Source organism: Pseudomonas sp. MM213 (genome assembly GCF_020423045.1).
GTDB classification, from domain to species: domain Bacteria; phylum Pseudomonadota; class Gammaproteobacteria; order Pseudomonadales; family Pseudomonadaceae; genus Aquipseudomonas; species Aquipseudomonas migulae.
This window is the reverse complement of sequence record NZ_CP081943.1, coordinates 2180896-2639501: the sequence shown is the minus strand read 5'-3', so window position 1 is coordinate 2639501 and position 458606 is coordinate 2180896. Positions and strand designations below refer to the sequence as shown.

Annotated in this window: 423 protein-coding genes, 5 tRNA genes and 6 pseudogenes; 196 read left to right on the top strand and 238 right to left on the bottom strand. The window is 60.1% G+C overall.

Features of this window, described 5'->3' with window-relative positions:
- Positions 1-58: 58 nt before the first annotated feature.
- Positions 59-250 (top strand): type II toxin-antitoxin system RelB family antitoxin, encoded by a 192-nt coding sequence (gene relB, locus K5R88_RS12020; RefSeq protein ID WP_223449819.1) that lies wholly within the window; start codon positions 59-61, stop codon positions 248-250.
- A gap of 98 nt (positions 251-348) precedes the next feature.
- On the opposite strand, the gene K5R88_RS12015 is transcribed toward relB, so the two are convergent.
- The 5 genes from K5R88_RS12015 to pvdM all read right to left on the bottom strand — a co-directional run bounded on the left by K5R88_RS12015 (position 349) and on the right by pvdM (position 8238).
- Positions 349-2766 carry a TonB-dependent siderophore receptor gene (locus tag K5R88_RS12015; protein ID WP_223449818.1) on the bottom strand — a complete coding sequence of 806 codons (2418 nt, stop codon included), beginning with the start codon at positions 2764-2766 and terminating at the stop codon, positions 349-351.
- A 125-nt stretch (positions 2767-2891) separates the two neighbouring features.
- On the bottom strand, positions 2892-4541 hold the full coding sequence (locus K5R88_RS12010) for a cyclic peptide export ABC transporter (RefSeq protein ID WP_226300014.1): 1650 nt from the start codon (positions 4539-4541) through the stop codon (positions 2892-2894).
- Between the two features lie 103 nt (positions 4542-4644).
- Positions 4645-5550: a dihydropyoverdine dehydrogenase gene (pvdO, locus tag K5R88_RS12005; protein ID WP_008032321.1), complete on the bottom strand. Its 906-nt coding sequence runs from the start codon at positions 5548-5550 to the stop codon at positions 4645-4647.
- A 29-nt stretch (positions 5551-5579) separates the two neighbouring features.
- Positions 5580-6860, bottom strand: coding sequence for a pyoverdine-tailoring periplasmic protein PvdN (gene pvdN / locus K5R88_RS12000; protein WP_226300013.1), 1281 nt, complete (start codon positions 6858-6860; stop codon positions 5580-5582).
- Between the two features lie 28 nt (positions 6861-6888).
- The gene (gene pvdM, locus K5R88_RS11995) at positions 6889-8238 is read right to left on the bottom strand and encodes a pyoverdine-tailoring dipeptidase-like protein PvdM (RefSeq protein ID WP_008039979.1); all 1350 of its coding nucleotides are present in this window, start codon (positions 8236-8238) and stop codon (positions 6889-6891) included.
- 260 nt (positions 8239-8498) lie between these two features.
- Here pvdM and pvdP point away from each other — a divergent pair, with 260 nt between their 5' ends.
- The gene (pvdP, locus tag K5R88_RS11990; protein WP_226300012.1) at positions 8499-10127 is read left to right on the top strand and encodes a pyoverdine maturation tyrosinase PvdP; all 1629 of its coding nucleotides are present in this window, start codon (positions 8499-8501) and stop codon (positions 10125-10127) included.
- A 160-nt stretch (positions 10128-10287) separates the two neighbouring features.
- On the opposite strand, the gene K5R88_RS11985 is transcribed toward pvdP, so the two are convergent.
- From K5R88_RS11985 to K5R88_RS11975, 3 genes are read right to left on the bottom strand one after another with little or no spacing between them, the layout of a single operon-like run.
- Entirely contained in the window at positions 10288-11682 is a 1395-nt protein-coding gene (locus K5R88_RS11985) for an efflux transporter outer membrane subunit (protein WP_226300011.1), read from the bottom strand.
- 7 nt (positions 11683-11689) lie between these two features.
- Positions 11690-13663: a MacB family efflux pump subunit gene (locus K5R88_RS11980; RefSeq protein WP_226300010.1), complete on the bottom strand. Its 1974-nt coding sequence runs from the start codon at positions 13661-13663 to the stop codon at positions 11690-11692.
- Positions 13664-14836 carry an efflux RND transporter periplasmic adaptor subunit gene (locus K5R88_RS11975; protein ID WP_223554101.1) on the bottom strand — a complete coding sequence of 391 codons (1173 nt, stop codon included), beginning with the start codon at positions 14834-14836 and terminating at the stop codon, positions 13664-13666.
- A gap of 514 nt (positions 14837-15350) precedes the next feature.
- Here K5R88_RS11975 and K5R88_RS11970 point away from each other — a divergent pair.
- The 7 genes from K5R88_RS11970 to K5R88_RS11940 all read left to right on the top strand — a co-directional run bounded on the left by K5R88_RS11970 (position 15351) and on the right by K5R88_RS11940 (position 25884).
- Positions 15351-15830, top strand: coding sequence for a sigma-70 family RNA polymerase sigma factor (locus K5R88_RS11970; protein WP_008032335.1), 480 nt, complete (start codon positions 15351-15353; stop codon positions 15828-15830).
- Positions 15831-15979: 149 nt separating this feature from the next.
- Complete coding sequence (locus tag K5R88_RS11965; protein ID WP_223414209.1) at positions 15980-17317, top strand: lysine N(6)-hydroxylase/L-ornithine N(5)-oxygenase family protein; 1338 nt, start codon at positions 15980-15982, stop codon at positions 17315-17317.
- A 492-nt stretch (positions 17318-17809) separates the two neighbouring features.
- Positions 17810-20512, top strand: coding sequence for a magnesium-translocating P-type ATPase (gene mgtA, locus K5R88_RS11960; RefSeq protein ID WP_207286034.1), 2703 nt, complete (start codon positions 17810-17812; stop codon positions 20510-20512).
- A gap of 153 nt (positions 20513-20665) precedes the next feature.
- A complete protein-coding gene (locus K5R88_RS11955; protein ID WP_008032341.1) occupies positions 20666-21382 on the top strand; it encodes an MgtC/SapB family protein in 717 nt (238 codons plus the stop codon).
- 123 nt (positions 21383-21505) lie between these two features.
- Positions 21506-21904: a chemotaxis protein CheY gene (locus tag K5R88_RS11950; protein WP_226300009.1), complete on the top strand. Its 399-nt coding sequence runs from the start codon at positions 21506-21508 to the stop codon at positions 21902-21904.
- 110 nt (positions 21905-22014) lie between these two features.
- Positions 22015-22641, top strand: coding sequence for a response regulator transcription factor (locus K5R88_RS11945; protein ID WP_008039990.1), 627 nt, complete (start codon positions 22015-22017; stop codon positions 22639-22641).
- Positions 22642-25884, top strand: a complete 3243-nt coding sequence (locus K5R88_RS11940) for a transporter substrate-binding domain-containing protein (protein ID WP_226300008.1) — start codon at positions 22642-22644, stop codon at positions 25882-25884. It abuts the gene before it with no gap.
- A 3-nt stretch (positions 25885-25887) separates the two neighbouring features.
- On the opposite strand, the gene dkgB is transcribed toward K5R88_RS11940, so the two are convergent.
- The 3 genes from dkgB to K5R88_RS11925 all read right to left on the bottom strand — a co-directional run bounded on the left by dkgB (position 25888) and on the right by K5R88_RS11925 (position 28468).
- The gene (dkgB, locus tag K5R88_RS11935) at positions 25888-26691 is read right to left on the bottom strand and encodes a 2,5-didehydrogluconate reductase DkgB (protein ID WP_207286037.1); all 804 of its coding nucleotides are present in this window, start codon (positions 26689-26691) and stop codon (positions 25888-25890) included.
- A gap of 231 nt (positions 26692-26922) precedes the next feature.
- Entirely contained in the window at positions 26923-27462 is a 540-nt protein-coding gene (locus tag K5R88_RS11930) for a PaaI family thioesterase (protein WP_008032351.1), read from the bottom strand.
- Between the two features lie 97 nt (positions 27463-27559).
- Positions 27560-28468, bottom strand: a complete 909-nt coding sequence (locus K5R88_RS11925) for a LysR substrate-binding domain-containing protein (protein ID WP_226300007.1) — start codon at positions 28466-28468, stop codon at positions 27560-27562.
- 105 nt (positions 28469-28573) lie between these two features.
- Here K5R88_RS11925 and K5R88_RS11920 point away from each other — a divergent pair, with 105 nt between their 5' ends.
- The 4 genes from K5R88_RS11920 to K5R88_RS11905 all read left to right on the top strand — a co-directional run bounded on the left by K5R88_RS11920 (position 28574) and on the right by K5R88_RS11905 (position 32523).
- On the top strand, positions 28574-29440 hold the full coding sequence (locus tag K5R88_RS11920) for a pirin family protein (RefSeq protein ID WP_192417982.1): 867 nt from the start codon (positions 28574-28576) through the stop codon (positions 29438-29440).
- Positions 29441-29532: 92 nt separating this feature from the next.
- Positions 29533-30216 (top strand): isochorismatase family protein, encoded by a 684-nt coding sequence (locus K5R88_RS11915; protein WP_008032355.1) that lies wholly within the window; start codon positions 29533-29535, stop codon positions 30214-30216.
- Between the two features lie 56 nt (positions 30217-30272).
- Positions 30273-30899, top strand: coding sequence for an isochorismate family cysteine hydrolase YcaC (gene ycaC / locus K5R88_RS11910; protein WP_008032356.1), 627 nt, complete (start codon positions 30273-30275; stop codon positions 30897-30899).
- Between the two features lie 181 nt (positions 30900-31080).
- Entirely contained in the window at positions 31081-32523 is a 1443-nt protein-coding gene (locus K5R88_RS11905) for a mechanosensitive ion channel domain-containing protein (RefSeq protein ID WP_192228888.1), read from the top strand.
- A gap of 135 nt (positions 32524-32658) precedes the next feature.
- Here the strand turns inward: K5R88_RS11905 and K5R88_RS11900 are convergent, their stop codons facing one another.
- The 3 genes from K5R88_RS11900 to K5R88_RS11890 form a co-directional block, all read right to left on the bottom strand.
- Complete coding sequence (locus tag K5R88_RS11900; RefSeq protein ID WP_226300006.1) at positions 32659-35088, bottom strand: TonB-dependent receptor; 2430 nt, start codon at positions 35086-35088, stop codon at positions 32659-32661.
- Positions 35089-35189: 101 nt separating this feature from the next.
- Positions 35190-36149, bottom strand: a complete 960-nt coding sequence (locus tag K5R88_RS11895) for a FecR domain-containing protein (protein ID WP_207286040.1) — start codon at positions 36147-36149, stop codon at positions 35190-35192.
- Positions 36149-36655, bottom strand: a complete 507-nt coding sequence (locus K5R88_RS11890) for a sigma-70 family RNA polymerase sigma factor (protein ID WP_223449785.1) — start codon at positions 36653-36655, stop codon at positions 36149-36151. The genes K5R88_RS11895 and K5R88_RS11890 overlap by 1 nt, the downstream gene beginning before the upstream one ends.
- 303 nt (positions 36656-36958) lie before the next feature.
- On the opposite strand from K5R88_RS11890, the gene K5R88_RS11885 reads away from it, so the two are divergent.
- Positions 36959-37399: a carboxymuconolactone decarboxylase family protein gene (locus K5R88_RS11885; protein WP_008040019.1), complete on the top strand. Its 441-nt coding sequence runs from the start codon at positions 36959-36961 to the stop codon at positions 37397-37399.
- Here K5R88_RS11885 and K5R88_RS11880 read toward each other — a convergent pair whose 3' ends face one another.
- From K5R88_RS11880 to paaA, 11 genes are all read right to left on the bottom strand, one after another.
- A complete protein-coding gene (locus K5R88_RS11880) occupies positions 37400-38992 on the bottom strand; it encodes a DHA2 family efflux MFS transporter permease subunit (RefSeq protein ID WP_226300005.1) in 1593 nt (530 codons plus the stop codon).
- The gene (locus K5R88_RS11875) at positions 38989-40110 is read right to left on the bottom strand and encodes an HlyD family secretion protein (protein WP_226300004.1); all 1122 of its coding nucleotides are present in this window, start codon (positions 40108-40110) and stop codon (positions 38989-38991) included. The genes K5R88_RS11880 and K5R88_RS11875 overlap by 4 nt, the downstream gene beginning before the upstream one ends.
- 434 nt (positions 40111-40544) lie before the next feature.
- Complete coding sequence (gene paaZ / locus K5R88_RS11870; protein WP_226300003.1) at positions 40545-42599, bottom strand: phenylacetic acid degradation bifunctional protein PaaZ; 2055 nt, start codon at positions 42597-42599, stop codon at positions 40545-40547.
- A gap of 58 nt (positions 42600-42657) precedes the next feature.
- Positions 42658-43911, bottom strand: coding sequence for an OprD family porin (locus tag K5R88_RS11865; RefSeq protein WP_192228897.1), 1254 nt, complete (start codon positions 43909-43911; stop codon positions 42658-42660).
- A gap of 32 nt (positions 43912-43943) precedes the next feature.
- Entirely contained in the window at positions 43944-45590 is a 1647-nt protein-coding gene (locus K5R88_RS11860) for a cation acetate symporter (RefSeq protein WP_008032374.1), read from the bottom strand.
- Positions 45587-45895: a DUF485 domain-containing protein gene (locus K5R88_RS11855; RefSeq protein WP_008032377.1), complete on the bottom strand. Its 309-nt coding sequence runs from the start codon at positions 45893-45895 to the stop codon at positions 45587-45589. The genes K5R88_RS11860 and K5R88_RS11855 overlap by 4 nt, the downstream gene beginning before the upstream one ends.
- A 177-nt stretch (positions 45896-46072) precedes the next feature.
- On the bottom strand, positions 46073-47149 hold the full coding sequence (paaE, locus tag K5R88_RS11850; protein WP_008032379.1) for a 1,2-phenylacetyl-CoA epoxidase subunit PaaE: 1077 nt from the start codon (positions 47147-47149) through the stop codon (positions 46073-46075).
- Positions 47150-47182: 33 nt separating this feature from the next.
- The gene (gene paaD / locus K5R88_RS11845) at positions 47183-47716 is read right to left on the bottom strand and encodes a 1,2-phenylacetyl-CoA epoxidase subunit PaaD (RefSeq protein WP_008032381.1); all 534 of its coding nucleotides are present in this window, start codon (positions 47714-47716) and stop codon (positions 47183-47185) included.
- Positions 47703-48464, bottom strand: a complete 762-nt coding sequence (gene paaC / locus K5R88_RS11840) for a 1,2-phenylacetyl-CoA epoxidase subunit PaaC (RefSeq protein WP_223449779.1) — start codon at positions 48462-48464, stop codon at positions 47703-47705. The genes paaD and paaC overlap by 14 nt, the downstream gene beginning before the upstream one ends.
- Positions 48465-48472: 8 nt before the next feature.
- Positions 48473-48754: a 1,2-phenylacetyl-CoA epoxidase subunit PaaB gene (paaB, locus tag K5R88_RS11835; RefSeq protein WP_007943393.1), complete on the bottom strand. Its 282-nt coding sequence runs from the start codon at positions 48752-48754 to the stop codon at positions 48473-48475.
- A gap of 28 nt (positions 48755-48782) precedes the next feature.
- Positions 48783-49772, bottom strand: coding sequence for a 1,2-phenylacetyl-CoA epoxidase subunit PaaA (gene paaA, locus K5R88_RS11830; RefSeq protein ID WP_008032385.1), 990 nt, complete (start codon positions 49770-49772; stop codon positions 48783-48785).
- Between the two features lie 220 nt (positions 49773-49992).
- Between paaA and K5R88_RS11825 the strand changes: the two genes are divergently transcribed.
- Positions 49993-50544: a hypothetical protein gene (locus tag K5R88_RS11825; protein WP_223449778.1), complete on the top strand. Its 552-nt coding sequence runs from the start codon at positions 49993-49995 to the stop codon at positions 50542-50544.
- Positions 50545-51190: 646 nt separating this feature from the next.
- Here K5R88_RS11825 and paaK read toward each other — a convergent pair.
- The 6 genes from paaK to paaF form a co-directional block, all read right to left on the bottom strand.
- Complete coding sequence (gene paaK, locus K5R88_RS11820) at positions 51191-52516, bottom strand: phenylacetate--CoA ligase PaaK (RefSeq protein WP_008025272.1); 1326 nt, start codon at positions 52514-52516, stop codon at positions 51191-51193.
- 99 nt (positions 52517-52615) lie between these two features.
- On the bottom strand, positions 52616-53827 hold the full coding sequence (gene pcaF, locus K5R88_RS11815) for a 3-oxoadipyl-CoA thiolase (RefSeq protein WP_192228902.1): 1212 nt from the start codon (positions 53825-53827) through the stop codon (positions 52616-52618).
- Positions 53820-54269 carry a hydroxyphenylacetyl-CoA thioesterase PaaI gene (gene paaI, locus K5R88_RS11810; RefSeq protein WP_008025274.1) on the bottom strand — a complete coding sequence of 150 codons (450 nt, stop codon included), beginning with the start codon at positions 54267-54269 and terminating at the stop codon, positions 53820-53822. The genes pcaF and paaI overlap by 8 nt, the downstream gene beginning before the upstream one ends.
- Entirely contained in the window at positions 54262-55779 is a 1518-nt protein-coding gene (gene paaH, locus K5R88_RS11805; RefSeq protein ID WP_226300002.1) for a 3-hydroxyacyl-CoA dehydrogenase PaaH, read from the bottom strand. Before paaH ends, paaI begins: the two co-directional genes overlap by 8 nt.
- 3 nt (positions 55780-55782) lie before the next feature.
- Positions 55783-56574: a 2-(1,2-epoxy-1,2-dihydrophenyl)acetyl-CoA isomerase PaaG gene (gene paaG, locus K5R88_RS11800; RefSeq protein WP_226300001.1), complete on the bottom strand. Its 792-nt coding sequence runs from the start codon at positions 56572-56574 to the stop codon at positions 55783-55785.
- Between the two features lie 50 nt (positions 56575-56624).
- Complete coding sequence (gene paaF / locus K5R88_RS11795) at positions 56625-57398, bottom strand: 2,3-dehydroadipyl-CoA hydratase PaaF (RefSeq protein WP_226300000.1); 774 nt, start codon at positions 57396-57398, stop codon at positions 56625-56627.
- Positions 57399-57758: 360 nt separating this feature from the next.
- On the opposite strand from paaF, the gene paaY reads away from it, so the two are divergent.
- The 3 genes from paaY (at position 57759) to feaR (ending at position 60441) form a co-directional block, all read left to right on the top strand.
- Positions 57759-58355, top strand: a complete 597-nt coding sequence (gene paaY, locus K5R88_RS11790; protein ID WP_008038299.1) for a phenylacetic acid degradation protein PaaY — start codon at positions 57759-57761, stop codon at positions 58353-58355.
- Positions 58356-58516: 161 nt separating this feature from the next.
- A complete protein-coding gene (gene paaX, locus K5R88_RS11785) occupies positions 58517-59440 on the top strand; it encodes a phenylacetic acid degradation operon negative regulatory protein PaaX (protein WP_008025283.1) in 924 nt (307 codons plus the stop codon).
- 86 nt (positions 59441-59526) lie between these two features.
- A complete protein-coding gene (gene feaR / locus K5R88_RS11780; RefSeq protein WP_008038301.1) occupies positions 59527-60441 on the top strand; it encodes a transcriptional regulator FeaR in 915 nt (304 codons plus the stop codon).
- 140 nt (positions 60442-60581) lie between these two features.
- On the opposite strand, the gene tynA is transcribed toward feaR, so the two are convergent.
- Positions 60582-62870, bottom strand: coding sequence for a primary-amine oxidase (gene tynA / locus K5R88_RS11775; RefSeq protein WP_226299999.1), 2289 nt, complete (start codon positions 62868-62870; stop codon positions 60582-60584).
- A 215-nt stretch (positions 62871-63085) separates the two neighbouring features.
- Here tynA and K5R88_RS11770 point away from each other — a divergent pair, with 215 nt between their 5' ends.
- The 3 genes from K5R88_RS11770 (at position 63086) to K5R88_RS11760 (ending at position 67140) form a co-directional block, all read left to right on the top strand.
- Positions 63086-63586 carry a sigma-70 family RNA polymerase sigma factor gene (locus K5R88_RS11770; protein WP_008025288.1) on the top strand — a complete coding sequence of 167 codons (501 nt, stop codon included), beginning with the start codon at positions 63086-63088 and terminating at the stop codon, positions 63584-63586.
- A 40-nt stretch (positions 63587-63626) separates the two neighbouring features.
- A complete protein-coding gene (locus K5R88_RS11765; protein ID WP_226299998.1) occupies positions 63627-64610 on the top strand; it encodes a FecR family protein in 984 nt (327 codons plus the stop codon).
- A 97-nt stretch (positions 64611-64707) separates the two neighbouring features.
- The gene (locus tag K5R88_RS11760) at positions 64708-67140 is read left to right on the top strand and encodes a TonB-dependent siderophore receptor (RefSeq protein WP_226299997.1); all 2433 of its coding nucleotides are present in this window, start codon (positions 64708-64710) and stop codon (positions 67138-67140) included.
- Positions 67141-67398: 258 nt separating this feature from the next.
- Here K5R88_RS11760 and K5R88_RS11755 read toward each other — a convergent pair whose 3' ends face one another.
- On the bottom strand, positions 67399-68550 hold the full coding sequence (locus tag K5R88_RS11755; RefSeq protein WP_226299996.1) for an MFS transporter: 1152 nt from the start codon (positions 68548-68550) through the stop codon (positions 67399-67401).
- Between the two features lie 165 nt (positions 68551-68715).
- Here K5R88_RS11755 and K5R88_RS11750 point away from each other — a divergent pair, with 165 nt between their 5' ends.
- Positions 68716-69708, top strand: a complete 993-nt coding sequence (locus K5R88_RS11750; RefSeq protein ID WP_226299995.1) for a diaminopimelate epimerase — start codon at positions 68716-68718, stop codon at positions 69706-69708.
- A 102-nt stretch (positions 69709-69810) separates the two neighbouring features.
- Here K5R88_RS11750 and codA read toward each other — a convergent pair whose 3' ends face one another.
- The 4 genes from codA to K5R88_RS11725 all read right to left on the bottom strand — a co-directional run bounded on the left by codA (position 69811) and on the right by K5R88_RS11725 (position 73871).
- Positions 69811-71058 (bottom strand): cytosine deaminase, encoded by a 1248-nt coding sequence (gene codA, locus K5R88_RS11745; RefSeq protein WP_226299994.1) that lies wholly within the window; start codon positions 71056-71058, stop codon positions 69811-69813.
- 268 nt (positions 71059-71326) lie between these two features.
- Positions 71327-72151 (bottom strand): alpha/beta fold hydrolase, encoded by an 825-nt coding sequence (locus K5R88_RS11740; protein ID WP_226299993.1) that lies wholly within the window; start codon positions 72149-72151, stop codon positions 71327-71329.
- A gap of 209 nt (positions 72152-72360) precedes the next feature.
- Positions 72361-72717 (bottom strand): 6-carboxytetrahydropterin synthase QueD, encoded by a 357-nt coding sequence (gene queD, locus K5R88_RS11730; RefSeq protein WP_008025299.1) that lies wholly within the window; start codon positions 72715-72717, stop codon positions 72361-72363.
- Between the two features lie 74 nt (positions 72718-72791).
- Positions 72792-73871, bottom strand: a complete 1080-nt coding sequence (locus tag K5R88_RS11725) for a patatin-like phospholipase family protein (protein ID WP_226299992.1) — start codon at positions 73869-73871, stop codon at positions 72792-72794.
- A gap of 279 nt (positions 73872-74150) precedes the next feature.
- Here K5R88_RS11725 and K5R88_RS11720 point away from each other — a divergent pair, with 279 nt between their 5' ends.
- From K5R88_RS11720 to K5R88_RS11705, 4 genes are read left to right on the top strand one after another with little or no spacing between them, the layout of a single operon-like run.
- Positions 74151-74459: a PepSY domain-containing protein gene (locus K5R88_RS11720; protein ID WP_008025303.1), complete on the top strand. Its 309-nt coding sequence runs from the start codon at positions 74151-74153 to the stop codon at positions 74457-74459.
- The gene (locus tag K5R88_RS11715; RefSeq protein ID WP_008025305.1) at positions 74459-74764 is read left to right on the top strand and encodes a PepSY domain-containing protein; all 306 of its coding nucleotides are present in this window, start codon (positions 74459-74461) and stop codon (positions 74762-74764) included. The genes K5R88_RS11720 and K5R88_RS11715 overlap by 1 nt, the downstream gene beginning before the upstream one ends.
- 3 nt (positions 74765-74767) lie before the next feature.
- The gene (locus K5R88_RS11710; RefSeq protein ID WP_008025306.1) at positions 74768-75436 is read left to right on the top strand and encodes a response regulator transcription factor; all 669 of its coding nucleotides are present in this window, start codon (positions 74768-74770) and stop codon (positions 75434-75436) included.
- Positions 75433-76746 carry a sensor histidine kinase gene (locus tag K5R88_RS11705; protein WP_226299991.1) on the top strand — a complete coding sequence of 438 codons (1314 nt, stop codon included), beginning with the start codon at positions 75433-75435 and terminating at the stop codon, positions 76744-76746. The genes K5R88_RS11710 and K5R88_RS11705 overlap by 4 nt, the downstream gene beginning before the upstream one ends.
- Before the next feature lie 126 nt (positions 76747-76872).
- On the opposite strand, the gene K5R88_RS30935 is transcribed toward K5R88_RS11705, so the two are convergent.
- Together K5R88_RS30935 and K5R88_RS30930 are read right to left on the bottom strand one after the other, a co-directional pair.
- On the bottom strand, positions 76873-77577 hold the full coding sequence (locus K5R88_RS30935) for a methyl-accepting chemotaxis protein (RefSeq protein ID WP_425288156.1): 705 nt from the start codon (positions 77575-77577) through the stop codon (positions 76873-76875).
- A 201-nt stretch (positions 77578-77778) separates the two neighbouring features.
- Positions 77779-77835, bottom strand: a pseudogene (locus K5R88_RS30930) (hypothetical protein); the annotation flags it as partial.
- A 1578-nt stretch (positions 77836-79413) separates the two neighbouring features.
- Between K5R88_RS30930 and K5R88_RS11695 the strand changes: the two are divergent.
- The 3 genes and pseudogenes from K5R88_RS11695 to K5R88_RS30920 all read left to right on the top strand — a co-directional run bounded on the left by K5R88_RS11695 (position 79414) and on the right by K5R88_RS30920 (position 82645).
- Positions 79414-80730, top strand: coding sequence for a Na+/H+ antiporter family protein (locus tag K5R88_RS11695; protein ID WP_226300260.1), 1317 nt, complete (start codon positions 79414-79416; stop codon positions 80728-80730).
- 232 nt (positions 80731-80962) lie between these two features.
- A pseudogene (locus K5R88_RS30925) lies at positions 80963-81739 on the top strand (cache domain-containing protein); the annotation flags it as partial.
- Positions 81740-81823: 84 nt separating this feature from the next.
- A complete protein-coding gene (locus K5R88_RS30920; protein WP_404943258.1) occupies positions 81824-82645 on the top strand; it encodes a methyl-accepting chemotaxis protein in 822 nt (273 codons plus the stop codon).
- 116 nt (positions 82646-82761) lie between these two features.
- On the opposite strand, the gene K5R88_RS11685 is transcribed toward K5R88_RS30920, so the two are convergent.
- Entirely contained in the window at positions 82762-83697 is a 936-nt protein-coding gene (locus K5R88_RS11685; protein ID WP_226299990.1) for a LysR family transcriptional regulator, read from the bottom strand.
- A gap of 237 nt (positions 83698-83934) precedes the next feature.
- On the opposite strand from K5R88_RS11685, the gene K5R88_RS11680 reads away from it, so the two are divergent.
- The 3 genes from K5R88_RS11680 (at position 83935) to K5R88_RS11670 (ending at position 85231) form a co-directional block, all read left to right on the top strand.
- Positions 83935-84420, top strand: coding sequence for a DMT family transporter (locus K5R88_RS11680; protein ID WP_008045188.1), 486 nt, complete (start codon positions 83935-83937; stop codon positions 84418-84420).
- A 2-nt stretch (positions 84421-84422) separates the two neighbouring features.
- Complete coding sequence (locus K5R88_RS11675; protein WP_192419822.1) at positions 84423-84875, top strand: DMT family transporter; 453 nt, start codon at positions 84423-84425, stop codon at positions 84873-84875.
- Positions 84876-85066: 191 nt separating this feature from the next.
- The gene (locus K5R88_RS11670) at positions 85067-85231 is read left to right on the top strand and encodes a metallothionein (RefSeq protein ID WP_207286212.1); all 165 of its coding nucleotides are present in this window, start codon (positions 85067-85069) and stop codon (positions 85229-85231) included.
- 116 nt (positions 85232-85347) lie between these two features.
- On the opposite strand, the gene K5R88_RS11665 is transcribed toward K5R88_RS11670, so the two are convergent.
- A complete protein-coding gene (locus tag K5R88_RS11665) occupies positions 85348-85575 on the bottom strand; it encodes a DUF6555 family protein (RefSeq protein WP_008035177.1) in 228 nt (75 codons plus the stop codon).
- A gap of 146 nt (positions 85576-85721) precedes the next feature.
- Here K5R88_RS11665 and K5R88_RS11660 point away from each other — a divergent pair, with 146 nt between their 5' ends.
- The 3 genes from K5R88_RS11660 to K5R88_RS11650 all read left to right on the top strand — a co-directional run bounded on the left by K5R88_RS11660 (position 85722) and on the right by K5R88_RS11650 (position 87837).
- A complete protein-coding gene (locus K5R88_RS11660; RefSeq protein ID WP_032832904.1) occupies positions 85722-86492 on the top strand; it encodes an AraC family transcriptional regulator in 771 nt (256 codons plus the stop codon).
- Positions 86493-86675: 183 nt separating this feature from the next.
- Positions 86676-86849, top strand: coding sequence for a DUF1427 family protein (locus K5R88_RS11655; protein ID WP_008035179.1), 174 nt, complete (start codon positions 86676-86678; stop codon positions 86847-86849).
- Between the two features lie 31 nt (positions 86850-86880).
- Positions 86881-87837, top strand: coding sequence for a quinone oxidoreductase family protein (locus K5R88_RS11650; RefSeq protein ID WP_226299989.1), 957 nt, complete (start codon positions 86881-86883; stop codon positions 87835-87837).
- A gap of 78 nt (positions 87838-87915) precedes the next feature.
- On the opposite strand, the gene K5R88_RS11645 is transcribed toward K5R88_RS11650, so the two are convergent.
- Positions 87916-88590 carry a hypothetical protein gene (locus K5R88_RS11645; protein ID WP_008045195.1) on the bottom strand — a complete coding sequence of 225 codons (675 nt, stop codon included), beginning with the start codon at positions 88588-88590 and terminating at the stop codon, positions 87916-87918.
- Positions 88591-88958: 368 nt separating this feature from the next.
- On the opposite strand from K5R88_RS11645, the gene K5R88_RS11640 reads away from it, so the two are divergent.
- From K5R88_RS11640 to hemB, 3 genes are all read left to right on the top strand, one after another.
- On the top strand, positions 88959-89657 hold the full coding sequence (locus tag K5R88_RS11640; RefSeq protein WP_207286210.1) for a glutathione binding-like protein: 699 nt from the start codon (positions 88959-88961) through the stop codon (positions 89655-89657).
- Between the two features lie 33 nt (positions 89658-89690).
- The gene (locus K5R88_RS11635) at positions 89691-90533 is read left to right on the top strand and encodes a PhzF family phenazine biosynthesis protein (RefSeq protein ID WP_192419830.1); all 843 of its coding nucleotides are present in this window, start codon (positions 89691-89693) and stop codon (positions 90531-90533) included.
- 228 nt (positions 90534-90761) lie between these two features.
- Positions 90762-91736, top strand: a complete 975-nt coding sequence (hemB, locus tag K5R88_RS11630) for a porphobilinogen synthase (protein WP_008045200.1) — start codon at positions 90762-90764, stop codon at positions 91734-91736.
- A gap of 124 nt (positions 91737-91860) precedes the next feature.
- Here hemB and K5R88_RS11625 read toward each other — a convergent pair whose 3' ends face one another.
- Complete coding sequence (locus tag K5R88_RS11625) at positions 91861-93396, bottom strand: FAD-dependent oxidoreductase (RefSeq protein ID WP_226299988.1); 1536 nt, start codon at positions 93394-93396, stop codon at positions 91861-91863.
- Positions 93397-93674: 278 nt separating this feature from the next.
- Here K5R88_RS11625 and K5R88_RS11620 point away from each other — a divergent pair, with 278 nt between their 5' ends.
- Positions 93675-94769, top strand: a complete 1095-nt coding sequence (locus K5R88_RS11620) for a DUF1615 domain-containing protein (protein ID WP_226299987.1) — start codon at positions 93675-93677, stop codon at positions 94767-94769.
- A gap of 78 nt (positions 94770-94847) precedes the next feature.
- Here the strand turns inward: K5R88_RS11620 and K5R88_RS11615 are convergent, their stop codons facing one another.
- Both K5R88_RS11615 and K5R88_RS11610 read right to left on the bottom strand, forming a co-directional pair.
- On the bottom strand, positions 94848-95288 hold the full coding sequence (locus K5R88_RS11615) for a phage infection protein (protein ID WP_145316151.1): 441 nt from the start codon (positions 95286-95288) through the stop codon (positions 94848-94850).
- 177 nt (positions 95289-95465) lie between these two features.
- Positions 95466-96260 carry a DUF4349 domain-containing protein gene (locus K5R88_RS11610; protein ID WP_207286206.1) on the bottom strand — a complete coding sequence of 265 codons (795 nt, stop codon included), beginning with the start codon at positions 96258-96260 and terminating at the stop codon, positions 95466-95468.
- Positions 96261-96406: 146 nt separating this feature from the next.
- On the opposite strand from K5R88_RS11610, the gene K5R88_RS11605 reads away from it, so the two are divergent.
- Positions 96407-97030 (top strand): glutathione S-transferase, encoded by a 624-nt coding sequence (locus K5R88_RS11605; protein ID WP_223452434.1) that lies wholly within the window; start codon positions 96407-96409, stop codon positions 97028-97030.
- A 115-nt stretch (positions 97031-97145) separates the two neighbouring features.
- Here the strand turns inward: K5R88_RS11605 and K5R88_RS11600 are convergent, their stop codons facing one another.
- A complete protein-coding gene (locus tag K5R88_RS11600; RefSeq protein ID WP_226299986.1) occupies positions 97146-97586 on the bottom strand; it encodes a CBS domain-containing protein in 441 nt (146 codons plus the stop codon).
- Positions 97587-97910: 324 nt separating this feature from the next.
- Here K5R88_RS11600 and K5R88_RS11595 point away from each other — a divergent pair, with 324 nt between their 5' ends.
- Positions 97911-100271 carry a DNA polymerase II gene (locus K5R88_RS11595; protein WP_226300259.1) on the top strand — a complete coding sequence of 787 codons (2361 nt, stop codon included), beginning with the start codon at positions 97911-97913 and terminating at the stop codon, positions 100269-100271.
- Here the strand turns inward: K5R88_RS11595 and K5R88_RS11590 are convergent.
- From K5R88_RS11590 to K5R88_RS11580, 3 genes are all read right to left on the bottom strand, one after another.
- Positions 100236-100706: a DUF1810 domain-containing protein gene (locus K5R88_RS11590; protein WP_008034513.1), complete on the bottom strand. Its 471-nt coding sequence runs from the start codon at positions 100704-100706 to the stop codon at positions 100236-100238. The two genes, K5R88_RS11595 and K5R88_RS11590, sit on opposite strands and share 36 nt — an antisense overlap.
- A 29-nt stretch (positions 100707-100735) precedes the next feature.
- Positions 100736-101557 carry an aldo/keto reductase gene (locus K5R88_RS11585; protein WP_226299985.1) on the bottom strand — a complete coding sequence of 274 codons (822 nt, stop codon included), beginning with the start codon at positions 101555-101557 and terminating at the stop codon, positions 100736-100738.
- A 509-nt stretch (positions 101558-102066) separates the two neighbouring features.
- Positions 102067-103215, bottom strand: coding sequence for an aldose epimerase family protein (locus K5R88_RS11580; RefSeq protein WP_223437037.1), 1149 nt, complete (start codon positions 103213-103215; stop codon positions 102067-102069).
- Between the two features lie 246 nt (positions 103216-103461).
- Between K5R88_RS11580 and K5R88_RS11575 the strand changes: the two genes are divergently transcribed.
- Both K5R88_RS11575 and K5R88_RS11570 read left to right on the top strand, forming a co-directional pair.
- Positions 103462-104211: a hypothetical protein gene (locus K5R88_RS11575; RefSeq protein ID WP_008044104.1), complete on the top strand. Its 750-nt coding sequence runs from the start codon at positions 103462-103464 to the stop codon at positions 104209-104211.
- A gap of 219 nt (positions 104212-104430) precedes the next feature.
- Positions 104431-105216, top strand: coding sequence for a sulfite exporter TauE/SafE family protein (locus K5R88_RS11570; RefSeq protein WP_008033636.1), 786 nt, complete (start codon positions 104431-104433; stop codon positions 105214-105216).
- Positions 105217-105241: 25 nt separating this feature from the next.
- On the opposite strand, the gene K5R88_RS11565 is transcribed toward K5R88_RS11570, so the two are convergent.
- From K5R88_RS11565 to K5R88_RS11555, 3 genes are all read right to left on the bottom strand, one after another.
- Positions 105242-108079 (bottom strand): EAL domain-containing protein, encoded by a 2838-nt coding sequence (locus K5R88_RS11565; RefSeq protein ID WP_226299984.1) that lies wholly within the window; start codon positions 108077-108079, stop codon positions 105242-105244.
- Between the two features lie 625 nt (positions 108080-108704).
- Positions 108705-109055 carry a hypothetical protein gene (locus K5R88_RS11560; RefSeq protein WP_226299983.1) on the bottom strand — a complete coding sequence of 117 codons (351 nt, stop codon included), beginning with the start codon at positions 109053-109055 and terminating at the stop codon, positions 108705-108707.
- 180 nt (positions 109056-109235) lie between these two features.
- On the bottom strand, positions 109236-110123 hold the full coding sequence (locus tag K5R88_RS11555) for a helix-turn-helix transcriptional regulator (RefSeq protein WP_223437031.1): 888 nt from the start codon (positions 110121-110123) through the stop codon (positions 109236-109238).
- Positions 110124-110275: 152 nt separating this feature from the next.
- Here K5R88_RS11555 and K5R88_RS11550 point away from each other — a divergent pair, with 152 nt between their 5' ends.
- Positions 110276-110995 carry a cysteine hydrolase gene (locus K5R88_RS11550; protein ID WP_226299982.1) on the top strand — a complete coding sequence of 240 codons (720 nt, stop codon included), beginning with the start codon at positions 110276-110278 and terminating at the stop codon, positions 110993-110995.
- Positions 110996-111052: 57 nt separating this feature from the next.
- On the top strand, positions 111053-111286 hold the full coding sequence (locus tag K5R88_RS30915; protein ID WP_081500232.1) for a DUF2798 domain-containing protein: 234 nt from the start codon (positions 111053-111055) through the stop codon (positions 111284-111286).
- 21 nt (positions 111287-111307) lie between these two features.
- Here the strand turns inward: K5R88_RS30915 and K5R88_RS11540 are convergent, their stop codons facing one another.
- Positions 111308-111676 carry a VOC family protein gene (locus K5R88_RS11540; RefSeq protein WP_226299981.1) on the bottom strand — a complete coding sequence of 123 codons (369 nt, stop codon included), beginning with the start codon at positions 111674-111676 and terminating at the stop codon, positions 111308-111310.
- A gap of 176 nt (positions 111677-111852) precedes the next feature.
- Between K5R88_RS11540 and K5R88_RS11535 the strand changes: the two genes are divergently transcribed.
- Complete coding sequence (locus tag K5R88_RS11535) at positions 111853-112401, top strand: DUF4174 domain-containing protein (RefSeq protein WP_223481773.1); 549 nt, start codon at positions 111853-111855, stop codon at positions 112399-112401.
- Positions 112402-112582: 181 nt separating this feature from the next.
- On the opposite strand, the gene ampC is transcribed toward K5R88_RS11535, so the two are convergent.
- Complete coding sequence (gene ampC, locus K5R88_RS11530) at positions 112583-113749, bottom strand: class C beta-lactamase (RefSeq protein ID WP_226299980.1); 1167 nt, start codon at positions 113747-113749, stop codon at positions 112583-112585.
- 159 nt (positions 113750-113908) lie between these two features.
- On the opposite strand from ampC, the gene K5R88_RS11525 reads away from it, so the two are divergent.
- The gene (locus K5R88_RS11525; RefSeq protein ID WP_226299979.1) at positions 113909-114796 is read left to right on the top strand and encodes a LysR family transcriptional regulator; all 888 of its coding nucleotides are present in this window, start codon (positions 113909-113911) and stop codon (positions 114794-114796) included.
- Positions 114797-114901: 105 nt separating this feature from the next.
- Here the strand turns inward: K5R88_RS11525 and gudD are convergent, their stop codons facing one another.
- Both gudD and K5R88_RS11515 read right to left on the bottom strand, forming a co-directional pair.
- Positions 114902-116245, bottom strand: a complete 1344-nt coding sequence (gudD, locus tag K5R88_RS11520; protein ID WP_226299978.1) for a glucarate dehydratase — start codon at positions 116243-116245, stop codon at positions 114902-114904.
- Between the two features lie 24 nt (positions 116246-116269).
- Complete coding sequence (locus K5R88_RS11515; protein WP_192229167.1) at positions 116270-117616, bottom strand: MFS transporter; 1347 nt, start codon at positions 117614-117616, stop codon at positions 116270-116272.
- A gap of 281 nt (positions 117617-117897) precedes the next feature.
- Here K5R88_RS11515 and K5R88_RS11510 point away from each other — a divergent pair, with 281 nt between their 5' ends.
- Positions 117898-118614 (top strand): FadR/GntR family transcriptional regulator, encoded by a 717-nt coding sequence (locus K5R88_RS11510; protein WP_008033665.1) that lies wholly within the window; start codon positions 117898-117900, stop codon positions 118612-118614.
- 100 nt (positions 118615-118714) lie between these two features.
- Here K5R88_RS11510 and K5R88_RS11505 read toward each other — a convergent pair whose 3' ends face one another.
- On the bottom strand, positions 118715-119575 hold the full coding sequence (locus K5R88_RS11505) for a DMT family transporter (protein WP_226299977.1): 861 nt from the start codon (positions 119573-119575) through the stop codon (positions 118715-118717).
- 143 nt (positions 119576-119718) lie between these two features.
- Between K5R88_RS11505 and K5R88_RS11500 the strand changes: the two genes are divergently transcribed.
- On the top strand, positions 119719-120582 hold the full coding sequence (locus K5R88_RS11500; RefSeq protein ID WP_008033671.1) for a LysR substrate-binding domain-containing protein: 864 nt from the start codon (positions 119719-119721) through the stop codon (positions 120580-120582).
- Positions 120583-120724: 142 nt separating this feature from the next.
- Here the strand turns inward: K5R88_RS11500 and trhP are convergent, their stop codons facing one another.
- Positions 120725-122050, bottom strand: coding sequence for a prephenate-dependent tRNA uridine(34) hydroxylase TrhP (gene trhP, locus K5R88_RS11495; protein WP_226299976.1), 1326 nt, complete (start codon positions 122048-122050; stop codon positions 120725-120727).
- 174 nt (positions 122051-122224) lie between these two features.
- On the opposite strand from trhP, the gene K5R88_RS11490 reads away from it, so the two are divergent.
- Positions 122225-123286, top strand: a complete 1062-nt coding sequence (locus tag K5R88_RS11490; protein ID WP_223452414.1) for an AI-2E family transporter — start codon at positions 122225-122227, stop codon at positions 123284-123286.
- Here the strand turns inward: K5R88_RS11490 and K5R88_RS11485 are convergent.
- From K5R88_RS11485 to K5R88_RS11470, 4 genes are all read right to left on the bottom strand, one after another.
- Complete coding sequence (locus K5R88_RS11485; RefSeq protein WP_223452410.1) at positions 123283-123465, bottom strand: hypothetical protein; 183 nt, start codon at positions 123463-123465, stop codon at positions 123283-123285. The two genes, K5R88_RS11490 and K5R88_RS11485, sit on opposite strands and share 4 nt — an antisense overlap.
- Before the next feature lie 112 nt (positions 123466-123577).
- A complete protein-coding gene (locus tag K5R88_RS11480; RefSeq protein WP_226299975.1) occupies positions 123578-123772 on the bottom strand; it encodes a hypothetical protein in 195 nt (64 codons plus the stop codon).
- Positions 123773-124142: 370 nt separating this feature from the next.
- Positions 124143-125267, bottom strand: a complete 1125-nt coding sequence (locus tag K5R88_RS11475; protein ID WP_226299186.1) for an IS481 family transposase — start codon at positions 125265-125267, stop codon at positions 124143-124145.
- 957 nt (positions 125268-126224) lie between these two features.
- Positions 126225-126590 (bottom strand): hypothetical protein, encoded by a 366-nt coding sequence (locus K5R88_RS11470; protein WP_008030776.1) that lies wholly within the window; start codon positions 126588-126590, stop codon positions 126225-126227.
- A 245-nt stretch (positions 126591-126835) separates the two neighbouring features.
- Here K5R88_RS11470 and K5R88_RS11465 point away from each other — a divergent pair, with 245 nt between their 5' ends.
- Together K5R88_RS11465 and K5R88_RS11460 are read left to right on the top strand one after the other, a co-directional pair.
- Positions 126836-127654 carry a shikimate 5-dehydrogenase gene (locus K5R88_RS11465; protein WP_226299974.1) on the top strand — a complete coding sequence of 273 codons (819 nt, stop codon included), beginning with the start codon at positions 126836-126838 and terminating at the stop codon, positions 127652-127654.
- 215 nt (positions 127655-127869) lie between these two features.
- Positions 127870-128388: a cupin domain-containing protein gene (locus K5R88_RS11460; protein ID WP_226299973.1), complete on the top strand. Its 519-nt coding sequence runs from the start codon at positions 127870-127872 to the stop codon at positions 128386-128388.
- 129 nt (positions 128389-128517) lie between these two features.
- Here the strand turns inward: K5R88_RS11460 and K5R88_RS11455 are convergent, their stop codons facing one another.
- Positions 128518-129165 carry a YceH family protein gene (locus K5R88_RS11455; RefSeq protein WP_226299972.1) on the bottom strand — a complete coding sequence of 216 codons (648 nt, stop codon included), beginning with the start codon at positions 129163-129165 and terminating at the stop codon, positions 128518-128520.
- 309 nt (positions 129166-129474) lie between these two features.
- Here K5R88_RS11455 and K5R88_RS11450 point away from each other — a divergent pair, with 309 nt between their 5' ends.
- The 5 genes from K5R88_RS11450 to K5R88_RS11430 are packed head-to-tail and all read left to right on the top strand — an operon-like array spanning position 129475 to position 133588.
- Positions 129475-130452: an NAD-dependent epimerase gene (locus K5R88_RS11450; RefSeq protein ID WP_008042810.1), complete on the top strand. Its 978-nt coding sequence runs from the start codon at positions 129475-129477 to the stop codon at positions 130450-130452.
- Positions 130453-130498: 46 nt separating this feature from the next.
- On the top strand, positions 130499-131239 hold the full coding sequence (locus K5R88_RS11445; protein ID WP_226299971.1) for a glycosyltransferase family 2 protein: 741 nt from the start codon (positions 130499-130501) through the stop codon (positions 131237-131239).
- Positions 131236-131514, top strand: coding sequence for a lipid-A-disaccharide synthase N-terminal domain-containing protein (locus K5R88_RS11440; RefSeq protein WP_008030764.1), 279 nt, complete (start codon positions 131236-131238; stop codon positions 131512-131514). Before K5R88_RS11445 ends, K5R88_RS11440 begins: the two co-directional genes overlap by 4 nt.
- A 3-nt stretch (positions 131515-131517) precedes the next feature.
- Entirely contained in the window at positions 131518-133038 is a 1521-nt protein-coding gene (locus tag K5R88_RS11435) for an ArnT family glycosyltransferase (protein ID WP_226299970.1), read from the top strand.
- 40 nt (positions 133039-133078) lie between these two features.
- Positions 133079-133588, top strand: a complete 510-nt coding sequence (locus tag K5R88_RS11430) for a DUF1993 domain-containing protein (protein WP_008030762.1) — start codon at positions 133079-133081, stop codon at positions 133586-133588.
- A gap of 1010 nt (positions 133589-134598) precedes the next feature.
- On the opposite strand, the gene sstT is transcribed toward K5R88_RS11430, so the two are convergent.
- Entirely contained in the window at positions 134599-135831 is a 1233-nt protein-coding gene (gene sstT, locus K5R88_RS11425) for a serine/threonine transporter SstT (RefSeq protein ID WP_008033700.1), read from the bottom strand.
- 279 nt (positions 135832-136110) lie between these two features.
- Here sstT and K5R88_RS11420 point away from each other — a divergent pair, with 279 nt between their 5' ends.
- Positions 136111-137265, top strand: a complete 1155-nt coding sequence (locus tag K5R88_RS11420; RefSeq protein WP_008033699.1) for an MFS transporter — start codon at positions 136111-136113, stop codon at positions 137263-137265.
- A 3-nt stretch (positions 137266-137268) separates the two neighbouring features.
- Here K5R88_RS11420 and nhaR read toward each other — a convergent pair whose 3' ends face one another.
- Positions 137269-138168 (bottom strand): transcriptional activator NhaR, encoded by a 900-nt coding sequence (gene nhaR, locus K5R88_RS11415; protein ID WP_192229174.1) that lies wholly within the window; start codon positions 138166-138168, stop codon positions 137269-137271.
- Positions 138169-138303: 135 nt separating this feature from the next.
- Between nhaR and K5R88_RS11410 the strand changes: the two genes are divergently transcribed.
- On the top strand, positions 138304-138546 hold the full coding sequence (locus tag K5R88_RS11410; protein WP_008044162.1) for a hypothetical protein: 243 nt from the start codon (positions 138304-138306) through the stop codon (positions 138544-138546).
- Positions 138547-138575: 29 nt separating this feature from the next.
- The gene (locus K5R88_RS11405; protein ID WP_008044163.1) at positions 138576-139325 is read left to right on the top strand and encodes a TerC family protein; all 750 of its coding nucleotides are present in this window, start codon (positions 138576-138578) and stop codon (positions 139323-139325) included.
- Between the two features lie 82 nt (positions 139326-139407).
- On the opposite strand, the gene K5R88_RS11400 is transcribed toward K5R88_RS11405, so the two are convergent.
- Complete coding sequence (locus K5R88_RS11400) at positions 139408-139578, bottom strand: hypothetical protein (protein ID WP_177318192.1); 171 nt, start codon at positions 139576-139578, stop codon at positions 139408-139410.
- A gap of 167 nt (positions 139579-139745) precedes the next feature.
- Between K5R88_RS11400 and K5R88_RS11395 the strand changes: the two genes are divergently transcribed.
- The 3 genes from K5R88_RS11395 to K5R88_RS11385 all read left to right on the top strand — a co-directional run bounded on the left by K5R88_RS11395 (position 139746) and on the right by K5R88_RS11385 (position 140991).
- The gene (locus K5R88_RS11395; protein WP_226299969.1) at positions 139746-140474 is read left to right on the top strand and encodes a peptidase C39 family protein; all 729 of its coding nucleotides are present in this window, start codon (positions 139746-139748) and stop codon (positions 140472-140474) included.
- A 96-nt stretch (positions 140475-140570) separates the two neighbouring features.
- A complete protein-coding gene (locus K5R88_RS11390; protein ID WP_008033692.1) occupies positions 140571-140777 on the top strand; it encodes a DUF6021 family protein in 207 nt (68 codons plus the stop codon).
- Between the two features lie 19 nt (positions 140778-140796).
- Positions 140797-140991, top strand: coding sequence for a hypothetical protein (locus tag K5R88_RS11385; protein WP_207285961.1), 195 nt, complete (start codon positions 140797-140799; stop codon positions 140989-140991).
- 936 nt (positions 140992-141927) lie between these two features.
- Here K5R88_RS11385 and pbpG read toward each other — a convergent pair.
- Positions 141928-142866, bottom strand: a complete 939-nt coding sequence (gene pbpG, locus K5R88_RS11380; RefSeq protein WP_223451030.1) for a D-alanyl-D-alanine endopeptidase — start codon at positions 142864-142866, stop codon at positions 141928-141930.
- A 416-nt stretch (positions 142867-143282) separates the two neighbouring features.
- On the opposite strand from pbpG, the gene K5R88_RS11375 reads away from it, so the two are divergent.
- The gene (locus tag K5R88_RS11375) at positions 143283-143954 is read left to right on the top strand and encodes a hypothetical protein (RefSeq protein ID WP_226299968.1); all 672 of its coding nucleotides are present in this window, start codon (positions 143283-143285) and stop codon (positions 143952-143954) included.
- Positions 143846-144616 carry an O-antigen ligase family protein gene (locus tag K5R88_RS11370; RefSeq protein ID WP_226299967.1) on the top strand — a complete coding sequence of 257 codons (771 nt, stop codon included), beginning with the start codon at positions 143846-143848 and terminating at the stop codon, positions 144614-144616. Before K5R88_RS11375 ends, K5R88_RS11370 begins: the two co-directional genes overlap by 109 nt.
- A gap of 119 nt (positions 144617-144735) precedes the next feature.
- Here K5R88_RS11370 and folD read toward each other — a convergent pair whose 3' ends face one another.
- Positions 144736-145590: a bifunctional methylenetetrahydrofolate dehydrogenase/methenyltetrahydrofolate cyclohydrolase FolD gene (folD, locus tag K5R88_RS11365; protein WP_008034109.1), complete on the bottom strand. Its 855-nt coding sequence runs from the start codon at positions 145588-145590 to the stop codon at positions 144736-144738.
- Positions 145591-145865: 275 nt separating this feature from the next.
- Here folD and K5R88_RS11360 point away from each other — a divergent pair.
- From K5R88_RS11360 to K5R88_RS11300, 13 genes are all read left to right on the top strand, one after another.
- A tRNA-Arg gene (locus tag K5R88_RS11360) sits at positions 145866-145942 on the top strand.
- Between the two features lie 32 nt (positions 145943-145974).
- Positions 145975-146050, top strand: a tRNA-His gene (locus tag K5R88_RS11355).
- A gap of 54 nt (positions 146051-146104) precedes the next feature.
- Positions 146105-146189, top strand: a tRNA-Leu gene (locus tag K5R88_RS11350).
- Positions 146190-146266: 77 nt separating this feature from the next.
- Positions 146267-146342, top strand: a tRNA-His gene (locus K5R88_RS11345).
- 402 nt (positions 146343-146744) lie between these two features.
- On the top strand, positions 146745-148055 hold the full coding sequence (gene tig, locus K5R88_RS11340; RefSeq protein ID WP_032832734.1) for a trigger factor: 1311 nt from the start codon (positions 146745-146747) through the stop codon (positions 148053-148055).
- A 93-nt stretch (positions 148056-148148) separates the two neighbouring features.
- Positions 148149-148784 (top strand): ATP-dependent Clp endopeptidase proteolytic subunit ClpP, encoded by a 636-nt coding sequence (gene clpP / locus K5R88_RS11335; protein ID WP_008034105.1) that lies wholly within the window; start codon positions 148149-148151, stop codon positions 148782-148784.
- A 112-nt stretch (positions 148785-148896) separates the two neighbouring features.
- Entirely contained in the window at positions 148897-150180 is a 1284-nt protein-coding gene (gene clpX / locus K5R88_RS11330) for an ATP-dependent Clp protease ATP-binding subunit ClpX (RefSeq protein WP_007946893.1), read from the top strand.
- 162 nt (positions 150181-150342) lie between these two features.
- A complete protein-coding gene (lon, locus tag K5R88_RS11325; protein WP_008034103.1) occupies positions 150343-152739 on the top strand; it encodes an endopeptidase La in 2397 nt (798 codons plus the stop codon).
- A gap of 147 nt (positions 152740-152886) precedes the next feature.
- The gene (locus tag K5R88_RS11320) at positions 152887-153159 is read left to right on the top strand and encodes an HU family DNA-binding protein (protein WP_002552737.1); all 273 of its coding nucleotides are present in this window, start codon (positions 152887-152889) and stop codon (positions 153157-153159) included.
- A gap of 53 nt (positions 153160-153212) precedes the next feature.
- A tRNA-Leu gene (locus K5R88_RS11315) sits at positions 153213-153290 on the top strand.
- A 102-nt stretch (positions 153291-153392) separates the two neighbouring features.
- Positions 153393-155264, top strand: a complete 1872-nt coding sequence (locus K5R88_RS11310; RefSeq protein ID WP_226299966.1) for a SurA N-terminal domain-containing protein — start codon at positions 153393-153395, stop codon at positions 155262-155264.
- A gap of 230 nt (positions 155265-155494) precedes the next feature.
- Positions 155495-156328, top strand: coding sequence for a DUF2242 domain-containing protein (locus K5R88_RS11305; protein ID WP_226299965.1), 834 nt, complete (start codon positions 155495-155497; stop codon positions 156326-156328).
- A gap of 199 nt (positions 156329-156527) precedes the next feature.
- Entirely contained in the window at positions 156528-156674 is a 147-nt protein-coding gene (locus tag K5R88_RS11300; protein WP_192419911.1) for a hypothetical protein, read from the top strand.
- Positions 156675-156677: 3 nt separating this feature from the next.
- On the opposite strand, the gene K5R88_RS11295 is transcribed toward K5R88_RS11300, so the two are convergent.
- Both K5R88_RS11295 and K5R88_RS11290 read right to left on the bottom strand, forming a co-directional pair.
- Complete coding sequence (locus K5R88_RS11295) at positions 156678-157718, bottom strand: AraC family transcriptional regulator (protein WP_008042651.1); 1041 nt, start codon at positions 157716-157718, stop codon at positions 156678-156680.
- Between the two features lie 3 nt (positions 157719-157721).
- Positions 157722-158852 carry a carbon-nitrogen hydrolase family protein gene (locus K5R88_RS11290; protein WP_226299964.1) on the bottom strand — a complete coding sequence of 377 codons (1131 nt, stop codon included), beginning with the start codon at positions 158850-158852 and terminating at the stop codon, positions 157722-157724.
- A 264-nt stretch (positions 158853-159116) separates the two neighbouring features.
- Between K5R88_RS11290 and K5R88_RS11285 the strand changes: the two genes are divergently transcribed.
- Complete coding sequence (locus K5R88_RS11285; protein ID WP_008024639.1) at positions 159117-160124, top strand: Ldh family oxidoreductase; 1008 nt, start codon at positions 159117-159119, stop codon at positions 160122-160124.
- Positions 160125-160163: 39 nt separating this feature from the next.
- Here the strand turns inward: K5R88_RS11285 and K5R88_RS11280 are convergent, their stop codons facing one another.
- The 15 genes from K5R88_RS11280 to K5R88_RS11210 all read right to left on the bottom strand — a co-directional run bounded on the left by K5R88_RS11280 (position 160164) and on the right by K5R88_RS11210 (position 175559).
- The gene (locus tag K5R88_RS11280) at positions 160164-161744 is read right to left on the bottom strand and encodes an aldehyde dehydrogenase (NADP(+)) (RefSeq protein ID WP_226299963.1); all 1581 of its coding nucleotides are present in this window, start codon (positions 161742-161744) and stop codon (positions 160164-160166) included.
- Positions 161745-161881: 137 nt separating this feature from the next.
- Positions 161882-163279 carry a fosfomycin efflux MFS transporter AbaF gene (gene abaF, locus K5R88_RS11275; protein WP_008042632.1) on the bottom strand — a complete coding sequence of 466 codons (1398 nt, stop codon included), beginning with the start codon at positions 163277-163279 and terminating at the stop codon, positions 161882-161884.
- 71 nt (positions 163280-163350) lie between these two features.
- The gene (locus K5R88_RS11270; RefSeq protein ID WP_008024642.1) at positions 163351-164268 is read right to left on the bottom strand and encodes a dihydrodipicolinate synthase family protein; all 918 of its coding nucleotides are present in this window, start codon (positions 164266-164268) and stop codon (positions 163351-163353) included.
- Between the two features lie 128 nt (positions 164269-164396).
- On the bottom strand, positions 164397-165425 hold the full coding sequence (locus tag K5R88_RS11265) for a trans-3-hydroxy-L-proline dehydratase (protein ID WP_008024643.1): 1029 nt from the start codon (positions 165423-165425) through the stop codon (positions 164397-164399).
- Between the two features lie 126 nt (positions 165426-165551).
- Positions 165552-166274: an amino acid ABC transporter ATP-binding protein gene (locus K5R88_RS11260; RefSeq protein WP_008042626.1), complete on the bottom strand. Its 723-nt coding sequence runs from the start codon at positions 166272-166274 to the stop codon at positions 165552-165554.
- Positions 166267-166917: an amino acid ABC transporter permease gene (locus tag K5R88_RS11255; protein WP_226299962.1), complete on the bottom strand. Its 651-nt coding sequence runs from the start codon at positions 166915-166917 to the stop codon at positions 166267-166269. The genes K5R88_RS11260 and K5R88_RS11255 overlap by 8 nt, the downstream gene beginning before the upstream one ends.
- Before the next feature lie 10 nt (positions 166918-166927).
- Positions 166928-167593, bottom strand: a complete 666-nt coding sequence (locus K5R88_RS11250; protein ID WP_008024646.1) for an amino acid ABC transporter permease — start codon at positions 167591-167593, stop codon at positions 166928-166930.
- Complete coding sequence (gene lhpI, locus K5R88_RS11245) at positions 167586-169364, bottom strand: cis-3-hydroxy-L-proline dehydratase (protein ID WP_226299961.1); 1779 nt, start codon at positions 169362-169364, stop codon at positions 167586-167588. The genes K5R88_RS11250 and lhpI overlap by 8 nt, the downstream gene beginning before the upstream one ends.
- 10 nt (positions 169365-169374) lie before the next feature.
- Positions 169375-170193: an ABC transporter substrate-binding protein gene (locus K5R88_RS11240; RefSeq protein WP_008024648.1), complete on the bottom strand. Its 819-nt coding sequence runs from the start codon at positions 170191-170193 to the stop codon at positions 169375-169377.
- Between the two features lie 229 nt (positions 170194-170422).
- On the bottom strand, positions 170423-171172 hold the full coding sequence (locus K5R88_RS11235; protein WP_226299960.1) for an AraC family transcriptional regulator: 750 nt from the start codon (positions 171170-171172) through the stop codon (positions 170423-170425).
- Positions 171173-171246: 74 nt separating this feature from the next.
- Positions 171247-172503 (bottom strand): NAD(P)/FAD-dependent oxidoreductase, encoded by a 1257-nt coding sequence (locus tag K5R88_RS11230; protein ID WP_226299959.1) that lies wholly within the window; start codon positions 172501-172503, stop codon positions 171247-171249.
- Entirely contained in the window at positions 172500-172736 is a 237-nt protein-coding gene (locus tag K5R88_RS11225) for a 2Fe-2S iron-sulfur cluster-binding protein (protein ID WP_226299958.1), read from the bottom strand. Before K5R88_RS11225 ends, K5R88_RS11230 begins: the two co-directional genes overlap by 4 nt.
- The gene (locus K5R88_RS11220) at positions 172729-173844 is read right to left on the bottom strand and encodes an NAD(P)/FAD-dependent oxidoreductase (protein WP_226299957.1); all 1116 of its coding nucleotides are present in this window, start codon (positions 173842-173844) and stop codon (positions 172729-172731) included. Before K5R88_RS11220 ends, K5R88_RS11225 begins: the two co-directional genes overlap by 8 nt.
- Positions 173841-174773, bottom strand: a complete 933-nt coding sequence (locus tag K5R88_RS11215; protein ID WP_008042617.1) for a 4-hydroxyproline epimerase — start codon at positions 174771-174773, stop codon at positions 173841-173843. The genes K5R88_RS11220 and K5R88_RS11215 overlap by 4 nt, the downstream gene beginning before the upstream one ends.
- A gap of 114 nt (positions 174774-174887) precedes the next feature.
- Entirely contained in the window at positions 174888-175559 is a 672-nt protein-coding gene (locus tag K5R88_RS11210; protein ID WP_008029632.1) for a GntR family transcriptional regulator, read from the bottom strand.
- Positions 175560-175841: 282 nt separating this feature from the next.
- Here K5R88_RS11210 and K5R88_RS11205 point away from each other — a divergent pair, with 282 nt between their 5' ends.
- Positions 175842-177881, top strand: coding sequence for an FAD-dependent oxidoreductase (locus K5R88_RS11205; protein ID WP_226299956.1), 2040 nt, complete (start codon positions 175842-175844; stop codon positions 177879-177881).
- A gap of 167 nt (positions 177882-178048) precedes the next feature.
- Positions 178049-178984, top strand: a complete 936-nt coding sequence (locus K5R88_RS11200) for a 1-aminocyclopropane-1-carboxylate deaminase/D-cysteine desulfhydrase (protein ID WP_226299955.1) — start codon at positions 178049-178051, stop codon at positions 178982-178984.
- Between the two features lie 102 nt (positions 178985-179086).
- On the opposite strand, the gene K5R88_RS11195 is transcribed toward K5R88_RS11200, so the two are convergent.
- From K5R88_RS11195 to K5R88_RS11185, 3 genes are all read right to left on the bottom strand, one after another.
- Positions 179087-179647, bottom strand: a complete 561-nt coding sequence (locus K5R88_RS11195) for a cytochrome b (protein ID WP_008040489.1) — start codon at positions 179645-179647, stop codon at positions 179087-179089.
- Positions 179648-179916: 269 nt separating this feature from the next.
- Positions 179917-180744 carry a phosphonoacetaldehyde hydrolase gene (phnX, locus tag K5R88_RS11190; RefSeq protein ID WP_008040487.1) on the bottom strand — a complete coding sequence of 276 codons (828 nt, stop codon included), beginning with the start codon at positions 180742-180744 and terminating at the stop codon, positions 179917-179919.
- Between the two features lie 122 nt (positions 180745-180866).
- Positions 180867-181976: a 2-aminoethylphosphonate--pyruvate transaminase gene (locus K5R88_RS11185; protein WP_226299954.1), complete on the bottom strand. Its 1110-nt coding sequence runs from the start codon at positions 181974-181976 to the stop codon at positions 180867-180869.
- 109 nt (positions 181977-182085) lie between these two features.
- Here K5R88_RS11185 and K5R88_RS11180 point away from each other — a divergent pair, with 109 nt between their 5' ends.
- Positions 182086-182949 carry a LysR substrate-binding domain-containing protein gene (locus K5R88_RS11180; protein WP_226299953.1) on the top strand — a complete coding sequence of 288 codons (864 nt, stop codon included), beginning with the start codon at positions 182086-182088 and terminating at the stop codon, positions 182947-182949.
- A 107-nt stretch (positions 182950-183056) separates the two neighbouring features.
- On the opposite strand, the gene K5R88_RS11175 is transcribed toward K5R88_RS11180, so the two are convergent.
- A complete protein-coding gene (locus K5R88_RS11175; protein ID WP_008040483.1) occupies positions 183057-183929 on the bottom strand; it encodes a LysR family transcriptional regulator in 873 nt (290 codons plus the stop codon).
- A 268-nt stretch (positions 183930-184197) separates the two neighbouring features.
- Here K5R88_RS11175 and K5R88_RS11170 point away from each other — a divergent pair, with 268 nt between their 5' ends.
- Both K5R88_RS11170 and K5R88_RS11165 read left to right on the top strand, forming a co-directional pair.
- Positions 184198-185523, top strand: coding sequence for an MFS transporter (locus K5R88_RS11170; protein WP_008040481.1), 1326 nt, complete (start codon positions 184198-184200; stop codon positions 185521-185523).
- A gap of 4 nt (positions 185524-185527) precedes the next feature.
- Positions 185528-186925, top strand: a complete 1398-nt coding sequence (locus K5R88_RS11165) for an FAD-dependent oxidoreductase (protein ID WP_223451032.1) — start codon at positions 185528-185530, stop codon at positions 186923-186925.
- Here the strand turns inward: K5R88_RS11165 and K5R88_RS11160 are convergent, their stop codons facing one another.
- The gene (locus tag K5R88_RS11160; protein WP_226299952.1) at positions 186926-188254 is read right to left on the bottom strand and encodes a type VI secretion system Vgr family protein; all 1329 of its coding nucleotides are present in this window, start codon (positions 188252-188254) and stop codon (positions 186926-186928) included. It abuts the gene before it with no gap.
- Between the two features lie 219 nt (positions 188255-188473).
- On the opposite strand from K5R88_RS11160, the gene K5R88_RS11155 reads away from it, so the two are divergent.
- Positions 188474-189178, top strand: coding sequence for a YebC/PmpR family DNA-binding transcriptional regulator (locus K5R88_RS11155; RefSeq protein WP_008029612.1), 705 nt, complete (start codon positions 188474-188476; stop codon positions 189176-189178).
- A 108-nt stretch (positions 189179-189286) separates the two neighbouring features.
- Here the strand turns inward: K5R88_RS11155 and K5R88_RS11150 are convergent, their stop codons facing one another.
- Both K5R88_RS11150 and zapE read right to left on the bottom strand, forming a co-directional pair.
- Positions 189287-190588, bottom strand: coding sequence for a protein kinase (locus K5R88_RS11150; protein ID WP_223450990.1), 1302 nt, complete (start codon positions 190586-190588; stop codon positions 189287-189289).
- A gap of 219 nt (positions 190589-190807) precedes the next feature.
- The gene (gene zapE, locus K5R88_RS11145) at positions 190808-191938 is read right to left on the bottom strand and encodes a cell division protein ZapE (RefSeq protein WP_226299951.1); all 1131 of its coding nucleotides are present in this window, start codon (positions 191936-191938) and stop codon (positions 190808-190810) included.
- Positions 191939-192254: 316 nt separating this feature from the next.
- Here zapE and K5R88_RS11140 point away from each other — a divergent pair, with 316 nt between their 5' ends.
- The 7 genes from K5R88_RS11140 (at position 192255) to K5R88_RS11110 (ending at position 198651) form a co-directional block, all read left to right on the top strand.
- Positions 192255-192743: a Csu type fimbrial protein gene (locus tag K5R88_RS11140; RefSeq protein ID WP_263290703.1), complete on the top strand. Its 489-nt coding sequence runs from the start codon at positions 192255-192257 to the stop codon at positions 192741-192743.
- 106 nt (positions 192744-192849) lie between these two features.
- On the top strand, positions 192850-193374 hold the full coding sequence (locus K5R88_RS11135) for a Csu type fimbrial protein (RefSeq protein ID WP_008040469.1): 525 nt from the start codon (positions 192850-192852) through the stop codon (positions 193372-193374).
- 20 nt (positions 193375-193394) lie between these two features.
- Entirely contained in the window at positions 193395-193928 is a 534-nt protein-coding gene (locus K5R88_RS11130) for a Csu type fimbrial protein (RefSeq protein ID WP_008040468.1), read from the top strand.
- Positions 193929-193932: 4 nt separating this feature from the next.
- Positions 193933-194433, top strand: a complete 501-nt coding sequence (locus tag K5R88_RS11125; protein WP_032832536.1) for a Csu type fimbrial protein — start codon at positions 193933-193935, stop codon at positions 194431-194433.
- Between the two features lie 44 nt (positions 194434-194477).
- Complete coding sequence (locus K5R88_RS11120) at positions 194478-195266, top strand: fimbrial biogenesis chaperone (protein ID WP_223538597.1); 789 nt, start codon at positions 194478-194480, stop codon at positions 195264-195266.
- Positions 195267-195319: 53 nt separating this feature from the next.
- On the top strand, positions 195320-197680 hold the full coding sequence (locus K5R88_RS11115) for a fimbria/pilus outer membrane usher protein (protein ID WP_226299950.1): 2361 nt from the start codon (positions 195320-195322) through the stop codon (positions 197678-197680).
- Positions 197677-198651: a Csu type fimbrial protein gene (locus tag K5R88_RS11110; RefSeq protein WP_226299949.1), complete on the top strand. Its 975-nt coding sequence runs from the start codon at positions 197677-197679 to the stop codon at positions 198649-198651. Before K5R88_RS11115 ends, K5R88_RS11110 begins: the two co-directional genes overlap by 4 nt.
- Positions 198652-198795: 144 nt before the next feature.
- On the opposite strand, the gene K5R88_RS11105 is transcribed toward K5R88_RS11110, so the two are convergent.
- The 7 genes from K5R88_RS11105 to K5R88_RS11075 all read right to left on the bottom strand — a co-directional run bounded on the left by K5R88_RS11105 (position 198796) and on the right by K5R88_RS11075 (position 206661).
- Positions 198796-199842, bottom strand: coding sequence for an ABC transporter substrate-binding protein (locus K5R88_RS11105; protein ID WP_008029601.1), 1047 nt, complete (start codon positions 199840-199842; stop codon positions 198796-198798).
- Between the two features lie 18 nt (positions 199843-199860).
- Positions 199861-200976 carry an NAD(P)/FAD-dependent oxidoreductase gene (locus tag K5R88_RS11100; RefSeq protein ID WP_223436305.1) on the bottom strand — a complete coding sequence of 372 codons (1116 nt, stop codon included), beginning with the start codon at positions 200974-200976 and terminating at the stop codon, positions 199861-199863.
- Positions 200973-202328 carry an FAD/NAD(P)-dependent oxidoreductase gene (locus tag K5R88_RS11095; protein ID WP_226299948.1) on the bottom strand — a complete coding sequence of 452 codons (1356 nt, stop codon included), beginning with the start codon at positions 202326-202328 and terminating at the stop codon, positions 200973-200975. The genes K5R88_RS11100 and K5R88_RS11095 overlap by 4 nt, the downstream gene beginning before the upstream one ends.
- Positions 202329-203676: 1348 nt before the next feature.
- Positions 203677-203967 (bottom strand): (2Fe-2S)-binding protein, encoded by a 291-nt coding sequence (locus tag K5R88_RS11090; protein WP_223414970.1) that lies wholly within the window; start codon positions 203965-203967, stop codon positions 203677-203679.
- 7 nt (positions 203968-203974) lie between these two features.
- Positions 203975-204769, bottom strand: a complete 795-nt coding sequence (locus K5R88_RS11085) for an ABC transporter permease (protein WP_008031926.1) — start codon at positions 204767-204769, stop codon at positions 203975-203977.
- Positions 204770-204775: 6 nt separating this feature from the next.
- Entirely contained in the window at positions 204776-205645 is an 870-nt protein-coding gene (locus K5R88_RS11080) for an ABC transporter permease (protein WP_008041222.1), read from the bottom strand.
- Entirely contained in the window at positions 205642-206661 is a 1020-nt protein-coding gene (locus tag K5R88_RS11075; RefSeq protein ID WP_008031922.1) for an ABC transporter ATP-binding protein, read from the bottom strand. The genes K5R88_RS11080 and K5R88_RS11075 overlap by 4 nt, the downstream gene beginning before the upstream one ends.
- Positions 206662-206903: 242 nt before the next feature.
- Here K5R88_RS11075 and K5R88_RS11070 point away from each other — a divergent pair, with 242 nt between their 5' ends.
- Complete coding sequence (locus K5R88_RS11070; protein WP_226299947.1) at positions 206904-207740, top strand: IclR family transcriptional regulator; 837 nt, start codon at positions 206904-206906, stop codon at positions 207738-207740.
- Between the two features lie 114 nt (positions 207741-207854).
- Here K5R88_RS11070 and K5R88_RS11065 read toward each other — a convergent pair whose 3' ends face one another.
- Together K5R88_RS11065 and K5R88_RS11060 are read right to left on the bottom strand one after the other, a co-directional pair.
- Positions 207855-208607, bottom strand: coding sequence for an anti-sigma factor family protein (locus tag K5R88_RS11065; protein WP_226299946.1), 753 nt, complete (start codon positions 208605-208607; stop codon positions 207855-207857).
- Positions 208604-209110, bottom strand: a complete 507-nt coding sequence (locus K5R88_RS11060) for a sigma-70 family RNA polymerase sigma factor (protein WP_032832617.1) — start codon at positions 209108-209110, stop codon at positions 208604-208606. The genes K5R88_RS11065 and K5R88_RS11060 overlap by 4 nt, the downstream gene beginning before the upstream one ends.
- 158 nt (positions 209111-209268) lie before the next feature.
- On the opposite strand from K5R88_RS11060, the gene K5R88_RS11055 reads away from it, so the two are divergent.
- Together K5R88_RS11055 and K5R88_RS11050 are read left to right on the top strand one after the other, a co-directional pair.
- Positions 209269-210354: a catalase family peroxidase gene (locus tag K5R88_RS11055; RefSeq protein ID WP_192229207.1), complete on the top strand. Its 1086-nt coding sequence runs from the start codon at positions 209269-209271 to the stop codon at positions 210352-210354.
- Entirely contained in the window at positions 210351-210896 is a 546-nt protein-coding gene (locus K5R88_RS11050; protein ID WP_207285992.1) for a cytochrome b, read from the top strand. The genes K5R88_RS11055 and K5R88_RS11050 overlap by 4 nt, the downstream gene beginning before the upstream one ends.
- Before the next feature lie 117 nt (positions 210897-211013).
- Here the strand turns inward: K5R88_RS11050 and K5R88_RS11045 are convergent, their stop codons facing one another.
- Positions 211014-212165 (bottom strand): M14 family metallopeptidase, encoded by a 1152-nt coding sequence (locus tag K5R88_RS11045; protein WP_008031906.1) that lies wholly within the window; start codon positions 212163-212165, stop codon positions 211014-211016.
- Positions 212166-212650: 485 nt separating this feature from the next.
- Positions 212651-212992 (bottom strand): DUF6124 family protein, encoded by a 342-nt coding sequence (locus K5R88_RS11040; RefSeq protein WP_008041212.1) that lies wholly within the window; start codon positions 212990-212992, stop codon positions 212651-212653.
- Positions 212993-213122: 130 nt separating this feature from the next.
- Between K5R88_RS11040 and K5R88_RS11035 the strand changes: the two genes are divergently transcribed.
- A complete protein-coding gene (locus K5R88_RS11035; RefSeq protein ID WP_192229209.1) occupies positions 213123-213770 on the top strand; it encodes a LexA family protein in 648 nt (215 codons plus the stop codon).
- Between the two features lie 39 nt (positions 213771-213809).
- Here K5R88_RS11035 and K5R88_RS11030 read toward each other — a convergent pair whose 3' ends face one another.
- From K5R88_RS11030 to K5R88_RS11015, 4 genes are all read right to left on the bottom strand, one after another.
- Entirely contained in the window at positions 213810-215759 is a 1950-nt protein-coding gene (locus K5R88_RS11030) for an acetyl/propionyl/methylcrotonyl-CoA carboxylase subunit alpha (protein WP_226299945.1), read from the bottom strand.
- Complete coding sequence (locus tag K5R88_RS11025) at positions 215759-216574, bottom strand: gamma-carboxygeranoyl-CoA hydratase (protein ID WP_226299944.1); 816 nt, start codon at positions 216572-216574, stop codon at positions 215759-215761. Before K5R88_RS11025 ends, K5R88_RS11030 begins: the two co-directional genes overlap by 1 nt.
- Before the next feature lie 118 nt (positions 216575-216692).
- On the bottom strand, positions 216693-218300 hold the full coding sequence (locus K5R88_RS11020) for a carboxyl transferase domain-containing protein (RefSeq protein WP_192229211.1): 1608 nt from the start codon (positions 218298-218300) through the stop codon (positions 216693-216695).
- Positions 218301-218312: 12 nt separating this feature from the next.
- Positions 218313-219476: an isovaleryl-CoA dehydrogenase gene (locus K5R88_RS11015; RefSeq protein WP_226299943.1), complete on the bottom strand. Its 1164-nt coding sequence runs from the start codon at positions 219474-219476 to the stop codon at positions 218313-218315.
- 295 nt (positions 219477-219771) lie between these two features.
- On the opposite strand from K5R88_RS11015, the gene K5R88_RS11010 reads away from it, so the two are divergent.
- Positions 219772-221469, top strand: coding sequence for an AMP-binding protein (locus tag K5R88_RS11010; RefSeq protein ID WP_008041200.1), 1698 nt, complete (start codon positions 219772-219774; stop codon positions 221467-221469).
- Positions 221470-221527: 58 nt separating this feature from the next.
- On the opposite strand, the gene K5R88_RS11005 is transcribed toward K5R88_RS11010, so the two are convergent.
- From K5R88_RS11005 to K5R88_RS10990, 4 genes are all read right to left on the bottom strand, one after another.
- On the bottom strand, positions 221528-221728 hold the full coding sequence (locus tag K5R88_RS11005; protein WP_032832611.1) for a hypothetical protein: 201 nt from the start codon (positions 221726-221728) through the stop codon (positions 221528-221530).
- A 419-nt stretch (positions 221729-222147) separates the two neighbouring features.
- Entirely contained in the window at positions 222148-223047 is a 900-nt protein-coding gene (locus K5R88_RS11000) for a hydroxymethylglutaryl-CoA lyase (RefSeq protein WP_192229214.1), read from the bottom strand.
- A 147-nt stretch (positions 223048-223194) separates the two neighbouring features.
- Positions 223195-223596: a MerR family transcriptional regulator gene (locus K5R88_RS10995; RefSeq protein WP_192229215.1), complete on the bottom strand. Its 402-nt coding sequence runs from the start codon at positions 223594-223596 to the stop codon at positions 223195-223197.
- Positions 223597-223777: 181 nt separating this feature from the next.
- Positions 223778-224707, bottom strand: coding sequence for a LysR family transcriptional regulator (locus K5R88_RS10990; protein WP_008031887.1), 930 nt, complete (start codon positions 224705-224707; stop codon positions 223778-223780).
- Between the two features lie 152 nt (positions 224708-224859).
- On the opposite strand from K5R88_RS10990, the gene K5R88_RS10985 reads away from it, so the two are divergent.
- On the top strand, positions 224860-226089 hold the full coding sequence (locus K5R88_RS10985) for an acyl-CoA dehydrogenase (RefSeq protein ID WP_008031886.1): 1230 nt from the start codon (positions 224860-224862) through the stop codon (positions 226087-226089).
- 124 nt (positions 226090-226213) lie between these two features.
- On the opposite strand, the gene K5R88_RS10980 is transcribed toward K5R88_RS10985, so the two are convergent.
- A complete protein-coding gene (locus K5R88_RS10980; RefSeq protein ID WP_223481475.1) occupies positions 226214-227020 on the bottom strand; it encodes a TatD family hydrolase in 807 nt (268 codons plus the stop codon).
- A gap of 235 nt (positions 227021-227255) precedes the next feature.
- Here K5R88_RS10980 and K5R88_RS10975 point away from each other — a divergent pair, with 235 nt between their 5' ends.
- From K5R88_RS10975 to K5R88_RS10965, 3 genes are all read left to right on the top strand, one after another.
- Positions 227256-228677 carry a transglycosylase SLT domain-containing protein gene (locus K5R88_RS10975; protein WP_192229218.1) on the top strand — a complete coding sequence of 474 codons (1422 nt, stop codon included), beginning with the start codon at positions 227256-227258 and terminating at the stop codon, positions 228675-228677.
- Positions 228678-228782: 105 nt separating this feature from the next.
- Complete coding sequence (locus K5R88_RS10970) at positions 228783-229217, top strand: DoxX family protein (RefSeq protein ID WP_008031879.1); 435 nt, start codon at positions 228783-228785, stop codon at positions 229215-229217.
- A 247-nt stretch (positions 229218-229464) separates the two neighbouring features.
- Positions 229465-229773 (top strand): class I SAM-dependent methyltransferase, encoded by a 309-nt coding sequence (locus tag K5R88_RS10965; RefSeq protein ID WP_226299942.1) that lies wholly within the window; start codon positions 229465-229467, stop codon positions 229771-229773.
- A gap of 3 nt (positions 229774-229776) precedes the next feature.
- Here K5R88_RS10965 and greB read toward each other — a convergent pair whose 3' ends face one another.
- From greB to K5R88_RS10950, 3 genes are read right to left on the bottom strand one after another with little or no spacing between them, the layout of a single operon-like run.
- On the bottom strand, positions 229777-230274 hold the full coding sequence (gene greB, locus K5R88_RS10960; RefSeq protein WP_008031876.1) for a transcription elongation factor GreB: 498 nt from the start codon (positions 230272-230274) through the stop codon (positions 229777-229779).
- A gap of 34 nt (positions 230275-230308) precedes the next feature.
- Positions 230309-232813, bottom strand: a complete 2505-nt coding sequence (locus K5R88_RS10955; protein ID WP_226299941.1) for an ABC transporter permease — start codon at positions 232811-232813, stop codon at positions 230309-230311.
- The gene (locus tag K5R88_RS10950) at positions 232813-233496 is read right to left on the bottom strand and encodes an ABC transporter ATP-binding protein (protein WP_226299940.1); all 684 of its coding nucleotides are present in this window, start codon (positions 233494-233496) and stop codon (positions 232813-232815) included. The genes K5R88_RS10955 and K5R88_RS10950 overlap by 1 nt, the downstream gene beginning before the upstream one ends.
- Before the next feature lie 10 nt (positions 233497-233506).
- On the opposite strand from K5R88_RS10950, the gene K5R88_RS10945 reads away from it, so the two are divergent.
- The 3 genes from K5R88_RS10945 to K5R88_RS10935 all read left to right on the top strand — a co-directional run bounded on the left by K5R88_RS10945 (position 233507) and on the right by K5R88_RS10935 (position 236488).
- On the top strand, positions 233507-234112 hold the full coding sequence (locus tag K5R88_RS10945) for an arylesterase (RefSeq protein ID WP_008041183.1): 606 nt from the start codon (positions 233507-233509) through the stop codon (positions 234110-234112).
- Positions 234113-234168: 56 nt separating this feature from the next.
- A complete protein-coding gene (locus K5R88_RS10940; RefSeq protein WP_003226812.1) occupies positions 234169-234462 on the top strand; it encodes a hypothetical protein in 294 nt (97 codons plus the stop codon).
- A 1054-nt stretch (positions 234463-235516) separates the two neighbouring features.
- Positions 235517-236488, top strand: coding sequence for a L,D-transpeptidase family protein (locus K5R88_RS10935; protein ID WP_223449374.1), 972 nt, complete (start codon positions 235517-235519; stop codon positions 236486-236488).
- A 122-nt stretch (positions 236489-236610) separates the two neighbouring features.
- Here the strand turns inward: K5R88_RS10935 and oprI are convergent, their stop codons facing one another.
- A complete protein-coding gene (gene oprI / locus K5R88_RS10930) occupies positions 236611-236862 on the bottom strand; it encodes an outer membrane lipoprotei OprI (RefSeq protein WP_003172710.1) in 252 nt (83 codons plus the stop codon).
- Positions 236863-237506: 644 nt separating this feature from the next.
- Here oprI and K5R88_RS10925 point away from each other — a divergent pair.
- The gene (locus tag K5R88_RS10925) at positions 237507-237794 is read left to right on the top strand and encodes a GNAT family N-acetyltransferase (protein WP_008031384.1); all 288 of its coding nucleotides are present in this window, start codon (positions 237507-237509) and stop codon (positions 237792-237794) included.
- A 60-nt stretch (positions 237795-237854) separates the two neighbouring features.
- Here the strand turns inward: K5R88_RS10925 and K5R88_RS10920 are convergent, their stop codons facing one another.
- Positions 237855-238931 carry a 3-deoxy-7-phosphoheptulonate synthase gene (locus K5R88_RS10920; RefSeq protein WP_008031386.1) on the bottom strand — a complete coding sequence of 359 codons (1077 nt, stop codon included), beginning with the start codon at positions 238929-238931 and terminating at the stop codon, positions 237855-237857.
- A 162-nt stretch (positions 238932-239093) separates the two neighbouring features.
- Positions 239094-239537, bottom strand: a complete 444-nt coding sequence (locus K5R88_RS10915) for a PilZ domain-containing protein (protein ID WP_008031388.1) — start codon at positions 239535-239537, stop codon at positions 239094-239096.
- Between K5R88_RS10915 and K5R88_RS10910 the strand changes: the two genes are divergently transcribed.
- From K5R88_RS10910 to cysB, 5 genes are all read left to right on the top strand, one after another.
- Entirely contained in the window at positions 239536-239922 is a 387-nt protein-coding gene (locus K5R88_RS10910; protein ID WP_032832541.1) for a thioredoxin family protein, read from the top strand. The genes K5R88_RS10915 and K5R88_RS10910 overlap by 2 nt on opposite strands.
- Positions 239919-240875 carry a putative 2-dehydropantoate 2-reductase gene (locus tag K5R88_RS10905; protein ID WP_223449371.1) on the top strand — a complete coding sequence of 319 codons (957 nt, stop codon included), beginning with the start codon at positions 239919-239921 and terminating at the stop codon, positions 240873-240875. Before K5R88_RS10910 ends, K5R88_RS10905 begins: the two co-directional genes overlap by 4 nt.
- Positions 240876-240900: 25 nt before the next feature.
- Positions 240901-241806: a 5'-nucleotidase gene (locus K5R88_RS10900; RefSeq protein ID WP_008031392.1), complete on the top strand. Its 906-nt coding sequence runs from the start codon at positions 240901-240903 to the stop codon at positions 241804-241806.
- Between the two features lie 94 nt (positions 241807-241900).
- Positions 241901-242404, top strand: coding sequence for a universal stress protein (locus K5R88_RS10895; protein WP_008031396.1), 504 nt, complete (start codon positions 241901-241903; stop codon positions 242402-242404).
- Positions 242405-242517: 113 nt separating this feature from the next.
- Complete coding sequence (gene cysB, locus K5R88_RS10890) at positions 242518-243492, top strand: HTH-type transcriptional regulator CysB (RefSeq protein WP_008031398.1); 975 nt, start codon at positions 242518-242520, stop codon at positions 243490-243492.
- A 7-nt stretch (positions 243493-243499) separates the two neighbouring features.
- On the opposite strand, the gene K5R88_RS10885 is transcribed toward cysB, so the two are convergent.
- Together K5R88_RS10885 and K5R88_RS10880 are read right to left on the bottom strand one after the other, a co-directional pair.
- Positions 243500-243982: a GreA/GreB family elongation factor gene (locus tag K5R88_RS10885; protein WP_226299939.1), complete on the bottom strand. Its 483-nt coding sequence runs from the start codon at positions 243980-243982 to the stop codon at positions 243500-243502.
- Positions 243983-243984: 2 nt separating this feature from the next.
- The gene (locus K5R88_RS10880; protein ID WP_008040529.1) at positions 243985-244395 is read right to left on the bottom strand and encodes a hypothetical protein; all 411 of its coding nucleotides are present in this window, start codon (positions 244393-244395) and stop codon (positions 243985-243987) included.
- A gap of 124 nt (positions 244396-244519) precedes the next feature.
- Between K5R88_RS10880 and earP the strand changes: the two genes are divergently transcribed.
- On the top strand, positions 244520-245677 hold the full coding sequence (gene earP, locus K5R88_RS10875; protein WP_226299938.1) for an elongation factor P maturation arginine rhamnosyltransferase EarP: 1158 nt from the start codon (positions 244520-244522) through the stop codon (positions 245675-245677).
- A gap of 48 nt (positions 245678-245725) precedes the next feature.
- Positions 245726-246295 carry an elongation factor P gene (locus tag K5R88_RS10870; RefSeq protein ID WP_075949301.1) on the top strand — a complete coding sequence of 190 codons (570 nt, stop codon included), beginning with the start codon at positions 245726-245728 and terminating at the stop codon, positions 246293-246295.
- Positions 246296-246477: 182 nt separating this feature from the next.
- Here the strand turns inward: K5R88_RS10870 and K5R88_RS10865 are convergent, their stop codons facing one another.
- The 4 genes from K5R88_RS10865 to K5R88_RS10850 all read right to left on the bottom strand — a co-directional run bounded on the left by K5R88_RS10865 (position 246478) and on the right by K5R88_RS10850 (position 249764).
- A complete protein-coding gene (locus tag K5R88_RS10865) occupies positions 246478-247494 on the bottom strand; it encodes an alpha/beta hydrolase (RefSeq protein ID WP_226299937.1) in 1017 nt (338 codons plus the stop codon).
- Positions 247495-247526: 32 nt separating this feature from the next.
- Positions 247527-247946: an organic hydroperoxide resistance protein gene (locus tag K5R88_RS10860; protein WP_008031409.1), complete on the bottom strand. Its 420-nt coding sequence runs from the start codon at positions 247944-247946 to the stop codon at positions 247527-247529.
- A gap of 330 nt (positions 247947-248276) precedes the next feature.
- The gene (locus tag K5R88_RS10855; RefSeq protein WP_008031411.1) at positions 248277-248738 is read right to left on the bottom strand and encodes a MarR family winged helix-turn-helix transcriptional regulator; all 462 of its coding nucleotides are present in this window, start codon (positions 248736-248738) and stop codon (positions 248277-248279) included.
- A 69-nt stretch (positions 248739-248807) separates the two neighbouring features.
- Positions 248808-249764 carry a LysR family transcriptional regulator gene (locus tag K5R88_RS10850; protein ID WP_008031414.1) on the bottom strand — a complete coding sequence of 319 codons (957 nt, stop codon included), beginning with the start codon at positions 249762-249764 and terminating at the stop codon, positions 248808-248810.
- A gap of 110 nt (positions 249765-249874) precedes the next feature.
- Between K5R88_RS10850 and K5R88_RS10845 the strand changes: the two genes are divergently transcribed.
- On the top strand, positions 249875-250624 hold the full coding sequence (locus tag K5R88_RS10845; RefSeq protein WP_032832543.1) for a sulfite exporter TauE/SafE family protein: 750 nt from the start codon (positions 249875-249877) through the stop codon (positions 250622-250624).
- Here K5R88_RS10845 and K5R88_RS10840 read toward each other — a convergent pair.
- Positions 250614-251468: a LysR substrate-binding domain-containing protein gene (locus K5R88_RS10840; protein ID WP_008031417.1), complete on the bottom strand. Its 855-nt coding sequence runs from the start codon at positions 251466-251468 to the stop codon at positions 250614-250616. The two genes, K5R88_RS10845 and K5R88_RS10840, sit on opposite strands and share 11 nt — an antisense overlap.
- A gap of 96 nt (positions 251469-251564) precedes the next feature.
- On the opposite strand from K5R88_RS10840, the gene K5R88_RS10835 reads away from it, so the two are divergent.
- Together K5R88_RS10835 and K5R88_RS10830 are read left to right on the top strand one after the other, a co-directional pair.
- Positions 251565-251780 carry a DUF1127 domain-containing protein gene (locus K5R88_RS10835; protein WP_008031420.1) on the top strand — a complete coding sequence of 72 codons (216 nt, stop codon included), beginning with the start codon at positions 251565-251567 and terminating at the stop codon, positions 251778-251780.
- 64 nt (positions 251781-251844) lie between these two features.
- A complete protein-coding gene (locus K5R88_RS10830) occupies positions 251845-253074 on the top strand; it encodes a winged helix-turn-helix domain-containing protein (protein WP_226299936.1) in 1230 nt (409 codons plus the stop codon).
- A gap of 104 nt (positions 253075-253178) precedes the next feature.
- Here the strand turns inward: K5R88_RS10830 and K5R88_RS10825 are convergent, their stop codons facing one another.
- Positions 253179-254525, bottom strand: a complete 1347-nt coding sequence (locus tag K5R88_RS10825; RefSeq protein WP_008031425.1) for a class II 3-deoxy-7-phosphoheptulonate synthase — start codon at positions 254523-254525, stop codon at positions 253179-253181.
- 149 nt (positions 254526-254674) lie between these two features.
- On the opposite strand from K5R88_RS10825, the gene K5R88_RS10820 reads away from it, so the two are divergent.
- Positions 254675-255430 (top strand): spermidine synthase, encoded by a 756-nt coding sequence (locus K5R88_RS10820; protein WP_008040534.1) that lies wholly within the window; start codon positions 254675-254677, stop codon positions 255428-255430.
- Positions 255431-255557: 127 nt separating this feature from the next.
- Here K5R88_RS10820 and K5R88_RS10815 read toward each other — a convergent pair whose 3' ends face one another.
- Positions 255558-256349, bottom strand: a complete 792-nt coding sequence (locus K5R88_RS10815; protein WP_226299935.1) for a crotonase/enoyl-CoA hydratase family protein — start codon at positions 256347-256349, stop codon at positions 255558-255560.
- Positions 256350-256781: 432 nt separating this feature from the next.
- Here K5R88_RS10815 and K5R88_RS10810 point away from each other — a divergent pair, with 432 nt between their 5' ends.
- Positions 256782-258455, top strand: a complete 1674-nt coding sequence (locus K5R88_RS10810; RefSeq protein ID WP_008031432.1) for a DEAD/DEAH box helicase — start codon at positions 256782-256784, stop codon at positions 258453-258455.
- 222 nt (positions 258456-258677) lie between these two features.
- On the opposite strand, the gene K5R88_RS10805 is transcribed toward K5R88_RS10810, so the two are convergent.
- The 8 genes from K5R88_RS10805 to minC all read right to left on the bottom strand — a co-directional run bounded on the left by K5R88_RS10805 (position 258678) and on the right by minC (position 266430).
- Entirely contained in the window at positions 258678-260834 is a 2157-nt protein-coding gene (locus K5R88_RS10805; RefSeq protein ID WP_226299934.1) for a mechanosensitive ion channel family protein, read from the bottom strand.
- Between the two features lie 78 nt (positions 260835-260912).
- Positions 260913-261080: a hypothetical protein gene (locus tag K5R88_RS10800; protein ID WP_226300311.1), complete on the bottom strand. Its 168-nt coding sequence runs from the start codon at positions 261078-261080 to the stop codon at positions 260913-260915.
- Between the two features lie 137 nt (positions 261081-261217).
- On the bottom strand, positions 261218-262507 hold the full coding sequence (locus K5R88_RS10795; RefSeq protein WP_226299933.1) for a M18 family aminopeptidase: 1290 nt from the start codon (positions 262505-262507) through the stop codon (positions 261218-261220).
- 106 nt (positions 262508-262613) lie between these two features.
- A complete protein-coding gene (locus K5R88_RS10790; RefSeq protein WP_223449361.1) occupies positions 262614-263456 on the bottom strand; it encodes a lipopolysaccharide kinase InaA family protein in 843 nt (280 codons plus the stop codon).
- Between the two features lie 153 nt (positions 263457-263609).
- Positions 263610-264245: an RluA family pseudouridine synthase gene (locus K5R88_RS10785; protein WP_008031443.1), complete on the bottom strand. Its 636-nt coding sequence runs from the start codon at positions 264243-264245 to the stop codon at positions 263610-263612.
- Positions 264246-264425: 180 nt separating this feature from the next.
- Positions 264426-264680, bottom strand: a complete 255-nt coding sequence (minE, locus tag K5R88_RS10780; RefSeq protein WP_007944431.1) for a cell division topological specificity factor MinE — start codon at positions 264678-264680, stop codon at positions 264426-264428.
- Positions 264680-265492: a septum site-determining protein MinD gene (gene minD / locus K5R88_RS10775; protein WP_008040547.1), complete on the bottom strand. Its 813-nt coding sequence runs from the start codon at positions 265490-265492 to the stop codon at positions 264680-264682. The genes minE and minD overlap by 1 nt, the downstream gene beginning before the upstream one ends.
- 200 nt (positions 265493-265692) lie before the next feature.
- Positions 265693-266430: a septum site-determining protein MinC gene (gene minC / locus K5R88_RS10770; protein ID WP_032832547.1), complete on the bottom strand. Its 738-nt coding sequence runs from the start codon at positions 266428-266430 to the stop codon at positions 265693-265695.
- Between the two features lie 118 nt (positions 266431-266548).
- Here minC and K5R88_RS10765 point away from each other — a divergent pair, with 118 nt between their 5' ends.
- The 3 genes from K5R88_RS10765 (at position 266549) to K5R88_RS10750 (ending at position 271705) form a co-directional block, all read left to right on the top strand.
- Positions 266549-267481: a lipid A biosynthesis lauroyl acyltransferase gene (locus K5R88_RS10765; RefSeq protein ID WP_226299932.1), complete on the top strand. Its 933-nt coding sequence runs from the start codon at positions 266549-266551 to the stop codon at positions 267479-267481.
- Positions 267482-267639: 158 nt separating this feature from the next.
- Positions 267640-268809, top strand: a complete 1170-nt coding sequence (locus K5R88_RS10755) for a patatin-like phospholipase family protein (protein WP_223449357.1) — start codon at positions 267640-267642, stop codon at positions 268807-268809.
- 73 nt (positions 268810-268882) lie between these two features.
- On the top strand, positions 268883-271705 hold the full coding sequence (locus tag K5R88_RS10750) for an RHS repeat domain-containing protein (RefSeq protein WP_226299931.1): 2823 nt from the start codon (positions 268883-268885) through the stop codon (positions 271703-271705).
- 96 nt (positions 271706-271801) lie between these two features.
- On the opposite strand, the gene K5R88_RS10745 is transcribed toward K5R88_RS10750, so the two are convergent.
- The 8 genes and pseudogenes from K5R88_RS10745 to puuE all read right to left on the bottom strand — a co-directional run bounded on the left by K5R88_RS10745 (position 271802) and on the right by puuE (position 279909).
- A complete protein-coding gene (locus K5R88_RS10745; RefSeq protein WP_207286354.1) occupies positions 271802-272587 on the bottom strand; it encodes an outer membrane protein OmpK in 786 nt (261 codons plus the stop codon).
- 375 nt (positions 272588-272962) lie between these two features.
- Positions 272963-273745, bottom strand: a pseudogene (locus tag K5R88_RS10740) (outer membrane protein OmpK); the annotation flags it as partial.
- A 153-nt stretch (positions 273746-273898) separates the two neighbouring features.
- Complete coding sequence (locus tag K5R88_RS10735) at positions 273899-275257, bottom strand: nucleobase:cation symporter-2 family protein (RefSeq protein ID WP_192227309.1); 1359 nt, start codon at positions 275255-275257, stop codon at positions 273899-273901.
- A 165-nt stretch (positions 275258-275422) separates the two neighbouring features.
- A complete protein-coding gene (locus K5R88_RS10730) occupies positions 275423-276715 on the bottom strand; it encodes a urate hydroxylase PuuD (protein ID WP_223436116.1) in 1293 nt (430 codons plus the stop codon).
- 51 nt (positions 276716-276766) lie between these two features.
- The gene (locus K5R88_RS10725; protein WP_007988150.1) at positions 276767-277270 is read right to left on the bottom strand and encodes an ureidoglycolate lyase; all 504 of its coding nucleotides are present in this window, start codon (positions 277268-277270) and stop codon (positions 276767-276769) included.
- A gap of 116 nt (positions 277271-277386) precedes the next feature.
- The gene (gene alc / locus K5R88_RS10720; protein ID WP_008031459.1) at positions 277387-278382 is read right to left on the bottom strand and encodes an allantoicase; all 996 of its coding nucleotides are present in this window, start codon (positions 278380-278382) and stop codon (positions 277387-277389) included.
- Positions 278383-278470: 88 nt separating this feature from the next.
- The gene (uraD, locus tag K5R88_RS10715) at positions 278471-278986 is read right to left on the bottom strand and encodes a 2-oxo-4-hydroxy-4-carboxy-5-ureidoimidazoline decarboxylase (protein WP_008042802.1); all 516 of its coding nucleotides are present in this window, start codon (positions 278984-278986) and stop codon (positions 278471-278473) included.
- Positions 278983-279909 carry an allantoinase PuuE gene (puuE, locus tag K5R88_RS10710; protein ID WP_008031461.1) on the bottom strand — a complete coding sequence of 309 codons (927 nt, stop codon included), beginning with the start codon at positions 279907-279909 and terminating at the stop codon, positions 278983-278985. The genes uraD and puuE overlap by 4 nt, the downstream gene beginning before the upstream one ends.
- A gap of 419 nt (positions 279910-280328) precedes the next feature.
- Here puuE and uraH point away from each other — a divergent pair, with 419 nt between their 5' ends.
- The gene (gene uraH / locus K5R88_RS10705) at positions 280329-280682 is read left to right on the top strand and encodes a hydroxyisourate hydrolase (RefSeq protein ID WP_008031462.1); all 354 of its coding nucleotides are present in this window, start codon (positions 280329-280331) and stop codon (positions 280680-280682) included.
- A gap of 206 nt (positions 280683-280888) precedes the next feature.
- Here the strand turns inward: uraH and K5R88_RS10700 are convergent, their stop codons facing one another.
- From K5R88_RS10700 to K5R88_RS10690, 3 genes are all read right to left on the bottom strand, one after another.
- On the bottom strand, positions 280889-281515 hold the full coding sequence (locus K5R88_RS10700; protein WP_008031463.1) for a LysE family translocator: 627 nt from the start codon (positions 281513-281515) through the stop codon (positions 280889-280891).
- A gap of 68 nt (positions 281516-281583) precedes the next feature.
- Positions 281584-282933 (bottom strand): NCS2 family permease, encoded by a 1350-nt coding sequence (locus tag K5R88_RS10695; RefSeq protein ID WP_008031464.1) that lies wholly within the window; start codon positions 282931-282933, stop codon positions 281584-281586.
- A 293-nt stretch (positions 282934-283226) separates the two neighbouring features.
- Entirely contained in the window at positions 283227-283670 is a 444-nt protein-coding gene (locus K5R88_RS10690; RefSeq protein WP_008031465.1) for a MarR family winged helix-turn-helix transcriptional regulator, read from the bottom strand.
- Between the two features lie 84 nt (positions 283671-283754).
- Between K5R88_RS10690 and K5R88_RS10685 the strand changes: the two genes are divergently transcribed.
- Positions 283755-284921 (top strand): aminotransferase-like domain-containing protein, encoded by a 1167-nt coding sequence (locus tag K5R88_RS10685; protein ID WP_223436110.1) that lies wholly within the window; start codon positions 283755-283757, stop codon positions 284919-284921.
- Between the two features lie 162 nt (positions 284922-285083).
- Here K5R88_RS10685 and K5R88_RS10680 read toward each other — a convergent pair whose 3' ends face one another.
- The 8 genes and pseudogenes from K5R88_RS10680 to K5R88_RS10645 all read right to left on the bottom strand — a co-directional run bounded on the left by K5R88_RS10680 (position 285084) and on the right by K5R88_RS10645 (position 290002).
- Entirely contained in the window at positions 285084-285455 is a 372-nt protein-coding gene (locus K5R88_RS10680) for a glutathione S-transferase N-terminal domain-containing protein (protein WP_008042800.1), read from the bottom strand.
- Between the two features lie 101 nt (positions 285456-285556).
- Entirely contained in the window at positions 285557-286102 is a 546-nt protein-coding gene (gene folE, locus K5R88_RS10675) for a GTP cyclohydrolase I FolE (RefSeq protein ID WP_032832746.1), read from the bottom strand.
- 22 nt (positions 286103-286124) lie between these two features.
- Positions 286125-286356 (bottom strand): annotated as a pseudogene (locus K5R88_RS30910) (site-specific integrase); the annotation flags it as partial.
- Positions 286357-286496: 140 nt separating this feature from the next.
- Positions 286497-287171, bottom strand: coding sequence for a polysaccharide lyase family 7 protein (locus tag K5R88_RS10665; RefSeq protein WP_008042798.1), 675 nt, complete (start codon positions 287169-287171; stop codon positions 286497-286499).
- Positions 287172-287485: 314 nt separating this feature from the next.
- Positions 287486-288198 (bottom strand): annotated as a pseudogene (locus K5R88_RS10660) (XRE family transcriptional regulator).
- Between the two features lie 117 nt (positions 288199-288315).
- A complete protein-coding gene (locus K5R88_RS10655; RefSeq protein WP_008031481.1) occupies positions 288316-288873 on the bottom strand; it encodes a Smr/MutS family protein in 558 nt (185 codons plus the stop codon).
- Between the two features lie 86 nt (positions 288874-288959).
- The gene (locus tag K5R88_RS10650) at positions 288960-289280 is read right to left on the bottom strand and encodes a hypothetical protein (RefSeq protein ID WP_008031483.1); all 321 of its coding nucleotides are present in this window, start codon (positions 289278-289280) and stop codon (positions 288960-288962) included.
- 131 nt (positions 289281-289411) lie between these two features.
- Positions 289412-290002, bottom strand: coding sequence for a cysteine hydrolase family protein (locus K5R88_RS10645; RefSeq protein WP_008031485.1), 591 nt, complete (start codon positions 290000-290002; stop codon positions 289412-289414).
- A gap of 238 nt (positions 290003-290240) precedes the next feature.
- Here K5R88_RS10645 and prmB point away from each other — a divergent pair, with 238 nt between their 5' ends.
- Positions 290241-291149, top strand: a complete 909-nt coding sequence (gene prmB / locus K5R88_RS10640) for a 50S ribosomal protein L3 N(5)-glutamine methyltransferase (protein WP_192227315.1) — start codon at positions 290241-290243, stop codon at positions 291147-291149.
- Positions 291150-291251: 102 nt separating this feature from the next.
- Here the strand turns inward: prmB and K5R88_RS10635 are convergent, their stop codons facing one another.
- Both K5R88_RS10635 and K5R88_RS10630 read right to left on the bottom strand, forming a co-directional pair.
- The gene (locus K5R88_RS10635) at positions 291252-292043 is read right to left on the bottom strand and encodes a hypothetical protein (RefSeq protein WP_008042791.1); all 792 of its coding nucleotides are present in this window, start codon (positions 292041-292043) and stop codon (positions 291252-291254) included.
- 110 nt (positions 292044-292153) lie between these two features.
- Entirely contained in the window at positions 292154-293152 is a 999-nt protein-coding gene (locus tag K5R88_RS10630; RefSeq protein WP_223449346.1) for an alpha/beta hydrolase, read from the bottom strand.
- 83 nt (positions 293153-293235) lie between these two features.
- On the opposite strand from K5R88_RS10630, the gene aroC reads away from it, so the two are divergent.
- The 5 genes from aroC to mtnC are packed head-to-tail and all read left to right on the top strand — an operon-like array spanning position 293236 to position 297370.
- Positions 293236-294327: a chorismate synthase gene (aroC, locus tag K5R88_RS10625; RefSeq protein ID WP_008031492.1), complete on the top strand. Its 1092-nt coding sequence runs from the start codon at positions 293236-293238 to the stop codon at positions 294325-294327.
- Between the two features lie 28 nt (positions 294328-294355).
- Positions 294356-295507 carry an MFS transporter gene (locus K5R88_RS10620; protein WP_223449341.1) on the top strand — a complete coding sequence of 384 codons (1152 nt, stop codon included), beginning with the start codon at positions 294356-294358 and terminating at the stop codon, positions 295505-295507.
- Positions 295504-296124, top strand: coding sequence for a methylthioribulose 1-phosphate dehydratase (locus tag K5R88_RS10615; RefSeq protein WP_226299930.1), 621 nt, complete (start codon positions 295504-295506; stop codon positions 296122-296124). Before K5R88_RS10620 ends, K5R88_RS10615 begins: the two co-directional genes overlap by 4 nt.
- Positions 296125-296136: 12 nt before the next feature.
- Positions 296137-296682 (top strand): 1,2-dihydroxy-3-keto-5-methylthiopentene dioxygenase, encoded by a 546-nt coding sequence (locus K5R88_RS10610; RefSeq protein ID WP_008031498.1) that lies wholly within the window; start codon positions 296137-296139, stop codon positions 296680-296682.
- A gap of 4 nt (positions 296683-296686) precedes the next feature.
- Entirely contained in the window at positions 296687-297370 is a 684-nt protein-coding gene (gene mtnC / locus K5R88_RS10605; RefSeq protein ID WP_223436105.1) for an acireductone synthase, read from the top strand.
- A gap of 134 nt (positions 297371-297504) precedes the next feature.
- Here the strand turns inward: mtnC and K5R88_RS10600 are convergent, their stop codons facing one another.
- Positions 297505-297783, bottom strand: a complete 279-nt coding sequence (locus K5R88_RS10600; RefSeq protein WP_008031503.1) for a DUF3509 domain-containing protein — start codon at positions 297781-297783, stop codon at positions 297505-297507.
- Positions 297784-298114: 331 nt separating this feature from the next.
- On the opposite strand from K5R88_RS10600, the gene K5R88_RS10595 reads away from it, so the two are divergent.
- Both K5R88_RS10595 and K5R88_RS10590 read left to right on the top strand, forming a co-directional pair.
- On the top strand, positions 298115-299953 hold the full coding sequence (locus K5R88_RS10595; RefSeq protein WP_223556690.1) for a long-chain-acyl-CoA synthetase: 1839 nt from the start codon (positions 298115-298117) through the stop codon (positions 299951-299953).
- Between the two features lie 96 nt (positions 299954-300049).
- Positions 300050-300568 carry an ankyrin repeat domain-containing protein gene (locus K5R88_RS10590; RefSeq protein ID WP_226299929.1) on the top strand — a complete coding sequence of 173 codons (519 nt, stop codon included), beginning with the start codon at positions 300050-300052 and terminating at the stop codon, positions 300566-300568.
- 959 nt (positions 300569-301527) lie between these two features.
- Here K5R88_RS10590 and K5R88_RS10585 read toward each other — a convergent pair.
- Positions 301528-302868, bottom strand: coding sequence for a substrate-binding domain-containing protein (locus K5R88_RS10585; protein WP_226299928.1), 1341 nt, complete (start codon positions 302866-302868; stop codon positions 301528-301530).
- A 150-nt stretch (positions 302869-303018) separates the two neighbouring features.
- A complete protein-coding gene (gene xthA, locus K5R88_RS10580; protein WP_008045135.1) occupies positions 303019-303831 on the bottom strand; it encodes an exodeoxyribonuclease III in 813 nt (270 codons plus the stop codon).
- A 333-nt stretch (positions 303832-304164) separates the two neighbouring features.
- Here xthA and K5R88_RS10575 point away from each other — a divergent pair, with 333 nt between their 5' ends.
- The 7 genes from K5R88_RS10575 (at position 304165) to K5R88_RS10545 (ending at position 315384) form a co-directional block, all read left to right on the top strand.
- Positions 304165-304815, top strand: coding sequence for a GNAT family N-acetyltransferase (locus tag K5R88_RS10575; RefSeq protein WP_008032790.1), 651 nt, complete (start codon positions 304165-304167; stop codon positions 304813-304815).
- Positions 304816-304882: 67 nt separating this feature from the next.
- Complete coding sequence (locus tag K5R88_RS10570) at positions 304883-306610, top strand: autotransporter assembly complex protein TamA (RefSeq protein ID WP_032832898.1); 1728 nt, start codon at positions 304883-304885, stop codon at positions 306608-306610.
- Positions 306607-310275: a translocation/assembly module TamB domain-containing protein gene (locus K5R88_RS10565; protein ID WP_226299927.1), complete on the top strand. Its 3669-nt coding sequence runs from the start codon at positions 306607-306609 to the stop codon at positions 310273-310275. Before K5R88_RS10570 ends, K5R88_RS10565 begins: the two co-directional genes overlap by 4 nt.
- A 246-nt stretch (positions 310276-310521) precedes the next feature.
- The gene (locus K5R88_RS10560) at positions 310522-310995 is read left to right on the top strand and encodes a MarR family winged helix-turn-helix transcriptional regulator (protein ID WP_008032787.1); all 474 of its coding nucleotides are present in this window, start codon (positions 310522-310524) and stop codon (positions 310993-310995) included.
- Complete coding sequence (locus K5R88_RS10555; RefSeq protein ID WP_207286672.1) at positions 310992-312461, top strand: efflux transporter outer membrane subunit; 1470 nt, start codon at positions 310992-310994, stop codon at positions 312459-312461. The genes K5R88_RS10560 and K5R88_RS10555 overlap by 4 nt, the downstream gene beginning before the upstream one ends.
- A gap of 15 nt (positions 312462-312476) precedes the next feature.
- Positions 312477-313679 (top strand): HlyD family secretion protein, encoded by a 1203-nt coding sequence (locus K5R88_RS10550; RefSeq protein WP_226299926.1) that lies wholly within the window; start codon positions 312477-312479, stop codon positions 313677-313679.
- Between the two features lie 175 nt (positions 313680-313854).
- A complete protein-coding gene (locus tag K5R88_RS10545; RefSeq protein ID WP_008032779.1) occupies positions 313855-315384 on the top strand; it encodes a DHA2 family efflux MFS transporter permease subunit in 1530 nt (509 codons plus the stop codon).
- 104 nt (positions 315385-315488) lie between these two features.
- Here K5R88_RS10545 and lpxH read toward each other — a convergent pair whose 3' ends face one another.
- Both lpxH and K5R88_RS10535 read right to left on the bottom strand, forming a co-directional pair.
- Positions 315489-316241: a UDP-2,3-diacylglucosamine diphosphatase gene (gene lpxH, locus K5R88_RS10540; protein ID WP_207286675.1), complete on the bottom strand. Its 753-nt coding sequence runs from the start codon at positions 316239-316241 to the stop codon at positions 315489-315491.
- Positions 316238-316741 carry a peptidylprolyl isomerase gene (locus K5R88_RS10535; protein ID WP_008032775.1) on the bottom strand — a complete coding sequence of 168 codons (504 nt, stop codon included), beginning with the start codon at positions 316739-316741 and terminating at the stop codon, positions 316238-316240. Before K5R88_RS10535 ends, lpxH begins: the two co-directional genes overlap by 4 nt.
- A gap of 250 nt (positions 316742-316991) precedes the next feature.
- Here K5R88_RS10535 and K5R88_RS10530 point away from each other — a divergent pair, with 250 nt between their 5' ends.
- Both K5R88_RS10530 and cysS read left to right on the top strand, forming a co-directional pair.
- The gene (locus K5R88_RS10530) at positions 316992-318692 is read left to right on the top strand and encodes a glutamine--tRNA ligase/YqeY domain fusion protein (protein ID WP_192227324.1); all 1701 of its coding nucleotides are present in this window, start codon (positions 316992-316994) and stop codon (positions 318690-318692) included.
- Between the two features lie 17 nt (positions 318693-318709).
- Positions 318710-320092, top strand: coding sequence for a cysteine--tRNA ligase (gene cysS / locus K5R88_RS10525; RefSeq protein WP_008032770.1), 1383 nt, complete (start codon positions 318710-318712; stop codon positions 320090-320092).
- Between the two features lie 215 nt (positions 320093-320307).
- On the opposite strand, the gene K5R88_RS10520 is transcribed toward cysS, so the two are convergent.
- Positions 320308-322146 carry a sigma-54-dependent Fis family transcriptional regulator gene (locus tag K5R88_RS10520; protein WP_226299925.1) on the bottom strand — a complete coding sequence of 613 codons (1839 nt, stop codon included), beginning with the start codon at positions 322144-322146 and terminating at the stop codon, positions 320308-320310.
- Positions 322147-322599: 453 nt separating this feature from the next.
- Between K5R88_RS10520 and K5R88_RS10515 the strand changes: the two genes are divergently transcribed.
- Genes K5R88_RS10515 through K5R88_RS10490 form a run of 6 tightly spaced genes read left to right on the top strand, consistent with a single transcriptional unit; the run spans position 322600 to position 328536 of the window.
- A complete protein-coding gene (locus tag K5R88_RS10515; protein ID WP_008032765.1) occupies positions 322600-323694 on the top strand; it encodes an ABC transporter ATP-binding protein in 1095 nt (364 codons plus the stop codon).
- Positions 323694-324791, top strand: coding sequence for an ABC transporter ATP-binding protein (locus K5R88_RS10510; RefSeq protein WP_226299924.1), 1098 nt, complete (start codon positions 323694-323696; stop codon positions 324789-324791). The genes K5R88_RS10515 and K5R88_RS10510 overlap by 1 nt, the downstream gene beginning before the upstream one ends.
- A complete protein-coding gene (locus K5R88_RS10505; RefSeq protein WP_008032762.1) occupies positions 324788-325654 on the top strand; it encodes a carbohydrate ABC transporter permease in 867 nt (288 codons plus the stop codon). The genes K5R88_RS10510 and K5R88_RS10505 overlap by 4 nt, the downstream gene beginning before the upstream one ends.
- Before the next feature lie 8 nt (positions 325655-325662).
- Complete coding sequence (locus K5R88_RS10500) at positions 325663-326463, top strand: carbohydrate ABC transporter permease (RefSeq protein ID WP_008032760.1); 801 nt, start codon at positions 325663-325665, stop codon at positions 326461-326463.
- 10 nt (positions 326464-326473) lie between these two features.
- Entirely contained in the window at positions 326474-326746 is a 273-nt protein-coding gene (locus K5R88_RS10495; protein WP_032829048.1) for a DUF2160 domain-containing protein, read from the top strand.
- Between the two features lie 47 nt (positions 326747-326793).
- Positions 326794-328536, top strand: a complete 1743-nt coding sequence (locus K5R88_RS10490) for an ABC transporter substrate-binding protein (RefSeq protein ID WP_008043892.1) — start codon at positions 326794-326796, stop codon at positions 328534-328536.
- 758 nt (positions 328537-329294) lie between these two features.
- Here the strand turns inward: K5R88_RS10490 and nuoN are convergent.
- The 23 genes from nuoN to K5R88_RS10375 form a co-directional block, all read right to left on the bottom strand.
- Entirely contained in the window at positions 329295-330758 is a 1464-nt protein-coding gene (gene nuoN / locus K5R88_RS10485; protein WP_008032749.1) for an NADH-quinone oxidoreductase subunit NuoN, read from the bottom strand.
- A gap of 7 nt (positions 330759-330765) precedes the next feature.
- Complete coding sequence (gene nuoM, locus K5R88_RS10480; protein ID WP_008032746.1) at positions 330766-332298, bottom strand: NADH-quinone oxidoreductase subunit M; 1533 nt, start codon at positions 332296-332298, stop codon at positions 330766-330768.
- A 40-nt stretch (positions 332299-332338) separates the two neighbouring features.
- A complete protein-coding gene (gene nuoL, locus K5R88_RS10475) occupies positions 332339-334192 on the bottom strand; it encodes an NADH-quinone oxidoreductase subunit L (RefSeq protein ID WP_008032743.1) in 1854 nt (617 codons plus the stop codon).
- Positions 334189-334497, bottom strand: a complete 309-nt coding sequence (gene nuoK / locus K5R88_RS10470; protein ID WP_007940879.1) for an NADH-quinone oxidoreductase subunit NuoK — start codon at positions 334495-334497, stop codon at positions 334189-334191. Before nuoK ends, nuoL begins: the two co-directional genes overlap by 4 nt.
- Before the next feature lie 2 nt (positions 334498-334499).
- A complete protein-coding gene (nuoJ, locus tag K5R88_RS10465) occupies positions 334500-335003 on the bottom strand; it encodes an NADH-quinone oxidoreductase subunit J (RefSeq protein ID WP_008032738.1) in 504 nt (167 codons plus the stop codon).
- 9 nt (positions 335004-335012) lie between these two features.
- Positions 335013-335558 (bottom strand): NADH-quinone oxidoreductase subunit NuoI, encoded by a 546-nt coding sequence (gene nuoI, locus K5R88_RS10460; RefSeq protein ID WP_008032736.1) that lies wholly within the window; start codon positions 335556-335558, stop codon positions 335013-335015.
- Positions 335559-335570: 12 nt separating this feature from the next.
- Positions 335571-336578 carry an NADH-quinone oxidoreductase subunit NuoH gene (gene nuoH, locus K5R88_RS10455; RefSeq protein ID WP_008032732.1) on the bottom strand — a complete coding sequence of 336 codons (1008 nt, stop codon included), beginning with the start codon at positions 336576-336578 and terminating at the stop codon, positions 335571-335573.
- A complete protein-coding gene (gene nuoG, locus K5R88_RS10450) occupies positions 336575-339289 on the bottom strand; it encodes an NADH-quinone oxidoreductase subunit NuoG (protein WP_008041246.1) in 2715 nt (904 codons plus the stop codon). Before nuoG ends, nuoH begins: the two co-directional genes overlap by 4 nt.
- A 137-nt stretch (positions 339290-339426) precedes the next feature.
- Entirely contained in the window at positions 339427-340782 is a 1356-nt protein-coding gene (nuoF, locus tag K5R88_RS10445; RefSeq protein ID WP_008032727.1) for an NADH-quinone oxidoreductase subunit NuoF, read from the bottom strand.
- Positions 340779-341276 (bottom strand): NADH-quinone oxidoreductase subunit NuoE, encoded by a 498-nt coding sequence (gene nuoE, locus K5R88_RS10440; RefSeq protein ID WP_008020715.1) that lies wholly within the window; start codon positions 341274-341276, stop codon positions 340779-340781. The genes nuoF and nuoE overlap by 4 nt, the downstream gene beginning before the upstream one ends.
- Positions 341277-341278: 2 nt before the next feature.
- The gene (gene nuoC, locus K5R88_RS10435; protein WP_008032726.1) at positions 341279-343063 is read right to left on the bottom strand and encodes an NADH-quinone oxidoreductase subunit C/D; all 1785 of its coding nucleotides are present in this window, start codon (positions 343061-343063) and stop codon (positions 341279-341281) included.
- 72 nt (positions 343064-343135) lie between these two features.
- Positions 343136-343810: a NuoB/complex I 20 kDa subunit family protein gene (locus K5R88_RS10430; protein ID WP_008032725.1), complete on the bottom strand. Its 675-nt coding sequence runs from the start codon at positions 343808-343810 to the stop codon at positions 343136-343138.
- Positions 343811-343820: 10 nt separating this feature from the next.
- The gene (locus K5R88_RS10425; RefSeq protein WP_003223812.1) at positions 343821-344234 is read right to left on the bottom strand and encodes an NADH-quinone oxidoreductase subunit A; all 414 of its coding nucleotides are present in this window, start codon (positions 344232-344234) and stop codon (positions 343821-343823) included.
- 661 nt (positions 344235-344895) lie between these two features.
- Complete coding sequence (gene aceA, locus K5R88_RS10420) at positions 344896-346221, bottom strand: isocitrate lyase (protein ID WP_008032724.1); 1326 nt, start codon at positions 346219-346221, stop codon at positions 344896-344898.
- Between the two features lie 475 nt (positions 346222-346696).
- Positions 346697-347458, bottom strand: a complete 762-nt coding sequence (locus tag K5R88_RS10415; RefSeq protein ID WP_223449316.1) for a secretin N-terminal domain-containing protein — start codon at positions 347456-347458, stop codon at positions 346697-346699.
- 324 nt (positions 347459-347782) lie between these two features.
- The gene (locus K5R88_RS10410; protein WP_017339601.1) at positions 347783-348208 is read right to left on the bottom strand and encodes a GNAT family N-acetyltransferase; all 426 of its coding nucleotides are present in this window, start codon (positions 348206-348208) and stop codon (positions 347783-347785) included.
- The gene (locus tag K5R88_RS10405) at positions 348201-349370 is read right to left on the bottom strand and encodes a ribosomal protein uL16 3-hydroxylase (protein ID WP_223436223.1); all 1170 of its coding nucleotides are present in this window, start codon (positions 349368-349370) and stop codon (positions 348201-348203) included. Before K5R88_RS10405 ends, K5R88_RS10410 begins: the two co-directional genes overlap by 8 nt.
- Positions 349371-349456: 86 nt before the next feature.
- Positions 349457-350827 (bottom strand): adenylosuccinate lyase, encoded by a 1371-nt coding sequence (purB, locus tag K5R88_RS10400; protein ID WP_008032719.1) that lies wholly within the window; start codon positions 350825-350827, stop codon positions 349457-349459.
- A gap of 127 nt (positions 350828-350954) precedes the next feature.
- A complete protein-coding gene (gene hflD, locus K5R88_RS10395) occupies positions 350955-351578 on the bottom strand; it encodes a high frequency lysogenization protein HflD (protein ID WP_008032717.1) in 624 nt (207 codons plus the stop codon).
- Entirely contained in the window at positions 351575-352720 is a 1146-nt protein-coding gene (mnmA, locus tag K5R88_RS10390) for a tRNA 2-thiouridine(34) synthase MnmA (protein WP_008041236.1), read from the bottom strand. Before mnmA ends, hflD begins: the two co-directional genes overlap by 4 nt.
- Positions 352721-352779: 59 nt before the next feature.
- Positions 352780-353226, bottom strand: a complete 447-nt coding sequence (locus K5R88_RS10385; RefSeq protein ID WP_226299923.1) for an NUDIX hydrolase — start codon at positions 353224-353226, stop codon at positions 352780-352782.
- A 210-nt stretch (positions 353227-353436) separates the two neighbouring features.
- Positions 353437-355662: an NADP-dependent isocitrate dehydrogenase gene (locus K5R88_RS10380; protein WP_192419121.1), complete on the bottom strand. Its 2226-nt coding sequence runs from the start codon at positions 355660-355662 to the stop codon at positions 353437-353439.
- Positions 355663-355930: 268 nt separating this feature from the next.
- Entirely contained in the window at positions 355931-356158 is a 228-nt protein-coding gene (locus K5R88_RS10375) for a hypothetical protein (protein ID WP_032829130.1), read from the bottom strand.
- On the opposite strand from K5R88_RS10375, the gene icd reads away from it, so the two are divergent.
- Complete coding sequence (gene icd / locus K5R88_RS10370; RefSeq protein ID WP_226299922.1) at positions 356157-357413, top strand: NADP-dependent isocitrate dehydrogenase; 1257 nt, start codon at positions 356157-356159, stop codon at positions 357411-357413. The genes K5R88_RS10375 and icd overlap by 2 nt on opposite strands.
- Positions 357414-357474: 61 nt before the next feature.
- On the opposite strand, the gene K5R88_RS10365 is transcribed toward icd, so the two are convergent.
- A complete protein-coding gene (locus tag K5R88_RS10365; RefSeq protein WP_223449314.1) occupies positions 357475-357756 on the bottom strand; it encodes a cold shock domain-containing protein in 282 nt (93 codons plus the stop codon).
- Between the two features lie 225 nt (positions 357757-357981).
- Here K5R88_RS10365 and clpS point away from each other — a divergent pair, with 225 nt between their 5' ends.
- Together clpS and clpA are read left to right on the top strand one after the other, a co-directional pair.
- Positions 357982-358344 (top strand): ATP-dependent Clp protease adapter ClpS, encoded by a 363-nt coding sequence (gene clpS / locus K5R88_RS10360; RefSeq protein ID WP_015094394.1) that lies wholly within the window; start codon positions 357982-357984, stop codon positions 358342-358344.
- A gap of 30 nt (positions 358345-358374) precedes the next feature.
- Entirely contained in the window at positions 358375-360645 is a 2271-nt protein-coding gene (clpA, locus tag K5R88_RS10355; protein ID WP_008033994.1) for an ATP-dependent Clp protease ATP-binding subunit ClpA, read from the top strand.
- A 1100-nt stretch (positions 360646-361745) separates the two neighbouring features.
- Here clpA and K5R88_RS10350 read toward each other — a convergent pair.
- The 5 genes from K5R88_RS10350 to trxB all read right to left on the bottom strand — a co-directional run bounded on the left by K5R88_RS10350 (position 361746) and on the right by trxB (position 365890).
- Positions 361746-362870 (bottom strand): IS481 family transposase, encoded by a 1125-nt coding sequence (locus K5R88_RS10350; RefSeq protein WP_226299186.1) that lies wholly within the window; start codon positions 362868-362870, stop codon positions 361746-361748.
- A 232-nt stretch (positions 362871-363102) separates the two neighbouring features.
- A complete protein-coding gene (infA, locus tag K5R88_RS10345; protein ID WP_002553999.1) occupies positions 363103-363321 on the bottom strand; it encodes a translation initiation factor IF-1 in 219 nt (72 codons plus the stop codon).
- A 100-nt stretch (positions 363322-363421) separates the two neighbouring features.
- Positions 363422-364129, bottom strand: coding sequence for an arginyltransferase (locus tag K5R88_RS10340; RefSeq protein ID WP_008029519.1), 708 nt, complete (start codon positions 364127-364129; stop codon positions 363422-363424).
- A 56-nt stretch (positions 364130-364185) separates the two neighbouring features.
- Entirely contained in the window at positions 364186-364866 is a 681-nt protein-coding gene (aat, locus tag K5R88_RS10335; RefSeq protein ID WP_084321288.1) for a leucyl/phenylalanyl-tRNA--protein transferase, read from the bottom strand.
- A 64-nt stretch (positions 364867-364930) separates the two neighbouring features.
- Positions 364931-365890, bottom strand: coding sequence for a thioredoxin-disulfide reductase (gene trxB, locus K5R88_RS10330; RefSeq protein ID WP_008029514.1), 960 nt, complete (start codon positions 365888-365890; stop codon positions 364931-364933).
- A gap of 295 nt (positions 365891-366185) precedes the next feature.
- Between trxB and K5R88_RS10325 the strand changes: the two genes are divergently transcribed.
- The 6 genes from K5R88_RS10325 to cysG all read left to right on the top strand — a co-directional run bounded on the left by K5R88_RS10325 (position 366186) and on the right by cysG (position 373810).
- Positions 366186-368594 carry a DNA translocase FtsK gene (locus K5R88_RS10325; protein WP_192227336.1) on the top strand — a complete coding sequence of 803 codons (2409 nt, stop codon included), beginning with the start codon at positions 366186-366188 and terminating at the stop codon, positions 368592-368594.
- A 65-nt stretch (positions 368595-368659) separates the two neighbouring features.
- Entirely contained in the window at positions 368660-369283 is a 624-nt protein-coding gene (lolA, locus tag K5R88_RS10320; protein ID WP_226299921.1) for an outer membrane lipoprotein chaperone LolA, read from the top strand.
- Positions 369284-369422: 139 nt separating this feature from the next.
- Positions 369423-370745: a replication-associated recombination protein A gene (locus K5R88_RS10315; protein WP_008029505.1), complete on the top strand. Its 1323-nt coding sequence runs from the start codon at positions 369423-369425 to the stop codon at positions 370743-370745.
- Complete coding sequence (gene crcB, locus K5R88_RS10310; protein ID WP_008029503.1) at positions 370745-371119, top strand: fluoride efflux transporter CrcB; 375 nt, start codon at positions 370745-370747, stop codon at positions 371117-371119. Before K5R88_RS10315 ends, crcB begins: the two co-directional genes overlap by 1 nt.
- Before the next feature lie 15 nt (positions 371120-371134).
- A complete protein-coding gene (gene serS, locus K5R88_RS10305; protein ID WP_008029502.1) occupies positions 371135-372415 on the top strand; it encodes a serine--tRNA ligase in 1281 nt (426 codons plus the stop codon).
- Complete coding sequence (gene cysG / locus K5R88_RS10300) at positions 372416-373810, top strand: siroheme synthase CysG (RefSeq protein WP_008029501.1); 1395 nt, start codon at positions 372416-372418, stop codon at positions 373808-373810.
- A 137-nt stretch (positions 373811-373947) separates the two neighbouring features.
- Here cysG and K5R88_RS10295 read toward each other — a convergent pair whose 3' ends face one another.
- From K5R88_RS10295 to K5R88_RS10255, 9 genes are all read right to left on the bottom strand, one after another.
- Positions 373948-374955 (bottom strand): glutathione S-transferase family protein, encoded by a 1008-nt coding sequence (locus tag K5R88_RS10295; RefSeq protein WP_008043794.1) that lies wholly within the window; start codon positions 374953-374955, stop codon positions 373948-373950.
- Positions 374956-375045: 90 nt separating this feature from the next.
- Positions 375046-376047 carry a glycosyl transferase family protein gene (locus K5R88_RS10290; RefSeq protein WP_207286703.1) on the bottom strand — a complete coding sequence of 334 codons (1002 nt, stop codon included), beginning with the start codon at positions 376045-376047 and terminating at the stop codon, positions 375046-375048.
- Positions 376044-376379: a TusE/DsrC/DsvC family sulfur relay protein gene (locus K5R88_RS10285; RefSeq protein ID WP_008043792.1), complete on the bottom strand. Its 336-nt coding sequence runs from the start codon at positions 376377-376379 to the stop codon at positions 376044-376046. The genes K5R88_RS10290 and K5R88_RS10285 overlap by 4 nt, the downstream gene beginning before the upstream one ends.
- Positions 376376-376669 carry a sulfurtransferase complex subunit TusB gene (tusB, locus tag K5R88_RS10280; protein WP_226299920.1) on the bottom strand — a complete coding sequence of 98 codons (294 nt, stop codon included), beginning with the start codon at positions 376667-376669 and terminating at the stop codon, positions 376376-376378. Before tusB ends, K5R88_RS10285 begins: the two co-directional genes overlap by 4 nt.
- Positions 376669-377031, bottom strand: coding sequence for a sulfurtransferase complex subunit TusC (gene tusC, locus K5R88_RS10275; protein ID WP_223416597.1), 363 nt, complete (start codon positions 377029-377031; stop codon positions 376669-376671). Before tusC ends, tusB begins: the two co-directional genes overlap by 1 nt.
- A gap of 1 nt (position 377032) precedes the next feature.
- A complete protein-coding gene (tusD, locus tag K5R88_RS10270; protein ID WP_223416604.1) occupies positions 377033-377425 on the bottom strand; it encodes a sulfurtransferase complex subunit TusD in 393 nt (130 codons plus the stop codon).
- 206 nt (positions 377426-377631) lie between these two features.
- A complete protein-coding gene (locus K5R88_RS10265; protein WP_008029486.1) occupies positions 377632-378336 on the bottom strand; it encodes a YoaK family protein in 705 nt (234 codons plus the stop codon).
- Positions 378337-378364: 28 nt separating this feature from the next.
- Positions 378365-378694 carry a DUF6388 family protein gene (locus tag K5R88_RS10260; RefSeq protein WP_008029485.1) on the bottom strand — a complete coding sequence of 110 codons (330 nt, stop codon included), beginning with the start codon at positions 378692-378694 and terminating at the stop codon, positions 378365-378367.
- Positions 378695-378714: 20 nt separating this feature from the next.
- The gene (locus K5R88_RS10255; protein ID WP_008045271.1) at positions 378715-378963 is read right to left on the bottom strand and encodes a hypothetical protein; all 249 of its coding nucleotides are present in this window, start codon (positions 378961-378963) and stop codon (positions 378715-378717) included.
- A gap of 162 nt (positions 378964-379125) precedes the next feature.
- On the opposite strand from K5R88_RS10255, the gene K5R88_RS10250 reads away from it, so the two are divergent.
- Entirely contained in the window at positions 379126-379476 is a 351-nt protein-coding gene (locus K5R88_RS10250) for a hypothetical protein (protein ID WP_008029480.1), read from the top strand.
- Between the two features lie 86 nt (positions 379477-379562).
- Here the strand turns inward: K5R88_RS10250 and K5R88_RS10245 are convergent, their stop codons facing one another.
- Entirely contained in the window at positions 379563-380006 is a 444-nt protein-coding gene (locus K5R88_RS10245; protein ID WP_223553311.1) for a GNAT family N-acetyltransferase, read from the bottom strand.
- A gap of 146 nt (positions 380007-380152) precedes the next feature.
- Between K5R88_RS10245 and K5R88_RS10240 the strand changes: the two genes are divergently transcribed.
- On the top strand, positions 380153-380590 hold the full coding sequence (locus tag K5R88_RS10240; RefSeq protein ID WP_226299919.1) for a hemerythrin domain-containing protein: 438 nt from the start codon (positions 380153-380155) through the stop codon (positions 380588-380590).
- 50 nt (positions 380591-380640) lie between these two features.
- Complete coding sequence (locus tag K5R88_RS10235) at positions 380641-381228, top strand: NUDIX domain-containing protein (protein WP_008045277.1); 588 nt, start codon at positions 380641-380643, stop codon at positions 381226-381228.
- Positions 381229-381336: 108 nt separating this feature from the next.
- Here K5R88_RS10235 and K5R88_RS10230 read toward each other — a convergent pair whose 3' ends face one another.
- Complete coding sequence (locus K5R88_RS10230) at positions 381337-381849, bottom strand: methylated-DNA--[protein]-cysteine S-methyltransferase (RefSeq protein WP_207286696.1); 513 nt, start codon at positions 381847-381849, stop codon at positions 381337-381339.
- A gap of 149 nt (positions 381850-381998) precedes the next feature.
- Here K5R88_RS10230 and ggt point away from each other — a divergent pair, with 149 nt between their 5' ends.
- Together ggt and K5R88_RS10220 are read left to right on the top strand one after the other, a co-directional pair.
- The gene (ggt, locus tag K5R88_RS10225) at positions 381999-383726 is read left to right on the top strand and encodes a gamma-glutamyltransferase (protein ID WP_192227345.1); all 1728 of its coding nucleotides are present in this window, start codon (positions 381999-382001) and stop codon (positions 383724-383726) included.
- A gap of 69 nt (positions 383727-383795) precedes the next feature.
- On the top strand, positions 383796-384329 hold the full coding sequence (locus tag K5R88_RS10220) for a cysteine hydrolase family protein (RefSeq protein WP_226299918.1): 534 nt from the start codon (positions 383796-383798) through the stop codon (positions 384327-384329).
- Positions 384330-384951: 622 nt separating this feature from the next.
- Here the strand turns inward: K5R88_RS10220 and K5R88_RS30735 are convergent.
- On the bottom strand, positions 384952-385077 hold the full coding sequence (locus K5R88_RS30735; RefSeq protein ID WP_268945199.1) for a hypothetical protein: 126 nt from the start codon (positions 385075-385077) through the stop codon (positions 384952-384954).
- Positions 385078-385253: 176 nt separating this feature from the next.
- Between K5R88_RS30735 and K5R88_RS10215 the strand changes: the two genes are divergently transcribed.
- The 3 genes from K5R88_RS10215 to K5R88_RS10205 are packed head-to-tail and all read left to right on the top strand — an operon-like array spanning position 385254 to position 387167.
- On the top strand, positions 385254-386324 hold the full coding sequence (locus K5R88_RS10215) for a sterol desaturase family protein (protein WP_226299917.1): 1071 nt from the start codon (positions 385254-385256) through the stop codon (positions 386322-386324).
- Entirely contained in the window at positions 386314-386688 is a 375-nt protein-coding gene (locus tag K5R88_RS10210; RefSeq protein ID WP_192227349.1) for a nuclear transport factor 2 family protein, read from the top strand. The genes K5R88_RS10215 and K5R88_RS10210 overlap by 11 nt, the downstream gene beginning before the upstream one ends.
- A gap of 20 nt (positions 386689-386708) precedes the next feature.
- Positions 386709-387167 carry a GNAT family N-acetyltransferase gene (locus tag K5R88_RS10205; protein WP_192227350.1) on the top strand — a complete coding sequence of 153 codons (459 nt, stop codon included), beginning with the start codon at positions 386709-386711 and terminating at the stop codon, positions 387165-387167.
- A gap of 4 nt (positions 387168-387171) precedes the next feature.
- Here K5R88_RS10205 and K5R88_RS10200 read toward each other — a convergent pair whose 3' ends face one another.
- The gene (locus tag K5R88_RS10200; protein ID WP_226299916.1) at positions 387172-388608 is read right to left on the bottom strand and encodes a M15 family metallopeptidase; all 1437 of its coding nucleotides are present in this window, start codon (positions 388606-388608) and stop codon (positions 387172-387174) included.
- A gap of 135 nt (positions 388609-388743) precedes the next feature.
- Between K5R88_RS10200 and K5R88_RS10195 the strand changes: the two genes are divergently transcribed.
- The 3 genes from K5R88_RS10195 to K5R88_RS10185 all read left to right on the top strand — a co-directional run bounded on the left by K5R88_RS10195 (position 388744) and on the right by K5R88_RS10185 (position 394274).
- Positions 388744-391566 (top strand): amino acid adenylation domain-containing protein, encoded by a 2823-nt coding sequence (locus K5R88_RS10195; protein WP_226299915.1) that lies wholly within the window; start codon positions 388744-388746, stop codon positions 391564-391566.
- Positions 391567-392239: 673 nt separating this feature from the next.
- On the top strand, positions 392240-393004 hold the full coding sequence (locus K5R88_RS10190) for a tetratricopeptide repeat protein (RefSeq protein WP_226299914.1): 765 nt from the start codon (positions 392240-392242) through the stop codon (positions 393002-393004).
- 265 nt (positions 393005-393269) lie between these two features.
- A complete protein-coding gene (locus tag K5R88_RS10185) occupies positions 393270-394274 on the top strand; it encodes an acetoacetate decarboxylase (ADC) (RefSeq protein ID WP_226299913.1) in 1005 nt (334 codons plus the stop codon).
- A gap of 53 nt (positions 394275-394327) precedes the next feature.
- Here the strand turns inward: K5R88_RS10185 and K5R88_RS10180 are convergent, their stop codons facing one another.
- Positions 394328-394777, bottom strand: a complete 450-nt coding sequence (locus K5R88_RS10180; RefSeq protein ID WP_008029448.1) for a MerR family transcriptional regulator — start codon at positions 394775-394777, stop codon at positions 394328-394330.
- 234 nt (positions 394778-395011) lie between these two features.
- Between K5R88_RS10180 and K5R88_RS10175 the strand changes: the two genes are divergently transcribed.
- Positions 395012-395842, top strand: coding sequence for an alpha/beta fold hydrolase (locus K5R88_RS10175; protein ID WP_008029447.1), 831 nt, complete (start codon positions 395012-395014; stop codon positions 395840-395842).
- A 313-nt stretch (positions 395843-396155) separates the two neighbouring features.
- On the opposite strand, the gene K5R88_RS10170 is transcribed toward K5R88_RS10175, so the two are convergent.
- From K5R88_RS10170 to K5R88_RS10150, 5 genes and pseudogenes are all read right to left on the bottom strand, one after another.
- Positions 396156-397352: an ABC transporter permease gene (locus tag K5R88_RS10170; protein WP_226299912.1), complete on the bottom strand. Its 1197-nt coding sequence runs from the start codon at positions 397350-397352 to the stop codon at positions 396156-396158.
- Positions 397352-398563 (bottom strand): ABC transporter permease, encoded by a 1212-nt coding sequence (locus K5R88_RS10165; protein ID WP_226299911.1) that lies wholly within the window; start codon positions 398561-398563, stop codon positions 397352-397354. The genes K5R88_RS10170 and K5R88_RS10165 overlap by 1 nt, the downstream gene beginning before the upstream one ends.
- Complete coding sequence (locus tag K5R88_RS10160) at positions 398563-399249, bottom strand: ABC transporter ATP-binding protein (protein ID WP_008033381.1); 687 nt, start codon at positions 399247-399249, stop codon at positions 398563-398565. The genes K5R88_RS10165 and K5R88_RS10160 overlap by 1 nt, the downstream gene beginning before the upstream one ends.
- Positions 399246-400397, bottom strand: a complete 1152-nt coding sequence (locus K5R88_RS10155) for an efflux RND transporter periplasmic adaptor subunit (RefSeq protein WP_177318176.1) — start codon at positions 400395-400397, stop codon at positions 399246-399248. Before K5R88_RS10155 ends, K5R88_RS10160 begins: the two co-directional genes overlap by 4 nt.
- A 637-nt stretch (positions 400398-401034) precedes the next feature.
- Positions 401035-401211, bottom strand: a pseudogene (locus K5R88_RS10150) (ubiquinol oxidase subunit II); the annotation flags it as partial.
- Between the two features lie 817 nt (positions 401212-402028).
- Here K5R88_RS10150 and K5R88_RS10145 point away from each other — a divergent pair.
- Both K5R88_RS10145 and K5R88_RS10140 read left to right on the top strand, forming a co-directional pair.
- A complete protein-coding gene (locus tag K5R88_RS10145; protein ID WP_226300258.1) occupies positions 402029-403003 on the top strand; it encodes a quinone oxidoreductase family protein in 975 nt (324 codons plus the stop codon).
- On the top strand, positions 403000-403926 hold the full coding sequence (locus K5R88_RS10140) for a LysR family transcriptional regulator (protein WP_226299910.1): 927 nt from the start codon (positions 403000-403002) through the stop codon (positions 403924-403926). The genes K5R88_RS10145 and K5R88_RS10140 overlap by 4 nt, the downstream gene beginning before the upstream one ends.
- Positions 403927-404042: 116 nt before the next feature.
- Here the strand turns inward: K5R88_RS10140 and K5R88_RS10135 are convergent, their stop codons facing one another.
- Positions 404043-404579 (bottom strand): DUF2867 domain-containing protein, encoded by a 537-nt coding sequence (locus tag K5R88_RS10135; protein WP_226299909.1) that lies wholly within the window; start codon positions 404577-404579, stop codon positions 404043-404045.
- 23 nt (positions 404580-404602) lie between these two features.
- Positions 404603-405253, bottom strand: a complete 651-nt coding sequence (locus K5R88_RS10130; protein ID WP_226299908.1) for a DJ-1/PfpI family protein — start codon at positions 405251-405253, stop codon at positions 404603-404605.
- Between the two features lie 126 nt (positions 405254-405379).
- On the opposite strand from K5R88_RS10130, the gene K5R88_RS10125 reads away from it, so the two are divergent.
- The gene (locus K5R88_RS10125; protein ID WP_226299907.1) at positions 405380-405940 is read left to right on the top strand and encodes a TetR/AcrR family transcriptional regulator; all 561 of its coding nucleotides are present in this window, start codon (positions 405380-405382) and stop codon (positions 405938-405940) included.
- Between the two features lie 108 nt (positions 405941-406048).
- On the opposite strand, the gene K5R88_RS10120 is transcribed toward K5R88_RS10125, so the two are convergent.
- Both K5R88_RS10120 and K5R88_RS10115 read right to left on the bottom strand, forming a co-directional pair.
- Entirely contained in the window at positions 406049-407182 is a 1134-nt protein-coding gene (locus tag K5R88_RS10120) for an aminotransferase class V-fold PLP-dependent enzyme (RefSeq protein WP_226299906.1), read from the bottom strand.
- A gap of 267 nt (positions 407183-407449) precedes the next feature.
- Positions 407450-407914: a hypothetical protein gene (locus tag K5R88_RS10115; protein WP_226299905.1), complete on the bottom strand. Its 465-nt coding sequence runs from the start codon at positions 407912-407914 to the stop codon at positions 407450-407452.
- A gap of 354 nt (positions 407915-408268) precedes the next feature.
- Here K5R88_RS10115 and K5R88_RS30905 point away from each other — a divergent pair, with 354 nt between their 5' ends.
- Positions 408269-408469 (top strand): MerR family DNA-binding transcriptional regulator, encoded by a 201-nt coding sequence (locus tag K5R88_RS30905; protein WP_228750503.1) that lies wholly within the window; start codon positions 408269-408271, stop codon positions 408467-408469.
- Here the strand turns inward: K5R88_RS30905 and K5R88_RS10105 are convergent.
- Positions 408450-408827, bottom strand: a complete 378-nt coding sequence (locus K5R88_RS10105) for a cytochrome c (protein ID WP_223449245.1) — start codon at positions 408825-408827, stop codon at positions 408450-408452. The two genes, K5R88_RS30905 and K5R88_RS10105, sit on opposite strands and share 20 nt — an antisense overlap.
- Before the next feature lie 258 nt (positions 408828-409085).
- Between K5R88_RS10105 and K5R88_RS10100 the strand changes: the two genes are divergently transcribed.
- Positions 409086-409655 (top strand): DJ-1/PfpI family protein, encoded by a 570-nt coding sequence (locus K5R88_RS10100; RefSeq protein WP_226299904.1) that lies wholly within the window; start codon positions 409086-409088, stop codon positions 409653-409655.
- A 286-nt stretch (positions 409656-409941) separates the two neighbouring features.
- On the opposite strand, the gene K5R88_RS10095 is transcribed toward K5R88_RS10100, so the two are convergent.
- The 3 genes from K5R88_RS10095 to K5R88_RS10085 all read right to left on the bottom strand — a co-directional run bounded on the left by K5R88_RS10095 (position 409942) and on the right by K5R88_RS10085 (position 415333).
- Positions 409942-413592 (bottom strand): restriction endonuclease, encoded by a 3651-nt coding sequence (locus tag K5R88_RS10095; RefSeq protein WP_226299903.1) that lies wholly within the window; start codon positions 413590-413592, stop codon positions 409942-409944.
- Between the two features lie 692 nt (positions 413593-414284).
- Positions 414285-414956, bottom strand: coding sequence for a class I SAM-dependent methyltransferase (locus tag K5R88_RS10090; protein ID WP_192418662.1), 672 nt, complete (start codon positions 414954-414956; stop codon positions 414285-414287).
- 77 nt (positions 414957-415033) lie between these two features.
- On the bottom strand, positions 415034-415333 hold the full coding sequence (locus K5R88_RS10085; protein ID WP_008039747.1) for a hypothetical protein: 300 nt from the start codon (positions 415331-415333) through the stop codon (positions 415034-415036).
- A gap of 339 nt (positions 415334-415672) precedes the next feature.
- Here K5R88_RS10085 and K5R88_RS10080 point away from each other — a divergent pair, with 339 nt between their 5' ends.
- Both K5R88_RS10080 and K5R88_RS10075 read left to right on the top strand, forming a co-directional pair.
- A complete protein-coding gene (locus K5R88_RS10080; RefSeq protein WP_226299902.1) occupies positions 415673-416827 on the top strand; it encodes a GNAT family N-acetyltransferase in 1155 nt (384 codons plus the stop codon).
- Between the two features lie 71 nt (positions 416828-416898).
- Complete coding sequence (locus K5R88_RS10075) at positions 416899-418017, top strand: glycosyltransferase 61 family protein (protein ID WP_226299901.1); 1119 nt, start codon at positions 416899-416901, stop codon at positions 418015-418017.
- Positions 418018-418057: 40 nt separating this feature from the next.
- On the opposite strand, the gene K5R88_RS10070 is transcribed toward K5R88_RS10075, so the two are convergent.
- Positions 418058-418372: an NIPSNAP family protein gene (locus K5R88_RS10070; RefSeq protein WP_008029420.1), complete on the bottom strand. Its 315-nt coding sequence runs from the start codon at positions 418370-418372 to the stop codon at positions 418058-418060.
- A gap of 191 nt (positions 418373-418563) precedes the next feature.
- Between K5R88_RS10070 and K5R88_RS10065 the strand changes: the two genes are divergently transcribed.
- From K5R88_RS10065 to K5R88_RS10055, 3 genes are all read left to right on the top strand, one after another.
- Positions 418564-418893 carry a DHCW motif cupin fold protein gene (locus tag K5R88_RS10065; RefSeq protein ID WP_008029418.1) on the top strand — a complete coding sequence of 110 codons (330 nt, stop codon included), beginning with the start codon at positions 418564-418566 and terminating at the stop codon, positions 418891-418893.
- A 137-nt stretch (positions 418894-419030) separates the two neighbouring features.
- Positions 419031-420254 carry a YbfB/YjiJ family MFS transporter gene (locus K5R88_RS10060; protein ID WP_317851265.1) on the top strand — a complete coding sequence of 408 codons (1224 nt, stop codon included), beginning with the start codon at positions 419031-419033 and terminating at the stop codon, positions 420252-420254.
- A 4-nt stretch (positions 420255-420258) separates the two neighbouring features.
- Positions 420259-421500 (top strand): MFS transporter, encoded by a 1242-nt coding sequence (locus tag K5R88_RS10055; protein ID WP_226299900.1) that lies wholly within the window; start codon positions 420259-420261, stop codon positions 421498-421500.
- On the opposite strand, the gene K5R88_RS10050 is transcribed toward K5R88_RS10055, so the two are convergent.
- Positions 421423-422328 (bottom strand): LysR family transcriptional regulator, encoded by a 906-nt coding sequence (locus K5R88_RS10050; protein WP_226299899.1) that lies wholly within the window; start codon positions 422326-422328, stop codon positions 421423-421425. The genes K5R88_RS10055 and K5R88_RS10050 overlap by 78 nt on opposite strands.
- 271 nt (positions 422329-422599) lie before the next feature.
- Between K5R88_RS10050 and K5R88_RS10045 the strand changes: the two genes are divergently transcribed.
- The 4 genes from K5R88_RS10045 to K5R88_RS10030 all read left to right on the top strand — a co-directional run bounded on the left by K5R88_RS10045 (position 422600) and on the right by K5R88_RS10030 (position 426154).
- Positions 422600-422914, top strand: coding sequence for a DUF485 domain-containing protein (locus tag K5R88_RS10045; RefSeq protein WP_008029410.1), 315 nt, complete (start codon positions 422600-422602; stop codon positions 422912-422914).
- A complete protein-coding gene (locus K5R88_RS10040; protein ID WP_226299898.1) occupies positions 422911-424584 on the top strand; it encodes a cation acetate symporter in 1674 nt (557 codons plus the stop codon). Before K5R88_RS10045 ends, K5R88_RS10040 begins: the two co-directional genes overlap by 4 nt.
- Before the next feature lie 82 nt (positions 424585-424666).
- A complete protein-coding gene (locus K5R88_RS10035; RefSeq protein WP_226299897.1) occupies positions 424667-425221 on the top strand; it encodes a cytochrome b in 555 nt (184 codons plus the stop codon).
- 3 nt (positions 425222-425224) lie between these two features.
- Entirely contained in the window at positions 425225-426154 is a 930-nt protein-coding gene (locus K5R88_RS10030; RefSeq protein WP_192229017.1) for an NAD(P)H-dependent flavin oxidoreductase, read from the top strand.
- A gap of 145 nt (positions 426155-426299) precedes the next feature.
- Here K5R88_RS10030 and K5R88_RS10025 read toward each other — a convergent pair whose 3' ends face one another.
- Complete coding sequence (locus K5R88_RS10025; RefSeq protein ID WP_008039770.1) at positions 426300-427184, bottom strand: LysR family transcriptional regulator; 885 nt, start codon at positions 427182-427184, stop codon at positions 426300-426302.
- A 114-nt stretch (positions 427185-427298) separates the two neighbouring features.
- Between K5R88_RS10025 and K5R88_RS10020 the strand changes: the two genes are divergently transcribed.
- Positions 427299-427970 (top strand): MOSC domain-containing protein, encoded by a 672-nt coding sequence (locus tag K5R88_RS10020; protein WP_226299896.1) that lies wholly within the window; start codon positions 427299-427301, stop codon positions 427968-427970.
- Between the two features lie 146 nt (positions 427971-428116).
- On the opposite strand, the gene K5R88_RS10015 is transcribed toward K5R88_RS10020, so the two are convergent.
- Entirely contained in the window at positions 428117-428476 is a 360-nt protein-coding gene (locus K5R88_RS10015; protein ID WP_226299895.1) for a DUF6124 family protein, read from the bottom strand.
- Positions 428477-428997: 521 nt separating this feature from the next.
- Between K5R88_RS10015 and K5R88_RS10010 the strand changes: the two genes are divergently transcribed.
- From K5R88_RS10010 to K5R88_RS09990, 5 genes are all read left to right on the top strand, one after another.
- On the top strand, positions 428998-430515 hold the full coding sequence (locus K5R88_RS10010; RefSeq protein WP_226299894.1) for a CoA-acylating methylmalonate-semialdehyde dehydrogenase: 1518 nt from the start codon (positions 428998-429000) through the stop codon (positions 430513-430515).
- A gap of 122 nt (positions 430516-430637) precedes the next feature.
- Positions 430638-431027, top strand: a complete 390-nt coding sequence (locus K5R88_RS10005; protein WP_226299893.1) for a tautomerase family protein — start codon at positions 430638-430640, stop codon at positions 431025-431027.
- Between the two features lie 63 nt (positions 431028-431090).
- On the top strand, positions 431091-432140 hold the full coding sequence (locus K5R88_RS10000; protein ID WP_226299892.1) for an NAD(P)H-dependent flavin oxidoreductase: 1050 nt from the start codon (positions 431091-431093) through the stop codon (positions 432138-432140).
- 259 nt (positions 432141-432399) lie between these two features.
- A complete protein-coding gene (locus K5R88_RS09995) occupies positions 432400-433749 on the top strand; it encodes a GntT/GntP/DsdX family permease (RefSeq protein WP_192227665.1) in 1350 nt (449 codons plus the stop codon).
- Positions 433750-433891: 142 nt separating this feature from the next.
- A complete protein-coding gene (locus K5R88_RS09990) occupies positions 433892-435217 on the top strand; it encodes an OprD family porin (protein WP_226299891.1) in 1326 nt (441 codons plus the stop codon).
- Positions 435218-435312: 95 nt separating this feature from the next.
- Here K5R88_RS09990 and K5R88_RS09985 read toward each other — a convergent pair whose 3' ends face one another.
- Entirely contained in the window at positions 435313-436155 is an 843-nt protein-coding gene (locus K5R88_RS09985; RefSeq protein ID WP_192418621.1) for an NAD-dependent protein deacetylase, read from the bottom strand.
- 156 nt (positions 436156-436311) lie between these two features.
- Positions 436312-437358 (bottom strand): class I SAM-dependent methyltransferase, encoded by a 1047-nt coding sequence (locus tag K5R88_RS09980; protein ID WP_192229025.1) that lies wholly within the window; start codon positions 437356-437358, stop codon positions 436312-436314.
- A gap of 425 nt (positions 437359-437783) precedes the next feature.
- Between K5R88_RS09980 and K5R88_RS09975 the strand changes: the two genes are divergently transcribed.
- The 3 genes from K5R88_RS09975 to K5R88_RS09965 all read left to right on the top strand — a co-directional run bounded on the left by K5R88_RS09975 (position 437784) and on the right by K5R88_RS09965 (position 440850).
- Positions 437784-439118, top strand: a complete 1335-nt coding sequence (locus K5R88_RS09975) for an acetamidase/formamidase family protein (RefSeq protein ID WP_226299890.1) — start codon at positions 437784-437786, stop codon at positions 439116-439118.
- 144 nt (positions 439119-439262) lie between these two features.
- The gene (locus K5R88_RS09970; RefSeq protein ID WP_226299889.1) at positions 439263-440102 is read left to right on the top strand and encodes an HvfB family MNIO-type RiPP peptide maturase; all 840 of its coding nucleotides are present in this window, start codon (positions 439263-439265) and stop codon (positions 440100-440102) included.
- Positions 440095-440850: an HvfC family RiPP maturation protein gene (locus K5R88_RS09965; protein ID WP_226299888.1), complete on the top strand. Its 756-nt coding sequence runs from the start codon at positions 440095-440097 to the stop codon at positions 440848-440850. Before K5R88_RS09970 ends, K5R88_RS09965 begins: the two co-directional genes overlap by 8 nt.
- Positions 440851-440999: 149 nt before the next feature.
- Here the strand turns inward: K5R88_RS09965 and K5R88_RS09960 are convergent, their stop codons facing one another.
- The 5 genes from K5R88_RS09960 to K5R88_RS09940 form a co-directional block, all read right to left on the bottom strand.
- Complete coding sequence (locus K5R88_RS09960) at positions 441000-441947, bottom strand: phosphatidate cytidylyltransferase (RefSeq protein ID WP_192418604.1); 948 nt, start codon at positions 441945-441947, stop codon at positions 441000-441002.
- On the bottom strand, positions 441944-442543 hold the full coding sequence (locus K5R88_RS09955; RefSeq protein WP_008028204.1) for a lysophospholipid acyltransferase family protein: 600 nt from the start codon (positions 442541-442543) through the stop codon (positions 441944-441946). The genes K5R88_RS09960 and K5R88_RS09955 overlap by 4 nt, the downstream gene beginning before the upstream one ends.
- Complete coding sequence (locus K5R88_RS09950; protein ID WP_226299887.1) at positions 442530-443162, bottom strand: CDP-alcohol phosphatidyltransferase family protein; 633 nt, start codon at positions 443160-443162, stop codon at positions 442530-442532. Before K5R88_RS09950 ends, K5R88_RS09955 begins: the two co-directional genes overlap by 14 nt.
- A gap of 191 nt (positions 443163-443353) precedes the next feature.
- Positions 443354-444661, bottom strand: coding sequence for an ATP-binding protein (locus K5R88_RS09945; RefSeq protein ID WP_223437828.1), 1308 nt, complete (start codon positions 444659-444661; stop codon positions 443354-443356).
- On the bottom strand, positions 444658-445398 hold the full coding sequence (locus K5R88_RS09940; RefSeq protein ID WP_008028195.1) for a response regulator: 741 nt from the start codon (positions 445396-445398) through the stop codon (positions 444658-444660). Before K5R88_RS09940 ends, K5R88_RS09945 begins: the two co-directional genes overlap by 4 nt.
- A 305-nt stretch (positions 445399-445703) precedes the next feature.
- Between K5R88_RS09940 and K5R88_RS09935 the strand changes: the two genes are divergently transcribed.
- The 3 genes from K5R88_RS09935 (at position 445704) to K5R88_RS09925 (ending at position 447638) form a co-directional block, all read left to right on the top strand.
- Positions 445704-445964, top strand: coding sequence for a DUF2790 domain-containing protein (locus K5R88_RS09935; RefSeq protein ID WP_008043296.1), 261 nt, complete (start codon positions 445704-445706; stop codon positions 445962-445964).
- A gap of 48 nt (positions 445965-446012) precedes the next feature.
- A complete protein-coding gene (locus K5R88_RS09930) occupies positions 446013-446267 on the top strand; it encodes a hypothetical protein (protein WP_008043295.1) in 255 nt (84 codons plus the stop codon).
- 159 nt (positions 446268-446426) lie between these two features.
- Positions 446427-447638: a cytochrome c biogenesis protein DipZ gene (locus K5R88_RS09925; protein WP_008028191.1), complete on the top strand. Its 1212-nt coding sequence runs from the start codon at positions 446427-446429 to the stop codon at positions 447636-447638.
- 9 nt (positions 447639-447647) lie between these two features.
- On the opposite strand, the gene K5R88_RS09920 is transcribed toward K5R88_RS09925, so the two are convergent.
- Entirely contained in the window at positions 447648-448640 is a 993-nt protein-coding gene (locus tag K5R88_RS09920; protein ID WP_008028188.1) for an AraC family transcriptional regulator, read from the bottom strand.
- Between the two features lie 180 nt (positions 448641-448820).
- On the opposite strand from K5R88_RS09920, the gene K5R88_RS09915 reads away from it, so the two are divergent.
- Both K5R88_RS09915 and K5R88_RS09910 read left to right on the top strand, forming a co-directional pair.
- The gene (locus K5R88_RS09915) at positions 448821-449090 is read left to right on the top strand and encodes a DUF4242 domain-containing protein (RefSeq protein WP_008028186.1); all 270 of its coding nucleotides are present in this window, start codon (positions 448821-448823) and stop codon (positions 449088-449090) included.
- Positions 449091-449125: 35 nt separating this feature from the next.
- Positions 449126-449938 carry a class I SAM-dependent methyltransferase gene (locus K5R88_RS09910; protein WP_223415724.1) on the top strand — a complete coding sequence of 271 codons (813 nt, stop codon included), beginning with the start codon at positions 449126-449128 and terminating at the stop codon, positions 449936-449938.
- A 143-nt stretch (positions 449939-450081) separates the two neighbouring features.
- Here the strand turns inward: K5R88_RS09910 and K5R88_RS09905 are convergent, their stop codons facing one another.
- The 3 genes from K5R88_RS09905 to pcsA form a co-directional block, all read right to left on the bottom strand.
- Positions 450082-451008 (bottom strand): universal stress protein, encoded by a 927-nt coding sequence (locus K5R88_RS09905; protein ID WP_008043281.1) that lies wholly within the window; start codon positions 451006-451008, stop codon positions 450082-450084.
- Between the two features lie 280 nt (positions 451009-451288).
- Positions 451289-451675 (bottom strand): DUF488 domain-containing protein, encoded by a 387-nt coding sequence (locus K5R88_RS09900; RefSeq protein WP_226299886.1) that lies wholly within the window; start codon positions 451673-451675, stop codon positions 451289-451291.
- 3 nt (positions 451676-451678) lie between these two features.
- Positions 451679-452401: a phosphatidylcholine synthase gene (gene pcsA / locus K5R88_RS09895; RefSeq protein WP_008028178.1), complete on the bottom strand. Its 723-nt coding sequence runs from the start codon at positions 452399-452401 to the stop codon at positions 451679-451681.
- A gap of 930 nt (positions 452402-453331) precedes the next feature.
- Here pcsA and K5R88_RS09890 point away from each other — a divergent pair.
- A complete protein-coding gene (locus K5R88_RS09890; RefSeq protein WP_226299885.1) occupies positions 453332-454045 on the top strand; it encodes a tellurite resistance TerB family protein in 714 nt (237 codons plus the stop codon).
- 72 nt (positions 454046-454117) lie between these two features.
- Here the strand turns inward: K5R88_RS09890 and K5R88_RS09885 are convergent, their stop codons facing one another.
- The 5 genes from K5R88_RS09885 to K5R88_RS09865 form a co-directional block, all read right to left on the bottom strand.
- Positions 454118-454570, bottom strand: coding sequence for a cupin domain-containing protein (locus tag K5R88_RS09885; RefSeq protein WP_008034751.1), 453 nt, complete (start codon positions 454568-454570; stop codon positions 454118-454120).
- A 258-nt stretch (positions 454571-454828) separates the two neighbouring features.
- Positions 454829-455107 (bottom strand): DUF3303 domain-containing protein, encoded by a 279-nt coding sequence (locus K5R88_RS09880; protein ID WP_008043696.1) that lies wholly within the window; start codon positions 455105-455107, stop codon positions 454829-454831.
- A 205-nt stretch (positions 455108-455312) separates the two neighbouring features.
- Positions 455313-455714, bottom strand: coding sequence for a hypothetical protein (locus K5R88_RS09875; RefSeq protein ID WP_032829188.1), 402 nt, complete (start codon positions 455712-455714; stop codon positions 455313-455315).
- 1022 nt (positions 455715-456736) lie between these two features.
- The gene (gene grxC, locus K5R88_RS09870) at positions 456737-456988 is read right to left on the bottom strand and encodes a glutaredoxin 3 (RefSeq protein WP_008033960.1); all 252 of its coding nucleotides are present in this window, start codon (positions 456986-456988) and stop codon (positions 456737-456739) included.
- Positions 456989-457015: 27 nt separating this feature from the next.
- The gene (locus K5R88_RS09865; RefSeq protein WP_008041063.1) at positions 457016-457534 is read right to left on the bottom strand and encodes a carboxymuconolactone decarboxylase family protein; all 519 of its coding nucleotides are present in this window, start codon (positions 457532-457534) and stop codon (positions 457016-457018) included.
- Between the two features lie 134 nt (positions 457535-457668).
- Here K5R88_RS09865 and K5R88_RS09860 point away from each other — a divergent pair, with 134 nt between their 5' ends.
- Positions 457669-458496, top strand: coding sequence for an AraC family transcriptional regulator (locus K5R88_RS09860; protein ID WP_226299884.1), 828 nt, complete (start codon positions 457669-457671; stop codon positions 458494-458496).
- The last annotated feature ends 110 nt before the right edge of the window (positions 458497-458606 follow it).

Here is a 458606-nt window from a genome sequence, read left to right as displayed (position 1 = left end):
ACAACCAGCCGCATACCCATTAGGCTGCTGAAAAATGAGCACCGGAGCTGACTAGACTATCAGTGCCGAACTTTCCCCCACTGTTTCAGGGTTCGAAACCGAAGAGCAGGCTGCCAGTTACGACCTTTGGTTTCGTGCCAAAGTGCAAGCTTCGCTCGATGATCCACGACCGAATATCCCGCATGATCAGGTGATGGCTGATATGCGAGCCCTCATTGAGTCAAAGCGCAACAAGCACGATGCTGGTTGAGTGGCGACCGCGAAGCGCGGGCTGAACTCCATTCCCCCCAAAAACAAAACCGGGCCGCAAGCGGCCCGGTATTGTTCAGCATGTAACGTACTTAGCAATCAATAATTAGCCCGCAACGTCAACGTCAGATTACGCGGGTCACCATAGAAGTTAGTCCCCCACGAAGCATCCACGCGATCGTAGTACTTTTTATCAAACAGGTTGTTGCCGGTCAGTGTCGCCGACAGGTTCTCGTTGAACTTGTAGCCCACCTGCGCGGTGGCGATGCCGTAGCCGCTTTGTTCGAAGCGCACTTCACGCTGGTACCAGGTCTTGCTGACCACACGTACACCGCCGCCGACGCTGAAGTCTTTGAGCGGGCCGTCGGCGAATTCGTATTTGGTCCACAGGTTGAAGTTGTGTTTAGGCGTGATGGTGCTGAAAGTGCTGCCTTCGGTCGCGTCGTCAGATTTCAACAATTTGGTGGTGGTGAAGGCATAACCGGTGACGATGCTCCAGTTGTCGGTCAGGTTACCGCTCAGCTCGGTTTCCCAGCCCTGGCTGCGCGCCTTGCCCTGTGCTTCGTTTCCACCGGTGTCGGCGTTGAATTGAGCACGGTTTTCATCGTAGATGCGGAACATCGCGATGCTGGCGTTCAGGCGGCCGTCGTAGAACTCGCGCTTGAGGCCGACTTCATATTGCTTGCCTTTACGCGGTCCGATGGGCGTATTGTCGCTGTCGAGCTCGCTTTGTGGCTTGAACACGCCGGTGTAGCTGGCGTAGGCCGACAGTTCCGGGGTCAGCTTGGCGATGATGGCGCCGTAAGGCACGACCTTGCGGTTGATGCTGGTGTGGGCTTCGCCGAAGCTGTTGAAGAAGGCGTTGGAGTTCTTCGCGTCACTTTCGTACCAGCTCACGCGGCTGCCGCCCACCACGTCGAGCCAGTCGGTGACGTTGAACTTGGCGCGGGTATAGAGGCCGTATTGGTCGGATTTGGACCAGTTACCGTTGTTGCGCTCGTAGTTGTTCTCGGGAATATCGATACTGCCCGGATTGTAGACGTTGATCGGGAAGTACTCGCCGCCACCGTATTCGAAGTCTTTGTCCAGGTGCTGGTACTCGGCACCTACGGTGAACTCGTGATTGCGATCGGCGAATTCGAACGGCGTGGTCACGAAGCTGTCGACACCGATGGTCTTGATGTGGGTGTAGTAGTCGTATGCCACGGCCCAGCTGTCACCGGTATCACGATCGACTGCGCCGTCGGCCCAGGTGAAGTTTCGCTGTGGCGTTTCAGCGTCGCGGTAGGTGACAGTGGTCTTGAACTGACCACCGTTGTCCAGCGCGTGATCGACCTCGGCAAAGGACTCCCAGACTTTCTCGTTCAGGGTGTTCCACTTGGCATCGACGAACGTCGAGCGCGGCACGTCCAGCAATTTGCCGTCGGCAAAGGCCGGCAAGCCGAACGCCGGGGTGGAGTGGTTCTGCTGGTAGGCGCCGCCCACCGACAGGGTGGTGGACGGGGCGAGGTCGAATTCCAGGCGACCGTACACCATCGGGCGTTCGTTCTGGGCAGAGTCGACGTAGGATTTGTTGTTTTCGTAAGCGGTGATGAAGCGACCGCGCACGGTGCCTTGATCGTTCAACGGACCGGTGACGTCCACCATCGAGCGGTAGTGGTCATAGGAGCCTGCGCCCAGCTCGCCGCCGAGGGCGAATTTGTTCAGGGCACGCTTGCGCACCACGTTGATGGTGCCGCCGGGCTCGCCAGCGCCTTGATACAGGCCGGATGGGCCGCGCAACACTTCGACGCGATCGTACATCGCGAGGTCGAAGCTGGTGCCCATGTCGCCCTGGCCGGTCGGTTGCGATACCCCGTCAACCTGCACCTGATCGACGAGGAAACCGCGCATGTAGACGTCGTTCAGGCTGGAGCCGGAGTTGTACGTCTTGATGGTGACGCCGGTGACCTGGCGCATCGCGTCTTGCAGGCTGTTCATGTTCTGGTCGTCCATGCGCTGGCGCGTGACGACGGACACTGACTGCGGGATGTCCTTGAGCTTGATGTTGCCCTTGCCGATGCTGACTTGATCGGTGGTGTAGGAATGTGTGCCTTCGGTGGTAGGCCCCGGCGCCACGCCGGAAATGGCGGTCGCGCCCAGTTGCAGCGCGCTGGAGTTACCCGCGACCGGAATCAGCGAAACGGTGTTGCCAGTCAGTTGAAACGTAATGCCGCTCCCCAGCAGCAACGTATTCAATGCCTGTTCCGGCTCCAGATTGCCGGAAACCGCCGTGGACTTGAGGCCGTTGACCATGTCCTGGCTGTACAGAATCTGCAGGTCGGTCTGTTGACCCAGTTGCTGCAGCGCGCTGGCCAGCGATTGCGCAGGCACGTTGACGTTCACCGGCGCGGCCTGGACCTGAGAGGTGCCCAGCAGCAACAGGGTCAGCAACGCACCCGGTACGACTGTTCGGAATTTCTTTTGCGGCGCGATGGCCAGAGCCAACGGCGCGCGGGACAGGGTAGGGCTTTGCATTGCTCAAATCGCTCCTAAGGTGTGCAGATTTTTTTAGTTAATGATAATTATTATTAGACGCATCACCCCGACGAAACCGGAAAACAAACTCCGAAAATCGTCGAGGTATATGGATTCAACGCTGCTCAGGCGGTCGCCCGCTCCGTCACCACACGGCCCGATTCCATGCGCACCAACTGATCGGCCATGTCGAAATAGCGGTCGTCGTGGGAGATGACGATGATGGTTTTGCCCAGGCGCTTCAGGTCCGGAAGCAGCTCGGTGTAGAAGATCCGGCGGAAGGTCGGGTCCTGGTCGGCCGCCCATTCGTCAAACACCAGCACCGGGCGTTCTTCTAGCCAGGCATTGACCAGTGCCAGGCGTTTACGCTGGCCGGTGGACAGGTCGGTGGTGGTGAAACTGCCGTCCTTGACGCTGACCTTGTGCGCGATTTCCAGGCGTTGCAGGTATTTGTTGGCGTCTTCGGGAATGTGCTGATCGCCCTGCACCACGTCATCGAACAGGTAGTAGTCGGCAAAAATCGTGGTGAACAGTTGGCGATAGTCGTCACGGTTCTGCGCATCGACACCTTCGCCGTTGAGCAGGATTGCGCCTTGTTGCGGCGCATAAAGCCCCAGCAACAACTTGATCAGCGTGGTCTTGCCGCAGCCGTTTTCGCCGACGATGAAAATGATGTCGCCTTGTTCGATGGTCAGGTTCACCGGCCCCAGGCGGAACGCTTCGCTGCCCGGTACAGCCGGGAAGGCATAGCTGACGTTGTCCAGTTGCAGACTGTTGACCACAGCCGGTTTTTTGCCGGTGTCGTTGAGCAGCAAGTGCGGCTCGGGCGAGGAAAACCGGCTCGACAGTTCGGCGATGCGGCGGAAGGCAATCCGCGCCCGGCTGACCACCGGCAAGGTGCCGACCAGATGCTCGATGGGGCCTTTCATGTACAGCAGCACCAGGACGAAACCGCTCATCACCGACTTGTCGGCGCTGGGCCAGAACGATTGCAGGGCGAGTGCGAGGCCGATGACCACGAAGAACAGCATCGACCCCAGCGTCTTGGCGATCACGAAGGTATTGATCGAGCGCACCTGAGTGTTGCAGATGAAATCCGCCGTGCCCTGAATGCCCGAGGTGAACATGCGCTGGCGACGCGGACGGTGAATGCGCAGTTCCTTGGCGCCGCCGGCAATGGCGTTGTAGTGCTTTTGCAATTCGTCTTCGGCGTCACGGGCGGCCATGAAGCCCTTGATGCCCTTGCCCTGTGCGTAGAACTGGATGCCGGTGCCGATGGCAATCGCCAGCACCATCATCAGGAACATCGGCCACGACAACAGGGCCAGGTAGCCCATGCAGCCGAGGGTCACGGTCAGGGAAATGGCCAGCGGCGCGAAGGCAAACGCGAAGTCGCTGATGGTGTCGACGTCATGGGTCAGCACCGGGATCAGTCGGTGGCTGCGATAGCGTTCGATCTGTTCGATGGGCGCCGACAGCACCTTTTCCCCCAGCTCTTTGCGCAGCTTGGCGATGATGTGCTGGCCGACATAGTTGGTGCCGATGTCCGAGCAAATCGAACTCGCCAGCGCCAACAGGCAAAGACCGCCGAACAGTGCGACCACGCCCTGGGTCAGGCCGCTTTCCGAATGCAGGGCATTGTTGATCGTGGCCAGCAACACCGTCACGCTCAGACCGCCCACCATGCCCAGAATGATCGATAGGCTGACCACCAGCCGGAACGGTTTCAGGAGGGTGAACAATTCATGAATTGCACCGCGCGTAGGCTGGGTCATGAGGAAAGGGTTCCTTGGGTCTTGAGGCAGATACCCAGAAGAACGTGTGGCCAGGCGTTTAATTTAGACGGCCGCCGACTGGCGGCGGCCGGGGGAAGGGGTGTCAGCCTTTGGACGGCAGATCGCGCACGACGCGGAAACCGATCCAGTCGCCACGGGTTTGCGGGTAGATGTTGTTGCGGTTGCCGGAACGCGAGAACACCGGCGCTTCGCCCCAGTCATTGCCGCGAATCTGCAAGGCTTCGCAGTTGGGTTCGACCCAGGCGCTGCCGTCGGTGGGGGCGCCTACGTAATCGCTGTGTTCGCAGTCGGCGATCCACTCGTAGACGTTGCCGTGCATGTCATACATGCCGAAGGCGTTCGGCGGGTAGCTGCCGGCCGGGGAGGTGTAGCTGTAGCCGTCGGTTGGGCCGTAAGTATTGGCATGGGTGGCGATGCTGTACTCGGTACCTTCATCGAACGGGAACGGGAACGGCCCCGTTGAACCGGCACGGGCGGCGTATTCGCGCTGGGCCTCGCTGACGATGTGGTAGTGCTGGCCGGTCTTGAGCGACAGCCACGCGACATACGCGCTGACCTCGGCAAAGTTCATGCACACCGCCGGCTGACGCGGGCTTTGTGGATAACGCGGCTTGCTGTTGATGCACTCGCGGCCGGGGCGAGTGTCGCCGTCGGGAATGGTGATCCCGGTTTCTTTCAGGTACTGGTCCCATTCGCCGGCGGTGATCTGGTAACGGCTCATGGCGAACGGCTTGTCGAACGTGACTTCGTGCATCGGGCCTTCATCGGGTTCGCGACCGACTTCACCCTCCGGCGTGCCCATGGTGAAGGTGCCGGCGGGCAGCACCACCATTTCCGGGCAGTTGCGGCAATCCTTGAACACCTTGCCCGGCAGCGGTGCGGTGGTGGCCTGGGCGGCGCCGGGCAACGCGGTGCCGAGCAATGCCAGGATTGTCAGCGCCCCGAGTTGTGGGAGTGACAACCCGAGTCTGTGCAGGATGTTTTTCATATGCATTCTCGCTAAAGGAAATCGGTGTTTCAGAGCTTGCTGGCCAACAGCGCCATGACGCGGTCGATGTGCGCCTCGGTGTTGAGCAGGCCCGGTGACAGGCGAATGATCGGGCCGACATCGCGGTCGACGGCATCGCAGACCACGCGCTGGTCCATCAGGAAATTGGCGACTTCTTCGCAGTCGCGGTTCTTGATCCGGAAGAACGTGAAGCCGGCGGAATACTCGGGCGACAACGGCGTGACGAGCTCCACCGACGGATGCTCCTGCAAGCGCTTTTTCAGGTAGCTGTTGATTTCATGGATGCGCGCCTGAACCTCGGCCTTGCCCAGGTCCAGATGCAACTTGAAGGCTTCGGTCAGCGCCCAGCGGTGTTCAAACGAGTGATAGCCGCCGTAGGTCATAACGGTCGAAAACGTGGTTGCTTCGGAGAACGTCGGGATGGTCGGCGTGAGGTCCTTCATGTCATCGGAGCGCGCGCAGATGATCCCGGTGCCCCGTGGGCCGAACATCCATTTGTGGGTGCCGGCAATGAAGTAGTCGCAATGCATGTCCGGGAAATCGAGGTTTTCCACGCCGAAACCGTGGACGCCATCGACCACATAAAGGATGCGATCCTTTTCCTGGCGGTCGCGGTTTTTCTCGGCGACCAGTTTGCCGATCTCGCCGATGGGCAGCTTCACACCGCTGCCGGAGTGCACCCAGGTCATGCCGAGCACGCGAGTCTCAGGGCGAATGTTGCGGGCAATCGAGGCCAGTATTTCTTTCGTCGAGACCTTGTACGGGTCTTCGAACAATTTGATTTTACGGACCTTGGTTCCGTCCTTTTGCGTACGGAATTCAAACACGCTGTTGGCGGCGTAGTGCTCATGTTCGCTGGTCAGGATTTCCTGATCCGGACGCACGTGAATGCCGGCATAAATCATCGCCAGGCCTTCGGTGGTGCTGCCGGTCAGGGCGATCTGCGAAGGCTTGGCTTTCAAGTAGCGGCCGGCCCACACGCGCACGTCTTCTTCACGGCGTTCGGTTTCGCCGCGATGCCAGTCCATCGCCAGGCCGGGGTTGCGGTCGAGGTTGGCGCGGTGCATCTCGATGGCTTCGCGCACGGGACGAGGGTGCGAGGTCACCAGGAAGTTGGCGAAATGCAGGTAATCGGGATCCTGATTGAACAGCTGGCGAAACTGCGCCCATTTGTCTTTGGGCAGCGGCGCCGGCGTGGCGGCCACTGCCGGCAGGCTGACCGCGGAACCCAGGGGAATGGCGGCCGCGACAATGCCGGCCTGCTTGAGGAATGTACGACGGTTGGTCATGAATTCGGTTCGCTTGGCAAAGTGAATGTCAGTGTTTGGCGACGGGCCTGGAGGACTTCTGCACCTGATCCCAGACGCGCAGGAAATTGCCGCCCCAGAGCTTGGCGATGTCGGCCTCGCTGTAACCGCGGCTGATCAGTTCGGCGGTCACGTTGCGTGCCTCGCTGACGTCTTTCCAGCCGTTCAGGCCGCCACCGTCGTTGAAGTCGGAGCTGATGCCGACGTGATCGATGCCGATTTTTTTCACGGCGTAGTCGATGGCGTCGCCGTAATCCTTGAGGGTGGCCTTGGGTTCTTCATCGACAATGCCGTAGAGCTGACTGGCGTATTCGCCGAAACGCTGTTCCGACCACACGGTGATCACCGGGTCGCCCGGCATCAGCGCCATCTCCAGGCCTTGCAGCGGTTGCAGGTCGAAACGCGCACGCAGGGCGTTGAGTTTGTCCTGGGTGCCCTGGCTCAGCGGCTTGATGTAGGTCGGGAAGCCGACGATCTGCACCACGCCGCCGCTGTTCTTGATCAGCTGCATTTCGCTGTCGCTGAGGTTGCGCGGGATGTCCACCAGCGCCCGTGGCGCCGAGTGCGAGGCGACCATCGGTGCGCGGCTCAATTGGCTGACTTGCTCAAGCGCTTTGGTCGACATTTGCGACACATCGATGATGACCCCGAGGTCGTTCAGGCGATGCACCGCTTGTTTGCCCAGCTCTGACAGGCCGCCCAGCGCATCACGGGAATCATTGAAAAACGGCAGCGGCCGGGACGAATCGGCCCAGGCGTTGTTGCCCACGTAACTGAAACCGAACATGCGCATTCCGCGCGCGGCCCACTTATCCAGGGCGTTGACGTCGTTGCCCAGCGGGTAGGCGTTGAGCATGCTGATGAACACGGCGAACTTGCCTTCGCCGTGCAGGCGTCGGAAATCGTCCGGGGTGTAGGCAATGGCCACCTGATTGGGGAAGTCGCGCACCAGGGTGGTGATGATTTTGTAGCGGGTCTCCTGCTCGTGACGGGCTTCGTCGATGAACCCGGCGGTCGGGCGGTGCGGGGCGTTGTCGCCGTTCCAGATTTCGGGCCAGCCGAAAATGGTCAGCGCCGCGCCGGACAGGCGACCACGCGCTGTCTTGACCAGGTCGAACTGGCCGCTGCCGTCCTTGTCGGCCTCGTTTTCGGCGGTGCCGAAATCCATGGGCACGGTGATGTGGCTGTCGAACGAGAGGATGCGTTCTTGCAGTTCATCGGCCTGTTTCATCACCGCGACCGGGTAGCCGGGGTTGTCGTTGAGCCAGTAATCCCAGGCCGCAAACCCTGCCGCGCCAGCGATGGCCAGCGCCAGGGGCAGGCCAATGAAAAGAGCCTTTTTCGAACGAGGTTTTGTCATTGCCATCTCAGTCAGGTTCGCCGTCGAGGGTGCAGGCGCGGGGGCCTTTGCTATCTGGGAAGAACGAGTGGCCGAGTGGGAAATTTAGTGCGGCTGAAGGCCTCTTCGCGGGCAAGTCGGATCGCCGCACCGCTCGCTCCTACAGGTCAACGCACAACCCCTGTAGGAGCGAGGCTTGCCCGCGAAGCTCTTAAATTTGTCGATGCAACAAACGTTCTAGCTTGGATAAAGCCTGCTCCATGGCTGACACAGGTAGGGCAATGACGATTTCTCGACGATGGTTCCTGGCGGGTCTGGCACTGACCGGCGCCGCCCTGCCTGCGGCGTATTACGGGCATCGCGAACTGACAAAACCGGACCCGACCATTACCCCCGGCGAAGCGTCATTCGACGTCGCGGATGTGGCCGGTCAGCGTTTGGCCAACACCTTGCAGGGCGTCTGGGACATTCGCTTCGAGGGGCGTGACGCGGGGCTCGACGGCTTGCCTCGCGAGGGCTTGCAACTGCTGCTCGACGTCGGTCACAAGGGTCGGGGGCTCAACGGTTTTCTCGATACTTTCGAGGCGCTGCGTGCCGCACCGCCACCGCGCTATCGCGTCCTCGGCGATCTGGCGGGCGTAGACAACAAAGAGCTGAGCTGGCGCCTGATCGATTCCCGATCCCCAACGGGGACGCCGGACTACGAATTCACCTTCAAGCTGGACGAGGTCTGGGCCGCGTTCGGCAATGCCGGCAGCGGCACTTTGAGTGGGCGTGTACTGCGCCTGGATCGTCCGTTGGCCTTGACCACCCAGGACAACCGTTTCGTCGCAGTCAAACAGGTGTTCCCTGAAGCACGCGAGCGCACGGGCCTGGGCCCGGCGTTGCTGGCGTGGCTGATTTCGCCCGAGCACCGCTTGTTCCATCAGCTCTGGCACGCCTCCCGCGACAAATGGCACACCTTGTCCGAAGACAAGCGCAACGCCTTGCGCGGCATCGGCTGGCAGCCGGGGCTTCGAGACAAGGAGCGCGATGCGCGCGGACCGCGCAAGGACCGCAATGGCTCGGGCATCGACTTTTTCTTCATGCACCGGCACATGCTCGGCACCGCGCGCTCCCTGCAAGACTTGCCGTCGTGGCAGCAATTTCCGTTGCCGCAACCGGAACTGGTGCGTGATCGCCAGGCCTTTGCCCGTTACTTCGACAACCACGACGGCACCGCTTTGCCGCCGGCCTGGCGCGCCGAAGACGATGACGAATACTCGCAGTGGGTGGCCGATCTCAAGACCGCCGAGACCTACCACAGCAATTTTCAGGTCTGGGAGTCGCGATACCGTGACCCGCGTTACTTGTCGAAATTGACCTTGGGGCAGTTCGGTTCCGAGGTTGAACTCGGGCTGCATGACTGGCTGCACATGCGCTGGGCGTCGGTGCCCCGTGATCCGTCCAATGGCCAGCCTGTGCCGTTCGCGCGGGACACCGCGGACTTTTCCGCCCGTTGGTTCGCGGCGGAAAACGACTTTCTTGGCGACCCGTTTTCCTCCCATGTGAACCCGGTGTTCTGGCATTTCCATGGCTGGATCGATGACCGTCTCGAAGACTGGTTCCGTGCGCACGAGCGCTTTCATCCGGGGGAAGTCCGTCGGCTGGAGGTCAATGGTGTGCCGTGGTTTGCGCCCGGTCGCTGGGTCGAGATCGACGATCCGTGGCTCGGCCCGAGCACCCATGGCTGCAACACCACACCGGGGTTGCAGGCGGGCAAGTCGGTGGAAATGGACCCGGAAACCATGAAACTGGCGCTGCGGATTACCTTTGGTGAAGACGAGAAAAAGTTGGAAGACCTGTTCCGCAAGGTGCCGCAACGGCCTTGGTATGCGCGGAATTTGAAGGCTAAACAGAGTCCGGTTTGATTACCGCGTTATCGTTCTTCGCGGGCAAGTCGAATCGTCGCACCGCTCGCTCCTACAGGATTCAGGTGTGCCGCATGATTGGGGCATGACACTTAACCTGTAGGGGCGAGCGGTGCGACGATTCGACTTGCCCGCGAAGGGGCCATCGCTATCAATACAATCACAACACCTGCCACCCACCCCCAAGCGCCTTGTACAACGCAACACTCGCCTGCAACCTCGCCAACCGCAGCTGCACATTCAAATCCTGCGCGGCATACAGCGTGCGTTGGGTCTCCAGCACCGTCAGCAAATCCTCGGCCCCGGCCTGATAGCGGCTTTGCGCAATGTCGAAAGCCGTTTGCGCCTGATTCAATTCTTCACTTTGCCATTGGCGCTGGGCGTCCAGTCCGCGAATGCCGGTCAGGGCTTTTTCCACGTCGGCAAAGCCGTTGATGATCGCGCCACGGTAGGTTTCCAGCAGCTCTTCCTGGCGCGCCGTGGCCTTGTCGCGTTCGGCGCCCAGGCGACCATTGTTGAAAATCGGCGCGACCAATCCGGCGGTGAGGTTGTAGAACGGGCTGCGCAGCACATCGTTGAAGGTGTCGGCGCCAGAACCGATCTGGGCACTCAATGTCACGGTGGGCAGCATTTTCGCCCGGGCCACGGTCACATCGGCGCGTGCGGCTGCCAGCTGCGCTTCGGCGCGAGCGATGTCCGGGCGACGGTTGAGCAAATCGCTGGGCACACCCGCACCGATGACCGGCCAACTGAGTTGGTCGAAGCGCTGATCGTCGAGCTTCAATGCCTGAACCGGACGGCCGAGGAGGGCGGCGAGGGTGATCCGCGCTTCTTCGGCTTGTTGCTGCACCAGCGGCAACTGCCGTTGTTGCGCGGCCACCAGGCTTTTTTGCTGGGCCAGTTCCAGTGCCGTGGCAGAGCCTGAATCGAAGCGGGTTTGTACCAGGTTCAAAACCTTCTGCGCGTTCGCCAGATTGAGCTGCGCGATACGGTGCTGTTCCTGCAATGACAACGCTTGCGCGTAGGTGCTGGCAACCGCACTGAGCAGCGTCAACTCAACCGTGTCGCGATCGAACTCACTGGCTTGCAGGCCGAATTGCGCACTGTCGCGAGAGGCGCGCTGGCCGCCCCAGAAATCGATTTCATAACTGGCGCTGAGGCTGGCGTCGAAGTAATCCACCGCCTTGTTGCTGTTGTCGGCGTCCAGTTGGCTGTAGCCGTTGCCGCGCATCAGCTTCTGGCGATTGGCGTTCCCCGCGGCCTTCACTTCCGGCAACAGCGAACCGCCGGCGATCACGGTGGTGGCCTGGACCTGGCGAACCCGGGCCAGTGCGGCCGCCAGGTCATAACTGCCGACGCGGGCCTGTTCAATCAGTTGATCGAGCTGCGGGCTGCCAAAGTGCGTCCACCACTGGGCGTTCTGCATCAAGGCGTTTTCATGGTGTGCCGACTGCCAGGAGGGCGGCGGCTGCAGGCCACTGTCCGGGCGCGAGTCCGGGTTGGCGCACGCGCTGAGCAACACGCAGAGGGTCAACAGGCTGAGTGGCGCTTTCATAGATCGATCATTCACTGGTAAGGGCCGTGACCGGGTCGAGCCGGGCAGCTTTGCGGGCCGGCATGAAGCCGAAGACAACACCGGTGACCAGGGCGCAGCCGAAGGCACCGAGTACCGCTATCAAAGAGAACGCGACGGCCACTTCGCTGAGAATCAGCACGCCGCCGACGATCAGCGCCAGGGCAATGCCGGCGAGGCCGCCGACCACCGAGAGCATCACCGCTTCGGTGAGGAACTGCCGCAGGATGTCGCGCTGACGGGCGCCGGTGGCCATGCGGATGCCGATCTCGCGGGTGCGTTCGCGCACGGTCATGAGCATGATGTTCATCACGCCAATCCCGCCCACCAACAGCGAAATCGCGGCGATCGAACCGAGCATCAGCGACAGGGTATTTTGCGTGCGCGCCTCGGCCTGAATCATCGCTGCGTTGTTGGTCAGTTCGAAATCCTTTTTGCCGTCGTGCAGGCGCAACATCAACTGCTCGATGGCGATTTCCGTCTCTTTGACCTTGCGCGCATCGGCCGCCGCGATGGCCACGTATTCGGGGTTGTGGGTGCCGAACAACCGCACACTCGCGGCGGAATAGGGGATGGCGATGCGGTCGTCGCTGTCGCTGTCGCCGGAGCTGGCACCTTTTTCCGCGAGCACGCCGACCACCTGGAAGGGCACGTTTTCGATCAGGATGTACTGGCCGATGGGGTTGGCCACGTCCTTGAGCAATTTGGTCCGCACCTTGTGCCCGATCACCGCGACGGCCGCCGCGTTGCGTTCATCGTCCTGGGTGAAATAGCTGCCTTCCACCACCGGCCAATTGAAGATCGCCGGGAAGTTGGTGTCGTTGCCGCCGACGTAGCTCAAGTGGTCGAGGTTGCCGAAGCGCACCCCGGCCTCCTGGCCGTTGACCGGCATGATGCGCGTCACCTGCGGCAGGCTGCCGACCGCCGCGACGTCATCGAGGGTGATGATGCCCAGCGGTGTTCGCGGGTTCGGTGCCGAGCCGCTGAGGTAAATGATGTTCGAGCCGAACGCGCCCATCTGCGCCATCACCTGACGCTTGCTGCCTTCGCCGACGGCGAGCATCACCACCACCGACGCGACGCCGATGATGATCCCGAGCAGGGTCAGCGCGGTGCGAAACTTGTTGATCCACATCACCCGCCAGGCCGCGTGCACGGCGTCCACCAGTTCGCCTTTCCAGGCCCCCGTGGCCTCGGCGCCTTCGCTCAGGCGCTTGCGCAAATCCACGGCTTGCAGGGCGCCGGGGTTGGCCGAGGTTTGTACGTCGGGGTTGTCGTGGGCGCTGTCGCTGATGATCAGCCCGTCGCGGATTTCGATGATGCGTTTGGCCCGGGCCGCGACTTCGCGGTCGTGGGTGATGAGGATCACCACGTGGCCCTGGCTCGCCAGTTCATCCAGTAGCGTCATCACCTCGGCACCGCTGTGGCTGTCGAGGGCGCCGGTGGGTTCGTCGGCGAGGATGATGTGGCCGCCGTTCATCAAGGCGCGAGCGATGGATACGCGTTGTTGCTGGCCGCCGGAGAGTTGGTGCGGGCGGTTGCCGGTGCGTGAGGCGAGGCCGAGGCGGTCGAGCAGGGCGGCAGCGCGGGCATGGCGTTCGGCGGCCGGGGTGCCTGCGTAGATCGCCGGCATCTCGACATTTTCCTGGGCTGAGCCGGACGGAATCAGGTGATAGCCCTGGAACACAAAACCAAAGGCTTCGCGGCGCAGCCAGGCCAGCTCATCGCTGTCGAGCCCGGCGACGTTCTCCCCGGCGAAGCGGTACTCGCCGGACGTCGGGCGGTCGAGGCAGCCGAGGATGTTCATCAGCGTCGACTTGCCGGAACCGGACGCGCCAACAATCGCCACGAACTCCCCGGCATGGATCGACAGGTCGATGCCGCGCAACACGTGAACTTCAGGTGAATCGCCGCCGCCGTAGGATTTGCGGATGTCCTGCAGGTCGATCAGGGGCGTCTGCATTCAGCCGCCACTCCCGTCGACCGGGCCGATCAACAGGTGATCGCCTTCCTGCAAGCCGTCGAGGATTTGCACCCGCAGGCGATCGCTGATGCCGGTGCGAACGTCGCGTTGCTCGATGCGGCCGTTTTTGGCGACGACCTGAGCGGTCTGGATGTTCGGTTGTGTGCCGCCTTGCAACGCAGCGATAGGCGCCGTGAGCACGTCTTTCGCCTGGTCGGACACGAAGAACACTTGTGTGGTCATTTCCGCCATCAGTGCGTTGTCGGCGTTATCGACGTCGAGCAGCACGGTGTACAGCACCACGCGAGCGCTGCCGCTTTTGCTCGAACTGGTCGGGCTGCCACCGCCTTGGCTGGTCTGGTCCAGAGGCTTGGGCGGCACCGGCAGGATTTGCCGCACGGTGCTGCTCCAGCGCCGCTTGCCACCGCTGAGGGTGGTGAACCAGGCCGTCATGCCGGGTTTGACGTGGCCGATGTCGGCTTCCGAGACTTCGGCCCAGACCGTCATCGGTGACAACTTGGCGATGCGCAGAATCAACGGTGTTTGCTGTTGCGCGTTGAGGGTCTGGCCGACCCGGGCGTCGAGTGCGACCACGGTGCCGGACATCGGCGCGTAAATGCGCGTGTAGCCGAGTTCGGCCTGATCGCTGCGCAGGCTGGCCTGGGCCTGGCGGATCTGCGCCTGGAACATGTCGATGCGTGCCTGGGTGGCGCGCAGTTCAGCCTGGGCAGTTTGCACGTCTTCTTCGCGGGTGGCGCCGCCGGCCTTGAGGTTCTGCTGGCGCTGGAACTTTTGCCGGGCCAGCTCGTGCTGTGCCCGTTGTTCCTCGAGTTGCGCCTTGAGGTTTTCCACGGAAAAACGCCCGGCGTCGAGTTTGGCCTGTTGCGTGGACGGATCGATCTCCACCAGCAACTGGCCTTCCTTGATCACGTCACCGACTTCCACATGGATCTTCTGGATCTGCCCGGACGCCTGCGCACCGACGTCCACGTAGCGTCGAGGTTGCAGGGTGCCCAGCGCCGTGACGCTGCTTTCGATGTCACCCCGACTGACTTGTACGGTGGCGAATTTGTCTCGGCCGGGCGGGATGACCTGCCAGGCAGCCACGGCGATAACGGGGATCAGACAAAGTGCTACAAGCAGGGCGCGTCGGGTGTGTCGGGGACGTTTCATGCAGGGTTCCGGCCAATGGATATCGGCCCGTCGTTCAGCCTGCGCACGAAATCCGGCAACAGTTGAACGCTGTCGGGAAGCCGACAGAGACGGGGAGCTGTCCTTTATACGAGGAAAGAGCCGAGGAATTTAGCTCTCGACACAACCCGACACAATCACATTGCGGGAGCGGCGGGGATCGTATTCACAACACAAAACTTTGTAGGAGCCGGCTTGCTGGCGATGGACGAAAGTGCGCCGCGTTGATTCAGGCAGAACGCGTTATCGTTAACGACCATCGCCAGCAAGCCGGCTCCTACAGGGGATCGGGTGCATAAAATAGCCGGTTGCAAGCAGGGAGTATTAAACAGATCGAAGACTATTTGTCGGGCAAGATGAAGCAATACTTTAAATCTATATGAGAATTACTATAAATTACGCACCTCGAACTGCCACTATCGTGCCACTGCCCATTTCGGCGGTCGTTGCGGTGGCTCAAGGAAAGAAACCGCACCCCTGCGGCCGGGAGTCATGGTTGGAAAACTACTATCGCGAGCTGGTGTGTTTCCTCAACGCCAAGCTGGGCAACCGTCAGGTGGCCGAAGATGTGGTGCATGACGCTTATGTGCGGGTTCTGGAACGCTCCAGCGACACGCCGATCGAGCAGCCCCGGGCATTCCTTTATCGCACCGCGCTCAACCTGGTGATCGACGACCATCGGCGCAATGCCTTGCGTCAGGTCGAATCGCTGGAAGTGCTCGACAACGAAGAACGCTATTTCACCCCGTCCCCGCACAACAGCCTCGACCACGGCCAACGCCTGGAAATGCTCCAGCGTGCCCTGGCGGAATTGCCACGGCTATGCCGCGAGAGTTTCCTGCTGCGCAAGATCGATGGCCTGTCGCACCCGGAAATCGCCGAACGCCTGGGGATTTCCCGGGCGCTGGTCGAGAAGCACATCGTCAATGCGATGAAGCATTGCCGCGTGCGGATGCGCCAGTGGGATGCCCACTGATCTTCTCCGCTGGGTAAAAAAACAATATTAAATTTTGTTTCATTGTCCTCGTTCCCTATCAACAGACGACCTGCTGTCCTGCTCAAGGCTGGTCAGGTCACTTAGGCTTACGCCCCACTGTTGAGGGGTTCATCCAGAGGACACTGGAAATGACACAGGCAATTGCATCGCCCATCGTTCACGACCTGATCGGCGTCGGTTTCGGCCCTTCGAACCTGGCGCTGGCCATCGCACTGCAAGAGCGCGGGCCGACCCAGGGCGAGCTGGATGTACTGTTTCTCGACAAGCAGGCGGACTATCGCTGGCACGGCAACACCCTGGTGACCCAGAGCGAATTGCAGATTTCCTTCCTCAAGGACCTGGTGACCCTGCGCAATCCGACCAGTCCGTATTCCTTCGTCAACTACCTCAAGCACCACGGTCGTCTGGTGGATTTCATCAACCTCGGCACCTTCTATCCGTGCCGCATGGAATACAACGACTACCTGTGCTGGGTCGCCGGGCAATTCGCCGAGCAGAGCCGTTACGGCGAAGAGGTGCTGACCATCGAGCCGGTGCTGCACAACCAGCAGGTCGAAGCGTTGCGCGTGATCTCCCGCGATACCCAAGGCCAGCAACACGTGCGCACCGCTCGTTCGGTGGTGGTCAGTGCTGGCGGAACACCGCGCATTCCCGAAGCGTTCAAGGCGCTGAAGGATGACGGTCGGGTGTTCCATCATTCGCAGTACCTGGCGCAGATGGCCAAGCAGCCGTGCGTGAACAATCAACCGATGAGCATCGCGATCATCGGCGGCGGGCAGAGCGCGGCGGAAGCCTTCATCGATTTGAACGACAGCTTCCCGTCGGTGCAGGTCGACATGATCCTGCGCGGCTCGGCGCTGAAACCGGCGGACGACAGCCCGTTCGTCAACGAAGTGTTCTCGCCGGAGTTCACCGACCTGGTGTTCCAGCAGGCGAGCAGCGAGCGCGAGCGTCTGGTCAACGAGTACCACAACACCAACTATTCGGTGGTGGACATTGACCTGATCGAACGCATCTACGGGATTTTCTATCGCCAGAAAGTCTCGGGTATCGCGCGTCATGCGTTCCGTACCCTGACCACTATTGAAAAAGCCACCGCCACCGAGCGCGGCATCGAACTGGCAGTGCGTAACAACGCCACCGGCGAAGTCACGGTTCGGCATTACGACGCGGTGGTACTGGCCACCGGTTACGAGCGCCAGATGCACCGCAAGCTGTTGGCACCGCTGGAACAGTATCTGGGCGATTTCGAGGTGGACCGCAACTACAAGCTGATCACCGACGAGCGCTGCAAGGCCGGCATTTATATGCAGGGCTTCTGCCAGGCGAGCCATGGTTTGAGCGACACCCTGTTGTCGATCCTGCCGATTCGCGCGGATGAGATTGCCGGGTCTTTGTATGAGCATGGCAAGCACCGTGGGCATGGCCGTTCGGTGGTGGACCTGCTGTTGGCGACTGCCAGCTAAATTCTGCGGCGTCTGTTCGGTCGCCATCGCCAGCAAGCCGGCTCCTACAGGGGAACGCGATCACCTGTAGGAGCCGGCTTGCTGGCGATGGCGGTCTGAACAACACCACAAAATTTTGAATCCTGAACCCTTCCTGAAGATCCCGGCAATTCCCCGACGACTTGCCAATGCATCGTTTACTCTCCAGAAATCGGGGCGTAAGCTTCGCGCGTTTTCATCAATAGCGGAGACCCACAGTGGGTACTTGTTCGAGTGACAGTAGTCGGCCGGTTTCGATAACCGGCAACAACCCGGCAAGATAACGCGCAACCTTTTGTGCCGTTGTCTCGCCTGATAGCGAGCAGCGGCATCCCGATCGCGGCCAGTCCTGGTCCGTGTCCCGACGTCCTCTCATCGACGCTGAACCGTGCGTGATGTTCGACTTTTTGTCGTCATCGCGGTGCACCGACACGCCTGCTGGAAGGTTTCCCGGCTGACCCTGGGGGAACTGCCATGAACCTGAACCTGCTCAAAGAATTCTTTGCCGGATTCCTGCGCACCCGTCACATCGCCCGACACTTCCGTCGCCTGGCGCTGCTGGAAACCTTCACCGACACCACGGTCAGCCGCGAGGTGCCGCCGACCTTGGCGCAAACCCTGGTGAGCGCCGCCAACAGCGACACCGGCCAACTGCTGCACAACCTCGGCAGCCACACCGACGGCCTGAGCGAAGCCGAAGCCGATGCACTGCGCGTGCAATTCGGCCTCAACGAAGTCGAGCACGAGCAACCGCTACCGTGGTGGACTCACTTGTGGCACTGCTACAAAAACCCGTTCAACCTGTTGCTGACATTGCTCGCGGTCATCTCGTGGCTGACCGAGGACATGAAAGCCGCCATCGTGATTTTCTCGATGGTGGTGCTCTCGACCTTGCTGCGCTTCTGGCAGGAAACCAAATCCAACCAGGCGGCCGACGCGCTCAAGGCGATGGTCAGCAACACCGCCACGGTGATGCGTCGCGATGCCCTGCGCACCGAAGTCCCCATCAAACAGCTGGTGCCGGGCGATCTGATCGTGCTCTCGGCCGGCGACATGATTCCCGCCGATTGCCGGGTGCTCAGCGCCAAGGACCTGTTCGTCAGCCAGGCGGCGATGACCGGCGAATCGATGCCGGTGGAAAAATTCCGCCACCAGCAGGACAGCGACACCAGCAATCCGCTGGACCTGGACAACATCCTGTTCATGGGCACCAACGTCGTGTCCGGCACGGCGATCGCGGTGATTCTGACCACGGGCAACAGCACCTATTTTGGCGCGCTGGCCCAGCGGGTCGGCGCCACCGATCGCGCGCCGACGTCGTTCCAGACCGGGGTCAACAAAGTCAGCTGGTTGCTGATCCGCTTCATGTTCGTGATGGCGCCGCTGGTGCTGTTCATCAATGGGTTCACCAAAGGCGACTGGACCGAAGCGCTGCTGTTCGCACTGTCGATTGCCGTGGGCCTGACCCCGGAAATGCTGCCGATGATCGTCACCTCGACGCTGGCAAAAGGTGCGGTGTTCCTGTCGCGCAAAAAAGTCATCGTCAAGCGCCTCGATGCGATCCAGAACTTCGGCGCCATGGACGTGCTGTGCACGGACAAGACCGGCACCCTGACCCAGGACAAAATCTTTCTGGCGCGCAACGTCGACGTCTGGGGCAACGACTCCGACGACGTGCTGGAAATGGCCTACCTCAACAGCTACTACCAGACCGGCCTGAAAAACCTGCTGGACGTGGCGGTGCTCGAACACGTCGAAATCCACCGCGAACTGAAAGTCGGCACGGCGTTTCACAAAGTCGACGAGATCCCGTTCGACTTCACCCGGCGGCGCATGTCGGTGGTGGTTGCCGAGCGTGGTCAACCGCATCTGTTGATCTGCAAAGGTGCGGTGGAAGAGGTGCTGGCGGTGTGCACGCGGGTGCGTCACGGCGAACGCGATGAAGCACTGAGCGATGAACTGCTGGCGCGGATTCGTCAGGTCACCGCCTCGTTCAATGCCGAGGGGCTGCGGGTGGTGGCGGTTGCCGCGCGGCCGATGATCGAGGGGCGCGAGACTTACAGCCTGGCGGATGAGCAGGCCCTGACGCTGATCGGCTACGTGGCGTTTCTCGATCCACCGAAGGAAAGCACCGCGCCGGCCTTGAAAGCGCTGGCCGCGCATGGCGTGGCGGTGAAAGTGCTGACCGGCGACAACGAACTGGTGACCGCGAAAATCTGCCGCGAAGTCGGCCTGGAGCAGCAAGGCCTGTTGATGGGCAACGACATCGAGCGCATGACCGACGCCGAACTGGCGGTGGCCGTGGAGACCACCAACGTCTTCGCCAAACTGACGCCGTCGCACAAGGAACGCATCGTCCGACTGCTCAAAGGCAACGGCCACGTGGTCGGGTTCATGGGCGATGGCATCAACGACGCCCCTGCGCTGCGCACCGCCGACATCGGCATTTCGGTGGACAGCGCCGTGGACATCGCCAAGGAAGCGGCGGACATCATCCTGCTGGAAAAAAGCCTGATGGTCCTGGAGGAGGGCGTGCTGGAAGGGCGGCGGACCTTCGCCAACATGCTCAAGTACATCAAGATGACCGCGAGCTCGAACTTCGGCAACGTGTTCTCGGTGCTGGTGGCCAGCGCGTTCATCCCGTTCCTGCCGATGCTGCCGATGCACCTGCTGGTGCAGAACCTGCTCTATGACATTTCGCAGATCGCCATTCCGTTCGATAACGTCGACGAAGAAATGCTCAAGCAACCGCAACGCTGGCAACCGGCGGATGTCGGGCGTTTCATGCTGTTCTTTGGCCCGATCAGTTCGATCTTCGACATCACGACGTTTGCCTTGATGTGGTACGTGTTCGACGCCAATACCCCGGACCACCAGACCCTGTTCCAGTCCGGCTGGTTCGTGGTCGGGCTGCTGACCCAGACGCTGATCGTGCACATGATTCGCACACCGAAGATTCCGTTCCTGCAAAGCCGCGCCGCCATGCCGCTGCTGGTGATGACCGGAATCATCATGGCCGTGGGGATTTTCCTGCCGATGGGGCCCTTGGCGCACTACTTCAAATTGCAGGCGCTGCCGTCGCTGTACTTTGTGTTTTTGCCGGTGATTCTGCTGGCGTACATGGCGCTCACCCAGGCGGTGAAGGGCTTCTACATCCGCCGGTTTGGCTGGCAGTAATGCTGCCAGATGTAGGAGCGAGCGGTGCGGCGATCCGACTTGCCCGCGAAGGGCGCGCCTCATTTCCAAAGCAAACCGCGTCATCGTTCTTCGCGGGCAAGCCTTGCTCCTACAAGGAATTGAATACAAGGCTGAAGATTCAGGAAAACATTCATGCAAGCACTCAACAACATCAACCTGACCTCCCTGGTCGACACCCTGGTCAGCCTCAGCGCGGCCTTCATCCTCGGTGGCCTGATCGGCTTCGAGCGCCAATACCGCCAACGCACCGCCGGCCTGCGCACCAACGTGCTGGTCGCGGTGGGGGCGGCGATTTTCGTCGACATGGCCAATCGCCTCGGCGGGGCCGAAGGCGCGGTGCGGGTGGTCGCCTACGTGGTTTCCGGCATCGGCTTCCTCGGTGCCGGGGTGATCATGCGCGAAGAGGGCAACGTGCGTGGCCTCAACACCGCGGCAACGCTGTGGGCTTCGGCGGCGGTCGGTGCCTGCGCAGGGGCCGATCTGGTCCTGGAGGCCTTGCTCGGCACGCTGTTCGTACTGGCGGCCAATACCTTGCTGCGGCCGATCGTCAACAACATCAACCGTCAGCCGCTGGATGTGATTTCGGCTGAAGTTACCAACATCGTTTACGTGATCGCCCGCCGTTCACAACAAAAAGCCGTGCTGGCGCTGCTGGAAGCGGAACTTGAGCGCAGCAATTACCCGGCGAGCGATGTTGATGTACACGCGTTCGGCGCAGATGAAATCGAGGTGGAGGCGACCCTCGCGACGACGTCCGTGGACGGCGACGAGCTGGATGCGCTGGTGGCGCGGATTTCGACATCGACGCTGGTGGTGCAGGCGTTCTGGAGTCCGAGTACGACGGAATAGCGTTGAATCCCCTCTGACAACGGAATAAATGTCTCGGGTTTTAGGAATAGTCCTACAGAAAGCTCGTTGGCTCTTCCGTAGCCTTGCGGCCTCACGAATCTGAAACCCTCCTGGGGGCCCCGGTTGCCGAACAAAGCGTTACGTATCCTGATTGCCGACGAGCAGCATTTTCAGCGGATGAGAATCGAGCGCCTGTTCAACCAGCTCGATTATTACCGCGTGGCCCCCGTGCAAAACCTTGCCGAACTGTTGACCCTGACCGAGTACGGCGGCGTGCCTTTCGACCTGGTGGTCATCAATGCCGCGCTGGCGGACGGGGCCCTGGACCTGCGCAACTTCTTCCTCGACCACCCACAGGTTCACCACGCCTTGATCTATGACGGGCCGCCGACCCCGGCTTGCGGGCAGCAAAAGGTTCAGGTGAGTGATGCTGCGTTACCCGATCTGGCGTGCATTCAACGGCTGATGGCGACCGTTGATCCACAGCTACCGTTCGTCGGTACTGTCATTTCTGTCAGGTAGTCGGGCGCGTGTTTCCGTGCAAGAGTCTTCGCGCAGCTGCTGCGTGTAGCCGGGGGCTGCCCCATGGGCATTCATTACCCAATCGTCTTGTATCTGCACAGGGAGTTGCCATGAAGTCAGCGGTAATAGCAGACGATCATCCGGTGGTGTGCACTGCAGTCGCGATGCTGCTTACACAGCTGGGATTCAAACTGATTCATAAGGTATCCAACGGCAACGAGGTCTTTTCAGCGATCCGTAAGCATCAACCCGATCTGGTGGTGCTGGATCTGATGATGCCCCGTCTCGGCGGGCTGGAAGTGTTGGCCCGCATTCAGGCCAGTGACGAGCGTTGTCGAGTACTGGTTTTCACCGGGCAAGATCCAAGGTTTTATCAGGACCGCTGCATGCGTGCCAGCGCCAGGGCTTATGTTTCCAAGGCCAACGACTTGAAGCATTTGCACGAGGCAGTGCTGGCGGTGATGGCCGGTTACACCTATTTCGCCAAGTTGCCGTCGAGTTCGGTGTCGTTGAGCACAATGCAACTCAGCGAGATGGAGAGGATCGACAAGCTCTCCGACCGTGAACTGACCATATTCCGGTACCTGGCCGAGGGATTAAGCAACAAGGAAATCGCCAAACTCTTGAACCTGAGCCACAAGACCATCAGCACCTACAAAACCCGTTTGACGGAAAAACTCAATGTGGAGTCCAAGGTTCACTTGAGAGAGACCGCCCAGCGTAACGGTCTGATTTGAGTGAGTACCTCTCGGCAATTGCGTTGGCTGATATCCCTCGTACTCCCGGTCTGTTTGTGGGTATCGACTGCCTATGCCCAACCGCAATCACTGACCCTGCTCGGACGCTCCAGCGTCGACGGCTACGACGTCAAACTGTCGGATGCCGATTCGCGTGTACTGCGCCAGAAAGGCCGGCTGGTGCTGGCCGTCTCGGCGCCGGATTATCCGCCCTTCGACATCACCACCACCGGCACCGACTACGAAGGGCTGACGGCTGACTATGCCGGGCTGCTCAAACAGCTATTGAACGTTGAGATCGATGTTCACCGCTATGCATCGCGGGACGAGGCGGTGCGTGCGATCAAGGAAGGGGCGGCTGACCTGTTGGGAACGGCCAACCGTTATGAGGTCGAGGATCCACAACTGCGGATGTCCAGTGCCTATGCCGATGATCAACCGGTGCTGGTCACGCGCACCGATTCATCCCTGCCACTGGACCCGGACCTTGCCGGTAAACGGCTGGCGATGCTGTACCACTATTTGCCCGAGCAACAAGTGCAGGCTTTTTATCCCAAGGCGAATGTGCAGCTGTTCCCTTCAACGCTGGGCGCGGTGGGCGCCGTTGCGTTTGGTCAGTCGGACGCCTATCTGGGGGACGCCATCAGCGTCAATCACCTGATCAGCAAAAATTACCTCAACAACGTTCAACTGGCGGATTTTTCCCGTATGGAATCCGGGCGTTTCGCGTTTGCGATGAACCTCGACAACCTCCAGTTGCAACGTATCGTCAACCGGGCGCTGGCGGCGATCCCGACCAATGAACGAATGAATATCCTGCGGCGATGGGGCGGCAGCGGGGCTTCCATTGCCGGTACGCAAGCCCTGCACTTCAGTGTCGCCGAGCAACGCTGGCTCAATAATCATCCACGCGTGCGAGTGGCGATCAACCAAAACCTCATGCCGATTTCCTTCGTCGATGACGGGGGCAATTACCGGGGCATCAGCATCGATGTGCTGGCGAAAATCAGTTTACGTACAGGTTTGAAATTCGACATTCAGCCAACCCGGTCAGTGGCCGAATTGTTCGAGTGGATCAGGAGCGGTCATGTTGACGTGGTCGCCGGGATCAGCCCCAGCATTGAGCGTGAAACAGAACTGCGATTTACCCGGCCGTTTCTGACCAGCCCGAATGTGCTGGTGACCCGCATTGCATCCGACAGCCCGCGGACACTGGATGAGATGGCGGGCAAAAAACTGGCCATCACCCAGGGTAACAGTGCCGGGGAATTCATTCGCCAGCATTTCCCGCAGGTCGAACTGGTCACTGCGCCGTTGACCGCGGACGGGATGGAAATGGTCGCCCAGGGCAGGACGGACGGCGCCATCAACTCGTTGATCGGTGCCCGGATCATGATTTCCCGGCAATACCGCGACCGCCTGCAAGTGACCAGCACCGTCGGCACCGATCCGGCCCGCAGCACCCTGGCGACCGGTCGCGAGGCCGTTGAGCTGCATTCGATCCTGGACAAGGCACTGCTGAGTATCTCCCCTGAAGAAATCGATGAAATGACCGGTTATTGGCGCAATGACCTGATGGTTGAACAGAGCTTCTGGCTGCGTCACCGGCAGGACATTCTCCAGGCCTTTGTCGGTGCCGGCGCCTTGCTGTTGCTGGCGCTGGCGTGGATCGCCTGGCAGCGCCGGCAGATCCGCCTGCGTCAGCAATTGCTCAGTCAACTGCAGGACGCCAAGGACGCGGCGGATGAGGCGAACCGTGCCAAGACCACGTTTCTGGCGACCATGAGCCATGAGATCCGCACGCCGATGAATGCGCTGCTTGGCATGCTCGAACTGGCGCTGAAGCGAGCGGATGAAGGCGTCACCGACCGGTCGGCCATCGAGGTGGCGGCCAATGCCGGGCAACAATTGCTGGCGTTGATTGGCGACATTCTGGACATCGCCCGCATCGAGTCCGGGCATTTGTCCCTGACGCCGGAACGGGCCAACCTGCGCACGCTGGTCGAATCGGTGTGCCGGGTATTTGAAGGCCTGGCCCGGCAGAAGAACCTGGAGTGGCGCGTCGACTTGGGCGAGCACAGCGAAGCCGACGTGTTGATCGACCCCACGCGTTTCAAGCAGGTGCTGTCCAATCTGCTGAGCAACGCGATCAAGTTCACCGAAGAAGGTGAAGTGCGCCTGACGCTGCGGGTCGAGCCCCGTGCAGTCGGGCAACTGGCGGTCTCGGTGCGCATTGAAGACACCGGCATCGGTATCAGCGAAATCGATCGGCAGCGACTGTTCAGCCCGTTTGTGCAGGCGCAAAACAGCCAGCAAACAGGTCGAAACGGCTCAGGTCTGGGGTTGGTGATCAGCAGCACGTTGTGCGAAATGATGGGCGGTCAATTGCAGCTTGCCAGCGTGTTGGGGAAGGGCACGCGGATTGATGTCTGCCTGGATCTGCCCGCGTTGCAACCGTTGCCGTCCAGCGAGTCACCCGACCGTGAGGAACAGGCGCAGACCCGGCCGCTGACCATTCTGGTGGTCGATGATTACCCGGCCAATCGATTGCTGCTCTCACGGCAGTTGAGCTACCTGGGCCACCGGGTGATGGACGCCGAGGATGGCCAGCAAGGTCTTGATCGATGGCGCGAATATGAATTTGATGTGCTGATTACCGACTGCAACATGCCGGTGCTCAGCGGTTATGAGTTGGCCGGGGCCATCCGCGATGAAGAGCGGACTCAGGGATTGCAACCGATCCTGATTCTGGGGTTGACCGCCAATGCGCAGCCCGAGGAGAAGGCCCGTTGCCTGGAAGCGGGGATGGACGACTGCCTGTTCAAGCCGATCCGCCTGGCGGATCTGGGCGCCTGGTTGGCGTCCAGGTTTGCCGATGGCGCGGTGCCGCCCCTCGAAATCGAAACACCCTCAACCGCCGACATCGACTTGAGCGGTCTGGAGCGTTACGTCGGCGAGGACTACGAGCTGATCAATCAACTGTTGAGTGACCTGGCCGCGACCAATCGCACGGATCGGGACGAGTTGCTCAAGGCCCACGCCAGTGGCGAACAGCATGCCCTGCGTAAGTTGGCGCACCGCATCAAGGGCGGGGCGCTGATGGTGCGGGCGGTCAGTCTGATCGAATGCTGCGAGGACCTCGAGCGTGCCTGCGGTGATGGCAGTCCAGAGCTGATCGACAAAGCCGTCGATCAGCTGGCTAAGACCATGAGGCGCCTCGACGAACAGCTGGCGCGAGGCTGACGCTTAATCCCAGTTCGGCGCGATGCCTTTGGGGCTGGTCAGGCGGTGGGCGCGTTCAAGGCCGGCGATCAGTGCCATGTCGGCGTCGCTCAGGGTCAGGGCGCAGGCCTTGAGGTTGCTTTCCAGGTTGGCGCGTTTGGTGGATGACGGGATCACCGCGTAACCCGATTGCATGGCCCAGGCCAGGGTGACTTGCGCAGGCGTTGCTTGCAGGCGCTCGGCAATCTGCTGGATGACCGGGTCTTTCAGCACTTCGCCGTAGGCCAGGGTCATGTAGGAGGTGATCTGGATGTCCTGGTTCTGCGCGAACTCGACGACCTTGCGGTTTTGCAGGTACGGGTGCAATTCGATCTGGTTGGTGGCGATGTGCTCGGCACCGATGGCGGCGATGGCTTGCTTCATCAGGTCGACGGTGAAGTTGGAGACGCCGATCTGCCGGGTCAATCCGAGTTTTTTGGCTTCGAGCAACGCGCCCATGAATTCTTCGACCGGCACCTGGTTTTCCGGCGATGGCCAGTGGATCAGTGTCAGGTCGAGGTAGTCGGTCTGCAGTTTTTGCAGGCTCTCTTTGAGGCTGTCGATCAAGCGGTCCTTGGCGAAGTTGGCGACCCAGATCTTGCTGGTGATGAACAGTTCTTCACGGGCAATGCCGCTGGCTGCGATGGCCTCGCCGACCTCGGCTTCGTTCTCGTAGATTTGCGCGGTATCGATGGCGCGGTAGCCCAGTTCCAGGCCAGTGCTCACCGAATCAATGACCACCTGGCCTTGCAAGCGAAACGTACCAAGACCGAATGCGGGAATAGACATCAATGACTCCAGGGGTTGCAGTGGGAATGGGCACGAGTATCCGTGCCTGCATCCTTGAGAAAAACCGCTGGATGGGCAAAGCAATGTTTACCGCAAGTCATGAATCGTAAGGCAAGAGGATTCGCGGTGTTGCAACGGACGCCTTCGCGGGCAAGCCTCGCTCCTACAGGGGGCACACTGTTTCTGTAGGAGCGAGGCTTGCCCGCGAAGGCAACGACTCGGTCTAAAACCTTACCCCCGAGCCTCAAGAATCATGCAGGTGGTCGACCCCGTCGCATACAACCGCCCATCCACATCATAAATCCGCCCCTCGGCCAGCGCCGTCGAACGCCCCAGGTGCACAATCTTGCCCTCGGCCCGCACCGGTCCGCTGGCGCCGGTCAGCGCGCGGACATAACTGATGCGCAGATCCAGCGTCGTATACCCTTGGCCCTTTTTCAGCTGCGTATGAATCGCGCAGCCCATGCACGAATCCAGCAAGGTCGCCGCATAACCGCCATGCACGCTGCCCAGCGGGTTGTAATGCCGGGCGTCCGGCGTGCCCTGGAAGATGAACAGCCCGGCCGACCATTCGATAGGGATGAAGTCCATCAGCGTGCCAATCGGCGGCGAAGGCAGTTCACCGTTGCCGATGCCCTCGAAGAACTCGGCCGGCGACAGCGCGCTGACTTCCGCCAGCGACAGGCTGCCGGGCCCGGCCAGACGTGCGCGCATGGCGTCTTCCTGAACGATCCATTGGGCGAGGGTGGCTTCTCGGTTGGGGCTTTGCATGTTCAGTGTCCTCGGACGGGCGCAGATATTATGGTTGTAATCTGCGCTGATATTATGTCCGAAATAAAAACTCCGCCAGCCCCGCGTGTCGCGTTCCTCAAGCAATATCGGAGTAGCTGAATTCCTCACCGAGAAAGTCAATCAACGTCCGCACCGACGGCAGTAACCCACGGCGAGAGGGGAAGATCGCATGGACGATCCCGCACTTGGGCGCCCAGCCTGGCACCAGTTCGACGAGGCGTCCGGCGGCAATGTCATCGCGCACCACCACGCTGGGCAGGTGCGCGACGCCAATCCCCGCGAGCACCGCGTGGCGCAGGGCCAGCAAGTCATCGGTGACCATGCGTGGCGCGTGTCGAATCAGCGCGCTGGCGCCGTTCGCGCCGAATAATTCCCACTGATATTCACGCTGCGCCGCGCCCCAGTGCACGCTGGGCAAACCGCTGAGGTCGGCCGGGGAGGCGGGCGTCGACAAGCGTTCGGCAAAGGCCGGGCTGCCCACCAGGCTTTGGGTGCTGTTGCCCAGCACCTTCATCACCATATCGGTGTTCTCCAGCGGCGGAAAGCGTACGCGCAGGGCGATGTCGAATCCCTCGTGGATCAGGTCGACCCGGCGGTTGGTGCTCTCGATGAACAACTCCACCAACGGGTATTTGAGCATGTAGCGGGTCAGCATCGGCCCGACCCAGGAATTGAGCAACGCGGTCGGGCAACTGATGCGCACCAGGCCCTGGGGTTCGGAGCGGTTGCGCTCGATCAGTTCGGCGGCGCTTTCCGCTTCCACGCGCATGGCCAGGCAACGCTGGTAATACGCCTGGCCGATTTCGGTCAGCGAACAATGCCGGCTGGTGCGGTGCAACAGACGTACACCGAGGCGCTCTTCGAGCTCGGCGATGCGTCGGCTGAGCTTCGATTTGGGCATGTCCAGCGCCCGCCCGGCCGCAGCGAAACCCTGATGTTCCACCACTTGGGTGAAGTAGTAGAGGGTGTTGAGGTCTTCCACCATCGTTCTCCATATAGAACGCTAAGGCTGATTTTTGCAGTCTAGCGCACCAAAGGGTTCGGTTTTAAGCTTTGTCCATCGCGTCAAACCACAGATTTCGGAGGCAGCATGAAAAACATCATCGGCATCTACACCAGCCCACGGACCCATTGGGTCGGCGACGGTTTTCCGGTTCGTACGCTGTTTTCCTACGACAACCTGGGCAAACACATCAGCCCGTTTTTGCTGCTGGATCACGCCGGCCCTGCTGAATTCACCCCGACCACCGAGCGTCGTGGCGTTGGTCAGCATCCGCACCGCGGTTTCGAAACCGTGACTATCGTTTATAAGGGCGAACTGGAGCACCGCGACTCCACCGGCAGCGGCGGCAAGATCGGCCCGGGCGATGTGCAATGGATGACCGCCGCCTCGGGGATTCTCCACGAAGAGTTCCACTCCGAAGGCTTCGCCAAAACCGGCGGCACCCTGGAAATGGTCCAGCTGTGGGTCAACCTGCCGGCCAAAGACAAAATGGCCGACGCCGGTTACCAGACGATTCTCGACGGCGACATTCCGAGCATCCCGCTCAAGGACGAGGCCGGCAGCCTGCGCTTGATCGCCGGCGAATTCGACGGCCACACCGGCCCGGCGCGGACATTCACCCCGGTCGATGTCTGGGACTTGCGCCTCAACGGCGGCAAGTTGCTGACCCTCGATCTGCATGAAGGTCGCAACACCGCACTGGTGGTGCTGCGTGGCACGGTTCAGGTCAACGGCCTGGAACTGGTGCGCGAAGGGCAGTTGGCGTTGTTCGAACGCAATGGCCATCAGATCAGTCTGGAAGCCAATAACGACGCAGTCGTGTTGCTGCTCAGCGGCGAGCCGATCGACGAACCCATCGTCGGCCACGGCCCGTTCGTGATGAACAGCGAGCAAGAGATTCACCAGGCCTTTGCTGACTTCCAGTCCGGTCGGTTCGGCCGGATGCACGGTTAACCCTACAGGTTCAACAACCCGCTCTACACAGGATGCGTAGGCCGGTTCCGGGGCCAGGGATGGCTGTTGCCTGAAATAAAGAGGAGACGCACATGAGTACCGTCAACGCGGCCAACTTCAATGGCCAAAAACCGACCATCGATCCCAACGACAGCGCGATGCTGTTGATCGACCACCAGAGCGGATTGTTCCAGATCGTCAAGGACATGGACGTACCGCAACTGCGCGCCAACGCCATTGCCCTGGCCAAAGCCGCGACACTGCTGAAGATGCCGGTGATCACCACCGCTTCCGTACCGCAAGGACCGAACGGACCGTTGATTCCGGAAATCCACGAAGCCGCGCCGCATGCTCAATACGTGGCGCGCAAAGGTGAAATCAACGCCTGGGACAATGCCGAGTTTCACGCGGCAGTCAAAGCCACCGGCAAGAAAACCCTGGTGATCGCCGGCACCCTGACCAGCGTATGCCTGGCGTTCCCGTCCATTGCGGCGGTGCATGAAGGCTACAAAGTGTTTGCCGTGGTCGATGCTTCCGGCAACCACTCGAAACTGGCCACTGATCTGACGATTGCCCGTTTGGCACAAGCCGGGGTGGTGCCGATCGACATCATGGCTACGCTCTCTGAGCTGCAAGGCTCGTGGAACCGTCCGGATGCCGAGCAGTGGGCGGCTGTCTACGCCCAGGCCATGCCGCATTATCAATTGCTGATCGAGAGTTACCTCAAGGCCCAGCAAGTGGCGAACGAACACGAAGTGCTGGATTCCCAGCGCTAACCGAGTACCCCACGCCGATTTCCACTCGGCATCGATAACACGCGAGGACTACTGAAATGACTACTTCTTACAAACGTCTCGACAAGGATAACGCCGCCGTTCTGTTGGTGGATCATCAGGCGGGCCTGCTGTCTCTGGTGCGGGACATCGAACCGGACCGTTTCAAGAACAACGTGCTGGCCCTGGCCGACCTGGCCAAGTACTTCAAATTGCCGACCATCCTCACCACCAGTTTCGAAACCGGCCCCAACGGCCCGCTGGTGCCCGAGCTCAAAGCGCTGTTTCCGGATGCGCCTTACATTGCCCGTCCTGGCCAGATCAATGCCTGGGACAACGAAGACTTCGTCAAGGCGATCAAGGCCACCGGCAAGAAGCAACTGATCATCGCCGGCGTGGTGACCGAGGTGTGCGTGGCATTCCCGGCGCTGTCGGCACTGGCGGAAGGTTTTGACGTGTTTGTGGTGACGGACGCTTCCGGCACGTTCAACGAGCTGACCCGCCAATCGGCCTGGGACCGCATGTCGTCTTCCGGCGCGCAATTGATGACCTGGTTCGGCCTGGCCTGCGAGCTGCATCGCGACTGGCGCAACGACGTGGAAGGCCTGGCGACCCTGTTCTCCAACCACATCCCGGACTACCGCAACCTGATGACCAGCTACAACACGCTGACCAATAGCAAATAATCACTGACACACATCACCCCTGTAGGAGCCGGCTTGCTGGCGATGGCGGTAGAGCAGTCAACAATTGAGTGACTGTGAGACCACCATCGCCGGCAAGCCGGCTCCTACAGTGTTTTGTGTTGTTCCAACGACTGCGTTTGCTCCTACACTGTGCCCATCCGTACATGGCTGGAGTTGCTTGATGCTGTCACTGCTTACCAATCACCCGCTGGTCTGTGCCCTGATCCTGATCATCATCGATCTGGGGCTGTGGCGCTTGATCAGTGCCAGTGGCAGCAACTGGAAACTGTTGGTGCGGCTGCTGATTTTCACGTTGTTCAGCATCCTGTTGTTCAACGAAGGCCTGAACCCTCTGGAGCCCGCGCCCTGGGCGGACAACGTGCCGTTGCACCTGGCGGCGACCGGCTTGCAGATTGGCTGGTGGCTGTTCGGCGCGCGCACCCTGACGGTGTTGATCGGCGCAGGGATGATGCAACGGGTCGGGCACACCGGTCGCCTGCTCCAGGATTTGCTCGGCGCGGTGATTTTCCTGATCGCGATCATCGCGGCCCTGGCGTACGTGCTCGACCTGCCGGTCAAAGGCGTGCTGGCGACGTCCGGCGCGTTGGCGATCATCGTCGGCCTGGCGTTGCAAAGCACCCTCAGCGACGTGTTCTCGGGGATCGTCCTCAACACCACCAAACCCTATCAACTGGATGACTGGATCTCCATCGACGGCACCGAAGGTAGGGTCACCGACATCGATTGGCGCGCCACGCGCCTGCAAACGTCCCAGGGCAGCATGGCGGTGATCCCCAACTCGCTGGCCGCCAAGGCCAAGATCATCAACTTCAGCCGGCCGAGCGACATTTTCGGCGTGTCGATCAGCTTGCAGTTGAGCCCGCACGCACGTCCGCAAACGGTGATCGATGCGCTGGAGCGGGCGATGGAGGGGTGCCGATACCTGCTGGCCAAGCCGGCGCCGTGTGTCGCGCTCAAAGGTTCGAGCGCCACCGGCGTGGAATACGAAATCAGCGGCTTCGTGGTCTCGATGGACCAGAAGCGCATGGTGCGCAATCTGCTGTTCGATCTGGCGTTCCGGCACTTGCAGGCATCCGGCGTGAGCCTGTTGTCCAGCGTCGAATCGAATGCACCGGTGAACCTGTCGCGGCCACGGGCGTTGCTGGAAAGCTCGGCGATTTTTTCGACTTTGCGTCAGGAAGAAAAAGAAACCTTCAGCCAGCACATGACCCTGCAAAACTTCCGCGCCGGGGAAATGATCCTGCCGGCGGGGGAGGTCAGCGATCATCTGTTCATCATCGAATCCGGCGTGGTCTCGGTGGCGCTGAGCCGCGCAGGGGGCAAGTTCGAGTCCGGGCGCATGGGGCCGGGCGAGGTGATCGGCGAGGGCGGGATCTTGTCGGACACGGCGCTGCCGGCGGACTTCAGCGCCAAGACCGCTTGCAGCCTGTACCGGATCGAAAAGGACTACCTCAAACCGTGCCTGGATGCGCGGCATGACATCGGCGAAGCGATGAAGGCGTTGCTGGATTTCCGTTTGCACAAGGCACAGACGTTGACCCAGGAAACGCCGAAGGTGGTGGAGAAGAAGGGGTTTTTGCAGTGGTTGCGCAGTCGGGCGTAAGGGTTGTGTTGAATGGCCGCTGCGCGGTTCGCGGGCAAGCCTCGCTCCTACAGGTACGACTCAATCCCCTGTAGGAGCGAGCGGTGCGGCGACCCGACTTGCCCGCGAAGGCAATATTGACCTCACCACAAAAAATCAGAAATCCAGCGTCGCCGAAACCTTCAGTGTCCGCGGCGTCCCCTGCGTCAGGTACCCGCCATTCGCCGAGGCCCAATAGGCCTTGTTCGCCACGTTCTCCAGATTGGCGCGCAAGGTGATTTGCTTCTCATCCATCTTGAAGGCATACCGCGACCCCACATCAAAGCGGTTCCACGCCGGAATGCTCTGGGTGTTGGCGGCGTTCAGGTATTGCCCGCCGGTGCGCAGCATCCGCGCACTGAGCGCCGCGCCTTCAATCCCCGGCACGTCCCAATCCGCCCCGACGTTGAGTTGAAAACGCGGTACGCCGACGGCGCGGTTGCCGTCGTTGACCCCGTTGGTGCTGCCTTCGATTTCAGTCTTCATCAGCGTCGCGCCGCTCAGCAGGCGCAGGCCATCAAGCGGCTCGCCATAGACGTTCAACTCCACGCCTTTGTTTTGCTGCTCGCCATCGACCCGGAAGATCCCGTCCTGGGTGTAGCTCGACGGCTGTTCGATGCGGTACACGCCGAGGCTCGCGCCATAGGTGTCCATGTCCAGGCGCACGCCGGCTTCGATTTGCTTGCTGCGCACCGGGGCGAAGGTCTCGTCGCGGTTGATCGCGCTGGTCGGCGGCGTCGGGCCCTTGGCCAGGCCTTCGATGCGGTTGGCGTAGAACGAAACGTGTTCCCATGGCTTGATCACCAGGCCATAGACCGGCGTGGTGATCGACTCTTCGTAGCTTGAGGTGCGTGCGCCGGTGGTGGTGTTCCAGCCATCGACGTTGAGCGTCTGGCGCCGTACGCCGAGGGTGAGCAGGACGCGATCATCGATGAAACCCAGGGTGTCGGACACCGCCGCGCTGCGCAGGGTGTTCTTGCCGACGATGCGTGGGTCGTGAATGTCGCTGGCAAACGATGTGGGGCTTGGGCGCGGTTTGTCCGTGACGTCGTAGAGGTTGGTGCTGTAGCGCGTGGCGGCGCCTATGGTTTCGAACGCCGAGCGTTGCTGGCCCCAGATACCCGCGAGGCCCAGGTTCAATTGGTGACTGATCGGCCCGGTGTTCAAGTGGCCGTTGAGGCCGGTCATCAGGCTTTTGTTGTCCTCGTCGTGAGGCGAGTAAAGCATGCCACCCCGGGCATTGCCGTTGAGGTCGGTGACGGTCAGCGACGAATACACGCCGTTTTCCCGGGTGTGTTTGGCGCCGCCGGACACGTAGGCGGTCCAGTTGTCACTGAGGTCGTACTCGGCGCGGGCCATGCCGAAGGTGTCTTCCAGTTGCGAGTAGCTCCAGCTCTGTGCGTAACCGGCGTTGGCATCCGGCACCTTGGGCGCTTTGCTCAAGGTCGAATCGACATAGATCACCGAGCGGCCCTGATTGATCACCTGTTTCTGATAGCCCAGGTCCGTCGACACCCGCAGGCGATCACCTCGGTAGTCCAGGCCGACGCTGATCAGCGACGAGCGACGGTCTTCGTCATCGACGGCGGTGGCGCCTTCGCGTTGCAGCAGATTGACCCGCGCGCCGAATCGGTTGTCTTCGCCAAAGCGCTGGCCCAGGTCCAGATGCCCGCCGACCCGGCCATCGTCGCTGTAATCGAGGGTGACGCTGCGGGTCGGCACATCGTTGGCGCGTTTGGGTTGCAGGTTGACGCCACCGCCAATCCCGCTGCCGCTGGGCGTAACACCATTCACAAAAGCGTTCGGTCCCTTGAACAACTCGACCCGTTCCAGCGCTTCGGTGGCGATGATCTGCCGGGGCAGGATGCCGTAAAGACCGTTATAGGAAATGTCATCGGACAGCAGCGGCAAACCGCGGATCACGAACACCTGGGAGAAGTTGCCAAAGCCGGCGGACTGCCGAACCGAAGCGTCGTTGAGCAACACATCGCCCACGGTCTGCGCTTGCTGGTCGGCGATGGTTTTGGCGGTGTAGCTGGTGACGCTGAAGGGCAGGTCTTTCAAGGCCTGGTTACCGAGCATGCCGATCTGCGCAACCTTGGCGACCTGACCGCCACCGTAGGTGTCCGCGTTGTCGTCGCGCAGGGCGCTGACGCTGGTGGCGCCCAGCTCCAGCGCACCGTTGGCAGCGACTCGCGGCGCCACGGTGTAACCGTTTCCGCCCGTGCTGATCAACTCGAAACCGCTGCCCTCAAGCAATTGCGCGAAGCCTGACTGCACGCTGTAGTTGCCTTGCAATCCCGGGCTCTGGCGATTGCCCAGTTGCGCCGGATCGAACGACAACGGCACGCCGACCGCCACGGCGAATTGCGCCAGGGTATGACTGAGCAAGCCCGGCCCGATATCGACGTTGCGGCTGGTACTTTCGCTGACGGTGTCAGCGGCATGGCTGTTGATCGGCAGCATCGCGGTAAAGGCCAGGGCAATGCTCAGGCTCAGGGCCTTGAGCGGGAAATCGGCGGGGCGGTGCAGCGGTGTTGAAGTCATTCGGCGTTCCTGTCGAGCGCGTGGAATTGAAGAGGTCTATCCACACACCGAACGAAACGCGGAAAGGTATCAGGGGACTGTGAAATAGTTTTTCAGCGCACTCAGGCCCGGGGCTCGACCGACAGCCAGTAGCGGGTCAGGCTGCTGATTTTCAGCGGCAACGTATCGCTGAGCAGACGCAGGCTGGCATCGGTGTCACGCAAGGAAAACGCCCCCGACACCCGCAACCCCGCGACATCCGCATGACAACGCAACACGCCGGGGCGATAGCGGCTCAATTCGCCGAGCAATTCGTCCAGGCGCATATTGCTCGCCAGCAACATGCCCTTGTCCCAGGCCAGGGCGCTGGTGTCGAAAGGTTCGAGCGGGTCGAGGCGATTGAGCTTGAAGCTCTGACGCTCACCGGCCTTGAGCGTCGTGCTCTGCTGGAGCAACTGCGGCGTGACTTCCACCAGCCCTTCGAGCACCGACACCTGGCTTCTCGAGCCAGTGATGCGCACGCAAAACCGCGTACCCAGCGCACGGGCGATGCCTTGCGGGGTTTCGACGATAAAGGGCCGGGCGCCGGGATCCTTGGCGGTGCTGATCAACACTTCGCCATCCAGCAGCACCACTCGGCGTTCACGCGGGGTAAAGGCAATGTCCACCGCACTTTCGGTGTTGAGCAGCACCTGACTGCCATCGGGCAGTTGCAGGTTTTTCTGTTCGCCCACTGCCGTGCGCTGATCGGCGGTCCATTGTTGCCAGGACGCGTGTTGCGAGGCGATGCCCAAGGGGCCGGCCATCAGCAGCAAGCCAATACGCGTGAGGGTCTGGCGGCGGCTCAGACCATCCTTGCGTGCCGCTCGCTGGAGGGTCTGGATGGCCAGGTTGGCCGGCACACTGCGAAATTCTCCGAGCAGCGCTTCGGCCCGTTGCCAGGCCAGCGCATGTTCGGCACTGCGATTGCGCCATTGGGCAATGGCGTGATGGTCGGACGGCGTCGCGCTGCCTGAATGCAACTGCACCAGCCAGTCGGCGGCTTCGCCGAGAATGTGCGGGTTGATCATCGACGAATTCATCAGGCGACACTCAGGCAGGTAATGAACGCAGTGCGCATGTGCCGTTTGACGGTGATCAGCGACACATTCAGGCGTGCGGCGATCTGGTGGTAGGTCAGCCCTTCGATCTGTGACAGCAGAAAGGTTTCGCGAGTGATGGCCGGCAATTCGCGCAGCAGCGCTTCGATGCGCATCAGGGTTTCGAGAATCAGCAGGCGGGTTTCCGGTGATGGCACCTCTGTGGCTGGCAGGTGGGCAATGGTCTCCAGATAAGCGCGTTCGATGTCCTGTCGACGCCAGCGATCAATCACCAGGCCCTTGGCGATGTGCGTCAGCAGTGCCCGGGGCTCGCTGCCCCAGGGCTTGACGACTTGCCGGGTCAGCAAACGCAGGAACGTATCGTGGGCCAGGTCCGCCGCGTCGCAGCGATTACCGAGTTTTCGCTGCAGCCATCCCTGAAGCCAACCGTGGTGTTCGCTGTAGAGGGTATGGATTTGCTGGTTCAAAGGCTGGTCGGCTGACGACATGGGGGGCTGATACTCTTTTCCGGCGTCCTGGCCTGATGCAATTAAGAATTGATCGCATTCTAGTGGCGAGGACCGAGTGCTGGCAATCCGCCCGACAGACTATTTTTCGCCCCCCTGTAGGAGCCGGCTTGCTGGCGATAGCATCACCTCACTCATCAATTTGCTCCGAGTTGCCCGCATCGCCAGCAAGCCGGCTCCTACAAGGGCGGCGGCGGTCTACTCGACTTCTGAGAAATTGGATATTCCAGCAGCCGGCCTGCAGGACTAACTTAGCTCCACCCCCACTTGCTCCCGGAGCCTGCCATGAAACCCCGTATCGATTTCTACACCGCGTCCCCTGATGCCCTCAAAGCCATGATCGCCCTGGAAACCGCCGTTTCGAAGCTGCCTCTGGAAAAGACCCTGATCGAACTGGTCAAGTTGCGTGCTTCGCAAATCAATGGCTGCGCCTTCTGCATCGACATGCACACCGCCGATGCGATCAAGGGCGGCGAAACCCCGCGTCGCCTGTTCGCCGTGACCGCCTGGCGCGAGGCCCCGTTCTTCACCGAGCGCGAACGTGCTGCGTTGCTCTGGACCGAGTCCCTGACCCAACTGAGCCTGACCCACGCTCCGGACGAAGACTACGAAGTGGTCGCTGCGCAGTTCAGCCCCAAGGAAATGGTCGACCTGACCGTGGCGATTTCCACCATCAATAGCTGGAACCGTCTGGCCGTAGGCTTCCGTAAAACGCCTCAGGCCTGATCAGTGAGCGTCCGCTGAAGGCGCGGCCGGTGGTTGCACCTTGCGCATCAAGGGCACCATCGCCGTGGCGATGATGAAGCAGACCATGATCATCAGAAACGCATCGCCGTAGGTTTGCGTCTGCGCTTCGCGGTAGGTCAGCAGCCATAACTGGTGCAGGCTGGCGGTGACACCCGCGTCACCGCTTTGGCCGAGCGTGGCGAATTTGTTGCCGACCTGGGAAAGCCATTGATTCAGGGCTTCGTTGGTGCTGTTGAGGTTTTCCGCCAATCGTGTGAAGTGCAGGTTGGTGCGGTCATTAAGGATCGTCGCGCAGGCGGCGATGCCAATGGCTCCGCCCAGGTTGCGCATCAGGTTGAACAGCCCGGAAGCGTGTTTGAGTCGGGCCGGTGCCAAGCCGCCGAGGGTCAAGGTGACCGCTGGCGGCACCGCCAGTTGCTGGGCAATTCCGCGCAGCGCTTGCGGCAGCATCAATTCCTTGCCTCCCCAGTCATGGGTGATCGGGCTGAAATCCCACATCGACAAAGCGAATAACCCAAGGCCGGTCATCATGACCCAGCGCAGATCGATGCGGTTGGCCAGAAAGGCGTACAGCGGAATCGCCATGATCTGGAACACCCCGGTGGAGAAAACCGCCAGACCAATGTCCAGCGCGCCATAACCCCGCACCCGACCGAGAAACAGCGGCGTCAGGTAAATCGTGGCAAACAGGCCGATCCCGGTGACAAACGAGAAGAAGCAGCCGAGGGCGAAGTTGCGGTCTTTGAGGGCGCGCAAATCGACGATCGGGTTGGCCACGTGCAAGGTCCGGCCGATGAACGCCAGGCCAGCCAGGCCGCTGATCCATGCGGTGGTCAGAATCGTGCGGTCACTGAACCAGTTCCAGCGCGGGCCTTCTTCGAGGGTGTATTCCAGGCAGCCGAGAAACAGTGCCAGAAACACCATGCTCAAATAGTCGGCGCCCTTGAGCAGCGACAGTTCCGGCTGATCGATCTTCACCAGCATCGGCACCGCCACCGCAACAAAAATCCCCGGCACCAGGTTGATGTAGAACAGCCAGTGCCAGGAGGAAACGTCGGTGATCCAGCCACCAATCACCGGTCCCAGTGTCGGTGCCAAGGACGCCACCGCGCCGATGGTCGCGGCGGCGATCACCCGTTGTTTGCCGGTGAAGAAAAAGAACGCCGTGGTGAACACCAGCGGGATCATCGAACCGCCAAGAAACCCTTGCAGGGCGCGGAAGGCGATCATGCTCTGAATGTTCCAGGCCGCGCCGCAGAGCAGGCTGGCCAGGGTGAAACCCACCGCGGATGCGCAGAACAGCCAGCGGGTCGAGAACACGCGGGAGAGCCAGCCGGACAGCGGAATCACGATGATTTCGGCGATCAGGTAGCTGGTTTGCACCCACGCCGTTTCGTCAGTGCCCGCCGACAACCCGCCGCCGATATCGCGCAATGAAGCCGAGACGATCTGGATATCCAGCAGGGCAATGAACATGCCGATGCACATGGTGGCGAAGGCGAACACCTTGGTCGCCGTTGCCATGCTGGCGGCGTTGAACGGCTGCGCGGGGGCGGCGAGGGCGCGGCTCATGGCGCGCTGGCCACGGCAGGCGTTTCAGGCTCCTTGCGTGTGTCGACTTCAGCGGTCACCGACAGGCCCGGACGCAGATGCCCAAGCACGCCGTCGGCAGGATCGAGCACGATCCGCACTGGCACTCGCTGCACGATTTTGGTGAAGTTGCCGGTGGCGTTTTCCGGTGGCAACACGCTGAACTGCGAACCGCTGGCTGGCGCGAGGCTGTCGAGGTGCCCGTGGAATACCTGCCCCGAGAGCACGTCGGCGTGAATGATCACTGGTTGGCCCGGTGTCATGTGCGCCAGTTGGTCTTCCTTGAAGTTGGCATCGACCCACAGCCCGCTGGCCGGCACCACCGACAACTGCTGCGAACCGGCCTGCGCATACGCACCGACACGCGCCCGGCGATTGCCGATCACGCCATCCATCGGTGCGCGCAACTCGGTGTAACCGACGTTCAATTGCGCCAGGTCTCGTTCGGCCTTGGCCTGCATCAGCGCGGCACGTGCTTGCTGTTTCTGAGTGTCGATCACGTTCAATTGGCGTTGCGCCGCCAGCAGTTCAGCCTGGGCCCGAGCACTCAGCGCCTGGGCGGTCTTGAAGGTGGCGTCGGCCCGTTGCGCACTTTCCACGGAGACAGCGTTGCTGCCGACCAGGCGTTTGTAGCGTGCATTGTCGTCCCGCGAGCGGGCGGTTTCAGCGCCGGTGGCGTCGATCCCCGCACGGGCCTGACCGATCACTGCGTGTTGCAGTTGTTCGGTGGCGTCGAGGTTGGCCAGCAAGGCTTCTTGCGCAGCCACCGCGCCTTCGGCCTTGGCCAGGTTGGCGCGGTAGTCACGGGAATCGAGGCGGATAAGCACATCGCCGGCCTTCACTTTCTGGTTGTCGCTGACCATCACCTCTTCGATGTAACCCGCGACCTTCGGCCCGATCACCGTCACGTCGCCGCCAATGTAGGCGTCGTCGGTTTCTTCGATGAAACGCCCGGCGGTCCACCAATGGGTGGCGTAAAGGCCTGCACATACCAGGGCGGCAATGGCCAGCGTCAGCAGGATCAGGCGCTTGAGCAGGGGAGGCTTGGGTGTGCTCACCGCAACGGCAACGTCGGGTTCAAGGCTGGGCATGCTGGTCATGGAGGATTACCTGTGGGAATCGGCGTTTAATTACGTACGTAATATGACGTATGTAATATTTGGTCGCAATTAATTTCTGCTGCCGATCGTCAGGTGCTTATTTTCGCCAGTGGCCAGGGGTGATGCCGGTCATGTCCTTGAAGAAGGCAATAAACGCACAGTCACTTGCAAAAACCAGTGCGAAGGCGTTGTAACAGGAACTCGCAGAAAGCCCCTTGTAGGAACCGGCTTGCCGGCGATGGGGCCTTGGGATGTGCATCGATCATGCGGCCGTCATCGCCAGCAAGCCGGCTCCTACAGTGGATCGGTGTGAACGTTGAAACTGGCGTTCACACAAACCCCTTGTAGGAGCCGGCTTGCTGGCGATGGGGCCTTTGGATTGGCATCGATCATGCGGACGCCATCGCCAGCAAGCCAGCGTCTACAGGCCTGCGTTAACCCTCGCGTTTGACGACCAGCGTGAGGATGTCGTAACTGGCGACCAGTTCACCCAGCTGGTTGGTGACTTCCACGTCCCATGCCACCACGCCCTGTGGAATGCCTTGCGGGCTCTTTTTGCCCTGATCGATTTTGCGTTTGCAGGTCAGGCGCGCCTGGATGGTGTCGCCGATGCCCACCGGGTTGATGAAGCGCAACGTATCCAGGCCGTAGTTGGCCAGCACCGGGCCTGGCGCCGGGGAGACGAACAGACCGGCCGCCGCCGACAGCACGAAGTAACCGTGGGCGATGCGTTTGCCGAATTGCGATTCCTTGGCGGCGATCTCGTCGAAGTGCATGTAGAAGTGATCGCCGGACAGGCAACCGAAGTTCACCAGATCGGCCTCGGTCACGGTGCGACGGTGGGTCAGCAGCGATTCGCCGATCTGCAGGTCCTGGAAGAACCGGCGGAACGGATGCACCTCGGTCTCGATGACCTTGGCGCCACGCACGTATTCACCGGTGACGGCGGCGAGCATGGTCGGCGAGCCTTGCACGGCGGCGCGTTGCAGGTAGTGTTTCACTGCGCGCAGACCACCGAGCTCTTCACCGCCACCGGCACGACCCGGCCCGCCATGCTTGAGTTGTGGCAGGGGCGAGCCGTGGCCGGTGGATTCTGCGGCGGATTCGCGGTCCAGCACCAGCAAGCGACCGTGCCAGGCCGCCGCGACAGGAATGGCTTTGGCGGCGATCTGCGGGTCCTTGGTGATCAGACTCGCCACCAGGCTGCCTTTGCCGCGCGCGGCCAGGGCCAGTGCTTCGTCGAGGTCGTCGTAGGCCATCAGCGTGCTGACCGGGCCGAACGCTTCGATGTCGTGCGCGCCGCCTTCAGCGTGCGGGTCGCGGGCCTGCAACAGGGTCGGCGCGAAGAACGCACCCTGGCTGACGTTTTCGCCACGCGGCTCAAAACCGTCGCGAGCGCCAAACAGCAGGTCGCTGCTTTGCAGCAGGCTTTCCAGGCGCTCGGCGACGTCTTTTTGCTGATCGTGAGAGGCCAGTGCACCCATGCGCACGCCTTCCACCGACGGGTCGCCGACCACGACTTTCTTCAGACGGTCGCGCAAACGGGTCGCGACGGCATCGATGTGTTTGGCCGGCACGATGGCGCGGCGGATGGCGGTGCATTTCTGCCCGGCCTTGGTGGTCATTTCCCGTGCGACTTCCTTGATGAACAGCTCGAACTCTTCGTCGTCCGGGGTCACGTCCGGGGCGAGGATCGCGCAGTTCAGCGAGTCGGCTTCGGCGTTGAACGGCACCGAGTTGCGGATCAGGTTCGGATTGACGCGCAGCTTGGCTGCGGTGTCGGCGGAACCGGTGAACGTCACCACGTCCTGGCCTTGCAGGCGGTCGAGCAAGTCACCGGTGCTGCCGATGATCAGTTGCAGGCTGCCCGCCGGTAGCAAGCCGGATTCGTCCATCAGCCGCACCACGGCTTCGGTCAGGTAGCTGGTGGCGCTGGCCGGTTTGACGATGCACGGCATGCCGGCGAGAAAGCTCGGCGCGAATTTTTCCAGCATGCCCCAGATCGGGAAGTTGAACGCATTGATGTGCACCGCAAGACCACCGCGCGGCACCAGAATGTGCGTGCCGGCGAAGGTGCCGAGCTTGCTCAGCTGCATCGCCGGGCCTTCGTGGACGATGTTGCCCGACGGCAGTTCCCGCGAGCCGAGGCTGGCGTAGGTGAACAGCGTGCTGTTGCCGCCCTCGATATCGATCCAGCTGTCGGCACGGGTGGCGCCGCTGTGGTGGGAGATCGCGTAAAGCTGTTCCTTGCGTTCGCTCAGGTACAAGGCCAGTGCCTTGAGGCGTTGCGCCCGTTGCTGGAAGTCCAGCGCCATCAAGCCGCTGATGCCTTGGCGACGACCGTGCTCGACGGCTTCGGCGAAGTCCGGGCGTTCCTCGTGGGTGCGTGCAATCTCGTGGCCGTCGATGGCGCTGCGCAGCACCTGGGCACCGTGTTGGCCGATCCAGCGACCGGCGATGAAACTTTGCAGGGTAGGGGCGTGAGACATCACGATTCCTCCAGGTTGTGAAAGGTGTTGGCGCGGCGGTAACCGCGCCCTTCAGGGATTACCAAAGCGCCACGGTGTAACCGACGATCAGCCGGTTTTCATCGAGGGCGGTGTTCAGGCCATTGCCGGAGCGGAAGGTCACGTTGCGCCAGCGCAGGCTGACGTCCTTGAACACGCCGCTCTGGATGACGTAACTGATGTCGGTGTCGCGCTCGCGCTCACGGCCGTTGTCGACGGTGCCGGCCTTGACGTGGCGCCCGTCGGTGTAGCGGGTCATGAAGGTCAGGCCGGGAATGCCTTGCGCCGCGAAGTCGTAGTCGTAACGCAACTGCCAGGAGTCCTCGTCGGCCCGGGTGTAGGTGTTGAAGGTCACCAGGTTGACCACGTACGGATCGCCGCCGTTGAGGAACGGAAAGGCACTGTCGCCGGACAATTGCTGGTACGTGGCGCTGACCTTGTGGGCACCGTGGGACACGGTGAACATGCTGTTGAAGTTGCGGTTGTCGATGCGCCCGGCGCGTTCGGCGCCGTCGCCCCGGCTGTCGAAATAGCGCAAGTCGCTGCGCAGATTGAAACCGTTGCCCAGCGGCTGGGTATGCACCAACCCGACAAATTGCTGGCGATAAATCTGATCGAGCTTGCCGTAGTAATAACTCAGGTTCAGTTGCGGACTGAACGCGTAGCTGCCACCGGCAAAGTCGAAGTGATCACTGCTGGCGGCGGCGTAACCGATGTCATCGTTGCTGGAGGAATCCCGCAGGTTGGCCTTGGTCAGGCGCCCGGTATTCAGCGTCAGGCCACTGATTTCCTGGCTGGTCAGCAAGCCGCCCTCAAAGGTAGAACCGAGCAGGCGGGTGTCGTTGTAAGTCGCCACCGGCAGCAGGGGTTGCAGGGTGCCGAGCTTCAACACGCTTTTCGACACCCGCAGCTTGCCGGTCAGCCCCAGCTCGCTGAACTCGTCCGCCGGCTCATGGCTTTTCGGACCGAAGGGCAGTAGCCCGGTGCCACGGCGATCCGGGCTGGAGTCGAGTTTCAATCCCAGCTCCCCCAACGCATCGAGACCGAAGCCTAAAGTACCGTCGGTGAACCCGGACTCGATGCGCGCGGTGAAACCCTGCGCCCATTCTTCAGCCTTGGATTGCGCCGCGTTGTCCTGACGGAAATCGCGATTGATGTAGTGGTTGCGCATTTCAATACGGGCCTTGCTGTCATCGATGAAGTCAGCCATGGCGCTGGGGGCGACCATGGGCAGACTCAATGCGGCGGCCAGCGAAAACAGTGATTCGTAAGGTGCAGAACGTGCGGGCTTCATTGTTTTTATTCCCTGCCATCAGTCGGTCGTGATTAGTGCTTGCTGGCGCCGGAGGCACCGATGCCGGTCATCGAACGGATGAACTGCGCCAGGTAGCGGCCGCGCTCAAGGGCCGCTCGCGGCGAGGTGTCGGTGACCGAAAACAGCCAGGCACTGAAAAACGCGAGGCTCATGGAAAACAGCGCCGGGTTGGAGTACGGGAACAGCGCCTTGTCGTGATGCAGCACGTTGACCCACACCGCCGGGCTCAGTACCAGCAGGACAATCGCCGAGACCAGCCCCGTCAGGCTGCCGGTGACCGCGCCGCGAGTGGTCAGGCCTTTCCAGTACATCGAAAGGAACAGCACCGGGAAATTCACCGACGCGGCGATGGCCAGCACCAGGCCGGAAAGGAACGCAATGTTCTGCGATTCGAACAGCAGGCCGAGGATGATCGCCAGCACGCCGATGCACAGCGTGGCAATGCGCGACACGCGGATTTCCTGCTGCTCGGTGGCCTGTCCCTTGCGCATCACGCAGGCATACAAATCGTGGGACACTGCCGAGGCACCGGACAACGCCAGGCCTGCAACCACCGCCAGAATGGTGGCGAAGGCCACCGCCGAGATGAAGCCGAGGAACAGGTTGCCGCCCACGGCTTGCGCCAGGTGCACGGCAATCATGTTGCCGCCGCCGATGATCGCGCCGCTGGCATCGCGGAACGCAGGATCGGTGCCGACCATGACGATGGCGCCGAAGCCGACGATGATCAGCAGCAAGTAGAAGTAACCGATGAAACCGGTGGCGTAGAACACGCTTTTACGTGCTTCCTTGGCATCGCTGACGGTGAAGAAACGCATCAGGATATGCGGCAGGCCGGCGGTGCCGAACATCATGCCCAAGCCCAGCGAGATCGCATCGATCGGGTTCGACAGCAAACCACCAGGCGCCATGATCGCGCTGCCCTTGGCGTGCACGGCAGTGGCGCCGGCGAACATCGCTTCGGTGCTGAAACCGAAATGCTTGAGCACCATGAACGCCATGAACGTGGTGCCGAACAGCAGCATCACCGCTTTGATGATCTGCACCCACGTGGTGGCGAGCATGCCGCCGAAGGTCACGTAGAACACCATCAACACACCGACCAGCATCACCGCGTAGAGGTAGTCGATGCCGAACAGCAACTCGATCAGCTTGCCGGCACCGACCATCTGCGCCACCAGGTACATCAACGCGACGGTCAGGGTGCCGAACGCCGAGGTCAGGCGCACCGGGGTTTGTTCCAGGCGATAAGAGACCACGTCGGCGAACGTATATTTGCCGAGGTTGCGCAGGCGCTCAGCGATCAGGAACAGGATGATCGGCCAGCCCGCCAACACGCCCAGCGCGTAGAGCAAGCCGTCGTAGCCATTGAGAAACATCATCGCCGAGATGCCGAGGAAGGACGCCGCCGAGATCATGTCGCCGGCAATCGCCAGGCCGTTCTGGAAGCCAGTCATGCCACCGCCTGCGGTGTAGAAGTCGCTGGCGGAACGGGTACGCAATGCGGCCCAACGCGTGACGCCGAGGGTGAACAGCACGAACACCAGGAACATGCCGATGGCGTTCCAGTTCAATGGGCGGGACGCGCCGTCGGCGGCGACCGCGAAGTCGGTGACCGCTGCCAGCGGCAACAGGAACAACGCCAGGAGACGGCTCATCGGGCGCACTCCTGTTTCAGTTTTTCGTTGAGCGGATCAATCACGTTGTTGGCGCGATAGACGTAGAAACCGGTCAGCGCGAAGGCCAATACCACGATCACCACACCGACCAGCATGCCCACCGAGGTCACACCGCCGCTCAAGGATTGGCCGAGGGTGGCGGGGGAGAACGCCACCAGCAACACGAAGCCGAAATAGATCACCAGCATGATCAGCGACAGCGACCAGTACAGGTTTTGTTTGCGACGAACCAGCTGGATGAAATCGGGGTGCTGGCGGATGAGTTCTACGTCTGTGGGTGTCATGGCACGCTCTCTGTTGTTGTTTTTGTTGTGGGGTGAAGCAGGTTCTCGGGGGCGCCCCGGTCTCTGTAGGAGCGAGGCTTGCCCGCGAAGAGGCCGGCAGATTCAACATTGATGTCGTCTGATGGTCAGTCTTCGCGGGCAAGCCTCGCTCCTACAGGTTCCGTGTTTGCCGGATAATCAGAGTTGGTCGAAATCCAGGATGACTTTGTCGCTGACCGGATACGCCTGGCACGACAGCACGTAACCGGCAGCCACTTCGTAGTCTTCCAGGGCGTGGTTGCTGTCCATTTCCACTTCGCCTTCGATGACCTTGCATTTGCATGTCGAGCACACGCCGGCCTTGCACGAGTAAGGCAGTTCGGCGCCCTGGGCGTTGCCGGCATCGAGGATGCTCTGGCTGTTGCGCGGCAGGTCGAAGGCCAGCGCGCGGCCGTCGCTGATAACGGTGATCTGGCTGACCGCCGCATCAACTTGCCGTGCAGCCTCGCGAGCCTCGCGTTTTTGCTGGCTGCCAGCGGCGGCGAACAGTTCGAAATGGATGCGCTCCGGTGCCATGCCCTTGGCCTTGAGGCTGTCGCGCACGGTTTCGGTCATCTCCTGCGGGCCACAGATGAATGCCGCATCGAGGGCTTTGACATCGAGCCAGCGGGAGAACAGTTGCTCGCATTTCTCGGCGTTGATCCGGCCGTTGTACAGGTCGACATCCTGCTGCTCGCGGCTGAACACGAAGATCAGGTTCAGACGCTGCAAGTAGCGGTTTTTCAAATCTTCGAGCTGTTCACGGAACAGCGCGCCGGAACTTGAGCGGTTGCCATACAGCAGCGTGACGCGGCTATGCGGTTCGGTTTGCAGGGTGGTCTTGATGATCGACAGGATCGGCGTGATGCCGCTGCCCGCCGCCACGGCCAGGTAATGACCGTGGCGTTGTGGGTCGAGCTCGACGCAGAAGTGCCCGGCCGGCGGCATCACTTCCAGGCTATGCCCGGCCTTGAGCTGCTCATTGGCGAATGCGGAGAAACGCCCGCCGGCCACACGCTTGATCGCGACGCGCAGTTCGCCGTCATTGACGCCGGTGCAGATCGAATACGAACGACGCACTTCTTCGCCATCCATTTGCGTGCGCATCACCAGGTGCTGGCCCTGGGTGAAGTGAAAACTGTCTTGCAGGTGCTGCGGAATATCGAAGGCGATGGACACCGCGTCACGGGTTTCGGCACGCACGTCCTTGATGGTCAGGCTGTGAAATTTGCTCATTATTGTTCTCCAGCTGGGACGGCCGATCGCCGCTCAGATGCACTTGAAATAGTCGAACGGCTCGCGGCAATCGACGCAGCGGTACAACGCCTTGCACGCGGTGGAACCGAACTCGCTGAGCACTTCGGTGTGCGCGCTGCCGCATTGCGGGCAGACGATCACCGGGCTTTCGCCGAGCAGGCTGCGTTTGCTGGTGCTGCCGTCGGGCGGTGCGATGCCATAAGCGCGCAGGCGTTCGCGGCCGATGTCGGTGATCCAGTCGGTGGTCCACGCCGGGGTCAATTTGCGTTCCAGTTGCGGTGCCCTGAAGCCGGCAAGCTCCAGCGCATCGCGGATGTCGCTTTCAATCACCTCGGTGGCGGGGCAGCCGGAGTAGGTCGGCGTGACCACCACGTGCAAGTGGCCGGCTTGCCAGTCGAGATCGCGCACGATGCCGAGGTCGACCACGCTGACCACCGGCACTTCCGGGTCCATGACCTGCGCCAGGGTCGCCCACGCGGCGGCCAGGTCCGTCGGTTGGGCCGGCCGGGCGCCGAGGTCGCTGGCGATCAGCTCACCAGGTTGCATCGGGGTACGCTCGTGGCAGGAATTGCATCTCCGCCAACAGGATGCCGAGGTGTTCGGTGTGCAGGCCCTTGCGCGCATTCAGGTAGAAATAGCTCGGCGCGGCAGGCACCGGCAGGGTGGCGCTGGCGAAAATCTCGTTGACCCTGGCTTGCCACGCGGCGGCGACGGTGGCGATGTCCGGGGTGATGCCGGCTTCGCACAGACGCTGTTCGCTGTCATCGGCAGCGATCAGTTCCACGGTAAAGCGCCAGACCTCAGGGATCGCTGCGAGCATGCGCTTGTGGCTTTCCTCGGTGCCGTCGCCCAGACGCTCGACCCACTCGCCGGAGCGGCGCAGGTGATAGGTGACTTCCTTTACGGCTTTGGCAGCGATCCCGGCGATGCGCTCATCGCTGGACTGGCTCAAACCTTTAAGCACTTCCAGGTGCCAGGCGTCATACAGGAACTGCTTGAGGATGGTCACCGCGTAATCGCCGTTGGGTTGTTCCACCAGCAGCAGGTTGCGATAGGCGCGCTCATCGCGACGGAACGCCAGGTGATCGGCATCGCGATCGTCGCCCAGCAGTTCAGCGGCGTATTCCAGCCAGTTGCGCGCCTGGCCGACGAGGTCGAGGCCGACATTCATCAGCGCCAGTTCTTCTTCCAGCGCCGGCGCCTTGCCGCACCATTGGCACAGGCGCTGGCCCTGGATCAGGGCGCTGTCGCCGAGGCGCAGCAGGTATTCGATCAGATCGGTGTTGTTATTCATGGTCGACCTCACATGTGCCCGACTTCGGCCGGCAGCTCGTAGAAGCTGGCATGGCGATAAACCTTGTCGTCCGACGGGTCGAACAGCGGATCTTTTTCATCCGGCGACGAGGCGGTGATCAGTGCCGACGGCACGACCCACAGGCTCACGCCTTCGCTGCGACGGGTGTACAACTCACGCGCGTTCTCGATGGCCATGGTGGTGTCGGCGGCATGCACGCTGCCGACGTGCTTGTGGTTGAGGCCGTGCTTGCTGCGCACGAAGACTTCGAAAAGGGTCCATTCGGACATGGCGGTGTCTCCAGATCAGGTGGCCGAATCAGGCGGCGTTCTTGTTTTGTTTTTTGCGGGCGTGGGCAACTGCGGCTTCGCGGACCCAGGCGCCGTCTTCAATGGCTTTGCGGCGAGTGGCGACGCGTTCCTGGTTGCACGGGCCGTTGCCCTTGAGCACTTCGTAGAACTCGCTCCACTGGATTTCACCGAAGTCGTAATGGCCGCGTTCGGCGTTCCACTTCAGGTCCGGATCGGGGCAGGTGCAACCGAGCAATTCGAGTTGCGGGATGGTCTGGTCGATGAAGCGCTGGCGCAGTTCGTCGTTGCTCTGGCGTTTGATTTTCCAGGCCATGGACTGGGCGCTGTTCGGCGAGTGTTCGTCGCTCGGGCCGAACATCATCAGCGACGGCCACCACAGGCGGTTGATCGCGTCCTGGACCATGTCTTTTTGCGCCTGATTGCCGTGGCGCATCATGGTCAGAAGGATTTCGTAGCCTTGGCGCTGGTGGAAACTTTCTTCCTTGCAGATGCGCACCATGGCCCGGGAGTAGGGGCCGTATGAGGTGCGTTGCAACACCACCTGATTGACGATCGCGGCGCCGTCCACCAGCCAGCCCACTGCGCCCATGTCGGCCCAGTTCAGGGTTGGGTAGTTGAAGATGCTCGAGTACTTGGCCTTGCCGCTGTGCAGCTTGGCGATTTCTTCGTCGCGGTCGGCGCCGAGGGTTTCCATGGCGCTGTACAGGTACAGGCCGTGGCCGGCTTCGTCCTGAATCTTGGCCATCAATTGCAGTTTGCGTTTGAGCGATGGCGCGCGGGTGACCCAGTTGCCTTCGGGCAGCATGCCGACGATTTCCGAGTGGGCGTGCTGCGAGATCTGCCGGATCAGGGTCTGGCGATAGGCATCAGGCATCCAGTTTTTCGCTTCGATCTTGATTTCTGAATCGATTTTTTCCTGGAAGGCGCGTTCCTGTTCGGACATTTCCGACAGGTCCTTGATGCGCTTAACGCCGGTTTCTACGAGCTGTGCGTACATTGGGGGTCTCCCGCCTTGAATCTGATCGAGGGCATGGAGAACTTTATAAGCGATACAGAATTTAATATCAAACACAAAATATCGTGTCGTATGTTTTTTTGTATCGCTTTCGACGTACGGGGCAAGTCCGGTTTCTGGACAGCCTGATGGCGCCTTAGTAGCATCCGCCGCTTACCGACTGGGCGACTCGTCATCGGTGACGGAATTTCAAGGAGTGGGCATGCAGGATTTCACCTTCGGTAAGGTCAGGATTCATTTCCACATCGAGCATGGGGTGGTGATCAGCAATACGCCGAGCCGTGGGGTGATCTGGATCAGAACGAAGGAGGGCGAAGAGCGCCGTCTGGAATATGGTTTTGAAGATTTCCAGTTGCGTAAAGGTCATGAGGTTTCCGTGATCTACGCAAGCAGTTCACACAAGGAATATGTGTGTCCGGTAGTGCTGCGCAATCACCATCTTTCGCTCAGTTATGCCTTGGGTTCGAGTGATGTTATCTATAAGGAGATGGCCAAGCCGCTGTCCTGGTCCTGGCTGGTTTTGGTGGCGCTGATCGTCCCGTCATCGTTTATCGCCAAGTGGTTTGGTCATTTTGGAGGAGGCTTTGTACTGCCATTCATCTATTGGCTGGGGGTGGCCAAGCTCGACGACATGCGCAAAGCGCGACTGATCCCGGCGCTGGGTGCTCACATCGATAGGCTGGACAGACGCGTCACTGCCAGGCGCTCCGTTGACCGGGCGCTCTCTCGCGATTCCATGAAGGCGAGGCTCTGAAATCATGGCTTTTCGGAGCCCGCATGAACCCTGTAGGAGCTGGCTTGCCGGCGATAGCGTCCGTCCAGCCAATACAAACGTCGACTGACCCACCGCCATCGCCAGCAAGCCGGCTCCTACAGGGAATCGCGTACGCTTTTGCTTCTCACCACTCATCAGGCCGAGCGTTAGCTCGCCTTCAGCTTTTGATCTGAGCGCCCCCTCGAGAGGCCGAGCGCAGGTTCTGCGCAGTGGGCAACCCGGCATGGATGCCGGGTTAGCCGCCCCAGGCCAGGGATGGCCGATGGCGGCGGGCCCACGGAGCAGGACCGGAGCGAGGGCATGGCGAGCATTAGCGAGCCACCGAACGAAAGGGGCAAGAGCGCTTGGTTACTTGGGGCTCTTCCAAGTGACTCGCCGTAAGGGCGAAACCATTAGCGGCCGTTACCGCAGGAATGGATATATACACCCGAAAGAAAATGGTCGGCTGTCAGGCCGCCATCGTCGGAACGCCGCCCGCAGCAAGCCGGCTCCTACAATAGATCGCGGTACATACGCGAGAATCGGGTTGCCTATAAAGCCTTCGCGAGCAGGCTCGCTCCCACAGAGTTCGTGCGCGTACACCCAAAAAAAGCCCCGCAAAAGCGGGGCTTAAAGGGTGCAGCAGTCATGCTTTCGGGCGTTTGTCCATCACGTGACAAGCCTTGCCCTCAGAGCGCTTGATCGAATGCAGAGGCTGCAAAACAATCCGCGAACTGATCCCGATATACGTCTTGATGTGCTTGCTCAACTCGCCACAAACAGCCCTCTGCTGCTCATCGCTCAAGTGCTGGTGTTCAGCCTTCAACTCGACATGCACATCCACGCTGTCCAGGTTCCCGTTGCGATACAGATGAATCTCATAACACTCTGAAAGCTGTTTGATTTTCAGCACCTGCTCCTCGATCTGCGTCGGAAACACGTTAACCCCGCGAATGATCAACATGTCATCGCTACGCCCGGTAATCTTGTCGATCCGCCGCATCGGCCGCGCAGTCCCCGGCAGCAGGCGCGTCAGGTCGCGGGTGCGGTAGCGGATCATCGGCAAGGCTTCCTTGCTCAGGGACGTGAACACCAGTTCGCCCATCTGCCCGTCCGGCAGCACTTCACCGGTAACCGGGTCGATGATTTCCGGGTAGAAATGGTCTTCCCAGATCGTCGGGCCGTCCTTGGTTTCAGCGCATTCCATAGCGACGCCCGGCCCCATGATTTCCGAGAGGCCGTAGATGTCCAGTGCGGTGATGCCCAAACGGTTCTCGATGGCGCTGCGCAGTTCGCCGGTCCACGGCTCGGCACCGAAGATTCCCAGGCGCAGGGCCAGTTTGTGCGGGTCGATGCCCTGGCGCTCGATTTCATCGGCGATGTTGAGCATGTACGACGGCGTGACCATGATGATGTCCGGCTGGAAATCCTTGATCAGTTGCACTTGCTTTTCAGTCTGGCCGCCGGACATCGGAATTACCGTGCAACCCAGGCGTTCGGCGCCGTAGTGCGCGCCGAGGCCGCCGGTGAACAGGCCGTAGCCATAGGAAATGTGCACTTTGTCGCCACGTCGGCCACCGGCTGCGCGGATCGAGCGCGCGACCACGTTGGCCCAGGTGTCGATGTCGTTCTGCGTGTAACCGACGACGGTCGGTTTGCCGGTGGTGCCGCTGGACGCGTGCAGGCGCACCACGTCCTGCATCGGCACGGCAAACATGCCGTAGGGGTAGTTGTCGCGCAGGTCGGATTTGGTGGTGAACGGAAACTTCGCCAGGTCTTCCAGGGATTTGATGTCATCCGGGTGCACGCCCAGTGCATCGAAGCGCTGACGGTACAGCGGCACATTTTTGTAGGCGTGGTTGAGGCTCCAGCGCAGGCGTTCCAGCTGGTGCTGACGGAGTTCGTCAATGCTGGCGGTTTCCAGCGGGTCCAGCACGGGATCAAGCACGGCTTTGGCAATTGGCATGTTCATAACTTCACTCGAATTATTTTTGTGTTTCAGCCCGGCCGCAGCCGGGCTTTGAGTGCATGCCCCAAGGATACCTCTAGGCTCCCCGGGAATCGCGATTCTTTAGTCGGACAAGCGCTCAATGATCAGCGCAATGCCCTGGCCGACGCCGATGCACATGGTGCACAAGGCGTAGCGGCCCTGACGTTCTTCCAGTTCGTGCAGGGCGGTGGTGACCAGCCGCGCACCGCTCATGCCCAATGGGTGGCCGAGGGCGATGGCGCCGCCATTCGGGTTGACCCGCGGGTCGGTGTCGCTCAAACCCAGTTCGCGCAACACCGCCAGGCCTTGCGCGGCGAAGGCTTCGTTGAGTTCGATCACGTCCATGTCGGCGAGGCTCAGGTTGGCCAGTTCCAGCACTTTGCGCGTCGCTGGTACCGGGCCGATGCCCATGATGCGCGGCTCGACACCGGCAGTGGCCATGGCCACAACCCGGCCGCGAGCCTTCAGGCCGTGGCGTTTGGCGACCGCCGGGCTGGCCAGCAACAGCGCGCAAGCGCCGTCATTGACCCCGGAGGCATTGCCGGCGGTGACGCTGCCGCCTTCGCGAAACGGCGTGCCGAGTTTCTGCAACTGCTCAAGCGTGGTGTCGCCGCGGGGGTGTTCGTCATGCTCGACGACTTTGGCCGGGCCTTTGCGCTGCGGGATTTCCACCGCGACGATTTCCTTGGCCAGACGCCCACTGGCCTGGGCCGCGCCGGCACGCTGCTGGCTGCGCAGGGCAAAGGCGTCCTGGTCGGCGCGGGAGATGTTGAACTGCTCGGCGACGTTCTCGGCGGTTTCCGGCATCGAGTCGATGCCGTAGGTTTTTTTCATCAGCGGATTGACGAAGCGCCAGCCGATGGTGGTGTCGTAGACCTGCGCATCCCGGGAGAAGGCCTGTTCGGCCTTGCCCATGACCAACGGCGCGCGGGACATCGATTCGACGCCGCCGACCAGCATCAGCCCGGCTTCGCCGCAACGAATCGCCCGCGCTGCGGTGCCGATGGCATCCAGCCCGGAACCGCACAAGCGGTTGAGCGTGGTGCCCGGCACGCTGACCGGCAACCCGGCCAACAGCGCCGACATACGCGCGACGTTGCGGTTGTCTTCGCCGGCCTGGTTGGCGCAGCCGTAGATCACATCATCCACGGCATTCCAGTTGACCTGCGGGTGGCGGCGCAGCAGTTCGCGCAACGGCACTGCACCGAGGTCGTCGGCGCGTACGCTGCTCAAGGCACCGGCGTAGCGGCCGATCGGGGTCCGCACGGCGTCGATGATCAAGGCGTCATTCATTCGGGGTCTCCTGCGCGAGCACAGCGCCGCGCACTTTGTAGGATTTGCCATGGAACAGCGCGATCAGCTGGCCCAGTTGGTTTTCAATCCGCACGTCGTAGTTGCCGGTGCGACCGGAGCGGCTCTGCTCGGTGCAATCGGCGGTCAAGGTGTCGCCCAGGCGTGCCGGGGCGATGTAGTCGATGCTGCAACCGATGGCCACGGTGGCTTCGTTGTAGCTGTTGCAGGCAAAGGCAAACGCCGAGTCGGCGAGGGCGAACAGGTAACCGCCGTGGCAAGTGCCGTGGCCCTGAATCATGTCGGCGCGCACGCTCATGCCGACGCGGGCGCAGCCCGGTGCCGCCGAGAGCAGGCGCATGCCCATGGCCTGGCTCGCGGCGTCGCGCTTGAACATCGTTTGCGCGCAGTTGCTGGCCAGGTTCATTGCTTCGTGATTAGTCATGGAACGTCCTCCCTTCAGCGACGCGGCGGCGCAACAGCAGCGACGGTCGATAGCGTTGTTCGCCGTAGCTCGTTTGCAGGTTTTCCAGCACGTTGAGGATGTGCGCGAGGCCAATGGCGTCGGCCCAGGCCAGCGGGCCTTGCGGGTAATTGACGCCGGCGCGCATCGCCAGATCGATGTCGGCGGCCGAGGCCACGCCTTGCAGCACGGCGTCGGCGGCTTCGTTGGCGAGCATCGCCACCGTGCGCAACACTGCGAGCGCGGGGCTGTCGCTGAGTTGGCTGACGGTGAATCCAGCGCGTTGCAGCAGTGCGACGCCGTGTTCGAGTGCCGAAGGGGAGATGTCTGCCGAGCAACTGATGGCGATGCGGCTGGCCTTGCCGTAGTCGAAGGCCAGGTCCAGCAGGATCAGATTGCGCAGCCCGTCTTCTTTCGCCCGCTGACAGGCCATGCGCCCGTCGCTAAGCGCCAGCACCGCATCGCCGACTTTCAACAGGCCTTGGCCATCGCGCTGAATGACGTTGATCTGATGTTCGTGCAGACGCGCAATCAACGCGTTGGCGATGCCGAGATCACCTTCCACGACGCAGGTTTCAACCGGGTGATCGCTGCTGATAGAGGTCGGCTGTGGTCGCTCGGAGCCTTCGGCATAACGGTAGAAGCCATGGGCGCTTTTGCGACCCAGGCGCCCGGCGTCGACCAATTCCTTCTGAATCAGCGAAGGCAGGAAACGTGTATCCCCGTAATAGGCATCAAACACAGAACAGGTCACGGCATAGTTGACGTCATGGCCGATCAGGTCGGTCAGTTCGAAGGCGCCCATCGCAAAACCACCGGCCTCGCGCATCAGCGCATCCAGCGTCGGGCAATCCGCCGCGCCTTCCTGCAGCAGGCGCAGGCTTTCGGCGTAGAACGGGCGGGCGACGCGGTTGACGATAAAGCCCGGTGTCGAGCGGGTGTGTACGGGTTTTTTGCCCCAGGCTTTGGCGGTGTCGTACAGACACTCGGCCAACGCCGGATCGCTGGCCAGCCCGGAAACGATTTCCACCAGCGCCATGAGCGGCGCCGGGTTGAAGAAGTGCAAGCCGAGCAAGCGTTGCGGATGGTTCAGCTGCGCGGCGATGCTGGTGATCGACAGCGACGAAGTGTTGCTCGCCAGAATGCAGTGCTCACCGCAGATGCCTTCCAGTTGGCGAAAGAGTGCGCGTTTGACCTCAAGGTTTTCGACGATGGCTTCGATGATCAGCTCGCACTCGGCCAGCGCTTCGATGACTTCCACAGCGTGCAGGCGCGCAATCGTTGCGCTGCGCGACTCGGCGGACAGTTTGCCGTTCTCGACCCGTTTGCCCAGTTGTCGATCAATGCCTTCAATGGCCTGGGCCGCAGCGCCGGGGCGATTGTCCAGCAGCAATACCGGATGACCGGCCTGCGCCGCGACCTGGGCAATGCCTGCGCCCATGGCCCCGGCGCCGATCACCGCGATGCGCGCGTTAGTGTTCAGTGCGGTCATGACTCAGCGCCCCTTGAAACTTGGGCTGCGTTTTTCCATGAACGCGCTGACGCCTTCACGGTAATCCTCGCTGCGCCCGGCCAGGCGTTGCAGGTCTTTTTCCAGCTCCAGTTGTTCGTCGAAGGTGTTGCTCAGGCTGGCGTTGAGGCTGCGCTTGATCAGCGCCAGGCCGTACGTCGGTTGCGTGGCCAGATGACGGGCGAGGGTCAGGGCTTCATTGCGCAATTCGGCGTCATCCACCACGCGGTAGATCAGCCCCCATTGCTCGGCTTGCTCGGCGCTCAGGCGATTGCCGAGCAAGGCCAGCGCCTTGGCGCGGGCCATGCCGACCAGGCGCGGCAAGGTCCAGGTGCCGCCGGAATCCGGGATCAAACCGATCTTGCAGAAGGCCTGGATGAAGCTCGCCGAACGCGCTGCCAATACCAGGTCGCAAGCCAGTGGAATGTTGGCGCCGGCGCCGGCCGCCACGCCATTGACCGCGCAGATCACCGGCAGCGGCAGGTCGCGCAACTGGCGGATCAGCGGGTTGTAGAACTTCTCGATGGACTCACCCAGATCCGGCACGGCGCTGCCCGGCGCGACATTGCGGTCGCTGAGGTCTTGCCCGGCGCAGAAACCGCGACCTTCAGCGGTCAGCAGCAGTACGCGCACGTCCGGGTTCTGTCGAACCTGCTTGAGCGCTTCCTTCACTTCGCCGTGCATCTGCGTGTTGAAGCTGTTGAGTTGGTCCGGGCGATTGAGGCTCAGCAGGGCAACGCCGGCCTCGATGGAAAACAGGATGTGTTCGAAGTTCATGGTCTTGGCGTTCTCTGGGAGGTCGTTCGAATTCGTTATCGATGGCCGGATTACTGGCCAGTGAAGGTCGGCGTGCGTTTTTGCTGAAAGGCCTCAATGCCTTCGTCGCGGTCGCGGGTGCCGGCCAGCACGGTGAAGGCGTGGCGCTCGAAACGCAGGCCGCTGGCGAGGTCGGTGTCCATCGCCTTGAGCAGCGCTTCCTTGGCCAGGCGCACCGCCAGCGGTGCTTTCGTGGCAATGCTGCGGGCGATCTGCAGCGCACGCTCGACGGTGAATTCCGGTTGGGTGACTTCGCTGACCAGCCCGGCGCGCTGGGCCTGGCGGGCGTCGATCGGCTCGCCGGTCAGGACCATCTGCATGGCCATGGATTTACCGACGGCGCGCAGCAAACGTTGAGTGCCGCCGGCGCCGGGCATGATCCCGAGATTGATTTCCGGCTGGCCGAAACGTGCGTCCTCGCCGGCGATGATGATGTCGGCGTGCATCGCCAGTTCGCAGCCACCGCCGAGGGCGAAGCCGTTGACGGCGGCGATCAGCGGTTTGTTGAAGCGGGTGATGGTTTGCCATGACTCCTGGCGCGGGTCGTCGAGGATGCCGACCAGATTGCGTTCGGCCATTTCCTTGATGTCAGCACCGGCCGCGAAGGCTTTGCGGCTGCCGGTCAGGACCACGACGCGGGTCTCGGCATCGGCTTGCGCGGCCGTCAGTTCGTCCGCCAGTTCACCCAGCAATTGGGTGGTCAGGGCATTCAACGCTTGCGGACGCTGCAAGGTAATCAGGCGGACGCCCGGTTCGTGGAATTCGACAGCAAGGGTTAGAGGCATGGCGGATGCCCTCACGGTGCACGCTCGGCTGTAATGCCGGCTCATTATTGGATCGGCGCGTAGGCCGGTTTTGCCGGAGTATACCTATAACGTGATACGTAAATGCAATACAAAAATAGATTTAATGTGTCCTATCGTCGGGTTTGTGGTTTTATGGTTGTGGTTTGAATGGCTTTGATCAAGCGCTGGATGCGCCTGTTTTATTGGTTTTAGCCGGGGTTTTGTCGTCTAAATAGACGCGGCGGGCCAGTGGCTTTGTAAGTGATACGGTTTTTGTGCTTTGTTAATGTAAAAGTGATGTGATACAAAATGAGTCTACATCGGCATCGCTTTGTGAATGCTCTAATAAGGAAACGCCCCATGACTTGCTACAGCCTCGATGGCCTGACTCCGGTGGTTGACCCCAGCGCTTACGTTCACCCGTCCGCCGTGCTGATCGGCGACGTGATCATCGGTCCCCATTGCTACGTCGGTCCGCTGGCGAGTCTGCGCGGTGACTTCGGCCGGATCGTGCTGGAGGAGGGCGCCAATCTGCAGGACACCTGCGTGATGCACGGTTTCCCGGACAGCGACACCGTGGTTGAGCGCAACGGTCACATCGGCCATGGCGCGGTGCTGCACGGCTGCCGGATTGGCGCCGACGCGTTGGTGGGGATGAATGCGGTGGTGATGGATAATGCGCGCATCGGTGCTCGCTCATTCGTCTCGGCGGCGGCCTTCGTCAAGGCCGGTTTCGAAGGCCCCGAGCAGTCGCTGATCATGGGCGCGCCGGCCAGCGTCAAGCGCAGCCTCAGCGATGAAGAGGTGTCGTGGAAGCAGGCGGGCACTCGCGAGTATCAGCAACTGGCCAAGCGTTGCCTGGAGCAGATGCAAGTCTGCGAGCCGCTGACCGAACCGGAGCCCGACCGCCCGCGTATCAGCGACAGCGGCCTGCGGCCCAAGGGCAGTTCTCTATGAAAGTTGTTCTCCTGTAGGAGCGAAGCTTGCTCGCGAAGGTGTGTCAGTCGACAACCCTTTAGCTGACACACCTTCGCGAGCAAGCTTCGCTCCTACAGGGATTTGCAATTAACCGGCGGACATTCGGTATATTCCTTTTCTTTTTTCAGCTCGGTACGCCCATGTCGTCCCTGACACCCTTGAACCATCTGATTACCCGCTTCCAGGAGCAGACGCCGATCCGCGCCAGTTCCTTGATCATCACGCTGTACGGGGATGCCATCGAACCCCACGGCGGCACGGTGTGGCTGGGCAGCCTGATTCAGTTGCTCGAGCCCATCGGCATCAATGAACGGCTGATCCGCACCTCGATTTTTCGCCTGACCAAGGAAGGCTGGCTGACCGCCGAAAAAGTCGGGCGCCGTAGCTACTACAGCCTGACCGGCGCCGGCCGTCGGCGTTTCGACAAAGCCTTCAAGCGGGTCTACAGCTCCACCGTTCCGGCCTGGGACGGTTCGTGGTGCCTGGTGATGCTTACGCAACTGACCCAGGACAAGCGCAAACAAGTGCGCGAAGAACTGGAGTGGCAAGGTTTTGGTGCGATCTCGCCCGCCGTGCTGGCCTGCCCGCGCAGTGATCGGGCCGACGTCAACGCGACCTTGCTCGACCTGGGTGCCCAGGAAGACACCATCGTCTTCGAAACCACCGCACAAGACGTGCTTGCCTCAAAGGCCCTGCGTTTGCAGGTGCGCGAGAGCTGGAACATCGAGGAGCTGGCGGCCCATTACAGCGAGTTCATCCAACTGTTCCGACCGCTCTGGCAAGCGCTTCGCGAGCAGGAAAACCTGCAACCGTCGGACTGCTTCCTGGCACGGGTCCTGCTTATTCACGAGTACCGCAAACTGCTGCTGCGTGACCCGCAATTGCCGGACGAGTTGTTGCCCGGCGATTGGGAAGGACGCGCCGCCCGCCAGTTGTGCCGCAACATTTACCGGCTGATCTACGCCAAGGCCGAAGAGTGGTTGAACACTGCACTGGAAACCGCCGATGGTCCGTTGCCGGACGTGGGCGAAAGCTTTTATCGGCGCTTTGGCGGGCTTAAATAACCCGTCTGTTTCCGTAGGAGCGGCACTGTTCAGGAGAACCCGTGGATTGGCGTAGATAATAAAAACAAGCCTGCGTGAGGCCCGACATGATTTCTTCAATTGCACAGCGCCGTGATGGCTTCGATCAGTGGATTCATCAGATCAACCAGATCTGTGGCGCCTTCAATGCGCAACCCCTGGGTGATGAGTTTGCCGGACAGATCCGCGAGCACCAGGACGGCGCGCTGAAGCTCAGTTTTGTCGATGCCCGCCAGGCACGGCTGTACCGCACGCCTCACGAAGTGGCGGCGGGCGAGGACGGTAAATACTTTGCGGTGTTTCAGCTCGATGGCAGCGCCGGCATGGCTCAGGGCGACAGCAAGGTGTTGCTGTCGGCCGGGGATATCACGCTGATCGACGCCTCGCGCCCCAGCGACTTTACCTACAGTGAAAACTCCCGGCAGCTGTCATTGATTCTGCCGTCGCAACTGGTCGAGCAAACCCTGCGCTTCAATCCGGTCCAGTGCGGTCACCGGATCGCCGCGACATCCCCCATCGCGATGCTTTCGCACCGTTTGATTCTGGACGCCACGCACCAGCAATGCCTGAGTCGGGCAGAAAGCGAAGCGACGCTGGAGGCGATTGTCAGCCTGTTGCGTCCGGCCATCAGTCACAGCGAAGCATGCGCGGACGTGCATGAGCGCCTCTTTCGCAAGACCCTGGGCTTCATCGATGAGCACATCCGCTCGGAAGACCTCTGCCCCGAATGGCTGGCGCGCGAGGTGGGAATGTCGACGCGTGGTTTGTACCGGATGTTTGCCAAGAAGGGATTGGTGGTGGCGCGGTACATCAAGAATCGGCGACTGGATTTGTGCGCGGAGTCCCTGCGCCAAACGCGTACCGAGCAGAAGTTGTCGGTGCTGGGGTATTCATGGGGCTTTTCCGATTCGAGCTACTTTTCCACCGCGTTCAAATCGCGCTTCGGCATTTCGCCCGGTGAGTACCGCAAAAAACACGCCTGACCGACCCCTTGAAAACACATTACCCCCTGTAGGAGCCGGCTTGCTGGCGATGGCGGTGTGTCAGAAACATTAATCTCGACTGACTCACCGCGATCGTCGGAACGCCGCCCGCAGCAAGCCGGCTCCTACAGGGGGGCGCATTACTGCGGCACGTTGAGGTTCAGCGTCGGCGTCTCATCGAAGAAATTCCACGGCTTCAACAGCACATGCACCCACTCGGTCGGCATGATCGGCCATTCCTCCGCACGGGCGATGTGCGTGGTGCCGGTGGTCAGCCAGACCACGTCATCGCTGTTTTCGATGGACTGGTTGTCGTGGGTGAACTGCCCAAGCCCCGCATCCTTGTCCGAGCGGTTCGGGTACTTGCCTTCCGGGTACTTTTCTTCCGGGTTGTAGCGCGTCACCCACAGCTGTTTGTCCATGAAACTCAGGCGGTGATAGAGCCATTCGTCCTTGCCGAAATTGGCACCCTTGGCCACCGGGTGCGTGCCGCCGGCGTACGGAATCAACTGATAGGAAACCGGGTTGCCGACTTTGTTTTCCTTGCTGGTATTGGTCAGCAGGCGAACAGTCGACGGGTCGAATTTCTGCGCGGCTTGCTGCTCGGTGCCGACGACTTTGGTTTCGGTCTGCATCGTGCTGGTGCGCGGCCCGCCACGGTCGTTCGGGGCTACCACCGGGTTCACTTCCACCAGCGAGTTGTTCTCACCGTCCACGTCCATGTCCAGGCGGAAGTTGTAGATGTGCTGGTGCGTGGTGCCGACGATGTTGTGGTCCAGCAGCGTGCCGTAGCGCGTGTCTTCCTTGGCGGTGGCTTCGTGCATGGTTTTCGATTTGACGCCCTTGACCGCTTCAATGCCGGTGGCGCCGGCGTCGATGCCAATGGTGCCGTTTTGCTGGAAGACCCAGTCGAAAATGTAGTCGTAGTTGCCGACGGTGCTGATCCAGCGCACCACCAGTTCGCGACGCTCGGTGCTGAGGTTGGGCTGGCCCATTTCCTGGTGTTTGTATTCCGGGCCGGCGTAGCGCTCGAACACCGCCATGGCGCGGGGAATCGAAGTCGGGGCGCCGGTGTAGTCGGCAATGGTGGCGTCCAGCAGCACGGCGTTTTCTGGAGCATCTTTACCGCGCGCAATCGGCGAGGTCAGCGTGCCCATGCCGTAATCGCCCGAGTCGAGATAAGCCTTGAAGTACCAGCCGCCATCCGGATCGCCATAAGGCACAATCATGCCGCCCAGCGAGCCTTCGTACATGATTTTGCGTTTCTTGCCCTTGTCGTCATAAGTGACGGTGGACAGGATCGGGCCGACCCGCGAGTCGAGGCGAACGTGGAAGTCCCAGTTCTGCCAGTGAATGCTGTTGCCGGAGATGGTGTAGTTTTTGCCTTCGGGCTCGATGATCTCCAGCGGCTTGACCGACGTGCCCTTACGCCCGCGTCCGTCGTACGGCGTCGATTTCATCGGCACCGGAATGACCGCGTCGTCTTCGATCTTGATCAGTTTCTTCTGCTCCAGATCGACAATCGCCACCAGCCCCTCGATCGGGTGTGCCCAATAGTTGCCATCACCGGTATTCAGATAGCTGACGATTTTCAACAGGCGCTTGTCCTGCGCCAGGCCGTCCTTGCCGTCGAAGTAACCGACCGTCAACGGCGTGGCCACCACCTTCTTCACATCGCTGATACCGCGTTTGGTCAGCGCCTGCGCATACTCGGGGCTCGCTTCAATCGCCGATTGCACCGTCGCGAAGTCATCCAGCAGGACCATGCCGTGGGCGCCTTCGATCGGCTTCCACGATTTGAGCGTCTTGCTGTCGAGATCGACCAGGCCTTCAACCACATGCTTGCCGTCGAGCACCACAATGTTGGCCTGGCGCGGTTGGGCGACGTTTTGCCCGCTGTAGACGAAATTCCACACCTGATCCTTCGGCGGCTCGTTGACCGATATTTCCGTGAAGCGGAAACCGGGTTTGTAGTGCTCCGATTGCTTGATGATCTCGACAGCGGTCTTGATCTCATCCGCGCTCAGCGGGTTGAGCGGGTTAGGGCGCGTCTCGACGACAAAGGTCTTGTCCAGGCCGGACTGGAACACCTGATTGATGAAGTCCTTGGACATGAAAGCGGTCTTGCCCTTGAACACCACCGGCACACTCAGCTCCATCCGTTTGCCGTTGAGCATGGCGACCTTGCTGCCCGGTTTGACCTTGAGATAAACGCCGTCCTTGGCAATCACGAACAGGTCGGCGTAGTCGTCCCATTTCACCGTGGCCCCAAACTCCTCAAGGCCCGCTTGCAGCGGCACCATCTCGGCGTGCCCGCCATGGGCCTGAGCGGTGCCCGCCCAGTAAGGCAGGCCAAGCGTGCCAAGGCTGATGGCCAGCGCGAGGCGGGCGAGGGGTTTTCTTTTCAGTGAGGCAAAGGAGGTGAACATGTCTGAATTCCTGGACGAACGCCGGTGACTGGCATGACTGCACTTTGCTACAGCTTGTGGCTGGCTTCTTTTGGATGCCTGCCAGAATCCTTTGGCTGTGTGCCTAAATCAACTTTTCTCGTTGACGAGTGGTGGCGAGTTGGCTGTCTGGAATCCATTGCTTCCGGTTAATAGGAAGCATTACTATTCACGCCCCGTCATCACAGCACACCGCAATGACCCCCAAGTTGCCCCGCAGACACGGCTTTTTCGAGCATTACGAAGAGTTGGTTGGCACCTGGACCCGTCGCCTGAGAAATCGTCAGCAGGCCGAGGATCTGGCCCACGACACTTTCGTGCGGGTGCTTGAGTCCGATTCGGCGGCGGTGCAGCAGCCCCGGGCGTATTTGCACCAGACTGCGCGCAACATCGCGGTGGATGGTTATCGGCGTGAGGATCGGCGGGGCGCCATGGAGTCGGAGGCGGTTGATCACAGTGTGTCGTCGTCCGGCGACCCGGAGCATTTCATGCATGCGATCCAGTTGGCTGATTCCATTGAACGGGCGCTCACCGAGTTGCCGGTCAACTGTCGCAAGGTTTTTGTGTGGCAGAAGATCGAAGGGCTGACCCAGGCTGAAATCGCCGAACGCCTGGGACTGTCCAAGAACATGGTGGAAAAGTATATGATCCGCACCCTGCGGCATCTGCGCGACCGCCTCGACGGTTTGCAACCATGATCGGCCGTGCACTCTCATCCCCAGCCAAACAGGAACTTCCATGATGGATACTCGTGATTGCGCGTGCGGGCAAACGACGGTTCGCGATGAGGCGGCGCAGTGGTTTGTGCGTTTGCAGGAGCCGGCCATTGACGTCGAAGAGCGCCAGCGTTTCGAGTACTGGCTGAACGAGCACCCTCAGCACCGCGACGAATTTCAGTTGCTTCAGGGCCTGTGGACAGCCGCCGACCTGGTGCCGCGTGCGCGACTGCAAGCCTTGTGCGAAACCCCGTCGGCGCGCAGCAAACGTCGGCCGCTGGTGCGTTATGCGGTGGCGGCCAGTGTGGTGGCCGTGGCGCTGGGCCTGGGCCTGTTCAGCGGTTTGAATCAACCGGCGTCATACACCGCCGAGTATTCGACGACCATGGGCGAGCGTCGCCAGGTGGCGCTGCCGGACGGTTCGGTGATCGACCTGAACAGCCGCAGTCGTCTTCAGGTGCGCTTTGAAAAAAGTCAGCGCGGCATCGAATTGACGCAAGGCGAGGCGATGTTCAGCGTCGCCCATGACAGCGATCGGCCATTCGTGGTCCAAGCGGGCAGCGGCAAGGTCACGGTCACCGGCACGCGCTTCGATGTGCGTCGCGGCGCTCGTGACACCCGGGTCGTGGTGGAGCAGGGCACGGTCAGGGTTCAGGGGCACGGCGCGGCGGACAATGAGTTCGTCAACCTTACCGCTGGCCTGGGAACGCGCATTGATGCCCAGGGCAAAGTGGCCGCGGCCTATGCGGTCAACCCTGCGGAATTGACGGCCTGGCGCAACGGCAAACTGGTGTTCAACAACGCCAGCCTGGCCGAAGTGGCCGAGGAAGTGTCGCGTTATCGGGACAAGCCACTCACCGTCGGCAACGACACAGTGGGCAATCTGCGCCTGACTAGCGTGTTCAAATCCGACAACACCGACGCGCTGCTCAAGGCCTTGCCGACCATCTTGCCGGTGGCCGTGCGCACCCTCGATGACGGCAGTCAGGAAATAATTTCAAAATAAATTCAGGTTTTTTTCGAGTTGATCGTCTTCCTGTCCAACTGCAACTGGTTTGCATTAACAGGCGCACACTCTTGCGATCCACAGGACTACGTTCGACGTGAAAAAAACCACCGCTAAAAACAACAACTCCCTTTGGTTGCCGCTGGCCCTTGCGCTGGCGGTCAACGCTGCGCTGCCCCAGGCCTTTGCCGCCGATGCCATTCACATCCCGGCGCAACCCTTGGGTCAGGCGCTGAGCGAGCTCGGCCAGCAAACCTCGTTGCAGGTTTTTTTCAGTCCTGAACTGGTCGCCGGCAAACAGGCCCCGGCGGTGGATGGCAACCTTTCGCCGGAGCAAGCCTTGCGCCAATTGCTGCAGGGCAGCGGTCTCGAGTATCAGATCGACGAAGGTTCGGTGACCCTGACGCCGGCTCCATCGCCGACTTCCGCCACCAACGGCCCGCTGGAACTGGGCGTGACTGACATCAAGGTCGTCGGTGACTGGCTCGGTGACGCCGATGCCGCCGTGGTGCAGAACCATCCCGGCGCCCGCACGGTGATTCGTCGCGAAGCCATGGTCGAGCAAGGCGCGATGAACGTCGGCGACGTGTTGAAGCGCGTGCCCGGCGTGCAAGTGCAAGAAGCCAACGGCACTGGCGGCAGCGATATCTCCCTGAACGTCGGCGTGCGCGGCCTGACTTCGCGTCTGTCGCCACGCTCCACCGTGCTGATCGACGGCGTACCGGCCGCATTCGCACCGTATGGCCAGCCGCAGCTGTCCATGGCGCCGATTTCCTCGGGTAACCTCGACAGCATCGACGTGGTGCGCGGTGCCGGTTCCGTGCGCTACGGGCCGCAAAACGTTGGCGGTGTGATCAACTTCGTGACCCGCGCAATCCCGGAAAAAGCCTCCGCCGAAATCGGCACCACCCTGGAAACCTCCAAGCACGGTGGCTGGAAGCACATCGACACGGCGTTTGCCGGCGGTACCGCGGACAACGGCATGGGCGTGGCGCTGTTGTACTCGGGCGTGAACGGCAACGGTTACCGTGAGCGCAACAACGGCAACGACATCGACGACGTGCTGCTCAAGACCCACTGGGCGCCGACCGATGTCGACGACTTCAGCCTCAACCTGCATTACTACGACGCCAGCGCCGACATGCCCGGCGGCCTGACTCAGGCGCAGTACGACGCCAATCCGTTTCAGTCCGACCGCAACAACGACAACTTCAGCGGGCGCCGCAAGGACGTCTCGTTCAAGTGGGCACGGCAGATCGATGACCGTACCCAGGCAGAAGTGCTGACGTACTACTCCGACAGCTTCCGTGGCAGCAACATCGCCGCCCGCGACCAGAAGACTATCGGCTCGTTCCCGCGTACCTATTACACCTTCGGCATCGAACCGCGGGTGTCCCATGTGTTCGACGTGGGCCCGACCACCCAGGAAGTCAGCGTCGGTTATCGCTACCTCAAGGAAGGCATGCACGAACAGGCGACCCGTCTGGAGCTGAACAAGAGCAACGAGCCTGTCGTGACCAAGGCCTCGGACGGCCATGTGTACCAGGACCGCACCGGCGGTACGGAAGCCAACTCCGTTTACCTCGACGACAAGATCGACGTCGGCAACTGGACGATTACCCCCGGCATCCGTTTCGAGCACATCAGCACCGACTGGCATGAGCGCCCCGGACGCGATGCCGATGGCAAGCGTGTGACGGAGAAGAATCGCAGCATCGAAAGCAACGAGCCGCTGCCGGCCTTGAGCGTGATGTATCACATTTCCGATGCCTGGAAACTGTTCGCCAACTACGAGACTTCGTTCGGCAGCCTGCAGTATTTCCAGCTCGGTCAGGGCGGTACGGGTGACAGCACCGCCAACGGTCTGGAGCCGGAAAAAGCCAAGACCTACGAGCTCGGCACGCGCTACAACGATGATGTGTGGGGCGGCGAAGTGACGCTGTTCTACATCGACTTCGATAAAGAGTTGCAGTACATCAGCAACGATGCGGGCTGGACCAACCTCGGCGCAACCACGCACCAGGGCGTTGAAGCATCGGTGCATTACGACATGGCGGCACTGGACCCACGGCTCGACGGCCTGAGCGCCAACGCCGGTTTCACCTACACACGTGCCGTGTATGAAGGGGAGATTCCGGGCTTCAAGGGCCGTGACCTGCCGTTCTATTCGCGCCAGGTCGCAACTGCCGGCTTGCGATATGACATCGACCGCTGGACCTACAACGTCGATGCGTTTGCCCAGTCCAAACAACGTTCGCCGGGCGTTGCCGTGAATTCCAATGGCAGCTTCACCAACAACTACATCACCGAAGGCACTGCCGACGGTCAGTACGGCGACATTCCTGGTTACGTCACCTGGAACGTGCGGGGCGGTTATGACTTCGGCGCGCAGCTATCGAACCTGAAAGTCGGCGCCGGGGTGAAAAACATCTTCGACAAACAGTACTTCACCCGCTCCAGCGACAACAACTCGGGCATGTACGTCGGCGCACCGCGCACGTTCTTCGTGCAGGCCAGTGTCGGGTTCTGATAGACCGAGTCGCCTGCATCGCCGGCAAGCCAGCTCCTACAAGATCGCCGGCGTGCACAGAATCTGTGTTCGCTGGAGATCCCTGTAGGAGCGAGGCTTGCCCGCGAAGATGGCTGTCCAGTCGATAGAAATGGCGCCTGACCCACCGCTTTCGCGGGCAAGTCGGATCGCCGCACCGCTCGCTCCTACAGTTGTTTCGCACATAGATAGTGTGTGCACTGACGATCCTTGTAGGAGCTGGCTTGCCGGCGATGCTTTTCAGGCCTTCAACACCTTCCCGCCAATGGCAACCGCCACCAGCAACACCGCCATCAGCCCAAAGGCAAAACTCAAACTGCTGCCGTGGGCGATGAACCCGATCACCGCCGGCCCCGCCAGAATCCCCGCGTAACCCAGCGTCGTAATCGCCGGCACGGCAATGCTTTCAGGCATGACCGTCTGCTTGCCCACGGCGGTGTACAGCACCGGCACGATATTCGAGCAGCCCGCGCCCAGCAGCGCATAACCCACCAGCGCCATCTCCCAGCTCGGTGCGAACGTCGCCAGAAACAGGCCGGTAGCGGCCGTCAGCCCACCGAACACGATCACCCGTGTCGCGCCTAGGCGCCGGACGATCTTGTCACCGGTCAACCGCCCGGCCGTCATGGTCAGCGCAAACGCCGCATAACCCAATCCCGCATAGGCCGTGTCGATCCCGCGTTCCTGCGCCAGGAACACCGCGCTCCAGTCCAGCGCCGCGCCCTCGGCGAGGAACACGATGAAACACATGCCGCCGATAAACAGCACGATGCCGTGGGGAATGGCAAAGGCCGGCCCGGAACTTTCGCTGCCATACGGCAGCAGGTGCGGCGCGGCTTTGCACAGTGCGATCAGCAGCAGCACGATCACCACCAGCATCGCCCCCAACGGAGAAACCCCAAAGCCGAGCAGGGCACTGACGCCCGCCGCCCCGACAATCCCGCCGAGGCTGAACAGCCCGTGGAAACCCGATATCATGGTTTTGCCGCTGGCGCGCTCGACGATCACCGCTTGCAGGTTCACCGTCGAATCCACCGTGCCGAGGCCCGCGCCGAACATGAACAAGGCCGCTATCAGCGCCGGGACCGAGGACACCGTCGCCAACAGTGGCAGCGCCAGACAGATCAACAACGTACCGCCCGTCAGCACGCGCCGGCAGCCGAAACGCGTGGCCAGCAACCCCGCCATCGGCATCGCCAGAATCGAGCCCACCCCCAGGCACAACAGCAGCAAACCGAGGGTGCCTTCATCCAGCCCGGCCCGGGCCTTGGCGTAAGGCACCAGCGGCGCCCACGCGGCAATCCCGAAACCGGCGATGAAAAAGGCAATGCGCGTGGACATCTGTTCCAGGCGTCCGGGCACGAAAGTGGTGGGCGTGTTGAGGTTGGTCATATCGATCCTTGGCAAAAAACGTCGCGTCCCCAAGGGACAGTGACTCACCCATGAGGTTCGATCAGTGTCCGGACGGTTTCGCGGTCAGGCAGGGTGACATCCTTGCACAGCCCGTCGCGGTTTCGCGATATGTTGCACGCCTGTGATGTTTACACGGGAGGCGTCATGACGCCGTTCTACGATGCTCGAGGCAATATCTACGCGGTAGTGGCGCCGGATGCAGTGCGCCGCGAAGGGATCGATTTACCTGAACAGGCCAGTCTGGCGGCGCAAACCCGCACGACCTGGGCAGTGTCGGCCATCGAGGCGTTCTGTGCCTGGGCGCCGGGCACGCAACCGCCCGGCAGCAAGGACCATCGTTGCGACGGTCTGCTAGTCGGCCCGTTTCAAACGTCGCCGCCGTTCGATCTGTTGATCGTCAACACCGACGGCACCCTGGCCGAGCGCAGTGGCAACGGGCTGACGATTTTCTCCCAGGCGCTCAGCGACCAAGGGCTGTTTCCGGAAAACGCGCCGTGTGTGCTCAGGGTTCATCACGACAAGGCCGACACGCCTTCGCCCGGTGAGATATCGGTGAACCGCGCGCAGGTCGAGGGTGTGCAGGGTTTCTGGCTGGATCTGGGCAAACCGGCGTTCGGGCCCGAGGCGGTCAGTGCTCAAGGGGTGACCGATGTGGCATTCAACGGTCGTGGGCTCAGCCACGTTCAATCGTTGTCGGCGCTGGATCCCGCCTGGTCCCGCAGCCAGTTCGTGCGGGTCGGCAATCCGCATTGCGTAACGCTTGTGGACGATGCCGAGGCATTGCCCGCCAATGAGCAGATGCGCGAAGCGCGATTGTCCGAAGGGTTGACGCGCATTGCCTACGCGATGCCGACCGGGGCAGGGCGACCGTGCCCGACGGGGGTTAATTTGCAATGGGCGATGCGCGAGTCAGCGGGGCGAATTGCTGCTCGGGTGTTTGAACGTGGGGAAGGGCCGACGGCGTCGTCCGGTACCAGTGCGAGCGCGGTGGCGTGTGCGGCGTGGCGCGTGGGTTGGGTGGTGGCGGGTGAGGTGAAGGTGGTGATGCCTGGTGGGACGGCGCCGATTTTGTTGGAGGAAACAGACGGGGAATTGAGTCGGGTCAGTTTGTTTGGTACGGCGCGGTTGATGGGGTGAATTTGAGATTGCCTTCGCGGGCAAGCCTCGCTCCTACAGGTTCGGCGATCCCTGTAGGAGCGAGGCTTGCCCGCGAAGGCGTCAGCTCAGCCAACACAAAACTCAGGGTTGCTCACCAAAAAACTCCACCACCGGCATCTGCCGCTTCATCAACACCTTCCCATCACGAACCGAATACAGCGGCAAGCCCTGACTGCGGATCACCTCGTAATCGCTGTCTGCCGAAAGAATCAGCAAATTCGCCGGCCGCCCGCGCTCCAGTCCATACCGCTCCCCCAGGTTCATCGCCCTGGCGCTGTTGTCGGTGACCAGGTCCAGCGCGCTTTGCAGGTTGCGATACCCGAGCATGTGACAGATGTGCAAACCCGCTTCGAGCACCCGCAAAATGTTGCCGTTACCCAGCGGATACCACGGGTCGACGATCGAGTCCTGGCCGAAGCACACGTTCATCCCCGCTTCGAGCAATTCATTCACCCGAGTGACGCCACGACGTTTCGGAAAGTTGTCGTAGCGCCCTTGCAGGTGAATGCTTTCGGTGGGGCAGGAGACAAAACTGATCCCCGAATGCCCGAGCAGGCGAAACAGTTTGGCGCAGTACGCGTTGTCGTACGAGCCCATGGCCGTGGTGTGGCTGGCCGTGACCCGCGAGCCCATGTCGCGGCTGCGGGCTTCTTCGGCGAGCACTTCGAGAAACCGCGAGTGCGGGTCATCGGTTTCATCGCAATGCACGTCCACCAGGCAGCCGGTGCGTTCGGCCAGGTCCATCAGGAACTTCACTGAGCTCACGCCCTGATCGCGGGTGTATTCGAAATGTGGAATCCCGCCGACCACGTCCGCGCCCATGCGGATCGCTTCTTCCATCAGCTCACGACCGTTGCGGTACGACTCGATGCCTTCCTGGGGGAAAGCGACGATTTGCATGTCGATCAGGTGCCGGCTTTCCTCGCGCACTTCGAGCATCGCCTTCAGCGCCGTCAGCTGCGGGTCGGTGACATCGACATGGGTACGCACATGCTGGATGCCGTGGGCGGCGAGGGCCTGGATGGTTTTCCTGGCGCGGGTCTTGGTGTCTTCCTCGGTGATCGTCACCTTGCGCTCGCCCCAGCATTCGATGCCTTCGAACAGCGTGCCGCTCATGTTCCAGCGCGGTTCGCCGGCGGTGAGCGTGGCGTCGAGGTGGATGTGCGGTTCGACGAAGGGCGGCACCACCAGGTTGCCGCCGGCGTCCAGATCATCGGGGCCCAGGGTCGGCGCTTCGGTCTGACGGGCAATATTGCTGATCAGGCCGTTTTCCAGGTGCAACTCATGCAGGCCTTCTTGGTTGCGCAGGCGGGCGTTGATGATGTGCATCAGGCGAATCCTTTTGGAGATCTTGTAGTAGTGCGCTGGCGCGTCAGTTATAGACATTAGCGCGGCAACGGAAATCGAGCATCGGACAGATGTGAACTTTGACCACGGCAGCGAAAGAAAAATGCCCGCCATTGATCGGGACCAACTGAAGAAACACCGCTTTTTGTAGGAGCCGGCTTGCTGGCGATCGCGGTATGACACGCAACATATGTGCCGACTGACACACCGCTATCGCCAGCAAGCCGGCTCCTACAAGGACTGGGTGTTTTCAGGGGGATTTGGGGAGAAAACGCAGCAGCGCGGCGACGATCGCCTCCGGTGCATCTTCCTGAACCAGATGCCCGGCATTGGGGATTGGGTGAAACTGCGCCCCCGCAATCATCTGCTGCAGCGCGCGGCCACGCTCGATGGGGATCCACTGATCATCCTCGCCCCACAGAATCTGCACCGGGCAACGAACCGTCGGGTACAACCCCTCGACCTCACGGGTATAGCGCTGATCCATCTGCGCGATCTGCCGGTAAAACGCCGCTTGCCCCGGATCGCCCAGCCACGGTTGCACGTAGGGCGCGAGTTCATCGTCGGGTATGTCGCGCTTGATCGCCCCGCGAACATAGGCCGACACAATCGCCCGCTGAATGTAATCGGGCACGCCGCTGAACGCCGCTTCATACTGACGCACCTGCTGCACGAACGGCGAACCCCACGGCGTCAACGCCACCGGGTCGATCAGCGTCAGGCTGCGGTAGTCCTTGCCGTTCAGCAGATGCGCGCGCAGCACCGTCGCGCCGCCGAAATCGTGGGCCACCACATCCGGGCAATCCAGACCCCAATGCTCCAGCAGTTGGGTCAACAACTCGTTCTGCACCCCCAGCGACACATCGCCTTCGACCTTCTCGGACAGCCCGTAACCCAGCAGGTCGAAATAATGCACCCGGTGCGACGTGATGAAGTGCGGCGCAATCCGGTGCCACACAAACGAAGAGAACGGCGTGCCATGCACGAACACCAACGGCGGGCCGTCGCCACGCACGGCGTAACGGACAGAGTGCCCGTTGAAGCGATAGGTTTGAGCCAGCGGCCAGTCAGTCATGGGTAAGTCCTCTTGGCGGGTGCAAGCCAAAAAGCATAGGCATAAAAAAACAGCCGATGAAGGCTGTTTTTTTAATCACTGACGAAACGCAGTTCCCCCTGTGGGAGCGGGCTTGCTCGCGAAAGCGGTGTATCAGTCGACATCTCTGTTGCCTGACACACCGCTTTCGCGAGCAAGCCCGCTCCCACAGGGGGAATGCGTTGTCTGGTTTATTCGCCGCGATAGATGCAACCGCTGGTGCAGGTCTCGTGAATACGGATCGCGCTCAGTTCTGGCAGCAATGGCTTGAGTTCAACCCAGATCCACTTCGCCAACACTTCACTGGTCGGATTCTCCAACCCCGGAATGTCATTCAAATAGTTGTGATCCAGGCGCTCATACAACGGCTTGAAGATCGCCTTGATCTCCGAGAAGTCGCGAATCCAGCCAGTATGCGGATCCAGATCGCCACTCAAATGAATCGCCACTTTGAACGAGTGACCGTGCAGGCGGCCGCACTTGTGGCCTTCCGGGACGTGGGGCAGGCGGTGGGCGGATTCGAAGGTAAATTCTTTGAAGATTTCCACAGTGTTTTCAGCTCTGTCAGGTGGCGATCGCCGCAGCGATGTGGGCAGGCGGCGAGTTTAACAGTTTGTCCTGACTAAAGGGTCAGCAAGCGTTCGCCAAGGCGACCGTTGGCGGCCAGTTCGAGAAACTCATCGCCCAGCCTGCGGCTTTCATCCATGGTTGCACGCCAGTATTTCTGCCGGCTCGGCGCATCGCCCATGAAACGCTTGAAGTCGTTACGGTCCGGCAGTTTGCCGTAGGGCAGGCGGGCCAGGTATTCCTTGGACGGCGCCAGCAACAGGACATCTTGCAAGCGCGTTGGGCAGGCACGGCGCCACGGCAGGGTTTTGTCGAACCAGCCGGGAATCACCCGGTCGGTGAAATGTGGATACAGCACGATGTCGTTGCCGCTGTAGGGCAGGTCGAGGTGATAGTCGAGCAGGCCGCCGTCGCGGAACGTTCCGGCGCCGGCGCCCGGCAGGTCGCGCACGCCTTCCATGACCATCGGGATCGAGCCCGAGGCGAGCAGGGCCTGACGCAGGTTGCCGGCATTCAGCGCGACGAAGCGCGAGGGGAAATCGTTCAGCGCGTTGACCGGCGGTGCCAGGCGCGGGTCGTGGATGATCAGACGTTCGAAATGCCGCGACAGCCGTGCGCGCCCCCGCAGGTTGTCGGCGATCACCGACGACAGGCCCAGCCCGAGACGACCGCGATGATCGTCCGCAAGCAGGCCATGGCTTTTGACCACCATGATGTTCAGCCGGTAATTCGCATTGCTCAGAATCGCCGCATCGCGACCGTCGAGCAGGTCATTGAGCATGCGTTGCGAGCTCTGGCTGATCTGCGCCATGGTCACGCCTTTGGCGAAGTTCTGCTCGGTGTACAGGTGACCGAGGCGGCGAATGCCTTCGGCGGCGTCCGGCAGGCAGGCACTGGCGAAGCGCCAGGAGCCGACCGAGGCGCCGATCAGCGACCGTTCACGCGGCGCGGCGGGCAGCCATTCGCCAAACAGCGCCAGGTCCAGACCTTGAATCCCCAACGCCTTCGGCCCGCCGGCAGCACCCGGCAACGTACCGACATCGGCGGCGTTCAGGCCGTGCTCACGGATGCGCGCCAAGGCACGCGGGCCGGCCTTGAGGGTCAGGGAAGGGAACTTGATGTGGATGGCGGTCATACCGGTCTCGATGTCTGGCAAGCGGGCGGATTATAAACAGTGTGGCTGCAGGGGGCGGCAATACCTCGCATTCGATGTTGCACCAGGAATCTGTAGGAGCACGGCTTGCCGGCGAAGGCGATGTCAAGGGCGCCTTCGCCGGCAAGCCGTGCTCCTACAGGTTTGGCGTATGCCGACGATAGCGTGATGCCATTCTTGATGATGGCAATTCAGTTTCAATTAAGTTCGAATCGCTAAGGTGCCTTCCGTACGCAACACATAAAAAATACGGAGACACCCATGAAAACCCTGACTGCCCTGTTCACCGCCTCCATCGTCGCCATGACCGTCAGCATCGCCCACGCTCGCGACTTGGGCCCCGACGAAGCCCTGCGGCTGCGCGACGCTGGTACCATTGTGTCTTTCGAGAAGCTCAACGCCACGGCATTGGCCAAACACCCTGGCTCGACGGTCACCGAAACCGAGCTGGAAGAAGAGTACGGCAAGTACATCTATCAGGTGGAGCTGCGCGACCCGCAAGGCCTTGAGTGGGACCTGGAATTAGACGCGGTCAGCGGGCAACTTCTCAAGGATCATCAGGATACGTAATGAAGGTGTGTTCATTGTCACGCATGGCGCTGGTGCTTCTGGCGTTTTGCTCGATCGTCATGGCCCGCGACCTTGATCAGGATGAAGCGCTGCGCCTGCGCCAGCAGGGCGTGATCCTGCCGCTCGAACAAGTGGTGAAGCAGGCGCTGGAGCGTTATCCAGGCTCAAAACTGCTGGAAGCCGAGCTCGAAGAGAAACACGACGTCTACATTTATGAAGTCGAGCTGCTGACCACCGAAGGCGTGGTTCGTGAACTGGACCTCGACGCCGCCACTGGCGAGTTACTGAAAGACAAGGAAGATTGACCGATGCGATTGCTGCTGGTGGAAGACCATGTGCCCCTGGCCGACGAACTGATGGCCGGCCTCAACCGTCAGGGCTACGCCGTGGACTGGCTGGCCGACGGCCGCGACGCGGTGTATCAGGGCAGCAGCGAACCGTATGACCTGATCATCCTCGACCTCGGTCTGCCGGGTTTGCCGGGGCTCGACGTGTTGGCGCAATGGCGCGCGGGCGGGCTGGCTACGCCGGTGTTGATCCTCACCGCGCGCGGCTCCTGGGCCGAACGGATCGAAGGCCTCAAGGCCGGCGCCGACGATTACCTGAGCAAACCTTTCCACCCTGAAGAGCTGCATTTGCGCATTCAGGCGTTGTTGCGCCGCTCCCATGGCCAGGTCAATCAACCGACGCTGCAGTCGGCCGGATTGCATCTGGACGAAGGCCGGCAATGCGTGACCCGCGACGGTGCCGACATCCAGCTCACCGCTGCGGAATTTCGCCTGCTGCGCTATTTCATGCTGCACCCCGAGCAGATCCTCTCCAAAAGCCACCTCGCCGAACACCTCTACGACGGTGAGACCGAGCGCGATTCCAACGTGCTGGAAGTTCACGTCAACCACCTGCGGCGCAAGCTCGGGCGCAGCGTGATCGAAACCCGTCGCGGCCAGGGTTACCTGTTCGGCGGGCAAGCGCAGTGAGGTCGATCCAGCGCCGCTTGAGTCTGGGGCTGATCAGCGTGATGGTGATCGTCGGCCTGGTGCTGGCGCAAACCAGCCTGTGGTTGTTCGAAGTGGGCTTGCAGCGCTACCTCGAAGCGGGGTTGCGCAACGACAGCGAAAGTTTGCTGGTGGCGCTGGTGCGCGGGCCGCAGGGCTTGCAGCTGGATGAACGCCATCTGTCACCGGCCTATCAACGGCCGTTTTCCGGGCATTACTTCCGTATAGATTTTGCTGACAGCCATTGGCGCTCCCGTTCGTTGTGGGATCAGGAATTGCCGCGCCTCGAACATCCCGGCCTGCACAGCAACCTGCAACTGGGGCCGGAAGGCCAGCAATTGCTGGTCTTGCGTTCGGACTATCGCCGTTTGGGACAATCGATCTCCATCAGCGTCGCTCAGGATTACACGCCGGTGCGCGAGAGTTTCAAGCGCATGCAGCAAGTGGGGCTGGGGCTGGGGCTGGCGGGGTTGCTGCTGATTTTGCTGTTGCAACGGATCACCGTGCACCGCGCCTTGCGTCCACTGGAAAAGGCCCGAGAGCAGATTGCTCAGTTGCAGCAGGGCCAGCGTTCGCAACTGGATGATCAGGTGCCGGTGGAACTTGAGCCGCTGGTGGCGCAGATCAACCATTTGCTTGCCCACACCGAAGACAGCCTCAAGCGTTCGCGCAATGCGCTGGGCAACCTTGGGCATGCCTTGAAAACCCCGCTGGCGGTGTTGTTGAGCCTGGCGTCCAGCGAGAAACTCGATGCCCATCCCGAGCTGCGCAAGATCCTCAATGACCAATTGGCACAGGTTCAGCAACGACTCAATCGCGAGCTTAACCGCGCACGGTTGTCCGGCGATGCGCTGCCGGGGGCGTTGTTTGATTGCGATGCGGAACTGCCGGGATTGCTCGCCACGTTGAACATGATCCACGGCGAACACCTTGAACTGAGCTATCGCGCGCCGGCCGGGTTGCAGTTGCCTTGGGATCGCGAAGACTTACTGGAACTGCTGGGCAACCTGCTGGACAACGCCTGCAAGTGGGCGGATGCCGAGGTGCGGTTGAGCGTGGTCGAGACGGCTGCAGGGTTTGAGCTAAGCGTGGAAGATGATGGGCCGGGCATTCCCGAGGACCAGCGTGCTCAGGTGTTCAGCCGGGGTACGCGGCTGGATGAACAGGCGCAAGGGCATGGGTTGGGGCTGGGGATTGTGCGCGACATCGTCGACACGTGGGGCGGGGTGTTGCGGCTGGAGGAGAGCGAGTGGGGCGGGTTGAAGGTCGTCATCGGACTGCCCAAACGCTGACATTGAAAACCCCGATAACCTGTAGGAGCCGGCTTGCTGGCGATGGCGTTCTGTCAGGCAACACATGTGTTGAATGTATCGCCGCCATCGCCAGCAAGCCGGCTCCTACAGGAGGTGTGTTGTCAGTCAGACGCGGAATTGATCCATCAGGCTCTGTTGCTGATTCGCCAGGCTATTGAGCGACTGGCTCACCCGCGCCGACTCATTGGCCTGCCCCGACAGCGACTCGGTCACGTCCCGGATCGTCGCCACGTTGTTGTTGATCTCTTCCGCCACCGCGCTTTGCTCTTCCGCCGCTGAGGCAATCTGCAGGTTCATGTCGCTGATCACCGTCACTGCGTCGCCGATCTGGCGCAACGCCGTGACGGCCTGGCTGACCTGCTCGACACTGCCCTGAGCCTGGCGATGGCTGTTGTTCATCGACCCCACCACATCCTGCGTGCCGTTCTGCAACTGCTCGATCACCAGACGGGTTTCTTCAACCGACTCCTGCGTACGCCGCGCCAGGTTGCGCACTTCGTCGGCGACCACCGCAAAACCGCGTCCGGCCTCACCGGCACGGGCCGCTTCGATGGCGGCGTTGAGGGCCAGCAGGTTGGTCTGCTCGGCGATGGCGCGGATCACTTCCAGTACCGAACCGATTTTCTCGCTGTTGGCCGCCAAGCCTTCGACCTGCACCATCGCTGCGCTCATGTCGGCGGCGAGGTTGTCGATGCTGGTGGTGGTCTGGTCGATCACGGTCAAGCCACGGCGGGTGGCGTGATCGGCATCGCGCGCCGCTTGTGCCGCTTGTGCCGCGCTGCGGGCAACGTCCTGGGCGGTGGCGCTCATTTCGTGGGAAGCGGTTGCCACCTGATCGACCTGACGGTATTGCTGTTCCATGCCGGCGCTGGTCTGCGTGGCGATGGCAGAAGACTGGTCCGCCGTGCTGCGCGCGTCCTGGACCGAGCGTTTCACCTCGGCGATGATCGGCTGCAACTTGTCGAGGAAACGGTTGAACCAGCCGGCCAACTGGCCCAGCTCATCCTTTTTGTCGTAGGCCAGGCGCCGGGTCAGGTCGCCTTCGCCGCTGGCGATGTCTTCGAGCATGTGCGCCACGCCCAGAATCGGTTTGGTCACGCTGCGCGCCATCAGCCACACCAGCAACAGGCCGATCAACGCGGCCAGCACGCCGAGGCCGAGTTCGACCAGTGTGCCGGCGGTATTGCTGTCATCGAGTTGTTTTTTCAGGGTTTCGGCGGGGCCGACCAGGACTTTTTCCGGCACGTCGAGCAACACGCCCCACGATTTGCCGTCGGGGATCGGCTGGAACGGCGACAGCACTTTCAACTGCTGGTTGCTGTGCAGGCTTGCGGTTTTGCTGCTGGCGGCGAGCAGGCGGATCAGTTCGGTGCCGTTGGTTTTATCCACAGCGTCCAGGCGCTGGGCGAGTTTGCTGGCGTCCGGGCTGTAGCCGGCGAGCAAACCGGCCGGGCTGATGATGCTGACGTTGGTCTGGCCGTCATAAAGCTTCTTGCTCGCGCCCTGGCTGACGGCTTGCAGGCTGTTGAGGTTGATGTCCACCGACAGCGAGGCGATGACTTTGCCATTGACCATCAGCGGGAACACGATGCTGGTCATCAGCACGTTCTGGCCGTCGATCACATAGAAGTAGGGTTCGATCACGCAGGGCTTGAGCGAGGTGCGCGGGCAGGTGAACCAGGCGTTGGCGGGTTCACCGCTGGGGCCGGTGCTGGTGTCGGCCATGTCAGTTTCGGGCAGCGCCATCGACGTCACCTTGCCGGGGGTCGGTTGCGACCAGTACAGCGCGAAACGGCCCTTGTCGTTGCTGCCCAGCTCAGCCTGGCCGGCAAACAGTTCATCCTTGCCGTCCAGCGCATTGGCTTCGAACACCAGCGACAGGCCGAGCAATTCCGGGTTGGCTTGCAACGCGGACTTGACCTGGCGGGTCAGGTCTTCACGCAGGTCGAAGGCATCGAGAAAGCGCTTTTCGGCCTGATCGCGCAGGAACAACACCTGACGGGAAAAGCCGTGGCCATATTGATAGGCATCCATGAACTGCTGGCGAATGTTCAGCGCCTGGTTTTCGCCCTGGGACTCGATCCGGGCCTGGGCGGCTTCAGTGAGCATCTCCATGCTCGAGGCTTTCACCAGCTCGGAACTGTGCTCCATGCGATACAGCGAAAGACCTACCAGCAAGGTCACGATACCGGCGAGGCAAAGCCCGGCCAGCAGGGTGATTTTCCATTGAATGGAAAGTTGTCTGAGCGACATGGAGACGTCCTTATTCGATAAATATCTGAGACTTTGCACTGTAACGGCTGAAAATCTGCTTTCTTTATGCCGTCCGACGGAAATCGAATCACCCGCACAACCCTTGTAGGAGCCGGCTTGCTGGCGATAGCGGTGGGTCAGCCAATCCGTTATTGACTGGACGGACGCCATCGCCAGCAAGCCGGCTCCTACAGGGGGCGATGTCGTTTCGGAAAGGTCGCGGTGTGGTTCCGACAGGGGCGGCGTCGCTCGTGCGTTCGGGTCGCTGGCTTTGACAAGGCGGTGATGGTCCGGCACAGTGCGCGCCCTCTAATAAAACCCATTCCTTATCCCGCTGGCGGCTCTTCGCAGACTGCCGGCCGGGCTCATTTCGCTTGCCTTGAGGTAACGATGATTAATGCTGTAATTGCCGCGGTCGGCATCATGCTGATTCTCAGCCTGTCCCGCGTGCACGTGGTGATCGCGCTGATTATCGGCGCGCTGGTGGGTGGTTTGACCGGTGGCCTGGGCATCGACGCCACCTTGAAAGCCTTCAACAGCGGCCTCGGTGGCGGGGCGACGGTGGCCTTGTCTTATGCCTTGCTCGGCGCCTTCGCGGTGGCGATTGCCAAGTCCGGCCTGGCCCATGCGCTGGCCGACAAAGCCCTGGCCATGGTTGACCGCCAGCACGCCAACGGTGGCGGCTCGGTGAAGTGGCTGCTGATCGGCCTGCTGTGGGTGGTGGCCATCGCTTCACAGAATATTCTGCCGATACATATCGCTTTTATTCCGTTGCTGGTGCCGCCGCTGCTGTATGTGCTGACCAAGCTGCAACTGGATCGGCGGTTGATCGCCTGCGTCATGACCTTTGGCCTGATCACCCCGTACATGTTCCTGCCCGTGGGCTTCGGCAACATCTTCCTTAATGAAATCCTGCTGGCCAACGTGGCCCGCAGCGGCGTCGATATCAGCGGCATCAACGTCACCCATGCCATGGGCATTCCGGCGCTGGGCATGGTGGTGGGGCTTGCGGCAGCCTTTATCAGCTACCGCAAGAAGCGCGTCTACGACCTGGAAAAGATCGAACAGGTCGAGCAGGTCGTGGTGCAGTACAACCCGCTGAGCCTGATGGTTGCGGGTGTGGCGATTGCGGCGGCGTTCATTATTCAGTTGTTGCTGGACTCGATGATTATCGGTGCACTGGCAGGCTTTTTGATCTTCTCGGTGTCGGGCATCGTGAAATGGCGCGACACCGATGACCTGTTCACCGAAGGCATGAAGATGATGGCGATGATCGGTTTCATCATGATCGCCGCCTCGGGGTTTGCCGAAGTGATGAAAGCCACCGGTCAGGTACAGACGCTGGTTGAAGCGTCGGCGTCGTGGATCGGCCACAGTAAAGGCATCGGTGCGCTGCTGATGTTGCTGGTCGGTCTGCTGGTGACCATGGGCATCGGTTCGTCGTTTTCCACCGTGCCGATTCTGGCAGCGATTTTCGTGCCGCTGTGCGTGCAACTGGGGTTCAGCCCGATCGCCATCGTCTGCATCGTCGGCACCGCCGGCGCGCTGGGCGACGCTGGTTCGCCTGCTTCCGACTCGACGCTCGGCCCGACCTCCGGCCTGAACATCGACGGTCAGCACCACCACATCTGGGACACCGTGGTCCCGACCTTCCTGCATTACAACCTGCCGCTGCTGGCGTTCGGCTGGGTGGCCGCGATGGTTCTCTGATTCCAACCTGCCCGGTGATGGTGCCTGTGAAAACGCCATCGCCAGCAAGCCGGCTCCTACAGGTCAGAGGTGTCGGTAGGGTCAGCGTTGATCGCGCAATCTGTAGGAGCCGGCTTGCTGGCGATGGCAATTTCAAATACGCCATCGCCGGCAAGCCGGACTCCTACAGTTTTGCGTTGGCGTGCCGTTAAAGCCTTTAACCACGCCAATAAAACCAAAAGAGTGAACCGTCATGCGCATGAGCCTGAAGGCTAAAGTCCTGTCCCTTGCCGTCCTCCCGGTGTTGCTCTTTGCGCTGGTCATCAGCCTGACCACGTTGTTCGTTCTGCAGGAACAGGCCCGCAAGGAAGTCGAGGAGACGCGCCAGCGCCTGCTCAGCGACGCCAAGGCCACCCTGCAAAGTTACGTCGCCGTGGCCATGACCGCGATCAAACCGCTCTACGAGGCCGCCGCCCCTGGCGATGATGCGGCGCGGGCCCAGGTGATCAAATTGCTGTCGAGCATCAGCTACGGCAAGGAAGGCTACTTCTTCGGCTACGACTCCAACACCGTGCGCCTGTTCAAGGCCAACAGCCCCGAAGGCGTGGGCCAGAGCTTCAAGGACAACCGCGACCCGAACGGCGTCTACGTCAACCGCGACCTGGTGAAAGTCGCCAAAGACGGCACTCACTACCTGCAATACAGCTCGCCATTGCCTGGCAACACTCAGGTGCTGGTACCAAAACTCGGCTACACCGAATACCTGCCGAAGTGGGATATGGCGGTTGGCACCTCGGTCAACCTCGACGGTATCGAGGCACAAGTGGCCGTGGTCGAAGCCAAGGTTCAAGACCGGATGGAAGGCGTGTTGCTGAGCATCATCGGCATCGCCGCCGTCGTGCTGCTGCTGATTGCCGCCGCCGGCATGCTGCTGGCCAACACCATTCTGCGTCCGCTGAACCTGATGAAAGCCAACCTCGACGACATCGCGGCGGGCGAGGGCGACCTGACCCGGCGCCTGACCATCACCAGCCAGGATGAACTCGGCCAACTCGCCGGCTCGTTCAACCGGTTCGTCGACAAGATCCACGGCCTGGTGCGTCAGATTACCGAAATGACCTCGCAATTGACCGGGCTGGTGAATCAGGTCTCCGATCAGGCCCAGCGTTCGGATCAGGCGATGGAGCGTCAGCGTCACGAGACCGATCAGGTGGCCACGGCGATCAACGAAATGTCGGCCGCCGCGCAAGAAGTGGCGAAAAGTGCACAAAACGCCGCAGTGGCGGCGCAGCAGACCGACGAAGAAGGCCAGACGGCCAAGCGTGTGGTGGCCGGCAGCATCGTCAAGATCCATGCGTTGGTCGACGATATTCGCAGCAGCGGCGTGTCCCTCGACAGCCTGCAAAAGGACGTGTCATCGATTGTCAGCGTGCTCGGGGTGATCCGTTCGATTGCCGAGCAGACCAACCTGTTGGCGCTCAACGCCGCCATTGAAGCGGCCCGTGCCGGTGAGGCCGGTCGCGGTTTTGCGGTAGTGGCCGACGAAGTCCGTGCGCTGGCCAGCCGCACGCAAATCAGCACCCAGGAAATCCAGGGCATGATCGACCGCTTGCAGGCCGGCACCCAGTCGGCGGTGGAAGCGATGCGCCGCTCCAGCGAGGCCGGCGACGGTACGTCCATGCAGGCCAACGAAGCCGGCGCCTCGCTGGACACCATGGCTCAACTGATCGGCACCATCAACTCGATGAACGCGCAGATCGCCAGCGCCGCCGAGGAGCAGACCGCCGTGGCCGAAGAGATCAACCGCAGCGTGCATCAGATCGCGGTGGCCGTGGACAACGTGGCCGGCGAAACCCAACTCGGCGCCCAGACGTCCCGCAGCCTGGCTGATCTTGGCCAGCGCCTCGGCACTCTGGTCGGCCAGTTCCGCATCTGACCCCCGAACCTACCGTAGGAGCCAGCGGTGCGGCGATCCGACTTGCCGGCGAAGGCGTACTTGAGGACGCCTTCGCCGGCAAGCCTGGCTCCTACAGTAAACATTTCGCATCGTCCTTAAGGCCTGTCCCAATACGGCACGGTCCCGAAGCATTCGACATAGAAATCAATCACCGTCCTTACCTTCACCGACAACCGCCGGCTCCCGGGCCAGAGCACGGCGATCTGTTGCGGCTCAAGGCTGTTGGACACCTGATATTCCCCCAGCACCGGCACCAGCGTGCCGTTGCGCACCGCTTCACCAATCAGCCACGACGGAAACATCACCAGGCCCAGGCCTTGTTCGGCGGCCTGTGTGAGGGTGTCGGCGTGGTTGCCGGTGATCGGTCCCTTCACCGAGTAGGGCCTCCAGTCCTGCTGACCCTGGCGGAAAAACCAGCGTTGCTGGCCGGCCACGCCTTTGTAGGCCAGGCATTGATGCGCCGCGAGGTCTTCGGGATGCAACGGTGTGCCATGGCGTTTCAAGTACGCCGGGCTCGCCGCCACCTGAAAGCGTTGAGGCGCCAGAATCCGCGCCTGCATGCTCGAATCGTGCAGCGGGCCGATGCGAAACAGCAGGTCGGCACCTTCCTGTAACGGTGCGACGTAGCTGTCGGTCTGCTGGATATCCAGCTGCAATTTCGGGTAACGCTCGCACAGTTGCCCCAGCCAGGGCGTCAGGTGCCGCTGGCCAAACACCACCGGCGCGTTGATCCGCACCAGTCCGCTCGGCTCGCTTTGTTGTTCCTGCAACGCCTGTTCGGCTTCCTCCAACTGCACCAGCACCAATCGCGCATGCTCGCCGAGCAAGCGTCCGGCCTCTGTCGGCGTGACCGCGCGGGTGTGGCGGTAAAGCAATTGCTGGCTCAGCGCCTGTTCCATCAACTGGATCTGCCGGGAAATCGACGACGGCGCCAGGCCTTCGCGGCGGGCGACTTCAGAGAAGCTGCCGTGGTCGAGTACCGCGACAAACAGCCGAAGTGCCTTGAAACCCAATTCGTTGAGGCCGTGCATGAAGAGTCCTGCTGTGCGAGTTACGCAAAAGTGTTGTCAGGATGCTCCCATTTATCGCACAGCAGCGCCAGCCGATAATGCGCTCACTTCCTGCACGCAGACCTTGTAGGAGCGAAGCTTGCTCGCGAAGGCGGCGTGTCAGTCGTCATCTTCGGCGACTGACACGCCGCCTTCGCGAGCAAGCTTCGCTCCTACAGGCGACCGTGTAGTTCATTTGAAAATGGGTAGGTCTCTGTTATGCAATCTTCTTCAATCGATATCGCTGTCACACCGGCAACCCAACCCGGGTTGCGGCTTTTGCTGCTGCCTTTGGTGATCCTGGCCGGTATGGGCCTGTCCGTGGAGGCCGGTCTGCTCGGGCCGCTGGGGGTTCAGGTCGGTCACTTGTGGGCGACGTTGAGCATCTTCGGCGTCGGCTCGGCGATCCTGTTTTTCCTGCTGTTGCTCAGCGGCCCGCAAAAGGGACCGGCCTTCAGCGACTTGCCGCGCTGGCAGTTGATCGGCGGTTTTCTCGGGCCGATCTACGTGGTGGTGCTGACCCTGGCCACGCCGTACATCGGCATTGCGATGACGATGATCGCGATCCTGTCCGGGCAGGTCGGTAAAAGCGTGCTGATCGACCACTTCGGCTGGTTCGGCGCCACTCGTAAAAAGGTCAACGGTGAACGTTGGCTGGCCTTGCTGCTGATTGTGGCGGCACTTGTTCTGATTGCGCGGGGTTAATGATTAATCTGATTATTTTGTTGGCGGTGGTCGTGGCTGCCGGTGCGGTGTTGAGTGTTCAGGCCGCCATCAATGGGCGTCTGGGCGAAACGGTCGGTGTGCTGCGCAGCAGTTTGTTGACGTTCGTGGTGGGTGCGGTGAGCACCGGGTTGCTGATCCTGTTTTTCGAGCCGGCCCATGCCGTGAGCCTGCTGGACGTGCCGAAATGGCAGCTCAGCGGCGCGCTGTTCGGCGTGGTGTACATGATGGTGATGGTGGGGGCGGTGCCACGGGTGGGTACGGCGGTGGCGACGGTCGCGGTGATCGTCGGGCAGTTGGGCATGGGGATGCTGATCGATAACTTCGGCTGGCTGGGCAACCCGCAGATCGAACTGTCCGGCAGCCGGATACTGGCGATGGTGCTGCTCGGGTTGGCGCTGGTGTTCATGTATCGCAGCAATACCCGCCAGGCCTGACCGCTTTCGCTTTCCTGTAGGAGCGAGGCTTGCCCGCGAAGCAGATGCCGCGATCTAAACAGTTACATCGCGTTATCGTTCTTCGCGGGCAAGCCTCGCTCCTACAGGTTTGGGCTGCGTCGTCTGTGGCAACTTCTACACTGGTGAGACGGGTTGTAGCCCCGACGACCACCACCTCAGGAGTCAGACTCATGATCGATAGCGAAAGCAAATGCGACTGCAAGAATTGCAACTGCAAACTGGGCCAGCATCCGATCGCACGTCACGGCAAGCACTACTGCTGCGAAGCCTGCGCCAAACACCATGAACACGGTGAAGAATGCGTGCACAAAGACTGCAAGTGCGCCCAACACTGACTGTGTAGGAGCAAGCTTGGTCCGGGCGGCGTTCCGACGATGCAGGCGCCGAGGTTCTTCAGGCTGACCGCGTTATCGTTCATCGCGAGCAAGCTTGCTCCTACAGAAAAGCGTGGTTAGCTTGCTGGCCGCCAAGTGACATTTTCCACGCCGAATTTTTCCGCCATCGGCTTGCTGGTCTTTTGCACTTTCTCCCTTCCAAAGCGCGGGATTCGGCCCACGCCGGCGTCGCAACTAGCCCAATGCCAAGCCTGCGCATTGTCCATTTTGTCCAGGCGAATGATGAAAGACTTTGGGACGCCATGAAGGGTGTATTCAATGACGAAAAGTTTTGCGTTATTCATAAAGCCCGTATTCCTCCCTGTGGTAATAGAAGGATCGTCGGCGGTACGGAAAATTCATTCGGATTGTCAGACGGCTGCGGCCAGTGGCGATGAGGCCTGCGGCTGGTTACCATGGGTTTTCTGAAAATCCCCGATGAATGCTGACCATGGCCCTTGCCGCGCCCCCCGACCTGAGTGACACCGATGTGCCCGTGCAACCGCTGGCGCGCACCTATCCGCGCGGGCTGTTCATCGAGCCCCACGAGCATGTCTGGGGCCAGTTGTTGTATGCGATGAGCGGGGTGATGTGGGTCGAAACGCCGCATGAGGCGCTGGTGGTGCCGCCGCAACGGGCGGTGTGGTTGCCGCCGGGCGTGCCTCACGGCATTCGCGTGGTCTCGGACCTGCAGATGCGCAACATCTACCTGCGTCCGGCATTGGCGGCGACGCTGGACGACACGGTCCAGGTGATCGAAGTGGGCGGGTTGCTGCGTGAACTCATCGTCGGGCTGGTGGAGCAGGGCGACGACGGCGCGCCGGAGTATTACGAGGCGCTGGTCGGGCTGGCACTGCTGGAACTGCGGCGAGCCAGGCGTTCGCTGTTGAAAATCCCGTTGCCGGATGATTCCGACCGGCGCCTGATGAACCTGTGTCAGGCTGTCATGGCCGCGCCATCGCTGGACGTTTCCTTCGAACAACACGCGCAAAACGCCGGGGCCAGCGTGCGGACCCTGGCGCGGCTGTTCAAGGACGGTCTGGGCATGGGCTTCGCCGAGTGGCGGCGACAAGTGCAACTGGCGACTGCGGTCGCGGAGCTGATCCAGGGGGCGCCGGTCAGTGCGATTGCCCGGGAGCTGGGCTACTCGCCGAGCAGCTTCAGTGACATGTTCCGTCGGGAACTGGGTGTCGCGCCCTCGCAGTTCTGCACGAACCTGTAGGAGCCAGCTTGCTGGCGATAGCATCCTCAAATTTTGCATCGTCCTCACGTCAGCTATCGCCAGCAAGCTGGCTCCTACAGGTTATTGCGGGTGGTTTGGCCGGAATTCAGAAGCACTTGGCCGATGCTCGCGGATGCCGGCCTTTAGACTTTGGGCATCCCTCAATTGCCCACGGAGTCTGCCATGAGCTACCTCATCTCGCTGGTCATCGGTCTGGGCGTCGGTTTGCTTTACGGCGCGCTGGATTTTCGTTCCCCCGCACCACCGGCCATCGCGCTGGTGGGCCTGCTGGGCATGCTCGCCGGTGAAAAGTTGTGGCCCATGGGGCGGCAACTGGTCACTGGCTGGATCTCCTGAATTCCCTTTCCCCTGTTGGATGGACACTCCCATGAAAGCATTGCAGTTCGACAAAACCGGCGACCTTTCGGCCCTGCGCTTTGTCGAGGTTCCGACCCCCGTGCCCGGCGCCGATGAAGTGCTGGTGCAAATCAAGGCCGCCGGCCTCAATCCCAGTGATGTGAAGAATGTGCTGGGGCGTTTTCCCTACACCACGTTGCCGCGCATTCCCGGGCGTGATTTTGCGGGTGTAGTCGTCGAAGGCCCGCAGGCGCTGATCGGTCAGGAAGTGTGGGGCACCGGCCGTGAACTGGGCTTTTTCGCCGACGGCTCCCATGCGCAATTCGTCAAGCTGCCGGCCAATGGCGTGGCGCGCAAACCGACGCACCTGAGTTTTGCCCAGGCCGCCAGCCTCGGCGTGCCTTACACCACGGCGTGGGATGCGCTGGAGCGCAGCCTGGTGAACGCACAAACGCGGTTATTGGTGATCGGTGGCGGGGCGGTCGGCAGTGCTGCGCTGGCGCTGGCCAAGGTGCGTGGCGCCCAGGTGCTGGCGGCGGCGCGTCGGCCGGAGCAGGTCAAGGACTTGCAGGCTCAGGGGTATCAGACGTTGCAGCTGGATAAACCCGAGGATTTGGGCGCGCAGGTGAATGCGGTCTACACCGGCGGCGCCGACGTGATTTTTGACACCACCGGGTTCTGGCTACCGGCCTCCGTCCCCGCGCTGGCCGCGTTCGGTCGCATCGCGATCATCGCCGCGCCGGTGGATGGCCAGGTGCAATTGCCGGCCCTGGCGCTGTATCGCAAGGGCGGTTCGGTGGTGGGGATCAACTCGTTGCTATACGGCGTGCAAGCGTGCGCGGCGATGCTCGATCAGTTCGGCCGGTTCTTCGACCAGGACCTGTTGCCGTTGCCACAAGGGTTGTTCGAATCGCCACTGGCCGAAGGGCTGGAACGTTACGCCGAAGTGAATCAGGGCAGTGGCGACAAAGTCATCCTGCTGCCATAACCCCAATCCCCTGTAGGAGCCGGCTTGCTGCGGGCGGCTCCTACAGGTCGTGCGCGGGTCGAACAGCGCGACCAGTCCTTATGTCGGGCAGGTTTCCCGGCCGTTATCCAGGCCTTGCTTGTAGCTGTGGCTCTGCAGACTGGCCTTGCCGTTGTGCCAGGTCAGGGTGAGTACATACAGCGAGTCGTAGTCGCTGGATTCCCAGTCATCGGTGATGTTCTGTTTCTTGCCGACCGCTTCGCCGGCGACCTTGTTGATCAGCTCGGGCAGGTAGCCGTGGGACCACGCGGTGTAGATCACCGAGTTGTGGTACTTGTCATGCAGCAGTTCGTCGGCCAGATCACTGGTGTCATTGGCCGAGAAGTTGATGTTCACCGGCAAGCCGAGCTTGATGGCGCTGGGGCTGATGGTCATCAGGGGGCGAATGTAGCTGTAGGAATTATCCAGCTCGCCTTCCTCGACATTGCGCGTCGGGTTGGCTGCAAACACGTAGTTGGCCTTGCCGAATTTTTCCGGGAGCAGGGTGGCCAGGTCGATGGCGCGGTTCAGGCCCTGGCAATTGAGCTGGCCGAGGCCGCCGGCGGGTTTTTCCGCGTGGCGCAGGAAGACCAGCGTCTGGGTGCCGTCAGCCGGCTGGGCGCGGCTTTCACGGACTTCCAGCGACAGGAACAGCGCACTGATTGCCAACAGGGAGGGCAGCACAATATAAGCGCGATGTTTGAAGCGTTGGACCAATTTCATAAGGTTCATCATGGAATAAGGGTTTCTTCAGCGCATTCGGTTAAGGCTGACAAACCTTTACACCACGCGCTCCCAGCGTCGGGTGTTTTCCATGTCGATGATCCGGTCCGTTTCCGAAAGGGCAGCACTCAGAGTCCACTGAGGCCCGTTTGGTTCGATTCCGGCGGCATGCGCAGCAATGTACCGATAACCATGAACGGGTTGGAGCAGAGGTTATCGACAGGATGTTGCGGATTTATGGACACAGTACACGGGGCGGTCGCAGGAGAAGACTGCAATCCATTGATCTTGGTAATCATCAATATCGATACGCCGTACGTCGCAGCCTGCGGCCACTCACACTATGATCGTGCCTCTCAATCTCTTCGTGGATCCATGCGATGACCGATCTGTCTGCTTTCCCTATCACTCAAAAATGGCCAGCCCAATACCCTGAGTGGATTCAGCTCTATTCGTTGCCGACCCCCAACGGCGTCAAGGTGTCGATCATGCTCGAAGAGATCGGCCTGCCCTACGAGCCGCATCGCGTGGGCTTCGACACCAGCGACCAGCTGTCGCCCGAGTTTCTGTCGCTGAACCCCAACAACAAGATCCCGGCGATCCTCGACCCCCACGGGCCGGACGACCTGCCGCTGCCGTTGTTCGAGTCCGGGGCGATTCTGATTTACCTCGCCGACAAGAGCGGGCAGTTGCTGGCCCAGGAATCGGCTGCGCGTTACGAGACGATCCAGTGGTTGATGTTTCAGATGGGTGGTATCGGGCCGATGTTCGGCCAGCTCGGTTTTTTCAACAAATTCGCCGGCAAGGACTACGAAGACAAACGCCCTCGGGATCGTTATGTCGAGGAAAGTAAACGTTTGTTAAAAGTGCTTGATGGACGTCTGCAGGGGCGTGACTGGATCATGGGCGAGCGCTACACCATCGCCGATATCGCGACATTCCCGTGGGTGCGCAACCTGATCGGCTTCTATGAGGCGGGCGATCTGGTGGGCATCAAGGATTTCCCGAACGTGACGCGGGTGTTGGAGCGCTTCCTGGCGCGGCCGGCGGTGATGCGCGGGCTGGAAATTCCCAAGTAAGACCTTTCGAATCCACCAAGACCAAGGCAGGCCATGCACGCATTCGATTTCAAGCAAGTAGATGTCTTCAGCCGCGTTGCGCTCAAGGGCAATCCGTTGGCCGTGGTGTTCGGCGCCGATGAGCTCAGCGATGAGCGCATGGCGGCGTTCGCCACCTGGACGAATCTCAGTGAAACCACGTTCATCCTCGCCCCGCAGGACCCTCGGGCCGATTACCGGGTGCGGATTTTCACCACCCTGAACGAATTGCCGTTCGCCGGTCACCCGACCCTGGGCACCTGCCATGCCTGGCTCGAAGCCGGTGGCGTGCCCAAGGGCGAGGAGATCATTCAGGAATGCGGCGTGGGCCTGGTGCGGGTGCGCCGGCAAGGCGCGGAACTGGCCTTTCTCGCACCGCCACTGCTCAAGACCGGGCCGGTGCAGGCGGAGCTGGTGGAGCGGGTACGACGCGGGCTCCGACTGGAACCGGGCGCCATCGTGCGGGCGCAGTGGGTCGATAACGGCGCGGGTTGGCTGGCGGTGATGGTCGAGGATCGCCAGCAGGTGCTGGACCTGCAGCCGGACCATTCGCAGATGCTCGGCCTCGCGGTCGGTGTGATTGCGCCGTGGCATCCAGAGCGTGACGGCGATGACGCACAGTTCGAAGTGCGGGCGTTCATTTCCGGCGACGGCATGCCGGAAGATCCCGCCACCGGCAGCCTGAATGCCGGCATCGCCCAATGGCTGCTCAGCGAAGGGCTGGCGCCGGCGTCTTATGTGGTGAGTCAGGGTCTGACCATGGGGCGGGCCGGGCGCATTGCGGTCGAGCGGATTGGCGATGAGATCTGGATTGGTGGTTCTGTAGTTACGTGCATTACCGGCACGCTGAACATCTAAACCTGTGGGAGCGAGCCTGCTCGCGATGGTGTATCAGCTACATTGATGGCGACTGACACTCCATCGCGAGCAGGCTCGCTCCCACAGGGTTTTATGGTGGATGCAGGAATTGTTGCCGAAGCGGTAACGGTTTTTACTCCGCTGAGGTTTGTGCCCGGCGGCGAACTGGGCATAAGCTTTCGCCCCCTTACGACTTTCGTCTCGTCCCCCGATTTTTCAGGAAACCCCATGTCCAGTCAGTTCCCCGAAGCACGTCCACGCCGTCTGCGCCGCAATGCGAGCCTGCGCAGCCTGTTCCAGGAAACCGAGTTCAGCTTGAACGATCTGGTGCTGCCGATTTTCGTCGAGGAAGAAATCGACGACTTCGTGCCGATCAAAAGCATGCCCGGTGTGATGCGGATTCCGGAATCGAAACTGGCCGGCGAGATCGAGCGCTATGCCCGTGCGGGGATCAAGTCGGTGATGACCTTCGGCGTGTCCCATCATCTGGACAGCAGCGGCAGCGACACCTGGAGCGACAATGGCCTGGTCTCGCGCATGGCGCGCATCGCCAAGGACGCGGTGCCGGAGATGATCGTGATGTCCGACACCTGCTTCTGCGAATACACCGACCACGGTCACTGCGGCGTGTTGCACAACCACGAAGTCGATAATGACCAGACCCTGATCAACCTCGGCAAACAAGCCGTCGCGGCAGCCCGTGCCGGTGCCGATGTGATCGCGCCGTCGGCGGCCATGGACGGGCAGGTCCAGGCGATTCGCCGGGCGCTGGACGCCGCCGGTTTCACCCAGACCGCGATCATGGCCTATTCGACCAAATTCGCCTCGGCGCTCTACGGCCCGTTCCGCGAAGCCGGCGGCAGCGCACTCAAGGGCGACCGCAAAAGCTATCAAATGAACCCGATGAACCGCCGCGAAGCGGTGCGTGAATCGCTGATGGACGAGCAGGAAGGCGCCGACGCGCTGATGGTCAAGCCGGCCGGCGCGTACCTGGACATCATCCGCGACATTCGCGAGGTTTCGCGCCTGCCGCTGTCGGCGTACCAGGTCAGCGGCGAGTACGCGATGATCAAGTTCGGCGCACAGGCCGGGGCCATCGATGAGGACCGCGTGGTGCGCGAGAGTCTCGGTGCGATCAAACGGGCGGGGGCGGATTTGATCTTCACCTACTTCGCGATGGACCTGGCCCTGGCCGGGATCTGAACATCTCACAACTCCCTGTGGGAGCGAGCCTGCTCGCGAAGCGGTGTCACATCCGCAATGGATGTTTCTGACACAGCGCAATCGCCGGCAAGCCGGTCTCGCTCCCACAATTGGATTGGGTGAATCAGTGAGGGCCAAAATACGGCCGTATCCCGCGATCCCGGAAGTACCGTTCGATCACCTTCGGATCCGAGCACGACTCGGCCACCGCCACGTAGGTATCCGGCCGCAACAAATAAAACCCGTTGCGCCCAAGGCCGGATGTTTCAAACGCCGGTCGCCAGTCAAACACATGCAACGGCAAGTGATGTTCATTGCACCAGGCAATCATTTCGTCGCTGGTGTCGCCGTACACATGCACCTGCCAGTTCGGGCACTTCAGCGGCCCGAAGTTATCCCCTTCACCATCATGTGCCCACGGCAAGCGGTCACCTCCGTGAACGTGCCCGGCGACGCCGGTGCTCAATGGCATTCCACGATAGTTGAGGGTGATCTGCGACACCGTACGAAACAGGAATTCCCGGGAGGCCTCGAACGAAGCCATTTTCGGCAGCAGGAACGGCGCCAGACGGGTACGCAGCAAATCTGCCATGCGTCCTTCGGCGGTGACAAAACTGAACACCCGGTCGGTGGTGGCGACCAGTTTGCGGGCAAAGGCGATGCGCTCGGTTTCATACGTGTCGAGCAGATGCGGGGCAGCACCGCCGCTCAACACGGCCGCGAGTTTCCAGGCGAGGTTGATGGCATCGCCGATGCCGGTGTTCATGCCCTGGCCGCCCGCCGGGCTGTGGACATGGGCCGCGTCGCCCAATAGAAACGCGCGACCGCTGCGAAAGTGATCGGCCACCCGATGATGCACACGGTAGGTCGAGAACCAGTTCACCTGCTCGATCTGCACTTTCAAGTGTTCGATGGCGCGGGTGCTGACGTCTTCGAATCGCAGGGTTTCCACGTGCTCGGCGCGTTCGTCGCGAACGGTGCCGATCAACCGCGCGCGACCTTCGCCGGCGAGGGGAAACACCGCGAGAAAGTCTGCTTCATCGAGGTCCAGGTGCAGCTCGCCATTGAGCGCCGGCCCGCTGGCCTGCACGTCGGCCACGTAGAAAATCTGCTGGTAGGTGCCGCCGGGAAATCCGGTATCGAGGGTTTTGCGCACCCGCGAGCGGGCACCGTCGCAGCCGGCGAGGTAACAGGCCTGACAGGTTTCCTCTTGACCATCGGGCAGGCGCAGCCGCGCGGTGATGCCATCGCCGGTTTCTTCGAAGCTCTCCAGTTCGGTGTTGCGCTCGACCCGGATGCCAAAGGCTTCCAGGCGTTCAATCAGCAATTGTTCGTGCTCGTCCTGGGGAAAAATTTCCAGGAATGCATACGGCGTCAGACCCTCGCCAATCCGGCCCAACGGCAAGCGCGCCACGGGTTCGCCCTTGACCCAGAAGTTGGCCGCCGCCACGCGATGCCCTTTGTGTATCACGGCCTCGTTGAGGTCGAGCTGGCGATACAGTTCCAGTGTGCGCGCCTGCACGGCCAACGCCCGTGAAGTGGTGCCGGGGGCCGAGGTCTTGTCGATAATCCGCACGCGGATCCCCAGTTTGCTCAGCCACAGCGCGAGCACCAGACCGGTGGGACCGGCGCCGATGATCAGTACGTCGCTACGGTTCATGCGCCTGTTCTCCCCTGGCGTCTTGGCTCAAGTATGGTTCAGCCGAAGAGGGCCGTCAGACAGCCCGCCCAACGGAAAAGACCCTGTAAGCGCCGGCTTGCTGGCGATGAACGATAACGCGCTCATCCTGATGCACCTCGGTGCTCCCATCGCCAGCAAGCCGGCTCCCACCGTTCAGTGTGTCTGTGCCGGGAACAGTGTGTCGCCGGCACAGTCATAGCCTGCGCCATGCGATTGATCGTATGGTTAACCCGGTTCAACGGATCTGATGGAGCGCCATGCAAGCCAATCGATTGATCACGAGCGTCGCGGCGCTGTTGGTGCTGGCCGGTTGCGGGACTCAGCGCACCCAGGAAGCCCCGGCCCGCACACCCAAAGAGGTCAAGGCCGAGATCGTGCGCCTGCTGCCGGCGAAAACCGTTGATCGCCAAGGCTGGGCCACGGACATCTACGCGGCGTTTGCTGCGCAGAACATTTATCCCTCTACGCAAAATCTGTGTTCCGTACTGGCGGTCACCGAGCAGGAGTCGACCTTTCAGGCAGACCCGCCGGTGCCGGGCCTGGGCAAGATCGCCCGAGAGGAAGTCGACCGCCGTGCCGCCAAAGCCCACATCCCCGGCCTGCTGGTGAGCGGTGCGCTGCAAATACGTTCCAGCACCGGCAAAAGCTACAGCGACCGATTGAATGCCGCGCGCAGTGAAAAGGAATTGAGCGCGATCTTCGATGATTTCATCGGCAGGGTGCCCATGGGCCGCACGCTGTTCGGTGGTTTCAATCCGGTGCACACCGGTGGGCCGATGCAGGTCAGCATCGACTTCGCCGAGCAGCAGGCGCGGGGTTATCCGTACCCGGTGGACGGCTCGATTCGGCATGAAGTGTTCAGCCGTCGCGGCGGTATGTATTTCGGCATCGCCCACTTGCTCGGTTATCCGGTGAGCTACAAGCAGCCGCTGTACCGCTTCGCCGATTTCAACGCCGGTTGGTACGCCAGTCGAAACGCCGCATTTCAGAATGCGGTGAGCCGTGCTTCGGGGATTCCTCTGGCGCTGGACGGTGATCTGGTGCGCTACGACTCGATCATGCCCGGCACCACGGAACTGGCCGTGCGCACCCTCGGCAAGCAACTGGGCATGCGCAATCCGACGATTCGGGATCAACTGGAGAAGGGCAAAAGCCTCGAGTTCGAGGACAGCACGTTGTATCAGCGGGTTTTCGAATTGGCCGAGAAGGCCGAAGGCCGTTCATTGCCGCGAGCGGTATTGCCGGGGATTGCGTTGCAGAGCCCGAAAATCACCCGAAAACTCACCACGGCGTGGTTTGCCAAGCGAGTCGACGAGCGTTATCAGCGCTGCATGGCGCTGGCGGGGAAGTGACCGGTCTCAAAAAATGCATAAAAAAACCCGGCGTGTAAGGCCGGGTTTTTTGTCGAGTGTTGCTGCAAAGCCATTCATTCATACAGCGCGGCTTTCGATCAGACGGTCAGAACCACCTTCGGCGACGCGGTTTTCGATCAGGCGGTCGGAACCACCTTCGGCAACGCGGTTCTCGATCAGACGGTCGGAACCACCTTCGGCAACGCGGTTTTCGATCAGGCGGTCGGAACCACCTTCGGCGACACGGTTTTCGATCAGACGGTCGGAACCACCTTCGGCGACGCGATTCTCGATCAGACGGTCGGAACCACCTTCGGCCACACGATTTTCGATCAAACGATCCGAACCACCTTCGGCCACACGATTTTCGATCAAACGATCCGAACCACCCTCAGCCACACGGCTTTCAATCAACCGATCCGAGCCGCCTTCAGCGACAACCGGGTGAGCGGACGAAGCGGCAAAAGCGTTAACTGCAAAAACCGAGAAAGCGATGCTGAGGAAGAGTTGGCGTTTCATGGTGGTGTGCTCCGGGGTGTAGTTGTTTGGTATGGAGCTGATGGTACGCCGCACAATTTTTATGAGAACTTCATTGACGTGATGGTGAACATCGACGGCAGTGATGGAGCAGGTAACTCCCCGTGCGTAGGCGTGATGGTTGAGTTGTCGGCAGGCGGAGCGCGGTTGACGCCCGGCTCAGGTCCGACGCCGAACGAACTTGCGCCACAACCAGACCCACAGCATGAACAGCGGGAACGCGAGGATCAGGAAGGGCAGGGCGTAACTGGTTTTTTCCAGTGCATCGGCGGCGCCTTCGGCCAGGTTGTCGAGCAAGTTGCTGAACGCCTGGCTCAAGTGCGACGAGCGACTGCTGGCGCCGGTCGGCAGGAACGACAACGTGACCCGATTGGTGTCCAGACGCCGCTGGTGCCCGGCGGCAATCTGCGCCAGGGCTTGCAGATCGTTTTCGATCCCGGCCTGCTCTTTGCTCAGGGTGATCAGGTCGGTGACGCTGATGTCTTTGCGGGTCGCCAGTTCATCCAGGCGTTGCTGCTGGGCCTTGAGTCGTTCCTGGCGTCGGCGGGTGTCGTCCACGGCATCGGCGAGGTCTTCGGCGCTGGTGATCCGCTGACCCAGTTCGCCACCCTCGGCGGCCATCGCCACCAACGGCTCGACGCCGGCAGGGGCAATGCGCAGGGTGATGTCGGCGCGGCCGGCGCCTTGCTCGATGCGCAAGACGTTGCAGGCGCCGAAGCGTGCGGTTTCGCACGCCTCACGGGTGGCCTGCAAACGCGGGGCGATTTCCGCCTGGGGCAGCAACAGCTGCAATTCGTGTTCATAGGCGAGCATGGCCCCGCCACGCCCTTGTTCACCGGCTAGACTGGCCGATGACGAGTGGTCGCTTGGCGAGCAGGCACTTAGCGCCAGGCAGGCCAGAATGAAACCGACGGTACGAAAAAGTGCGGCGCGTTGGCCATCCTGTTGGCGCATGTTCTTTCCTTGAAGTGAGCTGCGGGGGTATTGGAAGAGTGCCCCGGGGTCGCGCATCTTACCTGCATCGATCCGCCAAATGGCAGGGAACGTGACCTTTGCCCGCTCGTCTACCGACTACCTGTTCGTCTCGCCAGGAGCGCGATATGTATCAGCTATACGGACACCAGAACTCCGGCGCCGCCGCCATCGAAGCTGCGTTGGAGCTGTGCGAGATTCCTTACCGCTTCATCGACGTCGAGTTATCCACCGAGGCGGCCCACGCGTTGGAGAAGATCAACCCGCTGAAGCAGATTCCGACCCTGCAACTGCCTGACGGCAGCGTTCTCACCGAAAGTGCGGCGATCTTGATTCATCTCGGGTTGACGTTTCCCAAGTCGAAACTGCTGCCGAAAGATGCCGCCGAGCGCGATCAGGCGATCCGGGGGCTGGTGTACATCGTCACCAATTGTTATGCGGCGATCGGCATCATCGATTACCCCGAGCGCTGGTTGCTCGTGGCGGACAAACCCTCGCGTGACAACCTCATGGCCGGTGCTCGCGAACGGTTGCACTGGAGTTGGGAGGTGTTTGCCGATCAGTTCTCGGGCGAGTTGTACCTGGGCGATGAGACGCCCGGCGCGCTGGATGTATTGGCGGCGGTGATCTCGCGGTGGGCGGGCACCCGGGAGCATTTGCGCAGTGCGCGGCCCGGTTTTTTCGCCTGGCTTGAGCGAATCGACCGGCACCCGACGTTGGCGCCGGTCTTTGCGCGGCATTGGCCGTCCTGAACACCGCAATCCCCTGTAGGAGCGAGGCTTGCCCGCGAAGGCGTTGGGTCAGGCGACACGTTCATTGACTGAGTCGGCGCTTTCGCGGGCAAGCCTCGCTCCTACAGGGCTCGCATTACTCGCCGCGAATGTACTGCTCCAGCTGGCGGATCAGTTCTGCCTGCTCCGCAATCGCTTCCTTGACCAGGTCGCCGATCGACAGCAAGCCGATCAACTTGCCGTTCTCCACCACCGGCAGGTGACGCAGGCGCCTGTCAGACATGATGCTCAGGCACGTATCGACGGTTTGATGGGTGTCTACGGTGATGACTGGCGACACCATGATGTCGCGGACCGGCGTGCCCACGGAAGAACGGCCATGCAGCACCAGTTTGCGTGCGTAATCACGTTCACTGATGATGCCCAGCACTTCGTCATTCTCTACCACCAGCAAGGCACCGACGTTCTTCTCGGCCATCTTCATCAGTGCTTCGAGCACCATGTGATCGGGTTTGATCTGGTGCACTTCCTGATTTTTCTGATCTTTCAACTTGAGCAGTTGGGCGACGGTTTTCATGGTGGCTTCTCGGGTGTTGTCGTTGTTCTTGAAGAATCGTAGACCCGAGCGCCGAGGGCAAGGCAGAAAACGGCAGATAACGCGCAAAAAACGCCATTCAGCCGTTTTTCTTCGATAAACCTCTCATTTTCGAACACACCACCGACCTTGTAGGAGCCGGCTTGCCGGCGATAGCGGTGGGTCAGGCGACGTATTTATCGTTTGAACGGGCGCTATCGCCGGCAAGCCAGCTCCTACAAGGGTTCATTCCAATCCAGGCGTTCGCTGTTATCCCCCGCAATGCCGCGTAGAATTGCGCTCTGAATCAGAGGTGAGGTTGCAGTGGTGGATTTACAGCGGGGCTTCGTCCTCACCCGGCATTGGCGCGATACCCCGGCCGGTACGGAAGTCGAGTTCTGGCTGGCGACCGACACCGGTCCCCAGCGTATTCGCCTGCCGCATCAACCGTCGGTGGCGTTCATCCCCGCCGAGCAGCGTGAGCAGGCTGAGCAGGTGCTGCACGGCGAAAAAAATGTCGAGCTCAAACCCCTGGCCCTGCTGGATTTCGAACATCGCCCGGTGCTCGGCCTGTATTGCCAGCAACACGGTCAACTGATGCGCCTGGAAACCGCGCTGCGCAAGGCTGGCGTCGAGATGTTCGAGGCCGACGTACGCCCCCCGGAACGCTACATGATGGAGCGCTTCATCACCGCGCCGGTGATCTTCGGTGGCACACCCGATGCCGAAGGCCTGCTGCTCGACGCGCAGATGAAACCCGATCCCGACTATCGACCGACGCTCAGGCTGGTGTCCCTGGACATCGAAACCACCGCTCAGGGCGATCTGTATTCCATCGCGCTGGAAGGCTGCGGCGAGCGTCAGGTGTACATGCTCGGCCCGCCCAACGGCGACGACAGCAAGGTCGACTTCCAGCTCGAGTATTGCGAGTCGCGAACCCTGCTGCTGAAAAAGCTCAACGAATGGTTCGCCCGGCACGACCCTGACGCGATCATTGGCTGGAACGTCGTGCAGTTCGATTTGCGCGTGCTTCACGAACACGCCCGACGCCTGGCGGTGCCGCTGAAACTGGGGCGCGGCGGTGAGGAAATGCAGTGGCGCGAGCACGGCAGCCGCAACCATTACTTCGCCTCGGCCGCCGGGCGATTGATCATCGACGGCATCGAATCCCTGCGTTCGGCGACCTGGAGTTTTCCATCGTTCAGCCTGGAAAACGTCGCGCAAACCCTGCTCGGCGAGGGCAAGTCGATCAGCACGCCGTACCAGCGCATGGACGAAATCAACCGCATGTTCGCCGAGGACAAACCGGCCCTCGCCACTTACAACCTCAAGGACTGCGAACTGGTCACGCGGATTTTCGCCAAGACCCAATTGCTCACTTTCCTGCTGGAGCGGGCCAGCGTGACCGGTTTGCCGGCGGATCGCAGTGGCGGTTCGGTGGCGGCCTTCACGCACCTGTACATGCCGTTGATGCACCGCCAGGGTTTCGTTGCGCCCAACCTCGGCAGCAAGCCTGCACAGGCCAGCCCCGGCGGATTTGTCATGGACTCGCAGCCGGGCCTGTACGAATCGGTGCTGGTGCTCGACTACAAAAGCCTCTATCCATCGATCATCCGCACCTTCCTCATCGACCCGGTGGGCCTGATCGAAGGGCTCAAGCATCCCGAGGACAGCGAATCCGTGCCCGGTTTTCGCGGGGCGCTTTTTTCCAGAACCCGGCACTGCCTGCCGGCCATTGTCGCGCGGGTCGCCGAGGGCCGCGAAACCGCCAAGCGCGAACACAACGCACCGTTGTCCCAGGCGCTGAAGATCATCATGAACGCCTTCTACGGCGTGCTCGGCTCCAGCGGTTGCCGTTTCTTCGATACGCGTCTGGCCTCGTCGATCACGTTGCGCGGGCACGAAATCATGCTGCGTACCCGCCAGTTGATCGAAGCCCAGGGGCACACAGTGATCTATGGCGATACCGACTCGACGTTTGTCTGGCTGCGCCGCGCCCACGGTCAGCAGGAAGCGGCGCAGATCGGCCACGCGCTGGTGGATCACGTCAATCAATGGTGGCGCGTGCATGTGCAAGAGGAGTACGGGCTGCAGAGCGCGTTGGAGTTACAGTTCGAAACCCACTACAAGCGCTTTCTGATGCCGACCATTCGCGGCGCCGAGGAGGGCAGCAAGAAGCGTTATGCCGGGCTGGTCACGCGTGACGACGGCACTGACGAGATGGTCTACAAGGGGCTGGAAACCGTGCGCACCGACTGGTCGCTGCTGGCCCGGCAATTCCAGCAAGAGCTGTACACGCGGATCTTCCATCGCCAGCCCTATCAGGATTATGTCCGCGAGTACGTGCGCAAGACCCTGGCGGGCGAGTTCGATGATCGCCTGATCTACCGCAAGCGCTTGCGCCGGACCCTGGATGACTATGAACGCAACGTGCCGCCGCATGTTCGCGCGGCGCGGATCGCCGACGACTACAACGATCAACAGGGCCGTCCGCGGCAATACCAGAACGGCGGCTGGATCAGCTACGTGATCACCGTCGCCGGGCCCGAGCCGCTGGAGATCCGTAGCGCGCCGATCGACTACGACCATTACGTCACCCGGCAGCTGCAACCGGTGGCGGATGCGATTCTGCCGTTCGTGGATGACGATTTCTCAACCCTGATTGGGGGGCAGTTGGGCCTGTTTTGAGTCCAGCAGCGATAACGTCCAGTCATCCGGAATCCCATGGAAGTGCCGCATCAGCGCTTGCTGGAACAGGCTGTCATCCGGGGCGAACTGCGCGAACAGGGTCATCGACGAGCGGAACTTCAGATTGTCCGGATGGCCGAAAATTTCGATGATGGAGCGTTCCGGAATATCCAGCACCAACTGCGTGCAGGTGCGCAGCCGTGGGCCCAGCTGCGCATGCTTGAGGTACGCCGAAGCCTCCTCTCCCGAGTGAATGGCATATCGTTGCGACATTTCGCTGCCGCCCAGGCCGATGAATTGCGGAAAGATGAACCACATCCAGTGACTGCGCTTGCGGCCCGCAACGAGCTCGTTTTTCACCCGTTCGAATACCGGGTCCTGCGCCCGTAGAAAGCGTTGCAGATCAAAGACGTCGAGCTGATCGGTGCTTCTCATGAGAAGCCCTCTGACAGAACCGCGATGGCTCAGACCATGGCCAGTCGCTGTTTGCGGTGTGGCGCGTGAAACGCGTGGTCCAGCGCCTCCAGATCCCCGGCTACAAGCTTCAATTGCGCGGCATGCGCATTCAGTTGCACATGCTCAGGTCGGACCGCCTTGGGGATGGCAATGACTCCATCCTGCCGCAGAATCCATGCCAAGGCTACCTGGGCCGGTGTCGCCGCGTGACGGGCGGCCACCTGCTTGAGTGTCGGGTGAGCGAGCAAACTCCCGCCCTGGCCGATGGGACAGTACGCCATCAATGGCTGACGATGCTGTTGGCTCCACGGCAGTAAATCAAATTCTATTCCACGCTCCTCAAGGTTGTAGAGCACTTGATTGGTGGCGCAGGCCGGGGAGGCCAGTTCTTGCAGGTCATCCACGTCGAAATTGGACACGCCCCAACGGCCGATCTTGCCGGCCTCGCGCAGGCGTTCGAATGCCTCAACGGTTTCTTCAAGGGGGTACTGGCCGCGCCAGTGCAGCAGGTACAAATCAATGTAATCGGTGTTCAACCGCCGCAGGCTGCGTTCGCAGGCCTCGGGGATGCCCTTGCGGCTGGCGTTGTGCGGATACACCTTGCTGACCAGAAACACCTTGTCGCGCAGGCCGGCAATGGCTTCGCCGACGACTTCCTCGGCGCCCCCTTCGCCGTACATTTCCGCGGTGTCGATCAAGGTCATGCCCAACTCAATGCCCAGGCGCAACGCGGCGACTTCCTCGTGGTGTCGAGCAGAATCTTCCCCCATGCGCCAAGTGCCCTGGCCGATAACCGGTACGTTGAGGCCGGCCAGTTCTAGAGTCCGCATGCAAAGCTCCTTGATGTCATTCGGTCGATACTTCGGTTGGCAGCAGAATAGCCCATGGGTTCCCCGGGCTGTAGGTGTCAACGATAACGCGGGCTGTCTGAATGAACGCGCCGTCCGGACGCTTTTCGCGGGCAAGCCTCGCTCCTACAGGGAATCGCGTTTGCTTTCGCTTTTCACCACTCATCAGGCCGAGCGTTAGCTCGCCTTCAGCTTTTGATCTTGAGGTACACGCCCCCTCGAGAGGCCGAGTGGAGGTTCTGCGCAGTGGGCAACCCGGCATGGATGCCGGGTTAGCCGCCCCCGGCCATGGATGGCCGATGGCGGCGGGCCCACGGAGCAGGACCGGAGCGAGGGCATGGCGAGCATTAGCGAGCCACCGAACGAAAGGGGCAAGAGCGCTTGGTTACTTGGCGCTTCTCCAAGTGACTCGCCGTAAGGGCGAAACCACGATCAGCCATCACCGAAATAATGGATATTCACCCAAGCGCTGATGCCCCCCCCCCAACGTCTTACCGAGCAGAAAACTTCAACACAGTACTCTGGGTATACGTCTTGCCCGGATCCAGTCGCGTAGACGGGAAGTTCGGCTGATTGGGCGCGTCCGGGTAATGCTGGGTTTCCAGAGTGAACGCGCTCCAGTGTGCGTAAGTCTTGCCGGCCTTGCCCTTGACCGAGCCATCAAGGAAGTTGCTGGTATAGAACTGCACGCCAGGCTCAGTGGTATAGAGCTGCAAACGACGCCCGGACTGCGGGTCGCTGACATCGGCAGCCAGTTTGCCGAGGTCCCCCTTGGCATCCAGCACCCAGTTGAAATCGAAGCCACCCTGTTTCGGCTCGGCGAATTTCAGCTGCGGATGATCCGCCTTGATGTGTTTGCCAATGGCGGTGGGTTGGGTGAAGTCCATCGGCGTACCGGTCACCGGAGCCAGCTCGCCGGTAGGAATCAACTTACCGTTGACCGGCGTGTAGTGACTGGCGTGCAAGGTTGCGACCTGTTGCAACACGTCGCCGTTACCCGCGCCGGCCAGGTTGAAGTAGCTGTGATTGGTCAGGTTCAGCACCGTCGGTTTGTCGGTGGAGGCCTTGTACTCAATGCGCAGCTCGTTGTTTTCGTTGAGGCTGTAGGTGACCTCGGTTGTCAGGTTGCCAGGAAAACCCATTTCGCCGTCCGCCGACAGGTATGTCAGCGTCACGCCCACTGAATCCTTGCCCTTCGCCGGTTTGGCTTTCCAGACATGTTTGTCAAAACCCTGCGGGCCGCCGTGCAGTGAATTCGAGCCGTCATTTTGCGGCACCTGAAAGCGCTTGCCATCGATTTCGAACGCACCGTTGGCCAGGCGATTACCGAAGCGCCCGATGGTCGCGCCGAAGTAGGCCTTGCCGCTCTGATAGCCCTGTACGTTGTCGAAGCCGAGCACCACGTCTTCGAGCTTGCCGTTTTTGTCCGGCACGGCAAGCGACTGCAGCGTCGCTCCGTAGGTGATCACGGTGGCCTGCATGCCGTGGCTGTTACGCAACACGTATTGTTCGACGGTTGTGCCGTCATTGGTTTTGCCGAAGGCTTTATGTTCGCTGGACAGACCATTGGCCTGGGCGGTGAGGGTGGCGATCATCAGGGACAGCCCAAGGGCGTAGTGCGGGTATCTGGAGTGAAGCATGGGTTACCTTCCTTTTTATTGTTTTTAAAGTAGTCATACTAAATATCGATTGTTAATTCGACATGGAAGGATTTATAGCTGAATCGTGCGGCGTTTCAATTAAAAAGTATGACTAATTAGTGATCCCCTTCACTTTGTTGGGAAAGGGCGGACTGCAGGTTCTGCACTTTTTCGCAATCCACGGCTCTACCCTTGGTCAGCCTGCGGCGATCCCCTCTGCCGGCCCATGCCCAAGTTCAAGCACCCATGGCCCGAGTTTTACCCCTCACCGCTGTGCACATCCGCCGCCATTGCCTGCTGCTCGCCGTTCTGTCGATGCTCTTCACGACCGGTTGCAGTCAGCAGCAGGGCCGGGACATCGTCAGCCAGTTTCGTGAAGGCAGGCCCCAGGAATTCCTCCAGACCAGCGTCGACCGCATGGCCACCCTGGCGATGCGCGACAACCTCGACAGCCTTTACCTGCTGATGGGCAAGCTCTACCTGCGCAACCCGCAGGAGCTGAAGAAGTCCGGCTTCCTCGACGCCCGCACCGCCGGCAAACAGGTGCGCCTGGCCATCGAACAGCAACAACCGCTGCCGACGCTGGGGGGCAAGAAGGATCTGGCGGCGCTGAATTACGCCATGAGCCCGGAGTTCCTCGGCGACCGGGTCGGCGCTTTCATCTACGCCATCGGCAGCATGCTGGTCACCGCTCACGGCAATCGGCTGGAGTTTTACATGACCGATGCGATCAACCCGGTCTTCGTCAGCAACGCCGCGCGCAACATCGAGAAAGCCACCTGGATCCTCAGCCAGCGGCAAAACAAAAACGGCGAGCCCTTGCTGTTTTCCAACGAGATCTCGGAGGAGGGCAGCAACCTGAGTTTTGCCGTGGAGTTCGGCAAGATCGTCGCGCGCCTGGACCTGCTGACCCAGATGCTGGACGAGCGCTACCGGCGGATCGGCCTGAACTACGCACAGAGCCTGTTGTTCCTCAATTTCCTCCCCGTCCAGTAAACCCCGACCCTGTAGGAGCCGGCTTGCTGGCGATAGCGGTATATCTGCAACATTGATTTGACTGACACACCGTAATCGTCGGAACGCCGCCCGCAGCAAGCCGGCTCCTACAGGGAGTGCGCATGAAGGAATAACGATAGACCGCATCGATATAAGTAGTTATAAGAAAAATCGCTATGCTGCGGGCCAGTTTTTTCATGCGTTTTTGTGGGCGTGTTAATGGATTTCGTTAACTTCGGTTTGGTTGTGGCAGGTTTGGTGGTGGGGTTCATTGTCGGCATGACCGGCGTGGGCGGCGGCTCGCTGATGACGCCGATCCTGCTTTGGTTCGGCATCAATCCGGCGACAGCGGTGGGTACGGACCTGCTGTACGCCGCGATTACCAAATCCAGTGGTGTGCTGGTACATCGCAAGAACAAGAACATCGACTGGGCCATTACCGGTTGGCTGACGCTCGGCAGCGTGCCGGCCGTGGCGCTGACGTTGTGGTTCCTGAGCAGTTTGCAAACGTCCCCCGACGCGATGAACGCCATCATCAAACAGGCGCTGGGCTTCGTCCTGTTTGCCACGGCACTGGCGATTTTCTTCAAGAAACGCCTGCTCGACTTCGCCCACAAACGCGCCGGTGGCACCTACAACCCAAGCGGCAAACGCTTGAATGGGCTGACCGTGATCACCGGCCTGATCCTCGGCACCATGGTCGCCCTGACCTCCATCGGCGCGGGCGCCCTGGGCACCGTGGCGCTGTTCATTCTGTATCCGCTGTTGCCTACCCGCCGCCTCGTCGGCACGGAAATCGCCCACGCCGTACCGCTGACCCTGGTCGCCGGTCTCGGCCATGCGAGCATGGGCAACATGGATTGGCATGTGCTGGGCTACTTGCTGGTCGGTTCGCTGCCGGGGATTTACCTGGGCAGCCACCTGACCGGCCGCATCTCGGATGAGGTGTTGCGCCCGTGCCTGGCGACGATGCTGGTGCTGATCGGCTACAAACTGGCGTTCTAGGTTCTGTACGACTTCCCTTGAAATCTCACAGCAGGCTCCTGGGAGCCGAGATTCGGTAGCGTTCGCTATCATCGCTGGAAAGGAATCTCTCGCGGATCCATTGAGCCAAATCCTGAGGGGCCAAAGGGCGCGAGAAACAATAACCTTGCGCTATCTGGTATCCCTGGCCTCGAAGGATTTCAAGTTGCGCATCGGTTTCAACACCTTCGGCGACAATGTTCAATTGCAAGCTCTTGCAGATCCCGGCAATCGACTGTGCCAGTGTCCGGGCACTTTCGCTTTTTTCGATATCGTCGATAAAACTCTTGTCCAGCTTGATGGTGTCCACGGGCAGTCGCAGCAAGTAGCTCAGGCTGGAGTAACCGGTGCCAAAATCGTCAATGGATAAGCTGACGCCTAATTGACGGACCTCGGTAATGACCGATATGACATTGTCGGTGGCGTCCAGTATGAAGTCTTCCGTGACCTCCAGCGTCAAGCAGGAGGGTAAGAGCCCATGCTTTGTCAGCAGAGACTGGATGAGATCAATAATGGCTCTGTCGCGAAAGGCGACGGGGAAGATGTTTACCGACATACGAGGCACGGCAAGTCCCGAGTCGCGCCATTGAGCCATCTGCCGGCAGGCTTCGGTGAGTACCCATTGATTGAGCTTGGGCATCAATCCTGCCTCGCGCACCAAAGGGATGAATCGATTTGGAGGGATGTTTCCAAGCTCCGGATGACACCAGCGGGCAAGTGCCTCGACACCAAAAAGCTGGTTGTCGTCGAGCGCTATCTGGGGCTGGTAATGCAGCGTCAGCTGATTGGACTCCAGGGCATTCTCGAGGGCCAGGCTCAGTGTCAGTTCGTCATTGGTTGAATCGTTGATCACCTGGTCGAACACTTCAATTGCCTGGCGGCCTGCGGACTTGGCTTTGTACATCGCCTGATCGGCATGCAAAAGCAACGAGTGAATGTCGTTACCGTGGTCTGGATAAATACCAATACCAATGCTGGCCGAGGGCGCAATTTTTACATCGGCCAACATCATGGGTTCCGATAGTTTGCTGAGCATTCTTTCTGAAAAGGCAATCGCCTGTTCAGCGCTGGAGGGAGACAGAATAATGACGAATTCATCTCCTGAAAGCCGGCTGACAAAGTCATTGCCCCTCACAGAACCCTGAAGCCTCCTGGCTATTTCAGACAGAAGCAAATCCCCGGCGGCGTGCCCAAGTGAGTCATTGATTTGCTTGAACTTATTAATGTCGATGAACAACACGGCCATTGATGATTGCGAGCGCTGAGCATTGGCAATCATTGAGTTTGCTTTCATCATCAACAGTCGCCGATTGGGCAACATCGTCAGGCTGTCATAATAGGCCAGTCGTTCAATATCGTTGATAAAGCTGTCCCTCTCGAGGGCGAGTGCGCACAGCTTCAGGCTGGTTTCAAGCAGCCGGTGATGTTGGACCGCAGGGAGGTGATTTTCACGGTAGTAAAGGGTAAATGTGCCTAAACAACGTCCGTTGTTGGAGCGAATGGTGTTAACCCAGCCGGCCGTGAAACCGAACGATTGCGAGAGCTTGTGATCGATGCAATCGCCCTGGTCCGATGCAGGGTCAGTGAAGTTCAGCATCATGCTTTCTTTCACGTCCATTTTTTTCAGGATGGACCTTTCGGCAAGGCTTTCCAGTGACTGAATCAACCCGGCCGGCAGGTTGAATTCCGCCACCAGTGGAAGGCAGCCCTGCTCATCAAATTGTCTTATTGAAACGCCGATTTCAGGAGCGATACGACCTATCTCCAGACAAATCAACTTCATGATGTCGGGAAGTGGCTCTTCGCGGGCCATGGCACTGAGGACCTTGAACTGCAACTCGTCGTTCATCTTGGCTTCGGTGATGTCCGTCACAATAGCCACGACGTCCTGCTGAACACCCTGTGGGTCGAGCACCGGATTGGCGACTACGCGTACCCATAATGGATTCTTTGATTTGTTGTAGACCAGTAATTCAGTGGTATGGCTTTGTCCTTTCTGGATACTGTTTCTGAAAGAAAGGACGGCTTCCTGATCCGTATGGCGGCCATAAAATACCTCGTCCGGTTTTTTCCCCACCAGGTCTGATATTTCATAACCCAGCATGCGCACAAAACCCTCGTTTACATAGGTAATTATGCTGTCCGGATTGGTCACGATAATTGCACTGTCAGTTCGATTGACGGCAATTTTTAGAAGTCGACTCTTCTCTACTTTTTTTATGATGTACAGCAGGAAGAATGTTGTTGCTAATACCATGAGAAGTATTATTGCAGCGGCGGCGATGTATATTTTAAATCGGTCACCCATGGACTGAAGTGAAGTCTGGCTGATGCTGTTTCCGTATTTTATGAAGTTTTTTTGTTCCAGAAGGAGTTGCTCTTGAATGTCCTGTACCGGCTGAGCGAGTGCCCATTGGACGTCGCCAGCGCCCGTGTACTTGACCAGTTGATTGAGCACCTCCACATAACGTGAATACACGTCTTTTAAAGCCTGGACTCGGATGTGGTTTTCTTCATCAACCTTTGTGTGTGTGAGGAAGCGGTCAAACGATTTATTCGCCAGTGTCAATTCCGTGCGGGCGTGTTGCACCATTTCATGCGGAATTTTATTAAACAGTACGATGCGGGTGTTGGCTCGCGACAGGGAGAGGCGTGCCTCCATCAAGTGTTGAACAGTTTCTGCCACTGCGTCGACTTGATCGACAGCGACACTTGATAGGGTTCCAATGCTCGATTGGTTGCTGCTCACTAACCATAAGCTGAGGACTAAAGTTGCACACTGGAATACCAGCGCAGTCGTCAGGATCGTCCTCAAACCATAAGGCAGTGCAAGCTTGCGAAGCAAATAATCCTCCTCTGTCTCGGACAGATAGGGAAACGTTAGTAAAGGGAGCATCCAGGCAGAAAGTGCCTGGCTGGCAGTTCATGATTGTACGAAAGGAATTCAGTGTTCGGAGCTGTACCGGATGATGTCAGGAAAAGTCGCAACAAGGTGTCGCCGGGCTTTTCTTTTCAAGGGAGAGAGAGCCGCTTTTCCGAGGTTGCTGGCCAGGGGCCATTAAGGCGGGGAATTTTATAAGAAAGTAGTGTTGAATTGAAATGCTTAAACGTGACGACGAGGATAATTTTTGCTGTCTTTGTTGGCCGAATGGTCAGGAAAGTAAATAAAAGTGCTTGTGTGTTAGATGCTTATCCATGTTTGTCTGACAACCGGCTATGAAGTTGCTGTTTTTTGCATTGCCTTAGATGAAGCGGCTTTTGCGGCTGATACCTATCGTTAGATCGATGAGTATTCATTGCGATGATTATCATCAAGAAGCTGTTTACGGTGTTCCGCAGCCTTTAAGGATAAAGCGCGGTGTAAGAAAAAAGGGCAGACGAGATGCGGCTCGTCCACCCTCGAAAACGAGAAAAAAAGAGGAACCGACCCATGGCCGGATCCCAAGAAGGAGTTCGTGGTGATGGCAGGATCAACTGTCCTGACGCACCAGGCGCGGGCCTTTGCGCGTCACTTGCTGACCTGGTTCGAAGTGGGCATTGGGCGAGCGAACAGTGCTGATTTCGCCTTGGGCGTCCTTCACTTCATAAGCGGTTTCCGTGAGACCGGCCGCTTCCTGAACCGCGCTGCCGGCAAAGAATCCGACACCGGCACCGATCAGCGCTCCAATCGGGCCACCCACAGCGCCGACCATCAATCCGGTCACGGCACCGGCGCCCTTGCCAGCGGTGGTATCAGGCACCTCACGGACGACCTGATCGGCCATGCACACAGGTGAGAGCAACAGGCAAAGCGTAAAACTGAGGGGGATGGAACGAGACATGATGATTTCCTGCTTTGGAGGCATTTCCAAAACTATTTCATGAATCGTGCCAGTTTATTTGTTGTTATATATCAACAAGATATGATTGTGTGTTGTCATATATACAACGGCTGGAAAGAGTCGATATGACACGTCGAGTAGTCATAAAGACTGCGCTTGGGTTCGGCGATCCTTGCTCTGTTACGCCTGTGAAGCCAGAAAATCTTGTGCAGGCTGCACGTGTGCGGTCACCAAGGGGGCTTCTGCACTGGCATCGCGTTTCAGCCACTCGGCTGGAGGGCAGCCAATGACGTTCAGAAAGCTTTTCGAAAAAGACGCCTGCGAGCTGTAACCGACCGACTCGGCGATCACCTTGATCTGAACACCATCACGAAGCATGTCCTGAGCCACCTTCATCCTCCATGCGGTGACGTACCCCATAGGCGACTGCCCCATTATCTGAGTGAAGCAGGCAGAAAATTTCGACCTGGACATGTTCGCCAGGCTCGCCAGTTTCTCGACGGTCCAAAGCTCATCCGGCACTGAATGGATGCTGTTGAACACCGCGCCGAGGCGCCCATCCTGCAGGGCATAGAGCAATCCACTGGATATCAGTCCGTCTGCAACGGCGCGTCGCACGATCAGGACAAATATGTATTCCAACAGCAGATTCAGCGCTTTGGTCCTTCCAGCCTCCTGATCCCGAAACTCGGCGAGTAACGCGCCAATAACCGGGTCGAGATTCTCCAGCTCTCTGAATGGGAAGATCAGGGTTTCTTTGAGCCCGAGAGGGAAGGGGTGTTGTGTGTTTCGCCCAAATTGAAATGAGGCGCAAATCAGTTCTGCCCCCTCGATCGTATTGGAGCGCAGTTGATACCGGCAACTGCTCGGACAGAACAGCACGCTGGGCTCGGCAATGGAGATCTTTGGTAACCCAGGCTGAACCATGTCGATACCGCCCTGGCTGATGACATGGATGAACGCCATACCTGGCGGCTTATCGAGGACAAGAGTGCCATCGACCCGGCCAGAGAAGAAAAGCCTGCCCTGAAGGTTCGTGCGTTCGAAGAATTCGGACAGGATATCCATGATAGCGACGACCAGATAAAGACTCTGTACGTGCTGACAAAGTCGGATCAGAAGGTGGGGATAGCATGATGTTCTCGCCGATGGTAAGCAACGGCCCGCAGGGGCGCCATGGCATAGAGCAACTTTGTTACCCACGATCGGAGTCTATTGGCATGAGCAACGACACAACACGCCTCGCACATTACGCAGATCCAGCCAGCCCTGCGCTGCCAAATCCAGGGATGAAAATTGACCTTTCCCGCGCTGCGCTGGTCGTCATCGACCCCCAAATCGATTTCCTCAGCCCTGAGGGTGTGAGTTGGGATGTGTTTGGCAAGAGCATCGTCGAACACGATGTGGTCAATCACCTCGGTCAGTTGTTCGCAGCCGCCAAAGGTGCGGGCATCACGGTCGCTGTCTCTCCGCACTACTACTATCCGTGCGACCACGAGTGGAAATTCGGCGGGCCGCTGGAAAAGGTCATGCACTCCATCTGCATGTTCGATCGCAAGGGCCCGCTGACCCTCGACGGTTTCGAGAACTCCGGTGCGGACTTCATGCCCGAGTTCAAGCCGTACATTCTCGACGGCAAAACCATCATCGCTTCGCCACACAAGGTCTACGGCCCGGAAACCAATGACTTGGCGCTGCAACTGCGCAAGCACGGTGTATCGCAAATTATTCTGGCGGGTATGGCGGCCAACCTTTGCGTCGAGTCGCACCTGCGTGAATTACTCGAGCAAGGCTTCGAGGTGGCCGTGGTGCGTGACGCTACCGCCGGCCCGACCACCCCGGAAGGGGATGGTTACCTGGCCGCGCTGATCAACTTCCGTTACATCGCCAACGCTCTGTTGACGACTGCGCAGACTGTTGAATTGCTCCAAGCCAAGTAAGGTCCATGCAAGCCGGCTGCTCGCCACTTGCGACGCAGCCGTCTGGGAGTACCGGAAATGCCCAAGCTCCATCGGCGATTTCGCCAGCGAACTTCTGCGGTGATCCAGTCCGCAATCACCTGCGCTATTGCTACGGCCATAGCCAGTCCTTCAAGCCTTTCGGCCAGCCAGTTACTGTCGTATGGATTAAAAGCCTGGCTGGTTGCCTGGATGACCATTGTGCCATTCGTGTTACTTGCGACACCGCTGATAAGGCGGCTAACGTCCTTTGTGGTGCAAGAAGATCCTTAAGATGCCCGGCAGCATTGTTTGTCATTCCCGGGTGAAAATCTCCAGCAGATGCCCGTCCGGGTCATCGAAATACACGCGCCTGCCACCCCCATAATCGTTGATCTGTTGCGGCCGCTGTTTGCAGGGATCAGCCCACCACGCTTGCTGCCTGGCTTGCAGGCGAGCGAACGCCGCATCGAAATCGTCGTCGCTGACCAGAAACGCATAATGCTGAGAGGCAATCGGCGGGTCATTGTCGTAGTAGTCCAGCGACACGCCGTTTTCGAGTTTCACGATCAACATCGGCCCGAAGGGTTCGGGGGCGGGCAAGCCGAGAATCTCGACCAGAAACGACGCGGATATCTGTTTGTTTCGGCACCAGACAATGGTGTGATTCAGCTGAGCGCTCATGGCGGGATCCTCACGGCGGTTCAGGTGTATATCGAGTCTTGAGATTAGCTCAGCCTGTTGCGCAATGACCGCCCTGACCTAAGCTTGGGTCAAGGCGAAACACAATTGCGGTGCGACCCCGGAACGAACGCCGCGATGCGCAATCATTAGAGCGTGGATATCAAAAGGAGATGCGCATGCTCATCAGGTCATTGACCCTGACAACCCTGCTGGCTTTCGCCGGCCCCTTGCTCGCCGCCGATGGCGACTCACCGCTGGACATGGACAAGGGCAGGTCCCGGCCGCTGATTGTCATTGCGCCGAGCACGGTCGACCCGGCGTGGGTCAGCCTGAAAAAGTCGCTGGATGAGCCGGCCAATCGCAAGGAATTCACCGACCGGAACATGGTCCTGTACACCGTACTCAACCTGATGGGCCAGCGCGAAGGCAAAGACCTCGGGCCACAAGACACGGCAGCCTTGATCCGTTCGCTCAAGTTGGGAGCAGGGGCCAAGACCAAGGTGATTCTGGTCGGCAAGGACGGCGAAAAGAAACTCGAGCAATCGGACGCGGTTGATCTGAAGACGATTTTCAGTACGGTCGACCAGTTGCCGTCCACCGAGAAAGAAGCCACGGTGCCCACCCCGCCGCCCGTCACAGAGGCCGCACCGCCTAACGGCACCAAGGGGGCGAAACCGGGCAAACCGGCGAAGCCTGCCAAGCCACCGGAAATGCCTGACGATTGAATGCGTAGATGGCCATGCGCTAACAAAAATGGGCGACCTCAACAGGTCGCCCATTTTTTGCCTGCGCCGACCCTTGTAGGAGCAAGCTTGCTCGCGATGAGGCCGTAACATTCGAAATCCCTTTCGCCTGACACACCGCAATCGCGAGCAGGCTCGCTCCTACAAGAGGTTGGTTCGTAGGTTATTGAGTCAATGTGCTCAACACTGCATGGGCGATTTTGACTCGCTCCGGGTTCGGGTAGTTTTTGTTGGCCAGGATCACGATGCCGATGTCTTTCGAGGGCACGTACGCCACATACGCGCCGAAGCCACCGGTGGAGCCGGTCTTGTTGATCAGTACGTTGTCCGGTTGAGCTTGCGGAGGGTTCAGCCACTGGACTTTGTGCGCCTCCATCGCCATTTGCGACGAGTTGCCGGCGAGCAATTTATCGAGGGTGATCGGGTAGTGGTAAAACTCCCAGCCCAGCCCCTGGGTCATGTCGCCGACCGTGTAGTAACCGGCATGCGTCGTGGCGATGGCTTGCTGCATCGGCGCTTCAAGGCTGGAGGGTTTGATGTTTGCCTCGACGTAGCGAAGCAGGTCCGAGGCGCTGGTTTTTACGCCATACGCTTCTGAGTCCAGTGCGCCCGGCTCGACCCGCACCGGTTTGTCTTCCTTGTTGTAACCCTGGGCGTAAAGCGCCATCTGATCCTGCGGCACCTTGAGGAAGGTGTGCTGCAAGCCGAGCTTGGGCAGCACAGTCTTTTCCATCAACTCATCAAACGGCTGGCCCATGCTGTTGGCTGCCAGATACCCGAACAATCCCAGGCTCGGGTTCGAATACAGCCGATGGCTGCCGGCGGTGTAAGCCGGTTTCCACTGTTTGAAATAGCCGAGCATCTTGTCCGCTGCATCCGCATTGTCGGGGAATTGCAGCGGCAGACCGCCGGCGGTGTAGGTGCCCAGTTGCAGCACGCTGACGTGATCGAACGCGCTGTCGCGCAATGCCGGCAGGACATGGCTGGCCTTGTCCGACAGGGACAGTTTGCCGCTGGCCTGGGCGTAGGCGGCGAGGGTGGCGGTGAAGGTTTTGCTCACCGAACCGATCTCGAACAGGGTGCTTTCGGTGACAGGCGTGCCGGTTTTCTTCGAGGCCACGCCGTAGTTAAAGTAATGCTGCTTGCCATCTACGGTGATCGCGACGGCCATGCCGGGAATGTTCTGTTGCTGCATGATCGGGGCAACCGCGGCATTCACCGCGGCTTCGATCTGCGCGTCAGTCTGATTCCCGGCAACGCAGTAACCTGCACTGAGGAGCAGTCCGAAAGCGCTGCAGGATAAGACCTTGCCGAATGTTGAGTTGTGCATGATTGAGCTGCTGTCCATGAGATTTGATGATTAAACCCGCTACACTCCGAGCGGTTTATGAATCGGGCCGTCGCTGGGCGTGCCAAATCTATTCAGTATGCCGTGCTTCGACAAACGACAATATCTCGGCTTAGCCATTAGAAAAATTTGGGAGTTGGCATGATCCGCCCGCAATTACCGCTCAACGCACTGCGCGCCTTCGAGGCCTCTGCGCGTCATCTGAGTTTTACACGGGCGGCGGTGGAGTTGTGCGTTACGCAAGCCGCGGTGAGTCATCAGGTCAAAAGCCTGGAAGCCCAGCTCAATGTCACCCTGTTCAAACGCCTGCCACGCGGGCTGATGCTGACCAGTGAAGGGGAGACCTTGTTGCCGGTGCTGCGCGAGTCCTTCGATCGAATCGCCGAAACCCTGGAGCGTTTCGAAGGCGGGCATTTTCGTGAGGTGTTGACGGTGGGCGCAGTGGGGACGTTTGCGGTCGGTTGGCTATTGCCGCGACTGGCGGACTTTCAGGCGAAACATCCGTTCATAGATTTGCGCCTGTCGACCCACAACAATCGAGTGGACGTGGCGGCTGAAGGGCTGGATTACGCGATTCGCTTTGGCGCGGGAGCGTGGCACGGGATTGAAGCGGTCAGGTTGATCGAAGCGCCGTTGTCGGTGTTGTGCGTGCCCGAGATTGCCCGGCAACTGCACACGCCGGACGATCTGTTGCAGCAAACGCTGTTGCGTTCCTATCGCACGGATGAGTGGCCCGAATGGTTTCAGGCCACCGGCCTGCCTGCCCATGCCGCGCCGCCTCGCAGCATCGTCTTCGATTCCTCGCTGGCGATGATGGAGGCGGCGTTGCAAGGTGCGGGTGTGGCCTTGGCGCCGCCGTTGATGTTCGCCCGGCAACTGGCGGCGGGAGTCATCGAGCAACCGTTCGCCATCGGCATCACCACCGGCAGCTACTGGCTGACCCGCTTGCAGTCACGGCCCGAAACATCGGCGATGGCGGCGTTCAAGGGGTGGCTTTTGCAAGCCGCCCAAACACCGCTCACCCTGTAGGAGCCGGCTTGCTGGCGATGGCGTCCGTTCGGGCGATATATGTGTCGATTGACCCACCGCTATCGCCAGCAAGCCGGCTCCTACAGGTGTGCGGTGTGCCGACGACTAGCGCACCAGGCTTGGCCGCTTGTTATCGAATTTCCAACCCGGAATCAGAAACTGCATCGCCACGCTGTCATCCCGCGCACCCAGCCCCATGCCTTTGTACAGCTCATGGGCCTTGGCCAGTTGATCCATGTCCAGCTCAACCCCGAGCCCCGGTTTCTTCGGCACTTGCACGCAACCGTCGACGATTTGCAGTGGCGCTTTGGTCAGGTGCTGGCCGTCCTGCCAGATCCAGTGGGTGTCGATGGCGGTGATTTCACCCGGTGCGGCAGCTGCGACGTGGGTGAACATCGCCAGGGAAATATCGAAGTGGTTGTTGGAGTGCGAGCCCCAGGTCAGGCCCCATTCGTGGCACATCTGCGCCACGCGAACCGAACCCTGCATCGTCCAGAAGTGCGGGTCGGCCAGCGGGATGTCCACCGATTGCAACTGGATCGCGTGGCCCATTTCCCGCCAGTCGGTGGCGATCATGTTGGTCGCGGTTTTCAGGCCGGTGGCACGGCGGAATTCGGCCATGACTTCCCGGCCTGAGTAACCGTTTTCCGCGCCGCACGGGTCTTCGGCGTAAGCGAGGACGTGATGCTGATCGCGGCACAAGCGGATCGCTTCTTTCAGCGACCAGGCGCCATTCGGATCAAGGGTGATGCGCGCGTCGGGAAAGCGTTCGGCCAGCGCGGTGACCGCTTCGATTTCTTCGTCGCCACTGAGCACGCCGCCCTTGAGCTTGAAGTCCTTGAACCCGTAACGGGCGTGGGCGGCTTCTGCCAGGCGCACTACGGAATCGGCGGTCATGGCTTTCTCGTGACGTACGCGGAACCAGTCGTTGTTGGCGTCCGGTTCGCTGCGATAAGCCAGATCGGTGGCGTTGCGATCACCGACATAAAACAGATAACCGAGCATCTTCACTTCGTCGCGTTGCTGGCCTTCGCCGAGCAGCGCTGCGACGGGCACGTCCAGGTGCTGGCCGAGCAAATCGAGCAGCGCCGCTTCCAGGCCAGTCACCGCGTGAATGGTGATGCGCAGGTCGAACGTCTGCAAGCCGCGACCACCGGCATCGCGGTCGGCGAAGGTCTGGCGCACCTGGTTGAGAATCCTTTGATAGGTGCCGATCGGGCTGCCGACCACCAGGCTGCGCGCATCTTCCAGAGTCTGGCGAATGCGCTCGCCGCCCGGCACTTCACCGACGCCGGTGTGCCCGGCGTTGTCCTTGAGGATCACGATGTTGCGTGTGAAAAACGGGCCATGGGCGCCGCTCAGGTTGAGCAGCATGCCATCGTGACCGGCCACCGGAACCACTTGCATGCTGGTGATGATCGGGGCTTTTGCGGTGTCTTGTTGGTTCATGTTCTTGTCCTTAAATAGCAGCGATCAGGCGTGGTTGGGCGTTGGTTTGCCCAGCGCAACGGCCGGTGCGGTTTTCGGTGTGTTGCGTGCAGCGAAGACGATGATCGCGGCGATGATCGAGGTCGCGGCGAGGCCGTACAGCCCGCCTTGAATCGAGCCGGTGTGTTGTTCCAGCAGGCCGAAAGTGGTCGGCGCGACGAAGCCGCCGAGGTTGCCCACGGAGTTGATCAGCGCGATCACGCCAGCGGCGATCCGTGCATCCAGGTACGCCTGAGGGATTGGCCAGAACAGCGAAGAAGCCGATTTGAAACCCAGTGCTGCGAAGCAGATCGCCACGAAAGCGAAGACCGGCCCGCCGGTGGTGGACATGAACATCCCCGCCGCAGCGATCAGCAGGGCAGCGGCCACCCAGGCTTGCTGGTGTTTCCATTTCGTCGAGAGCGATGCGAAGGCGTACATGCCGACAATCGACAGCAACCACGGGATCGAGTTGAACAGCCCGACCTGAACGTCGCTGAGGTCGCCCATCTTCTTGATGATGCTCGGCAGCCAGAAGGTCGCGGCGTAAATGGTCAGCTGGATGAAGAAGTAGATCAGGCAGAACAGGATGATCTGGCGATCCTTGAGCAGCGTGCCCAGCGACGGTTTGATCGGCGTCGCGGCTTCGCGGGCCAGTTGCTCGTCATCGATGGCTTTGACCAGCGCGTCTTGCTCATCGCGGCTCAGCCATTTGGCGTCGTGGGGTTTGGAGTCGAGCCAGAACCAGACGAATACGCACAGCCCGACCGAGAACATGCCTTCAATGAAATACATCCATTGCCAGCCGTGCATGCCGAACCCGCTGATTTGCAGGAGCAACCCGGACAACGGGCCGGAGATCAGAGAGGCAATGGCCGAGCCGCTGAGGAAGATCGCGATGGCCTTGCCGCGTTCTACCCCGGGCAACCAGCGCGTGAAGTAATAAATCACCCCGGGGAAGAAGCCGGCTTCAGCCACGCCCAACAGGAATCGCAGGATGTAGAAGTGGGTTTCGTTCTGGATGAACGCCATGCAGGCGGCCACCAGACCCCAGGTCAGCATGATGCGGGTCAGCCAGATTCGTGCGCCGACTTTTTGCAGAAGGATGTTGGAGGGGACTTCGAACAGCGCGTAGCCGATGAAGAACAGGCCGGCACCGAGGCCGTAGGCGGCAGCACCAATGCCCAGGTCATGTTCCATGTGGGCGCGGACGAAGCCGATGTTCACGCGGTCGATGTAGTTGACGATGAACATGATGACGAACAGCGGCAGAACGTGGCGTTTCACTTTCGAGATGGCGGACTTCAGGACCGAATCGGCACCGTCGTGCATCCCGGATACGGATGTATTCACTTGGTTTTCTCCCACTGATTATTTTTATGCGGGGTGTTGCAGGTGTGGCGTTGTTGCTAGACATCATACAACTACATTTTTTTATCCTGCAAGAGGTAATGCTCAACAAAATAGTATGGTTAAGGTCATTTTTTATTCAGTTTAGGGGTGTTTGTATGCTTTGTTTTTGTCTTGGATGTCTGTTTTGTTGAGTGTTGTCATACAAGTTGGAGGCGGTTTTCTTGAGAAACCGTTCGACCGCAGTGCTACGATCCGCTTAGCCCTGCTTTCGGATGATTGCCATGCAAGATGACCTCGACGCGCCTGCCCGCAAGCGCACTCACAACCTGGCCCATGACCTGGTCGCGAAACTGACCCAGAGCATCCTGCTCGGCCAGATGCTGCCGGGGGACAAGTTGCCGTCGGAGAACAGCATCGTTCAGGAGCACGGGGTCAGTCGCACTGTGGTGCGCGAGGCGATCTCGAAGTTGCAGGCGTCGGGGCTGGTGGAAACCCGGCACGGCATCGGCACGTTCGTTATCGAGCGCGCACCGGAGCAGGGGCTACGACTGAATGTCGATACCGCGCTGGGCGTGCGCAGCATCCTGGAGTTGCGCCTGGGCCTCGAAACCCAGGCCGCTGCGTTGGCGGCGATTCGGCGCACGGACCCGCAATTGGCACAAATGCGCGAAGCGCTGGACGATTATCAAAGCCTGCTCGCCAACAACGACAGCTGCGTCGAAGCCGACAGGCGTTTCCATCTGCTGATCGCCGAGGCCACCGGCAATGTCTGCTTCACGGAAATCATGCAGCACCTGGGCAGCGCGATGATCCCCCGCACCCGCGTCAACGCGGCTGAACGTGGCGCGGCGGATTTGAGCAAGCTGGGGCAGTTGGCCAATCTGGAACACGAGGCGATTCTCAACGCGATCAAGCGTCAGGACGCGGACGCGGCGCGGGCGGCAATGTGGCTGCACCTGACCAACAGCCGGGACCGGTTTCTGGCGGATCGCGATTAACCGCCTTCGCGGGATCCGGCTGGCGCAGAGCCGAACCGCGATCCCCTGTAGGAGCCGGCTTGCCGGCGAAGGCGCCAGCCCCATCACCACAAAACACCCATCAAACGCCCGCCACCCGAATCGCCACAAACCGCCGCTCCAGATTCAACGCCAACACACTGACCAACACCACCGTCCCCCCGACAACGATCATCACCGTCGGCCGTTCCCCCAAGCCAAACGAGGCAATCGCCATGGCCGTCGGCGGCACCAGATACAGCGTCATCGTCGCCCGGCTCAAATCAACGTGAGTCAACACAAATGCCCAGGCCAGGTAGGCGAGCGCGCTCGGAAAAATGCCCAGCGCCAGCACTGCCAGTTGCACCTGCATCGGCGCGTTGACCGCTTGTGCCGCCAACCCCGGCAGATAAACCAGTAACAACGCGGTCCCCGACCACACCGTGTAGCAGACCAGTGTCAGCCCGTCGTAACGCCCGGAGTGATGTTTCTGCAACGCGAAGTAGAAACTCCAGGACACCGCCGCCAGCAGAATCAACAGGCCATGGGCGTCGATGCTGCCCAGTCCGCGATCGCCCGCCACCACAATCACCACGCCGATCAATCCCAGAAAAACACAGCCCCAGCGCCACGCGCTCACCTGGTCTTTGAACACGAAGCGCGCCAGCAGCGTGCTGAACAAGGGCGTCGATTGCGCGAGCACGCTGGACGCACCGGCGCTGACCCCTTGCTGACCAAAATTGATCGCCACGTGGTGCAGGCTCACCGCAAAAAAGCCGAGGCCGAACAGCAGCGGCAGATCGCGAAGGGTCGGCAGGCTGATGCCTTTGAACACCGCAACCAGCGCCATGAACACCGACGCCAGCAGAAACCGCAGCAATGCCAGATGCCCGGGATCATAGGCTTGCAAGCCGATGTGAATACCGGTCGGGGAATAGCCCCAGCACGCGACGACGAAGGCCATGGCCAGGATGATTTTGAGGGGGGGGTGGCGGTTGAGAGCGCTTTCATGGTCGGGCACCTGTGGGCAGATGCTTCGAGTATCAGAATGCGGACCGTTCGCCACAACTGACTTATACTGCGCTAACCGTTCACTTTGGGTGATGTATGGAGCTGGCACAGATTCGCATGTTCAAGACCGTGGCCGACGTCGGCAGCATCGCCCGGGCGGCCGAGCTGTTGCATTGCGTGCCGTCGAACATCACGGCACGGATCAAGTCGCTGGAAGCGGAGTTGGGCGTCGCGTTATTTATCCGCGAAGGCAGAGGGTTGCGCATCAGTCCGTCGGGGCAGACCTTTCTGGCCTACGCCTCGAAGATTCTCGCCATGACGGCTGAGGCCAAACGGGCGGTCGACCCCGCCGCCGAGCCGTCCGGCCCGTTGCGCATCGGCGCCATCGAATCGTCGGCCACCGGTCGCTTGCCGCGTTTGCTCGCCAAGTTCCACAAGCGTTATCCGGCGGTGGCGCTGGAGCTGACCACCGGCACCTGGGGCCAATTGCTCGATGACACCGCCAACCACCGGCTCGACGGCGCAATCGTCGCGGTGGATGTCGAGCGCTCACAACTCAAGCGCACGCCGATGTACCGCGAGGAGCTGCTGCTGATTGCCTCGACGTCGTTGGGGCCGGTGCGCGAGATCGCCGATTTGCAGGACAAGACCGTGTTCATGTGGCCTCAGGGGTGTCCTTACCGTGCGGCGCTGGAACATTGGTTGTTGCGCCAGGGGCAGGCGCTGCCGATTGTCAGCCTGGCGAGTTACGGCGCGATTGTCGGGTGCGTCAGCGCGGGGGCGGGGGTCGCTCTGGTGCCTAAAGGGGTGTTCGATCAGTACGCCAAGGGCGCTGGTTGTGCGGGTTATGAGTTCCCTGAACTGACCGCCATCGACAACCTGTTTTACTGGCATGAAAACGCCGGGGTTCACCCGGCGCGAGAAGCGTTTGTGGCGATGTTGCGCGAGGAGTTCACGTAAGAACACCGCGCCCCCTGTAGGAGCCGGCTTGCTGGCGATCCAGGCGACGCGGTTCATTTGACAGACCGCGTCGCATGGATCGCCAGCAAGCCGGCTCCTACAGAGGTTGCGGTGTTTTGGGGATAGCGGTGTTGATCGAAGATCACATCTCGCGCACATCCCGCATCAACAACCCGAAGCGCAAATCCACCGCATCCGGTATCGGCAGGTACACGGTGTGCCCATCCCCCGGCGCCACATCGATGGGCTGGCCTTTGATGTTCTGCAACTGATGCAAATCGAAGTGGAAGTTTCCCTTGGGCGTCATCAGTTCCATGTGATCGCCCAGGCCAAAGCGGTTCTTCACTTTGACTTCCGCCAGCCGGTCACGCCGCTCGCCGGTCAATTCGCCGACAAATTGCTGTCGCTCCGACACTGAGCTGCCGTTCTGATAATTCTGGTATTCGTCATGCACGTGACGACGCAGAAAACCTTCGGTGTAACCGCGCTGGGCGAGGGATTCCAGATCGGTCATCAGGCCCCGGTCGAAGTCGCGACCGGCCACCGCATCGTCGATCGCCCGACGGTAAACCTGAGTGGTGCGCGCGCAGTAAAAGTGAGATTTGGTCCGCCCTTCGATTTTCAGCGAATGCACCCCCATCTGCGTCAGGCGCTCGACGTGCTGCACGGCGCGCAGGTCCTTGGCGTTCATGATGTAGGTGCCGTGTTCGTCTTCGAAGGCCGGCATCAGTTCGTCGGGGCGGTTGGCTTCCTGCAACAGGAATACCTGATCGGTGGGCGCGCCGATCCCCAGCGTCGGTTCGGGCTGGAAGGTCTGCACGATGTCGCCGAGCAGATTTTCCGTGGCTTCTTGCGCCGAGTACTTCCAGCGACAGGCATTGGTGCAACTGCCCTGATTGGCATCGCGTTTGTTCATGTAGCCCGACAGCAGGCAGCGACCGGAATAGGCCATGCACAACGCGCCGTGGACGAATACTTCCAGCTCCATGGCGGGCACTTGCTGGCGGATTTCGGCGATTTCTTCCAGGGACAGTTCCCGCGACAGGATGATCCGGCTCAAGCCTTGTTGCTGCCAGAACTCGACACTCGCCCAGTTGACCGTGTTGGCTTGCACCGACAGGTGGATCGGCATCTGCGGGAAGTGCCGACGCACCAGCATGATCAGGCCCGGGTCGGACATGATCAGCGCGTCCGGTGCCATGGCAATCACCGGCTCCAGGTCCTTGAGGAAGGTTTTGAGTTTGGCGTTGTGCGGGGCGATGTTCACCACCACGTAAAAGCGCTTGCCCTGTGCCTGGGCCTCGCGAATGCCGAGCGCGAGGTTGGCGTGATCGAATTCGTTGTTGCGCACCCGCAGGCTGTAGCGAGGCTGACCGGCGTACACCGCGTCGGCGCCATAGGCGAAGGCATAACGCATGTTTTTCAGGGTGCCGGCGGGGGCGAGCAGCTCAGGTGTGAAAAGGGTCATGGGCGGGTCGATCGCAAAAGCCGGCGAGGATAATCGGCATGCCCGTGGCATTCATTGATCTGGATCTATGCTTGATGAACAAACGGATGGCACTCGCGCGAACCGTGGCGGACTAAGCATCAGGACGGCTCTTGGTACAAGGGCCTGTGCCCTGCGGACTGACATGGATCGGACATGAACGAAGAGAAGGTACAAGACAAATCACTGGTGATTTTGCTGGGGTTGGTGACCGCCGCGTTTATCTGGATTTTGCTGCCGTTCTACGGCGCGGTGTTCTGGGCGGTGATCCTCGGCATTCTCTTCGCGCCGCTGCAGCGGCGACTGCAACTGAAGTTCGGCTGGGAGCGCAACCTGACGTCAATGCTGACGTTGAGCATTTGCATGGTCATTGCGATCCTGCCGGTGATCATCCTCAGTATTCTGCTGGTCCAGGAGGGGGCGGCGCTTTACAAGAGCATCGAAAGCGGCGAGCTGGACATCGCGGGGTACATCACGCATTTCAAACACAGCCTGCCTCCGTACTTCCAGCACTTGCTCGATCGCGCCGGGATCGGCGAGCTGGAGGGGCTGCGGGAGAAAATCATCAAGAGTGCGGTGACGGGCAATGAGTTCATCGCCAACAAAGCCTTCAGTTTCGGTCAGGGTACGTTTGATTTCGTGGTGGGTTTTTTCATCATGCTGTACCTGTTGTTCTTCTTTTTGCGCGACGGTGCAGAACTGGCGCGCAAAGTGCGCGCCGCCGTGCCGCTGGAAGAACACCAGAAACGCCGTTTGCAGCTCAAGTTCAACCGCGTGGTGCGCGCCACGGTGAAGGGCAACCTTTTTGTGGCGGTCACTCAAGGCGCATTGGGCGGTTTTATTTTCTGGTTTCTGGACATCCCGAGCTCGTTGCTCTGGGCGGTGTTGATGGCGTTTCTGTCGCTGTTGCCAGCGGTCGGCGCAGGAATTGTCTGGGCGCCGGTGGCCGCGTTTTTCCTGTTCAGCGGGGCGATCTGGCAGGGCGTGGTGCTGGGGTTGTTCGGGGTGTTCGTGATTGGCCTGGTGGACAACGTGCTGCGCCCGATCCTGGTGGGCAAGGACACGAAGATGCCGGACTATCTGATCCTCATCTCGACCCTCGGCGGCCTGGCGATTTTCGGGCTCAATGGCTTTGTCATCGGACCGTTGATCGCCGCGCTGTTTATGTCGAGCTGGGCGATTTTCATGGAAACCAAACCGCGGGTGCAGTTGCCTTAAGCGTTGAGTCGGCCGGCGTCGAAGCTCTGCGACAGCGCCTTGGCGGCGGTCAGCGATGGGAGCGGACCGCTGATCTGTTCACCGTCCTGGACCAGATACCAACAGGCGAGCAATCCTAGCTCTCTAAGCGAGGCGGGAACGGCGCTGCCAATAACGGACATGATTTGAACCTGGGACATAAGTACCTCCATCAATCTATGGAGCTACCTTACGGGTCTGCTGCGCGAACGAACAATCATCGCTTTCGATAGTCGACATTGACGGCAGCGGGTGCAAACGACCGTCTGTCGGTCAGTCGACCACCAGGTCCAGCATATGGACCACTTCCTGTTCGTTGAGCAGGCCTTTTCGCACAAGGTTTTCGGCCAGCAGCGAAAGAAACTTGGCGCTGCGATGACCTTCCAGGTGCTTGAGTTCGGTCAGGGCGTTGTAGACCTTGCTGGAGGTGCACAAACCGAGGTTGCGGTGCGGGTGTTGTGTGGGCATGTGGTCGTCCTTGTTGTTATCAACCTGTTGTTGGCGGACAGGTCCGAGCTTGCGGACCTGACATGACATAAATATGACCGTGTTCCCCCAAGGTGGGGGTGAGGGTGGGTGAGTCAATCTTGCCAACTTAAACGGTCAGCACTGTCCCGATAGCGACCTTGATGCGATTTATCCAGACTTTTGCCGACGGGTGGGGCCTTAAAACTGCTGTTCGAGTGTGATGTTGAGGGGGTTTTTGGGGTTGGGTGGGGGTATATCCGTTTCTGCGGTAACGGCGGCTATTGGTTTCGCCCTTACGGCGAGTCACTTTGGAAAAGCCTGTACGGACCGGACACATGGTGGACACATGTGCGGGGACATGGTTGACACATTATGACCCATAGTCAGGTTTGCTCACGTCGAACGTTCTTAGGAAGTGATGGCAGAAGTAGACGTCAAAGAGTCCATTTCTTTCAGGGTTGGGCCGTATTGCGATGTGCTGCCCAACCAAGCCCTTGGCGATGCTGAAATAGCGTTTCTGAAAGCGAAATCGGCTGTGATAAACCTTGGCCAACACATCGTCCGGCCCGTATTCAAACTCCGATAGTTGCTGCGGATAAGCCCAGGGGCTAGAGCGATACCGGTCCATCGGCACTTGATAGTTCAACGCTTGATGAGGCCGTTGCAGGTTATAAACCTCCCGCCATCGATCAAACGCGGATTGAGCCTCCTTGACCGTGGAAAATTGACGCCCCTCAAGCACTTCGGCTTTGAGTGAACGGTGGAAGCGCTCGATCTTCCCATTGGTTTGGGGATGGTAAGGGCGGCTGAAGCTGATCCGGATTCCTAAACGAATCAGCCAGATACTCAGCTCTGTGATTTCACCTGGGTTGCGCGGTGAGCCCCATGGCGGGCCGTTATCAACATTGATGCGTGCTGGTAATCCGAAGCGCTGGAATACCTCAATCATCTTTTCCTTCACCGTGGCTCCGCGCTCGTTATCGCAGGCCTGAATAGCCAAATTGAATCGTGAGTGGTCGTCCAACAAAGTCAGGGGGTGGCATCGGCCTTCTTGCGTTGAGAAGTGCCCCTTGAAATCCATCTGCCACAGATCGTTAGGCGCATCGTGTTCAAATCTCAGCTTGGCCTCTTGCTCATTCTGAGCAGGCTGAATCAGCCCGTGCCTGCGCAGGACATTGGTGACGGTGCTGGGAGCGATCTGCTTTTTCAAGATGATGCTGATTGTGCGTCCGCCCCATGCGGGATGTTCTTGCCTGAGGGCTAAGACTTCGGCCTCCAAAGCAGCAGGGGTCAGCTTGGGGCTGGTTGCAGGTCTGCGGGACTTCTCTTGCAGTCCCGACTGACCGTGTGTCTCGTAGCGGTTGAGCCACTTGTAGGCCGTTTGCGGACTGATGCCGAACCGTCGACACAGTTCTCGTTTATTGCTGCCGGGTTGCCGTGCTAAGGCAACAAACTCTTCTTTCAGGCTCATGGTATCTCTCGTGTCCCAGGGCATGATGGATTCCCGGCGAAGTTGGCTCGCCGAAAAGTGTCCACCATGTCCCCGCACACCCGTCAACCATGTGTCCGGTCCGTACAAAAAGCCCCAAAGTAACCAAAGGGCTTTTGCCCCTTTCGTTCGGTGCCTCGCTAAGGCTCGGCATGCCCTCGCTCCGGTCCTGCTCCGTGGGCCGCCGCCATCGGCCATCCATGGCCGGGGGCGGCTAACCCGGCATCCATGCCGGGTTGCCCACTGCGCAGAACCTCCACTCGGCCTCTCGAGGGGGCGACTACCGCCACAGCCGCCGAGGCGGCCTGAAAGCCGACCTGGCTCTTTGGTGCGCGCGTTCCCTCATTCCGGAGATGTACACCTATCCCCTGTAGGAGCCGGCTTGCTGGCGATGGCGTCCCTCCAGCCAATACATACGTTGACTGACCCACCGCTATCGTCGGAACGCCGCCCGCAGCAAGCCGGCTCCTACAAGGGATTGGGTTCACACGATTCAAAATTGTAGGAGCCAGCTTGCTGGCGATGGACGTCAACGATAACGCGGGCTGTCTGAATGAACGCGGTGTCCGGGCGTTTTTCGCCGGCAAGCCGGCTCCTACAGGGATCGGCGTACGCTTTTGATTTTCACCACTCATCAGGCCGAGCGTTATCTCGCCTTCCGCTTTTGATCTTGAGGTACACGCCCCCTCGAGAGGCCGAGTGGAGGTTCTGCGCAGTGGGCAACCCGGCAAGGATGCCGGGTTAGCCGCCCCCGGCCATGGATGGCCGATGGCGGCGGGCCCACGGAGCAGGACCGGAGCGAGGGCATGCCGAGCCTAGGCGAGGCACCGAACGAAAGGGGCAAGAGCGCTTGGTTACTTGGCGCTTCTCCAAGTGACTCGCCGTAAGGGCGAAACCGCCAGCCGCCATCACCAAATAATGGATATAAACGCAGTCAAAACCCGCGGTTAGCGCCCGAGCCTGTTACCAGCGGCCATAACCATGGGGAGGCCCGTAATACCCGCGTGGCGGGCCGTAATAACCACGGGGAGGACCGTAGTAGACCGGCGGCGGGCCGTAATAACCCGGTTGTTGCACATAAACCGGTGCCGGCTGGTAATAAACCGGTGGCGGCTGCTGTACGTAAACCGGCTGTGGCTGCACGTAAACCGGTTGCTGTACGTAAACCGGCCGGCCGCTATTGATGATGGCCGAACCGACGATGGCCGAGCCAACGATCGCACCAAATACCGCTGGACCTTGCCACCCGCCACCGCCATGCGCTTCTGCCTGCCCTGCGATAGCAAGAGCACCGATCAGCAAGGCAACTGTGGGGATTTTACGGATCATGATAGTTCCTCGGTTCATCGACCCGGCGCATGCGTCTGCAATAGACCCAAGGATTGTCGCGGGGATACTTCTAAGACAGCGTATTTCTGAAAATCAGCACAGCCGTTGGGTAAATTTTGTGTAAGGTCTGTACCGGCTTCCTTACCAACTTCGCTGCCACGAGCAGGTACGCGGATATGATCGATCAGAACGCGATGGCATGGCTAATCCCGTCCATCTGAAAGTGCAATTGAAGGAGATTTTTCATGCAGATGAACCCCAACAAAGACACCCAGTTGTGCATGTCCCTGTCGGGCCGCCCCGGGAACTTTGGCCTGCGATTTCACAATCATCTGTACGAACAACTTGGCCTGAATTTCTACTACAAGGCGTTCCGCAGCCAGGACCTGACCGGTGCCGTCGCAGGCATCCGCGCCCTGGGGATTCGCGGCTGCGGCGTGTCGATGCCATTCAAGGAAGCCTGCATTGCGCTGGTCGATGAACTGGACGCATCGGCTGCCGTGATTCAATCGATCAACACCATCGTCAATACGGACGGCCACCTCAAGGCTTACAACACCGATTACATCGCCATCGCTCAGTTGCTGGAAACCCACCAGGTGCCCAAGGCGTCGACTTTTGCCCTGCGCGGCAGCGGCGGCATGGCCAAGGCTGTGGCCAGTGCATTGCGCGATGGTGGCTACCAGAACGGCCTGATTGTGGCGCGCAACGAGCACGCCGGACGTGCCCTGGCTGAATCGCTGGGCTATGAATGGCAAGCCGAACTGGGCAGCCAGCGCCCGCAAATGTTGATCAACGTGACACCGATCGGCATGACCGGCGGGCCTGAGGCCGATCACCTGGCGTTCGATGCGCAAACGATCGCAGCAGCGCAGACTATCTTCGATGTGGTGGCGATCCCCTCGGAAACACCGCTGATCGTGCAGGGACGTGCCGAAGGCAAGCGTGTGATCACCGGACTGGAAGTGATCGCGATCCAGGCGCTGGAGCAGTTCGTGTTGTACACCGGCGTGCGTCCGACGCAGGAGCAGTTTCAGAAGGCGGTGGAATTCGCCCGCAGTTGAGGCCTTCCGCTATTTGTTGGCAGTACTGGCCTCATCGCGAGCGGGCTCGCTCCCACATTCGGCCGAGTGCTTCCAGTAGAAATGCGATCAAATGTGGGAGCGAGCCCGCTCGCGATGGCTGCGACTCGGTATCCAGTCAGTCGCAGCAAATTTCCTATACTGCTCCCCAGCAAAACAAGACTTGCCACCCCATCAAACCGTGCCCGAGGTTTCCCATGCATCCCCCCATCCTCAACCTGCATCAGGTCGAACTCGAACCGCTGCCCGAAGCCCTCGCGCCCACCGGTGAAACCGCCGGCCGTTATCAACAGAGGATGGCTCGCGTCGGTCAGCAACTGGGTGCGCAAAAGCTCGGTTATCGCTTGTACGTGCTGGAACCGGGCATGCGCGGCAGCCCGTTTCACAGTCATCGGGTCAACGAGGAGATGTTCTACGTCGTCGCGGGGGAAGGGGAGATTCGTCTTGGCACCGAGCGTTTTCCGATCCGCGCCGGTGACGTGATCGCCTGCCCGCCGGGCGGTCCGGAAGCGGCGCACCAGATCATCAACACCAGCAAGGCTGAACTGCGCTATTTGGCGGTCAGCACCCAGCAATCGCCGGAAATCTGCGAATACCCGGACTCCGGCAAGTACGCGGTGATGGACGACTTCAAGGTCGATGCCGAAGGCAATGCCTCGGGCTTCGTTGCCATCGCCAGACAGGCCGACGGCGTGGATTACTGGGACGGCGAGTAGCACTTCCTTTGTGGGAGCGAGCGATGCGGCGATCCGACTTGCCCGCGAAAGCAATTCAACGTCCAACATTGTGTCGAATTGGAAATCGCCTTCGCGGGCAAGCCTCGCTCCTACAGGAGATCGTGGCGGTTACTCGAGTCGTGCCAGGCGCTCTTCCAGCGCTGCAATCCGCGCTTCGAGCTCTTCGATGCGTTCTACCGACACGCCGCTGCCGCCACCACGCTCCACCGGATTGTGTCGCGCCGCGAGGATCGCTTCGATGTCCGCCGGATCACCCAGCGCATGCATGTAGCGGTCTTCACGCTGCCCCGCCTGGCGCGGAATCAGCAGCGCCAGACCGCGCGCAATCAACCGTTCAAGCTGATGCACAACCTGCTCGGCATCTTCGAACTCATGCATGCGGCCGCTGCGGGTCAGCAGTTCGTTGACCGTCTGCGGACCACGCAGAAACAGCAGTCCCGTCAGAATCACCTGCGCCGGCACCAGTTCCAGTGCCTTGTCGACCTTGTGCTCCCAGCGGTCGGCACGACTGCCCATCACCAGTTTGGCAAAACCGCGACCTTCGAGGGCGCGCAGGCTCTGGCCGACCTGGCCCTGGGTGAGGTTCATCACCGGTTCACGGCTGGTTTTCTGGTTGCAGGCAATCACCAGGGCATTGAGGGTCAGCGGATAGGTTTCCGGGCTGGTGGCCTGTTTCTCGATCAGCGAACCCAGAATGCGGATTTCCGTGCTGTTGAGCCGTGGCTCGTCGAAGGTTGTTTCTTGCTCAATGCTCATGATGCTGCGTCCTTACCCGGTTCATATTCTTCTTCAGCTGGCATGCACTTTAGATGGGCGGGCGCCAATGGCAACTGAATTCGTCGCCTCCCCCGGCAATGGTCATAAAAGCTACATCAATCCATAACGCGATTTTTACAATTCGACGGGCACCGTATGCATGGCCGCGCGATGACGGTCGCGCCTGAGGGGCGCGGCGTCAGAGCGTATCGACGACGTCACTGGCCTTACTGACTGCAACCGGGAGCAAGGCATGACGCTGACGTTGGAATCGACTGGCAATAATGCGCTGATTGGCGCGCACCTGACATGACCGTACTGGTCACCGGCGCCGCGGGTTTCATCGGTTTTCACACGGTCAAGCGCCTGTGTGAGCAAGGCCTTGAAGTGGTCGGCATTGATAACCTCAACGACTACTACAGCGTGGCGCTCAAACACGCTCGGCTCAAGGAACTGCGAGCCTTGTCGGGCTTTCGTTTCCAGACGCTGGATATCGTCGACAAACCTGCCTTGATGGCGTTGTTCAAGGATCACCGCTTCACAGATGTCATCCATCTGGCGGCCCAGGCGGGTGTTCGCTACTCGCTGGACAACCCGGACGTGTACGCGCAATCGAACCTGACAGGTTTTTTGAATGTGCTGGAGGCCTGCCGGCACCATCGCCCGGACCATCTGATTTATGCCTCGAGCAGTTCGGTGTACGGCACCAACAGCAAGTTGCCATTCAGCGTCGAAGACGCCGTCGATCACCCGGTTTCGCTGTACGCGGCGAGCAAGCGCGCCAATGAGCTGATGGCCCACAGCTACTGCCATCTCTACGGGCTCCAGGCCAGCGGCCTGCGGTTTTTTACCGTGTACGGACCTTGGGGCCGCCCCGACATGGCGTTGTTCAAGTTCACCGACGCGATCCTCAACGATCGCCCCATCGACCTCTACAACGAGGGCTTGATGTCGCGGGATTTTACCTACATCGACGACATCGTCGAAAGCATCGTCCGCCTGCGTCCACGCCCGCCGTTGCCGGAGAACGCCGGGGAGGGCGTCAACCGGATTTTCAACATCGGGCGCGGCACGCCGGTGGCGCTGCTGGATTTCGTCGAATGCCTGGAGGCGGCGCTGGGCCGGCCTGCCCGGCGCAACTTGATGCCGATGCAGGCGGGCGATGTGCACAGGACCTGGGCGGATGTGTCGGCATTGGCGCAGTGGGTCGATTTTCGTCCGCACGTGACGGTCGAGGCCGGCGTCGGGCAATTCGTGAAGTGGTATCGCCACTTTTATCAGCGCTGAAGCGTTGATCTTCGAACATAAAAAATTCAGGAAAACAGGGGCCTCCATGAGCCAGGACTTATTTGTATCCGTGCTGATTCCGGCAAAGAACGAAGCGAGCAATCTCACCGCGCTGCTGGAAGAAATCCGCGTCGCGCTGGCGGATGAAGCGTATGAAGTCATCGTCGTCGACGATGGCAGCACTGACACCACGTTGCAGGCGTTGCGGCAGACCCGGCATAACGGGCTGAACACGCTGCGCATCCTGCAACATGAACGCTCGCTGGGGCAGAGCACGTCGCTCTATCACGCCGCGCTCGCCGCCCGTGGCCAATGGCTGGCAACCCTCGATGGTGACGGGCAAAACGACCCTGCGGACATCCCCGGCATGCTGGCGCTGGTGCGCCGTGAGCCGGCAGCCGCCGACCTGCAATTGGTCGCCGGGCACCGGGTCAACCGCCGCGACACCGCCAGCAAGCGCTGGGCTTCGCGGTTTGCCAACGGGTTGCGCCGACGCATGCTCAAGGATCAGACGCCGGACACCGGCTGCGGGTTGAAACTGATCCAGCGCGCGGCGTTCCTGCGTTTGCCGTACTTCGACCACATGCACCGCTTCATCCCCGCGCTGATCCAGCGCCACAACGGCCGCATGCTCACCCACCCGGTCAACCATCGACCGCGCACGGCCGGTGTCTCCAAATACGGCAATATCGACCGCGCGCTGGTGGGGGTTCTCGACCTGATCGGCGTCTGGTGGCTGATCCGGCGTACACGTCTGAACACCCGGCCGCAGGAGATCGAAGGATGAATCTGTCCCGCGAAACCCTGTGGCTGGTGGTCGGTTTCAGCGGCCAGATCGCCTTCACCGGGCGCTTTGTCCTGCAGTGGCTGTACAGCGAATACAAAAAACGCAGCGTGATACCGGTGAGCTTCTGGTACCTGAGCATCATCGGCAGCGCGCTGTTGTTCGCGTATGCCATCTATCGACAGGACCCGGTGTTCATCATCGGCCAGGCGTTCGGTTCCATCGTCTATTTGCGCAACCTGCAATTGATTGCCCGCAGCAAAACCTTGAAGGACTGACCCATGCGCCGAACCCTTTCACCCGGCGTCGAATGCCTGGGGCTGATGCTGCTTGCTCTGTTGCTGGTCGGCGCAGGGCTCGGGTTGCGCCAGCCGCAGAATGTGGACGAGGAGCGCTTCCTCGGCGTGGCGCTGGAGATGCTGCATAACGGGTCGTGGTTGATTCCCCATCGCGCTGCCGAGATTTACGGCGATAAACCACCGATATTCATGTGGACCGTGGCGTTTTTCACCTGGATCACCGGGATGCCCGCCATTGCCCTTTACCTTCCGGGGCTGCTGTCTGCCACCTCGGTCACGGCGATGCTCTACGACTTGGGTCGCAGGCTTTGGAACCAGCGAGCCGGTCGGACAGCCGCGCTGCTGTACCTGGCGACCTATCAGACCTACAGCATTTTGCGCACCGGCCAGATCGACAGTTTTCTGATTTTGTTCACCTCGCTGGGCCTGTACGGTCTGGCCCGACACCTGCTGCTGGGGCCGGCCTGGCGCTGGTTTTACGTGGGCTGCGCGGCGATGGGGATCGGCGTGATCACCAAAGGGGTCGGCTTTGTGCCGGCGTTGATGCTGATCCCGTATGCCTACGCGGTGCGCAAAGGTTGGTCCGGCGTGGTGGCGATGCCGGGCGAAGCGCGCAAATGGGGCCTGGGTGTTGTGGTGCTGCTCGGTGCCGTGGGCATCTGGCTGCTGCCCTTGGCGCTGTCGATCGTGCTCAATGGCGGTGCTGAGGAAATTGCCTACGTGCGGGAAATCCTGCTGCGCCAGACGGCGGGGCGTTATGCGGCCGCCTGGGATCACCGGGAGCCGTTCTGGTACTTCTTCGTCAGCGTCATTCCGCAATATTGGTTGCCGCTGGTGCTCGCGCTGCCGTGGCTGATCCCCGCCTGGCGCCGGCAATTACGCAAGCATGATGGTCGCGTGTTGGTGCTGCTGGGGTGGGTGGTGCTGGTGGTGCTGTTTTTCTGCCTGAGCAGCGGCAAGCGCAAGTTGTACATTTATCCGGCGCTGCCGGGATTGGTGTTGGTTGCCGCGCCGCTGATGCCGTGGTTGTTCAGGCGCTGGTTCCGTCAACGCCAACTGGGGTGGCGGATTTTTCAGGGGGTGGCGGTGGTCTGGTTCACGCTGTGGTTCGCCCGAGGGTTCATCGAGCCGGTCAAGGACGGCGCCAATCCCCACGAGGCGTTGATGGCGCAGGCGGCGACCATGACTCGGGGCGCAGACCTGGTGTTGGTCCACTGGCGCGAGGGCCATTGGTTGTTCGCAAGGCAGCCGATCGTGCATTTCGGCATGATCGGTTCAACGGTCGAGCAGGCGGCGCAGTGGTTGCGTGAACATCCTCAGGCGTACGCGTTGGTGCCGGATGAACAGCTCGGTCAGTGCTTCAATCCTCAGGCTGCCCGCGAGTTGGGCGAGACCTCCCGGGCGCAATGGTCGATCGTCGGTGCCGACGCCGACAACGGCAATTGCCATCCTGGTCCGCCGGCCCATATCTATCGCTTCACCTGGGACCGTGCATCGCTATAATCGACCCCACGTTTTACTCCTGTCACCACACGAGACTGCCATGACCATTTCCCTGTATGACGCTTCCGTTCCGGTTTTCAAACAAATGCTCAACGCCCTGAGCGACGTTCTGAACAAGGCCGAAGCCCACGCCACCGCCAAGAACATTGATCCGAACGCTTTCCTGCAAGCCCGTCTGTACCCGGACATGTTCCCGCTGGTGCGTCAGGTGCAGATCGCCGTGGATTTCGCCAAGGGTGTTTCTTCGCGTCTGGCCGAGATCGAAGTGCCGAAGTACGACGACACTGAAACCACCTTCGCCGAGCTGCAAGCATTGCTGACCAAGGTTCTGGCTTACATTGGCGAGATCAAGCCTGAGCAGATCAATGGCAAGGAAGGCATCGAGATCATCACCCGTCAGGGCACGCCGAAAGAGAAGCGCTTCAGCGGCCAGGCTTACTTGCTGAGCTACGGTCTGCCGCAGTTCTTCTTCCACGTCACTACCGCTTACGCGTTGCTGCGTCATAACGGTGTGGAAGTGGGCAAGCGCGATTACATGGGCGCGTTCTAAACCGCCCGGGTACAAAAAAGCCCGCCAAGGTTTGCGCCTTGGCGGGCTTTTTTGTTGTTCTTGTGGGAGTGGGTCTGCTCGGTTTGTTGACCGGGTGTATATCCGTTTTTTCGGTTGCGGCGGCTATTGGTTTCGCCCTTACGGCGAGTCACTTGGAAAAGCCCCAAGTAACCAAGGGCTCTTGCCCCTTTCGTTCGGTGCCTCGCTAAAGCTCGGCATGCCCTCGCTCCGGTCCTGCTCCGTGGGCCCGCCGCCATCGGCCATCCATGGCCGGGGGCGGCTAACCCGGCATCCATGCCGGGTTGCCCACTGCGCAGAACCTGCGCTCGGCCTCTCGAGGGGGCGACTACCGCCACAGCCGCCGAGGCGGCCTGAAAGCCGACCTGGCTCTTTGGTGCGCGTGTTCCCTCATTCCGGATATGTACACCGATCCCCTTTAGGAGCCGGCTTGCTGGCGATGGCGTCCGTTCATTCAATAAATGCGTTGACTGACCCACCGCTATCGCCAGCAAGCCGGCTCCTACACGGGATTGGGTTCACACGATTCAAAATTGTAGGAGCCAGCTTGCTGGCGATGGACGTCAACGATAACGCGGGCTGTCTGAATGAACGCGTTGTCCGGTCGTTTTTCGCGGGCAAGCCTCGCTCCTACAGGGAATCGCGTTTGCTTTTGATTTCCACCACTCATCAGGCCGAGCGTTAGCTCGCCTTCCGCTTTTGATCTGAGCGCCCCCTCGAGAGGCCGAGTGGAGGTTCTGCGTAGTGGGCAACCCGGCATGGATGCCGGGTTAGCCGCCCCCGGCCATGGATGGCCGATGGCGGCGGGCCCACGGAGCAGGACCGGAGCGAGGGCATGCCGAGCCTAGGCGAGGCACCGAACGAAAGGGGCAAGAGCCCTTGGTTACTTGGGGCTTTTCCAAGTGACTCGCCGTAAGGGCGAAACCAATAGAGGCCGTTACCGAAGAAACGGATATGCCCCAAACCAAACCACCAAACCACCAAACCACGCGTCACGCCAAACGCTGAGCCTTCTCGTCCTCACCCAAACAAGCCGCCGCCGTAAACAACACATCAGTCGAAGAATTCAGCGCAGTCTCCGCCGAATCCTGCAACACACCAATAATGAAACCAACCGCCACCACCTGCATCGCGATCTCGCTCGGAATGCCGAACAGACTGCACGCCAGTGGAATCAACAACAACGAACCGCCCGCCACACCCGAAGCGCCACAGGCACAAATCGCCGCGACGACACTCAGCAAGATGGCCGTCGGAATGTCCACGGCAATACCCAGCGTATGCACAGCCGCCAGAGTCAGCACGGTAATGGTGATCGCAGCCCCCGCCATGTTGATCGTCGCACCCAGCGGAATCGAAACCGAATAAGTGTCCTCATGCAGACCCAGGCGCTTGCTCAACTCCAGATTGACCGGAATATTCGCCGCCGAACTGCGGGTGAAAAACGCCGTGATGCCACTTTCACGCAAGCACATGATCACCAGCGGATACGGGTTGCGACGCAGCTTCCAGAACACGATCACCGGGTTCATCACCAGCGCCACAAACAGCATGCAACCCAGCAACACCGCCAGCAGATGCGCGTAGCCGATCAAGGCACCGAAACCGGAAGTGGCGAGGGTCGACGCCACCAGGCCGAAAATCCCCAGCGGCGCAAAACGGATCACCAGGCGCACGATCAGGGTCACGCCGTTGGACAAGTCGCCGAGCACTTCACGCGTGGTGTCACCGGCATGGCGAATGGCGACGCCCATGCCGATGGCCCACGCCAGAATGCCGATGAAATTGGCATTCATCAGCGCGCTGACCGGGTTATCCACCACGCTCAGCAGCAGACTTTGTAGCACTTCGCCGATACCGCCCGGCGCCGTCACCGCGACGTCGTGGGTGGACAGCACCAGGCTCGACGGGAACATCATGCTGGCCACGACCGCGACCACGGCCGCCGCAAACGTGCCCAGCAAGTACAGAAACAGAATTGGGCGAATGTGGGTTTCCTGGCCGTGCTTGTGGTTGGCGATCGACGCCATGACCAGCACGAACACCAGAATCGGCGCGACGGCTTTCAGCGCCGAGACGAACACTTTGCCAATGAACGCGGTGGACTTCGCCACGTCCGGCGCAACCAGCGCCAGGGCAATCCCGGCGAGCAGGCCGATGATGATTTGCGTAACCAGGCTCAAGCGTTTCAAGCGTTGCAATAGCGAAGGGGATGAAGCAGTCATAAAACGGCATCTCTGATTTTATTAGGTGCGGGGTGTCGCGACATCGCGGCCATTAAAGGGCGGATGAACAGGGTGTACGAATCGCAGGGCGCGGACTTTATCACAGCGTCGTCCGCATCCCTCAGACCTGTGACGATCTGCCACCCGCCTGCTAAACGCGATGTGCAGGTTCGTGCAACCGCCTTTGGAAACACTCTGTTAAGATTGCGCATCCTCATTTTCATGTCTGCCAGTGAGCCTTCGGGCTATCGCTGGTGTTGTCGTTTTCTGGAGTTCTGCATGCTGTTGCCCATCCTTCTGTTGTCCGCCGCCGGTTTCACGGTGCTGACCACGGAATTCATCATCGTCGGCCTGTTGCCGGCAATCGCCCGGGATCTTGAAGTGACCATCCCCCAGGCCGGTTTGCTGGTGACGTTGTTCGCCTTCACTGTCGCCGCGTTCGGGCCGTTCCTGACCGCGTACTTCGCCCGGTTCGAACGGCGCAAGCTGTTCATCTCGGTGTTGATCATGTTCGGTCTGGCCAACACCCTCGCGGCGTTTGCGCCGAACATCTGGGTAATGGCCGTTGCGCGGTTGATCCCCGCGCTCGGGCTGCCGGTGTTCTGGGCCCTGGCCAGTGAGACGGCGGTGGACATCGTCGGGCCGGATTACGCCGGACGCGCCATTGCCAAGATCGGTTTCGGCATCGTTTGCGCAACGGTGTTCGGTATTCCGGTGGGTACGTTGATTTCCGATGCGTTCGGCTGGCGCAGCGCCTTCGGCATTCTGGCGGTGATCGCGTTTGCCAAGGCGTTGCTGCTGTTTATCTACCTGCCGAAAACCAGTCTGCACCAGCATCAGGTGAGCTTCCGTTCGCAGTTCAAGATCCTGCGCAGCCCGTTGATGATCGGGCACGTGTTGCTGTCGATCCTGGTGTTCAGCGGCATGTTCACCGCTTACACCTATCTGGCGGACATTCTTGAGCGGTTGGCCGGTTTCAACGGCACCGTGGTGGGTTGGTGCCTGATGGGCTTCGGCGCGGTGGGCCTGATCGGCAACTCGCTGGGCGGTCGCGCGGTGGATCGTCATCCGCTGATCGCTTCCGTGACGTTCTGCGCGTTCATGATCGCCGGCATGGTGACGCTGGTGCCGAACATCCATTCGCCGCTGGGTCTGGCGGCGGCAATGGGCATTTGGGGCGTGACACAAGCGGCGTTGTTCCTGGTCAGCCATGTGCGTTTGATGAAAGCCGCGCCTGAAGCACCGGCGTTTGCCGCGTCGCTGAACATTGCCGGCGCCAACCTCGGTATCGGTCTGGGCGCGATGGTCGGTGGCCGGGTGATCGACAGCGTTGGCCTGGGTGGGCTGGGCTTTGCGGCGGCCGGTTTTATTCTGATCTCGATCCTGTTGGCCATGGCGCTGATGACCTTCAAGCCCCGCGAAGTCTGCGCCTGACCGTCACATCGCGGTGAACAACTCGCGTCGGGCACCTTCGGTAATCGCAACGATGCCGGGGTGCTTGACCTTGCGCTCCACCGAAATGGCGTAGAACGACTCGGTCACGGCGTCGGTCTGGCCAATCAATTCCACGCCGCACTGACGCTTCACTTCATCGGCAATCACGCTCGGGCCGATGAAAATTCCGCTGCCGGATTGGCCGAAGGCCTGCATCAACGCGCTGTCGTCGAACTCACCGACGATGCGCGGCTGAATCTGCTGCTCGGCAAACCAGCGTTGCAAACGACTGCGCACCACGGTTTCCGGCCCCGGAATCAGCAGCGGTGCGCCGTGCAGGCTGCGCGGGAAATCCTGGCCGTACTGCGCCGCCAGTTCGGCGGTGGCGAAGAAGCTGATCCCGCATTCCCCGAGTTTCTGGCTGTAGCCCTTGATGTCCAGGTGCGATGGCATCGGGCTGTCGGAAATCACCAGGTCCAGGCGTTGAATCGCCAGGTCGGCGAGCAGGCGTTCAAGTTTGTCTTCGCGGCAGGTAATGCGCAGCGGTTCGCTCAGCTCCATGGTCGGCGCGATCAGGCGGTAGACGATGGATTTGGGCACCACGTCAGCCACGCCAACCCGAAACAGAATCTGTTGCTCATTGGGTTGCGCCCGCAGCATCAGCTCCAATTCACCGCCGAGCTGAAACATCTGCTCGGCGTAGGGCAGGGTCTGGCGTCCGGCTTCGGTGAGTTCCAGCTGTCGGCCGACCCGACGAAACAACTCGATACCGTAGGTTTGTTCGAGCAGGGAAATCTGCCCGCTGATGGTCTGCGGCGTCAGGTTCAGCTGTTCGCAGGCGCGCACGATGCTGCCGGTCTTGGCCACGACCCAGAAGTAATGCAGTTGTCGATAGTTGAGCATGGCGACCTACAGTTCGTGAAAACCGAAGTATAACCGCTAAAAATACGAATTTTCCTGAAGTGTTTGCCTCCCTAGAATGCCTCGCTATCAACGGGCCATCGTTTCGGCCCGTTTTGTTCTATCGAGGAAAGCATCATGAAGCTTAAAACCACGGCACTGTTGATTGCGTCTTTACTGGTGCTGGCCGGTTGTGACCAGGCCGAAAAAAGCGCTCAGCAACTGATGGGCAAGGCTGCCGAATCCGCCAAGCAAGCGATTGACGACACCCACAAAGCCGCCGAGCAAGCGCTCAGCGATGCCACCAGCGGGTTGATCAGCAAGAAAGAATCATCGGGCGACGACAAAGAGAAAACCGAATCGTCGTCCCAGGAAATCTAAACCGTCTTAAAACGAGTCAGGACTGACCCATGGAATACCTTTTAGAACTTGCTGCAAGCCCCACCGCCTGGGTCGCCCTGGCCACGCTGGTGGTGATGGAAATCGTGCTTGGCATCGATAACCTGATCTTCATCTCGATCCTGACCAACAAACTGCCGGAGCAGCATCGGCAGAAGGCGCGGCGCATCGGTATCGGCATGGCGCTGATCCTGCGACTGGCGCTGCTGAGCACCATCGCGTTCATCGTCCAGTTGACTGAGCCGGTGATCGAGATCCTCGGCCACGCGTTCTCCTGGAAGGACATGATCCTGATCGCCGGCGGCCTGTTCCTGTTGTGGAAGGCGACCACCGAGATCCATCACAGCATGGACCCGGCGCCGGAAGATCCGAAGTCGGCGACCTCGACCGTGACCCTGGGCTTTGCCGCCGCGATCGGTCAGATCCTGATGCTGGACATGGTGTTCTCCATCGACAGCATCATTACCGCTGTCGGCATGACCGAGCATTTGCCGATCATGATCATCGCGGTGGTGGTGTCGGTGCTGGTGATGTTGTTGGCGGCTGACCCATTGGCCAAGTTCATCAACGACAACCCGACGGTGGTGATGCTGGCGCTGGGCTTCCTGATCATGATCGGCATGACGCTGATCGCCGAAGGCTTCGGTGCCCACGTACCGAAAGGCTACGTCTACGCAGCCATGGCGTTCTCGGCAACGATTGAAGGCTTGAACATGATGTCGCGACGGGCCAAGCAGAAGCGCATTGCCGCTGAAGCGTAACCTGGGCTGAAACGAAAACGGCCGCCTGCACTCGCAAGAGTCCAGGCGGCCGTTTGTATTCGAGGGTAGTAAAAAGTGCCCGTCAGTGCGCAGTGGCGTGACGTGCAACCGGTTTGTCGGTTTTCGTCACCCGAGCCGGCTGGGCGGGGTGGTGATGGTGCCTGCGGGCAATTCGCAGGACTCCCCACAACATGGCGGCGGCAACAGCCAGCCAACTGAAAATCAACATCACAATGGTCATTGTCAGGCTCATCAGTGCCTCCTCTTCGCCCTGCTTCGGGCACACACGCTTTGCAAGTGACAGTCTAGTCGCTGCCATGTTGCAGGCTATTGACCAAAGGTCGGTGCCGACCAATCAGTTCGCTCTATCGAACGCAATCAACTGCCGGTTAAGGCTATACCGCTGTCGCGCGGCGTCCTATGATCAACGGCCAAGCCGGGAGCACGGACACCTGGCGTCTGAACAAGAGAGTGATGATGGTGCGGGTATTTTCGCGAATTCGAACGGCAGCCCTGATTGTTGGCTGTGTTGCAGGTCTGGCTGGCTGCGCGGGCAGTGTGGCGCCGGAGGTCAAGCGTCTGCCGGAACGCGTGGAACTCAGCGGGACGTTCTACCGTGGGCAAAGCTTTCAAAGCGGGCCCCAGGTGCTGGCCAGTCTGTTGGCCCAGCAGGGCATCGTGATTACCCCGGGGTTGCTCGAAAAACCTTTGCACCTGCCGGGCGCCGAAGCGCAATTGCAGCAGAACATGCAGAACCTCGCCCGCGAGTACGGGATGGTCGTTTACCCACTCGACAGCCATTTGCCTGCGCTGCTGACCCAGGTTGCGGCGGGTTACCCGGTGATGGTGCGCTTCACTGAAGGCTCGGCGTTCTGGGCTGAACCGCGTTACGCCATTCTCGCCGGGTACAACCGTCAGAAGCGGACTGTGCTGCTGCGCTCGGGAATGAATCGTCGGGAGTTGATGAGCTTCAGCTCGTTTGAGTCGTCGTTCAAGGATGCGGGTGGTTGGGCGGTGCTGATCCAGAAACCGGAGCAGATTCCGGCCAACGTTGATCAGTCGCGTTGGTTGAAAGCGGCGAACGATCTGGCGCAGGCCGGCCAGGAGCAGGCCGCTGCCCGTGCGAAGAAGGCGCTGACTTCGCAGTAAGCTTCCCGTTCGTCATCTGCCCGGCACTGCCACTTGCGATTGGCCTCTAAAGGATAAGGGCCCGGTTGTTTCCGGGTCCGTTCCAAGGAGGCGCCCATGACACATCCCACTTCACCCTCCGGCCCGCACTCGTCCGAGCATTCTTCAGGCAATGAGTTGGGTTTCGATCCGGATTCACCGGACCTTGCCGACCCTCAGGTCGACCCCATCGGACCTGCCAGGGCGCCCAGGGACGTTAAACCGGGCGAGGCGGGCAAGGCTCCCGCCAAACCTTACGACCCGCTCGCGAATTTGAAACCCTGACGTTCAGTGTGAGGTGCGTATGTCTACTGATTCGAGTTTTGACGACAAGCGTCCGGACAGTGTTCCAACCACTGTGGAGGATGATATTGATCCTGTGATGGATCCGGACAGTCCGATGCGTGATCCGTTGGTCAGGCCGGTGGTGAGGCCAAGGGATCCGAGTGCGGGGGATGGTATTCCGGATGATGACCAGATGCCGTTGCCGAATGATTGAGGTTTTCGGTTTGGCGTTCGGTGGATTGGGGGTATATCCGTTATTGCGGTAACGGCGGCTATTGGTTTCGCCCTTACGGCGAGTCACTTGGAGAAGCGCCAAGTAACCAAGCGCTTTTGCCCCTTTCGTTCGGTGCCTCGCTAAGGCTCGGCATGCCCTCGCTCCGGTCCTGCTCCGTGGGCCCGCCGCCATCGGCCATCCATGGCCGGGGGCGGCTAACCCGGCATCCATGCCGGGTTGCCCACTGCGCAGAACCTCAACTCGGCCTCTCGAGGGGGCGACTACCGCCACAGCCGCCGAGGCGGCCTGAAAGCCGACCTGGCTCTTCAGTCGTGTGCACACTCCCGCATTGTGATGGCCGCACCAGTTTTGGATGTTTGCACATTCCCCTGTAGGAGCCGGCTTGCTGGCGATAGCGGTGGGTCAGTCGACGCATTTATTGACTGGACGGACGCTATCGCCAGCAAGCCGGCTCCTACAAGGGATTGGGTTCACACGATTCAAAATTGTAGGAGTCAGCTTGCTGGCGATGGACGCCAACGATAACGCGGGCTGTCTGAATGAACGCGTTGTTCAAACGCTTTTCGCCGGCAAGCCGGCTCCTACAGGAAATCGCATACGCTTTTGATTTCCACCACTCATCAGGCCGAGCGTTAGCTCGCCTTCCGCTTTTGATCTGAGCGCCCCCTCGAGAGGCCGAGCGCAGGTTCTGCGCAGTGGGCAACCCGGCATGGATGCCGGGTTAGCCGCCCCCGGCCATGGATGGCCGATGGCGGCGGGCCCACGGAGCAGGACCGGAGCGAGGGCATGCCGAGCCTAGGCGAGGCACCGAACGAAAGGGGCAAGAGCCCTTGGTTACTTGGGGCTTTTCCAAGTGACTCGCCGTAAGGGCGAAACCATCAGCCGCCGTTACCGATGAAACGGATATATCCCCAACTACTTCGAAGCCTCAACCACACCACTCTGACGGTGCTTGAGGTTCTTCTCCGATTTGTACTGCAAGGCCTCAGACGGAACATTGGCGCCCTTGCCGGTCTCGACCCAGTTGCGAATACGACTGGCATCGGCGAAGTGCGTGTACTTGCCGAACGCATCGAGAATCACCAGCGCCACCGGACGATTACCCATGCTGGTCACCAACACCAAGCAGTGACCCGCTTCGTTGGTGAAACCGGTTTTGGTCAACTTGATGTCCCAGTTCGGCTTGCCGACCAGATGGTCGGTGTTGCGAAAACCCAAGCTGTAATTGGGCTTGCGGAACGAGACGGTTTTTTCCTTGGTGGTGCTCAACTCGGTCAATAACGGGTACTTGTGCGCCGCGATCAGCAATTTGCTCAGGTCACGTGCGGTAGAGACGTTACGAGGGGAGAGGCCAGTCGGTTCGACGAAGTGGGTGCTGGTCATGCCCAACGCCTTGGCCTTGGCGTTCATCGCGGCAATGAATGCGACATAGCCGCCCGGATAGTGGTGGGCCAGGCTCGCGGCTGCGCGGTTTTCCGAGGACATTAGGGCGATCAGCAGCATTTCCCTGCGCGGCAATTCGCTTTTGAGTTTCACCCGGGAAAACACGCCTTTCATTTCTGGCGTATCGCTGATGTTGATATTGATGTACTCGTCCATGTTCTGCCTGGCTTCGACCACGACAAGACCCGTCATCAATTTGCTGACGGAGGCGATAGGGACAACCACATCGGGGTTGCTGGCATAGATGACTTTGTTGGTCTGCATATCCAGCAGCAAAGAGCTGCCGGAAGCCAGCTTGAGTTGTTTCGTATCTCGAGGTGCCGCGGTGGTTTCAGCAGCATTGACCGCTGGCGTGATGAACGTCCCTGTAAGTGCAAAAAATAGGCTCAGGATGGAAAGGGGGATTTTCACGCTGGCAGACTCATAAAGTGTGGATTAGCCGTTTTGTAACGGGTTGTTTCTTTAAAAACGACGCATTTTAGAAGTATGTGCCAGGAAAGCCATAGGTGCCCGCAAACAAAGGGCGGAAAGTGAAAGATATTTAATGCTGTACCCATTTTGTACCCCTCAGCCCCTCCCTGCGTGTGGAATCTGACCGGCCGTCGATAGATTAAGCCGCTGGGCGGATACAGCCGACCTGCCGCTCCATGCTGCCTACAATCCAGCCACGCTGCACGCTGATGTACCGGTCAACAATGAAACATTCGGTTTCAATGACCTGGCAAAAGTTGAGAGTGATCAGGCGGTTGGCGCAAAGGCTACTGCACTTGGGCGCTGGACCCATTTCCGTCTGGTTAACAGATCGTTGGTGTCCGGGATCCCCCTATATGCATAAAAAAAGTGTACTTCCGGTCGTAGCGGCGCTGGTCGCTTTTTTGTCGGTATCAACCATGCTTCGCCTTCCGGGTCTGCCAGTGGGGATTGCGGAGGTGATGGTTTTCATCGCAGCGTTTGCCCTGGTTCGGCGAAGTGGTTTTCTGCAGAAATTGAAGCATCCTCTCATGCTGTTTTGGGCGGCCTTCATTGTCACGGCGCTCATCGGCTACTTCACGGGCTCCGTGCGTGGTGAAGGATCGATACACACCGGAGTTGCTTATGTCTACGCGGCCTGTTTCACGCTGCTGGTGCTGACTTACGTCAGCGATTTGAGCGCGTTCGAGTTCCAGCGATTTATCAGGGCGATCGTTACCATCCCCATTCTGTTGCTATCCATTCCTTTATTGGTTTTTCTGATTGGCAGCGTTTCGATCTCCGATCTCTTGGAGATCAATACTCAGTATTACCCCTCTCGCGTGGCCGCATGGTCAATGAATCCTAACCAGCTCGCCCTGTTTTTACTCCCGGTGCCGATCTGGCTGGCGGCTATTTCTCAGCGTACTCATTGGCAAGGATGGCGATTTTTCAAGAAGTTTGCGTTTCTCTGGCTTTTTTCTTTTTGGGATTTTGCGTCAGAAGCGATGCGCTACTCCTTGCCTGGTGTATCGGAATCCCGTTGCTGACTTTGTTGTCCTGGTGCTGGCTGAAAAATATCAATTGGAGGTTTTTTGCGACAATGATCGCGGCGTTTGTGCTCGCGTTTGCTTTTTTCAAGTTTTTATTTGATGGGCCAGGCGTGCAAATTCTCGAGGCGCTCAGGATAGATGTATCGAAATTTGTGGGGGCGAGCGGTTCGGTCGGGGAGGGCTCTCGAGCGCCTTTCGCGTTTGGCAGGTCAGACTCCACGTTTGGTATCGGGCTGGATCCAAACAAGGGCGGCGTGCGTAAAACCTTGTGGATTCATGCGTTCGAAGTGTGGAAGTTGTCGCCGGTGTTTGGCCATGGACCTGGCGCATTTTCTTATCTGGATACACCGAGCAAACGATTCGAGGCGCATAACTTGTTGTTTGACTTGCTTACGCAAGTGGGTGTCGTAGGCGTTGTACTCTTTGGTGTCTTGTACCTTTGGTTGGTGATCGGCGCGATCAAGGCTCGTGATCCCTTTTCAATAACACTGCTCTTCGTTTTGATGGTTTTTTCTGGTGCGCATTTCATGCTTCGACAGCCGGTCTTCATGCTGTATATGGTGATTTGTGCCGTGGTCATAAAAAATCGGCTCTTCGATCAGATGAGTGACTCGACGGATAAAACCAAGGTGCTTGAATCGGAATCGCCGGGCCCTTGAGGATTTCGCCAGAGGCGTAAAACTCTGGGGGGATAGACGGATTGCCGTGCGCAGGATTGCAGGCAAAAAAACCCCGCCATTGGCGGGGTTCCTTTTTTCGATTAACACAAATCGAACACTCAGCTGTGCAGTGTTTCCGCTGCGTACAGCGTGTTTTCCAGCAGGCAGGCGCGGGTCATCGGGCCGACGCCGCCCGGTACTGGAGTGATCCAGCCAGCGCGGGGCAGGGCGGTTTCATAGATCACGTCGCCGACCAGTTTGCCGTCTTCCTGACGGTTGATGCCGACGTCGATCACGATCGCGCCTTCCTTGATCCATTCACCCTTGACCAGGCCCGGCTTGCCGGCGGCGACCACCACCAGATCGGCGCGACCGACGTGGCCAGCCAGATCCTTGGTGAAGCGGTGAGTGACGGTCACGGTGCAACCGGCCAGCAGCAATTCCATCGCCATCGGTCGCCCGACAATGTTGGAAGCACCGACGACCACTGCGTCCATCCCGTAAAGATCGGCCCCGGTGCTTTCCAGCAGGGTCATGATCCCTTTGGGCGTGCAAGGGCGCAGCAGTGGAATGCGCTGGGCCAGACGACCGACGTTATAAGGATGGAAGCCGTCGACGTCTTTGTCCGGACGAATGCGTTCCAGCAATTTGGACGCGTCCAGGTGTTCAGGCAGCGGAAGTTGAAGCAGAACGCCGTCGATTGCCGGGTCGTCGTTCAGGCGATCGATCAGGGCGGTCAGCGCTTCTTGAGTGGTTTCGGAAGGCAGGTCGTAGGCTTGGGAAATGAAGCCGACCTCTTCACAGTCTTTACGCTTGTGCGAGACATAAACCTGAGAGGCAGGATCGCTGCCGACCAGGATCACCGCGAGACCGGGAGTGCGCAGGCCTTGCTGGCGACGCTCGGTGACGCGTTTGGCGATCTGCTGGCGCAGGCTGGCGGCGATCGATTTGCCGTCGATTAGTTGTGCAGTCATTGCGCGTGATTAACCATCGAGAGGGGAAAAAAAGAGAACGCATTCTCGCATGTCATGAGGTGAGGGCAAAGGCGCTTGGTCTGCAAATTCCTCTAACCCCTTTAATTAAATGAATTTTTTTTAAAAAGGATTTGACGCCCTACGGGGGGCTCTATACTATTCGTCGCACTTGTCGGGCACAGCCTAGCACTGGTTAAGAAGGTCGAGCGGAATTACGATTCTGCAAGGCTGGAAAGCACTTAGTTTGTAGTCCTTCAAGGGTACAGATTAACAAGGCGCCCGTAGCTCAGCTGGATAGAGCATCCGCCTTCTAAGCGGATGGTCGCAGGTTCGAGTCCTGCCGGGTGCGCCATTAGGCAGCTTTGGCACAAGTAACGCGATATGGTGGGCGTAGCTCAGTTGGTAGAGCACGGGATTGTGACTCCCGTTGTCGTGGGTTCGATCCCCATCGTCCACCCCATATTTCGAAAGGCGCCAGATTAACAGTCTGGCGCCTTTGCTTTAACGGCTACATGCGGATGTGGTGGAATTGGTAGACACACTGGATTTAGGTTCCAGCGCCGCGAGGCGTAAGAGTTCGAGTCTCTTCATCCGCACCAAATAAAGCTTCATTCAGGCCGCTGGCCTGGCTGGAGCTCAACGAAGAAGTTGTTTGGCTTCTTTGTTACGCAATATGGTGGGCGTAGCTCAGTTGGTAGAGCACGGGATTGTGACTCCCGTTGTCGTGGGTTCGATCCCCATCGTCCACCCCATATTCCGAAAGGCGCCAGATTTAACAGTCTGGCGCCTTTTTTGTTTTAGTGGTTTGAGTGTTTCGCGACCGCAGGTTCTGGGTCGCAGGCGCAGGGCGTTTCGTCGTATTTTTGTTTCTCGATGATGCCGTGCTGCTCGCCGGTCTTGCTCGCGAGATCGGCTGTCAGGGGGATGCCTGGCAATCGCTTCTATATATAGAAGGGTTGGCGCAGAGCCCTGGCATGATTGGCTGTATTTGCCACCGGGGCGAGATGCATTCATGCATTCGCACCTATAAATTGCCTGCTGCGTTGTTACCCGTTTTCAGTAGGGTGACTTCTTGAGTTTGACCTACTAGAATGCATGCCCTTGATTCTGGGGTCGGAAACGGCCGGCCAACGTCTGTGCAACGAGGAATATCCATGCAAGTTTCTGTTGAAAATACTTCTGCTCTTGAGCGCCGCATGAGCATCACCGTGCCGGCTGAGCGCATCGAGACTCAGGTCAACAAGCGTCTGCAGCAGACCGCCCAAAAGGCCAAGATCGCTGGTTTCCGTCCAGGCAAAGTGCCGATGAGCGAAATCAAGCGCCGTTTTGGTGCTGATGCACGTCAGGAAGCTGTCGGCGACGTCATCCAGTCCTCTTTCTACGAAGCCGTAGTTGAGCAAAAGCTGAACCCGGCTGGCGCTCCTTCGATCGAGCCGAAATCCCTGGAAGCTGGCAAAGACCTGGAATACGTCGCGATTTTCGAAGTGTTCCCTGAGTTCACCGTTGCCGGTTTCGAAGGCATCACCGTTGAGCGCCTGAGCGCTGACGTGGCTGACGCCGATCTGGACAAAATGCTGGACGTGCTGCGCAAGCAGAACACCCGTTTCGAAGTGGCCGATCGCGCCGCTCAGAACGACGACCAACTGAACATCGATTTCGTCGGCAAGGTTGACGGTGAAGTGTTCGCTGGCGGTTCCGCCAAAGGCACTCAGCTGGTTCTGGGTTCCGGCCGCATGATCCCGGGTTTCGAAGACGGTCTGGTTGGCGCTAAAGCCGGCGAAGAGCGCGTTCTGAACCTGACCTTCCCAGCTGACTATCAGAACCTGGACCTGGCGGGCAAAACCGCTGAGTTCACCGTGACTGTGAACACTGTTTCCGAGCCAAAACTGCCTGAGCTGAACGAAGAGTTCTTCGCTCAATTCGGCATCAAGGAAACCGGTCTGGAAGGCTTCCGCGCCGAAGTTCGCAAGAACATGGAGCGTGAGCTGCGTCAGGCAATCAAATCCAAGGTCAAGAATCAGGTAATGGACGGTCTGCTGGCCACCAACCCGATCGAAGTGCCAAAGGCTCTGCTGTCCAACGAAGTTGACCGTCTGCGCGTGCAGGCTGTTCAGCAGTTCGGCGGCAACATCAAGCCTGATCAACTGCCGGCCGAGCTGTTCGAAGAGCAAGCCAAGCGTCGCGTTGTTCTGGGTCTGATCGTGGCTGAAGTGGTCAAGCAATTCGACCTCAAGCCTGACGAAGCCCGCGTTCGCGAAATGATCCAGGAAATGGCTTCGGCCTATCAAGAGCCTGAGCAGGTTGTGTCCTGGTACTACAAGAACGAGCAGCAACTGAACGAAGTCCGTTCGGTTGTGCTGGAAGAGCAAGTTGTGGATACTGTTCTGCAGAAAGCTAGCGTGACCGACAAATCGGTCTCTTACGAAGAAGCGGTCAAGCCGGTAGAAGCTCCACAAGCCGACTGATCTTTTCTGCGGTAAGAAGCACACACCATAAGCCAGCCTTCGTGCTGGCTTATGCGTATTCAAGACATAACTATTTGGGAGTGACTGCAGAGCATGTTCCGTAATTCGTATATTCAGCAGAACTCTGATATCCAGGCCGCAGGCGGCCTGGTCCCGATGGTTGTCGAGCAGTCTGCTCGTGGCGAGCGCGCCTACGACATTTACTCGCGTCTTCTCAAGGAGCGGGTGATCTTTCTGGTGGGTCCGGTAGAGGACTACATGGCCAACCTGATTTGTGCGCAGCTGCTGTTCCTTGAAGCGGAAAACCCGGACAAGGACATCCATCTCTATATCAACTCCCCGGGCGGTTCGGTGACGGCGGGCATGTCGATCTACGACACCATGCAGTTCATCAAGCCTAACGTGTCGACCACCTGTATCGGTCAGGCCTGCAGCATGGGCGCATTCCTGCTGACCGCCGGTGCTCCTGGCAAGCGTTACTGCCTGCCGAACTCACGCGTGATGATTCACCAGCCACTGGGCGGTTTCCAGGGGCAGGCTTCGGATATCGAAATCCATGCCAAGGAAATCCTCTTCATTCGTGAGCGTCTCAACACGCTGATGGCCAAGCACAGCGGGCGCACGCTTGAAGAGATCGAGCGCGATACCAACCGCGACAATTTCATGAGTGCAGAAGCCGCGCGTGAATACGGGTTGATCGATGAAGTGATCACCCAGCGCCCCGCTTAATATAAGCAGCTCAAAATAAGGCGGGTCGGCTGGTCCGATCACCAGCGGGCTTGAAAAAGCCCGCAATAGCCTTCATCTTGTGTTGCAAGCCTATCGGATTTGGATCGAACGAATGACTGACACCCGCAACGGCGAGGACAACGGCAAGCTGCTCTATTGCTCCTTCTGTGGCAAAAGCCAGCATGAAGTGCGCAAATTGATTGCCGGCCCCTCGGTCTTTATCTGCGACGAGTGCGTCGACCTGTGCAATGACATCATCCGAGAGGAGGTGCAGGAAGCCCAGGCGGAAAGCAGCGCGCATAAATTGCCTTCGCCTAAAGAAATCAGCGGCATCCTTGATCAGTACGTGATTGGTCAGGAGCGTGCAAAAAAGGTTCTGGCTGTAGCGGTGTACAACCACTACAAACGCCTGAACCAGCGTGACAAAAAGAATGACGACGTCGAACTCGGCAAGAGCAACATCTTGCTGATCGGCCCGACAGGCTCGGGTAAAACCCTGCTTGCCGAAACACTGGCCCGCTTGTTGAACGTTCCGTTCACCATCGCCGACGCAACCACCCTCACCGAGGCGGGTTATGTGGGTGAAGATGTCGAGAACATCATTCAGAAGCTGCTGCAGAAGTGCGATTACGACGTAGAAAAAGCCCAGATGGGCATTGTCTACATCGATGAGATCGACAAGATCTCGCGCAAGTCTGACAACCCGTCGATCACCCGGGACGTTTCCGGTGAAGGCGTGCAGCAGGCCCTGCTCAAGCTGATCGAAGGTACGGTCGCTTCCGTTCCGCCTCAAGGTGGTCGCAAGCATCCGCAGCAGGAATTCCTTCAGGTTGACACCCGTAACATCCTGTTCATCTGCGGCGGCGCATTCTCTGGTCTGGAAAAGGTTATTCAAAACCGTTCCACCAAGGGCGGCATCGGTTTCAACGCAGAAGTGCGCAGCAAGGAAGAAGGCAAGAAAGTCGGTGAATCCCTGCGTGAAGTCGAGCCTGACGATCTGGTCAAGTTCGGTCTGATCCCGGAATTCGTCGGTCGTCTGCCGGTTCTTGCCACGCTGGACGAGCTTGATGAGGCTGCATTGATGCAGATCCTTACCGAGCCGAAAAATGCTCTGACCAAACAGTATGCCAAGCTGTTCGAGATGGAAGGCGTGGACCTGGAATTCCGGGCCGACGCACTCAAATCGGTCGCCAAACGTGCCCTGGAACGCAAGACCGGTGCCCGTGGACTGCGCTCGATTCTCGAAGGTGTATTGCTCGACACTATGTATGAGATCCCCTCGCAGTCCGAGGTGAGTAAAGTAGTGATCGATGAAAGCGTTATAGAAGGCAAGTCCAAGCCACTGTATATCTACGAAAACAGTGAGCCGGCTGCCAAGGCTGCGCCAGACGCTTAAGCGTCACGCAGCTGGAATAAAGAAGGGGCCTTCGGGCCCCTTTTCTTTTAAAGCATTTTTAACGTCCTCTTTGCGCTTGTTTTTTTTCAAGGCAGCCCCCATCTTGGTTTCAAGCTTACTTCCATCTGTTTACGGCCTTATGGCCGCCGTAGAGGCGAAATCATGAAGACAACCATCGAATTGCCTCTCCTGCCATTGCGTGATGTTGTGGTTTATCCGCACATGGTTATCCCGCTGTTCGTGGGGCGCGAGAAATCCATCGAAGCCCTCGAGGCAGCGATGACGGGCGACAAGCAGATCCTTCTGCTGGCCCAGAGAAACCCTGCTGACGACGATCCCGGTGAAGAAGCACTTTATCGCGTAGGTACGATCGCTACCGTTCTGCAGTTGCTCAAGTTGCCTGACGGCACGGTCAAGGTTCTGGTCGAAGGTGAGCAGCGCGGCGCCGTGGAGCGCTTCAGCGAAGTGGACGGCCACTGCCGTGCCGAAGTCTCCTTGATCGATGAAGTCGATGCGCCTGAGCGCGAGTCGGAAGTGTTTGTCCGCAGCTTGCTGGCTCAGTTCGAACAATATGTGCAGCTGGGCAAGAAAGTCCCCGCTGAAGTCCTGTCGTCGCTCAACAGCATCGACGAGCCAGGCCGCCTGGTCGATACCATGGCCGCGCACATGGCCCTGAAGATCGAGCAGAAGCAGGAAATTCTCGAAATCATCGATTTGTCGGCCCGGGTCGAGCACGTCCTGGCGTTGCTGGATGCCGAGATCGATCTGCTGCAAGTCGAAAAACGCATTCGCGGTCGCGTCAAAAAACAAATGGAGCGCAGCCAGCGCGAGTACTACCTGAATGAGCAGATGAAGGCCATTCAGAAAGAACTCGGCGACAGCGATGAAGGCCACAACGAAATCGAAGAGCTGAAAAAGCGCATCGATGCCGCCGGCCTGCCGAAAGACGCCTTGGCCAAGGCCCAGGCCGAACTGAACAAGCTGAAGCAAATGTCGCCAATGTCCGCGGAAGCGACCGTGGTGCGTTCGTACATCGACTGGCTGGTTCAGGTGCCGTGGAAGGCTCAGAGCAAAGTGCGTCTGGACCTGGCGCGTGCAGAAGACATCCTCGACGCCGACCACTACGGTCTGGAAGAAGTCAAAGAACGCATCCTCGAATACCTCGCCGTGCAAAAACGCGTGAAGAAGATTCGTGGCCCGGTGTTGTGCCTTGTCGGTCCTCCTGGTGTGGGTAAAACCTCGCTGGCGGAGTCGATTGCTCACGCCACCAACCGTAAATTCGTGCGCATGGCCCTCGGCGGTGTACGCGATGAAGCGGAAATTCGTGGTCATCGCCGGACTTATATCGGTTCGATGCCAGGTAGATTGATTCAAAAGATGACAAAAGTGGGCGTCCGCAACCCGCTGTTCCTGCTCGATGAAATCGACAAAATGGGCAGCGACATGCGTGGCGATCCAGCATCGGCGTTGCTGGAAGTGCTCGATCCGGAGCAGAACCACAACTTCAACGATCACTATCTGGAAGTCGATTACGACCTGTCCGATGTGATGTTCCTGTGCACCTCGAACTCGATGAATATTCCGCCGGCGCTGCTCGACCGGATGGAAGTGATTCGTCTGCCGGGTTACACCGAAGACGAGAAAATCAACATCGCCGTCAAGTACCTTTCGCCGAAGCAGATTACTGCCAACGGTTTGAAGAAAGGCGAGCTGGAATTCGACGCCGAAGCGATCCGCGACATCATCCGCTACTACACCCGCGAAGCCGGTGTACGTGGGCTGGAGCGCCAGATTGCCAAGGTTTGCCGCAAGGCGGTCAAAGAGCATGCACTGGAAAAACGCTTCTCGGTGAAGGTCACTGCCGACATGCTGGAGCACTTCCTGGGCGTGCGTAAATTCCGCTACGGCCTGGCTGAATCGCAGGATCAGATCGGTCAGGTGACCGGCCTGGCATGGACTCAGGTGGGCGGCGAATTGCTGACCATCGAAGCCGCTGTCGTACCGGGCAAAGGCCAGTTGATCAAGACCGGTTCGCTGGGTGACGTGATGGTCGAATCGATCACCGCTGCCTTGACCGTTGTCCGCAGCCGCGCGAAGAGCCTGGGCATTCCCCTGGACTTCCACGAGAAGCGTGACACGCACATCCATATGCCGGAAGGGGCGACCCCGAAGGACGGCCCTAGCGCCGGTGTAGGCATGTGCACGGCCCTGGTGTCGGCGTTGACCGGGATCCCGGTGCGCGCTGACGTGGCCATGACGGGTGAAATCACCTTGCGCGGTCAAGTGCTGGCGATTGGCGGTCTGAAAGAAAAACTGCTTGCTGCCCACCGTGGCGGGATCAAGACGGTGATCATTCCTGAAGAGAACGTACGCGATCTGAAGGAAATTCCTGACAATATCAAGCAAGATCTGCAGATTAAACCGGTTAAATGGATTGACGAGGTCCTGCAAATTGCGCTGCAATACGCGCCGGAGCCCTTGCCCGATGTAGCTCCGGAGATAGTTGCAAAGGATGAAAAACGCGAGTCTGACTCTAAGGAAAGAATTAGCACGCATTAGTACGCATTTGCCTGGAGGGCTTGTTGACAGCTTTTTAGAGCCCTTGTTATAAAGCGGCTCTTAAGTGTCTGTAGGCCATTCAGCACTCGTTTTTGCTTTCACCAAAAAACTTAGAATCATACTCAAATAGATATAAGGGGACTTAGAGTGAACAAGTCGGAACTGATTGATGCTATCGCTGCATCCGCTGATATCCCGAAAGCTGCTGCTGGCCGTGCGCTGGACGCTGTAATCGAATCCGTCACTGGCGCTCTCAAGGCTGGCGACTCTGTTGTTCTGGTTGGTTTCGGTACTTTCTCCGTGACTGATCGTCCAGCTCGCATTGGTCGTAACCCACAGACCGGTAAGACACTGGAAATCGCAGCAGCCAAAAAACCAGGTTTCAAAGCCGGTAAAGCACTGAAAGAAGCTGTCAACTAAGTTCGATTCAGGTTTTTGCCTATCCGGGTCGGGGTCATGCCTGACCTGGCAGCGGAGCGGTAGTCCAGTCGGCAAGTTGCCGGTCCGAGACACCGAGGGTCGCAAGTTCGAACCCTTGGTCCGCTCCGCCAGTTACGAGAAGGCGCATCCTCGGATGCGCCTTTCTTCTATCCGGATTCTACCCACGCTCCACGGTTGCCTAATTTTGAAGTTCAACCGTTTCTGGGGGACGCATGCTGCAGAATATCAGGGACAATTCACAAGGCTGGATTGCCAAGACCATTATCGGGGTCATCGTTGCACTGATGGCTTTGACCGGTTTCGACGCCATTTTTCAGGCCACCACCCATCGTAACGATGCGGCCAAGGTCAACGGCGAAGAAATCAGCCAGAACGAGCTGAGCCAGGCGGTCGATATGCAACGCCGTCAACTCATGCAACAGCTGGGCAAGGATTTCGATGCTTCCTTGCTCGACGAAAAAATGCTGCGCGAATCGGCCCTCAAAGGCTTGATCGACCGCAAGCTGCTGCTGCAAGGCGCAGAAAACTCGAAATTCGCTTTTTCCGAAGCGGCTTTGGACCAAGTGATCCTGCAAACCCCTGAGTTCCAGGTGGACGGCAAGTTCAGCTCCGAGCGTTTCGATCAGGTTATTCGTCAGCTCGGCTACAGCCGCATGCAATTCCGCCAGATGCTGGCTCAGGAAATGCTGATCGGCCAACTGCGCGCTGGCCTGGCTGGTAGCGGTTTCGTCACCGACGCACAGGTGCTGGCCTTCGCCCGTCTGGAAAAACAGACCCGCGACTTCGCTACCCTGAACGTCAAGGCTGACCCGGCGGCTGTGAAGCTGACCGACGATGAGGTCAAGGCCTACTACGACGAACACGCCAAGGAATTCATGACGCCGGATCAGGTGATCATCGATTACCTCGAGTTGAAGAAGTCTTCCTTCTTTGATCAGGTCGCGGTGAAAGACGAAGACCTGCAAGCGGCGTATCAGAAAGAAATCGCCAACCTGTCCGAGCAACGTCGGGCGGCGCACATTCTGATCGAAGTGAACGGCAAGGTGACCGAGGCGCAAGCCAAGGCCAAGATCGAAGAAGTTCAGGCCCGTCTGGCCAAAGGCGAGAAGTTCGAGGCCCTGGCCAAGGAGTTCTCCCAGGATCCAGGTTCGGCGAACAACGGTGGTGACCTCGGTTACGCAGGCCCTGGCGTCTACGATCCAGCGTTCGAAACCGCGCTGTATGCGTTGGCCAAGGACCAGGTTTCGGCCCCGGTTCGTACTGATTTCGGCTTCCACCTGATCAAGCTGTTGGGTGTCGAGGCGCCGGAAGTTCCGACCCTCGCCAGCCTGAAAGACAAGCTGACCCGCGAGCTGAAAACCCAGCAGGTCGAGCAGCGTTTCGTCGAGGCGACCAAGCAACTGGAAGACTCGTCGTTCGAATCTTCCGATCTGGCCCAGCCGGCACAGGACCTGAAACTGACCGTTCACACCTCCAAGCCGTTCGGCCGGGAAGGTGGCGACGGCGTTGCAGCCAACCGTGCGGTGATCGCTGCCGCGTTCAGTCCTGAAGTGCTGGATGAGGGTGCCAACAGCACCGCCATCGAACTCGATCCGGAAACCGTGATCGTGTTGCGTGCCAAGGAACACCTGAAGCCTGCGCAACTGCCGCTGGAAAGCGTCTCTGCCGCCATCCGCGGGCAATTGGCCAAGGAGCACGCCAGTGCTGCCGCCAAGACCAAGGCTGATGAGCTGATTGCCGGCCTGCGCGAGGGCAAGACGCCGCTGGACAAGGCGATTGATGGTCAGAGCTGGAAAGTCACCGCTGCGGCGAATCGCGCTCAGGAAGGGATCGACCCGACTGTGCTGCAAGCGTTGTTCCGCATGCCGAAGCCGGTTGCCAAAGACAAACCGACCTTCAGCAGCGTGACCCTGGCCGATGGTAGCCTGGTGATCGTGCGTCTGAACGGCGTCAACGAAGCCGCTGCGCCGACCGACGAAGAGAAGGCTCAATACCGTCGCTTCCTCGCCTCGCGTATTGGCCAGCAAGACTTTGCGGCCTACCGCAAGCAGTTGGAAGCCGAAGCGGACATCAAGCGTTTCTGATGCCTGACTGAGTTTCCCGCGACACAAAGACCCCGGCCAAACCGCCGGGGTTTTTTGTGGGCACAGAAAAAGCGGGCAGGGGCTGTCCGTCGGCTGAGGTTTTTCCGGGCGACTTTTTCCTGTAAATGGCAGTCATTACACTTGTAACTGTTTCAAGACACTAATCGATGCGACGCTAAGCATCGATCTGTTGCACAATACGCCCCGGACCGTTTTTCTCAGGATGCTCAATGTTTAAATCATTTCCCGTGCGGGTTGTCGGGCTGGCGTTGGTGCTGGCCGTCGCGGCCGGTTGCTCTTCGAAAAAAGCCCCGATCTATGAGCATGAGAACTTCGACGACTCCGGAACCTTTTCGCGCAATTACCCGGTCACCGATGCGCAATCCTGCGAAGCCGCCCGTCGCGCGTTGCTCAGCCAGGGTTACATCATCACCAGCAACGACCCGAAGCTGATCAGTGGTCACAAGAGCTTCCAGCAGACCGGCGAGACCCACATGGAGATCAGCTTCAGTGTGGTCTGTGCCGATGATGGCAGCGAAGGCCATCACGCGACCATGTTCGCCAACGCCTTGCAGGATCGCTATGCGCTGAAGAAGACCAACAACTCCGCGAGCCTCGGTGTCGGTGTGTTGGGTTCGGTATCGATGCCGATCGGCTCGTCCGACGACTCGATGGTCAAGGTCGCCAGCGAAACCGTCTCGTCGGCTAAGTTCTACGAGCGTTTCTTCGCCCTGGTGGAGTTGTTCCTGCCGCCGGAAGCAAAAAAAGCCGCGCACATCGTCGAAAAGCCGAAAACCGATCTGGGCGTGCCTGAAGCCAAGGCCGCACCGGCGCCTGAGCCGGCCTCTGCCGCTCAATCAGCTCCAGCTCCAGCTCCGGCAGCCGAGCCTGCGCCGGCACCTGCTGCGGAACCGGTTGCACCGCCACCTGAGCCTGCACCGGTTGCACCGGTCGAGAACGCTGAATCGGTGGCACCGTCGACGGAAAATGTCACGCCACCGGCGCAGTCGAATTTGCCTCCTCCGAGCGAACCGATTCCTGCCATGCCTGTGACCAGCCAATAATCGGTGACTGACGTTCCGGGATCGGCTCGCAGCCTGTCGATCCCGGAATCGTGTTCAAGTTTGATCCGCGTCAACCCAGGCCACATTCCGATGGCCTGCATCGAAAAATCCTGTGATAAATTCCTGACCACCTGCTACGTTTTATTCAGTAGCGACGGAGTGTCGTGCCTGCGTCATTTTTCTTTCACGCGGGCACTTTATGCTCAAGGTGCAGGTCATTTATTCAAGCGTTTTTTCAACGAGCGATGGGGGATTCAAAATGGACGATTATCAAGAAGAGCTGCTCGAGTTCCAGGCCTTTGAACTGGACCCGCTGGAACCGGCTGAAGACGCTACCGAGCTGTAAGCGTCAGGCCGACTGGCGGTGACTGCGGCGAAACTCGCCGGGTGTCTGACCGCTCCAGCGTTTGAAAGCACGTTGAAACGCTTCGGCTGAGGCAAAGCCCAGCAGGTAGGCGATTTCACCGAACGCCAGTTCGGTGTCACGAATGTAGGTCATGGCCAGGTCGCGACGAGTGTCGTTGAGAATTGCACGAAACTGCGTGCCTTCCTCGGTGAGTTTGCGGCGCAAGGTCCAGGTAGGCAGCTTCAGGCGTGCCGCCACTTCTTCCAGGTCGGGTTCCCGGCCACCATTGAGCAACGGCCCCAGTAACTGAATGATGCGTTCACGCAGGCTGCGGGTGCGTGTCAGTTGTTCCAGTTCCCGTTCACACAATTGCAGCAGGTGTCGCCACGTACTCGGGCAGTGCAGCGGGTTGCGCTGAGCGAGGCTGGCCAGACTCAGGCGCAGTTGGTTCTGCTCGGCGCCAAACTGGATCGGGCAATCGCCCAGCACCGCATAAGCGTCCCGGTAATCCGGCTCGTCGAACTCGATCTCGATGCGCTCAGCGCTCAGGGGAACAGGGCTGACGCTGGACAATTGTTGCAACCAGCCGGCGATGATCGAATCCACCACGAAGCGGTTATAGGCGTTGTAAGGGCTGATGGAATAGAACCGCAGCCACGCGCCTTGGGCATCTTCGTGGAAACTCGATTGACCGCGATAGTTGGAGCCGTACAAGGCTTCGAAGCGAATCAGACAGCGCGCCGCTTCGCGTACTGTCGGTGCCTGCGCGGCGGTAACCCCGGCGAGGCCGGCCTGGCTCAGGCGACTGAGTTGGCCCATGCGTAAACCCAGTGCCGGGTCGGCGGTCAGTTGGATGGCGCCGTGGCCCAGGCGCATGTAGCGCGGGATCGACAGCCGGGCGCAGGCTTCGCCAAGCCGGGCGGGGTCCAGGCCATACTGGTCGAGCAGGGGCTGGGGATCAATGCCGTGACTGCGCACCGCGTCGGCCAGGCTATGAACAAAGCCCACCGACAGATCGCCCAGACGCATCGGCAACGGTTTCATGGTTTACAACCAAAGGTTCAGCAAACGCGCGCCACGGAAGTTTCCACCGGCGAAATGCTGCCCGTTGCTGCTGAGAAAACTTTGCCCGGCGCTGCCCTGATCCCAGAACTGCCCGCGCAGGAATACGCTCATGCCGGCGATGGCCTGGCTGGCGGGCGGTTGAGCGGTCAGCGTCAGGCGGTGCCAGGCTTGACCCTCGCTCAGTTCGCCAGCCTTGAGGCTGACGGAATCGGGCGCCGACAGACCCTTGTAGCCGCGCCATGGCTTGTCCCAGGCGCCGCGACCGATGACGAACGCCGGGACCGCGACCAGTTGCGCGCCCTGATCGTCGAGTTGGCGGTAGTTGTCCGGGTACCAGCTGTCGCTGCCGATCAACACACCCAGGCGTCCGGCCGGGGTGTCGACGACATTGAGCGTGTGTTCGCCATTGGCCTGGATCACATCGCTTTCATCGACGATCGGGTGCATCTGGCGTTGTGGCTGGCCAATCGGCAGCCCGTCGCGGCCGAACACCACGCTGCTGTTGTACAGCGCACCGCGACCGATTTTCAGCGTGCCGTCGATGATGCTCGGCTCGGGCAGCACGATGGAGCCCGCCACGAGCGTCACGTGAAATTCCTTTGCCAGCCCACCAAACAGGGCCTGGTAATCCTTGGCCATGCTCTTGGCTTTCATGCGCAGGTGCGCATCGTCGAGGCGGTTGTCACCCTTGGCGCCGATCAGCGCGCGGATGAACTTCAACGGGTTGCTCACCGCCAGCCAGTTCATGGCTTCCTTGAGCGTGGTGGCTTGATACAACTCGTCTTTCTCGCCGCTGACCATCAGCCAGGTGCCGACATGTTCGGGCAGCACCACGATGGTTTTTTCATTCAGCAGCCCCTGTTCCTGGGCTTTCTGCAAATAGGCCGCGAGTTTGCGGTGCAAGCGTTCGGTGCTTTGGTAGTCGGTGGGAAACAGTTCGGGCTGGATACCCAGCAGGTTGCCACGATCGGCAGGCGTTCCCTGATCGATGGCGAGATCGATGCGCAAGTCCGACAGGTAATGACCCGCCGGACGATCCGCGGCCCACATGGCGTAGGTCGTCAGGGCGGCAATCAATGCCATGGAGAAAGTCAGGTACAGAAGTTTGCGCATGGGAAAACAGTTAGTGGCCGTGTGCAGGGTTCAAGATTGGCGTTCAGGATGGGGGACGAGGCTACGGTAAAACAACGCGTTGAGGGGCGGTTTTTTTGATTTTTTTGCGGTTTTGCAGCGAATGATGGCCGACGATGCCGAACCAATGCAAAGACGCATCGCAATGATCCATATGTGCCGAATTCGTCATGGCGTCGGCCTAAAGCGATCAAGCCGTGACGGCTGGAACGGGTCAGGCTGGACGGTCTGTTCAAGGAGGTGATTATGATCCGTCTGTCCCTGGCCGAAGCTCGCGAGCTGGCCGAATCGATCTTGCTGCACAACGGTTTCAACCTTGCCCACGCTCAGGCGGTGACAGCCACAGTGATTGCCGGCGAGCGCGATGGCTGCGCCTCCCATGGTTTGTATCGGATCCTGGGCTGCGTCAACTCACTCAGGGCAGGCAAAGTGGCGGCCGATGCCGAGCCGCAGGTCATCGATCAAGCGCCTTCGATCGTGCGCGTGGACGCGGCGGGTGGTTTTTCACAATTGGCGTTCCAGGCGGGGCTGCCGTTGTTGGCGCAGAAAGCCCGGGCAAACGGTATCGCTGCGCTGGCAATCAATCGCTGCGTGCATTTCTCTGCGCTGTGGGTTGAGATCGAGCAACTGACGGCGGCCGGCCTCGTGGCATTGGCCTGCAATCCCAGCCATGCCTGGGTGGCGCCCGCGGGCGGCAGCCAGCCAGTGTTTGGCACCAATCCCATTGCGTTCGGCTGGCCACGCTCGGGCAAGGATCCGTTTGTGTTCGACTTCGCCACCAGCGCGATTGCCCGTGGCGATATCGAGTTGCACCGGCGCGCCGGCAAAGCGCTTCCCGAGGGTTGGGGTGTGGACGCGCAGGGCCAGCCCAGCACCGATGCCAACGTGGTGCTCGATGCGGGCGCGATGCTGACGTTCGGTGGGCATAAAGGCTCGGCGCTGGCGGCCATGGTGGAGCTGATCGCCGGACCGCTGATTGGTGATCTGACCAGCGCCGAGTCACTGGCTTACGACGCCGGCAGCAAGTCGTCGCCGTACCACGGCGAGTTGATCATTGCCCTTGATCCACGACGTTTTCTCGGTGAAGCCACCGAGCAGCATCTGGCCCGTGCCGAGGTCTTGTTTGAGAGTATTGAAGGGCAGGGCGCACGGTTGCCCTCGCAACGGCGCTATGAGGCGCGAGCGCGTAGCCTGGTGGAGGGCGTCGAGATTCCCGAGGCGTTGTACAACGATCTGAAAGCGCTGCTGGGATGAGTGAGAGCGTGCGCCACCGGTAAACCGGTGGCGCTTTTTTTACAGGGGCGTGCGTTGACTGCTGCCATCGACCAGGCGAGCGATGCCCAGCGGGTTGGCATTTTTCAGCGGGTCGGGCAGAAGCGCGTCGGGACAGTTCTGATAGCACACAGGGCGCAGGAAACGCTCGATGGCGAGGCTGCCGACCGAGGTGCCGCGCGCATCTGAGGTGGCCGGATAAGGCCCGCCATGCACCATCGCATCGCAGACTTCGACGCCGGTCGGGTAACCGTTGAACAACACCCGGCCAACTTTTTGCTCCAGCAGCGGTAACAGCCCGGGGTGATTTTGCAGGTCGCCGGCTTCAGCAATCAGCGTGGCCGTGAGTTGCCCGTGCAAGTGCTGAAGTGCCCGTTGCAGTTCGGCTTTGTCGGCCACTTCCACCAACACTGTCGCCGGACCGAACACTTCTTCTTGCAACAGCGGGTCGCCATCGAACAACAGACTCACGTCAGCCTTGAACAGTTGCGGCTGCGCCTGTGTGCCCTGTTGATCGCGACCGGCCAGGTGAGTGATGTTCGGGTGCGCGTGCAACGCCTGCACACCGTTGGCGTAGCTGTCGAGCGTGCCGAAGTTGAGCATGGTCTGCCCCGGTTGCCCCGCCATCACGGCGCTCAGCGATTGGGTGAAGGCGCTGAACGCTGGCGAGCGAATACCGATCACCAGTCCCGGGTTTGTGCAGAACTGGCCACAGCCGAGCACCACGGAGGCGGCGAGTTCGTTGGCAATTTTCTCGCCCCGCATTTGCAGTGCTTCGGGCAATACCAGCACGGGATTGATGCTGCTCATTTCGGCGAACACGGGAATCGGCTGCGCTCGTGCCGCGGCCATGTCGCACAGCGCGCGGCCACCCTTGAGTGACCCCGTGAAACCGACCGCCTGAATCGCCGGATGTTTGACCAGGGTTTCGCCCACGCCAGAACCGTAGATCATGTTGAACACACCCTTGGGCATGTCAGTCTGCTCGGCGGCACGGATGATTGCGTCGGCCACGAGTTCGGCCGTCGCCATATGCCCGCTGTGGGCCTTGAACACCACCGGACAACCGGCGGCCAGGGCGGCAGCGGTATCGCCACCGGCGGTTGAGAATGCCAGCGGGAAATTGCTCGCACCGAACACCGCGACCGGGCCGACGCCGATCCGGTATTGGCGCAAATCAGCTCGTGGCAGTGGCTGACGCTCGGGCAGGGCCCGGTCGATGCGTGCCGCATAAAAATCGCCACGGCGCAGGACTTGCGCAAACAGGCGCATCTGGCTGCTGGTGCGCGTGCGTTCACCTAGAATCCGTCCGTTCGGCAGCGCCGTCTCGCGGGTCACCAGAGCGATGAAATCATCGTCCAGTGCCTCCAGTTGCGTGGCGATGGCTTCGAGAAATTCCGCGCGGCGTATAGCCGACAACGTGCGAAAGGTCGGGTAGGCGGCTGCGGCGGCCTGGGCGGCGGCGTCGACTTCTTCGTTGGTGGCCTGCATGAACGCGTAGGGCAGCGCTTCACCGGTAGTGGCGTCGTGGCTGCGCACGGTGATTTTGCCAGCAGCACTGCGCGCACCGCCGATGTAGTTGTGGCCGATGATCTCGGGCATGGAAAGCTCCTGTCGGAATGTGGGGGACTGGATCTGTAGGAGCGAAGCTTGCTCGCGAAGGCGGTAATACATTCAACAGAGATGTCAGCTGACACATCGTCTTCGCGAGCAAGCTTCGCTCCTACAGGTCTGCGGCGTCAGGCCAAGGAATCGCTGCGGCGTGCGGTCACTGGTTCGGCATCGTGGAGGGCGGCGATGCGCGCGGCAGATTCGCTGTCCACCAGGTGCAACGACTTGCCACGTGTCTCACGGGTCAAGCCGACCGCGATGATAGAGATCAGCGACGCGCCGACCAGGTAAAACGCGATCGGTGTCGAGCTGTGGTACTTGTTGAGCAAGGTGATCGCAATCAACGGAGCGAGGGAGCCGGCGAAGATCGGCGCCACCTGGTAGCACAGGGACAACGCGGTGTAGCGCACGTGAGTCGGGAACATTTCCGCCATCAGCGCCGAGTAGGGCGCGTAGGTCATCGACTCGATGGCCAGGCCCAGGGTGATGGCCGCCATGATCAGCCAGTTGTTGCCGGTGTCCATCATCGGGAAACCGATGAAACCCCAGAACGCCGTGAGGATCGCGCCGGTCAGGTACACCGGTTTGCGCCCCACCAGGTCAGACAGATAACCCATCAACGGAATCATGAAGAAGTGCAGCAGGTGCGCGCCGAACATCAGCAGCAGAATTTCGGACGTGTCCTTGTGCACCACCAGTTTCAGATAGGTAATCGAGAACGTCACGACGGTGTAGTAGAGGATGTTTTCGGCAAACCGCGCGCCAATACCGACCAGTACCGAACGCCAGTGGTGACGCAGCACTTCGACCACGCCCAGTTGCTGTTGCTTGGTCTGCGCCTGACGGGCCTGGGCTTCCTTGAAAATCGGCGCGTCATCGACGCTGGTGCGAATCCAGTAGCCGATCAGTACCACGAAGGCCGAGAACCAGAACGCCACGCGCCAGCCCCAGGCGAGGAATTGCTCCTCCGACAGGTTCGACGACAACAGCAGCAGCGCAACCGTCGCCACCAGGTTACCGGCCGGCACACCGGCTTGCGGCCAACTGGCCCAGAAACCTCGGCGATTGTCCGGGCAATGCTCGGACACCAGTAGAATTGCACCGCCCCATTCGCCGCCAAACGCGAAACCCTGGATCAGCCGCAGCAGCACCAGCAACACCGGTGCGGCATAGCCGATCTGGTTGAAGCCGGGCAGGCAACCCATCAAGAAGGTGGTGATACCGACCACCACCAGGCTCAGTTGCAGCAGGCGCTTGCGGCCGTACTTGTCGCCGTAGTGACCGAACACCAGGCCACCCAACGGACGGGCGAGAAAGCCCACGGCGTACAGGGCGAAAGCGGCGATGATGCCGTCGATGGGACTGTCGGTCTGGCGGAAGAACAACTGGCCGAAGACCAGTGCCGACGCGGTGCCATAAAGGAAGAATTCATACCATTCGGCGACTGTGCCGGCCATGGCGGCGGCCACGACGCGCTTGAGTCCAGAGGGTGTGGTTGCGCGGTGAGCGTGTTGAGCGTTGGGCATGCTGGCGTTTCCTGTAGGGGCGCAAAAACAGGTAGCCGGGCCGGGGCCGCAAAACCCCGCCCGGCAATCACTCAGAGACCGACGTCCGGCAAGTGCGGACGGTTGGCCAGGGCCTTGGCCATGATCTGCTCGACGAAGACCCGATCTTCTTCCGGCAGGGCCAGGCGTGGCGGACGGGTCAGCGCACTGCCGCGACCGGCGATGGCTTCGCACAGCTTGATGCACTGCACCAGGTCGGCACGGGCGTCGAGGTGCAGGATCGGCATCAGCCATTCGTAGATCGGCATGGCTTCGGCATAACGTCCGGCCTTGGCCAGGCGGAAGATGGTTTCGCCTTCTTTCGGGAACACATTGGACATGCCCGACACCCAGCCTTCAGCGCCCACGGCGAGGCTTTCCAGCACCACATCGTCGAGGCCGGCGAACAACACAAAACGGTCACCCACTTCGTTGCGGATGTCGATGAAGCGGCGGGTGTCGCCAGAGGAATCCTTGAAGCACACCACGTTGTCGCAGTCGGCCAGGGCAATCAGGATGTCCGGGGTCACGTCGTTTTTGTAGATCGGCGGGTTGTTGTAGACCATCAACGGCACGTCGGCGTTTTTCGCCACGTAGCGGTAATGCTCGGCCGTTTCGAACGGCTTGGAACCGTAGACCAGCGCCGGCATCAGCATCACGCCATCGACACCGACCTTGCGCACGGCGTTAGCGACCTTGGCCGCTTGCACACTGGTGAATTCGGCCACACCGCAAATCACTGGCACACGGCCGCGCGAGGCATCGACCGCGACTTCGGTCACGGCGATTTTTTCTTCAGCGGTCAGCGAAGTGTTCTCGCCTACCGAGCCGCACACCACCAGGCCCGACACGCCGTCGCGGATCACGTTGGAAATCACCTGATGGGTTTTATCCAGGTTGATCGAGAAGTCATCGTTGAATTGAGTGGTCACCGCGGGGAAGACGCCACTCCAGTTAATTCGCTTGCTCATTGTTGCCTCCGGGTTGTTTATTGTATTTCGTATACGATATTTAAAATGAAAAAATTCGGCTAGTGCTTTTTTCAGGTTTGTGGGGTTTTTGTCAGCCGTCGGTCGGGGTGGTCAGTGCTTCAGAGTGTTCAGGCACCGGGCCAGGTGTCTGACAGTCGATAGCCTTGTGGCCACGGATCGTTCGGATCGAGCAGCAATTGATGGGTGCCGGTAATCCAGGCCCGGCCGGAAATGCAGGGGTAGATAGCGGGGCGTCCGGCCACTTCGGTCAGTGAGTCAATCCGACAGTGGAATTCGGAGCCGATGATCGAGCGACCGATAAAGCGCTCGCCGACGCGCATCAAACCCTTGGCGTGCAACACCGCCATGCGCGCCGAGCAACCCGTGCCGGTCGGCGAGCGGTCGATCTTGCCCGGTTGAATCACCACCGCGTTGGCGCCGGTGGCAATGCCGTTCTCGTGGACGACGGGCGCGGCGATCTGGCAAAAGGAAATGTGTGACCACTCAGGGTTCAACGGATGCACAAAGCCCAATTGCTCGTTGGCGGCACGGGTGATTTTCAGCCCGACCGCCACCAGGTCGGCGGCTTCATCGGGGCGGATTGAAAAACCCAGTTCCCTGGCATCGGCGATCACAAAGCTGTCACCGCCATAGGCGGTATCGACTTTGAGGGAGCCGACACCTTCCACTTCGATCCACGCGTCGAGGCGATCGGCGAAGGACGGCACGTTTTTGATTTCCACCCGTTCGACCTTGCCGTCACGGCAATCGGCCACGGCTTCGATCAGGCCGCCGGGGGCTTCGAGCACCAGCCGGGTTTGCGGTTCGGTCATTGGCACAATACCGGTGTCGAGCAACACGGTGGCCACGCACAGGGAATTGGAGCCGGACATCGGCGGGGTATCCGCCGGTTCCATGATGATCCAGGCCATGTGCGCCCGCGGGTCCTTGGCCGGCACCAGCAGGTTGACGTGGCGGAACACCCCGCCACGCGGCTCGTTGAGCACGAAGTTGCGCAGGGTTTCATCCCTGGCGATCCAGCGTGATTGTTCCCAGACCGTGGCGCCGGGCGGTGGTGCGACGCCGCCGACAATTACGTCGCCGACTTCACCTTCGGCGTGGCAGCTGACTACATGAATCACTTTCGATGAGCGCATTGTCTCCTCCTTGTTTCGTCTGTTCGGGCCTCATCGCCGGCAAGCCGGTCTCGCTCCCACAGGGATCTGTGGCGCTCACAAAACACTGTGGGAGCGAGACCGGCTTGCCGGCGATGGGGTCATCGTCTATTTCACCGATTTTAGAAACGCAGCGGTTTCCGCATGTACCGGATTACCAATCACCTGATCCGGCGAACCAATCTCATGCACCAGGCCGTTGCGAAAGAACGCCACGCGGTCGGACACGTCCCGGGCGAAGCGGATCTCGTGCGTCACCAGCACCATGGTCATGCCGTCTTCGGCGAGCATGCGCATGGTGTCCAGCACTTCGCCGACCAACTGTGGATCGAGGGCCGAGGTGGCTTCGTCGAACAGCATGTAGTCCGGTGACATCGCCAGGGCGCGGGCAATGGCCATGCGTTGTTGCTGGCCGCCCGAGAGCTTGCCGGGGAACACCTTGAGCTTGTCGCCCAGGCCAACGTGAGTCAGTTGCTGCACGGCCAGCGCCTCGGCTTCGGCCTTGCTTTTGCCCAGGACCTTGCGCGGTGCGAGCATCACGTTTTCCAGCACGGTCAGGTGCGGGAAGGCATTCCATTGCTGGAACACGATGCCGATTTTCTGCCGCAGGTGATTGAGGTCGGTTGCGCGGTGATGCACCTCGACGCCATCCACGCGGATGTTGCCTTTCTGGATCGGTTCCAGGCCATTGATGCACATCAGCAGGGTCGATTTTCCCGAGCCGGAGCCGCCGATGATGGACACCACTTCGCCCTTGTTCACGGTCAGGCTGACACCCTTGACCACATCAAGGTCGCCGAAGGATTTGTGTACGTTGTCGATCTCAATCATTTTCTTGCCACCTTCTTTCCAGACGAGCGCCGAGGCGTGCGACCACCAGGCTCATGACGTAGTAGATAAGGCCCGCGATGCACAGCACCAGCAGCGGTTCCTGAATGCGGGTCACGATGGTTTGCGAGGCGCGAAGCAGTTCGACGATGCCGATCCACATCACCAGCGCGGTGTCTTTCATCACCCCGAGCACCAGGTTCAGCCAGCCGGGGAAGGCTACGCGCGAGGCCATCGGCAGGACGATCCAGCGCAGGTCCTGGAAGAAACTCAGGCCCAGTGAACGGCTGGCCCGGCGCAGGGTCAGCGGTACCGACAACACGCCGCCGCGCACGATCTCGGTGAAGTACGCGGCGGCGAAAACCCCGAGCACGATGCAGCCCACGCTGAAAGCACTGATGTTCAGGCCGACGATGCTCTTGAGCGAGTTGAACAGCACGAACTGGATCAGCAGCGGCACGCTGCGAAACACGTCCAGTACCCATGCCAGTGGCAGGCTGGCCCGTGGCAACAGCGCACGCAGCAGGCCGAACACCAGCCCGGCGAATGTGCCGAGCAGGATCGCCCAGCAAGTCAGTTGCAGCGTGATCCAGGCGCCGTTAAGCAGGAACAGCAGGTCGTTCCAGGAAAAACCGGTGGAAAACATAGTCACGTCCTCAGTAACGGAACAGCCGCCAGGCCATCAGCCGGGCCGTCGCGACGATCGCCTTGGCAATCAGGTAATACAGCACCGCGGCGATGGTGAAATATTCGAAGGTGCGGAACGTCTTGACGTTGTAGTCCTGGGTCACGCCGGTGAGGTCGTTGTTGAGCCCGACAATCACCCCCAGCGACGTCATCAACACCGCCCAGACCATCTGGTTGCTCAACGGGTAGAACACGATCCGCAACAGTTGCGGGACGATGATCATCCGGTAGGCCTGGAAGGCACTCATGCCCAGCGAGCGCGCGGCACGCACCTGCGTGCCGGGCACTGCCTTGAGCCCGCCGCGAAAGTTTTCCGCGAGATAGCCGGCATTGTTGAAGGTGATCCCGGCCAACAGCGCGAGCCAGGAGCTGACGTGCAGGCCCATTGAGCCGAGGCCGAAGTACAGGATGTAGATCTGGAACAGCGACGGGGTATTACGGGCGATCGACACCCAGCCGTTGCCGATGCCGCGCAGCAGCGGGTGCCTGGTTTCACGCATGACTGTCAGGGCCAGGGCGATCAGTACGCCGAAAATCATCGACAGCGCGGCGGTCTCGAACGTGACCCAGGCACCGGCGAGCATGTCCGGCAAGGCGCGCAGGGTGGCGCGCCATTGGAAGGTGTAATCAAACATGCGCGAGGCTCTCCATCAGCAAGGCAGGTTGCAACCAGCTCGGCAGTCGCCCGCTGGCGCTGGCAGTGCAAGCGGCGTCAACGCACTCGGCGAGGCTGGCGAAGTGCACTTTTCGCCCCACCAGACCCGGTGCGTAATGGGCGTATTTGCCCGAGTTGGTCATTAAGGTTGTGGCGGCTGGCGGAATCACCGGCTCACCGAGCATGCACCAGCAGGTGTCCGTCACCAGGGTGGCGCCGAAGGCTTCAATGACGCCGATGTGTCCGGCGTCGCGCGCCTGTTCCAGCACCGCACGACCGCACGTGATGGCGAGCACCACCTCGGGGTGTTTGTGCCGGCCGTGACACAGCCGCGCGAGTCGGGCGAACTCGCTGAGCGAGAAGTGCGGGTTACCCAGCGAGACCACCTCCACGCGGTTGTCACGGGCACTGTTCAGCTCGCGCCAACTGCCCAGCAGGTCCGCCAGGCGGATTGTTTCCACAGGTATCGGGACGTCGGCTTCCAGCGCTTGTGCAGGGTTGAGTGCTTCGGGTGTGACCCCGGCGATATGAAACAACGGCGCGGCCGACGTGGTGGCGAACGCCGCACCGAAGGCTTTCAGGTCGTCGAGGTCTGGCTGGTGCTGTTCCAGCCCGAACACCAGCGGGATCCGGCTGCCCGCGAGGGCACCGATGTGGTAGCCGAGCAAGGGGTAAAACGCATCGTCGAGTTCGCCCAGGTCCGGTAATTCAACGCGCAGGCGGGCTTTGCGTGGCGCTTCCAGATGACAACCGATCAGCGGCGCGCGGCCGGTCAGGGCGATGCAGATATCCAGATAGTCCGGGTACTTCAACGTGCGCGCACCGAGCACGCTGTTGGCGTAGACCACCGCGTTGGATTCGGCCCAGACGATCTGCTCGCCGGCCTTCGGTGCGGTGTCGAGCAAGTAGGGGGCGCAGGTGAAACTGAGCTGCGCACCCATCGCCATGTAGGCATCGCCCAAGGCACTGGCCGGTTCGCCGAGCAACGGGTCGATGCCCAACGCTCGCCAGCGGCGCTGGTCCACGGAAATTGAATTGAGGGTGGTGGGCACGCGAACCTTTGCGCCCCAGTGCACCAGTTGTTCGGCGAAGCGCAGGCTCGCCGGTCCCGTGTAAATACAGCCGTCGATGTGGGCCTGAGCGATATCCACCAGTTGGTGGGCGCCTTGCAGTTCGGCCATGCGCAGGACAATCTGCATGGCCATCTGCGCGGCTTTGCCATGCTCGCCGTCGAGCAGCGAACGGTCGAACCCGGTGAGCTCAATCGACTCGTTGGTTTCGCCTGTGTGCATCGGTGTTTCGGTTGGCTGCCAGCCATCGATGGGCACGTGATCGAACATCGCCAGCGAGGCGCCTTCGACTCGGGCGAAGGCTTTGCCGCGCAAGGTCGCGAAGGCCTCCCGGCCGATGCACAGCACCGGCAGGGAACGCTCGAAAATGGTCTGTGCCACCAGCACGCCCAAGGTCAGAATCTCATCGGCTTCGGCCAGGACCAAAGCAGCCGGAGCATGACCGTTGCTGATCAACTCCATCAGCACGCTGCTGCCGGTACACGAACCGCGACCACTGGGAATGGCCAGCACACGACCGTGCAGATGTTCGCCGCTGAGCGGATGGTGACGGTCGATGACTTCACCCGTACAAGGGTCGACGCCGCCCCAGAAGCTCAGCCCGACATCGGCAAACAGCAGCGCGCCCTGGGCGGAGCCCGGGACCAGGTTACGACCGGTGAGAGCAGTGGACCCAGGCATGCCGGACACCTTAGTAGTAGACCTTTGGCACGGTCAGGTCAGTCGGCGGGATTTCAGTGCCGACCCATTTGGTGAACAACTCGTTGTAGCGACCGCTGCGCACCTGCTGGTTGACGAACAGGTTGAGGTAGTTGAGCAGGCCGTACTCATTGCGCTTGGCACCCAGGGACACGTAGTCGATGGTGTAAGGCGCGTTGCCGGCGATTTTCAGGTTTTTGTATTTGCCCGACTTGATCGTCGCGGCGGCGACGGTATTGGTCACCACCGTGGCGTCGATGTGACCCTGGGCCACCGCCAGCAGCGTGTCGTTTTGTGACTGGTAGGCGCGGAAGGTGCCGCTGCCCCATTTCTTCACATCGCCCTCCAGCGCGATGGCCTCAAAGGTGCCGCTGGTGTTGCCCAGCGCTTTGCCCTTGATGTCGTTGAAGCTGTTAATGCCAGTGTTGTCGCGGGTCAGCACGACCATCTGGAAGGCGAAGTACGGCACGGTCAGGCCAACGGTCTTGGCCCGTTCGAGGGTGTCGGAGGTCGAGGCGACGATCACGTCAGCCCGTCCGGAGATCAGCGCCGGAATGCGGTCCGGGAACGGCGTTTCCACCACTTCGGCCTCGACCCCGAGGATCTTCGCCAGGTCGTTGCAATAGTCCACGTCGAAACCGGCAGGAGCGTTGCTGGCATCGCGGAAACCCATGGGCGGGAAGTCCAGGGTCACGGCGCAGCGCAGCTTGCCGGAACCGATAATGTCGTCGAGCTTGTCAGCCTGCGCGGTGGCAATGAAGGAGGTACTGAGAACAGCGCTGAGGGCTACGGCAAATGCGGGGTTTTTCATAGAGGCCTCGTTCTGTGGAAGTGCTGTTGAATATCGTATTGGGGATTTCGTATACGATATTAACAATAGCAATGGCCGTGCCGTTTTTGCTTTTACCGTCGAATTTTTGCCAACCCTTGAAGCAGGGCGGCTCAGCGCAAGCGAGCGGGGCAACGCTACGACTGTGTCGGTCAAGGAGGTGTTACGGAAGGGAGCACGCAGGGTGCGCAGCGCCCCTTAAAGGAACATTTTAACGACCGCTATCGCGGTACTGGCTGGGCGAAAGACTGGTGAGGGCGCGGAATTGGCGGCTGAACGCACTGTGGTCGGTGTAGCCGCAGCGCAGAGCGATTTCGGTGATCGGCAGGTCGGTGTCGAGCAACAGGCGCGAGCCTTCTTCCAGGCGGGACTTGTGGATCATCTGCCGTGGCGTGAGCTGGAACACCCGTTTGCAATGGCGTTCCAGTTGCGCCACAGAGAAACCGGCGATGGCCGTCAATTCAGCAAGGCTGATCGGTCGGGCGAAATGACGGCGGATGTGTGCGTCCACCGCTGCCAGTTTCTGGAACGCCGGATGGTTGGACTGGGGCAGTTGCAGGTCGCGGGAAATGCCGGCGAGGCCGACGATCCGCCCTTGTTCGTCATGCAGGGCGAGTTTGTGGGTCAGGCACCAGACTGGCTGGTTGCCGAAATACAGGTGCAGTTCCAGTTGATCCGCCAGTTCACGGCCGGTGGACAGCACGCGCCGATCCTGCTCGGTGTACAGCGGGCCAAATCGTGCCGGGAAGACCTGGTCCGCCGTCAGTCCGAGCAGTTGCCCGCTGTGCTTGAAACCACACCGTCGAGCCAGGGTCTGGTTGACGAAGACATAGCGCGCCTCGCTGTCCTTGATGAAGAACACCACGTCCGCCAGGGTGTCGAGCAGCGTCGCGATGGGCTGCAGACTGCTCAGCAGCGTGGGCAAATCGCAGGGTTTGAACTGATTGAGTAAGGGGAACATAGCGCTGGGGGCCTGGTGGCAACTACCGGGATCATAAAGACTCGGCAGTGCCCCCGAAACCCCGGAGCGAGCGTTTACTCGGGCGGGGTGTCGTCCAGGCACATCAGGGTTTCGATTCGTGCCGGGCTGAACGGCGGTCGCGGGGCCGAGGGTTGCCAGTCGAACAGGTACTGCAAGGCGCCGCCACACACTCGCCCCTGACAGGCGCCCATGCCGCAGCGGCTGGCCAATTTTGCCGCACGCCAGTCAGCGTGCCCGGCCAGTGCCGCGTAGGGCACGTCTTCGCAGCGACAGACCAGCGTGTCGGCTTGCGCCAGTGACTTGAGGTGCGGGTTGAGGCTGAATGCGCTGTTCAACGCCTTGGCGAAACCCTGCCAACGCGTCCGACGCGGCCACAATTGGCGTGCCGCTGCGGTGTTACCGACGGCGGCATGCCCGGCAATGGCACCTTCGACCAACGCCAGTTCACTGCCGCCGAAACCGGTGCATTCGCCTGCGGCGTAGTGATCGGCAAGGCTCGTGGCTTGCCAGGCATCGACCGCGAGCGCCGTGTCGTCGAGTGCGCAACCCAGCGCCTGACCGAGTTGTGTATTGGGAATCAGGCCGAAACCACAGGCCAGGCGATCACAGGCCAGTTCGACGATTTTGCCCTGTTGCCGCAGTCGCACACCTTCCAGCCGTTCATTACCCAAGGCTGCCACGACGTGGGAGCCGGTGCGGTAATGACGATCAAACAGGCTGAAGGATTGCACAAGCTTGCCCGGCCAGCGTGGCAGTTGCAGGGCGAACCCGGCGACCGCAACCGAGGAGGCTTGCTCGGCAATGCTCAGCACGTGGGCGCCATTGTGTTTCGCGGTGGCTGCACTGGCCAGTAACAACGGCCCGCTGCCGGCGATCACCACGCGTTCGTCCTGCACCGGCAGGCCGCCCTTGATCAACGCCTGGAGTCCTCCGGCCCCCGTCACACCCGGCAATGTCCAGCCGGGGAAGGGCAGCAGCAACTCACGGGCGCCGGTGCACAGAATCAGTTTGTCGTAGCCGATCAGCCATCCGTGATCGGCGTCTTCCACCAGCAATTGTTTGGGGCCGGAACAGGCGATCACACGAGTGCCGCTGTGGTGGCGAATATTGCTGTTGGCATGCAGGCGCTCGCGCATCTGCCGTGCCTGATTCGGCAGGCTGGCCTGAGGCCCGTCGCGCCAGATCTGGCCTCCCGGCAACGGGTTGTCGTCGAGCACGATAATGCGGGCGCCACTGGTCGCGGCGGCGAGGGCGGCGCTCATGCCGGCGGGGCCGGCACCGATGATCAGCAAGTCGGCGAATTCATTCATGGTTGGGTCCGCACCTGCATGCCGTCATGACACAGCGTCTGGCAGGCCAGTCGGCGGCGTCCGTCGATGGTCACCCGGCATTCCTGGCAGATGCCCATGCCGCACAGCGGTGCGCGCCGCTGACCGCTGACCGACGTGCGACTGCAACCGTCGCTGGCCAAGGCTAATGCCGCGGCGACAGTCGTACCTTCGGCGACCCGCAGGGTGCGGCCGTCCAGGACCAAATCAGGCATACACGGCCTCCCCGAGAAAACGTTGCGGCAGATAGGCTTGCGCCGCCAATGGCGGCGTCTCATTGAACAGTTGCGCGACCAGAATATCGGCGGTGCCGGGGGCCGTGGTGACCCCCAGTCCCTCGTGACCGACCGCCAGCCACAAACCTTTGCGCGATGGGTGCTCACCAATCAGTGGCAGCCCGTCGGGGCTGGCGGCGCGAAAACCGGTCCAGGCGCGGATGCCATTGAGCTGGGCCAGGCCCGGCATGTACTCGGTGGCGCGCTTGAGCATTTTCGCGAGCATCCAGCCTTCGACCTGCGGGTCGGTGGTACCGAATTGTCGCGAGGCGCCGATGAACAGTTGCCCGGTCGGCCGGGGCTGAATGTTGCAGGCGGTCGAGGGCCCTGTGGCGTTGTGGGCGCTGGTGACATAGCCGAGTTCCACCAGCGTGTGGGTGACCTTGCCGGGGTAGCGGTCGGTGATCAGCAAGTGGCCTTTTTTCGGCTCGATCGGCAACTCGGGGCACAGGTCGTTGGCCTGGATGCCGTTGGCCAATATGACTGCCTCAGCGCTCAACCACTGGCCGTCATCGAGTCGCACGCGATTGCCATCGACCTCGCTGACCCGCGCCCGACGTTGTTCGATGTCGGCGGTGTCGAGCATCCAGTTGGCGGTCGCCGGAGCGTAGAGAATGCCGTCGCCATTGATCAACAAACCGCCTTCGAGGTCTTCGCGCAGTTCAGGTTCACGGGCGCGCAAGGCATTACGAGCGATCAACTCGCAGGCAACGCCCTGGGTCTGAAGGTTCAGGTATTTGCTGTGGGCCACGGCCATTTCTTCGGCATTGGCTGCCAGCCACAACGTCCCGTTGCTGCGGTAAGCGCAGCCTTCAGGCAAGTCCGGCGCCAGTTCGCGCCAGCGTTGCAGCGAGTATTGGCTCAGGGCCAGCTCGGCCGGGTTGTCGTCGAGCACCAGCAAGTGGCCCATACCGGCGGCCGTCGCGCTGTGCAAGCCAGCGTCCAGCACCAGCACGCGCAAGCCGCGCCGGGCCAGCGCCTGGGCGCACGCGGCACCGATGATGCCGGCGCCGATCACGATGACATCGGCCTCCAGGCCTTGGCTCATGGACGAATGCCCCAGGCGAACGGGTCGTCCTGTTCGATGATCAGGCTGGCCTCGGCGCTGATGAAGGCGCGGCCACGAATCGTCGGTACGATGCGCTCGCCGTGCTGTTCGTAGGAGCCTTCGAACTCGCTGCCGATCACGCTCGCCTGGCGCCAGATCTGGCCCGGCTGCAATTTGTCATCGGCCGCCAGGCACGCCAGTTTTGCACTGGTGCCGGTACCGCAGGGCGAGCGGTCGTAGGCCTTGCCGGGGCAGAGCACAAAGTTGCGGCTGTCGGCCTGTTCATCCTCGGCGAACAGCTCGACGTGGTCGATCAACCCGCCGTCTTCGCCACGTATCCCCTGAACGTCCAGTGCTTGTTGCACGGCGAAGGTGTAGGCGGTCAACGCATCAAGGTTGTCGCTGGCAACGCGCAGACCATGCTCGGCGATCAGGAAAAACCAGTTGCCACCCCAGGCAATATCACCGACCACTTCGCCAATTCCCGGCACCTGCAACGCCACGGCTTTGCGATAACGGTAGGCCGGCACGTTGCGCACGCTGACGGAGTGGTCGTCGTGCAAGGTTGCCTGCACCGTGCCGACCGGCGTTTCGATGCTGTGCACGCCCGGACCGATCTTGCCCAGGTGAGCAAGCGACGCCACCAAGCCGATGGTGCCGTGGCCGCACATGCCGAGGTAACCCGAGTTATTGAAGAAGATCACCCCGGCACAGGCCGCAGGGTCAACCGGTTCGCACAGCAGTGCGCCGACCAGCACATCACTGCCTCGCGGTTCGAGCACGCAGGCGGTGCGCCATTGGTCATGGTGTTCAGCCAGCCGTTGAAGACGTTCGGCCATGCTGCCGGTGCCCAGCTCGGGAAAACCGGAGGTCACCAGGCGGGTGGGTTCGCCGCCGGTGTGGGAGTCAATCACGGTGATGCGTTTCATGAGTGGGCCACGTCCGTTCAGATGAGTGAACGCAAGAGTGGCCCGTGCGGGGGCTTGCAGGCTTGATGGTTTTACCCGGTGCCGATGACGAAATCGGCACAGTACCGCGGTCTGTCAGTGGTGGTGGGGCAGGTGCTCGAACAGGGTTTTGCAGACCCCTGCGATGTGTTCGTCCAGCAGCTTCACCGCCCGGTCGACGTCACCGGCGCGACAGGCTTCGAGGATCTCACGGTGTTCGTGATCGGCGCGTTCCTTGCCTGCGGAAAGGCTCATCTGCATGCGCAGGTAACGTTCCAGTTTGTCGTTCACCGAACGGATCAGGCTCACCAGAAACGGACGTTGTGCCGGTTCATAGAGGCAGGCGTGCAGTTCCCAATTGAGCTCGGCCCAACGTCCCACATCATCTTCGCCGACGAACTCCTGACAGATGCGTTCGGCCCGGGCGAAGGTGTCTTCGGTCATGTTGGGAATGGCCAGGCGAAGCACCTTGTCTTCGAGCAACATGCGCACTTCGAACATCTGCGCCAGCTCGGCATCGGACACCCGTGTGACCATCGCCCCGCGATTGCGCTGGAACATCACCAGGCCTTCGGCTTCCAGGCGCTTGAGGGCCTCACGCACCGGGATCTTGCTGACGTTGAACTGCCGGGCGATGTCGTCCTGGCGAATCGGCTCGTCCTCGGCGAAATGCCCGGCGACGATGGCGTCACGCAGATGGCGGGTGATGATTTCAGATGTCGAAGGCGCATTGCCCAAGTCTGGAGCATTGAATTTGGGTAGGGTCACGGCGGCAGTCGTTCGGATTGAGTTGGAGATATGGTATACGAATTTTCATTGGGTTCAGTGCACTTGCGCTGCCTTTCGACAGCCGCACCCTGACTCCCCGGGGTTAATTGCAGAGGAGATGGCGCAAACGTCCGACACCCGAGCCGTTGCGCATTTGGATCATTAAGTTGTCAGTTTCGGTCATTGAGCGGCCGGGGGAGTGCTCATAGTCTGTTACACATGACAGAGGGGCGCCAAAGAGCGCCCACACTTTTTCCGTGAACGCTCGTTGTGGAGTTACCGATGACCGCCGCTCATTACCCGCACCTGTTGGCTCCGTTGGACCTGGGTTTTACCACGTTGCGCAACCGCACCCTGATGGGGTCGATGCACACCGGTCTTGAGGAAAAGCCCGGCGGCTTTGAACGCATGGCTGCTTTCTTCGCCGAGCGCGCCCGTGGCGGTGTCGGCCTGATGGTCACTGGCGGTATCGGTCCGAACGACGAAGGCGGTGTGTATTCCGGCGCGGCCAAACTGACCACCCTCGAAGAAGCGCTCAAGCATCAGATCGTGACCCGCGCGGTGCACGAGGCGGGCGGCAAGATCTGCATGCAGATTCTGCATGCCGGCCGTTATGCCTACAGCCCGAAGCAAGTTGCGCCGAGCGCCATTCAGGCGCCGATCAACCCGTTCAAGCCCAAAGAGCTGGACGAGGAAGGCATCGAGAAGCAGATCAGCGATTTCGTCACCTGCTCGACCCTGGCGCAAACAGCCGAGTACGACGGCGTCGAGATCATGGGCTCCGAAGGTTATTTCATTAACCAGTTCCTCGCGGCGCACACCAACCACCGTACCGACCGCTGGGGCGGCAGCTACGAAAACCGCATGCGCCTGCCGGTGGAAATCGTCCGCCGTGTACGCGAAGCCGTAGGCCCGAATTTCATCATTATCTTCCGCCTGTCGATGCTCGACCTGGTGGAAGGCGGCAGCAGCTGGGAAGAAATCGTGACCCTGGCCAAGGCCATCGAACAGGCCGGTGCAACCATTATCAACACCGGCATCGGCTGGCACGAAGCGCGGATTCCGACCATCGCCACCAAAGTGCCGCGCGCGGCGTTCAGCAAAGTCACCGCCAAGCTGCGCGGCTCGGTGAGCATTCCGCTGATCACCACCAACCGCATCAACACCCCGGAAATCGCCGAGCAGATTCTCGCTGAAGGCGATGCTGACATGGTCTCCATGGCGCGGCCGTTCCTTGCCGATGCCGACTTCGTCAACAAGGCCGCCGCGGGCCGTGCCGATGAAATCAACACCTGCATCGGTTGCAACCAGGCGTGCCTCGATCACACGTTTGGCGGCAAGTTGACCACTTGCCTGGTGAACCCGCGGGCTTGCCACGAGACCGAACTCAACTACCTGCCCGTGCAGCAGATCAAGAAAATCGCCGTGGTCGGTGCCGGCCTTGCGGGTCTGTCGGCCGCAACCGTGGCTGCCGAGCGTGGTCATCAGGTGACGCTGTTCGATTCGGCCAGTGAAATCGGCGGTCAGTTCAACATCGCCAAACGCGTGCCGGGCAAGGAAGAGTTCTTTGAAACCCTGCGCTACTTCAACCGCAAGTTGCAAACCACCAACGTCGAGGTCTGCCTGAACACTCGGGTCGATGTGGCGAAACTGGTTGAAGGCGGTTACGACGAGATCATCCTCGCCACCGGCATCGCGCCGCGTGTACCGGCGATTCCAGGCGTCGAGAACGCCAAGGTGTTGAGCTACCTGGACGTGATTCTTGAGCGTAAGCCGGTGGGCAAACGGGTCGCCGTGATCGGCGCGGGCGGGATTGGTTTCGACGTGTCCGAGTTCCTCGTGCATCAGGGCGTTGCCACCAGCCTGGACCGTGAAGCGTTCTGGAAAGAGTGGGGCATCGACACGCTTCTTCAGGCGCGTGGCGGTGTCGCCGGCATCAAGGCTGAGCCGCATGCACCGGCGCGTGAAGTGTTCCTGCTGCAACGCAAGAAATCCAAGGTCGGCGACGGCCTGGGCAAAACCACCGGCTGGATTCACCGCACCGGTCTGAAGAACAAGCAAGTGCAGATGCTCAACAGCGTCGAATACCTGAAGATCGACGACGAAGGTTTGCACATCCGCATCGGCGAAACCGGCGAGCCGCAAGTGCTGCCGGTGGACAACATCGTGATCTGCGCCGGGCAGGATCCGTTGCGCGAATTGCAGGACGGGTTGGTTGCGGCAGGGCAGAACGTGCATTTGATTGGCGGCGCGGACGTGGCGGCGGAGCTGGATGCGAAGCGGGCCATCAATCAGGGTTCGCGGTTGGCTGCTGAGCTTTAACAGCAGGTCCAGCGTGCCAATGGCCTTCGCGGGCAAGCCTCGCTCCTACAGGTATTGTGTCGTTTATCAATTTTGTGAACGGCACAATACCTGTAGGAGCGAGGCTTGCCCGCGAAGGCGTCTTCAAGGCTGCTAATATGCCGGCTCTTTACCCAGAGCCGGCATCGATGTTCCTCCCTTCCAATGACTGGCTTCCCCGAGCCCCGCTCGAACCCCTTCATCTCGACTGGCTCGAAAGCACCGGCATCGAAGTCGCCATCCTGCGCCTGGACCAGATCGACCCGCTGATCAGCGGCAACAAGTGGTTCAAGCTCATCGAACACCTCAAAGCGGCTGACCTTGCCGCTGCCAAAGGCATCATCAGCCTCGGCGGTGCTCACTCCAATCATCTTCACGCACTGGCTGCCGCCGGCAAGCGCTTCGGTTTCACGACCGTGGGTTTATTGCGCGGCCATCCGCAGGAAACGCCCACAGTGAAAGACTTGCAAGCCTTCGGCATGCAGTTGCACTGGCTCGGTTATGGCGGCTATCGCGCGCGGCACGATGCGGGTTTCTGGGAACCCTGGCAGGCGCAATACCCTGAGCTGTTTGCGGTGCCGGAAGGTGGCGGCGGTTTGTCGGGTGCGAAGGGCTGCATGCAACTGAAGTCGATGGTCGGCGCGCAACTGAACGGTCTGGGCTGGAGCGACTACGACGGCTGGTGGCTGGCCTGTGGAACGGGCACCACGCTGGCCGGCCTGGCGTTGGCTGAAGCGGGGGATCATCCGGTTTATGGCGCGCTGGCGGTGCCCGATGATCATGGCGTTGCGCAGCAAATCGCATCGATCGTGCAGGAAGCGGGCTTGCATCATCCGGTCTACGAACTGTTCGACGCCAGTCGTGGTGGCTTCGCCAAAGTCGATCCGCTGTTACTGGATTTCATCGCGCAAACCGAACAGGCCAGTGGCATTCCCCTTGAACCGCTGTACACCGGCAAAGCGCTGCTGGCGCTCAAGCAGCAAGTCGAAGCCGGACGATTCGCACAGGGTACGCGACTGATCTTCATCCACACCGGCGGCTTGCAAGGGCTTCGCGGATTTTCGTCGCGCCTCGTACCCCTGTAGGAGCGAGGCTTGCCCGCGAACACAGGCGACGCGGTCTGTCCGACAAACCTCGTCATCGTTCTTCGCGGGCAAGCCTCGCTCCTACAGGGGAGGGCGTTGTTTTCAGGAATTGCGGTTTACGCGTTTGGGCATCATCCGCAGCAGGGTGTTGTCGCCCACCACATAGTGGTGATAAATCCCCGCCACGGCGTGCAGCCCGATCAGCCAGTAACCGATGGTGCCGCCGAGTACATGCCAGCCTTCGATTTGCTTGGCCAACTCCTTGTCCTCTGACAGCAGCATCGGCAGATCAATGCCATAGAACATCACCTGATGCCCCTTGGCGCTGGTGACCAGCCAACCCAGAATCGGCATGGCGATCATGAACAGGTACAGCGCCCAGTGCATCAATCTGGCCAGCACGGTCTGCCAGTGCGGCGAAGCGGGGAAGATCTGCGGCGCCGGGCCGAGGCTGCGCGCGAACAGCCGCAACCACACCAGCACAAACACCGTCAGACCGAGCATGAAATGCGCTTCAACGATCAGCGTTCGGCCACCACTGCCTTTGGGAAAGATTCCGCGAAATTCGATGCTGGCGTAAACCACCGCGAGCAACACCAGCATCAACCAATGCAGCGTGATCGACACGGTGCTGTAGCGTGAGTCGGAGTTCTTCCAGGGCATACGGCGTTCCTCACAGGTCGGGTCAGGCCACCGTTCTTGGTTGACGGTGTGCGTTAACTGTAAGCCTGTTTCGCACGGTTTGCCTCAAGCCATTGGCGGTTCAATGCTCTAAGTCAGGTGATTGAGCAAAAAAACACAATTCCCCCTGTAGGAGCGAGCGGTGCGGCGATCCGACTTGCCCGCGAAGGCGTCTGAACATTCAACATGGATGTCGGCAGATAGTACGCCTTCGCGGGCAAGCCTCGCTCCTACAGGGGGAATGCGGTGAATCAGTTGGTTTGCGGCATCTCGCCGTTGGCCAGGCGCTGGTTGATGTCGGCGATCACGGCCGGCAAATCGGTGATGGTGTCGATCATGTAGTGCGGGCGCGAGCCTTCGAACAGTGCGTGGATACGCTTGCGTTCGCTGTCCAGCTCGTCACTGCCGAGGGCGCGATAACCTTCGTAGTCCAGGCCCAGCGCGTTACCCGAGCAGATCAGCGCCACGGTCCACATGCCGGCGCGACGACCTTCAAGAATGCCTGGCACGGTGTCGTCGATCTTCACGCACGCGGCGACATCGTCGATGCCCAGGGCGATCACGTTGGCCAGTGCCTGAGCCGGCCATGGACGGCCGTTGGGCACTTCGTCGGTGGCGACCACGTGATCGGCGACGTAGCCATTGGTGGCGGCGAGCTCGACCACTTTGTCCATGACCTGTTTCGGGTAGCCGGAGCAGGAGCCGATCTTGATCCCTTGCGCACGCAGGTTGGCGATGGTCTCCAGCGCGCCGGGGATCAGCGCCGAGTGCTCGGCGATTTTTTCGATTTGCAGCGGCATGAAGCGTTGGTAAATCGCAGTGACGTCATCGTCGGTCGGCGTGCGGCCGAAGGCCTTGCGATAACGTTCGGCGACGGCCGGCTGATCACACAGGGTGCGGATGTGATCCCACTTGCCCATGCCCATCGGGCCACGGGCTTCTTCGATGGACACCTGGACATCGAATTCGGCGAAGGCCTCGACAAAAATCTGGGTTGGGGCGAAGGAGCCGAAATCGACCACGGTGCCGGCCCAGTCGAGGATGGCGGCTTGCAGTTTGGTTGGGTTTGCGTAGTTCATTTTTTTGATCCTGTAGGAGCGAGGCTTGCCCGCGAAGAACGATGACGAGGTTTGTCGGACAGACCGCGTCGCCTGTGTTCGCGGGCTAGCCTCGCTCCTACAGGGACGGCGGTGTCTGTGGTTCAGATTTCGAGCACTTCCATCTCGCGCAGCACTTCGGCAATCGCCGCCACCGCCGCGTGCATCTCGGCCTGGTTGACGTGGCCGATGCAGCCGACGCGGAAGGTTTCGACCTGGGTCAATTTGCCGGGATAGAGGATGAAACCCTTGGCCTTGACGCGTTCGTAGAACTCCTTGAACTGGTAACGCGGGTCTTTCGGTGCGTGGAAAGTGACAATGATCGGCGCCTGGATCGCGGCGGGCAGGAAGCTGCGCAAGCCGAGCCTGGCCATGTCATCGAGCAACACTTTGCAGTTGTCGGCGTAGCGCTGATGCCGCGCCGGCAAACCGCCTTCTTCGTTGTATTGCAGCAGGGCTTCGTGCAGCGCCGCGACCACGTGGGTTGGCGGGGTGAAGCGCCATTGGCCGGTCTTGGCCATGTAGGTGTGCTGGTCGAACAGGTCCATCGCCAGCGAGTGCGAGTTGCCGGCGGCATTTGCCAGCGCGTCTTTGCGAGCGAAGACAAACCCCATCCCCGGCACGCCTTCCAGGCATTTGCCCGAGGCCGCGATCAACGCGTCGAACGGCACCTGTTGCGCATCCACCGGCAGCGCGCCAAAGGAGCTCATGGCGTCGATGATCAGGCGTTTGCCGTGTTGCGCAATGACCTGGGCGATTTCCGGCAGCGGGTTGAGGATGCCGGTGCTGGTTTCGCAGTGGATCAGCGCAACGTGGGTGATGCTGGCATCGGCCCGCAGCAGACGGTCTACGTCGGCGGCGGTGGTCGGTTCGTCTTCGGCGGTTTCAAAGGTGCTGAAGGAACGGCCGAGCACTTCGCAGATTTTCGCCAGGCGTTTGCCATAGGCGCCGTTGATCAGCACCAGGACTTTGCCGTCGCGAGGCACCAGCGTGCCGATTGCCGCTTCGACGGCGAAGGTGCCGCTGCCTTGCAGGGGCACGCAGTGGTGACTCTCGCTGCCGTTGATGATCGCCAGCAGTTGCTCGCAGAGGCTGGCGGTCAGTTGATTGAAGCGGTCATCCCATGAACCCCAGTCGACCATCATCGCCTGACGGGTGCGGGCCGACGTCGTCAACGGGCCGGGGGTGAGCAGGATGGGTTCGGCAGTACTCATTCTCGTGTCCTCGCAATCGATGGGATGAAGCTACGGGGCTTAAATTGCAATTTGCCGTGTTATCAATCAAATTGTTTGTTGTTATGCCAGCCATCAGTGAGGGTTATTCATGAACCTGTTCCAGCTCCGCGCCTTCGATGCGGTGGCCCGCGAGGGCAGCTTTACCCGGGCCGCTGCACGGCTGTTCATCAGCCAACCGGCGGTCACCGGGCACATCAAGGCGTTGGAGGAGCACTACCAGATCACCCTGCTGCGGCGCACCGCGCGTCGGGTCGAGCTGACGGAGGAGGGCACCAAACTCGCCGCGATCACCCGGGCGATGTTTGGTCTGGCCGAAGAAGCGCAAGTGATGCTGGAGGCCAATCGGCAATTGCTCACCGGGCGTCTGGAAGTGGCGGCGGATGGGCCGCACATGGTCATGCCGATGCTCGCGAGCCTGCGCGCGCGGTATCCGGGGATCACCGTGAACCTGCGCCTGGGCAATGCGCAGGAAACCCTGGCGGCGCTGTTGTCGGAGCATGCCGATGTGGCGGTGCTGACCGAGGTTGAGCCGCGCAAGGGTTTGCATTTGCAGGCGCTGAGCGAGTCGCGGATTTGTGCGCTGGTGCCTGAGGGGCATGCTTGGGCGCAGCGTTCGAAAGGGGTGCCGCTGAAGGATTTGGATCAGGTCATCATGGTGTTGCGCGAACCGAGTTCGATTACCCGACGCACGTTCGATGACGCTTGCGCCCAGGCGAAGGTGAGCCCCCGGGTGTTGCTGGAACTGGACAGTCGCGAGGCGGTGACCGAGGCCGTCGCGGCACAGTTGGGGGTTGGCGTGGTGTCGTCGGTGGAGGTCAGCCATGACCCGCGGGTGGCGGCGGTGCCGATTATTGGCGAGGGATTGGTGAACCGGCACATGATCGGGTGCATGGAGCGGCGGCGGGATTTGCGCTTGATTCAGGCGTTTTTCGAGTTGGCGCCGGTCAGTTAGACCGAGGTGCGGCCTTCGCGGGCAAGCCTCGCTCCTACAAGGTCGTATGCAACCTGTAGGAGCGAGCGGGCGGCGATCCGACTTGCCCGCGAAGGGGCCAGACCTGTCTACACCAGACTCTCGCGCACCATCTCCAGAAACGTCGCCACCACCCGCCGCGAACTCTGCTCGCGCAAACACACCAGCGTTTCCGTCAGCCGCCGCTTGCAGTCGGTGATCGGCAGCGCACACACCCGCGAATCCGCACCAAACTCCGCCGCCGAGACCACGCCCACCCCGATCCCCACGACCACCGCCTCACGCGCCGCCTCCCGGCCTTCGACCTGAATCGCCGGGCGAATCCGAAACCCGGCGCCGGCCATTTCCTCCTCCAGCGTCTGGCGCGTCACCGAGCCGATTTCCCGCAGCACCAGCGGCGTATCGTCGAGGTCCGCGAGGCAGATCGACTCGCGGTCGGCCCACGGATGATTGCGCGAAACAAACGCCACCATCGGGTCATTGCGCAGCGGCAGCGAGATCAATCGTTCATCGCTGACATCGCGCCCGAGCAACGCCAGGTCAGCCTGATAGTTGAACAGCCGAAACAGCGATTCATCAGTGTTGCCGGTTTCGATCTTCACGCTGATGCCGGGGTAGCGCTCGCAGAACCGCGCGATCTGCGGCAGCACGTGCACCGGGGCGTCCACCGCCAGAATCAGGCTGCCGGTCTGCAACGCCTGCGAGTCGTGAAGCAACTCCTGCGCCTCGGCTTCGATGACGAACAATCGCTGGGTAATGCTCAACAAGCGTTCACCCAGATCGGTCAGTCGCACCGACCGTTTGTTGCGGTGGAACAGCAATACCCCGAAGCGCTCTTCGAGCTTGCGCACCTGGTCGGAAATCGCCGGTTGCGTGAGAAAAAGCCGCTCGGCGGCTTTGGTGAAGCTTCCGTGAACCGCCACGGCATGGAAGGCTTTGAGCTGGGCGTGGGAAACCGACATCGAAACCTCCAGTAACAAGCTGGGCTTATATTGGAAATACGATAAATCGATTTCACTTATTAATCAGTAATTGTTTTTATCGGCTCCAGTCGCGGTGACTGGTCAGTCGAACAGCCTCCGTGACCATGAGCCTGCGCGTGCAACAGCAGGACTCATCTGACCGGTATCGCCAAAGGGACGCAGCGATATCGCAGTGCTCAACAATAAAAAACACAGGCGTTTTCTTCCAATTCTGCCGGCACACTCACACCCTGAGGTCAGAACCACAATGAACAAGCACATCGGCACCATCAAGCGTTGGCGCGTGCAGATCTTCGCGATCACCTGGCTCGCCTACGCCGCTTTCTACTTCACCCGCAAAGCCTTTTCCGTGGCCAAACTGGGGATCGCCGAAGACCCCACCTTCATGCTCGACAAAATGGCCATGGCCAACCTCGACGCCATCTATCTCGCGGCCTACGCCATCGGCCAATTCACCTGGGGCATCCTCGCCGACCGCTTTGGCCCAAGGGTCGTGGTGCTCGGCGGCTTGCTGATTTCCGCTGCGGCTGCGCTGGTGATGGGCAGCTTCGCAACGTTACCGATTTTCGCTACCTGCATGCTGATTCAAGGGCTGGCCCAGTCCACCGGATGGTCGGGGCTGTGCAAGAACATCGGCAGTTTCTTCCCCGCCGAACAGCGCGGGCGAGTGCTGGGTTTATGGAGTTCCTGCTATGCCTTTGGCGGGCTCGTGGCGTCGCCGTTTGCCGGTTGGTGGGCGTACACGCTCATCGGTAGCTGGCATGCGGCGTTCTTTTCCAGTGCGGCGGTGGTTGGGCTGGTCGCCGTGCTGTTTTTTATTTTGCAACGCAACAAACCGCAAGACGTTGGCTTGCCAGCGATCGAACCGGAACCAGAGATGACCGCCGAAGAGGCGCATGCGCAAAGCAAGATCAGCGTGCTGGAACCGCTGAAGGAAATCCTGCGCAACCGCACGGTGCTGGTTCTCGGGCTCGCGTACTTCCTGCTGAAACCGGCGCGCTACGCGATTCTGTTGTGGGGGCCGGTGATCGTTTTCGAGCAGATGCCAACCGTGGGCAAGGTCGGTGCGGCGATCATCCCGACGGCGTTCGAACTGGCCGGGTTGCTTGGGCCGATCCTGCTCGGGCTGGCCTCGGACAAACTGTTCGGCGCCCGACGCATGCCGGCCTGCGTGATCAGTTTGCTTGCATTGACCGTTTCGCTGGCGTTGTTCATGGGCGCCTTGCACACCGGCAGTGTGATGCTGGTGGTGGCGCTGCTGTTCGTGATGGGCCTGACGCTGTACGGACCGGACTCGATGATCAGCGGCGCGGCGGCCATCGATTTCGGCACCGCCAAGGCCGGCGCCACGTCGGCGGGCTTCGTCAACGGTTGCGGCTCGGTCGGGGCGATTCTCGGCGGTTTGCTGCCGGGCTACTTCGACTCGGTCACCGTGTTCATTATCTTCGCCGGCTGCGCCTTGTTTTCAGCGCTGGTGCTGATCCCCTACTGGAATAGCCGCCCGGCTGGCCTGCGTGGCGAAACTGCATTCGTGCCGAACCGGCCGATGAGCGTCAAACCCCTGCGTACCTGAGGAAATACCGATGAGACCTTTCTGGCTGGAACAGGCGCTGGCGGCTGAGTCGTGCGCGCCGTGCGAACCTTTGCCCGGCGACACCCGCGCCGATGTCTGCATCGTCGGCGGTGGCTACACCGGTTTGTGGACCGCGATCATGCTCAAGGAGCAGAACCCGGAACTGGATGTGTTGCTGATCGAAGCCGACATCTGTGGTGCCGGCGCCAGCGGCCGCAACGGCGGTTGTGCGCTGTCGTGGTCGGCCAAGTATTTCACCCTGGAAAGGTTGTTCGGCGTCGAAGAGGCGGTGCGGCTGGTCAAGGAATCCGAGCGCAGTATTCATGCGATCGGCACCTTCTGCGAACAGTACGGCGTGGACGCCGATTACCGCCTCGACGGCACGCTCTACACCGCGACCAACCGCGCCCAATGCGGCTCGACCGACGCGGTGATCGCCGCGCTCGAACGCCACGGCATCAACTCGTTCACGCAACGGCCGGTGGCGGATGTGCAGCGCATGGCCGGTTCCCGAAAACACCTGGAAGGCTGGTTTTCACCGGCCGCCGCCAGCGTGCAACCGGGCAAACTGGTGCGTGGTTTGCGCCGGGTGGCGTTGCAGTTGGGCGTGAGGATTCATGAGAACACCGCGATGACCGGACTGGAAGAGGGCAAACCGGCAGGGATCCAGACCCCGCACGGCACTGTCCGTGCGGACCGGGTGGTGCTGGCGATGAACGCGTGGATGGCCCGCGCGTTCCCGCAGTTCGAGCGCAGTGTGGCGATTGTCTCCAGCGACATGCTGATCACCGAAGCACGGCCGGACCTGCTCGACCAGATCGGTTTGACCAGCGGTGTCACGGTGCTCGATTCACGGATTTTCGTGCACTACTACCACAACACCCCGGACGGCCGGATCATGCTCGGCAAGGGCGGCAACACGTTTGCCTACGGTGGCCGGATGCTGCCGGTGTTCGATCAGCCGTCGCCCTATGCAGGCCTGTTGCAGCACAGCCTCAGCGAGTTTTTTCCGGCGTTTGCCGAGGTCAAAGTCGAAGCGACGTGGAACGGTCCGTCGGATCGCTCGGTCACCGGTTTACCGTTCTTCGGCCAGATGAGCGCCCACGGGAATGTGTTCTACGGCTTCGGTTATTCCGGCAGCGGGGTCGGGCCCTGTCACATGGGCGGGCAGATTCTCGCTTCGATGGTTCAGGGACTCGACAATGCCTGGACCCGTTCACCGCTGGTCAACGGTCCGTTGGGCTTCTTTCCGCCGGAGCCGATTCGCTACCTCGGTTCGCTGATGGTGCGCAACGCCATCCGCCGCAAGGAGCGTGCCGAAGATCACGGGCGTCGGCCACGGCATCTGGACGTGCGCCTGGCGAAATTCGCGGCGGCAGCGGGCAAGGCGGACAAGGGCTGATCAGGCCTGACGGTTGATCAGCCAATCGAGCAGCAGCCGGTCATCGCCGCGTGGTTGGCGGGTGGTTCGAGGCGCTGGCGGATGGCTCGCCGTCGCGCACAACACCGGGCGGTCCGGATCGCTGTCGAGAAAACTGATGAACACCTCGGTGCCGGCGACCGGCAGCTTCGACGGATCGATCCGACCGTCCGCTGTTGCGAGAGCCAGGGGCAGCCAAAGGCCGGGGGATTCATCGTCATCGGACTCCGGGGTGGGCCACAACCTGACCTGTACCCGGCCTTGTTCATCGAGCACCGCAGGCTGGCCGACCGGGCCGAGCACCCGCGCGGTCTGGAAGCCCGGAATGTCGGGCCTGGCGTGTGTCAGCGCGGGGCGGAACACCGTTGACCACGCAATGGCGGTGAACTGATTGCTGTAACGCCGGCTCATGTCGGTGGTGGCCGGGGCGAGAATCGACGGTTGCTGTCCCTGATGACAGAGCTCGGTCAGCAGCCATTGATCGTTGAAGTTCTGCAACGGATGTTCCGACACTTGCACGATGCGTCCGCTGCGCAATTCGCTGTGATTGCTTTGACCCTGTATCTGCCGATGCAGACAGCGCAAGCGCTCGAGTATTCGGCGGCTGAGCCGTTCGCGATCGAGCGGTGGCGGGGCGGGGTGCGCGCAGAGTGGCGGCGAGGTGTGCCGCTGGAACAGTTCGTTGATCACCGGCCCGTTCGCGTGCTCGGGAGTGTCGCCATGAAACGGCGTCAGCAGCGGTTCCTGGGGGAAACTCAGGCAGTCATCCGCGAGCACCAGCACATGGCCGTCGCATCGATGTTCGAAGTGATAGTGGATGCCTTCTTCTTCGCACAGACGTTGCAGGAACGTCAGGTCGCTCTCGTCAAACTGAATGCAAAACGGCCTGGCGGGATAACGTCCGTTCGGCAGCTCAAAACGATAGCTGTCTTCGGGCACTGAGTTTTCTGCGAGTAACTGGCGCAGGATCGCTGGCACATTGAGTTGATGAAACACCCGGCGGCAACGCTGCCGGTCGAGGTTTTGCAGCCAGGGCACCACCACCAGCCTGTACCCGATCCAGTGCGGGCCGCGATGTTCGTGGCTGGCGCTGTGGACGACGCCATGAATACCAAGGCCTTGCGTCAGACTGAGGAACACCGGTTGTTGCAACAGGCGATCCGGGCTCATCGCCGGTGACAGGCCGATCACTTCGATATCGAATCGATAGGGCTGGTTGAGCGCTTCATGGCCACTGAACTGAACCACCTGCCAACTCAAATCGGCTTCCAGCAGTGTCAGGGTGAAGGGACTTTCCTTGTCGTTGTGCATCGATCGCGCTTCTGCCAGGGAGTACGGGCACAGAGGGTACGAAACCGTGGGCCTTTATGGTCACCGCAAATCGACGTTTCAGAATCGCCCTACAACCAGCGGTGAAGAAGTCGATTCGACAGGATGGATTTTTTGGTCGATTGCCAACTTTAGGCCGTATAAACTTGCGCAAAGCGTCGGCCAATAGATGTCTCGGCGCCATAGATAAGAGAGTGAGTAATGGGCGCACAGTGGAAGGTTAAACACAAAGAAGCGGCAGCCAACGCCAAGGGCAAGATCTTCGGCAAACTGGTGAAAGAAATCACCATTGCTGCGCGTAACGGTGCCGATACCGCCACCAACGCACACCTGCGTCTGGTGGTCGAACAGGCAAAAAAGGCGTCGATGCCCCGCGAAACCCTGGAACGTGCGATCAAGAAGGGCTCCGGCCAGCTCGGCGAAACCGTGCAATACCATCGCGTGACTTACGAAGGGTTCGCGCCGCACCAGGTGCCGCTGATCGTTGAATGCGTGACCGACAACATCAACCGCACCGTCGCTGAAATCCGCGTCGCGTTCCGCAAGGGCCAGCTCGGCGCCTCCGGTTCCGTTGCGTGGGACTTTGACCATGTGGGCATGATCGAGGCGTCCCCGGACAGCCCGGATGCCGATCCGGAAATGGCCGCTATCGAAGCCGGCGCGCAGGATTTCGAACCTGCCGATGACGGCGCCACCCTGTTCATCACCGAAGCGACCGATCTGGATTCGGTGCAGAAAGCCTTGCCTGAGCAGGGTTTCACCGTGTTGTCGGCGAAGCTGGGCTACAAGCCGAAGAACCCGGTCAGCGGCCTGAGCGACGAGCAGATGGCTGAGGTTGAAGCGTTCCTGGAAGGCCTCGACAACCACGATGATGTGCAGGACATGTTTGTCGGTCTGGCTGGGTAATTTGCTTCTTCAGTGATACCGCTTTCGCTAGCAGGCTAGCTCCCACACTGGATTGTGAACACCGGTCAATTGTGGGAGCTAGCCTGCTAGCGATTGACCGCGCAGCGGTCACCAGCCGTTCAACTCCCGCACAATCTCGCTGAACCCCGGCCGCGCCAGCACTTTCGGCTGGCAGCAACGCTGCTGCAAATCCTCCAGCTTCACCCGCGCCTGATCACTCAGCCCCGAGTCGATCCGCTCCAGCAATTCCCCCAACAGAACACCAAACGCGCGCACCTCGATCCGCTGCAATGCACGGGTTTCAAGGCTGTCCTCGGTCGCGTGGAAAGACGCTGCGCCAAAGTCCCCCAACAGACAATCGCCGTGCTCGTTCCATAGAATATTGTGGCCATAGAGGTCGCCGTGGGTGATGCCCTGGCGGTGCAAATGCTCGGCCACCGACGCGATGCCACAAGCGATCCGCAAGGCCACATCGGCGCTGAACCGGGTATCGCTGGCGTAGACATCGCGGCTGCAGGACTCCAGGCTCGGCAACCCGGCGAGGTTGCGATAGCTCGGGTCGATCAACTCCATGACCAACCCGGCCTGGGCCTGCGGATGCTCGACAATCCGTCCTTCGACCCGGATCAGGTTGGGGTGAAGGCCGGCGGTGATGCAGGCGTTCATTTCATGCAGCGGCGAGCCATCGCTGGTCATTTCGCCCTTGTAGAGTTTGACCGCGACCGGCGTTGCCTGCTTCCACAACGCCTGATGAATGACACCGGAAGCGCCTTCGCCCAGCTTCTGTTCAAGGCTCAACTGAGACCAGGGAATCGTCGGCGTGGCATCGAGCGCGGCGGCATCGGCTTCGGTTTCCAGCGGATTGCCGGCATAGGCCAGCCAGGTCAGGCTCGGCAGGGTCAGCAACCAGGAGGGCAACTCGGTCAACTGGTTGGCGGCGATGCGGGTCAGCTCGAGGCGATGGCAATTGCTCAGGCTCTGGGGCAAGCACCGCAGGCGGTTACCGGCCAGCATCAGTTTTTGCAGATACGGGCGTTCGCCCAGCTCGGTCGGCAATTCGCTGATGCGGTTGTCGGTCAGGATCAACCAGCGCAACAACGGCGGCAGCGCGGCGCCCGGTACGGTTTCGATGCGGTTGGCCTTGAAACCGACCATGGTCAGTGCGGGGCACTGGCCGAGGCAGGCAGGCAGTTCGCTGAACTGGTTGCGGTCGCAGAACAACACGCGCAAACGGGTCAGGCGATGAAAGTCGTCCGGCAGGCTGCGCAACGCGTTGCCACTGAGGTTGAGCACCTCCAGCGAATCCGCCAGGTCGAGGATTTCCCGGGGGAACTCCGTCAGGTCGGCGGCCAGGTCCAGGCGAGTGGTGCCAGCCAGCAGGCCGGCGCGCAGTTGGGCAAGGGTATCCATGATCAGATTCGCTATTGATCGAAGGTAGGGCGCGAGGCCCGATAAAGGGCGACATGATAGCGGTAAAACCCGGGTGGCTGTCAGACCGCCATCGCGAGCAGGCTCGCTCCCACATTAGACCTGGTTATCTGGATGTACGCGGTCAACTGTGGGAGCGAGCCTGCTCGCGATGGCGGCGATCCGACGAAAGCGATAGATGCTGCACCGCCAATCCGGTTTTCAGGCCGGTTCTCTGACTTCCATCAACTGTCCCAATCGACTGCGGGTGCGCGCCAGGTCAATGGCATCGCCGCCCAGGCTTTCGCGCAACGAGCGGTGGCCGAGCAGGATCAGGTGCTTGTCCTGGTCGTACAAAACGTCCACCAGATTGATGAAACGCTGCTGCGCGGCAATCGAGCAGTCGGCGAGGTTGGGCAGTTTATCGATGATCCAGTGGTCGAAACGTCGGCACAGCTCCAGGTAATCCATGACCGCCGTGGGGTGGTCGCACAGATCGCCGAAGGTGAAACCGATGGTGCGTCCTGCGCAATATCGGGCTGGAAGATGCCGGTTGCCGACGGGCAAAGGAATGGACGGCGCATCGGGCTCGGGCAGGTTCAGTGCCTGACGTTGCGCCAGCGTAGCCGGCCAGACGTAGTGACCCTGGGTAAACAACTGCTGGGCGTGGGTTCTCGCCTGACTGCGATAGTCGTGCGGGCCGCCGACTTCCATGACTTGCATGCGCGCATTGATCAGGTCGATCACCGGTTTGAAGCGCGCGTGGTAGAGCGGGTTTGGCAGCAAGCCCTCAGGCGGGTAATTGGAGGTCACCAGCAGCAGAATGCCTCGGCGAAACAGAGCCTTGAACAGCCGCGCGATGAGCATCGCGTCGCCAATGTCGTGGACGTGGAACTCGTCGAAACACAGCACCCGACAATCGTTCAGCAAGTCGTCGAGCGTCGTCGCCAGCGCATCCGGGTGATCGCGATGACTGAACATGCCTTGGTGCAGTCGAGCGAAAAACTCGTGGAAGTGCAGGCGCTGTTTTTCCGCGATCGGCAGCGCCTGGAAAAAGCCGTCGAGCAACCAGCTCTTGCCACGCCCCACGGCGCCGTACAGATAAAGGCCCGGCAGCGTTTTTGCCGAAGTGCCGAGCAGTGCCGCGGCGTGCTGCGCCATGCAGTCGACCACGCGCTGCTGGCTGTGGCTGAGGGTGTAACCCTGTGCGTGGGCCTTGTGCCGGAAATAGTCGTGGACCACGCGCCCCATCGCTGAATGAGCGGCGGAGGCCGTCGATGCCTTGCCGAAGAGGCGGCGCAGCGCGGGCCAGCGTGGTGTGAATCGCGAACGGTTGGGCGGTCGAACGGCCACTGTGTCACCCCGTAATCGTCAGGCAGGCTCCCCGAGCTGCGGCGGCCTAGTGTAACCAAATGGGGAAATTTGCTTCCAGTTGTGTCGACGGGCGTGGGGTGTAGTTGGACGGAATTGTGCGGTGTGTACAGCTTATTGGGCGTAGGGGTTGCGGGGTTTACCAGCAATTCGACATAAAAGCTCATTCCTTCGGTGGATCCAATTTTTTTTCGGGCCACTGGAAAATCCTCGGGGCGTTGCTAACCTGCATTTTTAGAAGCCCCCCCACAAGGAATCGGCCGTGAATGGAATCATTGCATGTGCAGTCTTGGGCGTGATGCTCAGTGCGCAAGTGTCGGCCGCAGAACTTCAGGTGCACGTGCGTGTCGACGTGCTGCGCGGTTGTCAGGTGGTGGGCCAGCAACGCACAGCGGGCGTCGAGCAACTGGGGGTGCTGGACTTCGGCAATACCGCGCGCCTGGACGATCCCGCCGGGCCTTTGGCGGCGGCGCTGATGAACGAGCGCCTGCCCCGTCTCGAATGCAATCCCGACACCCCTTATCAACTCCGGGTCGACGGCGGCCTGCACGGTGGCGTCGGTGACACGCGCTACATGGCCGGTTCCGCCGGCAGCAAACCCATTCCCTATCGGCTCTATCAGGACCCCGCGCGGTTGATCCCGCTGGCGGTGGACGTCCCGGTGAGCGGCCGTGTGCCGGATACCGGTTCAGTGGATTTACCGTTGTATGCACGCATCGAACCGCTGGCGGAAATTCCCCGGGTCAGTCGCTATTCCGACCTGTTGAAAGTGACCGTCATCTGGTAGCGGCAACTGTGTAACTGCCGCCAATGGATTCGGCTGGCGCAGGGAAGGGGGCGCTCCTCGTTGTGCGCCTGGGTTCTGGAGTCCTGATGGAATTGGGATTGGCGTTATGACAAGCAAACTCTGGATATTGATGGCCGTGGGTGCAGGGGTATTGCTGACGGGGGGCGCGCAGGCGGCGATCAGCGGGCAGATCCATGCGCGACTGATCATCATCGCCGGTTGTGAAGTGACCAATGGCGGCAGCCCGGTCAGTGATTTCGGCACGCTGGATTTCGGCCAGCAAGGCCCGACCTGGACCAACCCGATCAAAGCCCGCCTCGGTGCTGACGGTCGCGGCAGATTGAACGTCGCCTGCACCCCTTCGGTCACCGGCTTCACCGTCACCATCGATGGCGGCACCCATGGTGACGGCACCACCCGGCGCCTGAGCAACGGCAGCCAGACCCTGCCTTATCAATTGTTCCTCGATGCATCCGGAAGCCAGAGCTACAGCATCGGGCAACAACACAACTTCGCCGTCACCAGCGGGGCCCAGATACCGATTCCGGTGTTTGGCTCGGTGGTGGCGAATACCCGCGCGATACCGGCCGGGGTCTATACCGACACCCTGACCGTGACGCTCGATTGGTAAACCCGTAGAGGACGGACACCATGCGCATGCTCGTATCAAGGATAGTTTTGTCACTGCTTGGCCTGACGCTGGTGTCCGGCGCGCAGGCGGCCACCACGGTCACCGGCCAGATCTCTGCCAGCCTGATTCTGATCAGCAGCTGTCAGGTAAATGGTGCGGGTGGCTCCAGCGGGCTGAACTTTGGTGCCTTGAACTTCGGCACCGACAACAGCCTGTTCACCACGAAAGATGCACAAGTCATGGGCGGTGGCGTGGCGCTGTCGATCCTTTGCTCCAGCGGCACCACGCCAACGGTCAAGGTGCGTGCCGGTGCCCATGACGGACTGTCGGCGGGCGGTTCTCGCGCGCTGTACGACGGTGTCGCCAACTACGTGCCGTACGACTTGTACACCGATTCCGGGCACTCGCAGCTTTTAGCCATTGACGGGGTGATCAACCTTGACCCCAGCACCGGCGTGGCGCAGACCGTGAACATCTACGGTCAGGCTAAGGGCAAGGCCGGGCTGCCGGCCGGTACTTACAGCGACACGATTTCCGTCGAACTGACGTTCTAGGGCGATGAACCGCCATGGATGGGCAGCGATGGCGCTATTGTGCGCGGCCGGTGTGCCGTTGCCGCTGGCAGCGGTGACCAGCCAGAGTTTCCTGGTCAGCGCCACGGTCACTGCGGGTTGTCTGGTGGTCGGCGGGGTCTCGAACTACGGCAGCCTGAATTACGGCAGCCAATCGGCGCTGGCCACCGGCACGGTGCAAGTGGCCCTGACGGGGGATGTACAGCTGCAATGCACACCGGGCGTGACCATGAACATGACCGTCGATGGCGGCCAGTACAACAGCAGCGGGCGACACCTGCAGCTGACCACCGGCAGCAACCGCGTTTCGTACCAGCTGTTTCGCGACGCGGCTTACAGCCAAAGCCTGGGGATCGGCCAGAGCGTCGCGGTGGCGTACACGGACGCAAACAACATCCGCCTGCCGATTTACGGTCAGGTGCTGTTACCGGGCAATCAGCCTGGGGGGACCTACAGCGATGTGCTGCAAGTGCAGCTGTCGTGGTAACGCGGCGTTTTTGATCGGGCCTGACAGGCACAAGGAGTAGGCAAATGGATTTACCCGCGCGGCGGCATTCTGTTGTGCGTCAGGCAGTGTTGGCGATGCTGCTGTTGGGGGCGGTCAAGGTGCAGGCGGCCAGTTCGGTGCTGATCTGGCCGATCGATCCCGTGCTGGAGGCCGATCAGCAGGCCAGTGCCTTGTGGCTGGAAAACCGTGGCAACGAGACTGCGAATTTGCAGATCCGGGTGTTCGCCTGGAGTCAAAGCGGTTTCAACGACCAATACCAGAACCAGCGCGACGTGATCGGCAGCCCGCCGGTGGCGAAAATCGAGCCGGGCCAGAAACAACTGGTGCGCCTGACCCGTACCCGGGAGATCCCACCGGGGCAGGAACTGGCTTATCGCATCATCATCGATGAAATCCCCTCGGCCACTGCGCCCGCCGGCGAAAGTGGCAAGACGGCGGCGGCCATTCGGTTCCAGATGCGTTATTCGGTGCCGCTGTTTGCTTACGGCGCAGGGTTGTGGAGCAAGGAAGACACCAGTCGCAAGCGTGATCCCAAAGGCGCGGGGCTGCCGGATTTGAGCTGGCGCACGGTGGCGGTGGACGGTCGCCCTTATGTGGAAGTGCGCAATCAGGGGGCGGTGCATGCGCGGTTGACGGACGTTGCGCTGAAGCAGGGAGGCCAGACAAAACCTCTGGTGGAAGGCCTGCTCGGTTATGTGCTGCCGGGCGCGATCATGCGCTGGCCGGCGCCCGGTCCGATGGCGCAAGACCCGGCGTTGCAGGTGCGGGTGAATGGTTCGCCGCAGGTACAAAGCATTACGCCCGCGCGCTGATCTGCAACTGACGGGAAAGGGAGGCAGGGTCCATCGACGGACGTAAAGCGGTAATGAGCCTGCATCGGGCTCGCAGTTTCCAGCGTCCGTTGATCTGCGCCATGAGCTGTGTGGGTTGCCTGGCGTTCGCTCACCCGTCCCAGGCCGGTGATTTGCCGCCGCCACCCGGCAGCATGGAGGCCGTGGCTGATGCGCAGTTGTTTCTGGAATTGGTGGTCAATCAGATGAATACCGGACACGTCGTGGCGGTGGAGCAACGCAACGGGCGATTTTTCCTGTCGGCCAACGCGTTGCGTGACACCGGTATGAAACTGCCGGACACCCTCGGCGCCGAAGTCGACCTCGACAGCCTGTCGGGTCTGCACAGCGAGTACGACAGTGCCGGTCAGCGCCTGCTGCTCGACGTACCGCCGAGCTGGCTGCCGGAGCAATTCGTCGGCAATCGCGACGCCTATCCGCGCACTCCGGCCCTGAGCAGTTTCGGTGCCTTGTTCAACTACGACCTGTACCTCAACGACACCGATGATGCCGGCACTTACCTCGCGGCCTGGAACGAAGTGCGACTGTTCGACAGCTGGGGCACGCTGTCCAACACCGGGCAATACCGGCGCACGTTGTCCGGCGATTCGGTCAGTACGCTGAACAATGGCTACCTGCGTTACGACACCACCTGGCGCTACTCCGATGACGAGCGATTGCTGACCTACGAGGCCGGTGACCTGGTCAGCGGCGCATTGCCCTGGAGCAGTTCGGTGCGCCTGGGCGGGGTTCAGCTGTCGCGGGATTTCGGCGTGCGCCCGGACCTGGTGACTTATCCGTTGCCGCAGTTTGCCGGGGAAGCGGCGGTGCCATCCTCGGTCGACCTGTTCATCAACGGCTACAAATCCAGCAGCGCCGACCTGCAACCCGGCCCCTACACGCTGACCAATATTCCGTTCATCAATGGCGCCGGTGAAGCCGTGGTGGTCACCACCGATGCCCTCGGTCGGCAGGTCTCGACCACCGTGCCGTTTTACGTCACCAGCAGTTTGCTGCAAAAGGGCCTGAGCGACTTTTCCGTGGCGGCCGGTACCTTGCGCCGCGATTACGGCATCAGCGATTTCGGTTACGGTCCCGGTGTCTCATCGGGCAGTCTGCGCTACGGCCTGAGCGACAACTTCACCCTGGAAAGCCACGCCGAAGCGTCGGACTCACTGACCCTCGGCGGTGTCGGCGGCAACCTGCGCCTGGGCAATTTCGGCGTGCTCAATACCGCACTCAGCCAGAGCCGGTTCGATGGCGACAGCGGTCAACAACTGAGCCTGGGTTATCAATACAGCAGCCAGCGCTACAGCTTCTCTTATCAACGCCTGCAACGTCGCGACCAATACGCCGATCTGACCGTGGTCGACAGTCCTTTCACTACCCTCAGCAAACGCAGCGAACAGGCGACCCTGAGCCTGAATCTCAATGCCTGGGGCAGCCTCGGCGTCGGGTATTTCGACGTGCGCGCGGCGGATGATTCACGCACCCGTTTGCTCAACCTGACCTGGAGCAAACCGCTATGGCACAACAGCAGTTTCTACCTGTCGGCCAACCGCGAAATCGGCGACAGCAACTGGGCGGTGCAGGCGCAACTGGTGATCCCGTTCGACTTGCGCGGCAGCCTCGCGCTCAGCAGTGAGCGCAGCAAGACCGGGCAGAGCCAGCAGCGGGTCAATTACAGTCGCGCCGTGCCGACTGAAGGCGGGGTGGGGTTCAACCTCGGTTATGCCCACGGCGACGGCCCGGCCTATCGTCAGGCCGACCTGACCTGGCGCTTGCAGTCGGTGCAATTGCAGGCCGGTGTGTACGGCAACAGCGACGCCGAAACCCGTTGGGCCGATGCCAGCGGATCGCTGGTGTGGATGGACCGTCAGGTGTTCGCCGCCAACCGCATCGACGATGCCTTTGTGGTGGTCAGCACCGATGGCTACGCCGACATTCCGGTGCGTTACGAAAACCAGCAGGTCGGCCAGACTGATCGCAATGGCCACCTGTTGGTGCCGTGGAGCAGCGCCTATTACCGCGGCAAGTACGAGATCGATCCACTGAACCTGCCGGCCAACGTGCGCAGCCCGAACGTCGAACAGCGGATTGCCGTGCGCCGTGGCAGCGGTTATTTGCTGACGTTTCCATTGAGCCGGGTGATCGCCGCGAGCATCGTCCTGGTGGATGCGCAGCAGCGAGAGCTGCCCCTGGGCAGCGGTGTCGTGCATGAGCAGAGCGGCACGCAAACAGTGGTCGGATGGGACGGTCTGGTGTACCTGGAAAATCTTCAGGCGCAGAACACATTGCAGGTGACGCTGGCCGACGGGAAAGTCTGCCGCGTCCAGTTCGCGGTGGACATGAATCAGGATCAGATTCCGCTGATCGGGCCGTTGGTGTGCCAATGAGTGCCGTGAAATGGCTGGTGCTGCTGGCGGTCTGGTTGCCAGGCTCGGCATGGGCGTTGTGTTCGGTGGTGGTCCCTGCCACGGCGGTGGCATTCGGTTCGGTGAGCTCGATTGCGCTGCGTACCGCCGTGCAGAACAGTTCAAGCCTCAACGCCGGTTTGAGTTGCACCGGCTCATTGGTCTCGTTGCTGACCAACAATGACCATTTCTACGCCACGATTACCTCGACTCAAACCGGACTGCTCGGGCCGACCGGAGACGTCATCGGTTACACGCTGTATGCCAACAACACCACCAGTTACCCGATCGAACGTGGCACGCCCTTCGACTTCGCGCGCAACGGGATCATTGATGCGCTGGGGCTGCTGGGCAGCGTGGTGCCGAAAACCGCACCGATTTATCTGGGGACAATCACGGGCAGTAACGTGGCGGCGGGTATCTATACCGAGACCTTGAGCATTGCCTGGAGCTGGAATTATTGCTCCGGCATTGGCGCCGGCAGTGTTTGCCTGCGGCGCGATATCAGCAGCGGCACCACCAGCATGACCGTCACCCTGACGGTCGCCAATGACTGCACCATCACCGCCCCGAACATCAGTTTCGGCAGCGCACCGGTCGTCAGTGCCTTTGCGCCGGTTACCGGCCAGACCATCAGCCTCGCCTGCACCAAGGGCAGCGCTTACACCGTGGGTCTGGGCGATGGTCTGCAGGCAGCCAGTGTTGGCGGGCGGCGACGGATGGCTTTCGGCGGCAATTACCTGGCGTATGACATCTTCAAAAGCGCCGGCACCACCCGCTGGGGCAGTGTCGGCAGTGCTCGCCGGGCCAGCACTGATGCCGAGGTCAATCCCGGTAACGGTTTGGGCTCCGGGAGCCAGATCTTCAATTACAACGCGAAAATCTACACCGACCAGACCACACCGCCGGCGGGCACGTATCAGGACAGTGTGATTCTGGATGTGGGGTTTTAACACTTGTAGGAGCGAGCTTGCTCCGGGCGGCGTTCCGACGATGGTGTATCAGGCACATTGATGTTGACTGACACACCATCGTCGGAACGCCGCCCGGAGCAAGCTCGCTCCTACAGGGTTTTGTTGTGTTGGCTCGACAGTGAACTACCGCTCGATACTACGATTCCACCGCGCATTCCACGCCGGGCGCTGTTCGTTGACCTGGTCCCAGTCGATGGCAATCGCCGTCGTCAGATACTGCTTCATCGCTTCGACCTGGCCCCGTGTCTTGTCCGTGGTCGGGGTGTTCGGGTTGGACGGGATCTGATCGCCATCTTCAAGTGCAGCGGCTTGCGCCTCGGGGGTCAGCAGAAACGCGGCGAGTTTCTGCGCCAGTTCCGGCTGGGTGTTGTTGGCGATGGCGCATTCGGCAACGTTGAGCACCACTGCGCCTTCCTTCGGTTGTGCATATTCGACCGGCATGCCTTTGAGTTTCAGCGCGGTGACCTGGGTCGGCGTCAGCGGGAACAACGCCGCTTCGTCGGTCTGGAGCATTTCGGAAATCTTCGCCGAGCTCGGAATGTATTCCAGCACGTTGCGCCCGACGGTGTTCGGCCACGCCTTGAAGCCCGGCTCGACGTCGGTTTCGCTGCCGCCCTGAATCCGGTTGAACATCAGGAAACCGTGCAGGCCGAAGGTCGAAGAAGCCATCGACTGGAACACAAGTTTGTCCTTGAAGCGCGGGTCGGCCATGTCCATCCACGAGGTCGGCGTCGCCCAGCCTTTTTCCTTGAACAACCGTGTGTTGTACGCAAGTCCCGTGACGCCAAGGCTGACCGCCACGGCCTGGTCCTTGATGCGGCCCTTGGCCGGAATCTGCGCCAGGGTCGGGCTGTCTTCGAGTTTGTCGCACAGGCCCATGGCGATGGCGCGGTACATGATGCCGTCGTCGAGGAACATCACGTGCATTTGCGGGTTGCCTTTGCTGGCCTGGACCTTGGCCAGAATGTCGGCGGACGTGCCGGGCACGATCACCACTTTGACGTTGTTGGCCTTCTCGAAAACCGGCAGCACCTTGTCGGCGTAGAGCCGTTCCATGGTCCCGCCGTTCATGCCGAGGTAAAGCGTCGGTTCGGCCTGGGCCTGGGTGACCGTGAGCAGGGCGCTCAGGCACGAAAGTCCGAGCAGTGCAGTGCGTTTGACGTTATTCATTGGCGCGACCTTCCTCTATCAAGCAACGGAGATGGAGTGAAACCGGGTGATGGAAAACGCATCCAGCGACGTGGTTGAGGCGCCGCTGCAGATGATCTCGGTGAGCGCCTGGCCCACCGCTGGACCGATCTGGAAACCTGCGCCGGCAAAGCCGAACGCGTGCAACAGACCGGGTTGAGTGCCACTGTGACCGATCACCGGTTGGCGATCGGGCAAGTAACCTTCGGTGCCGCTCCAGGTACGAATCGCCTGGGCGCCTTCAAGAAACGGATAAAGCTCTACGGCTTGGCGCAGGATTTCGATCACCGCGTGTTGACCGGGGCGGGCGCGCGCGCCGTCGAGGGCAAACCCCTGACCGCCGCCCAACACGCAATTGCCGCGTGCGACCTGACGCGCATAAATACCGCCGCCCTCGACGCCGGTGCTGGCATCCATCACCCATGGCAAGGGTTCGGTGACCAACATCGCCGGGTGCCCGGCGTGCATCGGCACCGCTTCGTCGAACTGCGCGGCAAGGCTGCCGGCCCATGCGCCAGCGCAGTTCAGCAGCCAGGGCGCTTGCAGTTGCAGGCCGTTTTGCGTGCTGACGCAAAAGCGCTGACCGTCATGCTCCACGGCGCTCACCGCGCATTGTTCGTGGACTTGCGCGCCGTGGCGCTGTGCTGCCCGGGCAAACGCGGGTGAAACCAGTCGTGGGTTGGCGTGACCGTCATCCGGGCAAAACGAGGCGCCGACCGCGACGTCGCCGACCCACGGAAAACGCGTGCGTAATTCACGGCGATCAAGCACCTGCAAATCGAGGCCGAAACCCTGACTGCTGGCGGCATAGTCCTGCAATGCGCGCAGGTCGTTGAGGCTGCGCGCCAGTTTCAAGTGACCGCTGCGCTGGTATTCACCGTCAATGCCGATCAACTGCGGCAACTGCCCCCAGATTTCGTGAGCCTGTTGCGACAGCGGCAGTTGCGACAACGGTCGGCCCTGACGCCGCACGCCGCCGTAGTTCACGCCGCTGGAGTGCGAACCGCAAAAGTCGCGCTCCAGCAGCGCCACACGACGACCGGCCTTGCTCAGGAAGAGCGCGGCGGAGGCGCCGACAATGCCGCCGCCAATGATCACTGCATCGACCTCGATCATGGCTCGACCTCCAGACCAAACGGCAACGGTTTGATCGGTGCCTGTGCCCGCAAGCGGCCGATGTCAGAGACGTTTCGCTGACTGGCGCAGGCAATGATTTCTGCGGCGGCAGCGCCACACATGCGCCCCTGACAGCGGCCCATGCCGACCCGGCAATGGGCCTTGACCCGGTTGATTTCCCAATGGCCCTCGCGCACGACGTCGCGGATGTCACCGGCGCGCACTTCTTCGCAGCGGCAGACCATCACGTCGTCCGGCGTGTCGGCCGCCCAGTTTTGTGGAAACACGAAGGCGCGTTCCAGGCCTTGGCGAAAGCTATCGATTCGTTCAAGTGCCTGCTCCAGTTGCACGCCACGCTTGGGCGCAACCACGTGACCCATGTCTTCGAGCAAGGCGAGGGCGGCCCGTTCGCCGGCCATTTCCGCCGCGTCGGCGCCCATGATGCCGGCGCCGTCGCCGGCCAGATAAACCTCGGCGACACTGCTGCGACCGGCGCTGTCACGCTGCGGCAGCCAGGCGCGGTTGAGCGGGTTCCAGGCGAATGCGCAGCCGAGCAAGTCGGCGAGTTGGGTTTCACTGCGCAGGCCATGGGCGAATGCCACGGCGTCGCAGTCCAGTTGATGTTCACCGTTTGAGTTGGCCCAACGCAGCGACTGTACGCGGTGTTCGCCATCGATGCGTTTCAAGGTTGCACCCTGATGCACCGGGATACCGTGAGCGGTCAGCCAGCTGCGGTAATAAATGCCTTTGGCCAATGTGGCCGGTTGCGCCAACAGATCGGGCAGGGCGCGGGCCTGGGCGCTGAACGGCGAGCTGTCGAGCACCGCGACCACGTTCGCGCCGGCCTTGGCGTATTGATACGCCACCAGATACAGCAACGGTCCACTGCCGGCGAACACCACGCGCTCACCGATGGCGCAGCCCTGGAATTTCAGGGCTATCTGCGCAGCGCCAAGGCTGTAGACGCCCGGCAGCGTCCAGCCTTGCACCGGTAACACCCGGTCGGTGGCGCCCGTGGCGACGATCACCCGAGAGAACTCCAAGCGTGCGGCGCGCTGCTCGTGCAAGGTGTCGAGCGCGCCGGCCTCGGCGTTCCACACCAGGGTTTCAGGACGGTAATCGAGCTGCTCGCGCAACTCGTCGATCGTCTGGTGCAAGGCCTTCGCCTTGCGCGCTTCGAAGCCATACAGCTTGACCGCCGAGCGCTTGAAATTCGCCGGCTGCCGCCGATAAATCTGCCCGCCACCGCGCGCGGCTTCGTCCAGCAAAACCGGGCGCACACCGTGTGCCACCAGCGTCTGCGCCGCACGAATCCCGGCCGGCCCGGCACCCACAACAACCACCGACTTCATACCCAACCCCCTGTAGGAGCCGGCTTGCCGGCGATGAGGCCCTCACATTCAACATCCATGTCGACTGACCCACCGCCATCGCCAGCAAGCTGGCTCCTACAGTTGATTGGGGTTGGTCGCGAATTTTGTGCTCGACACAGCTCCCCTGTAGGAGCTGGCTTGCCAGCGATGGGGCCCTCACATCCAACATCGATGTCGGCTGATACACCGCCATCGCCAGCAAGCCGGCTCCTACAGTTGATTGGGGTTGGTCGCGAATTTTGTGCTCGACACAGCTCCCCTGTAGGAGCTGGCTTGCCGGCGATGAGGCCCTCACATTCAACACCCATGTCGGCTGACCCACCGCGATCGCCAGCAAGCCGGCTCCTACAGTGGATTGGGGTTGGTCGCGAATTTTGTGCTCGACACCGCTCCCCTGTAGGAGCTGGCTTGCCGGCGATGGGGCCCTCACATCCAACATCGATGTCAGCTGATACACCGCGATCGCCAGCAAGCCGGCTCCTACAGTTGATTGGGGTTGGTCGTGAATTTTGTGCTCGACACCGCTCCCCTGTAGGAGCCGGCTTGCCGGCGATGGCGGCCTCACATCCAACACCCATGTCGGCTGACACACCGCCATCGCCAGCAAGCTGGCTCCTACAGTTGATTGGGGTTGCCCACCAGTTTTGTGCCCGACACAGATCCCCTGTAGGAGCTGGCTTGCTAGCGATGGGGGCCTCACATCCAACACCCATGTCGGCTGACACACCGCGATCGCCAGCAAGCCGGCTCCTACAGTTGATTGGGGTTGGTCGTGAATTTTGTGCTCGACGCAGATCCCCTGTAGGAGCTGGCTTGCCGGCGATGGGGCCCTCACATCCAACATCGATGTCGGCTGATACACCGCGATCGCCAGCAAGCCGGCTCCTACAGTTGATTGGGGTTGGTCGCGAATTTTGTGCTCGGCACAGATCCCCTGTCGGAGCTGGCTTGCCGGCGATGGGGGCCTTACATCCAACATTCATGTCGGCTGACACACCGCGATCGCCAGCAAGCCGGCTCCTACAGTTGATTGGGGTTGGTCGCGAATTTTGTGCTCGACGCAGATCCCCTGTAGGAGCTGGCTTGCCGGCGATGAGGCCCTCACATTCAACATCCATGTCGACAGATGCACCGCGATCGCCAGCAAGCCGGCTCCTACAGTGGATTGGGGTTGGTCGCGAATTTTGTGCTCGACACCGATCCCCTGTAGGAGCTGGCTTGCTAGCGATGGGGGCCTTACATCCAACATTCATGTCGGCTGATACGCCGCGATCGCGAGCAGGCTCGCTCCTACAGGGGATCCGGGTTGGGGAGATGTAATGTGTGTTCATAGCGATCGCCCCGGTTCGCGGCTTATGTGTTCGCCGGCTTCTAGCAGCGTCGAGCACGCGCGTACTCGCCGGCCATCGCCCAGGCGAACCCAGCAGTCCTGGCACGCGCCCATCAAGCAAAACCCGGCGCGGGGCTGCGCGCTGAAATCGCTGCCGCGCAAGTGTTCGCTGCAGGTCAGCACGGCGGTCAGCACGGTGTCGCCGAGCAGCCCGCTGGCTGGTGCGCCGTCGAGGGTAAAGTTCACGGCCGGGCGGTCGCCTTCGGCCAGTCGTTTCAGCAGAGCCATGGCGCCCTCATTGTTTACCCACCAGAACCCGATCCAGGCCGTAGACCCGATCAAGCAGAATCATCGTCAGCGCGGTCAGCGCGATCACCAGGGCCGACACCGCCGCCATCATCGGATCGATGGACTCAGTGGCGTACACGTACATACGCACCGGCAAGGTTTGCGTGGCCGGCGAGGTGACGAAGATCGACAGCGTCACCTCGTCAAAACTGTTGATGAACGCCAGCAGCCAACCCCCGGCGACCCCCGGCAGAATCATCGGCAAGGTGATTTGGCGAAACAGCGTGAAGCGCCCGGCACCCAGCGATTGCGCCGCGTGTTCGGCGCTGCGATCCAGGCCAATGGCCGAGGCCAGCACCAGTCGCAGCACATACGGCGTGATCACCAGTACGTGAGCAAAGATCAGCCAGGCGAAGCTGCCGTTGACGCCCATCAGCGCAAACAAACGCAGCAGTGCCACGCCCAACACCAGATGCGGAATGATGATCGGCGACAGAAACAGGCCATTGAAAAAGTCCCGTCCGGGAAACTCGAAACGGGTGATTGCCAGCGCCGCCGGCACCGCAATCAATGTCGCCAGGCTGGCCGCACAGAACGCCAGAATCAGACTGTTGTAAAACGCATCGACAAAGTCGGCACGCTCGAACACCGCACGGAACCAGCGCAGGGAAAACTCCGTGGTCGGCAGGCTCAGGGTGTTTTCCGGGGTGAACGCCACGAGGCAGACCACCACCAGCGGCGCCAGCATGAACACCACCACCAGGGTATGGAACAGCAGGGCGAAAGGACCGTTCTTGGACATGACGAGTTATCCCAATGACTTCTTGTAGCGGCCTTCGATCATCCGGTTCCACGACAGCATGATCAGCAGGTTGAGCAACAGCAGCGCGACGGCGATGGCGGCGCCCATCGGCCAGTTGAGTTCCGACAGGTACTGGTCGTAGATCAGCGTGGCGACCATCTTGATCCGCCGCCCGCCGAGCAGGCCGGGAATGGCAAAGGAGCTGGCCGCGAGACCGAACACGATCAACGTGCCGGACAGCACGCCGGGCATGATTTGCGGCAACACCACCTGGCGCATCACCGTGAAGTGACTGGCACCCAGCGACATCGCTGCTTGTTCGGCGGCCGGGTCGAGTTTTTGCAGCGAGGTCCAGACCGGAATGATCATGAACGGCAACATCACGTGAACCAGTGCAATCACCACCGCGAACGGCGTGTACAACAGCTTCATCGGTGAGCCGCCGAAGGCTTGCAGTGTCTGGTTGACCAGGCCGTCGGCGCCGAGCAAGAGGCTCCAGCCGAAGGCGCGCACCACCACCGAAATCAGCAACGGCGTGAGGATCAGAATCAAGAAAATCGAACGCCATGGCGCGCCCATGCGGCTGAGGATGTAAGCCTCAGGCACGCCAATCACCACGCAGAGCAAGGTGGTCAGGGCGCTGATCCAGAACGTGCGCAAAAAGATTTCGTAGAAGTACGGATCACCCAGCAGGCTGCTGTAATGGTCGACGGTGTAGGCGTCGCCGTTGATGCCCGAGCTGTAGTCGAAGACGTTGAACGACAACACCAGCGTCAGCAGCAGCGGGATCACCAGCAGGCAGACGTACAACGCCAGCGCCGGTGCCGACAACAAATAACCCTGACGTCCCTGGCGAACAGCCACGAGCGTACTCATGCCGACACCTCGTCGACACTCAGCACCCGCAGCAGCGCCGTGTCCCAGTCGAGGCCGACCGGTGTGCCTTCGTTCAGCGGTGCCGAGCCGTCGTTGCGGCGCACCACGCTGAGTTCGCCGAGGCTGGTCGAAACGCCGTACAACCATTGGCTGCCGAGAAAGAAGCGGCTGACGATCCTGCCTGGCAGGCGGCCGTGATCCTTGTCCCGCAGGTCGATTTTTTCCGGACGCAGGCTCAGGGTCAGTTCACCGCCGCTGCGCACCTGAACCACACCCGCACTGTCACGCTCGCCGGGCAGCAGGTTGGCCTTGCCGACGAAGCCGGAAATGAACTCGGTGCGCGGGTGTTCGTAAAGGGTGTAGGGCGCGTCGATCTGGGTGATGCGCCCGGCCTGCATCACCACCACGCGGTCGCTGATGGACAGCGCTTCGGACTGGTCGTGGGTGACCATCAACGTGGTGATCCCAACTTCGCGCTGGATGCGGCGGATCTCGAACTGCATCTCCTCGCGCAGGTTGGCGTCGAGGTTGGACAGCGGCTCGTCGAGCAACAGCACCGGCGGTTCGATCACCAGGGCGCGGGCCAGCGCCACACGCTGGCGCTGACCACCGGACAGTTCGCGTGGGTAACGTTCTGCGTGCTGGTCCAGACGCACCAGTTTCAACACCCGATCCACGCGCTGCTGCAACTCGCCGTTGGGCACTTTGCGCATGCGCAGGCCGAAGGCGACGTTGTCTTTGACGGTCATGTGCGGAAACAACGCATAACTCTGGAACACCACGCCCAAGCCACGGCTGGCGGGTTTGGCGTGGGTGATGTCGCGACCGTCCAGCAGAATGCGCCCGCTGGTGACTTCGACGAAGCCGGCGATCATTTGCAGGGTGGTGGTTTTGCCACAGCCGGAAGGGCCGAGCAGGGACACGAACTCGCCTTTCTCGACCGAGAGGTGGGTGGCGACGACGGCATCGATGTCGCCGTAACGTTTGCCGAGTCCTTCAAGTTGCACAAAAGCCATAACTGCGCTCCACCTGAGATTGTTATGCGCGGCCTGAGGTCGCGCTTTTTTGTATGGGCAGATACGAAAGGGTGTTGCGGGGTGCGTTGGCGCTCGACTTGGGTCGGCTGCCGCTGTTGTTCGAATCACCCCTGTGGACGCAGATTAGGACGAAGACTAGGATGGGCTCAATGGCCTATTTCACTGAAGCGATGACTATTTTCAGTTTCATTCGGTGAGTAAATTAATTGTCGAGAAATGGCATGACTGATTCCATTGAGCGGAATGAAAACAAAAATGAAGTCGGCGTCGGTGCGGTCTCCCGGCTGTTTGCGGTGCTGCGCAGTCTGGGTGACACCGTCGAGGGCGGGGAGCGCGTGACGCAACTGGCCCAGCGCATCGGTCTGTCGCAACCGACCACCCACCGCTTGCTGCGCAGCCTGATGGACGAAGGCATGGTCGAGCAGGATGCGCGCAGCAAGCGCTATCGGCTGAGCCTGGATTTTTTTGCGCTGGCGGCGCGTGCCGGCAATACCGGAAACCTGCGCGAACTGGTGCGGCCGTCGTTGCTGCGGTTGTCGGCCTCACTGGGGGATTCTTTGTTTCTACTGGCGCGCAGCGGGTTTGATGCGATCTGCCTGGACCGCAGTGAAGGGCCGTTTCCGATTCGCACCTTTACCGGTGACATCGGCGGGCGGGTGGCGTTGGGCGTGGGCCAGGGCAGTCTGGCGATCCTGGCGTTCCTGCCGGAAGAGGAGCGCGACACGGTGATCCATTACAACCTGCCGCGGCTGAAGGATTTTCACCTGTACGACGAGGTGTTCCTGCGTTCGGAAGTCGAGAACGTGCGCGCCCTCGGCTACGCCGGGCGCAACACCGGCGTGCTGCAAGGCATGGCCGGCGTGGCGGTGCCGATTCTCGATCGCGAGGGGCGTGCGGTGGCGGCGTTGAGTGTGGCCACTGTGAGTGACCGATTGGGGCCGGATCGCTTGCCGACGGTGGTGGAGATGCTCAAGCGCGAAGCAGCGCTGATCGGGCCGCGGATCAATCCGTTTGATCCGTTGTTGCGGCGGCCGTCCCAAGTTTTCGGCCAAAGCTGAACACACCGCAAATCCCTTGTAGGAGCCGGCTTGCTGGCGATGGCGGTGGGTCAGTCAAATCAATGGTGACTGATACACCGCCATCGCCAGCAAGCCGGCTCCTACAAGGGGTGTTCAGAACTGCACGGTCTGCTTGAGCATCTGCGCCGTCGGTGTATCGCTCGGGCTGACCATCGCGTAGTTGTAACCGCTGCCGGACCAGTACTCAGCCTGCAACCCGCCGTCACTGCGACTGCCCCTGGGCAGCAGGAAATTCTTCGGACCCGGCGGGCGCACGTAGAAGCTGACTTTGTGCCCGCTGCGATCCTCATAAACCACCATCGCCGCCGGCCCTTGCTCAGTGCTGAGCAAGCGCCCGCTGACCGGTTTGAACCCCGCGCCGGTAAGGTCCGGCAAGCGATGGGCCTGCGTGAAATAGCGGTCGAGCCAGCCCTGCATATCGCCGTTATCGCTGACCTTGTAATCGGCCGGCAGCATGCCTTGCTGGGCAAACAGCCGATAAGCCTGCATCGCGTCGGCCATCGGCGCCGCCGCGCTGAGGAGGGTCATCTCCCGCGCCTTCCAACCGCTGAAGCCGCCGATGCTCACGGCAATCAGCAACACCGCGGCGCTGGCCAGATGGCGGCGTGATTGGCGTTTGAGGCGTTGGCGAATCAGTGCTGGGTCGAGGGCCGGGTTGGCGGGTTGCTGCAACGCACCGCTCAGGGCCGCGCGCAGTTGCTGGGCGTCCTGCTGCCAGGCGCGAACCTGTGCGGATATTTCCACGTTGCCGGCCAGAAAAGTCTCTACCAGACGTCGGTCGTCATCATTGAGCTGGTGGTCCACATACGCGTGCAGGTCACGCTCGCTCGGGGGCATGCTGATCATTTGAGTCTCCGCAGGGAAGGGCGGGTGATTTCGCCGTCGCTGAGTTGGCGCAAGGCCTGGCGGGCGCGGGACAGGCGCGACATAACGGTGCCGACAGGGACGTCGAGAATCTCGGCGACTTCCTTGTAGCTCAGGCCTTCGACCGACACCCAGAGCAGCAGCGCGCGCTGTTCGGTGCCGAGCTGATCGAAGGCTTGCAGGGTCGATTGGGCGATCACGGTGCGTTCTACCGACGGTTGGGTATCGTCCCGTCCGGTAAAGAATTCGAGCATCCGCGCATAACGCCGGGAGCGCCGGTGAGCGTCGAGAAATTGCCGATACAGAATCGAAAACAGCCAGGCGCGCAAGTCGCCTTCGGGGCGTTTGTCGCCCCAACTCGACAGCGCCCGCTCCAGACACGACTGCACCAGATCGTCGGCGCTGCTGGGGTTGCGCGTCAACGACACGGCAAACCGGCGCAATCCGGGAATGATTTCTCTGAGTTGTTCGTCGATCTCGTTCATGAAGTTCTGGCTAGTCGCTACGCTGTGGACTAGAGAGACGCCCGGCACTGAAGGTTATTCCACGCCTGAAAAAATAAATACCGCACGATGGAATAAACGTTCGCGGGGTTCGTCTGCTTGATCCTTCTCACTTGTGGCCGATGGCCCTGGAGTCTTTCATGGTAGATCGCTCATCACCGCCCACCCGGCCCCCCTTGAGTGCCGCGAGCCTGACGTTGCGTCTGGCCGGTATTGCCGTGGTGGTCGCTGCAGTGGCCGGGGCATTTGCCTACGTCAACGGCACCTTTGACCCACAGCGACTGACCCCGAAAAAGCTGATCAACGTGCTGGAAACCAACAACGGCGTGCACCCCGGTTTCCGGCGCAATCACTCCAAAGGCGTGTGCGTGATCGGACATTTCGAAAGCAGTGGCGAGGCGCGCAGCTATTCCAGCGCTCAGGTGTTCAACGAGGCGCGGACCCCGGTGGTCGGGCGTTTTGCCTTGCCTGCCGGTAACCCTTACGCGCCGGACAGCGCCGTGCCGATCCGCAGCCTGGCGCTGCGCTTCACCCAGGCCAACGGCCAACAGTGGCGCACCGGGATGAACAGCATGCCGGTGTTCCCGGTGGGCACACCCGAAGCGTTCTATCAATTGCAGCAGGCCCAGTCGCCGGACCCGGCCACCGGCAAACCGAACCCGGCAGCGGTGCCGGCGTTCTTTGGTGCGCACCCGGAGGCCGGACCGTTCCTGGCCTGGATCAAAACCGCCAAGCCGTCCGCCAGTTACGTGACGGAAACCTATAACAGCGTCAATGCGTTTTACCTGGTCAACGCCGCCGGGCAAAAGCAAGCGGTGCGCTGGAGCATGGTGCCGTTGGTGCAGGACGCGGCAGGTGCCACGGCGCCGGAGGGTGGCGATTTCCTCGAGAAAGACCTGCTTCAACGGATTGCCTTGGGGCCGTTGCGTTGGCAGTTGAACATCACGCTGGCCAACCCCGGTGATCCGGTCAACGACGCCAGCAAGGCTTGGCCCGACGGTCGTAAAGTGGTGAACGCCGGCACGCTGGTGCTCGAAAGCACCCAGCCGCAGCTCAATGGCGAATGCCGGGACATCAACTACGACCCGCTGGTATTGCCCGCCGGTATCGAAGGTTCCGACGACCCGTTGCTCGCCGCGCGCTCCGCCGGTTACGCCAGTTCCTACTTGCGCCGCACCAGTGAAGTCAGCCAGTTGCCCGCCGCCAAGCAGGAGGCTCAACAATGAGCAACCAACCGAACCACTTCGCGCCGCTGGCGCGGCTGCTGCACTGGCTGATGGCGCTGATGATCATTGCCATGCTGTTTATCGGCGCGGGCATGGTCGCTTCCGTGTCTGAGCGGCACGAGTGGCTGATCCATCTGCACAAACCACTGGGCATCGCCATTCTGCTGCTGGTGATCGTGCGCCTTGCTGTGCGCTTTTCCACCCGGCAACCTCCTTTGCCGGCAGACCTGCCGGGCTGGCAAGCGCTGGCGGCCAAGGCTTCGCATGTCTTGCTGTATGCCTTGATGTTGATCCTGCCGCTGCTCGGCTGGGCGATGATTTCGGCGGCGGGTGACCCGGTGATGCTCAGCAGTTCGTTGCAGTTGCCATCGATTGTGCCGGCGAACGCGCAGGTGTTTGCGTTCCTGCGCAAGGCGCACGGGTATCTGGCGTACCTGCTGTTTCTGACCGTGCTGCTGCATCTGGCGGCGGCGTTGTTTCACGGTTGGGTACGGCGTGATGAGGTGCTCGACAGCATGCTGCGGGGCAAAGACCGCGGTTAACCGGCTTTGCGCTTTGGGGCGCACGCTGTAGATCCAGATTTGCGGCCGGAGGATTGTGTGCGAGTGGCGGCCGAATGAGGCGTGGCTGCATGCCTGGCATGCAGCCATTGCGCAGGATCAGCGCAAGGTATCGACCATGTCCGCCACGGTCGTCAGCACATCCTTGCCCAGTTGCTTCGAACGCTTGCCGGACCAGCCTGTCAACGGATCCGGTTTGTCGTTGTTGTCCTTGAACGGCATCTCCAGGGTCAACGACAGGCAGTCGAATTTCTGACCGACGCTGTTGCACGCCAGGGTCATGTTGGCTTTGCCCGGCTCGTCGCGGGTGTAGCCGTGCTTGGTCTGGAAGTCCTTGGTCAGGTGTTTCAGATGACTGCGGAAATGCTCTTCGAGTTTTTCGATCCGCGGCGTGTAGCCTGGGTTGCCCTCGCAACCGGCAGTGAACACGTAGGGGATTTCTTCATCGCCATGGATGTCGAGGAACAGGTCGACGCCGTACTTTTCCATCTGTTGCTGAGCGAACAGCACTTCCGGACTGATCTCCTGACTGGCGCTCTGCCAGGCGCGGTTGAGGTCCTGGCCCATGGCGTTGGTGCGCAGGTGACCGTGAAAGGCACCGTCCGGGTTCATGTTCGGCACCAGATACAGGTCGGCGCTGGCCAGCAGTTTGTTCAGCACTGGATCGTCGTGTCTTTCCAGGCGTTCGATCACACCTTCCATGAACCACTCGGCCATGTGTTCGCCGGGGTGTTGCTGGGCAATCATCCAGACCTTGCGCCGGCCTTCGGCGCCGGTGCCTTTGCGCAGCAACTGAATGTCACGACCTTCGACACTCTTGCCGGTGGCCAGCAGTTCAGTGCCGGCCTTGGTCAGCGCCTGTTCGATCAACCAGTCATGGCGGCCACGGCTGTAGGGTTCGAAGTAGGCAAACCAGGCGTGGGTGGCCGTGGCTTCGAGGCTGAAACGCAGGCAGTCGCCTTCGAAGATGGTCGGCACCCGGAACCAGTTGACGTGGTCGTAGGACGCCACTGCCTGATAGCCGTCCCAGGCTTTGTTGTACGAGGATTTGCTGGCATTGTTCAGACGAAACCAGTGTTCCTGTCCGACGTGCAAACCGCTGGCCTTGAAGTGAAACCACTGAAAATGCTGGCTGCGGGTGTCTGGCTTGATGGCCAGCAGGGCTTGCAACGGATTGCTGATGTCCAGCACTTCAATGTTGCCGCTGTCGAAGTTGGCGCTGATGTCGAAAGAAGATCTAGCCACGGTCATAGTCGATTCCTGAATATGATTTTTATGGCTGATACTTTACACGCTGGGAAGGGAAAAACCGGGGGAAATTGCGGGGGTAAAAGGGGGCGTCCTCCTTGACGCCGTCGCAGCTTAGAGACTGTGCGATTGATTCTCAAGTGCTATTTTCCATTAGTTTGGCCCAATGTTGCCGGGCTTCTCTTGCCAACAGATATTCTTTTGATATTATCCGCGCCATCGAATTTGCAGCACCCAAAGACTTCATTAGCCTGAAGGTAAAGCCAGAATAACTGGCAAAAAAAAGACCCGGCAAAAAGCCGGGTCAAAAACCGTGATTAGCCTGATGAGGAGATAGTCCAGGAGACCGACCTAAGGTCACTTGGACAATCGACTGATCTCGCGACCAGCTGCATGCAATAATAATCATTCTCGTTTGCAAGTCAAACGATTTTATCTGCGCGATTGGAAAATTCTTTCCCGCGCCCCGCGAAATATCCCTGCCTGCCTTATGCGTGATGATCCCCGTCGAGGGATCGGTCCAGCAACGCCTTGGCCATATCGATCATATGCACCGTCGAAAACGCCAGGTCCCGGTGCACGCCCTGCAGATTGTTCGCCGACTCGTACGCCGTGGCGGCGGCGCAGCGCAACAGGTCTGAAGCGCGCACCAGTGCTTCCTCGCAGCTGACATTGCGGTTCACATCAAAAAAACGCTCCTCTTCCACCGCTTCGGACACAGCTGGTTTCAAGTAATAGTCCAGGGCGCGCTGCGCGGCGGCCGAGCCTTTTGGCGAGGTGAGGGAGGTGTCGATCTGCATGTCTGGCAAGTCATTGCTGGGGATGGTCATGGCGATGGCAAAGCTCCGTGTTAGATTCAAATCCGTGATCCAATCGTAGTACGAACTGTATTTGTGACGAGAATTTAAATACTACAAGTTGTGTTTTGCTGGCCGGAGGCGCCCACGTATCGTGCCGCACATGGATAAATGGATTGAATTGGTCAAGGCCAAGATGAGTGAACTCAAAGTCACTCAGGAAATACTCGCCGACCGCCTGGGGATGTCCCAGGGCGGCGTCGGCCATTGGCTGAACAAACGTCGCCAACCGGGCATCGATGACATGAACCGTGTGCTGCACGCACTGGGCATGGAGTTTCTCGAGGTGGCGCTGGTGATCCGCGAGCCGGACATTGCGAAGGAGGAAAGCCAGGATCTGGTGCGCAAGTACAACCCGTACTTCCGTTACCCGGTCAGTGACTGGCGCGAATCCTGCGAGGTGCGTGACGGTGAGCCGACGGTCTATGACACGGCGCGTTTCGAACTGACCGACTACCACGCTCAGGGCGCGGCGTTCTGGTTGACCGTGGTGGGCGATGCGATGACTGCACCGAGCGGCGTCAGTATCGCCGAGGGCATGATGATCCTGGTGGACCCGGCCATTGTGCCGGAACCCGGGAAACTGGTGATCGCCCAATGGCCGGACAGCACTGAAGCGACGTTTCGCAAACTGATCGAAGAGGGCGGGCAGCGTTACCTGGTCCCGCTCAATCCGACGTATCCGAAAGCCCTTTACACCGAAGCCTGCCGAATCATCGGCGTAGTGGTTCAGGCAACGGCCAGGTTCTGATCAGATCGGTCCTCGCACTGCGTAGGACCGATCCGCATTTCAGGCTTCTTCCAGCTCGACCAATGCACTGCCTTCGCTGACCATCTCGCCTTCCTGGCAATACAGCGCTTTGATCACCCCGGCGTGTGGTGCACGAATGCTGTGCTCCATCTTCATCGCCTCCAGCACCACCAATTGCGCCCCGGCTTCGACCGTTTGCCCGGCTTCCACCAGCACTCGCACGATGCTGCCGTTCATGGGCGCAGTGAGCCCGCCATGATGGCTGTGACTGGCTTCGACGGCGCTGATCGGGTCGTAGGACTCGATGCGGCGCAATTCACCATCCCATTGCAGATACACAACGCCGCCGCGACGGATTGCCCGATGCTGGCGGCGCACGCCGTTGTGTTCGGTCAGCAGTTGCTCGCCCGCGAGTTGCGCCGATCGGGTAGCGCCCAACGTCAGCGCACGGTCCTGACCTTCGCAGCTCAAATGCAGGGTGATTTCCGTCGGCAATCCGGCACGGAACCCAGTGCCGATCCCCCAAGGCGAACTCAGGTCATCAGCGCGGGTCGTGTCCGCTTGGCTTTGGGAAAATGCCTGCGCCGCGGCTTGCCAGAACTCATCACTGAGCGGCGAGGGCTCTGGCAGCAGTTGCTCCTGGTAACGTGGAATGAACCCGGTATCCAGCTCAGCCGCCGCAAACGCCGGATGACCAACGATTCGACGCAAGAAGTTGATGTTGGTCTTGAGCCCGCCAATCGCGAACTCATCGAGCATGCTCAGCAAGCGCAGGCGCGCCTGTTCGCGATCCTCGCCCCAGGCAATCAGCTTGCCGAGCATTGGGTCATAGAACGGCGAAATCTCGTCGCCTTCTTCCACGCCGCTGTCTACCCGACGTCCCGGACCTTGAGCCGATTCACGGTACAACTCCAGGCGCCCGGTGGCCGGCAGGAAATCATTGCCCGGGTCTTCGGCGTACAGCCGCACTTCGATCGCATGGCCGATCAGGGGCACTTGATCCTGAGTCATCGGCAGCGCTTCGCCACGTGCCACGCGAATCTGCCAGGCCACCAGATCGAGGCCGGTAATGGCTTCGGTGACCGGGTGTTCGACCTGCAGGCGCGTGTTCATCTCCATGAAGAAGAACTCGCCGCGCGCATCCAGCAAGAATTCCACGGTGCCGGCGCCGACATAACCGATGGCCTGCGCCGAACGCACGGCCGCTTCGCCCATGGCGCGACGCAGTTCCGGGCTCAAGCCTGGTGCGGGCGCTTCTTCGACGACTTTCTGGTGCCGACGCTGAATCGAGCAGTCACGTTCATTGAGGTACAGGCAATTGCCGTGCTGGTCGGCGAAAACCTGGATTTCCACGTGGCGCGGCTTCAGCAGATATTTTTCGACCAGCATCCGCGAATCGCCGAACGAGGATTGCGCTTCACGCTGGGCCGAGGCGAGGGCTTCGGCCAGCTGGCTGACGTCCTCGACCACTTTCATGCCTTTGCCGCCACCGCCCGCCGTCGCCTTGAGCAGCACCGGATAACCGATGCGTTCGCAAGCGTCGCGGAAGGTGTCGAGGTCTTGAGCTTCGCCGTGATAACCGGGCACCAGTGGCACGCCAGCGGTTTCCATCAAGGCCTTGGCGGCGGATTTGCTGCCCATGGCATCGATGGCCGAGGCGGGCGGACCGAGGAAGATCAGGCCTGCTTGTTCGATGGCGCGGGCGAACCCGGCATTCTCGGACAGAAAACCATAACCCGGATGAATCGCCTGCGCGCCGCTGGCCTTGGCGGCGGCGATCAGCTTGTCGATTTGCAGGTAGCTGTCGGCGGCTTTGCTGCCACCGAGGTCAACGCGAATGTCCGCTTCGCGGCTGTGCCGCGCTTCGCGGTCGGTGGCGCTGTGCACGGCGACGGTGGTCAGGCCCAGGGCCTTGGCGGTGCGCATGACCCGGCACGCGATTTCGCCACGGTTGGCCACCAGCAGAGAGGTAATGACAGGTGCGCTCATCAACGCGGCTCCTTGGGGGTGGTTTCGGCCTGCCAGCTCGGCGGACGTTTTTGCAGAAAGGCGCGCAGGCCTTCCTGGCCTTCGGGGCTGACGCGGATGCGCGCGATGGCATTTTCGGTGTAGCGACGCAGCGCCGGGGTCAGCGCGCCGTTGCCGACTTCACGCAGCAAATCCTTGCTGACGCGCATGGCTGCGGGGCTGTTGAGCAGCAGGTTGTCGATCCATTGCTCGACTTTCTGCTCCAGTTCATTGCCCGGATAACTCTCCGACAACAAGCCGATTTCCCGAGCGCATTGCCCACCGAAGCGCTCGGCGGTCAGTGCGTAACGGCGTGCCGCGCGTTCGCCGATGGCTTGCACCACGAACGGGCTGATCACCGCCGGCGCGAGGCCGATGCGTACTTCCGACAGGCAGAACTGCGCGTCGTCGGCGCCAATCGCCATGTCGCAGCAACTGATCAGGCCCAGCGCGCCGCCGAAAGCCGCGCCTTGAACCACGGCCAGCGTCGGAACTTTCAGCTTGGCCAGGTTGTACATCAACTCCGCCAGTTCCCGGGCGTCGTCCAGATTGGTGTGGTAATCGAGCTCGGCCGATTGCTGCATCCACGCCAGGTCGGCGCCGGCACTGAAATGCTTGCCACGTCCGCGCACCAGCAAAAAGCGCAGGCTGGCGTCGGTCGAGACCTTGTCCAGCGCGAGGATCAGCTCACGGATCATCTCGGCGTTGAACGCGTTGTTCTTTTCTTCCCGGCTGAGCCACAGAGTCGCGAAACCACGCGGGTCGGTCTGCAGTTCGAGGGTGTTGAAGTCGCTCATGTTCATCCGTCTCCACGGTACTTGTAGGAGCGAGGCTTGCCCGCGAAGGCGTCGGTACATCCAGCATCGATGTGACTGACAAACCGCTTTCGCGGGCAAGCCTCGCTCCTACAAAAAATCACATCCGGAACACGCCGAAGCGGCTCGGTTCGATTGGCGCGTTCAGCGACGCGGACAAGGCCAGGGCAAGTACATCGCGGGTCTGCGCCGGGTCAATGACGCCGTCGTCCCACAGCCGTGCGCTGGAGTAGTAAGGGTGGCCCTGTTCTTCGTATTGATCGAGGATCGGTTGCTTGATTTCGGCTTCCTGCTCGGCGCTGAAACCATGGCCACCGCGCTCGGCCTGCTCGCGCTTGACCTGCACCAATACGCCCGCCGCTTGTTCGGCGCCCATCACACCGATGCGTGCATTCGGCCACATCCACAGGAAACGTGGATCGTAGGCGCGCCCGCACATGCCGTAGTTACCGGCGCCGAAGCTGCCGCCGATGATCACGGTGAATTTCGGCACCTTGGCGCACGCCACGGCGGTCACCAGTTTTGCGCCGTGCTTGGCAATGCCGCCGGCCTCGTACTTCTGGCCAACCATGAAGCCGGTGATGTTTTGCAGGAACAGCAACGGAATGCCGCGCTGGCAGGCCAGTTCGATGAAGTGCGCGCCTTTCTGCGCGGCCTCGGCGAAAAGGATGCCGTTGTTGGCGAGGATCGCGATCGGGTAACCGTGCAAGTGAGCAAAACCGCACACCAGCGTGGTCCCGAACAGCGCCTTGAATTCGTCGAACACCGAACCGTCCACCAGCCGCGCGATCACTTCGCGCACATCGAACGGCTGCTTGGCGTCGGCCGAGACCACGCCATACAACTCGTCGCTGCTGTAGAGCGGGGCGATGGGCGTGCGTTGTTGCAGTTCGCCGAGCTTGCGCCAGTTGAGGTTGGCGATGCTGCGTCGGGCAATGGCCAGGGCGTGTTCATCGCTCTCGGCATAATGGTCGGCGACCCCGGAAATCTTGCAGTGCACATCGGCACCGCCCAGATCTTCGGCGCTGACCACTTCACCGGTCGCGGCTTTCACCAGCGGTGGGCCGGCGAGGAAAATAGTCGCCTGCTCGCGAACCATGATCGCTTCGTCGGCCATCGCCGGCACGTAGGCGCCGCCGGCAGTGCACGAGCCCATGACCACCGCGATTTGCGGAATGCCCATGGCGCTCATGTTGGCCTGGTTGAAAAAGATCCGCCCGAAGTGCTCGCGGTCCGGAAACACTTCATCCTGGCGCGGCAAGTTGGCGCCGCCGGAGTCCACCAGATAAATGCACGGCAAGCGGTTCTGCTGAGCGATGGTCTGGGCGCGCAGGTGTTTTTTCACGGTCAGCGGGTAATACGAGCCACCTTTCACGGTGGCATCGTTGGCCACGATCATGCACTCGACGCCTTCCACTCGACCGATCCCGGCAATCACGCCCGCGGCCGGCACGTCTTCGCCATACACCTCGTAGGCCGCCAATTGGCTGATTTCGAGAAACGGCGAGCCCGGATCGAGCAGGCGATTGATCCGCTCGCGGGGCAGCAATTTGCCTCGCGAAGTGTGGCGTTCTTGCGCTTTCGGACCGCCACCTTGCTGCACTTGCGCGAGCAGAGTGTGCAAGGCGTCGACCTGGGTGAGCATCGCCGCGCTGTTCGCGGCAAACTCCGCCGAACGGGGGTTGAGCTGGGTATGCAGGATAGCCATGGACAGCTCCGTTTAGCGGGTTTCGTTGAACAGTTCGCGACCGATCAGCATGCGACGGATCTCACTGGTGCCGGCGCCGATTTCGTACAGCTTGGCGTCACGCAGCAGACGACCGGCCGGGAATTCGTTGATGTAACCGTTGCCGCCGAGAATCTGGATTGCGTCGAGGGCCATTTGCGTGGCGCGCTCGGCGCTGTAGAGGATCACGCCGGCAGCGTCCTTGCGCGTGGTTTCGCCGCGTTCACAGGCCTGGGCCACCGCATAAAGGTAGGCGCGGCTGGCGTTGAGTTGGGTGTACATGTCGGCGACTTTGCCCTGGATCAGCTGGAATTCGCCGATGCTTTGGCCGAACTGCTTGCGGTCGTGGATGTACGGAACGATCAGGTCCATGCAGGCCTGCATGATCCCGGTCGGGCCGCCGGACAGAACGACACGCTCGTAGTCGAGGCCGCTCATCAGCACTTTCACGCCGCCGTTGAGCACGCCGAGGATGTTTTCCTCCGGCACTTCGACGTCATCGAAGAACAGCTCGCAAGTGTTGGAGCCGCGCATGCCGAGCTTGTCGAACTTGTTGCTGCGGCTGAAGCCTTTCCAGTCGCGCTCGACGATGAACGCGGTGATGCCGTGCGGGCCTTTTTCCAGGTCGGTCTTGGCGTAGATCACGTAGGTGTTGGCGTCGGGACCGTTGGTGATCCAGGTTTTGCTGCCGTTGAGCACGTAGTGAGAACCACGTTTGTCGGCGCGCAATTTCATCGAGACCACGTCGGAACCAGCGTTCGGTTCACTCATGGCCAGGGCGCCAATGTGCTCGCCGCTGATCAGCTTCGGCAGGTATTTGCTTTTCTGTTCGTGATTGCCGTTGCGGTTGATCTGGTTCACGCAAAGGTTGGAGTGCGCGCCGTAGGACAGGGCGACCGACGCCGAACCGCGGCTGATTTCTTCCATGGCCACCACGTGCGCCAGGTAACCCAGGCCAGCACCGCCGTATTCTTCCGGGACGGTAATGCCGAGCAGGCCCATGTCGCCGAACTTGCGCCACAGGTCGGCGGGGAACAGGTTGTCGATGTCGATCTGAGCGGCGCGCGGGGCGATCTCTTTGGCGACGAAGGACTGGACCTGATCGCGCAGCATGTCGATGGTTTCACCGAGGGCAAAGTTCAGGGATGGATAGCTCATGGGTCACCTTTTGGCTTTTTTGTAGGGCGGGGAGGGTCGTGATTTGGCTCTCACCTTTACGTTAACGTAAGCCTGTGACGAAAGGCTGTCAATCACCCTTTACGTTAACGTCAACTTGAGCGAGAGTAGAGCCAGTTCAAGATAGAAAGCGGACCCAACTTGTAGGAGCGATGCTTGCTCGCGAAAGCGTCAGATCAGTCGACATAAATGTTGAATGTAGAGGCCTCTTCGCGAGCAAGCATCGCTCCTGCAGGTATCCGTTGGTAGCCCATTAATAAAGACAATAGGGGTCGTCATGGATCAACCCAGTGCAAGCCCGCAGCGCAGCTATACCCGTGGTTCTCAGGACAAAGCCTTGTTGGCGATGACCATCGGTCAGGCATTTGATAACACCGTCGCGCAGTATCCGACGGGCGAGGCGCTGGTCGTGCGCCATCAACAGTTGCGCTACACCTGGCAGCAACTGTCCGACGCCGTGGACCTTCATGCCCGGGCGCTGCTCGCGCTGGGGTTGCAGACCGGTGATCGCCTCGGCATCTGGGCGCCGAATTGTGCGCAGTGGTGCATCAGCCAGTTCGCCAGCGCGAAGATCGGCGTGATCCTGGTCAACATCAACCCGGCGTATCGCAGCTCGGAACTCGAATACGTGCTGAAGCAGTCAGGCTGCAAATGGCTGGTCTGCGCGGGCGCGTTCAAGACCTCCAACTACCACGGCATGTTGCAAGGCCTGGTGCCCGAGCTGGCAGAGCAATCCATCGGCCAGTTGCAGAGCGAGCGTCTGCCGGACTTGCGCGGCGTGATCAGCCTGGATGCGCAGCCGCCATCAGGTTTTCTGCCGTGGTCGCAACTGAGCGATCTCGCAGCGGGTGTATCCAGCGAGCAGTTACGCGAGCGGGGCGACAGCCTGCATTTCGACCAGGCCGTGAACATCCAGTACACCTCCGGCACCACCGGTTTTCCAAAGGGCGCGACTCTCAGCCACTACAACATTCTCAACAACGGTTACATGGTGGGCGAAAGCCTCGGCCTGACCGCCAATGATCGGCTGGTGATCCCGGTGCCGCTGTATCACTGCTTCGGCATGGTCATGGGCAACCTCGGCTGCATCACCCACGGCAGCACCATGATTTACCCCAACGATGCCTTCGATCCGCTGCTGACCCTGACCACCGTCGCCGAAGAAAAGGCCACCGCACTGTATGGCGTGCCGACCATGTTCATCGCCATGCTCGATCAGCCGCAACGTGCGCAATTCGATCTGTCGAGCCTGCGTACCGGGATCATGGCCGGCGCGACCTGTCCGATCGAAGTGATGCGTCGGGTGATCAGCGAAATGCACATGAATGAAGTGCAGATTGCCTACGGCATGACGGAAACAAGTCCGGTGTCGTTGCAGACCGGTCCTTCAGACGAACTGGAATTGCGCGTCACCACGGTCGGTCGCACCCAACCGCAACTTGAAAGCAAAATCATCGACGAGGCGGGCAACCTGGTACCTCGCGGCACCATCGGCGAACTCTGCACCCGTGGCTACAGCGTGATGCTCGGCTACTGGAACAACCCGCAAGGCACCGCCGAAGCCATCGATCAGGCCGGCTGGATGCACACCGGTGATCTGGCGAGCATGAATGATGAAGGCTACGTGTGCATTGCCGGACGCAACAAGGACATGATCATCCGTGGCGGTGAGAATATTTACCCGCGGGAGCTGGAAGAATTCTTCTTCACTCACCCGGCGGTGGCGGACGTGCAAGTGATCGGCATCCCGTGTTCGCGTTATGGCGAAGAGATCGTCGCCTGGATCAAATTCCACCCCGGTCACAGTGCTACCGAGCAAGAGTTGCAAACCTGGTGCAAGGAGCGCATCGCGCACTTCAAGACGCCGCGCTACTTCAAGTTTGTGGAAGAGTTTCCGATGACGGTGACCGGCAAGATCCAGAAATTCCGGATGCGCGAGATCAGCATCGAGGAATTGCGCATCAACAAGGCGTGACAAATTTCCCCTTGTGGGAGCCAGCCTGCTGGCGATAGCGGAGTGTCAGTCAACATGCCTATGTCTGAACCACCGCAATCGCCAGCAGGCTGGCTCCCACAGGGGCGATGGGGAAAACCTGAATCGCAGAAAGCACAAAGGGGAGCCGAAGCTCCCCTTTAATTTTTCGTTGCGCATGCTCTTTTTTTATTATTGAGGGGCGGTCTGTTTTTGTTTTTGGCAACCGTGACCCTTTACCGCTGTTTTTGTCGATCCCCATCCGGGATCAAGAGCAAACGTATTTTTTTGAGCGCTGATCTACTTTTTCGCTAAGCGATCCAACCAGTTCGGGAGCTACCTGAAGGTAGTTTTATTGTTCTCTGCCCGGTTGCGGGTTACTCCGAAAAGCACCCTGAAAAGCACACCTTCTCCAAAAAAATCTGTTAGCTGCGTCTCTGCCGTGTTGTTCTTGTTATGTCAGAGTCGTTACGTCTTATTTTTATTGGTTTGCTGCTTTTTATTCTTGTTATGCCATAGAGATAGCAGAAGCCGTGCCAACTTTTAAAAACCCTTTAAAATCAATGACTTGAATTTTTGTAGGATTTTTCGCTCAGGTAAACCCCTACAATTTGTTTCCGTGTTACTCGCTTATCCCCCACGTTCCAGACGCAGCGGTAACACCCGGACACATCAGCACACTTACTGCGCGCTGCGAGCCTTGGCCACGCGCGAACCGGTGGGGCGCCCCAGCACCGTGCAAATCTGCTGACCGGCGAGAATCAAGGCGTCCAGGTCGATACCTGTTTCGATGCCGAGGCCATTGAGCAGGTAAACCACGTCTTCGGTGGCGACGTTACCGCTGGCGCCTTTGGCGTAGGGGCAGCCGCCGAGGCCGGCGATGGAGCTGTCAAACACCGAGATCCCTTCGAGCAGGCTGGCATAGATGTTGGCCATGGCCTGGCCGTAGGTGTCGTGGAAGTGCCCGGCCAGTTTCTCCCGAGGCACGTCGGCCGAAACCACTTCGAACATCTTGCGCGTCGCACCCGCCGTGCCGGTGCCGATGGTGTCCCCCAGCGATACTTCGTAGCAGCCCATGGCATAGAGCTCGCGAGCGACCAGGGCAACTTGCTCGGGTTTGACGTGACCTTCATAAGGACAGCCCAGCACGCAGGACACGTAACCGCGCACGGTAACGCCGTGCTGCCTGGCGGCTTCCATGATCGGCGCAAAACGCTCGAGACTTTCGCTGATCGAGCAATTGATGTTGCGCTGGGAAAACGCTTCGGACGCTGCGGCGAACACTGCAACTTCCTTGACCCCGGCGGCGATTGCATCTTCGAAGCCGCGCAGGTTGGGGGCGAGGGCGCCGTAGGTCACGCCCGGTTTGCGCTGGATTTGCGCGAAGACTTCGGCAGATCCGGCCATCTGCGGCACCCATTTCGGCGAAACGAAACTGCCGACTTCTATATAGCCGAGGCCCGCGGCCGTGAGTGCATCGACCAGTTGCACCTTATCGGCAACGCTGATCGGTTGAGCTTCGTTTTGCAGACCGTCGCGGGGGCCGACTTCGACCAGGCGTACGTGGGAAGGAAGGGACATGGGAATCGACCTGTGCTGTCTGTCTGAATGTTCATGGAACCCTGTAGGAGTGAGCCTGCTCGCGATGGCGGACGATCAGTCAACATCCATATTGAATGTCACGCCCTCATCGCGAGCAGGCTCGCTCCTACAGGGGACGGTGTAAACCTATTGAACCACCGGCTGGCTTTTCATCGTCTGTTCCAGCGCCTGGGTGCAGCGCTCCTGTGCGGTGTCCAGTTCCAGCTTCATCTGCTCGATATCGAGCATTTGCTGCTCCAACTGTTCGCGGCGTTCGGCGATTTTGCTCAGCATGGTTTGCAGCTGTTTCTGATTACCGCCGGTGGGGTCGTAGAGTTCGATCAGCTCGCGGCATTCGGCGAGTGAGAAGCCAATGCGCTTGCCCCGCAGGATCAGTTTCAGGCTGACCTTGTCACGGGGCGAATAGATGCGCTCCTGGCCGCGTCGCTCGGGGCTGAGCAAGCCTTGCTCTTCATAGAAGCGAATGGCCCGCGTGGTGATGTCGAGCTCGCGGGCGAGGTCGGAAATGCTATAGGTCTGGCTGCTCATGGAAGCGCTCAAAAAAAGGTCATGGCGCTAAGCTAATGGCAGGTTGACGTTTACGTCAAGGGGCGGGTTTTTTCGTCGTCATTGCGGGCCTCTTCGCGGGCAAGCCTCGCTCCTACAAGATTTACACAGTACCTGTAGGAGCGAGGCTTGCCCGCGAAGAACGATAACTCGGTGTAATGCCCTACACCTTATCGAGCTTCTTCTCATGCGCCGTCACCTGCTGGCACAACTCGATCATCTGCTCGCGCATCCAGCGGTTGGCCGGGTCCTGGTCGGTGCTTTCGTGCCAGTAAAGGTGAGTTTCCACCGGCGGCACATCGTTGACCGGCAGGTTCACCGAGTACAAATCATGGCGGCGGGCGAAGCGCTCAGGCACGGTCATGACCATATCGGTTTGCTGCAACACCTGCGACGCCATCAAGTAATGCTGGGAGCGCAGGGCAATCTTGCGCTGGATGCCCATCTTGCCCAGCGCCAGGTCGACATGGCCCAGACCGCTGCGGCGGCTGGAAATATGGATGTGCGTCAGTGACAGATAGTCATCGAGGGTGAATTTCTCCTTGGTCGCCAGCGGATGGCCCTTGCGCATGGCGCACACGTAACGGTCTTCCATCAACTTGACGTGACGCACTTGCGGGTCGGTGTTGAGCGGCGCGTCCACCGCAAAGTCGAGTCGCCCGGCCGCCAGTTCCTTGGTGGTTTCGCGGCGCTTGGACAGAAAGCTTTCGATGATCACCGTTGGCGCCAGGCGGCGCAGGCGCTGGAACAGTGGCGGCAGGATCACCGCTTCGGTGAGGTCGGTCATGCTGATGCGGTACGTCTTGACCGCCTGCAACGGGTTGAAGATGCGGCTTTCCTGCACCGACACCCGCAGCAGCGAGAGGGCGTTGCGCACCGGGCCGATGATGTTTTGCGCCATCGGCGTTGGCACCATGCCTTGGGCCGTACGCACGAACAAAGGATCGTTGAACGTCTCGCGCAGGCGGGCCAGAGCGTTCGAAACAGCCGGTTGAGTAATGCCGACAATCTGTCCGGCGCGGGTCAGGTTGGCTTCGGTGTAGATCGCGTCGAAGACGATGAAAAGGTTGAGGTCGACCTTGCTCAGATTCATTGCGCTGCACTCTTATTGTTGGTTCTCAATCAGCCGATCATATATCGGTGATGAATGTTAATACACGCCGAGAATAGGCTAGGTAAATTTTCGTAGCTGTTCTAGCATCGATTGCATGACCTAAACAACCTCCCCCCAGAAGGTAGCTGCTCATGGATTTCGCTTATTCGCCCAAGGTGCAAGAACTGCGTGAGCGCGTGACCGCGTTCATGGACACCTACGTTTATCCCGCCGAAGCCGTGTTCGAGCGCCAGGTTGCCGAGGGCGACCGCTGGCAGCCGACTGCGATCATGGAAGAACTGAAACTCAAGGCCAAGGCTGAAGGCCTGTGGAATTTGTTTCTGCCTGAGTCCGAACTCGGCGCCGGCCTGACCAACCTCGAATACGCACCATTGGCAGAGATCATGGGCCGCTCGCTGCTGGGGCCTGAGCCATTCAACTGCTCGGCGCCCGACACCGGCAACATGGAAGTGCTGGTGCGCTATGCCAACGAAGAACAGAAACAACGCTGGCTCGAACCGCTGCTACGCGGCGAGATCCGCTCGGCGTTCGCCATGACCGAACCGGACGTGGCTTCGTCCGACGCCACCAACATGGCCGCCCGCGCCGTGCGTGACGGTGACGAGTGGGTGATCAACGGCAAAAAGTGGTGGACCTCGGGTGCCTGCGATCCACGCTGCAAGATTCTGATCTTCATGGGCCTGAGCAATCCTGATGCGCCACGCCACGCCCAGCACTCGATGATTCTGGTGCCGGTGGATGCACCGGGCGTGAAGATCGTTCGTCCGCTGCCGGTGTTCGGTTACGACGATGCGCCTCACGGTCACGCCGAAGTGCTGTTCGAAAACGTCCGGGTGCCGTACGAAAACGTCCTGTTGGGTGAAGGACGCGGCTTCGAAATCGCTCAGGGTCGCCTTGGCCCGGGCCGGATTCACCACTGCATGCGTTCGATCGGCATGGCTGAGCGTGCGCTGGAACTGATGTGCAAACGTTCGGTGAATCGCACTGCGTTCGGCAAACCCCTGGCGCGCCTGGGCGGTAACATCGACAAAATCGCCGACTCGCGGATGGAGATCGACATGGCGCGCCTGCTGACCTTGAAAGCGGCGTACATGATGGACACCGTCGGCAACAAAGTGGCGAAGAGCGAAATCGCGCAGATCAAGGTGGTGGCACCGAACGTGGCGTTACGCGTCATCGACCGGGCGATCCAGATCCATGGCGGGGCAGGGGTTTCCAACGATTTCCCGCTGGCCTACATGTATGCGATGCAGCGCACGCTGCGCCTGGCCGACGGCCCGGATGAAGTGCACCGTGCGGCGATCGGCAAGTTCGAGATCGGCAAGTATGTGCCGAAGGAAATGATGCGCAGCAGCCACTGAGTGTCACCCCTCTGTAGGAGCGAGCCTGCTCGCGATGGTCGCCAACGATAACGCGTGTTTATTGGATAAACACGGTGTTCATTAGTCCATCGCGAGCGGGCTCGCTCCTACAGTTGATTGCGTTTCAGTCGACCACTGGCAGTCCGTAAAAAGCCCGCGCACACGCGGTGCTGTGGGCCGCCAGCTCTTCCTCGCTTTCCCCGCGATGCAACGCCACTTCCCGCAACACTTCGGTCAGGTACGCCGGTTCGTTGCGACCATTTTTCGGCTTTGGCCGCAAACTGCGCGGCAGCAGATACGGCGCATCGCTCTCCAGCATCAACCGCCCGCGTTTGATTTCTTTCACCAACGGATGCAAATGCGTGCCCCGACGCTCGTCGCAGATCCAGCCGGTGATGCCAATGTGCAAATCCAGGTCGAGGTAGCTGAACAGCGCCTTCTTTTCGCCGGTGAAGCAATGCACCACGGCGGCCGGCAATTGGTCGCGGTAATCGCGCAGGATTTCCAGCAAGCGCTGACTGGCATCACGTTCGTGGAGAAACACCGGCAGTTGCAGATCGACCGCCATCGCCAAGTGTTCTTCGAGGACTTTTTCCTGTTGCGGACGCGGCGAGAAATCACGATTGAAATCCAGCCCGCATTCACCCACCGCCACTACGTTCGGCTCTTTGAGCAAACTGCGCAGACGCTGGGCGCTGTCGGCGTTCCAGTCGCTGGCTGCGTGAGGGTGAATGCCGGCGGTGGCGAACAGCCGTTGCGCCGTTTCATCCAATTGTCGGCACAGCTCCAGCGCCTGTTCGCTGCCTTCGACATTGGTGCCGGTGAGCACCAATTGGCAGACTCCGGCGGCATAGGCGCGGTCGAGTACAGCCTGGTGTTTGTCGGCAAAACTGGGGTTGGTCAGGTTGACGCCGATATCGATGAGTTGCATGGTGCTACCTCGGACCAAAGGCCGGAAAGCATATCAGAGCTGTAGATTTATAAGAAAAGCCAAGAACTACAACGAGTTAAAGCTGTCTTTTGATGCCGCGAGACAAGCTGGGGTGGTCAGCATGCCATCACTGTGCCAGTCTTTCGCACTTTGCCAGCGCTCAAGGCGCTCTGTTTCTGTCGTTCGATTTCAAACATTTTTTTGAAATTGGCCCAGTATTCTTTCCGGAGAGTGGATGACACGTCCCTCGATTTTGTTACTGCTGTGTGGTTCGTTGCTGCTGCCGATGCCGGCGGTTGCCCGGCTGGCCGGCCCACTGCAAGCCGTGCCGGCGGCCCAGGTGCGCGACCTGCAGGAAATCCGCAGCAGCCGTGTGCTGAAGGTGCTGGTCAACCAGAGCCGCAACAGCTCCGGCGAAGTCCAGGGCCAGGCCATCGGCGTCGAATACCATCGCTTGCGTGCCTTCGAGCAATACCTCAATGGCCATGCCCGTGACGGTCAGGAAGTGACGCTCAAGATCATTCCCAAAGCCAAGGATCAACTGCTCGGCGCGTTGCAGCGCGGGGAGGGGGATCTGGTTGCACCGGGCGAGTTGCTCGATCTGCAACCGGGCTACGCCGTCAGCACCAGCGAACCAATTGCCAGCGACATTCCTCTGGTCCTGGTCGGAATCAAGGGCGAGAAACGCTACACCCGCCTCGAACAACTGTCCGGTAAAACCCTGGCGCTACCCACCGGCAGCGCCGCCGGGGAGGCGATCAGTCAGATCAATCAAAAGCTTGCCTTGCACAAACTGGCACCGGTGAAGATCGAGTGGGTCGATCCGAGCCTGGCGGTCGAAGACGTGCTGGAAATGGTTCAGGGCGGGATTTTTCACCTGACCATCGTCGAGCAGCCGATTGCCGAACGCTGGGGCAAGATCCTGCCCAAGTTGCGTTTCGATCGGCAGGTGCTGATCAGCGAGCCGGGGGAAGAATTCTGGTTCGTACGCCGCGATGCCTCGATGCTGCGGGCGAGCATCGATCGCTTCCTGATCGGGTACAAAAAGCCTTCGGATCAGGACGCGGCGTTCCTGCGCATCTATCGACGCCTCTATCAAGTGCATTACCCACTGGCCAAGACTGATCGCCAGCGCCTGGAAAAACTCAGACCGGTATTGCAGAAACACGCCGATGCCCAAGGCATGGATTGGTTGAATCTGGCGGCATTGGCCTTCAAGGAGTCCGCGTTGCAACCCCGCGCACGAAGCGGCGGTGGCCCCACTGGCCTGATGCAGATCACTCCGTCCGCGGCCCAGCGGGTAGGGGTCAACAACATTCAGGACCTCGATGCCAATGTGCAGGCCGGGGCCAAATACCTGGCGATGATCCGCCGCAAGTTTTTCGCCAGCCCCAAACTCAACGAGCGTGAGCGCATGGCGTTCGTGCTGGCGGCTTACAACATCGGGCCGGAGCGGGTTCAGGGCATGCGCGCCGAGGCGCGTCGGCGAGGCTTGAATCCCAATCAATGGTTCTTCCAGGTCGAGCGCATCGCCATGGAGCAGGTGGGAATGGGACCTGTCAGCTATGTTAATAGCGTGAACAAGTATTACTTGGCGTTCGATCGGGAGCGGGAGTCGTTGGAGCCCCAGGGGCAGAAAGTAGCCTTAAGGAAGTGATCGAATAAACTGATTGTTATGGCGAAAAATTTGCGCTTTTAGCATTTAATTTATTGATTAATATAGCGGCCAACCAACACACAAACACACAATGGATGACACAGCATGAGCTCACTGATCAACAAGGTACTGTTTACCCGCGCTGGCTACGGCCTGACTGTCCTGCGGATCTTCGTCGGCATCATCTTCGCGGCCCACGGTTCGCAGAAACTCTTCGGCGCATTCGGCGGCTACGGTCTGGCGGGCACCGCTCAGTACATGGAAAGCATCGGCCTGGCACCGGGTTACCTGATGGCCACGTTGGCCGGTGGTACCGAGTTCTTTGCCGGTCTGGCCTTGATCATCGGCTTGCTGGTCCGCCCGGCGGCACTTGGCCTGACGTTCCTGTCGCTGGTCGCCATCTTCAGCGTGCATATCAGCAACGGTCTGTTCATGGCCAACAACGGTTATGAATTCGCCCTGGCCCTGCTGGGTGGCAGCATCGCGGTGCTGTTCGAAGGCGCCGGCAAGCTGTCGGTTGATCGCGCCATCGCTGGTTGATCGCTCTGGCTCAACGAAAAGGCCCGCATTGTGCGGGCCTTTTTTGTTGTGCGTCATTCTTGACACTGTCCGGTCAGCTTCTCTAGGATGCTGCCATGCGCCGATTTAAACAGCTACTTGCGGGGCGCCAGGTGACTCATTCAGTTGCCGATAGAAGCTTGAAACAGGCTTCGAAATACCGCTAAAGCGCTGGTTCGGTGTTGCCTCTCACCTGCCATGCAGACTTTTGAGGCAGAGACACGACACGATGAATGCACTAAACCCCGTTGTACGCCCCGCGCCGATCACGGCACATCTGACCCAGCGCAATCCAAAAATCCTGCTTGGCGGCAAACATCAGCCGACGCTCCTGCGTTACCTCGATGGTTGGCCACGTCGCACCGGTGGGCCCGCAGTTTTCCTGATCCAGTTTGTCGAAGACGGTGAGTCACTGGCGCGTTTTGCCAGCGACAGTTTCGACCTGGCGGTGATTCAGTCGCCCGCCCTTGAAGACGCGCCAGAGATGATCAGGCAACTGACCCGCGTCGCCCGGCAAGGGCTGATCACCCGCCGTTAAGGCTTATGGGTAATCAATCGCCACGATATACACGCACTGTTCGCCGGTAGGCGTCTGGACCCGAACTTCGGCGTCCAGTGCCTTGCCGATCAGGGCGCGTGCCAGCGGTGAGTCGATGCTGATCAGGCCCAGTTTCAAGTCCAGTTCATCCGGCCCGACGATGCGGTAGCGCGACTCTTTGCCGTCCTCGTCTTCGATGGTGACCCAGGCTCCGAAGTAGACCTTGTTCGGATCGCTGGGTTTTTCGCTGACCACCTTGAGCGCTTCCAGGCGCTTGGTGAGAAAGCGCACGCGACTGTCGATTTCGCGCAGCATCTTTTTGCCGTAGGTGTATTCGGCGTTCTCGGATCGATCACCCTGCGCCGCGGCCTCGCTGACCGATTGCGTGACCTGCGGTCGGCGCACATGCCAGAGTTCATGGAACTCGGCCCGCATCCGCGCTTCACCTTCAGGGGTGATCAGCGCGGTGCCAGCGGTGCGGGGAGGGCGATAACGGCTCATGGCAACTTCTTGTGGTTGAGAAGGGTTGAGTCTATCAACCCTCGCGCAAGACTGTCAGGGGGCTGGCGTTCAAGGCACGCCGGGTGCCAAACACGCCGGCACCGCCGATCAGCACGGCGCCGATCAGTGGCAACACCAGCAGCCACGGATGCGGGTGCCACGGCAAGTCGAAGGCGTAACGGTACAGCACCAGGCTCACCAGCTCCGAGCCCAGCGCTGCCAGCAACCCGCTGACCGCGCCAAGCAGGCCGAACTCGATCCGTCGGGCCTTGACCAGCAACTGGCGCTCGGCTCCCAGTGCCCGCAACAATGCGCCTTGGCGAATGCGTTCATCCAGCGTGGCTTGTAGGCCCGAGAACAACACCGCCATCCCCGCCGCCAACACAAACAACAACACGTATTCCACCGCCAGGGTGACCTGGGCGAGGATGCTGCGCAGCTGCGCCAGCAAGGCTTCGACTTGCAGAATGGTCACCGCCGGGAAGGCGCGGGACAGGTCGACGATCTGCTGGTCGTGGCCCGCCGCCAGATAGAAACTGGTCAGGTAGGTCGCTGGCAGATCCTTCAATGTGCCGGGCTGGAAAATCATGAAGAAGTTCGGCTGGAAGTTGTCCCAGTTGATCTCCCGCAGGCTGGTGACCTTCGCTTCGCGATTGACCCCGCCGACAGTAAAGACCAAGTGATCGCCGAGCTTGAGCTTCAGGCTCTCGGCGACTTTGCCTTCCACCGACACACCGGGAACGTCGTCCGGCGCCTGATCGCCCCACCAGTTGCCTGCGGTGAGTTTGTTTCCAGCCGGCAGGTCTGCCGCCCAGGTCAGGCTGAGGTCGCGCTGAATCGCCCGATCACCGGCCGAGTCCTTGCTGACGATGTCCTGCACCGGTTCGCCATTGATGCTGATCAATCGCCCCGGCACCACCGGGTACAACGGCGCCGATTGTGCCGACAGTTCGATCAGGCGATCGGTGAATGCCTGTTTTTCCGCCGGCAGGATGTTCAGCGCGAAGTAATTCGGCGCGTTTTTCGGCAACTGGTTTTGCCAGGTGTCCAGTAATTCGCCGCGCAGCAAAGCGATCAGCGCCATGGACAGCAGGATCAGACCGAAGGCCAGCGATTGGCCGGCTGCCGCCAGTGGATGACGCAGCAGTTGACCCAGGCCGAGACGCCACGGCAACGAAGCGCGCGCGAGCATTCGGCGCAGGCTCTTCAGTAGCAGCAACAGCAAGCCGCCCAACACCAGCGCCGCGATCACGCCGCCGCCGAGCAGGGCGAAGGTCAGTACCAAATCCAGGCTCAGGCGCCACATGATCAGCCCGAGAGCGCCCAGTGCAGCTCCGTAGACCATCCAGGTGCTGGAAGGAATCGGCAGCATGTCGCGACGCAATACGCGCAGAGGTGGGACCCGACCCAACGCAGCCAGTGGCGGCAAGGCAAAACCGGCCAGCGCCACCAGTCCGGTGCCGATCCCGGCGATGGCCGGAAGCAGGCCGCCCGGTGGAACATCGGTCGGCAACAAATCATGCAGCAGCGCGAACAGCCCGAGCTGCGCCAGCCAGCCGAGCAAGGCGCCGCTGATGCTGGCCAGCAGTCCGAGAATCGTCAGCTGCAAACTGAACAGCACCATGGTTTCCCGACGGGACAGCCCGAGGCAACGCAAAAGTGCACTGGCATCGAAGCGGCGGGTGGCGAAGCGCGTCGCCGACAATGCCACTGCGACACCGGATAACAGCACCGCCACCAGACTCGCCATGTTCAAGTAGCGCTCGGCTTTGCCCAGTGCGCCGCCGATCTGCCGGTTGCCATCGCGGGCGTCTTGAATGCGTTGATTGGCGGCGAGGCCGGGTTTGATCAATTGACGGTAGGTTTCCAGCGCTTCGGGCTTGCCGCGCCAGAGTTCGCGGTAGCTGACGCGGCTGCCGGGCTGCACCACGCCGGTCGCCGTGAGATCGCTGAGGTTGATCAGCACCCGTGGCGTCAGGCTGTAGAAATTGCCGGCACGATCCGGTTCATAGGTCAGTACACGCGCCAGTTTCAGGGTGCGCATGCCGACGTCGATGCTGTCGCCGATCTTCAAGTCCAGCGCGGTCAGCAGTCGTGCTTCAACCCAGGCTTCGCCGGGTTTCGGTCCGCCTCCGGATTCTTCCGCAGCGAAGGGCGCGGCGGCGCTTTTCAGCTCGCCGCGCAGTGGATAGACGTCGTCGGCGGCCTTGATGCTGGACAGCTGAATACCATTGTCGGTGGCGATTACGCTGGAGAACTCCACCACCTGCGCATGTTCGAGGCCCAGATCCGTGCCGCTTTTGATCTGTTCGGGTCGCGCCGGCGAACTGCCTTCGAGCAGCAGGTCGGCGCCGAGAAACTCGGTGGCGCGCAGCATCATGGCGCCATTCAGGCGGGCGCCGAAGTAACCGATGGCGGTACTCGCCGCCACCGCTACCAGCAAAGCGAAGAACAACACCCGCAACTCACCGGCGCGGGCGTCGCGCAGCAGTTGGCGGATGGCGAGACTGAACAGGCGCAACAGCGGCAGGCGTGCCATCAAGGCTCCAGAGGGGCGACCAGCAGGCCGGCTTCAAGGCGGATAAGGCGCCGGCAACGATGTGCCAGGCGTTCATCGTGGGTCACCAGCACCAGGGTCGTGCCGCGTTCCTTGTTCAGTTCGAACAACAGATCGCTGATGCGCTCGCCGGTGTGGCTGTCGAGGTTGCCGGTGGGTTCGTCGGCGAACAGCACATCGGGCTCGGCGGCAAACGCACGGGCAATCGCCACACGTTGCTGCTCGCCACCGGAGAGCTGGCGGGGTGAGTGGGTCAGGCGCTGGCCCAGACCGACCCGTTGCAGCAATTCGGTGGCGCGCTCACGGGCGTCTTTGCGGCCATCGAGCTCCAGCGGCAGCATGACGTTTTCCAAGGCGTTGAGGCTGTCGAGCAGCTGGAATGATTGAAAGACAAAACCGACGTGTTCGGCGCGAATGCGTGCGCGTTGGTCTTCATCAAGATTACTCAGGCCCTGGCCTGCGAGGGTGACTTCACCGCTGCTCGGCAAGTCGAGGCCGGCGAGCAGGCCGAGGAGGGTGGATTTCCCCGAGCCGGACGCGCCGACGATGGCCAGGCTGTCGCCCTTGTTCAGTTCCAGGCTGAGTTCGTGCAGGATAGTCAGATCACCTTCCGCGCTGGGAACCACTTTGCTGAGGTTCTTAGCGGTGAGAATGCTTGCGCCCATGGAGAATCCGATGCGAGTGTGGTTTTTGAGTGCTGGCCTGGCCTTGATGTGCATGGCCCAGAACGCAGCGGCGGGTACTGTCCTGATCGTTGGCGATAGTATCAGCGCCGGTTTCGGACTGGATACCCGCGAGGGGTGGGTGTCGCTGCTTGAGCAACGGCTCAAGCGCGAAGGTTTCGACGATAAGGTGGTCAATGCGTCCATCAGCGGCGACACCAGCGCCGGAGGCCGGGCGCGCCTGCCTGCGCTGCTTGCAGAGCATAAACCGGAGTTGGTGATCCTCGAGTTGGGTGGCAATGACGGGCTGCGTGGAATGCTGCCAACACAATTGCAACAAAACCTTGCAGCGATGATCAACAGCTCCAAGGCCAGTGGTGCCAAAGTGCTGCTACTCGGCATGCAATTGCCACCCAACTACGGTGCGCGCTACAACAAGGTCTTCGCTGAGGCTTTCAGCAACGTCGCCGCCGAGAAAAAAATCCCGCTGGTGCCGTTTTTCCTCGAGGGCGTGGGCGGGCATCCTGAGCTGATGCAGTCAGACGGCCTGCACCCGGCTGCGGGCGCTCAGGACAAGTTGCTGGAAAATGTCTGGCCGACACTGAAACCGCTGCTTTGACGCTTTTCTAGCGGCGGTGTTTCGGCTAAGGTGGCGCCCCCGATTTGGAGCCCCCGATGCCGCGTCCCGCCTGGTCACTTTTTGCCTATCAACTGATCGAGCCTGACGAACAGCTGGATCTGTTCGCCTGCCAGGAAGTGCGGGTACATCTGGTGACCCGTCAGCTGGAGCTGGGCGGCTCGGCCGATCGCACCTTGTGCGGAAGTCTGCTGCCCGCGCAGCCGCGCTGGTCGAGCGTTGATCGCCGGGTGTTCCAGGACCAGCGGCTGTGTTCGTTGTGCCGGGCTATTCTGGAGTCGCAAAAACGCGGTACTTCGCCGATCTGGCCGGAGCTGCGGTTCGAGCTTTGATGGCTTGATGTGGGGGTGGGGTGGGGTGGGTTGGGGGCATATCCGTTTTTGCGGTAACGGCCACTGACGGTTTCGCTTTTACAGCGAGTCACTTTCGAAAAGCGCGAAAGTAACCAAAGCGCTTTTGCCCCTTTCGTTCGGTGCCTCGCCTAGGCTCGGCATACCCTCGCTCCGGTCCTGCTCCGTGGGCCCGCCGCCATCGGCCATCCATGGCCGGGGGCGGCTAACCCGGCATCCATGCCGGGTTGCCCACTGCGCAGAACCTCCACTCGGCCTCTCGAGGGGGCGACTACCGCCACAGCCGCCGAGGCGGCCTGAAAGCCGACCTGGCTCTTCAGTTGTCCGTGTTGTCCTTCTTTGATGTTTTCACTCATTCCGGATTTGTACACCGCTCCCCTGTAGGAGCCGGCTTGCTGGCGATGGCGTCCATCCAGTCAATAAATACGTCAACAGACCCACCGCCATCGCCAGCAAGCCGGCTCCTACAATGGATTGGGTTCGCACGATTCAAAATTGTAGGAGCCAGCTTGCTGGCGATGGACGTCAACGATAACGCGGGCTGTCTGAATAAACGCGTTGTCCGGACGTTTTTCGCCGGCAAGCCGGCTCCTACAGGGAATCCCATACGCTTTTGATCTTCGCCACTCATCAGGCCGAGCGTTAGCTCGCCTTCCGCTTTTGATCTGAGCGCCCCCTCGAGAGGCCGAGTGGAGGTTCTGCGCAGTGGGCAACCCGGCATGGATGCCGGGTTAGCCGCCCCCGGCCATGGATGGCCGATGGCGGCGGGCCCACGGAGCAGGACTGGAGCGAGGGCATGCCGAGCCATGGCGAGGCACCGAACGAAAGGGGCAAGAGCGCTTGGTTACTTGGCGCTTCTCCAAGTGACCCGCTGTAAAAGCGGAACCATTAGCGGCCGTTACCGCAGAAACGGATATGCCCCCTGAAAAAATACCGCAGCCAATTCACGCTCTATCGGTGTCTCTCCCCGAATACCAGAGCGCCAGTGTACAATTGCGTTCTTAAACCCCAGTCGATTATGCGAAGGATTTTCCGGATGTTGCCGCGCTTTCCTGCCGTCACCCGCTGCCTGACTCTTGCCGCCCTTTGTGTGGCTGGCCCCGTAGCAGCATTGGAGCTACCCCTGCCACCGCCCGGTGAAGACATCATCGGCCAGGTGCAAGTGATCAAGGCCAAGTACGAAGACACCTTCGCCGACCTTGGCACCACCTACGATCTGGGCTACTCGGAAATGGTCGCGGCCAACCCGGGCGTCGATCCATGGTTGCCGGGTGCCGGCACCGAGATCGTGCTGCCGACGCGCTTCATCCTGCCGCCAGGCCCACGTGAAGGCATCGTCATCAACCTGGCTGAATACCGCCTCTACTACTTCCCGAAAGGCCGGAACGTGGTCTACACCTTCCCGCTGGGTATCGGTCGTGAAGGCTGGGGTTCGCCGATTGCCCACACCAGCATCGTTGCGAAGACGCCGAACCCGACCTGGACGCCGCCAGCGTCGATCAAGGCCGAGCACGCCGCTGACGGCGATCCGCTGCCGAACGTCGTGCCGGCCGGCCCGGACAACCCGCTGGGCCCGTTCAAGTTCACCCTGGGCACACCGGGCTACCTGATCCACGGTTCGAACAAGAAGTTCGGCATCGGCATGCGCACCAGCCACGGCTGCTTCCGCATGTTCAACAACAACGTGCTGCAAATGGCGGGCATGGTCCCGGTCGGCACGTCAGTGCGCATTCTCAACGACCCGTACAAGTTCGGTGTAAGTGGCGGCAAGGTGTATCTGGAAGCGCACACGCCGCTGGACGACAAGGGCAACCCGTCGGTCGTCGACAAGCACACGGCTGTGATCAACGCGATGCTCAAGCGCGAAGACATCACCAACAACCTGCGCATGAACTGGGATGTGGTGCGTGATGTGGTTGCCGCTGAAGATGGCCTGCCGGTGGAAATCGCCGTGCCGAATGCTTCTGCGCCGATGGTGACGAGTGCACCGATCGATCCGTTGCAGTAAGGCTTGAACAGAACCCGCCGGCGCTGAGAGCGTCGGCGGGTTTTTTATTGCCTGGACAAACGCCGGGCAATAAAAAGCCGACCCAAAAAATGGGTCGGCTTGATAACAACCCCGAAGGATTATTACTTGCGGCTAGCTTTTTCCAGCATGCGCAGAGCACGCTCGTTAGCTTCGTCAGCAGTCTGTTGTGCTTTTTGAGCAGCAGCCAGAGCTTCATCAGCTTTACGGTAAGCTTCGTCTGCACGAGCCTGGGAGCGAGCAGCTGCGTCTTCAGTAGCGGTCAGACGTGCTTCGGTTTCTTTCGATACGCTGCTGCAACCGGTAGCCAGAACTGCGGCCAGAGCCAGAGCAGAGAATTTCAGAACGTTGTTCATCGTGTTCCCCTTCAAGGACTTTCAATTAAAGTAGCTGTCTCCTCAGAGTGAGGAAATAGCCGGCGTACATACTACCCATTACTTGTCGTAAGTAAACTGACGTAAAGCAAGAAGCAAAAAAAATTGTAGGCGTTGATTCTTTTTCGAGCAACTTTTACTTGCGATTGATTAAAAAATATCCAGCTGCAAGGCCCGAGCTGAGCGAGTTGGCACGAAAAAGTTCCCGGCGGCAGGACTGTTTTTCCCATCTTGGCTAAAGTCTGTCTAGATGGATTCGTCTACACTTTTGTTCGGAATTTGCGCGGCACCTCTCAAACTCTTTCGCCTAGTTGAGGTGACTTAATAGAGGGACGCTCGTCTTAAGTCTCAACATCCGGCAATGTTCAGGCTATCGACCCGCAGAGCGCTTCGGTCGAGCCGTCCCTGCGTAACCCGGAGCAGCACCCGCCCAACCCCGCGTGATGACGAGCGCACCTTGAGCATTTCTGCCAATGGTGCCTACTATTTGATATGTGCTCGGTTGCGCGAGATCGGTGCAGCTCTTCTCGGTGTCCATTCAGGCACGGGGGTGGCGTAGATGTTCCTTCGCCGGAAAAACATCGGTAAGGTAGGGGTCAGAATTCAAGACCCGCAGAGGAGTTGTGATGAGCGAGGCGTTGTCCATCAACCATGACCAGGCAGGTCATCAGTTCGAGACCAATGTGGACGGTCATCGTGCCTACCTGACCTATATGGATCTGGGGAAGCAGACTCTGGATATCTATCGCACCTTCGTGCCCAATGCATTGCGTGGTCGCGGCATTGCGGCAGCCTTGACCGAGAAGGCGCTGGAGTACGCCGAGGAAATGGGCTACACCGTGATTCCATCGTGTTCCTACGTGGAGCGCTACATGGAGCGCCACCAGCGGCATGCGGCCAAGCTGAGCCAGTAAAACGAACGCATAAAAAAACGCCGGGTTAAGCCCGGCGTTTTTGTGTGCGCTGAACAGTGATCAGGTGCGATCACGTTTAGGCAGCACATCCTTGAGCTTGGCGTGCATGCTGCGCAAGGTGTTTTCGGTGGCGGACCAGTCGATGCAGGCATCGGTGATCGACACGCCGTATTGCAGGTCGGCGAGGTCTTTCGGGATCGCCTGGCAGCCCCAGTTCAGATGACTTTCGACCATCAGGCCGATGATCGAACGGTTGCCTTCGAGGATCTGGTTGGCGACGTTCTCCATCACCAGCGGTTGCAGGGCCGGGTCCTTGTTGGAGTTGGCGTGGCTGCAGTCGACCATGATGTTCGGCTTGATCTTCGCCTTGTTCAGCGCTTGTTCGCACAGTGCGACGCTGACCGAATCGTAGTTCGGCTTGCCGTTGCCGCCGCGCAGCACCACGTGACCGTAGGCATTGCCCTTGGTGGTAACGATCGACACGCCACCTTCCTGGTTGATCCCCAGGAAACGATGCGGGCTGGAAACCGATTGCAGGGCGTTGATCGCTACGGTCAGGCCGCCGTCGGTGCCGTTCTTGAAGCCGACCGCCGAGGACAGGCCGGAAGCCATCTCACGGTGAGTCTGGGATTCGGTGGTGCGCGCGCCGATGGCCGACCAGCTGATCAGGTCCTGCAAATATTGCGGAGAGATCGGGTCAAGGGCTTCGGTCGCGGTCGGCAGGCCCATTTCGGCCAGATCCAGCAGCAACTGACGACCAATGTGCAGACCGTCCTGAATCTTGAAGGAGTCGTCCAGGTACGGGTCGTTGATCAAGCCTTTCCAGCCGACGGTGGTGCGTGGCTTCTCGAAATACACGCGCATGACCAGATACAGCGTATCGGACACTTCCGCGGCCAGCACTTTCAGGCGCTCGGCGTATTCGTGGGCAGCCTTGATGTCGTGGATCGAGCACGGCCCGATGACGACAAACAGGCGGTGGTCGGTGCCATCAAGAATGTTGCGAATGACTTCGCGACCCTTGGTGACGGTGCGCAGGGCAGCGTCGCTCAGAGGGATATCACGCTTGAGCTGGTCAGGAGTGATCAGCGTCTCGTTGGAGGCGACGTTTAGGTCGTTGATCGGTAAATCAGCCATCGTTTACTCGTCAGGTCACGGGTGCCGGCCGCCAGCGAACCCGCGCGGCGGAGCACAGCAAATTAAGCGCGTCGGGGAGCGGAACCTTAGCGCGTTACACCGTGGCTCGACAATGGGCAGACAGCGGTTTAAGGGCCATTCGCAACGAATTGATGACGTCCCTTAATCCAGCACCGCCTGCGCAAATGCCTTGCGAACCGTGTCGTGGGAGAACTCGTCGGCGTGCTGCTGGACCCATTCGAGGGCCAGCGCCTGGGTTTCCTGCAGGTCGTCGTGGGCGTCATGCAGGCGACAGTAGCGCTCGATCTGGCACACCTGTTCGCCCATTCGGGCACTGAACATCATCTGCTCGTCAACAAAGGCAATGCCTACCAGGTAGCCGCGCTTGCGTCGCAAGCACCAGGCCACGTAGCCCAGAAAACGCATATCGGGGTTCAAGGTCGGCATGCGTACTTCCAGCGCGGTACCGTGACGCCAGGCGCGGTGGTAATTGCAAGCCATGCCCCCGAGGCTGATAGTGTGCAGCTGTTGCCGTGAAATACACTCAGGTTTTAGCAACGTTAATTCGACGGGTACATCGTCAGGATGAGGAATAAAACGTCCCATGAGCACGGACTCCATGTGTCGGCCATCTGACATTGTTTCCCCCAGTATAGTGGTCGAATTGGCACTGACCGATTTCGACGCCGACCAACGGTTGCTGGCGATGAGCGGCGTTTCGCTGGTTGTTTTTACCAGCGTCGGCTGCGCCAGTTGCCGTTTTGCCCGAGAGCAATTGCCCAGGCTCGATCTGGATGTCGATCGCTTGTGCTGGATCGATGCCGGGGACAACGGCGGGGTGGTCGAGCGCTATCAGGTCTTTCATTTGCCGGCGCTGTTTGTGGTGCGCGACGGTGAGTTCTTCGGGGCACTAAAATCACGCCTGACCGCTACCGAGCTGAATGAGGCCGTAGGTCAGGCGTTGACGAGAACAGCAGAGGAGTTGCCATGACGGCTGCAGTTGCCAAACCGACCATCGGTATTATCGGAACCGGTGCGATCGGCGGGTTTTACGGGGTCATGCTGGCGCGTGCCGGCTTCGATGTGCACTTTCTGCTGCGCAGCGAGTTTTCGGCGGTGGCCGAGCACGGACTTCACGTCGACAGTGCACCGCACGGCGCACTGACGTTGAATCCGGTTCAGGCCTATTCGTCGGCCGAAGACATGCCGCCCTGCGACTGGTTGCTGGTGGGCGCCAAGACCACCAGCAATGCCGGTCTGGCGCCGGCGATCATTCAAGCCGCAGCGCCGAATGCCAAGGTATTGCTGCTGCAAAATGGCCTGGACGTCGAAGACAGTCTGCGGGCATTGCTTCCCGATACGCTGCACCTGCTCGGCGGGCTTTGTCTGATCTGCGTGCATCGCACCGGCCCGGGCGCGATCACCCATCAGGCCCTCGGCGCTGTGAACGTCGGCTACCACAGTGGCCCCGCTGGCGATGAGCAGGCGCGCATGGCGATTGTCGAGGAGGGCGCCGGGTTGTTCCGCAGCGCCGGCATCGATTCCCAGGCCATGGCGAACCTGCAACAGGCGCGCTGGCAAAAACTGGTCTGGAATATTCCTTACAACGGCCTCTCGGTTCTGCTTGGGGCGGGCACCACAGCGTTGATGGCCGACGCCGACAGCCGCGAACTGATCAAGGCCTTGATGGCCGAAGTGGTCCGGGGCGCGAAGGCCTGCGGTCACGACATGCCGGCCGGTTATGCCGATTATCTGTTCATGATGACCGAGAAAATGCCGGACTACTGGCCGAGCATGCACCACGACTTTTTGCACAAGCGACCGCTGGAACTGGCGGCCATTTACGCCCGGCCACTGGCGGTGGCCAAGGCTGCCGGGTGCGAATTGCCGCGAATCGACGCGTTGTATCGCAGTTTGAGTTTTATCGATCGACGCAACACCTGAGTCGATCAACCCGAGGGGGAAGGGCATGGCAAAGACGATTGACGACAAACTGGTACTGGCGATTTCTTCGCGTGCGCTGTTCGACCTGAGCGAAAGCCACAAGGTTTATCTGTCGAGCGGCGTCGAGGCCTATCGGCAATATCAGATCGAACACGAAGACGAAATCCTCGAGCCCGGCGACGCATTCCCTCTCGTTGAAAAACTCCTGAACCTGAACGCCAGCCTCGGCCGGGCCAGGGTCGAGGTGATCCTGGTGTCGCGCAACAGCGCCGACACCGGGCTGCGGGTGTTCAACTCGATTCACCATTACGGGCTGGCGATTTCGCGCGCGGCATTTGTCGGCGGGCGCAGTCCCTATCCGTACCTCAAGGCGTTTGGCTGCGACCTGTTCCTCTCGACCCATGCCGAAGACGTGCGCAGCGCACTGGATGCCGGGTTCGCGGCGGCGACCATTCTGTCGGGCGGCGCCAGCCGTGCGGCCAGCGATGAGTTGCGGATTGCCTTCGACGGTGACGCCGTGCTGTTTTCCGACGAGTCGGAGCGGGTTTATCAGGCGGGCGGCCTTGAAGCGTTCCAGGCCAGCGAACGCGAAAGCGCCCGCGAACCCCTGCGCGGTGGGCCGTTCAAAGGCTTTCTCGCGGCGCTCAATCTGTTGCAGCGCGAGTTCCCGGAGGACGACTGTCCGATCCGTACCGCGCTGGTCACCGCGCGTTCCGCACCGGCTCATGAACGGGTGATTCGGACCCTGCGCGAGTGGGATATTCGCTTGGACGAATCGCTGTTTCTGGGTGGCTTGACCAAGTCCGCTTTCCTTGAAGCCTTTGCCGCTGACGTGTTTTTCGACGATCAGGCCGGCCATTGCGAGTTGGCTCGCGAGGTGGTCGCTACCGGCCATGTGCCGCATGGCATAAGCAATGAGCAAAAGGTTTAAGCCCGCCGTTCAACGCGTTACGCGGGACGTCGCACTCGCCAAGGCACTGCTAAGCTGAATCAATCTCCGCCATGTTGGCACTCGAGGAGGTCATATGATTCGTTCGATGCTCTATGCCACTGACCTCGGCCTGTACGCCCCTTTGGTGATGCAGCATGCCCTGGAGCTGGCTCGAACATTCAATGCCGACCTGTATGTGGTGCACGCGGTTGAACCCATGGGGCTGTTTGCCGAATCGGTGCTTCAGAGTTACCTCGATGAGCAGGCGCTGAACGAGTTTCACAGTCAGGGCCTGAACACCGTGATCGCCAATATCGAGCAGCGCGTGCTCGACAGTTTTCGTGAAGAACTGGGGGATGAAGGGGAGCAGGATCTGGAGCGGATACAAGCGGTGCGGGTGCTTCAGGGTGATCCGTCGCAGGTGATTCTCGAACAGGCGCAGAAACTCTCCGTGGATTTGTTGATCGTAGGTAGTCATAGCCATGGTGCTGGCGCGGAAACGCCTTTGGGGCGGACCGCAGCGCGGGTGTTGCAGTTGGCTCGGGTCCCGGTCTATCTGGTGCCGCTGGTGGAACGCCGTCGCCAAGGGGACCGCTAGTCCACGAATAGTGGCAGTTTGATAAAAAAGTTCTAGATTTATTCTTCAAACCATTAATATAGTTATATACCGTCGCTGATGCCCGTGGCGTCTACTTGCTTTGAGGGATTCATATGAAGCTTCAACAATTGCGCTACATCTGGGAAGTGGCGCACCACGACCTCAACGTTTCCGCTACAGCCCAAAGCCTTTACACCTCGCAACCGGGCATCAGCAAGCAGATCCGTCTGCTGGAAGACGAATTGGGCGTCGAGGTTTTTGCTCGCAGCGGCAAGCACCTGACCCGCGTCACCCCGGCCGGCGAGCGCATCATCACCACCGCCGGCGAGATCCTGCGCAAGGTTGAAAGCATCAAGCAGATCGCCCAGGAATTCTCCAACGAGAAGAAAGGCACCCTGTCGATCGCCACCACGCACACCCAGGCGCGTTATGCGTTGCCGCCGGTGATCAGCAATTTCATCAAGCAATACCCGGACGTTGCGCTGCACATGCACCAGGGTTCGCCGATGCAGATCGCCGAAATGGCCGCTGACGGCACCGTTGATTTCGCCATCGCGACTGAAGCGCTGGAGCTGTTCGGTGATCTGGTGATGATGCCGTGCTACCGCTGGAACCGCTGCGTGGTCGTGCCTCAGGGCCACCCGTTGACCAAGCTGTCGAAGCTGACCCTCGAAGCGCTGGCCGAATACCCGATCGTGACTTACGTGTTCGGTTTCACCGGCCGTTCGAAACTCGACGAAGCCTTCAGCCATCGTGGCCTGACGCCGAAAGTGGTGTTCACCGCCGCCGACGCCGACGTGATCAAGACTTACGTTCGCCTGGGGTTGGGCGTGGGCATCGTGGCGAAAATGGCGGTCGATACCAAACTCGATAATGACCTGGTGGTGCTCGATGCCAGCGAATTGTTCGAATCCAGCATCACCAAAATCGGTTTCCGTCGCGGCACCTTCCTGCGTGGCTTCATGTGCGACTTCATCGAGAAGTTCGCCCCGCACCTGACCCGCGAAGTCATGGCCAAAGCCATTCAGTGCCACAACAAGCAGGAACTGGAAGAGCTGTTCGACGGCGTCGAACTGCCGGTTCATTGATCTCCCGCTAAACCACCTCGGTAACAGAAAACTGTTGCCGAGCACCCGCCACCAGAATCTCCACCTCGTCCCCCTCGAACTTGCCCAGCAGGCTTTTGCCCAGCGGCGAGCGAGGGGTGATGACGGTAATCCATTGCCCCACCAGATCGACCTTCAAACCCGCCGCGTCGGGCGCCAGGAACAGCCATTGCTCACGTCCCTTTTCGTCTTCAAGACCGAGCAGGGCGCCGACTTCGATGCCGCGCTGATCGTCATAAGGCCGCAGCGTCAGGTTCTGGCACAGCGTCAGTGACTGCCTGATTTCCTCCACGCGCTTTGCCTGCCCGGCTGCCAGATATGACGCCTCCAGGCCCAGGGTGTCGTACTTGTTTTCGGCGACGTTTTCTTCGTGGGTCGCCGTTTCGTAAGCGGTTTGCGCGGCACGCTCGGCAATGTCGAGATCGATCCGCAGCTTGTCGATAATCAGTTGGTGGACGGTTTGCTTATTCATGATCAATCGCAGAATTGCAGGACATTGGCGCGGCTTTTTTCGCTCGGTGCGGTGCGGTCCTGTTGCAGCCAGAACTGGCAATTGGGGTTCGACAGATTGCGGTTGCTGCTGCGCGCCTGATCCAGCCGTTGTGCCTGTTCGTTCTTGCGCAGGTTCTCTTCGTACTGCTGGAACATCGGGCTCTGCGGCGGAATGTCCGGCACCGGTTGCACCACTACCGGCGGCTTGGCCAATTGCTCCACCGCTTGCGCGACGGGCGCCAGTTGCTCGCTGAACAACAGGCGCGAGGCGAGCCAGCAGGTCAGTGCGATCGCGAGGAAACCCAGCCACAATCCGAGGGCGATACTGCCCGTCAGTTGCAGGGCATTAAGCTGGATCGGCAAGCGGCGGCGCGGATTGGGACGGTAGGGCATGACTGCCTCCTGGCGGGTGGTCGCGGGCGAGTGGCGATTGTCGCATGAAGATTAATCGCCGTCGGCTCTTCTGCACGGGGTAATTTATGCGGACAATCGGCGCCTTTGCCAACGGGAGCCTGGAATGCCTGAAATGCCTCAAATGAAAAACCGCAGGCGCTGGGATATTTTTTGCACCGTGGTCGATAACTTTGGCGACATCGGTGTGACCTGGCGCCTGGCCCGCCAATTGGTGGCCGAACATGCGATGGACGTGCGTTTGTGGGTCGATGATTTGCGGGCCTTCGAGCGTTTGTGCCCAGCCATTGATCTCAACCTTTCACAGCAGTGGCAGGAGGGGGTCGAGGTGCGTCAGTGGACAGCCGACTGGCAGCCGACTGACGCGGCTGATGTGGTGATCGCCGCGTTCGCCTGCCAGTTGCCGAGTGCTTACATGGAGGCCATGGCGGCGCGGGAGAAACCGCCGCTGTGGTTGAACCTCGACTACCTGAGCGCAGAAGACTGGGTCGTTGGCTGCCACGGCTTGCCGTCGGTGAAGTACAAAAACGTGCAGAAATTCTTTTTCTTTCCGGGGTTCCAAAAAGGCACCGGTGGCTTGCTGCGTGAAAGCGGATTGCTGGAACGGCGTCGGCAGTTTCAGCAAGACCCCGAGGCTCAGCGCGCATTCCTGCAAGGTTTAGGGATTGATCGGGCGCAAGGCGCGCAGTTGATTTCGCTGTTCGCCTACGAAAATGCCGGCCTGGCCAGTTGGCTGGATGTCATGGCCGCCGATCCAGTGGCCACGCATCTGCTGGTGCCCGAAGGGCGGATTCTCGGTGATGTCGAGCGTTGGCTCGGTGTCGAGGGTTTGGCGGCTGGCGCGGTGCATGTGCGCGAGTCATTGACCGTGCAAGTGCTGCCGTTCGTCCGACAGGATCAATACGATCACCTGCTTTGGTGCTGCGATTTCAACGCCGTGCGCGGCGAAGATTCGTTTGTCCGCGCGCAATGGGCAGGGCGGCCGCTGCTCTGGCACATCTATCGGCAGGACGAAGACATTCACCTGGACAAGCTCGAAGCCTTCCTCACGCTCTACACAAAAGGCCTGTCTGCACCTGCCCGCGAGGCGATCAGCGGTCTTTGGCGAGAGTGGAATGCCGGGCATGATATGTCCGACCATTGGGCTACGACCCGTAAACACTGGCCAGAACTGCAAAAACACGCCGAAGCGTGGTGTCTGGAACAGGCTTTGCAGGCTGATCTTGCCGCAGCGCTGGTACAGTTTTACCTAAATTGGATATGATACGCGGCCTAGATTTTTGTAAATCCCATCCAAATTCGGATATTCGCAATGAAAACTGGTAAAGAACTGAAACCCGGTACCGTGATCCGTCTCGAAAACGATCCATGGTTGGTTCAGAAAGCTGAATTCACCAAATCCGGTCGTAACAGCGCGATCATGAAGACCAAGCTGAAAAACCTGCTGACCGGTTACAAGACCGAGATCGTTTACAGCGCTGACGACAAACTGGACGACGTAATCCTCGACCGCAAAGAAGCGACCCTGTCCTTCATCAGCGGCGACACCTACACGTTCATGGACACTTCCGACTACACCATGTACGAGCTGAACGCTGACGATATCGAAGCCGTTCTGCCGTTCATCGAAGAAGGCATGGAAGACGTTTGCGAAGCCGTTTTCTTCGAAGGCCGTCTGGTTTCCGTAGAACTGCCGACCACTATCGTGCGTCAGGTTGACTACACCGAAGGTTCCGCTCGCGGCGACACTTCCGGCAAGGTAATGAAGCCTGCCAAACTGAAGAACGGTACCGAACTGTCGGTTGCTGACTTCATCGAAATCGGCGACATGATCGAGATCGATACCCGCGAAGGCGGTTCCTACAAAGGCCGTGCTAAATAAGCACTGCTTCAGGAATAAAAAAGCCCGACCATTGAGTCGGGCTTTTTTGTGCCTGCCAGAAACACGCTGACTGGGAAAACGCCGCAAAACCTGTAGGAGCCGGCTTGCTGGCGATGGCGTCTTCAAAATCGCCATCGTCGGAACGCCGCCCGCAGCAAGCCGGCTCCTACAGGTGAGCGGTGTTATTTCTTCAGGTGTTGCTTAAGTTCTTCGGACGCTTGCAGCATCGCCGAACGCACCGCCGGCACCTGGCTCACTACGTTCAGCAAACCATAATCGTGAATCATGCCGTTGTAACGCACCGCCGTGACCGGCACGCCCGCCTTATCCAGTTTGCGCGCATAGGCTTCACCCTCATCGCGCAGCACATCAGCCCCGGCCGTCTGCACCAGCGCAGGTGGCAGGCCCTTGAGTTGTGCGGTGGTCGCCCGCAGCGGTGAAGCGTAGATCTCGTTACGTTGCTTGGCGTCGGTGGTGTAGTTGTCCCAGAACCACTTCATCATGTTTTTGGTGAGGAAGTGCCCCTCGGCAAACTGGTTGTAAGACGCCGTTTCAAAGCTGGCGTCGGTCACCGGCCACAACAGCACCTGGAACTTGATCGCCGGGGTGCCTTTGTCTTTGGCCATCAGCGCAACCACGGCCGCCATGTTGCCGCCGACACTGTTACCGGCCACGGCCAGTCGCTTGCCATCGACGTTGATCTCTTTGCCGTGCTCGGCCACCCATTTAGTGGCCGCGTAAGCCTGGTTGATCGCCACCGGGTAATGCGCTTCCGGTGATGGGGTGTAGTTGACGAACACCGCCGCCGCCCCCGAGCCCGTGACCAGATCCCGAACCAGCCGCTCGTGGGTCGGGAAGTCCCCCAGCACCCAGCCGCCGCCGTGGAAGAACATGAACACCGGCAGCTCGCCTTTGACCCCGGCCGGCCGGACGATGGTCAGGCTGAGCGGTTGGCCGTCGACTTGAATGGTCTTCTGGCTGACGTCCGCTTTTGGCAGCGTCAGTTTCACCCCGGCTTGCGCGCCGACCAAAATGGCCCGGGCATCTTTCGGTGAAAGCTGTTCCATCGGTTTGCCGGTGCCGGCATTCAGGACATCGAGGAACGCCTGGGTGTTGTGTTCAACCCCGTCGCCCGCGAATGCGCTGTGGATGGACAGGGCGAGAAGGGTGCCGGTCAAGACTTTGCTGAAAGTGTTCATGTTCGTTTCCTGTTCGGTCTTGGAGTCGACGGTTAGACGGTTACGTGCAGGCGCACTTCGACGTTGCCGCGGGTGGCGTTGGAGTACGGGCAGACCTGGTGGGCCGCGTCGACCAGGGTTTGCGCATCGGCTTGTTCAAGACCCGGCAGGCTGATGTGCAGGTCGATGTCCAGACCGAAGCCGCCAGGAATCTGGCCGATGCCGACGTGGGCAGTGATCGAGGCGTCGGCCGGGATGCTGCGTTTGGTCTGGCTGGCAACGAACTTCAGTGCGCCGATGAAGCAGGCCGAGTAACCGGCGGCGAACAGTTGTTCCGGGTTGGTGGCCGCGCCGCCAGCACCGCCGAGTTCTTTCGGAGTGGCGAGTTTGACGTCGAGGATGTTGTCGCTGGAAACCGCACGACCGTCACGGCCGCCAGTGGAGGTTGCGATTGCGGTGTAGAGAGTTTGCATGATGTAGGCCTCGTTTCAGGTTTGGATGGTTTGCGCTAAATGTTTGCGCGCTAAGTAAGTGCGAGATGAATGTATCGCGCTAATATTTAGCGCGCAAGATAAATTTTTAAAAAGTTTTCCTGAAAGCATGCGCAGGGTATGCATTCGGCGGGGAGAGGCTTGATGTAGAGGCTTTGGTGCGGGAATGACAGGCAGGAATTTTTTGTGGCGTCGAGGATGCTTTCGCGGGCAAGTCGGATCGCCGCACCGCTCGCTCCTACAGACCGCACATGACCTGTAGGAGCGAGGCTTGCCCGCGAAGAACGATAACGCGATCTATCAGGTGATCGCTTAAAGGCTGTCCTGCAGATTGCTACGCAGCACTTGCAGCTCCGCTTGCAGTTTTTGCAACCGCTCAAGCGTCATGCCGCTGGCGCCGAGGATGCACTGGGGCACGCCGCGCGCCTTGTCCCGCAACGCGCGACCCTGTTCAGTCAGCTCGACAATCACCACTCGCTCGTCCTCGCGGCTGCGAGTGCGGCTGAGCAAGCCTTCGACTTCCAGGCGCTTGAGCAACGGGGTCAACGAACCGGGATCGGTCAGCAAACGCGTGCTGATTTCGCCTACGGTCAAACCGTCCCGTTCCCACAACACCATCATCGCCAGGTACTGCGGATAGGTCAGGCCCAGCGCTTGCAGCAGCGGCTTGTAGACCTTGGTCATCAGCAGTGAAGTGGAATGCAGGGCGAAGCAGGCCTGATTGTCCAGCAACAGGTCGTCGCAGTTATCCGTGGTGTCGCGTTCGGTGTTCATCTCAAAGCCTTGATCAGTGATCTTCATGAATCTAGCGGGCGAATCTTTAATGCGCCAGATAATTCTGACCTAGTGCCGGTCCAGATTGGTTCGCAGCGCCAGATCCCATGGCGGGACAGGGCTGAAGCGGACTTTCAGGTACTCCAGCAATAAACGACTCCTCGGGTTGGGTTGCTGCTCCAGACGCAACGCATAGATGCCGGTGGTTTCCGGCGGTGGCAGGCCGTGTTCACAGAACAGCGGCAGCAGTTCACCGCGCAACAGGTATTCGCTGGTCAACCAGGTCGGCAAGTGCGCGATCCCGAGCCCGGCCAGCGCACCGCAGACCAGCGCCTCGGCATTGTTGGCGCTCATGCGGATGCGCCCGGGACGATGCAGATGCATTTCTGCGTTTTGCTCGAAACGCCAGGCAAATGGCGGCGCCAGGCCATCCCAGTCGAGGCCGTCGTGATCACTCAACTGCGCCGGGTCGGTCGGCACGCCACGGCGTTGAAGGTACGCAGGGCTGGCGCAGGCGATGCGCACCATGCTCGCCAGCGGCGTGGCCACCAGCCGGGTATCGGCCATTTGCCCGGCACGCAGCACCAGATCGACCTTGCCCAGATTCAAACCCTGCATGTCGACAAAACTGTCGATCAGGTGCAGTTGCACGTCGAGGCCGGGGTACAGCATCAGAAAATCAGCGATCACCGGCGCCAGATGCCGTCGGCCGAACGCGGCGGGCGCGTCGATCCGGATCAAGCCTTCCGGCGCACTGCTCAGGGACACCGCCTCGGCGCGGGCCAGTTGCAATTCCGCCACGATCCGCCGCGCACGCTCGGCAAACGCCACGCCGGCCGGGGTCGCGCGGACGGCATGGGTGCTGCGAATGAACAACTGGCTGCCGACTGCGCTTTCCAGGCTATCGATGCGCCGCGCCACGGCGGAAGGGGTCAGTGGATGACGGCGAGAGGCAGCGGAAAAGCTGCCGGTTTCCAGCACGTCGAGGAACAGCCCGAGTTGTTCGGTCAATTGATTAGGGTTCATGGTGTATCAATGCTTATGCGAAGTTGGCACAGCCATTGTGCGTTGCTGTGCGTTTCCCCGCCAGCGCCGACTGCGTAGGATGAATGGCCTGAGATAAAAGGAAATCGGCCGTGATCGAGTTTTTGATGTACCTGGTATTTGGCGCAGCCCTGGGAACCCTCGGCGGCTTGTTTGGCATCGGCGGCGGTCTGATCGCGATTCCGTTGCTCGGCGTGTTGTTCGGTCTCGATCAGCAAATTGCCCAGGGCACCGCGCTGGTGATGGTCGTCCCTAACGTGATGCTGGCGCTATGGCGTTATCACCAGCGCAACAAAATCGAAATGCGTCACGCGCTGCCGCTGGCCTCGATGGGGTTTTGCTTTGCCTGGGCCGGCTCCATCTGGGCGGTGGGCATTGATGCGCAAACCATGCGCATCGGATTTGTCGCCTTCCTGATCGCGCTGTCGGCCTACAACCTGTTGCGAATGTTCTACGCCAATGCGCCGGCTTCTTCGCAGATGAATTACGCCTGGCCATGGCTGGGTGTGCTCGGCGCGGCGTCCGGAACCATGGGCGGATTGTTTGGCGTGGGCGGGGCGGTGGTGGCAACACCGGTGCTGACCAGCCTGTTCGGCACCAGCCAGGTGGTGGCCCAAGGGTTGTCGCTGGCACTGGCATTGCCCAGCACGGGCGTCACGCTGGTCACCTATGCCGTGCATCATCAAGTGGACTGGATGATCGGCGTGCCGTTGGCCGTGGGTGGACTGCTGAGCATCAGCTGGGGCGTGAAGATCGCCCACGCCATGCCGGAGCGCCTCCTGCGCGGGCTATTCTGTGGCTTCCTGGTGCTGTGCGCGGTGATGCTCGCGTTTAAAGTTTGAAGCCGTCGACGATGTGCTCGGCCAGGCATTCGGTAATCGGTGACGGATTGTGCAGGTTGCGCACCAGCATGATGCTGGCTTCAGGCAGCAAGGGCAGGTCTTCGGCGTCACCGAGAATGCGCATGTCCGGGGTGATCAGGCTTTCCAGTTGTGCGGTGACGGCCAGGCCGGCGCTGACCACCGCCATGATCGCCGACAGGCTCGAGCTGTTGTAGGCAACGCGGTAGTCGCGACCCATTGCGTCCAGCGCATTGCAGGCCCACAGCCGGCAGAAACAATCACTGTTGAACATCGCCAGCGGCAACGGTGTCTGCTCGTGGGCGCTGTAGCATTGTGCTTCGGCCCAGACGAAACGTTCCTTGCGCAGCAACTGGCCGATCTCGTTGCCCGGCTCGCGGGTGACGATGGACAAATCAAGATCCTGGCGTAGCAGCAATTGTTTTGATGATTCGCAGTGCACCTCGATCTGGATCAGCGGATATGACTGGGCGAATCGCCGCAGAATCCCCGGCAGAAAACGCATCACGTAATCGTCCGGCGTGCCGATCCGCACCGTGCCGACCATGTGCGGTTCGCGCAGGGTGTTGAACACTTCGCTGTGCAACTTGAGGATGCGCCGGGCGTAACCCAGCAGCACCTGGCCTTCAGCGGTCAGCCGCACCTGGCGGCCGTCGCGCTGGAACAGTTGGCGCTGCAACACGTCCTCTTCCAGCCGCTTCATTTGCATGCTGACGGCGGATTGCGTGCGGTTGACCAGCTCCCCTGCGCGGGTGAAACCGCCCTGATCGGCGATGGCCACAAAGGTGCGCAGCACTTCGGTGTCGATACTTGGGAAGGCGGACATACATCAATCTCCGAGATGTATTGCATAAGAAACATTCGTTGGATTGATCTTAGCTCCGGCGTGACACTTGAGCCATCCCAAACGGAGGGCAACAAGATGAAAGGTCAAAAAGGTTATGTCGAGGTAGAGAAACATTCCATCCACGTCGTCTCGGATTTACTGCACAAGATCAGTCGCTGGTACGAATTGCACCGTGAACGCGAGTTGTTGGCGGGCATGAGCGACGAAGCGTTGAAGGACATCGGGCTCAGTCGTGCAGATGTCGAGCACGAAACCGTCCGCCCATTCTGGGATGACCCGATGCACAAATGAGTAAGCCACAACTACACAAACCGTCTCCCGGTGAGGTAGGTTGCGAGCAGACAAGGAGATGCTCATGCCCGCAACGCTGTCCTTTTCCATCAAACAGGCTCGACGCCTGGCGCTGGCCGCCCAAGGATTCAACGGGCGCCAGCCGCCAGCGGCGATCAAAGCGGTGCAGCTCAATCGCCTGATCGAGCGGCTGGGCATCTTGCAGATCGATTCGGTCAATGCGTTGGTGCGTTCGCACTACCTTCCCTTGTTTTCCCGCCTCGGCAATTACTCATCCGACTTGCTCGACCAGGCTGCCTGGAGTTCGGGCCGGCGACGCACGCTGTTCGAATACTGGGGGCATGAAGCCTCGTTGCTGCCGCTGTCGATGTACCCGTTGATGCGCTGGCGCATGCGGCGCGCGAGTCGTGGCGAAGATATCTATCAGCAACTGGCACGTTTCGGGCGTGAGCAACAGGACACTGTCCGGCGGGTGCTGGCCTCGGTTGAAGAGCTCGGCGCGCTGGGTGCCGGCAGCCTTTCGACCCGTCAGGAGCGGGCAGGGCCGTGGTGGGACTGGAGTGCGGAAAAGCATGCGCTGGAATGGTTGTTCGCCGCCGGGGAAGTGACCGTGGCCGGGCGGCGTGGATTCGAGCGGCTCTATGATTTGCCCGAGCGGGTGATTCCTTCGGCGGTTCTGCAGCAGCCGTTGCTCGCGGAGGACGAGGCCCAGCGCGGGCTGCTGTTGCACGCCGCGAATGCCTTGGGTGTGGCGACGGAAAAGGACCTGCGCGATTACTTCCGGCTCAGCCCGGGTGATGCGCGGCCGCGCCTTGCGGAACTGGTGGAAGCCGGGGAGCTACTGACCTGTGAGGTCCAGGGTTGGCGGCAACCGGGCTTTTGTTTGCCAGAGCCGAAAGTGCCGCGCAAGGTCGAGGCCAGTGCCTTGCTGTCACCCTTCGATTCGCTGATCTGGGAGCGCAGTCGTACCGAGCGTTTGTTCGATTTTCGCTATCGGCTGGAGATTTATACGCCGCCGGACAAGCGGGTCTACGGCTATTACGTGTTGCCGTTTTTATACAACGAGCGGATTGCTGCGCGAGTGGATTTGCGTGCGGAGCGGGCGTTGGGGCGGTTGGCGGTGCATGCCGTGCATGAGGAAGAGCCGGGGCTGGATGAGGAAGGGGTGCTGGCGTTGGCGGTGAATTTGCGGCGGATGGCGGATTGGCTGGGGTTGGAGCGGGTGCAGTTGAATTGCCCGCGGGCGAGTGCGGGGCGGTTGCGGGTGGCATTGGCTCAGATTGAGGGTGACTGAGCTGACGCCTTCGCGGGCAAGTCGGATCGCCGCACCGCTCGCTCCTACAGGGGTTCGCGATCCCTTGTAGGAGCGAGGCTTGCCCGCGAAGGCAGCGACACGGTTTACCGACGGACTTGTTTCAGGGTTTCGGCAATAAGGAACGCCAACTCCAGCGACTGATCCGCATTCATCCGCGGGTCACAATGGGTGTGATACCGATCCGACAACCCGTCCTCGGTGATCGGTCGCGCACCACCAATGCACTCGGTGACATTCTGCCCGGTCATCTCGATGTGAATGCCGCCGGCATAGGTGCCTTCGGCTTCGTGCACCTGGAAGAACTGCTTCACCTCGCCAAGAATCTGCGCAAAGTCGCGGGTCTTGTAGCCGCTGCTGGCCTTGATGGTGTTGCCGTGCATCGGATCGGAACTCCAAAGCACCTGCTTGCCTTCACGCTGCACCGCGCGGATCAGTTGCGGCAAATGATCGCCAACCTTGTTCGCGCCCATTCGTGCGATCAGGTTCAAGCGACCTGGATCGTTGTCCGGGTTGAGCACGTCGATCAGGCGAATCAAGTCTTCCGGGTTCATGCTCGGGCCGACCTTGACCCCGATCGGGTTGTTCACCCCGCGCAGGAATTCGACGTGAGCGCCGTCGAGCTGACGGGTGCGGTCGCCGATCCACAACATGTGCGCCGAGCAATCGTAGTAATCGTTGGTCAGGCTGTCGCGACGCACGAAGGCTTCTTCGTAGTTCAGCAGCAGCGCTTCGTGGGCGGTGAAGAAACTGGTTTCGCGCAGTTGTGGCGAGCTGTCCATGCCGCAGGCGCGCATGAACGCCAGGGTTTCATCGATGCGATCGGCGAGGTGGCTGTATTTTTCCGCCAGCGCCGAGTTGGCGATGAAGTCCAGGTTCCACTTGTGCACCTGATGCAGGTCGGCAAAGCCGCCCTGGGCGAAGGCGCGCAGCAGGTTCAGGGTCGCGGTGGACTGGTGATAGGACTGGAGCAGACGCTCCGGGTCCGGCACACGGCTTTTTTCGTCGAAGCCGATGCCGTTGACGATGTCGCCACGGTAGGCGGGCAGGGTCACGCCGTCGATGGTTTCGTCGTTGGCCGAACGCGGTTTGGCGAACTGACCGGCCATGCGCCCGACCTTGACCACCGGGCAACCGGCGGCGAAGGTCATGACGATGGCCATTTGCAGCAGCACTTTAAAGGTGTCGCGGATTTTCGCGGCAGAGAACTCGGCGAAGCTTTCGGCGCAATCGCCGCCCTGCAACAGAAATGCGCGGCCCTGGGTCACTTCGGCAAACTGACGTCGCAACTCCCGGGCTTCACCGGCAAACACCAGCGGCGGATAACTCGCCAGGGTTTGCTCGACGTGCAGCAAATGCGCCGCGTCGGGGTAGTGGGGTTGTTGCTGGATCGGCAGGGCGCGCCAGCTGTCAGGGCTCCAGGGTTGGCTCATCACGGTCTCGGTTGTTTTACGCTCGGACGTTCATGTTATCAGCAAATTAGTGCGTGACCTGTTCCCGTCGCTTCGCGGACAATCGCGCCTTTGCCGCCTGATGTTGCGGTGCATTGCGTTGCCGGGCCCGGTGACGATCTGGAGACGAAATGACTGAGGAGCGCGTCGAGCATCTGCTCGCCGAGGTACAGGACGAGTTCGGCGTGATTCGCGTACTGGAAGTGGCCGATTACCGTTTTCTCGAGTTCGGTGATGCCATCGAACAGAGCTGCGTGTTCACCGCCGACCCGAGCTGGCTCGAATACGATTACACCCGTGCCATGCTGATTGGCGCGTTGTGCCACGAGCAACCGGAAAGCGCGCTGTTCCTCGGCCTCGGTGCCGGCACGCTGACTCAGGCTTGCCTGAAGTTCTTGCCGCTGGAAGATGTCGAAGCCATCGAACTGCGGCCCGATGTGCCGCGCCTGGCCATCGAATACCTGGGGCTGGATGATGATCCGCGGCTGTACATCCGTGTCGGCGATGCGCTGGAGCTGCTCGATACCGCCGAGCCGGCCGACCTGATTTTTGTCGACCTTTATACCGATGTCGGGCCGGGTGTCGGGCATCTGGCCTGGAGTTTTCTGGAAAACTGTCAGAAACGCCTGAATCCGGGCGGCTGGCTGGTGATCAACCAGTGGGCCACCGATGATGGCAAACCGTTGGGCGCGGCGCTGTTGCGTGGGCTCTATCACCGGCATTACTGGGAGTTGCCGGTGAAGGAGGGCAATGTGATTCTGCTCGTGCCGTCGGAGCTGGATCAGGAACTGGACATGGATGGGTTGGTTGCGCGGGCCGAAGGGCTGGCGCCACGGTTGGGGTATTCGTTGCAGTCGTTGATCAAGGCGATTCGCCCGGCTACTTGATTTGTTGTTCTTTAGGGCCTCTTCGCGGGCAAGTCGAATCGTCGCACCGCTCGCTCCTACAAGGGTGCGCATTTCCCTGTAGGAGCGAGGCTTGCCCGCGAAGGCAATATCCGCCTCGCCACAAACCTCAAACCCCTTTGAAAATGCCGGGCCGCTTCTCAACCATCGACCGCACGCCTTCCTTCGCATCCTCACTCGCCAACAACTTCTTCACCAGCGGCGGCAACCCCAGCGCTGCGGCTGTTTCGCCCTCATAACGCGCCTGCCGCGCCGACATCAACGTTGCCTGAACCCCCAGCGGCGCCTGCCGGGCAATCCGCTCTGCCAGCTCGATCGCCCGGAGCAGCAAATCCTCGCTGGCCATGACTTCCTGCACCAACCCCAGATGCAACGCGTCATGCGCATCGAATTCATCCCCGGTCAGCAACCAGCGCATCGCATTGCCCCAACCGGCGACTTGATGAAGGCGCAATGTGGCCCCGCCAAACGGGAAAATCCCGCGCTGCACTTCTTTCTGGGCAAACCGGGTGTTACTGGCGCAGAGGTTGATGTCGGCGGCGAGCATCAGCTCAATGCCGATGGTCAGGCAATAACCTTGCGCGGCGACGATCACCGGTTTGCTGACTCGCGGACCCGCGAACACGCCCCACGGATCGCAGCCGCCGGGCGGTGCCTGCCAGCCCTCGGCCAGGGCCGAACTGGCGCTGACCAGGTCAAGCCCGGCGGTGAAATGCTCGCCATGGCCGAACACCACCGCCACCCGCGCTTCGCTGTCAGCCTCGAACTCACCGTAGGCCAGGCTGAGTGCGTTGAGCAGGTCGAGGTCGAAGGCATTGCGCTTGGCCACCCGATCCAGGCCGATCAACAGGACATGGCCGCGCCTTTCGCAGGTCACACGGCTGGTAACAGGTTGATTCATCGAACAATTCCTCGGGCGGGAAGGGGTTTGAAGGGGGAGGCGAGGCCGCAGGTCCGAGTCACAACGGTGAACCGTTTTAGCGCCATCCCCAGCAGGGCCGGGCCTTTGAAAAATAGACCGTCGCACGATTATCCGCAAAGCCTGTGACACAACGGTGTATCCGTCAGTTTTCCGACAAATAATGCTCCCTTTTTGGGCGAATTCCGGTATAGTGCGCGCCGGCCTTTAACCGGGCCGCGTTTAGGTAGCGCAATTCCCCGAAGTCAGCTTCGGCTGCACGTCCGCACAGCGGACTCTCCCTTGACGAATCTTTTTCATTCATTCGTTTTCGCAAATCCCCGCCGACAAAGCAGCCAGGGCGACTCTTGAGTCTTACACGGCATGCGCAGCTTTGGAGCATGGGTCTTTGCGGATGCACTTAGAGGCAGACCCATGACCCAGGAAACCGGCGGCTTCGCCGCTTTTAATCTTAATCCGAATATCCTTGCAGCCGTCATTGCGACTGGCTACGAAGAGCCTTCGGCTATTCAGCAGCAATCGATCCCGATCATCATGGCCGGCCAGGACATGATTGGTCAGGCGCAAACCGGTACGGGTAAAACCGCTGCGTTCGCCCTGCCTATCCTGCACTGCATCGATCCTGCCAAGCGCGAGCCGCAAGCCCTGATCCTGGCGCCAACCCGTGAGTTGGCGCTGCAAGTAGCAACCGCTTTCGAAACCTACGCCAAGCAAATGCCAGGCGTTACCGTTGTGGCCGTTTACGGCGGCGCCCCTATGGGTCCACAACTGAAAGCAATCCGTAATGGCGCACAGATCGTTGTCGCCACTCCGGGCCGTCTGTGCGACCACCTGCGTCGCGACGAAAAAGTCCTGTCGACCGTGAACCACCTGGTTCTCGACGAAGCCGACGAAATGCTCAAACTGGGTTTCATGGACGACCTCGAAGTCATCTTCAAGGCGCTGCCTCCAACCCGTCAGACCGTATTGTTCTCGGCTACCCTGCCGCAGTCGATCCGTGCGATTGCCGAACGTCACCTGCGTGATCCGCAGCATGTGAAGATCCAGACCAAGACTCAGACCGTTACCGCGATCGAACAGGCTCACCTGTTGGTTCACGCTGACCAGAAGACCTCGGCTGTATTGAGCCTGCTGGAAGTCGAAGACTTCGACGCCCTGATCATGTTCGTGCGCACCAAGCAAGCGACCCTGGACCTGGCCAGCGCCCTGGAAGCCAAAGGCTACAAAGCCGCTGCGCTGAACGGTGACATTGCCCAGAACCAGCGTGAGCGCGTGATCGACTCCCTCAAGGATGGCCGTCTGGACATCGTTGTGGCGACCGACGTTGCCGCTCGTGGCCTGGACGTTCCGCGCATCACTCACGTGTTCAACGTTGACATGCCGTACGATCCGGAATCCTACGTTCACCGTATCGGCCGTACTGGCCGTGCCGGTCGCGAAGGTCGTGCACTGCTGCTGGTGACTCCGCGTGAGCGCCGCATGCTGCAAGTGATCGAGCGTGTAACCGGTCAGAAAGTTGCCGAAGTTCGCCTGCCGGACGCTCAGGCTGTTCTCGATGCCCGCATCAAGAAACTGACCAACAGCCTCTCGCCGCTGGTTGGCGATGCCGAATCGACTCACGGTGATCTGCTGGATCGCCTGACTGCCGATATCGGTTGCACGCCGCGTGCACTGGCTGCTGCCCTGCTGCGCAAGGCGACCAACGCTCAGGCGCTGACCCTGGCTGCAATCGAGAAAGAACGTCCACTGGTGCCGAACAACGCACCGCGTGGCGATCGTCCAGAGCGCACCGGTGATCGTCCGGACCGTGGTGATCGCGAGCGTCGTGCTCCGGTTCCATTGGCCGAAGGTCGTGCCCGTTGCCGTACCGCGCTGGGCGCGCGTGACGGTATCGCGGCGAAAAACCTGCTGGGCGCCATCCTCAACGAAGGTGGTCTGGCGCGTGAAGCCATCGGTCGCATCCAGGTGCGTGACAGCTTCAGCCTCGTCGAGCTGCCGGAAGATGGTCTGGAGCGTCTGCTGACCAAGCTGAAGGACACTCGCGTTGCCGGTAAGCAGTTGAAGCTGCGTCGCTATCGCGAAGATTGATCCGCCCCCGGGCTGATTGATCGAACATAAAAAATCCCCGACTGGTTCGGGGATTTTTTTATGCCTGCGATTTGTTAGATAACGCCGGTCTTGCGATTGGCCGCAGATCCTGTGGGAGCGAGCCTGCTCGCGATGGTCGTGAACGATTACGTGTGCTGTCTGAATGAGCGCGGTGCCTGTGCGTCCATCGCGAGCAGGCTCGCTCCCACAGGTGGCCAAGGGTTAATCGGCTATTGGGCCGCCACCCGCCGTGACCACCTGCACACTCATGCGCGGAGTCGCCAGATCAAGCCCGGCTTCATCCAGGTGTCGTTTCAAGGACAGGTTGAACGCCCGGGAAACTTCCCACTGTTTGATCGGCGCGGTCTTGAAGCGGGCCCGCAGAATCGCGTTGCCTGACTCGAAACTCTCGACCCCTTGAATCTCCAGCGGCGACCAGATGTTGCGTCGTTGCAGTGGATCGGCGCGCATCTTCTGGCCGACGTCGCGCATCAGTTTGATCGCGTTATCGATGTCCATGTTCGAGGGGATCGCCACGCGAAAGATCGCGTAGCCGAACTCCCGCGAGTAGTTCTTGATGCTTTTGATTTCACTGAACGGGATGGTGTGGACGATGCCGTCGATGTCCCGCAGGCGCACGGTACGAATGGTCAGGCCCTCGACAGTGCCGAGGTGGCCGCCAACATCCACGTAGTCGTCGATGGCCAGGGAGTCTTCGATGATGATGAACAGCCCGGTGATCAGGTCCGCGACCAACGATTGTGCGCCGAAACCGATGGCCAGGCCGATCACGCCGGCACCGGCCAGGAGCGGCGTGACGTTCATGCCCATGTTCGCCAGGGCGACGATCAGCGCAACGATGAAAATCGCCACGAACAGCACGTTGCGGATCAGCGGCATCATCGTCTGCGCACGCGCGTTGGCCTGGCCTTTGCGTGAGCGGGTGAGGGCGTGGTGCACGGCGGTGTCGCTGAGGATCCAGATCAGCCAGGCAAAAATCAGTGTGCCGCCGAGGCTGAACAGTTTGACGCTGACTTCATGGCCTTCGCCTTCGGTGAACGCAATCAGCGACATGCCCCAGACCCGCAGGCCAAGTTCGATGAACGCCAGCCACACCAGCAAGTGGGCGAGGGTATAGAAGAAGCTTTTCAGGCGTTCGGAATACAGTGCGTGACGCTTCATGCCCCGTTGCGGTTTCAGTGCATGCCGGCGCACCAGCCCGTTGATGACCATGCACAACACCAGCAGCACGGTGCAGATCAGCGACTGGCGCAACGCGGTGCTGGTGTCGCCGGCGGAAACGAACGTGGCGAACAGCGAAATCGCCACCAGCACCAGCGCTGGCATGTACCAGAAAGTACCGAGAATCTCGATGGTGTCGCTGAGTGCGCGGCGGGTCAGGCGCCGTGACAGCGGTTGGTTGCGGATCAAGTGGGCGATGGGGCGTCGGAAGCGCAGGATGAACAGCCCGGTAGACAGCGCGGCCAGCACGTTGGCGATGGTGGCGGCGGTGTGCGCCAAATGGCTGCCGAGGCTGGCGACCAGTCGCGGGTCGTTCAAGGCTTCGCCGAACGCGGCAAAACTGCCGATCAGCCACAGCGGCCGAAAGGCCTGATGCCGCAGGATGTACAAGGCGCGGTGGCGGTGTGGCCCGTCGAGCAAGGAAAAGGCGATCACGCAGATCGCCGAAAAACACGTGCCGACCACCAGCGCATAGGCCAGCACCATCGCCAGGCTTTTGCCCAATGACGAGGGCAGGGCGTAGGTCATGTAGACGGTCATCACCAGGGCGATCAGCCAAGGCCCGAGTTTGCGCAGGGCAAAGCGCAACATGTCGAGGGCCTTGGGGTGCTGCGGTAATTCTTCGGTCAGGCCGAAGCGCATCCGTACCCGGTGACCGAGCCAGATCAGTGCGGCGGCCAGCAGGCTCCAGACCATCAGAATCATGGCGAAGCCAAAGATGATCGGCAGCCATTCATTGGCCGGCAACACCAACCCCGCCAGTTCTTCCTTAGCCAGATCAAACTCGTCGGACCAGCGTGTGAGCGGGCTGTCAGCGCCGGAGAATTGTTTTTCAAAATTGGCCAGCGTGCCGCCAATCAGGCCCAACACGCCTTCTTCAGCAGCCGGTTGGGCTTTTTTGGTGGCGTCGCGCAGCTTCTTCAGGTCGGCCAGCAATTTGCTGCGTTGCTGATCGTTCTCCAGTGACTTGATGACTTCGTCGAGGGATTGCCCGAGGGGTTCTTGCGCCTCGGGCTGGGTTTTCGCCGAGCTGTTGAGCAAGCTCGGTAAACCGACGGCCTGGGCCGGCATGATCGGCAGCAGCGCCATCAGGCAGACGAGGAAAAGGCTGGGTAGGGCAAAAAGACGAGCGAACACTAGGCGGTCAACCTTGAAAGGAGCAGGTCGACCGAGTGTACGAGCCCGCCAAAATCAATGCGAGCCGAGGGCGAGGATTTATTCGTTGAGTTTGGCGAGGATCTTGAAGACCACGGTGCCGAGGATGGTCAGCATGCCGATCCACATCGCGAACACGCCGGCATTCTTGTCGCGGAAGTTGAAGCCGATCGCCAGCAGGATCATCCCGGCAAGAATCGGGATCAGCATGGCGTGAAATGAAGACATCGAGATCATGAGCGACTGCCTTGTCGATGGGGGTATTTAAAGTCTAGGTGGGTTTAGCATTTGTAGGAGCCGGCTTGCTGGCGATGGCGTCATTGAAATCGCCATCGCCATCGCCAGCAAGCCGGCTCCTACAGGGATTACGGAAGCTCTTGGCTGGCGTAGAACGCGCTCAGCACTTTCACCAGGTGCGCCAGATCATGACTGCCGCACAGTTCGCGGATCGAGTGCATGGCGAATGTCGGCAGGCCGATGTCCACGGTGCGCACACCCAGGTGGCTGGCGGTGATCGGGCCGATGGTCGAGCCGCAGCCCATGTCGCTGCGCACCACGAAGCTTTGCACCGGCACTTCTTCGGCCATGCACAGATGGCGGAAGAACCCGGCGGTTTCGCTGTTGGTGGCGTAACGCTGGTTGCTGTTGACCTTGATCACCGGGCCGGCGTTGAGTTTCGGGCCGTGGTTGGCGTCGTGCTTGTCGGCGTAGTTGGGGTGTACGCCGTGGGCATTGTCGGCCGAGACCAGCAGGGATTTCTGAATGGTGCGTACGAATTCATCACCTTCGGGCAACAAGCGACGCAGCGTCTGCTCCAGCATCGGGCCGTCAGCGCCACAGGCCGAGCAGGAGCCGACTTCTTCGTGGTCATTGGCGACCAGCACGCAGGTTTCGTCGGTTTCAGCCGTCAGCAACGCTTGCAGGCCGGCGTAGCAGGACAGCAGGTTGTCGAGGCGCGCACCGGCGATGAAGTCGCCATGCAGGCCGATGATCGCAGCGCTCTGGGTATCGTAGAAGCTCAACTCGTAGTCGAGCACCACGTCGGCGTTCAGGCCATGCTCGAGAGCAAGTTGATTGGTGAGCACGGCGCGGAAGTCCACGCGCTCGTCACCGGCGAACTGCGCGAGGATCGGCGGCAATTCGGTCTGGGCGTTGATCGCCCAACCCATGTTGGCTTCACGATTGAGGTGAATGGCCAGGTTTGGAATGATCGCGATCGGTGTCTTGAAGTCGATCAACTGGCTCTCGACCTTGCCGTCGCGGCGGAAGGTCACGCGGCCCGCCAGGGACAGATCGCGGTCGAACCACGGAGCCAGCAGCGCGCCGCCATACACTTCGACACCCAGCTGCCAGAAACCCTGGCGTTGCAGTTCCGGCTGGGGTTTGACTCGCAGGCACGGGCTGTCGGTATGGGCGCCGACCAGGCGGATACCGCCATGCAGGGGGGAGTGACGGCCCATTTTGACGGCGACAATCGAAGAGTCGTTACGGGTGACGTAGTAGCGACCGTTGGCTTCAGTGGTCCAGGGCTCGCGTTCGTCGAGACGCTGATAACCCGCCGCTTCCAGGCGCTGAACAAGGCTGGCGGTGGCATGAAACGGGGTAGGGGAGGCCTTGAGGAAATCGATCAGGCCTTGGTTCAACTCTTCGCGCATAAGTAGCTCCAGACAGCAATGGCGCAAGTTTACCGTATTGGCTCACGGCATTGCAGACACAATGCCGTCCGTCGCGCGACGTTTGTCGGTGGGTCTGATTTGCGCGTCAGCCTGTGATCAGAAGACCGCTGAGGAACACTTCACGGCGTTGCTTGCGGCCCACGTATTCATGCTTGCTCGCGACATACACCGGGTTGAACTTTTTCTTCGAGATGTTTGGGAGTTGTCCTGTGTACGTTTCAACCAGCCGATCATAGTCGGCTTCAGTAATGTGTTTGTAGATTTCCCGGCGATAGAAAAATCCCAGCTGGAAGCCCAGGGTTTCGCTCGGGTGGAGTGTCTGGCTGGCGAAGCAGTTTTCAAAATCGATGGCTTTGAGCGGTGACTGCGACGATTCGGGGATCAAGATGTTGCCGGCCCAGAAATCCATGTGAGTGATGTTCTTCAGGGCGAGGGAGTGGAGCAGATCGAAAGCATCCTGGATAAATGCCTCCACGTTGCCGGGGTTGCGTTTAAGCCACTGTACGCCGTCAAGATGGTCGTCAAGCAGGCGCGTGATAATGAAATACTCCTGGGTCAATCCCAGCAGGTCCTTGGTGTAGCCAAATCCTTGAAGTGGTGGCATCCGGACGCCGCGGCGCTGCGCTTCATGGGTATTGATCAGTTCTTCCAGCGGCCAGTCGAAGCGACCGTTACGCTGTGGTTTGCCAAAGGTTACCCGCACTTTCGCCTTTAAAGTATCCAGCGGCTGAACCTTGGCAAATAGAGGGGTGTCACCACTGGCGAGCGGTGCGCTCGCACGGGTGAGCTTGCGAGCGCTGCGCTTTTCAATCAGTTGCTCCAGCGCTTGCCGTGCTTCGACGCAAGGCTGTTCGCTGAGGTGCAGGGTGGTGTTGGCAAAGCTGAAGGTAATTGGGTAGTCGTTCTGAAGTGTCTTGCAACTGCGCACTGGGCGTCCTGCCTGCTATCGTAATGCCATTATTTTACGTTTCTTTACAAATTTATGACAATAATTTAACGCCATTTTTACGACAGATAATTTGTTTCAATAAATAAAAACGCCCTTCAGTTGAAGGGCGTTTTTTCATCTCGGCGCGTCTGCTCAAAACGGTGCCGGGCACTCGAAACGCAGGCGTTCACCAGTCTGCGGATGAGTGAAGCTGAGCATGCTCGCGTGCAGGCACAGGCGTGGCCAGGCGGCCAGCGCCTGCTCGTGGGCATAGAGCCCGTCACCCAGCAGCGGGTGGCCGATGGAGAGCATGTGCACGCGCAACTGATGGGAGCGGCCGGTGATCGGCGTCAGTTCAACCCGACACCAGTCGCCGCATCGTTCCAGCACGCGCCAGAATGTCAGGGCGTTTTTGCCGAACTCGAAATCCACCACATGGCGCGGCTTGGTCGGCGGGTCGTAACGCAGGGGCAGGTCGATGCTGCCGCTGTCCAGTTCCGGCTGGCCCCAGCACAGTGCGGTGTAGGCCTTTTCGGTTTCACGGTCGTGAAATTGCCGAGACAATTCGCGATGGGTGTCCGGGTCACGGGCCAGCAGAATGATGCCGGAGGTTTCCCAGTCCAGGCGATGGACGATGCGGGCTTCGGGGTAGCCGTTTTCTTGCAGGCGGGTGATCAGGCAATCCTTGTTGTCGTCGGCCCGGCCAGGGACGGAAAGCAACAGGGTCGGTTTATTCACCACCAGTACGGCGGCGTCCTGATGGATGATGTGGACGTTGGACAGCGGCATTAAACAGCCTCGTAACAAACGCCAACGGCGACTCAGGCTTTCAGGGCTCTTGTAGGAGCGAAGCTTGCTCGCGAAGGTGTGTCAGCAACGTTAATGTCGACTGACACACCTTCGCGAGCAAGCTTCGCTCCTACAAGGAGCAGCAAAAGCCTGAGCCGCCGTGGCTCCCGACGGGTCGACTCAGCGATCCGGCAGGGTGATATTGAGTTCCAGAATCGAGCAGCTACCCTGGTTTTCCAGGGCGACATGCACGTCATCGGACCCGATATTGACGTACTTGCGGATGACTTCGACCAGCTCTTTCTGCAAGGCTGGCAAGTAATCCGGCGTACTGCGTTGGCCGCGTTCATGCGCCACGATGATCTGTAGACGCTCTTTCGCTACCGAGGCGGTACTTGGCTTCTTGTTAGCACGAAAGAAGTCAAAAATGTTCATTACCGGCCTCCAAACAGACGCTCAAAGAATCCTTTCTTCGTCACATCGAGAAACCGATGCTCCACGGTTTTGCCCAGCAGGCGTTCGACCGCATCGCTGTACGCCTGACCGGCGTCGCTTTGATCGTCGAGAATCACCGGCACGCCGGAGTTGGACGCCTTGAGTACCGCTTGGGACTCAGGGATCACACCCAGCAGGGTCACAGCGAGAATTTCCTTGACGTCTTCAACGCCGAGCATCTCGCCATCGCTGACGCGTTGCGGGTTGTAACGGGTCAACAGCAAGTGTTCCTTGATCGGGTCTTCGCCGTTTTCGGCGCGACGCGATTTGCTGGCCAGCAGGCCCAGCATGCGGTCCGAGTCACGAACCGAGGAGACTTCCGGGTTGGTCACGACAATCGCTTCATCGGCGAAGTACATGGCCAGGTGAGCACCTTTCTCGATGCCGGCCGGGGAGTCGCAGACCACGAATTCGAAGTCTTCCTTCAACGCCATCAGGACTTTTTCCACGCCTTCGACAGTCAGCGCGTCTTTGTCGCGGGTCTGACTGGCGGCCAGTACGTAGAGGTTTTCCAGGCGTTTGTCTTTGATCAGGGCCTGTTGCAGGTTGGCTTCGCCGTTAACCACGTTGACGAAGTCATACACGACGCGACGCTCGCAACCCATGATCAGGTCGAGGTTACGCAAGCCGACGTCGAAGTCGACGATAACTGTTTTGTGACCGCGCAGTGCGAGGCCGGTACCGATAGCAGCACTGGTGGTGGTCTTACCCACACCACCCTTGCCGGATGTAACCACGAGAATCTTGGCCAAGGTGTTTCACCCCTAAGGAAAAAGGACATTTAGCCCCTGAAAAACATCTCTGGAAAAACGACTGCAGTCGGACAGCTTGGCTGGAATCCGGTCATGAACCGCGCTTACCCCCGGTAAACACTGCTTTAGGCCTTTTTCCTACTTCGTTTGAGCCGTTTTCGCTACGTTTTAGAGATGCTTGGAAAATGCGGCAGTATCCGTTAAAGCCGAATGATGTTCAACACATCGCCCGACAGGCTGACCTGTACACCCGCGCCCCACAAAGGGTCGCGACGCAGATCTTCCGAAACCTTGTAATGGCCGGCGATGGAGACCAGTTCAGCGCTCATTTGCTGACAGAAAATCCTGGCTTTCGTGTCGCCTTTGACCCCGGCCAATACACGACCACGCATCGGTCCGTATACATGGATGTTGCCGTCGGCGAGAAGTTCCGCCCCCGGGCTGACCGAGGAGATCACGACGAGGTCGCAACCCTGGGCATAAATCTGCTGGCCGCCGCGTACCGGCGAGGTGATGATTTTCGTCGGTTTGATCGTCGGTTCAGCGGGTTTTTCCGGTTTCTTCGCCACGGTGCCTTCAAGCGGGTCCAGCGCACGCTCGCGGGCGCCGGAGGGCGGCAGCACCGGCAGGTCGACTGCGATGGCGGCGGCGATGTCTTCGATGCGACTGGCACGGATCGCCAGGGTGCGCAGGCCGTGCTGGCGGCAGACGCGCATCAAACCTGGCAGATCGACCGCACCTTCGCTGGCCGGAAGCTTGTCCAGCGCCAGTACCAGCGGCGCGTTGCTGAAGAAGCCGGGCGCCTGGGCGACCTTGGCGGCCAATTGCCGATCAAGGCTTTCGAGGTCGTTGCGGGCCAGCTCCAGCACGGTAATGGCGAGCATGCTGCCCTTCAACTGGAACACGGGATCCTGGTCTTGCGGTTCGATTTGGCTCATGGTCGGCATACAACGGCTTGTCACTAAAAGTGCCGAGACTTATAACGAGAACGCTCGCGAGCCGCAAGCCGGGTCGAACGATGTAGAATGCGCGGCCATTGTCTTTCCGGAACCTTTAATGGATCGCCCGCGTTTTCAAAAAACATTTCTGATGCCGCGTTTCTGGCCGCTGTGGTGCGGCTTGGGGCTGTTGTGGCTGATCGTTCAGTTGCCATACCCGGCGCTGCTGTTTATTGGTCGTGCCCTCGGTGCATTGACGTATCGCGTGGCGGGCGACCGACGGCGCATTGCCAAGCGCAACCTGGAGCTGTGCTTCCCGGAAAAATCCGCTGCCGAGCGCAAGCGCCTGCTCAAGGAAAACTTTGCCTCCACCGGCATCGCATTCTTTGAAATGGCCATGAGCTGGTGGTGGTCGCGGGAGCGTCTGGCCAGGTTGGCGCATGTCGAAGGGCTGGATCATCTGAAAAAGGCCCAGCGCGAAGGCAAAGGCGTGATTCTGATGGCCGTGCATTTCACCACGCTGGAAATCGGCGCGGCGCTGCTCGGCCAGCAACACACCATCGACGGCATGTACCGCGAGCACAAGAACCCGCTGTTCGATTACATCCAGCGCAATGGCCGCGAGCGACACAACCTCGACTCGCTGGCCGTGGAGCGTGAAGACGTGCGCGGCATGCTCAAACTGCTGCGGGCCGGCCGGGCGATCTGGTACGCACCGGATCAGGACTACGGCGCCAAGCAAAGCATCTTCGTGCCGCTGTTCGGGATTCAGGCCGCGACCGTCACTGCCACCAGCAAGTTTGCGCGGCTGGGCAAGGCGCTGGTGGTGCCGTTCACGCAAGAGCGTCTGGCGGACGGCAGCGGTTATCGCTTGGTGATCCATGCGCCGCTCGAAGGTTTCCCTGGCGAGACCGAAGAGGCCGATTGCCTGCGGATCAACCAATGGATCGAAGGCGTCTTGCGCGACTGCCCGGAGCAATACCTCTGGGCCCATCGCCGCTTCAAGAGTCGTCCGCCGGGCGAACCCAAGTTGTACGCAAAACGCGGCTGAACCCCCAATCCCTGTAGGAGCGAGCCTGCTCGCGAAAAACCCGAGAGCGTCGCGGAGTGTCAGGCAGCCAACGTCATCGTTGACGACCATCGCCGGCAAGCCGGTCTCGCTCCTGCAGGGAAATGGAAAATTCCAACTAGCACCATGGAGAGTTGTGCATGAGTCCAGGCGAACCGGTTACAGGGTTGATTCTTTCCGGCGGCGGGGCTCGGGCGGCCTATCAGGTCGGCGTGCTGGCAGCGATTGCCGAATTGCTGCCGGTGGGGGCAAACAATCCGTTCCCGGTGATCGTCGGCACCTCGGCCGGGGCGATCAATGCGGTCAGCCTCGCCAGTGGGGCGATGGACTTTCGCAATGCCATCGAACGCCTGACTGCTTTCTGGCAAGGGTTCCGTAGCCATCTGGTTTTGCGCAGCGACTGGCCGGGCGTGATCCGCCAGGCCAGCCGGTTTGTCAGCCACAGTCTGCTCGGCATCGGCGCTCAGGTGCCGGTGGCCCTTCTCAACAGCTCGCCGCTGCGCCGGTTGCTCAACGACAAATTGCACATGACCGGCATCGCCGAAGCCATCGCGCAGAAGCAGTTGAAGGCCGTGGCAGTCACCGCGTTCGGTTACGAATCGGGTCAGGCGGTCACCTTTTATCAGGGCGGCGGCACCATCGACGCCTGGTTACGCCATCGGCGCATCGGCGTTCCTGCGCAGTTGACCGTCGAGCACCTGCTCGCCAGCTCCGCCATCCCATTGCTGTTCGCCCCGGTAAAAATCGGCGAGGAATATTTCGGTGACGGCGCGGTGCGCCAATCGGCACCGATCAGCCCGGCCCTGCACCTGGGTGCCAGCCGCGTGCTGGTGGTGGGCGTCAGCGGCAACCCGCGCGGGGTCGACCCGGAGCGACCGCTGCAACGGGCCTACACCGGGCAGCAGCCGACGCTCGCGCAGATCGGTGGGCACATGCTCAACAGTACGTTCATTGACAGCCTGGAAAGTGACATCGAACTGCTGCAGCGCTTGAATCAGTTCAGCCATCTGATGCCCGCCGGCACGCCGACCCGCACGCTCGGCGTAGCGCCGGTGGAGGTGCTGGTGATTTCGCCGAGCCAGCCGATTGATGAGATCGCTGCGCGACATCGCCAGGAACTGCCGGCAGCGCTGCGTCTGTTTTTGCGCGGGCCGGGTGCGACCAAGACCAGTGGGGCGGGGGTGTTGAGTTATCTGCTGTTCGAGGCGGGGTATTGCAGCGAGTTGATTGATCTGGGGCGGCGCGATGCGTTGGCCAAACGCGAAGAGCTGTGTCGGTTTCTCGGGCTTTCGGTGCCGGAGCCCGCTTGAACTGTCATTTGTGACAGTAGACGTTCAAGTATTTATTCGATCAGATTAAAGCCCTCAGGCAGAGGGTTCGAACATGGCGGCCACGCAATGGATTGATGCTCACACACCGAGTCTGGCTGTGGTGGATTCTCGCGGCTTGGTTGTGCGAAATGTCGCCTACTGCCGCCATCCTCTGAACTCATCGATTGATACCCGCATCACCCGTAACCACTTCGATCCTGCCGGACGGCTTTTTGCGTCCCGGGACCCACGCCTGTGGGGAGCGGCGCCGAAACCCAATCTTGAAAACACCTTTGATTTGCAAGGCCGGCCTCTGCTGGTGAAGAGCGTGGATACCGGTTGGCAGCTGAGCTTGATCAATCAGGCGGATGCGACCTGCTCGTTCTGGGACGGTCGCGGTGGTCAGCGTCACAGCGAATTTGATGAGCTCCAGCGCCCGACAGCCGTTACGGAGCAAATGGCGTACGAGTTGCCGCGTGTTTCCGAGCGCTTTACGTATGGCGATGCCAGTGATGAGCGGACGGCCCATAACCAGTGTGGTCAACCGATCCGCCATGACCATCCGGCCGGCAGGCGCAACCTCTGTGAATATGGTGTGGGTGGATCGCTGCTGGCGGAGCAAACGCGTTTCCTGCGCGATCTGGAGCTGCCGGACTGGTCATCTGAATTCGCCGAGGCGGAACTGGAAGACGAGGTGTTCGAGACGACGTGGCAGTACGGTCCTGTAGGAGAAATGCATTGTCAGACTGACGCCATGGATAACGTCAGATCGTTCGCTTACGACCGGGCCGGTCAGCTACGTGAAACCCGATTGAAGCTGGCCGGTTCTTCAGGAGAGCCGCGTTTGCTGGTCAGTGAAATCCGCTACGACGCTTTCGGCAGGAGCATCAGCGAACGGGCTGGCAATGGCGTCACCACCATTGCCCGGTATGCAGGTGAAGACGGGCGCCTCCTGCAATTGCAGTCCTGCGATGTCGATGGCAAGCCGCTTCAGGATTTTAGCTACGGTTACGATCCCGTCGGCAATATCACCTTCATCGAAGACCTGGCTCAACTGACGCGTTATTTCAATAATCAGCGGATCGATCCGGTCTGCTGCTATGGCTATGACAGTCTTTATCAACTGATCCAAGCCATTGGCAGCGAAGTCAGTCAACCCAGTTACGGCCCGGCTTTGCCAGCCTGGCAAACCACGCCGCTGGACCCCAACCAGTTGCGCAATTACACCCAGACTTTCAATTACGACGCCGCCGGTAACCTGCAAACCCGCCATCACAGCGGTGCAGAAACTTTTGAGATGTTTACGGCTACGGACAGTAATCGCAGCGTTGCGGATAAAGGTAACTTGGTCGACGGCTTCGATGCCAACGGCAATCAGCTGGAGCTGTTACGCGGCCAGCGGATGAGTTGGGATGTACGGAACCAGCTCAGCAGCGTAACGATGGTGAAGCGCGACGACGGCCCTGACGATACTGAATGTTACTGCTACGACAGTCCTGGGCTTCGCTTGCGAAAAGTCCGACTGACTCAGGCAGCGCATCGCACACTGCGTTCTGAAACGCGCTACTTGCCGGGCTTGGAAATCCATCGTGACAAGGCCACTGGAGAAGAGCGGCATGTGTTCAGTGTCGAGGCCGGGCGCGGTCAGGTCCGCGCCTTGCACTGGGTAGCTGGATTGCCTCGTGATGTTCGTAACGATCAACTGCGTTTTTGCCTGAGCAATCATCTGAATTCCAGCACCCTGGAGTTGGATGAGCAGGGCAGAGTTCTGAGTCGGGAGGTTTATTACGCGTTTGGTGGGACGGCGTTGTGGGCGGGGGGCTGCGAGATTGAAGCCAAGTACAAGACGATTCGTTACTCGGGTAAGGAGCGGGATGCGACGGGGCTTTATTATTATGGGTATCGGTATTACGCGCCTTGGTTGCAGCGGTGGGTAAGTACCGATCCGGCGGGAAGTCTTGCAGGATTGAATTTATTTCTCATGGTCGAAAACAATCCTATTATTTATGTTGATTTTAGTGGGTTGAAACCAAATATATTTGACAGCATTAAGTCTGCTTTTGGCGGGGTAGGAAATGAGCAGGCAAGGAATGGAATAGAAATACATTTTGTTCAATATTTGCATCCTAAAATAATGGCAAGGAAAGAATCGGATAAAAATCGAGCGTTGGTAAATATTATGCAGCGGCTGCCGAAGGTCGATGCTAAAGCGGCAGAAGAAATGCTGGAGGGATTTGTAAGGGTATTGAGTAGTGGTGGGCCGACAGTAAACGCTAGTCCAGAGTCAATTGCAGCGTTTGGTGGGAGTGGTTTCGTTAATTATTGGAAGGGGGATAAAAAAGATCCAAGATATGGCGCACGTAGAGAACGGGTCGAAGAAAAAATGTTTTTATATCAAAGTTCTCCTGTTTCTGTTGTGGAAGCTGGCCACTCATCAAATAGTCAAGGATTTAATTCAAATTTTCGGCCTGTTTATGGGGCTTTGCAAGTTCTTGATGATAAAGAGACTGTTGGTGGCGCTCCAAATTATGGGGCGGCGTCATTTTATTTTTCAGATGATTCAAAAAAATACATGACAATGACAGGTTCTGACAGTTTAAATATGGAGGCCTCTTTTGATGATCTTGCTGTATTTGAAAATGTCTATCCGTTAATTCCACGCATGAGTGATGATACGTTTTTGGTTGCTTTGGCAGTCGTCGAAGGGCGTCAAGAGGAAGTTTCTGTTTCGGGTTTTTCTAATTATGTAGAAGTTCAGGCTCATTCTAGAACTAGATGGTCTGATTTTAGTGAGGTGATATTTCATAGTAAGGGGGAGCTAGATGTGCATCCGAAAAACAAAAAAATAATGAATTTTTTAAATAAAAATAAAATGGTTGTCGATTATAAGAACTAGCATCGTGCTGGTGGCATGTTGTTCGGAAATATTTTTAGCTCAATATCACCTGGTGCGTGCTTTTCGCATCAGGTGATATTTATTCCAAGACCGTAGTTAGAAGTGGAACTTCACCAAAAAGCTCGTCGTGCTCTGATCAGTCTTGAAGTACTGGCTATCCTTAATCCCGTACTTGTCCGACCAATAGTCATACTCCACACCCACATACAACTGCTTCTCGCCAAAATTCAGCGCTTTACCCAAGTCATATTTAACCTGCGGGTTGAAGTGCAGGTTGGCGTGGTAGTCGCCTTTGGAGTTGGAGTCGTTGTCGACTACCCAGTCCATGAAACCGTCGATCAGGATGCTCGAATCGCCGACCGGGATGGTGTAGGACCAGACCGGGGTGATCTGCCAGACGTTGTCGCCCGCACGGCTGCCTTCGGTGTGGCGCTGGTAGAAGTTCAGCTGGAAGTAATCGAAACCAGGGATTGCCAGGTCGAAACCCGGGCCGATCAGATAGGACTCGGTATCGCCTTCACCAAACTCGTACGTCATCGCCAGCAACACGTCTTTGACCGGACCGAATCCGATTTTCTGGTCAAGGACTTTGCCCAGGGAAATGCGTGGGCTGAACTCACCGTAATAGGTGTTGGGGCCGACGTTGAAATCCTTTTCGCCGTTGTAGAAGATCTTGTCGACGAAGAAGAAGTTATCCCCATATTTCCAGCCATCGGCGTGTTCGAAGGTCACGGTCTGCTGAATGCGTGGGTTGACCTGGAAGTCCTTGCCATACAGGTAGGTCAGGCTGTTGTTCTGCCATTGCAGCAAGTCGCCGGCCATGGCCTGGCCCCCGGCCAGCAAGGATCCCGCCAGCATCAGGCTAGTGCACGTACGTTTCATTCGGTTGCTCCCAAAAAGTAGGTGTTTCACGTTGTTTTTTTAAGGTCGGCGCTCTGGTGTGGCGCCTTTTTCCGTAGCGGTAAAAAATCATCCAATCGGTCAGCTTCAGTGCTGTTAGCAAGAGCTGCGCCAAGGCTTTCGAAAAGCAAAAAAACTCCCGTTCGGCGGCTCAAGAGCCGTCGATTGAGAGGGGGTTGGAATGCCTTGATACCGTCCAGGGCCGGGATAAGTTGGCTTTCTGGTCAGGAATTAAATCCGGGCTTTTTTTAAAGCGGATTCAGGCGGCCGCGGAGAATACTGACTCCAGGGCCGGGTCTCAAGTGCCCCGCAACAGCGCACCGACGACAGGTTTGGGGCATTGTTGCGGGTCATCTTAAAGTGCACCTTCACCAGCAGGCTGGTGGTGTTTTCATTGGTGTCGAGGCGGGCGTTGTTTTCCACGCCGTACTTGTCTTTCCAGTAGCTGTACTCGACGCCGACATACACCTGTTTCTCCCGCCAGCCCAAGGCCTTGCCCAGGTCGTATTTGATCTGCGGGTTGAAATGCAGGTTGGCGTGATAGGTGCCGCGCGCGTTCTGGTCGTTGTCCACGACCCAGTCGAGGTAGCCGTCGATCAACAGGTTCGAATTGCCCAGCGGGACGGTGTAGGACCAGGCCGGTGTGATCTGCCAGACATCATCGCCGGGGCGCGAGCCTTCGGTCTGGCGATAGTAGAAATTCAAGGTGAAAAAGTTGAAGCCCGGTACTGCAAGGTCGAAGCCGGGGCCGATCAGGTAGGCTTCGGTGTCGTCTTCGCCATTCTCGTAGGTCATGGCCAGCAACACGTCCTTGATCGGGCCGAATTCGAAGCGGCGGTCGAGGATTTTGCCGAAGGAGAGGCGTGGGCTGAATTCGCCGTAATAGGCGTGAACGCCTTTGTTCCGGTCTTTCTCGCCGTTGTAGTAGGTGCTGTCGACGAACAGGAAGTTGTCGCCGTACTTCCAGCGGTCGGCGTGTTCGAAGGTGATCGTCTGCTGAATCGACGGGTTGATCGCGAAATCCTTGCCGTACAGATAGCTCAGGCTGTTGGTCTGCCACAGCAGTAAATCGCCGGCCATGGCTTGGCTGGCAGCCAGAAGACCGCTGCCTAACAGCAGGTTTGTCTGTGTCCGAATCATCTGTTGCTCCCTCTTGTTTTTATTTTCAAGGCGCAGGTGTCCCACCCCTGTAGGAGCCGGCTTGCTGGCGATGTGGTCAGAACATCCAACATTGATGTCGTCTGACCCACCGCTTCGCCAGCAAGCCGGCTCCTACAGGGTTTGCGTTCTGTCTTAGTGCGAGTGGGCGTGGCAGTCGTTGATCGCGGCGCGTTCCTTGCCGCCGAGGATGTTGAACAGCAGGTTCAGCGCCAAGGCACTCAACGTTGCCATGGCGATGCCGCTGTGGGTGATCGGGCTCATCCACAACGGCAGGTGGGCGAAGAACTCCGGACGTACCACCGGAATCAGGCCCATGCCGATGCTCACCGCCACCAGCAATTGGTTGCGACGGTCACCGATGTCGGCTTCCTGGAGAATCTTGATCCCGGTGGCGGCGACCATGCCGAACATCGCAATCGCCGCACCGCCGAGCACGGCGGGTGGAATCGAGGCGACCAGGAACGCGGCTTTCGGCAGCAGGCTCAATACGATCAGCAACCCGCCGGCAACGATGGTCACCGAGCGGCAGCGCACGCCGGTCATCTGCACCAGGCCGATGTTCTGCGCGAAAGAGGAATGGGTGAAGGTGTTGAAGAAACCGGCGAAGAACGACGCACCGGCATCGCACAGCAAGCCGCGACGCAGCATCCGTGGGCAGACTTCCTGGCCGGTGATTTTGCCCAGCGCGAGGAACATCCCGGTGGACTCGACGAAGATGATCACCACGACCAGGCACATCGAAAGAATCGGTGCGAGTTCAAACTTCGGCATGCCGAAGTGCAGTGGGGTGACGAATTGCAGCCAAGGCGCCTGGGCCATGCCGCTGAGGTCGACCATGCCGATCAACCCGCAGATCACGTAACCGAGGCACATGCCGATCAGCACGGAAATGTTGACCCAGAAACCGCGCATGAAACGATGGACCAACAGAATGGTGGCCAGCACCAGTGCGGCGATGGCCAGGTAAATCGGTGAACCGAATTGAGCGGCGCCGGCACCACCGCCCGCCCAATTGACGGCGACGGGGAACAGCGACAAACCGATCGAGGTGATGACCGTGCCGGTCACCAGCGGCGGGAAGAACCGAACGACTTTGGACATGAACGGTGCGATGAGCATGCCGAAGAACCCGGCGGCGATGGTCGCGCCGAAGATCCCCTGCAGACCGATGCCGGGCATGCCGGCCATGGCGACCATGCTGCCGACGGCGGCGAAGCTGGCGCCCATCATCACTGGCATGCGAATGCCCATCGGGCCGATGCCCAGCGACTGGACGATGGTGGCGATGCCGGCCACCAGCAGGTCGGCGTTGATCAGGAAGGCGATTTCTTCACGACTCAGGCCAGCGGCCTGTCCGATGATCAGCGGCACCGCGATGGCTCCGCCGTACATCAGCAAAACATGTTGCAGACCGACCAGGATCAGTTGCAAAAGGGGCAAACGCTGAATGGCGGGTGCGTCGGGGATGCGCGCTTGGGATAGCTCGGACATGCAACACCTCGGATCTTTTTTATTCTTGTGATTTTGTGCATCAGGGTGACCGCGTTGCGGCCATTCGCGGGCAAGCCTCGCTCCTACAGGTTTTGTGCCGTTTGCATCATTTGTGAACGACACAAAACCTGTAGGAGCGAAGCTTGCTCGCGAAGCTTTTAGCGATTAATTGGTCGGAGCTCCCTGAACAATCCACGCGCCGATCAGGTCACGTTCCTGCTGGGTCATCTGGGTGATGTTGCCCAGTGGCATGATCTGGCTGGTGACGGCTTGAGCCTGGATGCGCGCCGCGTTCTGGCGGATCTGCTCGGGGGTATCGAACATCACGCCGGCCGGTGCTGCGCTGAACAACGGGCTGGTCGGCTTGGCCGAGTGGCATACCGCGCAACGTTCCTGGATCACGCTGTGTACCTTGTCGAAACCCGGGCCGGCGTTTGCCGCCTGGACCGGTGCTTCAGCCGGTTTCGGTGTGGCAGGTTTGGCGCCACCGCCGAGGGCGGTTTCCGGCAGCGGCTGGTACTCGATGGTGCCAGGTGCCTTGGCCACTTCAGGTGCGCTTGGCATCTGCGCCGGGCCAGTCACGTAAGCCAGGCAGATCATGCCCACGGCTGCGACGGGCAGGGTCCAGGCAAACTTGTGGCTGTCATGACGGGTGTTGAAATAGTGACGCACCAACACCGCCAGCACCGCAATCCCGGCCAGGATCAGCCAGTTGTACTGGCTGCCATAAGTGCTCGGGAAGTGGTTGCTGATCATGATGAACAGCACCGGCAAGGTGAAGTAGTTGTTGTGACGCGAACGCAGCAGGCCTTTGGCCGGCAGTGCCGGATCGGGCGTGCGGTTCTCGGCAATCGCCGCTACCAGTGCGCGCTGCGCCGGCATGATGATGCGGAACACGTTGCCGACCATGATGGTGCCGATGATCGCGCCGACGTGCAGGTACGCACCACGACCGCTGAACACTTTGCTGAAGCCGTAGGCCGCGCCGATGATCAGCACGAACAGGATGAAGCCGAGCAGGGCAGGGCGTTTGCCCAGGGCCGAGTCGCAGAGGAAGGAGTAGACGAACCAGCCAACGAACAAAGAAGCGATGCCCAGGGCAACACCTTCAGGGCCGGTCAGGCTGCTGCCCGGTGCCAGCAGGTACAGCGTCGGGTTGGAGTAGAACACCACGCACAGCAGCGCGATCCCCGACATCCAGGTGAAGTAGGCTTCCCATTTGAACCAGTGCAGGTTGTCCGGCATGGTCGGTGGGGCCAGTTTGTATTTTTCCAGGTGATAGATACCGCCGCCGTGGATCGCCCACAAATCACCGGCCAGACCACTTTTCGGGTTGACCCGATTGAGGTTGTTTTCCAGCCAGACGAAATAGAACGACGCACCGATCCAGGCCACGCCAGTAATCATGTGAACCCAGCGCACGCTCAGGTTCAGCCATTCCAACAGATGTGCTTCCACAGTCTTTACCTCTCGCCCGTCACGCTTGTTGTCGCGTGATCGGACCTTCTCTTATTGGTGGGGGGCGAGGATCAAACGCTCATCCTCTTTGAAAAAATGCTCATCGCAGTTATTGCCTGTGCCACTGCGATCAACCACCAGGAAGTCATCCCGCTTTTCGATCGTCAGCACCGGGTGGTGCCAGACGCCGCGATGGTAATTAATGCCCTGCCTGCCGTTGGTGACGAAGGCGCGGACCAAGCCTGATACAGGTTCATCGCCAAGTGGCGCGACCACGATCAGAAAGGGGTTGCCGAGCAGCGGAATGAAAGCCTGGCTGCCCAGCGGGTGACGCTCCAGCATGCTGACGGTCAGCGGCATGTCCTGCGCGTCGGCGCGGAAAATGCTGATGATCGCCTTGTCTTCTGGCGTGGCGGTTTCCACCGTCGCCAGTTTATGAAAGCGCATGGTCGAACCGTTGTTGATCATGAAGTGATCGCTGCCGTCGGTTTCGATCACGTCACCGAAAGGGGCGAAGGCTTCTTTGGTCAGCGGTTCAATCGTCAGTGTGCGCATGCTGGTCTTCTTTTCCGAATTCAATGTTGTTTGTTCTGTCGTCTTCGCGGGCAAGCCTCGCTCCTACGGTTTGAGAAACCTGTAGGAGCGAGGCTTGCCCGCGAAGGCCTCATCGCTTATTTAGCGACCTTGCCCAGGACGCGCAGGCGGCTCACACCGCCATCCGGGAACACGTTCAGGCGGATGTGGGTGATCGGGCCCAGCGCCTTGATCTGCTCGGCGAAGGTGTGTTCGGCGTGCATTTCCAGTTTCTGCGCCGGCAACAGTTCGCGCCAGAACAGCGATTGGGTTTCGATCTGGCTGTCGGTGCCGCCCTTCACAAAGGCGCCCTGGATCGAGCAGGTGTCCGGGTAGTTGCCCTTGAAGTGCAGGGTGTCGACGACGACTTTTTCGATCTCGCCGGCATGACCCAGCGCGACGATGACCCAGTCATTGCCCGGCGTGCGACGACGCGCGGTTTCCCAGCCGTCGCCCATGTTGATGCCACGGCCCGGGTTGAGGATGTTGCTCATGCGGCCGAAGTGTTCGTCGGAGCAGGCGAGGGCGCGGCCACCGTTCAGGGCGGCGGCCAGGTCCACTTGTTCGTTGTCGCCGACAGCGGACCAGTCGCGGAACGGAATGCCGTAGACACGCAGACGGGCCACGCCACCATCCGGGTAGATGTTGAAGCGCAGGTGGCTGAAGGCCTGGTCGTTGCTGATTTCGTGGTAGTGATGGCTGTTGCCTTGCAGCTCGACGGCCGACAGCACTTCAGTCCACTGGGTGTTGTCGTCCGGTTCGCCAGACGCGAGGAAGCAGGCTTCCAGCGAGGCCGACGGCGGGAAGTTACCGGTGAAGAATGAAGTGTCGATGTCTACGCCTTTGATCGAACCCGGCACGCCCAGGCGGATGACCGCGCTGTCGTAGCCTTCGAAGCGTTTGCGACGCGATTCCCAGCCGTCCATCCACTTGCCGTTGTCATCGAACACGCCCTCCTTCCACACGGCCGGGGTCGGTTGGAACAGACGGTTGGCGTCTGCGAACCAGTCATCGGTGACCGAGATGATCTTGGTGCCCAGGCGGGCGTCGGCCAGGTTGACGAACTTCTCGAAAGGTACGGCGTAAGCTTTCATTCTTCTTGTCTGCCTTTAATAAGTTGGCTTGGGATGCTTGCAGTGCCCTGGGCGATGTTTGCGTCCAATGTCGCTCGGGCAAGGCTCGCTATAGGGTCAGTAATCGGAACAGGGCGATCTTGTTGATCTCCGCCAGCGCGCACTTGAACTCGGTTTCTGCCGGGTTGTGAATGCGCGTTTCGAACGCCGCGAGGATCTGATGCCGGTTGCTGCCTTTTACCGCCATGATGAAGGGAAACTTGAACTTGGCTTTGTAGGCGTCGTTCAGCTCGGTGAAGCGAGAAAACTCTTCGGCCGTGCATTGGTGAATACCGGCGCCAGCCTGTTCATTGGTGCTGGCTTCGGTCAACTGGCCCTGGACGGCGGCTTTGCCGGCCAGGTCCGGGTGAGCGTTGATCAGGGCCAACTGGCTTTCGTGATCAGCGCTCAACAGGATGTCGCTCATGCGCTGGTGCAGGGTTTCGATCTCGTCGATCGAAGCGTCCTGGCCCAGGTCGAAGGCCTTCTCGGCCACCCATGGCGAATGTTCGTAGATGTCGGCGAAAGCGGTGACGAACGCGTCGCGGCTCAGGGTCGAGGGTTTCAGGGTTTGAAAGGTGCTCATTGGGCAGCCCCTTGGTACGGGTGGGTTTCGTGCCAGTGGCGAGCGATGTCGACGCGGCGGCTGAACCACACCTGTTCATGACTTTTAGCGTATTCGATAAAGCGCTTGAGCGAGGCGAGACGCGCCGGACGGCCGATCAGCCGGCAGTGCAGACCGATCGAGAGCATTTTCGGCGCTTCGGCACCTTCGGCGTACAGCACATCGAAAGCGTCTTTCAGGTATTCAAAAAAGTCGTCGCCCTTGTTGAAGCCCTGGACCTGGGTGAAGCGCATGTCGTTGGTGTCCAGGGTGTACGGGATCACCAGGTGCGGCTTGCCGGTCGGGTTGTTCGGTTCCCAGTAGGGCAGGTCGTCGTCGTAGGTGTCGCAGTCGTAGAGAAAGCCGCCTTCTTCCATCACCAGCCGACGGGTGTTCGGGCCGGTGCGGCCGGTGTACCAGCCCAACGGGCGTTCGCCGGTGATTTCGGTGAGGACGCGGATCGCTTCGAGCATGTGCTCGCGTTCCTGTGCTTCGTCCATGTACTGGTAGTCGATCCAGCGATAGCCGTGGCTGCAGATCTCGTGACCGGCATCGACCATCGCGCGGATCACGTCCGGGTGGCGCTGGGCGGCCATGGCCACGGCGAAGATGGTCAGCGGAATGTCGAATTCCTTGAACAGTTTCAGAATCCGCCAGACACCGGCGCGGCTGCCATACTCGTAAAGGGATTCCATGCTCATGTTGCGCGCGCCTTGCAGCGGCTGCGCCGAGACCATTTCCGAAAGGAAGGCTTCGGACTCTTTATCGCCGTGCAGGATGTTGCGCTCGCCGCCTTCTTCGTAATTGAGCACGAAAGACAGGGCGATGCGCGCATTGCCCGGCCAGTGTGGGTGAGGAGGGTTACTGCCGTAACCGATCAGGTCGCGTGGGTAGTCAGCGCTCACTGCAGTCTTCCTTCTTATTCGTTGACAGGTTGTGTGGCGGCCTGGCGATGGGATGACAGGCTGGCGTCACAGCGATGGGTTGATTGTATACAACTTTATATCCACTTTGTAAGCCTGAATTTTCGCATTTTTCATCTGCTGTCATCTTGGGGTGATACTGCAAGAAACCTGCCCAGTTGGTCAGCTAATGGATAGAAGGTCCGCTGCTCGCATGGTTTGGCGTCAGATTGACTGCGAATCCTTGAATGGCGGTACTGGCTGCAAAAATGTCGTTTTTATTGTGTACAATTTTTATGAAAAGTGTCTTAATCAGTCGCTCGCCGCAGCTTTTCGTGCTCCGAATCGGTGCGGTCTCCTTTTCAACTGACTTCGGGAGGCGCGAGGTCTGACTGCTCCAAGCAGGCAGGCGCGCAGAATCAATGGGACGTTTGACTACACACGTTTTGGACGCTGCACACGGTTGCCCGGGCAGCTCGATCAAGGTCGAGTTGTACCGCGTTGAAGGCTCGCAGCTGGAATTGGTCGCCAGCGCAATCACCAACAGCGACGGCCGTGTCGATGCCCCGCTGCTGCAGGGCGATGACTACCGCACCGGGGTCTATCAGGTGCAGTTTCATGCGGGCGATTACTACCGCGCCCGTGGCGTTCAGCTGCCGGAGCCTGCGTTCCTGGATGTGGTGGTGCTGCGGTTTGGCATCTCTGCGGAACAGGATCACTACCATGTGCCGCTGCTGATTTCGCCTTATAGCTATTCCACGTACCGCGGCAGCTGATCCCCCAAGCAGCTGTCGCCTCCGAGAAGCGACTGCGCATATAGCTTCTTTGGTCTTTCGCCCGCTCACACTGCGGGCTTTTTTTCGTCCCGAGGAATGTGGTGAATGTGCCGACGCCTTCGCGGGCAAGCCTCGCTCCTACAGGTTTTGTGTCGTTCATGGAATGGAGAACAACCTTGTAGGAGCGAGGCTTGCCCGCGAAGCTCTTAACGGCTCAACAGCGACGCTGCGCCGGCGCCGCTAAACAGTCCGGCACTCACCCGGTTAAACCAGCTCTGCCCTTTGCCACTGCGCAGATACCGCGCCGCACCATGGGCACCTAACCCGTAAGCCAATTTGCACAGCAGATCCAACACGGTCCACGTGGCAATCATCACCAGCAACTGCGGCAGGAACGGTTGCCCGGCGCTCAAGAACTGCGGCAGGAATGCGGCAAAGAACAGGATGTCTTTCGGATTGCTCGCACCCAGCACAAATGCGCGCCCGAACAGGGCACGGAAACGCGGCACCGGCGCAGCCTGGGGCACTTCGGCACCGACCGATGGCTGGCGCGATTGCTGCCAGCTCTGCCAGGCGAGGTAGAACAGGTACAGCGCACCGACGATTTTCAATGCGCTGAACAGCTGTTCCGAAGCCAGCAACAACGCCCCCAATCCCAACGCGGAAGCGCTGAGCAAGCAGATCGACGCAATCACGCCACCCAGAAATGCCGGGTAAGAACGACGCAAACCGTAATTCAGACTGTTGCTGATCATCAGCAACGACAGTGGCCCCGGGATCAGGATCACCACCAGCGCAGCGCCGCTGAACAGCAGCCAGGTTTCCAGACTCATCACTTTCCTCCATTTGCACAAAAGCCTCACCCGACGGGGTGAGGCTGTTTTCAAGCGAGTACCTGTGTTTACAAGAAGATGAACTTGGCGATGAAGATCGCGCAGAGCACCCACAGGCTCACGGAAATTTCCTTGTATTTACCGGTGCCGGCTTTCAACGCCACATAGGTGATGAAGCCCAGCGCAATACCGTCGGCGACCGAGAAGGTCAGCGGCATCATGATCGCGGTGACGATCGCCGGAATGCTGTCGGTCGCTTCGTCCCATTCGATGTGCGCCATGCCGCCCATCATCAGCATTGCCACGTAAATCAGCGCGCCGGCTGTTGCATAAGCGGGGATCATGCCAGCCAGCGGTGCGAAAAACATGGCTGCAATAAATAGCACACCTACGGTCACTGCGGTAAGACCAGTCCGACCACCAGCGGCTACACCCGCGGCACTTTCCACGTAGCTTGTTACCGGAGGAACACCCACCACGGCACCGAATACGCTGGAGGCGCTGTCAGCTTTCATGGCGCGGGAAAGGTTTTCGATGCGACCGTCCGCGTTCACCAGGTTGGCGCGCTGGGCGACGCCCATCAAAGTGCCGGCGGTGTCGAACATGTGCACGAAGAGGAAGGCCAGCACTACGCTGATCATGCTGACGTTGAATACGCCGGCAACGTTCATGGCCATCCAGGTCGGTGCCAGGCTCGGCGGTGCCGACATGATCCCTTCGTAATGCACCAGTCCCAGACCCCAACCGGCCAGCGTTACGGTGATGATGCTGATGAGAATCGCACCGAACACCTTGTGGTAGCTGAGCACGGCGATCATCAGGAAGCAGATGGCGGCGAGCAGCGGGCCGGGCTCACGCAGCGAGCCGAGCTTGATCAGCGTCGCCGGGCTATCGACGACGATGCCGGCGGTTTTCAAGCCGATCAGGCCGAGGAACAGACCTACGCCGGCGCCCATCGCAAAGCGCAGGCTCACCGGAATGCTGTTGAGCAGCCATTCGCGGATCTTGGAGAAGGTCAGGATCATGAACAACACACCGGACACGAACACTGCACCGAGTGCGGTTTCCCAGTTGTAGCCCATGGTGCCGACCACGGTGTAGGTGAAGAAGGCGTTGAGGCCCATGCCCGGCGCGAGGCCGACCGGCCAGTTGGCGTACAGGCCCATCAACAGACAACCCAGCGCAGCCGCGATGCACGTTGCAACGAATGCCGCGCCGTGATCGATCCCGGCGTCGGCCATGATGTTGGGGTTGACGAAGATGATGTAAGCCATGGTGATGAAGGTTGTCAGACCGGCAATCAACTCGGTCTTCACCGTGGTGCCATGCAAGCTGAGTTTGAAGATGCGTTCCAGCCAGCCATTGCGTAATGGCGGCGAGAGTTCCAGCGACGGGGCTTCGGATTTGCGGCTTTCCACAGCGAGTACTCCTCAAGAGTTTTATTGTTATTTCCAGGGCCGGACCCATGAGGGTGGCAGCGGCCCTTTGAGGCATTCGCGAATTTGTTGACCGCTTGGTCAGGAACTCGCACGCAGTGGATTATGCTTTTGTATACAAATAATGCAAATAATGTTTTTGATTTTGTAGACGAAAAGTTTGGCAATAGGGATATATCGCCAGAAAGGACGCCTTCGCGGGCAAGCCTCGCTCCTACAAAAGCGGCGCATATCCTGTAGGAGCGAGGCTTGCCCGCGAAGGCGGTTTCCAGGATTCAGATTTTTTGCTGGTTCTCCCCAAGCGCCAGATTCACCGCCAACCACCCATTCACCGCCGTCTCTCCAGCCTCGGCAAACACCCGCTCCAGCAGTTTCACCTGCTCACGCCGCAACGATTGCTCAAACCGCGCCCCTTCCACGGTCAGTTCCAGCAGCCGTTTACGCTTGTCGGTCTCGGACGCAACGCTGTCTACCAAGTGCATTTCCACCAACTGGCGCAGTGGAATGTTCAGTGCCTGCTTGCTCACGCCGAGCAATGCCAGCAACTCCTTGACGCTCAGGTTCGGATAGCGGGCGATGAAAAACACGATGCGTTGATGCACCCGGCTCAAGCCGCGACGCTCGAGCATTTCGTCGGCCTTGGCGGTGAACGCCTGGTAGCCGAAGAAAAACGCTTCCATGGCCTGTTGCTGGGAGGCGGGATTTTTAAGGTCAAGCATGTTGACGTATCCGTTCGGGTTGTCGTAATTTCGGTCAACCAGTTTGACTCATTTTCCTCAGGCCTCGCTACCGGTGACCCCCCCATGGCTTTTTCCGAACGTGTCTCGCGCCTTAAAAGTTCTTTGATCCGTGAAATCCTCGCCGCCGCCCAGCGCCCGCAAGTGATGTCGTTCGCCGGTGGCTTGCCGGCCGAAGTCATGCTGCCGACCGTCGAATGGGCCGACATGCCGCTGTCCATCGGCCAATACGGCATGAGCGAAGGCGAACCGGAATTGCGCGAGGCCTTGGCGGCCGAGGCGCGAGCGCTGGGCGTGCCGTGCGAGGCGAGTCAGGTATTGGTGGTCAGCGGCTCGCAGCAAACCCTCGATCTGGCGGCCAAGCTCTACATCGACAAAGGCACCGAGATCCTGCTCGAAGCGCCGACGTACCTGGCGGCGTTGCAGATCTTTCAACTGTTTGGCGCCGACTGCATCACCGTGCCGCTGGAGGCCGACGGCCCGAACCTGCTTGAGCTGCGCACGCGTCTGGAAAAACACCAGCCTGCGTTCATCTACCTGATCCCGACATTCCAGAACCCGTCGGCGGTGCGCTACAGCGAGGCCAAGCGCGATGCGGTCGCCGCGTTGCTGGATGAGTTTGGCGTCACCCTGATCGAAGACGAGCCGTATCGCGAACTGACGTTTGATGGCGGCAGTGCCAGGCCAATCGTCAGTCGCTTGAAAAAGACCAGCTGGATCTACACCGGCACCGTGTCGAAAACCCTGTTGCCGGGATTGCGGGTCGGCTATCTGATTGCCAGTCCGGACCTGTTTCCGCATTTGCTGAAACTCAAGCAGTCCGCCGATCTGCACACCAACCGCGTCGGCCAGTGGCAAGCGCTGCAGTGGATCGGCACCGAGAAATTCCAGCAGCACCTGAGTGAGCTGCGGGATTTTTACCGGGTGCGCCGGGATGCGTTTCAGTCGGCGCTGGAAACGCATTTTTCTGATTTGGCAGAGTGGAACGTGCCGCAGGGCGGGCTGTTTTTCTGGTTGACGCTGAAACAACCGCTGGACACACGCACGTTGCTCAAGCCGGCACTGGCGGCGGATGTGGCGTTCATGCCGGGTGAGCCGTTTTTTCCGGAGCCGGATAATCACCCGGGGCATTTGCGGCTGAACTTCAGCCACATCGATCCGGCGCGGCTGGATGAAGGGTTGAAGCGATTGGCGGCGGTGGTGCGACAGGCGCAGGCTGCGGAAGCGGCCTGATCGCAGAGATAAAAAAACCGGCTCATGGGCCGGTTTTTTTTTGTTTGAGATTTGTGGTGGTTGATCCGACGCCTTCGCGGGCAAGCCTCGCTCCTACAGAAGATGCATAACCTGTAGGAGCGAGGCTTGCCCGCGAAGAGGCCGTCAGCCACACCACAAACCTCACGCCGCCGCGAATCGCTTGTCCAGATAATCAATGATCACCTTGGACTCATACATCCAGGTGGTCTGGCCATTCTCTTCAATGCGCAGGCACGGGACCTTGATCTTGCCGCCTTGCTCCAGCAGAACCTGACGATCCTGCTCGTTGTTCTTCGCATCACGCAACGCCACCGGCACATTCAGGCGGCGCAGGGTGCGGCGGGTTTTCACGCAAAACGGGCAGGCGTGGAACTGATACAGCGTCAGGTCCTTGGCAGCCGCTTCAACCTGAGCCTGGGCGGCGGCAGGGCGCTGCTTTTTGCCGGGACGGGTGATGAAGTCGATGAAAATGATCAGTTGGCCGAGGCCGACACGAAGCGCTTTAACGAACACGGTACAAGCCTCACGGGGCGAAAGAAGGCGCGCAGCTTACCTGATTTTTCGCAGACGAAAAAAAACCGGCGATGAATGCCGGTTTTCCTCGTTGCTGCGAATTACTTGATCAGGCTGAGAAACTCGCTGCGGGTCGCCGCGTTTTCGCGGAACTCACCGAGCATCACCGAGGTGATCATCGTCGAATTCTGCTTCTCCACACCGCGCATCATCATGCACATGTGCTTGGCCTCGATCACCACCGCAACGCCCAGGGCGCCGGTGACTTGCTGGACCGCATCGGCGATCTGGCGGCTGAGGTTTTCCTGGATCTGCAGGCGGCGGGCGTACATATCGACGATCCGCGCGACTTTCGACAGGCCCAGCACTTTGCCGCTCGGGATGTAGGCGACATGCGCCTTGCCGATGAACGGCAGCAGGTGATGTTCGCACAACGAGTAGAGCTCGATGTCTTTCACCAGCACCATTTCGCTGTTGTCGGAGCTGAACAAGGCACCGTTGGTGACTTCTTCCAGTGTCTGTTCATAACCGCGGCAGAGGTACTGCATGGCTTTGGCGGCACGTTTTGGCGTGTCGAGCAGGCCCTCGCGGGAGACGTCCTCGCCCAATTGGCCGAGAATCGCGGTGTAATTCTGTTCCAGTGTCACAGGGGCTGATTCCATAAGGGTTTCAGAGGGGTACTGTTTCTGTCTGTACCAATGTTGTACCAATCGAGCTCGTTTCAAACGGCCCGTTCACTCTGGTCGATGCCGGAGTTGATTCGTCGGGCGTGGTCGATAGCAACATCTGAACGCTACGACCGAGCCGAGTGGCAATAAAACGCAGGGTTCATCCCCGACATGAGGCACATGGTAGCGTATGTGTGACGGCAGTTGTATTGCCAGCGGGCGCGAAGCCCAAAATCGGTCGTTGCGGCCTGCAAGTGTTTGTCGGTCGCGCAGGCCTGCCGGATTTTATCCGCATCCCGCTACAGCCTGTCGCCAGGCTGCAGCAGTGATGTTCCCCTGAAACCTGTTTTGCTCATCAGGCCGGGCAGGTCTATCAGGCGTGAGTGATCGACAGATCGCTGATGATGCAGACGGAACCGTCTAGCGGGTCGGTGGTGTCGGAGTAATCGATCTGGTTGTACACGCCGCCGTGAAAGGCAAGCGTTTTCGTGTCCCAAGTGTTGTCGAGGCGCATGATCGCGGAAGTGGATTTGACGCCGTTACAGCTGGCCGATACAGAAACGGCGCCGCTCGAGTTTGCGTGAATGTTGATTTTGAAAAGTGCACCGAGCGGTACATTCTCCAACACCGTCGAGTTGACCGGGTCGTCCTGGAGGTAGCTTGACCGGAACCCCATGGTGATTTTTCCTTTGTTCCAGAACACCTTCACTGGAGGTCGTTCTGAACCCTTCACATGAATTTGGCCAATCACGACTTTCTGCAGCGAGTTGACTTTGGTCAGTCGCATTTCCTGGCGGTTCCAGTGGTCCGCTGCGCTGGAGAACAGCCAGTAACCTGGCTCCTTCCACTCACAGCGAGTTCGTAGCGTGCTCTTGCTGGACGCTCCAAGCGTCGGCGCCGTCATCTGCAGCGAACCATCTTCAAGCATTGAGATGACGTCGGGGCATTCGAGCAGTGCGCGCCAGCCGATGAGCTCAAGCGCAATCGGGTTGGTGTCGGAGATTGGAAGCGGGGTAGCGATGGTGAAGTTGCTGATGTCTACAGTCATGGTTTTTACCTCAGTCCATTGATGTCGCTTTTTGCTCTGGTGAGCCTTGCGTTTGATGCAGGCCTACATCCCACTGCCCACTCAATGAATGGGCAGAAGTGATAGTTGGCAGCTTCCGATCGATTTCCCGTTGGCTTGAATACGAATATAGGCGTTCCCATATTTTGTGTAAACGGGTATTCCCATATTTTATTCTGCGCCTGTATTTCAGGTGCAAAAAAAAGCCCGCGCTTGGCGGGCTCCTCTTGGATGTGCGTCGATTTGCTGTATTGCACGTCATGGCACTGGACGTTCACGAATCACCGCAACTCGGTTCACCGCGAATACATTGCCCACCAAAAGACATGACCCAGGATCGCAATCTGCTGCTCCTGGATCTCGGCGAAGGTGTAGTCCTCGTCCGGATGCTCGTCACGGTTGAAGCTGCGTAGACGGATCCCGCTGGGCAGTCGGTAGACTTGTTTCACACGGAGCTGGCCGTTGTGGTTGATCGCGTACATGTCGCCGTCGACGATGTCGCCCAGCGAATTCTTGCCAATGTTCATGCCGACGGTGGCGCCGTCGCGCAGTACCGGGAACATGCTGTTCCCACTCACCGACACGCACCTGGCGTTGTTGAACTGCACGTTATTGTGACGCAGGTCTTTCTTGAAGAAACGCAGCCTGGCGCTGTCGTTTTCTGCGATCACGAATCGGCCTGAACCCGCCGCCAGCTCAACTTCACGCAGGAAGGGGACATAAACCTCATCGTCATCCAGGGGTGTGCTGTCGTCCCAAGGCTGGATGTCTGACATTGAAATGCCTGGAGGGGGGAGACCCCTTTAAGCATGTCACCGACACCTTCAGCCAGCCACATCGGTGAAACGCCACACACTGAAGCGATCTGGGCAACAAAGGCTGTCGCTTTCGATTTCCCGCGCTCGAGGTCGGAGATTGAGGTTTGAGTCAGCCCCGCGCGCTCGGCAAGCTCGGTCTGATTGAGCTTGGCGTGTTGGCGGGCTGTTTTGAGTCTTTCTTTAAATTCCATCTGCGAAGTATTACGGGAGCTCCCATATCATTGCAAGTCGGTATACCTGCACTGAGTGGTCAGCCAGTAGCCAGATCGATGTGGCGGATACGACGCTGCAAGCGTGGCGCAACGACTTTACTCGTCGCGACCTTCCATCATGGTGCGTTTGAGCATCACATAAACTGCTCCGGCACCACCATGTTTCGCCTGGCACGAGGTGAAGCCAAGTACCTGTGAATGCTGGCGCAGCCAGGTGTTGACGTGGCTTTTGATCATCGGCCGCTTGCCGTCCAGGCGCACGGCTTTGCCGTGGGTGACGCGCACGCAGCGGATTTCGAATTTGGTCGCTTCCGCCAGGAATGCCCAGAGGGTTTCCCGGGCCTTTTCCACACTCATGCCGTGCAGGTCGAGGCTGCCTTCGAAGGGGATTTGCCCGATCTTGAGCTTGCGCATCTGGCTTTCCTGTACGCCGTCACGCGCCCACATCAGCTCGTCTTCCGGGCCGACGTCGATCACGAACTGATCGGACAGGCCGTCAACGGTGGTGGCATCGGTGCGCACGGTGGCGGCTTGACGCAGCTTGGCGATCTGCGCGCGGTCAGCTTTGGGTTTGCCGGTTTCGGCGCGATCGTGCTTGATCGGCTTGACGCCTTGGATCGCGCTTTTGAACAGGGAAAAATCGTTGTCTTGCATATCAGCCTCCGCGAAGGGCGGCCAGTTTACCCAAGTCGAGACACGACCGATAACAATTGGGGCCCGGTAAACGTCAGGCCGTCAATTCAGTCGTGTTTTTTCATCAGATGCGGGGACATGTTCAGCTCTTGCGACTGGCGCGCGCGGCGACGGCAACGCCGCCACAGCCAAACGCCCAGGTAGAGCAGGAACAGACCGACCGCCAGAATGATTGCCGAGCCCAGCGGGCTGGCATTCAACTCGCCGAGTGCCGGCGGGTGGCCCAGCAGGCTGGCGGCGCCGGCCATCGCCAGCAACACACCGCACGTTGCCAGCAAGGCAGCAAAGGCTGCGCCGAATCGAAAACGCCAGTTGCTTTGGCCTTTGGGCCGCAAGCGGCGTGCGTCAAAACCATCGGATAACTTCATTCCGACCTTCCTCAATGGGTATCGGCCCTTCGACCGGGAGTTGACCGGGATGTTCCTGAGGCTATGACATTTACAGCGAACGAGAGGCTTTTGCGGATGAGCGGCGGCATGAACCGCTCATCAAGCGTCGATCAGATCAGATCGTGGGTCAGGGCGAGGGTGGCGAAGTTGTCCGCCATGATCGCCATTTCGGTCTGTTGAACGTGGTCAGCGCTCAACACGCCACCCTTGTAGGGCAAATCGCGCGTTGCACAGGCGTCTTCAACGAGGGTGCAGCGAAAGCCCAGGTTTTTCGCGGCGCGCACGGTGGTGCTGACGCTGGAATGACTCATGAAACCGCACACGATCAGGTCCAGGGAGCCGAGATTTTGCAGGCGGTCCAGCAGTTCGGTGCCGTGAAACGCACTCGGCAGCAACTTGCCGATGATGGTTTCGTCGCTCTGTGGTTCGAGGCCCGGGATGAATTCACCGCGCTCGCCTTGCGGATCGAACAGCCCGCCGACGGTGCCGAGGTGGCGCACATGCACGATAGGACGGCCGGCTGCGCGGGCAGCGCTCACCAGCTGCTTGATGTTCGCGACGGCAGCATCCATGCCGACCAGGGCCAGGGGGCCGCTGAGGTATTCTTTCTGGGCATCGATGATGACAAGGGTCGCATGGCTCAGATTGGCGGCGGCATAACCGCGACCGCTGAGTTGAAACATCGTTTTTGGAACGGACATTCTGGGGCTCCTTGGAGTGGGGCTTTTGCGACATTGTCCTCTGGCTGAGCGCTTCTGTGAATCGCTACCATCGTAGGCGCCGTCGTTACTGGCCTGCAGCCTTGTCAATATCCTCGTTTTGTTCAATAGCCAGCGATAAAAATGGATATGTCCTACATCTGAGCCGGTGTTTTTCCTGCGTCGTCGTAACGCGTTTTGGCTGTTAGAATCGCCAGTCGTTTTTTCTGGAGTTTACCCCGTGATCACTTCCCGACTTCGTACCCTGCGTGACCATATCCGTTGGGCCGTCAGCCGCTTCCATGGGGAGGATCTGTTTTTCGGCCATGGGACCGACAACGCCTGGGACGAAGCCCGTCAACTGGTGTTGGGTGCCTTGCACTTGCCGTGGGAAATTGCTGACAGCTACCTCGACTGCAATCTGGAAGACGATGAGCTGGTCAAGCTGCAGCGTTTGCTCAAGCGGCGCATCGAAGAACGCATTCCCACCGCTTACCTGTTGGGTGAGGCGTGGTTCTGCGGCATGTCGTTCATCGTCGATGAGCGTGTATTGATTCCGCGTTCGCCGATCGGTGAGCTGATTGAAAAGGGTTTCGCACCGTGGCTGGGCGCCGCGCCTGCGCGGATTCTTGACCTGTGCACTGGCTCCGGTTGCATCGGTATCGCCTGCGCCTATGAATTCCAGAACGCCGAAGTCGTGCTGGCGGATCTGTCGTTTGAAGCGCTGGAAGTGGCCAATCAGAACATCGAGCGCCATGGTGTCGATGAGCGGGTCTACACCGTGCAGGGCGATGGTTTCGATGGCTTGCCGGGTCAGCGTTTCGACCTGATCGTGTCGAACCCGCCTTACGTCGATGCGGAAGATTTCGCCGACATGCCGCAGGAGTATCAGCATGAACCCGAGCTGGGACTGGCCTGTGGCGACGATGGCTTGAACCTGGTACGACGGATGCTCGCCGAAGCGGCGGATCATCTGACCGAGAAGGGTTTGCTGATTGTCGAAGTGGGCAACAGCCAGGTTCACGTTGACGCGTTGTACCCGGAAGTCGACTTTGCCTGGCTCGATTTCGAGCGCGGCGGGCATGGCGTGTTCATGTTGACGGCGCAGCAGTGCCGGGAGCATCAGGCGTTGTTCGCGTCCCGCGTCTGACCTGAGGACGCCTTCGCGGGCAAGCCTCGCTCCTACAGGTTATTGGTGATCCCTTGTAGGAGCGAGGCTTGCCCGCGAAGGCCGCGCCGCGGTCTCAAGCCTTCAACGGTGTGTGGCAATCCAGATCAACAACCCCGCCTGAAACACCGCAAACGCCACCAGGCACGTAATGGTGAACCGCAGCCCCGCGTCTTCGCGTTTGTATTTGCTGACCTTTTCTTCGTGTTTCTTCAGCTTCACTTCCTGCTCGGCCAGGTTCTGCTCGGCCTGCTGCAGCATCTGCGCCGCTTCGAGAATTTCCACCTGCTGCAACTTCTCGGTGTTCCAGTCGGCCAACAGGTCGCCGACCTGCACCTCTTTGACGCTGCCCTTCAAATGCTGGGCGTCGGCATACACCACCTCAAAACCATGCGCTTTCAAAAAGCGATCACGGCGCAGGCGCGTGTCTTCGTTCAGCGCGTCCTTGTTGTTCAGGTCGGTGCCGTCGACGGTGTAGCCGGGCCAGCGCTTTTTCGCCCAGGTAATGCCCTGGGCTGCCATGTAGCGGCCGATGCCACGGTTCATCGGTTCGATCTGCAAACCGCTTTCCGGTCCGAAATGCACACGTTTTGTGGTGTGGTCGACCCACACGTCGAGGTGGTTCTGTTCCTTGCGCACGCGCTGGCCGGGCAGGGAAATGGTCATGCGCAACAGACTGTGTTTCTTGTCGTTGCGTTCGGCATAACCGAATTCGACAAAGCGCAGTGGCCGCCCGCCGGTGTTGCGGTCGGTCTGCAACGGTGCCAGGCGGAGCATCTTGTGGTGCTCGACGTGGACGTCCGCCCACGGCAGCTCGACCGCTGGCGGTGCGTCTTTTTCAGCGGTGGTGTCGGGTGAAGTCGGGGTATCAGTCATAACGGCGAGATCCTGTCCAAGCTCAGCTTGTCGCCAGTCATAACGCTGGCGACAAAGGCTTATCGGCCGTTTTTTTCAGGACTGGAGGGAAAAAGCGCTTAAAAAAGCGCTCAACTGGAGCGAAGTCCGTCAATAAACCCGAGGATCCGTGTGCCCAGTTCGGCTGCCAGCGGCAATTGCGGATCTTTGTAGGAGGCCAATTGCCGTTTGACGTCGTTGGGCACGATGCGCATGACGTGGTTCATGCCCTCGATCAACGCCAGTTCGGCGTCCGGTTTGGCGGCCTGCAACAACCTGGCGTCGCCGACACCGACCTGGATGTCGTTGCTGCCTTGAATGATCAGCGCCGGCATTTTCAATTTGGCGAATGCGGCGGCGGGGTCCTGGCGGAACAGTGAGATCAGGTACGGCTGTACGCTCGGGCGGAATATCACCTGAAGTTGCGGCGGTACGTTGTCATCGGTGCGACCGGCCTTGAGGCTGTCGAGCAGTTCATTGCTGCGCAGCATCAGCGGAGGAGGCAAGCGATTGCTCAGTTGCTGACGCAGCACCTGATCGATCGGCCGGGCGCTGCCGGACAGGGAAATCACCCCGGCGGCATCGACGCTCGGCGCCGCGAGGCTGGCGATCAATGCGCCTTCGCTGTGGCCCAGCAGAATCAACTGGCCAAAGCGCGGATCGCTTTTGAGCTTGTGGCCCCAGGCCTCGGCGTCGGCCACATAGGCTTCCACCGACAGATTGCGTTCGTCCGGGGTCGCCGCGAGGCTCGCCGCCACGCCGCGTTTGTCGTAACGCACGCTGGCGATGTTGTGTTTGGCCAGTACCCAGGCGAGGCGCTTGAGGCTGTCGTTGCGTCCGCCGTCGGGGTTATTGCCGTCACGGTCTGTAGGACCGGAGCCGGAAATGATCAGGACAACCGGTACGGGTTTGTCGGATTTTGGCAGCAACAACGAGCCGAAAAGCTCCCCGGTGCCGGTATCCAATGTGATCGGCCGTTGCAGGACGGTGGCCTGTACAAAGCCGGTAAACAAGGTAAGGCTCAAGGCTAAAACTCGCAGCATCATCACGCCATCATGAACAAGATGCCGGTTGGACTCGCAGGCACCCATAAGGTTCGAGGATGAACTAGTTGGGTAGCCTGCGTATACTGGCGCGCATTACGTATTCAGGTTCATTTCACGGAGCGTCCTGCATGTCCGGCAATACCTACGGCAAGCTGTTCACTGTCACCACCGCGGGCGAAAGCCATGGTCCGGCGTTGGTCGCCATTGTCGACGGCTGCCCGCCGGGGCTGGAAATTTCCCTGGAAGATTTGCAGCGCGACCTCGATCGCCGCAAACCCGGCACCAGCCGCCACACCACCCAACGCCAGGAAGCCGACGAAGTCGAAATCCTCTCCGGCATTTTCGAAGGTCGCACCACGGGCTGCTCTATCGGCCTGTTGATCCGCAACACCGACCAGAAGTCCAAGGACTACTCGGCGATCAAGGACCTGTTCCGCCCGGCCCACGCCGACTACACCTATCACCACAAGTACGGCGAACGCGATTACCGTGGTGGTGGCCGCAGCTCGGCGCGGGAAACCGCCATGCGTGTGGCGGCTGGCGCGATTGCCAAGAAATACCTGGCCACCCAGGGCATCGTCATTCGCGGTTACATGAGCCAGCTCGGCCCGATCGAAATCCCGTTCAAGACCTGGGATTCGGTGGAAGAAAACGCGTTCTTCAGCCCTGATCCGGACAAGGTGCCAGAACTGGAAGCCTATATGGACCAGTTGCGCCGCGACCAGGATTCGGTTGGCGCGAAGATCACCGTCGTTGCCGAAGGCGTGATGCCAGGCCTTGGCGAGCCGATCTTCGACCGTCTCGACGCCGAACTGGCCCACGCGCTGATGAGCATCAACGCGGTCAAAGGCGTGGAAATCGGCGCCGGTTTCGCCAGTGTTTCCCAGCGCGGCACCGAGCATCGCGATGAAATGACCCCGGAAGGATTCCTCAGCAACAACGCTGGCGGCATCCTCGGCGGCATCTCCTCCGGCCAGCCAATCGTTGCGCATTTGGCGTTGAAGCCAACATCGAGCATCACCACGCCGGGCCGTTCCATCGACATCAATGGCAACCCGGTGGAGGTCATCACCAAGGGCCGTCACGACCCGTGCGTCGGCATCCGCGCCACGCCGATTGCCGAAGCGATGATGGCCATCGTGCTGATGGATCACCTGTTGCGTCACCGCGGGCAGAACGCCGATGTGCGCGTGAGCACGCCGGTGCTGGGTCAGCTTTAATGGCTGACCTCTCAGTCGCTGCGGTCTGATGACCGTGGCGGCGCTCCCGTACTGGCGGCTCTCCAGTTTCTATCTGTTCTATTTCGCCTTGCTCGGTTCGACAGCGCCGTTCCTGGCGCTGTACTTCGATCACCTGGGTTTTTCTGCCGCGCGCATCGGTGAGCTGGTGGCGATCCCGATGCTGATGCGTTGCGTCGCGCCGAACATCTGGGGCTGGCTCGGGGATTACACCGGCCAGCGCCTGGCCATCGTGCGCTTCGGCGCGGTCTGCACGCTGCTGACGTTCTCGCTGATTTTCGTCAGCAAAACCTACGCCTGGCTGGCGATGGTCATGGCGTTGCATGCGTTCTTCTGGCACGCGGTGTTGCCGCAGTTCGAAGTCATCACCCTGGCGCATCTGAAAGGGCAGACGTCCCGTTACAGTCAGATCCGTTTGTGGGGTTCCATCGGTTTCATCATCACCGTGGTCGCGCTCGGTCGCTTGTTCGAATGGCTCAGCCTCGACATCTACCCGGTGGCGTTGGTGCTGATCATGGCCGGGATCGTCGTCAGCAGCCTGTGGGTGCCGAACGCGCAACCGGTCCAGAGTGAAAGACTGGCGGCTGACGGGTTTCTCAAGCAGTTGCGCAGCCCCGGTGTGCTGGCGTTTTACGCGTGCGTGGCGCTGATGCAGATGAGCCACGGCCCGTATTACACCTTTCTGACGTTGCACCTTGAGCGATTGGGTTACAGCCGTGGCTTGATCGGCCTGCTCTGGGCAGTGGGCGTGGTGGCCGAAGTGTTGATGTTTCTGGCCATGAGCAAGATCCTTGCGCGCTTCTCCGTGCGCCGGGTGCTGCTGGCGAGTTTTCTGCTGGCGGCGCTGCGTTGGTTGCTGCTGGGGTCGCTCGCTGAATTTTTATCGGTGCTGCTGTTTGCCCAGGTATTGCACGCGGCGACGTTCGGCAGCTTTCACGCCGCTGCCATCCAGTTCGTGCAACGTAGCTTCGGCGCGCGCCAGCAAGGGCAGGGCCAGGCGTTGTACGCAGCACTGGCCGGCACCGGCGGCGCACTGGGCGCGTTGTACTCCGGCTACAGCTGGAATGCCCTCGGGGCCTCGTTCACCTTTAGTATTGCCAGTCTGGCAGCCTTCGCGGCTGCCGTTATCATTGCCACACGTATGCAAGAGGACCGGCCATGAGCCTGACCCGTGAACACCTCGCCCAGGAAATCATCGACGCCGGGCGTTTTTTGTATGGCCGCGGCTGGTCGCCGGCCACCAGCAGCAACTATTCGACCCGACTGTCGCCGAGCGAAGCCTTGCTGACCGTGTCCGGCAAGCACAAAGGCCAGTTGGGCATCGACGATGTGCTGGCCACTGATCTGTCGGGCAACAGTCTGGAACCGGGCAAGAAACCGTCCGCCGAAACCTTGTTGCACACCCAACTCTATAGCTGGCGTGCGGAGATCGGCGCGGTGCTGCACACCCATTCGGTGAACGCCACGGTGCTGTCGCGCCTGACGCCGGAAGATTTCATCGAGTTCGAAGACTACGAGCTGCAAAAGGCTTTCAACGGCATCTCGACTCACGAATCCCGGGTGCGTGTGCCGATTTTCGACAACGATCAGGACATTGCGCGCTTGGCCGCCAAGGTGCAGCCTTGGCTGGAAGCCCATCCCGATTGCGTCGGCTATCTGATTCGCGGTCACGGCCTCTACACCTGGGGCGCCCGCATGAGTGATGCGTTGCGGCAGATCGAGGCCTTTGAATTTTTGTTCGAGTGCGAGTTGAAGACGCGTTCGATCCTAAACCGTTAAGGAGTTGCCCTGATGAGCAGCCTGTCCGTCTACCATGTCTCAAGCCCTGACATTCCGAACAAGGTGCTGACCCATTTCGAAGACATCGCCTCGACCCTGGCCGAGCAGGGTGTGCGCTTCGACCGCTGGCAAGCGGCGGCGAAAATCCAGCCCGGCGCCAGTCAGGAAGAAGTGATTGCCGCGTACCAGGAGCAAATCGACAAGCTGATGACTGAACGCGGTTACATCACCGTCGATGTGGTCAGCCTGAACAGCGATCATCCGCAAAAAGCCGAATTGCGCGCCAAGTTCCTCGACGAGCACCGCCATGGCGAAGACGAAGTACGATTTTTCGTCGCCGGCCGTGGCTTGTTTACCCTTCATATCGACGATTATGTCTACGCCGTGCTCTGCGAGAAAAACGACCTGATCTCGGTACCGGCCGGCACGCCGCACTGGTTCGACATGGGCGAGCATCCGCATTTCGTCGCGATCCGGCTGTTCAACAACCCGGAAGGCTGGGTGGCCAATTTCACCGGCGAAGACATCGCCAGCCGCTTCCCGCGTCTTGAGGACTGAGTCGATGCCGATCAAAGCGATTCTCACCGACATCGAAGGCACCACCAGCGCGGTGAGTTTTGTGTTCGACGTGCTGTTTCCCTACGCTGCCAAACACCTGCCGGACTTCGTTCGCCAGCACGCCGCGCGCGCCGATGTGGCGGAGCAACTGGACGCCGTGCGCCGGGATAGCCATGAGCCGGACGCCGATGTCGAGCGCGTCATCGAGACTCTCCTGGGCTGGATCGCCGAAGACCGCAAAGCCACGCCGCTGAAGGCGTTGCAAGGCATGGTCTGGGAGCAGGGCTATCAGGCCGGGCAGTTGAAAGGTCACGTGTACCCGGACGCCGTTGAAGCGCTCAAGCGCTGGCATCAGCAGGGTTTCAAACTGTTTGTTTATTCCTCGGGTTCGATTCAGGCGCAAAAACTGATCTTCGGCTGCTCCGAGGCGGGGGATTTGTCGCCGTTGTTCAGCGGCTATTTCGACACCACATCGGGACCCAAGCGTGAAGCGCAGTCGTACCAGCGCATCACCCAGGCCATCGGCCTTGAAGCGGCGCAGATTCTGTTCCTGTCGGACATCGTCGAAGAGCTGGACGCGGCGCGCACGGCGGGTATGGCAACCTGCGGACTGGCACGTGAAGGCGGGGAGTTGGCAGGGCATGTGACCGTGGACAGCTTCGCCCGGATCAACCCTTCCGCGTACTAATTCACGACGCTAACCTGTAGGAGCGAAGCTTGCTCGCGAAGGCGGCGTATCAGGCGATATTAATGTTGACTGATACGCCGCCTTCGCGAGCAAGCTTCGCTCCTACAAGGGCTGGTTTGCGGCGTTGAAACGGTTTATGCCGAGTGATACGTCGGCAGCGCAAAGCGCTGTTGGCTTTGCAGCATGGAGATCTGCGGCAATTCGCTGGCCTGTTCGGCCAGGTCACGGCGGATCGCACTGATTACCCACGACAGCTGATCACCGGCATGCAGCTGCTGGTAGGAAACCGAGCGCTTGAAGACTCTGCCTTCACTGCTGCGCAAGGTCAGCAGAATGCCACCGTCGGGACGTGGCTGGGTGGTGACTTCGAAGTTGGAGAACAGGGACGAAAATTTTTCCTGGATCAGGTTCATGTCTATCAGCTCCGTAAGCGCTTGAATGGCAAGCATGCAGAGGTAGTTGCAGTGATTGTGCCAGCACCTGTTTTTTTAAAAAACGTTATAAATCAATAAGTTAATTTAAAGCCAATTTTTTGCTTTCGTGCAATCTGCATGAATGGCCATCGTGCATCCTGCATTTTGCGGGGTCGATGTCGGTTCGATGGAACCATTCACATCCTCCGGGTTCGCGTTTTTCGCGGATACAAAACATTTCAAAAACCGCGTGTACAGCTCAAGAACCGTTGACGTATTTTCGGGCTCAATCACCGTCGCCCGACAATAAAAAGATCGAACGGGAGCACCCATGAGCCGCACGACGAACGACACGATTACCTGGGGCATGATGCTCCGCAAGCTGCCGTCCATTGCCAAAGCCATCCCCCGGGTGGTGAAAGGCATGAAGGCCGCCAACGTCAAGGACCCGACCCAACCGTGTGGCCTGGGCTGGAGCTTCGAACAAGCGACGTTGCGCAATCCCGCCGGCCCGGCCTTGCTCCAGGGCGCGGTGGTGCTCACGTACTCGCAAGTCAATCAATGGGCCAATCGCATCGCCCATCACTTGATTGCCCAAGGCATCGGCAAGGGCGATGTGGTCGCGGTGTTCATCGAAAACCGTCCGGAACTGTTGGTGAACATATTGGCGGTGGCCAAGGTCGGGGCGATCAGTGCCTTGCTCAACACGTCTCAAACCCGCGATACCCTGGCCCACAGCCTGAACCTGGTGGCGCCGGCAGCGATCATTGTTGGTGAGGAACTGGTGCCGGCGTTTGCGGCAGTGCGCGAACGGGTCTCGATCGACGCGGCGCGCACCTGGTTCGTCGCCGACCAGGACACCTACCGCCAACCGGGCATTGCCCCCGACGGTTTCATCAACCTGATGACCGCGATTGCCGACAGCCCCAGCGACAACCCCGTCAGCAGCCAGCAGGTTTTTTTCGACGACCCGTGTTTCTACATCTACACCTCGGGCACCACCGGGCTGCCCAAGGCCGGGGTGTTCAAACACGGCCGCTGGATGCGCAGCTCGGCCAGTTTCGGCTTGATCGCACTGGACATGCGCCCCGAGGACATCGTCTATTGCACCTTGCCGCTGTATCACGCCACCGGGCTGTGCGTGTGCTGGGGCTCTGCCATCAGCGGCGCCTCGGGGTTTGCCATCCGCCGCAAGTTCAGCGCCAGTCAGTTCTGGAGCGACGTGCGCAATTACCGCGCGACCACCCTCGGTTACGTCGGCGAATTGTGCCGCTACCTCGTGGATCAACCGCCCAGCGCCGAGGACAACCAGCACGGCGTGACGAAAATGATCGGCAACGGCCTGCGCCCCGGCGCATGGCACGAATTCAAGACACGCTTTGGCGTGAACCACATCTGCGAGTTGTACGCGGCCAGCGACGGCAATATCGGTTTCACCAACATCCTCAACTTCGACAACACCGTCGGGTTTTCCCTGATGTCTTGGGAGCTTGCGGCCTACGACCATGACAGCGGGGCGCCGACGCGTGACGCCAACGGCTTCATGCGCAAGGTGGCCAAGGGTGAGCAGGGGCTGTTGCTGGCGAAGATCGACGACAAGGCGCCGCTGGATGGCTACACCGATCCGCAGAAGACTGAAAAAGTCGTGCTGCACGACGTGTTCGAGAAGGGTGACCGTTACTTCAACACCGGTGACCTGCTGCGCAACATCGGTTTTGGTCACGCGCAGTTCGTCGACCGCCTGGGGGACACTTATCGCTGGAAGGGTGAAAACGTCTCGACCACCGAGGTCGAAAACATCCTGCTGCAACACCCGAACATTTCCGAAGCCGTGGCTTATGGCGTGGAGGTCCGCAACACCAACGGGCGCGCCGGGATGGCGGCGATCACACCCGCCGAGTCCCTGGCGACCCTGGATTTCAGCGAGCTGCTGGCCTTCGCCCGTGAGCAAATGCCGGCGTATGCGGTGCCGCTGTTCCTGCGGGTGAAAGTGAAGATGGAGACCACCGGCACCTTCAAATACCAGAAGACCCGTCTCAAGGACGAAGCCTTCGACCCTGGCAAAACCGGCGACGACCCGATCTATGCCTGGCTGCCGGGAACCGACACTTACGTGCAGGTCGACGAACAATTGCTGGCGGATATTCACGGTGGCAAGTACCGCTATTGATTGTGGCTATGGCGTGCCTTGAGAAAAAACAAGTGACAGTGTCGGGGGCGCTCGGGAAACTGTCGGCTTTGCGAATAACTGTAAGTGGAGTTTCCAATGTCCGATCAAAGCCGCCAGATGACCCCCGAAGAAGCCGCCGAATTTGCCGAACAGGTTTTCAACAAGGCGCGCGAGGGCGATGCGGCGATGATGGCTGCGCTGCTGACCAAAGGCCTGCCGCCGAACCTGCGCAACCACAAGGGTGACACGTTACTGATGCTGGCCGCTTACCACGGCCATGTGGACACGGTGAAAGTGCTGCTTGAGCACAAGGCTGATCCGGAAATCCGCAACGACAATGGCCAGAGCCCGATTGCCGGCGCGGCGTTCAAAGGGGACCTGGCGGTGGTCAAGTCGTTGGTCGAGGGCGGTGCGCTGGTGGAAGGTGCATCGTTTGACGGTCGCACGGCGTTGATGATGGCGGCGATGTTCAACCGCGTGGAAATCGTTGATTACCTGATCAGCAAAGGGGCGGATCCGAAGGCCAAGGATGCCAATGGGGTTTCGGCGTTGGATGCTGCGAAAACGCTGGGTGCGGTGGATACTGTTGCGCAATTGGAGAAGCTGCTGGGCTGATTGAGCATCTGGCCTCGGAACCTCTGTAGGAGCCGGCTTGCTGGCGATGGCGGCCTGATAGTCGATCATTTTTTTTGTCGGAGTACATATCCGTTGTTGTGGTAACGGTTTCTATTGGTTTCGCCCTTACGGCGAGTCACTTTCGAAAAGCGCGAAAGTAACCAAAGCGCTTTTGCCCCTTTCGTTCGGTGCCTCGCTAATGCTCGGCATACCCTCGCTCCGGTCCTGCTCCGTGGGCCCGCCGCGATCGGCCATCCTTGGCCGTGCGCGGCTAACCCGGCATCCATGCCGGGTTGCCCACTGCGCAGAACCTGCGCTCGGCCTCTCGAGGGGGCGACTACCGCCACAGCCGCCGAGGCGGCCTGAAAGCCGACCTGGCTCTTCAGTTGTACGCGTTGTCCTTCTTTGATGCGTTCACTCATTCCCGACATGTACACCGCTCCCCTGTAGGAGCCGGCAAGCCGGCTCCTACAGTTGATCGTATTTATCCAAATGCATATGCATTTCCCTTGTAGGAGCCAGCTTGCTGGCGATGGACTCCAACGATAACGCGGGCTGTCTGGATGAACGCGTTGCCCAGACGATTTTCGCCGGCAAGCCGGCTCCTACAGGGCGCGCGTACGCCTTTGATCTTCACCACTCATCAGGCCGAGCGTTAGCTCGCCTTCAGCTTTTGATCTGAGCGCCCCCTCGAGAGGCCGAGCGCAGGTTCTGCGCAGTGGGCAACCCGGCATGGATGCCGGGTTAGCCGCCCCCGGCCATGGATGGCCGATGGCGGCGGGCCCACGGAGCAGGACCGGAGCGAGGGTATGCCGAGCCTTAGCGAGCCACCGAACGAAAGGGGCAAGAGCCCTTGGTTACTTGGGGCTCTTCCAAGTGACTCGCCGTAAGGGCGAAACCAATAGAAGCCGTTACCGCAGCAACGGATATGTACTCAATTCGTTTGATCGAACAGGGTGTCAATACACCCAAACCTCAACCCGCCGATTCTTGATCCGCCCCTCATCCGCACTATTGGCCGCCACCGGCATCTCGGCGCCAAAACCGCGAATCTCGCGAAACACCACGCCGCTTTTCACCAACTCCCGCCGCACCGCCATGGCCCGCAATTTCGACAGCAGGTCAGCCCGCGCCGGATCGCTCTTGGCATCGCCAAACCCCACCAACGTCACCTGCCGGTTGGTTTTCTGGTTCTGCTGAAGGTAATCAAGCACCCGCGTCAGATCCTGTCGGGCCTTGTTGTCCAGCGTTGCGCTGCCTTCCTCGAAACGAAAATTCACGGTCAAGCGCTGGGCGTGGCGACTGAGCGCCTGATAACCCTCGGGCATCAATGCATTGGGCGTAACGGCCATCGCCTGGACGGTCTGGGCAATAAACCCGTTGGCCGCAACGATGGCCTGACCGTTGCTGCTTTGCGCAAACGCCACCAATGCTTCGGCCCAGGGGTTTTTGGCGTTGGGCGGCAGGTAAAAGAACAACCGCCGCGACAATGGATAGTCTTCCGTGGCGATCAGGCTGTTGAGCGGCGGCATGGCCTGGGATTGGCCATCGACGATCGCTACGGCTTTAGCCTGACGCACGTAGGGCAGGCCGATAAAACCGATGCCTTGCGGATCGAGGCTGACCGCGTCGGACAACTGCTCGCTGGATTCGAAACGTTTCGCTGCGCTGTTCAGCGTTTTCCCACGACGGCTGAGCACCACTTCCTTAAACGTGTCGTACGTGCCCGATTGGTCATCCCGCGCATACAGGTGAATGGTCCCACCGCTGCCGCCGAGTTCTTCCCAGGTTTTCACTTCGCCGCTGAAGATTTGCGCCAGTTGTTCGGTGTTGAGTTGATTCAGCGGGTTTTGCGGATGAAGGATGATTGCCAGGCCGTCGATGGCGATCACCTGCTCGGCGCCGGGGCTCTTCAGGTCGCCGAGGGATTGCAGGGCCAGCAGTTCGCTGTCCTTGATCGGGCGCGAAGAGGCGGCGAGGTCCGCCGTGGCGTTTTTCAGGGCGGTGAAACCGGTGCTGGAACCGTGGGCCGCGATGTCCACCATAACCCGGCGGCCCTGAGCGGTTTCACCGACCACGCGCAATTCGTTGGCTTTGTCCGGGGTTTCGCTGTGGACCTTGAACAAGCCTTGCTCGCGCATCAAGCCCTCGACCAGCGCCGGGCCCAATGCCGCGCCAATGGTGTTGGAACCCTGGATGCGCAACACCGGTCCCTGTTTGGGCGTCGGCAAGTCACCGGCCGACGCGGTGATTGGCAACCCGGCGCACAGCATTAACAGGAAGAAAACGCGCAGCGTCATGCCGGCACCTTTAAAGAACAAAGAAAGTGCCGGGAGATTAAGTCAGTAAGGTTTCTGAAAGATGACAAATAGAAAGATCGCAGCCTGCGGCAGCTCCTACAGGACTGGTACATCCGTGTAGGAGCTGCCGCAGGCTGCGATCTTTTGCTTTTAGCTCAACTCAAGCCAGATCGGCGCGTGGTCCGATGGTTTTTCCATCCCGCGCAGCTCGTAATCCACACCGGCATCCTTCACGCGCGGCAACAAGCCGTGGGACGCCATGATCACGTCAATCCGCAGCCCGCGCTTCGGTTCATCCTCAAAGCCACGGCTGCGGTAGTCGAACCAGCTGAATCGGTCGGCCACGTCCGGGTTCAGGTGGCGGAAGCTGTCCACCAGGCCCCAGTTCTTCAGGCGTGCCATCCACTCGCGTTCTTCCGGCAGGAAGCTGCATTTACCGGTTTTCAGCCAGCGCTTCATGTTGTCCGGGCCGATACCGATGTCGCAGTCTTCCGGGGAAATGTTCACATCGCCCATCACCACCAGCGGCTGTTCGTTGCTGAACTGGCTTTCCAGCAGGTGCTGCAGATCGTTGTAGAAACGTTCCTTGGCCGGGAATTTGGTCGGATGGTCGCGGCTTTCACCCTGTGGGAAATAGCCGTTCATGATGGTCACCGGCACGCCATTGGCATCAGCGAAGGTGCCCCAGATGAAGCGGCGCTGGGCGTCTTCTTCATCGGTGACGAAACCTTTGTGCAGTTCCAGCGGTTCCTTGCGCGAGAGCAGGGCGACGCCGTAGTGACCTTTCTGCCCGTGGAAATACACGTGATAGCCCAGCGCCTGGATCTCGGCCAGCGGGAATTGATCGTCGTGGACCTTGGTTTCCTGCAGGCCGATCACGTCCGGCTGATGCTTTTCGATCAGCGCCGCCAGCTGATGAGGACGAGCGCGCAGCCCGTTGATGTTGAAGGAGACGATCTTCATGGTCGGCAGTCCTGGCAAAAGGGCGATGCTAGCTGACCTGTGGGATTGGGGCCAGTGTGGGGTGAGGGGATTCGCGGTGTTCTGTCAGATCTTCATTGGCAGTCCCGGCCTCTTCGCGGGCAAGCCTCGCTCCTACAGGAGCGGTGCCCTACACAAAATATGTGAACCTGTAGGAGCGAGCGGTGCGACGATTCGACTTGCCCGCGAAGAGGCCAGTTCAGTCGATGAAGATCCTGACTTGGTCTATACCTGTCTGGGGAACTGTAAAGCCACCCAAACGCTCGTACCAATAAGAGCGCAGCCACCCGAGCCGCGCCGGGGAGAATGACCGTTATGCCCGAAACCTCGACCGTCATCGCCGATATCCACATGCTCGACAGCGGCTACTCCCGCGAAGCCCGCTCCCTGTTGTACCAGGCCTACCGCCATGAACCGACCTTCGGTTACCTCTTCGAAGCCGAACGCCCCGGTTATGAACAGCGTGTACGCGCCACCGTGCGGGAACTGGTCAAGCAACACTTTCTTCAGGATTTGCCGGCCATCGGCCTGCTGGTCAACGACCGCTTGATCGGTATCGCGCTGATCGCGCCGCCGCAACGACGCCTGGGCATCACTGAAAGCTGGGCGTGGCGCCTGCGGATGGTGCTCAGCACCGGGTTTCGCTGCACCCGCCGCTACCTCGAATACCACGACGCGGTGATGGCCTGCGTGCCGTCCGATTCGGTGCACCTGCTGCCCTTGCTGGGGGTTCACCCGCAATTTCAGGGCAAGCACTTCGGCGAACAACTGCTGCAGGCGGTCCATAACTGGTGCGCGGTCGATGAGCATTCCCAGGGTGTAGTCCTCGATACCGGGAATCCGCGTTATCTGGAGTTCTATAAACGTCAGGGCTACGAGGAAATCGGTGAAGTGGCGGTAGGACCGATCCGCGAGCACGTGTTTTTCCACGCCAACCCACAGGTGCTGCAAACCGCCACGGCATAAAACGGTAGAACTTTCGCGGGGCGCGAGGCTCTATCACGCTCCCACGCTCGTGATAGCATCCGCGCCTATGAAGTTTCCAGGAAGAATTACCAGCGGCGTGCTGATGCTGATCACCAGCTGCGCGGCGCTGGCGCAAAGTGAATTGGATGTGCGGATCAAACCGTCCAACGATGAACTGAAGGCCAATATAGAGGGCTATATCGGCAGCCTCGGCGATCGTGACGAGGAGGCCTTGTTGCGCTTCAGTCGTGGCGCCGAAGAACAGGCGCGCAAGGCCGCCCAGGCCTTGGGTTATTACCAGCCACAGATCGACACGGACGTGAAGGGCGGCAAGACACCGCGCCTGGTCATGAACATCGATCCCGGCGAGCCTGTGCATTTGCGCAATGTCACTATTCGCATCGACGGCCCTGCGGCCTCCCTCAAAACCTTTCGTGTGCCCAAAAGCAATGCGCTGAAAACCGGCGCGGTGCTCAATCATGGCCGCTACGAAGACGCCAAGCGGCTGATCCAGAACCAGGCTTCGCGTTACGGTTTCTTCAGCGGTTATTTCACCCGGCAGAAACTGGCGGTCGACCCGCGAGCCGGCGTTGCCGACATCGAACTGATCTACGAAAGCGGCCCGCGTTACACCTTGGGTAAAGTCAGTTTCGAAGGCGATACGCCGTTCGACGAAGAGTTGCTGCAACGCATGGTGCCGTTCAAGGCGGGTGAGCCCTATGACTCCGAACTGATCGCCGAACTGAATCAGAATCTGCAGGCAAGCGGGTACTTCGAAGGCGTGCGCGTCGACGCCGCGCCGACGGCGTCCAAGAACGATGTGATCCCGGTGGACGTCAAGCTCGACACCCGCAAGCCGCGGACCATGGGCCTCGGCCTGGGCTATTCCACAGACGTCGGCCCACGGGTCAAGGCCAACTGGACCCGGCACTGGGTCAACCCTCAAGGCCACAGCTATGGCTGGGAAACCGAAGTCTCGGCGCCACGGCAAAACGTCGGGCTGTTCTATGACATTCCGCTGGACCCGCCACTGACCGACAAACTGCGTTTCGCCGGTGGTTATCAGAGCGAAGAAATCGCCGACAAGGACAGCCTGAGTAAACTCCTGACCCTGGGCCCCGAATGGCACAGCAAGTTGCCCAGCGGCTGGCAGCGGGTGGTGTCGCTGAAATGGCAGCGCGAAGAATATCGACTCGGCGATGACTCGGGGCTGAGCAATCTGCTGATGCCCGGCGTCAGCTATTCCTACCTGAAAAGCGACAACCGCATCGACCCGCACAACGGCTATCGCCTGCAGTTCGAAACCAAAGTGGCCAAGGAAGGCTTGGGTTCCGACAACAACCTGCTTTACGGCACCGCGCTGGTCAAAGGCCTGACCACGGTGTTCGATAAACACCGTTTCCTCGGTCGGGTGCAGGTGGGTGGCAGTGCCACCAATGGCTACAAATCGGTGCCGCCGTCGCTGCGCTTCTTCGCCGGTGGCGATCAGAGCGTGCGCGGTTACGACTACCAGAGCCTGTCCCCGGAAAACTCCGACGGCGACCGCATCGGTGGTCGCTACATGATTGCCGGCAGCGTCGAGTATCAATACTCCATCGCCGAAAAATGGCGGGTCGCAACGTTCGTCGACCAGGGCAACTCCTTCAACAAACTCGAACTGCCCGACCTCAAGACCGGCGTCGGTATCGGCGTGCGCTGGGTGTCACCGGTGGGGCCGATTCGCCTCGACCTGGCCCACGCGATGGACGACGACGGCGGCATACGACTGCACTTTTCCATGGGGCCTGAGCTGTGAAGCGTGGTTTGAAAGTAACGCTGCTGACGATTCTGGCGCTGCTGATGCTGGTGCTGCTGACCGTGACCACGGTGCTGGGCACCGCGACGGGCAGCCGCTGGGCGCTCGGCTTTGTGCCGGGTTTGACGGTCGAGAATTTCCAGGGCCGTCTGGGCGGTCAGTGGAGCGCCGATCATCTGGTCTGGCAGCAGGACACCAGCCGGGTTGAGCTGAGCAAGGTGATTTTCGCCTGGTCGCCGTTGTGCCTGACGCGCATGGCCCTGTGCATCGGGCAACTGAAAACCGATCAGGTCAGCCTGCAATTTCCACCGGGTCCTGAAGAGCAGAGCAGCGGACCAATCACCTTGCCGGATCTGAAATTGCCACTGGCCATCGAGCTGGGCGACGTGCAGGTCGGCAGCTTGCTGTTCAACGGCAGCGAAGAACTCAAAGGCCTGCAACTGGCGGCGCACTGGACCGAGCAGGGGATGCAGATCGACTCGGTGCAACTGCAACGCGACGACCTCAGCCTGAATCTGTCCGGCCTCCTGCAACCCAACGGCAACTGGCCGCTCAAGGCTGAGGGCAAACTGACCCTGCCGGCGCCCGAGCCCTGGGCGCTGACGCTGAAAATAAACGGCGACCTGCTGAAAACCCTGAAGCTCACCGCCGACAGCAGCGGTTACCTGAACGGCCAACTGACCGGCGAGTTGCAGCCGCTGGTGGACAACCTGCCGGCCAAGGTGCGGATCGTCGCCGACGGCTTCAAACCCAGTGCGGACCTGCCGGACACCCTGCAATTCAATCAGCTTGAACTGACCGGTGACGGCGACCTGAAAAATGGCTACCAGTTGCGCGGCAACGCCACGCTGCCCGCTGAGCAAGGCCCGGTTGCACTGATGCTGCAAGGCAAAGTCGACGCCAACGGCGCGCAGATCGCCGCGCTGGACCTGACCGCCAACGACAAGCAAAGTCTCAAACTCACGGGTGTTCTGGACTGGAGTAAAGGCCTGAACGCCACGGCGAAAATCGACTGGCTGGATTTCCCCTGGCACCGGCTCTATCCGCTGATCGACGAACCTGAAGTGGCGTTGCGCAGCTTCAACGGCGAAGTCTCTTACACCGACGGCAAATACCTCGGCAACTTCAAGGCTGCACTGGATGGTCCGGCCGGGGCGTTCAGCCTGAGCAGTCCGTTCGCCGGCGACCTGACGAAAATCTACCTGCAACAAATCCAGCTCGAAGCCGGGCAGGGCAAGGCCGAAGGCCACCTGAACCTGCAGTTTGCCGATGGCATTGCCTGGGACACCGCACTGGACCTGTCGGCCATCAACCCGGCGTATTGGGTCGCGGAATTGCCGGGCACCCTGGCCGGACCGCTGCGCAGCAAAGGCGAGATGAAGAATGAACAACTCAGCCTGAACGCGGACCTTGATCTGAAGGGCAAACTGCGTGGCCAGCCGGCCATCCTGCAAGCCAAGGCCGATGGTAGCGGCGAGCAATGGAACCTCACTGCGCTGCAAATCCGCCTCGGTGACAACAGCATCACCGGCAAAGGCAGCCTGCAACAGAAACTCGCCGGTCAGATCGACATCAAGCTGTCGCGCCTGGCGCAGCTGTGGCCGCAACTGCGCGGCCAGCTCAATGGTCGCGTCGATGTCGCCGGCACGCTCAAGGCGCCGCAAGGCAAGCTCGGGCTGCAAGGCACGCAACTGGCGTTCGAAGACAATCGCCTGCAAAGCCTGAACCTCGACGCGACCCTCGACAGTGCGCAACGGGCGAAAATCGATTTCAAGGGCTCGGGCATTCAGGCCGGCGACACGTCGCTGGGCACGCTGACGGCCAGCGGTCAGGGCGATATCAAAAACCAGAAACTGACACTCGACCTGCAAGGCCCGCAACTGAAACTGGCCCTGGGCCTCGACGGCAATCTGGACAAAGGCAACTGGCGCGGACGTTTGGCCAGCGGTGACATTCAGGCCGGTGGCCAGGACTGGAAGCTGCAAAACCCGGCGAAACTCGAACGGCTGGCGGACGGCAAAATCAACTTCGGCGCCCATTGCTGGATGTCCGGCCCGGCCAGTCTTTGCGGTGAAGACCAGCGCCTGATGCCGGAACCGAAGTTGCGTTATCACCTCAAGCAATTCCCGATTGAAAGCCTTGCGCAATGGCTGCCGAAGGATTTCGCCTGGAAGGGCCGGCTCAACGCCGATCTGCAACTGGACCTGCCGGCCAGCGGCCCGAACGGCCAGATCAGCCTCGATGCCAGCGGCGGCACCCTGCGCATCAAGGAAAAGGATCAGTGGCTGGACTTCCCCTACCAGACCTTGAAACTCACCAGCAAACTCACGCCCAAGCGCATCGACACCGACCTCAACTTCGTCGGCGGCAAGCTCGGCGAATTGAGTGTGCAGGCGCAGATCAATCCATTGCCGAAGAACAAACCGCTGACCGGCGCGTTCCGCCTCAATGGCCTTGACCTGTCCGTGGCGCGACCGTTTGTGCCGATGGTCGAGAAGCTCACCGGACGCCTGAATGGCAGCGGCACGATTTCCGGTGGGCTGCTGGCGCCTTTGGTCAACGGCAATCTGTTGCTCAGCGACGGCGAGATTTCCGGCCCTGAATTGCCGATGGACCTTGAAGCGTTGCAGCTTCAAGCGCTGATCGCCGGCGAAACCGTGCAGTTGAACGGTGGCTGGAAAAGCGGCAAGAGCGGGCAGGGCAGCTTGACCGGCAGCATCGCCTGGGGTCAGGCGCTGGTGGTGGACCTGGCGCTCAAAGGCACGCAATTGCCGGTCACTGTCGAACCGTACGCCAAGCTCGAAGTGGCGCCGGACTTGAAGATTTCGATGAAGGGCGACGAGCTGGCCATCGCTGGCAAAGTGCTGGTGCCGAAAGGCGAAATCACCGTGCGCGAGTTGCCGCCGTCGACGGTCAAGGTCTCTGATGACACGGTGATCATTGGCGCGCAGACCGAAGAGGGCAAACCGCCGCTGGCGATGAAAATGGACATCGACGTGGCGGTCGGCGAAGACAAACTCAGCTTCGCCGGGTTTGGCCTGACCGCCAACCTGCAAGGGCACGTGCACATCGGCGACAACATGGACACCCGCGGCGAGCTGTGGCTCAACGACGGGCGTTATCGGGCCTACGGCCAGCGGCTGACGGTGCGCCGGGCGCGCTTGCTGTTTGCCGGCCCGATCGATCAGCCGTACCTGGACATCGAGGCGATTCGCCAGACCGACGACGTCATCGCCGGTATTCGCCTGAGCGGCAGCGCCGAGCAGCCGACCACGCAGATATTCTCCGAACCGGCGATGAGCCAGGAACAGGCCTTGTCCTATCTGGTGCTCGGGCGTCCGCTGAGCACCACCGGTGAAGACAACAACATGCTGGCGCAGGCCGCGCTGGGGTTGGGCCTGATGGGCAGTGCCGGGGTGACCGGCAAACTGGCCAGCGATCTGGGGATTCAGGATTTCCAGCTCGATACCGAGGGCAGCGGCAATACGACGAGTGTGGTCGCCAGCGGCAATATCTCCGAGAAGCTCAGCCTGCGTTATGGCGTTGGCGTGTTTGAGCCGGCCAACACCATTGCCCTGCGCTACAAGCTGAGCAAGAAGGTGTACCTCGAAGCGGCGGGTGGCGTGGCCAGTTCGCTGGATATCTTTTACAAGCGGGATTTCTAGGTCCCGTCCTTTCCGAAACCGAGTTGCTGCCATCGCGAGCAGGCTCGCTCCCACAGTGGATTTGTGTACACCGCAGAACCAATGTGGGAGCGAGCCTGCTCGCGATGGCGTCAGCGTGTTCACCACAAAAACCCGCACCATTTATCCATCTAATACAAAGCAACCTAACTATTACGTTGACATTGGCTGCCTAGGCAGTAACATCTCGACATACATTCTCTGCCTAGGCAGCTAATTGGTGGTCAGATGAAACATTTCACCCCGGACGAATTCAAGAACTGCCATCTCGGTCTCCTGCTCGGGCGCGCCGCGCTGCTCAAGGACCGGATCATCGACACGCACATGGAGCCCCACGGCATCACCGCCGCGCAGTTCAAAGTGCTGATCATCATCGCCCAATACGGCGTCGATACCCCGGCCGAGCTGTGCCGGCACCTGTCACTCGACAGCGGTTCGATGACCCGCATGCTCGATCGTCTGGAACAGAAAGGTTTCCTCGCCCGCCAACGCTCCGAAGCGGACCGCCGTCAGGTGCAGCTTGTGTTGACTGAGCAAGGCCAGCAGTTGGCTGACCGCTTGCCGGTGATCGGCGCCGACGCGATGAACGAACTGGCCGGTGCGATCACTCCGGATGAGCTGAAAACCCTGGAACAGATCCTGAAGAAAATTTTGGTGGCAGCCGGTGACTCGATCACGCTGCTGCGGGTAGGTGACAAATGAGCAGCAAAACCTTGCGCGCCGGCCTGAGCCTGGTGCTCGCGGCCATGACCCTGGCCGGTTGCGCCAGCTACAGCGGCCTGACCACCGAAGGCAAAAGCCTCGATGCGAAAACCCTCAAGGCCGGGCAATCCCTCAGCGGCGTGACCCTGTCGCCTGCGGCCTGGCCGAAAAGCGACTGGTGGAAAAGCCTCGGCGACCCGCAGCTCGACGGTCTGATTCGCGAAGCCCTGCACGACAGCCCCGACATGCAGATCGCCGACGCCCGCGCCCATCAGGCCAGTGCCGCTGCGTATGCCGCCGACGCTGCGCGGATGCCGACCCTCGATGCCAGCGCCGGCGTCAGCCGTTCGCGTCTGGCCCGGGATCAAGACCCGAGAGGCGAGGGCGATGCCTACTCGACCGTGCGCAACATCGGTGCCAGTTTCAACTACAACTTCGACCTCTGGGGCGGTCAGCGCGACGCCTGGGAAGCCGCGTTGGGCCAGGCCCGCGCTGCCGAAGTCGATCAGCAGGCCGCGCAGTTGACGCTGTCTGCCGACGTCGCCCGCGCCTACAGCGATCTGGGGCAGGCGCACATCGTTTATGACCTCGCCAACGAAGACCTCAAGCGCACCCGGCAAATGCTCGACCTGAGCCAGCGTCGCCTGAGTTCCGGGATCGACAGCCAGTACCAGTTCCAGCAAACCGAAAGCCTGGAAGCCACGTCTGAAGCCAGCCTGATCGACGCCGAGAAACGCCTGCAAAGCGCGAAAATCGCCTTGGCGGTCTTGCTTGGCAAAGGCCCGGATCGCGGCAACGAAATCGCCCGGCCGAAGATTTTACAGGCCAGCGCCGTCGCATTGCCGTCGGTCCTGCCCGCCGAGTTGCTCGGTCGTCGTCCCGATCTGGTGGCCGCGCGCTGGCGGGTCGAGGCGGCCAGCAAGAACATCGACGCCGGCAAGACCCGGTTCTATCCCAACCTGAACCTCAGCGCGGCGGCCGGTGCCGAATCGTTGCTGGGTGATGCGATGTTCGGGTCGGCCAGTCGATTCTTCAACATCGCACCGACCATTTCCCTGCCGATTTTCGACGGCGGCCGCCTGCGCGCCGACCTCGATGCCCGCGACGCCGATTACGACCTCGCCGTTGCGCAGTACAACAAAAGCCTGGTGAAAGCCCTCGGTGATGTCAGCGACACCATCAACCAGTTGCGTGACATCGGCCGGCAGATCGGCGCTCAGCAGCACGCCACCGACATTGCCCAGGATTCTTACAACACCGTGGTCCAGCGGTACGGTTCCGGCATCGGCAACTACCTGGACGTGCTCAGCATCGAGCAGCAATTGCTCCAGGCCCAGCGTCAGCTGGCCAACCTGAATGCCGAGCAGATCGACCTGTCGATCCAACTGATGCAGGCGCTGGGCGGCGGTTTTCAGGGCGAAACCCTGACCGCGGCCAACGCAACCCCAGCCACGCAGCACAACTAATTCAAGGTAATGGTCATGGCCACTGCACAAAACACACAAACCTCCGGCAACCCGCAGGACACCAGCAACCCGCGCAAACGCAAAGTCATGCTGGTGGTCCTGGCCATCGTGGTGGTCCTCGCCGGTGTCGGCGTCTGGGGTTATCACGAATTCTTCGGGCGCTGGAACGAAAGCACCGACGACGCCTATGTGAACGGCAACGTGGTGGAAATCACGCCGCTGGTCACCGGCACCGTCGTGAGCATCGGCGCTGATGACGGCGACCTGGTCCATGAAGGCCAGGTGCTGGTGAATTTCGACCCGAACGACGCCGAAGTCGGTCTGCAAAGTGCCCAGGCCAACCTCGCTCGCACCGTGCGTCAGGTGCGCGGCTTGTACAGCAACGTCGACGGCATGAAAGCCCAGGTCAACGCCCAGCAGGCGGAAGTGCAGAAGGCTCAGGACAACTTCAATCGCCGGAAAAATCTCGCGGCGGGCGGGGCGATTTCCCAGGAAGAACTGTCCCACGCTCGCGATGACCTGACCTCGGCGCAAAACGCCCTGGCCAACGCCAAACAGCAACTGAAAACCACCAGCGCCCTGGTGGATGACACCGTGGTGTCGTCGCACCCGGACGTGATGTCGGCCGCCGCGCAACTGCGCCAGGCGTACCTGAACCATTCCCGCAGCACTCTGATTGCACCGGTGACCGGTTACGTCGCCAAGCGCTCGGTACAACTCGGTCAACGGGTCCAGCCGGGCACCGCGCTGATGGCGGTGATTCCGCTGGATCAGTTGTGGATCGACGCCAACTTCAAGGAAACCCAACTGCGCGACATGCGCATTGGCCAGCCGGTGGATATCCAGGCTGACCTGTACGGCAGCGACGTGAAATTCAGCGGCACCATCGACAGCCTCGGCGCGGGCACCGGCAGCGCGTTTGCCCTGCTACCGGCGCAGAACGCCACCGGGAACTGGATCAAGATCGTCCAGCGTGTGCCGGTGCGGATTCACATCAACGCCGAAGAACTGGCCAGGCACCCGTTGCGCGTGGGCCTGTCGACTCAGGTCGATGTGAACCTGCGCGACCAGAGCGGCCCGGTGCTGGCGCAACAGCCGCCGCAAAAGGCGTCGTTCAGCACCAGCGTCTACGACCGTCAGTTGGCCGAGGCCGACGCGATGATCACGCAGTTGATCCACGACAACAGCGCAGCGGTCAGCAAAACCGCGCAACGCTGATTCGCCATGACACCGACCCTGTGGGAGCGAGCCTGCTCGCGATGGATGTCAACGATAACGCGCGGCTGTCTGGATACCCGCGTTGTCTGGACCACCATCGCGAGCAAGCTCGCTCCTACACGGTCAGCTGCGTCTGTAACAGGCGCAGCGCCCATCAGGTTTCAAAGGATTCGCGATGAGCAATAACGCGTCTTTCACCCCGCCCAGCCTGCTGCTCAGCACCATCGGCCTGTCGCTGGCGACCTTCATGCAAGTGCTCGACACCACCATCGCCAACGTGGCGTTGCCGACGATTTCCGGCAACCTGGGCGTGAGTTCGGAGCAGGGCACCTGGGTGATCACCTCGTTTGCGGTGAGCAATGCGATTGCGCTGCCGCTGACTGGCTGGCTCAGTCGGCGCTTTGGCGAAGTGAAACTGTTTCTGTGGGCGACGATCCTGTTTGTGCTGGCTTCGTTTCTCTGCGGTATTTCCACCTCGATGCCGGAGCTGATTGGCTTTCGGGTGCTGCAAGGTCTGGTGGCCGGGCCGTTGTACCCGATGACCCAGACGCTGCTGATCGCGGTCTATCCCCCCGCCAGGCGCGGCATGGCCCTGGCGTTGCTGGCGATGGTCACGGTGGTGGCGCCGATTGCCGGGCCGATTCTGGGCGGCTGGATTACCGACAGTTATAGCTGGCCGTGGATCTTCTTCATCAACGTGCCAATCGGGGTTTTCGCGGTGATGGTGGTGCGTTCGCAGCTCAAGGCGCGGCCGGTGGTGACCAGTTATCAGCCAATGGATTACGTCGGTCTGATCACGTTGATCATCGGTGTCGGCGCGTTGCAGGTGATCCTCGACAAGGGCAACGACCTCGACTGGTTTGAATCGAATTTCATCCTCATCGGCGCGGCCATTTCCGCGATTGCGCTGGCGGTGTTCGTGATCTGGGAAATGACCGACAAACACCCGGTGGTCAACCTGCGCTTGTTCGCGTATCGCAACTTCCGCATCGGCACGATTGTGCTGGTGCTGGGTTACGCCGGGTTCTTCGGCATCAACCTGATCCTGCCGCAATGGCTGCAAACGCAGATGGGCTACACGGCAACGTGGGCCGGGCTGGCGGTGGCGCCGATCGGGATTCTGCCGGTGATCCTCTCGCCGTTTGTCGGCAAGTACGCGCACAAGTTCGACCTGCGGTTATTGGCGGGCCTGGCGTTCCTGGCGATTGGCCTCAGCTGCTTCATGCGCGCCGGGTTCACCAACGAAGTGGACTTCCAGCACATCGCCCTGGTGCAACTGTTCATGGGTATTGGCGTGGCGCTGTTCTTCATGCCGACCTTGAGCATTTTGATGTCGGACCTGCCACCGAGCCAGATTGCCGATGGCGCGGGCCTCGCGACGTTCCTGCGGACACTGGGCGGCAGTTTTGCGGCGTCGTTGACCACGTGGATCTGGATTCGTCGGGCGGATCAGCATCACGCGTACATGAGCGAGAGCATCAGCACCTACGAACCGGCGACCCGCGAGGCCCTGAATGCGCTGGGCGGTGCGAACAACCCGGCGTATGCGCAGCTCGATCATGTGCTGACCAGTCAGGCGTACATGCTCTCCACCGTGGATTACTTCACGTTGCTGGGGTGGGCGTTCATGGGGTTGATCGTGCTGGTGTGGCTGGCGAAACCACCGTTCGCGGCAAAGGCCGGGCCCGCGGCCTCCGGCCACTAGGCCCACCGCAGACGCCCTGTAGGAGCGAGGCTTGCCCGCGAAAGCGTCGTATCATTCAGCATTGATGTTGACTGACACGACGCCTTCGCGGGCAAGCCTCGCTCCTACAGGTGTTGTATTGCAAGTCCAGGTGTCGGCGGGAAATCAAACGGCGCCAACGCAAACCCGCTCTCATCCACCTGCAACGCCCAGCCCTGGCGATCCCAATCCCCCAGCACAATGCGCTTGGCCGCTTGCTCGCCAATCTGCAACTTGTGGATGGCCGGGCGATGGGTGTGCCCGTGGATCAGGGTTTTCACGCCATAGGCCTGCATCACCCGTGGCACTTCGTCCGGCGTGACATCGACAATGTCATTGGCCTTCATCCGCGTCTGCGCACGGCTTTCGCTGCGCAGTTTGCGCGCCAGTTTATGGCGGGTGCGCAATGGCAAGTGGCGCAGGATGAACAGGGTGATCGGGTTGCGCAGGTAACGACGCAGCTTCATGTAAGCCTCGTCGCGGGTGCAGAGGCTGTCGCCGTGCATCAAGAGCACCGGCTCGCCGTTGAACTGCACGACACTCGGGTCCTTCAGCAATGTACAACCGGCCTGTTTGCAAAAGGCCTGGCCGAGCATGAAGTCACGATTGCCGTGCATCAGAAAAATCGCCGTGCCGCTGTCGCTGAGGTCGCGCAGGGCCTGGCAGATGGAACGCTGGAAGGGCGTCATGGCATCGTCGCCAATCCACGCTTCGAAAAAGTCGCCGAGGATGTACAACGCACTCGCCGAGCGGGCGCGTCCGGCGAGCAAATCCAGAAACGCCCGGGTGATGTCCGGGCGCTCCTCTTCCAGATGCAAGTCTGAAATCAGCAATATCACTCAATGATCTCGGCTTTCTCGATGATCACGTCGTCTGCTGGTACGTCCTGGTGGCCGGCCTTGGAGGTGGTGGACACGCCTTTGATCTTGTCGACAACGTCGGTACCGGCGGTCACTTTGCCGAACACTGCGTAGCCCCAGCCCTGAACGTTCTTGCCGCTGTGGTTCAGGAAGCTGTTGTCAGCGACGTTGATGAAGAACTGGGCGGAAGCCGAATGCGGCTCCATGGTGCGGGCCATGGCGACGGTGTATTTGTCGTTGGAAAGACCGTTGTCGGCTTCGTTCTGGATGCTTGGGCGCTTGTCTTTCTTTTCTTTCATGCCTGGCTCGAAACCGCCGCCCTGGATCATGAAGTTACCGATGACGCGGTGGAAAACAGTGTTTTCGTAGTGACCGGCTTTAACGTACTCGATGAAGTTGGCCACGGTGATCGGGGCTTTCTCAGCGTTCAGTTCCAGGACGATGTCGCCGTGGTTGGTGGTCAGTTTGACTTGGGTCATGATCGGTACTCTTTCTGGGAATTCGTGGGTTTCAGGGCTGTCGAGCCCTCAACCGGTCCGGCCGATGTCGGCCAAGGTGCGCAGTTTAGCGCGACAGACGCCAATTTCGAGGCTGTTTTTCATTTGCATCCGATTAAATGCAGCCGTTTTCGGGCCTGTACTGTCAGCGACTTGACGGCTTCGGCTATGATAGCGGCTTTGTTTTATCAGGCCCGTGTTCCGGCCGCGCACTTGTACGTTCAAGGATCCTATGAGCAAGCCCACTGTCGACCCTACCTCGAATTCCAAGACCGGCCCTGCCGTGCCGGTCAATTTCCTGCGCCCGATCATCCAGGCGGACCTGGACTCGGGTAAGCACACGCAGATCGTCACCCGTTTCCCGCCTGAGCCCAACGGCTACCTGCACATCGGTCACGCCAAGTCGATCTGTGTGAACTTCGGTCTGGCCCAGGAGTTTGGCGGCGTCACCCACCTGCGTTTCGACGACACCAACCCGGCCAAGGAAGACCAGGAATACATCGACGCCATCGAAAGCGACGTCAAATGGCTGGGTTTCGAATGGTCCGGCGAAGTGCGCTATGCCTCGCAGTATTTCGACCAGTTGCACGACTGGGCCGTTGAACTGATCAAGGCCGGCAAGGCCTACGTTGACGACCTGAGCCCTGAACAAGCCAAGGAATACCGTGGCACTCTGACCGAGCCGGGCCGCAACAGCCCGTTCCGTGATCGCAGCGTCGAAGAAAACCTCGACTGGTTCGCTCGCATGCGCGCCGGCGAGTTCCCGGACGGCGCACGTGTGCTGCGGGCCAAGATCGACATGGCTTCGCCGAACATGAACCTGCGCGATCCGATCATGTATCGCATCCGTCATGCGCATCACCACCAGACCGGTGACAAGTGGTGCATCTACCCGAACTACGACTTCACCCACGGTCAGTCGGACGCCATCGAAGGCATCACCCACTCGATCTGCACCCTGGAGTTCGAAAGCCACCGTCCGCTGTACGAGTGGTTCCTCGAGAACCTGCCGGTGCCGGCGAACCCGCGCCAGTACGAGTTCAGCCGCCTGAACCTGAACTACACCATCACCAGCAAGCGCAAGCTCAAGCAGTTGGTCGATGAGAAGCACGTCAATGGCTGGGACGATCCGCGCATGTCCACGCTGTCCGGCTTCCGCCGCCGTGGCTACACCCCGGCGTCGATCCGCAATTTCTGCGACATGATCGGCACCAACCGTTCCGACGGCGTGGTTGACTTCGGCATGCTTGAGTTCAGCATCCGTCAGGACCTCGACGCGAACGCCCCGCGCGCCATGTGCGTCCTACGTCCGCTGAAGGTCGTGATCACCAATTACCCGGAAGACAAGGTCGACCACCTCGAACTGCCTCGTCACCCGCAGAAAGAAGAACTCGGCGTGCGCAAGCTGCCGTTCGCCCGTGAAATCTACATCGACCGCGATGACTTCATGGAAGAGCCGCCAAAAGGCTACAAGCGCCTGGAACCGGCTGGTGAAGTGCGTCTGCGTGGCAGCTATGTGATCCGTGCCGACGAAGCGATCAAGGACGCCGATGGCAACATCGTCGAACTGCGTTGCTCGTACGACCCGGAAACCCTGGGCAAGAACCCTGAAGGCCGCAAGGTCAAAGGCGTGATTCACTGGGTGCCGGCCGCGGCCAGCGTCGAGTGCGAAGTGCGTCTGTACGATCGCCTGTTCCGCTCGCCGAACCCTGAAAAGGCCGAAGACAGCGCCAGTTTCCTGGACAACATCAACCCTGATTCGCTGCAAGTACTCACTGGTTGTCGTGCTGAACCCTCGCTGGGCAATGCACAGCCGGAAGACCGTTTCCAGTTCGAGCGCGAAGGTTACTTCTGCGCGGATATCAAGGACTCGAAACCAGGTGCTCCGGTATTCAACCGTACCGTGACCTTGCGTGATTCGTGGGGCCAGTGATTCAAGGAACCTCTAACGTGCTTTCGATCTACAACACGCTCACCAAGAGCAAAGAAGTATTCAAGCCGCTGGATGGCAACAATGTGCGCATGTACGTCTGCGGGATGACCGTGTACGACTACTGCCACATTGGCCACGGCCGCAGCATGGTCGCGTTTGACCTGGTGACCCGCTGGTTGCGGTTCAGCGGTTATAACCTGACGTATGTGCGCAATATCACCGACATTGAAGACAAGATCATCAATCGGGCCAAGGAGAACGGCGAGCCGTTCGACGTGCTGACCGAGCGCATGATCACCGCGATGCACGAGGACGAGGCGCGCCTCAACATCCTCAAGCCGGACATGGAACCGCGGGCCACCGATCACATCGCTGGCATGCAGACCATGATCCAGACCCTGATCGACAAGGGTTACGCCTACGCACCGGGCAATGGCGACGTGTACTACCGCGTCGCCAAGTTCATGGGCTACGGCAAGCTGTCGCGCAAGAAGATCGAAGACCTGCGCATCGGCGCGCGGATCGAAGTCGACGAGTCCAAGCAGGACCCGCTGGACTTCGTGCTGTGGAAAGGCGCCAAGCCGGGTGAACCGAGCTGGCCATCGCCGTGGGGCGACGGTCGTCCGGGCTGGCACATCGAATGCTCGGTGATGTCGACCTGCTGCCTGGGCGAGACCTTCGACATTCATGGCGGCGGCAGCGACCTTGAGTTCCCGCACCATGAAAACGAAATCGCCCAGAGCGAAGCGGCCACCGGCAAGACCTACGCCAACGCGTGGATGCATTGCGGCATGATTCGCATCAATGGCGAGAAGATGTCCAAGTCCTTGAACAACTTCTTCACCATTCGCGACGTGCTGGAAAAGTACCACCCGGAAGTCGTGCGTTACCTGCTGGTGTCGAGCCACTACCGCAGCGCGATCAACTATTCGGAAGACAACCTCAAGGACGCCAAAGGCGCACTCGAGCGTTTCTACCATGCGTTGAAAGGCCTGCCGACTGTCGCGCCTGCTGGCGGCGAAGCGTTCGTCGAGCGCTTCACTCAGGTGATGAACGACGACTTCGGCACGCCGGAAGCCTGCGCGGTGCTGTTCGAGATGGTTCGCGAGATCAACCGTCTGCGTGAGAGCGATCTTGATGCGGCGGCAGGTCTGGCGGCGCGTCTGAAAGAGCTGGCGAGCGTGCTGGGTGTGTTGCAGCTTGAGGCCGATGACTTCCTGCAGGCCGGTGCCGAAGGGCGGGTTGATGCGGCTGAGGTTGATGCGCTGATTGCTGCGCGTCTGGCGGCACGTGCGGGTAAGGACTGGGCTGAATCCGACCGTATTCGCGATCAACTGACCGCGATGGGTGTGGTGCTGGAAGATGGCAAGGGTGGCACGACCTGGCGTCTGGCTGACTGATTGCTGCGTTTGTTACAAACAAAACCCGCCTTGTGCGGGTTTTTGTTTTTGGGGTGGGATTGATTCAGCGGTGACAGGGCTGACGTCTTCGCGGGCAAGCCTCGCTCCTACAGGGACCGCGTCGTTCACGGAGTTGGCGAACGGCACGGTCCCTGTAGGAGCGAGGCTTGCCCGCGAATGGTCTCAAACCGGGCGCCGCCGCTACGGATGCCCCATCATTCCGACTGGCGCAACCGCTTGTAAAGGGTATTGCGACTAACCCCCAACCGCCGCGCCAGATGGGAAATATTCCCCCCAGCCGCCTGCAACTGCCGATTCAAATCCTCCACATCATTCAAATCAACCGCCAGCGGCTCATCCACCTCCACCGGTTCCATCTCCAGATCGACAAAAAAATCATCCGGCAAATGCTCCGGCCGCACCGGTTGCTCTTCCGCCATGGCCAGCGCCACCTGCATCACGCTGCTGACCTGCCTTAAATTCCCCGGCCACGGATGACGGCCGAACAACTCCAGCACCTCACGGCTCAGCCCGGCCCACTGCGACGGTTCACGGTGTTGTTCCCACAAGCGTTTGAACAGCGCCTGCTTGTCGCTGCGTTCCCTGAGCGGCGGCAATTCCAGGGTCAAGCCGCCGATCCGGTAATACAGGTCTTCGCGAAACCGTCCCAACTGAACCTGCTCGCGCAACGAACGGTTAGTCGCCGAGATAATGCGGATATCCACCGGGAACAGCTCGCTGCTGCCCACCGGCTGCACGCAGCGTTCCTGCAAAACCCTTAATAGCCGGGCTTGGGTCGGCAATGGCATGTCGCCGATTTCATCGAGAAACAGCGTGCCTTTGTCGGCCTTGCGAATCAGCCCGATGCTGCCTTTCTGATTGGCACCCGTAAACGCGCCTTTCTCGTAGCCAAACAGCTCGGACTCCACCAGTTCGGCGGGGATCGCTGCACAGTTGACGGCAATGAATGGTTGTTTGCTGCGAGAACTGGCCTGATGCAGCGCCTTGACGAACACTTCCTTGCCGACCCCGGTTTCGCCGTGGATCAACAGCGGAATGTCTTTCTCCAGCAGGCGCTCGGCCTGGCGCACGGCTTTTTCCACACGGCTGTCGCCGAAGTGCAGGGTATTGAGGCTGATCGCGGCGGGTGCGGGTGCCGTCACGGCGGGCTCGGCGAACATTCTTGCCTGGATCGGTGCCTGTTTCGGCCGCTTCAACAGGCACTGGAAGCGGTTGCGCCCGGACGCCTGGAGGGAGAAGGGCAGGCCGTCCGGCTGATTCAGAAGTTCCAGCAATGAGACCTTGAACAGGCTTTCGACACTGACCCGCGACAGGCTGATGCCCAGCAGATTGTCGGCGCGGCGATTGGCTGAGAGCACCTGGCCGGTCTCATCGAAAATCAACAATCCCGCCCATTGGCTGTCGAGATTGTTCAACCCGGTATTGAACGTCAGTTGAAAGTGCTGGCCATGGAACAGGTTGAGGATCAGCCGGTTCTCCACGGTCTGGCTCATCATCTTGACCATGCCGAGGGTGTGGGACGGCGGCAGGTAACTGTCACTGGACACGTCCAGCACCGCGATGACCTTGCGTTCGGCATCGAAAATCGGCGCGGCGGAACCGGTCATGAAGCGGTTGGCCTTGAGGAAGTGTTCATCGTGCTCGATGTGCACCGCCTGCTCACAGGCCAGTGCGGTGCCGATCGCATTGGTGCCGCTGCAGCGCTCCATCCAGCTGGCGCCGGCGCTGAAGCCGCGGGTCAGGCTCGGCTCGATGAAGCGCTGGGTGCCCCAGGAGGTCAGGACCTGGCCCTGATTGTCGGCGAGCATGATCAGGCAATTGGAATTGCTGAGGATGTTTTCGTAGTAGGGCAGGACCTCCTGATGGGTGGTCTGCACCAATGAATGCTGGCTTTCCAGCAACTGCGCGATGTCCGCCGCCGGTAGCTGGTCGAATGCCGGGGCACTCTGATGATCGAGCCCGAACGCGCGGCAACGGGACCAGGAGTCCTGGATGATGGCGTCGTGGGACAAAACGGGGGCAGGTGCGGCCATTACAGTCAGCCTCTGAATAACGCTTTTATTGTTGTTATAGGTATTCCCCCTGTGGGAGCGAGCCTGCTCGCGATTACGGTGGGTCAGTCGAAATCAAATTGACTGACCCACCGTAATCGCGAGCAGGCTCGCTCCCACAGGTACTGCAATTCTGTGCCTGCGCCCTGTAGGAGCCAGGCTTGCCGGCGAAGGCGATTTCAAAGACGCCTTCGCCGGCAAGCCTGGCTCCTACAGGGACCGTGAACAGTCCGTAGAGTGTTGTTCACTATTGTTCATTGTCAACGGTTCGATTGTTCAATTGTTCAGCCGTCGTTGTTCATTTCTGTTCAGCAACGAAAGCGCTTCCACTGCTGTATCAAGGATTTCCAAACCAGATCAACCACTTGCAATTTCTGGCATGAAACTCGCTCTACTGCTCCGGTCGCTTGACTCCAATAATAAAAAGGCCGAGCCATGTCACTCACTCTGGAGCACGTCAGCCGCACCGTCGAGGGCCAGACCTGGATCGACGATGCGTGCCTGAGTTTCGAACCTGGATCTTTCAACGTTTTGCTTGGCCGCACGCTGTCCGGCAAAACCAGTCTCATGCGCCTGATGGCGGGCCTGGACAAGCCCGACAGCGGCCGCATCCTGATGAACGGCGTCGACGTCACCCAACGCCCGGTGCGTTTGCGCAACGTGTCGATGGTCTATCAGCAGTTCATCAACTACCCGACCATGACGGTGTTCGAGAACATCGCCTCGCCGCTGCGTCAGGCCGGCGTGTCCAACGAACTGATCCAGAGCAAAGTGCTGGAAACCGCGAAGATGCTGCGCATCGAGAAGTTTCTCCAGCGCTATCCGCTCGAGCTCTCCGGCGGTCAGCAACAGCGCACCGCGATGGCCCGGGCGCTGGTCAAGGACGCCGAGCTGATCCTGTTCGACGAGCCGCTGGTCAACCTCGACTACAAGTTGCGCGAAGAACTGCGCCAGGAAATGCGCGAGCTGTTCAAGGCGCGGCACACCATCGCCATCTACGCCACCACCGAACCCAACGAAGCGCTGGCGCTCGGTGGCACCACGACCATTCTTCACGAAGGCCGGGTGATCCAGAGCGGCAAGTCCTCCGAGGTCTATCACCAGCCGCAATCGGTGCTGGCCGCCGAGCTGTTCTCCGAACCGCCGATCAACCTGATGCCCGGGCGCATCGCCGGCAACGAAGTCAGCTTCGCCAATTTCGTGCACTTCCCGTTGAACGTCGATTTGCGTCCGGTGGGCGAAGGCGAGTTCCGCTTCGGCGTGCGTCCGAGCCATATCTCGCTGGTGCCGAGCAACGACGATGACCTCGAACTGGCAGTGACCGTCGAGGTCGCGGAGATCAGCGGCTCGGAAACCTTCCTCCACGTGCGCAACGAGCATTTCCTGCTGGTGCTGCATTTGCCCGGGGTTCACGAATACGACGTCGATGCGCCGATCCGCATCTATATCCCGACCCATAAACTGTTTGTGTTCGATGCGCAGGGGCGGCTGGTCCAGGCGCCCGGTCGCCGTATATCGAGGGTTGCCTGATGGCCGAAATCCGTTTGCAGAACCTCGCCCACAGTTACACGCGCACACCGAGCGGCCCCGAGGATTACGCGATCCGCGAGATGGATCACATCTGGGAGCAGGGCGGCGCCTATGCCTTGCTCGGCCCGTCGGGCTGCGGCAAATCGACCTTGCTCAACATCATTTCCGGGTTGCTCAGCCCGTCCCAGGGCCATGTCCTGTTCGATGGCAAAGCGGTCAACGACCTGACCCCGGAGAAGCGCAACATCGCTCAGGTTTTCCAGTTTCCGGTGGTCTACGACACCATGACGGTGTTCGATAACCTGGCCTTTCCGCTGCGCAATCAGGGCATGGCCGAAGCGAAAATTCACAGCAAGGTGCAGGAAATTGCCGAGGTCCTCGACCTCCAGGCGTTGCTGAGCAAGAAGGCGCGCAACCTCACCGCTGACGAAAAACAGAAAGTCTCGATGGGTCGCGGGCTGGTGCGCGATGACGTCTCCGCCATCCTCTTCGATGAGCCGCTGACGGTGATCGACCCGCACTTGAAGTGGAAGCTGCGGCGCAAGCTCAAACAGATCCACGAGCAATTCAACATCACCATGGTCTACGTCACCCACGATCAACTCGAAGCCTCGACCTTCGCCGACAAGATCGCGGTGATGTACGGCGGGCAGATCGTGCAATTCGGCACGCCACGGGAATTGTTCGAACGGCCGAGCCATACCTTTGTCGGTTATTTCATCGGCAGCCCGGGGATGAACCTGATCGACGTGCAGCCGCAACCGGGCGGTGTCGGTTTTGCCTCGACGCATTTGCCGTTGTCCGAGGCGCAACTGCAACGCATCGTCGGGTCCGAATGGAAAACCCTGAAGGTTGGCATCCGACCCGAGTTCGTACACGTGTGGGACGAACCGTTTGACGACGCGATGCAGGCAAAGGTCGTACACGTCGAAGACCTCGGCACCTACAAGATCATGACCCTGAACCTCGACGGCGTGACGTTGAAAGTGCGGTTGGCCGAAGACAAACCGGTGCCGGAGGGCACGGCGTACATCAGCTTTCCGGCGCAATGGTTGATGGTCTATGCCGATGATTACCTGCTGGAGGTGCTGCCATGAACAAGGTGCAGAACAACAAGGCCTGGTGGCTGGTGCTGCCGGTGTTTTTGCTGGTGGCGTTCAGTGCGGTGATCCCGATGATGACCGTGGTCAACTATTCGGTGCAGGACATCTTCGACCAGTCCAGCCGCTACTTCGTCGGCGCCGACTGGTACAAACAGGTGCTGCTCGACCCACGGCTGCACGACTCGCTGCTGCGACAGTTCATCTACTCCGGCTGCGTGCTGCTGATCGAAATCCCGCTGGGCATCGCCATCGCCCTGACCATGCCGACCAAGGGCCGCTGGTCTTCCCTGGTGCTGATCATCCTGGCGATTCCGCTGCTGATTCCATGGAACGTGGTCGGCACTATCTGGCAGATCTTCGGCCGGGCCGACATTGGCTTGCTTGGTTCGAGCCTCAACGCGATGGGCATCAACTATAACTATGCGGCCAACACCATGGACGCCTGGGTCACGGTGCTGGTGATGGACGTCTGGCACTGGACTTCGCTGGTGGCGCTGTTGTGTTTTTCCGGGCTGCGGGCGATTCCGGACGTGTATTACCAGGCGGCGCGGATTGATCGCGCATCGGCCTGGGCGGTGTTCCGACACATCCAGTTGCCCAAGCTCAAGAGCGTGCTGTTGATCGCGGTGATGCTGCGGTTCATGGACAGTTTCATGATCTACACCGAGCCGTTCGTGCTCACGGGCGGCGGGCCGGGCAATGCCACGACCTTCCTCAGCCAGACCCTGACGCAAATGGCCATCGGCCAATTCGACCTTGGCCCGGCGGCGGCGTTCTCGCTGGTGTACTTCCTGATCATCCTGTTGGTGTCCTGGCTGTTCTACACCGCCATGACTCACTCTGACGCCAACCGCTGAGGCCCACCATGAGCAAGAGAAAGCTGATTCCACTGCTGATCTACATCCTGTTCCTGCTGGTGCCGATCTACTGGCTGCTGAACATGTCCTTCAAGAGCAACACCGAAATCCTCAGCGGCCTGACGCTGTTTCCGCAGGATTTCACCTTTGCCAACTACAAGGTGATCTTCACCGATCCGGCCTGGTACACCGGTTACCTCAACTCGCTGTATTACGTGAGCCTGAACACGCTGATTTCGTTGAGCGTGGCGTTGCCGGCGGCGTATGCGTTCTCGCGTTATCGCTTTCTCGGCGACAAGCACCTGTTCTTCTGGCTGCTGACCAACCGCATGGCACCACCGGCGGTATTCCTGTTGCCGTTCTTCCAGCTGTATTCGTCGATCGGCCTGTTCGACACCCACATCGCCGTGGCGTTGGCGCATTGCCTGTTCAACGTGCCGTTGGCGGTGTGGATTCTCGAGGGCTTCATGTCCGGCGTTCCGAAGGAAATCGACGAAACTGCCTACATTGATGGCTACAGTTTTCCCAAGTTTTTCGTGAAGATTTTTGTGCCGCTGATTGGCTCGGGGATCGGCGTAACGGCGTTCTTCTGCTTCATGTTTTCCTGGGTCGAATTGTTGCTGGCGCGGACGCTGACCTCGGTCAACGCCAAGCCGATCGCGGCGGTGATGACCCGAACGGTCTCGGCGTCCGGCATCGACTGGGGCGTGCTGGCGGCGGCGGGGGTGTTGACCATCCTGCCGGGCATGCTGGTGATCTGGTTTGTCCGTAACCACGTGGCCAAGGGCTTTGCCCTCGGCCGAGTATGAGGAACTGATGATGGAATGGATGAGTTGGACTGTCCCCACAGCGGCGTTCTTCACCGTCATTGGCCTGATTCTGGTGGGCATGACGACGTGGGAACTACGCTCGCCGAGCGTTCTTCGGCGTGGTTTTTTGCCGATTGCCACCACCCGTGGCGATCGGCTGTTTATCGGTCTTCTCGGCAGCGCCTACCTGCATTTGCTGGTAATCGGCGTCACCGACTGGAGCATCTGGGTAGCGTTCGCGTTGTCCCTGGTGTGGCTGTTGGCTGTGATGCGTTGGGGCTAGTCGAATCGCTCGGCAATGTTGCTCCGAAACCCTAAAAGGAGGTCTCTATGTTCGACAAAAACAATAAGCTGCGACATAGCATTTCATTGGCAGCCATGCTGGCACTCAGCGGTTTGAGCGCTTCGGCCTGGGCCGATGCCTACGAAGAAGCCGCGAAAAAATGGATCGGCAGCGAGTTCAAACCGTCCACCCTGTCGGCGGATCAGCAGCTCGCGGAACTGAAGTGGTTCATCAAGGCCGCCGAGCCGTTTCGCGGGATGGACATCAAGGTCGTCTCGGAAACCCTGACCACTCACGAATATGAGTCCAAGGTGTTGGCCAAGGCTTTTACCGAGATCACCGGGATCAAGGTGACCCACGATTTGCTGCAGGAAGGCGACGTGGTGGAAAAGCTGCAGACCGTGATGCAGTCGGACAAGAGCATCTATGACGGCTGGGTCAACGACTCGGACCTGATCGGTACGCACTTCCGTTACGGCAAGACCGAATCCATTACCGACCTGATGGCCAATGAAGGTAAAAACTTCACTTCGCCGACCCTGGACCTCAAGGATTTCATCGGCCTTTCCTTCACCACCGCGCCCGACGGCAAGCTCTATCAACTGCCCGACCAACAGTTCGCCAACCTCTACTGGTTCCGCGCCGACTGGTTCGAGCGCGCCGACCTTAAAGCCAAGTTCAAGGAAAAGTACGGTTACGAGTTGGGCGTTCCGGTGAACTGGTCGGCCTATGAAGACATCGCCAAATTCTTCAGCGAAGACGTCAAGGAAATCGACGGCAAGCGGGTCTACGGGCACATGGACTACGGCAAGAAAGACCCGTCCCTGGGCTGGCGCTTCACCGATGCCTGGTTCTCCATGGCGGGTGGTGGCGACAAGGGCTTGCCTAACGGTTTGCCGGTGGACGAGTGGGGCATCCGCGTCGAGGACTGCCACCCGGTCGGTTCCAGCGTGACTCGCGGTGGCGACACCAACGGCCCGGCGGCGGTATTTGCCACCACCAAATACGTCGACTGGCTCAAGGCCTACGCACCACCGGAAGCGGCGGGCATGACCTTCTCCGAGTCCGGCCCGGTACCGTCCCAGGGCAACATCGCCCAACAGATCTTCTGGTACACCGCATTCACCGCCGACATGACCAAACCGGGTCTGCCCGTGGTGAACGCCGACGGCACACCGAAATGGCGCATGGCGCCTTCGCCGCGCGGTCCGTATTGGGAAGAGGGCATGAAGCTGGGTTATCAGGACGTGGGTTCCTGGACGTTCATGAAGTCCACGCCTGAGAAACAGAAACTGGCTGCCTGGCTCTATGCGCAGTTCGTGACGTCGAAAACCGTGTCGCTGAAGAAAACCATCGTCGGCCTGACACCGATCCGCGAGTCGGACATCAACTCGCAAGCGATGACCGACCTGGCACCGAAACTCGGTGGTCTGGTGGAGTTCTACCGCAGCCCGGCCCGTGTGCAATGGACCCCGACCGGGACCAACGTGCCGGACTATCCGCGTCTGGCGCAACTGTGGTGGAGCCACATCGCCGAAGCCGCCAGCGGCGACAAAACCCCTCAACAGGCGCTCGACGGCCTGGCCAAGGATCAGGACGCGATCATGTCCCGCCTGGAACGCTCAAAGGCCCAAGCCACCTGCGCCCCGAAAATGAACCCTGAGCGCGATGCGCAATACTGGTTCGATCAGCCGGGTGCACCAAAACCGAAACTGGCGAACGAAAAGCCTAAGGGTGAAACCGTGAGCTACAACGAACTGCTGAAATCGTGGGCAGATGCGCGTAAGTAAACGGCGGGACTGAGAAAGGCGAACGGCACCGTAAGGTGCCGTTTTTGTTTGTGCCTTTTTCAGTATCAGCCAACCTGATTACCCAGTTGCACACGTTCCCCTGTAGGAGCCGGCTTGCTGGCGATAGCATCTGTCCAGCCAATACATACGTTGACTGATCCACCGCTATCGTCGGAACGCCGCCCGCAGCAAGCCGGCTCCTACAGGGGATTGGGTTCACACGGTTCGAAATTGTAGGAGCTGGCTTGCCAGCGATGGACGTCAACGATAACGCGTGCTGTCTGAGTGAACGCGTCGCCTAGACGCTTTTCGCCGGCAAGCCGGCTCCTACAGGGAATCCCATACGCTTTTGCTTTCCACCACTCATCAGGCCGAGCGTTAGCTCGCCTTCAGCTTTTGATCTGAGCGCCCCCTCGAGAGGCCGAGCGCAGGTTCTGCGCAGTGGGCAACCCGGCATGGATGCCGGGTTAGCCGCCCCCGGCCATGGATGGCCGATGGCGGCGGGCCCACGGAGCAGGACCGGAGCGAGGGCATGCCGAGCCACAGCGAGGCACCGAACGAAAGGGGCAAGAGCGCTTTGGTTACTTTCGCGCTTTTCGAAAGTGACTCGCCGTAAGGGCGAAACCCATAGCCGCCGTTACCGCAAAAATGGATATGTACGCCGGAGGAGGGGGAAAAACATCAGTACCAAACCCCACAAACGCAAAAACGGCACCCGAAGGTGCCGTTTCTGTTTTCTACGATCTACCGCTAAGCGATCAACCCGCCAGACCAGCCTGTTGAACCAGAGCCAGCAACGGCTGCGGATACAGCCCGAGGAAGAACGCCAGTACGGCGATGGCCAGCAGCATCACGCCGCCTGCACGTTGCTCCCAATGCAGTTGCGCATCGTGGCGACGCAGGTTTGGCTCCATCAGGTACAGAGTGACCATGACGCGCAGGTAGTAGAACACGCCGATGGCGCTGCCCAGTACCAGGGAACCGACCAGCCACCATTGGTGCGACTCGACACCGGTGGCAATGATGTAGAACTTGCCGATGAAGCCCGCGGTCAGCGGGATACCGGCCAGGGACAGCATCATCACGGTCAGGACGGCGGTCAGGTACGGACGGCGCCAGAACAGGCCGCGGTATTCGTACAGGGCATCCGCGTCACGGCCGTTGTACGGCGAGGACATCAGGGTGATCACGCCGAAGGCGCCGAGGCTGGTGATCACGTAGGTGACCAGGTACACGCCGATGGCTTCCACGGCCAGACCCTTGCTCGCCACCAGGGCGATCAGCAGGTAGCCGAAGTGCGCGATGGACGAGTAACCCAGCAGACGCTTGAGGTTGCTTTGGGTCAGGGCCAGCAGGTTACCGAACAGGATCGAGGCGATGGCGATGATGGTCAGCACGTCGCTGAGTACACCGCTGCTCGCCGCTGGCGAAATCTGGAACAGACGCACCATCACCGCGAACACAGCGACTTTGGAAGCGGTCGCCAGGAACGCCGCTACCGGTGCCGGAGCACCTTCGTAAACGTCCGGAGTCCAGAGATGGAACGGTACCAGCGACAGTTTGAACGCCAGACCGATCAGCATCATGCCCAGGCCCATCTGCGCCAGGGAGCTTGGCAGGCCGGTGGCCGCGAGGGCCTGGCCGATACCGACAAAGCTCAGGCTGCCGGAATCGGCGTAGAGCAGGGCCATACCGAACAACAGGAACGCGGAACCGGCGGCCGACAGCACCATGTACTTGATACCGGCTTCCAGCGAACGCTTGTTGAAGAAGGCGTAGGCCACCAGACCGTAGACCGGCACCGAGAGCAGTTCCAGACCGATGAACAACCCGGCCAGGTGCTGCGCGCTGACCAGAACCAGGCCACCGGCGGCGGCCATCAGGATCAGCAGGTACAGTTCTTCGCGGTTGCCCGGGTAACCCGAACCGCCATCGCCGAGGTAGGCGTGGGCGAGGGTCACACAGGCCAGGGTGGCGACCAGGATCAGCGCCATGTACAAGCAGGCAAAGCTATCGATCTGCAGCAGTGGGGTCACGGCCAATGGCGCGACTTTCAAGGCTGGCAGGATCGACAGCAACGCCAGGTTCAGGCCCGCCACGGAAATCAGGAAGGTCTGCGAGTGGTTGCGGCGCCAGGCAATCGCCAGCATCACCACGATGATCGTGGCGCTGGTGATCAACAACGGCGCTAGCGCGATAAAGTGTTGAGTCGTGAATTCCATAGCGCTCTTACCGGGCCGAAGCGAGTTGAGTGAAGGCGGTGCCGAGCCATTGCTGCACGCCATGCATCGTCGCAGCAGAGGTATCGAGGAACGGTTGCGGGTACACGCCGATGTAGATCAGCAATGCCGCCAGACCGACCACCATGATCAGTTCGCGACCGTCCATGCCATGCAGCACCGCGTCCGATTTGGCCGGACCGAAGTACGCACGGTGGATCATGATCAGCGAGTAGACCGAACCGAACACCAGGCCAGACGTCGCGATGATGGTGACCAACGGTGCAGCAGGGAAGGTACCGATCAGGATCAGGAACTCACCGACAAAGTTACCGGTGCCCGGCAAGCCCAGCGACGCGGCTGCGAAGAACAGGCTGAGGGCCGGCAGGTAAGCGATCTTCGACCACAGGCCACCCATTTCACGCATGTCGCGGGTGTGGGTGCGCTCGTACAACTGACCGCTCAGGATAAAGAGTGCCGCGGCCGACAGACCGTGCGCCAGCATCTGCATCACCGCGCCCTGCAGCGCCAGTTGGCTGCCGGAGTAGATGCCGATCAGTACGAAACCCATGTGGGAAACGGACGAGAAGGCGATCAGACGCTTGATGTCGGTTTGTGCGAAAGCCAGGAACGCGCCGTAGAAAATACCGATCAGACCGAGGGTCATGGCGATCGGCGCAAACTCGGCCGACGCATTCGGGAACAGCGGCAGGGCGAAACGCAGCAGACCGTACGCAGCGGTTTTCAACAAGATACCGGCCAGGTCGACGGAACCTGCGGTCGGCGCCTGGGCGTGAGCATCAGGCAACCAGGAGTGGAACGGTACGACTGGCAGCTTGACCGCGAAGGCGATGAAGAAACCGAGCATCAGGATGTACTCGGTGGTCAGCGACATCTTGGTTTTCAACAGGTCGGCGTAGTTGAAGGTAATCACGCCGGTGTCGTTGAAGTTGACCAGTACCAGACCCAGGATCGCCACCAACATGATCAGGCCGGAAGCCTGAGTGAAGATGAAGAACTTGGTCGCCGCGTAGATCCGGGTTTTCTTGCCGTCCGAAGAACTGTGACCCCAGAGCGCGATGAGGAAGTACATCGGCACCAGCATCATTTCCCAGAAGAAGAAGAACATGAACAGGTCGAGGGCGAGGAACACGCCGACGACACCGCCCAGGATCCACATCAGGTTCAAGTGGAAGAAGCCAACGTGACGTTGAATCTCTTTCCACGAGCAGAGTACCGAAAGCACACCCAGCAGACCGGTCAGCATGATCATCAGCAGCGACAGGCCGTCGAGGGCCAGGTGCACGCTGATGCCGAAGCGCTCGATCCAGATGTGCTTGAACTCAAGCGCCCAGGTCGGGTCGGCGCCAGGCGCCGGGGCAAATGAATAGTCACCGGTGGCCCACAGCCAGAGGCCGAGGGAAAGCAACAGGGACATGGTGATCAGCGCAATCCAGCGGGGGAGGGTGGCGCCGAAGCGCTCACCCATCCAGCACAGCAGGCCGCCGATGAAGGGGATCAGGATTAGCCAAGGCAGAATCATGACGGGCTCAATTCCTTTCGCAAGTTCGCAAGGTTCATATTCAGACCGCTACCAGCACGATGGCGCCGATGACCAGCACGGAGCCGGCTGCCATCGATGCCGCGTACCAACGCAGTTGACCGGTTTCGGTACGGCTCAGGGCGGTGTGACCGCCTTTGGCCATACGCGGGATCAGACCGATGGTCTGGTCGAGCGGGTCTTTGCGCAGTACATGGCTGATCGCCAGGTATGGCTTGACGAACAGTTTGTCGTAGATCCAGTCGAAGCCCCAGGCAGCGAACCACCAGGCCGAAAGGAAGCGGCCGATGCCGCTGTTAGCGATTGCAGTGACGAAACGACGCTTGCCGAGGAACAGCAACGCGGCCAGCAGGATACCGGCCAGGGCGATGGCGCCCGAGGCGATTTCCAGACTGTGCTTGGCTTCGCCGCCGGCGTGGCCAACGCTTTCCGGCAGCACGCCGTGCAGTGGCGGAACGATCATCGCGCCAATGGCGGTGGACAATACGATCAGCACCGACAGTGGCAGCCAGTGAGCGATGCCGTGACCGGCGTGCGCTTCGGTCTTCACTTCACCGTGGAACGCGATGAAGATCAGGCGGAAGGTGTACAGCGAAGTCATGAACGCACCGACCAGACCTGCGTACAGCAGACCCTGGTTGCCGCTGGCAAACGCTTCCCACAGGATTTCGTCCTTGGAGTAGAAGCCTGCGGTCACTAGTGGCAGGGCCGCCAGGGCCGCGCCGCCGACGATGAAGCTGGCGTAGGCCAGTGGCAGTTTCTTCCACAGGCCGCCCATCTTGAAGATGTTCTGCTCGTGGTGGCAGGCAACGATCACCGCACCGGACGCAAGGAACAGCAGCGCCTTGAAGAAGGCGTGGGTCATCAGGTGGAAGATCGCGCCATCCCATGCGCCAACGCCCAACGCCAGGAACATGTAGCCGATCTGGCTCATGGTCGAGTAGGCGAGGATACGTTTGATGTCGGTCTGAACCAGTGCCGCGAAACCGGCGAGTACCAGGGTCACGCCACCGACGATTCCTACTAGATGTAGGATTTCCGGCGCCAGGGTGAACAGGCCGTGGGTACGGGCGATCAGGTAGACACCGGCGGTCACCATGGTCGCGGCGTGGATCAGTGCCGAAACCGGAGTAGGGCCGGCCATCGCATCCGCCAGCCAGGTTTGCAGTGGCAGTTGCGCGGATTTACCGACAGCGCCGCCCAGCAGCATCAGGGTGGCCATGACCATCCAGAAGTCGCCGGCCTGGAATTTCTGCGGTGCCAGCACCAGCAGTTCCTGGACGTTCAGCGTACCCAGTTGGGCGAACAGGATGAACAGGCCGATGGCCATGAACACGTCGCCGATGCGGGTCACGATGAAGGCTTTGAGTGCCGCGTTACCGTTGTTGCGGTTGCTGTAGTAGAAACCGATCAACAGGTACGAGCACAGGCCCACGCCTTCCCAGCCGAAGTACAGGAACAACAGGTTATCGCCCAGGACCAGGAACAGCATGCTGGCGATAAACAGGTTGGTGTAGGCGAAGAAACGCGAGTAACCGGCTTCACCGCGCATGTACCAGGACGCGAACAGGTGGATCAGGAAGCCGACGCCGACGACCACACCGAGCATGGTCAGGGACAGACCATCCAGGTACAGCGCGAAGTTCGGCGTGAAGCCTTCCACCGCCATCCACTGCCACAACACCTGGGTGTAGTGACCGCCTTCAGGTGGCGCAACGTTGAACTGCCAGATCACGTAAGCGGTGACGATGGCAGACAGGCCGATGGAACCGACGCCGATCAGCGCCGACAGGTTTTCCGAGAGGCGTCCACGGGAGAACGACAGCAGCAGGAAACCGATGAGAGGGAATACGAAAGTCAGATAGAGAAGATTCATCCGCGCATCTCACTGGCAGCGTCGATATCGAGCGTGTGGAAGCGGCGATACAGTTGCAGCAGGATCGCCAGGCCAATACTGGCCTCGGCGGCTGCCAGGCTGATCACCAGGATGAACATGATCTGTCCATCCGGTTGCGCCCAGCGGCTACCGGCAACGATGAACGCCAACGCGGAGGCATTCATCATGACCTCCAGGCTCATCAGCACGAAGAGAATGTTGCGGCGGACCATCAGGCCGACCAGACCGAGGCAGAACAGGATGCCGGCGACCGCCAGACCATGCTCCAAAGGGATAGCAGGCATCGTCATTGCTCCTTGGCTTCGTTACGGCCCAAGTGGAACGCCGTCACGGCTGCGGCGAGCAGCAGCATCGAGGCGAGTTCGACCACCAGCAGGTACGGACCGAACAGGCTGATGCCCACGGCCTTGGCGTCTACGGTGGTGTGGCCGACGGCCTGGCCGCTCTGGTGACTGAACAGCACGTACAGCAGTTCAGCCAGCAGCAGGGCGCCGAGAATCACCGGGCCGAGCCAGATGCCGGGCTTGAGCCAGACGCGCTCTTGCTGAACCGAGGCGGGGCCCAGGTTCAGCATCATCACCACGAACACGAACAGCACCATGATGGCGCCAGCGTAGGCGATCACTTCCAGAACACCGGCAAACGGTGCGCCGAGGGCGAAGAACGTCATGGCCACGGCGATCAGCGAAATGATCAGGTAGAGCAGGGCGTGCACAGGGTTGGTGTGGGTGATCACGCGAAGCGTGGACACCACAGCGATACCCGATGCGAAATAGAAAGCGAATTCCATCTTTCTTCCTTAAGGCAGCAAGCTCTTCACGTTGATCGGTTCGGCTTCATTCTGCGCGGAGCCTTTCGGCTTCCCGGCAATCGCCATACCTGCAACACGATAGAAGTTGTAATCAGGGTTTTTGCCGGGGCCGGAGATCAGCAGATCTTCTTTCTCGTAAACCAGGTCCTGACGTTTGAACTCGGCCATCTCGAAATCCGGTGTCAGCTGGATCGCGGTGGTCGGGCAGGCTTCCTCGCAGAGGCCGCAGAAAATGCAGCGCGAGAAGTTGATGCGGAAGAAGTCCGGGTACCAGCGACCGTCTTCGGTTTCAGCTTTCTGCAGCGAGATGCACCCGACCGGGCACGCCACGGCGCACAGGTTGCAGGCTACACAACGCTCTTCGCCATCAGGGTCGCGGGTCAGGACGATACGGCCACGGTAGCGCGGCGGCAGGTAGACCGGTTCTTCCGGGTACTGCAGCGTGTCGCGCTTGCGGAAGGCGTGGCCGAAAATCATCACCAGGCTGCGAAGCTGGGTGAAGAAGCCATGCACGATGTCAAATATGTACTTCATGATTCTCTATCCTCACTGAGCCGCGACGGCGGGCGTGTTGAGCAACACGATCGCAGCGGTCACCAGCATGTTGACGAGGGTCAGCGGCAGGCAGAACTTCCAGCTGAAGTCCATCACTTGGTCATACCGTGGGCGCGGAATCGAGGCGCGCAACAGGATGAAGATCATGATGAAGAACGCGGTTTTCAGTGCAAACCAGATGAACGGGATCTGCGGCAGAATGTTGAACGGACCGTGCCAGCCACCGAAGAACAAGGTCACCAGCAGCGCCGAAATCAACACGATGCCGATGTACTCGCCGACGAAGAACATGCCCCATTTCATGCCGGCGTATTCAATGTGGTAACCGTCAGCCAGTTCCTGCTCCGCTTCCGGCTGGTCGAACGGGTGACGGTGAGTCACGGCGACGCCGGCGATGAAGAAGGTCAGGAAACCGAAGATCTGCGGAATGATGAACCACAGGTTCTGCGCTTGGTATTCAACGATGTCGCGCATGTTGAACGAGCCGACCTGGATCACGATGCCCATCAGCGACAGGCCCATGAACACTTCGTACGACACGGTCTGTGCCGAGGCCCGCAAGCTGCCCAGCAGGGCGAACTTGTTGTTGCTCGACCAGCCGGCGAACAACACCGCGTAGACCGACAGACCGGCCATGGCGAAGAAGAACAGGATGCCGATGTTGATGTCCGCCACGCCCCAGGTCGGGGTGATCGGGATGATCGCGAAGGCAATCAGCAGGGCGCTCATGGCCACGACCGGTGCCAGGGTGAAGATCATCTTGTCGGCGAACGGCGGGGTCCAGTCTTCCTTGAAGAACATCTTGATCATGTCGGCCGCGATCTGGAACGCGCCGAACGGGCCGACGCGGTTCGGACCGTAACGGTCCTGCCAGAGGGCGAGCAGACGACGCTCGACCCAGCTCAGCAGCGCGCCGCACACCACCACGGCGAGCAGAATCACGATGGCCTTGAGGACCGCGATGATCACGTCAATCACTTCAGGCGTGAACCAGGTCATTGAGCTGCCTCCTGCAGACCGTCAACGGATTTGCCAAAGATCGCTGGCGGAATGCCCGCGATACCGGCCGGCAATGCGACCAGGCCAGCACCCAGCTCTTCGTTGATGCGCAGCGGCAGACGCAGGGTCTGGCCGGCAACGTTCAAGCTCAGCAGGGCACCGTCGTTGACACCCAGGCGATCCGCTTCGGACTTGGCCAAGGCGACGTAGGCGGCCGGGATGCGTTCCTGAACCGGTGCGGCTTTCGAAGAGTTCTCTTCGCTGCCGAGCAGGTGGAAGAACGGCACGACCTGCCAGGTGCCCGGCGCCGGGTTGAAGGCGCGCGGAACAGCCGAGAACCAGTTCAGCGAATCACCGGTGCTTTCGATCAGGCGGGTGCCCGGGTCGCCAGCGCGGATGTGACCACCAACTTCGTCCTGGAACTTGTTCCAGGCTTGCGGCGAGTTCCAGCCCGGAGACCAGGCGAAAGGCACTTGCTGACGCGGTTCGGCCGAGCCCGAGTAACCTTCCATGGAGAAGGCGAACGCGGTGTCCTTGTCTTGCGGGGTACGCGGTTCGTGCACGTTGATGTCAGCGCGCATGGCGGTACGACCCGAGTAACGCAGCGGTTCGCGGGCAAGCTTCATGCCCTTGATGCGGAACGAGGCGGACGGTGCGGCATCGACGATGCGGTTCAGTTGCGGCGTGCTTGCAGCGACGGCAGCGGTGACGTGGTCCAGTTGGGTCCAGTCGATCGGCTGGTTCAGCAAGGTAGCGCGCAGGGCATGCAGCCAGCGCCAGCCTTCGTGAACCAGGATGCTCGCGTCCATGTACTTCGGATCGAAGACCTGGAAGAAGCGCTGGGCGCGGCCTTCCTGGCTGACCAGCGTACCGTCGCCTTCAGCGAAGCTGGCGGCTGGCAGAACCAGGTGCGCGCGATCGCTGGTGGCGGTTTTCTGGTGGTCGGCAACGATCACCACTTTCGCGGCGGTCAGGGCGGCATCGACACGGGCTTTGTCGGTACGGGTGTACAGATCGTTTTCCAGCACGACGATGGCGTCGGCCTTGCCATCGATCACCGCTTGCAGCGCGGCGTCGACCGATTCGCCACCGAGCATGGCCAGGCCGAGGCTGTTGGCCTCTGGCACGATCAGGCTGATGGAACCGTTCTTCTCGCGCAGCTTCAGGGCTTTGGCGATGTTCGCGGCGGCTTCGATCAATGCTTTGGAACCCAGCGAGGTACCGGCAATGATCAGTGGGCGCTTGGCCGCGAGCAGGGCGTCGGCAATGCGCTTGGCCAGTTCGAGGGCTTCGGCGTCGAGGCCTTCAACCGCTGGGGCGCTGGCATCGAGGGCGTGAGCCACGGCGAAACCGATGCGGGCCAGGTCGTCTGGAGCGGCGTGAACGCACTCTTCGGCGATGTCGTCGAGCTTGGTTTCAGCCAGGCTGGCGATGAACAGCGGGTTCAGCTCGTGCTGACCGATGTTCTTCACCGCAGCGTCGAGCCAAGGCTGAACGCGCATGGAGTCGGCCATGTCTTCTGCCTTGCCCTTGACCGATTGACGCAGGGACAGCGCCATACGGGCGGCGGTCTGGGTCAGGTCTTCGCCGAGGACGAAGATGGCGTCGTGATCTTCGATGTCGCGCATGTTCGGGATCGGCAGCGGGCTGTCTTTCAGCACCTGCATGACCAGACGAATGCGTTCCAGCTCGGCGGCTTCGATACCGGAGTAGAAGTGCTCGGCGCCGACCAGCTCGCGCAACGCGTAGTTGCTTTCGAGGCTGGCACGCGGCGAACCGATACCGACGATGTTGCGACCGCGCAGCAGGTCAGCCGCTTTATCCAGCGCTTCGTCGAGGCTCAGCTTGGTGCCGTTGGCCAGCAGAGGCTGACGCGGGCGGTCTTCGCGGTTGACGTAGCCATAGCCGAAACGGCCACGGTCGCACAGGAAGTACTGGTTGACCGAACCGTTGAAGCGGTTTTCGATCCGACGCAGTTCGCCGTAACGCTCGCCCGGGGAGATGTTGCAACCGCTGGAGCAGCCATGGCAGATGCTCGGCGAGAACTGCATGTCCCACTTGCGGTTGTAGCGCTCGGAGTGAGTCTTGTCGGTGAACACACCGGTCGGGCAGACCTCGGTGAGGTTGCCGGAGAATTCGCTTTCCAGTACGCCGTCTTCAACGCGACCGAAGTACACGTTGTCGTGGGCGCCGAACACACCAAGGTCGGTGCCGCCAGCGTAATCCTTATAGAAGCGTACGCAGCGGTAGCAAGCGATGCAGCGGTTCATTTCGTGGGAAATGAACGGGCCCAGTTGCTGGTTCTGGTGGGTACGCTTGGTGAAGCGATAACGGCGCTCGTTGTGGCCGGTCATCACGGTCATGTCTTGCAGGTGGCAGTGACCGCCTTCCTCGCAGACCGGGCAGTCGTGCGGGTGGTTGGTCATCAGCCATTCAACAACACTGGCGCGGAAGGCCTTGGACTCTTCATCTTCGATGGAGATCCAGGTGCCGTCGGTGGCAGGGGTCATGCAGGACATGACGATGCGACCACGGGTGTCGTTCTCGTCGGTGTACTGCTTGACCGCGCACTGGCGGCAAGCGCCAACGCTGCCAAGGGCAGGGTGCCAGCAGAAATAAGGGATATCGAGGCCTAGCGACAGACATGCCTGTAACAGGTTGTCTGCCCCATCGACTTCGAGCTCTTTGCCGTCTACGTGGATAGTGGCCATGGTTCAAAGTTCTTCGTTGGCCCGGTGTCAGCGGGCGTGGCTAATGGAATCTTGTTATTCGCGTGAATCAACACAGCCGTTCAAGGCGTCATCACACGAGAAGGCGAACGGCACGGACCGTTCGCCTTTTTTAAGCGTTAAGCGCCGACTACGATCGGCCTTGCCAGAGGCGGGACGACGGCGCTGACAGGCGCGATGCCGGCTTCGAACTCATGGCGGAAGTATTTGATTGCGCTGCCCAACGGCTCCACGGCACCCGGTGCGTGAGCACAGAAGGTCTTGCCTGGGCCGAGGAAACCGACCAGACCCAGCAGGGTCTCGATGTCGCCTGGCTGGCCTTCGCCGTTCTCGATGGCCATCAGCAGCTTGACGCTCCATGGCAGGCCATCGCGGCAAGGGGTGCAGAAGCCGCAGGATTCGCGGGCGAAGAACTGCTCCATGTTACGCAGCAGGGAAACCATGTTGACGCTGTCATCCACCGCCATGGCCAGGCCGGTACCCATACGGGTGCCCACTTTGGCGATGCCGCCGGCGTACATTTGTGCGTCCAGGTGTTCAGGCAACAGGAAGCCGGTACCGGCGCCGCCTGGCTGCCAGGCCTTGAGCTTGTAACCGTCGCGCATGCCGCCGGCGTAGTCTTCGAACAACTCGCGACCGGTGACGCCGAATGGCAATTCCCACAGGCCCGGGTTCTTGACCTTGCCGGAGAAGCCCATGAGCTTGGTGCCCATGTCTTCACTGCCTTCGCGAGCCAACGATTTGTACCAGTCCACGCCATCGGCAATGATCGCCGGGACGTTGCACAGGGTTTCAACGTTGTTCACGCAAGTCGGCTTGCCCCACACGCCAACGGCGGCAGGGAAGGGCGGCTTGGAGCGCGGGTTGGCGCGGCGGCCTTCGAGGGAGTTGATCAGTGCGGTTTCTTCACCGCAGATGTAACGCCCGGCGCCGGTGTGGACGAACAGCTCGAAATCGAAGCCGCTGCCCAGGATGTTCTTGCCCAAAAGGCCAGCTGCCTTGGCTTCTTCCACGGCACGGTTGAGGTGCTTGGCGGCGGTGGTGTATTCGCCACGCAGGAAGATGTAGCCACGGTAGGTTTTCAGCGCGCGGGCACTGATCAGCATGCCTTCGATCAGCAGATGGGGCAGTTGCTCCATCAGCATGCGGTCTTTCCAGGTGTTCGGCTCCATTTCATCCGCGTTGCACAGCAGGTAGCGGATGTTGATGGATTCGTCTTTCGGCATCAGGCCCCACTTCACGCCCGTGGGGAAGCCTGCACCGCCGCGACCTTTCAGGCCGGCGTCTTTCACGGTCTGGACGATGTCGTCCTGAGCCATGTCGGCGAAGGCTTTGCGCGCAGCCGCGTAACCGTTCTTGGCCTGGTACTCGTCGAGCCAGACAGCTTCGCCGTCGTCACGCAGACGCCAGGTCAGCGGGTGAGTCTCGGCCGAACGCTTGATGCGGTTGGCAGGACCGAAGGAAGTCAGGGTCATACGTAGCCCTCGAGCAATTTGGCAACGCCGGCAGGCTGCACATCACCGAAAGTGTCGTCGTCGATCATCAACGCCGGCGCCTTGTCGCAGTTGCCGAGGCAGCAGACCGGCAGCAGGGTGAAACGACCGTCGGCGGTGGTCTGGCCCAGGCCGATGCCGAGTTTGCTCTGGATCTCGCTGACTACCGATTCATGGCCGCCGATGTAGCAGACCATGCTGTCGCAGACGCGAATGATGTGGCGACCGACTGGCTGACGGAAGATCTGGCTATAGAAAGTCGCCACGCCTTCAACGTCGCTCGCCGGGATGCCGAGGATCTCGCCGATCGCGTACAGGGCGCCGTCAGGCACCCAGCCACGTTCCTTCTGGACGATCTTCAGGGCTTCGATCGACGCCGCGCGCGGGTCTTCGTAGTGATGCAGCTCGTGCTCGATGGCCGAGCGCTCGGTTTCACTCAAGGTGAAACGGTCTGTCTGGATAAGCGTGCTGTTCATGCTTAGCGGTCCACGTCGGCCATAACGAAATCGATACTACCCAGGTACGCAATCAAGTCCGCGACCATGCTGCCTTTGATCACCGAAGGGATCTGCTGCAGGTGCGGGAAGCTTGGGGTGCGAATCCGGGTGCGGTAGCTCATGGTGCCGCCATCGCTCGTCAGGTAATAACTGTTGATGCCCTTGGTCGCTTCGATCATCTGGAAGGATTCGTTGGCCGGCATGACCGGGCCCCACGAAACTTGCAGGAAGTGCGTGATCAGGGTCTCGATGTGCTGCAGCGTGCGCTCTTTCGGCGGCGGCGTGGTCAGCGGGTGATCCGCCTTGTACGGGCCTTCCGGCATGTTGCGCATGCACTGGTCGATGATCTTGATGCTCTGGCGCATTTCTTCGACGCGCACGATGCAACGGTCGTAGGCATCGCCATTGGCGGCCAGCGGCACTTCGAATTCGAAGTTCTCGTAGCCCGAGTATGGACGCGCTTTACGCAGGTCGAAGTCGCAACCGGTCGAACGCAGGCCTGCACCGGTGACGCCCCATTCGAGGGCCTCTTTGGTGTTGTAGGCAGCGACGCCGATGGTCCGGCCACGCAGGATGCTGTTGTCCAGGGCGGCTTTCTGGTATTCGTCCAGACGCTTTGGCATCCACTCGACGAAGTCTTTCACCAGCTTTTCCCAGCCGCGCGGCAGGTCGTGGGCGACGCCACCGATGCGGTACCAGGCCGGGTGCAGACGGAAGCCGGTAATGGCTTCGATCACCGTGTACGCCTTCTGGCGGTCGGTGAAGGTGAAGAACACCGGGGTCATGGCGCCGACGTCCTGGATGTAGGTACCCAGGAACAGCAGGTGGCTGGTGATCCGGAAGAACTCGGCCATCATGATGCGGATGACGTCGACCTTCTCGGGCACCTTGATGCCGGCCAGCTTCTCGACCGAGAGCACGTACGGCAGGTTGTTCATCACGCCGCCGAGGTAGTCGATACGGTCGGTGTACGGGATGAAACTGTGCCAGGACTGACGCTCGGCCATCTTCTCGGCACCACGGTGGTGGTAGCCGACGTCCGGTACGCAGTCGACGATCTCTTCACCGTCCAGCTGCAGGATGATGCGGAACGCACCGTGCGCGGAAGGGTGGTTGGGACCAAGGTTGAGGAACATGTAGTCCTCGTTCGCACCGGAACGCTTCATGCCCCAGTCTTCAGGCTTGAAGCGCGCGGCTTCTTCCTCAAGCTGTTGCTTGGCCAGGTTCAGGGTGAACGGGTCGAACTCGGTGGCACGGGCCGGGAAGTCCTTGCGCAGCGGGTGACCTTCCCAGGTCGGCGGCATCATGATGCGGGTCAGGTGCGGGTGGCCGGCAAAGTCGATGCCGTACATGTCCCACACTTCACGCTCGTACCAGTTGGCGTTCGGCCAGATCCCGGTGACGGTCGGCACGCTGAGGTCGCTCTCGGACAAGGCGACCTTGATCATCACGTCACTATTACGTTCGATCGACATCAGGTGATAGAACACGGTGAAGTCGGCGCCGCTTGGCAGCCCTTGACGCTTGGTGCGCAGACGCTCGTCCACGCCGTGCAGGTCATAGAGCATGACGTACGGCTTGGGCAGGTTGCGCAGGAAGGTCATCACTTCGACGAGTTTGGCACGGGCAACCCAAAGCACCGGCATGCCGGTGCGGGTAGGCTGGGCGGTGAACGCCTCGGGGCCAAAACGGTTATTCAGTTCGACGACCACATCCTGGTCGTCTGCCTTGTAAGGCGGGATGTACAGAGCACTGCCTGTAGTCATGGTTATTTATCGCTTTCGGTCAACGTAAAGAATGAAGCCAGTGTCTCGTTCTATATAAGAAGCAGATCTGGATCAGACTTCGTCGGGGCTGCGCAGGTTGGTGACTGCGATTCGCTGTTCGCGGCGCTTGTCCTTCTCGGAAGGCATCTCGGCGCGATACACGCCTTGATCGCCAACGACCCAGGAAAGCGGACGACGCTCCTGTCCAATCGACTCCTGCAAGAGCATCAAGCCTTGCAGAAAAGCTTCAGGACGAGGCGGGCAGCCAGGCACGTAGACGTCCACGGGCAGGAACTTGTCCACCCCTTGAACGACTGAGTAGATGTCGTACATGCCACCGGAGTTGGCGCACGAACCCATGGAGATGACCCATTTAGGTTCGAGCATTTGCTCGTAGAGACGCTGAATGATCGGCGCCATCTTGATGAAGCAGGTACCGGCGATAACCATGAAATCCGCCTGACGCGGCGATGCCCGGATAACCTCCGCGCCAAAGCGCGCGATGTCGTGGGGCGCCGTGAAGGCGGTGGTCATTTCCACGTAGCAGCACGAAAGGCCGAAGTTATACGGCCACAGGGAGTTCTTGCGCCCCCAGTTGATCGTGCCGTTAAGCACGTCTTCGAGCTTGCCCATGAAGATGTTTTTGTGGACTTGATCTTCTAACGGATCGGAAACGGTTTCCCGTTCGCCAATCGGATACTGCTCGTTAGGAGCATCGGGGTCGATCCTGGTGAGATTGTATTGCATTGCCAAAGCCTCATTGTTTCAGCTTCGCTTGCCGCTTACGACGAGCTTCCGGAGCCCAGTCAAGGGCGCCCACTCGGAATAGGTAGACAAGGCCTGCCAACAGAATTGCTATGAAAACGAGAGCTTCGACGAATCCGGTCCAGCCGCTTTCGCGGACGGACACAGACCAGGCAAAGAGAAAAAGGGCTTCGATATCGAAGATCACGAAGAGCATCGCGACCAGATAGAATTTGGCTGAGAGCCGTAAGCGGGCGCCACCTGTAGGTAGCATGCCGGACTCGAACGGTTCGTTTTTGCTGCGGCCCCAGGCTTTTGACCCGAGGAGGCTGGAGACGCCGAGCATGAAGGCGCAAAGGCCGACGACGCCCAGAAGGAAAATGGCAAAGCCCCAGTTGTGGGCCATGAGTCCTGTCGCTTCGGGCATGCTGGTAATCCTTAACAGAGAGCAAAGGTCTCTGAGCTTGAAAAAGAAACAAAGCAGTGACGATATGTCGCAGCAATCAATCCCGCTGATTTTATGGCACAACACCGTGCAAGTAAAATTCCTATAGCGAAATTATTTATAGGAATAAGGACATAGCGCACCTCCAAAGTCCCGCAGCCCATGCGTTGCGGGCATTAGCAGGCTTTTCATCAATTATGTTTTGTAGGGAATGTAACGAACATAGTTTGAGCTAAATGATAATCAATATTGTTTGAAGCGGTTTTCAAACTGTTTAACGGGTAGGTGGGTGGAAAGTTGTCTTATATGCGCGTTACTGCAAGTAGCGGGCGGCACCGTTTTACCCTGTTTTTCTGATCGTGAAACTGCGCTGGATCAAGGATTTTTCCTGAATCACCACCGTCCCCACCCTCTGTAGGAGCGAGGCTTGCCCGCGAAGAACGATGACGCGGTATGCCAGAAGCACGGCGGCGCATTCTTCGCGGGCAAGTCGGATCGCCGCACCGCTCGCTCCTACAGGGGCCGTATCGTGTAAAAAATGAACGCAAAAAAAACGCCCCGAACCAGTCGGGGCGTCAGATGTGCGGCGTTGCGGTTAGCTTTTTATTCGGTCCGCAACGGCCGTTCGTTCAGGCGAAGCAGATCAGTGGAACTGTTCTTCTTCAGTCGAACCGGTCAGTGCGGTAACCGACGAAGAGCCGCCCTGGATCACGGTGGTCATGTCGTCGAAGTAGCCGGTGCCCACTTCCTGCTGGTGAGCCACGAAGGTGTAACCCTTGGCGGCGTCGGCGAATTCCTGCTCTTGCAGCTTCACGTAGGCAGTCATGTCGTTGCGGGCGTAGTCGTGCGCCAGGTTGAACATGCTGTGCCACATGTTGTGAATGCCGGCCAGGGTGATGAACTGGTGCTTGTAACCCATGGCGGACAGTTCGCGCTGGAACTTGGCGATGGTCGCGTCGTCCAGGTTTTTCTTCCAGTTGAAGGAAGGCGAGCAGTTGTACGACAGCAGTTGGTCCGGGTATTCCTTCTTGATCGCTTCAGCGAAGCGACGGGCTTCGTCCAGGTCCGGCTTGGCGGTTTCGCACCAGATCAGGTCGGCGTACGGAGCGTAAGCCAGGCCGCGAGCGATTGCCTGGTCCAGGCCAGCGCGCACTTTGTAGAAGCCTTCCTGGGTACGTTCGCCAGTCACGAATGGCTGGTCGTACGGGTCGCAGTCGGAAGTCAGCAGGTCAGCCGCGTTAGCGTCGGTACGTGCCAGGATGATGGTCGGAGTACCGGCAACGTCAGCCGCCAGACGGGCAGCGGTCAGCTTCTGTACGGCTTCCTGGGTAGGAACCAGTACCTTGCCGCCCATGTGGCCGCATTTTTTCACGGACGCCAGTTGGTCTTCGAAGTGAACGCCGGCGGCGCCTGCTTCGATCATGCTCTTCATCAGCTCGTAGGCGTTCAGTACGCCGCCGAAACCGGCTTCGGCGTCAGCCACGATTGGTGCGAAGTAGTCGATGTAACCTTCGTCGCCCGGGCCCTTGCCGGCTTTCCACTGGATCTGGTCGGCACGACGGAACGAGTTGTTGATGCGCTTGACCACGGTTGGAACCGAGTCCACCGGGTACAGCGACTGGTCCGGGTACATCGATTCGGCGGAGTTGTTGTCCGCAGCAACCTGCCAGCCCGACAGGTAGATCGCCTGGATACCGGCTTTGACTTGTTGTACAGCCTGGCCGCCGGTCAGGGCGCCCATGCAGTTGACGAAATCTTTCTCAGGACGGAAGGACGGCTTGGCGCCCTGGGTGACCAGGTTCCAGAGCTTCTCGGCGCCGAGTTTTGCAAAGGTGTGCTCAGGTTGAACCGAGCCACGCAGGCGGACGACGTCAGCAGCGGAGTAAGCGCGTGTCACGCCTTTCCAGCGTGGGTTTTCAGCCCAGTCTTTTTCGAGGGCTGCAATTTGCTGTTCGCGTGTCAGTGCCATGGAGATAAACCTCGTCGCGTCTTTTACGGAAAGTTGTTCTGCGGTGGAAAATTCATGCGCTCGCAGACCAGAAGCTTAGGCGGTCAAGTCGAATTCGGCGGGGTTGGCGACGGGATGAACGATGGGCTCGAGGGGAAGTGAGCAGGTAAGGGCGGACTGGCGAGCGCATTCGGGCGTCGTGGGCCTTTATACGAACTTCAGTGTGATGCCGGGTTACCTAAATACGCTTCCGTCCCTCGGGACAACTTCGTTCCAGTCGGCAACCTCGTCAAACACACCTTGTGGGCGGTACAGACACGAAACGGCTCGCGGGGTAGGTGCGAGCATCGCCTCGAAGGCCCTTGCCAGGGCCCCTGATTAGCGGGAGCGAGGCCATCATGCCTTCGCTTTTTTGGCTCGTCAAACGTTTTGTAGTGCTTTTTTTATGGCACTACATCTTTGGTCTAATACGACTAATCAGTCAGTTTTTGGTGGTTTAGTCCAAAGTATCGACTTTCACCCGCAGGGTCATGTCATCCCGGCCCTGAGTCGAGTAGCTGCGGGTCATGCCCTGTTTGTCGGCCTGAGTCTGGTGATTCACGCCAGCGAGGGTGATCCATTCGCCGAGGCGGCCGGTGACGGTTGTGTCGGTGCTTTGCACGTTCACTACATCGGGACGTTCCTGGCTCATGCGGTCACGGTTGGTACTGATCGACAGGTGAACGATGTCGCCGGTGATGCTGGCGGTGACATAGAAACCCTGGGTGACGTTGCGGTATTCGGTCTGGCTGCGGGGATCGCCATACGAATCGATCTGCGTGCTGGTCAGTGGCACGCTCTGGCCGACCTGGATCAGCGCCGGTGTGCCTTCGCTGGCCTGGACTTGCTGAATGCCGCCGTCACGGCTTTCGGTGCTGCGATTGATGATTCGGGTCTGGCTGGGTTTGGCGCCGTTCACCGAGTAACCCTGATCGCCCTGGAAGTTGTTTTCGTTGGTGTCGACGGTGATCAGCAGGCGCTTGGGCTGAGTGTCGAGTTGGGCGATAAGCGCTTTAAGTTCGTCGATCTTGCGTTGATCGGCATTGACGATCAGTTGGTTGCCATAGGCGCTGACCTGGCCGTCCTTGCCGATAAAGTCCTGCGCCATCGGCAGCATGTCGGCGCTGGTGTGGTAGTTCAACGGCACGATCTCGGTGGCTGCCATGACCGAAAAACTGCAGGTCAGCAGCAGCGTGGTGAGCAGGGTGCGTAGGGACATATCCGTTATCTCCGGCCTTGAAGTTTGTGCGTAGGAGCCAGCTTGCTGGCGATGGTCGTCAACGATGACGCTGGAAGCCTGATATCCCGCGGCGCTCTCACGACCATCGCGACCAGGCTCGCTCCTACAGGTCTTGAGTTTGCCAGTTTGTCGGCCCGGCGTGGGGCAAGTTGAATCGTAGACAGCAAAACGCCCCGGCATCCGAAGATGGCGGGGCGTTTTGTGGGGTGCTTTCGGGCCTCTTCGCGGGCAAGCCTCGCTCCTACAAGGGATCACGCTGTACCTGTAGGAGCGAAGCTTGCTCGCGAAGGCCGCGCCACGGTTTTAAGCCGAGTGCCGCACCATGTCCACATGCGGAATCCCGGCTTCCAGGAACTCCTCACTGACCAGGCTGAAGCCCAGGCGCTCATAGAACGCCGTCGCCTGCACCTGCGCGCTCAGCATCTGCTGCTTCAGCCCGCGCTTCTCGGCTTCACCGATCACCGCTTGCATCAGCGCATCGCCAACCTTCAAACCGCGCCAGTCTTTCAGCACCGAAACCCGGCCAACATGCCCGTCGGGCAGCAAGCGTGCGGTGCCAATCGGAAAGTCACCTTCGAAGGCCAGGAAATGCACTGCTGTCGCGTCATCTGCATCCCATTCCAGCTCGGGCGGAACGGATTGCTCGGCGATGAACACCGTCTCACGAATGCGCCGGATCTCGGCGTTATCCTTTTGCCAGTCTGCGACACGTACGTGAATTTTATTCATCGGCAAACCCCAGGCTTCCTTGCTTGATCAGTTCGCAAATCAAGCCGCGACCGTCTTCGTCGCTCAGCCATTCGCCGAGGTTGTCGATGTGCAGCGCATCGGCGGCACAGATCAACTTCAGCAGATCGCGCAGTTTGCCCGGCAGATAACGGCTCTGACCGCTGGCGAACAGCAGCAGGTCGTCATCGACTTCGGACCAGGCCATGCGGGCGCTCGGGTTGCGGATCAGTACGGCGCCTTGCTCCAGGCTGGCAAGCAGGTCGTCTTCTTCGATTTCTTCAGGGCCGACCACCAGTTCCGGGTAGCGCGGTTCAGTCATGAACTGGCCGAACCAGGTCAGCAGCAGGCGTTCGTCGCTCATGTGCTCAGCCAGAAGGGCTTTCAGGCGATCGAGGGCGTCGTGCTGGATCTGATGCGGATCAACTGCCGGCAGGGCATCGGCGTCGGTGTAACGCTCTTCGTCAGTCAGGAACTGGCTGAGGAAGTCGGTGAAGTGGGTCAGCACTTCAGCGGCGCTCGGTGCGCGGAAACCTACGGAGTAGGTCAGGCAGTTATCGACGGCCACGCCGCAGTGGGCCAGGCGTGGCGGCAGGTAGAGCATGTCGCCCGGTTCCAGGACCCACTCATCGGTGGCTTCGAAATCAGCCAGGATGCGCAGGTCCGCGTGTTGCAGCAGCGGGCTGTCGGAGTTGCACATCTGGCCGATTTTCCAGTTGCGCTTGCCGTGGCCTTGCAGCAGGAACACGTCGTAGTTGTCGAAGTGCGGACCGACGCTGCCACCCGGCGCGGCAAAGCTGATCATCACGTCGTCGATGCGCCAGCTCGGCAGGAAGCGGAACTGCTCCAGCAGTTCGCTGACTTCTGGCACGAACTGGTCAACCGCTTGCACCAGCAGGGTCCATTCGGTTTCCGGCAGCTTGCTGAATTCGTCTTCGGCGAACGGGCCGCGGCGCAATTCCCAAGGACGCTCGCCGTGCTCGATGATCAGGCGCGATTCAACTTCTTCTTCCAGCGCCAGGCCAGCCAGTTCGTCGGCGTCGATCGGGCTTTCGAAATCAGGGATCGCCTGACGGATCAGCAGGGGTTTTTTCTGCCAGTAGTCACGCAGGAATTCGCGCGCCGTGATGCCGCCCAGAAGTTGAAGAGGAATGTCAGGATTCATGTGTAACCTATTGAAAAAAAGCACTTTTCAGACGGGAATAAAAACGCCCGGCGCTGCCGGGCGTCTCAAACGGGTAAAGCGGTCGATCAGATGCGCTTGGCTTGCTCTACAGCGTTGCCGATGTAGTTCGCCGGGGTGAGCAGTTTCAGCTCGGCCTTGGCGGCGGCAGGCATGTCCAGCCCGTCGATGAAAGTTTGCAGTGCTTCAGGGCTGATGCCCTTGCCACGGGTCAACTCTTTCAGCTTCTCGTACGGGTTTTCGATGTTGTAGCGACGCATCACGGTCTGGATCGGCTCGGCCAGGACTTCCCAGCAAGCATCGAGGTCAGCAGCGATTTTCTGAGCGTTGAGCTCCAGTTTGCTGATGCCTTTGAGGCTGGCTTCGTACGCGATCACGCTGTGGGCGAAGCCGACACCGAGGTTGCGCAGTACGGTGGAGTCGGTCAGGTCGCGCTGCCAGCGGGAGATCGGCAGTTTGCTCGCCAGGTGCTGGAACAGTGCGTTGGCGATGCCCAGGTTGCCTTCGGAGTTTTCGAAGTCGATCGGGTTGACCTTGTGCGGCATGGTCGACGAACCGATTTCGCCAGCGATGGTACGCTGTTTGAAATAACCCAGGGAGATGTAGCCCCAGATGTCGCGGTCGAAGTCGATCAGGATGGTGTTGAAGCGCGCGATCGCGTCGAACAGCTCGGCGATGTAGTCGTGCGGTTCGATCTGCGTGGTGTACGGGTTGAAGCCCAGGCCCAGCTCGTCTTCGATGAAGGCGCGGGCGTTGGCTTCCCAGTCGATCTCAGGGTAGGCCGACAGGTGAGCGTTGTAGTTGCCGACAGCGCCGTTGATCTTGCCCAGCAGCGGAACGGCAGCGACTTGAGCGATCTGACGCTCCAGACGGTAAACCACGTTTGCCAGTTCTTTGCCCAGGGTGGTCGGCGAGGCCGGTTGACCGTGGGTGCGCGACAGCATCGGCACGTCAGCGAAACGGATGGCCAGTTCGCGGATGGCTTCGGCAGTCTGGCGCATCAGTGGCAGCATGACGTCATCACGGCCTTCGCGCAGCATCAGGGCGTGGGACAGGTTGTTGATGTCCTCGCTGGTGCAGGCAAAGTGGATGAATTCGCTGACAGCCGCCAGTTCCGGCAGCTTGGCCGCTTGCTCTTTGAGCAGGTATTCGATGGCTTTGACGTCGTGGTTGGTGGTGCGCTCGATCTCTTTGACACGCTCGGCGTGCTCCAGAGAGAAGTTTTCCGCCAGGGTGTTCAGCACAGCGTTGGCTTCGGCGGAGAACGCCGGCACTTCGCTGATGGCAGGGTGAGCGGCGAGGCGCTGGAGCCAGCGCACTTCAACCAGCACGCGAGCACGGATCAGGCCGTATTCGCTGAAAATTGGGCGCAGGGCCTGGGTTTTGCCGGCGTAGCGGCCGTCAACAGGGGAAACCGCAGTGAGCGAAGAAAGCTGCATGGGGTGTTCTCGGACAGTCGGGCAACGAAATGGGGCGCGTATCATACATGAAAAAATCCGCCGGTCCGTTGCCAACTGACCAGCGTATTACGCGTTACTGACTACAAAACGGTGTTGCGGGCGCGGTTCAGCTGCTGCGCATCAGCGGGTAAAGCTCTTTCAGCAATTTGCGGCGGCTGACGACCAACTGCCAGCGATGACCGCCCAACTGCCGCCACAGGCGCGCCGAACGAATCCCGGCCAGCAACAGCGCGCGGATCTTCGAAGCGTTGCTCGGCTGCTGCAGGTTGCGCATGTCGCCGTGAACCTGAATCCGTTGGCGCAAGGTGCTCAGGGTGTCCTGGTACAGCGCGCCGCAGGCGGCGATCACATTTTCGTGCGCCGGGCCGAAGTGTTCGACCTGGGACTGAATCTGCGGCAGACGTTTGCCGATCACCTCGAGCATGTCGCCGCGCTTGGCCAGTTGCCGTTCCAGCCCGAGCATTGCCAGGGCGTAGCGCAGCGGTTCGCGCTGCAGGGTGCTCGGGTCACGTTCAAGGGCGCCGATCAGTGCGCGATAACCTTCGCGCAGATTGATGTCGTCGCCGCCGTAGACTTCCAGCGTGTCCTTGGGGTCGCGAATCAGCAGGCTGCCAAGCATGCACGTCAGGCCGGCTTCGCTGGTCTGGCCGGTCTTGGCGATCTTGTCGACAAGGACGGCGGCGAGAAACACGCCGCCCAGCGCCGTCAGTTGCTCCTGAGTGGGGCTCATTGCTGCTCGCCTTGAAGGGTGCCTTTGCTGGTCCACGGTTCCGCCACTTCAATCACGCCGCCGCCGAGGCAGATTTCGCCGTCGTAGAACACCACGGACTGACCCGGAGTGACCGCGCGTTGCGGCTCATCGAAGGTCGCGCGGTAGCCGGTGGCGGTTTTCTCCAGCGTGCACGACTGGTCGCTCTGGCGATATCGCACTTTGGCGGTCAGCTTGCGCGGCTCGCTCAGGTCGATCGGGTTGACCCAATAGATGTCCGAGGCGAGCAGGGCGCGGGAGAACAGGTAAGGGTGGTCATTGCCCTGGCCAACGATCAGTTCGTTGTGCTCCAGGTCCTTGATCAGCACGTACCACGGCTCGTCGCTGGCGTCTTTCAAGCCGCCGATGCCCAGGCCCTGACGCTGGCCGATGGTGTGGTACATCAAGCCGTGGTGGCGGCCGATGACTTCACCTTCGGTGGTTTTGATTTCGCCTGGCTGCGCCGGCAGGTATTGCTTGAGGAAGTCGCTGAAGCGGCGTTCGCCGATAAAGCAGATTCCGGTGGAATCCTTTTTCTTCGCGGTGGCGAGTTCGTATTTCTCGGCAATCGCCCGCACTTGTGGTTTTTCCAGCTCGCCGACCGGGAACAGGGTCTTGGCGATCTGTTCGCCGCCGACGGCGTGCAGGAAGTAGCTCTGGTCCTTGTTCGGGTCCAGGCCCTTGAGCAGTTCGGTGCGGCCGTCGATGTCGCGGCGGCGCACGTAGTGGCCGGTGGCAATCAGGTCGGCACCGAGCACCATGGCGTAGTCGAGGAACGCCTTGAACTTGATTTCGCGGTTGCACAGGATGTCCGGGTTCGGCGTGCGACCAGCCTTGTATTCGGCCAGGAAGTGCTCGAACACGTTGTCCCAGTACTCGGCGGCGAAGTTGGCGGTGTGCAGCTTGATGCCAATTTTGTCGCACACGGCCTGGGCGTCCGCCAGGTCGTCCATGGCGGTGCAGTATTCCGTTCCATCGTCTTCTTCCCAGTTCTTCATGAACAGGCCTTCCACCTCATAACCCTGCTCGATCAGCAGGAGGGCGGAAACGGAAGAGTCCACGCCGCCGGACATGCCGACAATGACGCGCTTCTTTTGTGTGTCAGAAGGGGCTGGATCACGCATAGGGATTCAATGAGTGTCTTGAAAAAGGACGCGATTCTAGCAGGCCGCAGCCCACAAGGCTAAAGAGAAGGGCGGATCAGTTCGAGGCCGAAGTGTTTACCGTCCAGATAATCATCGATACAACGGATGATCAGCTCACTGCGCCAGTTTGCGCGTTGTGCCAGCAGTTCGTCACGCGTCAGCCATTTTGCGCCGACGATGCCGTCATCCAGCTGATAGTCAGGGTGGTGCTTGAGCGCTTTTGCGATGAAGCAGACTCGCTGATACGTCACGCCGTTGCTGGGCGCGGTGTAGAGGTAAATGCCCACCACGCCGGTCGCCTCGACGTCCCAGCCGGTTTCTTCGAGGGTTTCGCGTACGGCGGCTTCGGTCAGGGTTTCGTTCGGGTCGAGGTGGCCGGCGGGCTGGTTGAGTACCGTCCGTCCGTGCTTGGTTTCTTCGACTATCAGGAAGCGACCATTGTCTTCGACGATGGTGGCGACGGTGATGTGGGGTTTCCAGTCCATAAAGCTTCCTCAATTTCCAATTGAAATACGGACCCTGTAGGAGCCGGCTTGCTGGCGATTGCGTTTTATCATTCAACATTTTGTTGGCTGATACTCCGCGATCGCCAGCAAGCCGGCTCCTACAGGGATTGTGTTCGGCAGATAGATTGTAGAAACCACAAACAGAAACCCCGGCACTGGGCCGGGGCTTCTTTTTGCATCCTTACAACCTTAAACCAGCGCAGCGATAGCCGCGTTGAAGGTTGCGCTAGGGCGCATGGCCTTGCTGATCAGCTCGGCATTGGCGTGGTAGTAACCGCCGATGTCCACTGGCTTGCCCTGAACGGCGTTGAGCTCGGCAACGATGGTCGCCTCGTTCTCGGTCAGGGTTTTTGCCAGCTCGCCGAACTGCGCTTGCAGTGCAGCGTCTTCAGTCTGGGCGGCCAGGGCCTGAGCCCAGTACAGCGCCAGGTAGAAGTGGCTGCCGCGGTTGTCGATGTTGCCGACTTTGCGCGATGGCGACTTGTTGTTGTCCAGGAACTGGCCGGTGGCCTGGTCTAGGGTCTTGGCCAGAACCAGCGCCTTAGGGTTGTTGTAAGTAACGCCCAGGTGCTCAAGGGAAGCGGCCAGAGCGAGGAACTCGCCCAGGGAATCCCAGCGCAGGAAGTTCTCTTCCAGCAGTTGCTGAACGTGCTTCGGTGCGGAGCCGCCGGCGCCGGTTTCGAACAGACCGCCGCCGTTCATCAGCGGAACGATCGACAGCATCTTGGCGCTGGTGCCCAGTTCCATGATCGGGAACAGGTCGGTCAGGTAGTCGCGCAGTACGTTGCCGGTCACCGAGATGGTGTCCTTGCCTTCGCGGGTGCGGCCCAGGGTGAAGGCCATCGCGTCGACTGGCGACATGATGCGGATGTCCAGGCCGGAGGTGTCGTGATCCTTCAGGTAAGCCTGAACTTTCTCGATCACTACGCCGTCGTGAGCGCGCATTGGGTCCAGCCAGAAAATCGCCGGGGTGCTGCTTGCGCGAGCACGGTTGACGGCCAGTTTGACCCAGTCCTGGATCGGCGCGTCTTTGGTCTGGCACATACGGAAGATGTCGCCGGCTTCAACCGACTGCTCCAGCAACAAGGCGCCTTTGCTGTCCGTCACGCGGACAACGCCGTTGGTCTTGATCTGGAAAGTCTTGTCGTGCGAGCCGTACTCTTCGGCTTTTTTCGCCATCAGGCCAACGTTTGGCACGCTGCCCATGGTGGTCGGATCGAAAGCGCCGTGCAGCTTGCAGTCTTCGATAACGGCCTGGTAGATGGTGGCGTAGCAGCGATCCGGGATCACAGCCTTGGTGTCGTGCAGCTGACCGTCAGTGCCCCACATTTTGCCGGAGTCACGGATCATCGCCGGCATCGAGGCGTCGACGATCACGTCGCTCGGCACGTGCAGGTTGGTGATGCCTTTGTCGGAGTTGACCATGGCCAACGACGGACGAACGGCGTAGACCGCCTGGATGTCCGCTTCGATCTGCGCTTGTTGCTCGGCAGGCAAAGCCTTGATGCGAGCGTACAGGTCGCCGATGCCGTTGTTCAGGTTGAAGCCGATCTGTGCCAGCACGTCAGCGTGCTTGGCCAGTGCGTCTTTATAGAACTCGGCAACGATCTGGCCGAACATGATCGGGTCGGAGACCTTCATCATGGTGGCTTTCAGGTGAACCGACAGCAGCACGCCCTTGGCTTTGGCGTCTTCGATCTCGGCAGCGATGAAGCTGCGCAGAGCGTTTTTGCTCATGACCGCGCAATCGAGGATCTCACCGGCTTGCACGGTGGTCTTTTCTTTCAGGACGGTGGTGGTGCCGTCTTGAGCGATCAGTTCGATTTTGACGGCGTCAGCGGCGTCGATCAGGGCGGCTTTTTCGCTGCCGTAGAAATCGCCGGTGCTCATGTGCGCGACGTGGGACTTGGAGTCCGCAGCCCAGGCGCCCATTTTGTGCGGGTGCTTGCGAGCGTAGTTCTTGACCGACAGCGGGGCACGACGATCGGAGTTGCCTTCGCGCAGAACCGGGTTCACGGCGCTGCCCTTGATCTTGTCGTAGCGCGACTTGGCTTCTTTGTCGGCGTCGCTGGTCACGGTTTCCGGGTAGTCCGGCAGTGCGAAGCCCTGGGCTTGCAGCTCTTTGATCGCGGCCTGCAGTTGCGGAACCGAAGCACTGATGTTCGGCAGCTTGATGATGTTGGCTTCTGGCGTAACGGCCAGGTCGCCCAGTTCGGCGAGGTGGTCGGCTACGGCTTTGTCACCCAATTGCTCGGGGAAGCTGGCCAGGATGCGCCCTGCAAGAGAGATATCGCGGGTTTCAACGGCGATATCAGCCGAAGCGGTGAACGCTTCTACGATAGGCAACAGTGAATAGGTGGCGAGGGCTGGGGCTTCGTCGGTGAAGGTATAGATGATCTTCGAGCGGGTGGGCATATTCGGATTAACTCTCTCTTCTTTGCTAAAGCGTGCGCAGAAACTCGAGGGGCGCCGGGTAAGCGCGTTCGTTCAAAGTCATCCATGAGCCGAATGTCGAGATTTGTGCGCGGTGATGTTGGGTGCATCAGTCGAGCGTCAAGCGGGTGGACTGCGGTAACAGTCCTGCTTTTTCGGGTCCAAAGTCTCGTGCTAGAGAGGTCGGCCGTCGTGACTCTGTGGTCAGCGGGCGGCATTATACATAGGTAGCTGGCAATCTGCCGATGGTTCATACGTAACGATTGTCGTCCATTGGTCTAAAGGTCGCAGGGGAGTGCAGGGCGTAGAGTCGTTGGCCGTGCTTGAGTTTGGCGCTTTTCCCTTTGCTTTCAGGCTTGTAGAACACGAACTGCGCAGCTTTGCAGTCGATGGGCAGAACATAGGGTTTGCGCGCCGATTTAACTGGGGTACGCTCGGACGAAGCCAGATGTTCAATCCAAACAATGGAGTTCAGCATGGGATACAAGAAGATTCAGGTTCCAGCAGTCGGCGACAAAATCACCGTCAACGCGGACCATTCTCTCAATGTTCCTAACAACCCGATCATCCCCTTCATCGAAGGCGATGGTATTGGCGTTGATATCAGCCCGGTCATGATCAAGGTTGTCGATGCTGCTGTTAAGAAGGCTTACGGCGGCGAGCGCAAAATTTCCTGGATGGAAGTCTACGCCGGGGAGAAAGCGACTCAGGTTTACGATCAGGACACCTGGCTGCCTCAGGAAACCCTGGACGCAGTCAAGGATTACGTGGTTTCCATCAAGGGCCCTCTGACCACGCCGGTCGGCGGCGGCATTCGTTCCCTGAACGTGGCCCTGCGTCAGCAACTCGACCTGTACGTTTGCCTGCGCCCGGTGCGCTGGTTCGAAGGCGTGCCTAGCCCGGTCAAGAAGCCAGGCGACGTCGACATGACCATCTTCCGTGAAAACTCGGAAGACATTTATGCCGGTATCGAGTGGAAGGCCGGTTCGCCGGAAGCGACCAAGGTCATCAAGTTCCTCAAAGAAGAAATGGGCGTCACCAAGATCCGTTTCGACGAAAACTGCGGTATCGGCGTCAAGCCGGTGTCCCTGCAAGGCACCAAGCGTCTGGCGCGCAAGGCCCTGCAGTACGTGGTCGACAACGACCGCGACTCGCTGACCATCGTGCACAAAGGCAACATCATGAAGTTCACCGAAGGTGCCTTCAAGGAATGGGCCTACGAAGTGGCGGCTGAAGAGTTCGGCGCGACCCTGCTCGATGGCGGTCCGTGGATGCAGTTCAAGAACCCGAAAACCGGCAAGAACGTCATCGTCAAGGATGCCATCGCCGACGCCATGCTCCAGCAGATCCTGCTGCGCCCGGCCGAGTACGATGTGATCGCGACCCTGAACCTGAACGGCGACTACCTCTCCGACGCCCTGGCGGCGGAAGTGGGCGGTATCGGTATTGCACCGGGTGCCAACCTGTCCGACACCATCGCCATGTTCGAAGCGACCCACGGTACTGCGCCGAAGTACGCCGGCAAGGACCAGGTCAACCCGGGTTCGCTGATTCTTTCCGCCGAGATGATGCTGCGTCACCTGGGCTGGACCGAAGCGGCCGACCTGATCATCAAGGGCACCAACGGCGCGATTTTCGCGAAGACCGTGACCTATGACTTCGAACGTCTGATGGACGGCGCGAAGCTGGTGTCGTCTTCCGGGTTTGGCGATGCACTGATTTCGCACATGTAAGCGAATCGGCACAAAAAAACCGCCTTCGGGCGGTTTTTTTATGACTGGGTAACGGCTTGCGTCAGTTCGACACTGTTTCTTTGTGGGGGGCGGGTGTGGGCAGTTCGTTAGAGGCAGGCGCCGCCGTAATCTTCACGGCGTGCAGGCCTTTAGGGCCCTGGACGATCTCGAATTTCACGAGTTGCCCGGCCTTGAGGGTTTTGTACCCGTCCATTTCAATGGCGGAATAATGGGCGAAGAAATCAATAAGGCAACCATCCTCGTGGCGACCTTCACTGGTGTCGGTATTGATGAAACCGAACCCTTTGGCATTGTTGAACCATTTCACCTTACCGACAGCCATGCTCATATCCCTCTGCAACAGACTCCATCACTGGAGTATCATCCAGTACATCCGCAGTCGAATCCTGTAAATAAGATTGACTCCGCGGACCTTTTTTACCCACTGTGGGCTCTATTGGTTGTAACACCGTTTTGCCGATAGTCAAGGTGACCCGGCAGTCGGTATTGAAATCGTTCATAACCGTCCCCACTACTGTATTCGCACAACTGACGAACCTTTCTTTCCATGCATGCAATCAGCCAGATTCGACTAACATTCAATCAGGATCGCCCTGATTTACACGACGACGATTCCGCAGGCATTGCTGTTCAGGAGGCCAAGCCTGCTTTACAGGCGCCGCCGATGTACAAGGTGGTTTTGTTTAATGATGACTACACACCGATGGATTTCGTCGTCGAAGTGCTCGAGGTGTTTTTTAACCTGAATCGCGAGCTGGCGACCAAGGTCATGCTGGCCGTCCACACAGAAGGACGGGCAGTATGTGGAGTGTTTACCCGCGACATTGCCGAGACCAAGGCCATGCAGGTCAACCAGTACGCCAGGGAAAGCCAGCATCCGCTACTCTGTGAAATCGAGAAGGACGGTTAATCGCCGACCACTTGGGTATGAGGTGAAGCTATGTTAAACCGCGAGCTCGAAGTCACCCTCAATCTTGCCTTCAAGGAGGCCCGTTCGAAGCGTCATGAATTCATGACCGTCGAACATCTTCTGCTGGCCTTATTGGACAATGAGGCTGCCGCCACCGTTTTGCGTGCCTGCGGCGCCAACCTCGACAAACTCAAGCATGATCTGCAGGAGTTCATCGACTCCACCACGCCGTTGATCCCTATTCATGATGAGGATCGCGAGACCCAACCTACCCTGGGCTTCCAGCGTGTTCTGCAGCGTGCTGTTTTCCACGTACAGAGCTCGGGCAAACGCGAAGTGACTGGCGCAAACGTGCTGGTTGCGATCTTCAGTGAGCAAGAAAGTCAGGCAGTGTTCCTGCTGAAACAGCAGAGCGTTGCACGCATTGATGTCGTCAACTACATCGCACACGGCATTTCCAAAGTGCCGGGGCATGGCGATCACTCTGAAGGTGAGCAAGATATGCAGGACGACGAGGGCGGTGAGTCTTCTTCTTCAGGCAATCCTCTGGATGCTTATGCCAGTAACCTCAACGAACTCGCGCGCCAGGGTCGTATCGATCCGTTGGTAGGCCGTGAGCTCGAAGTCGAGCGTGTCGCGCAGATCCTCGCGCGTCGACGCAAAAACAACCCGCTGCTGGTGGGCGAGGCGGGCGTGGGTAAAACCGCGATTGCCGAAGGCCTGGCCAAGCGTATTGTCGACAACCAGGTGCCGGACCTGCTGGCCAACAGCGTGGTGTATTCCCTCGACTTGGGCGCCTTGCTGGCCGGGACCAAATACCGCGGCGATTTCGAGAAACGCTTCAAGGCGTTGCTCAATGAGCTGAAAAAACGTCCGCAGGCGATCCTGTTCATCGACGAAATCCACACCATCATCGGTGCGGGTGCCGCGTCCGGTGGCGTCATGGATGCCTCGAACCTGCTCAAGCCGCTGCTGTCGTCCGGTGACATCCGTTGCATCGGTTCGACCACCTTCCAGGAATTCCGCGGCATCTTCGAGAAGGACCGTGCCCTGGCACGACGCTTCCAGAAAGTCGATGTGTCGGAACCGTCGGTGGAAGACACCATCGGCATCCTGCGCGGCCTGAAAGGGCGTTTCGAGCTCCATCACAATATCGAATACAGTGATGAAGCCCTGCGCGCCGCTGCCGAACTTGCCTCGCGTTACATCAATGACCGGCACATGCCGGACAAGGCCATCGACGTGATCGACGAGGCGGGCGCCTACCAGCGTCTGCAGCCGATCGAGAAACGCGTGAAACGCATCGAAGTGCCTCAGGTCGAGGACATCGTCGCGAAAATCGCGCGGATTCCGCCAAAACACGTCACCAGCTCCGACAAAGAGCTGCTGCGTAACCTTGAGCGTGACCTGAAGCTGACGGTGTTTGGTCAGGATGCCGCAATCGACTCGCTGTCGACTGCGATCAAACTGTCCCGTGCCGGCCTCAAGTCGCCTGACAAGCCTGTCGGTTCGTTCCTGTTCGCAGGCCCGACCGGTGTCGGTAAAACCGAAGCGGCGCGTCAGTTGGCCAAGGCGTTGGGTATCGAGCTGGTTCGTTTTGACATGTCCGAGTACATGGAGCGCCACACCGTATCGCGTCTGATCGGTGCGCCTCCTGGCTACGTGGGGTTTGATCAGGGCGGTCTGCTGACCGAAGCTATCACCAAGCAGCCTCACTGCGTGCTGTTGCTCGATGAAATCGAGAAGGCGCATCCGGAAGTCTTCAACTTGCTGTTGCAGGTCATGGACCACGGTACGCTGACCGATAACAACGGGCGCAAGGCGGACTTCCGTAACGTGATCGTCATCATGACGACCAACGCCGGTGCCGAAACCGCCGCGCGTGCTTCGATCGGTTTCACCCATCAGGACCACTCGTCCGATGCGATGGAAGTGATCAAGAAGAGCTTCACGCCGGAGTTCCGCAACCGTCTGGACACCATTATCCAGTTTGGTCGCCTCAGTCATGAGGTCATCAAAAGCGTGGTGGACAAGTTCCTTACCGAGCTTCAGGCGCAGCTGGAAGACAAGCGCGTGCAGCTGGAAGTGACCGACGCGGCGCGCAGCTGGCTGGCGGCAGGTGGTTACGACTCGGCAATGGGCGCTCGGCCGATGGCGCGTTTGATCCAGGACAAGATCAAGCGTCCGCTGGCGGAAGAGATTCTCTTTGGCGAGCTGGCTGACCATGGTGGCGTGGTGCATATCGACCTGAAGGACGGCGAGCTGACCTTCGAGTTTGAAACCACGGCTGAAATGGCCTGACGGTTGTTGATCTGTTGTAAAGCGAAAGGCGCCTTCGGGCGCCTTTTTTGTTGTCTGCTTGGTTTGGGTGCATATCCGTTTCTTTGGTAACGGCGGCTATTGGTTTCGCCCTTACGGCGAGTCACTTGGAAGAGCCCCAAGTAACCAAGGGCTCTTGCCCCTTTCGTTCGGTGCCTCGCCTAGGCTCGGCATGCCCTCGCTCCGGTCCTGCTCCGTGGGCCCGCCGCCATCGGCCATCCATGGCTGGGGGCGGCTAACCCGGCATCCATGCCGGGTTGCCCACTGCGCAGAACCTCCACTCGGCCTCTCGAGGGGGCGCTCAGATCAAAAGCGGAAGGCGAGCTAACGCTCGGCCTGATGAGTGGTGAGAAGCAAAAGCAAACGCCGATCCCTGTAGGAGCCGGCTTGCCGGCGAAAATCGTTTGGACAACGCGTTCATTCAGACAGCCCCGCGTTATCGTTGACGTCCATCGCTGGCAAGCCAGCTCCTACAATTTTGAATCGTGTGAACCCAATCCCTTGTAGGAGCCGGCTTGCCGGCGAAAAGCGTTTGGGCGACGCGTTCATTCAGACAGCCCGCGTTATCGTTGGCGTCCATCGCCAGCAAGCTGGCTCCTACAATTTTGAGTCGTGTGAACCCAATCCCTTGTAGGAGCCGGCTTGCTGCGGGCGGCGTTCCGACGATAGCGGTGGGTCAGTCGCGCATTTATCGCCTGAAAGGACGCCATCGCCAGCAAGCCGGCTCCTACAGGGGATTGGTGTACATGTTCGGAATGAGTGAGCGCAGCAGTGAAGGACAACGCGGACAACTGCAGAGCCAGGTCGGCTTTCAGGCCGCCTCGGCGGCTGTGGCGGTAGTCGCCCCCTCGAGAGGCCGAGTGGAGGTTCTGCGCAGTGGGCAACCCGGCATGGATGCCGGGTTAGCCGCCCCCGGCCATGGATGGCCGATGGCGGCGTGCCCACGGAGCAGGACCGGAGCGAGGGTATGGCGAGCCTTAGCGAGCCACCGAACGAAAGGGGCAGAGCCTTTTGGTTACTTTGGGGCTTTTTGTACGGACCGGACACATGGTGGACACATGTGCGGGGACATGGTTGACACATTATGACCCATAGTCAGGTTTGCTCACGTCGAACGTTCTTAGGAAGTGATGGCAGAAGTAGACGTCAAAGAGTCCATTTCTTTCAGGGTTGGGCCGTATTGCGATGTGCTGCCCAACCAAGCCCTTGGCGATGCTGAAATAGCGTTTCTGAAAGCGAAATCGGCTGTGATAAACCTTGGCCAACACATCGTCCGGCCCGTATTCAAACTCCGATAGTTGCTGCGGATAAGCCCAGGGGCTAGAGCGATACCGGTCCATCGGCACTTGATAGTTCAACGCTTGATGAGGCCGTTGCAGGTTATAAACCTCCCGCCATCGATCAAACGCGGATTGAGCCTCCTTGACCGTGGAAAATTGACGCCCCTCAAGCACTTCGGCTTTGAGTGAACGGTGGAAGCGCTCGATCTTCCCATTGGTTTGGGGATGGTAAGGGCGGCTGAAGCTGATCCGGATTCCTAAACGAATCAGCCAGATACTCAGCTCTGTGATTTCACCTGGGTTGCGCGGTGAGCCCCATGGCGGGCCGTTATCAACATTGATGCGTGCTGGTAATCCGAAGCGCTGGAATACCTCAATCATCTTTTCCTTCACCGTGGCTCCGCGCTCGTTATCGCAGGCCTGAATAGCCAAATTGAATCGTGAGTGGTCGTCCAACAAAGTCAGGGGGTGGCATCGGCCTTCTTGCGTTGAGAAGTGCCCCTTGAAATCCATCTGCCACAGATCGTTAGGCGCATCGTGTTCAAATCTCAGCTTGGCCTCTTGCTCATTCTGAGCAGGCTGAATCAGCCCGTGCCTGCGCAGGACATTGGTGACGGTGCTGGGAGCGATCTGCTTTTTCAAGATGATGCTGATTGTGCGTCCGCCCCATGCGGGATGTTCTTGCCTGAGGGCTAAGACTTCGGCCTCCAAAGCAGCAGGGGTCAGCTTGGGGCTGGTTGCAGGTCTGCGGGACTTCTCTTGCAGTCCCGACTGACCGTGTGTCTCGTAGCGGTTGAGCCACTTGTAGGCCGTTTGCGGACTGATGCCGAACCGTCGACACAGTTCTCGTTTATTGCTGCCGGGTTGCCGTGCTAAGGCAACAAACTCTTCTTTCAGGCTCATGGTATCTCTCGTGTCCCAGGGCATGATGGATTCCCGGCGAAGTTGGCTCGCCGAAAAGTGTCCACCATGTCCCCGCACACCCGTCAACCATGTGTCCGGTCCGTACAGGCTTTTCCAAAGTGACCCGCTGTAAGAGCGGAACCAATATCAGCCATCACCAAAAAAATGGATATTCACACCAAGCCAAACCAAGCCAAACCAAATCGCAGACAAACAAAAACGCCCGGCAAAAGCCGGGCGTCTTGTATTGACTTGATTAGCGAGCGCGGTAAGTGATGCGCCCTTTGCTCAAGTCATAGGGCGTCAGCTCGACGCGCACTTTGTCACCGGTAAGAATACGAATGTAGTTCTTGCGCATCTTGCCGGAGATATGCGCGGTTACGACGTGCCCATTTTCCAACTCCACGCGAAACATGGTGTTGGGCAGGGTGTCGACGACAGTGCCTTCCATTTCGAAGCTGTCTTCTTTCGACATGCAGTAAAGCCCTCGGTGTCCAATGAATGGCCCGGTGCAACTGCGCCAGGCAAAAGCGGCGTGCATTGTGCCCGAAAAATGGGGTTTAAGCCAAGGGGTTCTAGTTCAGGATGACCCAGCGCTGATTAATCAACAGTTCGATTGGGCGATATTGGGTCTTGTAGCTCATTTTTTTGCAGTTCTTGATCCAGTATCCGAGGTAGACCGCTTCAAGCCCCAGACGCTGGGCCTCGGCGATTTGCCAGAGAATCGCATAGCGCCCCAGGCTGCGGCGTTCTTCAGAGGGTTCGTAGAAGGTGTAGACCGCCGACAGACCGTTCGGCAGCAAGTCAGTGACAGCCACCGCCAGCAACTGGCCCTCCAGGCGAAATTCGTAGAAACGCGAAAATGGCAGGTCACGCACCAGGAAGGTCGAGAACTGGTCACGACTCGGCGGGTACATGTCGCCATCGGCATGGCGCTGTTCGATGTAGCGCTGATACAGGTCGAAGTACTCTTCGCTGAACTTCGGCTTGGTTGGGCGCACCTGCACGTCGGCATTGCGCTTGAAAATGCGTTTCTGCTGACGATTCGGCGAAAATTGCGCTACCGGAATGCGCGCAGGCACGCACGCATTGCAATTCTGGCAATGTGGCCGATAAAGATGATCGCCGCTGCGACGAAAACCCATTTCAGACAGGTCTGCATAGACATGCACATCCATGGGCTGGCTAGGGTCGAGGAACAGCGTTGTGGCCTGCTCCTCGGGCAGATAACTGCAAGAGTGGGGCTGAGTGGCATAAAACTTCAAACGCGCCAACTCGGTCATGATCAACCCTCGGTATAAGCTTTGAATTAAGTGTAAGCCACGCGCGCGAAAGTCGCTCAGCAAACCCAGGTGGCACGGCTGGGTTGGTCCAGATGCTGCGCAAGATAGCGGGCAAACTCGCGACGAGGAATGGCGCGGGCGCCCAGGCTGTGCAAATGATCGGTGGGCATCTGGCAGTCGATCAGCACGAAACCCGAGTCTTTCAGATGTTTGACCAGGGTGGCAAAGCCGAATTTGGAGGCGTTGTCGGCGCGGCTGAACATGGATTCGCCGAAGAACAACTGCCCCATTGCCAGGCCATAGAGCCCGCCGACCAGTTCGCCCTGATCCCAGACCTCCACCGAATGCGCGTAGCCCCGCTGGTGCAGCGCCAGGTAGGCGTTCTGCATCGCTTCGGTGATCCAGGTCCCGTCGGCATAATCGCGCGGTGCAGCGCACGCGCGAATGACCGCGGCAAAATCCTGATCAAAGGTCACTTGATAGCGTTGCTGACGCAGCAGTTTGTTCAGGCTGCGTGAGACGTGCAGTTCGTCGGGAAACAGCACGGTACGCGGATCCGGCGACCACCAGAGGATCGGCTGGCCTTCCGAAAACCACGGAAAGCAGCCATGGCGATAGGCCTGAATCAGACGATCGGCGGACAGATCGCCACCCGCAGCCAGCAATCCGTTGGGATCGCGCATGGCTTTTTCCAGCGGCGGGAAGGTCAGGGTGTTGCGTTGTAACCAAGTCAGCATGGCATCCGGGCTTACAGAAGGGGAGGGCAGTGGTGGGCGGTTGGGCCCACCGTGAAGTTTGCCGTCAAACGGCCGGAATGTCGTCGAGGTATTTCTCGGCGTCGAGTGCGGCCATGCAGCCGGCGCCGGCGGAAGTGACGGCCTGGCGATAAACGTGGTCGGCCACATCACCGGCGGCGAACACGCCGGGGATCTCAGTGGCGGTGGCATCGCCTTCGCTGCCGCCTCTGATCAGCAGATAACCGTCACGCATTTTCAGCTGGCCTTCGAACAGTCCGGTATTGGGCTTGTGGCCAATGGCGATGAACACGCCGGCCACCGACAGCTCGCTGGTTTCGCCGCTGTGGCTTTCGCGCAGGCGGGCGCCGGTTACGCCGCTGGCGTCGCCCAGCACTTCATCGAGATTCTGGTTCCAGTGCAAACGGATATTACCGTTGGCGGCTTTTTCGAAGAGTTTGTCCTGAAGGATTTTCTCCGAGCGCAACTTGTCGCGTCGGTGGATCAAGTGGACTTCCTTGGCGATGTTGGACAAATACAACGCTTCTTCAACAGCGGTATTGCCGCCACCGACTACGGCGACCACCTGATTGCGGTAGAAGAAGCCGTCGCACGTTGCACAGGCTGAAACCCCTCTGCCGGCGAAGGCCTCTTCCGAGGGCAGGCCCAAGTACTGCGCCGAAGCGCCGGTGGCAATAATCAGTGCGTCGCACGTATAAGTGCCGCCGTCGCCGATAAGTTCGAACGGGCGCTGTTGCAACTTGGCTGTGTGGATGTGGTCGTAAACGATCTCTGTGTCAAAGCGCTCGGCGTGTTTTTGCATGCGTTCCATCAGTACCGGGCCGGTCAGGCCTTCGACGTCACCGGGCCAGTTGTCGACTTCGACGGTGGTGGTGAGCTGGCCACCTGCCTGTATGCCGGTAATGACCACAGGTTTGAGGTTGGCGCGGGCGGCATAAACCGCTGCACTGTAACCGGCAGGGCCGGAACCCAGAATGATCAGGCGGCAATGCTTGGATTCGCTCATAAAACACCTCATAAGCCTTTGTCACGAAAGAGAATGCGTGCTCAAATTGAATCGCAATCGGTGCGCCGTTAGCTATGCTGATCCATGGCCTGCCAGCATGGCATCGTACGAACAAACCCGTACAATGCGTGCCGGTCACTTGAATATTCAGTGCGCCCCGTGTTTATAAAAACCGGAGTGCAGTGTTAAAAGTAGTCCCAGTTGCGCCGGTTAACTTTTTTACCTGCCTGGATTGGGCAGTTTTTTATAGTCATTCAACAGATGGACGCGCCATAGGCGCAGGAAAAGAAGCGTTTTGAAGAAATCCACCGCAGCACCTAAACCAGCCGTCGTTCCGCTCTGGCGCCAGCATTTGCACTACCGGCTCAAGGAAGGTGCATTGATCGCCATCGGCGGCCTGTGCCTGTTCCTGATGATGGCCTTGTTGACTTACGGCAAGGACGATCCGGGCTGGAGCCATAACAGCAAGATCGACGATGTTCAGAACTTTGGCGGACCGGTCGGCTCCTACAGTGCCGACATCCTGTTCATGGTGCTGGGTTACTTCGCCTACATTTTCCCGCTGTTGCTGGCGGTCAAGACCTACCAGATCTTCCGTCAACGCCACGAGCCGTGGCAGTGGAGCGGCTGGCTGTTTTCCTGGCGCCTGATCGGCCTGGTGTTCCTGGTGCTGTCGGGCGCGGCCCTGGCTCACATCCATTTCCATGCACCGACCGGTCTGCCGGCCGGCGCGGGCGGCGCGTTGGGCGAAAGCCTTGGCGACCTGGCCCGCAATGCGCTGAATATCCAGGGCAGCACCTTGCTGTTCATCGCGTTGTTCCTGTTCGGCCTGACGGTGTTCACCGACCTGTCGTGGTTCAAGGTGATGGACGTTACCGGCAAGATCACCCTCGACCTGTTCGAAGTGTTCCAGGGCGCGGCCAACCGCTGGTGGGCCGCCCGTGTCGAGCGCAAGCAGCTGGTTGCGCAGTTGCGTGAAGTCGATGATCGCGTGCATGAGGTGGTCGCACCGACCGTTACCGACAAGCGCGAGCAAGCCAAGGTCAAGGAACGCCTGATCGAGCGTGAGCAAGCCCTGAGCAAACACATGTCGGACCGCGAGAAGCAGGTCCCGCCGGTGATTGCCCCCGCGCCGCCGAAACCCGCCGCGCCAAGCCAGCGCGTGGAAAAAGAGAAACAGGCGCCGCTGTTCGTCGACAGCGCCGTCGAAGGCACCTTGCCGCCGATCTCGATTCTCGATCCTGCAGAAAAGAAACAACTCAATTATTCCCCGGAGTCGCTGGCGGCCGTTGGCCACTTGCTGGAAATCAAGCTCAAGGAATTCGGCGTCGAAGTCTCGGTGGATTCGATCCACCCGGGCCCGGTGATTACCCGTTACGAAATCCAGCCTGCCGCCGGGGTCAAGGTCAGCCGCATCGCCAACCTGGCGAAAGACCTGGCGCGTTCCCTGGCCGTGACCAGCGTGCGGGTGGTGGAAGTGATTCCGGGCAAGACCACCGTCGGTATCGAGATTCCCAACGAAGACCGGCAGATCGTGCGCTTCTCCGAAGTGCTGTCGACGCCTGAGTACGACAACTTCAAATCCCCGGTCACCCTGGCCCTGGGTCATGACATCGGCGGCAAGCCGGTCATCACCGACCTCGCCAAAATGCCGCACTTGCTGGTGGCCGGTACGACCGGTTCCGGTAAGTCGGTGGGTGTGAACGCGATGATTCTGTCGATCCTGTTCAAGTCTGGCCCGGAAGACGCCAAGCTGATCATGATCGACCCGAAAATGCTTGAACTGTCGATCTACGAAGGCATTCCGCACCTGTTGTGCCCGGTTGTGACCGACATGAAAGACGCGGCCAACGCCCTGCGCTGGAGCGTGGCGGAGATGGAGCGTCGCTACAAACTGATGGCGAAGATGGGCGTACGAAACCTGTCCGGCTTCAACGCCAAGGTCAAGGAAGCCCAGGACGCCGGAACGCCGCTGACCGATCCGCTGTACAAGCGCGAAAGCATTCACGACGAAGCGCCGCTGCTGACCAAGCTGCCGACCATTGTCGTGGTGGTCGACGAATTCGCCGACATGATGATGATCGTCGGCAAGAAGGTTGAAGAGCTGATCGCCCGTATCGCCCAGAAGGCCCGTGCCGCCGGTATCCACTTGATCCTCGCGACCCAGCGTCCGTCGGTTGACGTGATCACCGGTCTGATCAAGGCGAACATCCCGACGCGCATGGCGTTCCAGGTGTCGAGCAAGATCGACTCGCGGACCATCATCGACCAGGGTGGTGCCGAGCAGCTGCTGGGCCACGGTGACATGCTCTACATGCCGCCGGGCACCAGCCTGCCGATTCGTGTGCATGGCGCGTTCGTGTCCGATGACGAGGTTCACCGGGTGGTGGAAGCCTGGAAACTGCGCGGTGCGCCGGAATACAACGACGACATCCTCGCCGGTGTTGAAGAGGCCGGTAGCGGCTTTGAGAATGGCGGTGGCGGCGGTGATGACGATGCTGAAACCGATGCGCTGTACGACGAAGCGGTGCAGTTCGTACTGGAAAGCCGTCGCGCGTCCATCTCTGCGGTTCAGCGCAAGCTGAAAATCGGCTACAACCGCGCCGCACGCATGATCGAAGCCATGGAAATGGCCGGGGTCGTGACGTCCATGAACACCAACGGTTCGCGTGAAGTCCTGGCGCCTGGCCCGGTGCGCGACTGATTTGATTTGCAAGGATGGTGCGGTGACGCACCGTCCGAACTCCCACGAATGTTATGAGGACTCCCATGCGTCTTATCCGCATGCTGTTGCTGCCGGTTCTGGCTTTGACCACACTCTCGGCCCACGCCGATGACAAGGACGTGGCGCGTCTGACCCAACTCCTGGAAAAATCCCAGACCCTGACCGCACGCTTCTCGCAGCTGACCCTTGATGGCAGCGGCACCCAGTTGCAGGAAACGGCCGGTGAAATGTCGCTGCAGCGCCCGGGCCTGTTCTACTGGCACACCGATGCGCCGGCGGAGCAAGTCGTGGTTTCCGACGGCAAGAAAGTGACCCTGTGGGACCCGGACCTGGAACAGGCCACCATCAAGACCCTCGACCTGCGTCTGAGCCAGACCCCGGCATTGCTGCTGTCCGGTGACGTGTCGAAGATCAACCAGAGCTTTGACATCAGTGCCAAGGAAGCCGGCGGCGTGATCGATTTCACGCTGAAGCCAAAGACCAAGGACACCCTGTTCGACAGCCTGCGCCTGTCGTTCCGCAATGGCCTGGTCAATGACATGCAACTGATCGACAGCGTCGGCCAGCGCACCAACATCCTGTTTACCGGCGTGAAGGCCAACGAGCCGATCCCGGCGTCGAAGTTCAAGTTTGACATCCCTAAGGGCGCGGACATCATCCAGGAGTAACACAAATCCCTTGTAGGAGCCGGCTTGCTGGCGATGGCGATTATTCATTCAACATTAATGTCGACTGACCCACCATCGCCAGCAAGCCGGCTCCTACAGAGGCCTGCAGTGTTCAAGTAGTGAGGTTTCGCAAGTCGTGATGGACCTGTTTCGCAGCGCCCCGATAGCTCAGCCCTTGGCCGCCCGTTTGCGTGCGGCCAATCTGGACGAGTACGTCGGTCAGGAACACGTGCTCGCTCGCGGCAAGCCTTTGCGCGAAGCGCTGGAGCAGGGTGCGCTGCATTCGATGATTTTCTGGGGGCCGCCGGGCGTGGGCAAAACCACCCTGGCACGGTTGCTGGCGGAAGTCTCGGATGCGCACTTCGAAACGGTTTCGGCTGTATTGGCCGGCGTGAAGGAAATCCGCCAGGCGGTGGAAATCGCCAAGCAACAGGCCGGTCAATACGGCAAACGCACCATCCTGTTCGTCGACGAAGTGCACCGCTTCAACAAGTCGCAGCAGGACGCTTTCCTGCCCTACGTCGAAGACGGCACGCTGATTTTCATCGGTGCGACCACGGAAAACCCCTCGTTCGAACTCAATAACGCCTTGCTCTCCCGGGCGCGCGTCTACGTGCTCAAAAGCCTCGACGAAGCGGCGCTGCGCAAACTGGTGCATCGTGCGCTGACCGAAGAGCGTGGCCTGGGCAAACGGCAACTGACCCTCAGCGATGAAGGTTTTCAGATGCTGCTGTCCGCCGCCGATGGCGATGGTCGGCGCCTGCTCAACCTGCTGGAAAACGCCTCGGACCTTGCCGAAGACAACAGCGAAATCGGCGTCGATCTGCTGCAAAGTCTTTTGGGCGATACCCGTCGCCGATTCGACAAGGGCGGTGAAGCGTTTTACGACCAGATTTCCGCGCTGCATAAATCGGTGCGCGGCTCCAATCCGGACGGCGCGTTGTACTGGTTTGCACGGATGATCGATGGCGGTTGCGATCCGCTGTACCTCGCCCGGCGTGTGGTGCGCATGGCCAGCGAAGACATCGGCAACGCCGACCCCCGCGCCTTGAGCCTGTGCCTGGCCGCGTGGGAAGTGCAGGAACGCCTCGGCAGCCCGGAAGGCGAGTTGGCGGTGGCCCAGGCCATCACCTATCTGGCGTGTGCGCCGAAAAGCAACGCGGTGTACATGGGTTTCAAAGCCGCGATGCGCAGCGCCACCGAACACGGTTCGCTGGAAGTGCCGTTGCACCTGCGCAACGCCCCGACCAAGCTGATGAAGCAACTCGGTTACGGCGACGAGTACCGTTATGCCCACGATGAACCGGATGCCTACGCCGCCGGCGAAGACTACTTCCCTGAAGAGCTTGAGCCGCAACCGTTCTATCAGCCAGTGCCGCGAGGCCTGGAGCTGAAGATCGGCGAGAAGCTCAATCACCTCGCGCAACTTGACCGTTTAAGCCCCCGGCAGCGGAGAAAATAGTGCTTCCATTGATTGTTGCGGTTTCCGTCGGCGGGGTCGCTGGCACGCTGTTGCGCTTCGCCACTGGCAACTGGGTCAACGCTAATTGGCCACGGCACTTCTATACCGCGACGCTGGCCGTTAATATCGTCGGCTGTTTGCTGATCGGCGTTCTATACGGTCTGTTTTTGATTCGCCCGGAGGTGCCTTTCGAAGTGCGCGCCGGGCTGATTGTCGGCTTCCTCGGGGGGCTGACGACTTTTTCATCCTTTTCACTGGATACGGTGCGCCTGCTGGAAAGCGGGCAGGTGCCACTAGCCCTGGGCTATGCTGCCATCAGCGTATTCGGCGGGCTGCTCGCCACCTGGGCCGGCCTGTCCTTGACCAAACTTTGATAACGAGAGACCGACATGCTCGATTCCAAACTGTTACGTAGCAACCTTCAGGACGTAGCGGACCGCCTGGCATCCCGTGGCTACACGCTGGATGTTGCGCGCATCGAAGCGCTGGAAGAACAGCGCAAGACCGTCCAGACCCGCACCGAAGCACTGCAGGCTGAACGTAATGCGCGCTCCAAATCCATCGGTCAGGCCAAGCAGCGCGGCGAAGACATCGCGCCGTTGATGGCGGACGTCGAGCGCATGGCCAACGAATTGAGCGCCGGCAAAGTGGAACTGGACGCGATCCAGACCGATCTGGATTCGATCCTGCTCGGCATCCCGAACCTGCCGCACGAATCCGTGCCAATCGGCGATGACGAAGACGGCAACGTTGAAGTGCGCCGCTGGGGCACCCCGACCGCGTTCGATTTCCCGGTCCAGGACCATGTCGCCCTGGGCGAGAAATTCGGCTGGCTGGACTTCGAAACCGCCGCCAAGCTGTCCGGTGCGCGTTTCGCCTTGCTGCGTGGCCCGATCGCCCGTCTGCACCGCGCCCTGGCGCAGTTCATGATCAACCTGCACACCAGCGAGCACGGTTACGAAGAGGCCTATACGCCTTATCTGGTCCAGGCGCCGGCACTGCAAGGCACCGGTCAATTGCCGAAATTCGAAGAAGACCTGTTCAAGATCGCGCGCGAAGGCGAGGCCGATCTGTACCTGATCCCGACCGCTGAAGTGTCGCTGACCAACATCGTCGCCGGCGAAATCGTCGATTCGAAACTGCTGCCGATCAAGTTCGTCGCCCATACGCCGTGCTTCCGCAGTGAAGCCGGTGCGTCGGGTCGCGATACCCGCGGCATGATTCGCCAGCACCAGTTCGACAAGGTCGAGATGGTCCAGATCGTTGAGCCATCGACCTCGATGGAAGCCCTGGAAGGCCTGACCGCCAACGCCGAGAAAGTCCTGCAACTGCTGGAACTGCCTTATCGCACCCTTGCGCTGTGCACCGGCGACATGGGCTTCAGCGCCGTCAAGACCTACGACCTGGAAGTGTGGATTCCGAGCCAGGACAAATACCGCGAGATTTCGTCGTGCTCCAACTGCGGCGATTTCCAGGCCCGTCGCATGCAAGCGCGTTTCCGCAACCCGGAAACCGGCAAGCCTGAACTGGTTCACACCCTGAACGGTTCCGGTCTGGCGGTCGGTCGTACCCTCGTTGCCGTGCTGGAAAACTACCAGCAGGCCGACGGTTCGATCCGTGTGCCGGACGTGCTGAAACCGTACATGGGTGGCCTCGAGGTCATCGGCTAAATGGACTATCTGCCGCTGTTTCACAACCTTCGCGGCAGTCGTGTGTTGGTCGTCGGTGGGGGGGAAATTGCCTTGCGCAAATCCCGCCTGCTGGCCGAAGCCGGTGCGCTGCTGCGGGTGGTTGCGCCTGAAATCGAACCGCAACTGCGCGAACTCGTTGCCGGCAGCGGTGGCGAGTGCCTGTTGCGTGGCTACGTCGAAGCGGATCTGGACGGCTGCGGGCTGATCATTGCCGCCACCGATGATGAACCGCTGAATGCACAAGTCTCCGCCGATGCTCATCGGCGTTGCGTGCCGGTCAACGTGGTGGATGCGCCAGCCTTGTGCAGCGTGATCTTCCCGGCGATCGTCGACCGTTCGCCATTGATCATCGCGGTTTCCAGTGGCGGCGATGCGCCGGTGCTGGCGCGGTTGATCCGCGCCAAGATCGAAACCTGGATTCCTTCCACCTACGGTCAACTGGCCGGTCTGGCTGCGCGTTTTCGCAGTCAGGTCAAAGGCCTGTTTCCGGATGTACAGCAGCGTCGGGCGTTCTGGGAAGATGTGTTCCAGGGCCCGATTGCCGACCGGCAACTGGCCGGGCAGGGCGCTGAAGCCGAGCGCATGATGCAGGCGAAAATCAGCGGTGAAGCGCCGGTTGCCACGGGTGAGGTGTACCTGGTCGGTGCCGGGCCGGGTGATCCAGACCTGTTGACCTTCCGCGCCTTGCGCCTGATGCAGCAAGCCGATGTGGTGCTGTATGACCGGTTGGTGGCGCCGGCGATTCTCGATTTGTGCCGTCGTGATGCCGAGCGGGTCTACGTCGGCAAGCGTCGCGCCGATCACGCCGTGCCGCAGGATCAGATCAACCAGCAACTGGTGGACCTGGCCAAACAGGGCAAGCGCGTCGTGCGGTTGAAGGGCGGTGATCCGTTCATCTTCGGCCGTGGCGGTGAAGAGATCGAAGAACTGGCGGCCCATGGCATCCCGTTCCAGGTGGTGCCGGGCATCACGGCGGCCAGCGGTTGCGCGGCGTACGCCGGGATTCCGCTGACCCACCGCGATTACGCGCAGTCGGTGCGATTTGTCACCGGGCACCTGAAGGACGGCTCCACCGATTTGCCGTGGGGTGACCTGGTTGCGCCGGCGCAAACCCTGGTGTTCTACATGGGGCTGGTGGGCTTGCCGATCATCTGCGAGCAGTTGATCAAGCATGGTCGCGCAGCGGATACGCCGGCGGCGTTGATTCAGCAGGGCACCACGGTTAATCAGCGGGTGTTTACCGGCACCTTGGCCGATCTTCCACGGCTGGTAGCGGAGCATGAAGTGCATGCACCGACGCTGGTGATTGTTGGGGAAGTGGTGCAGTTGCGCGAGAAACTGGCGTGGTTTGAGGGTGCGCAGGCGCAAGTCTAGAGACCGCATCGCCTTCTTCGCGGGCAAGCCTCGCTCCTACAGATTTTATGTTGTTCGCACGATTGCGGGTGGACACAAAACCTGTAGGAGCGAGGCTTGCCCGCGAAGGGGGCCTCAAAATCGAAATAGAACCCGGATCAGGCGCTGTTCTTGCGCCAAACCCCTTTCCCGCTCAACCGCGCCCGATCATGCGCCACGGTAAAGTCCTGCTCCGGCCCCTTCGGCACAACCCCGGTCGGGTTAATGGTCTTGTGGCTGCCATAGTAGTGGTTCTTGATGTGCTGAAAATCCACCGTCTCGGCAATCCCCGGCCACTGATAAATCTCGCGCAGCCAGTTCGACAGGTTCGGATAATCGGCAATCCGCCGCAGGTTGCACTTGAAGTGCCCGTGGTACACCGCATCAAAGCGGATCAGCGTGGTAAACAGGCGAATGTCCGCTTCGGTCAGGTATTCGCCCACCAGATAACGATTGGCGTCTAACAGCTGTTCCAGTCGATCCAGTTCCGCAAACAACCCGTCAAACGCCTCTTCATAAGCCGTCTGCGATGTCGCGAACCCGGCGCGGTACACACCGTTGTTCACCGCCGGATAAATCCGCTCATTCAACGCATCGATCTCGCCGCGCAACGGCGCCGGATAGAAATCCAGGTCATTGCCGGTCAAGTCATCGAATGCGCCGTTGAACATGCGGATGATCTCCGCCGATTCATTGTTGACGATGCGATTCTGCTGCTTGTCCCAGAGCACCGGCACGGTGACGCGGCCCGTGTAGTCGGCAGTGTCGGCGGTATAGCGCTGGTGCATGAAGTTGAAGTGATCGAGCTTGTCGCCGGTCGAGCCGAAGTGCTTGTCGAAGGTCCAGCCGTTTTCCAGCATCAGCCAACTGACCACCGACACGTCGATCAGGCTTTCAAGGCCTTTGAGTTTGCGCAGGATCAGTGTGCGATGCGCCCACGGACAGGCGAGCGATACGTAGAGGTGATAACGACCCGCCTCGGCGGCAAAGCCACCCACACCGGTCGGGCCGGGCGTGCCGTCGGCGGTCAGCCAGTTTCGCCGCTGCGCCTGTTCGCGCTGGAACGCGCCGTCCTTGCTGCTTTCGTACCACTGGTCATGCCAGCGACCTTCGACTAACAAACCCATGTTCAAGACTCCTCAACCGATAAGCGTTGGAGAGGAGTCTATTCCGATAGGTTCGATAAAAAAGCGCAAAGGTTGGGCGCTTATGATCGGTTAAATCGATCTGTCCCGTGCGTCCCAATATTTCTGGGCTGTTTCGAAGGCGATTTCGCGAGGTTGGCCGAGGCCGCGTAGTGCGAGGGCCATGGTCGAGATCAGCGCCATTTGCGGATAACTGTCGACCACGTCGCCACGCCATACGGCTTTCAGATGCTCGGGATCGAGAGAGGCGGGTTTGACATGGCGTTGCGCCGACAGCTGCGGCCATTCCTCATCCCAGCTCTCGCCGCCGGTGGTGCCGTACAAGTGGCTGTCGGTGTCGGGGTTGATCTCGATCTCGCCGCCATCGCCCTTGACCACAATCGCGGTGTCGCCGAGCAAGCCGCTGGCATCGCGATGCACCGCCTGGTAGCCGGGGTGGAAAATGCTTTGCAGGCCGCAGCGGGCGTTCAACGGATTGAGAATGCGCGTCAGGGAGTGGATCGGCGAGCGCAGGCCCAAGGTGTTGCGCAGGTCGATCATGCGTTGCAGTTGCGGTGCCCAATCCACCAGCGGCATGAACGCCAGGCCGCCGTTATCGAGCGCCGAGCCGACCTGTTGCCAGTTGCGGCACAACGGGATCTTCAGCTCATCCAGCAGTTGCTCGCTGTACAGCCGCCCGGCCGTATGTGCGCCGCCGCCGTGCATGAAAATCCGCACGCCGTTTTGCGCCAGGCACTTGGCCGCCAGCAGATACCACGGCAGATGGCGTTTCTTGCCGGCGTAGGTTGGCCAATCCAGATCGACATTCAAGGCCGGTGGTTGCAAGCGCTCACGCAGGGCTTCGGTGAAGCCGGCCATTTCCTCGGCGCTTTCTTCCTTGTGCCGCAGCAGCATCAGAAATGCACCGAGCTGAGTGTCTTCGACCTTGTCGTCGAGCACCATGCCCATGGCTTCGCGGGCTTCTTCGCGGGTCAGGTCGCGGGCGCCGCGCTTGCCTTTGCCGAGGATCCGCACGAATTGGGCGAAGGGGTGTTCGGCGGGCGTTTCTAGAGTCAGCACTGGATAATCGGTCATAAGCAATTCGTCGGTTTGGGCAGGCCCGCCAGTTTCGCGGCGAGTTTGGCAGGGGTGCCTTTGAACAGTCGGTTCAGGTGCAGGCTGTTGCCTTTTTCCGGGCCGAGCTTCAACGCTGTGTACTTGATCAGCGGACGCGTCGCCGGGGACAGCTGGAATTCGGCGTAGAAGCTGCGCAGCAATTCGAGGATTTCCCAGTGTTCGGGGCTCAACTCGATGTCTTCGGCAGCGGCGAGGGCGCTGGCCACGTCGGCGGACCAGTCGCTCAGTTCAACCAGGAAACCGTCCTTGTCCAACTCGATGGCGCGGGCGCCGACCGTCAGTGCATTCATAACCAGCTGTTGACCTTGTCGTAGTGAATCGACAGTTCGACGAAGGCGGGATAATCGATCGCCTTGGCCGTATCCGGAACCTCCACCGCACGAGCCCGGGCGTCTTCGGCCAACACGAACAGCGTCGGGTTGCCGGCGATCAGTGCGTTGAAGGGCGCGGTGCCCGGTTGCAACGCATACACCGCGTCACCGGTCAGCAGCAGCGCATCGTTCGCGCCGATCAGGCGCAGGCAACTGCTCAGGCGGTCGTCGCCGAACGGGGAATGAGACAACACATGCAAAGTCGACATCAGAGGGTGATCACCTGGTCGTAACGGTCAATAAGGGCGGTGATTTCGCGGGCGGCCAGCACTTGGGCGTCCTCCAGCGACAAGCTGTCCGGGGCCAGGCCGCGTTCAGCGGCGCTGTCGCCACAGACGAAAAGGTCTTCGACGCCGAACATCGGCAACGCTTGCAGGTTGGCGCTCAAGTCTTTTTGTTGCAGGGCCTTGGCGTCCTGTTTCGGCGCGAGCTGGAACACCCCGTCATCAAGAAACAGCAGGCCGATCGGCAGGTCGAAGGCACCGCCGGCCAGCACGATGTCCAGTGCTTCGCGTGCGCTCGGCCCGGACCACGGCGCCTGACGGCTGATAATCAGCAAGGATTTAGGCATGTCACGCACCTCCGAAACAGATCAGTCGGTCGGCGTCCTGCACCGCGTCATGCAACTGACCGAGACCGGACAATTCCCACGGCGCGCCGACGGCGACCGCTTCGCGCTGATAACGCTGGGCTTCTTCGTCGTTCAATACGCCACGACGCAGGGCGGCGGCGATGCAGACGACACCGTCCAGTTGATGTTCGGCCACAAAGGCGCGCCATTGCTTGGGCAGGTCCAGTTCATCCTGCGGCGTGACCACGCTGGCGGACGCGTTGTAGACGCCATCCTGATAGAAAAACAGCCGGACAATCTCATGCCCGCCGGCCAGCGCAGCCTGGGCGAACAGCAAGGCACGGCGCGAGGAGGGCGCATGGGCGGCGGAAAACAGCGCGATGGCGAACTTCATGACGGACTCGATCAGCGAAACTGCGGCCATGATAAGGCGTGGACCGAGTTGTCGCCATCGTCGGATCGCCGCCCGCAGCAAGCCGGCTCCTACAGGATCTGTGTCTTATGCAAGACCGCGACCCACCGCAAACCCCTTGTAGGAGCCGGCTTGCTGGCGATGGCGGCCTGCCAGGCAGCCTAAAGGTTCCGGATGTACACCCGAGCTCAACGCGGCATATACCCCAACTGCCAACGCCTTGGAATCCTCAACGACAGCACTCCAAGCGCCCCCGCCAGCAACCCGCTGACAAACAACGCCCTGAGTCCAAGATGATGCTCCAGCACAGCCCCCAGCACCGCGCCGGCAAACATTCCGGTCCAGGGGATCAGCTGCACCCGCCAGCCATTGCGCCGCTCGCCGAGCATCCAGCGTCCCAGGCCGCGACCGAAGCGCGACAGGGCGCCCGTCACGTAAGTCAGGCCCACCGGCAGGCCATTCACTTCTTCGACGGCGGCATTGAGCATGCCCATCGCGATGATCGCCGCCAGCAGCGCCGGCAATTGTTCGTCATAAGGCCAGGCCGCCGCCGCACACAGCAACATGGCGATGCACAACAGCAAGGGCAGCGCGCGGCGCCCGCCGACACGGCTGACGACAATGCCCAAGGCGTTGCCGAGGATGAACGTGGCCACGAGCAGCAGCAGGCGCAGGGTCAGGCCCATGTCGCCGTCGCTGATCGCCACGGCGAGGCGGGTGGTGTTGCCGCTCATGAAGGAAACGAAATCGCCGCTGGCCATGAAGCCGATAGCGTCGGTCATGCCGGCAAGCACCGAGAGTGCGGCCACCAGCGACAGGCCGATGCGGCCGCGCCATTTCTGAGTGTGCAGATGCCCCGGACTGGCGCGGGTCGTGGAAGACGAAGGCAGCATCGGTGGCGGGATCCTTGTGCGGCGACGGTTATGGGATCAGACCATATAACTCGCAATACTCCAGCCAGTCCATCCCCGCCATCTCGGCCACTTCCCGGTGTACGTTCAGGCGTTGAGCTTCGTAGTCCTCCGGTGTCGCGGCGGTCAGTTGCAGGGTCAGCTCCCAGGCAAACAACCCCAGGCGTTCGGCCTCGGCTTCGAACGCTTCATGCAAGCGCTCGTCGCGAAACTGCGCTGCGGTTTCGCCCTTGGCCTGAGCCAGCAGCGGGTTGAGGTTGTCGAGTTCGTGGCGCAGTTCAGGTCGCTCATCGAGAAACTTCTGCAGCGCCTGCTCGTGTTGCTGTTCGGTTGCCGCCATGGTCGCTCCTTGAGAATGGGTTACACGGACTGCTTCTTGCTGGCCTTGGCCGCTGCGGCCAGGCATTCGAGGGCAAACTGCTCGCAGTAGGTCATCTGGATCGGCGTGGTTTCGCCCTTGACGGTACGTTCGCCGTCGAGGATGTAACGGATCCGCTTGTCGGTGACGCCGATTCGCTTGGCGATCCAGGAAGGCGTCTGGCCGATCTGGCTGATCAGCTTGTCGGCATATTCAGCGGTCGGTTTGTAGAATTCGGCGTTGGGTGTCATGGACGTTCCAGAAAAAAATGAGCCCGGAAATAAGGGCGATGCAGCGTTTGGCGCGACAGGGTGCGCGAATCGTTGCGCGGTGTCGCGGTATAAATGAAGTAAAGCAGAACGATACGCCGGCCCACGGTGATACAGTCCGCTTTTTCTTGATGAGCACACGCAATGCGAATTCTGATGGTGGCGCTGGCCGCAACGTTGCTGGCGGGATGCGCCGGTTCGGTGATGAACGATGCCCGCACGGGCACCCCGTACAAAACCCTGACTTCGGACAAACCGGAAAAAGTCGTCGCCCAGTGCGTGCAGTTCGCGTGGCAGGACGAGGCAGTATTCGGCGTCGATGCGGGCGCTTATTTGCAGCCGGGTAAGAAGGGTGGGTCTACCGTTTACACGCGTTCGGCGGAGTCCTTTGTGGACGTGACCACCGATGCGTCAGGGACGGCGTTGAGTTACTACGCGCAGCATGACGACTTTGTCGCCAAGCGCCGTTTGGCGGCGCTGGCTACCTGCCTCTGATCTTTTGAGCACCGCAATACCTTTGTAGGAGCACGGCTTGCCGGCGATGGCGATTTCACGGACGCCTTCGCTGGCAAGCCATGCTCCTACAGGGAGAGTTCGGCTTTATTGATCAGGCGCTTCTGGAAAAAGAAGCGCTTGTGCCCCGGCGGGTAGTCAACGATCTGCCCCAACTCGCTGAACCCAAGCTTCTTGTAGAACTCCGGCGCCTGAAAGTCGAAGGTGTCCAGCCAGATCCCCACGCATTCCTTCTCCCGCGCCAGGTCTTCGGCCATCTGCATCAGCCTGGAACCGATGCCTTGTCCCCGGCCCTGTTCCGGCACCGACAGCAATTCGATAAACAACCATTGATAGAAAAACCGGCCGTACAGCCCGCCGAGAATTTCGCCCTGGTCATCGCGTACCAGCAGGGCCAGCGGTTGCGCTTTGCCGTCCCCCGCTTGGGCGACGTTGTAGGCTCGCAACGGTGCAAGGATCGCCTCGCGATCTTCCGGTGTCGGGTTGTGCGACTGTTCGATGCTGAGTGTCATCGGCTACATCCTTATGGCAGTGATGCACGAGCGTATCCGGGTCGCGACGATTGTTCTATCCCTCGTTATTCAGAGGAACCGTCGCCAGCGCGCAGATGTCTAGCCTTTACAGCGTCATTCCAGAACGCGGCCGATGAGGATTGCCAATGAACATTTTCGAAGCCTTGCGCGAAAGCCATGACCGCCAACGCACCTACGCCGTCGCATTGGTCAAGACCAGCGGCGACACCCCGGAGCGCGTTGAAGCCTACAAGCAGCTCAAGTCAGAACTCCAGGCACACGAAACTGCAGAAGAGCGGCATTTTTATATCCCGCTGATGGAGTTCGACAACGGTGTCGACCTCAGTCGCCACGCGATTTCGGAACATCACGAGATGGACGAAATGATGGAGGAACTCGACGAGACCGAGATGTCCAGCCCGGGCTGGCTGGCGACCGCGAAGAAGCTCTCGGAGAAGGTCCATCACCATCTGGAGGAAGAAGAGCAGAAGTTCTTCCAGATGGCCGGCAAGCTGCTCGACGACCAGCAGAAAGAAACGCTCGCCAGGCAATACGAGAGGGAATACAAGGCTCAACTTTCGTGAGGACCTTCGTCTAAGATGGGCGTTTTCTGACGAAATAAGGATGCGTTGTCATGCCGAACACAGCCGAGCGGGTCAACATCGTCGAGTCCCAGGTGTTGTCCCACGACTGGTATCTGCTGAAGAAAATCACCTTCGATTACCAGCGCAACAACGGCGAATGGCAACGCCAGACTCGCGAGGTCTATGACCGTGGCAATGGCGCGGCGATTCTGCTGTTCAACCGCGAGAAGAAAACCGTCGTACTGACCCGGCAATTCCGCTTGCCGGTGTTCGTCAATGGTCACGACGGTCTGTTGATCGAGGTGGCTGCGGGATTGCTCGAAGGCGCTGCGCCCGAAGAACGCATCCGCGATGAAGCGGAGGAAGAAACCGGTTATCGCGTGCACCATGTGCAGAAGGTGTTCGAGGCCTACATGAGCCCCGGCTCGGTGACTGAGAAACTGCATTTTTTCATCGCCGAATACGATGCTTCATCGAAAGTCGGCGAGGGCGGCGGGCTCGAAGAAGAGACCGAAGAACTGGAAGTGCTGGAGTGGCCGTTCGAGGCCGCACTGGAAGCGTTTTATCGCGGGGAGATCTGCGACGCGAAGACCATCATGCTGCTGCAGTACGCCGCCATGAAAAATATGTTCACCTGAGCACGCAATCCCCTGTAGGAGCGAAGCTTGCTCGCGAAGGTGTGTCAGGCGACAGCACCGTTGCTGACACACCTTCGCGAGCAAGCTTCGCTCCTACATAAAGCAAGGTCAAAAGCCTTCCAGTCGCCCGGTCCCACCCCATTGGCCGCCTTCCAGGGTCAGCAATAATTCCTTCGCCTCAAGCCCACCTGCAAACCCGGTCAATTTCCCCGACGCGCCGATCACCCGATGGCACGGCGCAATAATCGAGATCGGGTTCTTGCCATTCGCCGCACCCACTGCACGCACTGCGCTCGGGTTGCCGATCTGCTCGGCAATCTGGCTATAGCTGCGCGTTTCGCCGAACGGAATGGTCAGCAGGGCCTGCCACACCTTTTTCTGAAAGTCCGTCCCGGCGAAATCCAGTTCCAGGTCGAAGCGGTTTCGTGTGCCTGCGAAGTATTCCTGCAACTGTTGAACCGCGCGCACCAGGACCGGGTTGTCCGCCGCCTCACTCATCGGCCCGAGCCGTACGCGATTCGGTTTGTCGTTTTCCCAGAGGATGGCCGCCAGTCTCGAACCGTTCGCGACCAGCTTCAACTCGCCGACCGGCGACGCCATGGTGGTGAAGGTGTAACTCATGCGGGCGGACTCCGAAAACAGGTGAGCAGGCGGCAAGCATACTGCCTCGACGGGGAGGCGCAATACGCAATCCCGACCATACTGCGTACTGCTCTTGAAACGTTTTCTCTGTTTTTTTACCGACCCTAAAAACAAAAAGAGACCGACTCATGAAGTTCGAACCTTTTGCCAAATCGCTCATCGCGACTTCATTGGCACTCAGTTGCCTGGCGGCTCACGCCGCTTCTGTCGCCCCCGTCGCCGCCGAAAACGGCATGGTGGTCACGGCCCAGCATCTGGCCAGTCATGTGGGCGTCGATGTGCTCAAGAACGGTGGTAACGCCGTCGATGCCGCCGTCGCGGTCGGGTATGCGCTGGCAGTGGTGTATCCCGCGGCAGGTAACCTGGGCGGCGGTGGTTTCATGACCATTCAACTGGCGGACGGGCGCAAGACCTTCCTCGATTTCCGCGAAAAAGCCCCGCTGGCCGCCACTGCCGACATGTACCTCGACAAAGAGGGCAACGTCGTCCCGGACCTCAGCACCCGTGGTCATCTGGCGGTCGGCGTGCCGGGCACCGTGTCTGGTATGGAACTGGCGCTGAAAACCTACGGCACCAAACCGCGCAAGGAAGTGATCGCCCCGGCGATCAAACTCGCTGAAGACGGCTTTGTGCTGGAGCAGGGCGATGTCGATTTGCTGGAGTCCGCCACCGACGTCTTCAAAAAGGACATGAAAGATTCCGGCTCGATTTTCCTGAGCAACGGCGAGCCGATGCAAGTCGGCCAGAAACTGGTGCAAAAAGACCTCGGCAAAACCCTACGGGAAATCTCCGAGAAGGGCGCCGACGGTTTCTATAAGGGCTGGGTCGCTGACGCGATCGTCACCTCCAGTCAGGCCAACAAAGGCATCATCACCCAGGCCGACCTCGACAAATACAAGACCCGCGAACTGGCACCCATCGAGTGCGATTACCGTGGCTACCACGTGGTCTCGGCACCACCGCCAAGCTCCGGCGGCGTAGTGATCTGCGAGATCATGAACATCCTCGACGGCTACCCGATGAAAGACCTGGGGTACCGCTCGGCGCAGGGTATGCATTACCAGATCGAAGCCATGCGCCACGCGTATGTCGACCGTAACAGCTACCTCGGCGACCCGGACTTCGTGAAAAATCCGATCGCCCATTTGCTGGATAAAAACTACGCGAGCAAAATCCGCGCTGCCATCAATCCGCAAAAGGCCGGTGTGTCCCGCGAGCTCAAACCCGGCGTCGCGCCGCACGAAGGCAGCAACACCACCCATTACTCCATCGTCGATAAATGGGGCAACGCGGTGTCGGTGACCTACACCTTGAACGACTGGTTTGGCGCCGGGGTCATGGCCAGCAAAACCGGGGTCATCCTCAACGACGAAATGGACGACTTCACCTCGAAAATCGGCGTGCCGAACATGTACGGTCTGGTGCAAGGGGAGGCCAACGCCATCGCGCCGGGCAAGGCGCCGCTGTCGTCCATGAGCCCGACCATCGTCACCAAGGACGGCAAAGTCGTGATGGTCGTCGGCACCCCCGGCGGCAGCCGCATCATCACCGCGACCTTGCTGACCATCCTCAACGTGATCGACTACGGCATGAACATCCAGGAGGCGGTGGATGCGCCGCGTTTCCACCAGCAGTGGTTGCCGGAAGAGACCAACCTGGAGGCGTTCACCACCAGTCCGGACACGGTGAAACTGCTTGAAAGCTGGGGCCACAAGTTTGCAGGGCCGCAGGATGCCAACCATATCGCCGCGATCCTGGTCGGGGCGCCGTCGCTGGAAGGTAAACCGGTGGGCAAAAACCGTTTCTACGGAGCGAACGATCCGCGTCGTAACACCGGGTTGTCTCTCGGTTATTGAGGGTTGTGTTTGGAAGGGGACGGATTTAGTTTCTGTCCCCTGACCCAACGACAGATCAAGGATGGAACCATGACCACTGCAATGTTGATCATCGATGTCCAGCGAGCACTTTGCACGGGCGAGTACGAGTGCTTCGAAATCTCACGTGTCATCGACACCATTAACGGGCTCAGCACCCGTGCCCGAAAGGCCGGGGTTCCGGTGGTGCTGATTCAGCATGAGGAAGAAGGCAGTCCGCTGGCGTATAACGCTGACGGCTGGCAACTGGCCGAAGGGCTGGAGACCTCGACCAAGGATTGGCACGTACGCAAGACCACACCGGATTCGTTCTACCAGACCAACCTGCAAAAGCTGCTGCCGGTGCAGGATTTCGAACGCCTGGTCATTTGCGGTTTGCAAACCGACTATTGCGTCAACGCCACAGTGCGTCAGGCGTTGCAACTGGGGTACGACGTGGTGCTGGCGGCTGACGCTCACTCCACGGTCGACAACGGCAACATCCCCGCCGAAGACATCATCGCCGAGCACAACAAGGACCTGGCGCATTTGACCGGTTCAGTGGCACGGATCGACGTGATACCCGCCGCCGACATCACGTTCTAGCACCCAAGATGACGGGCCCCCCAACCCTGTAGGAGCCGGCTTGCTGGCGATGGCGATTTCACGGACGCCATCGCCGGCAAGCCGGCTCCTACGGATTGTGGGATGTCCGGGATGGCGGGTTCACGCAAAACCTGTAGGAGCCGGCTTGCTGGCGATGGCGATTTTACGGACGCCATCGCCGGCAAGCCGGGCTCCTACGGATCGCGAGGGTGTTGGAGATTTAGGGTTCACGCAAAACCTGTAGGAGCCCGGCTTGCTGGCGATGGCGGTTTTACGGACGCCATCGCCAGCAAGCCGGCTCCTACAAATCGCGAGGGTGTTGGAGATTGAGGGTTCACGCAAAACCTGTAGGAGCCTGGCTTGCTGGCGATGGCGATTTCACGGACGCCATCGCCAGCAAGCCGGCTCCTACGGATCGCGGGATGTCCGAGATGGCGGGTTCACCCCAAACCTGTAGGAGCCCGGCTTGCTGGCGATGGCGATTTCACGGATGCCATCGCCGGCAAGCCTGGCTCCTACAAATCGCGAGGGTGTTGGGGATTGAGGGTTCACGCAAAACCTGTAGGAGCCGGCTTGCCGGCGATGGTGATTTCACGGACGCCTTCGCCGGCAAGCCTGGCTCCTACGGATTGGGGTGCGTACCCATCGATTTTTCTTGATCGAAAACCTGCAATTCATCGGCGATCCAGTCGAACAGCGCCCGGTCGGATGTATCGGACAGGTAGATCGTGGGGGTGGGTTCGCTCATGTTGAGCCTCCGGAAAGTCCCGCGGCTTTACGTCAGCCGCAAACCCTATGGTGAGGAAGCAGATCCAATCTCTGAGTAGGGGGATGTGCAGAGGCTTGAACTCAATCTACACTTAAGAACCGTTCTCTGTTGCGGTTAAATTCCAATACCTTTTCTTTGAGGGAGGCAAGCTCCTGGTGGATGCCCTTGTGCTGCTTTTTAACGGCCTGACCGAGTGGGTGATTGAGCCCGTCACTCGCCAGTTCCTGGGCCTTTTCGATCTGAACGGGCGCATGGGTGTACTGTTTCTGTTCTCGTCTTACAGCATCGCTTACGCCCTGTTCCGGTTCAGGAAACATCGAGGTCTCACCGACGCGCAGTCGTTCGGGCAGTTCATCGGCGGGCGTCGGGTGTATTTCCATCGTTCGGCGTTGCTCGATTACCGCTACTACTTCGTGCGGGCGATTCTGAAAGTGGCGTTGGTGTTGCCGATTGTCGGTCTGGTGGACCCGCTCGTCCTGCGCTCCGGAGACTACATCGCCTTTTTCACCAACCTGTGGGGCGCACGGGTGCAAGTGGAGCAGAATCTTTCACTGTCCTTGCTCTACGGGCTGGGCGTTTTCCTGGTGAAAGACTTCATGGCCTACTGGGCGCACCGCGCCTTCCATTCCAAATGGCTGTGGGCATTCCACAAGGTCCACCATTCGGCGCCGGTGCTGGTTCCAGCGACCGCCAGCCGGGTTCATTTCGTGGAAAAGATTGTCGAAAAACTCTCGACGATCATCGGCATCGGCGCCTATGCCGGCGTCTTCTGGTACGCCTGCGGCGGCGAGATCAGCCGCTATACTTTGTTCGGCGTAACCTGGCTGGTGTTCATCCTCAACGGGCTGGTGGGAAACCTGCGTCACAGTCATGTCTGGCTGTCGTTCGGCCCGGTGTTCGAACATGTGCTGAACAGCCCGGCCCAGCACCAGATTCATCACAGCGACGCACCGCACCATTTCAACAAGAACTTCAGCATCAACCTGTCACTGTGGGACTGGATGTTCGGCACGCTCTACGTCACCACGTCGAAACCCGAAGCCCTGCGGTTCGGCACCGGTGATCAGGATTCTGAGCGTTACCTGACGGTTTACAGCCTGATCGTCACGCCGTTTGTGGACATCGCCCGCAAGGTCCGTTCGACCAAACGACCTGATCGTTCGCGGGCGCCCTTGCGAACAATCCAGAATGCGTTAGCAGAAGTGGAGGTGAGACATGACAACTGATTCCGCGGAAAAAGAGTCTGTCAAAGAAGCCGTCAAACTTTATGTCGAGGGTATGGTCTTCGCTGACGAAGCCTCGTTGCGAAAAGCATTTCATCCGTCTTGTCGCATCATCGGTCACTTCCAAAAAGCGCTTGAATGGCTGTCCCTTGATGAGTTTGTCGACGCGATCAAAACCGAAGGCCCGGCGGCAAAAGAGGTGAAGCCTTTTTGGGAAGTGATTGACCTGGACATAACAGGCGACGCCGCCGCCGTAAAAATCATCGATGATTATGCGGGGATGAGGTTTACCGATTACCTGTCGTTACTGAAGATCGATGATCGCTGGGTCATCATCAACAAACTGTACTACTACCATGAGTCGTGAACCGCACGGAGACCATTGAGATGGATGTTCAGGTACATCGCGCCGACGCAACGCACATCGATCAAGTCGCCAGCCTCTTCGACGCCTATCGGGGGTTTTATGGCCAGCCCTCGAACCTGAATCAGTCCCGCCACTTTATCGCCGAGCGCATTGCCCGGGATGAATCCGTGATCTTCTTCGCCCGGGACACCGACGGCGAAGCACTGGGTTTCGTCCAGTTGTTCCCGACCTTTTCGTCTATCGATGCGCATCGCACCTGGCTGCTCGGCGACCTGTTCACCGCGCCTGCCGCCCGAGGACGCGGGGTCGCAACGCGGCTGATGAACACCGCGCGCGACTTCGCGGTGTTGAGCGGCGCCAAAGGCCTGGTGCTGGAAACCGCCACGGACAATCACGGTGCGCAGCGGTTGTATGAAGCCTTGGGCTATGTGCGCGATACGGGTTACTACACCTATTGCCTGGATTTGAAGCAGGGCTGACCGGTCACCGTTCCGGCAGGTTCCAGCGCTCGCGAACGTGCTCGTATTGCGCCTCGGGCATTTGCACCAGCAGGGGAGACTGTTGCGGATCGAGCCAGTCGAACAATCGGCTGATGTCCGCCTGATCCATGGCCGTGCAACCCGCCGTCGGCGATGTCGGGCTACGCCAGATGTGGAAAAAGATGCACGAGCCCGAGGCGGGGGACGCTGGTGTGTTGTGCTCGATGACAATGCCTTTGCGATAGCCTTCTTCGCTGCGCATGCGTTCTGAGCTGTTCCAGTCCTTGGGCATCGCCGCGCCGTCGACCAGGGTGTTGTAGTGTTCGGAATGGCTGTCGTCCACGCATTCGGTGGTCGCTGTCAGTGCGAGGTAGGGCAGTTTCGTGTCGGCGCTGGTCTCGTAACCGAACGCTGTTCCCAGCGTGAAAATCCCGGCCGGCGCTTTTCCATCGCCTTCGTGTTTGACGGGTTCTGCACCTGGCTCAACGTTGTCCAACCCTTTGCCCCAGGCCATGCCGTTTTTGCCGACCACCACCGCAAACGCCTCGCCATATTTGCGGAAGCTGTTCCCGTCGCGCTCATAGCGCTGGGCGCTGCCTTGCAGGTCATCCCAGTTTTTTGTGGTGACCACAATCAGCTGATGGCTGGCGTCGAGTGCGGCATTGGCGTCGAGCGGCGTAATGGGGAAATCCATCACGTTGTTCGGTGCCTGTGCGCTGCCATAAGTGAAGTGCCACCATTCTTTCGAGTACCCGGAGAAGCCTTCTTTTGCCATGGCGCTGCCGAGCCGCTGGCGATTGTCCTGCGCGGTCGCATTGATCGTCGGGTTGGCGGTATGCGCCCGCTCATCGAAGCAATCGAAGCCGGTGCCCATGTCGAGTGCGCCGTCATGCCAGCGCTGATCGTAGGGGGCGGTGCAATCGACCTGCGTGGCCGAGGGCGTCCAGGTGCTGGCGGGCAACGCCTTGGGCCCGGTGAGTGTCAGGTCCACGGTCGAGCCTCTGGAGTGATTCGACACCCGCGCCACATACCCCAGGCGCCAGAAGTCCTGCTTGTCCACACGCGGGTAGAACTCGGCCTTGCGTGGGTCGCCCGGTTCGGTGGCAAAGCGGCCCATATCGGCCACCGCCCGATTCGGGCGATAACAATCAAACACCTTCAAACCGTAGCCTTGCGTGCGCAACGACGCTTGTACCCGGGCGAGCGCTTTGGCGGCGTCCAGCGTCAACAGGCATTCGGCGGCGGCATAACCGTCGAGTGGGTGACCGGTGAAGTTGTGGGGGCTGGCGTAGCGAATGTCTTGCTCGATGCTCGGATCAATCGCTCGCAGATAGACCATGTGCCCCGGCCGCGGCTCGGCACTGGACATGCCCGCCAGGACGCTGCCCAGCAACAGCAGCGATTGCAGCCAGGGGCGGGCGATGGTGCGAAGAGGGCGCATGCGATGTCTCCAGGATGCCGGGTACGCAATGAACGGGGGAAAGGTAGCAGACTGAGGTGAGGGGGACTAACCTCAGTCTGCATTTCCGGATCACGACGTTAACCTCGTACAGATCATGCGGAGCATAAATCCAAGATGCAGGATCATCGCCCAAATCCGACGCTTAATCTGGAGTATTGTGCCGATCGCCCGATATTCATGGACTTCTTGCAACAGGCACAGCGCTCGCCTGACGCCATTGCGGTCGTCTCTCACGACGCGACGTGCAGTTATCGTCAGCTTGAACAGATCAGCCATGGCATTGCGTCCTTCCTGAAGGTCAATGGCGCGACCGAATCCGACCGGGTGGTTATTGTTTCCAATCGCTGTGCGGGGTTGGTCTATGCAATGCTCGGCGCCTTGCGTGCCGGGTCGACGTTCACCGTTGCCGACGTTGCGTATCCACCTGCGCGCATCGGGCAAATCATCCGAATGCTAAAGCCTTCCTTTGTCCTGCTTTGCGGTGGGGCCACCGTCGATCTCGATTCCGAACACCTGGAGGCCGGGCGTCCGGCTCCACGGATCGTCAGCATTGCGGAAGACCCCGCCGATTCATTGCGTGAGTTCGCCTTTCACCAACATGCCTTGCCGCAAGTCGACCCTGCACAGCCGGCCTATATCACCTTCACATCGGGCAGCACCGGCGAACCGAAGGGCATCGTGGCCACTCATGCGCCGTTGGTGCATTTCATTGAGTGGCATACCCAGCGCCATTCCTTGTCAAAAGACGATTGCTTTTCGCTGCTGTCCGGGCTGGGGCATGACCCTGTGTACCGGGATGTATTTACCCCGCTGTCGATTGGCGCAAAAGTTATCGTTCCCGCACAGTCGACCGTCATAGACCCTGTGGCATTGGCGGCGTGGATACAAAAAAATGCCATTTCGATTATTCATCTGACGCCGCCGTTGGGAAGGCTGATAGGAACCGGCGCAACACTTCAGGGTGCAAGATTCAACGCGCTTCGATACTTGTTCTGGGGTGGCGATGCATTAGGCATTTCGCTGTTCGAGCAAATGTGCGTGATCGCCCCCAATGCCGTCAGTGTCAATTTTTACGGTACGACGGAAACGCCTCAGGCAATGGCGTACCACCACGTCGACCCTGAAGCCGACAATTCCAGGATTCCACTGGGTAGAGGCATTAAAAACGCGCAATTGCTGGTCGTGAATGACACCCGTCAATTGGTGCATGAAGGTGAGGTCGGAGAAATCCTGATACGCAGCCCTTACTTGGCGCAGGGTTACTGGGAGGACATCGCGCAAACCCGGGAAAAGTTTGTGGTGAATCCGTTTACCAATGTCGAGAACGACATTTGTTATAGAACCGGCGACCTTGGGACTTATCTTTCAGATGGCAGAGTCAGCTTTCTGGGGCGGGGCGATAGTCAGGTCAAGATTCGCGGACATCGTATTGAGCTGGCTGAAATCGAAGGCGCACTTTCGAAACATCCGCTGATCAAGCAGTGCGTTGTGCTTGCCGTCAATGAAAACGCGCAGGTCAGGCTGGTGGCCTATTGCGTTTCAATCAACGCTGTTTCAACGGGTGAACTGCGTGAGCACCTCAACACTCGGCTTCCGGAATACATGGTGCCGGCGTTGTTCGTCTTTCTGGATGCGATTCCACTGACGCCGAACGGAAAGATCGATAGGCGGGCGCTGCCGCGGATAGCTGCCAACACAGAGGCGGCGTCCATCCATTCCGATCAGGATCTATCGCCGCTTGCGTTAAAACTGACACAGGCTTGGGCCGAAATACTCCAGGTCCCGCGCATCGATGCAAACCTGACGTTTGTCGAGCTGGGTGGGGATTCGCTGTCGTTCGTTCAGGCCTCAATGGTGCTTGAAGAACTGATCGGCCATCTGCCCGATCAATGGGAAATGACACCGGTACATGAACTGTGTGGGTTGGCCGGTAAAACCAGCAGTTCAAAGCTGTCCATCAGGGCAATGGAAGTCCCTGTCCTTTTACGTGTTATCTCGATAATCCTGATTGTCATTGGGCATCTTCATCTGTTCTCGACCTGGTCAGTGGTCGGGGAGACGACGGTATTGTTTCTGATCTCGGGTATCAGTCTGGCGAGGTTCCAGTTTCAAGCCATCAATGAACGCGGCAATGTGCGTACGCTGGTCAGGTCAGTGGTCTTTATTGCGGTGCCGACCATCCTTTACACACTTTTGAATCAGATACTGTTCGACCAGGTTCATTGGCAAACGATGTTGCTGATCTCCAACTGGTTTCCACCGACGATGATGGGCGGCTTTGCCTACTGGTATGTTGAAGTGCTCCTGCAGATGATTGTCATCATCGGGTTTGTTCTGTCGTTCGAGCGCGTCAGGAACATCATTGTTGCGAACCCGTTTCGCTGCCTTGTTCTGGCGGCATGTGCATTGGCCGTGGCCGACATTGTGATCAGTGCGTTTCTGTTTGACGCGTCACCGCTCTATAACCGCGTGCCACAGCATTATCTTGCAGTCATGGTGCTTGGAATGGCCGTTCACTACGCTCATTCAAGTGCCCAGAAGTGGATCGTCAGTGCGGTTGCTGTGGTTGTGATGGGTGGGGAGGATCTTCTGGCAATCTTCGGGACGGGGGCGCAGGAAGTTGCGAAGGATTATGTTGATATCGCCATCCCTGCAGTTCTCTCTCTGATTTGGGTCAAGTCAATTCCGGTGCCAGGTCTCATCGCGCGGGGGCTTGCGTTGGTTGCATCGTCAACGCTGTTTATTTATCTGACGCATTTTCAATTCCAGTCCCTGGCCCGGCATATTGTTGACCTGCCTGGGGTCGCGGTGGTCTTTGCCGTCGTAGGTGGCATCGCGGTCGCGTATGTGTGGAACAAAGTTGTTCGAATCGTTTTGGTGCGCTGGAGTGGCGCAGGCAAGAAGAGCGGTTCGGATACGGTTGAGCGTGTGGCTTGATGGTGAGCTTTTTCTAATGGATGGGGGGCGAAGCGGCCTACCGGCGTCTGCACACGTTCCCCCTGTAGGAGCCGGCTTGCTGCGGGCGGCGTTCCGACGATGGCGTCCTTTCAGGCGACAGATGTGTCGATTGACCCACCGCTATCGTCGGAACGCCGCCCGCAGCAAGCCGGCTCCTACAGTTGATTGGTGTCATGTCTAGGTAGCCTGTCCGCTTGAGCCTCGCTGTGGCTCGGCATGCCCTCGAGGGGCGCTCAGATCAAAAGCTGAAGGCGAGCTAACGCTCGACCTGATGAGTGGTGAAAATCAAAAGCACACGCGAATCCCTGTAGGAGCCGGCTTGCTGGCGATAGCGTCCGTTCAGCCAATACATGCGTTGACTGACACATCGCTATCGCCAGCAAGCCGGCTCCTACAGTTGATTGGTGTAGCCAGTCCGTTTTAGGTGCCGCCCCGGCCATGGATTGGTGCGCAGCTCAAGGTCGATATCACCAGCGCTTTTAAGTTGCATCAACCTTCACGCTTAGTGATGGGGTGGCAAAAAAAACACGGGTTACAGTGGCCGTTGCAGCGGGAACTTCAGGCTGCCGGGCAGGTCAGTTGGAGCCCTGTATCGAGTGCTGTGGTCGGTTGTACGATCGTGCCACGAGAGATCAATCGAGTTCGCCCACTGATGCCAACCAAACGTTTTCTGACAGGTTTCATCCTGGCGTTATGCGCCAGCGCGTCGCTTTATTCGGTGGCTGCTGAGCGAAGAGCGACAGCGCAAAGCAACAGCGCATCAACCACCTTGATCGAAACGGCTTCGCGGCAGTATGAAAATGGCCAGTTGGACCAGGCTGCTGCCACGCTGGAGCGGGCCCTGCATATTCAGCCGAACAATCCCGCGACGCTGCATTACCTCGGTGTGTTGCGTCTTCAGCAGGGGCAGTACCAGCAGGCTGAAACCTTGGGGATGCGCTCGAACATTCGGGTGGGGCGTAACGTCGAGTTACGTAACCGCAACTTGCAATTGATACAGGCTGCGCAGCGGGCCCAGGCTTCCGGTATCCCACCCAGTGCCAACGCAGACAGGGTCGCCGTACTGAACAAACCGGAAGTGGAGACCCAAAGGCGCAGCGAAGAAGAAATCAGCATTGCTGAACACCCCGCTCAGAATGCTGGGCGCGACGCTGGCAGCTTCGCTCGCGCAGAGGCTGCGCCGGTATTGGACTCGCCTATGGTTGGCAGGCCGGGGCCCGAAGGAAACATGCAAATGGCTTCCACCGAGCCTGCGGGTACAAACGATGCGGTCGAGATTCCCCGGGGCCATTGGCCGCCGCCGGGCAAATGCCGAATCTGGTTCCCGGATCGCCCACCGGGGCACCAGCCCGCACCCGGCAAATGCAAGAAGCTGCGACATCGGGTTCCGCCAGGGGCCTATTTGGTCCGCGGTTGAGCTTCTGGGTGACCGTATATGGACTCATTTGAGGACAGGAGGGTGAGCTTTGCCATCACCGATGAAGGGCCAAAACCCTCAATCTCGAATCGCTGAATCCTGGTCGATGGCACGTTGAAAACGCTGCTGCGAACAAACTGAAAATCTGCCTTTCCAGCGCTTGACCTTAAAGTTCAGTTTAACGTTAAGGTGATTTCAAGCCGGCCTCAGAAGCCTGCCCTGGCCGACGCCATCAAGCAGATGCAATCACCTGGAGAGAGACAGATTGAAACTCGCAAGCGCCGTTTTAACAGGATTGCTGTTCAACACGTTCGCCAACCATGCGTTGGCGGGGATGCCTGAAATGCCCAGCCCGACCGACACAGCCATGATCGATATCGCCGGTCACCAGGTGCCCGTCGTCAAGGGCGGTTTGTACGATCGCTTTCGCTCCAACCCTCCTTTGTCGGTGATTGCAGCAGAAGTACCGGGCGTTGATTTGAGTTGGTTCAAAGGGTTGGAGAAGAACAAGGTCGACATAGGCTTCGAATCGTTCTCGCCAAACTTTTACTACCAGAACAGTCGCGTAACGGCTGTCTATACGGCAGATCTGGACAAGCTCCGGGCACTGATGCCACCCGAAGTGTTGGCAACCGTCCAGCCTCTGCAAATCTGGCCTGGTCGAGGCCTGATTGCGTTTACCGCTTACACCTATGAGCACTGCGATAACGACGCCTATAACGAAGTCGCGGTGTCGATCATCACCAACAAACCGGGCAAAGCCAATCTGGGGCCGGTTACGCTGATTGGCCAGTCGATGTCTGGAGACTTCTGGGGTTATGTACTCAAGTTACCGGTCAATACAGAGCTTGCGAGGGTTCGTGGTGTCGTCGGTTACAACCTGCCGAAATGGCTGACGGGGATTGACCGCAAAGAAGATGCCCAATCGGTGGTCTATGACATTACCGATAGCGAGACGGGCAAAGTGGACGTGTCCTTCAAAGCGCAGAAGCTCGACGACCTGTCCAGTGACGTCGATATCGTCACCAGCAGTTTCACCAATCTCGATTACCAAGGCCGGTTAGCCTATGGGTATGCGATTTCCCGCCAGCTCAGCCACGGCTCCAGCAGAAACGAGGATTCGGCAACCCTCACGCTGGGCGACGGCAGCCTGTCGAACTACATCCGCTCCTTGAAACTGGGGAAAATGATGAAGTACGAATACGTGCCAGCGTTCCAAAGTGCGCTCTACGCGCCGAAGCCGTTGGCGGCACTGGCTGACACGCACTAACTAAACCTGCCGGCAAAAATCTGTCAGGCCTCATAAGCCTGACAGGTGACGCCTTACTTGGACGATGCGGTATCACGGCCGCGCGGTGCTGCCGCCACACCTTCCTCGCGCAGGCGATGCAATAACAACTGCGTGTTGTCCACGCAACCCATGCCTTCCGGCTTGCTTTCAATGCCCTCGATAACCAGAAGAAGTTGCGCTTTATTCTGGGCCAGCCGTTGCTGCAGGACTTCGATTTCCTCAACCTTGCGTTTGAGCCCGCTGAGCAACTCTTCATGCTGCCAACCGTTCGCATTCATCGGCAGCAATTGTCGGATTTCTTCCAATGAAAAACCCGCCGCCTGAGCACCCGTGATGATCTCCAGAACCCACTCCGTGTCAGGGGCGTAGTCCCGATACCCATTGGCTTTGCGCACGACAGATTTAATCAGGCCGCTCGCTTCGTAGAAACGAATACGTGAAGGCGCCAATCCGCTGATTTTCGCCAGTTCGCCTATTCTCATATTCCCCCCAGAAAACCATTGACCTTAAAGTTGACTTTAAACCTAAAGTGATTTGGTGGCCAAGCGGCGCGGATGTCATGCGTTGCTCAAACGCCATGGAATGCAGGGATAGGCGAAAGCCGGACCAGGACCCGTCTCAGTACCGCCTATGGGGTGGGCTGCACTTGTTCAACAAGGGGCACGATCAGTACACGATTCTGGTCATGGCCTCCATTTCATTCGGGAGATGCGAACATGGGTTATGTCACTACGCAGGACGGTGTTGAGATCTTTTATAAAGACTGGGGACCACGCGATGCCCCAGTGGTCTTTTTCCATCACGGATGGCCGCTCAGCGCGGACGACTGGGATGCGCAAATGCTTTTTTTCCTGGCGAACGGCTACCGGGTGGTTGCACACGACCGACGCGGTCATGGGCGATCCAGCCAGGTCTGGGACGGGCACGACATGGATCACTATGCCGATGATGTCGCGGCCGTAGTCGATCATCTTGGCGTGCAGGGCGCAGCCCATGTGGGGCACTCCACCGGCGGTGGCGAAGTCATTCATTACATTGCTCGCCACGGCGAAGATCGAGTGTCCAAGGCCGCCATCATCAGCGCCGTGCCTCCGCTAATGGTTCAGACCCCGGCGAATCCAGGTGGCTTGCCGAAGTCGGTTTTCGATGACTTGCAGGCACAGCTCAAAGCCAACCGTGCACAGTTCTACCACGACGTTCCAGCGGGACCTTTCTACGGTTACAACCGTCCGGGCGCCAAACCGTCAGAGGGCATCATCCTGAACTGGTGGCGCCAAGGCATGATGGGCTGTGCAAAGGCACATTACGACGGGATCGTAGCCTTTTCCCAGACCGACTTTACCGACGATCTGAAGAGCATCAAGATCCCCGTGCTGGTGATGCATGGTGATGATGATCAGATCGTGCCTTATGAAAACTCCGGGCCCTTGTCAGCCAGACTCTTGCAGAACAGCACGCTGAAAACCTACTCGGGCTACCCACACGGAATGCCTACAACGAACGCCGATACGATCAACGCCGATTTGCTCGCTTTCCTGCGAGGTTAGGCAACCGGAGGAGGGCGGGTGAAAATCCTGCCCTTATTTATGTATGGACTCGCCCCCACTGTCTACCAGCTTTATCAAACACTGCTACCCGACCACAAGGCAAACCAATAGGAAATGTCGCCCAGGTTAACGAAATGGATCGTGACGCGCTCTTCAACGCTGAGTTCGTGATAAAACATGGCAACACCCTACCGAAGCGGTCAGGTGTTGCACTCAGTTTTTGCCGCTGCCAACCAATTAAAATCACCGGCCCAGCGCCGGCGTTATCGTCACGCAGCGTACAGCTAGCCCGTCAGGCTCATTGGCCTGGCCGCTATTCACTGCGCAGAGCCGCCACCGGATGCAGGCGGGCCGCCCGCAGTGCCGGAGCCAGGCCGGCGAGAATGCCGAGCACCGCCGCCAGCAGCAGCGCCAGTAGCAGAAACAGCGGCTGCAGCGCCAAGGGCAGGCTCGGCATGGCCAGGTGCAGTAGCCCGAGCAGGAGGCCCATCAACAGCAGACCAAGCAGACCACCGGCCAGGGACAGCAGTGTCGCTTCGGCGAGAAACAGCCCGAGCACCTGCCGCGGACTGGCACCAATCGCCCGCAACAGGCCGATTTCCGCCGTGCGCTCGCCCACAGTGGTCGTCATGATGGTGAGAATGCCGACGGCGCCGACCAACAGGGAAATGCCCCCCAAGGCACCGATGGCCAGGCTCAGGGTGCCGAGAACGCGGTTGAAGCTGCGCAGCATGTCGTCCTGGGTGCTCAGACTGAAGTCCTCCACGCCGTGCCGTTCGCCGAGCACCTGGCGAATCTGCCGACTCAACGCCCGCGAAGTGGTGCCGGCGCCGAACACCACATGGACTTTGACCACCCCGGTGCGGTTGAACAGGCTTTCGGCCCAATCCACCGGGATGTAGGCGATATCGTCGAGGTTGAAGCCGAGCAATTGGCCCTTTTCCGCCATCACGCCTATCACTCGGAAACGCACGCCCCCGACGCGGATCAGCTCGCCCAGCGGATTGCGTTCACCGAACAGCTCGACACGCAACTGATGGCCGAGCACCACATAGGGCGGCGAACGACCGTCACGGGCCACGGGCAGGAACTCGCCCAGGCTCAGTTGCATGCGCCAGGCCTGCGCCAGCTGATGGCCGCCACCGAGAATGTCGCTGCGCCGGCTCAGTTGACCGAACTGGATATCCCCGCTGCCCTGAATGATCGGCACCGCCGCCTCGACATGCGGCAAGCGCCGCAGGGCGTCGGTATCACTGATAGTCAGTGGCCGTACGCTGCCGAGCAGACCGCCGAGGCCGCTGGTCTGGGTCTTGCCCGGGCGCACGGTGATGATCCGCGTACCAAACTGCGAGAAGTTCTCCAGCACATAGCCGCGCGCGCCTTCGCCTATGGCCGTGAGCAGCGCCACAGCGGCTATCCCGATCGCTACCCCGAGCAGGGTCAGCAGGCTGCGCAAGGGGCGACAGGTCAGCGCCGAGCTGGTCAGCCGGAAACCATCTTGCCAGCGCATCAGTGCGCTCCCGGCGGGCGTAGCGCCGCCACCGGCTCCAGCGCCGAGGCCCGAGCGGCCGGCAGCCAGGCGAACAGCAGCGCCGTGCCGAGTGCCAGCAGCACTGCGCTAGCCCGCGCCCACCAGGGTGCATAGAGCGGCAGATCGAACGCCAGGCGCCCCAGCCAGAGCAAGGTTTCGGCCAGAAGTAGCCCCGCCAGCGCCCCCGTCAGGGCGAGCAACGCCGCCTCGCCGAGGAACAGCAGGCGCAGTTGCGCCGCCGTCGCACCTATGGCTTTGAGCAGGCCGATCTCGGCGCTGCGCTGGCTCACCGCAATCCAGGTCACGTTCATGATCAGGATGCCTGCCACCAGCAGGCTGATCGCGGCAATCCCGGCGACCGCCAGGGTCAGCACCGCGAGTATGTCGTCGAAGGCGCTGAGCAGGCTGTCCTGGCTGATCAGGGTGATGTCTTCCTTACCCTCGTGGCGCTCCTTGAGCGCGGCGAGTATCAGCCGCTTGCTACGGTCGAGAAAGCTCGGACCACGCACCTCGACAAACACCCGCAACAACCCCTCGCGATTGAACAAGGCCTGGGCACTGGCCACCGGGATGATCAACATCTCGGCGAAATCCATCCCCAGGGATTCGCCCCGCTCACCGAGGATGCCGACCACCCGGAAGCGCCGGTCGCCGGCGCGCAACCATTCACCCAGGGCCGGGCGCGCACCGAATAGCTCGCGCCGGAGTTTGCCGCCGATCACGCAGACGGCCTCGGCCTGCTCAGGGTCCAGCGCCGGCAGGGGTTGGCCCTGGACGACCGTCAGTTGGCGAATGGCGAAGAAGTCCCGGGTGGTGCCCAGGGTCAGCACCTCACGATTGCGGTTGCCGACTATCACCTCCATCTGCCCGGCCTGCAGCGGCGCGACCCGGCGGATGCCCGGCAACTGGGTGATGGCCTGGACGTCCTGCAAGGTCAATTCGTGCGGCGTCAGGCCGGTGAGCGGCGGCATGCGCCCCGTGGTTTCCTTGCGGCCCGGGAAAACGATCAGGATGTCGCGCCCGAGCAGCGAGAACTCGTTCAGGACGAAGGCCCGCGCCCCCGCGCCGAGACCGGTGAGCAGATTGACCGCAACCACTCCGATAGAGATGGCCAGCAGCAGCATCAAGCTGCGCGAGCGATGCCCACGCAAGGCGCCGAGCCAGAAGCCCAGGGCATCGGCAGCGCGCATCAGGTCAGCGCCCGCTGCGGCGCAGCAGTGTGGATCCGCCCGTCACGCATGTGTAACTGGCGCTGCGCGCGGGCGCCCAGGCTGGCGTCGTGGGTCACCACTATCAGGGTCAGGCCCTCGCCGTTGAGCTCCTCCAGCAGGCTGAAGACCTCGGCGCCGGCCTGGCTATCGAGATTGCCGGTGGGCTCGTCGGCCAACAACAGCGCCGGTTGCATGACCATCGCCCGGGCGATGGCGACGCGCTGGCGCTGACCACCGGACAGCTCGGCAGGGCGGTGGGCAATGCGCTCGCCCAGCCCCAGGCGCGCCACCAATTGGCTGCTGCGCTTGTGCCGTTGCGCCGCGCCGATGCCAGCGAGGACCATCGGCAGCTCGATGTTTTCCAGCACCGTCAGCCGTGCGATCAGGTGGTAGGACTGGAACACGAAACCTATCAGTTGGCTGCGCAATTGGGCGCGCCGCGCCTCGCTCAGCGTCGCCGTGGCCTCGCCCTGCAGCCAGTATTCGCCGGCGCTCGGCGCATCGAGCAAACCGAGGATGTTCAGCAGGGTCGACTTGCCCGAGCCCGACGGGCCCATCACCGCCATGTAGTCACCGGCGGCGATGTCCAGATCCAGGCCGTCCAGCCCCATCACCTGCTGCTCGCCCAACTGGAAACTGCGGCTACCGCCGCGCAGACGGATCATTGCTCAGTCTCCGCCGCATCCACCGGGATCACCGCCACGTTGTCCTTGAGCCCTTCCTGCTCGAGGCTGGCGACTATACGTGCGTCCTCGTCCAGCCCTGCGAGCACCTCGGTCCAGCGCCAGTTGCTCAACCCGGTTTGCACCTCCACCTCGCGTAACACCCGGGTGGTCGGGTCATATCGCAGCACGTGCTGCCCCTCCAGCAGGGTCTCGGTGGGGATGCGCAAAGCACGTGCGCGCTGCTCCAAGAGGATCTCGACATCGGCGCTATAGCCGGTGAGCAGGACCAGATCGGCCGGCGGCTGGTCGAAGCGCACCTCGACATCGACGGTGCGCGCCTGCTTCTCCAGTTCACGCACATAGGGCGCGATGCGGCTGACGCGGCCGGCGAAATGCTGGCCACGGAAGGCATCCAGGCTGATCCGCACGGCGGTTCCGGGGCGAACCCGGGCAGCGTCCACCTCATCGATCGGCGCCTCGACATACAGGCAGCTGTCGTCGATCAGGTCGATCGCCGGCGGCGTGGGAATACCCGGCGGCGAAGGGGTGACGAACTCGCCGAGTTCGCCGTTGATTTCTGCGACTATGCCGGCGAATGGCGCACGCAGGGTCGTCTGCTCCAGCAGTGAACGCTGCAACTGCAGGCTGGCGTCGGCTTCGCGGATCAGCACGGCAGTGGCACTGCACATCAGCTTCGCCAGGTGAGCCTTGGTCTCGGCCTGATCGAGACGATCGGCGGCAACCAGCTTGCGGTCGGCCAGAAGGCCCAGGCGATCTAGGTCGCGCCGGTCCAGATTAGCCTGCTGGCAGCGCTGTTCGCGGGCGTTGCGTTGGGCCTCCAGCCGCGCCTCGGCCTCCTGCAGCCGGGCCTGTTGCTCGTCCTGTCGCAGGCGCATGAGCACCTGACCCGGCTGAACCCGCTGGCCCTCGCCGATCAGCAACTCGGCAACCTGGCCGCCGACATTGAAGGACAGATGCGAGCGTCGACAGGACTTCAGCGTACCCGCGCGAGTGTTGGCCACCAGCGTCTCCACCGGCCCCCGCTCAACCTCTAGCAGCCTGACCGGCAACGGCTGTGGTCGACTCAACCAGCCACCAAGCACCATCAGACAGGCCAGCATCGACGAGCCAATCAATAATTTGCGCATGGACTGCACCTCCTCCCACATGGCTTGAGCCTAGGTCAGGAAGGTAAAAGCTCAACGCGAAGCGCCATTTATCCGACGATTTTCAGACGAGCGTCATAAAAATGGCGAATGAGATTTATTTCTCTCGCAACTGCTATCCCCCAGCCATGCCAACTCACTAAAACTCCTTGCCGCGGCGACGCTACGACGTCGAAATATCCCCGGAAACTGTGCCACGCTTTGCTCATACCCGAATGTCTTCAAGCAGCCCAGGCTGTCGGTCAGCATTGGCTCAAATTGGCCGATAGCTGCGTGTTGGACTCAAGGTCTCAAACTAGTGACGCAGGTCTAGGTAGACCGGGTAGGCGCGACTGGTTTTCGTGCTCGAAGAAAAGCCCCCGCACTCGGCTCAAGTGTGGGGGCTTTCTGGTTGAGCGAAGTGGGATTTTCTCACTTCGGTTCGGGTCGTTACGGGTAACACTGTGGTTCAGTCCGGAGGGCGATCGGCCTCATCCACCGTCAGAGCGTTCCGAGGGGCAACTCCATCGCTACGAAAGTGCTCAACGCCAACATAATCAGCAACGCTATAAACATTAGGCTCAAATGAGCGACCTGCTTATAACGGGGTATCGGCCTATTCGTGATTCGAGTAATTGATTTAACAGTGGAAGACATCACCAATCCTCACTTTTGCGCAGAACACCCAATAGCTCCTGAAGGTGTACATCAGAATCACCGGCAGGATGAACAGCGTGCCAATCAAGGCGAACAACTAACTGGTGGCCGGTGATGTCGCCGCCCACAGGCTGACGGATGGCGGGATGATGTCCGGCCAGCAAGGTCAGCAAGGCATCCGGCGCGGCCTTGGGGGCGGCCGGCGGGTTAGTAGATGCCGAAGGGGCCGTCGGTGGTGGCGGACCGAAATCATCCAGCGGCATGGCGTTGGCGGTGGTCAGGGTAAGGCGCATCGGACAGCGCAGGCTTGACCCGAGCAGCAAGGCGACGGAGCGGCATGGTGGTGTCGCGCGTTTCATTTTTCACCCCTCCTGTCATGCCGAATCTGCCAAGCCCTGTCGTCTGCATGATGTCCGGGACGACAGCTATTGCGGGTACGAGGGGGCGGCGCAACTAATGAGCCATTTCAATAGAGCGAAAAAAGTTCAACTTAATTAATAAACTGCTTCCGGGCGTTTCGAGTTAGAGAAAAGGTGAGTGGGGGATAATCCTCAAATCAGGTGGTAAACGCCCGGTTGCGTGGGTGTAATTCCCCATTTATGGAGATCGTAGCGACCCTGTTTCACCGACCGCTTCTGGCCGATTTCTGCCTGTCCCTACAGTCACCTTTGAGTCGATCCAAATCATACAGCCGCCAATCATGCGCCCCGTGGGGAAACCGGGGCCAGACCACCATTATCCTAAACATGGTCTGACCACGTTTTTCCGAAGCAGACGCTCTGCAATGATCTTTGGCGTCTCTACAATCGCTACACACCCGCCATCGATCTACGCGAAAAACGCATGGTGTTATCGATTTTATTGCTGCAATCTGTGCATTAATGATCTGCAATAAACCAGTCTTGTTCATCGCGGGGGCAGTTCTCACACTAGAGGCATCAATGTGAAGGCAGCTTCTGGATGAAGAGGAAATGACCATGGTATCTGCGATCCGGTTTAACCAGTTTGGCAATCCTGAAGTACTGAATCTGGAGACACTGAGCGAACAATTGCCAGGGCAAGGCGACGTTTGGCTTGAGCAAGAAGCGATTGGTGTCAATTTTCTCGACGTAACCCAACGTAAGGGCGCAGTGCCCATCGCGTTGCCATCTGGACTTGGGTTGGAAGGCTCCGGGCGTGTCGCCGCTGTGGGTGCCGGTGTCAGCAATGTGCAAGTTGGGGATCGCGTCGCTTATGCCACCGGGCCTATTGGTTCGTATGCTTCGGCCCGGCTTTATCCGGCGGCGCGACTGGTCAAAATTCCGGATGCACTGTCGTTTGATGATGCCGCAGCCGTCATGTTCAAGGGCCTCACAGCACAGTACCTTTTGAAGAGCACCTATCCCGTAGGGCATGGCACAACCATCCTTCTTTATGGTGTGGCTGGAGGACTGGGGGAAATTATGGTGCCGTGGGCAAAGCATTTAGGTGCGACCGTAATCGGCGTAGTTTCAAAGTCGGCCAGTGTCGAAAAAGCCAAGGCGTTGGGCTGTGATGAAGTCTTGGTGTTTGACGCTGACAGTCTGGCATCGGATGTCGCTCGTATCACCGAGGGTAGAAAGGTTGACGTGGTCTATGACCCCATAGGGCGCGCTTCCTTCCAGGCGTCTTTGGATAGTCTGCGGCCACGGGGTTTGATGGTCTCGTTTGGAGCTTCATCCGGTGCACCGTCTGCCGTGGAGCTATCAACACTCAATTCCAAAGGCTCGCTGTACCTGACGCGTCCTTCGTTGGCAGCCCATACGGCAAGTGCCGCTGAGTACCAGGAACGAGCCAAGGATGTCTTGGCCGCCATTGCTGCGGGTATTATCAAACCCCGGATCTGGGCGAGCTATTCATTGGCTGACGCAGCATTGGCGCATGCCGACCTGGAGTCGTGGCGTTCATCCGGGGCGATCATTCTAAAACCATGAATCTTGATGTTCTGAATAATCAATACAGTGACGAAATCGCTGCGTTTCTGGCCGTTGCCTCGCAAGGTTCATTTGTCGGGGCTGGTCGGCTATTGCAGCGACACCCTACGGTCGTCTCGAAACGACTCGCCTCAATGGAAAAGCGCCTTGGTGTTCGGCTGGTGGAGCGTTCAACCCGGCAGGTTCGAATTACCGAAGTAGGTGCCAAGCTGGAGCAGCGTCTTCGCTCCGCCATCGAACTGATGAATGAAGCGCAGCAGCAAGCAGCGGAGGGGGCCAGCGAAATTCGAGGAACTTTGCGGCTTGCGCTGCCCGCAGCCATGGGACGGCGTTGGCTTGGCCCGATGCTGCCGGAGTTTCTCAAGGCTTACCCTCACGTCTCAATCCTTGCAGACTATAGCGAGCGGCTGGTCGATATCATTGATGAAGGTTTTGACGCTGCCATCCGAATTGGAGAGTTGGAAGACAACAGGTTGATCGCCAGGAAACTGAGTGATCATCGCCGCATATTGTGTGCGTCGCCTGCTTACATCAGAGAGCATGGCATGCCTGAAACGCCTCAGGATCTGATCAAGCACAATTGCCTTCGCTTCAGCGGTCTTGCGTCTTTTCCTCAGTGGAGACTTCATCGAGGTAACGAACTTCAGACGGTTTCACCCAAAGGAAACCTGACGGCCAATGATAGCGAGTCGTTACTTGCGGCGGCCCGAGCGGATGCGGGAATACTGGGCGCCGGTGACTGGTTGATGAGTAGTGATATTGCAGCCGGAAAACTGCTGCATGTTCTTCCTGACTGGCAATTGGACACCGCTGGTGGAGTCTACTTGATCAGGCCATCGGCCAAATTTCCCAGCGCTGTGGTCGTCGCCTTCAAACAATGGATCGAGTCAAAGTTCATCCCAGTGCCCCCCTGGGCCATTTGACTGGCTGATCTTCAATTCTCCCCTGATAAGTGGACGCCCCCTTGTTCAAAGGTGTCGTTCTTTCTATAGCGTCGTCCTGCCTTTTTGCCACCCTGTACTACTACGCGACCTTGCTCTCAGCCTTCGGAGCCGGTAGCCAGAGGCCAACCGATGCGCGCTGCACGGAGGAGGCTGGCCTTAACAACCAAGCGGTGAAATGGGGCAATAACGAATATGTAGGCCCGGCCTAGACGATTGTGGCAATGGACCACGGTTGAAAAAACGAGTTGGCGACTGCCTTCTGGCTCTGCCTCTCCAGAACACAGGATCGATATCCGGAAGTCGAGGTGCTTGTCGTCCTCTCCCAACACGATTTCAGTCTGGTTCGAGCTGTAGACCTTGAAGATTTGAATCCGATCAGCAAGCGTTGCCAAATGTCTGGCTGTCTTGATACCAAAACAGGCAACGATAGTGTCTCGGACTTTCATGAGCCATCCGATCCAGGATGGCTGGTGGGAAAGGATGAATCGAGCCAGCACATCTGGATTGCTGGAGGTGCCCGCCGGGAGCTGAATCGCAAAAGCGTCCGCCAGGTTCATCGACTCGTAAAGGTGGGTGATGCCGGACCTCGAGGGTACTGGCACGGACATAATGAGTTCAAATTCTCGGGGCATCGGGGATCTCTCCTGAGTTCCAACTACCAATTAGATGACATGCCATGTCGCGTTTCTTGTTGCGATGGTTTGTCGTATAACGCTCCTTGTCGGATGCTGAGCCCGATCAACGCATCATAGAGCTCTTGCTGCCCAGCTGGCAAAACAGGGAGCAACGTTGCACGGCGCTTGCCGACATCGAACCAGGATTCAACCAGCCATCCCACCAGATAGAGCGCCGAAAGGCATCCGCCAGCCGTTGCAACGTTCCCCTGGCAAACAAGTGGCTGGTCCACGGGTTCAAGTCCCAGAGCTTGCAAGCTCGATCGTGCATCCGGGTGTGTAGTTGCTTGGCCGCTGAGCAGCCCAAGCCGTTCGAGAATGAACGCTCCGGCGCATATGGAACCGATTCGCTGGCGTCTGGAGTCAAGTTCAAACGACGGCAGGAAATCCGGGGCGGCAAGTGCAGCGGGTATCCCTTCCTTGCCGCTGACGAACAATACTGCGTCGGCACTATTGGCCTCGGAAAGCGGACCGTGCACCGAAACAGACAGGCCATGCGCCGATCGCACGATAGCGCTGGAACCCAATATCCGGACGTGCCAGTCCTCAGTGTTGCGACCCAAAATGTCCCACATCAGGAACAGGTCGATATCAGTGAATTGGTCGAAAGCAACCAGAACGATTTTCTTCAAGGCGAGCTCCATGAAAAGTGCTAGCGTGCAAAACGCAACGGCTATCTTTGCTGGTGTTCGCAGCGTATCAATCGGTTGCGCGCCATACACAGTCTGTATGGCGCTAAACATGGAGCGAAATAACGGGTGGGAAAATTAACTCGCAACCATTGGATCGCGGCTGGTTTTGAGGCCCTCGACCAAATAGGACATAGTGGTGTTTCGGCCGAGAGTCTATCGCGCCGATTGAATGTGACCCGCGGATCGTTCTATCACCATTTCCGTAATCGCGAAGACTTTGTCCGCACCTTGCTGGCCGCTTGGGAAGAAGACTACACGGAGCGCATGCTCACTTATGCGGCGCAGGGTCGTAGCGCGGGCGAAATCCTGAAACGCTACTTGAGTATTGCCGCTGAGAAACAACCTGGGCGGGAAGTTTCCATCCGAGCCTGGTCGCTGCACGATCCGTTGGTAGGCGAGTTTCAGCAGCGTGTTGACACAAGACGACTGGACTTCGCGATACGGACGTGCCGGCGCTTGGTCCCTTTGCCAGGCGAAGCAGAAGTGATTGGTCGGGTGGCCCATCTGTGCCTGATTGGTGGTCAGCAGGCAGGGCTGCGGCGTGATGCCGCTCGCTTCAACAGTTTCCTGAGTCGAGCCTTTTCACTTTTCGAAGGGGCTATTCCACCGTGGCGCACGCGTCACTAAGACACGTGCACGGGCTTTCCCTTGTGGTTCTGACATGACGTCCGGACGACCAGCGTCATATTCGTAGATCAGCGCCGTGGGCCGGCAGTGCCCAGGCAAGATGCGGGCTTAGTTCACCATCACCTCATCCAGTGCCTGCTCGAGGGTGCTGACCGTGCGCTCGATATTTTGCAGCTTTTCGAGTCCGAACAGACCGATGCGGAAGGTCTGGAAGTCGGCCGGCTCGTCGCATTGCAACGGCACTCCGGCGGCGATCTGTAGGCCGTGGTTGGCAAATTTCTTGCCGTTCTTGATGTCGGCATCATCGGTGTAGCTCACCACGACGCCAGGGGCCTGAAAGCCAGCTGCGGCCACGCTTTTGATGCCTTTGCCGGTCAACATGGCGCGCACCCGATCGCCCAGCGCCTGTTGTTCGTCGCGGACCTTGTCGAAACCGTAGGCTTGCGTCTCTTTCATCACATCGTTGAATCGCGCGAGGGAATCGCTGGGCATGGTCGCATGGTAGGCATGTCCGCCCTGTTCGTAGGCCTGCATGATCTGAAGCCACTTTTTCAGGTCGCAGGCGAAGCTGCTGCTCTGCGTCTGCTCGATGCGTTCGAGGGCCAAGGAACTGAGCATCACCAGGGCGCAGCAAGGGGAGGCGCTCCAGCCTTTCTGCGGTGCGCTGATCAGCAGGTCGACGGCGCATTTGTGCATATCAACCCAAATCGTGCCTGAGGCGATGCAGTCCAGCACGAACAGGCCACCCACCGCATGCACGGCGTCGCCGACGGCCCGCAGGTAGTCGTCGGGCAGGATAATCCCTGAGGAGGTTTCAACGTGGGGGGCGAAGACAATCTGCGGCTTCTGCGCCACAATGGCTGCCAGCACTTCGTCCAGAGGGGGTGGGGCGTAGGCAGCCTGGCGACCCGCGTCGACCGGTCGGGCTTTCAGCACCGTGGTGGCCGCCGGGATGTTGCCCATCTCAAGGATCTGGCTCCAGCGATAACTGAACCAGCCGTTGCGTATCACCAGGCATTGCTGGCCGGTGGCAAACTGTCGCGCCACCGCTTCCATGCCAAATGTGCCGCTGCCCGGAACCACCGCAACAGCCTGGGCGTTGTAGACCTGTTTCAGGGTCCTGGAAATGTTCTTCATCACGCCTTGAAATGACTGCGACATGTGGTTGAGCGAGCGGTCGGTGTAGACCACTGAGTACTCGACCAGCCCCTCAGGATCGATACTGGGATATAGCTTTGACATGGAGTGACTCCTTTGGCAGAGATGTCAGTGGTATCGACCCTGCCTTAAGCCTTGGCAAATGACAAGATTGCTCGGGATGGAATGGCGACTTCTGTCGAGCGGCTGGCATCATCAGGTCGATAACGACCAGTTACGAAGGGCAGCAGCCGACCCATTGCTGCCCTTCATGCAGGGCAGCAATGGATCATCCGTTGAAAAAGTCGGATTTTCAGCCCGCCAGAACTCAGGCATGACTTCCACGCGTAGCGTGAGAACGATCAACCTCAATCAAAACTGCTTTGATGCGCTGGCAATGCGCTGGTACTTACGCAGCTGTCGGTTAATGTTGCGGATATCCAGAAAAAATATCTCTGCGCTACGCCAGAGCAGCATCCACGCGGTGACGGTAACGACTCCCACGGGGATGGTGCCTTCAATGCCCAGAGCCGTGCCTGCCAGCACCAAGGCTAGTGCCAAGCCCAGGAGTGTCAGCGCTACCAGCCGGTGGGTGCGAATATCCCCTCTGAGTTGTTCGCTCTTTTCCGCAAAGGTATTGCTGATGGCTTGCTGCAGGCGTTCTCGCTCATCTTCCGGGCAGCGAATGTGCAGACACAGTTCGGAGTGGTACCAGGCGCTATCTGACAGGTAGTCCACCAGCTCGGGGCTTAGCTTGGGGTTGTCCGGCGAGGCAAACGGATTGAGGTAATCGTGGGTAATCGTCAGATCGATTTTTTTGTCATAACGAACCTTCACCTGATTGAACTGTGGACTGAGATTTTAGTGTTCGAGGTAAAGCTAGTCGCAAGACAGCTGCTCTGCCTGATCGGCAGTTGCACGCGCTGTTGCAAGAGCGGATTTATCCGCGATGCGTTGGCTGAATGTGCGCCGCGACCGTCTGCATCAGCGCTGATTGTTATCACTCTCTCCGTGAGGGACATCAGGCAGCGGGCGGCGCATGCGCGGATAAGGGCTAGAGGCAGCTTTTGGCCGCTTTCTGCCTGTCGCGGTGTCGCTGACCGACTCTGCATGAACACCGTGAGCACCAGGACAGCATCCGGCCACAGCCAGTAAACTGCGGGCCGGAGCTGGATCGGGGAGGAGCGTCATATGTGCATAGGTGAACTTGCCAGGTTGTCGGGGTGCACTCCCAAAGCCATTCGTTTGTATGAGCAACTGGGCCTGCTGGGCCCTCAGCGCCACGGCAGTTACGGGTTGCCCCAAGGGACAGAGTCAAGCGCTGGCGTCATGTCAATCGAAGGTGACGGCACAGGACCAGGCACTTCAAAGGTCATTGGTTTTGTGAAATAACACCACCCATGTATTGATTTAAATCGCGAAAATCCTTAACGCTCCATGAGTGCGGCGATAGCTTTACTCCATTCTCATGCAAGGTTCTTGGAATTAAGTCGCCATTTGGGCGAAGTATTATCGAAGATACAATCACGCCCGGATAATCATTTAATCGTTTTTTGAAAGCGGACGTTGTTAGATCAGGTGTAGGCGGATTGCTTTTATTGGCCAGCGGTCCTGTTGCCTTGAGATCCATTCCGTGGCACATGCTGCATCGCTGTAGATAGAGATTTTTTCCATTAGCATTATCCGCGAAGGATAGTGATGTTTGAGTCAGCGATAAAATTCCTAGCGAAGCGATGAATAATATTTTCATTGTTTTTATCTTCCTTGATGGGGTCGGCGTCGATTGGACGCGATTTGGAGCGCGGGAAAGATATCAGCCATCGCGTCGGCATATAGTCATTTCTGCATTTCTGATGCCCATTAAACCAACAACTTTTCCCGGCGCATCCCGGTGACCATTCTTGGCCGATTTCTTCCTGTCACGATGGGCAGAAAACGACCCAAAGCAGCCCTTGATGTATGTGTGTTGTTGCCATATGTTATTGGCATTCATGGAGGATTCTGACTGATGGCACGCGTGGGATTGATACTGACACCCGGTTTTGCGGACTGGGAATGTGCTTTCATTGCTGGAACTGCGTCTCCGTTTTACGGGATCGACGTCAGGTTTTTCGCTTCTGCTACGGGGCAGTTCCGCTCGCAGGGTGGATTGGCTGTAACTGTCGATAGCAGCTTGCAACAATGTCTGGACTGGAAACCGGACGTTGTTGTCGTCATTGGAGGAATGGTCTGGGAGCGTGCAGAAGCACCGGATATTCGAGAGTTTCTTCATGCTAGTCGTTCAAGTGGAGCGACAATTGCCGGTATCTGTGGGGGAACGCTGGCACTTGCGAGGGCCGGGCTTCTCGACACGGTTCCTCATACATCGAACAGCGCTGACTTCTTACAGCAGAATGCCGTAGGTTATGAGGGGCGCACGCTTTATCGATGCAGTGCAGTGGCTGTGGTTGCAGACCGCATTATAACTGCTCCAGGCCCTGCACCCGTTAGCTTCACCTGCGCAGTGTTCGAAGCTGCCGGGCTATCTTCAGAGATCACTTCTCAATTCAGGTCAATGTTGGCAGCGGAACATCGGTGACTGCTTCGTCCTACAAAACAGCCGATCTGTTGCGTCGACCGGTTGAATCCACAACCCAAAGCTGCCGTTGGTGAACGCCAAGATCCGGCCAGATTCGGACGTTTGTTGCTGCGAGCATTTTCGAACTTTCCCAAGCATTGTCATTGATGAATACGAAGGACGCATCGCTATAGCTGCGTCTGCCCGATGGTAGCCCGGCGGTGTAGTTTTTTATCACCGGACAACCGGTCATTTGAGCGAATTTATGGCCTAAAAAAACTTTCCAGTGCTGGAGTTTAAGGACTTGTCAAAGCCTAGCCAACCCTATTTTTTCTCCCGATGCGTACTCTCTCCATATGTTAATGACTTTTATTGCAAATCGAGTCTTGGCAGTTAGAGCTGAAAATTCAATAGCTGGAAGATTCTCGACACGGAGATGCTTGGCAACCATCTGGGAAAAATCCCAGAAAAATTGAGTGTCTTGTTCTCGCCATATTGGGCTGGATGCGACCGTATTCAGTACCATGTTAAAGACATCCTCACACCAGCAATTTTCAACTGTTTGGCAGACAATATGCAATGCTGCAGGATGGGCATAGGAGTCTTGCAGTTCTCTTTCAAGAAGTTTGATACGACTGTCAGTTGGCTTGCGATTGCTTACGACCAACAGCACTGAAAGACGCGCCCATTTGTCAGTTATGCCAGTCAGCACATCATCGATATAAAAGTCATCTACGTCAGATAGCATCTCGCGCTGGAGCTCAACTAGACCTTCATATCCGTTTGTGTGAAAGGGCAGCAGGAGAAGCAAGTCGTCGCGCGATAGTAGGTGACGGGCCTTAGCCGCGGCAGGAATCAGCTCTGCCGCAAGACCTCCTAAATGAATAAGCATGTGCTCTGACTTGATGGAGTTAAATACTTGGAGATCAGCGGGTGAAAGGTATGAATAGTCATTACTATCTACTGCATGACGAATCCTTGCCAGTCGCTCTATCATTATTGAAAGACTTGTAGCTGCCTTAGTCGTAAATCCAAGTGCTCCCACTAGCGCAAATACCCTGGATGTAGTCCAGTCGTACGAATTTTCCTCCTCTGACAATCCCTTTTCGCATAAACTCAGTAGTTCCTGCTTTGGGGTGAGGGCAGAGTGCACTATTTCAATAAAGTAGTTACAAGCATTGCCTCTGTCCGAGGTCCATTTATCAATACAAGACAATGCATATAGGGGAATCGCGGGGCTATCACATCGGTGAGCCAACTGCCACAACCGGAACTTTCTTAGATCTGTAGCGTGGGGTAGGTCTCGTTCAATAGTAGAGACCATGTCGTGCGGCAATTCCGCTTTCTTCAGTACATCAAAGATAAGTTGTTGTAGATAATATTCCGAATGATTATACGGCTCGCCAGGCATCGCCTCTGCCATGGCACATTCAAAGGCCATACGTATGTCGATATCTACGCCGATTCCGGCCGCTGTTCTTATCAGCCTAGCCTTGTCGTGTAGTTCGACGTGCTCTAGCAGTACCTCATCAAAAATTTTCTTTGCTTGCGAAGGCGCAATAGCATGGAGCGCGTATAAGCCAATCTGAAAAGCTATCAAGTCAGAGGCAGCTCGTAGGTGCCGCTCAATGACCGGTGCGTCGCTGAGATCTTTCTCATAGGCGAGGAGAAATAGCGATTCACCCACTGGCTCCCCAGGATCGCATAGGGATAGCCTTTCTCTTGCAAGGCTGATTCGAATTGATAAAGGGGCGGCCTCCCAGATAGCGACATCTCCACCCGAAAATTTTATGGGGGTTGATTTGAATTTATCAATTTTAGGAAGCAAACCTCTGAGATAAATTGCATCTCCTGCAGAGGCGAGCGCACGGAAGGCTGAATATCTTATTTGGCTGTCGGCCTCGCTCGTAGCCTCCCTCAATCGTCTCATAGCTTTGGGGCTACCTAGTCGGGCAAGCGCATACAGTCCCTGCAGTTGAAAGATCTCGGGCACCTCTGGCGCAATTGATCTACTCAACATTTCTACCGCTATATCTTGAAGATCGCTTGGAAGCTCTCTAGCAACTCGAGCTCCTAAAATTAGATCAACATCAAGTACAGCTCTAAGGAAATTTTCCATGTGCTCGCGTGAGACTAACCTTGCAGCAAACACCCAAGCATCATCTGCTACCGATTCACGCAGAGACTCTAGATGGTTGCGCCATCCTTGAGCCAGCATTGCAGCTGACAGGCTACCCGCTAACAGTTGATGCCCAAAACCGATATATCCTCTTTCAGAGATGCGCAATAGCTCATGACTGACCAGAATATCAACTACTTCTGTGTCCTTAAGATCCGTTATTCCAAGTGCGTCGCTGCAGTGATTTTTTGATTCGCGAATCCACTTTCCAGCTTCGCTTATAGGGAGCTCAAGGCGTTTATTGATAAATATGCACTGAAATGCTAGCGCACTAGCAAGCTGAAGTAAAACCGTTGAATGAACCTCTGACTGTGGAAAATCTGCGTTGCGAATTGATCGTGATTTTAGCAGTACTTCAATCATCTCACTTAGAGTGCTAGGGATCGCGGACTTTAGTTTCCAAACTCGCAAGGCGACTTTAACAGCAAACGGGGTCCAAAGAAGGAATGATCCAGAATTTTCGGCAAGTGACAAATAGTTCTTCGTGAAGATATCAGTCGCTTGCCGATCAAGCTCACTTTCTGCTATCCGTCGAATAACGACAGGAGTGATGCTCTGGACTTCCACGCACTCCAGCGGGAATTGCGGCAGAATAATATTGCTCAGCCTATTGGGCTCCCGAGACGAAATGACGCAAGCAATACGCTTGCGCCTAAGTAAGGGGGTTAGCTCGCCAAGAAACGCCGTCATGTTGACATGAGTACATTCGTTTAAGCCATCACAAAGTAGTAGCACCTTGTCCGGTAGCAAGCGCCAAGTGCCGTAATTAGCACTGAGCTCCTGATTAATTAGTCGATCAAGAGCACCTGGGACATATGTCGCCAACGAAATCAAAATCGGCAATACGCATTCCGGACTTGTTTGCAATGCTCTGGCACGGATTAGAGCCAGTGAGGTAGATTTCCCGACTCCCCCTTGCCCTACTAGAAGTGCAAGATCGCCCAAATCAAGCTGTAGAAATCCGTCAACATTATTGAAGCTTTGTAGTGCTGCTTTTCGACCCGCATTGGCATTCACTGCCGTGGCAATGGAAATACCTGTTGGCAAGTCAGTGCTGACAAAGCGTGGTTCAATGGTGGTTTCGAAATGACGATATTCGGCTATGTAGGCCAAACGATCAAAGGCTGCGCGAGGATTATCCCGCACAACTGTCGCTATCCGGAAGTAACGCTGTGCCACCTCTAGTATCGCCTCCCAACGGGGAGACAACGCAGCGTCGAATTCTTTAAGATTCCAAGCTGTGAGGTGATCAAGCTTAAGTACATACGATTCCGCGATAGTCCGAGGCGTCTCCCCTCGCTGCTCTAGCTTCACTCGCAGGGACACGAGCTCTCCATCAGTGGCGTTTTGCAAGGCATTTCCGACTTCAATGGCTATTTCCTGTCGTGAGATGGCCCGCAATGCGCTGACTACTTTCTTGCGGACACCTCCAGTGCAAATAAATCGGTGTTCTCCAATATTTGAGCCTTCCAGCGCTGACGTAGCCGCAACTTTTGCAAGCTCCTTTGTCAGCTGCCCCATGTCCAGAGGTTGACCTTGTCGCTTGCATTGAACGCACACGAGGCGGCCAGTTGCCACAATATCCCCTTGAACATCGAATCCCCCATCTCCAGAGCCAGATGGCTTGCCAGTAATTCTCAGGCCAAGTACGTCCTGAATACTGAGGAGGCAACCAAAAACAAAATTTTCGAAATCGTCCGAACTTAGTCGGTCAATAGGAAAACCTAGACCCTCGTAATATGGTGTTTGGTTGGAGACGGTATTTGGATCGTTTAACATTTATTTTGTCTAATTTATAATCACACGTTCACTTGGCGTCTTTTTTACTTAATTGAAGACCTGAGTGGTAATTCAAGTTTCGCACCTTACAAGGCGGTCAAGGAGCCGAGTTTGAAAGGTGATAGACGACAAAGATGTTGGTAGCTTTTTGTACCCATACGACAAGCTGCCCGATGCTCACTTAGGAGTCAAGAACCGGAAGGCAAAGCAGCTCACGCTTCGTATTCTCTAGATGTGACCTGGGGGCGGTCGAAGGAGGACGTGGTCTTCGTGCTCTGAACAACAGAAATAGAATGCAGGTCAGGCACTCACATAAGCCCAACAGGGTAACTGGTTTGTGCTGTGGGAGGTAACCAAACCGATTAGAAGGACACCGATCATATAGGTGACTAAGGCTCACAATCATAGCCTCCGCCCCAAAACTCCACTTTTTTCTTACCTAAGAGGACTGCTTTCTGGAACTGAATCTGAAGCTAACTATGACAGCTTTGGATCGTCTGCCGCCCTTGACGAGACGCAAAAATCAGCCATTGGAGTCATTTGGTTGGTCTCTGAATCGCCCCTAATTTCGTAGACTAACTTGAAAGTCCGCTCCTGGCCGATTGCCGCCTTCCGTAAATGGCAGCAATCGCCTGAGATCCGCTAGTGAGTCTTCAACCAAACAACCCCCCGCCGACATCCATCAAACGAACTCACCGCCGCACTTCAGCCACCAACAACAACGACTGCGGCACAGGACTCTGCGGGTGCTGTGGCTCCTGCAGGCCCGTCAGTTGAAAACCGGCCATGTCCAACGCATTGAGCCAGCTGGACAAGGTGCGGAAGTACCACGGCATGGGTTGCCACTGTCCCTTGAACCCGGTGAAGGTTTCTTGCCGCCAGCCATCCTGATAGTCGCCTGCCGCTGCGCTCCACGGATGCAGTGTCTGGATCACCAGCGCGCCGCCGGGGGCGAGCAGGGCGTTCATGGCGGTGAGCAGGGGGATGATGTCCTGGTGCAGCAGGGCGAAGTTGGCGCAGATCAGGTCGTAGTCGCTGCCGATGTCCACTTTGGCTTGCGCCAACTGTTCATAGTTCGCCAGATGCACCGGCGAAGAACCTGCCGCCCGCGCCGCCTCGACCAGCGTCGCATCGCCGTCCACACCGACCCCATTGATCGCCCGTTCAGCCAGCGCCCGCAACAGCCAGCCTTCGCCGCAGCCCAGGTCGAGCACGCGTTCGGGCTGACGGCTTGCCACTGCCAGCAGGATCGCCTGGTCGGTGACCTTGAGGCGGCTTTCGATGGCGCCGGTGCGGATCGCGTCGATCCAGGATTGGGCGTTGTGGTGCCAGCTATCGAGAAGGGTCGATTCGGGGGCGGGCATGTCGATGTCCGGAGTTGTGGGTTGGAGAGAAGGATAGGGCAAGTGCGCGTGCAGGGGACCCTGTCAGTGACGCTGCATTATTTTCTGCACTCTGCCAACACCACCTGGCAGGTATCCGGCGCGCCACCGGAGCGTCCGGCGTAGCGAATGCAATTGTCCATGGATTTTTGGCGGGCCATGTCGAGGGTGGAACCCCAGGCCAGGCCACCCTCGCCGACAGTGGGCAGCGCTTTGGCGTAGCAAGGTGAGCCTGCGTTTGAGGCCCAAGTGCGAGGCGTGGCAGTGTTGCGTGCGCAGCCCGCTGTCAGCGCCAGGTTGATGGCGAGCAGGGCGGGCAAGACCCATGACCCGCATGGGCGCGCGGTTTTTCCGGTCATCCCGTGTTCCCTGTATAAAGAGGCGTGTTTGTATCCTGCAGTTTAGACGCTGTTGCGTCTGCCCTTTGCCCGGCTTGGCGCATTTGGGGGCAGTTGCCGGGAGGGCATTTTTGAACCCGTGCCTGTCCAGAAAAGTAGAAATTTTGGCGTCATGAAATATACGGTTACGCTGCCGATACGCCGCTTGCAAAGTCCCTGCCTTGATCTTTAATAGTTACTGATGGAGGACGCGTAATCCCATCAAATATGTCTTAAATATCAAGGGCTAAGCGAAAGTATCAAGTCCCGCCTGGATCTTTCTCTGATTTCACGACAGATAGCTCAAAGGATGACGAAGAAATGAAAGAGAAGCTGGCGGCCGTTATCCGAAAACTTATTTCTCCTTCATTACGCTATGAAATCAGGAACGCGGCAACCTGGCTGCGGGACATCCTGGGGCGTGCATGTTTCTGGAAGTGGGAGATTGCCCGCTTCAAGCTGCAGAAGGACAGTCCTTACGAATTCCTCTACATCGGCAGGAAAAAACAGCGGGAAATGGCCAAGCTGCTCATCGGCGGGAAGTCCCAGGGGCCGCCCGATACAGTCGACGGCGAACCGGCACCTGCCGCGTCGCATCATGTGGTGGTGGTCAGTGAAGCGCCGTCCCCGGGGGCCTTGAATGTGCCCCTCTACCTGAGTGCCGTCGTACCGCTTGGGCGCCCCATCGAAGACATCACCGCCAAATACGATAGCGAGTTGCGTCGAAACATCCGCAAGAACCGACCGCGCTACCGGATGGTCCAGACGCTGCTGGATGACGAAATCGAAAAGGCCGACAGGGAAATGCTTCGACCTTATGCCGAAGCACGGCAAGGCATCCACGCTGCGCAGTTTCCCTCTCAGGAAGTCTTGAGAATCGCCAAGACCGTCGGCCGGCTCGACCTGATCATGCTGGAAGACGAGGTGGTTGCCTGCCACCTGGGTTGCGTCGTCACTCGTGGCGGCAAGCGCTACTGGAGCACGCTGCGTTTCGGGTACGTCGAGCCGATTTTTTCAGATGCGAAAAAACTGCGCGAGGTTAACTCGATTACCACCTTCATGGCACTTGAATGGGCCATCGACAATGGCTTCGATTATTACGACATCGGTCTTTGCGTGGCCCGTCCGGATGACGGGCTGCTGAAATGGAAAAGACGGCGCGGCGGTGATATCGATTCCCTGGGAAACCACGCGTACATGTTCGTCCGGCTGCCCAAGACCGGGAGAGCCAGATTCCTCTGGGACACGCCGCTGTTTGCTGTCGAAGGCAAGGAAATAACCTTGCACCTTGGCCTGCCGGACGGGCCAAGCGATGAGGAAGTCGCCAGCCGTTATCACGAAATGGTGTTTGGCGGGCTGCACAAAATTTACCTGTATTGCGCCAAGAGCTCGGGCGAACAGTTTCTCGACACCTTGCGCAGTCGCTATGCCAATTTGCAGACACAACCCGTCATGGAACGGATTCCATCCAGCTGAGCCATTTCCAGGACTGAATAATGACAGCGCTCGCACCTGACTATTGACCCTGCCCGCAGGGAGGACTCTTCATGGAAAGCGATCTCTCGCCAATCAGCACGTCGACCGCTGGCAATCAAAAAAAATGGACCCTGGCTGCCTACAAAAACATGGCGAGAAAAAGACTCGCACGCAAAGCCGATATCAACTTGAAAAGCATCGCGCTGAAAAGTTGGGATATTGCGCCGGGCGAAACGACCCATTCTCCGTCGGCGTTCTACCTGCCCGGTCAAATGGACCGCGTGACAGGGTGGGAGGCGAAGCGCTTTTATCCTTTCGAGCATCCCGCGCGCACCATGCAGGGGCTGGGCGACGTAGAACAAGGCCCGACCCGTGGCTACTTGCTCAAGGACGTCTGGATGATCGATGGCGCGCTCTACAAGGACAACGCCAGTCTGTGGCTGTCGCTCAAGCCAGGCATGTTCCCGCGCATTACCGTGGACACCGAGATCGATCGCGCCGCCGTCTACTGCACGCAAAACGGCAATACCTGGTTTGGAACCTGGTTGATGGAAGACTGCCCGACCTATTCCCTGGCCTGCGATGAAGGCGTGCCGGTGACCACCGCGCCCTCCGCCAGGTTTCCGTTGTTTACTCAGGCTCCCGCTTACGAAGACTGGTTTGGCATGAAACCGGTGCGCCTGCACAGTGCGTTTTTTCGTGAACTCGTGCTGTTCGACGACTTGAGCAACAATCGAAACAGGCATCTGCGTTACCGGGCCATGGGGGAAAAACTGCTGTCGCACGTCAAGCATGAGGCTCACCCCGGCGTGTTCATTCTGCGCGGTGGCGACGGTGACTTGCGCTTTTTGCGCAATGAGCTCGAGGTCGCTGAACACCTGCGCAAGAGCAGGGGGTTCCGCGTTCTCGATCCTTTGAAAACCGATGTGCCGACCATCGTGGCGACCTGCGCCGGGGCGCGGACGGTGGTGGGGGTCGAAGGCAGTCAGCTGGTGCACGGCGTCAATGTGCTCCAGCCGGGCGGTTCGTTGCTGGCACTGCAGCCACCGAACCGTTTCGTCAGCTACTACAAGTTCCTGACGGATCGCGACAGGCAGAATTTCGGCTTCGTGGTCGGAACGCCAGAGGGCGACGGCTTCAAAATCGACATTCAAGAGGTCGAACGCACACTGGACCTGTTCCCGTCATGACGGCCTGAGGGAACCCCGGCAAAAGACTTTCCGAACGGGTTTACGCCTGATCCCCAAACACCGGCCGGAAAAAACTCCGCTCATAGCTGAGGATGAATTTTTTATCCTCGGCATACTTGAACGCCGCGATGCAGTCCGCGTCGTTCATGGAGTCCTGCCGATAGCGCTCGTACTCGGCAAGGCTCGCAAAAGTGAACATCGCCAACGCGATGTTGTTGGCGCCCTCGGACGGCAGGAAATAGCCGTGGTGCTGGCCACCGAATTTTTCCACCAGTGGAATCCACAACTTTGCGTAGTGTTCGAATGCGCTGATCTGGTACGGGTCCAGCACGTACTTCAGGTAACAAGTGACCATGTGTTCGCTCTCTTCTACGGGAGGGTTAAACCATTCAAAGGCTGTTCAGCCATTCGGCAGTTTCGCAGATCACCTGGCTGCATGGGAGTCTTCACTGAACCCTGTATCCCGTAAATGCGAGCCATCTGTGTCTATCGGCCACATCGCGAGGTTGTTACGTTTGCGCCTCTTCCGTATTCGATGAGGTAAAAATGGATCTCACCGCCATCCCGTTCGGGACGACCGACTGGTCGACGATCGAACCTGTCACCCATGCCGGCCAGACCGGAAACGCCTATTGGCGAACCTGTCAGTTTGGTTCGACGCGTGTGCGAATGGTTGAATACAGCCCCGGATACCTCGCCGATCATTGGTGCTGGAGAGGTCATATCCTGTTGTGCCTGGAAGGCGAGTTGCACACGGAGCTGGAGGACGGTCGACAATTCACGCTGACGGCCGGCATGAGTTATCAGGTGGGCAACAATGCTGAAGGGCATCGGTCGTTCACCACCAGCGGCGCGAAATTGTTCATTGTGGATTAAGCGCCGGATTGAATTTCGCCACTGGCCGTAGCGCTGGGTATCTCTGTTGGAGATAACCGCGATCGTATTAATTCGCTTCTTGAGATATATCCCGCGCGCGTAGTGTCTGCCCTGTCTGAAGTAGAGAAGGGCGGATGATGAACAGGTTGAACACAACGATCGCCAATGCGCAGCCCGCGTTGCGGCCAGCCAGCGCAGGCTGGGCAACGGTGGCAGGCTTTGCTGCAAGCCTGGTCGGCATCGGCCTTGCGCGGTTCGCTTATACGCCGTTGCTTCCAGCGATTATCGGCGCCCACTGGTTTGATCCGTCCAAGGCCGCTTACTTGGGTGCCGCCAACCTTGCCGGGTATCTGGGCGGCGCCATTTTCGGCCGTTCCGTGGCGGCGAAAACCTCAACGGTGTTCATGCTCAGAGCAATGATGCTGCTGGCCAGTGTGGCGTTTTTCGCGTGTGCCTACCCCGTGTCGTTCACGTGGTTCTTCGCGTGGCGATTCCTGTCCGGCACCGCCGGTGGCGCGTTGATGGTGTTGGCCGCTCCGACCGTTTTGGCCCATGTCCCGCTGTCCAGGCGCGGATTGGTCGCCGGGGTCATATTCATGGGCGTGGGCGTTGGCATTGCCCTTTCCGGAACGCTGGTGCCGCTCTTGCTTCAACAGGGCCTGGGCGAAACATGGCTGGGCCTTGGCCTGATATCCCTGCTGCTCACAGCCCTTGCCTGGCGGGGCTGGCCGAAAGAACCCGCGCCGGCCGCCGAAACGACGCACCACCCGCGCCCGGCACGCAACGGGACACTCAAGGCGCTGTACATCGAGTACGCCCTCAACGCTGCCGGCTGGGTGCCGCACATGATTTTCCTGGTGGACTTCGTTGCCCGGGGCAGGGGCGAAGGTCTTCAAGTGGGGGCGCAGTACTGGGTTCTTTTCGGCATTGGCGCGACTGTCGGGCCACTGCTTGCCGGCGCACTGGCGGACCGGATCGGGTTTGGTCGCGCATTGCGGCTGTCGTTCATCGTCGAGGCCTTCGCCGTCATTGTCCCTGTCCTTGGGCTCGGAGCCGGTTGGTTGATGGCCTCCAGCGTTGTCGTCGGGGCGTTTGTGACCGGGACCGTGCCGCTGGTGTTGGGGCGGGTCCATGAAATTCTCGCCCACCATCCCGCCCAACACAGTTCGGCCTGGCAAACAGCCACCGTCGGATTTGCCTTGTTCCAAGCGGTCGCCGCCTATGGCTTGTCGTTCCTGTTTTCCTACAGCGACGGGAACTACAGCGTGCTGTTCATCATGGGGACCTCGGCCATGCTGCTTGCGTTTGTGATTGATGTGTTCGCAGGTGCGAAAAGCTCCAGCGATTCCCGGAGCCTTTGACACCGTGAATTACTCCGATCGAAACGTGATGTATTGGCGCCGCAACCTGACCGTTTGTGTGTTCGGCTCGTTCACGACACTGGTCAGCCTGAGCATGTTGTTGCCCTTTTTACCGTTGTACGTTCAACAACTGGGCGTGACGTCGCAGGCGGACGTGGTGCAATGGTCGGCCGTGGCATTCGGCGCGACTTTTTTCGGCACGGCGATTACCGCGCCGTTGTGGGGGCGCCTGGCTGACCGCTATGGCCGAAAACCCATGCTGGTCAGGGCGGCCATCGGGATGGCCGTTGTCATGTCGTTGATCGGGCTGGCCCGGAACGTTACCGATCTGGTTGCACTGCGTCTCATCGCCGGGCTCATCGGTGGCTACGCATCGGCGTCCATCGTCATGATCGGGTCGCAGGTCCCGCGCGAAAGGGCGGGTTGGGCACTCGGTGTCTTGTCCACGGGGGCCTTGTCCGGCAACTTGATCGGGCCACTGGTTGGCGGTTTTTTACCTGAGCTTGTCGGTATTCGCGGCACCTTTTTTGTCGGTGGAGCAATGATTGCGGTCGCCGCCATGACCACCATCCTGTTTGTTCGTGAGGATTTCGACCGAGCGTCGGACGCCAGACAACGGGACAGGAAAAACCGGCCTGAGGGCGCCGGTTCGAAATGGCCGGTCATCGCTGCACTGCTCATGACTGCGATGATGGTGCTGTTGGCCAACATGTCGATCGAGCCGATCATCACCGTCTACATCGGCGATCTCGGCGTACCGGTTGATCATCAGGCGCGGATAGCCGGCGTGGTCATGGCCTGTTCCGCGTTGGGCAGTATCCTGACCGCCGCCAGACTGGGGGCGCTGGCCGACCGGGTGGGCGGCTGGAGCGTGATTGTCGGTTGCCTGTTGTTAACCGCCGTGGTCATGGTGCCCCAGGCGTTCGTCACGCAATGGTGGCAACTGGCGGTATTGCGCGGCGTCATGGGCATGACCATTGCCGGGCTCCTGCCCGCGATTGCCAAGTTGATCCGGCATTCGGTCGAAGAGCACAACACCGGCAAAATCCTCGGTTACCTGCAATCGGCGCAGTTCTCAGGGCAGGTGATAGGTCCCTTGATTGGCGGCCAGATTGGCGCCCATCTCGGCTTGCATCATGTGTTCCTGGTGACGGCGGCATTGCTGGTGTTATGCGCCTTGATGAACAGCCGGGTGAGGAACCTGGGCGACACCGTCCAGACGAACGCTGTCCAGAAAAGTGGATAACGCACTGGAAAAGTAGCCATCAAGGCGCCTGACGAACACCGTCTCTACATCGGCGATGTCTGGCGCGAGTTCATGCACGTTGACCAACCCCTCGCGCAAGGCGTTCGCCACAACGCCTCGGGGCAACAACGTGACTCCGACGCCCGCCGACACACAGGCAATGATCGCTTCAATCGAGCCAAACTCCAGTGGCTCAGGCGCCAGGATGCCCAGGTTGGCCAGCAGGGAATCCAGGCGCTGGCGGTAGGAGCAGCCGATTCGAAAGACCACCGTCTTCAGATTGTCGACCGCGGCGACCGCGTCCAGCGTGTCAATGGCACAGGACGTGACCAGCACGAGTTCTTCGCGGAAGGCTTGTTCACTGATCAATTCCGGATGATTGACCGGGCCCACGACAAACGCCCCTTCGAGCTTACAGTCGATGACGCCCTGGATCAGGCTGCAGGTGGTGCCGGTGCGAATCACCGGGCGAACCTCCGGGTAAGCCTTGGCAAACTTTGCGATCAGCCGTGGAAGGCGCAGCGCCAGCGTCGTCTCGAGCGTACCGATCTCGAAGACACCTTTTGGATGCCCATCATCGCGCGCAGCGCAGGATGCATCGGACAGGAGCCGAGAAAGGCGGGCGGCGAACGGCAGGATCCGCCGCCCAGCCGGCGTGACCTGGACCCCTCTGGCGCTGCGTTGGAACAGCGCCACCCCGAGCTCGTCCTCCAGCGACCGAATCCTCGCGGACACGTTGGACTGCACGGTGTTCAGCTCGCTCGCAGCCTTGTTCATGCTGCCGTGGCGCGCAACCGCATCGACCACCTTCAGATCCGTGACATCCATCGAATTCACCTATCTCTAAAACCAATAACCAACCGCAAATAAACAGCGTTCAGCAGATTAGTTTTGGTGTGCGGCAAAGGCAAGCAATGGCCGACATAGGGAGCGATTGAATTCATCAAAAAAGATCATACGCATCATTAATGATCGTTTTACATGATCTTTGGCCGGGCATAGGTTGAGGGTGCAAATACACCGCAGCCAGTGGCAAATCGAGTCTTCGAATTTGAGGCTGTGGAACAACAATAACTGTCCACTGCTACACGGAGTCAACGTGAACCATGCATCCGAGTCAGCCAGAATTCGCAACCATCCCCGGTACCAGGATTTGGTATCACGGCAGCGAAGATTCGTCGCTTGTCTTACTGCCGCCACCCTTGTCCCGTACTTCACGTTCATCCTCGTCGCGGCGTTCGCGCCCCAGCTTCTAGCGCAGAAACTCTCCGCAACCAGCATCATCAATATCGGTTGGCCGCTGGGCGTCGCCTTCATCGTTGGGGCCTGGTTGTTTACCGGTCTGTACATCCTGCGCGCCAACGGCGAGTTCGATGACCTCACCGCAGAAATTCGCGAGGGGGCCATCGTATGAAACCCATTCTTCGGTACCTCATTGCGCCTTCTCTGTTGGGCGCGGTCGCGACGTGCGCCTCGGCCGCCGACGTCTTGCAGACGGTGGAAAAACAGCCGCTGAACATCACCGCTATCGCGATGTTTCTGGTCTTCGTGCTGACGACCCTGGGCATCACTTATTGGGCCGCTTCCAAGACCAAATCGATGGATGATTTCTACAACGCCGGCGGCGGCATCACCGGTTTCCAGAACGGTTTGGCACTGGCGGGGGACTACATGTCGGCGGCGGCGTTACTGGGCGTCACCAGCATGATTTTCTTCAACGGTTTTGATGGCGTGCTCTACTCGATCAGCTTCTTCGTCGCCTGGCCGTTGCTGTTGTTCCTGTTCGCAGAGCGCATCCGCAATCTGGGGCGCATCACCATCTCGGACATCGCCTCGTTCCGGCTCGATCAAAACCGGATCCGCACCATGACCGCGTTCGGCTCGTTGACCGTGGTCTGTTTTTATCTGGTGGTGCAGATGGTCGGAGCAGGGCAGTTGATCCAGCTGCTGTTCGGTCTTCCCTACAACTACGCGGTGATCGCTGTCGGTCTGTTGATGGCGATCTACGTGACGTTTGGCGGGATGGTCGCCACCACCTGGGTGCAGATCATCAAGGCAGGCTTGCTGCTGGTGGGCGGGACATTGCTCGCCGTGTTGGCGTTGAGCAAGTTCGGCTTTTCGTTCGAGCTGCTGTTCGAAAAAGCGGTAGCCGCCCATCACGATGGCGAGCGGATCCTGCTGCCGAGCAAGCTGGTGGCCGACCCCTTGGCGCTCATCTCGCTGTCGCTGGGCCTGGTCTTCGGTACCGCAGGATTGCCGCATATCCTCATGCGCTTTTTTACCGTGCCGGACGCCAAGCAAGCGCGTAAATCGGTATTCGTCGCGACAGGTTTCATCGGCTTCTTCTACCTGATCGTTGCGGTGTTGGGGTTGGCAGCCATCGTGATCGTCGGGCAAGACCCGGCCTTCTACGAGTCCGGCATTGTCGGTGGAAAGCTCATCGGCGGCGGGAACATGCCGGTGATGCATCTGGCAAAAGCCGTCGGCGGCGACCTGCTATTGGGCTTCATCTCCGCCGTCGCGTTTGCCACGATCCTGGCCGTGGTCTCGGGGCTCACCATGGCAGGCACCTCGGCGATTTCACACGACCTCTATGTCCAAGTCTTCCGCAAAAGCCGTGCGGATGCGAAAGACGAGCGGCGTGTGTCGAAGATCGCCTCGGTCGGCATCGGCATCGTTGCGGTGGTGCTGGGTATTTTGTTCAAGGACCAGAACATCGCCTTCCTGGTCGCGCTGACCTTTGGCGTGGCGGCCTCGGTCAACTTCCCGATCCTCGTGCTTTCGATGTACTGGAAAGGGCTGACCACACGCGGGGCGTTGATCGGTGGCATCGCCGGGCTGGTGAGCTCGGTCAGCCTGGTGATTCTCTCGCCGGCGGTGTGGGTCAAAGTGCTGGGCAATACCGACGCCATCTTTCCCTTCGACTACCCGGCCATCATCTCGATGAACGTGGCGTTCCTGTTTACCTGGCTCGGCTCGGTCACCGACCGCAGTCACGGGGCAGCGCTTGAACGCGAGCGTTTCGATGATCAGCTCATTCGCGCCCGCACGGGCCTTGGCGCATCGCAAGCGGTCAGCCACTGAGACGCGGCACACCTTCATCGCGATGAAGGTGTGCCGGTCATTTCCATACCCTGAATTGTGCTCTCTGCAAAAGGAGTCAGCCATGCAACTTCGAGACAATGGCTTAAGGTTTTCACCTATCACGGTCGTGCTGCACTGGGTCGTGGCGTTGTCGCTGCTCGCCATCCTCAGCTTGCAGGTGATGATCGGCCAGGCGTCCAGTGAGGCCGGGCGGATGTCGTTGGTCCACCTGCAAAACCTGATGGGGCTGATCCTGTTTCTCGTATCGATCTATCGGTTCTGGGCCAGGATCACCGCTTACCACCCGCTGCCGGTGGGCACGCCCAATCCTATTGAAGTGATCATCAGCCGTTCTGTTGCGGTGGCGCTCGCCCTGGCGATGGTGCTGCTGCCGGTCGCGGTGTGGGCCTCGCGGGCGGCGGCCGGCGAGGGCGTCGGGCTGCCCGGAGGCTTTTCGATTCCGGCGCTCTTGCCCACCAATGCAGCGCTGAAGCAGGTGGTCGATGTGCTGTTCGATATCGGGGCGTCGGCGTTCCTGGCCGGCCTGGCCTTGCATGTCTTCGGTGCGCTCAAGAATCACTTTCTCCTGAAGAACAACACGCTCAAGCGGATGCTTGGAAAACATGTGGAGCTGTGAGCCATGAACGAAGCCAGATTCGATTTTGCAGGTAACGCCATCACTCAATTGTGTGGCGTGAAATACCCGATTTTTCTCGGCGGGATGGCGGCGATTTCCGGCCCGCCGCTCGTTGCGGCAGTCGCCAACGCCGGGGGTTTGGGTGTGGTGGGCGGCTTGCGCCTGCCACCATTGACCTTGCGCCGATGGATACAGGAAACCCGCGCGCTGACCGACAAACCCTTTGGCGTGAACTTGGTGCCGCAGTTCGGCGGCCCTGATGTGTTTGAAGCGCAATTCCAGGTGGTCCTCGAAGAAAAACCACGACTGCTCTCCTTGTTTTACGCCGAGGCCTATTCCGCCGACATGATTCCCCGGGCCAAAGACGCGGGGCTGGTGGTCATGGTGCAAACGGGCTCGGTGGAGCTGGCGAGAATCGCCATCGCGCAAGGCGCTGACATCATCGTGGCGCAAGGCAGTGAAAGTGGCGGTCATTTGAATCGAGGCACCATCGGCATCATGCCGTTGCTGACGTCCATCCTTGCGGTATCCGAGGGACGGCCGGTGCTGGCGGCTGGTGGCATCACCAACGGTGACGACGTTCGGGCGCTGATGTCGCTCGGCGCGTCTGGGGTGGTGGTGGGCACCGCGTTTATTGCCACCGACGAGTCGAATGCGCACCCGCTCTACAAGCAAAAGATTGTCGAGGCGACGACGGATGACACCGAGTACCGGACCGGGTATTCGTTCGGCTGGACCTACGGCACGCCGCACCGGGTGATCCCCAATCGTGACAAGTGGAACCTGCTGCGCTTCATCGGCGGTGGCGCCCGCGCAATTGACAAACCGCGCATGGCCAAGAAGCTGTCGCTGTACGCGGGGCAGGGCGTTGGCAAAATCCACAGCGTCGTCCCCGCTGCCGAGCGTGTGGCGGAGCTTGCCCTTGGCTTGTAGTCAGTCGCTCCTCGATTAACCTGTAGGAGCGAAGCTTGCTCGCGAAGGCGGTAGTGCATTCAGTTTCAATAGTGAATGCCCTGATGCTTTCGCAGGCAAACCGGAACGCCGCACCGCTCGCAACTACAGTGTCGAACTGAGTGTTTTACGCCGCCGGCCGGGCAATCTGCTCCTGCGCCAGACCGATGAACGCGCTCATCGCCGAGGTGATCATCGAGTCGTTCCTGCGGATGAACACGGTCGAGACGTTGGCGAATTCGGCCGGTAGCGTGTGGCAGCGAATCGCATGCCGCACGCTGCAATTCTCTGCGATGGCTTTGGGCAGCAAGGTCACGCCCATGCCCGCCGCGACGCATGACAGGATGCCATCGAGGGTGCCCAGTTCCATGATCTGGTTGGGCACCAGCCCGACTTGGTAGAACCAGTTTTCCAGGGTGGAGCGATAGAAGCACCCGGTCCGGAAGACCAGCACGGTTTGCTGGGGGATTTTCTCGATGAGCGCGGGCAGTGACTCGAAGCGGTTGCTGCTGACCAGCACCAGTTCCTCTTGAAAAACCTCTTCCTGCGCCAACGCCGGGTTCTGGTGAAACCCACCGACAAACGCGCCATCGAGTCGATGGGCTTCAATCGCCTTGATCAGCTCGACCGTCGTCCCGGTCAGCAGCGACAGTTGCACTTCGGGATATTGCTCGCGGTACTTCGTCAGCACCTGCGGCAAGCGAATGGCCGCCGTGGTTTCCATCGAGCCCAGCCGCAGCAGGCCGGTCGGAACGCCGGTGTCCGTCAACGCATTGCGACTCTCTTCTGTCAGCTGCAGGATGCGCCGCGCATAACCGAGGAAGGTCTCGCCCGCCGACGTGAGCACCACGCCGGATTTCTTGCGGATGAACAGCTCCCGATTCAGTTCGGCTTCCAGCTCCTTCACCCGCATGGTGACGTTGGACTGCACCGTGTTCACGTTGACGGCGGCTGCGGTGAAGCTGCCGAGTTCGGCAACCGCGCAGAATATCTTCAGTTGGCGCATTTCCATGATCGTCACCATCCATCATAAAAAGTGATTATGGACATATTTAACGATCACTTTACGGTTATTGCCGGTGGTTAGTAAAGTGGCCGAAACCCGGTAAAAGATGCGGATCGACCCATGACACTCACTTCGAAAATTGATCACGTCTTCGCCGGCGGCCTGGGGCTCTTGAAGCCCGAAGGGCAGCGTACGGGCATCTTCAAACAGCGCCGTTCAGGCCCCGTTCGCGTCGAGCTTCACGGGATTGTCGGTGACCAGCATGGCGACACCAGGGTTCACGGCGGTCCGGAAAAGGCTGTTCATCACTATGCGGCCGAAAATTATCAGCACCTGGCGCAGGCCTTTGCGCACTGTGCCCATGAGCTGCTTCCGGGCAGCCTGGGGGAGAACATTTCCGCGCTCGAACTCTCGGAGCGCAACGTGCACATCGGCGACGTATTCCAGATGGGCAGTGCGGTGTTGCAGGTCTCTCAACCGCGCAGCCCGTGCTGGAAAATCAATCATCGTTTCGACGCCGAGCGTATGTCGATGCATGTCGCCAAGGAGCGAATCACCGGTTGGTATTACCGGGTGCTTCAACCGGGCTTCATTGAAGCGGGCGACAGGATCGAGTTGCTGGAAAGGCAAACCGAGCGCTTTTCCATTGATGAATTCTGGCAGGTGCAGTTGTCGCACCGGCCGGTGATCGACGATCTGCTGGCGCTGGCGGCAAGCCGTGGGTTGGCCGAGGACTGGAAGCGGCGCTTGTCGGAGCGGGCGAAGTGGCTGCAGAAATCGCTTCAGGTCTGAAGCCGCACACACACACACACTTGTGTAGGAGCGAGCCTGCTCGCGAAAAACCCATAGACACCGCGTGTTTCCAGACTTCACGCGTTATCGTTAACGCTTTTCGCGAGCAGGCTCGCTCCTACAATGGATCACCCGTTTAGCGGTGTTCAGTCTCGCGGATCAATCTGATCCAGCACCCGGTTCGCCGTGATCTCCGCCAGCATGATGCTGTTGGAAATGCCCAGCAGCGCATTGCGCGACCCACCGTCCAGAAGGTCCACCAAGTGATGGACCATCACATCGACCGAGGCCAGCGTCTCGACCAGATAAACCATCAGGGTTTCGGTCGTGAGCGCTGGGTCCACGGTAAACAAAGTGCTGGGTGCGCGCGTCGTGGCTTTGATGTCGGCAGCCGACGGGAAGTGGTAGTCGAGGGCACGCTCGGCGGCCTCGTTGAGTTTGTTTGAATCGGGTTCGTACGGGGAAGCTGGATCGGTGTCTGGCGGATTGGGTGTCGGTTTGATCATATTCGCTCCAAAAACGTGGAGCCGTCACCGATCGCTGCTAAACGAAGGGTGGCAGCTGTGTGCAGGTTAGCAGACCGGTGGAGACGAATCCGGCGCGCCCAAGGGCGCCCTGCGCACAGCTACCATAAAGTGCAGGCATGAGATGACCTGACTGTCTGGATGCAGATGCGCTTCGTCACGGCGGGCTGCTAAACCCGACCACTGATGAGCAGTGGCACGAATCAAGTTACCGGGCACCCCCAAAGCGCACAAGCCGGCGGATTCTGGCGTACCCGTAGGCAACGGCGCAAGGTTTTGTAGCTTTCATCTCGTAACCACGAGCGCGCTTAAACAAGCATTCTCCAGCGCTGTTTAACACCTCAAACACCTTCACCAATTCTGATCCATAAGATCATTAATCATCATTTTACATGATCCTTTGGCTGGCCTACTTTGACCCTGGCAGGCGCGCCACCGGCCGCCTGGCGCACTCCCGACAACAACAAGAGATGGCTCTTATCCACCACCAGGGGACACCCGCCATGAGCAACCAGCCAGCAGACATCGCACACTACATTCACGGCCGCGTGACGCACGGTACTTCCGGCCGCACACAGAACGTCACCAACCCTGCCATCGGTTCCGTCATCGGCAAAGTGGCCCTCGCCAATGCCGCTGAAGTCGACGCGGCGGTGAAGTCCGCAGCGGCCGCGTTTCCAGCCTGGTCGGCGCTGCCGCCGCTGCGTCGCGCCCGCATCCTGTTCAAGTTCCTGGCGTTGCTCAATGAACACCGCGACACACTGGCGCGCATGATCACCGCCGAGCACGGCAAAGTTTTCACCGACGCCCAGGGCGAAGTAACGCGTGGCATCGAGGTCGTCGAGTTCGCCTGCGGCATCCCGCAACTGCTCAAGGGTGACTACACCGAGCAGGTCTCCACCAACATCGACAACTGGACCATGCGCCAGCCGCTGGGCGTGGTGGCCGGCATCACCCCGTTCAACTTCCCGGTGATGGTGCCGATGTGGATGTTCCCGGTGGCCATCGCCTGCGGCAACACCTTCGTACTCAAGCCGAGCCCCATCGACCCGTCGCCTTCGCTGCTGATCGCCGAACTGTTCAAGGAAGCCGGGTTGCCAGATGGCGTGTTCAACGTGGTGCAGGGCGACAAGGAAGCAGTGGACGCGCTGATCGATCACCCGGACGTCAAAGCGGTGAGCTTTGTCGGATCGACGCCGATTGCCAACTACATCTACGAGACCGGTGCCCGCCACGGCAAGCGTGTCCAGGCGTTGGGCGGCGCGAAGAATCATATGGTGGTGATGCCCGACGCCGATATCGATCAGGTGGTCGACGCGCTGATCGGTGCCGCGTTCGGCTCTGCCGGCGAGCGCTGCATGGCGATCTCGGTGGCGGTGTTTGTCGGCGATGTCGCCGACAAGGTGATGCCGAAACTGGTGGAACGCACCCGCACGCTCAAAGTCCTCGAAGGCACGAACCTGGCCGCCGAGATGGGCCCGATCGTGTCGCAAGTCGCACTGCAACGCATCACCGGCTACATCGAACAAGGCATTGCGGAAGGCGCAGAACTGCTGGTCGACGGCCGTGGTTTTGACGGCGCCCAGGCTGGCGCGAATTGCGCCGAAGGGTTCTGGCTCGGCGGCACGGTGTTCGACCATGTCACCCCCGAGATGAAAATCTACAAAGAGGAAATCTTCGGTCCGGTGTTGGCTTGCATGCGCGTGAAGGACTTCGCCGAGGCGGTCGATCTGGTCAACTCACACGAGTTCGGCAACGGCACCGCTTGCTATACCCGCGACGGTCACATCGCGCGTGAATTCGCCAGCCGCATTCAGGTGGGGATGGTCGGCATCAACGTGCCGATTCCGGTGCCGATGGCGTGGCACGGTTTTGGTGGCTGGAAGCGCTCGCTGTTCGGTGACACGCACGCCTACGGCGAAGAGGGCGTGCGCTTCTACACCAAGCAAAAGTCGATCATGCAGCGCTGGCCGAACAGCATCGCCAAGGGCGCGGAATTCGCCATGCCGACCTCCAAGTAAGCACCGCTTTCTGCTCCACGGGTTTGGGGTGGATGACGTGTTGGCGCGGGCTTGCACGGCATCGTTTTTCCCAGGGGGAGCGAACACCTCGCTCCCGGTTTTTTCCGCACAGGTGAACCGCTATGCCGCTGCTCAAGTTCGACATCATTCAGGGGCGCAATGACCAACAACTCAAGACCCTGCTGGACGTGACCCATCAGGCGATGGTCGAGGCTTTTGAAGTGCCTGCCAGTGATCGTTACCAAAGCGTCACGCAACATCGTCCGGGGGAGTTGGTGCTGCACGACACCGGATTGGGTTACACACGCACGACCAGCGTGGTGTTGCTGACGGTGATTTCGCGACCGCGTCTACAGACGCAGAAAACCGCGTTCTACCGCTTGCTGGCCGAGAGGCTGCAAGCCGAGTGTGGCCTGTCACCCGATGAGCTGATTGTTTCGCTGGTGGAGAACACCGATGCGGACTGGTCCTTCGGCCGTGGAAGGGCGCAATTTCTGACCGGCGAACTTTAGGGTTTGCCGCGTGGGCCAAGTGGTCCGTTTTTACCTCTGTGCAACTCTCTTTCAGGTGATGCCATGTCCACTCCGCTGCTGTCTCTTTTGAACATTCGACTGCCCGTCCTTCAATCGCCGATGGTGGGGGTTTCCACGCCCCGACTGGCGGCAGCGGTGTCCAGCGCCGGCGGCCTCGGTGCGATTGGCATCGGGGCGAGCAACGTCGAGCAGGCGCGGAACATGATCCGCGAGACGGCCGCGCTGACAGACAAGCCGTTCAATGTGAATGTTTTTTGCCACCAGCCTGCTGTCCACGACAGCGCTCGCGAGACGCAGTGGCTGACATTTCTGGCGCCGTTCTTTGCGCAGTTCGGGGCCGCTGCACCGACGGCGCTGCGTGAGATCTACACCTCATTCGTCGAAGACCCGGACATGCTGCAGATGCTGCTGGAAGAACGGCCGGCGGTGGTCAGCTTCCATTTCGGGCTGCCGCCACAACCGACAATCGATGCGCTCAAGGCCGCCGGCATCATCCTGTTGTGTTCCGTGACCAACCTGGCCGAAGCGCAGAGCGCGGAACGCGCCGGCGTGCATGCGCTGGTCGCACAAGGTTACGAAGCCGGGGGGCATCGCGGGGTATTCGATCCAAAACAGGATTCGCAGATGGGGACGTTTGCGTTGGTGCGTGTACTGGTGGCGGCTTGCCGACTGCCGGTGATCGCGGCGGGCGGCATCATGGACGGCGCGGGGATCAAGGCCGTCATGCAGTTGGGCGCCAGTGCCGCGCAGTTGGGAACGGCGTTTATCCTCTGCCCCGAATCCTCCGCCAACAGCGCCTATCGCGAGGCCTTGAAGGGGCCGCGCGCGCACCAGACTGCCGTCACCAGCGTCATCTCCGGGCGTCCTGCCCGAGGCATGGTCAACCGCAACTTCACCTGCCTGGAGAAGACTGGCACGGCACTGCCAGACTATCCGCGCGCCTATGACGCCAACAAAGCGCTCAACGCCGCGGCCACCGCCCAGGCAAACACGGAATTTGCCGTGCAGTGGGCGGGGCAGGGGGCGCCCCTGATTCGTGAGATGCCGGCCGCTGCGTTGGTGAACGTGCTCGCTGCGGAAATGAACGACTGAGCCAATCGGTCATCTGCGGCGAGCCGACATTTCACCGACTGCGCAAAACGATTCAAACACGAGCTGTACTTCAACATTAATGGCTCAGGCGCGATGAAAATCCGCCTGGCCCAGTTTCAAAAAACACGACCCCCCATACCTCTGTACGACAACCCTTATCCCTCTACGAAAATTACTTTCGCCTCGTTTGAAAATCACCTCTCGAAATGTTTTATGAGTTTCACAACCCATTCGACGTGACCCTTTCGAGGAGTACCGCATGACCCTGTCCTTCGGCTATTGGCTGCTGGTATATGCCGCCATCGCCATCATCGCGCTGATCGTTCTGATCGCCCGTTACCGGCTTAATCCCTTCATCGTCATCACCCTGGTCTCCATCGGCCTGGCATTGCTGGCCGGCATGCCGCCGTCCGGGGTGGTTGGCGCCTACGAGGCCGGCGTCGGCAAGACCCTGGGGCACATTGCGCTGGTGGTGGCGCTGGGCACGATGCTCGGCAAGATGATGGCCGAGTCCGGCGGTGCCGAGCAGGTGGCGCGCACCTTGATCGACCGTTTCGGCGAGAAGAACGCGCATTGGGCGATGGTCTGCATCGCGTTTCTGGTCGGGCTGCCGCTGTTCTTCGAAGTCGGTTTTGTGTTGCTGGTGCCGATCGCGTTTACCGTGGCACGGCGGGTTGGTGTATCGATCCTGATGGTCGGTTTGCCGATGGTTGCCGGGCTGTCGGTGGTGCATGCGCTGGTGCCGCCGCACCCGGCGGCGATGCTCGCGGTGCAGGTGTATCAGGCGTCGGTCGGGCAGACGTTGATGTATGCGATTCTGATCGGCATTCCGACGGCGATCATTGCCGGCCCGCTGTACGCCAAATTCATCGTGCCGCGCATTCAACTGCCGGCGGAAAACCCGCTGGAACGCCAGTTCCTCGAGCGCGAACCGCGCGACAGCCTGCCGGGGTTCGGCATCACCATGGCGACCATTCTGTTGCCGGTGCTGTTGATGCTGATTGGCGGTTGGGCCAATCTGATTTCTACGCCGGGCAGCGGTTTCAACCAGTTTTTGCTGTTCATCGGCAACTCGGTGATCGCGCTGCTGCTGGCGACCCTGCTGAGCTTCTGGACCCTCGGCCTCGCCCAGGGCTTCAACCGTGAATCGATCCTCAAGTTCACCAACGAATGCCTGGCACCGACCGCCAGCATCACCTTGCTGGTCGGCGCCGGTGGCGGTTTGAACCGGATTCTGGTGGACGCCGGGGTCACCGACCAGATCGTCAGCCTGGCCCACGAATTTCACCTGTCGCCGCTGCTGATGGGCTGGCTGTTCGCCGCGTTGATGCGCATCGCCACCGGCTCCGCCACCGTGGCCATGACCACCGCCTCCGGCATTGTCGCGCCGGTGGCCATCGGTCTGGGTTATCCGCATCCGGAGTTGCTGGTGCTGGCGACCGGCGCCGGGTCGGTGATCTTTTCCCACGTCAACGACGGCGGCTTCTGGTTGATCAAGGAATACTTCAACATGAGCGTCACCCAGACGTTCAAGACCTGGACCGTGCTGGAGACCATTATTTCGCTGGTCGCCTTCGCGCTGACCGTGGGTCTTTCTTACCTGATCTAGCTCGAACACTCCGATCGCTTTCCTCAAGGCTCATGGTCACTCATCGAGCGCGGCATTGTGCGCGCCGCGGTTGAGTGTCCGTGGCGGACAGCGGTCGGCAAAAACTCAAAAAAAACATAAAAAAATTACCCAGGAGCACCGTATGTTCAAGCGAGCAATCCCCACCGCACTTTTGCTGGCCACCGGTTCGATGTGCGCACAGGCAGCCGATTCTGCCGCGCACGGTTTTCTGGAGGACAGCAAAGCCACGCTGTCGATGCGCACGTTGTATTTCAACAGCGATAACCGCGATGGCACGGCGGACCCGTCGAAAACCGAGGAGGCCGCGCAGGGTTTTGTGCTGCGTTATGAGTCCGGTTTTACCCAGGGTGCGGTCGGGTTCGGGCTGGATGCGCAAGCGTTGCTCGGTGTGACGCTGGACAGCGGCGCGGGTCGCCACGTCGGCAGCGGCATGATCCCGAGTGACGGCGACGGTGCTGCCGACTCCTGGAGCAGCTTTGGCCCCACGGCGAAGATGCGCATCTCAAAAACTGAGTTCCGCTACGGCACCTTGCTGCCGAAACTGCCGATCCTGTTGTCGAACGATGCCCGCGTATTGCCGCAGTCGTTCACCGGTGCGCAGGTCACCTCGAATGACATCGATGGCTTGATGCTGACCAGTGGCGTGCTTGAACATGCGGTCGGCCGCGCCTCGACGGACCGGACCGGTTTGTCGGTGCCGGGCGCCACCCAGGACAGCAACAAGTTCTACTTCGCCGGCGGTGACTACTACATCACCAAGGAACTGAAGGCGCAGTACTACTTCGCGCAGATGGAAGACTTCTACAACCAGAACTTCTTCGGTCTGACCCACGTGCTGCCGATCGACAGCAAAAGCTCGTTCACCACCGATCTGCGTTACTTCAACACCACATCGACAGGCGCCAACAGTTCCGCTGCCGGTCGCGCACAAGGCTACCGCACCTCGGGTTATACCGAGGACAACAACGGTGAAATCGACAACAACACCTGGGTGGCGATGATCACCTATGTGAACGGTGGCCACTCGGTGTCGCTGGGGCATCAACAGGTGGGTGACGGCAGCAACTTCGTGCAGCCCAACCAAGGTAGCCTGGTTGATAAAGGGGCCGGTGGTGGCAGTGTTTACCTGCCGACGGACCGCATGATCCAGAGTTTTACCCGTGCGGGCGAGCAGACGAACTTCGGTCAATATTCCTATGACTTCGCGCCTTTGGGCGTGCCGGGCCTGAGAGCGTCGATCGCGTATCTGAAGGGGACTGACATCAAGGTTCGCAACGCGGGCGATCAGTCCGAGTGGGAGCGTGATATGACCCTGGACTACGTGCTGCAATCGGGGTCGCTCAAGGGGCTTGGTTTCAGCGTGCGCAACGGCAAGTCGAACACCGATGCGGGCCGCAACGTTGATCAGAATCGCTTTATCATCAACTACACCTTGTCGCTGCTGTAATCGCCCACGGGTCTTTGTAGGAGCCGGCTTGCTGGCGATTCAGGCGACGCGGTGTATCTGTTACGCCGCCATCGCCGACAAGGTATGCGTTGTTGCTAAGGTGTCAGGCGCTGGGTCAGCAACGGCAATAGTTGTTCGCAGGATGCCTCGATTTTCAGATCGAGGATGTCATCCGCCCGCGTCTTGCCCAGGTTAATCGCTATCAGCGGCTTGCCCTGATCCGCCACCGCCCGGCATAACCGAAACGCTGAATACGCCATCAACGAAGACCCCACCACCAGCAATCCCGCCGCTTTTTCCACTGCAGCCATTGCCTTGGCTGCCGTCACCTGCGCCACGTTCTCGCCAAAAAACACCACGTCCGGTTTCATTCGCTCACCTGCGCAATGCGGGCAGTGCGGTACTTGAAACCGCGCTTCGAATGCCGCGTCGAGCAGCGTGTCGCCGTCCGGCGCCTGCACCGCATCCACGCCGGCCAGGTACGGGTTCTGCGTTTCCATCAATTGCTGGATCGAATCCCGCTCACTGCGCTGCCCACAATCCAGGCACAGCACCCGGTGCAGGCTGCCATGCAGTTCGATCACGTCGTGGCTGCCGGCCTGGTCGTGCAAGGTGTCGACGTTCTGGGTGATCAGCCCGCTGATCTGCCGGGTGCTTTGCAGGTTGGCGAGGGCTTCATGCGCCACATTTGGCTGAGCCTGACGCACCCGCGGCCAGCCGAGCATCGCTCGCGCCCAATAGCGGCGCCGGGATTCGGGGGCGCTGAGGAATTCCTGATACATCATCGGTTGCCGGCCACGGCGCACGCCCTGGTGGTCGCGGTAGTCCGGAATGCCCGACGGGGTGCTGATGCCGGCACCGGTCAGGACCACGAACGGCTGGTCGGCCATGAACTGCTGAAGCCGGTCGAGTTGTTCGCGGGTGCGGCTGTCGAGCATGTTCAACACTCCGATGGGCCTGGGGTGTTTGAAGGGTAGCATTTGGTGATTCACCTGTAGGAGCGTGGCTTGCCCGCGAAGACGGCCTATCAGACAACGACGGTGTGCCTGAGATACCGCCTTCGCGGGCAAGCCTCGCTCCTACAGGGGCAACGTTTACTTGCGCGCTTCGAGTATCAGGTTGAACGGTGTTTCCGTCGCCCGGCGGAATGTGCTGAATCCCGCTTCCGTAAACACCTTGCGCAACCGCGCCTCACCGGCCTGGGCGCCGAGCCCGAGGCCGACTTCCTGGGACAGCGAGTTAGGGGTGCAAATGAACGTCGAGGCGGCGTAGAACAACCGGCCAACCGGGGTAACGTTGTCATCGAGTTTGTCGTTGGCGAACGGTTCCACCAGCAGCACCGTGCCGTCCGGTTTCAGCGACTCATAGGCGTGCCGCGCCGCGCCCACCGGGTCGCCCATGTCATGCAGGCAGTCGAAATAGCAGATCAGGTCGTAGTCGTCGCCGGGATAGCTTTTTGCCGTGCCCTGGAAGAACCGCGCCCGCCCGGAAACACCGCCTTCCTCGGCGCGCTGGGTGGCGACGGTGACGGATGGCGCGTGGTAGTCGAAGCCGACGAACCGCGAGTCCGGGAACGCCTGGGCCATGATCACCGTCGATGCACCATGCCCGCAGCCGATGTCCGCGACCTTGGCGCCAGCCTCCAGTTTGGCGACGACACCTTCAAGGGACGGTAGCCATTCGGCGACCAGGTGCGCTTTGTAGCCGGGCCGGAAGAACCGTTCCGTGCCGCTGAACATGCACGGATGGTGTTCGCCCCATGGCAGGGCACCGTTGCCGCGCATGGCTTTGACCAGTTTGTCCTTGTCATGGAAAAACGACGCGACCACCCCGATACCGCCCGCCACGTAGACCGGTGAGTCTTCGATCGCCAGCGCCAGGGCTTGTTCTTCGGGCAGACGGAACTGGCCGTCGCGGTGTTCCATGTAACCGGACGCGGCGTGGGCGCTGAGCCATTCGCGCAGCAGGCGGGGGTTGCAGCCGGTTTTCTCGGCGAGTGTTTCGGGGCTGATCAACTGACTGTCGGCCATCGCCCGGTACAGCCCGAGCTCTTCGCCGAGGATGACGTTGGCGAGCATCGCCGCGCCGCCCATGTCGTTCACCAGTTTGCCCATGAAATCGTTGAGTCTGGCCTCGTCCATCACGTGTGCTCCTTCGGCTGGATCACGGTCCAGGGGCATTCTTTGTCGAGGCATTCACCTCTGGGCAGTGGTCGTGGAAATGATCAGGACGGTGAGTACGTCCTGCGTGCAGTAAGTTTAGTCCGCAGGCCGTGGGCTGCCGGCCGGAGCGACGAAAGCGCGCATTTGCCTGATTCACACACGTACCCGTGTAGGAGCGAGGCTTGCCCGCGAAGGCGGAGTGTCAGGCAAATCCTTGGGTCTGACACACCGCCTTCGCGGGCAAGCCTCGCTCCTACACGGGGACGTGTGTATCGGAGTGTATCTAACGTCCTGCTCGATACATTTCCCGCAAAACCGGCTCACTGCCGAACACAGCCCAGATACAAACCTGCGATGAACTGCACAGGCCGCTTGGCACCCTATACACCGTGAAGGGGACAACAATGACCACGCTCCTGCCTGAAACCGACCTGACATCCACCCCCGTCGATCGCCTGCGCGTCGACCAGTACACCAGCGGCCTCATCGGCCCAAGCCAGCCAATGCTCGGCCCCTTGGCCGACGGCGGCACCCTGATCACCGGCACGCCGCCGGGCTGCTGGGGGCCGATGATTACGCCGGCCTTCGAGGGCGGCCATGAAGTGACCCAACCGGTGGCCATTGCCGGTGCCGAAATCGGCGACGCCGTGGCGATCAAGATCAAAAGCATGCGCGTCACCTCGCTGGCCACGTCGTCCGGCGTGATGAGCTTCGTTGAAGGTCGCTACAACGGCGATCCGTTCGTCTCGAAATTTTGTAGCAAATGCGGCACCGAGCACCCGGCCAGCTACGTCGAAGGCATCGGCGAAGACTCGATTCGTTGCAGCAATTGCGGCGCCGAAGTCAGCGCTTTCCGCTTCAGCCACGGGTACGTGATCGTGTTCGATGCGCAGAATCAGGTCAGCCTGACCGTCAATCAGGACATCGCCAACCAACTGGCGGGCAACGCCTCCGAGATGTCGGCGCTGCCGGAGTTCGCCGCCCAGCATTCGATCCTGTCCCTGGCCCGCGCCGACATCCCCGGCGTTGCCGCACACATGCGGCCGTTCCTCGGCAACATTGGCACCACGCCGTCGCGGGACTTGCCGGACTCGCACAACTGCGCCGATTTCGGCCAATACCTGATCGGCGCACCGCACCGTTTCGGCATGACGCGTGAGGAACTGCACGCGGCCAAGACCGACGGTCACATGGACACCAACTCAATCCGCGAAGGCTGCGTATTGATCTGCCCGGTGAAAGTCCCGGGCGCCGGTGTGTACATGGGCGACATGCACGCCCAGCAGGGCAACGGCGAGATCGCCGGGCATGCCACCGACTGCTCCGGGGAAACCGAAGTGCAGGTCGAAGTGATCAAGCACCTGACACTGGAAGGCCCGATCCTCCTGCAAAACCTTGATGATCTGCCGCCAATGGCGCGGCCGATGAATGCCCTGCAACGGCAGAAAGTCCGCGAACTGGGCGAGCGTTGGGGCCAGACCGAGATCGAGCAGAGCGGCCCGATCACCTTCATCGGCAGCGGCGAGAACCTCAACGTGGCGGTGGAAAACGGCCTGAAACGTGCCGCTTCGGTCACGGGCCTGCCGTATGACGAAGTGCTCAACCGCGCGACCATCACCGGCTCCATCGACATCAGTCGTTTGCCCGGCACCGTGCGCGTGACCTTCCTGTGCCCGATGAACGTGCTCGATCGCATCGGCATCGGCCATCTGGTGCGCGAGAAATACGACCTGGCGTAACGCCCAACGGCGGCTCTGTACCGAAGTGTGTACAGACCCGCCGGCGATACAACCGCCGCGATTTTCTGCCGGAACGCAACACAGGCCCGATACACCGTTTCGGTTAACTGTGATTACGTTCTGACAACCTTTGAGATCGACATCATGCAGACTTCCAACACATCAACGAAGGCCACCGTCGGACTTGGCCTGCGCCGCGGTTTAATGAAAGACCTTCAAGCCGCCCGCGTGGGCGATTTCGACTTTCTGGAAGTCGCGCCGGAGAACTGGATCGGCATCGGCGGCGCTCATGGCGCGGCACTGCGGGGCCTGGCCGAGCGCTATCCGCTGTCCTGCCATGGTTTGTCCCTGTCATTGGGCGGGCCGGCGCCGCTGGACGTTGGTTTTCTGCAAGAAGTGCGGGTGTTTCTCGATCAGTACAACGTGCCGCTGTACAGCGAACACCTGAGCTACTGCAGCGATGAAGGTCACCTTTACGACCTGTTGCCGCTGCCCTTTACCGAAGAAGCGGTGCACCACGTCGCCGCGCGCATTCGTCAGTCCCAGGACATTCTCGGTCGGCGCCTGGCGGTGGAAAACGTCTCGTATTACGCCGCGCCGCAGCAGGACATGGACGAGCTGACGTTCACCAATGCGGTGCTGCGCGAAGCCGATTGCGACCTGTTGCTGGACGTCAACAATGTGTACGTCAACTCGATCAACCACGATTTTGATCCGCAGGTTTTTCTGGCCGGCATCGATTCGGACCGGGTGGTGGCGATGCACGTGGCCGGGCATTTCGATGAATCCGACACGTTGAAAATCGACACCCACGGCGCCTCGGTGAAACCGGTGGTGTGGTCGTTGCTGGCCCAGGCTTATGCGCGGTTTGGCGCGCAACCCACGTTGCTTGAGCGGGATTTCAATTTCCCGGCGTTCTCTGAACTGGTGGCTGAATTGCAGACCATCCGCCGCTTGCAGGCCAAGGAGGTGAACCGTGGATAACTCAGGCCTGTTTCAGCAGCAAAACACCTTGGGGCTTTACCTGCGAGACCCCGATCATTGCGCGCCACCGGCCGGAATGGACGTGGCGCGGGCACAGGTTTATCGCGACCTTGTTTTCAATAACCTCTCGATCTTGCTCAGCGGTACTTTTCCGGTGCTGATCAAAATTCTTGGCGATGAGCGCTGGGGTTCGCTGGTGCGCATCTTCTTGCGGGACCACCGCGCACAAACGCCGAAATTCGGTGAGATCGCCAAGGAGTTTGTCGACTTCCTCGCGTCAGAACCGCCTGCGTTGCACGAGGGGGCGTGGCCGCCGTTCCTGGTGGAACTGGCGCATTACGAGTGGATCGAGATGGTGTTGCAACAGTCCGACGCCGAGCCATTGCCGGCGAGTGATGTCGGGCAATTGCTGGATCGACCGTTGCAGATTTCACCGCTGGCCTGGCCGTTGGCGTATGCCTGGCCGGTGCAGTTGGTGGGGCCGGACTATCAGCCTGAAACACCTCCGGCTCAGCCGACGTTGCTGTTGGTTCGTCGGGCGGAGGACTGGAGTGTGAAATTTTCCGAACTGAGCCCGCTGGCCTGGCGCTTGTTGCAGCGGATCGACGAGTTTCCCCAACTGAACGGACGTGAGCAGCTGGAAGGATTGGCCGTCGAAGCGGGGGCGGCGGGATCGCAGGATTTCATCGACAGCGGAGCGGCGTTGTTGCGGCAGATGCACGGGGAAGGGGTGGTTGGACTGCAGTAACACCGCACACCTTTGTAGGAGCCGGCTTGCTGGCGATGGCGGTCCAACAATCAACATTGATGTCGCCTGACACACCGCTATCGCCAGCAAGCCGGCTCCTACAAGGAGTCGGGGTGTCAGGAACCAGTGGTGTGTCAGGTATTAGTGGCTTATGTGGCGGAGAAGAAGTACCGCGTCAGGTGAAAGAAGATCGGTGCCGCGAAGCAGATCGAGTCCATCCGGTCGAGCATGCCGCCGTGGCCCTTGATCATGGTGCCCCAGTCCTTGGCGCTGAGGCTGCGCTTGATCGCCGACATCACCAGGCCGCCCAGGAAGCCCATCACCACAATCACGAACGACATCATCAGCGACTGCCAGAAACTGAACGGTGTCATCCAGAACATGCAGCCGCCAATCAGCGTGGCCGACAAACCGCCGCCGACCAGGCCTTCCACGGTTTTCGACGGGCTCACCAGCGGCGCAACCTTGTGCTTGCCGAAGAGCTTGCCGAACACGTACTGCAACACGTCACTCAACTGCACGACGAACACCAGGTAGAACAGCAGCAGTGCGTTCTGGCCCTGGAAGCCTTCCAGGTCCAGCAGTAACAGCGCCGGCGCGTGGCTGATGCAGTAGACGCAAATCATCACCCCCCACTGAATTTTGGCCGCCCGTTCCAGGAAGGCGTCGGTGTCCTGGCTCAGCACCGCAATCGCCGGCAACAGCAGGAAGGCGTACACCGGAATCAACAGCGTGAACAGCGAATACCAGTGAGTGCCGATCAGTACGTATTGCAGGGGGATCAGAATGAAAAACGCCGAAAACAGCGCGTTATGGTCGCCAGGCCGGGTCGGTGTCAGGGTGATGAATTCCCGGAGCGCGAACAGGGAAATGAAGCCGAACAGAATGACCGTCGCGTTTCCGCCCAGCAGGTAGGACACGAAGAAAATGATCACCATCCCCCACCAGGCATTCACGCGCTGGTTGAGGTTTTCGATGGTCGAGACCGAGCCCTCTGTCGTCGCCCGCTTGGCCAGTATCCGGCCGATGATCGAAGCGATCGCCAACAGGGCGGCAATGGCGCCGAAGAACCACAAAAACTTTTCATCAAGATTCATTCCGACAACCTCACAATCGCGTCACGCGCCCGATCCAGAAACACCTGTTTTTCCTCGCCGCTGATCCGTTGCAGCGGATCGCCGATACGGATTGTGCAGATGATGGGCAGGGGGACGTGTTTGCCTTTTGGCATGGAGCGATGCAGGTTTTCCAGGTAGATAGGCACCAGGTCAACCTCAGGGAATGTCTCGGCCAAGCGGAACAGACCCGATTTGAAAGGACCGGGCAACGCCTCGCTGCCGCGCGTGCCTTCCGGAAAGATGATGATCGAATGGCCGGCGCGCACCACGTCGAAAATCGGCTCCAGTACGTTGACGCCGGGCGCGGGGTTGCGATCGATCAGCACCGCATTCAGGCCTTTCTGCGAGATGTATGACAGGAATTTGTTCTTTCCCCAGTAGTCAGCGGCCGCAACCGGTTTCACGTTCACTCGGGCTTCCGGTGGCAGGGCCGCGATGATTGCCAGGGTGTCCATATGGCTGGAGTGATTGGCGAAATAGATACGCTGGCGTGTCAGGTCCGGCGGGCTTTCCCATCGGGCCGTGACGCCGATCACGAATCGAAGAACAGAAATCAGCGCGTTACTGATCCACATGAGGATTCCCCTTCAGTTCGCGCGAGATGGCCAGGGTGCGCGTGACGCAGGTCGCGGCGGAGCCGATGGCGATGATGACCAGCGCCATCAACAGCACGTAGTGAGTGGCATAAACGCTTGCTTCGACGGCATTCAGCAGCAGCCCGACCGTCATGACTGCCATTCGGTGTTGCTTGGCCATCGGGCCGATGAAGCTCTGCTTGAGACCGATCGAGCCGCCAAACACCCTGACGTAAGCCGTCAATGCCGCAGCCAGCGCGGCGAACCAGCCAAGGTCAGAGTAGCCGATGGCGTAGCCCAGGCCGACAATCAGCAGGCTGTCGGCAATCCGGTCGGGGAATTCGTTGTAGAGGCTGCCGATGTCGGATTTCTTGCCGCCTTCAATCGCGACCATGCCGTCGAAGAGGTTGCACAACAGGCGCAACTGAATGCCGAGGGCGCAGAGGATCGAGCCGATGACGCCCGTGTCGATATTGAGCGCGACGATGCCAGCGAGTGCGAAGGCGATGCTGGCCACGGAGATCTGATTGGGGGAGAGGTCCCTTTTCACCAACTGGTCGGTGACGTATTTGGCCCATCCCGCAGAACGCGTTTTGATGGGTCTTCTGTTTTCATCCATGTGCAATGTCCATATCAGTGATGAGGTACTGCCGAGTACAGCACAGCGGCGAATCACCGACTGCGCCCGACAATATAAAGGCTTTCCTTGGCCTTGGTTCAGGTTCTGTAGGAGCGAGGCTTGCCCGCGAAGAACGATGACACGGTTTTCAGCTAGAACCGTGTCGAGACCTTCGCGGGCAAGCCTCGCTCCTACAAAGGGCGGGTGGGTAGCTTTAGCTCTGCGCAGAGTCCGCCGCCTTCGCGGTTGCTCAGCGTCAACGACCCGCCGAGGGCCAGCGCCAGTTGCTGGGCAATCGCCAGGCCCAGGCCGGTGCCGCCGGTGCTGCGGTTGCGCGAATTCTCCACGCGGTAGAACGGCTCCATCACGTGGGCGAGTTCTTCTTCGGCAATCCCGGGGCCGCGGTCCATCACCTTCACCGACAAGCTGCCGCCAGGTTTCGACTCCACCTGCAGTTGCGCCGCGCCGGCGAATTTGAGTGCGTTGTCCGTGAGGTTCACCAGCACGCGGCGCAAGGCGTGCGGCCGGGTGTCGATGACGGTGTCACTTTTTCCGCTGAGCTGAACGTCCTTGCCCATGTCCTGATAGTCGAACACCAGGCTGTCGAGGAACGAATCCAGATCGGTGCGGCGGCTCTCTTCGGTGGCGCCATGGACGCTGCGGGCATAGGCCACGCCTTCGCGCACCAGATGTTCCATCTCGCCGAGGTCGTTCCACAGCTTGTCTTTTTCGTTGCAGTCGTCCATGAGTTCGGCGCGCAGTTTCATCCGAGTGATGGGGGTTTGCAGGTCGTGGGAAATCGCCGCCAGCAATTGCATGCGTTCTTTGAGGTATGCCGCGATACGCGCCTGCATGGCGTTGAAGGCCATGGCGGCGTGGGCGACTTCGGTCGGGCCTTTTTCGTCCAGGTGCACCGGGTGGGTGTTGGGGTCCAGCGTTTCGACGGCCTGTGCGAGGCGGGTGAGGGGGCGAATGGCGATTCTCACTGCCAGCCAGGTGCACAGAATCATCAGCAACAGTTGGCCGAGCAAGACGACCGGCAACCAGGGCGACAACGGCACCATCGACGGACGCACGTCGATGGTGACCGGGCTGCCATCGGCCAGTTTCAGATGGACCTGGAAGTGTTTGACCGGACCGGGAATGTCCGTAACCGTCATCGGGTAATCCTTGCCGATGGCGTCCTTGATCGAGGTCATCGCGATAGGCGTATCGCTCATCGCCGTGCCGGGGGAACCTTCATCCAGCAAATAGCGGTAGTTGCGGCGATCCAGTTGTTGCAGCCAACTCATGCGTTCTTCGGCCGGCAAGCGGTCGAGGATGGCGATGGACGTTGAAACGTCGGTTTCCAGATTGCCCAGCATGGTGTTTTTCGCGCTTTCGTAGCGCTCGTAGTACTGCGCACCGAAAGACAGGACCTGCGCCAGAATCAGACCGATCAGGAAAATCAGCGACAGGCGCGAGGCGAGGGTGCGGGGCCACCGCAGGGAAAGGTTCATGCGGGCGCCCCGAGGACTTCCACCGGCAGCGAAAACACATAGCCTTCGCTGCGCACGGTTTTGATGTAGGCCGGTTCCCGTGCGTCGTCGAGCAAGCGCTGACGCAGGCGGCTGACCAGCAAATCGATGGAGCGGTCGAACAGATCAGCATCGCGGCCCTGGGTCAGGTTCAGCAACTGGTCGCGGTTGAGCACCCGTTGCGGATGATCGAGGAACACCCGCAGCAGTCGATATTCCGCGCCGCTGAGCGCGACCATGGTGCCGTCGTCATCGAGCAGATGGCGGGCCGAGGTGTCCAGGCGCCAGCGACCGAAGGCCAGCAGGCGACCGCTTTCGGTGACCACCAGGTTGGGCGGCAGCATCCGCGTGCGCCGCAGCACCGCGTTGATCCGCGCCAGCAGTTCACGGGCGGCGAACGGCTTGACCAGGTAATCGTCGGCGCCCATTTCCAGGCCGATGATACGGTCGGTTTCATCGTTGCGCGCAGTGAGCATCAGTACCGGGGTGGTCTTGTGTTTGCCGGCGCGGATTTCGCGGCACAGCATCAGGCCATCGTCGCCCGGCATCATGATGTCGAGCACGATCAAGTCCACCGGCGTGGTCTCGAGGAACGCACGCATCTGCCGGCCGTCCGCCACGACGGTGGTGCGCAGGCCGTTCTTCTTCAGGTAGTTGCCTACCAGCTCTCGAATCTCGCGGTCATCGTCCACGATGAGGATGTGATCGACGTGTTCCATGGGGCCAAGCCTCTTCAAATAGGGAATGCGCACAGTCTATCGAGCCTTTGCCCGCTCGCCCGCCACCCTTTGTATTGCAGTGTATCTGGTGTGTCGGCGGATACACATGGACTTAAAAACCCGGGAATCCAGGGGTTTTGTATCGCTGTGTATCGGCAGGCCCCTTTGATACGTACCGATTTACACGCGTCGCTTCTCGACACAGACGAGATACCTCAGGGCCTTCTAATAGGTTCCATCGAGGCAAACCCAACCGCCTCGGCTCAATTGAACGACCTACCCATTGAAGCCTTGAGGACACCACCATGAACACCAAAGCCATCTACGCCGCTTGCCTGTTTGCCGCCCTGAACATCTGCACCCTGTCGGCCCGTGCCGAAGCTGACGTCAGCGCCAGGACCTACAGCTACGGCACGCACCTGGACATCAAGAAAGTGGTGTCGTTGACACAGGACACCACGAACGCCTGCGGGATTGTCGATGCCCAGCTGACTTACCTGGACTCCCAGAACAAAACCCAGGTGCTGGACTACCGAAAAATTGCTGACTGCAACGAAGACAACTGAGTCCTTCGCTGACCGATTGCCAATCCCCTTTGATACAGGAAGAACGCCATGAACAACGTAACCCGCTTTTTGACCGCCGCTGCCTTCGCCCTTGCCGGCGCCGCCGCTCACGCCAACGCCGCCGTTGAACAAAGCACTTGCGGTAGCAGCACCTGCTTCCAGCTGACCCCGGTGAACGAGCAGGGCGCCAACGACTTGCTGGTGCAGGACGGTTCGAGCCGTACGCCGCAAGGGCAGATGGTTGCCGAGAACGGTGGCAGCCGCACGCCACAAGGCCAATTGCTGGATGAGCAAACGGCCTGAAGTCACGCAATCCCACTGTAGGAGCCGGCTTGCTGCGGGCGGCGTTCCGACGATGACGGCAGCACATTCGACATTGATGTGACTGACAAATCGCCATCGCCAGCAAGCCGGCTCCTACAGGGGACTCGTTGCCACCCTCTAATGCATTAGGTGATCCCCATGTTTCTCATCGCTTTCCTGGGCGGCATTTTGACCGTCCTCAGTCCCTGCATCCTCCCGGTCGTGCCGTTCCTGTTCGCCGGGGTCGACCGCACCCGCTCCTCGATCCTGCTCACCCTCGGCGGCATGGTCCTGACCTTCGCCCTGATCTCCAGCCTGGCCGTGGTCAGCAGTGAATGGGTGGTGCAAGCCAACAACACCGGTCGCCACGTGGCCCTGATTGTGATGGCGCTGTTTGCCCTGTCGCTGATTTCTGCGCGGGTCGGCGGCTGGCTGGCACGCCCGTTCGTGCTGTTGGGCAATCGCCTCGACCCCGACACCCGCAAAATGTCCGGCCCGTTGGGTTCGGTGATGATCGGTGTCGCCACCGGTCTGCTCTGGGCGCCGTGCGCCGGGCCGATCCTCGGCGTGATCCTCACCGGCGCCATGCTGCAAGGCGCCAACGCGCAAACCAGTCTGTTGCTGGTGGCGTACGGCCTGGGCAGCGCGTTGTCCCTGGGCACCTTGATCTTCGCCGGTCGCGGCCTGGTCAATCGCTTGAAAGCGTCGATTCCAGTGACCGGCTGGTTGCGACGCGGTACCGGGTTTGCGGTACTGGCGGCTGCGGTGGTGATTTCCACCGGCGCCGACAAGACCCTGCTGGCCGGCACTTCTTCCGAGGGCGTCAGCAGTATCGAGAAAGGCGTGCTGGAAAGCGTACCGAAAGTGGTCGATTACCTGGTCAGCAAGGTCAAGGCCGATACAAGCCTGGACAATGCCCAGGGTCCGATGCCGTCGCTGTCCGGCGCCGTCGAATGGATCAACTCGCCAGCACTGACCAATGAGTCGCTCAAAGGCAAAGTGGTGCTGGTGGACTTCTGGACCTACGACTGCATCAACTGCCAGCACACCCTGCCTTACGTGAAGGACTGGGCGAAGAAATACGAGAAGGATGGCCTGGTGGTGATCGGCGTCCACACCCCGGAATACGGCTTCGAACGCATCATCGCCAACGTCAAGGATCAGGTGAAAAAGCTCGGCATCACCTACCCGGTGGCCATCGACAACAACTACGCGATCTGGCGCAACTTCGATAACCAGTACTGGCCGGCTCATTACCTGATCGACGCCAAGGGGCAGGTGCGTTTCACCCACTTCGGTGAAGGTCGCTACGAAACCCAGGAGAAGATGATCCAGCAGTTGCTGGAAGAGGCGAAAGCCCCCGCCGCGTAACCCGTCAACTCAATGGCTCACAGGCTCCGCGCCGTGGGCCATTGTTCGTTTCTCCTGACTGCGCCGCCACGCCGCGGGCGGTGCGCCGAACTCCCGCCGAAACGCCCGGCTGAATGCTGTGTCGGTCTGGTAACCGACCTCTTCGGCGATGCGCATCAATGAGCTGTTACTGCTGCGTAACAGGTTGGCCGCCAGCAACATGCGCCATTGCGTCAGGTACTGCATCGGCGAAATCCCCACCAGTTGCTGAAAGCGTTCCGCCAATACCGATCTTGAGGTGCCGGCGGTGCGCGCCAGTTCATCCAGTGTCCAGGCATGACAGGGTTTTTTGTGCAGCGCGTTGAGGGCGGCGCCGACGATCCGGTCGCCGACACCCGCCAGCCAACCGGTCCGGCCTTCGCCCTGTTCGTGCATGTACAAACGCAGCACTTCGATGAACAACACCTCGGCCAGCTTGGCCAGTACGCCTTCACCACCGGGCCTTGGCGAGCGCGCTTCGGCCAGCGCATAACGCACCGAAGATTCCAGCCAGATCCCGGCGTTCGAGCCGCGCACATTGACCTTTACCACGGCCGGCAACCCCGTCAACAACATGCCCGCCAGCCGCGTATCGCACGCCAGATAACCGCACACCAGGCGCGTGACCGCGCCGCCACCGCCATAACTCAACTGCCGTGGGCGGCGCGCGAGCACGACGTCCAGCCGTGCACCGCTGGCCGGCGCGAGACCGGGTTTGGAGCACATGCGGTGGGCATCGCCCTGCGGAAACACCACCACATCGCCAGCCGTCAGCAATTGGGGAGGATCATCACCGAGTTCGACATAACACTCGCCTTCGGTGATCAAGTGAAAGATCACCACGCGTTCGGCGCCGGGTTCGAGAAACGGTGCGGCGGTGTCTGCGCTCGGTGACTGATAACACCAGGGGGCAGTGAACCTGGCGTTGATGAAAATCGCGCCGACCAGGCGGACGACGCGCAGGGTCTGGGACAGGGCGTCCATGGTGGTGTTCCCCTGTGGGCGGGCAGCTTTTGATTGTGAGCCTGTCGCGGCACAACGCGAAACCTCCGGACGATCGGGCAAGGTTGGCCGACGATCGGGCAGGACGCCGAAGGTCAGCAGCGCGATAGTTGGCACAGGGTCTGCCGACCCTGTCATCAATAACAAAAATGAGAGGTTGCCATGCCGAAGTTCATCATTGAACGCGAGATTCCGGGTGCTGGAACACTGTCAGAAAGGGATTTGAAAGCGGCTTCGCAAAAGTCCTGCCGAGCGTTGCGCGACTTGCCGGAGGTGCAATGGCAGCAGAGTTATGTCACCGGTGACAAGCTCTACTGTGTGTACCTCTCGCCCAACGAAGAGTTGATCCGGGAGCATGCCAGGCTGAGTGGTTTCCCGGCCAACCGCATTTCCCGGGTCATGACCGTCATCGACCCCACCACGGCGGAATAAGCCAGGGGCGTTTGAACTCGTAACGGAGCGATTTGATGAGTACTCCCATTGATCTCACTGCCTTGAAAAACCGTCAGATGGCCGCCTGGGCCAGTGGCGACTATGCCGTGATCGGCACCACCTTGCAGATTGTCGGCGAGCAGCTCGCCGAAGCCTGCGACCTGCTTTGCGACGAGCGCGTGCTGGACGTCGCCGCCGGCAACGGCAACGCGACATTGGCGGCCGCGCGCCGGGGTGCCCGCGTCACGTCCACCGACTACGTCGCCGCGCTGCTGGAGCGCGGCGAAGACCGGGCCCGGGCGGAGCGCCTGGAGGTGACCTTTCAAGTGGCGGATGCCGAGGCGCTGCCGTTCGAGGACGGCAGTTTCGATGCGGTGCTGTCGACCTTCGGCGTGATGTTCGCACCGGACCAGGCCAAAGCCGCCGCCGAGCTGGCGCGGGTCTGTCGTCCGGGCGGCCGGATCGGCCTCGCCAACTGGACGCCTGAAGGTTTCGTCGGCCAGATGTTCAAGACCCTGGGCCGGCACATGCCACCTCCGCCGGGGGCACAACCACCGTCGAACTGGGGTTCCGAGGCCTGGCTGCATAAGCATTTTGATGAACGCGAGTTTCTGCTTCAGGTGACACGGCGGTTCTTCAATTTCCGCTACCGTTCGGCCGCGCATTTCATCGACACGTTCCGCACCTGGTATGGCCCGGTCCACAAGGCGTTCGCGGCGCTGCCCCCCGAAGGCGCACAGGCCCTTGAAGGTGACCTGGCCGAGCTGATCAACCGCTTGAACCGCACGGGTGAAAAATCGCTGGTGGTGCCGAGTGAATACCTTGAAGTGGTGATCACCCGACGCTGACTTAGCCACACAAAAACCTGTGGGAGCGAGACCGGCTTGCCGGCGATGGCGGTGAGTCAATCGACATCAATGTTGGATATGACTCAGTCATCGCCGGCAAGCCGGTCTCGCTCCCACAGGGGGTTGGGGTGTTTTCAGCAGGATTATTCATCCAACCGCTCGCTGTACACCACCCAGACGCTGCACGGCATTTTGTACAGCAGGTGCTCCACCGTGCTGCCGATCAGCCTGCCCAGGCCGCGATGGCCGATGCGGCCCATGACGATCACGTCGATGTCGCAGGCATCGGCGTAGCGGGTCAGGACCTTTACCGGGTTGCCCATGATCATGTGCCGTTGCTGCGGCGCGATGCCGTTGCGTTCGGCCAGTTCGTTGAAGGCTGCTTCCTGGTAGTCGAACAAGGTCCTGGCTTTGCCCGACGAGAAAAACGCCGAACCGTTGTCGAAGCCGAATTCATCGGCGCTGATCGATGACAGGTCATAGGCGTAGACCACATCCAGCTCGGCATTACAGGCGCTGGCCAGTTTTGCCGCTTCGTGAAGAATGCGGTCGTTGAAGCTTTTGTAGTGATCATCACGATGGAACGGGTCGACCGCCGCGACGATCTTGCGCGGCAAGGCATGCGCGGCATGGCTGACGAAGTGCAGCGGCACCGGGCACTCACGCAGCAAATGCACGTCGAGTGGCGTGAACATCAGCCTTGAGAGCATCGAATGCGGCTCCAGCGCCTTGATCAGCACGTCCATCGGCTGCTCTTTCAGGTGAATCAGGATTTCCTCCAGCGGCCGTTCGACCCACGTCACTTCGGTGGTGACGTGCACCCCGATCTTGCGCAAGGGCCGCGCCTGGTCCTCAAGCCATTGACGGTGTCGATCGACATAGCCCAGGCGCATCTGCTCCAGGGCCTTTTCATTGACCAGACTGGCGGTCGCCAGGCCCTCCAGATAATCGAACGCAACGATGTGCAGCGCCGCGTCTTCGGCCTTGGCCAGCGCTGCGGCCCTGTCGAAGGCGGGGCTGTGTTCCATCAGGGGTGAGGCGACCAGCATGAAACGTGATTGCTCAGACATGACAAACCTCCCGTGGGTAAACGAGCGTCAGGGTCATTCGACAGGCATTCAACCCTTTGAGTATTGACCATGATCAACCTGTCGTCTGGTCAGGTGGGAGTGGGGCGGGGTTATGAGGGTGGCGATTACGCCGTGAACTTCAACCTTGAGAACGACGCGATCCTTTGTAGGAGCCGGCTTGCTGGCGATGGCGTCCGTCCAGTGACTAATTAGTTTGACTGACAGAACGCCATCGCCAGCAAGCCGGCTCCTACAGGGGGGATTTGTGGGGGGATGGAATTCAAATAACCTTGGCGCCGCGTGCCTGCAACAGTTCGCGCAGCACGGAGCGATGGCAGTGCGCTTCATCCTCGCAATAGCAGCCGACGGCCAGCGAGGTGTGATGGGAGAGGGCTGCCAACAGATCCAGCAACTGGCTGGGCGCAGGCTGATTCATTTCAGCCTTGAACTTGCGCTTGAAGCCTTCCCAGGTTTTTTCATCTGCCGCCGCCTTGGCTTCGGCCACTAATTCAGCACTGGGCGACAGCAGCGGTTGCCACACATCATAAAAATCCCGGCGGGAAAACTCAGCCTTCGGCACGCCACGAGGCGGACGGCGTACGGTGCCTAACCGAAGGCCTTCATCGGGCAGGCGCGGTGAGCCGAGTCGTACGATATGAATAGGCATGGCTTATGGGTGCCGCGAGCCGTCAAACCATTCCATCGCCGTGCGCCAGATGCAAATCCCCAGGAAGTAGGCCGACATCAGCAACCAGAGCCCCATGACCATCGGGTTGATCACCGGATGGTTGATCACCAGCGACAAGCTGCACAGCAACCAGATGGCCGTCACGGCGATGTTGATCGGCATGAACCGGCGAACGCGAAACGGGTGCAGGAATTTCATCCGGGTCACGGTCAGCAACGCCAGGCCGATGACGGTGAGCAGGGTGATCCACGGCGACGGGGCGATGATGTACAGGCACAGCGCAACCACGTTCCACGCGGCGGGGAAGCCCTGGAAGTAGTTGTCTTTGCTTTTCATGTTGACGTTGCAGAAGCAGAACAGCGACGAGACCAGAATCAGCGACACGGTCAGCAGCAGGGTGTAATCCGGCAACGGGATGTAACGATAGATAAACAGTGCGGGGATAAACACGTACGTCAGGTAGTCGATGACCAGGTCAAGGATCGAACCGTCGAAGCTCGGCAACACCGACTGTACGTTGACCTTGCGCGCCAGTGCGCCGTCGAGCCCGTCGACAATCAGTGCGACGCCCAGCCACAGCAGGCAATTGGTGGGCTGGTTTTCCAGCAGGGCGAGGGTGGCGAGGAAGGCTGTGACTACGCCAGTGGCGGTAAAACCATGGGCGCCCCATGCTTTGAGCCTGGCGATGTGTAGGGTGGATATCACGGGGGCGTTCTCCAGAAAGTGAAGCAAGCCAGTCATCACCCTCGTTTATCGGGGGCGGTGGCGAACCGGGTCGGGTTGCAGGTATCGACCGGAAATCCGGGAATAAGGTTCACCGTCTGTAAATCTTAGCTGGGTCGTCAAAAAATACTGTGGTGTTGGGTATGAAATCCTTCACCGAGGGGAATGTCTTTGTCGTACTGCGCTTGCGTCCATTTCAGGGGGCTGATTGCTGACCTGATTTTGCGGGTGTACCCGGAGCCCATGTGGGAGTGAGACCGGCTTGCCGGCGATGGCCTAGTGTCAGGCGACGAATTTTTTGAGGGTGTACATATCCATTCCTGCGGTAACGGCGGCTATTGGTTTCGCTCTTACAGCGAGTCCCTTTTTCAAACGCCAAAAAGGAACCAAAAGGCTTTGCCCCTGACGTACGGTGGCTCGCTAAGGCTCGCCATGCCCTCGCTCCGGTCCTGCTTCGTGGGCCCGCCGCCATCGGCCATCCCTGGCCGGGGGCGGCTAACCCGGCATCCTTGCCGGGTTGCCCACTGCGCAGAACCTCCGCTCGGCCTTCCGACGGGGCAGATCAAAATCAAAAGCAAAGCAAAGCAAAGCAAAGCAACAGCAGCAGACGCGGTAATTGGCCATGGCACCAATCAACTGTAGGAGCCGGCTTGCCGGCGATGGACGTGAACGATAACGCGTGCTGTCTGAATGAACGCGTTGCCCCGACGATTTTCGCCGGCAAGCCGGCTCCTACAGGGAATCGCGTACGCTTTTGATTTTCGCCACTCATCAGGCCGAGCGTTAATAATGGATACCCACCAAAACGCTTGAACACCACAGACAGCGAAGTCAGCCAAACGGTAATGGCGCAACGGCGTACGAGGACTATCGTTGCCTGACTGGATAACTCCAACCGATGAGGACGTCGTCATGAACACCAGCGATTTGCTCGAACAACTCTTGCGAGCCGGTCAGGGCTCGATGACGCAGCAAGGTGGCGGCGCACCTCAAGGCGGTATGGGCGGCGGTCTTGGCGGGTTGCTCGGTGGCCTGTTGGGCGGCAGTGGCGGTGCAAACGCCGGGTTGGGCGGTTTGCTCGGGGGCTTGCTGGGCGGCGGTTCGGGCATGGGCGGCGCGACCCAGACTCGCTCGGGTGGGGGCACCAACTACGCAGCGTTGGCGTCCCTGGGGATGATGGCTTTTCAGGCGTATCAGGCCTGGCAAAGTAGCCAGGCAGCCGCGCCGCAACAGGCGCCGCGCACCGTGGATCTGCTCTCCGGCCCGGAAGTCGAGGACCACAGCCACGCGGTTCTGCGCGCATTGATCGCGGCGGCGAAGGCCGATGGCCGGATCGACGACGCCGAGAAACAAATGATCAGCACTGAAATCGGCCGCCATACCGATGACCCGGAACTGCAGCAATGGCTGGATGATGAAGTCGCCCGGCCGCTGGATCCCGCGGATGTGGCGCAGTCGGCGACGGACCCGGCGATTGCGGCGGAAATGTACCTGGCCAGCGTGATGTTGGTGGACGATCAGCAAGACGCCGAGCGCAGCTACCTGGATGAGCTGGCGGCGGCGTTGCAGATAGATCCGGATTTGCAGGTGCATCTGGAGCAGCAGGCCAAAGGTGGCGCCGCTTGACCAGCTTTTTGTAGGAGCCAGGCTTGCCGGCGAAGGCGTACTGACAGGCCCCTTCGCCGGCAAGCCTGGCTCCTACAGGGGCTGCGGTGATTTCGGAATCAGAAACGTAACCCCGTGCGCTTCGGCAATCTCCAGGATTCGCGGCAAATCCTCCGGCACCCTCAGCCGGTCCACCGCCGTAAAAAACTGACCGCCGCGTGGGTCGGACACCACGCCAATCATCCTCGCGGTCGCGCTGATGTTCTTGTAGGCATGGATCGACCCACCAGGAATATGCACGTAGCCGCCAGCAGAAACGGTGGTGGACTTGCCCTCGACCGTCACTTCGACCTGCCCGTCGGTAACGTAGAAAGCCTCGTCCCACGGATGGAAATGCAGCGGCGGCCCGCCCCCTTGCACGCCTTCCTGAATGTGCATTTCAAAGGGTTTGCTCAGATCGCCGCCGGCGAGAACCGTGATCGCCTCACCCACCACATTGACCGGCCCCGGGGTTTTTTCGGGGGTGATGACGTGAACCGTTCGCATGATTGCTCTCCGGAGGATGTGTCCACTCCCGCTGAGTATATTCACTTGCCGGCGTGCCCAGTGCCCGGCCATCTGCCCGTCTGTCAGGGCAGTTTCAACCCCCATTGAATTTTCCCCCGGCGTATCGCTCTGCTGCTCAGGCAATCACTGCCGAGATGCGGCGGCGGGTGGGAATCAAGATGTAGCAGGATCTAAAGCCTGACGCTGACAGAGCGCCTGCGTCGTGGCGGCGAGCAAGACTCGCCGCCCCGACGATTATTACTTGCTGACAGCCGCCGCCAGCAGCGGCCCAGCCTGCTCATCGGTGAGTGCAGCATGAACCTCCATGCTCATCAGGTCACTCCATTGCAGCACCCATTTTTGAATCTGTACGGCATCGTCGGTTTCCGCGATGCCAAAACCGCTCGAGCCACCGACGGCATGCCAGCGCCCGAGCATCTTGACGCCGGGGGGCGGGGCACCTTGGGTCTCGAGAAAGCGCTTGATCGCGCTGTTGCGGTTTTGCGGACTGATTGACCAACTGACCATGAATAACATCTGCCACCTCCTGATAGGGATTGGCACCTGTTGCTCTTCGCGCACCTGGCTGGCGCCGGGACCACGGTCACGCCTGTTTCCCGCTTCATCCTGACGGGCTTGAATGTCTTTCTCCCTTTGAGAAGGCATAGCAGCGCGCCGGGATTCGCGTACGACCGCTGATCCTCTTTCGTGGCATTCGGGAGTGTTGGGGGGCATTCAGCCGTCAAGCGTCGCGCAGCAGGTCGTTGGCGTTGAGCAGTTCGTAGGCGATTTCCGGCCGTTTTTCCAGCCCGCGACGAATCGCGGCCGGGATCGCCTGGCGGGTTTTGCGGCACAGCCCCGGCAATTCGCCGATGGAGATGGCGATGCCGCGCATGGTGCGGACTTCGTTGAAGCCGGGGGCGATTTCGACCCGGATGCCCAGTTGTTCGAACATCCGCTGTTGCAGCCGTTCGAGGTCGCTCAGGCTCTGGAGGTTTTCCAGGCGGTCGAGCAGGCGTTTTTCCTCGGTGCGGGTCAGGAACAGGATGCGCAGGTCCGCGCCCGCTTTTTCCAGCAGCGGTTCACGCTCGCAGTTGCAGGCACCGGGCGGGCAGGGTTGGCGGATCGGCATCGACGTGGTCATAGGGTTCAATCATAGAGCGCCCTTTGCGTGTTTGCCCATATGCCCCGACTCTTGCGGATGTACCCGGCCCCTGTAGGAGCTGGCTTGCCGGCGATAGCGGTCTATCCGGCGACTATTTTCTTTCATGTGTACATATCCATTTCTGCGGTTATGGCCGCTATTGGTTTCGCCCTTACGGCGAGTCACTTGGAAAAGCCCCAAGTAACCAAGGGCTCTTGCCCCTTTCGTTCGGTGGCTCGCTCCGGTCCTGCTCCGTGGGCCCGCCGCGATCGGCCATCCATGGCCGTGCGCGGCTAACCCGGCATCCATGCCGGGTTGCCCACTACGCAGAACCTGCGCTCGGCCTCTCGAGGGGGCGTGTACCTCAAGATCAAAAGCTGAAGGCGAGCTAACGCTCGGCCTGATGAGTGGTGAAAATCAAAAGCGTACGCCGATCCCTGTAGGAGCCGGCTTGCTGGCGATGGCGTCTGCCCAGCCAATACATACGTTGACTGATCCACCGCTATCGCCAGCAAGCCGGCTCCTACAGGGGAAATGCGTGTGTATTCGGAACGCATACGTTCAACAGTGGGAGCGAGCCTGCTCGCGAAAAGCGTGTAGGCACCGCGCTCATTCAGACAGCCCGCGTTATCGTTGGCGTCCATCGCCAGCAAGCCGGCTCCTACAGGGGAATGCGTACGAGCAAAGAAACAGGTCGGCTGGCAGGCCGCCTCGCTTTTGCTTTGCTTTGGTTTTTGATCTTGATCTGCCCCGTCGGAAGGCCGAGTGGAGGTTCTGCGCAGTGGGCAACCCGGCATGGATGCCGGGTTAGCCGCCCCCGGCCATGGATGGCCGATGGCGGCGGGCCCACGGAGCAGGACCGGAGCGAGGGCATGGCGAGCCTTAGCGAGCCACCGTACGTCAGGGGCGCAGGCGCTTGGTTACTTGGCGCTTTTCCAAGTGACTCGCCGTAAGGGCGAAACCAATAGCCGCCGTTACCACAACAACGGATATGTACCCCCCCAAAAAAACCGTCACCGGCCTCAAGCAAGCATCGACATCAACCCCCCCTGACGATCAAGTTTGGCCAGCTCGTCAAACCCTCCAACATGCACATCACCGATAAAAATCTGCGGCACGCTACGGCGCCCGCTGCGGCTGAGCATCTCCTCAAACTTCCCAGGTTCCGATTGAACGTTTATTTCCTGTGCCGCAATGCCTCGGCTCGCCAGCAAAATCTTGGCGTTGCGGCAATAAGGGCAAGTGTCAGTGGTATAGAGCGTCACGGTGTTCATCAGCGGTTCTCCCGAATAGACAGTCGTTCAAGCATCGATGGCCGGAAAATCAATCTCGGTCAGGGCGACGTTGTTGAGGTAATTGGTCAAGGTCTGCGAGGCCACGTGAGCGATCACTTCGACAATCTTGCTGTCGTTGATCCCGGCTGCCCGTGCCGCTGCGATCTGCTCGCTGCCCAGGTGGCCACGGCTTTCGGTGATCTGCCGGGCGAGGGTGGCAAAGGCATTGAGCTGGCCGCTGCGGGCGCTGAGGATGTCTTGCGCGGATAACCCGGCCTTGCCGGCAAACAATGTGTGGGCCGCGAGGCAGTAGTCGCACCCATTCACCTGGGACGTGGCGAGGAAGATCGCTTCTTTCTCGGTGGCGCTCAGTGACGTTTTACCGAGGGTCGCAGACTGTTGCAGATAAGAGGACAGCACGGCGGGAGCATGCGCCAGCGTCTTGAAGACATTGGGCAAAAAACCGATTTTTTTCTGCACGCCTTCCAGCAGCGGGCGAGTGGTGTCGGTGGCGTGCTCGAGGCTCAGGGTGTTGATGCGGCTCATGGTGGATCTCCGTAGATGACGGCGCGGTGTGCGCTGGGTACGGGGTCCATGCTAATGACGAGTGCTGGTCTATTGGCTGCAAATCGTCGAGGATATGCGACTGATCGTCCAGATATGCCGCCAGGAGTCTGTCCATGGATCGCTTGTCCACCTTGCTCAGCCATTTCGGCGTCAGCGCCGGTACCTTCCACAGCGGGACCTTTTGCGGCACCACCGGTTTTGATGGTGATCAGGCCTGCGGGCACCTCCATCTGCTGCAATCCGGCGAGCTGACCCTGAAACTGGCCGATGAGCGCGCGATTGAGCTCAACACCCCCACCTTGATTTTCTTCCCTCGGCCTTACCGCCACCGACTGATTGCCGCTGACACGCCTGACACGCAACTGGTGTGCGCCTCGCTGACGTTCGATGGCGGTGCGGGGAATGCGCTGGCGGCGGCGTTGCCCGATTACCTGGTACTTGATCTCGATGAAGTGCCGACCATGGCCGGTACGCTGGACTGGTTGTTCAACGAAGCCTTCGGCGGCATTTGCGGTCGCGAAGCGATGATGGACCGCTTGTTCGAAGTGCTGGTGATCCAGTTGCTGCGGCACATTCTGACCAATCGCGAACAAAGCCCCGGCATGATGGCCGGTCTCGCCGACCCGCGCCTGGCACGCTCGTTAAGCCTGATGCACGACACGCCCGGCAAGTCCTGGACTGTGGCTGAGTTGTCGACGGCGGCCAACATGTCCCGGGCCAGTTTTGCCGAACACTTTCGTCAGGTGGTGGGGCAGACCCCGGTGGATTACCTGGTGAGCTGGCGCATCAGCCTGGCCCAGAAACGCTTGCGTGAAGGCAAGTCCATTGCCCTGATTGCCGATGAAGTGGGGTATGAAAGCCCTTCGGCGCTCGCCCGGGCATTTCGGCGCAAGACCGGCGTCAGTCCGCGAGAGTGGATGCATGGCGGCCAGCGTCGATAGTTTTTTGTCGCCGGTGTTTCGGCGAGGAAAAAGCAAAGCGTTCAGGCCCGTTTTCGGTAGGGCTGATGCCCATGTTTGAGTCGTTTCAAGGAGATAGAGACCCTTGTTGT

Excerpts from the sequence above, each read along its gene's own strand:
- K5R88_RS11120 (WP_223538597.1), top strand. The coding sequence starts at position 194,478 with ATGGATTTACCCGCGCGGCGGCATTCTGTTGTGCGTCAGGCAGTGTTG.
- K5R88_RS10255 (WP_008045271.1), bottom strand. The coding sequence starts at position 378,963 with ATGACACCCAACGCCGAATTCTACAAACCGACCGCTGAATATGCCGAC.
- K5R88_RS10075 (WP_226299901.1), top strand. The coding sequence starts at position 416,899 with ATGGAAAGCGATCTCTCGCCAATCAGCACGTCGACCGCTGGCAATCAA.
- K5R88_RS11825 (WP_223449778.1), top strand. The coding sequence starts at position 49,993 with ATGCAGGATTTCACCTTCGGTAAGGTCAGGATTCATTTCCACATCGAG.
- K5R88_RS10050 (WP_226299899.1), bottom strand. The coding sequence starts at position 422,328 with ATGGATGTCACGGATCTGAAGGTGGTCGATGCGGTTGCGCGCCACGGC.
- gudD (WP_226299978.1), bottom strand. The coding sequence starts at position 116,245 with ATGAACCAACAAGACACCGCAAAAGCCCCGATCATCACCAGCATGCAA.
- paaI (WP_008025274.1), bottom strand. The coding sequence starts at position 54,269 with ATGACTAATCACGAAGCAATGAACCTGGCCAGCAACTGCGCGCAAACG.
- icd (WP_226299922.1), top strand. The coding sequence starts at position 356,157 with ATGGGATACAAGAAGATTCAGGTTCCAGCAGTCGGCGACAAAATCACC.
- K5R88_RS10835 (WP_008031420.1), top strand. The coding sequence starts at position 251,565 with ATGAAAGGTCAAAAAGGTTATGTCGAGGTAGAGAAACATTCCATCCAC.
- K5R88_RS09920 (WP_008028188.1), bottom strand. The coding sequence starts at position 448,640 with ATGGACGCCCTGTCCCAGACCCTGCGCGTCGTCCGCCTGGTCGGCGCG.
- K5R88_RS11185 (WP_226299954.1), bottom strand. The coding sequence starts at position 181,976 with ATGAGTACTGCCGAACCCATCCTGCTCACCCCCGGCCCGTTGACGACG.
- K5R88_RS30920 (WP_404943258.1), top strand. The coding sequence starts at position 81,824 with ATGACCTCGCAATTGACCGGGCTGGTGAATCAGGTCTCCGATCAGGCC.
- K5R88_RS10985 (WP_008031886.1), top strand. The coding sequence starts at position 224,860 with ATGGATTTCGCTTATTCGCCCAAGGTGCAAGAACTGCGTGAGCGCGTG.
- K5R88_RS09880 (WP_008043696.1), bottom strand. The coding sequence starts at position 455,107 with ATGTTATTCATGGTCAGTTGGTCAATCAGTCCGCAAAACCGCAACAGC.
- grxC (WP_008033960.1), bottom strand. The coding sequence starts at position 456,988 with ATGAACACCGTGACGCTCTATACCACTGACACTTGCCCTTATTGCCGC.
- K5R88_RS10030 (WP_192229017.1), top strand. The coding sequence starts at position 425,225 with ATGAACGAAGCCAGATTCGATTTTGCAGGTAACGCCATCACTCAATTG.
- pvdN (WP_226300013.1), bottom strand. The coding sequence starts at position 6,860 with ATGACCAACCGTCGTACATTCCTCAAGCAGGCCGGCATTGTCGCGGCC.
- K5R88_RS30905 (WP_228750503.1), top strand. The coding sequence starts at position 408,269 with ATGTGCATAGGTGAACTTGCCAGGTTGTCGGGGTGCACTCCCAAAGCC.
- K5R88_RS10560 (WP_008032787.1), top strand. The coding sequence starts at position 310,522 with ATGAAACATTTCACCCCGGACGAATTCAAGAACTGCCATCTCGGTCTC.
- purB (WP_008032719.1), bottom strand. The coding sequence starts at position 350,827 with ATGCAGCTTTCTTCGCTCACTGCGGTTTCCCCTGTTGACGGCCGCTAC.
- K5R88_RS11485 (WP_223452410.1), bottom strand. The coding sequence starts at position 123,465 with ATGTCCCAGGTTCAAATCATGTCCGTTATTGGCAGCGCCGTTCCCGCC.
- K5R88_RS11435 (WP_226299970.1), top strand. The coding sequence starts at position 131,518 with ATGCGCCGAACCCTTTCACCCGGCGTCGAATGCCTGGGGCTGATGCTG.
- K5R88_RS10665 (WP_008042798.1), bottom strand. The coding sequence starts at position 287,171 with ATGACTGTAGACATCAGCAACTTCACCATCGCTACCCCGCTTCCAATC.
- K5R88_RS11500 (WP_008033671.1), top strand. The coding sequence starts at position 119,719 with ATGGAGCTGGCACAGATTCGCATGTTCAAGACCGTGGCCGACGTCGGC.
- K5R88_RS11030 (WP_226299945.1), bottom strand. The coding sequence starts at position 215,759 with ATGAGCGCACCTGTCATTACCTCTCTGCTGGTGGCCAACCGTGGCGAA.
- K5R88_RS11160 (WP_226299952.1), bottom strand. The coding sequence starts at position 188,254 with ATGCACAACGACAAGGAAAGTCCCTTCACCCTGACACTGCTGGAAGCC.
- K5R88_RS10910 (WP_032832541.1), top strand. The coding sequence starts at position 239,536 with ATGAGCACGGACTCCATGTGTCGGCCATCTGACATTGTTTCCCCCAGT.
- K5R88_RS11930 (WP_008032351.1), bottom strand. The coding sequence starts at position 27,462 with ATGCAAAGCCCCAACCGAGAAGCCACCCTCGCCCAATGGATCGTTCAG.
- K5R88_RS10145 (WP_226300258.1), top strand. The coding sequence starts at position 402,029 with ATGGTATCTGCGATCCGGTTTAACCAGTTTGGCAATCCTGAAGTACTG.
- K5R88_RS11305 (WP_226299965.1), top strand. The coding sequence starts at position 155,495 with ATGTTTAAATCATTTCCCGTGCGGGTTGTCGGGCTGGCGTTGGTGCTG.
- K5R88_RS10035 (WP_226299897.1), top strand. The coding sequence starts at position 424,667 with ATGCAACTTCGAGACAATGGCTTAAGGTTTTCACCTATCACGGTCGTG.
- K5R88_RS11135 (WP_008040469.1), top strand. The coding sequence starts at position 192,850 with ATGACAAGCAAACTCTGGATATTGATGGCCGTGGGTGCAGGGGTATTG.
- K5R88_RS10415 (WP_223449316.1), bottom strand. The coding sequence starts at position 347,458 with ATGTCCCTACGCACCCTGCTCACCACGCTGCTGCTGACCTGCAGTTTT.
- K5R88_RS10530 (WP_192227324.1), top strand. The coding sequence starts at position 316,992 with ATGAGCAAGCCCACTGTCGACCCTACCTCGAATTCCAAGACCGGCCCT.
- K5R88_RS11615 (WP_145316151.1), bottom strand. The coding sequence starts at position 95,288 with ATGAAACGCCAACTCTTCCTCAGCATCGCTTTCTCGGTTTTTGCAGTT.
- K5R88_RS10285 (WP_008043792.1), bottom strand. The coding sequence starts at position 376,379 with ATGAATGCACTGACGGTCGGCGCCCGCGCCATCGAGTTGGACAAGGAC.
- K5R88_RS09945 (WP_223437828.1), bottom strand. The coding sequence starts at position 444,661 with ATGAACCTTTCCCTGCGGTGGCCCCGCACCCTCGCCTCGCGCCTGTCG.
- K5R88_RS11230 (WP_226299959.1), bottom strand. The coding sequence starts at position 172,503 with ATGAATGAATTCGCCGACTTGCTGATCATCGGTGCCGGCCCCGCCGGC.
- nuoI (WP_008032736.1), bottom strand. The coding sequence starts at position 335,558 with ATGAAGTACATATTTGACATCGTGCATGGCTTCTTCACCCAGCTTCGC.
- K5R88_RS11665 (WP_008035177.1), bottom strand. The coding sequence starts at position 85,575 with ATGAATAACGCAAAACTTTTCGTCATTGAATACACCCTTCATGGCGTC.
- K5R88_RS11270 (WP_008024642.1), bottom strand. The coding sequence starts at position 164,268 with ATGAGCAAGCGAATTAACTGGAGTGGCGTCTTCCCCGCGGTGACCACT.
- K5R88_RS11955 (WP_008032341.1), top strand. The coding sequence starts at position 20,666 with ATGCAAGCACTCAACAACATCAACCTGACCTCCCTGGTCGACACCCTG.
- K5R88_RS09925 (WP_008028191.1), top strand. The coding sequence starts at position 446,427 with ATGTTTCTCATCGCTTTCCTGGGCGGCATTTTGACCGTCCTCAGTCCC.
- feaR (WP_008038301.1), top strand. The coding sequence starts at position 59,527 with ATGATTTCTTCAATTGCACAGCGCCGTGATGGCTTCGATCAGTGGATT.
- tusD (WP_223416604.1), bottom strand. The coding sequence starts at position 377,425 with ATGAAGTTCGCCATCGCGCTGTTTTCCGCCGCCCATGCGCCCTCCTCG.
- K5R88_RS11385 (WP_207285961.1), top strand. The coding sequence starts at position 140,797 with ATGTCTACTGATTCGAGTTTTGACGACAAGCGTCCGGACAGTGTTCCA.
- K5R88_RS10080 (WP_226299902.1), top strand. The coding sequence starts at position 415,673 with ATGAAAGAGAAGCTGGCGGCCGTTATCCGAAAACTTATTTCTCCTTCA.
- K5R88_RS11655 (WP_008035179.1), top strand. The coding sequence starts at position 86,676 with ATGAGCTACCTCATCTCGCTGGTCATCGGTCTGGGCGTCGGTTTGCTT.
- K5R88_RS11125 (WP_032832536.1), top strand. The coding sequence starts at position 193,933 with ATGAACCGCCATGGATGGGCAGCGATGGCGCTATTGTGCGCGGCCGGT.
- aroC (WP_008031492.1), top strand. The coding sequence starts at position 293,236 with ATGTCCGGCAATACCTACGGCAAGCTGTTCACTGTCACCACCGCGGGC.
- K5R88_RS11105 (WP_008029601.1), bottom strand. The coding sequence starts at position 199,842 with ATGAATAACGTCAAACGCACTGCACTGCTCGGACTTTCGTGCCTGAGC.
- codA (WP_226299994.1), bottom strand. The coding sequence starts at position 71,058 with ATGCACATCATCAACGCCCGCCTGCGCAACCAAGAAGGCCTGCATGAG.
- K5R88_RS10600 (WP_008031503.1), bottom strand. The coding sequence starts at position 297,783 with ATGAACCTGATCCAGGAAAAATTTTCGTCCCTGTTCTCCAACTTCGAA.
- K5R88_RS11220 (WP_226299957.1), bottom strand. The coding sequence starts at position 173,844 with ATGAGCCAAGGCCTGGAGGCCGATGTCATCGTGATCGGCGCCGGCATC.
- K5R88_RS10990 (WP_008031887.1), bottom strand. The coding sequence starts at position 224,707 with ATGAATCTGAGCAAGGTCGACCTCAACCTTTTCATCGTCTTCGACGCG.
- K5R88_RS11535 (WP_223481773.1), top strand. The coding sequence starts at position 111,853 with ATGCTCATCAGGTCATTGACCCTGACAACCCTGCTGGCTTTCGCCGGC.
- K5R88_RS11075 (WP_008031922.1), bottom strand. The coding sequence starts at position 206,661 with ATGGCTTTTGTGCAACTTGAAGGACTCGGCAAACGTTACGGCGACATC.
- K5R88_RS30935 (WP_425288156.1), bottom strand. The coding sequence starts at position 77,577 with ATGAGCGCCACCGCCCAGGACGTTGCCCGCAGCGCGGCACAAGCGGCA.
- K5R88_RS11875 (WP_226300004.1), bottom strand. The coding sequence starts at position 40,110 with ATGACCAGCATGCCCAGCCTTGAACCCGACGTTGCCGTTGCGGTGAGC.
- K5R88_RS10905 (WP_223449371.1), top strand. The coding sequence starts at position 239,919 with ATGACGGCTGCAGTTGCCAAACCGACCATCGGTATTATCGGAACCGGT.
- K5R88_RS10375 (WP_032829130.1), bottom strand. The coding sequence starts at position 356,158 with ATGCTGAACTCCATTGTTTGGATTGAACATCTGGCTTCGTCCGAGCGT.
- K5R88_RS11035 (WP_192229209.1), top strand. The coding sequence starts at position 213,123 with ATGGATAAATGGATTGAATTGGTCAAGGCCAAGATGAGTGAACTCAAA.
- K5R88_RS10755 (WP_223449357.1), top strand. The coding sequence starts at position 267,640 with ATGAGTCCAGGCGAACCGGTTACAGGGTTGATTCTTTCCGGCGGCGGG.
- paaE (WP_008032379.1), bottom strand. The coding sequence starts at position 47,149 with ATGAGCAAATTTCACAGCCTGACCATCAAGGACGTGCGTGCCGAAACC.
- K5R88_RS10350 (WP_226299186.1), bottom strand. The coding sequence starts at position 362,870 with ATGCCCTGGGACACGAGAGATACCATGAGCCTGAAAGAAGAGTTTGTT.
- K5R88_RS30915 (WP_081500232.1), top strand. The coding sequence starts at position 111,053 with ATGCCCAAGCTCCATCGGCGATTTCGCCAGCGAACTTCTGCGGTGATC.
- K5R88_RS11395 (WP_226299969.1), top strand. The coding sequence starts at position 139,746 with ATGATCAACGGCCAAGCCGGGAGCACGGACACCTGGCGTCTGAACAAG.
- K5R88_RS10950 (WP_226299940.1), bottom strand. The coding sequence starts at position 233,496 with ATGGGCGCAAGCATTCTCACCGCTAAGAACCTCAGCAAAGTGGTTCCC.
- K5R88_RS09915 (WP_008028186.1), top strand. The coding sequence starts at position 448,821 with ATGCCGAAGTTCATCATTGAACGCGAGATTCCGGGTGCTGGAACACTG.
- K5R88_RS11880 (WP_226300005.1), bottom strand. The coding sequence starts at position 38,992 with ATGAGCCGCGCCCTCGCCGCCCCCGCGCAGCCGTTCAACGCCGCCAGC.
- tig (WP_032832734.1), top strand. The coding sequence starts at position 146,745 with ATGCAAGTTTCTGTTGAAAATACTTCTGCTCTTGAGCGCCGCATGAGC.
- K5R88_RS11065 (WP_226299946.1), bottom strand. The coding sequence starts at position 208,607 with ATGATCAGCATGCCCCCGAGCGAGCGTGACCTGCACGCGTATGTGGAC.
- lon (WP_008034103.1), top strand. The coding sequence starts at position 150,343 with ATGAAGACAACCATCGAATTGCCTCTCCTGCCATTGCGTGATGTTGTG.
- K5R88_RS10555 (WP_207286672.1), top strand. The coding sequence starts at position 310,992 with ATGAGCAGCAAAACCTTGCGCGCCGGCCTGAGCCTGGTGCTCGCGGCC.
- K5R88_RS10810 (WP_008031432.1), top strand. The coding sequence starts at position 256,782 with ATGACCCAGGAAACCGGCGGCTTCGCCGCTTTTAATCTTAATCCGAAT.
- K5R88_RS10005 (WP_226299893.1), top strand. The coding sequence starts at position 430,638 with ATGCCGCTGCTCAAGTTCGACATCATTCAGGGGCGCAATGACCAACAA.
- K5R88_RS11585 (WP_226299985.1), bottom strand. The coding sequence starts at position 101,557 with ATGCGGACTCTAGAACTGGCCGGCCTCAACGTACCGGTTATCGGCCAG.
- K5R88_RS11460 (WP_226299973.1), top strand. The coding sequence starts at position 127,870 with ATGCATCCCCCCATCCTCAACCTGCATCAGGTCGAACTCGAACCGCTG.
- K5R88_RS10925 (WP_008031384.1), top strand. The coding sequence starts at position 237,507 with ATGAGCGAGGCGTTGTCCATCAACCATGACCAGGCAGGTCATCAGTTC.
- trxB (WP_008029514.1), bottom strand. The coding sequence starts at position 365,890 with ATGAGCGAATCCAAGCATTGCCGCCTGATCATTCTGGGTTCCGGCCCT.
- K5R88_RS10880 (WP_008040529.1), bottom strand. The coding sequence starts at position 244,395 with ATGCCCTACCGTCCCAATCCGCGCCGCCGCTTGCCGATCCAGCTTAAT.
- nuoJ (WP_008032738.1), bottom strand. The coding sequence starts at position 335,003 with ATGGAATTCGCTTTCTATTTCGCATCGGGTATCGCTGTGGTGTCCACG.
- K5R88_RS10220 (WP_226299918.1), top strand. The coding sequence starts at position 383,796 with ATGACCACTGCAATGTTGATCATCGATGTCCAGCGAGCACTTTGCACG.
- K5R88_RS10015 (WP_226299895.1), bottom strand. The coding sequence starts at position 428,476 with ATGATCAAACCGACACCCAATCCGCCAGACACCGATCCAGCTTCCCCG.
- K5R88_RS10205 (WP_192227350.1), top strand. The coding sequence starts at position 386,709 with ATGGATGTTCAGGTACATCGCGCCGACGCAACGCACATCGATCAAGTC.
- K5R88_RS11295 (WP_008042651.1), bottom strand. The coding sequence starts at position 157,718 with ATGAAACCGTTGCCGATGCGTCTGGGCGATCTGTCGGTGGGCTTTGTT.
- K5R88_RS11235 (WP_226299960.1), bottom strand. The coding sequence starts at position 171,172 with ATGTTCCCCTTACTCAATCAGTTCAAACCCTGCGATTTGCCCACGCTG.
- K5R88_RS10590 (WP_226299929.1), top strand. The coding sequence starts at position 300,050 with ATGTCCGATCAAAGCCGCCAGATGACCCCCGAAGAAGCCGCCGAATTT.
- K5R88_RS10505 (WP_008032762.1), top strand. The coding sequence starts at position 324,788 with ATGAACAAGGTGCAGAACAACAAGGCCTGGTGGCTGGTGCTGCCGGTG.
- K5R88_RS10735 (WP_192227309.1), bottom strand. The coding sequence starts at position 275,257 with ATGTCCGAGCTATCCCAAGCGCGCATCCCCGACGCACCCGCCATTCAG.
- earP (WP_226299938.1), top strand. The coding sequence starts at position 244,520 with ATGCCTGAAATGCCTCAAATGAAAAACCGCAGGCGCTGGGATATTTTT.
- K5R88_RS10340 (WP_008029519.1), bottom strand. The coding sequence starts at position 364,129 with ATGACCGAGTTGGCGCGTTTGAAGTTTTATGCCACTCAGCCCCACTCT.
- K5R88_RS10135 (WP_226299909.1), bottom strand. The coding sequence starts at position 404,579 with ATGCCCCGAGAATTTGAACTCATTATGTCCGTGCCAGTACCCTCGAGG.
- K5R88_RS10585 (WP_226299928.1), bottom strand. The coding sequence starts at position 302,868 with ATGACGCTGCGCGTTTTCTTCCTGTTAATGCTGTGCGCCGGGTTGCCA.
- K5R88_RS11490 (WP_223452414.1), top strand. The coding sequence starts at position 122,225 with ATGAACGAAGAGAAGGTACAAGACAAATCACTGGTGATTTTGCTGGGG.
- K5R88_RS10825 (WP_008031425.1), bottom strand. The coding sequence starts at position 254,525 with ATGAGCCAACCCTGGAGCCCTGACAGCTGGCGCGCCCTGCCGATCCAG.
- K5R88_RS10595 (WP_223556690.1), top strand. The coding sequence starts at position 298,115 with ATGAGCCGCACGACGAACGACACGATTACCTGGGGCATGATGCTCCGC.
- K5R88_RS10920 (WP_008031386.1), bottom strand. The coding sequence starts at position 238,931 with ATGGCTGATTTACCGATCAACGACCTAAACGTCGCCTCCAACGAGACG.
- K5R88_RS11605 (WP_223452434.1), top strand. The coding sequence starts at position 96,407 with ATGTATCAGCTATACGGACACCAGAACTCCGGCGCCGCCGCCATCGAA.
- K5R88_RS10425 (WP_003223812.1), bottom strand. The coding sequence starts at position 344,234 with ATGCCCGAAGCGACAGGACTCATGGCCCACAACTGGGGCTTTGCCATT.
- K5R88_RS10155 (WP_177318176.1), bottom strand. The coding sequence starts at position 400,397 with ATGCGCAAATTATTGATTGGCTCGTCGATGCTGGCCTGTCTGATGGTG.
- clpX (WP_007946893.1), top strand. The coding sequence starts at position 148,897 with ATGACTGACACCCGCAACGGCGAGGACAACGGCAAGCTGCTCTATTGC.
- nuoF (WP_008032727.1), bottom strand. The coding sequence starts at position 340,782 with ATGACCCTGACTTCCTTCGGTCCTGCCAACCGCATCAAGCGTTCGGCC.
- nuoG (WP_008041246.1), bottom strand. The coding sequence starts at position 339,289 with ATGGCCACTATCCACGTAGACGGCAAAGAGCTCGAAGTCGATGGGGCA.
- nuoN (WP_008032749.1), bottom strand. The coding sequence starts at position 330,758 with ATGGAATTCACGACTCAACACTTTATCGCGCTAGCGCCGTTGTTGATC.
- K5R88_RS10980 (WP_223481475.1), bottom strand. The coding sequence starts at position 227,020 with ATGCAACTCATCGATATCGGCGTCAACCTGACCAACCCCAGTTTTGCC.
- K5R88_RS10410 (WP_017339601.1), bottom strand. The coding sequence starts at position 348,208 with ATGAATAAAATTCACGTACGTGTCGCAGACTGGCAAAAGGATAACGCC.
- K5R88_RS10195 (WP_226299915.1), top strand. The coding sequence starts at position 388,744 with ATGCAGGATCATCGCCCAAATCCGACGCTTAATCTGGAGTATTGTGCC.
- tynA (WP_226299999.1), bottom strand. The coding sequence starts at position 62,870 with ATGTTCACCTCCTTTGCCTCACTGAAAAGAAAACCCCTCGCCCGCCTC.
- K5R88_RS11115 (WP_226299950.1), top strand. The coding sequence starts at position 195,320 with ATGAGCCTGCATCGGGCTCGCAGTTTCCAGCGTCCGTTGATCTGCGCC.
- K5R88_RS09935 (WP_008043296.1), top strand. The coding sequence starts at position 445,704 with ATGAACACCAAAGCCATCTACGCCGCTTGCCTGTTTGCCGCCCTGAAC.
- K5R88_RS11710 (WP_008025306.1), top strand. The coding sequence starts at position 74,768 with ATGCGATTGCTGCTGGTGGAAGACCATGTGCCCCTGGCCGACGAACTG.
- K5R88_RS09940 (WP_008028195.1), bottom strand. The coding sequence starts at position 445,398 with ATGGAACACGTCGATCACATCCTCATCGTGGACGATGACCGCGAGATT.
- K5R88_RS11250 (WP_008024646.1), bottom strand. The coding sequence starts at position 167,593 with ATGTTTGATTACACCTTCCAATGGCGCGCCACCCTGCGCGCCTTGCCG.
- K5R88_RS10955 (WP_226299941.1), bottom strand. The coding sequence starts at position 232,813 with ATGGCACGCCTGCCGCTGTTGCGCCTGTTCAGTCTCGCCATCCGCCAA.
- K5R88_RS11095 (WP_226299948.1), bottom strand. The coding sequence starts at position 202,328 with ATGAAGTCGGTGGTTGTTGTGGGTGCCGGGCCGGCCGGGATTCGTGCG.
- K5R88_RS11855 (WP_008032377.1), bottom strand. The coding sequence starts at position 45,895 with ATGACACCCACAGACGTAGAACTCATCCGCCAGCACCCCGATTTCATC.
- K5R88_RS10545 (WP_008032779.1), top strand. The coding sequence starts at position 313,855 with ATGAGCAATAACGCGTCTTTCACCCCGCCCAGCCTGCTGCTCAGCACC.
- K5R88_RS10725 (WP_007988150.1), bottom strand. The coding sequence starts at position 277,270 with ATGCGCACACTGACGATTGAACCGCTGACCAAAGAAGCCTTCGCCCCT.
- K5R88_RS10495 (WP_032829048.1), top strand. The coding sequence starts at position 326,474 with ATGGAATGGATGAGTTGGACTGTCCCCACAGCGGCGTTCTTCACCGTC.
- K5R88_RS10210 (WP_192227349.1), top strand. The coding sequence starts at position 386,314 with ATGACAACTGATTCCGCGGAAAAAGAGTCTGTCAAAGAAGCCGTCAAA.
- K5R88_RS11255 (WP_226299962.1), bottom strand. The coding sequence starts at position 166,917 with ATGTTTTCCACCGGTTTTTCCTGGAACGACCTGCTGTTCCTGCTTAAC.
- K5R88_RS10020 (WP_226299896.1), top strand. The coding sequence starts at position 427,299 with ATGACACTCACTTCGAAAATTGATCACGTCTTCGCCGGCGGCCTGGGG.
- K5R88_RS11390 (WP_008033692.1), top strand. The coding sequence starts at position 140,571 with ATGACACATCCCACTTCACCCTCCGGCCCGCACTCGTCCGAGCATTCT.
- K5R88_RS11670 (WP_207286212.1), top strand. The coding sequence starts at position 85,067 with ATGATCGATAGCGAAAGCAAATGCGACTGCAAGAATTGCAACTGCAAA.
- K5R88_RS11900 (WP_226300006.1), bottom strand. The coding sequence starts at position 35,088 with ATGACTTCAACACCGCTGCACCGCCCCGCCGATTTCCCGCTCAAGGCC.
- K5R88_RS10180 (WP_008029448.1), bottom strand. The coding sequence starts at position 394,777 with ATGAGAATAGGCGAACTGGCGAAAATCAGCGGATTGGCGCCTTCACGT.
- K5R88_RS11905 (WP_192228888.1), top strand. The coding sequence starts at position 31,081 with ATGCTGTCACTGCTTACCAATCACCCGCTGGTCTGTGCCCTGATCCTG.
- paaA (WP_008032385.1), bottom strand. The coding sequence starts at position 49,772 with ATGTACGCACAGCTCGTAGAAACCGGCGTTAAGCGCATCAAGGACCTG.
- oprI (WP_003172710.1), bottom strand. The coding sequence starts at position 236,862 with ATGAACAACGTTCTGAAATTCTCTGCTCTGGCTCTGGCCGCAGTTCTG.
- K5R88_RS10610 (WP_008031498.1), top strand. The coding sequence starts at position 296,137 with ATGAGCAGCCTGTCCGTCTACCATGTCTCAAGCCCTGACATTCCGAAC.
- K5R88_RS09860 (WP_226299884.1), top strand. The coding sequence starts at position 457,669 with ATGGATCGCTTGTCCACCTTGCTCAGCCATTTCGGCGTCAGCGCCGGT.
- K5R88_RS11540 (WP_226299981.1), bottom strand. The coding sequence starts at position 111,676 with ATGAGCGCTCAGCTGAATCACACCATTGTCTGGTGCCGAAACAAACAG.
- K5R88_RS10750 (WP_226299931.1), top strand. The coding sequence starts at position 268,883 with ATGGCGGCCACGCAATGGATTGATGCTCACACACCGAGTCTGGCTGTG.
- K5R88_RS11635 (WP_192419830.1), top strand. The coding sequence starts at position 89,691 with ATGCACGCATTCGATTTCAAGCAAGTAGATGTCTTCAGCCGCGTTGCG.
- K5R88_RS09985 (WP_192418621.1), bottom strand. The coding sequence starts at position 436,155 with ATGCTCGACAGCCGCACCCGCGAACAACTCGACCGGCTTCAGCAGTTC.
- K5R88_RS10120 (WP_226299906.1), bottom strand. The coding sequence starts at position 407,182 with ATGTCAAAGCTATATCCCAGTATCGATCCTGAGGGGCTGGTCGAGTAC.
- K5R88_RS10885 (WP_226299939.1), bottom strand. The coding sequence starts at position 243,982 with ATGAATAAGCAAACCGTCCACCAACTGATTATCGACAAGCTGCGGATC.
- clpA (WP_008033994.1), top strand. The coding sequence starts at position 358,375 with ATGTTAAACCGCGAGCTCGAAGTCACCCTCAATCTTGCCTTCAAGGAG.
- K5R88_RS10840 (WP_008031417.1), bottom strand. The coding sequence starts at position 251,468 with ATGTCCGCCTTCCCAAGTATCGACACCGAAGTGCTGCGCACCTTTGTG.
- K5R88_RS11400 (WP_177318192.1), bottom strand. The coding sequence starts at position 139,578 with ATGAGCCTGACAATGACCATTGTGATGTTGATTTTCAGTTGGCTGGCT.
- K5R88_RS10575 (WP_008032790.1), top strand. The coding sequence starts at position 304,165 with ATGCCCGAAACCTCGACCGTCATCGCCGATATCCACATGCTCGACAGC.
- K5R88_RS10230 (WP_207286696.1), bottom strand. The coding sequence starts at position 381,849 with ATGAGTTACACCTTCACCACCATGGCGTCGCCGGTCGGCGAGTTGAAG.
- K5R88_RS10940 (WP_003226812.1), top strand. The coding sequence starts at position 234,169 with ATGCCGCGTCCCGCCTGGTCACTTTTTGCCTATCAACTGATCGAGCCT.
- K5R88_RS09910 (WP_223415724.1), top strand. The coding sequence starts at position 449,126 with ATGAGTACTCCCATTGATCTCACTGCCTTGAAAAACCGTCAGATGGCC.
- K5R88_RS11945 (WP_008039990.1), top strand. The coding sequence starts at position 22,015 with ATGAAGTCAGCGGTAATAGCAGACGATCATCCGGTGGTGTGCACTGCA.
- clpS (WP_015094394.1), top strand. The coding sequence starts at position 357,982 with ATGCATGCAATCAGCCAGATTCGACTAACATTCAATCAGGATCGCCCT.
- tusC (WP_223416597.1), bottom strand. The coding sequence starts at position 377,031 with ATGCCTAAATCCTTGCTGATTATCAGCCGTCAGGCGCCGTGGTCCGGG.
- K5R88_RS30735 (WP_268945199.1), bottom strand. The coding sequence starts at position 385,077 with ATGAGCGAACCCACCCCCACGATCTACCTGTCCGATACATCCGACCGG.
- ycaC (WP_008032356.1), top strand. The coding sequence starts at position 30,273 with ATGACTACTTCTTACAAACGTCTCGACAAGGATAACGCCGCCGTTCTG.
- K5R88_RS10630 (WP_223449346.1), bottom strand. The coding sequence starts at position 293,152 with ATGGGTGCCTGCGAGTCCAACCGGCATCTTGTTCATGATGGCGTGATG.
- greB (WP_008031876.1), bottom strand. The coding sequence starts at position 230,274 with ATGAGCCGTTATCGCCCTCCCCGCACCGCTGGCACCGCGCTGATCACC.
- K5R88_RS11130 (WP_008040468.1), top strand. The coding sequence starts at position 193,395 with ATGCGCATGCTCGTATCAAGGATAGTTTTGTCACTGCTTGGCCTGACG.
- K5R88_RS10815 (WP_226299935.1), bottom strand. The coding sequence starts at position 256,349 with ATGAATCAACCTGTTACCAGCCGTGTGACCTGCGAAAGGCGCGGCCAT.
- K5R88_RS11885 (WP_008040019.1), top strand. The coding sequence starts at position 36,959 with ATGAAACCCCGTATCGATTTCTACACCGCGTCCCCTGATGCCCTCAAA.
- K5R88_RS10380 (WP_192419121.1), bottom strand. The coding sequence starts at position 355,662 with ATGCCCACCCGCTCGAAGATCATCTATACCTTCACCGACGAAGCCCCA.
- K5R88_RS11025 (WP_226299944.1), bottom strand. The coding sequence starts at position 216,574 with ATGAGCGACTTCAACACCCTCGAACTGCAGACCGACCCGCGTGGTTTC.
- K5R88_RS11550 (WP_226299982.1), top strand. The coding sequence starts at position 110,276 with ATGAGCAACGACACAACACGCCTCGCACATTACGCAGATCCAGCCAGC.
- K5R88_RS10700 (WP_008031463.1), bottom strand. The coding sequence starts at position 281,515 with ATGAGTCTGGAAACCTGGCTGCTGTTCAGCGGCGCTGCGCTGGTGGTG.
- K5R88_RS11200 (WP_226299955.1), top strand. The coding sequence starts at position 178,049 with ATGTTCCTCCCTTCCAATGACTGGCTTCCCCGAGCCCCGCTCGAACCC.
- K5R88_RS10550 (WP_226299926.1), top strand. The coding sequence starts at position 312,477 with ATGGCCACTGCACAAAACACACAAACCTCCGGCAACCCGCAGGACACC.
- ggt (WP_192227345.1), top strand. The coding sequence starts at position 381,999 with ATGAAGTTCGAACCTTTTGCCAAATCGCTCATCGCGACTTCATTGGCA.
- K5R88_RS10820 (WP_008040534.1), top strand. The coding sequence starts at position 254,675 with ATGACTGAGGAGCGCGTCGAGCATCTGCTCGCCGAGGTACAGGACGAG.
- K5R88_RS10025 (WP_008039770.1), bottom strand. The coding sequence starts at position 427,184 with ATGGAAATGCGCCAACTGAAGATATTCTGCGCGGTTGCCGAACTCGGC.
- K5R88_RS11205 (WP_226299956.1), top strand. The coding sequence starts at position 175,842 with ATGACCGCCGCTCATTACCCGCACCTGTTGGCTCCGTTGGACCTGGGT.
- K5R88_RS11060 (WP_032832617.1), bottom strand. The coding sequence starts at position 209,110 with ATGAACGAGATCGACGAACAACTCAGAGAAATCATTCCCGGATTGCGC.
- K5R88_RS11375 (WP_226299968.1), top strand. The coding sequence starts at position 143,283 with ATGCATAAAAAAAGTGTACTTCCGGTCGTAGCGGCGCTGGTCGCTTTT.
- K5R88_RS11285 (WP_008024639.1), top strand. The coding sequence starts at position 159,117 with ATGATCCGTCTGTCCCTGGCCGAAGCTCGCGAGCTGGCCGAATCGATC.
- K5R88_RS10190 (WP_226299914.1), top strand. The coding sequence starts at position 392,240 with ATGCCAACCAAACGTTTTCTGACAGGTTTCATCCTGGCGTTATGCGCC.
- K5R88_RS11890 (WP_223449785.1), bottom strand. The coding sequence starts at position 36,655 with ATGTCGTCAGCCGACCAGCCTTTGAACCAGCAAATCCATACCCTCTAC.
- K5R88_RS09905 (WP_008043281.1), bottom strand. The coding sequence starts at position 451,008 with ATGTCTGAGCAATCACGTTTCATGCTGGTCGCCTCACCCCTGATGGAA.
- K5R88_RS11765 (WP_226299998.1), top strand. The coding sequence starts at position 63,627 with ATGATGGATACTCGTGATTGCGCGTGCGGGCAAACGACGGTTCGCGAT.
- nuoL (WP_008032743.1), bottom strand. The coding sequence starts at position 334,192 with ATGAATCTTCTCTATCTGACTTTCGTATTCCCTCTCATCGGTTTCCTG.
- lolA (WP_226299921.1), top strand. The coding sequence starts at position 368,660 with ATGCGTCTTATCCGCATGCTGTTGCTGCCGGTTCTGGCTTTGACCACA.
- K5R88_RS11150 (WP_223450990.1), bottom strand. The coding sequence starts at position 190,588 with ATGGATACCCTTGCCCAACTGCGCGCCGGCCTGCTGGCTGGCACCACT.
- K5R88_RS10515 (WP_008032765.1), top strand. The coding sequence starts at position 322,600 with ATGTCACTCACTCTGGAGCACGTCAGCCGCACCGTCGAGGGCCAGACC.
- K5R88_RS10160 (WP_008033381.1), bottom strand. The coding sequence starts at position 399,249 with ATGATCCGTCTGCGCGGCGGTAGCCGCAGTTTCCAGTTGGGCGAGCAG.
- K5R88_RS11090 (WP_223414970.1), bottom strand. The coding sequence starts at position 203,967 with ATGGCTCTGCTGAAACGACTGGCCGAAGGCGACCGCCCGGCCGTGAAC.
- K5R88_RS11660 (WP_032832904.1), top strand. The coding sequence starts at position 85,722 with ATGGCCCTTGCCGCGCCCCCCGACCTGAGTGACACCGATGTGCCCGTG.
- paaY (WP_008038299.1), top strand. The coding sequence starts at position 57,759 with ATGACTTGCTACAGCCTCGATGGCCTGACTCCGGTGGTTGACCCCAGC.
- K5R88_RS11020 (WP_192229211.1), bottom strand. The coding sequence starts at position 218,300 with ATGGCTATCCTGCATACCCAGCTCAACCCCCGTTCGGCGGAGTTTGCC.
- K5R88_RS11070 (WP_226299947.1), top strand. The coding sequence starts at position 206,904 with ATGACTGATTCCATTGAGCGGAATGAAAACAAAAATGAAGTCGGCGTC.
- minE (WP_007944431.1), bottom strand. The coding sequence starts at position 264,680 with ATGAACATTTTTGACTTCTTTCGTGCTAACAAGAAGCCAAGTACCGCC.
- dkgB (WP_207286037.1), bottom strand. The coding sequence starts at position 26,691 with ATGTCTATTCCCGCATTCGGTCTTGGTACGTTTCGCTTGCAAGGCCAG.
- K5R88_RS10260 (WP_008029485.1), bottom strand. The coding sequence starts at position 378,694 with ATGGCGGCAACCGAACAGCAACACGAGCAGGCGCTGCAGAAGTTTCTC.
- K5R88_RS10690 (WP_008031465.1), bottom strand. The coding sequence starts at position 283,670 with ATGCTTGACCTTAAAAATCCCGCCTCCCAGCAACAGGCCATGGAAGCG.
- K5R88_RS09980 (WP_192229025.1), bottom strand. The coding sequence starts at position 437,358 with ATGGACGAGGCCAGACTCAACGATTTCATGGGCAAACTGGTGAACGAC.
- K5R88_RS11420 (WP_008033699.1), top strand. The coding sequence starts at position 136,111 with ATGCTGTTGCCCATCCTTCTGTTGTCCGCCGCCGGTTTCACGGTGCTG.
- K5R88_RS11985 (WP_226300011.1), bottom strand. The coding sequence starts at position 11,682 with ATGAAAGCGCCACTCAGCCTGTTGACCCTCTGCGTGTTGCTCAGCGCG.
- K5R88_RS11405 (WP_008044163.1), top strand. The coding sequence starts at position 138,576 with ATGGAATACCTTTTAGAACTTGCTGCAAGCCCCACCGCCTGGGTCGCC.
- K5R88_RS11505 (WP_226299977.1), bottom strand. The coding sequence starts at position 119,575 with ATGGCCTTCGTCGTCGCGTGCTGGGGCTATTCCCCGACCGGTATTCAC.
- K5R88_RS10935 (WP_223449374.1), top strand. The coding sequence starts at position 235,517 with ATGTTGCCGCGCTTTCCTGCCGTCACCCGCTGCCTGACTCTTGCCGCC.
- uraH (WP_008031462.1), top strand. The coding sequence starts at position 280,329 with ATGGGACGTTTGACTACACACGTTTTGGACGCTGCACACGGTTGCCCG.
- K5R88_RS10245 (WP_223553311.1), bottom strand. The coding sequence starts at position 380,006 with ATGACACTCAGCATCGAACAGTCGCACAACCCGACACCGGAAGATCGC.
- K5R88_RS11770 (WP_008025288.1), top strand. The coding sequence starts at position 63,086 with ATGACCCCCAAGTTGCCCCGCAGACACGGCTTTTTCGAGCATTACGAA.
- K5R88_RS10265 (WP_008029486.1), bottom strand. The coding sequence starts at position 378,336 with ATGCTGCCTTCGTCTTCCACGACCCGCGCCAGTCCGGGGCATCTGCAC.
- K5R88_RS09960 (WP_192418604.1), bottom strand. The coding sequence starts at position 441,947 with ATGAATCTTGATGAAAAGTTTTTGTGGTTCTTCGGCGCCATTGCCGCC.
- K5R88_RS10140 (WP_226299910.1), top strand. The coding sequence starts at position 403,000 with ATGAATCTTGATGTTCTGAATAATCAATACAGTGACGAAATCGCTGCG.
- K5R88_RS11725 (WP_226299992.1), bottom strand. The coding sequence starts at position 73,871 with ATGACCGCCATCCACATCAAGTTCCCTTCCCTGACCCTCAAGGCCGGC.
- K5R88_RS10785 (WP_008031443.1), bottom strand. The coding sequence starts at position 264,245 with ATGCCGCTGTCCAACGTCCACATCATCCATCAGGACGCCGCCGTACTG.
- mtnC (WP_223436105.1), top strand. The coding sequence starts at position 296,687 with ATGCCGATCAAAGCGATTCTCACCGACATCGAAGGCACCACCAGCGCG.
- K5R88_RS11680 (WP_008045188.1), top strand. The coding sequence starts at position 83,935 with ATGCAATCTTCTTCAATCGATATCGCTGTCACACCGGCAACCCAACCC.
- K5R88_RS11510 (WP_008033665.1), top strand. The coding sequence starts at position 117,898 with ATGCAAGATGACCTCGACGCGCCTGCCCGCAAGCGCACTCACAACCTG.
- K5R88_RS10745 (WP_207286354.1), bottom strand. The coding sequence starts at position 272,587 with ATGAAACGTACGTGCACTAGCCTGATGCTGGCGGGATCCTTGCTGGCC.
- K5R88_RS10655 (WP_008031481.1), bottom strand. The coding sequence starts at position 288,873 with ATGCAAGACAACGATTTTTCCCTGTTCAAAAGCGCGATCCAAGGCGTC.
- paaD (WP_008032381.1), bottom strand. The coding sequence starts at position 47,716 with ATGCAACCTGGTGAGCTGATCGCCAGCGACCTCGGCGCCCGGCCGGCC.
- K5R88_RS09990 (WP_226299891.1), top strand. The coding sequence starts at position 433,892 with ATGTTCAAGCGAGCAATCCCCACCGCACTTTTGCTGGCCACCGGTTCG.
- K5R88_RS11895 (WP_207286040.1), bottom strand. The coding sequence starts at position 36,149 with ATGAATTCGTCGATGATCAACCCGCACATTCTCGGCGAAGCCGCCGAC.
- K5R88_RS11080 (WP_008041222.1), bottom strand. The coding sequence starts at position 205,645 with ATGAGTACGCTCGTGGCTGTTCGCCAGGGACGTCAGGGTTATTTGTTG.
- K5R88_RS10385 (WP_226299923.1), bottom strand. The coding sequence starts at position 353,226 with ATGGACTGGAAACCCCACATCACCGTCGCCACCATCGTCGAAGACAAT.
- K5R88_RS11555 (WP_223437031.1), bottom strand. The coding sequence starts at position 110,123 with ATGGATATCCTGTCCGAATTCTTCGAACGCACGAACCTTCAGGGCAGG.
- K5R88_RS10995 (WP_192229215.1), bottom strand. The coding sequence starts at position 223,596 with ATGAGCAGCCAGACCTATAGCATTTCCGACCTCGCCCGCGAGCTCGAC.
- K5R88_RS11170 (WP_008040481.1), top strand. The coding sequence starts at position 184,198 with ATGAACAAGCACATCGGCACCATCAAGCGTTGGCGCGTGCAGATCTTC.
- K5R88_RS09890 (WP_226299885.1), top strand. The coding sequence starts at position 453,332 with ATGAACACCAGCGATTTGCTCGAACAACTCTTGCGAGCCGGTCAGGGC.
- K5R88_RS11685 (WP_226299990.1), bottom strand. The coding sequence starts at position 83,697 with ATGCACGGCCTCAACGAATTGGGTTTCAAGGCACTTCGGCTGTTTGTC.
- K5R88_RS11580 (WP_223437037.1), bottom strand. The coding sequence starts at position 103,215 with ATGCTTCACTCCAGATACCCGCACTACGCCCTTGGGCTGTCCCTGATG.
- mgtA (WP_207286034.1), top strand. The coding sequence starts at position 17,810 with ATGAACCTGAACCTGCTCAAAGAATTCTTTGCCGGATTCCTGCGCACC.
- K5R88_RS10830 (WP_226299936.1), top strand. The coding sequence starts at position 251,845 with ATGCCCGCAACGCTGTCCTTTTCCATCAAACAGGCTCGACGCCTGGCG.
- K5R88_RS10000 (WP_226299892.1), top strand. The coding sequence starts at position 431,091 with ATGTCCACTCCGCTGCTGTCTCTTTTGAACATTCGACTGCCCGTCCTT.
- clpP (WP_008034105.1), top strand. The coding sequence starts at position 148,149 with ATGTTCCGTAATTCGTATATTCAGCAGAACTCTGATATCCAGGCCGCA.
- K5R88_RS12015 (WP_223449818.1), bottom strand. The coding sequence starts at position 2,766 with ATGCAAAGCCCTACCCTGTCCCGCGCGCCGTTGGCTCTGGCCATCGCG.
- K5R88_RS09865 (WP_008041063.1), bottom strand. The coding sequence starts at position 457,534 with ATGAGCCGCATCAACACCCTGAGCCTCGAGCACGCCACCGACACCACT.
- K5R88_RS10870 (WP_075949301.1), top strand. The coding sequence starts at position 245,726 with ATGAAAACTGGTAAAGAACTGAAACCCGGTACCGTGATCCGTCTCGAA.
- aceA (WP_008032724.1), bottom strand. The coding sequence starts at position 346,221 with ATGGCACTGACACGCGAACAGCAAATTGCAGCCCTCGAAAAAGACTGG.
- K5R88_RS11300 (WP_192419911.1), top strand. The coding sequence starts at position 156,528 with ATGCTCAAGGTGCAGGTCATTTATTCAAGCGTTTTTTCAACGAGCGAT.
- K5R88_RS11410 (WP_008044162.1), top strand. The coding sequence starts at position 138,304 with ATGAAGCTTAAAACCACGGCACTGTTGATTGCGTCTTTACTGGTGCTG.
- K5R88_RS11010 (WP_008041200.1), top strand. The coding sequence starts at position 219,772 with ATGGATCAACCCAGTGCAAGCCCGCAGCGCAGCTATACCCGTGGTTCT.
- K5R88_RS10975 (WP_192229218.1), top strand. The coding sequence starts at position 227,256 with ATGACACGTCCCTCGATTTTGTTACTGCTGTGTGGTTCGTTGCTGCTG.
- K5R88_RS11005 (WP_032832611.1), bottom strand. The coding sequence starts at position 221,728 with ATGGGGATCGACAAAAACAGCGGTAAAGGGTCACGGTTGCCAAAAACA.
- K5R88_RS10765 (WP_226299932.1), top strand. The coding sequence starts at position 266,549 with ATGGATCGCCCGCGTTTTCAAAAAACATTTCTGATGCCGCGTTTCTGG.
- paaC (WP_223449779.1), bottom strand. The coding sequence starts at position 48,464 with ATGAATAACAACACCGATCTGATCGAATACCTGCTGCGCCTCGGCGAC.
- K5R88_RS11045 (WP_008031906.1), bottom strand. The coding sequence starts at position 212,165 with ATGACCGTGGCTAGATCTTCTTTCGACATCAGCGCCAACTTCGACAGC.
- K5R88_RS10795 (WP_226299933.1), bottom strand. The coding sequence starts at position 262,507 with ATGCGCGAAGAGTTGAACCAAGGCCTGATCGATTTCCTCAAGGCCTCC.
- K5R88_RS10295 (WP_008043794.1), bottom strand. The coding sequence starts at position 374,955 with ATGGGTTTGTTAGTCGAAGGTCGCTGGCATGACCAGTGGTACGAAAGC.
- K5R88_RS11040 (WP_008041212.1), bottom strand. The coding sequence starts at position 212,992 with ATGACCATCCCCAGCAATGACTTGCCAGACATGCAGATCGACACCTCC.
- nuoM (WP_008032746.1), bottom strand. The coding sequence starts at position 332,298 with ATGATTCTGCCTTGGCTAATCCTGATCCCCTTCATCGGCGGCCTGCTG.
- K5R88_RS10860 (WP_008031409.1), bottom strand. The coding sequence starts at position 247,946 with ATGCAAACTCTCTACACCGCAATCGCAACCTCCACTGGCGGCCGTGAC.
- paaH (WP_226300002.1), bottom strand. The coding sequence starts at position 55,779 with ATGACCGCACTGAACACTAACGCGCGCATCGCGGTGATCGGCGCCGGG.
- K5R88_RS10010 (WP_226299894.1), top strand. The coding sequence starts at position 428,998 with ATGAGCAACCAGCCAGCAGACATCGCACACTACATTCACGGCCGCGTG.
- serS (WP_008029502.1), top strand. The coding sequence starts at position 371,135 with ATGCTCGATTCCAAACTGTTACGTAGCAACCTTCAGGACGTAGCGGAC.
- K5R88_RS10865 (WP_226299937.1), bottom strand. The coding sequence starts at position 247,494 with ATGAACACTTTCAGCAAAGTCTTGACCGGCACCCTTCTCGCCCTGTCC.
- paaX (WP_008025283.1), top strand. The coding sequence starts at position 58,517 with ATGTCGTCCCTGACACCCTTGAACCATCTGATTACCCGCTTCCAGGAG.
- K5R88_RS11000 (WP_192229214.1), bottom strand. The coding sequence starts at position 223,047 with ATGTCCCTTCCTTCCCACGTACGCCTGGTCGAAGTCGGCCCCCGCGAC.
- K5R88_RS11645 (WP_008045195.1), bottom strand. The coding sequence starts at position 88,590 with ATGATGAACCTTATGAAATTGGTCCAACGCTTCAAACATCGCGCTTAT.
- K5R88_RS11720 (WP_008025303.1), top strand. The coding sequence starts at position 74,151 with ATGAAAACCCTGACTGCCCTGTTCACCGCCTCCATCGTCGCCATGACC.
- K5R88_RS11740 (WP_226299993.1), bottom strand. The coding sequence starts at position 72,151 with ATGACTGACTGGCCGCTGGCTCAAACCTATCGCTTCAACGGGCACTCT.
- K5R88_RS11590 (WP_008034513.1), bottom strand. The coding sequence starts at position 100,706 with ATGAGAAGCACCGATCAGCTCGACGTCTTTGATCTGCAACGCTTTCTA.
- K5R88_RS11525 (WP_226299979.1), top strand. The coding sequence starts at position 113,909 with ATGATCCGCCCGCAATTACCGCTCAACGCACTGCGCGCCTTCGAGGCC.
- K5R88_RS10615 (WP_226299930.1), top strand. The coding sequence starts at position 295,504 with ATGAGCCTGACCCGTGAACACCTCGCCCAGGAAATCATCGACGCCGGG.
- K5R88_RS10290 (WP_207286703.1), bottom strand. The coding sequence starts at position 376,047 with ATGACCGATTATCCAGTGCTGACTCTAGAAACGCCCGCCGAACACCCC.
- K5R88_RS10490 (WP_008043892.1), top strand. The coding sequence starts at position 326,794 with ATGTTCGACAAAAACAATAAGCTGCGACATAGCATTTCATTGGCAGCC.
- K5R88_RS09950 (WP_226299887.1), bottom strand. The coding sequence starts at position 443,162 with ATGGATGAAAACAGAAGACCCATCAAAACGCGTTCTGCGGGATGGGCC.
- K5R88_RS10200 (WP_226299916.1), bottom strand. The coding sequence starts at position 388,608 with ATGCGCCCTCTTCGCACCATCGCCCGCCCCTGGCTGCAATCGCTGCTG.
- K5R88_RS11015 (WP_226299943.1), bottom strand. The coding sequence starts at position 219,476 with ATGAGCTATCCATCCCTGAACTTTGCCCTCGGTGAAACCATCGACATG.
- K5R88_RS11470 (WP_008030776.1), bottom strand. The coding sequence starts at position 126,590 with ATGATCCGTAAAATCCCCACAGTTGCCTTGCTGATCGGTGCTCTTGCT.
- K5R88_RS11480 (WP_226299975.1), bottom strand. The coding sequence starts at position 123,772 with ATGCCCACACAACACCCGCACCGCAACCTCGGTTTGTGCACCTCCAGC.
- nhaR (WP_192229174.1), bottom strand. The coding sequence starts at position 138,168 with ATGCTCAACTATCGACAACTGCATTACTTCTGGGTCGTGGCCAAGACC.
- K5R88_RS11370 (WP_226299967.1), top strand. The coding sequence starts at position 143,846 with ATGGCGATTTTTCAAGAAGTTTGCGTTTCTCTGGCTTTTTTCTTTTTG.
- K5R88_RS11865 (WP_192228897.1), bottom strand. The coding sequence starts at position 43,911 with ATGAAGCCCGCACGTTCTGCACCTTACGAATCACTGTTTTCGCTGGCC.
- K5R88_RS10175 (WP_008029447.1), top strand. The coding sequence starts at position 395,012 with ATGGGTTATGTCACTACGCAGGACGGTGTTGAGATCTTTTATAAAGAC.
- infA (WP_002553999.1), bottom strand. The coding sequence starts at position 363,321 with ATGTCGAAAGAAGACAGCTTCGAAATGGAAGGCACTGTCGTCGACACC.
- K5R88_RS09900 (WP_226299886.1), bottom strand. The coding sequence starts at position 451,675 with ATGCCTATTCATATCGTACGACTCGGCTCACCGCGCCTGCCCGATGAA.
- K5R88_RS11965 (WP_223414209.1), top strand. The coding sequence starts at position 15,980 with ATGACACAGGCAATTGCATCGCCCATCGTTCACGACCTGATCGGCGTC.
- K5R88_RS10945 (WP_008041183.1), top strand. The coding sequence starts at position 233,507 with ATGCGAGTGTGGTTTTTGAGTGCTGGCCTGGCCTTGATGTGCATGGCC.
- K5R88_RS10070 (WP_008029420.1), bottom strand. The coding sequence starts at position 418,372 with ATGGTCACTTGTTACCTGAAGTACGTGCTGGACCCGTACCAGATCAGC.
- K5R88_RS10405 (WP_223436223.1), bottom strand. The coding sequence starts at position 349,370 with ATGAATCCTGACATTCCTCTTCAACTTCTGGGCGGCATCACGGCGCGC.
- minC (WP_032832547.1), bottom strand. The coding sequence starts at position 266,430 with ATGAGCCAAATCGAACCGCAAGACCAGGATCCCGTGTTCCAGTTGAAG.
- paaG (WP_226300001.1), bottom strand. The coding sequence starts at position 56,574 with ATGAACTTCGAACACATCCTGTTTTCCATCGAGGCCGGCGTTGCCCTG.
- K5R88_RS11925 (WP_226300007.1), bottom strand. The coding sequence starts at position 28,468 with ATGGTGGAAGACCTCAACACCCTCTACTACTTCACCCAAGTGGTGGAA.
- K5R88_RS10800 (WP_226300311.1), bottom strand. The coding sequence starts at position 261,080 with ATGTCTTCATTTCACGCCATGCTGATCCCGATTCTTGCCGGGATGATC.
- K5R88_RS10570 (WP_032832898.1), top strand. The coding sequence starts at position 304,883 with ATGAAGTTTCCAGGAAGAATTACCAGCGGCGTGCTGATGCTGATCACC.
- K5R88_RS11475 (WP_226299186.1), bottom strand. The coding sequence starts at position 125,267 with ATGCCCTGGGACACGAGAGATACCATGAGCCTGAAAGAAGAGTTTGTT.
- K5R88_RS11430 (WP_008030762.1), top strand. The coding sequence starts at position 133,079 with ATGACCATTTCCCTGTATGACGCTTCCGTTCCGGTTTTCAAACAAATG.
- nuoC (WP_008032726.1), bottom strand. The coding sequence starts at position 343,063 with ATGACTACAGGCAGTGCTCTGTACATCCCGCCTTACAAGGCAGACGAC.
- K5R88_RS11265 (WP_008024643.1), bottom strand. The coding sequence starts at position 165,425 with ATGCGCTCATCGAAAGTGATTCATGTAGTCAGCTGCCACGCCGAAGGT.
- K5R88_RS10520 (WP_226299925.1), bottom strand. The coding sequence starts at position 322,146 with ATGGCCGCACCTGCCCCCGTTTTGTCCCACGACGCCATCATCCAGGAC.
- K5R88_RS11280 (WP_226299963.1), bottom strand. The coding sequence starts at position 161,744 with ATGCCCGAGATCATCGGCCACAACTACATCGGCGGTGCGCGCAGTGCT.
- K5R88_RS10365 (WP_223449314.1), bottom strand. The coding sequence starts at position 357,756 with ATGGCTGTCGGTAAGGTGAAATGGTTCAACAATGCCAAAGGGTTCGGT.
- K5R88_RS11915 (WP_008032355.1), top strand. The coding sequence starts at position 29,533 with ATGAGTACCGTCAACGCGGCCAACTTCAATGGCCAAAAACCGACCATC.
- trhP (WP_226299976.1), bottom strand. The coding sequence starts at position 122,050 with ATGACCCTTTTCACACCTGAGCTGCTCGCCCCCGCCGGCACCCTGAAA.
- nuoE (WP_008020715.1), bottom strand. The coding sequence starts at position 341,276 with ATGAACAGCACGCTTATCCAGACAGACCGTTTCACCTTGAGTGAAACC.
- K5R88_RS10095 (WP_226299903.1), bottom strand. The coding sequence starts at position 413,592 with ATGTTAAACGATCCAAATACCGTCTCCAACCAAACACCATATTACGAG.
- K5R88_RS10965 (WP_226299942.1), top strand. The coding sequence starts at position 229,465 with ATGAATGCACTAAACCCCGTTGTACGCCCCGCGCCGATCACGGCACAT.
- hflD (WP_008032717.1), bottom strand. The coding sequence starts at position 351,578 with ATGAGCCCCACTCAGGAGCAACTGACGGCGCTGGGCGGCGTGTTTCTC.
- uraD (WP_008042802.1), bottom strand. The coding sequence starts at position 278,986 with ATGAGCACCTTTCAAACCCTGAAACCCTCGACCCTGAGCCGCGACGCG.
- K5R88_RS11445 (WP_226299971.1), top strand. The coding sequence starts at position 130,499 with ATGAGCCAGGACTTATTTGTATCCGTGCTGATTCCGGCAAAGAACGAA.
- K5R88_RS10100 (WP_226299904.1), top strand. The coding sequence starts at position 409,086 with ATGGCACGCGTGGGATTGATACTGACACCCGGTTTTGCGGACTGGGAA.
- K5R88_RS11260 (WP_008042626.1), bottom strand. The coding sequence starts at position 166,274 with ATGATTGAGATCGACAACGTACACAAATCCTTCGGCGACCTTGATGTG.
- K5R88_RS11240 (WP_008024648.1), bottom strand. The coding sequence starts at position 170,193 with ATGAAAAACCCCGCATTTGCCGTAGCCCTCAGCGCTGTTCTCAGTACC.
- K5R88_RS11920 (WP_192417982.1), top strand. The coding sequence starts at position 28,574 with ATGAAAAACATCATCGGCATCTACACCAGCCCACGGACCCATTGGGTC.
- sstT (WP_008033700.1), bottom strand. The coding sequence starts at position 135,831 with ATGACTGCTTCATCCCCTTCGCTATTGCAACGCTTGAAACGCTTGAGC.
- K5R88_RS10170 (WP_226299912.1), bottom strand. The coding sequence starts at position 397,352 with ATGCGCTGGCAAGATGGTTTCCGGCTGACCAGCTCGGCGCTGACCTGT.
- K5R88_RS11110 (WP_226299949.1), top strand. The coding sequence starts at position 197,677 with ATGAGTGCCGTGAAATGGCTGGTGCTGCTGGCGGTCTGGTTGCCAGGC.
- hemB (WP_008045200.1), top strand. The coding sequence starts at position 90,762 with ATGTCCAGTCAGTTCCCCGAAGCACGTCCACGCCGTCTGCGCCGCAAT.
- K5R88_RS10510 (WP_226299924.1), top strand. The coding sequence starts at position 323,694 with ATGGCCGAAATCCGTTTGCAGAACCTCGCCCACAGTTACACGCGCACA.
- K5R88_RS11465 (WP_226299974.1), top strand. The coding sequence starts at position 126,836 with ATGCAGATGAACCCCAACAAAGACACCCAGTTGTGCATGTCCCTGTCG.
- xthA (WP_008045135.1), bottom strand. The coding sequence starts at position 303,831 with ATGAAGATCGTCTCCTTCAACATCAACGGGCTGCGCGCTCGTCCTCAT.
- K5R88_RS10915 (WP_008031388.1), bottom strand. The coding sequence starts at position 239,537 with ATGGGACGTTTTATTCCTCATCCTGACGATGTACCCGTCGAATTAACG.
- K5R88_RS11085 (WP_008031926.1), bottom strand. The coding sequence starts at position 204,769 with ATGTCCAAGAACGGTCCTTTCGCCCTGCTGTTCCATACCCTGGTGGTG.
- ampC (WP_226299980.1), bottom strand. The coding sequence starts at position 113,749 with ATGCACAACTCAACATTCGGCAAGGTCTTATCCTGCAGCGCTTTCGGA.
- K5R88_RS09875 (WP_032829188.1), bottom strand. The coding sequence starts at position 455,714 with ATGACCACGTCGATGCCGATCCGCCAACCCTGCCCGCCCGGTGCCTGC.
- K5R88_RS10430 (WP_008032725.1), bottom strand. The coding sequence starts at position 343,810 with ATGCAATACAATCTCACCAGGATCGACCCCGATGCTCCTAACGAGCAG.
- K5R88_RS10635 (WP_008042791.1), bottom strand. The coding sequence starts at position 292,043 with ATGACTGATACCCCGACTTCACCCGACACCACCGCTGAAAAAGACGCA.
- K5R88_RS09955 (WP_008028204.1), bottom strand. The coding sequence starts at position 442,543 with ATGTGGATCAGTAACGCGCTGATTTCTGTTCTTCGATTCGTGATCGGC.
- K5R88_RS11290 (WP_226299964.1), bottom strand. The coding sequence starts at position 158,852 with ATGCGCAAACTTCTGTACCTGACTTTCTCCATGGCATTGATTGCCGCC.
- K5R88_RS10535 (WP_008032775.1), bottom strand. The coding sequence starts at position 316,741 with ATGACCCAAGTCAAACTGACCACCAACCACGGCGACATCGTCCTGGAA.
- K5R88_RS10970 (WP_008031879.1), top strand. The coding sequence starts at position 228,783 with ATGAGCTCACTGATCAACAAGGTACTGTTTACCCGCGCTGGCTACGGC.
- K5R88_RS09995 (WP_192227665.1), top strand. The coding sequence starts at position 432,400 with ATGACCCTGTCCTTCGGCTATTGGCTGCTGGTATATGCCGCCATCGCC.
- K5R88_RS11860 (WP_008032374.1), bottom strand. The coding sequence starts at position 45,590 with ATGAGCCGTCTCCTGGCGTTGTTCCTGTTGCCGCTGGCAGCGGTCACC.
- mnmA (WP_008041236.1), bottom strand. The coding sequence starts at position 352,720 with ATGCGTGATCCAGCCCCTTCTGACACACAAAAGAAGCGCGTCATTGTC.
- K5R88_RS11440 (WP_008030764.1), top strand. The coding sequence starts at position 131,236 with ATGAATCTGTCCCGCGAAACCCTGTGGCTGGTGGTCGGTTTCAGCGGC.
- K5R88_RS10645 (WP_008031485.1), bottom strand. The coding sequence starts at position 290,002 with ATGTCCGTTCCAAAAACGATGTTTCAACTCAGCGGTCGCGGTTATGCC.
- alc (WP_008031459.1), bottom strand. The coding sequence starts at position 278,382 with ATGAAAGCTTACGCCGTACCTTTCGAGAAGTTCGTCAACCTGGCCGAC.
- pvdP (WP_226300012.1), top strand. The coding sequence starts at position 8,499 with ATGACGATTTCTCGACGATGGTTCCTGGCGGGTCTGGCACTGACCGGC.
- K5R88_RS10085 (WP_008039747.1), bottom strand. The coding sequence starts at position 415,333 with ATGACCGGAAAAACCGCGCGCCCATGCGGGTCATGGGTCTTGCCCGCC.
- K5R88_RS11575 (WP_008044104.1), top strand. The coding sequence starts at position 103,462 with ATGGCCCGAGTTTTACCCCTCACCGCTGTGCACATCCGCCGCCATTGC.
- K5R88_RS10620 (WP_223449341.1), top strand. The coding sequence starts at position 294,356 with ATGACCGTGGCGGCGCTCCCGTACTGGCGGCTCTCCAGTTTCTATCTG.
- K5R88_RS11570 (WP_008033636.1), top strand. The coding sequence starts at position 104,431 with ATGGATTTCGTTAACTTCGGTTTGGTTGTGGCAGGTTTGGTGGTGGGG.
- K5R88_RS11620 (WP_226299987.1), top strand. The coding sequence starts at position 93,675 with ATGCAAGCCAATCGATTGATCACGAGCGTCGCGGCGCTGTTGGTGCTG.
- K5R88_RS10250 (WP_008029480.1), top strand. The coding sequence starts at position 379,126 with ATGCGAATTCTGATGGTGGCGCTGGCCGCAACGTTGCTGGCGGGATGC.
- K5R88_RS10240 (WP_226299919.1), top strand. The coding sequence starts at position 380,153 with ATGAACATTTTCGAAGCCTTGCGCGAAAGCCATGACCGCCAACGCACC.
- K5R88_RS09970 (WP_226299889.1), top strand. The coding sequence starts at position 439,263 with ATGCAGACTTCCAACACATCAACGAAGGCCACCGTCGGACTTGGCCTG.
- nuoH (WP_008032732.1), bottom strand. The coding sequence starts at position 336,578 with ATGACCTGGTTCACGCCTGAAGTGATTGACGTGATCATCGCGGTCCTC.
- K5R88_RS12010 (WP_226300014.1), bottom strand. The coding sequence starts at position 4,541 with ATGACCCAGCCTACGCGCGGTGCAATTCATGAATTGTTCACCCTCCTG.
- K5R88_RS10040 (WP_226299898.1), top strand. The coding sequence starts at position 422,911 with ATGAAACCCATTCTTCGGTACCTCATTGCGCCTTCTCTGTTGGGCGCG.
- K5R88_RS11640 (WP_207286210.1), top strand. The coding sequence starts at position 88,959 with ATGACCGATCTGTCTGCTTTCCCTATCACTCAAAAATGGCCAGCCCAA.
- K5R88_RS10105 (WP_223449245.1), bottom strand. The coding sequence starts at position 408,827 with ATGAAAATATTATTCATCGCTTCGCTAGGAATTTTATCGCTGACTCAA.
- K5R88_RS09975 (WP_226299890.1), top strand. The coding sequence starts at position 437,784 with ATGACCACGCTCCTGCCTGAAACCGACCTGACATCCACCCCCGTCGAT.
- K5R88_RS11215 (WP_008042617.1), bottom strand. The coding sequence starts at position 174,773 with ATGAAACGCATCACCGTGATTGACTCCCACACCGGCGGCGAACCCACC.
- K5R88_RS11980 (WP_226300010.1), bottom strand. The coding sequence starts at position 13,663 with ATGCAGACGCCCCTGATCGACCTGCAGGACATCCGCAAATCCTACGGC.
- abaF (WP_008042632.1), bottom strand. The coding sequence starts at position 163,279 with ATGCCCAACGCTCAACACGCTCACCGCGCAACCACACCCTCTGGACTC.
- K5R88_RS09930 (WP_008043295.1), top strand. The coding sequence starts at position 446,013 with ATGAACAACGTAACCCGCTTTTTGACCGCCGCTGCCTTCGCCCTTGCC.
- K5R88_RS11195 (WP_008040489.1), bottom strand. The coding sequence starts at position 179,647 with ATGCCCTGGAAGAACTCCGACTCACGCTACAGCACCGTGTCGATCACG.
- phnX (WP_008040487.1), bottom strand. The coding sequence starts at position 180,744 with ATGAACTACGCAAACCCAACCAAACTGCAAGCCGCCATCCTCGACTGG.
- K5R88_RS11175 (WP_008040483.1), bottom strand. The coding sequence starts at position 183,929 with ATGTCGGTTTCCCACGCCCAGCTCAAAGCCTTCCATGCCGTGGCGGTT.
- K5R88_RS10065 (WP_008029418.1), top strand. The coding sequence starts at position 418,564 with ATGGATCTCACCGCCATCCCGTTCGGGACGACCGACTGGTCGACGATC.
- nuoK (WP_007940879.1), bottom strand. The coding sequence starts at position 334,497 with ATGCCTGCTATCCCTTTGGAGCATGGTCTGGCGGTCGCCGGCATCCTG.
- pvdM (WP_008039979.1), bottom strand. The coding sequence starts at position 8,238 with ATGACAAAACCTCGTTCGAAAAAGGCTCTTTTCATTGGCCTGCCCCTG.
- paaZ (WP_226300003.1), bottom strand. The coding sequence starts at position 42,599 with ATGTCTCACGCCCCTACCCTGCAAAGTTTCATCGCCGGTCGCTGGATC.
- K5R88_RS10650 (WP_008031483.1), bottom strand. The coding sequence starts at position 289,280 with ATGAAGTTATCCGATGGTTTTGACGCACGCCGCTTGCGGCCCAAAGGC.
- K5R88_RS11155 (WP_008029612.1), top strand. The coding sequence starts at position 188,474 with ATGGGCGCACAGTGGAAGGTTAAACACAAAGAAGCGGCAGCCAACGCC.
- K5R88_RS11650 (WP_226299989.1), top strand. The coding sequence starts at position 86,881 with ATGAAAGCATTGCAGTTCGACAAAACCGGCGACCTTTCGGCCCTGCGC.
- K5R88_RS11455 (WP_226299972.1), bottom strand. The coding sequence starts at position 129,165 with ATGAGCATTGAGCAAGAAACAACCTTCGACGAGCCACGGCTCAACAGC.
- K5R88_RS10090 (WP_192418662.1), bottom strand. The coding sequence starts at position 414,956 with ATGCCCGCCCCCGAATCGACCCTTCTCGATAGCTGGCACCACAACGCC.
- K5R88_RS10850 (WP_008031414.1), bottom strand. The coding sequence starts at position 249,764 with ATGAACCCTAATCAATTGACCGAACAACTCGGGCTGTTCCTCGACGTG.
- K5R88_RS11450 (WP_008042810.1), top strand. The coding sequence starts at position 129,475 with ATGACCGTACTGGTCACCGGCGCCGCGGGTTTCATCGGTTTTCACACG.
- cysG (WP_008029501.1), top strand. The coding sequence starts at position 372,416 with ATGGACTATCTGCCGCTGTTTCACAACCTTCGCGGCAGTCGTGTGTTG.
- tusB (WP_226299920.1), bottom strand. The coding sequence starts at position 376,669 with ATGTCGACTTTGCATGTGTTGTCTCATTCCCCGTTCGGCGACGACCGC.
- K5R88_RS10685 (WP_223436110.1), top strand. The coding sequence starts at position 283,755 with ATGGCTTTTTCCGAACGTGTCTCGCGCCTTAAAAGTTCTTTGATCCGT.
- K5R88_RS11610 (WP_207286206.1), bottom strand. The coding sequence starts at position 96,260 with ATGCGCCAACAGGATGGCCAACGCGCCGCACTTTTTCGTACCGTCGGT.
- folD (WP_008034109.1), bottom strand. The coding sequence starts at position 145,590 with ATGACTGCACAACTAATCGACGGCAAATCGATCGCCGCCAGCCTGCGC.
- K5R88_RS11755 (WP_226299996.1), bottom strand. The coding sequence starts at position 68,550 with ATGACCAACCTCAACACGCCCACCACTTTCGTGCCCGGACGCCTGGAA.
- K5R88_RS11225 (WP_226299958.1), bottom strand. The coding sequence starts at position 172,736 with ATGCCTGATTTGGTCCTGGACGGCCGCACCCTGCGGGTCGCCGAAGGT.
- K5R88_RS11180 (WP_226299953.1), top strand. The coding sequence starts at position 182,086 with ATGAACCTGTTCCAGCTCCGCGCCTTCGATGCGGTGGCCCGCGAGGGC.
- K5R88_RS11975 (WP_223554101.1), bottom strand. The coding sequence starts at position 14,836 with ATGAAACGTCCCCGACACACCCGACGCGCCCTGCTTGTAGCACTTTGT.
- K5R88_RS10895 (WP_008031396.1), top strand. The coding sequence starts at position 241,901 with ATGATTCGTTCGATGCTCTATGCCACTGACCTCGGCCTGTACGCCCCT.
- K5R88_RS09885 (WP_008034751.1), bottom strand. The coding sequence starts at position 454,570 with ATGCGAACGGTTCACGTCATCACCCCCGAAAAAACCCCGGGGCCGGTC.
- K5R88_RS10235 (WP_008045277.1), top strand. The coding sequence starts at position 380,641 with ATGCCGAACACAGCCGAGCGGGTCAACATCGTCGAGTCCCAGGTGTTG.
- aat (WP_084321288.1), bottom strand. The coding sequence starts at position 364,866 with ATGCTGACTTGGTTACAACGCAACACCCTGACCTTCCCGCCGCTGGAA.
- K5R88_RS10315 (WP_008029505.1), top strand. The coding sequence starts at position 369,423 with ATGGACCTGTTTCGCAGCGCCCCGATAGCTCAGCCCTTGGCCGCCCGT.
- cysB (WP_008031398.1), top strand. The coding sequence starts at position 242,518 with ATGAAGCTTCAACAATTGCGCTACATCTGGGAAGTGGCGCACCACGAC.
- K5R88_RS10060 (WP_317851265.1), top strand. The coding sequence starts at position 419,031 with ATGAACAGGTTGAACACAACGATCGCCAATGCGCAGCCCGCGTTGCGG.
- K5R88_RS10900 (WP_008031392.1), top strand. The coding sequence starts at position 240,901 with ATGGCAAAGACGATTGACGACAAACTGGTACTGGCGATTTCTTCGCGT.
- K5R88_RS11715 (WP_008025305.1), top strand. The coding sequence starts at position 74,459 with ATGAAGGTGTGTTCATTGTCACGCATGGCGCTGGTGCTTCTGGCGTTT.
- K5R88_RS11600 (WP_226299986.1), bottom strand. The coding sequence starts at position 97,586 with ATGAAAACCGTCGCCCAACTGCTCAAGTTGAAAGATCAGAAAAATCAG.
- K5R88_RS11100 (WP_223436305.1), bottom strand. The coding sequence starts at position 200,976 with ATGATCGAGGTCGATGCAGTGATCATTGGCGGCGGCATTGTCGGCGCC.
- K5R88_RS11625 (WP_226299988.1), bottom strand. The coding sequence starts at position 93,396 with ATGAACCGTAGCGACGTACTGATCATCGGCGCCGGTCCCACCGGTCTG.
- paaB (WP_007943393.1), bottom strand. The coding sequence starts at position 48,754 with ATGTCCGAATGGACCCTTTTCGAAGTCTTCGTGCGCAGCAAGCACGGC.
- paaF (WP_226300000.1), bottom strand. The coding sequence starts at position 57,398 with ATGCCTCTAACCCTTGCTGTCGAATTCCACGAACCGGGCGTCCGCCTG.
- K5R88_RS11750 (WP_226299995.1), top strand. The coding sequence starts at position 68,716 with ATGACGCCGTTCTACGATGCTCGAGGCAATATCTACGCGGTAGTGGCG.
- paaK (WP_008025272.1), bottom strand. The coding sequence starts at position 52,516 with ATGAACATGCCAATTGCCAAAGCCGTGCTTGATCCCGTGCTGGACCCG.
- K5R88_RS10500 (WP_008032760.1), top strand. The coding sequence starts at position 325,663 with ATGAGCAAGAGAAAGCTGATTCCACTGCTGATCTACATCCTGTTCCTG.
- K5R88_RS11560 (WP_226299983.1), bottom strand. The coding sequence starts at position 109,055 with ATGTCTCGTTCCATCCCCCTCAGTTTTACGCTTTGCCTGTTGCTCTCA.
- K5R88_RS10855 (WP_008031411.1), bottom strand. The coding sequence starts at position 248,738 with ATGAACACCGAACGCGACACCACGGATAACTGCGACGACCTGTTGCTG.
- pvdO (WP_008032321.1), bottom strand. The coding sequence starts at position 5,550 with ATGAAAAACATCCTGCACAGACTCGGGTTGTCACTCCCACAACTCGGG.
- K5R88_RS11310 (WP_226299966.1), top strand. The coding sequence starts at position 153,393 with ATGCTGCAGAATATCAGGGACAATTCACAAGGCTGGATTGCCAAGACC.
- K5R88_RS11140 (WP_263290703.1), top strand. The coding sequence starts at position 192,255 with ATGCTCAGTGCGCAAGTGTCGGCCGCAGAACTTCAGGTGCACGTGCGT.
- K5R88_RS11055 (WP_192229207.1), top strand. The coding sequence starts at position 209,269 with ATGGTAGATCGCTCATCACCGCCCACCCGGCCCCCCTTGAGTGCCGCG.
- pcaF (WP_192228902.1), bottom strand. The coding sequence starts at position 53,827 with ATGAATGACGCCTTGATCATCGACGCCGTGCGGACCCCGATCGGCCGC.
- K5R88_RS11050 (WP_207285992.1), top strand. The coding sequence starts at position 210,351 with ATGAGCAACCAACCGAACCACTTCGCGCCGCTGGCGCGGCTGCTGCAC.
- K5R88_RS10165 (WP_226299911.1), bottom strand. The coding sequence starts at position 398,563 with ATGCGCGCTGCCGATGCCCTGGGCTTCTGGCTCGGCGCCTTGCGTGGG.
- lhpI (WP_226299961.1), bottom strand. The coding sequence starts at position 169,364 with ATGCCTGGGTCCACTGCTCTCACCGGTCGTAACCTGGTCCCGGGCTCC.